This is a genomic window from Ancylobacter aquaticus (genome assembly GCF_004339465.1).
GTDB lineage: Bacteria > Pseudomonadota > Alphaproteobacteria > Rhizobiales > Xanthobacteraceae > Ancylobacter > Ancylobacter aquaticus.
The window spans coordinates 1-461,373 of record NZ_SMFY01000003.1 but is presented as its reverse complement, the minus strand read 5'-3'; the positions used below and the strand labels follow the sequence as shown (position 1 = coordinate 461,373).

The 461,373-nt window shown below is 67.3% G+C and carries 387 protein-coding genes, 3 tRNA genes, 13 pseudogenes and 1 riboswitch (1 of these 404 only partly in view); of the genes and pseudogenes, 190 read left to right on the top strand and 213 right to left on the bottom strand.

The annotated features are described in order from the left end of the window. Together EV667_RS18105 and EV667_RS18100 are read right to left on the bottom strand one after the other, a co-directional pair. Positions 1-749, bottom strand: the beginning of a protein-coding gene (locus EV667_RS18105) for an acyltransferase family protein (RefSeq protein ID WP_131836731.1). 1,315 nt of this gene lie to the left of the window's left edge; the window shows 749 of its 2,064 coding nt (coding positions 1-749); the start codon lies at positions 747-749; its stop codon lies beyond the left edge, outside the window. Positions 750-886: 137 nt separating this feature from the next. Continuing rightward, positions 887-1,549, bottom strand: coding sequence for an arylesterase (locus tag EV667_RS18100; protein ID WP_131836847.1), 663 nt, complete (start codon positions 1,547-1,549; stop codon positions 887-889). A 133-nt stretch (positions 1,550-1,682) separates the two neighbouring features. On the opposite strand from EV667_RS18100, the gene EV667_RS18095 reads away from it, so the two are divergent. The 5 genes from EV667_RS18095 to EV667_RS18075 all read left to right on the top strand — a co-directional run bounded on the left by EV667_RS18095 (position 1,683) and on the right by EV667_RS18075 (position 8,134). Further along, entirely contained in the window at positions 1,683-2,417 is a 735-nt protein-coding gene (locus EV667_RS18095) for an ABC transporter ATP-binding protein (protein WP_131836730.1), read from the top strand. Further along, positions 2,414-5,017 (top strand): ABC transporter permease, encoded by a 2,604-nt coding sequence (locus tag EV667_RS18090; protein ID WP_131836729.1) that lies wholly within the window; start codon positions 2,414-2,416, stop codon positions 5,015-5,017. The genes EV667_RS18095 and EV667_RS18090 overlap by 4 nt, the downstream gene beginning before the upstream one ends. A gap of 203 nt (positions 5,018-5,220) precedes the next feature. Beyond that, entirely contained in the window at positions 5,221-6,000 is a 780-nt protein-coding gene (locus tag EV667_RS18085; protein WP_131836728.1) for a Bax inhibitor-1/YccA family protein, read from the top strand. A gap of 145 nt (positions 6,001-6,145) precedes the next feature. After that, positions 6,146-6,505, top strand: coding sequence for a DUF1428 domain-containing protein (locus EV667_RS18080; protein WP_131836727.1), 360 nt, complete (start codon positions 6,146-6,148; stop codon positions 6,503-6,505). A gap of 186 nt (positions 6,506-6,691) precedes the next feature. Next, entirely contained in the window at positions 6,692-8,134 is a 1,443-nt protein-coding gene (locus EV667_RS18075) for an NAD-dependent succinate-semialdehyde dehydrogenase (protein ID WP_131836726.1), read from the top strand. A gap of 76 nt (positions 8,135-8,210) precedes the next feature. Here EV667_RS18075 and EV667_RS18070 read toward each other — a convergent pair whose 3' ends face one another. The 3 genes from EV667_RS18070 to EV667_RS18060 form a co-directional block, all read right to left on the bottom strand. Continuing rightward, complete coding sequence (locus EV667_RS18070; protein WP_131836725.1) at positions 8,211-10,430, bottom strand: xanthine dehydrogenase family protein molybdopterin-binding subunit; 2,220 nt, start codon at positions 10,428-10,430, stop codon at positions 8,211-8,213. Between the two features lie 5 nt (positions 10,431-10,435). Then, the gene (locus EV667_RS18065; RefSeq protein ID WP_131836724.1) at positions 10,436-10,894 is read right to left on the bottom strand and encodes a (2Fe-2S)-binding protein; all 459 of its coding nucleotides are present in this window, start codon (positions 10,892-10,894) and stop codon (positions 10,436-10,438) included. A 172-nt stretch (positions 10,895-11,066) separates the two neighbouring features. Then, positions 11,067-11,690, bottom strand: a complete 624-nt coding sequence (locus EV667_RS18060; RefSeq protein WP_131836723.1) for a TetR/AcrR family transcriptional regulator — start codon at positions 11,688-11,690, stop codon at positions 11,067-11,069. Between the two features lie 136 nt (positions 11,691-11,826). On the opposite strand from EV667_RS18060, the gene EV667_RS18055 reads away from it, so the two are divergent. From EV667_RS18055 to EV667_RS18030, 6 genes are all read left to right on the top strand, one after another. After that, on the top strand, positions 11,827-12,906 hold the full coding sequence (locus EV667_RS18055) for a putative urea ABC transporter substrate-binding protein (protein WP_131836722.1): 1,080 nt from the start codon (positions 11,827-11,829) through the stop codon (positions 12,904-12,906). A 305-nt stretch (positions 12,907-13,211) separates the two neighbouring features. Further along, complete coding sequence (locus EV667_RS18050; protein WP_131836721.1) at positions 13,212-14,030, top strand: ABC transporter permease; 819 nt, start codon at positions 13,212-13,214, stop codon at positions 14,028-14,030. 1 nt (position 14,031) lies between these two features. Next, positions 14,032-14,880 carry an ABC transporter ATP-binding protein gene (locus tag EV667_RS18045; RefSeq protein WP_131836720.1) on the top strand — a complete coding sequence of 283 codons (849 nt, stop codon included), beginning with the start codon at positions 14,032-14,034 and terminating at the stop codon, positions 14,878-14,880. Positions 14,881-14,885: 5 nt separating this feature from the next. Beyond that, complete coding sequence (locus EV667_RS18040; protein WP_131836719.1) at positions 14,886-16,199, top strand: NtaA/DmoA family FMN-dependent monooxygenase; 1,314 nt, start codon at positions 14,886-14,888, stop codon at positions 16,197-16,199. 80 nt (positions 16,200-16,279) lie between these two features. Then, the gene (locus EV667_RS18035) at positions 16,280-16,819 is read left to right on the top strand and encodes a flavin reductase (RefSeq protein ID WP_131836718.1); all 540 of its coding nucleotides are present in this window, start codon (positions 16,280-16,282) and stop codon (positions 16,817-16,819) included. A gap of 120 nt (positions 16,820-16,939) precedes the next feature. Further along, positions 16,940-17,152 carry a hypothetical protein gene (locus tag EV667_RS18030; protein ID WP_131836717.1) on the top strand — a complete coding sequence of 71 codons (213 nt, stop codon included), beginning with the start codon at positions 16,940-16,942 and terminating at the stop codon, positions 17,150-17,152. A gap of 48 nt (positions 17,153-17,200) precedes the next feature. Here the strand turns inward: EV667_RS18030 and uraD are convergent, their stop codons facing one another. The 5 genes from uraD to pucL are packed head-to-tail and all read right to left on the bottom strand — an operon-like array spanning position 17,201 to position 23,916. Beyond that, positions 17,201-18,133 (bottom strand): 2-oxo-4-hydroxy-4-carboxy-5-ureidoimidazoline decarboxylase, encoded by a 933-nt coding sequence (gene uraD / locus EV667_RS18025; protein ID WP_245516241.1) that lies wholly within the window; start codon positions 18,131-18,133, stop codon positions 17,201-17,203. A 4-nt stretch (positions 18,134-18,137) separates the two neighbouring features. Beyond that, positions 18,138-19,499: a guanine deaminase gene (guaD, locus tag EV667_RS18020; RefSeq protein WP_165901643.1), complete on the bottom strand. Its 1,362-nt coding sequence runs from the start codon at positions 19,497-19,499 to the stop codon at positions 18,138-18,140. Then, the gene (locus EV667_RS18015; protein ID WP_131836715.1) at positions 19,496-22,222 is read right to left on the bottom strand and encodes a molybdopterin-dependent oxidoreductase; all 2,727 of its coding nucleotides are present in this window, start codon (positions 22,220-22,222) and stop codon (positions 19,496-19,498) included. The genes guaD and EV667_RS18015 overlap by 4 nt, the downstream gene beginning before the upstream one ends. Then, a complete protein-coding gene (locus EV667_RS18010) occupies positions 22,219-23,043 on the bottom strand; it encodes an FAD binding domain-containing protein (protein WP_131836714.1) in 825 nt (274 codons plus the stop codon). Before EV667_RS18010 ends, EV667_RS18015 begins: the two co-directional genes overlap by 4 nt. Before the next feature lie 33 nt (positions 23,044-23,076). After that, positions 23,077-23,916, bottom strand: a complete 840-nt coding sequence (pucL, locus tag EV667_RS18005) for a factor-independent urate hydroxylase (protein WP_131836713.1) — start codon at positions 23,914-23,916, stop codon at positions 23,077-23,079. 238 nt (positions 23,917-24,154) lie between these two features. Between pucL and EV667_RS18000 the strand changes: the two genes are divergently transcribed. The 3 genes from EV667_RS18000 to EV667_RS17990 all read left to right on the top strand — a co-directional run bounded on the left by EV667_RS18000 (position 24,155) and on the right by EV667_RS17990 (position 26,567). Then, entirely contained in the window at positions 24,155-24,955 is an 801-nt protein-coding gene (locus EV667_RS18000) for an SDR family oxidoreductase (RefSeq protein WP_131836712.1), read from the top strand. 96 nt (positions 24,956-25,051) lie between these two features. Then, positions 25,052-25,696, top strand: coding sequence for a TenA family protein (locus EV667_RS17995; protein WP_131836711.1), 645 nt, complete (start codon positions 25,052-25,054; stop codon positions 25,694-25,696). A gap of 406 nt (positions 25,697-26,102) precedes the next feature. After that, entirely contained in the window at positions 26,103-26,567 is a 465-nt protein-coding gene (locus EV667_RS17990; RefSeq protein ID WP_131836710.1) for a Ros/MucR family transcriptional regulator, read from the top strand. Between the two features lie 265 nt (positions 26,568-26,832). On the opposite strand, the gene EV667_RS17985 is transcribed toward EV667_RS17990, so the two are convergent. The 6 genes from EV667_RS17985 to EV667_RS17960 form a co-directional block, all read right to left on the bottom strand. Continuing rightward, positions 26,833-27,600, bottom strand: a complete 768-nt coding sequence (locus EV667_RS17985) for a glutamine amidotransferase (protein ID WP_131836709.1) — start codon at positions 27,598-27,600, stop codon at positions 26,833-26,835. A gap of 107 nt (positions 27,601-27,707) precedes the next feature. Continuing rightward, positions 27,708-28,169: a tellurite resistance TerB family protein gene (locus EV667_RS17980; protein WP_131836708.1), complete on the bottom strand. Its 462-nt coding sequence runs from the start codon at positions 28,167-28,169 to the stop codon at positions 27,708-27,710. Positions 28,170-28,437: 268 nt separating this feature from the next. Next, positions 28,438-29,166, bottom strand: coding sequence for a GntR family transcriptional regulator (locus EV667_RS17975; RefSeq protein WP_131836707.1), 729 nt, complete (start codon positions 29,164-29,166; stop codon positions 28,438-28,440). A 332-nt stretch (positions 29,167-29,498) separates the two neighbouring features. Next, entirely contained in the window at positions 29,499-31,013 is a 1,515-nt protein-coding gene (locus EV667_RS17970; protein ID WP_131836706.1) for a tripartite tricarboxylate transporter permease, read from the bottom strand. A 53-nt stretch (positions 31,014-31,066) separates the two neighbouring features. Further along, on the bottom strand, positions 31,067-31,567 hold the full coding sequence (locus EV667_RS17965) for a tripartite tricarboxylate transporter TctB family protein (protein ID WP_131836705.1): 501 nt from the start codon (positions 31,565-31,567) through the stop codon (positions 31,067-31,069). 225 nt (positions 31,568-31,792) lie between these two features. After that, positions 31,793-32,803 (bottom strand): Bug family tripartite tricarboxylate transporter substrate binding protein, encoded by a 1,011-nt coding sequence (locus tag EV667_RS17960; protein ID WP_131836704.1) that lies wholly within the window; start codon positions 32,801-32,803, stop codon positions 31,793-31,795. A gap of 739 nt (positions 32,804-33,542) precedes the next feature. On the opposite strand from EV667_RS17960, the gene zwf reads away from it, so the two are divergent. The 3 genes from zwf to edd all read left to right on the top strand — a co-directional run bounded on the left by zwf (position 33,543) and on the right by edd (position 37,820). Next, positions 33,543-35,018, top strand: coding sequence for a glucose-6-phosphate dehydrogenase (zwf, locus tag EV667_RS17955; RefSeq protein WP_131836703.1), 1,476 nt, complete (start codon positions 33,543-33,545; stop codon positions 35,016-35,018). Positions 35,019-35,195: 177 nt separating this feature from the next. Next, positions 35,196-35,888: a 6-phosphogluconolactonase gene (pgl, locus tag EV667_RS17950; protein ID WP_131836702.1), complete on the top strand. Its 693-nt coding sequence runs from the start codon at positions 35,196-35,198 to the stop codon at positions 35,886-35,888. Between the two features lie 93 nt (positions 35,889-35,981). Next, on the top strand, positions 35,982-37,820 hold the full coding sequence (gene edd / locus EV667_RS17945; protein ID WP_131836701.1) for a phosphogluconate dehydratase: 1,839 nt from the start codon (positions 35,982-35,984) through the stop codon (positions 37,818-37,820). A 107-nt stretch (positions 37,821-37,927) separates the two neighbouring features. Here edd and EV667_RS17940 read toward each other — a convergent pair whose 3' ends face one another. Continuing rightward, on the bottom strand, positions 37,928-39,019 hold the full coding sequence (locus EV667_RS17940; protein WP_131836700.1) for a DUF2125 domain-containing protein: 1,092 nt from the start codon (positions 39,017-39,019) through the stop codon (positions 37,928-37,930). A gap of 204 nt (positions 39,020-39,223) precedes the next feature. Here EV667_RS17940 and EV667_RS17935 point away from each other — a divergent pair, with 204 nt between their 5' ends. After that, positions 39,224-39,781, top strand: a complete 558-nt coding sequence (locus EV667_RS17935) for a gamma-glutamylcyclotransferase (protein ID WP_131836699.1) — start codon at positions 39,224-39,226, stop codon at positions 39,779-39,781. Positions 39,782-39,841: 60 nt separating this feature from the next. On the opposite strand, the gene EV667_RS17930 is transcribed toward EV667_RS17935, so the two are convergent. From EV667_RS17930 to ftsE, 4 genes are all read right to left on the bottom strand, one after another. Continuing rightward, the gene (locus tag EV667_RS17930; RefSeq protein WP_131836698.1) at positions 39,842-40,165 is read right to left on the bottom strand and encodes a hypothetical protein; all 324 of its coding nucleotides are present in this window, start codon (positions 40,163-40,165) and stop codon (positions 39,842-39,844) included. Between the two features lie 89 nt (positions 40,166-40,254). Then, positions 40,255-40,941, bottom strand: a complete 687-nt coding sequence (locus EV667_RS17925; protein ID WP_131836697.1) for a YdcF family protein — start codon at positions 40,939-40,941, stop codon at positions 40,255-40,257. Between the two features lie 8 nt (positions 40,942-40,949). Next, positions 40,950-41,984, bottom strand: coding sequence for a cell division protein FtsX (locus tag EV667_RS17920; RefSeq protein WP_245516239.1), 1,035 nt, complete (start codon positions 41,982-41,984; stop codon positions 40,950-40,952). After that, positions 41,977-42,636 (bottom strand): cell division ATP-binding protein FtsE, encoded by a 660-nt coding sequence (ftsE, locus tag EV667_RS17915; protein ID WP_091442379.1) that lies wholly within the window; start codon positions 42,634-42,636, stop codon positions 41,977-41,979. Before ftsE ends, EV667_RS17920 begins: the two co-directional genes overlap by 8 nt. A 205-nt stretch (positions 42,637-42,841) precedes the next feature. On the opposite strand from ftsE, the gene hpt reads away from it, so the two are divergent. Continuing rightward, positions 42,842-43,429, top strand: a complete 588-nt coding sequence (hpt, locus tag EV667_RS17910; protein WP_131836696.1) for a hypoxanthine phosphoribosyltransferase — start codon at positions 42,842-42,844, stop codon at positions 43,427-43,429. A gap of 102 nt (positions 43,430-43,531) precedes the next feature. Here the strand turns inward: hpt and EV667_RS17905 are convergent, their stop codons facing one another. From EV667_RS17905 to EV667_RS17865, 9 genes are all read right to left on the bottom strand, one after another. Continuing rightward, positions 43,532-46,378: a TIGR02302 family protein gene (locus EV667_RS17905; RefSeq protein WP_131836695.1), complete on the bottom strand. Its 2,847-nt coding sequence runs from the start codon at positions 46,376-46,378 to the stop codon at positions 43,532-43,534. A 161-nt stretch (positions 46,379-46,539) separates the two neighbouring features. Then, positions 46,540-47,808, bottom strand: a complete 1,269-nt coding sequence (gene lysA, locus EV667_RS17900; protein WP_131836694.1) for a diaminopimelate decarboxylase — start codon at positions 47,806-47,808, stop codon at positions 46,540-46,542. A 13-nt stretch (positions 47,809-47,821) separates the two neighbouring features. Beyond that, positions 47,822-48,031, bottom strand: a complete 210-nt coding sequence (lptM, locus tag EV667_RS17895) for an LPS translocon maturation chaperone LptM (protein WP_131836693.1) — start codon at positions 48,029-48,031, stop codon at positions 47,822-47,824. An 85-nt stretch (positions 48,032-48,116) separates the two neighbouring features. Continuing rightward, positions 48,117-48,935, bottom strand: coding sequence for an exodeoxyribonuclease III (locus EV667_RS17890; RefSeq protein ID WP_131836844.1), 819 nt, complete (start codon positions 48,933-48,935; stop codon positions 48,117-48,119). Between the two features lie 215 nt (positions 48,936-49,150). Further along, complete coding sequence (locus EV667_RS17885; protein WP_131836692.1) at positions 49,151-49,888, bottom strand: outer-membrane lipoprotein carrier protein LolA; 738 nt, start codon at positions 49,886-49,888, stop codon at positions 49,151-49,153. Positions 49,889-50,060: 172 nt separating this feature from the next. Then, positions 50,061-52,715: a DNA translocase FtsK gene (locus EV667_RS17880; RefSeq protein WP_245516237.1), complete on the bottom strand. Its 2,655-nt coding sequence runs from the start codon at positions 52,713-52,715 to the stop codon at positions 50,061-50,063. Between the two features lie 65 nt (positions 52,716-52,780). After that, a complete protein-coding gene (locus EV667_RS17875; RefSeq protein ID WP_245516236.1) occupies positions 52,781-54,046 on the bottom strand; it encodes an aminotransferase class I/II-fold pyridoxal phosphate-dependent enzyme in 1,266 nt (421 codons plus the stop codon). A gap of 135 nt (positions 54,047-54,181) precedes the next feature. Continuing rightward, the gene (locus tag EV667_RS17870; RefSeq protein ID WP_131836690.1) at positions 54,182-55,111 is read right to left on the bottom strand and encodes a dihydrodipicolinate synthase family protein; all 930 of its coding nucleotides are present in this window, start codon (positions 55,109-55,111) and stop codon (positions 54,182-54,184) included. Positions 55,112-55,304: 193 nt separating this feature from the next. Next, positions 55,305-56,192, bottom strand: coding sequence for a LysR family transcriptional regulator (locus EV667_RS17865; protein ID WP_131836689.1), 888 nt, complete (start codon positions 56,190-56,192; stop codon positions 55,305-55,307). 89 nt (positions 56,193-56,281) lie between these two features. Between EV667_RS17865 and EV667_RS17860 the strand changes: the two are divergent. Together EV667_RS17860 and EV667_RS17855 are read left to right on the top strand one after the other, a co-directional pair. After that, a pseudogene (locus EV667_RS17860) lies at positions 56,282-57,065 on the top strand (SDR family oxidoreductase). Positions 57,066-57,073: 8 nt separating this feature from the next. Beyond that, positions 57,074-57,781, top strand: coding sequence for a ribonuclease activity regulator RraA (locus EV667_RS17855; RefSeq protein WP_131836688.1), 708 nt, complete (start codon positions 57,074-57,076; stop codon positions 57,779-57,781). 54 nt (positions 57,782-57,835) lie between these two features. Here EV667_RS17855 and lhgO read toward each other — a convergent pair whose 3' ends face one another. The 6 genes and pseudogenes from lhgO to EV667_RS17835 all read right to left on the bottom strand — a co-directional run bounded on the left by lhgO (position 57,836) and on the right by EV667_RS17835 (position 62,843). After that, positions 57,836-59,032 carry an L-2-hydroxyglutarate oxidase gene (lhgO, locus tag EV667_RS17850; protein ID WP_165901652.1) on the bottom strand — a complete coding sequence of 399 codons (1,197 nt, stop codon included), beginning with the start codon at positions 59,030-59,032 and terminating at the stop codon, positions 57,836-57,838. Then, the gene (locus tag EV667_RS22625) at positions 59,029-59,202 is read right to left on the bottom strand and encodes a hypothetical protein (RefSeq protein WP_165901629.1); all 174 of its coding nucleotides are present in this window, start codon (positions 59,200-59,202) and stop codon (positions 59,029-59,031) included. Before EV667_RS22625 ends, lhgO begins: the two co-directional genes overlap by 4 nt. Positions 59,203-59,335: 133 nt before the next feature. Beyond that, a pseudogene (locus tag EV667_RS23260) lies at positions 59,336-59,521 on the bottom strand (tripartite tricarboxylate transporter substrate binding protein); the annotation flags it as partial. Positions 59,522-59,893: 372 nt separating this feature from the next. Beyond that, a complete protein-coding gene (locus EV667_RS17845; protein WP_131836686.1) occupies positions 59,894-61,258 on the bottom strand; it encodes an ammonium transporter in 1,365 nt (454 codons plus the stop codon). Positions 61,259-61,305: 47 nt separating this feature from the next. Next, positions 61,306-61,644: a P-II family nitrogen regulator gene (locus EV667_RS17840; RefSeq protein ID WP_131836685.1), complete on the bottom strand. Its 339-nt coding sequence runs from the start codon at positions 61,642-61,644 to the stop codon at positions 61,306-61,308. Between the two features lie 296 nt (positions 61,645-61,940). Continuing rightward, positions 61,941-62,843, bottom strand: coding sequence for an acyl-CoA thioesterase (locus EV667_RS17835; RefSeq protein WP_131836684.1), 903 nt, complete (start codon positions 62,841-62,843; stop codon positions 61,941-61,943). A gap of 138 nt (positions 62,844-62,981) precedes the next feature. On the opposite strand from EV667_RS17835, the gene EV667_RS17830 reads away from it, so the two are divergent. Further along, entirely contained in the window at positions 62,982-64,250 is a 1,269-nt protein-coding gene (locus tag EV667_RS17830; protein ID WP_131836683.1) for a ubiquinone biosynthesis hydroxylase, read from the top strand. A 3-nt stretch (positions 64,251-64,253) separates the two neighbouring features. Here EV667_RS17830 and EV667_RS17825 read toward each other — a convergent pair whose 3' ends face one another. Next, a complete protein-coding gene (locus tag EV667_RS17825) occupies positions 64,254-64,481 on the bottom strand; it encodes a Trm112 family protein (protein ID WP_245516234.1) in 228 nt (75 codons plus the stop codon). 123 nt (positions 64,482-64,604) lie between these two features. Between EV667_RS17825 and EV667_RS17820 the strand changes: the two genes are divergently transcribed. After that, entirely contained in the window at positions 64,605-65,279 is a 675-nt protein-coding gene (locus EV667_RS17820; protein ID WP_131836682.1) for a GntR family transcriptional regulator, read from the top strand. A 65-nt stretch (positions 65,280-65,344) separates the two neighbouring features. On the opposite strand, the gene EV667_RS17815 is transcribed toward EV667_RS17820, so the two are convergent. Continuing rightward, positions 65,345-66,148: a gamma-glutamyl-gamma-aminobutyrate hydrolase family protein gene (locus tag EV667_RS17815; RefSeq protein ID WP_131836681.1), complete on the bottom strand. Its 804-nt coding sequence runs from the start codon at positions 66,146-66,148 to the stop codon at positions 65,345-65,347. A gap of 239 nt (positions 66,149-66,387) precedes the next feature. Between EV667_RS17815 and EV667_RS17810 the strand changes: the two genes are divergently transcribed. The 5 genes from EV667_RS17810 (at position 66,388) to EV667_RS17790 (ending at position 71,320) form a co-directional block, all read left to right on the top strand. Then, complete coding sequence (locus EV667_RS17810) at positions 66,388-67,803, top strand: MBOAT family O-acyltransferase (RefSeq protein ID WP_131836680.1); 1,416 nt, start codon at positions 66,388-66,390, stop codon at positions 67,801-67,803. A gap of 13 nt (positions 67,804-67,816) precedes the next feature. Next, on the top strand, positions 67,817-68,950 hold the full coding sequence (locus EV667_RS17805; RefSeq protein WP_131836679.1) for an alginate O-acetyltransferase AlgX-related protein: 1,134 nt from the start codon (positions 67,817-67,819) through the stop codon (positions 68,948-68,950). Positions 68,951-69,030: 80 nt separating this feature from the next. Then, complete coding sequence (locus EV667_RS17800) at positions 69,031-69,564, top strand: prolyl-tRNA synthetase associated domain-containing protein (protein ID WP_131836678.1); 534 nt, start codon at positions 69,031-69,033, stop codon at positions 69,562-69,564. Between the two features lie 74 nt (positions 69,565-69,638). After that, a complete protein-coding gene (gene trxA / locus EV667_RS17795; protein ID WP_131836677.1) occupies positions 69,639-70,565 on the top strand; it encodes a thioredoxin in 927 nt (308 codons plus the stop codon). A gap of 77 nt (positions 70,566-70,642) precedes the next feature. Further along, positions 70,643-71,320, top strand: coding sequence for an LON peptidase substrate-binding domain-containing protein (locus tag EV667_RS17790; RefSeq protein WP_131836676.1), 678 nt, complete (start codon positions 70,643-70,645; stop codon positions 71,318-71,320). 94 nt (positions 71,321-71,414) lie between these two features. On the opposite strand, the gene EV667_RS17785 is transcribed toward EV667_RS17790, so the two are convergent. The 10 genes from EV667_RS17785 to EV667_RS17740 all read right to left on the bottom strand — a co-directional run bounded on the left by EV667_RS17785 (position 71,415) and on the right by EV667_RS17740 (position 83,669). Then, positions 71,415-74,600, bottom strand: coding sequence for an efflux RND transporter permease subunit (locus EV667_RS17785; RefSeq protein WP_131836675.1), 3,186 nt, complete (start codon positions 74,598-74,600; stop codon positions 71,415-71,417). Further along, the gene (locus EV667_RS17780) at positions 74,600-75,862 is read right to left on the bottom strand and encodes an efflux RND transporter periplasmic adaptor subunit (RefSeq protein WP_131836674.1); all 1,263 of its coding nucleotides are present in this window, start codon (positions 75,860-75,862) and stop codon (positions 74,600-74,602) included. The genes EV667_RS17785 and EV667_RS17780 overlap by 1 nt, the downstream gene beginning before the upstream one ends. Beyond that, positions 75,859-76,569 (bottom strand): TetR/AcrR family transcriptional regulator, encoded by a 711-nt coding sequence (locus EV667_RS17775; protein ID WP_131836673.1) that lies wholly within the window; start codon positions 76,567-76,569, stop codon positions 75,859-75,861. The genes EV667_RS17780 and EV667_RS17775 overlap by 4 nt, the downstream gene beginning before the upstream one ends. A gap of 134 nt (positions 76,570-76,703) precedes the next feature. Next, a complete protein-coding gene (locus EV667_RS17770) occupies positions 76,704-77,216 on the bottom strand; it encodes an RNA pyrophosphohydrolase (protein WP_131836672.1) in 513 nt (170 codons plus the stop codon). Positions 77,217-77,306: 90 nt separating this feature from the next. Beyond that, a complete protein-coding gene (locus tag EV667_RS17765) occupies positions 77,307-77,735 on the bottom strand; it encodes a hypothetical protein (RefSeq protein ID WP_245516232.1) in 429 nt (142 codons plus the stop codon). Positions 77,736-77,940: 205 nt separating this feature from the next. After that, entirely contained in the window at positions 77,941-79,290 is a 1,350-nt protein-coding gene (locus EV667_RS17760) for a S41 family peptidase (protein ID WP_131836671.1), read from the bottom strand. After that, entirely contained in the window at positions 79,287-80,567 is a 1,281-nt protein-coding gene (locus EV667_RS17755; RefSeq protein WP_245516230.1) for a murein hydrolase activator EnvC family protein, read from the bottom strand. Before EV667_RS17755 ends, EV667_RS17760 begins: the two co-directional genes overlap by 4 nt. A gap of 130 nt (positions 80,568-80,697) precedes the next feature. After that, on the bottom strand, positions 80,698-81,180 hold the full coding sequence (gene rlmH, locus EV667_RS17750; protein WP_131836670.1) for a 23S rRNA (pseudouridine(1915)-N(3))-methyltransferase RlmH: 483 nt from the start codon (positions 81,178-81,180) through the stop codon (positions 80,698-80,700). 7 nt (positions 81,181-81,187) lie between these two features. Next, positions 81,188-81,601: a ribosome silencing factor gene (gene rsfS, locus EV667_RS17745; protein WP_131836669.1), complete on the bottom strand. Its 414-nt coding sequence runs from the start codon at positions 81,599-81,601 to the stop codon at positions 81,188-81,190. Between the two features lie 139 nt (positions 81,602-81,740). Beyond that, positions 81,741-83,669 (bottom strand): COG3904 family protein, encoded by a 1,929-nt coding sequence (locus EV667_RS17740; RefSeq protein ID WP_131836668.1) that lies wholly within the window; start codon positions 83,667-83,669, stop codon positions 81,741-81,743. Between the two features lie 386 nt (positions 83,670-84,055). Here EV667_RS17740 and EV667_RS17735 point away from each other — a divergent pair, with 386 nt between their 5' ends. Together EV667_RS17735 and EV667_RS17730 are read left to right on the top strand one after the other, a co-directional pair. Next, positions 84,056-84,460 carry a hypothetical protein gene (locus EV667_RS17735; protein WP_131836667.1) on the top strand — a complete coding sequence of 135 codons (405 nt, stop codon included), beginning with the start codon at positions 84,056-84,058 and terminating at the stop codon, positions 84,458-84,460. 72 nt (positions 84,461-84,532) lie between these two features. Continuing rightward, a complete protein-coding gene (locus tag EV667_RS17730) occupies positions 84,533-85,672 on the top strand; it encodes a BMP family ABC transporter substrate-binding protein (protein WP_131836666.1) in 1,140 nt (379 codons plus the stop codon). Here EV667_RS17730 and EV667_RS17725 read toward each other — a convergent pair. Continuing rightward, complete coding sequence (locus EV667_RS17725) at positions 85,636-86,634, bottom strand: LysR family transcriptional regulator (RefSeq protein WP_131836665.1); 999 nt, start codon at positions 86,632-86,634, stop codon at positions 85,636-85,638. The genes EV667_RS17730 and EV667_RS17725 overlap by 37 nt on opposite strands. A 221-nt stretch (positions 86,635-86,855) precedes the next feature. On the opposite strand from EV667_RS17725, the gene EV667_RS17720 reads away from it, so the two are divergent. Continuing rightward, positions 86,856-87,407 (top strand): L,D-transpeptidase, encoded by a 552-nt coding sequence (locus tag EV667_RS17720; protein WP_342636727.1) that lies wholly within the window; start codon positions 86,856-86,858, stop codon positions 87,405-87,407. A gap of 48 nt (positions 87,408-87,455) precedes the next feature. Here EV667_RS17720 and EV667_RS17715 read toward each other — a convergent pair whose 3' ends face one another. After that, positions 87,456-88,064 (bottom strand): nicotinate-nucleotide adenylyltransferase, encoded by a 609-nt coding sequence (locus EV667_RS17715; RefSeq protein WP_131836839.1) that lies wholly within the window; start codon positions 88,062-88,064, stop codon positions 87,456-87,458. Positions 88,065-88,220: 156 nt separating this feature from the next. Beyond that, a complete protein-coding gene (locus tag EV667_RS17710; RefSeq protein ID WP_131836663.1) occupies positions 88,221-89,579 on the bottom strand; it encodes a glutamate-5-semialdehyde dehydrogenase in 1,359 nt (452 codons plus the stop codon). Between the two features lie 203 nt (positions 89,580-89,782). On the opposite strand from EV667_RS17710, the gene EV667_RS17705 reads away from it, so the two are divergent. From EV667_RS17705 to EV667_RS17655, 11 genes are all read left to right on the top strand, one after another. Continuing rightward, positions 89,783-90,616, top strand: coding sequence for a YihY/virulence factor BrkB family protein (locus EV667_RS17705; protein ID WP_131836662.1), 834 nt, complete (start codon positions 89,783-89,785; stop codon positions 90,614-90,616). A 145-nt stretch (positions 90,617-90,761) separates the two neighbouring features. Beyond that, positions 90,762-91,220 carry a baeRF12 domain-containing protein gene (locus tag EV667_RS17700; RefSeq protein WP_131836661.1) on the top strand — a complete coding sequence of 153 codons (459 nt, stop codon included), beginning with the start codon at positions 90,762-90,764 and terminating at the stop codon, positions 91,218-91,220. Positions 91,221-91,315: 95 nt separating this feature from the next. Next, the gene (locus EV667_RS17695) at positions 91,316-92,287 is read left to right on the top strand and encodes a hypothetical protein (protein ID WP_131836660.1); all 972 of its coding nucleotides are present in this window, start codon (positions 91,316-91,318) and stop codon (positions 92,285-92,287) included. 108 nt (positions 92,288-92,395) lie between these two features. Then, positions 92,396-92,872 (top strand): TspO/MBR family protein, encoded by a 477-nt coding sequence (locus EV667_RS17690; RefSeq protein WP_131836659.1) that lies wholly within the window; start codon positions 92,396-92,398, stop codon positions 92,870-92,872. Positions 92,873-92,916: 44 nt separating this feature from the next. Next, on the top strand, positions 92,917-93,120 hold the full coding sequence (locus EV667_RS17685; RefSeq protein WP_131836658.1) for a twin transmembrane helix small protein: 204 nt from the start codon (positions 92,917-92,919) through the stop codon (positions 93,118-93,120). A gap of 10 nt (positions 93,121-93,130) precedes the next feature. After that, on the top strand, positions 93,131-93,751 hold the full coding sequence (locus EV667_RS17680; RefSeq protein ID WP_131836657.1) for a cob(I)yrinic acid a,c-diamide adenosyltransferase: 621 nt from the start codon (positions 93,131-93,133) through the stop codon (positions 93,749-93,751). Then, positions 93,748-94,413, top strand: coding sequence for a glutathione S-transferase family protein (locus tag EV667_RS17675; protein WP_165901642.1), 666 nt, complete (start codon positions 93,748-93,750; stop codon positions 94,411-94,413). The genes EV667_RS17680 and EV667_RS17675 overlap by 4 nt, the downstream gene beginning before the upstream one ends. 87 nt (positions 94,414-94,500) lie before the next feature. After that, positions 94,501-95,220, top strand: a complete 720-nt coding sequence (locus EV667_RS17670; protein ID WP_131836655.1) for a rhomboid family intramembrane serine protease — start codon at positions 94,501-94,503, stop codon at positions 95,218-95,220. 222 nt (positions 95,221-95,442) lie between these two features. Then, positions 95,443-96,192 carry an electron transfer flavoprotein subunit beta/FixA family protein gene (locus EV667_RS17665; RefSeq protein ID WP_131836654.1) on the top strand — a complete coding sequence of 250 codons (750 nt, stop codon included), beginning with the start codon at positions 95,443-95,445 and terminating at the stop codon, positions 96,190-96,192. A gap of 2 nt (positions 96,193-96,194) precedes the next feature. Continuing rightward, on the top strand, positions 96,195-97,151 hold the full coding sequence (locus EV667_RS17660) for an electron transfer flavoprotein subunit alpha/FixB family protein (protein WP_131836653.1): 957 nt from the start codon (positions 96,195-96,197) through the stop codon (positions 97,149-97,151). Between the two features lie 47 nt (positions 97,152-97,198). After that, positions 97,199-98,080: a 3-hydroxybutyryl-CoA dehydrogenase gene (locus EV667_RS17655; RefSeq protein ID WP_131836652.1), complete on the top strand. Its 882-nt coding sequence runs from the start codon at positions 97,199-97,201 to the stop codon at positions 98,078-98,080. Between the two features lie 145 nt (positions 98,081-98,225). Here EV667_RS17655 and EV667_RS17650 read toward each other — a convergent pair whose 3' ends face one another. Together EV667_RS17650 and tlpA are read right to left on the bottom strand one after the other, a co-directional pair. Further along, complete coding sequence (locus tag EV667_RS17650; RefSeq protein ID WP_131836651.1) at positions 98,226-99,188, bottom strand: DMT family transporter; 963 nt, start codon at positions 99,186-99,188, stop codon at positions 98,226-98,228. A 193-nt stretch (positions 99,189-99,381) separates the two neighbouring features. Further along, positions 99,382-100,161, bottom strand: coding sequence for a thiol:disulfide interchange protein TlpA (tlpA, locus tag EV667_RS17645; RefSeq protein WP_207907793.1), 780 nt, complete (start codon positions 100,159-100,161; stop codon positions 99,382-99,384). A gap of 27 nt (positions 100,162-100,188) precedes the next feature. Between tlpA and argH the strand changes: the two genes are divergently transcribed. After that, positions 100,189-101,577, top strand: a complete 1,389-nt coding sequence (gene argH, locus EV667_RS17640) for an argininosuccinate lyase (RefSeq protein ID WP_131836650.1) — start codon at positions 100,189-100,191, stop codon at positions 101,575-101,577. 70 nt (positions 101,578-101,647) lie between these two features. On the opposite strand, the gene EV667_RS17635 is transcribed toward argH, so the two are convergent. Beyond that, on the bottom strand, positions 101,648-103,921 hold the full coding sequence (locus EV667_RS17635; RefSeq protein WP_131836649.1) for a heavy metal translocating P-type ATPase: 2,274 nt from the start codon (positions 103,919-103,921) through the stop codon (positions 101,648-101,650). Positions 103,922-104,000: 79 nt separating this feature from the next. Between EV667_RS17635 and EV667_RS17630 the strand changes: the two genes are divergently transcribed. Further along, entirely contained in the window at positions 104,001-104,435 is a 435-nt protein-coding gene (locus EV667_RS17630; protein WP_131836648.1) for a MerR family transcriptional regulator, read from the top strand. 15 nt (positions 104,436-104,450) lie between these two features. Here EV667_RS17630 and EV667_RS17625 read toward each other — a convergent pair whose 3' ends face one another. Beyond that, positions 104,451-105,374, bottom strand: a complete 924-nt coding sequence (locus EV667_RS17625; RefSeq protein WP_131836647.1) for a LysR family transcriptional regulator — start codon at positions 105,372-105,374, stop codon at positions 104,451-104,453. A 116-nt stretch (positions 105,375-105,490) separates the two neighbouring features. Here EV667_RS17625 and EV667_RS17620 point away from each other — a divergent pair, with 116 nt between their 5' ends. Continuing rightward, positions 105,491-106,981 (top strand): CoA-acylating methylmalonate-semialdehyde dehydrogenase, encoded by a 1,491-nt coding sequence (locus EV667_RS17620; RefSeq protein ID WP_131836646.1) that lies wholly within the window; start codon positions 105,491-105,493, stop codon positions 106,979-106,981. A 118-nt stretch (positions 106,982-107,099) separates the two neighbouring features. Here the strand turns inward: EV667_RS17620 and EV667_RS17615 are convergent, their stop codons facing one another. The 4 genes from EV667_RS17615 to EV667_RS17600 all read right to left on the bottom strand — a co-directional run bounded on the left by EV667_RS17615 (position 107,100) and on the right by EV667_RS17600 (position 110,692). After that, positions 107,100-107,627, bottom strand: a complete 528-nt coding sequence (locus EV667_RS17615; RefSeq protein ID WP_131836645.1) for a nucleoside deaminase — start codon at positions 107,625-107,627, stop codon at positions 107,100-107,102. A 28-nt stretch (positions 107,628-107,655) separates the two neighbouring features. Beyond that, positions 107,656-108,591 (bottom strand): prephenate/arogenate dehydrogenase family protein, encoded by a 936-nt coding sequence (locus EV667_RS17610; protein ID WP_131836644.1) that lies wholly within the window; start codon positions 108,589-108,591, stop codon positions 107,656-107,658. Then, a complete protein-coding gene (gene hisC / locus EV667_RS17605; RefSeq protein WP_131836643.1) occupies positions 108,581-109,711 on the bottom strand; it encodes a histidinol-phosphate transaminase in 1,131 nt (376 codons plus the stop codon). The genes EV667_RS17610 and hisC overlap by 11 nt, the downstream gene beginning before the upstream one ends. 78 nt (positions 109,712-109,789) lie before the next feature. Further along, positions 109,790-110,692, bottom strand: a complete 903-nt coding sequence (locus tag EV667_RS17600) for a chorismate mutase (protein ID WP_131836642.1) — start codon at positions 110,690-110,692, stop codon at positions 109,790-109,792. A 133-nt stretch (positions 110,693-110,825) separates the two neighbouring features. On the opposite strand from EV667_RS17600, the gene metX reads away from it, so the two are divergent. Next, positions 110,826-112,013, top strand: a complete 1,188-nt coding sequence (gene metX, locus EV667_RS17595) for a homoserine O-acetyltransferase MetX (RefSeq protein ID WP_207907792.1) — start codon at positions 110,826-110,828, stop codon at positions 112,011-112,013. Continuing rightward, positions 112,013-112,663: a methionine biosynthesis protein MetW gene (gene metW / locus EV667_RS17590; protein WP_131836640.1), complete on the top strand. Its 651-nt coding sequence runs from the start codon at positions 112,013-112,015 to the stop codon at positions 112,661-112,663. Before metX ends, metW begins: the two co-directional genes overlap by 1 nt. Positions 112,664-112,674: 11 nt before the next feature. On the opposite strand, the gene EV667_RS17585 is transcribed toward metW, so the two are convergent. Then, positions 112,675-112,884, bottom strand: a complete 210-nt coding sequence (locus tag EV667_RS17585) for a hypothetical protein (protein ID WP_131836639.1) — start codon at positions 112,882-112,884, stop codon at positions 112,675-112,677. A gap of 250 nt (positions 112,885-113,134) precedes the next feature. Beyond that, entirely contained in the window at positions 113,135-113,863 is a 729-nt protein-coding gene (locus EV667_RS17580) for a class I SAM-dependent methyltransferase (RefSeq protein ID WP_131836638.1), read from the bottom strand. Positions 113,864-114,158: 295 nt separating this feature from the next. Here EV667_RS17580 and EV667_RS17575 point away from each other — a divergent pair, with 295 nt between their 5' ends. Together EV667_RS17575 and infA are read left to right on the top strand one after the other, a co-directional pair. After that, positions 114,159-115,571: a DEAD/DEAH box helicase gene (locus EV667_RS17575; protein ID WP_131836637.1), complete on the top strand. Its 1,413-nt coding sequence runs from the start codon at positions 114,159-114,161 to the stop codon at positions 115,569-115,571. A 159-nt stretch (positions 115,572-115,730) separates the two neighbouring features. Next, positions 115,731-116,012, top strand: coding sequence for a translation initiation factor IF-1 (gene infA / locus EV667_RS17570; protein WP_013168254.1), 282 nt, complete (start codon positions 115,731-115,733; stop codon positions 116,010-116,012). Between the two features lie 79 nt (positions 116,013-116,091). On the opposite strand, the gene tenA is transcribed toward infA, so the two are convergent. The 9 genes from tenA to ccmA all read right to left on the bottom strand — a co-directional run bounded on the left by tenA (position 116,092) and on the right by ccmA (position 123,500). Then, positions 116,092-116,766 carry a thiaminase II gene (gene tenA / locus EV667_RS17565; RefSeq protein ID WP_131836636.1) on the bottom strand — a complete coding sequence of 225 codons (675 nt, stop codon included), beginning with the start codon at positions 116,764-116,766 and terminating at the stop codon, positions 116,092-116,094. Positions 116,767-116,859: 93 nt separating this feature from the next. Then, a complete protein-coding gene (locus tag EV667_RS17560; protein WP_131836635.1) occupies positions 116,860-117,276 on the bottom strand; it encodes a F0F1 ATP synthase subunit epsilon in 417 nt (138 codons plus the stop codon). 68 nt (positions 117,277-117,344) lie between these two features. Continuing rightward, entirely contained in the window at positions 117,345-118,778 is a 1,434-nt protein-coding gene (gene atpD, locus EV667_RS17555; protein WP_131836634.1) for a F0F1 ATP synthase subunit beta, read from the bottom strand. A gap of 24 nt (positions 118,779-118,802) precedes the next feature. Then, a complete protein-coding gene (locus EV667_RS17550) occupies positions 118,803-119,687 on the bottom strand; it encodes a F0F1 ATP synthase subunit gamma (RefSeq protein WP_131836633.1) in 885 nt (294 codons plus the stop codon). Between the two features lie 40 nt (positions 119,688-119,727). Further along, entirely contained in the window at positions 119,728-121,257 is a 1,530-nt protein-coding gene (atpA, locus tag EV667_RS17545) for a F0F1 ATP synthase subunit alpha (RefSeq protein ID WP_131836632.1), read from the bottom strand. Then, on the bottom strand, positions 121,257-121,811 hold the full coding sequence (locus tag EV667_RS17540) for a F0F1 ATP synthase subunit delta (RefSeq protein WP_131836631.1): 555 nt from the start codon (positions 121,809-121,811) through the stop codon (positions 121,257-121,259). Before EV667_RS17540 ends, atpA begins: the two co-directional genes overlap by 1 nt. A gap of 208 nt (positions 121,812-122,019) precedes the next feature. Beyond that, positions 122,020-122,178, bottom strand: coding sequence for a hypothetical protein (locus tag EV667_RS22615; protein ID WP_165901641.1), 159 nt, complete (start codon positions 122,176-122,178; stop codon positions 122,020-122,022). A 15-nt stretch (positions 122,179-122,193) separates the two neighbouring features. Continuing rightward, positions 122,194-122,865, bottom strand: coding sequence for a heme exporter protein CcmB (gene ccmB, locus EV667_RS17535; RefSeq protein ID WP_131836630.1), 672 nt, complete (start codon positions 122,863-122,865; stop codon positions 122,194-122,196). Further along, positions 122,862-123,500: a heme ABC exporter ATP-binding protein CcmA gene (ccmA, locus tag EV667_RS17530; RefSeq protein WP_131836629.1), complete on the bottom strand. Its 639-nt coding sequence runs from the start codon at positions 123,498-123,500 to the stop codon at positions 122,862-122,864. Before ccmA ends, ccmB begins: the two co-directional genes overlap by 4 nt. A gap of 220 nt (positions 123,501-123,720) precedes the next feature. Here ccmA and acnA point away from each other — a divergent pair, with 220 nt between their 5' ends. The 5 genes from acnA to aguA all read left to right on the top strand — a co-directional run bounded on the left by acnA (position 123,721) and on the right by aguA (position 130,400). Next, entirely contained in the window at positions 123,721-126,405 is a 2,685-nt protein-coding gene (gene acnA / locus EV667_RS17525) for an aconitate hydratase AcnA (protein WP_131836628.1), read from the top strand. 299 nt (positions 126,406-126,704) lie between these two features. Then, positions 126,705-127,511, top strand: a complete 807-nt coding sequence (locus EV667_RS17520) for a DUF1223 domain-containing protein (RefSeq protein WP_131836627.1) — start codon at positions 126,705-126,707, stop codon at positions 127,509-127,511. Between the two features lie 451 nt (positions 127,512-127,962). Then, entirely contained in the window at positions 127,963-128,358 is a 396-nt protein-coding gene (locus EV667_RS17515; protein WP_425359042.1) for a DUF2794 domain-containing protein, read from the top strand. Between the two features lie 27 nt (positions 128,359-128,385). After that, on the top strand, positions 128,386-129,276 hold the full coding sequence (gene aguB / locus EV667_RS17510; RefSeq protein ID WP_131836625.1) for an N-carbamoylputrescine amidase: 891 nt from the start codon (positions 128,386-128,388) through the stop codon (positions 129,274-129,276). A 32-nt stretch (positions 129,277-129,308) separates the two neighbouring features. Next, entirely contained in the window at positions 129,309-130,400 is a 1,092-nt protein-coding gene (aguA, locus tag EV667_RS17505; protein WP_131836624.1) for an agmatine deiminase, read from the top strand. Positions 130,401-130,403: 3 nt separating this feature from the next. On the opposite strand, the gene EV667_RS17500 is transcribed toward aguA, so the two are convergent. From EV667_RS17500 to EV667_RS17465, 8 genes are all read right to left on the bottom strand, one after another. Further along, a complete protein-coding gene (locus EV667_RS17500; protein WP_131836623.1) occupies positions 130,404-131,432 on the bottom strand; it encodes an SDR family oxidoreductase in 1,029 nt (342 codons plus the stop codon). Next, the gene (larB, locus tag EV667_RS17495; protein WP_131836622.1) at positions 131,432-132,097 is read right to left on the bottom strand and encodes a nickel pincer cofactor biosynthesis protein LarB; all 666 of its coding nucleotides are present in this window, start codon (positions 132,095-132,097) and stop codon (positions 131,432-131,434) included. Before larB ends, EV667_RS17500 begins: the two co-directional genes overlap by 1 nt. A gap of 3 nt (positions 132,098-132,100) precedes the next feature. Next, positions 132,101-132,934, bottom strand: coding sequence for an ATP-dependent sacrificial sulfur transferase LarE (gene larE, locus EV667_RS17490; RefSeq protein WP_245516229.1), 834 nt, complete (start codon positions 132,932-132,934; stop codon positions 132,101-132,103). Next, entirely contained in the window at positions 132,927-134,249 is a 1,323-nt protein-coding gene (gene larC, locus EV667_RS17485; RefSeq protein ID WP_245516227.1) for a nickel pincer cofactor biosynthesis protein LarC, read from the bottom strand. Before larC ends, larE begins: the two co-directional genes overlap by 8 nt. Beyond that, positions 134,246-135,571, bottom strand: coding sequence for a nickel-dependent lactate racemase family protein (locus EV667_RS17480; RefSeq protein ID WP_131836621.1), 1,326 nt, complete (start codon positions 135,569-135,571; stop codon positions 134,246-134,248). Before EV667_RS17480 ends, larC begins: the two co-directional genes overlap by 4 nt. A gap of 134 nt (positions 135,572-135,705) precedes the next feature. Beyond that, positions 135,706-136,764 (bottom strand): selenide, water dikinase SelD, encoded by a 1,059-nt coding sequence (selD, locus tag EV667_RS17475; RefSeq protein WP_131836620.1) that lies wholly within the window; start codon positions 136,762-136,764, stop codon positions 135,706-135,708. Between the two features lie 119 nt (positions 136,765-136,883). Beyond that, entirely contained in the window at positions 136,884-138,059 is a 1,176-nt protein-coding gene (locus tag EV667_RS17470) for a transglutaminase-like domain-containing protein (RefSeq protein WP_131836619.1), read from the bottom strand. Beyond that, positions 138,056-138,586 carry a TlpA family protein disulfide reductase gene (locus EV667_RS17465; protein WP_245516226.1) on the bottom strand — a complete coding sequence of 177 codons (531 nt, stop codon included), beginning with the start codon at positions 138,584-138,586 and terminating at the stop codon, positions 138,056-138,058. The genes EV667_RS17470 and EV667_RS17465 overlap by 4 nt, the downstream gene beginning before the upstream one ends. 338 nt (positions 138,587-138,924) lie before the next feature. Here EV667_RS17465 and fdnG point away from each other — a divergent pair, with 338 nt between their 5' ends. From fdnG to EV667_RS17415, 9 genes and pseudogenes are all read left to right on the top strand, one after another. After that, positions 138,925-142,014 (top strand): formate dehydrogenase-N subunit alpha, encoded by a 3,090-nt coding sequence (fdnG, locus tag EV667_RS17455; protein ID WP_165901640.1) that lies wholly within the window; start codon positions 138,925-138,927, stop codon positions 142,012-142,014. 12 nt (positions 142,015-142,026) lie between these two features. Further along, a complete protein-coding gene (fdxH, locus tag EV667_RS17450) occupies positions 142,027-143,013 on the top strand; it encodes a formate dehydrogenase subunit beta (RefSeq protein WP_131836616.1) in 987 nt (328 codons plus the stop codon). Further along, positions 143,010-143,735 carry a formate dehydrogenase subunit gamma gene (locus EV667_RS17445; RefSeq protein WP_207907791.1) on the top strand — a complete coding sequence of 242 codons (726 nt, stop codon included), beginning with the start codon at positions 143,010-143,012 and terminating at the stop codon, positions 143,733-143,735. The genes fdxH and EV667_RS17445 overlap by 4 nt, the downstream gene beginning before the upstream one ends. Before the next feature lie 119 nt (positions 143,736-143,854). Then, entirely contained in the window at positions 143,855-144,769 is a 915-nt protein-coding gene (gene fdhE, locus EV667_RS17440) for a formate dehydrogenase accessory protein FdhE (RefSeq protein WP_131836615.1), read from the top strand. A 10-nt stretch (positions 144,770-144,779) separates the two neighbouring features. Then, complete coding sequence (gene selA, locus EV667_RS17435; RefSeq protein WP_131836614.1) at positions 144,780-146,201, top strand: L-seryl-tRNA(Sec) selenium transferase; 1,422 nt, start codon at positions 144,780-144,782, stop codon at positions 146,199-146,201. Continuing rightward, positions 146,198-148,045, top strand: a pseudogene (gene selB / locus EV667_RS17430) (selenocysteine-specific translation elongation factor); the annotation flags it as partial. The gene selA and the pseudogene selB, both read left to right, overlap by 4 nt. A 153-nt stretch (positions 148,046-148,198) precedes the next feature. Further along, positions 148,199-148,294, top strand: a tRNA-Sec gene (locus EV667_RS17425). A 373-nt stretch (positions 148,295-148,667) separates the two neighbouring features. Beyond that, positions 148,668-149,927, top strand: coding sequence for a cupin domain-containing protein (locus EV667_RS17420; protein ID WP_131836613.1), 1,260 nt, complete (start codon positions 148,668-148,670; stop codon positions 149,925-149,927). Positions 149,928-150,230: 303 nt separating this feature from the next. After that, on the top strand, positions 150,231-151,067 hold the full coding sequence (locus EV667_RS17415) for an alpha/beta fold hydrolase (protein ID WP_131836612.1): 837 nt from the start codon (positions 150,231-150,233) through the stop codon (positions 151,065-151,067). A gap of 91 nt (positions 151,068-151,158) precedes the next feature. Here the strand turns inward: EV667_RS17415 and EV667_RS17410 are convergent, their stop codons facing one another. The 11 genes from EV667_RS17410 to rplU all read right to left on the bottom strand — a co-directional run bounded on the left by EV667_RS17410 (position 151,159) and on the right by rplU (position 161,733). Beyond that, the gene (locus tag EV667_RS17410; protein ID WP_131836611.1) at positions 151,159-152,046 is read right to left on the bottom strand and encodes an ABC transporter permease; all 888 of its coding nucleotides are present in this window, start codon (positions 152,044-152,046) and stop codon (positions 151,159-151,161) included. Further along, on the bottom strand, positions 152,043-153,053 hold the full coding sequence (locus tag EV667_RS17405; protein WP_131836610.1) for an ABC transporter permease: 1,011 nt from the start codon (positions 153,051-153,053) through the stop codon (positions 152,043-152,045). The genes EV667_RS17410 and EV667_RS17405 overlap by 4 nt, the downstream gene beginning before the upstream one ends. 1 nt (position 153,054) lies before the next feature. Further along, complete coding sequence (locus tag EV667_RS17400; RefSeq protein WP_131836609.1) at positions 153,055-154,134, bottom strand: ABC transporter ATP-binding protein; 1,080 nt, start codon at positions 154,132-154,134, stop codon at positions 153,055-153,057. 229 nt (positions 154,135-154,363) lie between these two features. Beyond that, positions 154,364-155,536 carry an extracellular solute-binding protein gene (locus EV667_RS17395; protein WP_245516225.1) on the bottom strand — a complete coding sequence of 391 codons (1,173 nt, stop codon included), beginning with the start codon at positions 155,534-155,536 and terminating at the stop codon, positions 154,364-154,366. 183 nt (positions 155,537-155,719) lie between these two features. Beyond that, entirely contained in the window at positions 155,720-156,736 is a 1,017-nt protein-coding gene (locus EV667_RS17390) for a serine hydrolase domain-containing protein (RefSeq protein WP_131836608.1), read from the bottom strand. Positions 156,737-156,811: 75 nt separating this feature from the next. After that, a complete protein-coding gene (locus tag EV667_RS17385; protein WP_131836607.1) occupies positions 156,812-157,858 on the bottom strand; it encodes a hypothetical protein in 1,047 nt (348 codons plus the stop codon). Positions 157,859-157,902: 44 nt separating this feature from the next. Beyond that, positions 157,903-159,093 (bottom strand): glutamate 5-kinase, encoded by a 1,191-nt coding sequence (proB, locus tag EV667_RS17380; RefSeq protein ID WP_131836606.1) that lies wholly within the window; start codon positions 159,091-159,093, stop codon positions 157,903-157,905. A 113-nt stretch (positions 159,094-159,206) separates the two neighbouring features. Beyond that, positions 159,207-160,241, bottom strand: coding sequence for a GTPase ObgE (gene obgE, locus EV667_RS17375; RefSeq protein ID WP_131836605.1), 1,035 nt, complete (start codon positions 160,239-160,241; stop codon positions 159,207-159,209). A gap of 68 nt (positions 160,242-160,309) precedes the next feature. Continuing rightward, the gene (locus EV667_RS17370; protein ID WP_131836604.1) at positions 160,310-160,981 is read right to left on the bottom strand and encodes a GNAT family N-acetyltransferase; all 672 of its coding nucleotides are present in this window, start codon (positions 160,979-160,981) and stop codon (positions 160,310-160,312) included. Between the two features lie 144 nt (positions 160,982-161,125). Continuing rightward, entirely contained in the window at positions 161,126-161,395 is a 270-nt protein-coding gene (rpmA, locus tag EV667_RS17365; RefSeq protein ID WP_131836603.1) for a 50S ribosomal protein L27, read from the bottom strand. Positions 161,396-161,424: 29 nt separating this feature from the next. Then, positions 161,425-161,733, bottom strand: a complete 309-nt coding sequence (gene rplU / locus EV667_RS17360; RefSeq protein ID WP_018388252.1) for a 50S ribosomal protein L21 — start codon at positions 161,731-161,733, stop codon at positions 161,425-161,427. 267 nt (positions 161,734-162,000) lie between these two features. Between rplU and EV667_RS17355 the strand changes: the two genes are divergently transcribed. The 7 genes from EV667_RS17355 (at position 162,001) to pdxR (ending at position 170,157) form a co-directional block, all read left to right on the top strand. Next, the gene (locus EV667_RS17355; protein WP_131836602.1) at positions 162,001-163,239 is read left to right on the top strand and encodes a CaiB/BaiF CoA transferase family protein; all 1,239 of its coding nucleotides are present in this window, start codon (positions 162,001-162,003) and stop codon (positions 163,237-163,239) included. A gap of 129 nt (positions 163,240-163,368) precedes the next feature. Then, positions 163,369-164,313: an aminotransferase class IV gene (locus EV667_RS17350; protein WP_245516224.1), complete on the top strand. Its 945-nt coding sequence runs from the start codon at positions 163,369-163,371 to the stop codon at positions 164,311-164,313. 128 nt (positions 164,314-164,441) lie between these two features. Further along, positions 164,442-165,662, top strand: coding sequence for an ABC transporter substrate-binding protein (locus tag EV667_RS17345; RefSeq protein ID WP_131836601.1), 1,221 nt, complete (start codon positions 164,442-164,444; stop codon positions 165,660-165,662). Positions 165,663-165,738: 76 nt separating this feature from the next. Further along, positions 165,739-166,818 carry an ABC transporter ATP-binding protein gene (locus EV667_RS17340; protein ID WP_131836600.1) on the top strand — a complete coding sequence of 360 codons (1,080 nt, stop codon included), beginning with the start codon at positions 165,739-165,741 and terminating at the stop codon, positions 166,816-166,818. Next, complete coding sequence (locus EV667_RS17335; protein WP_131836599.1) at positions 166,815-167,675, top strand: ABC transporter permease; 861 nt, start codon at positions 166,815-166,817, stop codon at positions 167,673-167,675. Before EV667_RS17340 ends, EV667_RS17335 begins: the two co-directional genes overlap by 4 nt. Then, entirely contained in the window at positions 167,675-168,505 is an 831-nt protein-coding gene (locus tag EV667_RS17330; protein ID WP_131836598.1) for an ABC transporter permease, read from the top strand. The genes EV667_RS17335 and EV667_RS17330 overlap by 1 nt, the downstream gene beginning before the upstream one ends. Positions 168,506-168,591: 86 nt before the next feature. Next, positions 168,592-170,157 carry a MocR-like pyridoxine biosynthesis transcription factor PdxR gene (gene pdxR, locus EV667_RS17325; RefSeq protein ID WP_245516223.1) on the top strand — a complete coding sequence of 522 codons (1,566 nt, stop codon included), beginning with the start codon at positions 168,592-168,594 and terminating at the stop codon, positions 170,155-170,157. A gap of 102 nt (positions 170,158-170,259) precedes the next feature. On the opposite strand, the gene EV667_RS17320 is transcribed toward pdxR, so the two are convergent. From EV667_RS17320 to EV667_RS17285, 8 genes are all read right to left on the bottom strand, one after another. Then, positions 170,260-171,273: an ABC transporter substrate-binding protein gene (locus tag EV667_RS17320; RefSeq protein ID WP_131836596.1), complete on the bottom strand. Its 1,014-nt coding sequence runs from the start codon at positions 171,271-171,273 to the stop codon at positions 170,260-170,262. A 30-nt stretch (positions 171,274-171,303) separates the two neighbouring features. Then, positions 171,304-172,092 (bottom strand): ABC transporter permease, encoded by a 789-nt coding sequence (locus tag EV667_RS17315; protein ID WP_165901651.1) that lies wholly within the window; start codon positions 172,090-172,092, stop codon positions 171,304-171,306. 2 nt (positions 172,093-172,094) lie between these two features. After that, positions 172,095-172,988 carry an ABC transporter ATP-binding protein gene (locus EV667_RS17310; protein WP_245516222.1) on the bottom strand — a complete coding sequence of 298 codons (894 nt, stop codon included), beginning with the start codon at positions 172,986-172,988 and terminating at the stop codon, positions 172,095-172,097. Between the two features lie 9 nt (positions 172,989-172,997). Then, a complete protein-coding gene (locus tag EV667_RS17305; RefSeq protein ID WP_131836594.1) occupies positions 172,998-173,942 on the bottom strand; it encodes a hydroxymethylglutaryl-CoA lyase in 945 nt (314 codons plus the stop codon). After that, positions 173,939-175,189: a CaiB/BaiF CoA transferase family protein gene (locus EV667_RS17300; protein WP_131836593.1), complete on the bottom strand. Its 1,251-nt coding sequence runs from the start codon at positions 175,187-175,189 to the stop codon at positions 173,939-173,941. Before EV667_RS17300 ends, EV667_RS17305 begins: the two co-directional genes overlap by 4 nt. Before the next feature lie 154 nt (positions 175,190-175,343). Next, positions 175,344-177,626 carry a TonB-dependent receptor gene (locus tag EV667_RS17295; RefSeq protein WP_245516221.1) on the bottom strand — a complete coding sequence of 761 codons (2,283 nt, stop codon included), beginning with the start codon at positions 177,624-177,626 and terminating at the stop codon, positions 175,344-175,346. Positions 177,627-177,738: 112 nt separating this feature from the next. Next, a complete protein-coding gene (locus EV667_RS17290) occupies positions 177,739-178,101 on the bottom strand; it encodes a DUF2946 family protein (protein ID WP_131836592.1) in 363 nt (120 codons plus the stop codon). A gap of 177 nt (positions 178,102-178,278) precedes the next feature. After that, positions 178,279-178,956: an energy-coupling factor ABC transporter permease gene (locus tag EV667_RS17285; protein WP_131836591.1), complete on the bottom strand. Its 678-nt coding sequence runs from the start codon at positions 178,954-178,956 to the stop codon at positions 178,279-178,281. A 35-nt stretch (positions 178,957-178,991) separates the two neighbouring features. Then, positions 178,992-179,230: riboswitch (cobalamin riboswitch) on the bottom strand. A 304-nt stretch (positions 179,231-179,534) separates the two neighbouring features. On the opposite strand from EV667_RS17285, the gene EV667_RS17280 reads away from it, so the two are divergent. Together EV667_RS17280 and EV667_RS17275 are read left to right on the top strand one after the other, a co-directional pair. After that, positions 179,535-180,815, top strand: a complete 1,281-nt coding sequence (locus tag EV667_RS17280) for an ATP-binding protein (protein WP_131836590.1) — start codon at positions 179,535-179,537, stop codon at positions 180,813-180,815. Then, a complete protein-coding gene (locus EV667_RS17275; protein WP_131836589.1) occupies positions 180,812-181,351 on the top strand; it encodes a response regulator transcription factor in 540 nt (179 codons plus the stop codon). Before EV667_RS17280 ends, EV667_RS17275 begins: the two co-directional genes overlap by 4 nt. A gap of 131 nt (positions 181,352-181,482) precedes the next feature. Here EV667_RS17275 and EV667_RS17270 read toward each other — a convergent pair whose 3' ends face one another. Genes EV667_RS17270 through EV667_RS17260 form a run of 3 tightly spaced genes read right to left on the bottom strand, consistent with a single transcriptional unit; the run spans position 181,483 to position 184,889 of the window. Beyond that, entirely contained in the window at positions 181,483-182,748 is a 1,266-nt protein-coding gene (locus EV667_RS17270; protein ID WP_131836588.1) for an SAM-dependent methyltransferase, read from the bottom strand. A 12-nt stretch (positions 182,749-182,760) separates the two neighbouring features. After that, positions 182,761-183,543: a DUF1365 domain-containing protein gene (locus tag EV667_RS17265; RefSeq protein ID WP_131836587.1), complete on the bottom strand. Its 783-nt coding sequence runs from the start codon at positions 183,541-183,543 to the stop codon at positions 182,761-182,763. Continuing rightward, positions 183,540-184,889 carry an NAD(P)/FAD-dependent oxidoreductase gene (locus tag EV667_RS17260; protein WP_131836586.1) on the bottom strand — a complete coding sequence of 450 codons (1,350 nt, stop codon included), beginning with the start codon at positions 184,887-184,889 and terminating at the stop codon, positions 183,540-183,542. The genes EV667_RS17265 and EV667_RS17260 overlap by 4 nt, the downstream gene beginning before the upstream one ends. Positions 184,890-185,112: 223 nt before the next feature. Here EV667_RS17260 and EV667_RS17255 point away from each other — a divergent pair, with 223 nt between their 5' ends. The 4 genes from EV667_RS17255 to EV667_RS17240 are packed head-to-tail and all read left to right on the top strand — an operon-like array spanning position 185,113 to position 188,035. Then, positions 185,113-185,676, top strand: coding sequence for a sigma-70 family RNA polymerase sigma factor (locus EV667_RS17255; RefSeq protein WP_131836585.1), 564 nt, complete (start codon positions 185,113-185,115; stop codon positions 185,674-185,676). Beyond that, a complete protein-coding gene (locus tag EV667_RS17250) occupies positions 185,673-186,347 on the top strand; it encodes a ChrR family anti-sigma-E factor (RefSeq protein WP_131836584.1) in 675 nt (224 codons plus the stop codon). Before EV667_RS17255 ends, EV667_RS17250 begins: the two co-directional genes overlap by 4 nt. Before the next feature lie 3 nt (positions 186,348-186,350). Then, positions 186,351-187,232, top strand: coding sequence for an alpha/beta hydrolase (locus tag EV667_RS17245; protein WP_131836583.1), 882 nt, complete (start codon positions 186,351-186,353; stop codon positions 187,230-187,232). Further along, positions 187,229-188,035 carry a DUF1295 domain-containing protein gene (locus EV667_RS17240; protein ID WP_131836582.1) on the top strand — a complete coding sequence of 269 codons (807 nt, stop codon included), beginning with the start codon at positions 187,229-187,231 and terminating at the stop codon, positions 188,033-188,035. Before EV667_RS17245 ends, EV667_RS17240 begins: the two co-directional genes overlap by 4 nt. Here EV667_RS17240 and EV667_RS17235 read toward each other — a convergent pair. Then, complete coding sequence (locus tag EV667_RS17235; RefSeq protein ID WP_131836581.1) at positions 188,025-188,426, bottom strand: DUF2177 family protein; 402 nt, start codon at positions 188,424-188,426, stop codon at positions 188,025-188,027. The genes EV667_RS17240 and EV667_RS17235 overlap by 11 nt on opposite strands. Before the next feature lie 167 nt (positions 188,427-188,593). On the opposite strand from EV667_RS17235, the gene EV667_RS17230 reads away from it, so the two are divergent. From EV667_RS17230 to EV667_RS17215, 4 genes are all read left to right on the top strand, one after another. Beyond that, positions 188,594-189,091: a YciE/YciF ferroxidase family protein gene (locus EV667_RS17230; RefSeq protein ID WP_131836580.1), complete on the top strand. Its 498-nt coding sequence runs from the start codon at positions 188,594-188,596 to the stop codon at positions 189,089-189,091. A gap of 357 nt (positions 189,092-189,448) precedes the next feature. Beyond that, positions 189,449-191,791, top strand: a complete 2,343-nt coding sequence (locus EV667_RS17225) for a glucose/quinate/shikimate family membrane-bound PQQ-dependent dehydrogenase (RefSeq protein ID WP_131836579.1) — start codon at positions 189,449-189,451, stop codon at positions 191,789-191,791. A gap of 135 nt (positions 191,792-191,926) precedes the next feature. Continuing rightward, a complete protein-coding gene (locus tag EV667_RS17220) occupies positions 191,927-193,261 on the top strand; it encodes an NAD(P)/FAD-dependent oxidoreductase (RefSeq protein ID WP_207907790.1) in 1,335 nt (444 codons plus the stop codon). Between the two features lie 391 nt (positions 193,262-193,652). Further along, positions 193,653-193,931: a hypothetical protein gene (locus EV667_RS17215; RefSeq protein WP_131836577.1), complete on the top strand. Its 279-nt coding sequence runs from the start codon at positions 193,653-193,655 to the stop codon at positions 193,929-193,931. Between the two features lie 61 nt (positions 193,932-193,992). Here the strand turns inward: EV667_RS17215 and EV667_RS17210 are convergent, their stop codons facing one another. Beyond that, entirely contained in the window at positions 193,993-196,347 is a 2,355-nt protein-coding gene (locus EV667_RS17210) for an acetamidase/formamidase family protein (protein ID WP_131836576.1), read from the bottom strand. Between the two features lie 292 nt (positions 196,348-196,639). Here EV667_RS17210 and EV667_RS17205 point away from each other — a divergent pair, with 292 nt between their 5' ends. The 6 genes from EV667_RS17205 to EV667_RS17180 all read left to right on the top strand — a co-directional run bounded on the left by EV667_RS17205 (position 196,640) and on the right by EV667_RS17180 (position 203,990). Then, entirely contained in the window at positions 196,640-197,734 is a 1,095-nt protein-coding gene (locus EV667_RS17205) for a TRAP transporter substrate-binding protein (RefSeq protein ID WP_131836575.1), read from the top strand. Further along, a complete protein-coding gene (locus EV667_RS17200; protein ID WP_131836574.1) occupies positions 197,731-198,279 on the top strand; it encodes a TRAP transporter small permease subunit in 549 nt (182 codons plus the stop codon). The genes EV667_RS17205 and EV667_RS17200 overlap by 4 nt, the downstream gene beginning before the upstream one ends. Then, positions 198,266-199,591 carry a TRAP transporter large permease gene (locus EV667_RS17195; protein ID WP_131836573.1) on the top strand — a complete coding sequence of 442 codons (1,326 nt, stop codon included), beginning with the start codon at positions 198,266-198,268 and terminating at the stop codon, positions 199,589-199,591. Before EV667_RS17200 ends, EV667_RS17195 begins: the two co-directional genes overlap by 14 nt. A 15-nt stretch (positions 199,592-199,606) precedes the next feature. After that, positions 199,607-201,196 (top strand): gamma-glutamyltransferase family protein, encoded by a 1,590-nt coding sequence (locus tag EV667_RS17190; RefSeq protein WP_131836572.1) that lies wholly within the window; start codon positions 199,607-199,609, stop codon positions 201,194-201,196. Between the two features lie 141 nt (positions 201,197-201,337). Then, positions 201,338-202,666: an NAD(P)/FAD-dependent oxidoreductase gene (locus EV667_RS17185; protein WP_131836571.1), complete on the top strand. Its 1,329-nt coding sequence runs from the start codon at positions 201,338-201,340 to the stop codon at positions 202,664-202,666. Positions 202,667-202,694: 28 nt separating this feature from the next. Then, complete coding sequence (locus tag EV667_RS17180; protein WP_131836570.1) at positions 202,695-203,990, top strand: NAD(P)/FAD-dependent oxidoreductase; 1,296 nt, start codon at positions 202,695-202,697, stop codon at positions 203,988-203,990. A 12-nt stretch (positions 203,991-204,002) separates the two neighbouring features. Here EV667_RS17180 and EV667_RS17175 read toward each other — a convergent pair whose 3' ends face one another. The 10 genes from EV667_RS17175 to EV667_RS17130 form a co-directional block, all read right to left on the bottom strand. Further along, positions 204,003-204,830, bottom strand: a complete 828-nt coding sequence (locus EV667_RS17175; RefSeq protein WP_131836569.1) for an ABC transporter permease — start codon at positions 204,828-204,830, stop codon at positions 204,003-204,005. A 5-nt stretch (positions 204,831-204,835) separates the two neighbouring features. Then, positions 204,836-206,092, bottom strand: coding sequence for an ABC transporter permease (locus EV667_RS17170; RefSeq protein WP_131836568.1), 1,257 nt, complete (start codon positions 206,090-206,092; stop codon positions 204,836-204,838). Positions 206,093-206,260: 168 nt separating this feature from the next. After that, positions 206,261-207,319, bottom strand: a complete 1,059-nt coding sequence (locus EV667_RS17165; RefSeq protein WP_425359043.1) for an ABC transporter substrate-binding protein — start codon at positions 207,317-207,319, stop codon at positions 206,261-206,263. A gap of 53 nt (positions 207,320-207,372) precedes the next feature. Then, complete coding sequence (locus EV667_RS17160) at positions 207,373-208,476, bottom strand: ABC transporter ATP-binding protein (protein ID WP_131836567.1); 1,104 nt, start codon at positions 208,474-208,476, stop codon at positions 207,373-207,375. Positions 208,477-209,128: 652 nt separating this feature from the next. Further along, a complete protein-coding gene (locus EV667_RS17155) occupies positions 209,129-210,064 on the bottom strand; it encodes an acetamidase/formamidase family protein (RefSeq protein ID WP_131836566.1) in 936 nt (311 codons plus the stop codon). 33 nt (positions 210,065-210,097) lie between these two features. Further along, the gene (gene urtE, locus EV667_RS17150) at positions 210,098-210,796 is read right to left on the bottom strand and encodes an urea ABC transporter ATP-binding subunit UrtE (protein WP_131836565.1); all 699 of its coding nucleotides are present in this window, start codon (positions 210,794-210,796) and stop codon (positions 210,098-210,100) included. Continuing rightward, on the bottom strand, positions 210,793-211,521 hold the full coding sequence (urtD, locus tag EV667_RS17145; RefSeq protein ID WP_131836564.1) for an urea ABC transporter ATP-binding protein UrtD: 729 nt from the start codon (positions 211,519-211,521) through the stop codon (positions 210,793-210,795). Before urtD ends, urtE begins: the two co-directional genes overlap by 4 nt. Then, positions 211,518-212,615, bottom strand: a complete 1,098-nt coding sequence (gene urtC / locus EV667_RS17140; protein ID WP_131836563.1) for an urea ABC transporter permease subunit UrtC — start codon at positions 212,613-212,615, stop codon at positions 211,518-211,520. The genes urtD and urtC overlap by 4 nt, the downstream gene beginning before the upstream one ends. Continuing rightward, positions 212,612-214,231 (bottom strand): urea ABC transporter permease subunit UrtB, encoded by a 1,620-nt coding sequence (gene urtB / locus EV667_RS17135; RefSeq protein ID WP_131836562.1) that lies wholly within the window; start codon positions 214,229-214,231, stop codon positions 212,612-212,614. Before urtB ends, urtC begins: the two co-directional genes overlap by 4 nt. A gap of 195 nt (positions 214,232-214,426) precedes the next feature. Beyond that, positions 214,427-215,680, bottom strand: a complete 1,254-nt coding sequence (locus tag EV667_RS17130) for an urea ABC transporter substrate-binding protein (protein WP_131836561.1) — start codon at positions 215,678-215,680, stop codon at positions 214,427-214,429. Between the two features lie 447 nt (positions 215,681-216,127). Between EV667_RS17130 and EV667_RS17125 the strand changes: the two genes are divergently transcribed. Continuing rightward, positions 216,128-216,493, top strand: coding sequence for a transposase (locus EV667_RS17125; RefSeq protein ID WP_131836560.1), 366 nt, complete (start codon positions 216,128-216,130; stop codon positions 216,491-216,493). A 119-nt stretch (positions 216,494-216,612) separates the two neighbouring features. On the opposite strand, the gene EV667_RS17120 is transcribed toward EV667_RS17125, so the two are convergent. The 8 genes from EV667_RS17120 to EV667_RS17085 all read right to left on the bottom strand — a co-directional run bounded on the left by EV667_RS17120 (position 216,613) and on the right by EV667_RS17085 (position 227,734). Next, positions 216,613-218,349: an ABC transporter permease subunit gene (locus tag EV667_RS17120; RefSeq protein ID WP_131836559.1), complete on the bottom strand. Its 1,737-nt coding sequence runs from the start codon at positions 218,347-218,349 to the stop codon at positions 216,613-216,615. Then, positions 218,342-219,433 (bottom strand): ABC transporter ATP-binding protein, encoded by a 1,092-nt coding sequence (locus tag EV667_RS17115; RefSeq protein WP_131836558.1) that lies wholly within the window; start codon positions 219,431-219,433, stop codon positions 218,342-218,344. Before EV667_RS17115 ends, EV667_RS17120 begins: the two co-directional genes overlap by 8 nt. A gap of 37 nt (positions 219,434-219,470) precedes the next feature. Next, a complete protein-coding gene (locus tag EV667_RS17110; RefSeq protein WP_131836557.1) occupies positions 219,471-220,574 on the bottom strand; it encodes an ABC transporter substrate-binding protein in 1,104 nt (367 codons plus the stop codon). Positions 220,575-220,881: 307 nt separating this feature from the next. Beyond that, positions 220,882-222,948, bottom strand: a complete 2,067-nt coding sequence (locus tag EV667_RS17105; protein WP_131836556.1) for a sigma-54-dependent Fis family transcriptional regulator — start codon at positions 222,946-222,948, stop codon at positions 220,882-220,884. A gap of 135 nt (positions 222,949-223,083) precedes the next feature. Further along, positions 223,084-224,352, bottom strand: a complete 1,269-nt coding sequence (locus tag EV667_RS17100) for a D-arabinono-1,4-lactone oxidase (RefSeq protein WP_131836555.1) — start codon at positions 224,350-224,352, stop codon at positions 223,084-223,086. 19 nt (positions 224,353-224,371) lie between these two features. Continuing rightward, positions 224,372-225,511, bottom strand: a complete 1,140-nt coding sequence (locus EV667_RS17095) for an LLM class flavin-dependent oxidoreductase (protein WP_131836554.1) — start codon at positions 225,509-225,511, stop codon at positions 224,372-224,374. A gap of 173 nt (positions 225,512-225,684) precedes the next feature. Then, entirely contained in the window at positions 225,685-226,959 is a 1,275-nt protein-coding gene (locus EV667_RS17090) for an NAD(P)/FAD-dependent oxidoreductase (protein WP_131836553.1), read from the bottom strand. 412 nt (positions 226,960-227,371) lie between these two features. Then, a complete protein-coding gene (locus EV667_RS17085; RefSeq protein ID WP_131836829.1) occupies positions 227,372-227,734 on the bottom strand; it encodes a RidA family protein in 363 nt (120 codons plus the stop codon). A 375-nt stretch (positions 227,735-228,109) separates the two neighbouring features. On the opposite strand from EV667_RS17085, the pseudogene EV667_RS17080 reads away from it, so the two are divergent. Continuing rightward, positions 228,110-229,315, top strand: a pseudogene (locus EV667_RS17080) (MFS transporter); the annotation flags it as partial. Between the two features lie 13 nt (positions 229,316-229,328). Here the strand turns inward: EV667_RS17080 and EV667_RS17075 are convergent. Continuing rightward, positions 229,329-230,816, bottom strand: a complete 1,488-nt coding sequence (locus tag EV667_RS17075) for an aldehyde dehydrogenase family protein (RefSeq protein WP_131836551.1) — start codon at positions 230,814-230,816, stop codon at positions 229,329-229,331. A 339-nt stretch (positions 230,817-231,155) separates the two neighbouring features. On the opposite strand from EV667_RS17075, the gene EV667_RS17070 reads away from it, so the two are divergent. Further along, the gene (locus EV667_RS17070) at positions 231,156-231,656 is read left to right on the top strand and encodes a flavin reductase family protein (RefSeq protein ID WP_131836550.1); all 501 of its coding nucleotides are present in this window, start codon (positions 231,156-231,158) and stop codon (positions 231,654-231,656) included. Positions 231,657-231,801: 145 nt separating this feature from the next. Continuing rightward, a complete protein-coding gene (atzF, locus tag EV667_RS17065; RefSeq protein WP_131836549.1) occupies positions 231,802-233,571 on the top strand; it encodes an allophanate hydrolase in 1,770 nt (589 codons plus the stop codon). Between the two features lie 7 nt (positions 233,572-233,578). Here atzF and EV667_RS17060 read toward each other — a convergent pair whose 3' ends face one another. Both EV667_RS17060 and EV667_RS17055 read right to left on the bottom strand, forming a co-directional pair. Continuing rightward, positions 233,579-234,748 (bottom strand): glycosyltransferase, encoded by a 1,170-nt coding sequence (locus tag EV667_RS17060; protein WP_165901639.1) that lies wholly within the window; start codon positions 234,746-234,748, stop codon positions 233,579-233,581. Positions 234,749-234,821: 73 nt separating this feature from the next. Beyond that, positions 234,822-236,264, bottom strand: coding sequence for a mannose-1-phosphate guanylyltransferase/mannose-6-phosphate isomerase (locus tag EV667_RS17055; RefSeq protein WP_131836547.1), 1,443 nt, complete (start codon positions 236,262-236,264; stop codon positions 234,822-234,824). Positions 236,265-236,429: 165 nt separating this feature from the next. On the opposite strand from EV667_RS17055, the gene EV667_RS17050 reads away from it, so the two are divergent. Continuing rightward, positions 236,430-237,791, top strand: a complete 1,362-nt coding sequence (locus EV667_RS17050; RefSeq protein WP_131836546.1) for a phosphohexomutase domain-containing protein — start codon at positions 236,430-236,432, stop codon at positions 237,789-237,791. Positions 237,792-237,794: 3 nt separating this feature from the next. On the opposite strand, the gene EV667_RS17045 is transcribed toward EV667_RS17050, so the two are convergent. The 4 genes from EV667_RS17045 to mdoH all read right to left on the bottom strand — a co-directional run bounded on the left by EV667_RS17045 (position 237,795) and on the right by mdoH (position 241,802). Beyond that, the gene (locus EV667_RS17045) at positions 237,795-238,712 is read right to left on the bottom strand and encodes an alpha/beta hydrolase family protein (protein ID WP_131836545.1); all 918 of its coding nucleotides are present in this window, start codon (positions 238,710-238,712) and stop codon (positions 237,795-237,797) included. Positions 238,713-238,917: 205 nt separating this feature from the next. Further along, positions 238,918-239,121 (bottom strand): hypothetical protein, encoded by a 204-nt coding sequence (locus tag EV667_RS17040; protein WP_131836544.1) that lies wholly within the window; start codon positions 239,119-239,121, stop codon positions 238,918-238,920. Positions 239,122-239,294: 173 nt separating this feature from the next. Next, on the bottom strand, positions 239,295-239,891 hold the full coding sequence (locus tag EV667_RS17035) for a hypothetical protein (protein ID WP_131836543.1): 597 nt from the start codon (positions 239,889-239,891) through the stop codon (positions 239,295-239,297). Between the two features lie 96 nt (positions 239,892-239,987). Continuing rightward, positions 239,988-241,802 (bottom strand): glucans biosynthesis glucosyltransferase MdoH, encoded by a 1,815-nt coding sequence (mdoH, locus tag EV667_RS17030; RefSeq protein ID WP_131836542.1) that lies wholly within the window; start codon positions 241,800-241,802, stop codon positions 239,988-239,990. A gap of 150 nt (positions 241,803-241,952) precedes the next feature. Between mdoH and EV667_RS17025 the strand changes: the two genes are divergently transcribed. From EV667_RS17025 to EV667_RS17010, 4 genes are read left to right on the top strand one after another with little or no spacing between them, the layout of a single operon-like run. Beyond that, entirely contained in the window at positions 241,953-242,936 is a 984-nt protein-coding gene (locus EV667_RS17025) for a zinc-dependent alcohol dehydrogenase (protein WP_131836541.1), read from the top strand. A gap of 8 nt (positions 242,937-242,944) precedes the next feature. Continuing rightward, a complete protein-coding gene (locus tag EV667_RS17020) occupies positions 242,945-243,346 on the top strand; it encodes a 6-pyruvoyl trahydropterin synthase family protein (RefSeq protein WP_131836540.1) in 402 nt (133 codons plus the stop codon). Between the two features lie 10 nt (positions 243,347-243,356). Continuing rightward, positions 243,357-244,403 (top strand): glycosyltransferase family 4 protein, encoded by a 1,047-nt coding sequence (locus EV667_RS17015; RefSeq protein ID WP_131836539.1) that lies wholly within the window; start codon positions 243,357-243,359, stop codon positions 244,401-244,403. Beyond that, on the top strand, positions 244,400-245,236 hold the full coding sequence (locus EV667_RS17010) for a class I SAM-dependent methyltransferase (protein ID WP_131836538.1): 837 nt from the start codon (positions 244,400-244,402) through the stop codon (positions 245,234-245,236). The genes EV667_RS17015 and EV667_RS17010 overlap by 4 nt, the downstream gene beginning before the upstream one ends. 20 nt (positions 245,237-245,256) lie before the next feature. Here the strand turns inward: EV667_RS17010 and EV667_RS17005 are convergent, their stop codons facing one another. Beyond that, positions 245,257-245,826: a cytochrome b gene (locus EV667_RS17005; protein WP_131836537.1), complete on the bottom strand. Its 570-nt coding sequence runs from the start codon at positions 245,824-245,826 to the stop codon at positions 245,257-245,259. Next, on the bottom strand, positions 245,813-246,538 hold the full coding sequence (locus tag EV667_RS17000) for a RibD family protein (RefSeq protein ID WP_207907789.1): 726 nt from the start codon (positions 246,536-246,538) through the stop codon (positions 245,813-245,815). The genes EV667_RS17005 and EV667_RS17000 overlap by 14 nt, the downstream gene beginning before the upstream one ends. Positions 246,539-246,671: 133 nt before the next feature. Here EV667_RS17000 and ribA point away from each other — a divergent pair, with 133 nt between their 5' ends. The 8 genes from ribA to EV667_RS16960 all read left to right on the top strand — a co-directional run bounded on the left by ribA (position 246,672) and on the right by EV667_RS16960 (position 254,790). Further along, positions 246,672-247,841 (top strand): GTP cyclohydrolase II RibA, encoded by a 1,170-nt coding sequence (ribA, locus tag EV667_RS16995; RefSeq protein WP_131836536.1) that lies wholly within the window; start codon positions 246,672-246,674, stop codon positions 247,839-247,841. A gap of 181 nt (positions 247,842-248,022) precedes the next feature. Continuing rightward, a complete protein-coding gene (locus EV667_RS16990) occupies positions 248,023-248,727 on the top strand; it encodes an FCD domain-containing protein (protein WP_131836535.1) in 705 nt (234 codons plus the stop codon). A 111-nt stretch (positions 248,728-248,838) separates the two neighbouring features. Continuing rightward, positions 248,839-249,798 (top strand): tripartite tricarboxylate transporter substrate binding protein, encoded by a 960-nt coding sequence (locus tag EV667_RS16985; protein WP_131836534.1) that lies wholly within the window; start codon positions 248,839-248,841, stop codon positions 249,796-249,798. 69 nt (positions 249,799-249,867) lie between these two features. Beyond that, positions 249,868-250,359, top strand: coding sequence for a tripartite tricarboxylate transporter TctB family protein (locus EV667_RS16980; protein WP_131836533.1), 492 nt, complete (start codon positions 249,868-249,870; stop codon positions 250,357-250,359). Next, positions 250,356-251,852, top strand: a complete 1,497-nt coding sequence (locus EV667_RS16975; RefSeq protein ID WP_131836532.1) for a tripartite tricarboxylate transporter permease — start codon at positions 250,356-250,358, stop codon at positions 251,850-251,852. Before EV667_RS16980 ends, EV667_RS16975 begins: the two co-directional genes overlap by 4 nt. Then, positions 251,849-253,219, top strand: a complete 1,371-nt coding sequence (locus EV667_RS16970; protein ID WP_131836531.1) for an MmgE/PrpD family protein — start codon at positions 251,849-251,851, stop codon at positions 253,217-253,219. Before EV667_RS16975 ends, EV667_RS16970 begins: the two co-directional genes overlap by 4 nt. Next, positions 253,216-253,983: an SDR family NAD(P)-dependent oxidoreductase gene (locus EV667_RS16965; protein WP_131836530.1), complete on the top strand. Its 768-nt coding sequence runs from the start codon at positions 253,216-253,218 to the stop codon at positions 253,981-253,983. Before EV667_RS16970 ends, EV667_RS16965 begins: the two co-directional genes overlap by 4 nt. 54 nt (positions 253,984-254,037) lie before the next feature. Further along, positions 254,038-254,790 carry a sulfite exporter TauE/SafE family protein gene (locus tag EV667_RS16960; protein ID WP_131836827.1) on the top strand — a complete coding sequence of 251 codons (753 nt, stop codon included), beginning with the start codon at positions 254,038-254,040 and terminating at the stop codon, positions 254,788-254,790. 39 nt (positions 254,791-254,829) lie between these two features. Here EV667_RS16960 and EV667_RS16955 read toward each other — a convergent pair whose 3' ends face one another. From EV667_RS16955 to argE, 3 genes are all read right to left on the bottom strand, one after another. Next, positions 254,830-255,387, bottom strand: a complete 558-nt coding sequence (locus EV667_RS16955; protein ID WP_131836529.1) for a cytochrome b — start codon at positions 255,385-255,387, stop codon at positions 254,830-254,832. Between the two features lie 3 nt (positions 255,388-255,390). Then, positions 255,391-256,524, bottom strand: coding sequence for a catalase family peroxidase (locus EV667_RS16950; protein WP_131836528.1), 1,134 nt, complete (start codon positions 256,522-256,524; stop codon positions 255,391-255,393). A gap of 189 nt (positions 256,525-256,713) precedes the next feature. Further along, a complete protein-coding gene (gene argE, locus EV667_RS16945) occupies positions 256,714-257,868 on the bottom strand; it encodes an acetylornithine deacetylase (RefSeq protein ID WP_131836527.1) in 1,155 nt (384 codons plus the stop codon). Positions 257,869-258,082: 214 nt separating this feature from the next. Between argE and EV667_RS16940 the strand changes: the two genes are divergently transcribed. Further along, positions 258,083-259,333 carry a Zn-dependent hydrolase gene (locus tag EV667_RS16940; RefSeq protein WP_131836526.1) on the top strand — a complete coding sequence of 417 codons (1,251 nt, stop codon included), beginning with the start codon at positions 258,083-258,085 and terminating at the stop codon, positions 259,331-259,333. A 127-nt stretch (positions 259,334-259,460) separates the two neighbouring features. Here EV667_RS16940 and EV667_RS16935 read toward each other — a convergent pair whose 3' ends face one another. Further along, the gene (locus EV667_RS16935; protein ID WP_131836525.1) at positions 259,461-260,183 is read right to left on the bottom strand and encodes an ROK family protein; all 723 of its coding nucleotides are present in this window, start codon (positions 260,181-260,183) and stop codon (positions 259,461-259,463) included. Between the two features lie 13 nt (positions 260,184-260,196). Next, the gene (locus tag EV667_RS16930; RefSeq protein WP_131836524.1) at positions 260,197-262,695 is read right to left on the bottom strand and encodes a glucan 1,4-alpha-glucosidase; all 2,499 of its coding nucleotides are present in this window, start codon (positions 262,693-262,695) and stop codon (positions 260,197-260,199) included. A 523-nt stretch (positions 262,696-263,218) separates the two neighbouring features. Here EV667_RS16930 and EV667_RS16925 point away from each other — a divergent pair. From EV667_RS16925 to xth, 8 genes are all read left to right on the top strand, one after another. Beyond that, positions 263,219-264,277, top strand: a complete 1,059-nt coding sequence (locus tag EV667_RS16925) for a sugar phosphate isomerase/epimerase family protein (protein ID WP_131836523.1) — start codon at positions 263,219-263,221, stop codon at positions 264,275-264,277. Continuing rightward, the gene (locus tag EV667_RS16920) at positions 264,274-265,425 is read left to right on the top strand and encodes a Gfo/Idh/MocA family protein (protein WP_207907788.1); all 1,152 of its coding nucleotides are present in this window, start codon (positions 264,274-264,276) and stop codon (positions 265,423-265,425) included. Before EV667_RS16925 ends, EV667_RS16920 begins: the two co-directional genes overlap by 4 nt. Continuing rightward, on the top strand, positions 265,422-266,951 hold the full coding sequence (locus EV667_RS16915) for a sugar ABC transporter ATP-binding protein (protein ID WP_131836522.1): 1,530 nt from the start codon (positions 265,422-265,424) through the stop codon (positions 266,949-266,951). The genes EV667_RS16920 and EV667_RS16915 overlap by 4 nt, the downstream gene beginning before the upstream one ends. Further along, a complete protein-coding gene (locus EV667_RS16910; protein ID WP_165901638.1) occupies positions 266,944-267,981 on the top strand; it encodes an ABC transporter permease in 1,038 nt (345 codons plus the stop codon). Before EV667_RS16915 ends, EV667_RS16910 begins: the two co-directional genes overlap by 8 nt. A 27-nt stretch (positions 267,982-268,008) precedes the next feature. Next, positions 268,009-268,974, top strand: coding sequence for an ABC transporter substrate-binding protein (locus EV667_RS16905; protein WP_131836521.1), 966 nt, complete (start codon positions 268,009-268,011; stop codon positions 268,972-268,974). A 73-nt stretch (positions 268,975-269,047) separates the two neighbouring features. After that, the gene (locus EV667_RS16900; protein ID WP_131836520.1) at positions 269,048-269,581 is read left to right on the top strand and encodes a DNA-3-methyladenine glycosylase; all 534 of its coding nucleotides are present in this window, start codon (positions 269,048-269,050) and stop codon (positions 269,579-269,581) included. Positions 269,582-269,734: 153 nt separating this feature from the next. Continuing rightward, complete coding sequence (katE, locus tag EV667_RS16895) at positions 269,735-271,846, top strand: catalase (RefSeq protein ID WP_131836519.1); 2,112 nt, start codon at positions 269,735-269,737, stop codon at positions 271,844-271,846. A 61-nt stretch (positions 271,847-271,907) separates the two neighbouring features. After that, the gene (gene xth, locus EV667_RS16890; protein ID WP_131836518.1) at positions 271,908-272,732 is read left to right on the top strand and encodes an exodeoxyribonuclease III; all 825 of its coding nucleotides are present in this window, start codon (positions 271,908-271,910) and stop codon (positions 272,730-272,732) included. A gap of 52 nt (positions 272,733-272,784) precedes the next feature. Here xth and EV667_RS16885 read toward each other — a convergent pair whose 3' ends face one another. The 5 genes from EV667_RS16885 to EV667_RS16865 are packed head-to-tail and all read right to left on the bottom strand — an operon-like array spanning position 272,785 to position 276,257. Next, positions 272,785-274,035, bottom strand: coding sequence for an RNA polymerase sigma factor (locus tag EV667_RS16885; RefSeq protein ID WP_131836517.1), 1,251 nt, complete (start codon positions 274,033-274,035; stop codon positions 272,785-272,787). Continuing rightward, entirely contained in the window at positions 274,035-274,406 is a 372-nt protein-coding gene (locus EV667_RS16880; RefSeq protein ID WP_131836516.1) for a YciI family protein, read from the bottom strand. Before EV667_RS16880 ends, EV667_RS16885 begins: the two co-directional genes overlap by 1 nt. Before the next feature lie 25 nt (positions 274,407-274,431). Next, positions 274,432-274,737 carry a ubiquitin family protein gene (locus tag EV667_RS16875; RefSeq protein WP_131836515.1) on the bottom strand — a complete coding sequence of 102 codons (306 nt, stop codon included), beginning with the start codon at positions 274,735-274,737 and terminating at the stop codon, positions 274,432-274,434. 5 nt (positions 274,738-274,742) lie between these two features. Further along, positions 274,743-275,828, bottom strand: a complete 1,086-nt coding sequence (locus EV667_RS16870; protein ID WP_131836514.1) for a WD40/YVTN/BNR-like repeat-containing protein — start codon at positions 275,826-275,828, stop codon at positions 274,743-274,745. Positions 275,829-275,840: 12 nt separating this feature from the next. Next, entirely contained in the window at positions 275,841-276,257 is a 417-nt protein-coding gene (locus tag EV667_RS16865) for a VOC family protein (RefSeq protein ID WP_131836513.1), read from the bottom strand. A 152-nt stretch (positions 276,258-276,409) separates the two neighbouring features. On the opposite strand from EV667_RS16865, the gene EV667_RS16860 reads away from it, so the two are divergent. Next, positions 276,410-276,853, top strand: coding sequence for an SRPBCC family protein (locus EV667_RS16860; protein ID WP_131836512.1), 444 nt, complete (start codon positions 276,410-276,412; stop codon positions 276,851-276,853). Positions 276,854-276,883: 30 nt separating this feature from the next. Here EV667_RS16860 and EV667_RS16855 read toward each other — a convergent pair whose 3' ends face one another. The 6 genes from EV667_RS16855 to EV667_RS16830 form a co-directional block, all read right to left on the bottom strand. Beyond that, a complete protein-coding gene (locus EV667_RS16855; RefSeq protein WP_131836511.1) occupies positions 276,884-277,930 on the bottom strand; it encodes an FAD-binding oxidoreductase in 1,047 nt (348 codons plus the stop codon). Then, entirely contained in the window at positions 277,930-279,171 is a 1,242-nt protein-coding gene (locus tag EV667_RS16850) for an aromatic ring-hydroxylating oxygenase subunit alpha (RefSeq protein ID WP_131836510.1), read from the bottom strand. The genes EV667_RS16855 and EV667_RS16850 overlap by 1 nt, the downstream gene beginning before the upstream one ends. A gap of 32 nt (positions 279,172-279,203) precedes the next feature. After that, on the bottom strand, positions 279,204-280,340 hold the full coding sequence (locus tag EV667_RS16845; protein WP_207907787.1) for a GlxA family transcriptional regulator: 1,137 nt from the start codon (positions 280,338-280,340) through the stop codon (positions 279,204-279,206). Between the two features lie 103 nt (positions 280,341-280,443). Continuing rightward, on the bottom strand, positions 280,444-281,622 hold the full coding sequence (locus EV667_RS16840) for an NAD(P)/FAD-dependent oxidoreductase (protein WP_131836509.1): 1,179 nt from the start codon (positions 281,620-281,622) through the stop codon (positions 280,444-280,446). Beyond that, positions 281,609-283,198, bottom strand: a complete 1,590-nt coding sequence (locus EV667_RS16835) for an FAD/NAD(P)-dependent oxidoreductase (RefSeq protein WP_131836508.1) — start codon at positions 283,196-283,198, stop codon at positions 281,609-281,611. The genes EV667_RS16840 and EV667_RS16835 overlap by 14 nt, the downstream gene beginning before the upstream one ends. Then, the gene (locus EV667_RS16830; protein WP_131836507.1) at positions 283,195-284,550 is read right to left on the bottom strand and encodes an MmgE/PrpD family protein; all 1,356 of its coding nucleotides are present in this window, start codon (positions 284,548-284,550) and stop codon (positions 283,195-283,197) included. The genes EV667_RS16835 and EV667_RS16830 overlap by 4 nt, the downstream gene beginning before the upstream one ends. 328 nt (positions 284,551-284,878) lie before the next feature. Between EV667_RS16830 and EV667_RS16825 the strand changes: the two genes are divergently transcribed. From EV667_RS16825 to EV667_RS16805, 5 genes are all read left to right on the top strand, one after another. Next, positions 284,879-285,532 carry an ABC transporter permease gene (locus EV667_RS16825; protein WP_131836506.1) on the top strand — a complete coding sequence of 218 codons (654 nt, stop codon included), beginning with the start codon at positions 284,879-284,881 and terminating at the stop codon, positions 285,530-285,532. 12 nt (positions 285,533-285,544) lie between these two features. Next, positions 285,545-286,651: an ABC transporter ATP-binding protein gene (locus EV667_RS16820; RefSeq protein WP_131836505.1), complete on the top strand. Its 1,107-nt coding sequence runs from the start codon at positions 285,545-285,547 to the stop codon at positions 286,649-286,651. After that, positions 286,651-287,400 (top strand): ABC transporter permease, encoded by a 750-nt coding sequence (locus tag EV667_RS16815; RefSeq protein ID WP_165901637.1) that lies wholly within the window; start codon positions 286,651-286,653, stop codon positions 287,398-287,400. The genes EV667_RS16820 and EV667_RS16815 overlap by 1 nt, the downstream gene beginning before the upstream one ends. Positions 287,401-287,421: 21 nt before the next feature. Continuing rightward, positions 287,422-288,303, top strand: a complete 882-nt coding sequence (locus EV667_RS16810; protein ID WP_131836504.1) for a glycine betaine ABC transporter substrate-binding protein — start codon at positions 287,422-287,424, stop codon at positions 288,301-288,303. Between the two features lie 87 nt (positions 288,304-288,390). Then, a complete protein-coding gene (locus EV667_RS16805; protein ID WP_131836503.1) occupies positions 288,391-288,948 on the top strand; it encodes a dihydrofolate reductase family protein in 558 nt (185 codons plus the stop codon). 53 nt (positions 288,949-289,001) lie between these two features. Here EV667_RS16805 and EV667_RS16800 read toward each other — a convergent pair whose 3' ends face one another. The 9 genes from EV667_RS16800 to EV667_RS16760 form a co-directional block, all read right to left on the bottom strand. After that, positions 289,002-289,793, bottom strand: a complete 792-nt coding sequence (locus EV667_RS16800; RefSeq protein ID WP_131836502.1) for a nitrilase-related carbon-nitrogen hydrolase — start codon at positions 289,791-289,793, stop codon at positions 289,002-289,004. A gap of 81 nt (positions 289,794-289,874) precedes the next feature. Beyond that, a complete protein-coding gene (locus EV667_RS16795; protein ID WP_131836501.1) occupies positions 289,875-290,786 on the bottom strand; it encodes an ABC transporter substrate-binding protein in 912 nt (303 codons plus the stop codon). Next, positions 290,783-292,846: a CocE/NonD family hydrolase gene (locus EV667_RS16790; protein ID WP_131836500.1), complete on the bottom strand. Its 2,064-nt coding sequence runs from the start codon at positions 292,844-292,846 to the stop codon at positions 290,783-290,785. The genes EV667_RS16795 and EV667_RS16790 overlap by 4 nt, the downstream gene beginning before the upstream one ends. A gap of 3 nt (positions 292,847-292,849) precedes the next feature. Then, positions 292,850-293,782 (bottom strand): ABC transporter ATP-binding protein, encoded by a 933-nt coding sequence (locus EV667_RS16785; RefSeq protein WP_131836499.1) that lies wholly within the window; start codon positions 293,780-293,782, stop codon positions 292,850-292,852. A gap of 12 nt (positions 293,783-293,794) precedes the next feature. Beyond that, positions 293,795-294,424: an ABC transporter permease gene (locus tag EV667_RS16780; RefSeq protein ID WP_131836498.1), complete on the bottom strand. Its 630-nt coding sequence runs from the start codon at positions 294,422-294,424 to the stop codon at positions 293,795-293,797. Beyond that, positions 294,421-295,062, bottom strand: a complete 642-nt coding sequence (locus EV667_RS16775) for an ABC transporter permease (RefSeq protein WP_131836497.1) — start codon at positions 295,060-295,062, stop codon at positions 294,421-294,423. Before EV667_RS16775 ends, EV667_RS16780 begins: the two co-directional genes overlap by 4 nt. Continuing rightward, positions 295,059-297,050 (bottom strand): CocE/NonD family hydrolase, encoded by a 1,992-nt coding sequence (locus EV667_RS16770; RefSeq protein ID WP_131836496.1) that lies wholly within the window; start codon positions 297,048-297,050, stop codon positions 295,059-295,061. Before EV667_RS16770 ends, EV667_RS16775 begins: the two co-directional genes overlap by 4 nt. 199 nt (positions 297,051-297,249) lie before the next feature. Further along, complete coding sequence (locus tag EV667_RS16765; RefSeq protein ID WP_131836495.1) at positions 297,250-297,888, bottom strand: NrsF family protein; 639 nt, start codon at positions 297,886-297,888, stop codon at positions 297,250-297,252. A gap of 1 nt (position 297,889) precedes the next feature. Beyond that, positions 297,890-298,426 (bottom strand): sigma-70 family RNA polymerase sigma factor, encoded by a 537-nt coding sequence (locus EV667_RS16760; protein ID WP_131836494.1) that lies wholly within the window; start codon positions 298,424-298,426, stop codon positions 297,890-297,892. 184 nt (positions 298,427-298,610) lie between these two features. On the opposite strand from EV667_RS16760, the gene EV667_RS16755 reads away from it, so the two are divergent. The 4 genes from EV667_RS16755 to EV667_RS16740 all read left to right on the top strand — a co-directional run bounded on the left by EV667_RS16755 (position 298,611) and on the right by EV667_RS16740 (position 301,146). Beyond that, the gene (locus EV667_RS16755; protein WP_131836493.1) at positions 298,611-298,898 is read left to right on the top strand and encodes a BufA1 family periplasmic bufferin-type metallophore; all 288 of its coding nucleotides are present in this window, start codon (positions 298,611-298,613) and stop codon (positions 298,896-298,898) included. Positions 298,899-298,972: 74 nt separating this feature from the next. Beyond that, on the top strand, positions 298,973-299,851 hold the full coding sequence (gene bufB, locus EV667_RS16750; RefSeq protein ID WP_131836492.1) for an MNIO family bufferin maturase: 879 nt from the start codon (positions 298,973-298,975) through the stop codon (positions 299,849-299,851). Positions 299,852-299,854: 3 nt separating this feature from the next. After that, positions 299,855-300,625: an HvfC/BufC N-terminal domain-containing protein gene (locus EV667_RS16745; RefSeq protein WP_131836491.1), complete on the top strand. Its 771-nt coding sequence runs from the start codon at positions 299,855-299,857 to the stop codon at positions 300,623-300,625. 8 nt (positions 300,626-300,633) lie between these two features. Continuing rightward, positions 300,634-301,146 (top strand): DoxX family protein, encoded by a 513-nt coding sequence (locus tag EV667_RS16740; protein ID WP_131836490.1) that lies wholly within the window; start codon positions 300,634-300,636, stop codon positions 301,144-301,146. A gap of 12 nt (positions 301,147-301,158) precedes the next feature. Here EV667_RS16740 and EV667_RS16735 read toward each other — a convergent pair whose 3' ends face one another. From EV667_RS16735 to EV667_RS16720, 4 genes are read right to left on the bottom strand one after another with little or no spacing between them, the layout of a single operon-like run. Continuing rightward, positions 301,159-310,092, bottom strand: a complete 8,934-nt coding sequence (locus tag EV667_RS16735; RefSeq protein ID WP_131836489.1) for a type I polyketide synthase — start codon at positions 310,090-310,092, stop codon at positions 301,159-301,161. Then, positions 310,079-312,217 carry an AMP-binding protein gene (locus tag EV667_RS16730; protein WP_131836488.1) on the bottom strand — a complete coding sequence of 713 codons (2,139 nt, stop codon included), beginning with the start codon at positions 312,215-312,217 and terminating at the stop codon, positions 310,079-310,081. Before EV667_RS16730 ends, EV667_RS16735 begins: the two co-directional genes overlap by 14 nt. After that, positions 312,214-315,000, bottom strand: a complete 2,787-nt coding sequence (locus EV667_RS16725; RefSeq protein ID WP_131836487.1) for an ATP-binding cassette domain-containing protein — start codon at positions 314,998-315,000, stop codon at positions 312,214-312,216. The genes EV667_RS16730 and EV667_RS16725 overlap by 4 nt, the downstream gene beginning before the upstream one ends. A gap of 9 nt (positions 315,001-315,009) precedes the next feature. Beyond that, positions 315,010-315,891: a thioesterase II family protein gene (locus tag EV667_RS16720; RefSeq protein WP_131836486.1), complete on the bottom strand. Its 882-nt coding sequence runs from the start codon at positions 315,889-315,891 to the stop codon at positions 315,010-315,012. A gap of 164 nt (positions 315,892-316,055) precedes the next feature. Between EV667_RS16720 and EV667_RS16715 the strand changes: the two genes are divergently transcribed. The 8 genes from EV667_RS16715 (at position 316,056) to EV667_RS16680 (ending at position 335,033) form a co-directional block, all read left to right on the top strand. Further along, positions 316,056-316,922 (top strand): phytanoyl-CoA dioxygenase family protein, encoded by an 867-nt coding sequence (locus EV667_RS16715; RefSeq protein ID WP_131836485.1) that lies wholly within the window; start codon positions 316,056-316,058, stop codon positions 316,920-316,922. A gap of 635 nt (positions 316,923-317,557) precedes the next feature. Next, positions 317,558-317,875: an antibiotic biosynthesis monooxygenase family protein gene (locus EV667_RS16710; protein ID WP_207907786.1), complete on the top strand. Its 318-nt coding sequence runs from the start codon at positions 317,558-317,560 to the stop codon at positions 317,873-317,875. A gap of 230 nt (positions 317,876-318,105) precedes the next feature. Then, the gene (locus tag EV667_RS16705) at positions 318,106-321,279 is read left to right on the top strand and encodes a non-ribosomal peptide synthetase (protein ID WP_131836484.1); all 3,174 of its coding nucleotides are present in this window, start codon (positions 318,106-318,108) and stop codon (positions 321,277-321,279) included. A gap of 28 nt (positions 321,280-321,307) precedes the next feature. Beyond that, positions 321,308-328,312 carry a non-ribosomal peptide synthetase gene (locus tag EV667_RS16700; RefSeq protein WP_131836483.1) on the top strand — a complete coding sequence of 2,335 codons (7,005 nt, stop codon included), beginning with the start codon at positions 321,308-321,310 and terminating at the stop codon, positions 328,310-328,312. A gap of 141 nt (positions 328,313-328,453) precedes the next feature. Continuing rightward, positions 328,454-330,004, top strand: coding sequence for an efflux transporter outer membrane subunit (locus EV667_RS16695; protein WP_280960233.1), 1,551 nt, complete (start codon positions 328,454-328,456; stop codon positions 330,002-330,004). Next, positions 330,001-331,113 carry an efflux RND transporter periplasmic adaptor subunit gene (locus EV667_RS16690; protein WP_131836482.1) on the top strand — a complete coding sequence of 371 codons (1,113 nt, stop codon included), beginning with the start codon at positions 330,001-330,003 and terminating at the stop codon, positions 331,111-331,113. Before EV667_RS16695 ends, EV667_RS16690 begins: the two co-directional genes overlap by 4 nt. Before the next feature lie 13 nt (positions 331,114-331,126). Beyond that, positions 331,127-334,201, top strand: a complete 3,075-nt coding sequence (locus EV667_RS16685; RefSeq protein WP_131836481.1) for an efflux RND transporter permease subunit — start codon at positions 331,127-331,129, stop codon at positions 334,199-334,201. A 1-nt stretch (position 334,202) separates the two neighbouring features. After that, positions 334,203-335,033, top strand: coding sequence for a 4'-phosphopantetheinyl transferase family protein (locus EV667_RS16680; protein WP_131836480.1), 831 nt, complete (start codon positions 334,203-334,205; stop codon positions 335,031-335,033). A gap of 206 nt (positions 335,034-335,239) precedes the next feature. On the opposite strand, the gene EV667_RS22610 is transcribed toward EV667_RS16680, so the two are convergent. After that, positions 335,240-335,389 (bottom strand): hypothetical protein, encoded by a 150-nt coding sequence (locus tag EV667_RS22610; RefSeq protein ID WP_165901636.1) that lies wholly within the window; start codon positions 335,387-335,389, stop codon positions 335,240-335,242. An 84-nt stretch (positions 335,390-335,473) separates the two neighbouring features. On the opposite strand from EV667_RS22610, the gene EV667_RS23255 reads away from it, so the two are divergent. Next, positions 335,474-335,725: an HD domain-containing protein gene (locus EV667_RS23255; RefSeq protein ID WP_165901635.1), complete on the top strand. Its 252-nt coding sequence runs from the start codon at positions 335,474-335,476 to the stop codon at positions 335,723-335,725. A gap of 13 nt (positions 335,726-335,738) precedes the next feature. Beyond that, positions 335,739-336,125 (top strand): HD domain-containing protein, encoded by a 387-nt coding sequence (locus EV667_RS22605; protein ID WP_165901634.1) that lies wholly within the window; start codon positions 335,739-335,741, stop codon positions 336,123-336,125. Positions 336,126-336,294: 169 nt separating this feature from the next. On the opposite strand, the gene EV667_RS16670 is transcribed toward EV667_RS22605, so the two are convergent. The 8 genes from EV667_RS16670 to EV667_RS16630 form a co-directional block, all read right to left on the bottom strand. After that, on the bottom strand, positions 336,295-337,836 hold the full coding sequence (locus EV667_RS16670) for an amidohydrolase family protein (RefSeq protein ID WP_131836479.1): 1,542 nt from the start codon (positions 337,834-337,836) through the stop codon (positions 336,295-336,297). Positions 337,837-337,855: 19 nt separating this feature from the next. Beyond that, a complete protein-coding gene (locus EV667_RS16665; RefSeq protein WP_131836820.1) occupies positions 337,856-338,689 on the bottom strand; it encodes a carbon-nitrogen hydrolase family protein in 834 nt (277 codons plus the stop codon). A gap of 9 nt (positions 338,690-338,698) precedes the next feature. Continuing rightward, positions 338,699-339,490 (bottom strand): ABC transporter ATP-binding protein, encoded by a 792-nt coding sequence (locus tag EV667_RS16660; RefSeq protein ID WP_131836478.1) that lies wholly within the window; start codon positions 339,488-339,490, stop codon positions 338,699-338,701. Then, on the bottom strand, positions 339,487-340,395 hold the full coding sequence (locus tag EV667_RS16655) for an ABC transporter permease (RefSeq protein WP_131836477.1): 909 nt from the start codon (positions 340,393-340,395) through the stop codon (positions 339,487-339,489). Before EV667_RS16655 ends, EV667_RS16660 begins: the two co-directional genes overlap by 4 nt. A 71-nt stretch (positions 340,396-340,466) precedes the next feature. Continuing rightward, positions 340,467-341,525, bottom strand: coding sequence for an ABC transporter substrate-binding protein (locus EV667_RS16650; RefSeq protein WP_131836476.1), 1,059 nt, complete (start codon positions 341,523-341,525; stop codon positions 340,467-340,469). A 1,286-nt stretch (positions 341,526-342,811) separates the two neighbouring features. Then, positions 342,812-343,705, bottom strand: coding sequence for a plasmid partitioning protein RepB C-terminal domain-containing protein (locus EV667_RS16640; RefSeq protein ID WP_131836475.1), 894 nt, complete (start codon positions 343,703-343,705; stop codon positions 342,812-342,814). After that, a complete protein-coding gene (locus EV667_RS16635) occupies positions 343,702-344,595 on the bottom strand; it encodes a plasmid partitioning protein RepB C-terminal domain-containing protein (RefSeq protein ID WP_131836474.1) in 894 nt (297 codons plus the stop codon). The genes EV667_RS16640 and EV667_RS16635 overlap by 4 nt, the downstream gene beginning before the upstream one ends. Then, positions 344,595-346,166 carry a recombinase family protein gene (locus EV667_RS16630; RefSeq protein ID WP_131836473.1) on the bottom strand — a complete coding sequence of 524 codons (1,572 nt, stop codon included), beginning with the start codon at positions 346,164-346,166 and terminating at the stop codon, positions 344,595-344,597. The genes EV667_RS16635 and EV667_RS16630 overlap by 1 nt, the downstream gene beginning before the upstream one ends. Before the next feature lie 745 nt (positions 346,167-346,911). Between EV667_RS16630 and EV667_RS16625 the strand changes: the two genes are divergently transcribed. From EV667_RS16625 to EV667_RS16605, 5 genes are all read left to right on the top strand, one after another. After that, entirely contained in the window at positions 346,912-347,556 is a 645-nt protein-coding gene (locus tag EV667_RS16625; protein ID WP_131836472.1) for a hypothetical protein, read from the top strand. 81 nt (positions 347,557-347,637) lie between these two features. Continuing rightward, positions 347,638-347,838 carry a helix-turn-helix transcriptional regulator gene (locus EV667_RS16620; protein ID WP_131836471.1) on the top strand — a complete coding sequence of 67 codons (201 nt, stop codon included), beginning with the start codon at positions 347,638-347,640 and terminating at the stop codon, positions 347,836-347,838. After that, a complete protein-coding gene (locus EV667_RS16615; RefSeq protein ID WP_131836470.1) occupies positions 347,835-350,009 on the top strand; it encodes a VapE domain-containing protein in 2,175 nt (724 codons plus the stop codon). Before EV667_RS16620 ends, EV667_RS16615 begins: the two co-directional genes overlap by 4 nt. Positions 350,010-350,343: 334 nt before the next feature. After that, positions 350,344-351,573, top strand: coding sequence for a tyrosine-type recombinase/integrase (locus tag EV667_RS16610; protein ID WP_131836469.1), 1,230 nt, complete (start codon positions 350,344-350,346; stop codon positions 351,571-351,573). Positions 351,574-351,668: 95 nt separating this feature from the next. After that, the gene (locus tag EV667_RS16605) at positions 351,669-351,860 is read left to right on the top strand and encodes a hypothetical protein (protein ID WP_131836468.1); all 192 of its coding nucleotides are present in this window, start codon (positions 351,669-351,671) and stop codon (positions 351,858-351,860) included. Between the two features lie 341 nt (positions 351,861-352,201). On the opposite strand, the gene EV667_RS16600 is transcribed toward EV667_RS16605, so the two are convergent. Both EV667_RS16600 and EV667_RS16595 read right to left on the bottom strand, forming a co-directional pair. Then, positions 352,202-352,750, bottom strand: coding sequence for a hypothetical protein (locus EV667_RS16600; RefSeq protein WP_131836467.1), 549 nt, complete (start codon positions 352,748-352,750; stop codon positions 352,202-352,204). A gap of 56 nt (positions 352,751-352,806) precedes the next feature. Beyond that, complete coding sequence (locus EV667_RS16595) at positions 352,807-353,583, bottom strand: hypothetical protein (RefSeq protein WP_131836466.1); 777 nt, start codon at positions 353,581-353,583, stop codon at positions 352,807-352,809. A 110-nt stretch (positions 353,584-353,693) separates the two neighbouring features. Between EV667_RS16595 and EV667_RS16590 the strand changes: the two genes are divergently transcribed. Further along, positions 353,694-353,915, top strand: coding sequence for a helix-turn-helix domain-containing protein (locus tag EV667_RS16590; RefSeq protein WP_131836465.1), 222 nt, complete (start codon positions 353,694-353,696; stop codon positions 353,913-353,915). Between the two features lie 293 nt (positions 353,916-354,208). Here the strand turns inward: EV667_RS16590 and EV667_RS16585 are convergent, their stop codons facing one another. Further along, positions 354,209-355,567, bottom strand: coding sequence for an anti-phage deoxyguanosine triphosphatase (locus tag EV667_RS16585; protein WP_131836464.1), 1,359 nt, complete (start codon positions 355,565-355,567; stop codon positions 354,209-354,211). 193 nt (positions 355,568-355,760) lie between these two features. On the opposite strand from EV667_RS16585, the gene EV667_RS16580 reads away from it, so the two are divergent. Further along, positions 355,761-357,191, top strand: a complete 1,431-nt coding sequence (locus EV667_RS16580; RefSeq protein ID WP_245516212.1) for an SIR2 family protein — start codon at positions 355,761-355,763, stop codon at positions 357,189-357,191. After that, the gene (locus EV667_RS16575; protein ID WP_131836463.1) at positions 357,184-359,178 is read left to right on the top strand and encodes an ATP-binding protein; all 1,995 of its coding nucleotides are present in this window, start codon (positions 357,184-357,186) and stop codon (positions 359,176-359,178) included. The genes EV667_RS16580 and EV667_RS16575 overlap by 8 nt, the downstream gene beginning before the upstream one ends. Positions 359,179-359,494: 316 nt before the next feature. Here the strand turns inward: EV667_RS16575 and EV667_RS16570 are convergent, their stop codons facing one another. The 11 genes from EV667_RS16570 to EV667_RS16520 form a co-directional block, all read right to left on the bottom strand. Then, on the bottom strand, positions 359,495-361,024 hold the full coding sequence (locus EV667_RS16570) for an LA2681 family HEPN domain-containing protein (RefSeq protein WP_131836462.1): 1,530 nt from the start codon (positions 361,022-361,024) through the stop codon (positions 359,495-359,497). A 410-nt stretch (positions 361,025-361,434) separates the two neighbouring features. Continuing rightward, positions 361,435-361,509 (bottom strand) — tRNA-Gly (locus tag EV667_RS16565). A gap of 150 nt (positions 361,510-361,659) precedes the next feature. Then, positions 361,660-362,535: a Pnap_2097 family protein gene (locus EV667_RS16560; protein WP_131836461.1), complete on the bottom strand. Its 876-nt coding sequence runs from the start codon at positions 362,533-362,535 to the stop codon at positions 361,660-361,662. Further along, positions 362,532-363,797 carry an MSMEG_0569 family flavin-dependent oxidoreductase gene (locus EV667_RS16555; RefSeq protein WP_131836460.1) on the bottom strand — a complete coding sequence of 422 codons (1,266 nt, stop codon included), beginning with the start codon at positions 363,795-363,797 and terminating at the stop codon, positions 362,532-362,534. Before EV667_RS16555 ends, EV667_RS16560 begins: the two co-directional genes overlap by 4 nt. A 16-nt stretch (positions 363,798-363,813) precedes the next feature. Then, entirely contained in the window at positions 363,814-364,101 is a 288-nt protein-coding gene (locus EV667_RS16550; RefSeq protein WP_131836459.1) for an MSMEG_0570 family nitrogen starvation response protein, read from the bottom strand. Positions 364,102-364,109: 8 nt separating this feature from the next. Then, the gene (locus EV667_RS16545; RefSeq protein WP_131836458.1) at positions 364,110-365,267 is read right to left on the bottom strand and encodes an MSMEG_0565 family glycosyltransferase; all 1,158 of its coding nucleotides are present in this window, start codon (positions 365,265-365,267) and stop codon (positions 364,110-364,112) included. Next, a complete protein-coding gene (locus EV667_RS16540; protein WP_131836457.1) occupies positions 365,264-366,310 on the bottom strand; it encodes a sll0787 family AIR synthase-like protein in 1,047 nt (348 codons plus the stop codon). Before EV667_RS16540 ends, EV667_RS16545 begins: the two co-directional genes overlap by 4 nt. 1 nt (position 366,311) lies before the next feature. Next, positions 366,312-366,869 carry an MSMEG_0567/Sll0786 family nitrogen starvation N-acetyltransferase gene (locus EV667_RS16535; RefSeq protein WP_207907785.1) on the bottom strand — a complete coding sequence of 186 codons (558 nt, stop codon included), beginning with the start codon at positions 366,867-366,869 and terminating at the stop codon, positions 366,312-366,314. Then, positions 366,866-368,008 (bottom strand): MSMEG_0568 family radical SAM protein, encoded by a 1,143-nt coding sequence (locus tag EV667_RS16530; protein ID WP_131836817.1) that lies wholly within the window; start codon positions 368,006-368,008, stop codon positions 366,866-366,868. The genes EV667_RS16535 and EV667_RS16530 overlap by 4 nt, the downstream gene beginning before the upstream one ends. Continuing rightward, positions 367,926-369,002, bottom strand: a complete 1,077-nt coding sequence (locus EV667_RS16525; RefSeq protein ID WP_131836456.1) for a Nit6803 family nitrilase — start codon at positions 369,000-369,002, stop codon at positions 367,926-367,928. Before EV667_RS16525 ends, EV667_RS16530 begins: the two co-directional genes overlap by 83 nt. A gap of 71 nt (positions 369,003-369,073) precedes the next feature. Then, positions 369,074-369,556, bottom strand: a complete 483-nt coding sequence (locus EV667_RS16520; RefSeq protein WP_131836455.1) for an MSMEG_0572/Sll0783 family nitrogen starvation response protein — start codon at positions 369,554-369,556, stop codon at positions 369,074-369,076. A 436-nt stretch (positions 369,557-369,992) separates the two neighbouring features. Here EV667_RS16520 and EV667_RS16515 point away from each other — a divergent pair, with 436 nt between their 5' ends. Beyond that, a complete protein-coding gene (locus tag EV667_RS16515) occupies positions 369,993-371,378 on the top strand; it encodes an aminotransferase-like domain-containing protein (RefSeq protein ID WP_131836454.1) in 1,386 nt (461 codons plus the stop codon). A gap of 231 nt (positions 371,379-371,609) precedes the next feature. Here EV667_RS16515 and EV667_RS16510 read toward each other — a convergent pair whose 3' ends face one another. Then, positions 371,610-372,665: a threonine aldolase family protein gene (locus EV667_RS16510; protein WP_131836453.1), complete on the bottom strand. Its 1,056-nt coding sequence runs from the start codon at positions 372,663-372,665 to the stop codon at positions 371,610-371,612. On the opposite strand from EV667_RS16510, the pseudogene EV667_RS23185 reads away from it, so the two are divergent. Next, positions 372,556-374,148, top strand: a pseudogene (locus tag EV667_RS23185) (bifunctional aminoglycoside phosphotransferase/ATP-binding protein); the annotation flags it as partial. The gene EV667_RS16510 and the pseudogene EV667_RS23185 overlap by 110 nt on opposite strands. Before the next feature lie 231 nt (positions 374,149-374,379). Here the strand turns inward: EV667_RS23185 and EV667_RS16500 are convergent. Beyond that, positions 374,380-375,027 (bottom strand): DsbA family protein, encoded by a 648-nt coding sequence (locus tag EV667_RS16500; protein ID WP_131836452.1) that lies wholly within the window; start codon positions 375,025-375,027, stop codon positions 374,380-374,382. A gap of 52 nt (positions 375,028-375,079) precedes the next feature. Continuing rightward, complete coding sequence (rutR, locus tag EV667_RS16495) at positions 375,080-375,832, bottom strand: HTH-type transcriptional regulator RutR (RefSeq protein ID WP_131836451.1); 753 nt, start codon at positions 375,830-375,832, stop codon at positions 375,080-375,082. Between the two features lie 164 nt (positions 375,833-375,996). On the opposite strand from rutR, the gene EV667_RS16490 reads away from it, so the two are divergent. After that, complete coding sequence (locus tag EV667_RS16490) at positions 375,997-376,473, top strand: cytochrome b (RefSeq protein ID WP_131836450.1); 477 nt, start codon at positions 375,997-375,999, stop codon at positions 376,471-376,473. 10 nt (positions 376,474-376,483) lie between these two features. Beyond that, entirely contained in the window at positions 376,484-377,479 is a 996-nt protein-coding gene (locus EV667_RS16485; protein ID WP_131836449.1) for an esterase-like activity of phytase family protein, read from the top strand. Positions 377,480-377,651: 172 nt separating this feature from the next. Here the strand turns inward: EV667_RS16485 and EV667_RS16480 are convergent, their stop codons facing one another. Beyond that, positions 377,652-378,278 carry a queuosine precursor transporter gene (locus EV667_RS16480; RefSeq protein WP_131836448.1) on the bottom strand — a complete coding sequence of 209 codons (627 nt, stop codon included), beginning with the start codon at positions 378,276-378,278 and terminating at the stop codon, positions 377,652-377,654. 7 nt (positions 378,279-378,285) lie between these two features. Next, a complete protein-coding gene (gene rpmB, locus EV667_RS16475) occupies positions 378,286-378,594 on the bottom strand; it encodes a 50S ribosomal protein L28 (RefSeq protein ID WP_131836447.1) in 309 nt (102 codons plus the stop codon). A 690-nt stretch (positions 378,595-379,284) separates the two neighbouring features. On the opposite strand from rpmB, the gene EV667_RS16470 reads away from it, so the two are divergent. The 6 genes from EV667_RS16470 (at position 379,285) to EV667_RS16445 (ending at position 386,634) form a co-directional block, all read left to right on the top strand. Then, positions 379,285-380,127, top strand: coding sequence for a DUF3108 domain-containing protein (locus EV667_RS16470; RefSeq protein WP_131836446.1), 843 nt, complete (start codon positions 379,285-379,287; stop codon positions 380,125-380,127). Positions 380,128-380,266: 139 nt separating this feature from the next. Next, positions 380,267-383,707 (top strand): helicase-related protein, encoded by a 3,441-nt coding sequence (locus EV667_RS16465; protein ID WP_165901633.1) that lies wholly within the window; start codon positions 380,267-380,269, stop codon positions 383,705-383,707. A 3-nt stretch (positions 383,708-383,710) separates the two neighbouring features. Continuing rightward, a complete protein-coding gene (locus EV667_RS16460; RefSeq protein WP_131836445.1) occupies positions 383,711-384,079 on the top strand; it encodes an RNA-binding S4 domain-containing protein in 369 nt (122 codons plus the stop codon). Between the two features lie 102 nt (positions 384,080-384,181). Further along, positions 384,182-384,517, top strand: coding sequence for a ferredoxin FdxA (gene fdxA, locus EV667_RS16455; protein WP_131836444.1), 336 nt, complete (start codon positions 384,182-384,184; stop codon positions 384,515-384,517). 388 nt (positions 384,518-384,905) lie between these two features. After that, entirely contained in the window at positions 384,906-385,523 is a 618-nt protein-coding gene (locus tag EV667_RS16450; protein WP_131836443.1) for a CarD family transcriptional regulator, read from the top strand. Between the two features lie 226 nt (positions 385,524-385,749). Further along, positions 385,750-386,634: an RNA polymerase factor sigma-32 gene (locus tag EV667_RS16445; RefSeq protein WP_131836442.1), complete on the top strand. Its 885-nt coding sequence runs from the start codon at positions 385,750-385,752 to the stop codon at positions 386,632-386,634. 173 nt (positions 386,635-386,807) lie between these two features. Here the strand turns inward: EV667_RS16445 and EV667_RS16440 are convergent, their stop codons facing one another. Continuing rightward, complete coding sequence (locus EV667_RS16440; RefSeq protein ID WP_245516210.1) at positions 386,808-388,316, bottom strand: M48 family metalloprotease; 1,509 nt, start codon at positions 388,314-388,316, stop codon at positions 386,808-386,810. Between the two features lie 23 nt (positions 388,317-388,339). Next, positions 388,340-389,269: a nuclease gene (locus EV667_RS16435; protein ID WP_245516208.1), complete on the bottom strand. Its 930-nt coding sequence runs from the start codon at positions 389,267-389,269 to the stop codon at positions 388,340-388,342. A 235-nt stretch (positions 389,270-389,504) separates the two neighbouring features. Here EV667_RS16435 and EV667_RS16430 point away from each other — a divergent pair. The 3 genes and pseudogenes from EV667_RS16430 (at position 389,505) to EV667_RS16425 (ending at position 390,947) form a co-directional block, all read left to right on the top strand. Continuing rightward, positions 389,505-389,581: transfer RNA gene (locus tag EV667_RS16430), tRNA-Arg, on the top strand. Positions 389,582-389,727: 146 nt separating this feature from the next. Beyond that, a pseudogene (locus EV667_RS23250) lies at positions 389,728-389,928 on the top strand (Arm DNA-binding domain-containing protein); the annotation flags it as partial. After that, positions 389,850-390,947, top strand: coding sequence for a tyrosine-type recombinase/integrase (locus EV667_RS16425; RefSeq protein ID WP_342636726.1), 1,098 nt, complete (start codon positions 389,850-389,852; stop codon positions 390,945-390,947). The pseudogene EV667_RS23250 and the gene EV667_RS16425, both read left to right, overlap by 79 nt. A gap of 477 nt (positions 390,948-391,424) precedes the next feature. On the opposite strand, the gene EV667_RS16420 is transcribed toward EV667_RS16425, so the two are convergent. The 3 genes from EV667_RS16420 to EV667_RS23245 all read right to left on the bottom strand — a co-directional run bounded on the left by EV667_RS16420 (position 391,425) and on the right by EV667_RS23245 (position 392,417). Then, complete coding sequence (locus EV667_RS16420) at positions 391,425-391,880, bottom strand: hypothetical protein (RefSeq protein WP_131836441.1); 456 nt, start codon at positions 391,878-391,880, stop codon at positions 391,425-391,427. A gap of 163 nt (positions 391,881-392,043) precedes the next feature. After that, positions 392,044-392,205 (bottom strand): hypothetical protein, encoded by a 162-nt coding sequence (locus EV667_RS16415; protein WP_207907784.1) that lies wholly within the window; start codon positions 392,203-392,205, stop codon positions 392,044-392,046. Continuing rightward, positions 392,202-392,417 (bottom strand): AAA family ATPase, encoded by a 216-nt coding sequence (locus EV667_RS23245; protein ID WP_131836440.1) that lies wholly within the window; start codon positions 392,415-392,417, stop codon positions 392,202-392,204. The genes EV667_RS16415 and EV667_RS23245 overlap by 4 nt, the downstream gene beginning before the upstream one ends. A 1,104-nt stretch (positions 392,418-393,521) precedes the next feature. On the opposite strand from EV667_RS23245, the gene EV667_RS16400 reads away from it, so the two are divergent. Next, a complete protein-coding gene (locus tag EV667_RS16400) occupies positions 393,522-393,731 on the top strand; it encodes a hypothetical protein (protein WP_245516207.1) in 210 nt (69 codons plus the stop codon). A gap of 363 nt (positions 393,732-394,094) precedes the next feature. Here EV667_RS16400 and EV667_RS23240 read toward each other — a convergent pair. Then, positions 394,095-394,592, bottom strand: a pseudogene (locus EV667_RS23240) (amidohydrolase family protein); the annotation flags it as partial. A 321-nt stretch (positions 394,593-394,913) separates the two neighbouring features. On the opposite strand from EV667_RS23240, the gene EV667_RS16390 reads away from it, so the two are divergent. Beyond that, a complete protein-coding gene (locus EV667_RS16390) occupies positions 394,914-395,225 on the top strand; it encodes a Nif11-like leader peptide family RiPP precursor (protein WP_131836438.1) in 312 nt (103 codons plus the stop codon). Between the two features lie 367 nt (positions 395,226-395,592). On the opposite strand, the gene EV667_RS16385 is transcribed toward EV667_RS16390, so the two are convergent. The 7 genes and pseudogenes from EV667_RS16385 to EV667_RS16355 form a co-directional block, all read right to left on the bottom strand. Next, complete coding sequence (locus EV667_RS16385) at positions 395,593-398,562, bottom strand: NHLP bacteriocin export ABC transporter permease/ATPase subunit (RefSeq protein ID WP_131836437.1); 2,970 nt, start codon at positions 398,560-398,562, stop codon at positions 395,593-395,595. A gap of 3 nt (positions 398,563-398,565) precedes the next feature. Continuing rightward, a complete protein-coding gene (locus tag EV667_RS16380; RefSeq protein WP_207907783.1) occupies positions 398,566-400,740 on the bottom strand; it encodes an NHLP family bacteriocin export ABC transporter peptidase/permease/ATPase subunit in 2,175 nt (724 codons plus the stop codon). Between the two features lie 2 nt (positions 400,741-400,742). Then, positions 400,743-402,053, bottom strand: coding sequence for an NHLP bacteriocin system secretion protein (locus EV667_RS16375; RefSeq protein ID WP_280960231.1), 1,311 nt, complete (start codon positions 402,051-402,053; stop codon positions 400,743-400,745). Between the two features lie 733 nt (positions 402,054-402,786). Further along, the gene (locus EV667_RS16370) at positions 402,787-404,481 is read right to left on the bottom strand and encodes an alpha/beta hydrolase (protein ID WP_245516206.1); all 1,695 of its coding nucleotides are present in this window, start codon (positions 404,479-404,481) and stop codon (positions 402,787-402,789) included. A gap of 544 nt (positions 404,482-405,025) precedes the next feature. Further along, positions 405,026-405,373: pseudogene (locus EV667_RS16365) on the bottom strand (SDR family NAD(P)-dependent oxidoreductase); the annotation flags it as partial. A 114-nt stretch (positions 405,374-405,487) separates the two neighbouring features. Beyond that, positions 405,488-406,489 carry an NADP-dependent oxidoreductase gene (locus EV667_RS16360; RefSeq protein WP_131836435.1) on the bottom strand — a complete coding sequence of 334 codons (1,002 nt, stop codon included), beginning with the start codon at positions 406,487-406,489 and terminating at the stop codon, positions 405,488-405,490. 92 nt (positions 406,490-406,581) lie between these two features. Beyond that, positions 406,582-406,773, bottom strand: a pseudogene (locus EV667_RS16355) (SDR family NAD(P)-dependent oxidoreductase); the annotation flags it as partial. On the opposite strand from EV667_RS16355, the pseudogene EV667_RS22935 reads away from it, so the two are divergent. From EV667_RS22935 to EV667_RS16340, 3 genes and pseudogenes are all read left to right on the top strand, one after another. After that, positions 406,772-406,927, top strand: a pseudogene (locus EV667_RS22935) (TetR/AcrR family transcriptional regulator); the annotation flags it as partial. The pseudogenes EV667_RS16355 and EV667_RS22935 sit on opposite strands and share 2 nt — an antisense overlap. Before the next feature lie 353 nt (positions 406,928-407,280). Continuing rightward, entirely contained in the window at positions 407,281-415,767 is an 8,487-nt protein-coding gene (locus EV667_RS16345) for a GH36-type glycosyl hydrolase domain-containing protein (RefSeq protein WP_131836434.1), read from the top strand. Positions 415,768-415,874: 107 nt separating this feature from the next. Beyond that, positions 415,875-416,389, top strand: a pseudogene (locus EV667_RS16340) (tyrosine-type recombinase/integrase). A gap of 177 nt (positions 416,390-416,566) precedes the next feature. Here EV667_RS16340 and EV667_RS16335 read toward each other — a convergent pair. From EV667_RS16335 to EV667_RS16320, 4 genes are all read right to left on the bottom strand, one after another. Further along, positions 416,567-417,229, bottom strand: a complete 663-nt coding sequence (locus tag EV667_RS16335) for an aspartate/glutamate racemase family protein (RefSeq protein ID WP_131836433.1) — start codon at positions 417,227-417,229, stop codon at positions 416,567-416,569. A 1-nt stretch (position 417,230) separates the two neighbouring features. Beyond that, a complete protein-coding gene (locus EV667_RS16330) occupies positions 417,231-418,187 on the bottom strand; it encodes a sugar phosphate isomerase/epimerase family protein (protein ID WP_131836432.1) in 957 nt (318 codons plus the stop codon). A 4-nt stretch (positions 418,188-418,191) separates the two neighbouring features. Beyond that, positions 418,192-419,196: a PdxA family dehydrogenase gene (locus EV667_RS16325; RefSeq protein ID WP_131836431.1), complete on the bottom strand. Its 1,005-nt coding sequence runs from the start codon at positions 419,194-419,196 to the stop codon at positions 418,192-418,194. A gap of 72 nt (positions 419,197-419,268) precedes the next feature. Then, on the bottom strand, positions 419,269-419,985 hold the full coding sequence (locus tag EV667_RS16320) for a GntR family transcriptional regulator (protein ID WP_165901631.1): 717 nt from the start codon (positions 419,983-419,985) through the stop codon (positions 419,269-419,271). A gap of 332 nt (positions 419,986-420,317) precedes the next feature. On the opposite strand from EV667_RS16320, the gene EV667_RS16315 reads away from it, so the two are divergent. The 5 genes from EV667_RS16315 to EV667_RS16295 all read left to right on the top strand — a co-directional run bounded on the left by EV667_RS16315 (position 420,318) and on the right by EV667_RS16295 (position 426,185). Beyond that, positions 420,318-421,310 carry a Bug family tripartite tricarboxylate transporter substrate binding protein gene (locus EV667_RS16315; RefSeq protein WP_131836429.1) on the top strand — a complete coding sequence of 331 codons (993 nt, stop codon included), beginning with the start codon at positions 420,318-420,320 and terminating at the stop codon, positions 421,308-421,310. 64 nt (positions 421,311-421,374) lie between these two features. Continuing rightward, positions 421,375-421,848: a tripartite tricarboxylate transporter TctB family protein gene (locus tag EV667_RS16310; RefSeq protein WP_131836428.1), complete on the top strand. Its 474-nt coding sequence runs from the start codon at positions 421,375-421,377 to the stop codon at positions 421,846-421,848. Positions 421,849-421,882: 34 nt separating this feature from the next. Beyond that, on the top strand, positions 421,883-423,391 hold the full coding sequence (locus EV667_RS16305; protein ID WP_131836427.1) for a tripartite tricarboxylate transporter permease: 1,509 nt from the start codon (positions 421,883-421,885) through the stop codon (positions 423,389-423,391). A gap of 543 nt (positions 423,392-423,934) precedes the next feature. Continuing rightward, the gene (locus tag EV667_RS16300) at positions 423,935-424,816 is read left to right on the top strand and encodes a glycine betaine ABC transporter substrate-binding protein (protein ID WP_245516205.1); all 882 of its coding nucleotides are present in this window, start codon (positions 423,935-423,937) and stop codon (positions 424,814-424,816) included. A 13-nt stretch (positions 424,817-424,829) separates the two neighbouring features. Further along, positions 424,830-426,185 (top strand): MmgE/PrpD family protein, encoded by a 1,356-nt coding sequence (locus EV667_RS16295; RefSeq protein WP_131836426.1) that lies wholly within the window; start codon positions 424,830-424,832, stop codon positions 426,183-426,185. 18 nt (positions 426,186-426,203) lie between these two features. Here the strand turns inward: EV667_RS16295 and EV667_RS16290 are convergent, their stop codons facing one another. Beyond that, entirely contained in the window at positions 426,204-427,178 is a 975-nt protein-coding gene (locus EV667_RS16290) for a GlxA family transcriptional regulator (RefSeq protein ID WP_131836425.1), read from the bottom strand. Positions 427,179-427,200: 22 nt separating this feature from the next. On the opposite strand from EV667_RS16290, the gene EV667_RS23235 reads away from it, so the two are divergent. Next, complete coding sequence (locus EV667_RS23235) at positions 427,201-427,524, top strand: GMC oxidoreductase (RefSeq protein WP_207907782.1); 324 nt, start codon at positions 427,201-427,203, stop codon at positions 427,522-427,524. Between the two features lie 234 nt (positions 427,525-427,758). Here EV667_RS23235 and EV667_RS16280 read toward each other — a convergent pair whose 3' ends face one another. Further along, positions 427,759-428,031 (bottom strand): DUF3768 domain-containing protein, encoded by a 273-nt coding sequence (locus EV667_RS16280; protein ID WP_245516204.1) that lies wholly within the window; start codon positions 428,029-428,031, stop codon positions 427,759-427,761. Beyond that, complete coding sequence (locus EV667_RS16275; RefSeq protein WP_342636725.1) at positions 428,028-428,612, bottom strand: TetR/AcrR family transcriptional regulator; 585 nt, start codon at positions 428,610-428,612, stop codon at positions 428,028-428,030. The genes EV667_RS16280 and EV667_RS16275 overlap by 4 nt, the downstream gene beginning before the upstream one ends. Before the next feature lie 180 nt (positions 428,613-428,792). Here EV667_RS16275 and EV667_RS16270 point away from each other — a divergent pair, with 180 nt between their 5' ends. From EV667_RS16270 to EV667_RS16260, 3 genes are read left to right on the top strand one after another with little or no spacing between them, the layout of a single operon-like run. Next, positions 428,793-429,497: a glutathione S-transferase family protein gene (locus EV667_RS16270; RefSeq protein WP_131836810.1), complete on the top strand. Its 705-nt coding sequence runs from the start codon at positions 428,793-428,795 to the stop codon at positions 429,495-429,497. A 30-nt stretch (positions 429,498-429,527) separates the two neighbouring features. Then, on the top strand, positions 429,528-430,406 hold the full coding sequence (gene yghU / locus EV667_RS16265) for a glutathione-dependent disulfide-bond oxidoreductase (RefSeq protein WP_131836422.1): 879 nt from the start codon (positions 429,528-429,530) through the stop codon (positions 430,404-430,406). Next, entirely contained in the window at positions 430,403-431,209 is an 807-nt protein-coding gene (locus tag EV667_RS16260; protein WP_131836421.1) for an SDR family NAD(P)-dependent oxidoreductase, read from the top strand. Before yghU ends, EV667_RS16260 begins: the two co-directional genes overlap by 4 nt. On the opposite strand, the gene EV667_RS16255 is transcribed toward EV667_RS16260, so the two are convergent. Genes EV667_RS16255 through EV667_RS16245 form a run of 3 tightly spaced genes read right to left on the bottom strand, consistent with a single transcriptional unit; the run spans position 431,194 to position 434,731 of the window. Beyond that, positions 431,194-433,218 (bottom strand): hypothetical protein, encoded by a 2,025-nt coding sequence (locus EV667_RS16255; RefSeq protein ID WP_131836420.1) that lies wholly within the window; start codon positions 433,216-433,218, stop codon positions 431,194-431,196. The two genes, EV667_RS16260 and EV667_RS16255, sit on opposite strands and share 16 nt — an antisense overlap. 56 nt (positions 433,219-433,274) lie before the next feature. Continuing rightward, positions 433,275-434,066: a molybdopterin-dependent oxidoreductase gene (locus EV667_RS16250; RefSeq protein ID WP_131836419.1), complete on the bottom strand. Its 792-nt coding sequence runs from the start codon at positions 434,064-434,066 to the stop codon at positions 433,275-433,277. A gap of 11 nt (positions 434,067-434,077) precedes the next feature. Continuing rightward, positions 434,078-434,731, bottom strand: a complete 654-nt coding sequence (locus EV667_RS16245) for a cytochrome b/b6 domain-containing protein (RefSeq protein WP_131836418.1) — start codon at positions 434,729-434,731, stop codon at positions 434,078-434,080. Between the two features lie 118 nt (positions 434,732-434,849). Here EV667_RS16245 and EV667_RS16240 point away from each other — a divergent pair, with 118 nt between their 5' ends. Next, the gene (locus tag EV667_RS16240; protein ID WP_131836417.1) at positions 434,850-435,335 is read left to right on the top strand and encodes a PRC-barrel domain-containing protein; all 486 of its coding nucleotides are present in this window, start codon (positions 434,850-434,852) and stop codon (positions 435,333-435,335) included. 44 nt (positions 435,336-435,379) lie between these two features. Here EV667_RS16240 and mtnK read toward each other — a convergent pair whose 3' ends face one another. Next, positions 435,380-436,645 (bottom strand): S-methyl-5-thioribose kinase, encoded by a 1,266-nt coding sequence (gene mtnK, locus EV667_RS16235; protein ID WP_131836416.1) that lies wholly within the window; start codon positions 436,643-436,645, stop codon positions 435,380-435,382. A gap of 237 nt (positions 436,646-436,882) precedes the next feature. On the opposite strand from mtnK, the gene EV667_RS16230 reads away from it, so the two are divergent. Next, positions 436,883-437,593 (top strand): DUF1223 domain-containing protein, encoded by a 711-nt coding sequence (locus tag EV667_RS16230; protein WP_131836415.1) that lies wholly within the window; start codon positions 436,883-436,885, stop codon positions 437,591-437,593. A gap of 32 nt (positions 437,594-437,625) precedes the next feature. Here the strand turns inward: EV667_RS16230 and EV667_RS16225 are convergent, their stop codons facing one another. Then, entirely contained in the window at positions 437,626-438,141 is a 516-nt protein-coding gene (locus EV667_RS16225) for a sigma-70 family RNA polymerase sigma factor (RefSeq protein WP_425359041.1), read from the bottom strand. A gap of 434 nt (positions 438,142-438,575) precedes the next feature. On the opposite strand from EV667_RS16225, the gene EV667_RS16220 reads away from it, so the two are divergent. From EV667_RS16220 to EV667_RS16180, 9 genes and pseudogenes are all read left to right on the top strand, one after another. Continuing rightward, positions 438,576-439,727: a trans-sulfuration enzyme family protein gene (locus tag EV667_RS16220; RefSeq protein ID WP_131836414.1), complete on the top strand. Its 1,152-nt coding sequence runs from the start codon at positions 438,576-438,578 to the stop codon at positions 439,725-439,727. Between the two features lie 22 nt (positions 439,728-439,749). Next, positions 439,750-441,234 (top strand): TIGR04282 family arsenosugar biosynthesis glycosyltransferase, encoded by a 1,485-nt coding sequence (locus EV667_RS16215; protein WP_165901630.1) that lies wholly within the window; start codon positions 439,750-439,752, stop codon positions 441,232-441,234. Between the two features lie 19 nt (positions 441,235-441,253). Next, positions 441,254-442,336: an NAD-dependent epimerase/dehydratase family protein gene (locus tag EV667_RS16210; RefSeq protein ID WP_131836412.1), complete on the top strand. Its 1,083-nt coding sequence runs from the start codon at positions 441,254-441,256 to the stop codon at positions 442,334-442,336. Beyond that, on the top strand, positions 442,333-442,701 hold the full coding sequence (locus EV667_RS16205) for an SMR family transporter (RefSeq protein ID WP_131836411.1): 369 nt from the start codon (positions 442,333-442,335) through the stop codon (positions 442,699-442,701). The genes EV667_RS16210 and EV667_RS16205 overlap by 4 nt, the downstream gene beginning before the upstream one ends. Positions 442,702-442,811: 110 nt before the next feature. Next, complete coding sequence (locus tag EV667_RS16200; RefSeq protein ID WP_131836410.1) at positions 442,812-443,447, top strand: NrsF family protein; 636 nt, start codon at positions 442,812-442,814, stop codon at positions 443,445-443,447. A gap of 118 nt (positions 443,448-443,565) precedes the next feature. Further along, positions 443,566-444,201 carry an NrsF family protein gene (locus tag EV667_RS16195; protein ID WP_131836409.1) on the top strand — a complete coding sequence of 212 codons (636 nt, stop codon included), beginning with the start codon at positions 443,566-443,568 and terminating at the stop codon, positions 444,199-444,201. A 141-nt stretch (positions 444,202-444,342) separates the two neighbouring features. After that, a complete protein-coding gene (locus EV667_RS16190; protein ID WP_280960229.1) occupies positions 444,343-445,035 on the top strand; it encodes a nickel/cobalt efflux transporter in 693 nt (230 codons plus the stop codon). Between the two features lie 3 nt (positions 445,036-445,038). Next, positions 445,039-445,710 (top strand): annotated as a pseudogene (locus EV667_RS16185) (MFS transporter); the annotation flags it as partial. Positions 445,711-445,801: 91 nt separating this feature from the next. Continuing rightward, complete coding sequence (locus EV667_RS16180; RefSeq protein WP_131836407.1) at positions 445,802-446,239, top strand: YqaA family protein; 438 nt, start codon at positions 445,802-445,804, stop codon at positions 446,237-446,239. Positions 446,240-446,681: 442 nt separating this feature from the next. On the opposite strand, the gene EV667_RS16175 is transcribed toward EV667_RS16180, so the two are convergent. After that, positions 446,682-447,116 (bottom strand): lipid-binding SYLF domain-containing protein, encoded by a 435-nt coding sequence (locus tag EV667_RS16175; protein ID WP_131836406.1) that lies wholly within the window; start codon positions 447,114-447,116, stop codon positions 446,682-446,684. Positions 447,117-447,651: 535 nt separating this feature from the next. On the opposite strand from EV667_RS16175, the gene EV667_RS16170 reads away from it, so the two are divergent. Beyond that, entirely contained in the window at positions 447,652-448,662 is a 1,011-nt protein-coding gene (locus tag EV667_RS16170; protein ID WP_131836405.1) for a sensor histidine kinase, read from the top strand. Positions 448,663-448,682: 20 nt separating this feature from the next. Here EV667_RS16170 and EV667_RS16165 read toward each other — a convergent pair whose 3' ends face one another. Then, positions 448,683-449,036, bottom strand: a complete 354-nt coding sequence (locus tag EV667_RS16165) for an ArsR/SmtB family transcription factor (protein WP_131836404.1) — start codon at positions 449,034-449,036, stop codon at positions 448,683-448,685. Positions 449,037-449,124: 88 nt separating this feature from the next. Here EV667_RS16165 and EV667_RS16160 point away from each other — a divergent pair, with 88 nt between their 5' ends. From EV667_RS16160 to EV667_RS16110, 11 genes and pseudogenes are all read left to right on the top strand, one after another. Next, positions 449,125-450,102 carry a quinone oxidoreductase family protein gene (locus tag EV667_RS16160; RefSeq protein ID WP_207907781.1) on the top strand — a complete coding sequence of 326 codons (978 nt, stop codon included), beginning with the start codon at positions 449,125-449,127 and terminating at the stop codon, positions 450,100-450,102. A 177-nt stretch (positions 450,103-450,279) separates the two neighbouring features. Beyond that, positions 450,280-451,311 (top strand): LacI family DNA-binding transcriptional regulator, encoded by a 1,032-nt coding sequence (locus EV667_RS16155; RefSeq protein ID WP_245516202.1) that lies wholly within the window; start codon positions 450,280-450,282, stop codon positions 451,309-451,311. 133 nt (positions 451,312-451,444) lie between these two features. Beyond that, on the top strand, positions 451,445-452,926 hold the full coding sequence (locus EV667_RS16150) for an FAD-binding oxidoreductase (RefSeq protein WP_131836402.1): 1,482 nt from the start codon (positions 451,445-451,447) through the stop codon (positions 452,924-452,926). 29 nt (positions 452,927-452,955) lie between these two features. Beyond that, positions 452,956-454,464: a xylulokinase gene (gene xylB, locus EV667_RS16145; protein ID WP_131836401.1), complete on the top strand. Its 1,509-nt coding sequence runs from the start codon at positions 452,956-452,958 to the stop codon at positions 454,462-454,464. A 31-nt stretch (positions 454,465-454,495) separates the two neighbouring features. Next, positions 454,496-455,578, top strand: a complete 1,083-nt coding sequence (locus EV667_RS16140; protein ID WP_131836400.1) for an ABC transporter ATP-binding protein — start codon at positions 454,496-454,498, stop codon at positions 455,576-455,578. Positions 455,579-455,636: 58 nt separating this feature from the next. Further along, entirely contained in the window at positions 455,637-456,962 is a 1,326-nt protein-coding gene (locus EV667_RS16135; protein ID WP_131836399.1) for an ABC transporter substrate-binding protein, read from the top strand. Between the two features lie 75 nt (positions 456,963-457,037). Further along, positions 457,038-457,898 (top strand): carbohydrate ABC transporter permease, encoded by an 861-nt coding sequence (locus EV667_RS16130; protein ID WP_131836398.1) that lies wholly within the window; start codon positions 457,038-457,040, stop codon positions 457,896-457,898. Between the two features lie 5 nt (positions 457,899-457,903). After that, positions 457,904-458,731 carry a carbohydrate ABC transporter permease gene (locus EV667_RS16125; RefSeq protein WP_245516201.1) on the top strand — a complete coding sequence of 276 codons (828 nt, stop codon included), beginning with the start codon at positions 457,904-457,906 and terminating at the stop codon, positions 458,729-458,731. A 25-nt stretch (positions 458,732-458,756) separates the two neighbouring features. Then, positions 458,757-459,533 carry an SDR family NAD(P)-dependent oxidoreductase gene (locus EV667_RS16120; RefSeq protein WP_131836396.1) on the top strand — a complete coding sequence of 259 codons (777 nt, stop codon included), beginning with the start codon at positions 458,757-458,759 and terminating at the stop codon, positions 459,531-459,533. Further along, positions 459,530-460,594, top strand: a complete 1,065-nt coding sequence (locus tag EV667_RS16115; RefSeq protein WP_131836395.1) for a glycerol dehydrogenase — start codon at positions 459,530-459,532, stop codon at positions 460,592-460,594. The genes EV667_RS16120 and EV667_RS16115 overlap by 4 nt, the downstream gene beginning before the upstream one ends. Positions 460,595-460,848: 254 nt before the next feature. Further along, positions 460,849-461,103, top strand: a pseudogene (locus EV667_RS16110) (integrase core domain-containing protein); the annotation flags it as partial. Positions 461,104-461,373 lie beyond the last annotated feature (270 nt).

Here is a 461,373-nt window from a genome sequence, read left to right as displayed (position 1 = left end):
CTGGGGAAGGGCGTATTTTCGTCGAAGGCGAAGATCGCGAACAGGATCATCGCCAGCCCCAGCGCGCTCAGGCCATTGCTGGCGCGGGGCAGATTATTGGCGCCGAGCGGGTGGCTGGTGGCGAGAAAGCCGCAGATCGAGCCGGCGAGAAGCTCCCAGATGCGGAACTGCGGCAGGTAGAAATTCGCCCGCGGCGCATACCGCCAGCCCCATTCGGTGGCGAGAAGGCCGAGAACCGCCGTCGCCACCACCAGCCAGAACACCGTGCGCCGGCCGAAGCGCCACAGCAGAGCCAGGCTCAGTGGCGCGAAAAGGTAATACTGCTCCTCGACCGCCAGGCTCCAGGTGTGCAGCAGCGGCTTCAGTTCGGCAGCGGCGGCGAAATAGCTGCCTTCCTCGCTCCAGAACAGGAAATTGGACACGAAGAACACCACCGCCACGAGGCTGGAGCCGAACTCGCGCAACTGGTCGGGGATCATCCAGAGCCAGGCGAAGGGCAGGCACGCCAGCATCACCACGGTCAGCGCCGGCACGATGCGCCGCGCCCGGCGCTCATAGAAGCGGGCGATGGAGAAGGTGCCGCCCTCGATTTCGGACAGCAGGATGATGGTGATCAGGTAGCCGCTGATGACGAAAAAGACGTCGACCCCGACATAGCCGCCGGAAAACACCCCGAAACCGGCATGGAACAGGATCACAGGAACGACGGCGACGGCCCGCAGGCCATCGATCTCGCTACGGTATTTCATGTGCCCCCGCACAGGCAGACTACGCACGACATGGCCCCGGGGCCGAGCGATAGCCCACGCTGTCCGGCCCGTCGAGAACCGAGAGGCCACAGGTCGTCACAATTCTGCCATCACCGCTGGCGTTGCGGAGGCGCCCTTCAGCCGGGGTTGGCCTCGCCCGCGGCCGGGGCCTTCAGCGTGGCAATGAACGCCTCCACGGCGGGGAGCATGCGCGCGACGATGATGTCGACGCCTGCAGCGGTGGGGTGGACGCCGTCGGGCAGGTTCATCGTTTTGTTGCCCGCCACCCCATCGAGGAAGAACGGATAGAGCGCCACGTCGTATTTCTGCGCCAGCCGCTCATAGATGCCATCGAAGCGCTTCTGATAGGCGGCGCCGAGATTGGGCGGCGCCCGCATGCCGGCCATCAGCACCGGAATGCCGCGCTCCTTCAGCCGGGCCAGAATGGCATCGAGCGAGCGCTCGGGAATGGCGGGATCGAGGCCCCGCAGCGCGTCATTGGCGCCGAGCTCCAGGATCACCCCGTCGGCCGTCTCGGGGATCGACCAGTCGAGCCGGGCGAGGCCGGCGCTGGTGGTGTCGCCGGAAACGCCGGCATTCTCGATCACAACCTCGTGTCCCTTGGCCGCAAGCGCCGCCTGCAGCCGTACCGGGAAGGCCTGGCTGGCCGCGAGGCCATAGCCGGCGGTGAGGCTGTCGCCAAACGCCACGATGCGCAGCGGTTCGGCCAGGACAGGCGTGGCAACGCCCACCCCGCCAAGCAGGGCAAGGCCGCAGAGAGCGAAGAGCCGATGGAGCAATCGTGACAAAGGCCTACCCTTTCGGAAACGGTGCAGCGCAACATATGGTGCGGGAGATGTCGGCCTCCAGATGGCGGGGCCTTCGCCGACCCGGAACAGACGCGAAAAGAGCCCCATGCCTTCCGAAGAGCCCATGCCTTCCGAAACGACCACCGCCACTGCCATCCGCCTCGACGGCGTGGACCTCTCCCTCGGCAGCGGCGCCGCCCGCGTCCATATCCTCAAGGGCGTCTCGCTCGCCATTGCTCAGGGCGAGGCGGTCGGCCTGGTCGGCCCCTCCGGTTCGGGCAAGTCGAGCCTCCTGATGGTGCTCGCCGGGCTAGAGCGTGCCGACGCGGGACGGGTCGAGGTGGCGGGCGAGCAGCTCACCGGCCTCGACGAAGATTCGCTCGCCCGCTTTCGCGGCCGCCATGTCGGCATCGTCTTCCAGGCGTTCCACCTCATCCCCACCATGACGGCGGTCGAGAATGTCGCCGTGCCGCTGGAGCTTGCGGGACGGGCCGACGCCTTCGCGCGCGCCGCCGCCGAACTCACCGCCGTCGGCCTCGGTCACCGGCTCGACCATTACCCCTCCCAGCTTTCCGGCGGCGAGCAGCAGCGCGTCGCCGTCGCCCGCGCGCTGGCACCGGAGCCGCGCATCCTCGTCGCCGACGAGCCGACCGGCAATCTCGACGAGGCCACCGGCCGGCAGATCATGGACCTGCTGTTCGACGCGCAGGCGCGGCGCGGGGCCACGCTGGTCATCGTCACCCATGACGCGACGCTCGCCGCCCGCTGCGACCGCACGGTGCGGCTGCGCTCCGGCGCCGTCGAAACCGGGGAAACGCTCGGCGCCCTTGCCGGGGCCGGCCACGAGAGCCGCGCATGAGCACGGATCAGGTTTCAACCTCGGCGGCGGAGGCCGGCCGGGCCCCGTCGCTGCGCGCGCCCAGCCGCCGCACCCTGCCGCTGCGCTTCGCCCTGCGCGAACTGCGCGGCGGCCTGCGCGGCTTCGCCGTCTTCCTCGCCTGCCTCGCGCTCGGTGTCGCCGCCATTGCCGGCGTCGGCGCCTTCTCGCGCGCCCTGACCGACGGGCTGGCACGCGAAGGCACCTCCCTGCTCGGCGGCGACGCCGCCTTCACCCTCGTCCAGCGCGAGGCGAGCCCGGAGGAATACCGGCTCATCGAAGAGGGTGGGCGGGTCTCCACCATCGCCACCCTGCGGGCCATGGCCCGGGCCGGCAGCGGCGAGGCGCTCGATGCCACGCTGGCGGAAGTGAAGGCGGTGGACGGCGTCTACCCCATGGTCGGCACGCTCGACATCGCCCCGCCGCAGCCGCTTGCCGCCGCGCTGGCCCCCGAGGGCGACGCCTATGGCGCGCTGGTCGACCCCTCGCTCGCCGACCGCCTGCAACTGAAGACCGGCGATCGCTTCCAGCTCGGCGCGGCGACGCTCATCGTCAAGGGCACCCTTGAGCGCGAGCCGGACCTGCTCTCGACCGGCATCGGCTTCGGCCCGCGCCTCATGGTGTCGGTCGAAGCGCTCCGCGCCAGCGATTTGCTCCAGCCCGGCAGCCTGGTCCGCTGGCATTACCGGGTGAAGATGGATCGCCCGGCGGAACTCACCCCCTTTGTCGAGCGCGTCCAGAAGGGCGCCCCCGAGGCCGGCTTCGAGGCTCGCACCCGCGACGCCGCCGCCCCGCGGCTGGAAAACAATGTTCGCCGCTTCACCGAATATCTCACCCTTGTCGGCCTCACTGCGCTGCTGGTGGGTGGCGTGGGCGTCGCCAATGCGGTGAAGAGCCATCTCGACGCCAAGCGCGGCGTCATCGCCACCTTCAAGAGCCTCGGTGCGCCGGGGGTGACGGTGTTCGGCATCTATCTCGCCGAAGTCGGGCTGATCGCGCTGATCGGCATCGCCATCGGCATCACGGTGGGCTCCGCCCTGCCCTTCCTCGCCGATGCCGCCTTTGGCCATTTGCTTCCCGTCGCCATCGAGCCCAGCCTCCAGCCGGGCGCGATCCTGCTGGCGCTGGCCTATGGCGCGCTGATCGCCCTGGCCTTCGCGCTCTGGCCGCTCGGCCTTGCCCATGACGTGCCGGTGTCGGCGCTGTTCCGCGAGCATGTGGAAGGCGCACGCCACCGCCCGCGCCTCGTCTATGTCGTCCTCACCGCGCTGGCCGTGGCGGCGCTGGCAGGCCTTGCCGTCTACGCCTCCGAGCAGCGGCACATCGCGATGATCTATCTGGCGGCGGCGGCGAGCGTGCTGGTGACGCTGCGCCTTGTCGCGGCCGGCATCATGGCGGTTGCCCGCCGGCTGCCGCGCCCGCGCTCCACCGCGCTGCGGCTGGCGCTGGCCAACATCCACCGGCCGGCGGCGCTCACCCCCACCATCGTGCTCTCGCTCGGCCTCGGCCTGACGCTGCTGGTGACGCTGGCGCTGATCGACCGCAGCCTGACGCGCGAACTCACCTCCCGCCTGCCGACCGAGGCGCCCAGCTTCTTCTTCCTCGACATCCAGAACACCGAGACCGAGGCATTCACCCGCTTCCTGGCCGAGAAGGCGCCGGAGGGCGAGGTCGACGTGGTGCCGATGCTGCGCGGGCGCATCCTCACGCTGGGCGGGCGCCCGGTGGAGAGCCTCGATCCGCCGGCGGAATTCGCCTGGGTGCTCTCCTCCGATCGCGGCATCACCTATGCGCAGGACCTGCCCGAGGGCTCCATCCTCGCCAGCGGCGAATGGTGGCCGGCCGACTATGCCGGCCCGCCTCTGGTGTCGTTCGAGCGCGAGATCGCCGACGCCTTCGGCCTGAAGATCGGCGACGAGGTGACGGTGAACGTGCTCGGCCGCTCGATCACCGCCACCATCGGCAATCTGCGCGATGTGGAATGGGAGCGGCTTGCCATCAACTTCGTCATGGTGTTCTCGCCCAACACCTTCACCGGCGCGCCGCACACCTCGCTCGCGACGCTGACCCTGCCGGAAGGCGGCGATGTCGCCACCGAGCGCAGCCTCGGCCGCGCCGTGGCGGCGGATTTCCCCGCCGTCACCGCCGTGCGGGTGAAGGAGGCGCTGACCCAGATCGGCGAGATCGTTGCCAACCTTCTCATCGCCATACGCGGCGCCAGCCTTGTCACCCTGCTCTCCAGCGTGCTGGTGCTCGCCGGGGCGCTGGCGGCGGGCCAGCATCATCGCGTCTACGACGCCGTGATCCTGAAGACGCTTGGCGCCACGCGGGCGCGGCTGGTGGGCGCCTATGCACTGGAATATGCCGCGCTGGGCCTCGTCACCGCCGTCGTCGCGGTCGGGGCCGGCGCGGCCGCGGCCTATGTGGTGGTGGTGTATGTGATGAAGCTCACCTTCGCCTGGTCCTCCGGCGCGGCGCTGGGCGCGGTGGCGGTGGCGCTGGTGCTCACCGTCGGCTTCGGCCTCATCGGCACCTGGCGGGCACTGGGGCAGAAGCCGGCACGCATCCTGCGCAACCTGTGAGTGGGTAACGGCAGAACCTGCCGCCGCCAGCCTGCCAAACCCGACAAGCGCTACGGCGGAACCTTCTGCCGCAGCGTCATTCCTGTCGCAAACTTCACTTGCGGGAGGCCAGCGGGGCCCTCATATTCAAGGGCGACGGCCCACACGCCCGGCACAGTGCCGGTGGCGGCGTGGGTGACGAGATTTCGCGAGAGGATTCGACCATGTCCGACTTTAACCGCAACGTCTCCGTGCCGCGCTTCGGAGCGACGGCGGCCCGGACGCAGGCCGACATCGACCAGGGCCTGCGCGCCTATATGCTGCGCGTCTACAACTACATGACCCTCGGCCTCGCCATCACCGGCGCGGCGGCGCTGGGCATCTACATGCTCGCCGTTTCCAGCACGCCGACCGAATACCAGCTCGCCGGCATCTATCTCACCGAGACCGGCGCCGCGCTGTTCACCAGCCCGCTGCGCTGGGTGGTGATGTTCGCCCCGCTCGCCGCCGTGCTGTTCCTCAGCTTCCGGGTCGACCGGCTGAGCGTCGGCGTCGCGCAGACCATCTTCTGGGTCTATGCCGCGCTCGTCGGCGTGTCGCTCGCCAGCATCTTCCTCGTCTACACGCATGAGAGCATCGTGCGGGTGTTCTTCATCACCGCAGCGGCGTTCGGTGGCCTCAGCCTCTACGGCTACACCACCTCGCGCAGCCTGTCGGGCCTCGGCTCGTTCCTGATCATGGGCCTCATCGGCGTCATGGTCGCCATGGTGGTGAACATCTTCCTCGGCTCCTCGATGCTGCAGTTCATCATCTCGGTGGCGGGCGTCCTCGTGTTCGCGGGCCTCACCGCCTACGACACCCAGCGCATCAAGGAGATGTACTTCGCCGGCGACGACGACGTGGTGGCCGGCCGCAAGGCGATCATGGGCGCGCTGACCCTGTATCTCGACTTCATCAACATGTTCCTGATGCTGCTGCAGCTGTTCGGCAACCGGAACAACTGAGCCGCCGCATCACGGCGTTGACCATCAAAGCCCCGGCCCTGCGCCGGGGCTTTTTTTGTCGCGGGACACGGCCGATCCGCCATCATATTTCCGCTGCGGAACGCGGGCAGAATGCATCCCTGCCCAACAGAACGAGGAGGAAACCATGAACTATATCGACGGGTTCGTCGTCGCCGTCCCCACCGACAAGAAGGACGCCTACCGCGCCATGGCCGAGAAGGCGGCGCCGATCTTCCTGGAGTGCGGCGCCCTGCGCACGGTCGAAACCTGGGGTGACGACGTGCCGGACGGCAAGGTCACGGATTTCCGCATGGCGGTGAAGGCAACGCCCGAGGAAACCGTGGTGTTCTCCTGGATCGAGTGGCCTTCGCGCGAGGCGCGCGACGCCGGCATGAAGAAGTTCATGGAAGATCCGCGCCTCGCCGGGATGACCGAGATGCCCTTCGACGGGCAGCGCATGATCTTTGGCGGCTTCTCCCCGCTGCTGGACGTCACGCGCGACTGAGAGAGCCGTCCGCCTGCCGGCTCACAACCGATGTGGCCGGCCCGGCGATTGTCGCGGTGCCGGCCGGGCGCTACATAGCCCTGGCCGGCGCCGTCCAGAAGGGTCGCGCCCCGGGAGCCTGATCCGCGCAGGTCGCATCCGCCTGATCGGTGAATCAGTCTCCCCCTGATGGAGAGGCGGGACCCCATGAACTGGACGGATTTCAAGCGCGACGCGAATTTCATCGACGGCGCATGGATCGGCGCCGATGGCGGCGGCACGATCGACGTCACCAACCCGGCCACCGGCGAGGTGATCGGCACCGTGCCGAATGCCGGCGAGGGCGAGACGCGCCGCGCCATCGCTGCCGCCGAAAAGGCGTTCGAGACCTTCTCGCGCACCACGGCGGACGAGCGCGCGAAGATGCTGCGCCGCCTGCATGCCGCCATCATGGACAACCAGCGTGCGCTGGCCGAACTGCTCACCATCGAGCAGGGCAAGCCGCTGGCGGAATCCATGGGCGAGGTCGGCGCCAGCGCCGCCTATATATTGTGGTTCTCCGAGGAAGCCCGCCGGGTCTATGGCGACGTCATCCCCTCGCCCTGGGGCGAGCGGCGCATTCTCGTCACCAAGCAGGCGGTCGGCGTGGTGGCGGCCATCACGCCGTGGAACTTCCCCTCCTCCATGGCGGCCCGCAAGATCGGCCCGGCGCTGGCCACCGGCTGCACCTCGGTGATGAAGCCGGCGACCCAGACGCCCTATTCGGGCCTTGCCTGGGGCGTGCTGTGCGAACAGGCGGGCTATCCCGCCGGCGTGGTCAACATCCTCACCGGCTCGGCCTCGGCCATTGGCGGCGAGATGACCGCCAACCCCACCGTCCGCAAGATCACCTTCACCGGCTCCACCCCCGTCGGCAAGATGCTGATCAAGCAGGCCGCCGACACGGTGAAGCGCGTCTCGATGGAACTGGGCGGCAACGCGCCGTTCCTGGTCTTCGACGACGCGGATGTCGAGGCGGCGGTGGCCGGGGCCATCGCCTCGAAATACCGCAATTCCGGCCAGACCTGCGTCTGCGCCAATCGCTTCTATGCCCAGGCCGGCATCTATGACGCCTTCGTCGCCCGGCTGGCGGAGGAATCGGCCAAGCTCAAGGTCGGCTCCGGGCTGGAGCCGGGCGTGGTGCAGGGCCCGCTGATCGACGACAAGGCGGTGGCCAAGACCGCGAGCTTCGTTGCCGATGCGCTGGCCAAGGGCGGCCGGCTCGTCGCCGGCGGCAAGCGCCACGATCTGGGCGGCCAGTTCTTCGAGCCGACCGTCATCGCCGACGCCACGGCCGAAATGAACTTCGCCCGCGAGGAAATCTTCGGCCCGGTCGCCCCGGTCTTCCGCTTCGAAACCGAGGAAGAGGCCGTGCGCCTCGCCAACGACACCGAATTCGGCCTCGCCTGCTATTTCTACACGCGCGACCTCTCGCGTGCCTTCCGCGTTTCGGAAAACCTGCGCTACGGCCAGGTCGGCATCAATGCCGGCGTCATCACCACCGAAGTCGCACCCTTCGGCGGGGTGAAGGAATCCGGCATTGGCCGCGAAGGCTCGAAATACGGCATCGAGGAATATGTCGATGTGAAATACGTCTGCATCAGCCTGTAGGCCCTCACGCAGGCACGCGACGAAAAAAGGCCGGTCGCAAGACCGGCCTTTTCATAGGGTGCGAGGGCAAGCCCCCTCAGGCCTTGAAGTCCTCCAGCCGGAACGGCAGCGAGCGCAGCCGCTGGCCGGTGGCGTCGAAGATGGCGTTGGAGAGCGCCGGCGCCACGCCCGGCACGCCGGGCTCGCCGATGCCGGTCGGGGCGTTGGCGGAGGGCAGGATATGCACTTCCACCTCAGGCATTTCCGACATCCGCAGCGGCACATAGGTGTCGAAATTGGCCTGCTCGACCACACCGCCGTCGAGCGTGATTTCGTCATGCAGCGCCGCGCCGAGGCCGAAGCCGACGCCGCCCTCGATCTGCGCGGCGATCACGTCCGGGTTGATGGCGATGCCGCAATCGACCGCGCAGACGACGCGCTCGACCTTGATCCTGCCGTCCACCACCGAGACGTCGATGACGCTGCCGACCACGGTGTCGAAGCTCTCATGCAACGCCACGCCGCGCCCCTTGCCGGCACCCGGCTTCTCGCCCCACTTCGCCTTCTCCGCCAGCAGCCGGAGCACGGCGGCATGGCGCGGCTGGTCCTTGAGCAGTTCGAGCCGGAACTCCAACGGGTCGCGGCCGGCCGCGTGCGCCAGTTCGTCGATCGTCACCTCCACCACATGGGCGGTGTGGGTGTGGCCGACCGAGCGCCACCACAGGGTCGGCACCGCGACCTTGGGCGTGTGCAGGTCCACGGCGAACTCGGCGATGGCGTAATTGGTGTCCGAGGCCCCTTCGACCGAGGTTCCGTCCACCCCCTCCTTCACCGCAAACGCCTCGAAGGGCGTGCCGACCATGAAGGACTGGCCGACGATCTGCTGCTGCCAGCCGGCGATCTTGCCGTCCGCCGTCAGCCCGGCCCGCACCGTGTGGTAGAACATCGGGCGGTAATAGCCGCCCTTGATGTCGTCCTCGCGGGTCCAGACCAGATGCACCGGCGCGCGGCCGTCGATCGCCTTGAGGATGGTGGCGGCCTCGGCGACATAATCGGCCGCGGTGTTGGCGCGCCGGCCGAAGGAGCCGCCGGCATAGAGCGATTCGATCTTCACCTGCTCCGGCTTCAGGCCGAGAATGCCGGCGGTCACCGCCTGCTCGATGGTCTGGAACTGCGAGCCGGTCCAGATCGTGGCGCCGTCCGCCGTCTTCTCGATCACGCAGTTCAGCGGCTCCATCGGCGCATGGGCGAGATAGGGGAAGGCGAACTCGGTCTCGATGGTCTTCGCCGCGCCCGCCAGCGCCTTTGCCGCATCGCCCCGCCGCGCGGCGGGAAGCCCCGGCGTCGCCGCCAGCTTGCGGTATTCGTCGAACAGTTCGGCGGTGCCGCGCGTCTCGGCCTTCGTCTCGTCCCACTCGACCGAGGTGAGCGCCTCGCGACCCTGGATCGCCGCCCAGGTGTTGGTCGCCAGCACCGCGATGCCGGAGGGCACCGTCACCACGTCGACCACGCCGGGCACTTTCTTCGCCGCTGCCGCGTCGAAGCTCGTCACCGTCGCGCCGAAGCGGTCGGGGCGGCGCACCACGGCGGTCAGCATGCCCGGGCGCCGCATGTCGAGCGCATAGGTCGCCGTGCCGTCGGTCTTCACCGTGGAATCGAGCCGCGGCAGCTTGGTGCCGATCAGGGTGAAATCCTTCGGCTCCTTCAGCGTCACCTCGCTCGGCACCGGCAGCTGCGCGGCGGCCTGCGCGAACTCGCCGAACGTGCCGGAATGGGTACCGCTCTTCAGCACGCCCTTCTCGACCGTGACGCTCTCGGGCGCCACGCCCCATTCCTTCGCCGCCGCCGCGACCAGCATGGCCCGCGCCGCCGCGCCGGCCCGGCGCAGCTGGTCCCAGCTATTGGCGACCGAGGTGGAGCCCCCGGTGCCCTGCACCGGGCCGAAGGCGAGGTTGTTGTAGAGCTTGGCATCGGCCGGGGCGAAGGCGGTTCGCATCTGGCTCCAGTCGGCGTCGAGCTCTTCCGCCACGATGGTCGGCAGGCCGGTGGTGACGCCCTGGCCCATGTCGACATGCTTGATCAGCACGGTCACCGTATTGTCCGGCGCGATACGCACGAAAGCGTTCGGCATTGGCGGGGCCGGCGGGGGGGCGGCGGCTTCTTCCGCCAGCGCCAGGCGCGGGCCGAGGTGAAGGCCGATCACCAGCGCGCCGCCGGCGGCGCCGAGGCCCTTGAGGAAGGAACGGCGGGAGGCGGCCAGCGGCGCGCCCATGCCCGCCAGCATCTGCCGGTATTGGTCGGGTGTGATGAGGTGCATGGCGCTCACGCGAGGTTTGAGGCAGCTTCGTGGATGGCGGCCCGGATGCGCTGATAGGTGGCGCAGCGGCACACATTGCCATCCATCGCGGCGTCGATGTCATCGTCCGTGGGCTTGCGGTTTTCGCTGAGCAGGCCCACCGCCGACATGATCTGGCCGGGCTGGCAGTAACCGCACTGCACCACGTCGAGCGTGCGCCATGCCGTGACCACGGCTTCCCCCACCTTGCCGGTGGTGGCGACGCCTTCGATGGTGGTGACGCTCTTGCCCTCGACATCGGACACGAACGTCTGGCACGAGCGCACCGCCGCGCCGTCGACATGCACCGTACAGGCGCCGCACAGGGCGGCGCCGCAGCCGAATTTGGTGCCGGTCAGGCCGGCAATGTCGCGCAGCGCCCACAGCAGCGGCATGTCGCCGTCGGCTTCCAGGGTCTGTTCGCGGCCGTTGAGTGTGAATTTCATGATGTGCCCTCTCCTTATAGGGATGAGGACGCGCAACAGCGATGGGCCCGCAATCACCTCCCGGCGGCGGCAAGCCGTGATGTCTGCGCTCCCGTGCAGAGGCTAGCTCTTCATGACGAGCATCATAAATCACCGTTCCGTGATACCCGCGCGGCCCTGAGATACCAATGCGCTAGGCCGCCGCCTCGACGTGCACGCCGAGCAGGTCGCGCACGAAATCGGCGAGATCGGCGATGTCGTCGACGATGCGGTCGTCGCCCCGGCTGGCGGAAGCGTAGAAAATGCCGTCGAGCATCAGGCCGATGCGGCGGGCGGTGCGGGGAATATCCACCGGCGCGAACCGGCCGCTCTCCACCCCGCGCGCCAGAGCCCCTTCCAGAAGCTGCTTCTCGCGGCCATAGAAGCCGGCGATCAGCCCGTCGAGTTCGTCATCGCGCAGGCCGGAACTGGCATAGTCCGCCATCAGCTTGACCATCTGCGCCAGCGTCGGCGCCAGTTCCATATGGATGTCGAGCCAGGCGAGAATCTCTGCCAGCGGCTCCGCCCCGGCGGCGCGGCGCGCCTCGTAGCCCGCCATAAGCTGCTCGATGGCGTGCCCAAGGGCGCGCCGCACCAGATCGTCCTTATTGTCGAAATAGTGGTAGAGCAGCCCGACATTGACGTCGCAGACCAGCGCGATATCGCGCACCGTCACCACCGAAAAATGGCGCGTCGCGAACAGCCGCAAGGCTTCTTCGAGGAGCATGACCCGCCGCTCGGCGGGCTGGAGGCGCTTGCGCGCGGTTCGGGCGGCCATCGGTTTCCTCCGTAATTCTACGGAATTTTCTGCCTTGCTCATATGCTAGGCGTGCCTATTTGTTGGGCTTGCACGCGATATTAAGTCACCGTTTAATAGCCCGGTAAAGCCATTTCAGCGACCGGAGCCACCCCTCATGAAGCGCATACTCAGGGCTGCAGCCGTCTTCGCCAGCCTCGCCGCCGTCGCCCTCGCGGGATCACCCGCCGCCCACGCCGCCCCGAAGAAGACGTTCAAGGTCGCCTACACCGTCTATATCGGCTTCATGCCGTTCGCCTACATGAAGACCTCCGGCATCATGAAGAAATGGGCCGACAAATACGGCATCGAGGTCGAGGTCATCCAGGCCAACGACTATGTCGGCTCCATCAACCAGTTCATCGCCGGAGAGATCGACGCGGTGGGCGTCGCCTCGATGGACGGCCTCACCATGCCGGCCGCCGGCGGCGTCGATACCTCGATCCTGCTGATCACCGACTATTCCGACGGCAACGACATCGTCGTCTCCAAGACCGCCAAGGACATCAAGGAACTTGCCGGACAGGACGTGTACCTGCTGCAGTACAGCGTCTCGCACTACCTGCTGAACCGCGGCCTGCAGCTCGCCGGCATCACCGACCCCACCGCCTCCAAGACGGTGAACATTTCGGACGCGGAAATCTCCGCCGCCTTCATTTCCCAGGGCGACATGGCCCACGCCGTCTCGTGGAAGCCGCTCACCGAGGATATGCTCAAGGTCAAGGGCGCCACAAACCTGTTCGACAGCTCCAAGATCCCCGGCGAGATCATGGACGTGTTCATCGGCAACACCCAGACGCTGAAGGACAACCCGGATTTCGCCAAGGCCGTGGTCGGCGCCTGGTATGAGGCGCTCGCCATCCTCAAGGCCGGCGGCGCGCCCGCCGAGGACATGCGCGCGGTGATGACCAGCGCCATGGGCACCGATGCCGGCGGCCTGCAGGCGCAGCTCGACACCACCCACTTCTTCTACACCCCGGCCGAGGCGCTGGCCTTCCTCACCTCGGCCGACAACGCCAAGATCTGGGACAATATCCGCACCTTCTGCTTCCAGCAGGGCCTGTTCGGCCAGGGCGCCACCAGCGTCGACACCATCGGCATCGAAGTCGCCGACGGCACCGTGCTGGGCGACAAGGCCAACATCAAGATGCGGGTCAACGCCTCCTTCACCAAGGACGCGGTCGACGGCAAGCTGTGAGCCGCAGCGGCTCCCTCTCCCCGTCGGGGAGAGGGGCTCTACGGGACGACGGTAAGGGGCGGCGCCTCGCCCCGTCCCCCGGGCCAGCGGCTCAGCATGCAACGCCGATCCGGGGCGTGGGGAGCCCTCCGGCAAAGCCTCTCCCGCGCCGTCATCCCGAGATGCGAGCCAAGCGCGCCGCGAAGGATGGAATCGTGAGTGCCTGAACATCCTTCGAGGCCCGCCTCTGGCCGGGCACCTCGGGATGACGGTCAGCCCGGGCTCGCGTGCGAAACCCGGATGACGCCCTCCAAAGGGAAAAACCCATGCGCCGCATCATCAATTATGCGCCCCGTCCGGGCGTCCGGCTGATCCTTGCCCTGCTGCCCTTCGTGGCGGTGCTGGCGATCTACATCTTCGCCTCCAATGCCCGCCTCGCGGTGGAGCCGGCGGACAAGCTGATGCCGAGCTTCGCCAGCTTCTGGACCACCATGGTGCGGATGGCGACGACGATTGACCGGGCCACCAGCCAGTATCTGCTGTGGTGGGACACCTGGCTCAGCCTGCAGCGCCTGTTCCTCGGGCTCGGCATCTCCGCCCTGCTCGGCCTGGTGCTCGGTATCATCGTCGGCTTCGTGCCCTATCTGCGCGCCACCTTCGAGCCGTTCTTCGCCGCCTTCTCGCTGATCCCGCCGCTCGCCGTGCTGCCCATCCTGTTCATCCTGTTCGGGCTCGGCGAGGCCTCGAAGATCGTGCTGATCGTGTTCGGCATCGCCCCCTTCATCATCCGCGACGTGATGCTGCGGGTGGCCGCCATCCCGGCCGAACAGATCATCAAGGCGCAGACGCTGGGCGCCTCCACCTGGCAGATGATTTCCGGCGTGGTGCTGCCGCAGGTGATGCCGCGCCTCATCGATTCGGTGCGGCTCTCGCTTGGCGCCGCCTGGCTGTTCGTCATCGCGGCGGAGGCCATCACCTCGGAGGGCGGGCTGGGCTACCGCATCTTCCTGGTGCGGCGCTATCTCGCCATGGACGTGATCCTTCCCTACGTCATCTGGATCACCCTGCTCGCCTTTCTCATGGATTACGCGCTGCGCCGCCTCAGCGTCGCCGCCTATCCCTGGGACCAGATAAAGGCGACCTGACATGACCACCATCCGCTTCGAGAACGTCTGGAAGGAATATGACGAGCGGGTCGTGCTCGAACAGGTGAACCTGTCGCTGGCCGACCACGAATTCCTCGTCATCATCGGCCCTTCGGGCGTCGGCAAGACCACGCTCCTGCGCATGCTGCTCTCGCAGGAACAGCCGACGCGCGGGCGCATCCTGCTCGATGGCGAACCCATCGCCAGCGAGCCCACCGCCGACCGCGGCGTGGTGTTCCAGCGCTATTCGGTGTTCCCGCACAAGACCGTGCTGGGCAATGTGATGATGGGCCCGCAATGGGCCGGCGCGCCACTGCTCGGCCGCTTCTTCGGCGCCCGCCGCCGGGCGCTGGAAGAGCGGGCCATGGCGCTGCTGACCCGCGTCGGGCTCGGCGAGCACGCGGAAAAATACCCCGCCCAGCTCTCGGGCGGCATGCAGCAGCGCCTCGCTCTGGCACAGGCGCTCATCATGAAGCCGAAAGTGCTGCTGCTCGACGAGCCCTTCGGCGCCCTCGACCCCGGCACCCGCAAGTCGATGCACGAACTGGTCGGCGAGCTGTGGGAAGAGAACCGCATGACCATCGTCATGGTCACGCATGACCTGCCCGAAGCCTTCCTGCTCGGCACCCGCGTCATCGCCGTCGACAAGCGGCGCAACGACCCGCAGGCGCCCGAGCGCTTCGGCGCCACCATCGTCTCCGACTTCGAGGCCAAGTGCCGCAGCGTGCGCGAATCCAGGGCGTTCGAGACGGAGCGCGAGCGGGTGCGCCTCACCCTGCTCGCCGGCAATTCCACAACCGAGGACCGCCCACCCGTCCCGGCAATTGAGACCGCTTTAGTGAAGGACTGACAGCAATGGTCGACAAGCGTTTCCATCTCGCCTGGTTCATGAACTTCACCCCCGACGAATGGCGCGAACCCTTCGGCCAGGGCGGAAATCCGTGGGACGGCCAGTTCTATATCGAGATGGCCCAGGCCATGGAGCGCGCCTGCTTCGATCTCATCATGATCGAGGACAAGCTGATGGTGCCCGAAACCTTCGGCGGCTCGCGCGACCTCTCGCTCAAGCACGCGATGATGGTGCCGAAGGCCGATCCCGCCCCGCTGGCGGTGGCCATGGGCATGGCCACCAAGCATCTCGGCGTGGTCGCCACCCTGTCCACCATGGCCTACCCGCCCTTCATGCTGGCGCGGCTGTGCTCGACCATCGACAGCCTGACCAAGGGCCGTTTCGGCTGGAACGTCGTCACTTCGGCCGAGGACCTGATGGCGAAGAATTTCGGCATGGACAAGCTGCCTCCGCGCGAGGACCGCTACGCCATGGCCGAGGAATATCTGGAAGTCTGCGACAAGCTGTTCAACTCGTGGGAGCCGGACGCCGTGGTGCTCGACCGCGCCAACGGCATCTATGCCGACGGTTCCAAGGTCCACACCATCGACCATGACGGCACCTACTATAAGGTGCGCGGCCCTCTCAACACCGTGCCCTCGCCGCAGCGCCGCCCGGTCTATCTGCAGGCCGGCGCCTCCCCGCGCGGGCGCGATTTCGCCGCCCGCTACGCCGACGCCATCGTCTCGGTGGCCAATGGCGTCGAGGGCATGAAGGCGTTCCGCGCCGACATCCGCGCCCGCGCCGTCGCCCTCGGCCGCGACCCCGACGAGATCAAGGTGTTCTTCTGCATCACGCCGAGCCTGGGCGAGACCGAGGAGGAAGCCCGCGCCCGCTTCGACCGCGTCACCCTGTCCGACAATTTCGTCAATGACGTGCTCATCTCCATCTCCGCCATCACCGAGATCGACTTCGCCCAGTTCGACCTCGACCAGCCCCTCCCGGAAAAGCTCGTCACCAACGGCGAATCCGGCACGCTCGACAAGTTCCAGCAATGGGGCTCGGGCAAGACGCTGCGCCAGCTGGCGGCGGCCGGCGGCGGCGGCCTCGTCTCCTCGCTGGAGCTGATCGGCACGCCCTCGCAAGTGGCGCAGAAGATGGGCGAGGCGATGGAAGAGGTCGGCGGCGACGGCTTCCTCATCACCACGCCGGTGCTGCGCGTGTCGCGCCGCTACATCACCGAGATCTGCGACGGGCTGGTGCCGGAGCTGCAACGGCGCGGCCTCACCCGCACCGAATACAAGCACCAACTGCTCCGCGACAATCTGCGCGAGTTCTGAGCCGCGCCCCGGCACCACCGCCGGCGCGGCACGCCGCGTCCCGTATCAGCGCCGGCGAGGCTCCGGCAGAAGGAGATGGCATGTCCCCCCCGTGCTCGCCGCTCGACAGCGCTCCCCCCACCCCTCCCCCGGTCACGCGGGAGGGCTTTCGCAACGCCATGGCGCGCCTGGGCGCGGCGGTGAACATCGTCACCACCGACGGGCCGGGCGGGCGCCACGGATTCACCGCCTCGGCGGTGTGCTCCGTCACCGACAGCCCGCCCACCCTGCTGGTCTGCCTCAACAAGGGGTCGTCGGCGGCCGGTCCCGTCCATGCCAATGGCGTGGTGTGCATCAACACGCTGGCGGCAGGGCATGAGCCGCTCTCGAATCTCTTCGGCGGCCGCACCCCGCCGGAAGAGCGCTTCGCCGGCGGCGCGTGGCGCGTCGCCGCCACCGGCGCACCGATGCTGGTCGGCGCGGTGGTCGCCTTCGACTGCCGCGTCGTCCGCACGGTCGAGGTCGGCACCCATGACGTGCTGTTCTGCGAGGTGGTCGGCGTCGCCGAAGGCGGCTCGCATGAGAGCCTGATCTATTACAGCCGCCGCTACCACACGCTCTCCGGGCCCACCGACGACTGAGCGCATCAACAGCAGGTGATCACCAGCTGTTTGCGGGCGCACTGGAAAGCCAGTCGACAGGTGCATGCGTAAGTATTCGACATGGCGTGCAGCCCGCCCGCCTGTCGAGGAGCATCCGCCATGGGCGTCACGCAGATTGTCGTTTCAACCCTGCTCGCCAGCGCCTTCATCCTGCCCGCAGCGGCGCAAACGCAGAAACGCACGGCCCCGCCTTCGGCCTTCCCCTGGCTGCGCAACTACGCGACGTCGGAGCCGGCAGCCAGCCGGGCCGCCCGGAACGGCGATGCCGCCATACGCTGGCAGGAAACGATCAACGCCTATGCGCACAGGTGAGCCGCCACGCGGGGGCCGGAGTGACCCGGCCCCTGCGGCGTCCCGCACCTAGCTGCCCCGATAGGTCGAATAGCTCCACGGCGTCACCACCAGCGGCACATGGTAATGCCCTTCCGGCTCGGCGATGCCGAAGCGGATCGGCACCGTGTCGAGAAAGGAGGGGCCCCTCTGGCCTTGCCCGGGCAGGCCTTGTCCCGGCAGTTCCAGTCCGCGCGCGGAAAAATAGGCGCCGATGTGGAAGACCAACTCGTAGCGGCCCGCGCGCAGCGGTTCGTTCGAGATCAGCGGCGTATCGGTGCGCCCATCGGCGTTGGTGGTCGCGGTGCGCAGCAGCGCCCGCCCGCTTATTCCCACCTCGAACAGTTCCACCCGCACCCCCGCGGCCGGGCCGCCCTTGTGGGTGTCGAGCACATGGGTGGATAGCCGGCCATGGACCTTCGGCAGGCCCGGCCCCGACACCCGTTCCACCAGCCGTAGCGCGGTGATATGGCCGATCTCGTCAAGCGCGGTGGAAAGCTCCGCCTCCCGGCCCTGAAGCATCCGCGCCTCGAAGGCATCGAGCAGCGCGTCGCGTGTCTGCCGCCGCACGCAGATGACGAAGGGAAAGCCGAAGCGGGCGCGATAGGCGCCGTTGAGCCGCTCGAAGCGCGCATATTCGTCGTCCGACAGCCGGTCCAGCCCGAGCCCGACCTGCTCGGAGATGGAGTCCGCCGCCATCGCGCCCGCCCGCGCCGCCTTGCCGGCAAGGTCGGGATGGCCCGCCACGAAGGCGACCCGCTCCGCCTCCGGCCGCGCCCGCACCGCCGCCATGAGCGCATCGTGCAGCGCCTCCACCGTGGCGAAAGGCGCGCGGGCGAAGGCGGCCTGCGCCACCCATGGCGCATGCTCGAACACCCCGTCCAGCGCGACGACGAAGCCGTTTCGGTCGAGGCCGTTCAGCGTGTCGAGGGACAGGGGCGCGGGAAAAGCAGCATCGGACACGGGTTCACTCCTGGCTGGGGACGGCAGGCATGAACGGATCGCCCGCCCTCTCGCGGTCATAGACGCGCCGACCCGCCACATAGGTCGCGCGCACGGCGCGGTCATCGCCCAGCGTCATCAGCAGGAACAGCAATTCCTCGATCGAGCTGCAATAGCCGGCGCGAAAGTCCATGAACGGCGTCGCCTTGGGGTCGAGCACGCAGATATCGGCCTCCGTGCCGGGCGCCAGCCGGCCGATCCTCTCCTCAAGTCCCAGCGCCCGCGCCCCGCCCAGCGTGGCGAGATAGAAGCCCTGCACCGCGTCGAGCCGGTGGCCGGTCAGCGCCGCCACCTTGTAGGCCTCGTTGAGCGTCTGGAGCTGCGAGAGCGAGGTGCCCCCGCCCACATCGGTGCCGAGCCCCACCTTCACCGGCCGGCGCGGATCCACCGCGTCGAACAGCCTGAACAGGCCGCTGCCGAGAAACAGGTTCGAGGTCGGGCAATGCGCCAGCGCCGCACCGCTCTGGTGGCACGTGCAGAAATCGCCTTCATGCAGATGCACGCCATGGCCGAACATGGAGCGCGGCCCCACCAGCCCGGCATGGGCATAGACATCGAGATAGGAAGCGCGGGCGGGGAAAAGCGCGCGCACCCATTCCACCTCGCCGGGATTCTCGCACAGATGGGTCTGCAGAAAGAGCCCGTTGCGGGTCTTCAGCAGCGCGCCAGCGGCGTCGAGCTGGGCGTCGGTCGAGGTCGGGGCGAAGCGCGGGGTGACGCTATAGAGCGCGCGCCCGCGCCCGTGCCAGCGCTCGATCAAAGCGAGGCTCTCGTCATAGCCGCGCTGGGCGGTGTCGAGCAGCGCTGCCGGCGCGTTGCGGTCCATGAGAACTTTGCCGGCAATCATCCGGGCATCGAACCGTTCCGCCTCGGCAAAGAACGCGTCGACCGAATGCGGATGGACGGTGCAGTAGACCATCGCCGTGGTGGTGCCCGCGCGCAGCAATTCGCGCAGGAACAGGTGCGCCACCCGCTGCGCATGGGCGGCATCGGCAAAGCTCATCTCGGCGGGAAAGGTGTAGGTCTCCAGCCACTCCAGCAATTGCGCGCCGAAAGCCCCGATCATCTGCATCTGCGGGTAATGCACATGCGCGTCGATGAAGCCCGGCACGATAAGGTTGTCGGGGTAATGGACGATCTCGATGCTGGCGGGCAGCGTGTCGCGCAACGCGGCATAGGGGCCGAAGGCGGTGATGATCCCGTTCTCGATCACCACCAGCGCGTCGTCGTGAGTGGCGAGGCAGGCGCGGGAGGGCTGCTCGAACGGATTTCCGGTCAGCGTCGCCGCCGGGCCTCGCAAGGCGATGCTGCAGCCGGGCGGATTCATTCGGCGGCCTCTTTTGCAGCTTGAGAGTGCAGCAGCGCGTACAGTTCGTCGGCCATGAACGGTGTCGCCCGCAGCCGCACCCCGGTGGCATCGAAAATCGCATTGGCCAGCGCCGCCGCAACCGGGTTGAACGGGCTCTCGCTCATTGATTTCGCCCCCATGGGCCCGATGGAATCGCGCGTATCGGCAAAGAAAACCTCCGTGCGCGGCACATCGGCGAAGGCGGGAATGTGGTAGCCGCGAAAGCTGGGATTGGCCACCGCGCCCTCGCTATCCATCATCAGCCGCTCATAGAGCGCCGCGCCGATGGCCTGGGCAACGCCCCCCTCCACCTGCCCCCGGCACTGCATGGGGTTCACCACCGTGCCGGCATCCGCCGCATGAACCGAGCGCAGGATGCGGATCTCGCCGGTGCGGGAATGCACAGCAAGCTCAAACCCTTGCACGTTGAACGCGACCGAGCGCGGCGTGCCGGCGGCATCCCCCACCGCCTCCAGCGGGGCGAGATCGGCCAGCGGGACCGTCGCCGTCCCGGCCATCACCGCGTCACCCTCGATCCGGCATTCCCCGGCCGCGACGCCCAGCCGGCCGGCGGCAGCCGCGCGGATTTTTCCCACCAGAAGCCGTGCCGCCTGCTGCGTCGCCGCGCCCGCCACCACGGTTCCGGTCGAGCCATAGGCCCCGGTGTCATGTTCGACATCGGCGGTGTCGGACGGGTGCACGATGATTTGCCCTGGCCGCGCGCCCAGCACCGTCGCGGCGATCTGTACATGCACGGTCGTGGTGCCATTGCCGAACTCCGCTGTCCCGGTGCGCAATTCGTAGGTCCCTGAAGGGGTTAGCGCCAGCCGCGTCTGCGCCACATGCCCGCGCGGGGGAATGGTGTCGATCATCGCCGCCGCGACGCCGCGCCCGATCTGCCAGTCGGCCGAAAGGCTCGCTGCCGAAGGTTTTTCCAGCGCCGCCTCCACCAGATCGAGACACTGGTCGAGCCCGTAGCTTCCCATCTCCACATCGGGATGTGGCGCACCGGAAGACACCATCGTGTCGCCCGGCAGCACCACATTGAGCCGCCGGAATTGCAGCGGATCGAGCCCCAGCCTGTGCGCCAGCTCGTCCATGGCGGATTCGACCGCGAAGATGGTCTGGCTCAGCCCATAGCCGCGAAACGCGCCGCTCGGCAGGGAGTTGGTATAAACCGAGCAACCCTCTATCTTCTTGTTCGGGCAGCGATAAAGCGCAACGCTCTCGCCCGAGCCGTGAAACAGCACGCCCACCGCATGGTTGCCATAGGCGCCCGTGTTCAGCAGCATCCGCATGGAAAAGGCGGTGAGCCGCCCCTCCCGCGTGGCGCCGATCTTCACCGTCACCTTCATCGGGTGGCGGCTGGTGGAAGCGGCGAACTGCTCCTCGCGGGTAAACTCCAGCTTCACCGGCCGGCCGGTCTTCAATACGGCCAGCGCGACGATGTCCTCGGTGAGCATCTCCTGCTTGCCGCCGAAGCCGCCGCCGACCCGCGCGGCGAACACGCGCGCACCCTCGCGCGGCAGATCGTAGAGATCGGCCAGCGCATCGCGGGTGAGGAACGGCGTCTGGGTTGAGCTGCGCAACACGAGCCGCCCCTGCGCATCGCGCCAACCGATGCAGCCATGCGTCTCCAGATGTGCGTGCTGAACCCGTTGAGATTCATAGGTCGCCTCGTGGATCACATCGGCCTGCGCGAAACCGGCGGCGATGTCGCCCACCTCGCCCTCAAGCGCGGCCACGATGTTGCGGGAAGCGTCGGCAATGCGCGAGGCCGGCCCCTTGCCCCCATGCACAAGCGGCGCGCCGGGCACGAGTGCTGCCTCCGGGTCGAACACGGCGGCAAGCGGCTCATACTCCACGCGGATCGCCGCGCACCCCGCCTCCGCCGCCTGCTCGCTCACCGCCACGACAGCCGCAACCCGTTGGCCGATATGGCGCACCACATCGTCGAGCACCCGGGTGTCGTCGACATCGTCGGTGGCGTGGTGATGCCGCGCGGTGGAAAACAGCCGCGCGGGGGCGTCCTCATGGGTGAGCACCGCCACGACGCCGGGCAGCGCCAGCGCCGCTGCAGTGTCGATGGCGCGGATGCGGGCATGGGGGTGCGGCGAGCGCAGCAGCTTCATGTGCAGCAGGCCCGCCAATTCACCCTCCGGCGCCACATCCATCGTGTAGCGGGCGGCGCCGGTGACGATGGCGGGCCCGGCCGGCGCGGCGAGGCTGCGGCCGACGCGGCCCTCATTGGCGTCCGTCTCCACCGTCACCGCACCGCCGATCGCATCGGCGATCGCGCCATAGCCGGTGCAGCGGCAGAGGTTGCCCTTCAGCGCCTCCGGCAGGTCGGCCCGCTGGCTTTGGTCGAGCGCGGCGGCGGTCATCACCATGCCAGCGGTGCAGAAGCCGCACTGGAAGCCCTGCGCCGCGAGAAAGGCCGCTTGCATCGGGTGCAGCCCCTCGCCTTCGGCCGTGCCGGCCAGTCCCTCGATGGTGGTAACAAAGCGCCCCTCGGCGCGAAAGGCCGGGGTAACGCAGCTATGCACCGGGCGCCCGTCGAGATGCACCGTGCAGGCGCCGCAATCGCCGGCATCGCAGCCTTTCTTGACCCCGAACCAGCCCAACTCCCGCAGCAGCGTACGCAGGCACTGGCCCGGCCGGGCCCCGGCGTCAACGGCGCAGCCATTCACCGTGAACCTCACGCGCGCGCCTCCGCCAGCTCGTCGCGGATTTCCTGCGCCAGAAGAGCGGTCATGTGGCGGCGCCACTCCGGCCGGCCATGCATGTCGTCATAATAGAGCTCGTCCGGAATGGCCGCCGCCAGCCCGGCGGCGAGTGCGGCGGCTTCGGGCACGGCGGGGAAAGCCAGCCGCACCGGCCGGCGGGTCGACGCGGTGACGGTAAGGGCGAAGGTGCCGTCCGCGTCCCCCGTGCCAATCACCAGCACGCCCGAACGCCCCAGAGGGGTGAGCGAAGCGCGGCGGAAGGCGGCGCGGCGGCGCAGGGCCTGCGCCGGCAGGTGAACCGCCCGCAGCACTTCCCCCGGTGCCAGCGCCACCTCGCGCGGTCCACGCACGACATCGACGATGCTCACCCGCCGCTCGCCGCCATCCGGCCCCCACAGCACGCCCTCGCCATCGAGCGCGGCGCAGAGCGAGATCATCGGCCCGGCCGGCAGGCCGAGGCAGATATTGCCGCCCACCGTGGCCATGTTCCATATCTTGAAGGAGGCGAGGAAGGCATGGCAGCACTCGTGGATCAGCGACGCCGACCGCCACTCCACCGGCGCCTCGAAGCCGTTCAGTTCGGCAATCGTGCAGGTGGCGGCGATGCTCAGCCCCTCCGCCTCGTGGCGCAACGCCGGCCAACCGAGGTCGGCGAGGTCGATGAGGCGCCGCACATGCGGCTGCGGCTCCGAGAACAGCCACGTCCCCCCGCCAAGCACGGCATCGCCGGCGCAGGCCGGCGGCAGTTCGGCCCGTCCGCGCGGGCGCAGCACATCCGTGACCGCGTTGAGGTCCATACCGTCGATCCCTGCCGCCGTCCCCGCGCCCGCTCAGCCGCGCCCCACGGTACAGACGATCTGTCCGTGCGGCTCGTCGGTCGGGGTGAACACCTGCCCGTCAAAGGCGCGGCCGAAGGGCGAGAGGTCGATCGGAAGGTAGTGCTTGTTCGGGCAGGCCATGGCGATCTGCGCCACCTCCGGCACCGCCGCCAGCACGGCCTCGCCCATCTGGTAGAGGGTCGCCTGCACGCCGGGGCTGTAGGTGGTGGCGAAAACCTTTAGTGCCGCGTCCAGCACCGCCGCATTGGCCGCCGCATAGCTCGCAGGTACGCCGCTCCACAGCCATTGCGCGTCCATCGCCGTGGCGAACAGCCGGTCGGCGGTCGGCTTCAGCGTCGTCGCCTCGTCGAACCAGTAGTCTTCCCAGCCCGACTGGGTGGTCTTGAGGACGGTAAAGCCGTCGACGCCGGAGGACAGGCGGCTGCCCTCGCGGGTGGCCGCCAGCGTCACGATGGGCTTGCCATTGCCGTCGAGCACGAAGGCATGGTCATGTGGGGTGCCCTCGACCTCGATGCGCCGCCATTTCGTCTCGTGGGCCGAGACCTCCACGCCGCCGACATGGGGGTAGCGGTCTAGGAAATACTGTGCCAGCGCGCCGGCGAACACCTCGTTCTCTGCCGAGACATGGTCGCGCGCGACGATGTTGATGATGTTCTTGATCGTATCCGTGGCGATCACCTGCCGGTTGTCGCCCTGCGTATACGCAGCGGCGAAATCGCCGGTGAGCATCGCCTGCACGGATAATTCGCGCACCTCGTGGCGCGCGCTGTCGCGCTGCACCCGCATGATGCGCACGCGGCCCTTGCCATAGCTGTTGGAAATGAGCGGCATGGGCACTGTCCCCCGGGTGCGGATCGTCGGCTAAACGGTTGCGCATGCGAAACCAGTGCCAGTCTGGCACTGCGGCACGTCGCGCGAAAGCCATCCAGACCGATTGGACCGAAACGCCGCAGCGCTAACGCTGGCGGGCGAGGCGATCGACGCGCGCCCGCGTCCGGCGCGGAAGCGGGTGGCGCTGGCCTGCCGGCTGGGTGAACATGCACGCCCGCCGGTTCAAGCCGAGTTCCCCATGACCACTTCCGCCGATCCCGCTCCCGATCTTCTGCCGCGCCCCTTCCGTCTCGACGGGCGCATCGCCCTCGTCACCGGAGCGGGACGTGGGCTCGGCTTCGAGATGGCGAAGGCGCTTGCCGCCGCCGGCGCGCAGGTGGTGATCAATGGCCGCCACGCCGGCCGACTGCAGGCGGCGGCAAGCGCCCTCGCCACAGCCACCGGCCGCCCGGTCGCTATTGCCCCCTTCGACGTTGCCGACCCGGCCGCCGGGCGCGCGGCGATCGCCTCCATCGTCGCGGAACAGGGCCGGCTCGACATACTGGTCAACAATGTGGGCGCCCGCGACCGTCGGCCGCTGAAAGACTTCGCGCCGGGAGAGGTCGAGGCGCTCATCGCGACCGATCTCGTCGGCCCGATGCTGCTGGCGCGCGAAGCGGCCGAGCACATGGCGGCGCACCGGCATGGCCGGCTGATCACCGTCACTTCCATCGCTGCCCACATCGCCAACCGGCATGACCCGGTCTACACCGCCGCCAAGGCGGGGCTCGGCGGGCTGATGCGGGCGCTGGCGGTCGATTATGCCCGGCTGGGCATCACCAGCAACGCCATCGCCCCCGGCATGTTTGCCACAGAAACCAATGCCGGCCTGGTCGGCGATGCCACTTTCTCGGCCTTTGTCGACATCCGCGTGCCGCTCGGCCGCTGGGGGCAGCCCCAGGAAATCGGTGCGGCTGCCGTGTTCCTGGCGTCGGACGAAGCGTCCTTCGTCAACGGCCATGTCCTCGTCGTCGATGGCGGCCAGTCGATAAGAATGTAGTTCGTCGCCACGGCATCTTTTCGGCCCGGGTGATTTCTCTCCGACGCAAAACGCTTTAGACAGCCGCGCAGGACTGGCCAGAGCGGAGAAAAACGGATGAGCTTCAGCGATGAACTGCGCCAGGAAAACGCGCAGGACTGGCAGGCCTGCGTCGATCATCGTTTTGTCCGGGAGATCTTCGCCGGCGCGGTGCCGCCCGAGGTCATGCGCCGCTATCTGACCCAAGACTACCAGTTCATCGACGGCTTTGTCGCCCTGCTGGGCATGGCGATCGCCACCGCCGACCGTTTCGACTCGCGCATCCGCCTCGCTCAATTCGCGGCGATGATCACCAGCGACGAGAACACCTATTTCCAGCGGGCCTTCGTCTCGCTTGGCGTACCGGAAGCCGAGCGCGCCCACCCGGTGCTGACGGCGCCGACATCCGGCTTCCAGGCCCTGATGAAGGACGCCGCCGCCAGCCGGAACTATGGCAGTTGCCTAGCCGTGCTCACCGTGGCCGAATGGATCTACTTGAGCTGGGCCGACCGGCCGGGTGAAAAGCTTCCGCCCGACTTCGTGCATGCGGAATGGATCACCCTGCACAATAATGACGGTTTTCGCAGCTTCGTCACCTGGTTGCGCGGCGAGCTGAATCGCATCGGCGCGGCTACCGACGCCGCCGGCCGGGCCGATGCCTCCGCCTTCTTCCGCCGCGCCGTAACGCTGGAGCGGGCTTTCTTCGATCACATCTACGAGTGATTCGACAAAGCTCGCCACGCAACCCCGGACGTCCGAGGATTGTACTTCGAGGCGACGCTCATCAAGAAATTGTGCGCGTCGCTCTGGTTGTGGAGTCTTTCGCGGAGCCTTTTCCCTTCGGGCAACGCATCTGCGCGGCAGTACAGGAGCACCCTGTCGTATTGGCGGGCGGCACGATCGGTCGACGCTAAAACCCTTTGCCACTGCGGGACTTCATTCGACTTGCCCAAGGGCCGCCGCAACAGCGCGCCGTGATGCCGGAAGCCTTCGGCAATAAAGGTGCTGCCGCGAAGTTTTCAGTTCGCAACGAAGAAACTGCCACAAACACGCCGCTTTGCTTGTCGATTGCTTATTGACGTTTCCACGTTTGATGTTAAATCGATGGCAGATTCAATGGAGAAAATAAATGTCTGAGCAGGAAAGCGTGTCGGCCGACTATCTCGGCCTCACCGCGGATGTCGTTGCGGCTTTCGTCGGCAACAACTCGGTGCCCGCCGCCGAACTTCCGGATCTGATCGCCAAGGTGCATGGCGCCCTGCTTCGTCTCTCCGCTCCCGTTCCGGCCGTCGTCGAAGAGATCTTGAAGCCTGCCGTCCCGGTGAAGAAGTCGGTGACGCCGGAATATATCATCTGCCTCGAAGACGGGCTCAAGTTCAAGTCGCTGAAGCGTCATCTTCGCACCAAGTACAATATGACGCCCGAGGAATACCGCGCCAAGTGGGGCCTGCCGAACGATTATCCGATGGTCGCGCCCAGCTATGCTGAAGCGCGCTCAAACCTCGCGAAGAAGATGGGTCTCGGCCAGCAGCGCAAGAAGCCGGTGCCGGGCCCGGTGGCCAAGCCGCGCGGCCGCGCCAAGAAGGTCGCCTGAGGCTGACACTGCGCCTGAAGCCGGTGATGGCGGCGGCCGGTTTGTCGCCGCCCCGGCTCTCTACGCGATAATGCGGAGCCTGTTCTCGTCGCGAAGTTCTATCGCTGTTCGCGGAGAGTGCTTCAGGTGTACGCAAATGAAGAAGGCCGCGTCGGCAGGTGTCGACGCGGCCTTTTCTTTGCGTTTTACGTTGCCCGCCGACGCCGGGCTCTGCAGCCCGTCTCGCGCCGTCCCGCGCGGCTGGGGCAGAGCGGCCGGCGGCAGCTCAGCGGCCGGCGGAAGGGGACAAGGCGGCATCCCCCGCCAGCCAGTGCTCGACGAAGGCCTCCAGCCACAGCCGAATGCGCGCATCATGCTGCAGCCGGTCGGTGAAATGCGCCCGGCGCGGGCGGGCGCCCGGCAGGGCAAGCCTTTCGACACCCCGCACCGTCCACCGGCACATCATGTGATGCGTGACTTCCGGATGAAACTGGATGCCATAGGCGCCGGCGCCGTAGCGGAAGGCCTGGTTGGGGAAGGTCGGCCCTTCGGCGAGCAGTTCCGCCCCTGCGGCGAGCTCGAAGCCCTCGCGGTGCCAATGATAGACATGATCGGGCCAGTGCGCCGGGCCGGCGGGTGGCGGCGTGGCCGGATCGCGCAGCATCTGCGTGCCGGCATCGGTGGCGCGGATCGGGTAGTAGCCGATCTCGACCAGCCCTTCGGGGTGCGGCGCGACGCGGGCGCCGAGATGGCGCGCCAGCATCTGCGCGCCGAGGCAAATGCCGAGATAGGGCTTGCCCTCGCGCAGCGGCACGCCGATCCAGTCGATCTCGGCCCGCACATAGTCGTGGCAGTCATTGGCGCTTTGCGGGCCGCCGAACACCACCGCTCCGGCATGGCCGGCGAGCGTGGGCGGCAGCGCTTCGCCCAGGCACGGCCGCCTTATGTCGAGCCGGTGCCCCCGCTCGGCCAGCAGCCTTCCGACGCGGCCGGGGGAGGAATGCTCCTGATGGAGCACGATCAGAATGGGGAGCGGGGTCTCTGCGAAAGCCATGATCTCGGTGCGGCGGGAACCGGGCGGGAGTGCCGAGCCTCCCGCAAGCAAGGATGACGCCACGATTCGGCCTGCGGCTCAACCCCTCGCCAGCGCGGGGCAGGCATTCAGCCCTCGAAGGTGTCCCGCACGCGCTTGCGAATATCCACCCGGTCGCGCGAAGTGATGTTGAGCAATTCGGCCGCGCGCCAGACCAGGTTGTCCTCGAACTCGGTCAACCCGCCATCGGCATAGGCGACCTCGAACATCATCTCCACCACCCGGCGACGGCCTTCTTCGTCCATGGCGCGGTTCAGCACGCTGGTGAAGGCGTAGAGATCGACAGCCTCGGCATCGCGGGCGATGGCGGCTTCGAGCAGCTTTTCGGCGTCGTCCTCGGAGAGCGCGAAGCGGGCGGCGAGGAGGCGGCGCAGCTTGTCCATCTCGTCGGCGCCGATCACGCCGTCGATCGTCACCACATGCACCAGCAGGGCGGCAGCCGCCAGCCGGTAGTCGTTCTCGGCAAAGGCGGAAGCCTCGCGAGCGCCGCCGGCAATCTCGGCAATGAAATCGGTCAGCGAGCGCAGCATGCCGGGCGGCTCCTCCTGCGGCGGGTCGGTCGGTTCAGCAATGGGATGAGGTCCCGCGGCGGACCTGAACCGTGGGTAACGCAATCATTGCGGGGGCGCAACGGCGGCCCGGCCGCGCGCGACCGAAGCTGCCGCGTCGGTGCAGCCGCGCCACACCTCCACGCGTCAGGCCGCAGGGCGCCGCAAGCAAAAAAGCCCGGCGGGGTCGAGGAACCCGCCGGGTCGAGTGTGCGTGTGGGGCGTGCCGACGCGCGGCGCAGGCGCCGCCCTATTCGAGATAGTCGGCGTAGCGCGAGACGTGGTCGGCCAGCCCCAGCGCGTGATTGCGCACCAGCACCTCGGCCGCGTCGGTATCGCGCGCTTCGAGCGCCTGGATGATGGCCAGATGATCCTGGATCGAACGGTCGGCCCGGTTCTCCTCGCCGATGGTCTTGCGGCGGATCATCCGCATGTGGGTGAACAGGTTTTCCGCCAGATTGACCAGGATGCCATTGCCACCCATGGCGATGATCGTCTGGTGAAAATGGATGTTCACTTCCGAATACTCGTCGAGCTTGGCGTGCGGGCCGCCGGCCTCGTCGAAGGTGGCGAACATCTGCCGCAGCCGGCCGATCTCCTCGTCGCTGGCGTGGACCGTGATCAGCCGCGCCGCGAGGCTTTCCAGCGCGGCCCAGACCTGGATCATCTCGATCACTTCGCGCCGGGTCTTGCGCACGACATAAATGCCGCGCCGTGGCACGGAATGCACGAAGCCCTCGCGTTCAAGTTGCGCCATCGCCTCGCGCACCGGGGTGCGGCTGACCCCGAGGCTCTGGGCGAGCTGGCGCTCGTCGAGGCGCACCTCGTTGGACTGGTCGTAGATGTTGAGCGAGACAATCACCTCCTTGAGCGCGGCATAGGCGCGGTTCTTGAAGGTGGACGTGTCCTCGAGCGGCGCCACGGAGAGCTTGGCCGCTCCTCCATTGACCCGTCGAATGGTGCTTTCGACGCTCATCATGATGCGTCCATCCCCAGCCGGCCGCTGAGCACCGGCCCAAGGCATCGGCGATGAAGCTTCGTATCGGCATAGATCATTGGCGTTGCCTCCCGTCCCCCGAAACGCCGGTTCGCGCTTCCGTCCGCCGGCCACCTTCTGGTGCGTGGCTCGGGCGGCGGAGTGTCCCGCGACCGTTGATGGCCCGATTTCCCTCTCCGGGGGCGAGGGATTCGGCGGAAGAGCGATTGGCCCCGCCCTTCGCCTGGGCGCCGCGAGAGGGATGACGCAAGGTCATCCTTCTTGCGACAGAGCCCGCCGCACAAAAAGCGCGGCGGGCCATTTCAGTGCCGGGTTCAGGCCGGCTGGGTGGTGTTACCACGCAGCTTGGCGAAGGCCATGGCGATCAGCGGCCACAGGCCGGCGATGAGGCCGAGGCCCATGATGGTCGACACCAGCGGGTTCGACCAGAACACCGCGAGCGAACCGCCCGAGCCGAGCAGGGACTGACGGAAGGCTTCCTCGGCGCTGTCGCCGAGAACGATGGCCAGCACCAGGGGCGCCAGCGGGTAGTTCGTCTTCTTCAGCAGATAGCCGAGGACGCCGAACACCATCATCATCAGCACGTCGAACACGTTGTTGTTCACCGTGTAGGCACCGATGGCGCAGATCACCAGGATCACCGGGGCGATGATCGAGAACGGAATGCGCAGGATCGAGGCAAACAGCGGCACCGTGGTCAGCACCAGAATGAGGCCGACGATGTTGCCGAGATACATGGAGGCGATGAGGCCCCACACGAATTCAGCCTGTTCGACGAACAGCATCGGACCGGGCTGCAGACCCCAGATCAGCAGGCCGCCGAGCAGAACCGCGGCGGTCGGCGAGCCGGGAACGCCCAGCGCCAGCATGGGAAGCATGGCGGCGGTGCCGGCGGCGTGCGCGGCGGTCTCGGGGGCCACGACGCCCTCGATTTCGCCATTGCCGAAGTTCTTGCCGTTCTTCGACACGCGCTTGGCGATGCCATAGGCCATGAAGGAGGCCGGCGTCGCACCGGCGGGCGTGATGCCCATCCAGCAGCCGATGATGCAGGAGCGCAGAGACGTGGCCCAGTATTTGGGCAGCGTCTTCCAGGTCTTCCACACGATCTTCGGGTCGATCTTCGCCGCCTTGCCGCGGAACTCCAGGCCCTCTTCCATGGTGAGCAGGATTTCACCGATGCCGAACAGGCCGATGACCGCGATCAGGAAGTCGAAGCCGTTGAGCAGCTCGGTAACGCCGAAGGTCAGGCGCAGCTGGCCGGTCACCATGTCGAGGCCGACCGCCGCGAGGGCGAAGCCGATCATCATCGACACGATGGTCTTGGCCGGCGGTTCCTTGCTCATGCCGACGAAGGAGGCAAAGGCGAGGAAGTACACCGCGAATTTTTCGGCTGGACCGAACTGCAACGCGAACTGGGCGACCAGCGGCGCGATGAGAGTAATCATCACGATGGCGAAGAAGGCGCCGACGAAGGACGAGGTGAAGGCGGCGGTCAGTGCCTCGCCTGCCCGTCCCGAGCGGGCCATGGGATGACCGTCGAAGGTCGTCGCCACGGACCAGGGTTCGCCCGGAATGTTGAACAGGACCGAGGTGATGGCGCCGCCAAACAGCGCGCCCCAGTAGATGCAGGTCAGAAGGATGATCGCCGAGGTGGGCGACATCGAGAAGGTCAGCGGCAGCAGGATGGCGACGCCGTTGGCTCCGCCCAGTCCCGGCAGCACGCCGATGATCACACCGAGCAGGATACCGATCACCATCAGCAGGATGTTGAACGGATCGCCGGCTATGTAGAAGCCGTGATAGAGGTTGATGAAATTGTCGACGATCATGGGCGCGTTTCCCTGGGAGCGGCCGCAACCGGCCCCGTCTTATCTGTTGGCGTTCAGAGTCCGAGCATCGCCTCGATCGGCCCCTTGGGGAGGGGGATCAGGAACCAGCGCTCAAGCGTCAGGTAGAAGAACGCGGGCACACCGACAGCGACCGCCAGCGAAAGCGGGAAGCCGTATTTGCCCAGCCAGGTCATGAACACGACGATGAGCAGGAACGACGGAAGGTAGATGCCGAGGAACGGGATCAGCGCGACATAGATCGTCGCCGGAATCAGCACCCGCAGCACCTGGCCGAGTTGGCCCCATTCCGCGAACAGGCCCGAATCCGCCTCGCGCAGCGCCATGACAAGGTTGATCAGGCTGCAGATGCAGATGATGAGCCCGACATAGAAGGGAAAGAATCCGGCCTGCGGACCGTCCGAACCCCACCCGGAGCCGACGATGACGCTGCCATAAATGACAATGAGGCCGAACAGCATGGTCAGCAGTGCCGTGCCGATCTCGACGGCACGTTGCCTGGGTCCAGCTCCGGCTCCGTGGTGAGCCTGTTCCATCAAGATTCTCCGAAAAAATTCGCGCAAAAGACCACCCGGCGGGACTACCCCGTCGGCGGCGTGTTGGAGGCTCAATCGCTGCTAGGGTGTTCGTCTCAGGCCCGGGGGCGGCCAGGCGGAGGACCTTTCGATCCCCCGCCCTTCGCCGTGTTTCCACGATTCTCGCAGATTCCGCAGTCGGCTATCGGCCGGCTGTTCTCGGGCGTAGGCGCCAGTCGTGGCGCATCAGTTGCCGGCGATGAAGCCCGCTTCCTGCATCAGGCCCTTGTGGGTCGTCTCGGCCTGGTCAAGCCACGCCTTGAACTCGTCGCCCGCCATGAAGGTCTGGTTGAACGCGCCATCCTTCATCAGCTGCTTCCACTCGGGGGTCTCGCGAACGCGCTTGAACAGATCGACGAAGTAGGCGACCTGCTCGTCGGTCACGCCCGGGGGCATGAAGACGCCGCGCAGCATCAGATATTCCACGTCGAGACCTTCCGACTTGCAGGTCGGAACCGAGGACCAGGACAGGTCGCCCTGGATCTTGTCGGTGTAGGGCAGGGTCTTCGAGTCGAACACGCAGAGCGGGCGAACCTTGTCGCCGCGCCACTGGGAGACGGCCTCGATCGGGTTGTTCACGCTCGAATTGATGTGCCCGCCGACCAGCTGCACCGCAACCTCGCCGCCGCCCTTGTAGGGGATGTAGGTCAGCTTCTTGCCGAGCGCCTTCTGGATGGCGACGGTGATGATCTGGTCTTCCTGCTTGGAGCCGGTACCACCCATCTTGAAGGTGTTGTCCGGCGCCGCCTTGATGGCGTCTTCGTATTCCTTGGCGGTCTTGTAGGGCGCCTCGGCGTTCACCCACAGCACGAACTCGTCGAGCGCCAGCATCGCGACCGGGGTCAGGTCCTTCCAGTTGAAGGGAATGCCGGTGGCGAGCGGGGTGGTGAACAGGTTGGAGAGCGAGATGACGATCTTGTGCGGATTGCCCTTGTTGCTCTTCACGTCGAGGAAGCCCTCGCCGCCGGCGCCGCCGGACTTGTTGATGACGACCAGCTGGGTCGACATCAGGTCATGCTTGGCGATGATGCCCTGGAGCGTACGGGCCATCTGGTCGGCGCCGCCGCCGGTGCCTGCGGGCACGATGAACTCGACCGGCTTGGTGGGCTCCCAGGCGGCTGCGGCGGGCAGCATGGACAGGGCCGTCATGCCAAGAGCGGTCACGGCACCGAGGCCGAGAGCATGCAGATGTTTCATTTGGCGTTTCCTTCCCAAAGGGTTTGGCGAACGGCCGACTCAGTGACTGGTCGGCTCTTTGTTTGGGTCTCACCTCGCGTCCGGGGACGGGGCGGGACCTCGATAACCGGCGATATTGTTGTGTCTCTCCGCCGGATATTCTGTGGAATAACTTGTACCAAGAATAAGCCGAAGCCAAGTGCTAATTCTAAAGTTCAATGTTGCGCCGCAAGGTCAATTGGCATTACGTATTTTGGTTATTATGTATTTGGCATACCGCTCTTGGTATACGTAATAATTCATAATGTGTGAGTGAATATGTTATTACTCAAACCATTGACCAGAAAGCCTTTTTTCACAGGCTTCCGCTGCGGCGCTGACGAACCTCCCGGGCATGCGCAGGGCCGCGGGGACCCCAGGTTGCGGCTCTCTTGCCCTCGTGCCCGCTGCCGCGCGAATACATGAGTGCCCGCACTTCGCCTGATTTCGCCCTGCGCTCGCCCACTTTGTCGCCATATTGTTGCGGTGCAACACAGATATGTGGAAGCGGACTGCGGATTCCCTGTGGTCCGGACCGGCGTTCCAGCCGGCACCGCACGGGAAATCGGGGCGATGGCGTCCCTCCCCGCCGCCCCGGGTCGCGGCGCGGAATCGTTTTTGCTAGGAGTCAGGTGAAGCGGCTCCCGCGCCTACCGTGGCGCGACTATGGACCGACCCACCTCCCGTCCCGGCTGCGGGACATCAAGGAGACACTGATCAGATGACCAGCCGCGTGATTCCGGTGGCTCCCTTCACCCTCACCGTCTTCGGGGCGACCGGCGACCTTGCCCGCCGCAAGCTGATCCCGGCGCTCTTTCATCGCGATCTCGATGGCCAGCTTCCCGACGATGCCACCATCATCGGTGTCTCGCGCCGCGCGCTGAGCGACGACCAGTTCCGCGCTTTCGCCCGCCAGGCGCTGAGCGACCACATCCCGGCGAGCGAGCTCGAAGGGCCGGAGGTGGATCGCTTCCTCGCCCGCCTGTCCTATGTCGCCGCCGATGCCGACGCCGATGGCGGCTGGCCGGAGCTGGCGCAGCGCGTCGAGGCGTTCCCGGACCATATCCCGGTCTATTATCTCGCCACGGCCCCGCATCTGTTCGGGCCGATCTGCGAGCGGCTGGGCAAATACGGGCTCTCCCGCAATGGCCGCGTCGTCATCGAGAAGCCGATCGGCAAGGATCTCAAATCCGCCGTGGCGCTCAATGAGCAGATCGGCCGCATCTTCCCGGAAGACCGCGTCTACCGCATCGACCATTATCTCGGGAAGGAGACGGTCCAGAACCTGATGGCGCTGCGCTTCGCCAACGCCCTTTTCGAGCCGCTGTGGAACAACGCCCATATCGACCATGTGCAGATCACCGTCGCCGAAGCCCTCGGCGTGGAGGAACGGGCCGGCTATTACGACACCGCGGGCGCGATGCGCGACATGGTGCAGAACCACATCCTGCAACTGCTCTGCCTCGTTGCCATGGAGCCGCCCGCCTCGCTCGACGCCGACGCGGTGCGCGATGAGAAGCTGAAGGTTCTGCGCGCCCTCAAGCCGATCGACGACCAGAACATGGCGGCCGTCACCGTGCGCGGCCAGTACCGCGCCGGCGCCTCGGCCGGCGGGGCGGTGTCGGGCTATCTCGACGAGCTCGGCTCCTCCACCAGCCACACCGAGACCTTCGTCGCGGTGAAGGCCGAGGTGGAGAACTGGCGCTGGGCCGGCGTGCCCTTCTACCTGCGCACCGGCAAGCGGCTCGCCTCGCGGGTCTCGGAAATCGTGGTCGGATTCAAGCCGGTGCCGCATTCGGTGTTCGACGCCAATGTCGGGCCGATCGAATCGAACCGTCTGGTCATCCGCCTCCAGCCCGACGAGGGCGTGAAGCTGTGGCTGATGATCAAGGATCCCGGTCCCGGCGGCATCCGCCTCACCCATGTGCCGCTCGACATGAGCTTCGCCAAGGCGTTCAAGGTCCGCAACCCGGACGCCTATGAACGCCTCATCCTCGACGTGGTGCGCGGCAACCAGACCCTGTTCATGCGCCGCGACGAGGTCGAGGCGGCGTGGAAATGGGTGGACCCGATCCTGCAGGCGTGGCGTGGCGCCAAGGAACCACCGCGACCGTACACCGCCGGCACCTGGGGCCCCTCGGCCGCCATCGCCCTTATCGAGCGCGACGGCCGCACGTGGCTGGAAGACGGCGCCTGACCGGCGCCTGTGGCTTGAAGACGGCGCCCCGCCGGGACGTGTGGGCGCTCAACGGGACGTGCGGCGGCCGGGCTCCAGTCGTCGCATAACTGCCCTATACTGGGGATGGCGCGGCCTCGCGCCGCCATCGGTAAAGGAGCCGGCTTCGGGCCGGCGCGAGAGGGAGACTGCGCGAGCATGCCGGAACTGCACGAATTGAAGGACAGCGCCGAGGTGGCGCGCGCGGTGGCCGATTTCGTCGGCGCGGCGCTGAGCGCGCGCGTGGCCCGCAGCGGCTATGCCAGCCTCGCGGTTTCCGGCGGGCGTACCCCTACCCGCTTCTTCGAGGAACTTTCCACCCGCGACCTGCCCTGGGAGAAGATCGCCGTCACCCTGGTCGACGAGCGCTGGGTGCGCGAGACCTCCGATCGTTCCAACGCGCGGCTGGTCCGCCAGCATCTAATGCAGAACAACGCGGCGGCGGCTAAATTCATCCCGCTCGCCAATGACGCGCCGACGCCGGAAGACGGCCTGTTCGCGGTCAACGAGGCGCTGGAGGAAATGTCCTGGCCGCTCGCCTGCGCCATTCTCGGCATGGGCGATGACGGCCATACCGCCTCATTCTTCCCCAATGGCGACCATCTGGAAGAGGCGATAGACCCCGACGCGGCGCTCGGCCTCATTCCGATGCGCGCCCCCGATGCCGGCGAGCCGCGCATCACCCTCACCTTGCCCGTGCTGCTGGGCGCCGACGCGCTCGCCTTGCACATCGAGGGCGAGGCCAAGAAGCCGGTGCTGGAGAAGGCACTGGGCGAGGGACCGGCGACCGAAATGCCCATCCGCGCCGTCCTGCGGGCCCGGCCCAGGCTCGACATCTTCTGGTGCCCCTGACGCCGGCACCACCCCTCCGGCTGCCCGCCCGGGCCGCCGGCCATCACCGAGCGGCCGGAATCGCCGGCCGCTGACGCTTCTGAGGAGAGCCGCATGGCCAATGCCATTCCGTCCAGCGTGAATGCCCGCGTCGGCGAGGTTACGGAGCGCATTGCGGTGCGCTCGCGCGACGCCCGCGGGCGCTATCTGGAACGGATCGCCCTGGCGGCCGAGCGCGGGCCGAGCCGGGCGAAGCTCGGCTGCGCCAACCAGGCGCACGGCTTCGCCGCCTGCGGCCCCTCGGACAAGGCCATGCTGCGCGAGGGCCCGGGCGCCAATCTCGGCATCGTCACCGCCTATAACGACATGCTCTCCGCCCACCAGCCTTATGAGACCTATCCCGAGTTGATCCGAACTGCGGCGCGCCGCGCCGGCGGCACCGCGCAGGTGGCCGGCGGCGTGCCCGCCATGTGCGACGGCGTCACCCAGGGCGAGGCCGGCATGGAACTGTCGCTGTTCTCGCGCGACGTGATCGCGCTCTCGACCGCCGTCGCCCTCTCGCACCAGACCTTCGACGCCGCCGTGTTTCTGGGCATCTGCGACAAGATCGTGCCCGGCCTCATCATCGGCGCGCTGTCCTTCGGCCATCTGCCGACGGTGTTCATCCCGGCCGGGCCGATGACCTCGGGCCTGCCGAACGACGAGAAGGCGAAGATCCGCCAGCTCTTCGCCGAGGGCAAGGTTGGGCGCGAGGCGCTTATGGAGGCCGAGAGCCAGTCCTATCACGGGCCGGGCACCTGCACCTTCTACGGCACCGCCAACACCAACCAGATGATGATGGAGATCATGGGCCTGCACCTGCCCGGCGCCTCCTTCGTCAATCCCAACACGCCGCTGCGCGACGCGCTGACCACGGCGGCGGCGGAGCGCGCCATGGCAATGACCGCGCTCGGCAACGACTATGTGCCGGTCGGCCGCATGCTGGACGAGAAGGCGTTCGTGAACGGCATTGTCGGCCTGCATGCCACCGGAGGCTCCACCAACCACACGCTGCACATCGTCGCCATGGCGGCGGCGGCAGGCATCCGGCTCACCTGGGACGATTTTTCCGACCTTGCCGACGTCACTCCCCTGCTTTGCCGCGTCTACCCCAATGGCAAGGCCGATGTGAACCATTTCCATGCCGCCGGCGGCATGGGCTATGTCATCCGCGAGCTCATCTCCGATGGCAAGCTGCACCGCGACGTGGAAACCGTGTGGGGCGGCGGGCTCGACGCCTATACGCAGGAGCCGATGCTGCTTGCGGACGGCACGCTCGGCTGGCGCGAAGGCACCGCGGCGAGTGGCGACGAGGCGGTGCTGCGCGGTGCCGGGGCGCCGTTCCAGTCGACCGGCGGGCTCAAGCTTCTCGCCGGCGAACTGGGCAGGGCCGTTATCAAGACCTCCGCCATCGCGCCGGAGCGCCATATCATCGAGGCGCCCGCCCGCGTGTTCCACAGCCAGGAGGAACTTCAGGCGGCGTTCAAGGCGGGGTCGCTCACAGGCGATTTCATCGCCGTGGTGCGCTTCCAGGGCCCGAAGGCCAACGGCATGCCGGAACTGCACAAGCTGATGCCGCCGCTCGGCGTGCTTCAGGACCGTGGCCACAAGGTCGCGCTCGTCACCGACGGGCGACTGTCGGGCGCGTCCGGCAAAGTGCCGGCGGCCATCCACGTCACCCCGGAGGCCGCCGATGGCGGGGCCATCGCGCTGATCCGCAATGGCGACATGATCCGGCTCGACGCCGTCGATGGCACGCTGAGGGTCTTGGTCGAACCGGAAGTCTGGGCCGAGCGGGCGCCCGCCCCGGCCAATCTCGCCCCCTCGCATGTCGGCGTCGGGCGCGAGTTGTTCGCCGCCTTCCGCGCCGCCGTCGGCACGGCCGACACCGGGGCCAGCATCTTCGCGGTGTGAGCGTCCCCGGTCGGGATCAACGTCGTTCCGCCGGGCGCGTCGTCATGCCGAGGTGCCCGCCGTCGGCCGGGCCTCGAAGGATGGTCATCGAGGCCCGCAGCCCGGCCTCAGTAGAGCGGGCCGATCTTGCCGAGCGGCAGCACGCCGAGCATCACCCGCCCGTCGCGGAAGGCGAAGGGGAACGAGCTCGCCTTCTGCCCGTCCACCGTGGTCGGCATCCCCGCCATCATCATCGCCGGGGCGAGATTGGCGAGGAAATCCGGCATCAGCCCGGCCTCGGCCATCGCCGCGAACAGCGGCTGGGCCTTCACCACCGCGAGGTCGAGCCGCCCGTCCGGGCGGTGCTGGGCGTCGAGGCCAAGATCGCCCGAGGCGCTGAGCGCGCCCCCGCCCCCGGTGACGCGCGCCAGTTCCAGGTTGATCCGCCCGCCCGCCTGCTGCCACAGCGCCAGGCGCTGGGCCGCCGGCATGGTGCGGAAAGGCGGCACCTGCGTGAGCGTCGCCTGCAGCTCGCCGTCGATGGACTTTGCCGCGAGGGCCGCCGCCTGGGCCATCGCGACGCCGGAGGTGCGCGCCTGTGGGGTACTCAGCGCCATGCCACTGGCGCCGGTAAAGCCGAGAGCGATGTCCAGCGTGCCCATCGCCTCGCCGGGATGGTGGCGCACATGCAGTTCCACATGGCGGGCGGAGAACACCGTCGTGCCGCCCTCGGCCAGCGTGTAGTCATTGGCGGCGACGGAGGCGCGCTCGGCCCGCCCCTCGCTGCCCACGCCGCTCACCTGCAGCAGCGACCAGTTCGCGGTGATCTCACGGCCGGTCGAGGTCTCGGTCAGCACGGAGGGCCCCTCGAACTCGGCGATGATGTGGCGCGGATTCCACACCTGTGCCACCGCATGGGCACGGGTCATGCGAGCCGTCCACTCGGCGGGGCCGGCGAAGGTCACGCTGGGCGCGGTGCAGATCAGCTCGAAGCGGAAGGGAAAGCCGCCGAGTTCGCGGTTGGCGCAGTTCCAGGCCCGCCCATCCGCCGCCTCGCGCACGATCCAGGCGTCGATTTCCGCCGACGCCCGCTCGGCGCTCCAGTTCCAGGCGAACGACCAGCCGATGCCGACCACGACGATGAGCGCGAAAGGCAGCGCGATCAGCCACCGGCGGCGCCGGGATGCGGCAGGATCGGGATGGACGTCGGACACGCTCATGCAGCAACTCCGGGGGTCAGGGGCGGCGCACGCTCTGCCGTCGATGCGGCAGGCTTAAGGCGGGGCGCTGGGCTGGGGTGGGCAAGGTGGGCAACAGCAGCCATTTGTTTAGGCCAGCCGCGCCCCTTGCGCCATGCCGCCCGGTCGCGCAAGCAAAGCCTGTTGCCGCCCTTGCCCGATTCCGCCCTCTTGCAGGTGCCCGCCATGCCCGCCGCCGGCCTTCTCGCCCATCCTCCCGCCCCCGGCGAACCGCTCTGGGTCTTCGGCTATGGCTCGCTGATGTGGAATCCGGGCTTTGCCTATGAGGAGCGGCTGCCGGGCAAGCTCATCGGCGCGCATCGTTCCTTCTGCGTGAAATCGGTCCACTGGCGGGGAACGCCGGAAAAGCCCGGCCTGGTGCTCGGCCTCGATCGCGGCGGCGCCTGCGTCGGCATTGCCTTCCGCGTGGCGGCGGACGCGGCGGAAGCGACGCTCGCCTATCTGCGCGAGCGCGAGCAGGTGACGAACATCTATCGCGAGGCGGTGCGGCGTGTGTGGCTGAAGGATGGGAGCGCACGAACGGTGCCGGCCGTGGTGTTTCTGGTCGATCGCGGCCACGCCCAATATGCCGGGCAGATCACCGCCGAGGAGCGGCTGCATCTGATCCGGCAAGGTCAAGGCATAGGCGGGCCGAATGCCGATTATGTCACCGCCACCGCCCGGCACCTGGCCGAACTCGGCATCCGCGACCGGGAACTGCGCTGGCTGGTCGAACGGCTCTGAGTATTTGCGCGGAGCCTTCGCCCGAGGCCGTCGCGCGGAGCACGTGCACGCCCCTGCCGCTCACATCGGTGCGAGCGTGCCGCTTTCGGCGTCGGGCAGGATGCGCAGGTGAATTTCCTGCGCCCCGGTGGCCATGGCGGCACTTCGCGCCTTGGCCCCGGCGGGGCCGGTCCACACCGGGATGCGGCGCGTACCTTCCATCCGCACCGCGATGGCGATGGCGGCGGGATAGTCGGGTGCCTCTTCGGCGGCATAGACGGAGTACATCTGACGACGTCCATCCATGCCGCGCCAAAGTCGGAAGCGCCGCGCCAGCAAACCGCTGGCGCTGAGCGGACCGGCATCCTGCAGCGAATCAAAGCGTAGCGTGTCGCGTGTCATCATGGGAACAAATCTAGAACATCTGGTTGCGGCGTCAACTCTGCCTGTGGAGGAATCCGCGAAGATGCTGAAGGTTCCCTTGACAACGCCTGTCAGGGTGGCGGCAACCGGCCTGCCTCACGCAATTGCGATGTCACCGCCGGCCAGGCGCGCACCCCGAGAGAGGCGGCAAGGAACTTCACATACTCGACCGCCAGCAGCCGCAGGCTGGCCAGCGGCGCCTGGGGGCTGGCGTCCGGCCGCCGCGGCACCACCGGATACGGTACGAGCGTGATCCCCGCCGTGGTGCGGCGCAGTTCCACCAGCGCGCGCGGCATGTGCCAGGCCGACGTCACCACCAGGAGCGAACGAAAATGGTTCGCCCGCGCCCACTCCCCCGTCTCGATCGCGTTGCCCTGGGTGTTCAGGGCCGAGCGGCCAAGTTCGACGCAGCATTCCAGCGCCTCCCGCGTCGCCGGCACCGTCCGCACGATTTCGTCCAGCGTGGTGTCGGGGTGGACGCCGGTGATGAGCAGGCGCTTTCCCCGCCCCTCAAGCAGGAGGTTGGTGGCGTCGATGATGCGCTCCGACCCGCCGGTCAGGACGACGATGCCGTCGGCGCGTCGCCCGGCCTGCGCCTCGCGCCCCTCGATCCCGGCGACAAAAATCGCGAAGCCCACGAGCAAGGCAAGGAAGGCCGCCAGCGGCACGGCGGCCAGCATCCAGAAAAGGCGGACCAGACGCCGGCGGGCCGGCCGGTTCGGCGCATGGGCGGGATCGGTGGGGGAGAGGGTAGCCACGGCGTTGCCTAGCTGATGCCGCGCAAGGTGCGGTAGACGGTGAGGCGCGAGGTGAGCGTCGTCACCAGCGCCACCAGCACCGCGACACCCACAATGCCGCCGTAGCCGCGCGCGTCGATGGTGATCGCCCCCACCAGCGTGTCGATCTGCTGGTCGAAGCTCAGCCAGGACGGCAGGGTCGAGCCGAGGAAGAACAGCGCAATGGCCGCGCCGCCGCCGATGGCCGCGCCCTTGAGCCCGACGGTAAGGAAATGGCGCTGGAATTCCGACACGATGAAGACATCCCGAGCGCCGACGAAATGCAGCACCTCCACCACGAAGCGGGCGGCGTCCACCGCCGCGCGCGTGGCCACCGTCACGCAAAGCACGGTGGCGGCGGCAACCAGCGCCAGCACGGCGAGCCCGATCGCCATCGCCGTCCGCGTCGTGGTGGCCAGCCGCTCCGCCCACACACGGTGATCGTCGAGTGTGGCGGAGGGCACTTGCCGGGCGAGTTCGGCACGCAGGGCCGGCATCGTCTGGGCATCGGCCGTACCGGCGAGCGTCACCGTGATCAGCCTCGGCACCGGCAGGTTCGCGAGGTCGAGCCCGGTGCCGAGCCACGGCTCCAGCAGCTTCGACGTGGCGGCAGGGTCTAGCGCCTGCGCGTCCGCCACACCGGGCGTGGCCTTCGCCAGTTCCACCGCCCTGGCGAGTGCGGCCTCGATATCGAGGCCGTCACCCGGCTTGATCTCGATCGTCGCCTCGCGCGCGATGTCGGCGGACCATTCGGCCGCGACATTGCTGACCGCCGAGACCGCGCCGATGGTGATGCCGGCCAGAAATGTCATGATCGCGATCACCGCGATCAGCGCCCGCGCCGTCACCGTCGCGCCGGGCACGATCGGCCGCTGCACCGCCGATCGGATCGGCGGGGTGGGGCCGGAGCGCGACGGACCCGGGCCGGGCTTGGCCGCCTGTTCTGCGCTGGCGGCGGCCGGCGCGCGCAAACGCCCGGCCATCGCCGCCAGCCGTCCCGAGGCGCTCGTTCGATGTTCAGTCATAGACGGTCAGGCGTCCCTGATTGATGACGAGACGGCGCGCGTCGAACTGGTCCATCAGCCCGATGTCATGGGTGGCGATCAGAACCGAGGTGCCGCTTTTATGCAGTTCCAGGAACAGGCGCAGCAAGCGTCGCGCCAGGCTGGGATCGACATTGCCGGTCGGCTCGTCCGCCAGCAGGATTTCCGGCCGGCTGATCAGCGCCCGCGCGATGGCGGCGCGCTGCTTCTCGCCGCCCGACAGCACAGGGGGAAGCACATGCATGCGCTCGCCCAGCCCCACCCATTGCAGAAGCTCGGTCACCTCGGCGCGATAGGTCGCCTCCTCCCGCCCCTGCACGCGCAGCGGCAGGGCGACATTCTCATAGGTGCTCAAATGGTCTAGCAGGCGGAAATCCTGGAACACGATGCCGATGCGCTGGCGCAGCGCCGCTGTCTCGTCGGGGGCGAGCTTGGCGGCATCGCGGCCGAACACCGTGACAAGGCCGCGCGTCGGCCGCAGCGACAGGAAAAGCAGCCGCAGCAACGTGGTCTTGCCCGCACCGGAGGGGCCGGTGAGGAACTGGAAGGAGTGCGGAGGAATGCCAAAGGTGACATCCCGCAGCACCTCCGGGCCCATGCCGTAGCGCAGGCCGACATTTTCGAAGCGAACCAAGACTCAATCCTTCGGCGGAGACTGCCCCCCGCTGATTCTGACGGCGCGACCTCTAACATAGCGTGTGCGCGCCGTCGCAAAAGACGGGAGCCCCCGCTGGTAGCAGGAAACCCCGCTGGACGCGCGGTGACGGCCCGTTCATCCTGCTCGGCGAAGCACAGGGTGCACCAACAGCGTGCGCCACCTGCCGCGCGAGAGGAAGTCGATGACCGAAGAAAATGCCGCCCCGACACCCGCCGACGTCGGCCCCACCTATCGCGACGCCCGAATCGAGGTGCTGTTCGACGCCGAGACCATCGCCGCCCGCAACCGCGAACTGGTCGACGAGATTGTCGCTGCCGCGCCGGAGAAGCTGGTGGTCCTCGCGGTGCTGAAGGGAAGCTTCGTCTTTGCCGCCGATCTCATCCGCGCCATGCACAATGCGGGACTCGCGCCGGAGGTGGAATTCATCACCCTGTCGAGCTATCGAGACGCGCGCGTCTCCTCCGGCCAGGTGACGGTGCTGCGCGACATCGAGACTGATGTGCGCGGGCGCGACGTGCTGCTGATCGACGACATCCTCGAATCGGGCCGGACGCTGGCCTTTGCCAAGGACCTGCTGGCGGCGCGCGGCGCGCGGCGGGTCATGGTCGCCGTACTGCTGGAAAAGCCGCACAAGCGCGCGGTGCAGATAACGGCGGATTTCATCGGCTTTCCCTGCCCGGATTATTTCGTCGTCGGCTATGGCATGGACGTCTCGCATGCGTTCCGCCAGTTGCCCTTCATCGGCTATATCCCCGAGGCGGAGAAGTAGGCGCCAGCGGTCACCCACCGCCTCGCACTGTCGCTTGGTCAGCGTGAAACGGCAGGCCCGGATCAGCAGGCCCCCCGGGAAGCGTCGGGCAATGCCGCCGGTTCAGAAGTCGCGCAGCAGCCGCTCCAGATAGTCGAGCTCAAGGCGCGGACGGTCGGGCTCGCCGAAGCGGCGGCGCAGTTCCTCCAGCACCCGGCGGGCGCGCTGCATGTCGATTTCTTCCGGCACCTTCACCGTGTTGTCGTCGCCATAGTCGCGCGAGCGCATCGGCCGGCCGAGCGGGTCGGTGCGCTCGGCGCTCTGCCCGGAAGGGCCGCCCGGCCCCTCGCCGCCGGGGCCACCCTGCTGTTGCTGCATGGCCTCGGCCATCTGCTGGGCGCCCCGGCGCAGCGCCTGCAGCGCCTCGCTCTGGGCATCCACCGCGCCGGTGCCGTCACCTTCGCCAAGCGCCTGCTCGGCCTCGCGCATCGCCTGCTCGGCCTGGGCGAAACCGCCTTCGCCAGGCATGCCCTGCCCTTGGCCCTGGCCGCGCCCCTGGCCCTGGCCTTGGCCCTGCTGACCCTCGCCCTGCTGACCCTCGCCCTGCTGGCCCTGGCCTTGTTGCCCCTGACCTTGCTGCCCCTGACCTTGCTGCCCCTGACCTTGCTGCCCCTGACCTTGCTGGCCCTCGCCGTTCTCGCCTTGCTGACCCCGCTCGCGCATGGCCTGCTGCATCTTCTCGCGCAGCTGGCGCAGCTGCTCGCGCAGTTGCTCCTGATTTTGCTTCAGCTCGTTGAACGCTTGGTCCTGCTCCCCCTCCCGCCCTTCCTTGAAGGTGCGGTCGCGCAGCTGCTGCTGGCGGCGGATCATGTCGCCGAGCTGGTCCATGGACTGGGACATCTGGCTCTGGCCCTGCTGCTGGCGCTGCTGCTGACGCCCGGCCTGCAGGCCGTTCAGCATGTTCTGCAGCTCGCTCAGCATCTGTCGCGCGGCATCGCGGGCGCCGTTTTTCGCCATGTCCTCGATGCGGTCGAGCATCTTCTGCAGGTCCTGCGGGCGGACCGTGCGGGCGTTCGGGTCCATCGGCTGGTTGGAGTCGGCACGGTTCTGGTTGCGCTGCGCCTCCTGCGCCAGCGCCTTCATGAACTCGTTCATGGCGTCGCGCAGTTCCTGCGCCAGCTTCTGGATTTCCTCGTCGGACGCGTTGTTTTCAAGCGCGTTCTGCAGCGCCTGCTGGGCGTCGCGCAGCCGCTTCTCGACATCGGAGAGGTCTCCATCCTCGATGCGGACCGCGACCTCCCAGAGATAGTCGACGACGCCGCGCAGATCGTCGTCGCTGCGGGCATTGGCCAGCCGGAAAGACGCCGTGCGCAGGCCCATATAGTGCAAGGGATCGGGCGTGAACACTTCCGGCGCGATGGCCAGCGCGTCAAGCCCGGCCTGCACCCGTTCGCGCATGTCGGCATCAAGCGCCAATGTCCGCCGCTCCTCGATCAATGCCCGCGCCAGCGGGTTGGAGAAGCTTCTCTGCGGCAGCGTGAGGCTACGCGGGGCGGACTGGCCGACATTGCCGGCCTGGTCACGGGCCACCAGCGTCAGGTCGACCCTTGTGCCCGCCCACGGATTCTCGGTGAAGTCCTTCGTCGTCTGCCCGCTCGCCACCTTGGAGCGGCCGCCGACCAGCGGCAGCGGGAAGTTCGGCGCCTCCACCAGCGTGCGGGGCTCGGCACGTTTGGGCGCGTTCTTCAGCGCGTGCAGCGGCGGGGGCAGCGGCAGGGCGACAAAGCGCGCCTCGGCGCCGGCAATTCCGTAATCGTCCTCGGCCTTGTAGCTCAGCGCCAGCGCGTTATTGCCCGAGGCCTGCGGCTCCTTGGTCAATTCGATGGTCGGCGGGTTGTCCGGCTGCGCGCGGAAATGCCAGGAGACAAAACGCCCGTCCGGCCCCTCGATGCGGGCCGCGCCGTCTGTGGCGATGACAAAGCGCCGCTCGTCGCCGGTGGCGGGCGGAGCCGCAGCCGTGGGTACGCGCGACCCCTCCGGCGTCTCTTCCTCTTTCGCCGGCGCCGTGGCAATGCCGCCCTGCGTCACCAGCTTCGCGTCCTCAAGCCCGATGATACGCACCACCAGCTCGCTGCCGGCCGGCACGGTCATCGCGCTCGCCTCATAAGCCGAGTCGGCGGCAGGGTCAGGCGCTCCGGCGGCCGCCTGCGCCAGTTCCTGCGAGCGCAGCCCCGGCAGCATGATCGGCGCGCGGCCGGTATAGCCGGGCGGCGTTACCCAGGCATCGACGCGGTAGGGCTTCGGCGGCACCAGCTCGGCCCAATCGAAAGCGGCGGCGATGCGCCGCATATGGTCGCCCGGCACCATGAAGAAGGTGGCGATCACCCCGAGCAGCACCAGCGCCCGCAGCGCCTGCCCATCCTTGGCGGCGACGCGCGGCGCCGGCAGGCCGACGCGGAAGCTGCCGATCTGCGCCGACATCCGCGCCAGATGCGCCCGCCAGAGCGCGGCGCCAACGGGATCGTCAGGCTTCGAGGCGAGATGGTCGGAGAGGGCGGTGGCCGGCCGGTGCGGCAGGTGGCTTTCGCGGTCGAGCCGCGACAGCGCCTCGCCGGCCGAGGGCGGCCGGATGCGCAGCGCCGGCACCAGCGCCAGCGCGAACAGGGCGGCGAACAGGACAAGCCCGATGACGCGGCCATAGGGCGGCAATGACAGCCAGAGGCCGAGCCAGGAGGCGATGAGGAACAGGCCGAGCGCAGCCCCGAGCGCGACCACGGCAGGCCACACGCGCTCCCACAGGAGCACGCCCCAGGCCCGCTGCAAAGCGGCGCCCATGCGGTGCTCTGCGGAATTGCGCTGCTCGGCAGAGCGGCCCTCGCTCCGGCGTTCGCCGGCCCGCAACTTCTCCGCGCGCGCGCCAGCCGCCGCCGGGCGGCCCTCGCCTTCCGTTCCATCCGGTGTTGCCGTCACGCGGCCGACCTCCGAGGTTCTCAGGTCCACACCAGCCCCAGCGTCACCTTAACATGGCGAATCCGCCGCGCCAGTCCTGCACCTGGAACAGGCACGCTCACTTCATCATCACATCGTGAGATGCCGCGTGAGGCAAATGCGGCGGCGCGACGCCGGGAGACTCAGGCCAGCCAGCCCGGCATCCGGTCGAGCGCAATGAGGTCGTCAACCTCCACGCGCGGCCGCACCACGGCGAATTCCCAGCCTCTGACCAGCACTTCCGGGATCAGCGCGCGTGTATTGTAGGTAGAGGCCTGCACCGCGCCATAGGCGCCCGCCGTCATCACGGCGATGAGATCGCCGGCCTTCAGTCCCGGCAGTCGCCGCCCGAGTGCCAGGAAATCGCCGGATTCGCACACCGGCCCGACCACATCCGCGACCATCTGCCCCTCACCGGGCACCGCCTCGCGCACGGGCAAGATTTCGTGATGAGCGTCGTAGAGCGTCGGGCGGATGAGATCGTTCATCGCCGCGTCGACAATGACGAAGTGCTTGCCCTCGCCTTCCTTCACGTAAAGCACGCGGGAAACGAGGATGCCGGCATTCGCCACCAGCATGCGCCCGACCTCGAAGACGAGGCCGAGGCCGAGATTGTGCGTGTGCCGCTTCACCAGCGCGGCATAGGCGGAGGGCAGCGGTGGCTCCGCCTCGCCGGCGACATAGGGCACGCCCAGCCCGCCGCCGAGATCGAGATGGGTCAGCGGATGCCCGTCCGCCATCAGGTCGCGAGCGAGTTCCACCAGCAGCGCGGTGGCATTGTCGAACGGGCCGAGATCCGTGATCTGGCTGCCGATATGCATGTCGACGCCGGTGATGCGCAGCCCCGGCAGCGCCGCCGCGTGACGGTAAACCTCGCGCGCGCGCGAGACCGGAATGCCGAACTTGTTGTCCGACTTGCCGGTGGAAATCTTGTGGTGGGTCTTGGCGTCGACATCCGGGTTGACGCGGATCGAGATCGGCGCGGCCACCCCGTGGCTCACCGCCACTTCGGAGAGGGTCAGCAGTTCCGGCTCGCTCTCGACATTGAAGCACATGATGCCGGCATCGAGCGCCCCCGCCATTTCCTCGCGCGTCTTGCCGACGCCGGAGAACACGATCTTGCGCGGCTCGATGCCTGCCTGCAGCGCCCGCTTCAGTTCGCCGCCGGAGACGATGTCGGCCCCCGCGCCGAGCTTGGCGAAGGTGCGGATCACCGCCTGGTTGGAATTGGCCTTCACCGCGTAGCACAGCGTGGTCCGCATGTCGGCGAAGGCGTCGGTGAACACCCGGTGGTGACGCTCCAGCGTCGCCGTCGAATAGGCATAGAAGGGCGTGCCGACCGCGCGGGCGATGTCGGCGAGGCTCACATCCTCGGCGTGGAGGATGCCGTCACGATAGGCGAAATGATGCATGGCGCTTCGGTGGTCAGAGCAGGCCGTCGAGGATGAAAGGCTGGTCCGGCTTCACCGGGCCGGTATCCTTTGGCACCTTGCCGTCCGGGCCGGGCTGCGCCTGCGGCGAGTTCGGCGGCGGCTCCAGCGGGCCTTTCACGCCGCAACCGCCCAGCGCCAGCGCGCCACCGAGCGCGAGCGAAAGGGTAAGGACGCGGCACAGGCGGGAGAGAGCACGGGACAAGGAGGCTTCCTCGGCTGGGTCAGGTGACGTTCTGGCGCAACCTATAACGGCGCCTGCGGAAAGGCGAGCCCGCAGCACGCTGCGGCTACGCCTCGAAGGTGGCGATCACGGGCACATGGTCGGAGGGCCGCTCCCAGCCGCGCGCCTCGCGCAGCACGGTGAGCGCGCGGGCGGCAGGGGCCAGCGCGGGGGTCGCCCACACATGGTCCAGCCGCCGGCCGCGATTGGACGCCGCCCAGTCGGCGGCACGGTAGCTCCACCAGGTGTAGAGCTTCTCCTGCGGCGGAATGAAAGTGCGCATCACGTCAACCCAATTGCCCGCAGCCTGTAGCTTCGCCAGCCTGTCGACCTCGACCGGCGTATGGCTGACCACGTCGAGCAACTGCTTGTGGCTCCACACATCGGCCTCCAGCGGCGCGATGTTGAGGTCGCCCACCAGCACCGAGCGCGCGGCGGGGTCCTGCGGGTGCAGGTGTTCCCAGGCGGTGGCCTCGTCGAGGAAGGCCAGCTTGTGGCGGAATTTCTCGTTCACCTCAGGGTCGGGGATATCGCCGCCGGCCGGGATGTAGAAATTGTGGATGGTCAGGGGCGCGGACAGCCCCGCCTCGCGCCCGAGCACCACCGAGATGTGACGCGCATCGCCCATGTCGCAGAAGCCCTGCCGGCTCACCGCCTCGAAGGGTCGCTTCGAGAGGATGGCGACGCCGTGATAGCCCTTCTGGCCATGGATGGCGGCATGGGGATAGCCGAGCTTGGCCGCCTCTTTCAGCGGGAAGCGGTCATCCGGCGTCTTGGTCTCCTGCAGGCAGATGACGTCCGGCTGGTGTTCCTCGGCGAGCTTGCCGACGAGCCCGATGCGCAGCCGCACCGAATTGATGTTCCAGGTGGCAATGGAGAGCGGCAAAGCGGAGGGACCTTCGCGGGCGGGAATCGGCCGCGACACTAGAGCATTTTCGCGTGAAGGGGAGCCCGCGCCGCCGTCTTCGCCGCCTCAGGCGCTCGTTCTCCGACAGACCCTCGCCGGAACTGCCCCGGCCGCCGCCCGCTCCGGGTGCCGGGTCAAACCCGGGCATGAGGGAGGGGAGCGCGGCTTATCCGCGATACGGCCGGCCCCCCCCCTCAATTCCGGTTGATGACGAACAGCATCGGGTCCGGCCGCTGGGCGGTGTCGAGGTTGGAGACGGCGACCGTGGTGTCGTAGCCCTGCGGGTCGGTGACGGTCCACTGCTTGAGCTGCATGGTCTTGGCGTCGAACATGATCATCAGTCGATAGGTACCGACCATGGGCTGCTTTTCCTCGATCACAACCGTGGCGAAGATGTCGTCCTGGTAGACGCCGGTCACGTTGGTGTTGCGGGCGAGGTTGAAGTTCTCCGACAGCAGGAAGCGCAGCGGCGTGGCCGAGAGCGGGGAAATGTCCTGCGTCTTCAGCTTCTTGTCGCGTACCGCAACCGAGCGCCCGTCGGCCACCAGCTCGATCCGGCTCGGCGCTTCATATTCAAACAGCACCCGGCCCGGCTTGAGAATGTAGAACTGCCCCTGCTGGCGGGTGCCGTCGGGATCGACCTGCACGAAATCGCCGATCATCGTCTTGAAGCTGTTGAAGTAATCGTTGATTCGCTGGACCGTCTCATTCGCCGCGCGCTGGTTCGCCACGGCGGCGACCTGGATATTGGGATCGGCGGTCGCCGCAGTCGCCGGGTCTGCCTGCGCGGTACGCATCAGCGCCGCCGGCTTTTTCGGCGGCACCGGCACGAAGGACGGCGGCGACATTTGCGCCAGCGCGACGCCAGCAGGCAGGAGTATTGCGGGCAGAAGCAGCAGGGCGGCGGCGCAGATACGGAGCATAGGGCGCATGGGGCAAATCTCGCTGGGGCACGTCTCGGATGGCGCGCGGCGCGAAGGCGGCCGGGGTGCGCAGGGATGTGTCAACAACGCGGGTAGCGCGCCGCTGTGGCGATCCTGTGGCCCCGACGCAACGTCAGCAGCGTCCGGGTGGAAGCGGGCGGGGTGCGAGGCCCTCATCGGCTCAGTAGCCCTCCGCCCCGCCGGACTCGGCGAGAATCTCGCGCTTGCCGGCATGGTTGGCCGGGCCGACCAGCCCCTCGCGCTCCATCCGCTCTACCAGCGAGGCGGCGCGGTTGTAGCCGATCTGCAGCCGGCGCTGGATGTAGGAGGTAGAGCATTTCTTGTCGCGCAGCACCACGGCCACTGCCTGCGAGTAGAGGTCACCGCCTTCCTCGCCGCCCATGCCGCTCTTGTCGAAAACCGCGCCGTCGTCTCCCTCGCTGTCGAGATCGACCGTCACCTCGTCGAGATAATCGGGGGCGCCCTGCGCCTTCAGATGCTCGACCACCCGCTCCACCTCCTGGTCCGACACGAACGGGCCATGGACGCGCGAGATTCTGCCGCCGCCGGCCATGTAGAGCATGTCGCCCTGGCCCAGCAGCTGCTCCGCGCCCATCTCGCCGAGAATGGTGCGGCTGTCGATCTTGGACGTCACCTGGAAGGAAATCCGGGTCGGGAAGTTCGCCTTGATGGTGCCGGTGATGACATCGACGCTCGGGCGCTGGGTGGCCATGATGAGGTGGATGCCAGCGGCGCGGGCCATCTGCGCGAGGCGCTGGATGGCGCCCTCGATATCCTTGCCGGCAACCATCATCAAATCGGCCATCTCGTCGACCACCACGACGATATAGGGGATCGGCGAGAGGTCCATTTCCTCGCGCTCATAGATCGCCTCGCCCGTTTCCTTGTCGAAGCCGGTCTGCACGGTCCGCACGATCTGCTCGCCCTTGACCTGCGCCTCGGCGATGCGGGCATTGAAGCCGTCAATGCTGCGCACCCCGACCTTCGACATCTTGCGGTAGCGTTCCTCCATCTCGCGCACTGCCCATTTCAGCGCGACGACCGCCTTCTTCGGGTCGGTGACGACGGGGGTCAGCAGATGCGGGATGCCGTCATAGGTGGAAAGCTCCAGCATCTTCGGGTCGATCATGATGAGCCGGCACTGTTCTGGCCGCATCCGGTAGAGCAGGCTGAGGATCATCGTGTTGATGGCGACCGATTTGCCCGAGCCGGTCGTGCCGGCGACCAGCAGATGCGGCATGCGGGCGAGGTCGACGATGACAGGCTCGCCGCCGATGGTCTTGCCGAGCGCGATGGCGAGCTTGTGCGCCGCCTCGCCGAAGTCGCGCGCGGCCAGAATTTCGCGCAGCAGCACCTTGTCGCGCTTGGGGTTGGGCAGTTCGATGCCGATGGCGTTCTTGCCCGGGATCACCGCCACGCGGGCGGAAATCGCGCTCATCGAGCGGGCGATGTCGTCGGCGAGGCCGATGACGCGGCTGGACTTGATGCCGGGGGCCGGCTCCAGTTCATAGAGCGTCACCACAGGTCCGGGGCGCGCATTGACGATGGCGCCGCGCACGCCGAAATCGTCGAGCACGCCTTCGAGGTCGCGGGCATTCTCGTCCAGCGTCTCGCGCGACAGGGCCGGGCCGCCGCGCGGCGGCGGGGGCGCCAGGAGATCGAGCCCCGGCAAGGCATAGCGCCGACGTTGCTCCTCCAGCGCGGCGCGTCCGCCGCGGATCGAGCGCAGCGGCGGCGGGCGCTTGGCCGCGCGCGGTGCCGGCGGGGGTGACGGCGCGGCGAAATCCTCGTCCAGAGGGTCGGGCAGATCGTCGTCGGCACTCTCGAACCCGGCGACATCCTCTTCGTCGTCAAAGGCTTCGCGCTGGCCGAAGCTCGGCTCGTGCCGGCCACCGCGCAGGGACGCGAGGTCGTCATCCTCCGCTCCATTCAGGCCGACGCGCGCGCGCAGCCTGTCCGACAGCCCGCCCGAGGGGCGTGGCCGGCGGGCGCGGCGGCTTCCGCCGGGGGCGATGCGCGCCTTCAGCGACAGCGCAGCATGGGTCATCATGCCGAGCAGGAACGCCAACCAGCCCGGCTCGTCATCCTCGAAGCCGGCGGGTTCGCGGCGCGTCTCGTCCGGGTTTTCCTCCGCACCGGCGCGCAGCCCGAACCCGACCGCCAGCGGCAGGGTGAGTGCGGCACTGACGAGGCAGACGACGCCGACCACCGCGTAATCGGCACTGGTCAGCCAGCCGGCGCGCAGCGCGCCTGGCACTGCCAGCAGGAACTCACCCAGCACGCCGCCGAGCCCGCTCGGCAGGGGCCAGCCGCCGAAACGCGGCAGGCACGCGGCGAAGCCGGCGGCGAACACGATGCCGGCCACCAGCGCGATCAGCCGCGCCCGCAGCCGCCCGGGGTGGCGATGGGTCAGGATGAGCCAGCCCCAGATGCCCACGGGCAGCACCGCCGCCAGCGCGGCGACGCCGAAAAGCTGCATCATCACATCGGCGAACACCGCACCGGGCACGCTCAGGAGATTGGACGGTGCCGCCGCGCTGGAGCGGCTGAAGCTGGGATCGTCGGCCGACCAGGTGGCCAGCGCCAGCAGCATCAGCGTGCACAGGCACAGCAGGGCGAGGCCGACGAACTCCGCCGTCCGCCGGCCAAGCGCGCCCCGCACCTCCTCCGGCAGAAACCCGCCCGGCGCGCTCTTGCCCGCCCGGTGCGCCCGCCCGCCCGGACCGGCAGCGCCGCCCCCCTTGCCGGCGGGATCGACCCGCAGCCTTGGCCGGGCGGCACGGGAAGGGGCGGCCTCCAGCCGAGGCGTCCGCATTGATGTCTGCGTCCCCATATCGCGCCCCGTGTCCTTGCCCCGCCTCGCCAAACGCCCCGCCCCGCTCAGGACAGGCCGGCCAGAAGGCGCGGCAGCGCCTCCCGCGTCGTCGCCAGATCCTGCACCAGCGCAATGCGCAGATAGTCCGCGCCGGGATTGCGCCCGAGCGCATCGGAGCGGCAGAGATAGCCGCCCGGCACGGTACGCAGCCCCTCGCGCTGCCAGAGCCGGCGCGCGGCTTCCTCGCCGGCGCTCAGCCCGCCGCTGCGCAGCCCGGCCACGTTCAGCCAGAGGAAGAAGCCGCCATCGGGCCGCTGGTAATCGAAATGCCCACCGAACACCTGGTCGGCGATGTCGACCTTCGCTTTGTAAAGGTCGCGGCTCTCGTCCACATGCACCTCGTCGGCCAGCGCCGCGATACCGACCCATTGCAGCGGCTCGGGCACCTGTGGCGCCGCGACATTGCGGAAATCGGCGAAGGCCTCGATGAAACGCGCGTCACCGGCGCAGAAGCCGCAGCGCAGGCCCGGCAGGCTTGAGCGCTTGGACAGCGAGTTGAAGGCCACGACGCCCGCGAAATCCGGCCCCGCCACTTCCAGCACCCCGGTCGGCGGCGCGTCGCCGAGCCAGATCTCGGAATAGCACTCGTCGGCAAACACCATCACCTCATGCGCCTGGCACAGCGCCACCAGCCGCTGCAGATAGGCGCGCGGGGCGATGGTGCCCTGCGGGTTGGCGGGCGAGGCGAAATAGAGCGCGACCGAGCGGTCGAGCAGTTCGGGGGTCAGCGCGTCGAGGTCGGCCAGCCAGCCGCCATCGGCCGGCAAGGGCAGGTCGACGCTCTCGCAGCCGGCGGCCTCCGCTCCCGCGCCATAGGCGGCATAGAACGGGTTGGGCAGCAGCACCGCCGGGGCGCTGTCGCCGAGGCGGGCGCGCTTTTGCGGCGAGAGCAGCCGGCGCGCCATCAGCGCGGCGAAGAATAGCCCTTCGCGCGAGCCGTTCAGCACCAGCACCTCACTCTCCGGGTCGGGGGCGCGCACCAGCGTGTAGCGGCGGGCAAACCAGTCGCTGGCGGCACGGCGGAATTCCGGCAGCCCCTTGCCCGCGGGGTAGCGGCCGAAGCCGTCGAGATGGGCGGCCAGCACGGCGCCGACAAAGCCCGGCATGGCATGGCGCGGCTCCCCGACCGCCAGGCTCAGCGCCGGCTTTCCCGGCGCGAGATCGGCGAGCAGTTCGGTCAGCCGCACGAAGGGCGAACGCGCCGCCGGCCCCGGATCGGGGGCGGCGCTCGCCGGGGTCGCGACGACGGCGGGAGAGAGGGCGTCAGGCACGGGGAACGTCTCGCCTCGGCCACGGAATGCGGCCTCTTGCGGCACAATAGCCCCGCTGCGGTAAAGGCGTTCTTAACCATGCGCGCGTGATGGCGCCTTTGAATGGAACGTTGCGCGCGCAAACGAAAGGCCGGCTCAGAGCCGCGCCCGCTCGTCCTGCCGGGCGAGACGGGCCAGCAGATAATCGACTTCCGCGCGCGCCGCCACCGAGAGCGCGGGCGCCGGCTTGCGCTGGGCGTCCGAGGCGATGAAGCCGCGCCTCATCAGCACATATTTGCGCACCGCCAGCCCCACGCCCTGCTGTTGCTCGTAGCGCAGCAGCGGCAGATGGGCATCGAACAGATCGTGCGCCTCCTCGCGCCGCCCCTCCCGTTGCAGCCGCACGACATCGCCGAGCATTTCCGGGAAGGCGTAGCCGGTCATCGCGCCGTCGGCCCCGCGTTCCATCTCGAAATCGAGGAACAGGCCGCCATTGCCAGTGAGGATGGAGATCGGCCGCATCGTCCCTTCCTCCTGGAAACCCCGCAGCGCCGAAATCTTCTCCAGCCCCGGCCAGTCCTCGTGCTTCAGCATCACGCAGGACGGATTCTCCTCGACGATCTGGCGGATCACCTTCGGCGTCATCTGCACGGAAAGAGTGAGCGGATAATCCTGGATCACGAAGGGAATGTCGCTGCCGATGGCCTCCACCGCCTGGCGGTAATAGCCGGTGATCTGGTCGTCGGTGCGCAGCGCCGGCGGCGGCGCGATCATCACGCCGGCCGCGCCGCGCTCCGTCACGGTGCGGGCCAGCGCGCGCATGGCGGCAAAGCCGGGTGCGGAAACGCCGACGATGACCGGCAGCGCGCCAAAGCCCTTGATGAAACGCGCGGTGAGGGCAAGCGCCTCCTCCGGCTCAAGTTTGGGCGCCTCGCCCATGATGCCCAGAACGGTCACGCCCGTTGCACCGGCGGCGAGATAGCGCCCGATCAGCGTCTCGACCGAACCATGATCAATGGCGCCGTCCGGCGTGAAGGGCGTCGGGGCGATGGGGAAAAGGCCGGAGGCAGTGGCGTCGAGCGGCATGGTCGGGATTCCGGTTCAGAGGCGGGTCGTGCGCGCAGGCGTCCGGCAGCGGTCGCCGCTCTTCACCCGTGCACCGGGCCGCACGATGCCTGAGACGCTGCCGGGAAAGAACCGTCTTGTTCTATGATCATACCCTAGAAATTATAGGCTCCGGCCTCAGTTCATGCGGCACAGCGTGTCGGGGACCACCCCATCAGGCCTTGGAAACGGCCTGTTGCGGGGTGCCCTCCACCGCCTCCAGCAGCAGATGGACCAGGCGGCCGGCCGGCGAGCCGCGCGGCCACAGCATCCCGATCTCGCGCGCCCGCGCCGGCGGCGGCAGGTCCAGCCGCACAAACGTGCCGGTATCGGGCCAGGGCCGCGACCAGTCCGGCACCAGCGCGATGCCGAGCCCGTTTCCGACCATGACCGCGATCGCCTCCAGCGAATCGAGCTCCAGCCAGTCGCGCGGCGTGATGCCGAAATCCTGCAGGTACTGGTCGGCCAGCCGCCCGCCCCAGTTGTTGCGGTCGTAGCGCAGGAAAGGGCGGGTGGCGAGCAGGATCGCGATGTCGTCCTGCGCCCAGGCGGTGGGGCAGAGCAGGACGAGCCGTTCGGAGCGCAGCAGCCGCCAGTCGAACGATTTCAGGATCGGGAAGGGCGGCTGGACGATGAGGGCGGCGTCGATCATGCCGTCCACCAGCTGCTGATACAGGGCCGACGAGGTACCAGGCAGGATAAACACCTCGACATCCGGCACACTGGCCCGCAGCCGCTGCAACGCGGCGGGCAGCAGGCCCATCAGGGCGGTGGAGATGGCGCCGAGCCGCAATTCGCCGGACGGCATGTCCTTGGCCGCCAGTATCGTGAGATGGCGGACATCGGTGAGGATGCGGCGGGCCTGGTCGAGTATGGCGTGGCCGGCATCGGTCGGCCGCATCTGGCGGCCCGAGCGGATCAGCAGCGGCACGCCGATTTCTTCCTCCATCGCCTGCATGCGCTGCGCGACGGCGGCCGGGGTGATGGCGAGGCGGCGCGAGGCTTCGGCAAGCGATCCATGCTCGACGACCAGTAGAAAAGTTTCGAGGTACCGCGTTTCCATAGATAGATTTTCTAGGGTCTGAAGCAAGCGCACACAAGCTTTGTTCTCTTGCCACGCGGTGCTCAACTGCCTTCCAACAGGAGGACAACGTGGAACTCGGACTGAACGGAAAAACCGCCCTGGTCTTTGGCGCCGGTGGCGGGCTGGGTGGTGCGATCGCGCGCACTGGCAGTTGAGGGCGCGCGCGTTGCCGTTGCCGACATTGATACGGAGGCCGCCGCCCGGACCGCCGGCGACATCGCCGGAAGCGGCGGCACCGCACGGGCCATCGGCTGGAACATTGCCGACCTGGCTGCGGCGCCCGGCCATCTCGCGCGCCTGACCTCCGAGTTCGGCCCGGTCGATATCCTCGTCAACAATACCGGCGGCCCGCCGCCGACCCCCGCCAGCGGGCAGGCGCCCGAGGTCTGGTCGCGCTATTTCGACGAGATGGTGCGCTCGGTCATCGGTGTCACCGACCTTGTGCTGCCGGCGATGCGCGAACGTGGATGGGGCCGGGTGATCACCTCCACCTCGTCGGGCGTGGTCGCCCCCATCGCCAATCTCGGCATATCCAACGCGCTCCGGCTGGCACTGGTGGGCTGGTCCAAGACCCTGGCGCGCGAGGTCGGCCGCGACGGCGTGACCGCCAATATCGTACTGCCGGGCCGCATCGCCACCGGCCGCATCACCTTTCTGGACGAGCAGAAGGCCAAGCGCGAGGGCCGGCCGGTGGCTGACATCGTCACTGAGAGCACCGGCTCCATCCCACTCGGGCGCTATGGCGACCCCCGCGAATATGGCGACACGGTCGCGTTCCTCGCCAGCGAACGCGCCTCCTACATCACCGGCTCCGTCATCCGTGTCGACGGCGGCCTCATCCCGAACATCTGAGGAATGACATGAGCCTTGATCCGGAACTTGTCCGCACCCTCCAGAACGTCTCCACCGCGACGCTGACCACGATCCTGCTGAAGAAGGGTCTGCGGAACGTCTGGCTGCGTGGCACCAAGCCGGTGCGGCCGGGCCAGCCCCGGCTGGTCGGCAAGGCCTTCACGCTGCGCTTCGTGCCGGCACGCGAGGACCTTGCGACCCCCGAAAGCTGGTCGAAGCCGATCTCCACCCGTGGCGCCATCGAGGCCATGCCGGAAGGCGTCATCGTCGTCGCGGACGCCATGGGCGTGCTCGATGCCGGCATCTTCGGCGACATCTTGTGCGCGCGCATGGTCAAGCGCGGCGTCACGGCGCTGATCACCGATGGCGTCATGCGCGATATCGAGGGCGTTCTGTCCACCGGCCTGCCGATCTGGTGTGAAGGCACGGCGGCGCCTCCCTCCGTCGCGGGCCTGACCTTCGTCGGCTGGAACGAGCCCATCGCCTGCGGCGGCGTGGCCGTCTTCCCCGACGACATCATCGTGGTGGACCAGGACGGTGCCGTGGTGATTCCGGCCGCCTATCTCGACATCATCCTGGCCGAGGCGCCGGAGCAGGAGCGGATGGAGGCCTGGATCATGACGGAGGTCGGCCGTGGCGTCGCGCTGCCCGGCCTCTACCCGATGAATGCCGAGACCCGCGCCCGCTACGACGCCTTCAAGGCCGGCCAGTCCTGAACGTCGCCTCCCTTGCCCTCACAGCCGGCGCGGCGCTCAGGCGCGGCGCCGGCTTTAAGCTGCGGTGAGCTCGTCGACGATCATCCGCGCGATCGGCATGGCCGAGGTCGCGGCCGGCGACGGCGCGTTGCACACATGCAGCATGCGGGGCGAAGAGAGGAACAGGAAATCCTGGACCAGGGTCCCGTCCTGCAGGATCGCCTGCGCGCGGATGCCGGCGCCCGGGCTGCCGAGGTCGTCAAGCGTCAGGCTCGGGCAGTATTTACGGCATTGCTCGAGATAGAGGCGGCGGAACAGCGAGTTGCGGAACTCGTCCACGCCCGAGCGCAGATTGCGGCGCGCCATTCGCCAGAAGCCGGGAAAAGCGAGCATCGAGGCCACGTCGGCAAGCCGCACGCTGCCCTTGCCATAGCCCTCGCGGGAAAAACCCAGCACCGCGTTCGGGCCGACCGTCAGTCGCCCGTCGATCATCCGCGTCAGGTGGATACCGAGGAAGGGCAGATCCGGGTCCGGCACCGGGTAGATGAGATGGCCCACGAGGCCCGCCTTGCTCGCCGGCAGCGTGTAATATTCACCACGGAACGGCACCACCAGATGGGTTGCCTCCAAGCCGGCCAGACGGGCGATGCGGTCGGACTGCAGGCCGGCGCAGGCGACCAGCCGCTCTGCCCGCAGCGTGTTACCGCTGTCGGTTCGCACCATGACGCCGGACGTCTCCTCGACGATGCCGGTGGCGCGGGTGCCGAGCCGCAGCGTGGCGCCGAGGCCCTTCAGGCGCTCGCTCATGGCAAGGCAGATTCGCCGATAGTCGACGATGCCGGTGGCCGGAACCCGCAACGCGCCCAGCCCGCTGACATGGGGCTCGATCTCGCCGAGCCGAGCCGCCGAGACCGGCTCGACCACGATCTCATTGCGATGGGCGCGCTCTTCCAGCGCCGCCAGGCGTTCCATTTCCAGCTCGCTGGTGGCGACGATGAGCTTGCCGCAGGTCTCGAAAGGGATGCCGTTCTCGCGGCAGAACTGTTTGGTGGCGACGGCCCCCTCGCGGCACAAACCCGCCTTCAGCGAGCCGGGCTGATAATAGATGCCGGCGTGGATGACCCCGCTATTATGGCCGGTCTGGTGCTGGCCGAAGCCGTCTTCCTTCTCGAGCAGCACGAGCCGGGCCCCGGGATCGCGCGACAGGATGTCGAGCGCGGTGGCGAGGCCGACAATCCCGCCACCGATGATGCAGTATTGATAGTCCATCACGGCGCTTTCCTGTTGAGCGGCATGGCCTCGGCGGCGTCGGCGGGAATCTTGCGGATTTTGGCCAGTCTCAGGATCGGCGGCAACAGAATGACGATCGCCGTGCCGATAAACAGCACCAGCGCGATCGGGTGCTCCACGAACACGCTCAGATCGCCCTGCGACTGAATCATGGTCGCCGGATGTTCCGCTCCAGCATAGGGCCGAGCACAAGGCCAGGCATAAGCGGAACGGGCGGGTAGGCGCACCGGCCTTGATCTGCGGCAGCACTTCCGAAGGGTTGAAATAGGCGATGTCGACGTGGCCTCCGAGAATGGCCGCCATGACCTCGCCGTCGCCGTCGAACGGGACCGGGACGTTCTGAACGCCGAATGCGTTTGAGGTCATCTTCGCCAGCAGCGCCGCATCGGAGACGATGCCGACCGTGCCGCCGGTCAGGCACTTGGCGCGCTTGAGATCGTCCAGCGTCTTGTACTCGGAGGTGGCGGGCACGACCAGCACATAGGGCGACTGGGCAATGGTCGCCGGGGAACAAAACTCTTGATGAGATTGCTTCAAACAAAAGCAAACTATTGCCGCGCGCCGGCCGCCGAGGCCGTCCCGCCATGCGTCCCGACATCCAGCCACCTAACCGACGATACCGCGAGCGCCGACTCAAGGCCCCGGCGCCTGCGCCCTCTTCTTGAACCAAAAGAAAAGGCCCCGGGGGAGCCGGGGCCTTCAGGCAGCGGGAGGCTGCGAAACGGGGGCGACTGCGCGAGCAGGCCCTGGGAGAAAGGCGCCACGGACCCGCCGCGCGCCATTCCTGGGAGAGCTCGGCGCGCGGGCTCGCCGCGCGCCGTCGATCCGAGCGCTATGCCCCGATCAGCTGTGGTAAGCGCGCTCGCCATGCTCGACGATGTCGAGACCCTCGCGCTCCTTCTCCACCGACGGACGCAGGCCGACGATGACGTTGACGAGGTAGAAGATGATCGCCGAGCCAATGCCGCACCACACGAAGGTGAGCAGCACCGCCTGGGTCTGGATCCAGACCTGAGCGCCCATCTCGTAGCCGCTGATGCCGGGACCGCCGAGGGCGGGGGCAACGACGATGCCGGTGCCGATGGCGCCGACGATGCCGCCCACGCCGTGGACGCCGAACACATCAAGGCTGTCGTCATAGCCCAGCGCGTTCTTGATGGTGGTGCAGAAGAAGAAGCAGATGATCGAGGCGACGAAGCCGAGGACGATCGCGCCGAGCGGGCCCGACAGGCCGGCGGCCGGGGTGATCGCCACGAGGCCGGCGACCATGCCGGAGATCGCGCCGAGCATGGAGGGCTTGCCCTTGGCCAGCCACTCGATGAGCGTCCAGCCCACGATCGCGCCGGCGGTGGCGACGAAGGTGTTGATGACGGCGAGCGTGGTGCCGGCATTGGCTTCGAGGTTGGAGCCGGCATTGAAGCCGAACCAGCCCACCCACAGGACGCTGGCGCCGATCATGGCGAAGGGCAGCGAGTGGGGAGGCATCAGTTCCTTGCCGTAGCCCGTGCGCTTGCCGACGATGATCGCGCCGACGAGACCGGCGAGGCCGGCATTGATGTGCACCACCGTGCCGCCGGCGAAGTCGAGCGCGCCGTGCAGGAACAGCAGACCTTCCGAGAACCACACCATATGCGCCATCGGGTAGTACACGAACGTCACCCAGAGGATGCTGAACAGCACGATCGCCGAGAACTTCATGCGCTCGGCGAAGGCGCCGACGATGAGGGCCGGGGTGATGGCCGAGAAGGTCATCTGGAACACGATGAAGATGTATTCCGGAATCTTCACATTGGCCGAGAAGGTGTCGGCCAGGCTCTCGGTGGTAACGCCGGCGAGGAAGGCCTTCTCGAACCCGCCGATGAAGGCGTTGCCGGAGGTGAAGGAGAGCGAGTAGCCGTAGAACACCCAGAGCAGCATCATCACCGCGGCGACGACCAGAACCTGCATCAGCACGGAGAGCATGTTCTTGGCGCGCACGAGGCCGCCATAGAACAGCGCCAGGCCGGGCACGGTCATGAACAGCACGAGGATGGAGGAAACCATCATCCAGGTGACGTCGCCCTTGTCCACGGTGGCGACGGCGGCAACCGCCTCGGCCGTGGCTTCCGCGCCGGTGGCCGGGTTGTCCTGGGCGAAAGCGGCGGCCGCGAACAGCGCCGTCGTCGCCAGCGCAGGCAGGCCCGCGCGTATCCAATTCTTGATCGTCATGGGTTCAGTGCTCCGTCGCAATCGGAAAATATCGGGATCAGTGGCGCTCAGAGCGCGTCGGCGTCGGTCTCGCCGGTGCGGATGCGCACGGCCTGGTCGATCGCGTAGACGAAGATCTTGCCGTCGCCGATCTGGCCGGTCTTGGCCGAGGTGGTAATGGCGTCGATGACCTTGGCCACCTGATCGGAAGGCACGGCGACCTCGATCTTGAGCTTCGGCAGAAAGCTCACCGCGTATTCTGCGCCGCGGTAGATCTCGGTGTGGCCTTTCTGCCGGCCATATCCCTTGACCTCCGTGACGGTCAGTCCGTGCACACCAATGCCAGTGAGCGCATCCCGGACTTCCTCAAGCTTGAAAGGCTTGATGATAGCCATGACGATCTTCATGGTTCGTGTCCCCGCTTGGCCCCGAACCGCTGGCGGGGTTCTGGGCGTTTCATGTCGGACTCGGCCAGGTTGATTCTTCAACCTTTCCGGTCAAGCCGGGAACACAGAATCAATTCGCGTGCCAACCGTTATGAATCAATGCTTTTGGCACGAATGGCCGCGCCGCATGCGGCCTATCGGGGCGCACGCTGGCGCTGCGTTGCGCCTGTGCGACACGGCCCGCTTGCTCAATTCTTGGTCGGCCAAATGACCCATCCTGAGTCACCGCCCCACAATCGCCATACGCAGATTACTTTTTAGGCAGATGCCTGCGCGGTAGGCGTTGCAGGCGGCGTCGCCAAAGGCCGCACCGGGCGGATCAGCCCTTCCTGCGCCACCGAGGCCACCAGCCGGCCGGCGCGGTCATAGATCAGGCCCCGCGCAAGGCCCCGGGCCCCGGCGGCGCTGGGGCTGTCCTGCGCGTAGAGCAGCCAGTCATCGGCGCGGAACGGCCGGTGCAGCCACAGCGCGTGGTCAAGGCTGGCGACCTGCAGGCTCTCGCCGAGCACGCTGGTGCCGTGCAGCGCCGTCGTCGCCTCCAGCAGCGTCATGTCGCTGGCATAGGCGAGCACGGCGCGGTGCAGGTCCGCCTCGTCCGGCAGCGCCCCATTGGCGCGGAACCACACCGCCCGGCGCGGCGCGGCGACCGTCTCGCCGAGGCCGATCGGCCTGAGCTCGATCGGGCGCGGCCGCTTCCAGTAGTTCAACACCGGCGCCGGCAGCCCGGCGAGCACGTCGGCGGGCAGGTCGCCGATGCCCGGCACCTGCTCGGGTGGGGGCACCACCATGTCGAGGTCGAGCTGGTGCTCCAGCCCCGGCTCCTCGCGATGGAACGACACCGACATGATGAAGATCGGCCGCCCATGCTGGATCGCCACCGCCCGCCTTGTGGCGAAGCTGCGTCCGTCGCGCACCCGCTCGACATCGTAGATGATCGGTATGTTCGGGTCGCCGGCGAGCAGGAAATAGGCGTGCATGGAATGGGCGCCCGCCCCTTCCACCGTGCGCTGCGCCGCCACCAGCGCCTGCGCCAGCACCTGCCCGCCGAAGACGCGCGTGCGGAACGGCCACGATTCCGGCGGGTTGTCGCCCCGGAAAAGGTTGTCCTCCAGCCGTTCAAGATCGAGCAGGGCGACGAGTTCGGCGGCGCTGTTGGTCATGGGCGGGCGGCTCCTCATCGGGTCGGGGCGTCGGGGAAGGGGCGGGCGTCACCCGCGCGCATTGTCCGGGGTGCCTAGCTAAGGCATAGGTGGGAGCGCGCACAATGCGCGGATGGCCGGGAGCGGAGGCGGCACGCCATGCAGCAGCAACCCATGCAACAGGGCCAGCGATATGATGCGGTGATGGCGGGCGGCGGGCTCGCCGGGCTTTCCCTCGCCTTGGCGCTGCGGCAGGGTCTGGGGGAGAGCGCGCGCCTCGCCGTCGCTGATCCCGCCTTTGCCGCCCCCGTCTCCTCCCCGCCGGCCAGTACGGATCTGCGCGCCTCCGCCATCGCCGCCGGCGCCCGCCGCCTGTTCGAGGCGCTCGGTGTGTGGGAGAGGGTGGAAGCCGAGGCCCAGCCGATCCTCGCCATGGAGATCACCGATTCCAAGCTGGGCGATGCCGCCCGCCCGGTGTTCCTGTCATTCGACGGCGAGGTGGAGCCGGGCGAGCCCTTCGCCCACATGGTCCCCAATGCGGTGCTGCAGGACGCGATGACCGAACTCGCCCGCACGCGCGGGATTGATCTGCTGCCGACGCGCATCGCCGGCTTCACCTCCGGCCCGGCCCGTACCGCGCTGCGCTTCGCCAACGCTCTGGCCCACGGCGCCGAGGCCTCCGCCTCCCTGCTCGCCGCCTGCGATGGCGGCCGCTCGAAGCTGCGGGCGCTGGCCGGCATCGGCGTCACCGGCTGGCCCTACGAGCAGTCGGCCATCGTCATGACGGTCGGGCATGAGCGTGCCCATGGCGGCAAGGCGATCGAGCATTTCCTGCCGGCCGGGCCCTTCGCCATGCTGCCGCTCACCGGCAACCGCTGCTCTATCGTCTGGACCGAGGAGAGCGGGGTCGCCGCGCGCCTGCTCGCTTTGCCCCGCGTGCTGCTGCAGGACGAACTGGAACAGCGCTTCGGGCTTGGGCTGGGCGACATCACGATTCTCGACGCGCCAAAGGCGTTCCCGCTCGGCTTCCAGATGGCGCGGTCCTTTGTCGGCGAGCGCCTCGCGCTGGTCGGCGATGCCGCCCACACCATCCACCCCATCGCCGGACAAGGCATCAATATGGGCCTGCGCGATGTCGCGGCGCTGGCCGAGGCCGTCACCGACGCCGCCCGGCTCGGCCTCGATATCGGCGGGCCGGACGTGCTGGAGCGCTACCAGCGCTGGCGCCGCTTCGACACGCTGGCCATGGGCGCCGCGACGGACGGGCTCAACCGGCTGTTCGGCATGCGCTCCGACGCGGTGCGGCTGGTGCGCGATGTCGGCCTCGGCCTCGTCGAGCGAATGCCGGCGCTGAAGGGCTTCTTCATCCGCGACGCCGCCGGCATCAGCGGGAAGTCCCCGCGCCTGCTGCGCGGCGAGGCGCTCTGAGGCTCAGCGCGCAACCTCTTCCTCGGTCAGCGTGCGCGCCTCGTCGGCGAGCAGGATGGGGATGCCGTCGCGAATCGGGTAGGCCAGACGCGCGGCGCGCGACACCAGCTCATGCGCCGCCCGGTCATAGTCGAGCGGCCCCTTGGTGACGGGGCAGACCAGCAGTTCGAGCAACTTCGGGTCGATTTCATAGCCCGAGCGCGCGGCGGGAAATTCGGGGGTGGTGGCCATGGGCAGGGTTCTCTCGATCTACGCGAACGGCGGAAACGTATTCCGGCTATATAGCGCAGCAAGCTGACATTCTCACGTCGCCGCCTCACCTCGCCGCCTCTCACCCGCCAGCCGCACGGACCGATGGACTCTCCCGCGCTCGATCTCGCCCAGGAACCGCGCCTCGATGGCGAGACCTTGCAGCAATGGGTGTTTCGCCGGCTGCGGCGCTCCGTCATGGCCGGCCGCTTCCCGCCCGGCAAGGCGGTGACGATCCGCGGGCTGGCCGATGCGCTCGGCGTCTCCTCTATGCCGGTGCGCGAGGCGCTGCGCCGGCTTGTGGCCGAGCGGGCGCTGGTGCTGCTCGACAACCGCCGCGTCCGCGTGCCGGAAATGACCGCCCGCCGCTTCGAGGAACTGATGACGGCGCGCACTTTGCTGGAATGCGAGGCCGCCGCCCGCGCCCTCGCCGGCGCCGATGCCGCCTTCATCGCCCGGCTCGATGCGCTCAACGGCGATTCCGATGCGGCGGTGGCGGCCGGCGACACCGAGGCGATGATCGAGACCAATCTCGCCTTCCATGGCGCACTCTATGGCGGGCGGGCGGACAATGTGCTGCTGCCGCTCATCGAGTCGGTGTGGCTGCAGATCGGCCCGTTCATGCGCATGGCGCTGGCCGATTTGGAGACCCATTACCCCGTCGACCGTCATGCGCAGGCGCTGGCGGCGCTGCGGGCGCGCGACGAGGCGGCGCTGCGCCGGGCCATCGAGGCCGACATCCGCGACGGCATCGGCCATCTTCTAGCGCAACTGGGATAGGCATCGCAGGCGTGCCGTCACGCCCGGCCTTGGCCCGGCCATGACCGCGTTCGCGAGAAGGTCGCTCAGCCCGCCGCCTTCAGCCGCGCCCCGCCGCGCCGGCGCTCGGCCGAAAGGCGCGCCGCCGTGCCGAAGGCGGTGAAGACGCCGCTGGAGAGCCTGTCCTGCCAGAAGCGCCATTCCGGGTGCCACTGGATCGCCAGGTTGAAGCCCGGCGCGTCCGGCACGCGAAAGGCCTCGATCGTGCCATCCTCGGCCTGCGCTTCCACCACCACGCCCGGCGCGAGATCTGCCACGCCCTGCCCGTGCAGCGAGTTCACCCGCCAGTTCGTCGCCCCGGCGAGGCTGGCCAGCACCCCGTCGGGGGCGAGGCTCACCTCATGCACGGGAGCATACTGGCCCGCGATGTCGAGGCTCGAATCCTCGCGATGATCGAAGCGGCCGGGCTGGGCATAGAGCTTCTGGAACAGCGTGCCGCCGAGCGCGACATTCATTTCCTGGAACCCCCGGCACACGCCGAACAGCGGCACGCCGCGCTCCAGCGCCGCCCGGATCAGCGGCAGCGAGATGTCGTCGCGGTGGGGGTCGGCCGGCAGCGGCGGGTCGTGCGGGGCGTCGCCATAATGCTGCGGCCCGACATTGGACGGGCTGCCGGGCAGGAACAGCGCGTCGACCAGATCGAGAATCTCGTCGATCACCACCCGTTCCGGCGCCATGTCGGCATCCACCGCCGAAATCGTGCCCGGAATGAGCACGGGCATGGCCTGCGCGCCGCGCGCCACCGCATAGATGTATTTTTCCGTGACGCCATGGACGACGTGCCCGTCCCTGGCCTTCACATCGCTGATCACTCCGATGACCGGACGCATGCTGTCTCCTGCGCTCTGCCCGCCAGATGTGGCGCGTGCCCCCGTCGGCTGTCAACGGCATGGCCGTGGAGGGCCGCCTTGCAGCGGGCGCGTAGGCCGGTGCAGGCCCCCGCCGCGCGCCGCCGGCCTTGCGCCCGATCGCCGCTGCCTCCGGGACACCCCATCGCCAGGCGTTTCCGAGGATGATTCTTCGTGTATGAAGGGCCACCCCTCCGCCCGCAGGCTGCCGCCGGAAGCTCATGGTTTTTTCGTCCGTCACCTTCCTCTTCTATTTCCTGCCGGCGTTCCTGATCTGCTACTTCGCGACACCGGGGCTGCGGGCGCGCAACCTCGTGCTGCTGGCCTTCTCGCTGGTCTTCTATGCCTGGGGCGGGCTGGCCAATGTGGCGGTGCTGGCGGTTTCCATCCTTGCCAACTACCTCTTCGCGTTGATGATCGACGCGCGCGTCGGCCGCTGGCGGCTGAGCATGTTGGGGCTGGCTGTCGCGCTGAACCTCGCCGGCCTCATCGCCTTCAAATATGCCGGCTTCCTCGCCGAGAACATTAATCTGCTGCTGCCGGCCGGCGCCCAGCTGCCGGTGGTGCACCTGCCGCTGCCGCTCGGCATCTCCTTCTTCACCTTCCATGCCATCTCCTATCTCGTCGATATCTATCGCGGGAAGGCACGGGCCAATGGCCGGTTCGAGGAGATCGCGGTCTACATCACCATGTTCCCGCAGCTCGTCGCCGGCCCTATCGTGCGCTACTCGACCATCGCGCACCGCATCCGGGCGCGGCGCACGACGCTGGGGCGCGTGTCGGCCGGGCTGCGCATCTTCGTCATCGGCCTGTCCTGGAAGGTGCTGATCGCCGACGAGGTGGCGCCGCTGGTGAGCGTGGTGTTCGACAACACCACCGCCCCGAGCCTGGGCGAGGCGTGGATCGGGGTCAGCGCCTATGCGCTGCAGATCTATTTCGACTTCGGCGGCTATTCCAACATGGCGATCGGCCTGGCGCTGGCCATGGGGCTGAAATTCCCCCGCAACTTCAACCTGCCCTATGGCGCGCTGTCGATCACCGATTTCTGGCGCCGGTGGCATATGAGCCTGTCGAGCTGGTTCCGCGACTACGTTTACATCCCGCTCGGCGGCAACCGGCGCGGCCATGTCTATACGGCGCTCAATCTCTGGACCGTGTTCCTGCTCTGTGGCCTTTGGCACGGGGCGAGCTGGACCTTCGTCATCTGGGGCGTGCATCACGGCACCTTCCTGGTGCTGGAGCGCACGCGCCTCGGGGCCGCGCTGCGCGCCGCGCCGCGTCTGGTGAACCGCGTCTATGTGCTGGGGGTGGTGCTCACCGGCTGGGTCTGGTTCCGCGCCGAAAGCCTGCCGCAGGCCCTCGACCTGTTCGCCGGCCTTGCCGGCCTCAACGGGGCGGGCCCGCTCTCGGTCAATCTCCTGGCCGATCTGGAGCCGGTGACGATCATCATCATGGTGCTGGCCTGGCCTCTCGCCATGTTCGGCCTGCCGCAGCCGCGCCCGAAGCGGCTCTCGGAGCGCGCGCGCCGCATGCTGTTCGGCATCACCGACACGGTGCTGATGGCGCTGCTGTTCGTGCTGTGCATCCTGTCGGTGGGAGCGGCGACCTATTCGCCCTTCCTGTATTTCCGGTTCTGAGGAGAGCGAGACGATGGCGCTGCTCATGGCTTTCCGTCGCTGGTGGGCGTTCGTCTTCGTCGCCCTCCTCTCCTTGCCGGCCCTCGGCCTGCTCGTGCCAAACATGCCGGGGCCGATCCGCACCGTGCTGGCGCCGGACGCGCGCTGGTGGGAGCACGCCTCCGAGCGGCTCGACCCCTACATCAACAACGCCTTCGGCTTCCGCGGCCCCGTGCTGGCCGCGCATCGCCGCTATCTGCGCTTCATCGGCTCGGCGCCGGGCACCCGCGTGCTGGACGGCAAGGATGGCAGCCTGTTCCTGCGCGACGACAACGCACTGGAGCAGTCGATCGGCCAACTGGTCCGCCCGCAGGCAGTGGAAAGGCTCGCCCAGCTCGCCCGCGAACTGAAGGACAGGATGGCTGCCATCGGCGGCACCTTCGTCCTCACCCTGGCGCCCAATGCCCACACCGCCCGCTTCGACATGCTGCCCGACTATATCCGCGAGCAGCGGCACCAGCCGAGCGAGTACGATCTCGTCGCCGCGCGGATGAAGCGGGACGGCATCGCCTTTGTCGATCTGCGCCGCTTCCTCGCCGAGGCCGCGACGCAGGGGCCGATCTATTATCGCTACGACACCCATTGGAACGCGCGCGCGGCGCTCGCGGCGTTCAACGCGGTCATGGCCGCCGCCGGGCAACCCGCGCTCGCCATCCCGGATTCGGAGGCCTTCGGCGCCCCCCGGATACGGAAGGGCGGCGACCTGCTCACCGTCGCCGGCATTCCCGGCCGCGAACCGCCCGATCTCGAATATGTCTGGAAGCCGCCTCTGGCGGGCCCGCACGAGACCACGCCGCTCACCGGCATCGTCACCGCGCCGCCGCCGGAAAAGGACGATTACGGCTTCCATGCCTTCTCAACCGGCCATCCCGGCCCGCGCATCATGGTGGTGGGCGATTCCTTCACCCAGGGCTTCTGGTACAACCCGCTGGTCTACCGCGCCTCGGCGGCCGTCTGGATCCATCACGCCGCCTGCGAGTTCGATCAGGGCATCATCGACCGCTTCAAGCCGGACATATTGATCTACGCCCCGACCGAGCGGTTCCTCACCTGCAAGAACTGGAGCCGCACCAAGCTGCCGGCGGCGGCCCCGCCGGAGGGCGGGTGAGGCACCCCCGCTCCCACCCTTGCCTCCTCTCGCCGCCTAGCTCTAAAACGCCGCAGCATTCCAACGGCCGGATGACCGCCATGCCCCTCTCCCGCGACGACCTTCTCGCCCGGCTCGCCGAACTTGGCATCGCCACGCGCACGGTCGAGCATCCCCCGCTGTTCACGGTGGAGGATTCGCAGGCGCTACGCGGCGACATTCCCGGCGGCCACACCAAGAACCTGTTCCTGAAGGACAAGAAGGGCAGCCTCTTCCTCGTCGTGGTCGAGGAAGAAACCCGGGTCGACCTCAAGAGCCTGCATGGGCCGCTCGGCGCGGCCAGCAAGCTCTCCTTCGGCAGCGCCGAGCTGCTGGAGGAGGTGCTGGGCGTGAAGCCCGGTGCCGTCACCGCCTTCGGCCCAGTCAACGATGTCGAAGGACGCGTCACCGTGGTGCTCGACGAAGAGTTGATGGCGCACGAGGCCATCAACTGCCATCCGCTGGAAAACACCGCCACCACCACGATCGCCAGCACCGACCTCGTCCGCTTCCTGCGTGCCACCGGCCACGAACCGCTGGTGCTCGCCGTGCCCCGGCGCAGCGCGGCGGAGGAACCCGCCACCGCCGGGAGCTGAGCGCCCCCCGTTGCATTCGCGGCGCGGCAGACCATTTTAGACGCCAAGTACGAGCCCTATTGCGAGGACGCCCCATGTTGCTGAACCAGCCTTCCTCCTCCGCCGCCAAGGGCGATGCGCCGGCCGGCGACGATGTGGTGATGGACGTCACCACCAAGAGCTTCATGAAGGACGTGGTCGAGGAATCCCGCACCCGCCCGGTGTTGGTCGATTTCTGGGCGCCCTGGTGCGGCCCCTGCCGCCAGCTGACCCCCATCATCGAAAAAGTGGTGCGCGCCGCCAAGGGCAAGGTCCGCCTCGCCAAGATGAACACCGACGAGCACCCCGCCGTCGCCCAGCAGCTCGGCATCCAGTCGCTGCCCACTGTCTATGCCTTCGTCAACGGCCAGCCGGTCGACGGCTTCATGGGCGCGCAGCCGGAAGCGCAGATCAAGGCGCTGGTCGACAAGCTGGTCGCGGATTCGGGCGGTGGCAATGACATCGCCGACATTCTCGCCAGCGGCGAGGCGGCCCTTGCCGAGGGCGATCTTGTCGGCGCGGCGGAAATCTTCGCCGCCGTGCTGGGCGAGGAGCCGGCCAATCTCGCCGCCATTGCCGGCCTTGCCCGCACCGAGCTGACCGCCGGCAATCTCGAACAGGCCAAGGCCACCCTCGCACTGGCCCCCGAGGCCGGTGCCAGCGACAGCGCCATCGCCGCCGTCCGCGCCGCCATCGAGCTGGAAGAGGCCGCGAGCGCGCTGGGCGACGTCAAGGAACTGGAAGCGAAGGTCGCCGCCAACCCGCTCGACCACCAGGCCCGCTTCGATCTTGCCGTGGCGCTGAGCGCCCGTGGCAAGCGCGAGGAGGCGATGGACCATCTGCTTTCCATCGTCCGCAAGGACCGCGCATGGAACGATGACGGCGCGCGCAAGCAGTTGGTTCAGTTCTTCGAGGCCTGGGGGCCGACCGACGAGCACACCCTCGCCGGTCGCCGCCGCCTGTCCTCGCTTCTCTTCGCCTGACGCCGGCGGGGGTGTCCCCCGCGACCGCCGAGAAACGGCGCCGGGAAACGGCGCCGAAAAATCGCGCAAGGAATGCAATGGCGATCAACAAGCCCTATACCGAACCGTCCGAGCTGGCGCCCATCATCCCGCTCTTCCCGCTGGAGGGGGCGCTGCTGCTGCCGCGCTGCCAGCTGCCGCTCAACGTGTTCGAGCCGCGCTATGTCGCGATGATCGACGCCGCACTGGCCGGCAACCGGCTGATCGGCATCATCCAGACCGCCCCCGAGCAGCCGGACCTGGCCGTGCCCGGCGCGCCCGAGATCGTCGCCGTCGGCTGCGTCGGCCGTATCACCGAAATCGCCGAGAGCGGCGACGGGCGCTATCTGCTCAACATCAGCGGCATTGCGCGCTTCAAGGTGATGGCCGAGGTCGATTCCGGCACGCCGTTCCGGCAGGCCAAGGTCGATTACGCGCCGTTCCTCGCCGACTTCACTCCCAATGCCGGCGCCGACGCGGTGGATCGCGGCACGCTTCTGCGCACGCTGGCCGATTATCTCGACGCCAACCGGCTGGAAGCGGACTGGAAGAGCATCAAGGACGCGCCCAACGAAGCGCTGGTCAATGCGCTGGCCATGATGGCGCCCTTCGGCCCGCGCGAGAAGCAGGCGCTGCTGGAAGCACCCAGCCTCGCCTCGCGCGCCGAAATGCTCATCGCCGTCACCCAGATGACCATGGCCCGCACCGGCGGCGAGGGCGACGGCACGCTGCAGTAGCGCGGGCGTATGATTATCCGCCCTCCCCCAGCGTCGGGGAGAGGTGGCCCTTGCAGTGGGTCGGTGAGGGGGCGGGACGATCCCGCCCCTTTTTCTATTCCGCCGCCATCGGCGGGCGCGGCGTGGAGTGCGGGCCGGCATCGACGGCATGCAGGCCGGCGCGGATCACGGGAGCGTCCACATGCTCGTCCGGCTCGTCGCGCTCACCGATGAAGCGGCCGAAGATCCGACCCATAAGCCGGCCGAGATCGTCCATCAGGGTGAACACCGCCGGCACGAACACCAGCGACAGCACGGTGGAGGCGATGAGCCCGCCGATGACGGCGATGGCCATGGGCGAGCGGAAATCACCGCCCTCGCCTAGCCCGATCGCCGAGGGCATCATGCCTGCCACCATGGCAATGGTGGTCATGATGATCGGCTGCGCGCGCTTTCGACCGGCCTCGATCAGCGCGGTGGTGCGGTCGACGCCCGCATGCACCGCCTCGATGGCGAAATCGACCAGCAGGATGGTGTTCTTGGTCACGATGCCCATCAGCATCAGGAAGCCGATCACGACAGGCAGGGTCAAGGCGTTGTGGGTGACGAGCAGCGCGATGAAGGCGCCGCCCACCGACAGCGGCAGGGCGATCAGGATGGTGATCGGCTGCAACACATTGGCGAACAGCAGCACCAGCACCGCCAGCACCATCAACACGCCCGCCCCCATGGCGGTGGCGAAGCCGCCGAACACTTCGGCCATGATCTCGGCATCGCCGGTCTCCGTCAGCACCACATTGGCCGGCAGGTTCTTGGCCGACGGCAGGGCATAGACCTCCGCCAGCGCCTCGCCGAGCTGGGTATCGCCGGCCAGGTCGGCCTCGATGGCGACCCGGCGGGCGCGGTCATAGCGGTCGAGGCTGGAAGGGCCGGTGCCGAAGTCGATGTCCGCCACCGAGAGCAGCGGCACCGAATCGCCGGCGGCGGTACGCACCTTCAGCGTCTCGAAGGTGGAAAGGTCGCCGCGCGCGGCCTCGTCCAGCTGCACCCGGATCGGGATCTGGCGGTCGCCGGCGGAGAACTTGGCCAGATTCTGCGACACGTCGCCCAGCGTGGCGATACGTACCGTCTGGGCGATGTCGGCGACCGAGACGCCAAGCTCCGCGGCTTCCGCCAGCTTGGGCACGACGCGCAGTTCCGGCCGCTCCAGCGCCGCCGTGGTCTGCACGTTGGAAAGCCCCTTCACCTTTTCGCGGATCTCCCGCTCCAGTTCCAGCGCCTTGGCCTCCACCAGCGCGCCGTCCGAACCGGAGAGAATGACGGTGAATTCGCGCCCGCCGGGGCCGGCCCCGCCGGAAGCGCCGAAATTGAAGCGCAGGTCGGGAAGCTGGGCGATCTCCTCGCGCAGGCGCATCTCGAACTGCTTTTGCGTCGCCACGCGTTCGCCGCGCGGCACCAGATTGACAATGATCGTGGCCTTGCGCACCTCGCCGCTGCTGGTGGCCGCCCCGCCCGCCGTGCCGGAGCCGGCGGTGGCGAACACGCTGGCCACCTCGGGCTGCGCCTTCAGCTTGGCGGCGATCTCGTCGACCACGCGCTGCGTCGATTCCAGCGTCGCTCCCGGCGGCAGTTCCAGCGCCAGCACCGAGCGCGACACATCGGAATTGGGAATAAAGCCGGAAGGCAGCAGGGTGGAGAGCCACATCGAGCCGATGAACAGAAGGATACCCGCCGCCACGGTCAGGAAGCGGTAGCGGATCGAGCGGTGCAGCAGCCCGATATAAGCGCGCATCAGCGCCCCGTCCGGCTTTTCGCGATGGCCATGGTCGCGCATGAAATAGGCGGCCAGCATCGGGGTGAGCAGGCGCGCCACCAGCAGCGAGAACAGCACCGCCACCGCCACGGTGATGCCGAACTGCCGGAAATACTGGCCGGCAATGCCGCCCATGAAGCTGACCGGCAGGAACACGGCGACGATGGTCAGCGTGGTCGCCACCACGGCGAGCCCAATCTCGTCGGCAGCCTCGATGGCGGCGCGATAGGCCGATTTGCCCATCCGCATATGGCGCACGATGTTCTCGATCTCGACGATGGCGTCGTCGACCAGAATGCCGGTGACGAGCGTCACGGCGAGAAGGCTCACGCCGTTCAGCGAGAAGCCGAGCATGTCCATCACCCAGAAGGTGGGCAGGATGGACAGCGGGATCGCTGTCGCGGTGATGATGGTGGCGCGCCAGTCGCGCAGGAACAGCATCACCACGATCACCGCCAGCACCGCGCCCTCGATCAGCGTGTGCATGGCGGAGGTGTAGTCGGCCTGCGTGTACTTCACCGTCGAATCGATCAGCGTGATGGAAACGTCGGGATGGCGCCTCTCCAGATCCCGCAGCGCTTCGTCGGTGCTCTCGGCCACCACCACGTCGGAAAAGCCCTTGGCGCGGTAGACGCCGAAGGCCACCACCGGCATGCCGTCGAGCCGGGCGAAGATGCGCGGCTCGGCCGCCCCGTCCGTGACCGTGCCAAGATCGGCAAGCCGCACATGGCGCCCGCCCGGCAGGGCGATGCGGGTCTCGGCAAGACCGGCCACCGTGGTGGCGCCGCCGAGCGTGCGGACGGACTGCTCCTGCGTGCCTATTTCACCGCGCCCGCCGGCGAGGTCGACATTGGTAGCGGCGAGTTGCCGGTTCACATCCGCCGCCGTCACGCCGAGCGCCGCCAGCTTGTCGGGGACGAGCGAGATGCGGATCTCGCGCTCCACGCCGCCCTCACGCCTCACCTGCGCGACGCCGCGCACGCCCTGCAGCGCACGCACCAGCGTGTCGTCGACGAACCAGGACAGTTCCTCCGGCGTCATTGCCGGGGCGGAGGCGGCATAGGTGACGATCGCCATGCCCTCGACATCGACGCGCTGGACCAGCGGCTCCTCGATATCCTGCGGAAGATCGGTGCGGACCTTCGTCACCGCATCGCGCACATCGTTCACGGCGCGGTCGACCTGCGTCTCCAGCTGGAACTCGACCACGGTGAGGGAGGCCCCCTCGGTGATGGTGGAGGAGATGTGCCTCACTCCCTGCACGCCCGCGATCGAGGTCTCGACGATCTTCGTCACCTGCGCTTCGAGCTCGCTCGGCGCCGCCCCCGGCTGGGTGATGGCGACAGAGACGATCGGCACGTCGATGTTCGGCATGCGGGTGATCGGCAACTGGTCGAAGGTGTAGAGGCCGATCGCGGTCAGCACCACGAACAGCACGATGGAGGGCACCGGCTTGCGGATCGCCCAGGCAGAGATATTGAGCGCCATCAGACGCCTCCCTTGTCCGGGTCGGCGGCCAGCGGCACCGGCGTCACCCGGTCGCCATCGCGCAGGAAGCCGCCGGCGCGGGCGACAACGCTCTCGCCCTCGCGCACCCCCTCGGTGATCTCGACCACGCCATCGCCCTGCAGCCCGATTTTCACCGGGCGGCGGCGCACCGTGTCACCCTCGACGACGAGCACGAAAATGCCCTCGGAGGCGAACTGCACCGCCGATTGCGGCAGCGCCACGCCCTGGTGGCGGGCGATTTCGATGACGCCCCTGCCATAGGCGCCCGGGCGCAAACGCGGGTCTTCCGGCAGCGCCACCGCGACGCGGGCAAGGCGCGTCGTCGGGTCGACCTTGGCGCCGACAAGGCGCACCGTGCCGTCCAGCGGCGTGTCGAAGCCGGCCGGCGTCACCGCCACGCTGAGGCCCGGCGTCACCCGCGCCAGCGCCGATTCCGGCACTTCGGCGTCAAGGTCGATGGCGCCGTTCTTGACGATGCGGAACAGCGGCTCGCTATTGGCCGAGAGCACGATGGCGCCGACGCGGGCGGAGCGGGCCGAGACGATGCCGGCCTGAGGGGCCTTGATCTCGGTGCGGGCGAGCCGCACCTGGATCTCGTCGCGCGTGGCCTTGATCTGGGCCGCATCGGCCTGCGCGGCCGTCACCATTTCTTCCGCCGCCGTCACTTGCGCGGTGGAAACCTTCACCGCGCGCTCGCGCTGGTCCAGCACCTCCTGCGAGGTGGCGCCGGTCTTGATCAGGGTGCGGGCACGCTCGACGGCGGCGTCCGCCTCGGTCAGCTGCGCCAGCATCTGCACCAGTTGCGCTTTCTGCTGGGCGATGGAGGCCTGCGCCTTGGCGGCGTTGGCGGTGTTCTGGGCGAGCAGCGTCTCCAGCATGTCGCGCGAGAGGCGCGCCATCACCTGCCCCTGCTCCACCCGGTCGCCCTCTTCCACGAGAATGTCGGTGATCTGGTAGCCGTCGATCTGCGGCCCGACCATGATTTCCTCGCGCGCCACCAGCGTGCCGGTGACGGGCAGGCGCTCCACCACCTCGCGCGTGGTCGCCGGCACCACGGAAATGGTGATGCCCTTGACCTCGTTGGGGGCCGGGGCGGCAATTTCGGCCTGCGCCGGCTCGCCAAGGCTCAGCCCGGCGGCGATCCGGTCGCGGAAGGCATAGCCGGCAAGGCCCACGACCACGGCGGTCATGGTAAGGGCGAGCGCGATGCGCCCGCGCAGGGATGGCGGCTTCACGGTCATGATGTGCGGTCCGGTGAAAGGGTCGGCGTCGTGGCGGGCGCCAGCATGCGGCCGATCAGGCCGGCCAGCGCCGGCATCATCTGGGCGAGGGAAAGGTCGGGCTCGAAGCTCTGGCGCAGCACCAGCCCGTCGCCGATGGCGTTGATCATCACCATCACGACGTCGGGATCGAGAGAGGGGTCGATCTCGCCCCGCGCCTGCGCCGCGACGAGGTGGACGCGGATCGCCGCGTTCATTTCGTCCTCGACCGCGTCGAAGGTCGGCTTCAGCGCCGGATTACGCGCCGCCTCGGCATAGATTTCCGGCCCGAGCGCCAGCGTCACCATGGGCGTCTCGCCGGAGAAAAGCGCCTGTCCCATGCGGGCCAGCCCCTCGACGAAGCCAGGCGCGCTGTCCAGCAGCTCAAGGCAGCTCATCCGCACCGCCCGCTCCTCGTCGACAATGGCGACGATGATCGATTCCTTGGACGGGAAATAGCGGTAGAGCGCGCCCGGGCTCATCCCGGCCTCGGTGCAGATCTGCTGCATGGACGTGCCGTGGAAGCCGGCGCGGGTGAAGCAGGCAATCGCCGCGTCCAGCACCCGCCGGCGCGGGTCGCGGCGCAGCTTTTCCGGCGGCGCGGCGGCCGGTGCCACGCCGGAATGCGGCGTCGCGGCAGGCTTCACACCAGGATCGGCCAGAGGGAGGCGGGGGGCGTGGGTGTTCATGCACCTTCAATTGCTGGAGCGAACGTTCGTTCGCATCTAGACACACGTTAAAACCGAGTCAAGAACGAACGTTCGTTCGCATTGTTGATCGGCACCAGGATACGGAAACATGATGCATTCCGGCGGCTCCGCGCCTATTTCGCTGGCGCCACCACCGGCTGGAACTCGCGCGCCACCCGTTCATAGACCGGGCGCTTGAACGGGACGATCAGCTCCGGCGTGCGCTCCAGCCGCTCCCAGCGCCAGGCGACGAATTCCGGTTTGTGATGCCCGCCACCCGGGCGATCAACGTCGATCTCGTCATCCGGGCCGGTGAAGCGCAGGGCGATCCATTTCTGCGTCTGCCCGCGAAAGCGCCCCTTCCAGGCCTGCCGCGCCAGTGGCTCCGGCAGGTCATAGGCGAACCAGTCATCGGCGATCGCGAGCGGCTCGACCGAGGAGACGTTGGTCTCCTCATAGAGCTCGCGCAACGCCGCCTCTTCCGGGCTCTCGCCGTCGTCGATGCCGCCTTGCGGCATCTGCCAGGAATGCTGCGCGTCCACCTGCTCGGGACCGCCCCGGCGCTCGCCGAGAAAGACGAGCCCGTCGCGGTTGACGAGCACCACCCCGACGCAGGGGCGATAGGGAAGCTGGTCGAAAGGGATCATGAAGCCACCGCAGGACCTTGGAACGCACGCGTCGGCGGGATCATAGGCGAGGAGACGGGTCGCGCGTAGAGTGCGCGCGCAGCCGCGTGGTCACGGGGTTAACGCGGTCTCACTCCCGGGGCCCGCGAAAGGCCCGGCCGTGGCCGTGTCGAGCGGCCGAGGGCCCGCCATCACTTGGCTGCGTCCGGTCGCGCCGTCGAACACGGTAATGCTGGTGCCGTCATACCCGCCGAGAGGGGGCCGCAGCGTCGGCATGTCGGCAGCGACGCCCATGGTCGGGAAGCCACCCGCGTCCAGCGCGAAGGGCGCGCTGTGCGGTTCGGCCGGCTCGCCGGCCTGGAACACATAGGCGGCCACCGCCACGCTGACCGCCGACAGGGCGGCGAGGCCGAACACCCCGACCGCCGCATAGTGCCGCGCGCGATCGCGTCCGGCGTCGCGGCCCGGCAGGCTTTCGCCGGTCAGCTTCGGGTCGGACGGACGAGAGGAGAGCATGCGGAGATGAGGCGCGCTGTTCATGGCTTCTTTGTCGCCGCCGACCAAGGCGGGATCGGGGCAAAATCGGGCGTTCGCCGCGGCAGTGCAAAAAAGCGAAAGGCCCGCCTTCTATGAAGACGGGCCTCGCTGTATCGGTGACGCCCCCGGCCAGCAGCCGGGGAGCGCGATCGGTAACGCGCAATCAGTTGCGCGCCATCATCAATGGCGCGCGATCCGCGCGGCGCCGTCAGTTCGGCACGGCCGCCTTCGGGTCGGCGGGGTAGGCGGCATTCTTCTGCACGCCCTCGATCAGGTCGATCGCCAGCTTGAGCTGGGTGTCGTCCTTCGGCTCCGGCGGCACATAGGCCGGCGAGCCGGTCTGCTCGTCCTCGCCGTTCTTCAGATGGCCCTTGAGCGAGGCCTCGCCCCGCGTCGTCTCGACGCCAGCCGCCTCGGCCTTTTCCTTCACGTCCTGCGGCACGTCCTGGACCAGCTCGATATCGGGCTGGATGCCCTTGGCCTGGATCGAGCGACCCGACGGCGTGTAGTAGCGCGCCGTGGTCAGCTTGATCGCGGCATTGCCGGAAACGGGAATCACCGTCTGCACCGAGCCCTTGCCGAAGGAGAGCGAGCCCAGCACCGTGGCCCGCTTGTGGTCCTGCAGCGCACCGGCGACGATTTCCGAAGCCGAGGCCGAACCGCCATTGACCAGCACGATGATCGGCTTGCCCTTGGCGAGGTCGCCCGCCCGGGCGTTGCGCCGCTCGGTCTGCTCGGGGTCGCGGCCGCGGGTGGAGACGATCTCGCCACGGTCGAGGAACGTGTCCGACACGTCGATCGCCTGGTCGAGCAGCCCGCCCGGGTTGTTGCGCAGGTCGATGATGAAGCCCTTGAGCTTGTCCTCGCCGATCTGCTTCGTCAGGTCGGCCACCGCCTTCTTCAGGCCCTCGCCGGTCTGCTCGCTGAACGAGGTGATGCGGATATAGCCGATATCGTCATTCTCGACGCGCGAGCGCACCGACTTGATGTTGATGATGTCGCGGGTGATCGACAGTTCGATCGGCTTGTCCGCGCCCTTGCGGACGATGGTCAGCTTGATCGGCGTGTTGACGGCACCGCGCATCTTGTCGACGGCCTGGTTCAGGGTCATGCCCTTCACCTCTTCGCCGTCCAGCTTGGCGATCAGGTCGCCCGCCTGCACGCCGGCCTTGGCGGCCGGGGTCTCGTCGATCGGGGCGACCACCTTGACCAACCCCTCCTCCATCGTCACCTCGATGCCGAGCCCGCCGAACTGGCCGCGGGTCTGCACCTGCATGTCGCGGAAATCCTTCGCGTCCATGTAGGTGGAGTGCGGGTCGAGCGAAGTCAGCATGCCGTTGATGGCCGCCTCGACCAGTTTCGCGTCTTCCGGCTTCTCGACGTAATCGGCGCGCACGCGCTCGAACACATCGCCGAAAAGGTTCAGCTGGCGATACGTATCCGAGGCCGCCGCCATCGCCTGGGTCGGCTGAAGCAGCAACCGCGGCTGAGTGGCACCGACCGCGATCAAGGCGCCGGCCGCCGCACCGAAGAGAAATACAGACGTCCTACGCATCATCCGCGTACCTTCTCGCTTTCGCTCGTCGCCCACCATGGCGTTGGATCGATCGAGTTACCATCCTTGCGGAACTCGACGTAAAGAATGGGTTGGGCGGTTCCAAGGCCGGCCGACGATACGAGCTGGGGACCACGCCCCATCACTCCCACCGGCTCGCCGGACAGCACGAACTGACCCAATTCCACCGTGATCTTATCCATTCCGGCGAGCAGGATATGATAGCCGCCGCCAGCATTGATAATTAACAGTTGTCCATACGAGCGGAAAGGCCCGGCATAGACCACCCAGCCATCGCTGGGGGACGCCACCTGGGCCTCGATGCGGGTGCCCATGGACATGCCCTTTTCCTGCCCGCCATAGCCGTCCTCCGCGCCGAAAGGCTTGAGCACCGCGCCGCCGACCGGCAGCTTCAGCAGGCCCTTGGCCCCCTCGAAAGGCACGCCGGGGCTGAGCCGGCCGGGGTTCTGAAGCGCCGCCAGCCGGTCGGCCTGGCCGCTCCCGGCGCCTTGCTGCGCCTCGATTTGCGCCGCATCCTGCGCCGCCTTGCGGGTGGCGGAAACCTCGGTCTCCATGCGCTCCATCAGTTCGCGCACATTGCCCGCCTCGGCGGCCAGCGCGGCGGCCCGGGTCTTCTCCTCGGTCAGCGCCGCCTCGCCCTGCTGGAGCGAGTTCTTTTTCTCCTCGATCAGGGCAGCGGTGCGGGCGCGCTCGTCGGCAAGCGAGCGTTTCAATTCTGCGAGAGCGTCGCGTTCGCGGGCGCTGTCCTGGCGCACCCGCTCCTGCGCGGCGAGTTCGCTGGCGAGCAGATCGGTCTCCGCCTTCAGTTCCGGCAGCACCGCGCCGAGCATCATCGCGGAGCGGATCGACTGCAGCGCGTCGTCCGGGCGCACCATCAGCGCCGGTGGCGGGCGTCGGCCCAGCCGCACCAGCCCGCCCAGCACCTCGGCCAGCACGGCGCGGCGGGCGTCGAGCGATTCCCGGATATCGGCCGCCTCGCGGTTGAGCAGCAGCAGGCGTTGCTCGCTGACGTCGAGCTTGGCCTCGGTCTCGCGCACCCGGATGGCGGTGTCGAGCAATGCCTCGTTGAGCTTGGCGCGGTCGCCTTCCAGCGCCGCCATTTCGGCGGCGAGGCGCTTTTGGGCGGCGGTGGAATCCTTCAGCTCGGCGTCGAGGCGCTCGATGCGCTGCTTCTGCTCCTGCGTCGCCTCGGGCGCGGCCGGCGCGGCGTCCTGCGCCAGCACCGGCGCCGCCGACAGCCCCGCGAGCAGCGCCAGCACGGCCAGCCGCGCGCATGCCTCCGCCCGGCGAGAGGGCCGGCGGCGAGGGGGCGAAGCGGTGCGGTGTGCGGGCATCGGCACAGGGAGGGGCCGGCATGGTTAAGGTGAGGTTAGCGCGCCGCCATCCGCCTCAGGCCTTGTGGTAGGGATGGCCTGCGAGAATGGTGGTCGCGCGGTAGATCTGCTCGGCCATCATGACGCGAACCAGCTGGTGGGGAAAGGTGGCGCGGCCGAAGGCGATAAGCCGGTCGGCCCGCCCCCGCACCGGCTCGCTCAAGCCATCCGCCCCGCCGATGACGAAAGTGAGGTTCCGCGCGCCACGGTCGCGCAAGGCGGCGAGATCGGCCGCGATCTGCTCGGAAGTCATCTCAAGCCCGCGCGGGTCCAGCGCCATCACCGCCCCGGCCTCGGGCAGCGCGGCGATGAGGGCCGCGCCCTCGTCGGCCATGCGGTCCTCGGGGCGGCGGGCGGCGCTTTCCGCGATCTCGGTCACATCGGGGCCGGAGAGGCCGAGCGAGCGGCCGCCCTTGCCGGCGCGGTCGAGATAGCGCGCGCACAATTCCCTCTCGGGCCCGGCCTTTAGCCGGCCGACGGCGAGAACAAGCAGGCGCAAGGCGCGCTCAGCCGCGCGTCAGGTTTGCCGGCCCGCCGGGAACGGCGGCCGACCACATCTTCTCGATGTTGTAGAACCCGCGCACTTCCGGCTGGAAGATGTGGACGATGACATCGCTCGCATCGATCAGCACCCAGTCGCAGGCCGGAAAGCCCTCGACCCGCACGCCCTTGACGCCATGTGCCTTGAGCGCCTCGACGAGGTGCTCGGCAATGGCGCCGACATGACGCTGGGCGCGGCCGGAGGCAACGACCATGTAATCGGCGATGGTCGTCTTGCCGCGCAGTTCGATGGAGACGACGTCCTCGGCCTGGTCATCATCGAGACGGGCGAGAACGAGGGCAAGAATCTCCTCGGCGTCTAAGCGCGCGTCGGAGACAGGTGCAGTCGCCGGGCTGGTGTCGGCCGCTGCAAGCGCCATGATGGACAGGGGACCTGTTCCTCTCGTCGGGGTACGTCAATGCGCACGGGCAGCCCTTCCGCCGCGTGCAAGCCCCCTTAGGATAATGCGGATGGGCGCGATCTTCAACTGGGGGGCGTGGAAAGGGCCGTTGACCTGATCAGTCCACGCTCATCCGCGCGCGCAGAATGGCGGCGGCCTCGGCCTGGGGAGCCTTCAGAATCGACTGATAGAGCCGGATCGCCGCAACGCAGTAGCGTGATATGTCGGAACGCTTCGGATCACGCTCGTTCAGGAGCGCGATCTGCGCAGGCGTCAAAGCGGGGCGCATGCTATCGGTGGCGCGGGCAAGCATCTGCGCCACCGCCGCCCCGTCGTCCGCCGGGCGGTCGCTCGCCGACTCGACCACACGCTGCCCCAATTCCCTATATTTCATGAGAACATCGGACGGGAACGAGAACTGAATCCGGTAGACAGCTCCGCCCTTTGCAGCCAACCTCGCGCAGTTGGTGGCGTTTTTCTCGTGCAGCAGGATAAGCTGATCGACAAGCAGTCGACCCAGATCGACGACCACCTGGTCGCTTGCCGATCGTATATTTCTAACGATCGTTATGTACTCGTAATAACCAATCGTCTCAATCGCATCTTGATTGGTCTCACCCTTTACGTAACCGTCGTAGACGGCCTCGATTAACTTATCAAACTCTTCCGGGTCCGTCGCCTCTAGGTGAGCAACGAGAGGGCGTCCATTCACGACGAGCGCAGCAAAGCCGGCTTTTGTTGCGCGCGCCCCGAGTCCCGACACCGCGAATTGCGATCCGTCGGACACATGGGTGACGACCCCCGCAGCCTGCAGTTCCTCGAGTTCCGGCATCCACAATTCGTCATTCGGCGTGGCTATTGCCTTTTGAACAAAGGTCGAATCGTAACCGGACCGCACCATGACGTCTGCCTGCGTTTTATTCGCAGCCCGCAAGTCGACGCCTGAAAATCCGGGAAAGGCCGGCCCGTGGAACCCCATCTTTGCTTCCGGTGCGATCCAGCGCTCGACCCCTCCCGCAAAGGCGATGGTGCAGGCCGAAGCACACAGGCTGGACACATAGGTCTTGAGGCCGGCTTCGCGGATGACCTTGTTGAGCCGCAGACCTTCCCCAAGCCGGCCACCGATGCTGTTCAGGTGGATGGTCTCTATGCGTGGTGATGCCTTCAAGAGCGTCAGCAGTTCGTCGGTCAGGCCGTATTTGAATCCGCCCGTGATCTCTACCTCGACGCCATCGCGCATGATCCGCAGTCCATAGTCGGGAACGCTTGGATCACCTTCAAACGCCGTTCGGTATGTTTCCTTGATCTGCGGAATCGCGCTTTTCGCAAAGACGACAAGAAACGAGAATGTCCCGAGGACGATGGTGAGCTTGGCGATGCCGGCCCAGATCGGCCTTTTGCCGATCACCACTCGCTTAACGATGTTCCGATTGGCTGAGCGCCATACCCCGACATATTGCCACGTCGTGAGCATCACCCCGGAGAACCAGACAAACGCCACGGCCCCGAATATATAAGTCGGTCGATACAAACTATCGAGCGTAACAAAGACATTTGTTGCGACCGATATGACAAACACAGGTATCGCCATCAGGAATCCGACAACCCAGTACGATACGCCGAGGGAGTAGTAACCCCTCCAATGGTTGGAAAGCACATTCCAACTTTTGGTTGGCCTCGTTGCAATGGGCTGCGCCCTGGCCGACGTGGGAGTGCTGTCGTCGACAGTTTGAACGATCGGCGGACCGGCCTCTACGGCTTGCCCCGGCTCGACTGGCTCCGACAACTTTGCCTGCTTACGGCCACGCCAGAGAGTGTTGAGCGAAAACAATATGAGACAAAGGATCTGCGGCAGCGCGTAAAGAGCGATACCATCCTCAAATCCGCCATCGTATACCGATGATCTTACCAATAAGACTAAAATACACGAAATTAGAACTGCAATATATTTCTGCATGAACACGCGAAGACAGAGCAGCACGGCCCATGTAAGAAACAGTGAGGCGAACAAAGAGCTCGCCGTAGAAACCACGAAAACAGCCGTCATCGGAACATACCCCACCCGCAGCGTCAGGATGCCATGTGGGCCAGCCAAATGCCACCGGACGACGCCGCGGGTCGATTTGCAACCGGCGCTGCGATGAGCCGCCTTCCGCGGCCTCCCCGGTTGGCTGGCGACAGCCGCTTGCTGTCGAGGCCCTCACCTCCGATCCCTAATCGCGTCCACGACAGCCGCGACTTCAGACTTTCAGGGCATCCTGGCCGATGCCCGCCCGCGCCCCGCGCGGTGGTGGGTAGCCATAGCGGCGTCGCGCCCTGCCCGGTTCACACTTACCCTCCCCGACCCCTTTCTAGCTCTGGCCTCCCGCAGCAAGTTGGCGCAAAGATCGGGCGGTACGTTGCGCCGATGGCCGGCCGAGAGGATCGCCCCCGATGAATCGTCTCGCCCTGCCGGGAATGGCGGCGGCCCTCGCCGCGCTGCTCGCGCTGTCCGGCCCGGGCTCTGCGCAGACCGCGCCGCCCGCGTTTGGCCCCGACGCCCTCATCATCCAGGCGGGCAGCATGGCCGAGCTCACCGCGAAATGGTGCCCGGCGAACCCGGAGGTGGAGCACGTCGTGGTGCTTCCCGCCGCGCTGTTCGTCGACAGCGAGCAACTGATCTGCGACGGCAACCCCTACAAGCTCTACCGGCTGATCGAGCACGACGACCCCGACGACTTCGAGTATTTCCTCGATCCGCCCTTCACCAACCATGTCCGGCTCGGCTGCGATGGAAAAGCCGGCCGCACCATGAAGACCGTGGCGCTGAACTGCCGGCCGCTGCACCCCAATCCCTGATGCCCAATCCCTGATACCCAATACCTGACACTCGAAACCATAGTCCCGGCGCCCTCCCCGCGGATGTGCCCCATGCCCGGCCCCTCGCCCACCCGCCGCCAGATCGTCAAGGGCCTCACGCTGGCGGCGACGGGCCTTGCGCCCGCTTTGTGGCCGGGCGCTGCACGGGCGGAGAGCTTCACCGTGGGGCTCGTCGCCATCGGCCCCTGGGACGACTGGGGCTGGAACCAGTCCTTCGCCGCCGCCGGGGCGGCGCTGGAGGCGGCCGGCGTCACGGTGGTTGAGGCCGGCTATCTCCCCGAAAGCACCGACTACGACAGCGGCCGCTACGATGCTGAGACCCGCGCCTATGCGCAGGCGCTGGACGGGCTGGTGGCGGACGGTGCCCGGCTGGTGCTCTCCACCTCGTTCGGCCATGACCCGTTTCTGTGGGCGGCGGCGCTGCGGCACCCGTCGGTGCTGTTCCGGCAGACTTCCGCGCTGGAAGACGACGCAACGCCGGCCAATGTCGGCAGCCAGAACGCGCTCATCAATCAGGGGCATTATGTCAACGGCGTCGCCGCCGGCCTGTGCACGCGCACGAACATGCTCGGCTTCGTCGCCGGCCTGCCCGTCGCGCCCGTGCTGCTCAACATCAATTCCTTTCTGCTGGGCGCCCGCGCCAGCAACCCGCAGGCGAGCGTGCGGGTGCTGTTCACCGGCGGCTGGGAGGACGAAGTGCATGACGCGGCGACGACCAATGCTCTGGTAGATGCCGGCTGCGACGTCATCACCTGCCATCTCGACGCGCCGAAAGTGGCCATCGAGACGGCGGAGGCGCGCGGGGTGAAGACCTGCGGCCACGCCTTCAACCAGAACCCGCTGGCACCGAAGGGCTACATCACCGGCGCGGACTATCACTGGGCCGATCTGTTCGCCACCTTCGTCCAAGCCGTGCGGCGCGGCGAGGCGCTGCCGAAATTCACTGTTGGCGGCTATGACAAGGGCATGGTGCGCTCCAGCCCCTTCGGCGCCGGCGCAACGCCCGTGGCGAGAACGGCGGCGCGGGAGGCGATCGCCGCGATGACGCGCGGCCAACCCATCTTCGTCGGCCCGATCCGGGACAATAAGGGCAAGGAAAGAGTGCCGGCGGGCACGACCTATGGCCCCTATGCCAACGAATTGCAGCGCACGGACTATCTCATCGAGGGCGTCATCGGCTCGGCTAGCTGAGGCGCGACGTAGCTCTCGCTCACGACGTCGGCCACCGATGTCTCCGCCTCGTACCGGACATCAAGGCCCTCGATCGCGCGCAGCGCCGGCACGGCGAAATCGGTGAAGGCGCGCACCACCGGGCGCATGAACCGGACGGAGGGATAGGCGAGGAACGCCTCCGTCGGCTTGACCTCGTAAGCGGGCAAGATGCGAATGAGGCGGCCATCCGCCAGTTCGTCGGCAACCAGCAGCCGCTGCACCGGGCCGGCGGCATGGCCGGAGACCAGCGTGGAGGCGATGACTTCGGCACTGTTGGTGCGCAGCACCGGGTTGACCGGCACCTCCATCGTGTCGCCATTGCTGTGGCGCAGCGAGAGCAGGTCGCGCGGCGCCGGCAGCCGCGCCCCGACGATGACGCCGGCCTGCGAGAGCTGGTCGAGATCCTCGACAGGGCCGCAGCGCGCGATATAGGCCGGCGCGGCCACCAGAATGCGCTCGATCCAGCCGAGATGGCGGATGATGAGGTTCTGGCCGGAAGGGCGGCCATAGCGCAGCGCCAGGTCGAAATTCTCGTAGATCAGGTCGATGTCGCGGTTCTCCAGGATCAGGTCCACCGCCACCGCCGGGTGCTGGCGCTGGAACGCCATCACGATGCCATGGACATGCTTGGCGCCGATGCAGGTGGGGGCATGAAGGCGCAGATGGCCCTCGATCGCGCCCATGTCGCGGCGGACGCCTTCCAGCGCCGCGTCGATGGTGATCAGCGCCTCGTGGCTGCCCTCATAGAGCGCCTGCCCATGCGCGGTGGGCCGCACGACGCGGGACGAGCGCTCCAGCAGCCGGGCACCGACATGGCGTTCGAGATTGCGCACATGCTTAGTCACGGCGGGTTGCGAGATGCCGAGATCCCGCGCGGCGGCGGTGACGGAGCCGCGCTCGACGGTGCGAATGAAAGCGCGCAGGGCGACGGCGAGGTCCATTCCATATCCAACGGCTATGATGCTCATTCCACCATAACCAATAGACGTGGTGCTCGCCAGCTGTCTTCATCCGCGCCGTTTCGGGCAGGATGGGAAGACGGATGAGAATCACGAGACGGGTGGCCCTGGCGGGGCTGCCATTCGCACTGGCGGCGTGCACAAGGGCGGATCGGCCCCGGCCGGAAAGCGCCGCATCGACGTTCGGCTCACCCTTTCTGTCGATGTACGCGCCCGTCGACACCGAGCCGTTTCCGATTCCGGCGATCGAGCCGGATCAGGTCGCGCCGGAATTCCTGCGCCGCGAGGTGAGCTATCCCACCCGCGAACAGCCGGGCACCATCGTCGTCGACCCCGCCGCCCGCTATGCCTATCTCGTCCTGGAGGGCGGGCGGGCGCTGCGCTACGGCATAGGTGTCGGCAAGGAGGAAGGCTTCAACTTCCGTGGCGAGGCGATCATCGCGCGCAAGGCGGAATGGCCGGGCTGGCGGCCCACCCCCGACATGATCAGGCGCGAGCCGGAACGGTACGGCCCGCTGCGCGAGGGGCTTCCCGGCGGCAGCGGCAACCCGCTGGGCCCACGCGCGCTCTATCTCTACCGCGACGGCCGCGACACCTATTACCGGCTTCACGGCACGGTGGAACCCTGGACCATCGGAACCATGGTCTCGTCGGGCTGCGTCCGGCTGCTCAACCAGGACATCATCGACCTCTATCGGCGCGTTCCTGTCGGAACCCGCGTCGTGGTGCTGCCGGCGGGCGGCGCTTCGGCGTGAGACGATTCGGGAAAGGTCGAGGCGGGGCGCAGCACCGCCCTCCCGCGCTCACCCCTCGCCCGCCTCCCGGATTCGCGTCGACGACACCGGCGATTTGAGCCCGTGCAGGAACACCCAGGCCGGGGGGCGCATCAGCGGGAGCGCCCCGGCCTCGCGCTCCGGCAGCCGCCAGCGGGCGAGCGCGGTGGCGGCGGGGCTGGCCATGGCGGGGAAGGTGCAGCCGGGGCGGTCGATAATGGCCATCGGCACGAGCCCGGCAATGGCGCGCCAGTGCTGCCAGCGGTGGAACGAGGCGAGGTTGTCCGCCCCCATCAGCCAGACGAAATGCACAGAGGGATAGCGCCGCACCAGCGCGGCCACCGTGTCGTGGCTGAAGCGGGTGCCAAGCCCCGCCTCCAGCCCGGTCGGCAGCAGCGCGGGATGGGCGGCGACGGCGCGAGCCTGTTGCAGCCGCCGGTCCAGCGGGGGTAGCGCGCGATTGTCCTTCAGCGGGTTGCCGGGCGTCACCAGCCACCACACGCGGTCGAGCCGCAGCTTTTTCAGCGCCAGCAGGCTGGCGGCGCGGTGTGCCTCATGCGCCGGGTTGAAGCTGCCTCCATAGAGCCCGATCCGCATGCCGGGCGCCAGCGGCGGCATGCGGGTGAAGGGCGGCGGCATCGCCGCCTCGCCCCTCTCCGCCTCGGAGAGGTTGGCGCGGAACCCGCCGGGTGGGGGTAAACGGCGATCCGTCATCCCGGCCCCAACGCCCCCTCACCCCGGCCCTCGCCCCGTCGGGGAGAGGGAGCAAAAGCGCGGCAGCTCAAAGAGGGCATGTCACGGCCGGATCTGGCCGGTGCCGCGCACGCGGTATTTGAACGAGGTCAGCTGTTCGGCGCCCACCGGCCCGCGTGCGTGCATGCGGCCCGTGGCGATGCCGATCTCGCCGCCGAAGCCGAATTCGCCGCCATCGGCGAACTGGGTCGAGGCGTTGTGCACCACGATGGCGGAATCGACCTCGTTGAGGAACCGCTCGGCCACGTCCGCATCCTCGGTGAGGATGGCGTCGGTGTGGTGCGAGCCATGGGACTCGATATGGTCGATGGCCGCGCCCACACCGTCCACCAGCTTCACCGAGATGACGGCATCGAGATATTCGGTGCGCCAGTCCTCGTCGGTGGCCGGCGTCACCCGCGCATCGGCGGCCTGTGTGTCGGCGTCGCCGCGCACGGCGCAGCCCTCATCGAGCAGCATGGCGACGAGCGGGGCCAGCAGGCGGCTGGCATCGGCGCGGTCAACCAGCAGCGTCTCCGCCGCCCCGCACACGCTGGTGCGCCGCAGCTTGGCGTTCTTCACGATGGCGAGTGCCTTGCCAAGGTCGGCGCCCTTGTCGACATAGATGTGCACCAGCCCTTCCAGATGCGCGAAGACAGGCACCCGCGCCTCCGCCTGCACCCGGGCGACGAGGCTTTTTCCCCCGCGCGGCACGATCACGTCGACAGTGCCGCCGAGCCCGGCGAGCAGTTCGCCCACCGCCGCGCGGTCGCGGGTCGGCACTAACTGGATAGCGTCGGGCGGCAGGCCCGCGCTGGCGAGCCCCTCCACCATGGCGGCATGGATCGCGCGCGAGGAATTGAAGCTGTCGGAGCCGCCGCGCAGGATCACCGCATTGCCCGCCTTGAGGCACAGGGCGCCGGCATCGGCGGTTACGTTGGGCCGGCTCTCATAGATCACGCCGATCACGCCGAGCGGCGTGCGTACGCGCTCCAGCCGCAGCCCGTTGGGTCGTTCCCAGCTTTCCGTCACCTTGCCGACGGGATCGGCCAGTTCGGCGATCTCCTCCACCGCGCGGGCGGTGCCCTCCAGCCGCGCGGCATTGAGGGTCAGGCGGTCGAGCATGGACGGGCTGATGCCGGCGGCCTGCGCAGCCGCCACGTCCTGCGCGTTGGCGGCGAGGATGGCTGCGGCGTGGGCGCGGATCGCGCGCGCAGCTTCCATCAGCCCGGCGGCCTTGGTCGCGGCCGGGGCGAGCGCCAGCACGCGGGCGGCGGCGCGGGCACGCGTGCCGATCGCGGCCATCAGCGCCGCCACATCCTCTGCCACTTCCGCCTGCTCACGCGGCGCCGGGGCACCGAGGCGGGTCTCGGTGGCGGAAGCGTCGCGCAGGGCGGAGGAGGCGGTCATGGCGTCACCCATCAAGTTGGTCGGGGGTGGTGAAAGCGGGCGCCCTGTCTAGCACAGGCGGGCATCCGGGCACCAAAGCGAAATGGTAAGTGCCGCGCTCTTTACCATATTGCGCCGGCGGGATTCGCATTTGCGACTTGCCATTTGCCCCCAAGCATCCGATGTCACGGCGACAATCCCGCCGCCGAGCCGCATCCGCGAGGAGACCGCCGCTCTTGTTTCGCGCCTTCGACATTGCCTGGGACGCCTTCTGGCGCTTCGTCGAGGATGATGGCTGGGCGATTGCCAGCCACATCGCGCTTTCCGCGCTCATGTCGCTGTTCCCGTTCCTCATCTTCGTCACCGCCCTCGCCGCGTTCTTCGATTTCAAGAACCTTGCGGATGAGACGGTACAGCTGATGCTGGAGGCCTGGCCGGCGCAGGTGGCCGACCCCATCGGCCGCGAAATCCGCAACGTGCTCACCCAGGTCCGCACCGACGTGCTGACCATCGGTGTGGTGCTGGCGATCTATTTCTCCTCGAACGGCATCGAAAGCCTGCGCATCGGCCTCAACCGCGCCTATGGCATGCGCGAGGCGCGCTCCTGGTACTGGCTGCGCCTCGAATCCATCGGCTATGTCGTCGTCGGCGCCGCCGGCCTGCTGGCGCTGTCCTTCCTCGTCGTGCTGGGCCCGGTGCTGTGGCTCGCCGCCGTGCGCTACGTGCCGGCGCTGGAGCCGTTCGGCTGGGTCATCACCTTCCTGCGCTACGCCGCGACCTCGGTCATCCTGATCGTGGCGCTGGTGGTGGCGCATATGTGGCTGCCGGCCGGCCGACGTACCATGGCCGAGGTCGCGCCGGGCATCTTGGTGACGCTCGGCCTATGGCTGGCCGCCGGCGCCGCCTTCGGCCGCTACCTCTCCGAATTCGCCGGCAATTATGTCACCACCTATGCGGGCCTCGCGTCGGTGATGATCGCGCTGGTCTTTCTCTACACCACCGCCTCGATCTTCGTGTATGGCGGCGAACTCAACGCCTCGATCCGCCGCGCCCGGGAAGGGCGCTTCTGAGCGCGATTCCTTCGCATCGCACGCCGATCGGCACGTGCTCCCGGCGGAACCTCCCCCTCTCCCGCGGCTTGACCTTGGTCAAGGCGCCCGGGCGCGTTTCGGGCGCCTATTGGCGCAGTGGGTTCGAGACGGCAAGGAGGCTCGCATGAGCACCAGCTACGACAAGATGAAGATCGAGGAAGGCGCGTGGGTCGTCGTGTGCGACGGGCGCAAGGCACTGATCCTGTGCAACAAGGGAGACGCCCTTTTCCCCAATCTCCGTTCCCATGAGGTGCATGAGCAGGACAACCCGCCGACCCGCGAGCAGGGCACCGACCAGCCGGGCCGGGTGCATCAGTCGGTGGGCTCGGCGCGCTCCTCGGTGGAGCCGACCGACTGGCAGGAAGAGGGCGAGCGCGCCTTCATGCGCCAGCTTGCCGCCCGCCTCGATGCCGCCGTGACGGCCGGCGAGGTCAAGTCGATGGTCATCGTCGCCGCCCCGCGCGCGCTTGGCGCGCTGCGCCCGCATCTGTCCAAGGGCGTGCAGGACATCGTCGCCGCCGAAGTTGACCGCGACATGGTCAAGCTGCCGATCCACGAGATCGAGAAGCATCTGGCGGCCTGAGCGGGCCCCGATTTCCCTTGAGGTAAAAGCGGACTACCCTGCCCCGCCGCCGGCACCCCCGGCGGCGGGGTTTTGCCGGACGCCGGGGGGCGGGCATGTGGGATTTCTCGATTGCGACCACGCTCTCGCTGGTGCTGCGCACCTGGCCGTTCGTGCTGCTGCGCCTCGTCGTCTATGCCGCCATCGCCTCCGGCTTCGTGCTCGGCACCGGACTGGGCGCGGGCACGGGCTTCACAATCGGCCTCGCCTTCGCCGGCGACGGGCCGCTCACGGGGGCACTGATCGGCGCGGTCGCCGGCCTCTGCCTCGTCTGCGGCGTGCTGTGGTGGGTGCGGCAATATCTCGTCTATCTCGTAAAGGCCGGCCATGTCGCCGCGATGGATGCGCTGCTGCAGGGCCGCGCACTGCCGGGCGGGCGGGCGCAGATCGCCTATGCGCTCGCCACGGTGCGGGCGCGCTTTCTTGAGGTGAACCTGCTCTTCGCCCTCGACCTGCTCATTCGCGGCGTGGTGCGGGCCCTTGTCGGCCTGCTCAACCTGCTCACCGGCTGGATACCCGGCTTCCGCTCGCTGAACGCCTTCGTCAATGGAGTGCTGAAGGTGGCGCTCGGCCTCGTCGACGAGATCATCCTCGCCTACATCATCCGCCATGGCGAAGCGTCCCCCGCCGCGGCGGCACGCGACGGGCTTGTGCTCTACGCCCAGAATGCCGGCCCCATGCTCCGCAACGCCATCTGGATCGCGCTGTTTGAATATGCGGCGGCGGCGGTCCTCTTCCTGTTCCTGCTCGGCCCGGCGATCGGCCTCGCCTATGCGCTGCCGGGCGGGCTCACCGGCTTCGGCGTCGTCTTCGCCCTCGTTGCCGCCTGGGCGCTGAAGGCGGCGCTGATAGAGCCACTGTCGATCGCCGCGCTGTTGCAGGCCTATGACATCGCCATCGCCGGCCAGCGCCCGGACCCGGAATGGACCGCCCGGCTGGACGGCGCCTCTGCCGCCTTCCGCAATCTGGCCGACCGGGCGCCGCGCCCGCACCCGGGCCCCACCCACGCCGCCGGCCAGCCCGGGTGAACCGATGGCCGTTCCGCGCGTATTGCCGAACACGGACCGCGCGCCTGTCCGCGCGTGCCGCCTGCCTGACACCGATTTGACGCCGGCCACGAGCCTGGAAGGTGCCCCATGAAGACCCTGTCCTTCTTCCGCCTCGTCCTCGCCGTCGGCCTCTGCCTCGCCGTCGGCGCGGTCGGATCGCTCGTCACCGCGCCGCAGATTCCCACTTGGTATGCCGGGCTCGCCAAACCCTCCTGGACCCCGCCCGATTCGGCGTTCCCCATCGCCTGGACGATTCTCTACGTGCTGATGGCGGTGGCGCTCTGGCGGCTGTGGCAATTGCACGCGCCTGCCCCGGCGCGCCGGCTGGCCATCGGCCTGTGGCTGGCGCAGCTGGCGCTCAACGCCCTGTGGTCGCCGCTGTTCTTCGGGCTGGAGGCGCCGGGCGCGGCCCTCATCGTGGTGATGGCGCTTTGGCTCGCCATTGCGGCCACGATCTGGGCCTGCACGCGCATCGACCGCATCGCCGCGTGGTTGCTGGTTCCCTATCTGGCGTGGGTGTCCTATGCCACCGCCCTGAACGCTGCCATTGTCGTCCTGAATTGAGAATTCGCCCATCCAGCGTTCCCAGGGCGCTGCCGGAGACCCCGATGGACCTCGTCACCATCGCCAAATTCATCGTCCTGCCCATCGCCCTCGGCTCGGTGGCGCTGGTGCTGGTGCTCGGCCTTGCCAACATGGCACGCGGCGGCCCGCCCGAGCGCTCGCAGAAGCTGATGCAGTGGCGCGTTCTGCTGCAGGCCGTGGCGCTGTGCTTCGTGCTGCTCACCATCATCCTGATGAATCAGGGCTGAGAGGGTTTCCATGGTCGTGCTGAACCGCATCTACACCCGCACCGGCGACGACGGCACCACGGCGCTCGGCACCGGCGAGCGGCGGCCGAAATATGATCTGCGCGTGGCCGCCTATGGCACGGTGGACGAGACCAACGCGACGATCGGCGTCGCCCGGCTGCACACGCGCGCCGAGCCGGCGCTGGCGGACATGGAGGCGATACTGGCGCGCATCCAGAACGACCTGTTCGATCTCGGCGCCGACCTCGCCACGCCGGAAACCGGCGAGGATCTCGGCTACATCCCGCTGCGCATCGTCGCCTCGCAGGTCGACCGGCTGGAGCGCGACATCGACACGCTCAATTCAAGCCTCAAGCCGCTGCGCTCCTTCGTGCTGCCGGCCGGCACCCCGGCGGCGGCGCATCTGCACGTCGCCCGCACCGTCTGCCGCCGCGCCGAGCGGATGACGGTCGAGCTTTCCACGACGCTGGGCGAATTCGTCACCGCGGAAGCGGTGAAATATCTCAACCGGCTCTCCGACCTGCTCTTCGTCATGAGCCGCGTCGCCAATGCCCGCGCGGCGGCCGAGGGCGAGTCCGGCGGGGAGAACACCGGCGACGTGCTCTGGGTGCCGGCGGCGGGGCGGGAGTGACCGCCCCGGACGACGCGCCGGCCGCGCGGCCCCGTGTCTTCGGCACGCCGGACAGCGTCTATGTCCGCATCGTCCGCCTGACGCTGATCGAGAAGGGCGTCGACCACGAATTGGTGCCGGTCGATCCTTTCGCGCCGGAGGGCCTGCCGCCCGGTTATCGCGAGCGCCACCCCTTCGGCCGGATTCCGGCGTTCGAGCATGACGGCTTCCGTCTCTATGAGACCGGCGCCATCACCCGCTATGTCAATGAGGCCTTAGCGGGCCCTCCTCTCTTGCCCGACGACGCGAGGGCACGGGCGCGCGCCAACCAGATCATCAGCATCGCCGATTCCTACGCCTATCGGGCGCTGGTCTGGGGCGTCTATGTCGAGCGGGTGGAGAAACCCGCGCACGGCGAGCCGAGCGACGAGGCCCGCCTCGTCGGCGCGCTTGACGAGGCCCGGCTGTGTCTGGCCGCCATCGAGGCCCTCATGGCCGGGGCGCCGTTCCTTGCCGGCCCCCAGCTCAGCCTTGCCGATCTCCATCTCGCGCCGATGATCGACTATGTCAGGCAGGCGCCGGAAGGCGCCGCGTTGCTGGCAGCGCATCCCGGGCTCGCCGCGTGGTGGGCCCACATGGCGGCCCGGCCGTCGCTGCAACAGCTCGGTCTCGCCGCGCGTTAAGCGCCGGCGCGGTGGCGTTTTCGTCCGCGAAGCGGCAATGTGGCGCCGCGTCGCGCGCCGCATCGCTTCCGAGATTCGCTGTTCCCCATGCTCATCCCCTTCAACGACGACAACCCGCTGGAGGGGATCACCCATGCCTATGTCACCTGGGCGCTGATCGCGGTGAACGTGCTGGTGTTCCTGCTGGTGCAGCATGGCTACCGCGCCGAGATCGACATTCCTTCCGCCTTCGGCTTCGGCGCCATTCCCGCCGTGGTCACGCATGCGGCCGTGCTGCCGGATGAATATGTCCGCCTGCCGGCCGAGCTGACGCTGGTTACCTACATGTTCCTGCATGGCGGCTGGCTGCATCTGGCCGGCAACATGGCCTTCCTCTGGGTGTTCGGCGACAATGTAGAGGACGCGCTCGGCCATGCCCGCTTCCTGCTGTTTTATGTGCTGTGCGGTGTCGCCGGGGGCCTTGCCCATGCGCTTGCCGTGCCCGATTCGGCCTCGCCGCTGGTCGGCGCCTCGGCGGGAATTTCCGGGCTGGTCGGCGCCTATCTCATGCTGCACCCCAATGTGCGGATCTGGGTGCTGATGTTTTTGCGCGTGCCGCTGCGGGTGCCTGCCATCCTGCCGCTCGGCGCATGGATCGGCGTCCAGCTTTGGAGCCTGTTCATGTCCGGCGACGAGGAAACCGCGTGGTGGGCCCATATCGTCGGGCTTCTGGCCGGCGCTGTGCTCATCGTGTTCCTGCGGCGGCCGGGCGTGCCGCTGTGGGTGATGACCCGCGACGGCACGCCGGACGGGCGCCCGCCCGTGTGATCGCCGGTGTGATCGGGCGTCGTGCACGCCGTGGTGAGCGTTGACAGTGCCGGGGCCGGACCATAGTTTGCCGGCGATTTTCGCAGGCCGCTCCCGCCCTCCACGCTCCGCCCTCAAGCGCCCCTCTCCGGCTTCTTGCGCGGCCCTGCGCAGCGGCGCCGCCTGCCTCAACGCGGCTGCCAGAGGCAAGGTCTCGCACCTTGCCCGAGGGGGAGACAGGTGATGAAGATCCTCGTGCCCGTGAAGCGGGTGGTCGACTACAACGTCAAGATCCGGGTCAAGGCCGACGGCTCCGGAGTCGAATTGGCCAATATCAAGATGTCGATGAACCCGTTCGACGAGATCGCCGTCGAGGAAGCGTTGCGCCTGCGCGAGGCCGGCGTCGCCAGCGAGGTCATCGCCGTCTCCATTGGCCCGGTGAAGACCGACGAGACCATCCGCACCGCGCTCGCCATGGGCGCCGATCGCGGCATCTGGGTGAAGACCGACGAGGCCGGCATCGAGCCGCTCACCGTCGCCAAGCTGCTCAAGGCCATCATCGCCGCCGAGGGTCCTTCCCTCGTCATCCTCGGCAAGCAGGCCATCGACGACGATTGCAACCAGACCGGCCAGATGCTCGCCGCCCTGCTCGGCTGGCCGCAGGCGACCTTCGCCTCGAAGGTGGTGGTCGGCGAGGGCACGGTGGACGTGACCCGCGAGATCGACGGCGGCCTGCAGACGCTGCGTCTGGCGCTGCCGGCGGTGCTGACCACCGATCTGCGCCTCAACGAGCCGCGCTATGCCTCGCTGCCCAACATCATGAAGGCGAAGAAGAAGCCGATCGAGGAAAAGACCGCCGCCGCGCTCGGCGTCGACCTCGCGCCCCGGCTGGAAATCCTCTCCACCTCCGAGCCCTCGGGCCGCACCGGCGGCATCAAGGTGGCCTCGGCGGCCGAGCTGGTCGCTCACCTCAAGACGGCGGGAGTGCTCTGACGATGGCCGACACCCTTCCCACCCTGCTGCTTGCCGAACATGACGATGTGAGCCTCAACCCTGTCACCGCGAGGGCGCTCACCGCCGCGCTCGCCCTCGGCGCCCCGGTGCATGTGCTGGTCGCGGGAGAAAACGCCCGCGCGGCGGCCGAAGCCGCCGCGAAGCTCGACGGCGTCGCGGAAGTCCTGCTCGCCGACAGTCCCGCCCTCGCCCACCGCCTTGCCGAGCCGGTGGCAGCCCTCGCCGTCGCGCTGGCATCGGGCTATGGCGCGCTCGTCGCCCCGTCCACCGCCACCGGCAAGAGCGTGATGCCACGCATCGCCGCCCTCCTCGACGCGATGCAGGTGTCCGACGTCATCGCCGTCGTCGCTCCGGATATTTTCGACCGGCCGATCTATGCCGGCAACGCCATCCAGCGGGTGCGCGCCACCGACGCCACCCGCGTGCTCACCATCCGCACGGCCTCCTTCGCCGCCGCCGGCGAGGGCAACGCGGCACCGATCCGCGCCCTCGACGCTGCCGCGCCTACAAGCGGCGCCAGCTTCGTCAGCGAGGAGATCGCCGCCAGCGCCCGCCCGGACCTTTCCGCCGCCCGCATCATCGTCTCCGGCGGAAGGGCGCTCGGTTCGGCGGAAAACTTCCACGCCATTGTCGAGCCGCTCGCCGACGCGCTGGGCGCGGCGGTGGGTGCCTCGCGCGCCGCGGTCGATGCCGGCTACGCCCCGAACGACTGGCAGGTCGGCCAGACCGGCAAGGTGGTGGCGCCGGACCTTTATGTCGCGCTCGGCATTTCCGGCGCCATCCAGCACCTTGCCGGCATGAAGGATTCGAAGGTCATCGTCGCGATCAACAAGGACGAGGACGCGCCAATCTTCCAGGTTGCGGATTACGGGCTGGTCGGCGACCTGTTCGAGATCGTGCCGGCGCTTCAGGCCGAAATAGCTAAGGCAAAAGCCTGACGGGACACTATACTGCCGCCCTCCGCAGGGGCAGAACGGACGTGGCAATGGCTTTCGAGATCAAGCGCATCGGCATCATCGGTGCCGGCCAGATGGGCAACGGGATCGCGCATGTGTGCGCGCTCGCCGGCTATGACGTGGTGCTGAACGACCTCGAAGCCGACCGCATCAAATCCGGCCTTGCCACCATCAACGGCAACATGTCGCGGCAGGTCTCCAAGGGGCTCTACGCCGAGGACGAGAAGAAGGCCGCGCTCTCCCGCATCCACGGCACTGACCAGCCTTCCGACCTCTCCGATGTCGACCTCCTCATCGAGGCGGCGGTGGAGAAGGAAGAGATCAAGCGCCGCATCTTCAACTCCATCTGCCCGTTCCTGAAGCCGGAGGCGATCCTCGCCACCAACACCTCGTCCATCTCCATCACCCGCCTCGCCGCCTCCACCGACCGGCCGGAGCGCTTCATCGGCATTCACTTCATGAATCCGGTGCCACTGATGCAGCTGGTGGAACTGGTGCGCGGCATCGCCACCGAGGACGAGACCTTCGAGCTGTCCAAGGGTTTCATCACAAGGCTGGGCAAGACCTATGCGGTGGCGGAGGATTTCCCCGCCTTCATGGTCAACCGCATCCTGCTGCCGATGATCAACGAGGCGATCTACACGCTCTATGAGGGCGTCGGCTCGGTGGACTCCATCGATACCGCCATGCGCCTGGGCGCCAACCACCCGATGGGGCCGCTCCAGCTTGCGGATTTCATCGGACTTGATACCTGCCTCTCCATCATGCAGGTGCTGCATGAGGGGTTGGCCGATTCCAAGTACCGCCCCTGCCCGCTGCTGGTGAAATATGTCGAAGCCGGCTGGTTAGGGCGCAAGACCCAGCGCGGCTTCTACGATTACCGCGGCGAAAAGCCGGTGCCGACGCGGTAGAGGCGGGGCACGCCGGCACGCTGAGAAGGTCGTTCCCGTCATCCTGAGGTGCCCGTTACCGCCGGGCCTCGAAGGACGCAGAAGGGTGCCCTTACACCTCATGGCCGGGCGTGACCGGCCATCCACGTCCTCCTCCGATCGCCCCCTACCCCATCTTCCCCCTCACCCACCGCGCCGGCCGCCCGTCAATCGCCGCCAGCCCCAGCGCGATGATGGCGAAGCCGGCGAATTCGCGCGGCTCCAGCGCCTCGCCCAGCACCAGCGCGCCGAGCAGGATGGCGCTCACCGGCACCAGGAACGTCACCAGCGAGATGTTGGTCGCGCCGTTGCGGCCGACAATGCGGAAATACAGGATATAGGCCAGCCCGGTGGAGAGCACGCCGAGCCCGAGCAGCGCACCGACCACCGGCAGCGAGGGCGCCGGCAGGTGCCAGGGCTGTTCGATCAGCGCCACCAGCGGCAGCAGCAGCAGGCTCGACGTCGCCAGCTGCGCCATGGCGATGCCGAGCGGCGGCAAATGGCGGAAGCGCCGGGAATAGACCGCGGCGAAGCCATAGGAAACGGTGGCGCCGATGGCAGCGAGCTGCGCCGGCAGTTCGTGCCCGCCGAGCTGGCCGAGCAGCGCCGGCCCCATCATGACGGCCACGCCGAGAAAACCCAGGCTCACCCCAACCAGCTTGCCGGCGGTGAACTTCTCGTCATGGGTGAAGGCCTGCGCCACCAGCACGGTGAACAGCGGCGTCGCCGCGTTGAGGATGGAGGACAGCCCACTCGGCAGATGCTGCTGCGACCAGGCGATGAGCCCGAACGGAATGATGTTGGCGATGACCGCCAGCACCATGAACTCGGCCGCCAGCCGCCGGTTCAGCGGCATGTGGACGCCGCGCGCCCGGGCGATGATCCAGAGCGCCAGGGCCCCGATGGCGACGCGCGTCAGCACCATGGTCAGCGGGGGAATCTCCGCGATCGCCACCTTGCCAAAGAAAAAGGACCCGCCCCAGATCACGCCCAGCAGCGCCAGCGCCGCCCAGTCGGACGGGGCCATGGGCAGCGGCCCGGCGAGCGCCGTGGCAAGCCCGGTGCGGTGGACGGGGCTCGACGCGGACATGGCACGCTCCTGCAGGATGGAGCGGCGTTCTAGTCCTTCCCGGGGCACCGCGCCACCCGATTCCGTCGAGCAGCGCCTTCGTCCACCTGGGGTGCCCGGCACCGCCGGGCCTCGAAGGACGCAGAACCTGCCCGCACGGGACGTGTGGAAGCGGTGGCGCGCGCCTGCGTGCTCCGAGGCCGGCCTTACGGACCTACGGCGTCGCCTTCGTCTCCGCCAGTGCGGCCTTCACCAGCGCCACCGCATCCGGGCTCGCCCATTCCGCCGGCCCGGCGATGTGCCCGAGCTCGCAACCCTGCGCGTCGATCAGCATGGTGGTGGGCAGGCCGAAGCCGCGCCCGACCACGCGCAGGTCCTGGAAGGCCTGCGCCTTCGGGTCGGTGTAGAGGGCGAGGTGCTTCAGCCCCGTCTCCTCGAAGAAGGTCTTCGGCTTGGCAGGGTCGCGGGTGTCGATATTGACCGTGATCACCTCGAAGCCCGGCGCATCGGCACCGCCCGCGCGCCCGAGCGTCGCCTGCAGTTCGTCCAGCGCCGGCATTTCCTTGCGGCAGGGCACGCACCAGGTGGCCCAGATGTTGACGAGCTTCAGCCCGTCGCCGCCGACCTGCGACAGCCGGGTCGGCTGGCCGTCTGGAGCGAGGAAGGCGAGGTCGGGAATCCGGGTCGGCTTTTCCGTCGGCGCGAAGGCGGCGAGTTCCCCGGTGGCCAGGGCGGCGAGGCGCTTGCCGGTCGCGCTGGCCGCACGGCACTGATCGTCCGCCGCACCGGCCTCATCGGCCGCGCCGACAGGCGCCGGCGCCGCCGGTCCGGTGGCAACGACGTTGCGCGGCCCGCCCCCTATCCCGTATACGCCTGCCAGCCCGGCGACGGCGCCCGCCACCACAGCGGCCGCCAGAAGCAGGGCGAAGCGGCCGGTGCGGCGCGGCGGAACCTCGCTTGCCGGTTCCCTCGCCGCCTCAGGTTGTTCGGTCATGGCCGTCCTCGCGGAGAAAAGTCTAACATGAGCAACAAGATGTGGGGTGGCCGCTTCGAGACCGGGCCCGATGCGATCATGGAGGAGATAAACGCCTCCATCGGTTTCGACCAGCGGCTGTTTGCGCAGGACATTGCGGGATCGAAGGCGCATGCCTCGATGCTGGCGGCGCAGGGGATCATCGACAAGGCTGATGCCGAAAAGATCGCTGCCGGTCTAGACACGATCCTGTCAGAGATCGAGTCCGGCGATTTCGTCTTCCAGCGCGCGTTGGAGGACATCCACATGAATGTGGAATCCCGCCTCGCCACCCTGCTCGGCCCGGCGGCCGGCCGCCTCCACACCGCCCGCTCCCGCAACGACCAGGTAGCGACCGATTTCCGGCTCTATGTGCGCGACACCATCGACACGCTCGACGCGCAGCTCCGCGATCTGCAGCAGGCGCTTGCCGAGAAGGCGCTGCTGCATTCCGGCACCGTGATGCCCGGTTTCACCCATCTGCAGACCGCCCAGCCCGTGACCTTCGGCCACCATCTGCTGGCCTATGTCGAGATGCTGGGGCGCGACCGCAGCCGCTTTCGCGATGCCCGCGCGCGGCTCAACGAGTGCCCGCTCGGCGCCGCCGCGCTGGCCGGCACCTCGTTCCCGATCGACCGCTTCGCCACCGCGCGCACGCTCGGCTTCGACCGGCCGACGGCGAATTCGCTCGATTCCGTCTCCGACCGCGATTTCGTGCTGGAGACGCTGGCGCACGCCTCGATCTGCGCCATGCACCTCTCACGCTTCGCCGAGGAGATCGTCATCTGGACCTCGCCGCTGGTGGGGCTGATGAAGCTATCCGACCGCTTCACCTCCGGCTCCTCGATCATGCCGCAGAAGCGCAACCCGGACGCCGCCGAGCTGGTGCGCGCCAAGATCGGGCGGATCGCCGGCGCGTTCTCAGGCCTGCTGATGGTGATGAAGGGTCTCGCTCTGGCCTATGCCAAGGACATGCAGGAGGACAAGGAAGGCACCTTCGATGCGCTCTCCACGCTCTCGCTGATGATCGCGGCCACCAGCGGCATGGTGCGCGACATGGTGCCGGACGAAAAACGCATGAAGGCGGCGGCCGGCTCGGGTTATTCCACCGCCACCGATCTCGCCGACTGGCTGGTGCGGGTGCTCGGCCTGCCTTTCCGCGAGGCGCATCACGTCACCGGCCGCATCGTCGGCCTCGCCTCGGCCAAGGACGTGCCGCTGCACAAGCTCAGCCTCGCCGAAATGCAGTCGGTGGAGCCGCGCATCACCCAGAAGGTGTTTGGCGTGCTCTCCGTCTCGAAATCAGTGGCCAGCCGCGTTTCCTATGGCGGCACCGCGCCGAAGAATGTCCGCGCGCAGGCCAAGCGCTGGATGAAGCTGCTGGCGAAGCCGGCGTAGCCACGCAGCTTCATCCCGGACGACCGGATACGGCCGCTGGCCGTTCCGGGATGACGGACGGGGCGGCGCCCTACCCCTTCCGCCCCAGCAGTCTCAAGGCGTTCGCCGTCACCAGTACGGTCGCGCCGGTGTCGGCAAGGATGGCCGGCCATAGACCCGTGATGCCGGCGATGGTGGTGACGAGGAACACCGCCTTCAGCCCCAGCGCCAGCGTTATGTTCTGGTGGATGTTGCGCATGGTGGCCTGCGACAGCCCGATCATCGCCGCGACATCCCCCACCCGCCCGTGCAGCACGGCGGCGTCCGCCGTCTCCAGCGCCACGTCGGTGCCCCCGCCCATGGCGATGCCGACATTGGCCGCCGCCAGCGCAGGTGCGTCGTTGATGCCGTCGCCGACCTTGGCGACCTTCAGCCCCTCGCGCTGCAACTCGTTGATAATGCGCTGCTTGTCCGCCGGCATAAGCCCGGCCCGCACCTCGATGCCGAGAGCGGCGCCGATCGCCTGCGCGGTGCGCTCATTGTCGCCGGTCAGCATGATCGTGCGGATGCCGGCGGCCTTCAGCGCATCGAGCCCAGCCCGCGCGTCCGCGCGCGGCTCGTCGCGCAGGGCGATCAGTCCCTGGGCGCGCCCATCGGCCAGCAGCACCGCCACCGTCTTGCCGGCCTCGTTGAGGGCGGCAATGGCGGCGCTCTGCGCCTCGCTCAGCGGCGCGCGGGCGGCGGCGGCCTTGGGCGAGCCGAGGAACAGCGCCGCGCCGTCCACCGTGCCGCTCACCCCTTCGCCGCCCAGCGCGCCCGCCTCGCGTACAGTCGGCACGCTGAGCCTGCGCGCAGCCGCTTCCGCGAGTATGGCGTTGGCGAGCGGATGGGTGGAGCCGGATTCGAGCGCGGCGGCACGGGAAAGCAGTTCGTCCTCGTTGCCCTCGAAGGCCACGATATCCGTCACGTCGGGCCGGCCCTGCGTCAGCGTGCCGGTCTTGTCGAAGGCCACCGCGTCGATGGTGCGCAGCGCCTCCAGCACCGCGCCGCCCTTGATCAGCAAGCCGCGACGTGCCCCCACGGCCAGCCCGGCGGCGATGGCGGCCGGGGTGGAGATCACCAGCGCGCAGGGGCAGCCGATGAGCAGCAAGGCGAGGCCCTTATAGACCCATTCATCCCACCCGGCGCCGAACAGCAGCGGCGGCACCACGGCTACCAGTGCTGCGAGAACGACGACGAAAGGGGTGTACCAGCGTGCGAAACGGTCGATGAAGCGCTCGGTCGGCGCCTTGCTCTCCTGCGCCTCCTCCACCAGCCGCACCACGCGGGCGATGGTGTTGTCGGAGGGCGCCGTGGTGGCGCGCAGGGTGAGCGCGGCCTCGCCGTTCACCGTGCCGGCGAACACGCCATCGCCCGCCTGCTTGCCCACCGGCACGCTCTCGCCCGTCACCGGCGCCTCGTTCACCGATCCAACGCCGTCCAGCACTTCGCCATCGCAGGGGATGCGCTCGCCGGGGCGCACGAGGATCACGTCGCCAATGGCGAGGCTCTCCGCCGGCACCTCGCGCGTGGTGGCGCCCTCCACCCGCCGGGCGGTCTTCGGCACGAGGGCGGTGAGCGCGCGGATGGAGGAGCGCGCCCGCCCGGCGGCGACGCCTTCCAGCAGTTCGCCGACGAGGAACAGGAACACCACGGCTGCCGCCTCCTCCGAGGCGCCGATGATGACCGCCCCGACCGCCGCGATGGTCATCAGCATCTCGATGGAAAAGGGCGTTCCCGACAGCGCCGCCATCAGCGCCCGCCGGGCGATCGGTACCAGCCCGAGCGACAGGGCTGCGATGAAGATCCAGGGGTCGAGCCCGGGGTAGAAATGGCCGAGCCCATAGGCACCCGCCAGCGCCGCGCCGCAGATAAGGGTCAGCCGCGCCTTGCCGGTCTTCCACCACGGCATGTCGTCGGGCAGATGGGAATGGCCGCCGGGTGCCGGGGCCGGGGTCGCCGCCGCGCCGGCCGGGGCAGCGTGGTCGTGTCCGGTATGGTCGTGCCCCGCATGGTCGTGCTCATCATGCGAATGAGCATGACCATGGCCGCAGCCTGGGCCATGGTCGTGCCCGCAGTGGGGGTCGCGACCGGGCGCCGCCTTCGCCGTGGCCGGCAAGGGCGAGATGGCGTAGCCAAGCCCGGTGACGCGCCGCTCCAGCAGCATCAGGTCGGCGCCCTCGTGGGACACCGTCATCGTGCCCGCCGCCACCGCAACCGACACGTCTGCGACGCCATCGAGGCGCCGCACCGCTGTCTCGATCTTCATGGCGCAGGACGCGCAGTCCATGCCCTCGATACGATAGCGGGTCTTTGCGGCTGACATGTCGTCTCTCCTGCACCGGGCCTTGCTTCGGCGGCAGACAGACCCTAGTTCCTCTAGCGACTAGAGGAGCAAGCGGGAAATGACAGGCATCTTCACCATTGGCGACGCCGCCCGCGAAAGCGGCGTGAAAGTGCCGACCATCCGCTATTACGAGGAAATCGGCCTGCTGCCTTCCCCACCGCGCACCGAGGGCGGGCGCCGCGCCTATGGCGCGACCGATCTGCGCCGGCTGGCCTTCATCCGCCATGCGCGCGAGCTGGGCTTCGAGATCGACGCCATCCGCACCCTGCTGAAACTGCAGGACGAGCCCGACCAGTCCTGCGCCGCTGCCGATGCCATTGCCCGCGATCATCTGGCCGGCGTCGAGCGGCGCATCGCCAGCCTCACGGCGTTGCGTGCGGAATTGCAGCGCATGGTCGAGGGCTGCTCGCACGGCCATGTCGCCAGCTGCCGGGTGATCGAGATCCTCGCCGACCATGGCGAATGCGCGCATCATCAGGGCGGGCGGGCCTGACCGCACGGGCGCCGCTCAGGCCTGCGCCAGTCGCGCCTCGTCCCGCCCGGCCGGCTCCTGCGTGAAGCCCGCCCGCGCCTCGCGCACCGCTGCGGCGATGAAATCCTCCACCGTGCGGATGCGCCGGAGGTCGCGGATATCGGCATGCGTCACCAGCCAGTAGGCGCGGCGGAAGCTCAGCTCCGGCAGCACCCGCACCAGTTCGGGATGCTCCAGCGCGGCGTAGTCGTGCAGGATGCCGATGCCCCCGCCCGCGCGCACCGCCTCCATCTGGCCGACCACGCTGGCGCATTCCAGCCGGCGCGCCTCCACCTCGCGAAACACCTCGAAATAGTCCAGCGCCGGCGAATAGACGAGATCGGGCACATAGGTCACCAGCAGCCGGCCGGTGACATCGCGCAGGTCGTCGACCGGGCCGGTGCGGGCGAGATAGTCCCGGGAGGCATAGACGCCGAGCGTGTAGTCGGTGAGCTTGCGCGCCACCAGCCGCCCCTCGCTGGGCCGTTGCAGCGTCACCGCGATATCCACCTCGCGCTTGGGCAGCGAAAAGCTGCGCGGTAGCGGCGCCAGCTGGATGGAGAGGCCGGGATGTTCCTCGGCCAGCCGGCCGAGGCGCGGGGCGAGGAAATAGGTGCCGAAACCGTCCGGCGCGCCGATCCGCACCGTGCCGGCGAGCGCGAGATCGACATTGCCCAGCGCCGCCTGCGCCTGCAGCATCTCGGTCTCGATGCGCTCGGCATGGGCGAGCAGCCGCTCGCCGGCGGGCGTCAGCTCGCTGCCGGTGGTGCGCCGCTCCAGCAGCTTCGAGCCGAGGCTCGCTTCCAGCGCGCCAAGCCGGCGGCCGACGGTGGCGTGGTCGAGCCCGAGCTGGCGCGCCGCCGCCAGCATCTGGCCGGCGCGGGCGACCGCGAGAAAGATGCGCAGATGATCCCAATCCATGGGACCATCACTAGCCAATTGTGCGCAGCCGCACAACGGATGCGAAAACATCGTCGTTGAAGTGACGACTTTCGACAAGCACAACCGCAGGCAGGAAGAACAGAGGGGAGATCGTCATGGCGGTCATCGGGCATTACATCGGCGGCAAGGCCGTCACCACGGCCGGGCGCAGTTCGCCGGTCTTCGATCCCTCCACCGGCGCGCAGACCGGCGAGACACTTCTCGCCAGCGTCGCCACGGTGGGCGAGGCGGTCGCTGCGGCCGCCAAGGCATTCCCCGGCTGGGCCGACACGCCGCCGCTGAGCCGCGCGCGCATCATGTTCAAGTTCAAGGCGCTGCTGGAGCGCGACATCGACGCGCTGGCCGAAGCCATCACCCGCGAACACGGCAAGACCTTCGAGGACGCCAAGGGCGAAGTCACCCGCGGCATCGAGGTGGTCGAGTTCGCCTGCGGCATTCCCCATCTCCTGCGCGGCGACTTCACCGAGCAGGTGGCGCGCGGCGTCGACGTGTTCTCGGCCCGCCACCCGCTTGGCGTGGTGGCCGGCATCACCCCGTTCAACTTCCCGGTCATGGTGCCGATGTGGATGTTCCCGGTGGCGCTGGCCTGCGGCAATGCCTTCGTGCTGAAGCCCTCCGAGAAGGACCCGACCCCCTCGCTGATGCTCGCGGAACTGCTCAGCGAAGCCGGCCTGCCCGCTGGCGTGTTCAACGTGGTGCAGGGCGACAAGGAGGCGGTCGACGCCCTCCTCACCCACCCGGACGTCGCCGCGGTGAGCTTCGTCGGCTCCACCGCCATCGGCGAATATGTCTACAAGACCGCCGCCGCGAACGGTAAGCGGGCGCAGGCGCTGTGCGGCGCCAAGAACCACCTCGTTGTCATGCCCGACGCCGATCTCGACAAGACCGTCGACGCGCTGATGGGCGCGGGCTACGGCTCGGCCGGCGAGCGCTGCATGGCAGTGTCGGTGGCCGTGGCCGTCGGCGGCGTCGGCGACGCGCTGATGGACAAGCTGGTGCCGAAGGTGCGGGCGCTGAAAGTCGGCCCCGGCATCGACCGCGACAGCGAAATGGGTCCGCTGGTGACGAAGGAACACCTCGCCAAGGTCTCCGGCTATGTCGATGACGGCGTCGCCGCCGGCGCCGAGCTGGTCGTCGACGGGCGCGGCCTCAAGCTGCAGGGCTATGAGAACGGCTATTTCATCGGTGGCTGCCTGTTCGACAACGTCACCCCCGACATGAAGATCTACAAGGAAGAGATCTTCGGCCCGGTGCTCTCCGTGGTGCGTGTCGATCGCTACGACGAGGCGCTCAAGCTGGTCAACGAGCACGAATACGGCAATGGCGCCGCCATCTTCACCCGCGACGGCGACGCCGCCCGCGCCTTCGACCGCGACGCCAAAGCCGGCATGATCGGCATCAACGTGCCGATCCCGGTGCCGGTGGCCTTCCACTCCTTCGGCGGCTGGAAGCGCTCGGTGTTCGGCGACCGCAATGTCTATGGCATGGAGGGCGTGGGCTTCTACACCAAGATGAAGACCACCACCGCCCGCTGGCCCACCGGCATCCGCGAGGGCGCCCAGTTCGTCATGCCGACCAGCGGCTGAGGTCATCCGCCTCGCCAAAGCGTCATCCCGGACGGCCAGAGGCCGATCCGGGATGCCAGCGTCTCTTGCTCCCGCGCATGGATCACGGCTCTGCGCTCCGCGTCGGCCGGGATGACGACTAGACGTCGGCCCGGCCTGTTCCCCGCACCGCCGCCTGGAAGGGCGGGGCGCCGCCCTCCCGCCAGAACAGCTCCGATGTCGTGTCAAGGAAGGTGGCGAAAAGCGCCTTCGCCTCGCTGCGACGCACGCCTGCGACAATCTCCACCGGCCGGTGCTGGTGGCGTAGCGGCGCGCCTGTGAGCGTCACCGAGGCGCAGCCGCCATAGGCGTCCTCCATCGCGTAGACCAGTCGTGCGATCGGCAAATGCAGCAGCGTGCCGAAGCACATCACGCAGGGCTCCAGCGTGGTGTAGAGGGTCAGGCCGTCCGCACGGGAAAAGCGATAGTCGCCCATGAAAACCCGGTGAAACAGGTTCATCTCGGCATGGCTGAGATGATTGGACGCCATGGACTTGTGCGCGCGGCCGAGAACCTGCGCTCCCCGCGCCAGCACCGCGCCCACGGGAAACACACCCGCTTCCAAGGCTGAGGCCGCCTCCGCCAGCGCCTCCCCCATCATGCGTTCATCGCTCGACAGATGCTCCATCGGTAACGCCCCTGAAGCCCCTCCCACCTCAGTCGTGCGAGCGGCCGAAGTCCGGCGCGGCCGTCTCCTGGCCGATCTCGATGATCGAGCGGCGGATGGCGCGGGTGCGGGTGAACAGGTCGAACAATTTGTCGCCCTCGGCCCAGCGTATCGCCCGCTGCAGCGCGATCAGATCCTCGGTGAAGCGCCCGAGCACCTCGATCACCGCCTCGCGATTGTTGAGGAACACGTCGCGCCACATGGTCGGGTCGGAGGCGGCGATGCGGGTGAAGTCGCGGAAGCCGCCGGCGGAATACTTGATGACCTCGGACTGCGTCACCGCCTCCAGATCCGCCGCCGTGCCGACGATGTTGTAGGCGATGAGGTGCGGCACATGCGAGGTGATGGCCAGCACCAGGTCGTGGTGCTCGGGCGTCATGGTCTCCACATTGGCGCCCATCGCGCTCCACAGCGCGGAAAGCCTCGACACCGCGCCCTCGTCCGCCCCCTCGGGCGGGGTGAGGATCGACCAGCGATTCTTGAACAGCGTGGCGAAGCCGGCATCCGGGCCGGAATATTCCGTGCCCGCCACCGGATGGCCGGGGACGATGTGCACATTGGCCGGCAGGTGGGCGCGCAGCGCGCTCACGACCGCGCCTTTCACCGAGCCGACATCCGAGACGATGGCGCCGGCTTTCACATGGGGGGCGATGGCCTGCGCCACCGCGCCCATGGCGCCGACCGGCACGCAGAGGATGATGATGTCGGCACCGTCCACCGCCTGCGCCGGGGTCTCGGCGACGCAATCGGCGATATCAAGCGCCAGAACACGCGCGCGCACGGCCTCGGACCCGTCATAGGCGACCAGCGTGCCGGCCAGCCCGCGCGCCCTGGCAGCGCGCAGGATGGACGAGCCGATGAGCCCGACGCCGATGACGGTGAGCCGGCCGATGAGCGGATGCGCCAGAGGCGGATCAAGCACCATCGCCCGTCTCCCTGCCGGCCATGAACGCCTTCAGCACCTCGACCAGCAGCCGGTTGGCCTCCTGCGTGCCGATGGTCACGCGCAGCGCGCCCGGCAGGCCGTAGGAATCCACCCGCCGCAGGATCAGCCCGCGCTGGCTGAGGTAAGCGTCGGCCTCCTTCGCCGTGCGGCCGGGCACATCGGGAAAATGCACCAGCAGGAAGTTGGTCACGCTCGGCGTCACGGTGAGGCCCAGCGCGGTTAGTTCCTGCGAAAGCCAGGGCAGCCACGTCTCGTTATGGGCGATGGCGGCGTCGACATGGCCGGTATCCTCGATCGCGGCGACGGCGGCGGCGAGGCCGGGCGCCGAGACGTTGAACGCCCCGCGAATGCGGTTGACCGCGTCCACCACCTCCGCCGGCCCGTAGAGCCAGCCGACCCGCAGCGCGGCAAGGCCGTGGATCTTCGAGAAGGTCCGCAGCATCACGACGTTCGGGCAGGTCGCCACCAATTCGATGCCGGCCTCATAGTCGTTGCGGCGGACATATTCGGCATAGGCCGCGTCGAGCGCGAGCAGCACATGGGGCGGCAGGCCGCGCTGCAGCCGCTTCACCTCGTCGAAGGGGATGTAGGTGCCGGTCGGGTTGTTCGGATTGGCCAGGAACACCACGCGGGTCTTCTCCGTCACCGCCGCCAGCAGCGCATCGACGTCGGAACGGTAGTCCTTTTCCGGCGCCACCACCGGGGCCGCCCCGGCCGCCAGCGCGGCGATGCGGTAGACGAGGAAGCCGTGCTGGGAATAGAGCACCTCGTCGCCCGGCCCGGCAAAGGCGGCGGCGGTCAGCATCAGCAGTTCGTCCGAGCCGGTGCCGCAGACGATGCGCGCCGGGTCGAGCCCATAGGTCGCGGCAATCGCCTCGCGCAGCTTCGTCGACGAGCCGTCGGGATAGAGCTCCAGCGCGGTGGCCGACTGGAAGGCGGCGATGGCCTTCGGGCTGGGGCCGAGCGGGTTCTCATTGGCCGAGAGCTTGTGCACCTTCACGCCCGGACCGGCATGCGATTTCCCCGGCACATAGGCCTCGATCTCCAGCACGCTGGCGCGCGGGACGGGACGGGTGGGGCGGGACGCGGCGGTCGACATGAGGGGGCTCCGAAGGGCGGCGGTTCTCGAAAGAGGAAAGGTCAGGTGATGGAGGGCGGGCGGGACCGGCGCGGGGCGTCAGCCCTGCGGCGAGTGGGTATAGCGGCTCGCATGGCTCCCGACGAGGGCCGCCGCGCGCACCGAAGCACCGCCTTCGCGCAGTGCCGCCAGCACCGTGTCGAGATTGACCGCGCCGCCGACCGGGATCGAGGCCAGCAGCGCCGCGCCGTCGAGCCCGCGATCGGGCACCGCGATCACGTCGGCCAGCGGCGCCAGCGCGCGGGCCGCCTGCGCGTTCCAGCCCGATATATGCAGGCTCCAGGTTTCCACCTCCGTCACCGCCCCGTCCGTCACCGGATGGGCGATGCAGAACACCGGCAGGCCGGCGGGGTGGTCGGCCCGCTCGACGAAGGGCAGGCGGGCGATGATCTTGGGCGCATGGGCGCCCTCCAGCGCCGTCCACCAGGCCCCGGCGGAGGGCGAGGCGAAGGCCGGCACCAGGCCGAGATCACCGCGCGAACGCGCCACCGCCGCCACCACGCCGGCCGCGCCCATATGGCCGATGAACGGCACGGTGAAACCGAAATGGAAGCGCGAAGCGTCGCGCATCGCCGCCTCGCCCGAGGCGAGGTCGGCATGCACGGCGTAAGGCGCCTGCACATAGGTGAAAGTGGAGATGATGACGCGCCAGATGCCTTCCACCGTGTCGAGGGGAAGGATGCCGCGGTGCCGGTCGACGATCTGGCGCATCATCGAGGCCTCGCGCGCCGGGCGGAAGGCCGAACCGCTCTCGGTGCCCTGCGCCCGTTTCACTGCCACCAGCCGGTCGATGATCTGGCTGCGCTCGATCAAAAGCGCGTGCATCGAGGCGTCGATGCGGTCGATCTCCGCGCGCAAGGTCCCGAGGTCCGGCGCGGCAGGCGCACAGACCGGCGAAAGGGCGGCTTGCGGCCCTTCGGGCCTATCGGCTTTCATGTCCATCGGGGGATGTCGTACCCCTCGCGCGCGCCGCGCGCAAAAGAAAATCGGGGGCCCGCCTCTATTGACAAGTGGCGGCTGTGGGATCATCCGATCGTCCGGTATAAAGAACTCTTCGTCCGGTATGACGGTTCCCATGTCCGACAACACGGTCCAGCGCGATCTTTCGGCTTATGAGGCGGCCCGCGCCGAAGCGGACCACCCGCATTCCGCCGTGGTGCGCTTCGGCGCCGAGGCGCCGCTCCAGCTCGATGCTGGCGGTGTGCTGACCCCGTTCCAGATCGCCTACCAGACCTATGGCACGCTGAACGCGGCGCGCTCCAACGCCATCCTTCTGTGCCACGCCCTCTCCGGCGACCAGCACGCGGCGAATGTCCATCCCGTCACCGGCAAGCCGGGCTGGTGGGAAACGCTGGTCGGCCCGGGCAAGCCCATCGACACCGAGCGCTTCTTCGTCATCGCCTCGAATGTGCTGGGCGGATGCCTCGGCACGACGGGCCCCTCCTCGACCAACCCGTCCACCGGTCAGCCCTATGGCCTCGACCTGCCCGTGGTGACGATCCGCGACATGGTGCGGGCGCAGGCGATGCTCATCGACCATCTCGGCATCGAGAAACTGCTCGCCGTGGTCGGCGGCTCCATGGGTGGCATGCAGGTTCTGCAATGGGCGGCGAGCTATCCCGAGCGCGTTTTCGCCGCCATGCCCATCGCCACGGCGGCCCGGCACTCGGCCCAGAACATCGCCTTTCACGAGGTCGGCCGGCAGGCGGTGATGGCCGATCCCGACTGGCGCGGCGGGCGTTATCTGCATGAGGGCACCAGCCCGCGACGCGGCCTCTCGGTCGCGCGCATGGCCGCCCACATCACCTATATGTCGGATTCCTCGCTGCACCGGAAATTCGGCCGGCGGCTGCAGGATCGCGACGGGCACACATTCTCGTTCGACGCCGACTTCCAGGTGGAGAGCTATCTGCGCCACCAGGGCGAGTCGTTCGTCGACCGCTTCGACGCCAATTCCTATCTCTACGTCACCCGCGCCATGGATTATTTCGACCTCGCGGGGGAGTATGAGGGCGTGCTGGCCAATGCCTTCAAGGGTGTGAAGACGCGCTTCTGCCTGGTCTCTTTCACCTCCGACTGGCTGTTCACCACGGCGGATTCGCGCGCCATCGTGCACGCGCTCAACGCCTCCGGGGCGCAGGTCTCCTTCGCCGAGATCGAGAGCGACAAGGGCCACGATTCGTTCCTGCTCGACGAGCCGGAATTCTTCGCCATCACGCGGGGGTTCATCGATGCCGCCGCGCGTGCCGTGGGAGCTCTCTGATGGCCGCGCGCGACCTCACCATGAGCGAGGCCGCCCGCGTCGCGGGCGCGCGGGTCGATCTGCTGCTCATTGCCGAGATGGTGCGGCCCGGCTCGCGGGTGCTCGATGTCGGCTCGGGCGACGGCGAATTGCTGGAACTGCTCGCCACCACGCGCGGCTGCGACGCGCGCGGCATCGAATTGTCGCGCGAGGGCGTCAATGCCGGCGTGGCGCGCGGCCTGCCGATCATCCAGGGCGACGCCGATATCGATCTGGCCGACTACCCCGACAATTCCTTCGACTACGTCATCCTCTCGCAGACCATCCAGGCGACGCGCCGGCCGAAATGGGTGCTGGAACAGATGCTGCGCGTGGGCAGCCACGCCATCGTCTCCTTCCCCAATTTCGGCTTCTGGCGCATGCGGCTCGACCTATTGGTCAATGGCCGCATGCCGAGCACGGAAAACCTGCCCTATAGCTGGCACGACACGCCGAACATCCATTTCTGCACCATCCGCGATTTCGTCGCGCTGGTGGAGGAAGTCGGCGCCCGCATCGACCGCGCGGCGGCGCTCAACGGCTATGGCCACCCGGTCCGCGTCAACCTGCCCTGGGCGGTATGGAACCTGCTCGGCGAGCAGGCCGTGTTCCTGCTCTCGCGCAAGGGGTGACCGGGGCGCCGTCAGCGCAGCAAAAACGACGGCATGTCGTGCGGGCCATCGGCGATGGCACCGATTGTCACGGTAGCTGCATCGACCGTGTCGACAAGGCGATGGCACTGGCAGTGAAGCTCGCGGCACTCGGCTGAGGCAAAGAGGGACAGTTCCTTCGGGACATTCCCTTGATGCGGCATCTCGGCCAGCGTTGCGGTCAGTTCCTGCGACGCATCCAACGCCCGTGCCACGCGTTCGGCAGATTCGGCCTCGATAAGAAACGGCGTGTCTCGGCGAGACAACGCGCGGCATGGACGGTCATTTCAACGGCATGCCGCATCCGAGGTCATACGATGGAGCCTTCGCGGACGCGCTTGAAGGCCTCTTCTGCCGGGAGAACGTTCCCGTCCCGAATGTCCTTCTGCCCCATCTGGACGATCCGCATCAACGCGGTCGCCTCCTGCATCTGCTCATCAAAGGCTCGCCCCCTCACCCCCCCATCGGCTGCGGCGCCAGCACCGGCTCGAACACCCGCAGGCGGGCGCGGCGCTTGGTGGGCACCGGCTTGTAGACCTGCTTGGTGGCCTCGACGATGTGCACCCCGGCGAAGGGCAGCGCCAGCGTGGACCCCGCCCGTTCCCACGCCACCGCCGAGCGCAGGAACCAGTTGCGCGGCACGGGGGGCATGTACAGTGCCTCGTCCCAGCCCACCGGCGTGAACAGCGCCTGGCGCAGGAGATCGGTGATCTGGGTGCGCGAAAACGGCCGTCCATGGCCGAACGGGTTGTTCTCGGTGCGGGCCCAGATGCCGCGCCGGCTCGGCACCACGCAGATGAGCCGACCGCCCGGCGCCAGCACGCGCCAGACCTCGCGCAGTACCTCCCTGGCCTCGGGGGTCATCTCCAGCAGATGCACGGCGATGACGCGGTCGATCATCCCGTCGCGCAGCGGCAGCTCGGTCTCATCGACCAGCGCCGCCAGCGTCGGCGCGGCCGAAGGCCAGCGCGTCACGCCCTGCGCACCCGGCATGAAGGCGAGCGCCCGCTCGCATTCCTCGCGGAACATGCCCAGATAGGGCGTGGCATAGCCGATGCCCAGCAGCGACAGGCCGCGCACATTGCCGGAGCGCGCGCGGATGGCGCGGCCGACAAGGCGGCGCGTCACCACGCCGATGGGCTGGGCATAGAAGCTGCGAAGGCCGACAACATCAGGATACATGGCCCAAGCTTATAGCCTGAACCAATGACGCCTTGAAATCACCACCCTTTTAGGCCACATAGGCGGGGCATGCGGGATCTTCGTCCGCATCGGGGCCGCGTCGCTCGATGTCCGCTTCGGCTGGGAGCCGGATCCGGTCAGGTTTTCCTGATCGAATGTCCGCCTTCACTTCTGAGCCGCGGCAGTCTTCGGCCCTTCATCACCTGAAATCGCCGACGTCCCAGGCCACGCGGGGTGTCTCACCACCCCCGTGATTCGCGGTTTGCGCCCGATGTGTGCGCGAACGCAATCGCCCATGAAAGATTTTTACTTGAACTCCTTTTCCGAACTCGGCCTTGCCGAACCGATCCTGAAAGCCCTCGCGGAAGCGAACCACACCACCCCCACCCCGATCCAGATCCAGGCCGTGCCGCAGGTGCTGGCCGGGCGCGATCTTATCGGCATCGCCCAGACGGGCACGGGCAAGACGGCCGCCTTCGCGCTGCCGATTCTCCAGCATCTCGTCACCAACCGTTTCCGCCCCGAGCGCCGCTCCGCCCGCGCGCTGGTGCTGAGCCCGACCCGCGAACTCTCGGGCCAGATTCTTGAGAGCTTCCGCCTGTATGGCAAGCATGTGCGCCCCTCCACGGCGCTCGCCATCGGCGGCGTGCCGATCGGCCGCCAGGCCCGCTCGCTCGCCAATGGCGTCGACGTGCTCGTGGCGACCCCCGGCCGCCTCGTCGACCTGCTTGAGAACAACGCCGTTCGTCTCGACATGGTCGAAGTGCTCGTCCTCGACGAAGCCGACCAGATGCTCGACATGGGCTTCATCCACGCCATCCGTGCCATCTGCGCCCGGCTGCCGGCCAAGCGCCGCAACCTGTTCTTCTCGGCCACCATGCCGCGCGAGATCGAGAAGCTGGCGGATTCGCTGCTGACCGACCCGGTTCGCGTCGCGGTGACGCCGGTCGCCAAGACGGCCGACCGTGTCGAGCAGAAGGTGATGTTCACCGATCGCTCGGGCAAGCCGAACCTGCTGGTCGAGCTGCTGTCCGGCCCGGACATGGACCGCGCCCTCGTCTTCTCCCGCACCAAGCACGGCGCCGACCGTGTGGTGAAGGGTCTGGCCGGCGCCGGTATCGCCGCCGAGGCGATCCACGGCAACAAGTCGCAGCCGCAGCGCGAACGCGCTTTGGCCGCCTTCCGCCAGGGCGTCGTCAAGGTGCTGGTGGCGACCGATATCGCCGCCCGCGGCATCGACGTCCCCGGCGTCAGCCACGTCATCAATTACGACCTGCCCAACGTGCCGGAGAGCTATGTCCACCGCATCGGCCGCACCGCGCGCGCCGGGCGTGAGGGCATCGCCATCTCGCTGTGCGATGGTGAGGAGCGCGCCTTCCTGCGTGACATCGAGCGGCTGATCAAGATCACCATCCCCTCGGTCGACCGTCGTGGCGAAAGCCGTCGCGAAGGTGCTCCGCGCCTCGAAGGCTTCCGTTCGGAAGGCCGCCCCGAGGGCGCCCGTCCCACGCGGGACTCCCGTGGCCCGCGCAGCGATGCGCCGCGTGGTGCCCGCCCGTTCGCGCGTGGCCCGCGCCCCGAAGGCGACGTTCGCAAGGACGGCCCACGCCATGAAGGGCCCCGGCTCGACACGGTGGTGCGCCGGGATGGCCCGCCGCTGGAAGGCCGCCGGCCGCCCCGCCGCAAGGCCTATCGCGCCGCCCCGTGAACAGTTGATGCGGCCCCGCACGCCCGGAAAGGGTGCGCGGGGTGTCGCGGGGGCTGGCATCTGCGGCACCGCAGCACTATCAGGACAAGACAAATGCCGGCCGGCAGGGTATTGGCCTAGCGGCAAGGCCGGCAGCAGCCTTTACGAGGAGAGCCATTAATGGCGAAAGAGGAACTGCTCGAGTTCGACGGCACCGTGACGGAAGTTCTGCCCGACGGCAACTTCCGCGTCGTGCTCGACAATGAACACGAGATTCTCGCCTATGCGGCGGGCAAGATGAAGAAGAACCGCATCCGCACCATCGTCGGCGACCGAGTCGTCGTCGAGATGTCGCCCTATGATCTGGAGCGCGGACGCATCAATTTCCGTCACAAGACCGGCGGACCGACCCCGCCCATCGGCAGCGGCCAGCGGCGCCCGCCTCCCGGTCGTCGGCGCTGAGCAGCCGGGCGTCGCCGCCCGGCCCCTCTCCCCGCCTCGCGCGGGCATGCCTCGTTCGTCCGCGCCGCGCCCGGTTGGTTCAGACCGGCCAGTCGGCAAGGCGCCAGGCCGAATCCCAGAACATCCATTCGAGTTCCGTGGCCCGCTTGTAGGCCGCGTGCATGCGCGCGAGCACGGCGGGGGACGCACCCGTCGCCGCGCGATCAGTGGTGGCGATTACCGCCCGCACCGCCTCGTGGAACTCCTCGCCGGCATACGTGTCGATCCAGGCGTCGTAGGGGTTGGGCCGCACCGCCCGGCCGAGAATGTCGCGACCGACCTCGGCATAGATCCAGAAGCACGGCAGCAGCGACGCCAGCACCACCGGGTAGGGCTCGCTATAGGCGGTCGCGATCAGGAAGCTGGAATAATGGTGGCACACCGGCGACATCGGCGTGCGCTCGAATTCCGCCGCGTCGACGCCGAAGCTCTCGAAGAAGTCGGCATGCAGCGAGCGCTCCACCACGACCGCGACCTTGGCCCCTTCCGCGAACTGCACCAGCCCGTCCGGATCGTCCGCCTTGGCCGCCGCGATTGCCAGCGCCCGGCCGAAGGCGATCAGGTAGTGCGCGTCCTGCAGCATGTAATGCCGGAAGCGCTCCAGTGACAGCGTTCCATCCGCCAGCGCCTCGTTGAAGGGCATGGTGCGGATCGCCTCATAGGTCGGCAGGTTCCGGCCCCAGGCGTGGGCGCTGAAAGTGGAGCCTTCGCTCATGGGCGTTTCCTCCTGACATGAAAAAGGGCCGCTGGTGACAGCGGCCCGGATCATAACCGTCTCACGGGGGGCGGCAACGCGCGCCCGTCACGTTCAGTGCGAGATACGCGCATCCGCCTCGATGGCCGCCGCCGCCGATGTCAGCTGTTCGAGGAACTGCTGGCGGCTCGCGCGGATGGTCTCGTCGCGGGCGTCCTCGACGTCTTCCTGGGCGTCGCGGATCATCTTGGCGAGGTTCTCGGCACGCAGCTCGGCGAGCGGAATGGCGGTCTCGGCCAGCACGGTGAGGCCCTGCGGGTTGGCTTCGGCGAAGCCGCCGCGCACGAAGAGCTTCTTCGGCGCGCCATCGCCCTTGATCGTCAGCACGCCGGGCTTCAGCGTCGACACGAAGGGCGCATGACCGGCAAGGATGCCGAACTCGCCCTCAGCGCCGGGGACGATGACTTCCGTCACCGCGCCGGAATAGACGAGGCGCTCGGGAGAGACGAGTTCAAACGGGAAGGTGGCCATGGATCCTCCAGGGATGCGTCAGCGTCAATGATCGACGCCCCGTGCCGTCAGCGGCCGGGGCGCGCGGATCACGCGGCTTCGGCAGCCATCTTCTTGCCCTTCTCGATCGCCTCTTCGATGGTGCCGACCATGTAGAAGGCCTGCTCCGGGAGGTGATCATACTTGCCTTCCACCAGGCCCTTGAAGCCCTTGATGGTGTCGGCAAGGTCGACGAGCTTGCCGGGCGAGCCGGTGAAGACTTCGGCGACGTGGAAGGGCTGCGACAGGAAGCGCTCGATCTTGCGGGCGCGGGCGACGGTGAGCTTGTCCTCTTCCGAGAGCTCGTCCATGCCCAGGATCGCGATGATGTCCTGCAGCGACTTGTAGCGCTGCAGGGTCTGCTGGACCGAGCGCGCCACGTTGTAGTGCTCCTCGCCGAGGATCAGCGGCGAGAGAATGCGCGAGGTCGAGTCGAGCGGGTCGACGGCCGGATAGATGCCCTTTTCGGCGATCGAGCGCGACAGGGTGGTGGTCGCGTCAAGATGGGCGAAGGAGGCGGCCGGCGCCGGGTCGGTCAGATCGTCGGCCGGCACGTAAATGGCCTGAACCGAGGTGATCGAACCCTTGGTCGTGGTGGTGATGCGCTCCTGCAGCGCGCCCATGTCGGTGGCGAGCGTCGGCTGATAGCCCACCGCCGAAGGGATGCGGCCGAGCAGAGCGGAGAGCTCCGAGCCGGCCTGCGTGAAGCGGAAGATGTTGTCCACGAAGAACAGCACGTCCTGGCCCTGGTCGCGGAAATGCTCGGCGACCGTCAGGCCGGTCAGCGCGACGCGGGCGCGGGCGCCGGGGGGCTCGTTCATCTGGCCATAGACCAGCGCGCACTTGGAGCCCTCGGTGGAACCGCCATGCTCGTGCGGGTCGACGTTCACCTTGGACTCGATCATCTCGTAATAGAGATCGTTGCCCTCGCGGGTACGCTCGCCGACGCCGGCGAACACGGAATAGCCGCCATGCGCCTTGGCGATGTTATTGATCAGCTCCATGATCAGCACGGTCTTGCCGACGCCGGCGCCGCCGAACAGGCCGACCTTGCCGCCCTTGGAATAGGGCGCCAGCAGGTCGACGACCTTGATGCCGGTGACGAGGATTTCAGCCTCGGTCGACTGGTCGGCGTAGCTGGGGGCCTGCTGGTGGATGGCGCGGGTGGTCTCGCCGACGATCGGGCCCTGCTCGTCCACCGGCTCGCCGATGACGTTCATGATGCGCCCGAGCGTGCCGGCACCGACCGGCACCGAGATCGGGGCGCCGGTGTCCGTCACCGCGGTGCCGCGGACCAGACCTTCGGTCGAGTCCATGGCGATGGTGCGCACGGTGTTCTCGCCGAGATGCTGAGCCACTTCGAGCACGAGGCGAGCCCCGTTATTCGTGGTATCCAGCGCGTTCAGGATCTCCGGGAGGTGATCCTCGAACTGCACGTCCACGACGGCGCCGATGACCTGCGTGATGCGTCCGACATTAGCCATGTTCGTCGTCCTTCCGGTCCTGCCTCAGAGCGCCTCGGCGCCGGAAATGATCTCGATGAGTTCCTTCGTGATCATTGCCTGGCGGGTGCGGTTGTAGGTCAAAGTCTGCTTCTTGATCATGTCACCCGCGTTGCGGGTGGCGTTGTCCATCGCGCTCATGCGCGCGCCCTGTTCGGACGCGCCATTTTCGAGCAGCGCCTTGAAGACCTGGACCGCGAGGTTGCGCGGCAGCAGGTCGGCGAGGATTTCGGCCTCGCCAGGCTCGTATTCGTAGACGGCCTCGGCGCCGGTGACGGCGGCGGACGGCGCGGCGAAGGTCGCCGGAATCAGCTGCTGCGCGGTCGGGGTCTGCGAGATCACCGACTGGAAGCGGCTGAAGAACTGGGTCGCGACGTCGAATTCGCCGGCAGCGAACATCGCGCCGATCTTGTCGGCGATCTTCTGGGCGTCGGCGAAGCTGACGCCGCCCTTGCTGGTGCGCAGCTCGACGACCTCGACGATCTGCTTCTCGAACTGGCGGCGCAGCGCGTCGTGGCCCTTGCGGCCCACGCAGAAGATCTTGACCGTCTTGCCCTGCGCCATCAGCGAAAGGGCGCGCTCGCGGGCGAGGCGGACGATCGACGAGTTGAAGGCGCCGCACAGGCCGCGCTCGGCGGTCAGCACGAGCAGCAGATGCGTCTGGTCCTTGCCGGTGCCGGTCAGCAGCAGCGGCGCGTCGGGCCCGCCGGAAATCGTGCCGGCGATGTTGCCGAGCACGCTCTCCATGCGCACGGCATAGGGGCGCGCGGCTTCCGCCGCCTGCTGGGCGCGCCGCAGCTTGGCGGCGGCGACCATCTGCATGGCCTTGGTGATCTTCTGCGTCGCCTTCACCGAAGCGATGCGATTGCGCAGATCCTTAAGGCTGGCCATCTAACTTGGACTCCCCTGCCCCGGTGCTCGGCTCTGCCGCTCAGGCGAAGGTCTTGGAGAAGGAATCGAGCGCCTTGACAAGCTTCTCGGCGGTATCCTTCGACAGTTCCTTCGACGTGCGGATCGCGTCGAGAATGTCGGCATGCTTGGTGCGCAGGAAGATCAGCAGGCCCTGCTCGAACTCGCGCACCTTCGCCACCGGCAGCACGTCGAGATAGCCGTTGGTGCCGGCATAGATCACCACCACCTGCTCCTCGACCTTCAGCGGCGAGAACTGCGACTGCTTGAGCAGCTCGGTGAGGCGGGCGCCGCGGTTCAGCAGCTTCTGCGTCGAGGCGTCGAGGTCGGAGCCGAACTGGGCGAAGGCGGCCAGTTCGCGATACTGGGCGAGCTCGCCCTTGATCTTGCCGGCAACCTGCTTCATCGCCTTGATCTGGGCCGAAGAGCCGACGCGCGACACCGAGAGGCCGACGTTCACCGCCGGGCGGATGCCCTGGAAGAACAGGTCGGATTCCAGGAAGATCTGGCCGTCGGTGATCGAGATCACGTTGGTGGGGATATAGGCCGAGACGTCGTTGGCCTGCGTCTCGATGACGGGCAGGGCGGTCAGCGAGCCGGCGCCGTTGTCGTCATTGAGCTTGGCGGCGCGCTCCAGCAGGCGCGAGTGGAGATAGAACACGTCGCCGGGATAGGCTTCGCGGCCCGGCGGGCGGCGCAGCAGCAGCGACATCTGGCGGTAGGCCACGGCCTGCTTGGACAGATCGTCATGGACGATCAGCGCGTGCATGCCGTTGTCGCGGAAGAACTCGCCCATGGCGGTGCCGGAGAACGGCGCCAGGAACTGCATCGGCGCGGCGTCGGAGGCGGTGGCGGCGACGACGATGGAATATTCCAGCGCGCCCTGCTCTTCCAGAACCTTCACGAACTGGGCGACGGTGGAACGCTTCTGCCCGATCGCGACATAGACGCAATAGAGCTTGGCCTTCTCGTCGGTGCCGGCGTTGATCGACTTCTGGTTCAGGATGGCGTCGAGCGCCACGGCGGTCTTGCCGGTCTGGCGATCGCCGATGATCAGCTCGCGCTGGCCACGGCCGATCGGGATCAGCGCGTCGATGGCCTTGAGGCCGGTCTGCATCGGCTCGTGGACGGACTTGCGCGGGATGATGCCCGGCGCCTTCACGTCGACGCGGCGGCGCTCGGTGTACTCGATCGGACCCTTGCCGTCGATCGGGTTGCCCAGCGCGTCGACGACGCGGCCGAGCAGGCCCTTGCCGACCGGAACGTCGACGATGGCGCCGGTGCGCTTGACCGTCTGGCCTTCCATGATCTCGCGGTCGGAACCGAAGATCACGACGCCGACATTGTCGATTTCGAGGTTCAGCGCCATGCCGCGCGTGCCGTTCTCGAACTCGACCATCTCGCCCGCCTGGACGTTGTCGAGCCCGTAGATGCGGGCGATGCCGTCACCGACGGACAGGACCTGACCGACCTCGGAGACTTCGGCTTCCTGGCCGAAATTCTTGATCTGCTCCTTGAGGATCGCGGAAATTTCAGCGGCGCGGATATCCATCAGCGAACCTCTTTCATCGCAGTGCGGATCGAATTGAGCTTGGTCTTGAGCGAGGCATCGACGAGCTTCGAGCCGATCTTGACCTTCAGCCCACCCAGAAGCGAGGGATCAACCTCGATGGCGAGCTTGACGTCCTTGCCGGTGAGCGCGTCGAGCGCCTGCTTCAGCGTGGCGGCGTGAGCGTCCGAAAGCGGCTGCGCCACGGTCACTTCGGCCGTCACTTCGCCCTTATAGGCGGCGACCAGCAGCGCGAAGTCGCGCAGGATGGCCTCGACGGTGAAGAGCCGGCGGTTGGCCGCAACGGTCTTGAAGAAATTGGCGGAAAGACCCGTGATGCCGGCCTTGGCGAGGAGGGCGGCGATCGCCTTCTCCTGCTCCTCGGACGAGAAGACCGGGCTGCGCACCAGGCGCTTGAGATCGTCGCTCTCGGCGATCATGGCGCTGAACCTGTCCAGGTCCGCCTTGACCGCATCGACAGCATTGGCGTCGCGGGCCAGCTCGAAGAGCGCTGTCGCGTAGCGTCCTGCCGCTCCGGATACGTAGGTCTCGGCCACTTTGCCTCTCTCGGGGCTTGTCCGGAGCGCGTCACCCGACAGGGACGCCTCTTCCAGACTGGAAGGATGTGAACTCAAGGCGGCACAGGGATTTCCCTATACCCGGCAGCGAGGTCGGCGGTTCCCTAACACGGCTCTCGGCGTGCTGCAACACGAGGGCGTGAGGGAAAAACCGGGGCAATTGACGTAGCGGCCGGATAATGCCGGCTCACGCGCCATCTCCCGCCGCCGCAAGGCTTTGCGCGCCCTGCGGCGCATTGCTGCACCACGCCTTTTCCCCACCCCGCCGACGGGTTTTCCACGCCTGCGCGAGGATGTCGCGCTTTCTGGCATACCAGAGTTCGCCCCGCACGCACAGGATCGCCATCGTGGAGGCGCGCGCTCAGTCGCGGGCCACCCGGAGCGCCGCCGCCGCCGCGATCGGCCCCAACACCATCGCGGCCAGCGAGAGGCCAAGCAGAATGCGGAACGGCGTGCCGAACGGCACCGTGCCGCCGAGCGCGGTGGAGGTGGCGGCGACGGCGAAGATCAGCACGGGAATCGTCAGCGGCATCACCAGCACCGCCACCAGCAGCCCGCCGCGCCGGAACACGGCGGCGAAGGCGGCGCCGATCAGGCCGAGAAAGGTAATAGCCGGCGTGCCGACCAGCAGGGTCAGCGTCAGCGCACCGATGGAAGCGGGCGCGAGGTTCAGCAGCAGCGCCAGCACCGGCGCCGCCACCACCAGCGGCAGGCCGGTGGCGATCCAGTGCGCCAGCCCCTTGGCCGCCGCCACCAGCTCCAGCGGCAGTGCGCCCATGGACAGCACGTCGAGCGAGCCGTCCTCGGCGTCGGCGGCGAACAGCCGGTCAAGGCCGATCAGCGATGCCAGCAGCGCGCCGATCCACAAGATCGCCGGGCCGATGCGGGCCAGCAAAGCAAGGTCCGGCCCGATGGCGAAGGGCGTCACCACCACAACGGCGAGGAAGAACACGACGCCGAGCCCCGCCCCCCCGCCGGCGCGCAGGGCAAGCCGCAAATCGCGGACGAGCAGTGCCCCAAACGCCCGCCTCATGCGTCCACCCCCTCGACAACCGGCCGTGCGGGCCGCCAGGCGCCGAGATCGAGCCCGTCGCAGGGGCCGAAATCGAGCGGGGCATGGGTGGCGGCGACGATCAGCCCGCCCGCCGCCACATGCGCCCGCGCCAGTTCGCCGAAGCGCGCCTGCGCCGCCACGTCGAGCGCCGTAGTCGGCTCGTCGAGCAGCCAGAGCGGACGCCGCGCCACCAGCAGGCGGGCCAGCGCCAGCCGGCGCTTCTGCCCGGCCGAGAGCACTGCCACCGGCAGGCGCTCCAGCCCGCCGAGACCGACCGCGTCCATCGCCTCGCCGACGGAAAGCGCCGGGCGCCCGAGCATGTCGCGCCAGAAGGCGAGGTTCTCCTGTGCGCTCAGCGCACCCTTATGGGCGTCGAGATGGCCGAGATAATGCGTTTCCTCGGTGAAATCGTCCGGCTCGGGCGTCCCGTCCATCCGCATCGCCCCGGCTTCCGGCCGCGCCAGCCCGGCGAGGATGCGCAGAAGCGAGGATTTCCCCGTGCCGTTCGGCCCGGTGACGATCAGCGCCCGCCCGGCCTCCAGCGTGAAGCCGAGTCCCTGGAAAAGCAGGCGCACGCCGCGCCGGCAGGCCAGATTCTCCACCACGAGCTGCATCACCCGCTCCGCCCCCTGCCGCAGCCGACGCGCCGCACAATTTTCCGACGCATCGCGTCATGCCCTCTAGGATCGGAGTTTGAAATGGCTCTATATAGAAATCTGAACGATGCGCCCCGTGCCGTGCCAGGGCCTGCCCGAGCTGAGCTATAGCCCGCGCGCCCGCTTCCCTCCAAGGCCCAGCGCATCCTGTCACTTTGTTAGCGGGGACCTGCCAGCCGTGACGTCTCTCGACAGCTTCAAAAGCCGTAAAACCCTCACCGTCGGGTCCAGGACCTACACCTATTACAGCCTGCCGGAGGCGGAGAAGAACGGCCTCGACGGCGTCTCGGCGCTGCCCTTCTCGATGAAGGTGCTGCTGGAGAACCTGCTCCGCTTCGAGGACGGCCGCTCCGTCTCGAAGAAGGACATCGTCTTCATCAAGGACTGGCTGGTCAACCGCGGCAAGGTCGAGAACGAAATAGCCTACCGCCCCGCGCGCGTGCTGATGCAGGACTTCACCGGCGTTCCCGCCGTGGTCGACCTCGCCGCCATGCGCGACGCCATGGTGCATCTGGGCGGCGACCCCAAGCGGATCAACCCGCTGGTCCCCGTCGACCTTGTCATCGACCATTCGGTGATCGTGAACTTCTTCGGCGACAACGCCGCCTTCGGCAAGAATGTCGATGAGGAATACAAGCAGAACCAGGAGCGCTATCGCTTCCTGAAATGGGGCCAGTCGGCCTTCGACAATTTCCGCGTGGTGCCGCCCGGCACCGGCATCTGCCACCAGGTGAACCTCGAATATCTCGCCCAGACCGTCTGGACGAAGGACGAGGACGGGCAGACCGTCGCGTATCCCGACACCTGCGTCGGCACCGACAGCCACACCACCATGATCAACGGCCTGGGCGTGCTGGGCTGGGGCGTGGGCGGCATCGAGGCGGAGGCGGCCATGCTCGGCCAGCCGGTCTCCATGCTGATCCCCGAGGTCATCGGCTTCAAGATGACGGGCGAGATGAAGGAAGGCATCACCGCCACCGATCTCGTGCTCACCGTCACCCAGATGCTGCGCAAGAAGGGCGTGGTCGGCAAGTTCGTCGAGTTCTTCGGCCCGGGCCTTGACCACCTCACCCTCGCCGACCGTGCCACCATCGGCAACATGGCGCCGGAATATGGCGCCACCTGCGGCTTCTTCCCGGTCGACCAGGAAACCATCGCCTATCTCGACGAGACCGGCCGCACCGACGAGCGCATCGCCCTCGTCGAGGCCTATTCGAAGGCGCAGGGCATGTGGCGCACCGCCGGCACCGCCGACCCGGTGTTCACCGACGTGCTGGAACTCGACATCTCCACCGTGCTGCCCTCGCTCGCCGGCCCCAAGCGCCCGCAGGACCGCGTGCTGCTCTCCGGCACCAAGCAGGGATTCTTGGCCGCGCTGGAAGGCGAGTTCAAGAAGGCCGGCGAGACCGGCAAGCGCGTGCCTGTCGCCGGCACCGACTATGATCTCGGCCATGGCGACGTGACCATTGCCGCCATCACCTCCTGCACCAACACCTCCAACCCGAGCGTGCTGATCGCCGCCGGCCTGCTCGCCCGCAACGCCGTGGCCAAGGGCCTGACGTCGAAGCCGTGGGTGAAGACCTCGCTGGCGCCCGGCAGCCAGGTGGTCGAGGGCTATCTCAACGCCGCCGGCCTGCAGGGCGACCTCGACGCGCTCGGCTTCAACCTGGTCGGCTTTGGCTGCACCACCTGCATCGGCAATTCCGGCCCGCTGCCGGAGGCGATCTCGGAAGCCATCAACACGCACGACCTCATCGCCGGTGCCGTCATCTCCGGCAACCGGAATTTCGAGGGCCGCGTGAACCCGGACGTGAAGGCGAACTATCTCGCCTCCCCGCCCCTCGTCGTCGCCTATGCCATTGCCGGCTCGCTGCAGATCGACCTCGCCACCGAGCCGCTCGGCATCGGTTCGGACGGCCAGCCGGTGTTCCTCAAGGACGTTTGGCCGACGAACCAGGAAATCGCCGCCTTCATCCGCGCCAACGTCACCAAGACGATGTTCCAGGAGAAATATTCCGACGTCTTCAAGGGCGACGCGAATTGGCAGAAGATCGCCATTCCGCTGGGCGAGACCTATGCCTGGGACGACCGCTCCACCTATGTGCAGAACCCGCCCTATTTCGAGGGCATGGGAATGGAGCCGGAGCCCGTCACCGACATCATCAAGGCGCGGGTGATCGGGCTGTTCCTCGATTCCATCACCACCGACCACATCTCGCCCGCCGGCTCGATCAAGGAAGCCAGCCCCGCCGGCGCCTATCTGCGCGACCATCAGGTCCGCCCGGCGGACTTCAACCAGTACGGCACCCGTCGCGGCAACCATCAGGTGATGATGCGCGGCACCTTCGGCAATATCCGCATCAAGAACCAGATGCTGAGCGGCACGGAAGGCGGCTTCACCCGTCACTGGCCGGACGGCACCGAAATGCCGATCTACGACGCCGCCATGCTCTACCGGCAGGAAGGCGTGCCCACGGTTGTCTTCGCCGGCAAGGAATACGGCACCGGCTCCTCGCGCGACTGGGCGGCCAAGGGCACGGCGCTGCTCGGCATCCGCGCCGTCATCGCCCAGAGCTTCGAGCGTATCCACCGCTCGAACCTGGTCGGCATGGGCGTGGTTCCGCTGGTGTTCCAGAACGATGAGTCCTGGCAGTCCCTCGGCATCAAGGGCGACGAGGTTGTCACCCTCAAGGGCATCGAGGGCGACCTCAAGCCGCGCCAGACGCTGATCGCCGAGGTCACCTTCGCCGACGGCACGGTGAAGCAGGTTCCGCTCACCTGCCGCATCGATACGCTGGACGAGCTGGATTACTTCCGCAATGGCGGCATCCTGCCCTTCGTGCTGCGCAATCTCGCGGCCTGAGCCGGCGGCTTCGCCTGCGTGAAAAGCCGGCGCGGGCCTCCACCCGCGCCGGCTTTTCCACATTCGGGCGCCCCGCGCCCGCACTTCCGCCGTGCCCGGCCTCGTGCCACAAGCTGTCACGCCGGCGTGCGCGGCGACACCCGAATGTGACTGGTCGGCGCGCGCCGGCCGCCTTATTCCCTTGGGAGCGGACCGGCCGGCATGGCCCGGCGACGGCTCCGCCTCCGAGCCCCGCGCCATCCCTGCGGACTGGCCCGCTATGCAACCGAGACGTCCACGCCCAAGGACCCCCGCCCGACATGTCCGTGACCGCCTTCGCTTTGCACCTGCCTGTTCCTCGTGTCCGTGCGGCGGCGCTGGCGCTGCTCGCCTTTACCCTCGCGCTTCCGGGCGCCGCCCGGGCGGAAGACGTTTCGGTGCCAGCGGTCAAGGCCGCGCCGGTGAAGCCGGTCACGGCGCCGAAGGCGGTGATCGAGCTGTTCACCAGCCAAGGGTGCTCTTCCTGCCCGCCCGCCGACAAGTTGATGGGCGAGCTTGCCGCCCGTTCTGACGTGATCGCGCTCACCCTGGCGGTGGACTATTGGGATTATCTCGGCTGGAAGGACACGCTGGCCAAGCACGGCCATTCGCTGCGCCAGAAGGCCTATGCCCATATGCGCGGCGACGGCAAGATGTTCACCCCGCAAGCCGTGGTCAACGGCCGCGCCATGATGATCGGCTCGGATCAGGCGGCGCTGGAGCGCACGCTGGCGTCCACCACCCCGCCCCCCGTTCCGGTCTCGGTGGAGAGCAGCGGCCGCACGGTCAAGGTCCGCATCGGTGCCGTCCCCGGCGCGGCGAAGGGCGAGGTCTGGCTCTGCCCGGTGGCCAGCCGCATGGATGTCGAGATCGGCCGAGGCGAGAACGAGGGCGCCAAGGTGGTCTACCACAATGTGGTGCGCGGCTGGGTACGGCTCGGCACCTGGGAAGGCACGGAAGCCAGCTTCGAGGTCCCGGTGCATCGCCAGCCGGGCGATTCCGTCGACGCCGTGGCGGTCTTCGTCCAGTCCGGCTCGTCCACCGAGCCGGGCACCATCCTCGGCGCCGCCCTGCACCCGCTCGACTGACATCTTCGGAAACTCGAATCACGCCCTCGTTAACCGAAAACACAAGGCTGCCCGATTTCAGCCGTTGCGATGCCCCTTGTGGCAGCCAATCTCCTCTTCATAGCGTTGGGCCGGTTCGCGAGTGCATCGGTTTCCCAGCCCCCCAGCCCCCCGCGGTGCTTGTGGACCGGCCTGACGTTATCTCCAGTGGAGCGACCGAAGCGGATCGTTTCCATCCGTTTCGGTCGCTCCACCATTTCAATGCGTTGTGGGCTGACTTGGTCGCCACATTCAAAATGCGAATGTCGCGGTCGGACCACTCGATTCAATCCCCGAATTGCCCTTCAGGGCCGGCCATGTCGCCGGCCCTTTTTTGTGTCCGGCGGCCGCGCCCTTCGGCCTGCGCGGGCGTCCCGGCGCGAAAGGCGCTTGAAGCGGCGCGCCACCCGGTGGATCATGACGCCGACATGACATGCTTCAATCCGCAGGCCCTCGCGCGCCGGGCCTCAGAAGCGGGAGGCGCCGCGTGGCGGAAATCGACCCCATAGCCTTGCCGGTCGGCACCCGCACCGACCGCGTCACTTTCGACCGGCGCGAACTCGACCGCATCCTCGATCTCTATGGCCGCATGGTCGCGCAGGGCGAGTGGCGCGACTACGCCATCGACTTCACCCGCAACAAGGCCATCTTCTCGATTTTCCGCCGCGCCACCGAGGTGCCGATCTATCGCATCGAGAAGGACCCGCGCCTTGCGCGCAAGCAGGGCGCCTACACGGTGGTGTCGCAGACCGGCCTCATCCTCAAGCGCGGGCACGAGCTTGCGCGGGTGATCGCCGTGCTGGAAAAGCCGCTGCGCGCCGTCAACTGACGTTTCCCGCCTGATTCGGAGAGTTCCATGCGCAGCCTGACCGTTGCCGCCACCCAGATGCGCTGCGACTGGAACATCGAGGGCAACATCGCCCGCGCCGAGGCGCTGGTGCGCGAGGCGGCGTCGCGCGGCGCCACGCTCATCCTGCTGCAGGAGCTGTTCGAGACCCCCTATTTCTGCCAGGACCAGCTGCACGAATTCCTCGACCTCGCAAAGCCCTTCGAGGGCAACCGGCTGATCGCTCATTTTTCCGCACTCGCCAGGGAACTGGGCGTCGTGCTGCCCGTCTCCTTCTTCGAGCGCGCCGGCCAGGCCACCTTCAACAGCCTCGCCATGGTGGACGCGGACGGCCAGGTGCTCGGCCTCTACCGCAAGAGCCACATTCCGGACGGGCCGGGCTACACCGAGAAGTTCTATTTCTCCCCCGGCGACACCGGCTTCCGCGTCTGGAACACGGCGGTCGGGCGCATCGGGGTCGGCATCTGCTGGGACCAGTGGTTCCCGGAATGTGCGCGGGCCATGGCGCTGCTCGGCGCCGAAGTGCTGCTCTACCCCACCGCCATCGGCTCCGAGCCGCAGGATGCGAGCCTCGATTCGGCCGGCCACTGGCAGCGGGTGATGCAGGGCCATGCGGGCGCCAACCTCATGCCGCTCATCGCCTCCAACCGCATCGGCCGTGAAGAGGGGCGCAACGGCACGTCCCTCACCTTCTACGGTTCTTCCTTCATCGCCGGCCCCACCGGCGAGAAGGTCGCGGAGGCCGGGCGTGACGCGGAAACGGTGCTCACCGCCACCTTCGACCTCGACGGCATCGCCCGCCAGCGCCAGAGCTGGGGCGTCTTCCGCGACCGCCGGCCGGACCTCTATGGCCCGCTGCTCTCGCTCGACGGGCGGGCGCCGACGCGCGCGATTGGATGACATCATGAGCGAGACACGATGAGCGACACACGATGAGCGAAACCCTCGCTACCCTCCCCGCCGCCGACGGCTTCCGCATGCCGGCGGAATGGGAGCCGCATGCCGGCACCTGGATGATCTGGCCGGAGCGGCCGGACAATTGGCGCGCCGACGCCGAACCCGCGCAGGACGCTTTTGCGGCCGTGGCGAGCGCCATCGCCCGCTTCGAGCCCGTCACCATGCTCGCCAGCCCGCGCCAGTGGCGCCATGCCCGCGCCGCCCTGCCGCCCGCCGTGCGCGTGGTGGAGGCCACCTCCGACGATTCCTGGTGCCGCGACTGCGGCGCCACCTTCCTCACCGATGCGCGCGGCCGGCTGCGCGGCGTCGACTGGGGCTTCAATGCCTGGGGCGGGCTCTACAGCCCCAGCGACCAGGACGAGCTGATCGCCGCCAAGATGCTGGAGATCGAGCGTGCCCCGCGCTACGACGCGCCGCTGATTCTGGAAGGCGGCTCGATCCATGTCGATGGCGAGGGCACGGTGCTCACCACCGAGGAGTGCCTGCTCAACCCCAACCGCAACCCCGGCCTCTCCCGCGAGGAGATCGAGCAGCATCTGAAGGATTATCTCGGCGTCACCAAGGTGCTCTGGCTCGGCGCCGGGCTCGTCGACGATGAAACGTCAGGCCATATCGACAATCTCGCCTGCTTCATCCGGCCCGGCGTGGTGGCGCTGACCGGCTGCGACGATCCACTCGACCCGCAATACCCCATCTCGAAAGACGCGCATGAGCGCCTGTCGCGGATGACCGACGCACGCGGGCGGGCGCTTGAAGTCGTCACGCTGCCGCTGCCCGGCCCGCTGTTCCGCAGCGGCGCGGAAGCGCTGGACCTTGGCACCGAGCCCGGCACCATGTCGCGCCGTCCGGGCGAGCGGCTCGGCGCCTCCTATGCCAATTTCTACCTCGGCAACGGCTTCGTGCTGATGCCGCTGCTCGACCCGGCGCAGGACGAGGCGGCCCGCGCCATCCTCTCCCGCCTGTTCCCGGAGCGCGAGGTGGTGGGCGTGCCCACCCATGAGATCATCCTCGGCGGCGGCAACATCCACTGCATCACCCAGCAGCAGCCGCTCGGCACGCCGGGCTGACACTCACCCCTTCACCAGACCGAGCCGGATCAGGCTTTCCGCCGTGGCGAGGATCGCCTCCTGCGCCGGACGCGGCGACCAGCCCAGCACGTCCCGCGCCTTCGCGTTCGACGCGCTGCAGCGGATGCCGAGCCGAGGCACCGCCATCCGCGCCATCGGCAGAGCGAGGGCGGCAAGGCGCACCGCGAGGTCCGGCAGCTGGAAGCGCGGCACCCGCCGCCCCGCCGGCCCGAGCCCCGCACGCAGTGTCCGCGCCATCTCATGCAGCGACACCGCGTCGCCGGCGGTGGCGAGAAAGCGCTCGCCCGCCGCCTCCGGTGCCGTCATCGCCTTCAGATGCAGATCGGCGACGTCGCGCACGTCGACAAGGCCGAGATAGATGCGCGGCGTCGCCGGCACCGCACCGTCCAGCAGCGCCCGGATCAGGTCCAGCGAGGCCGACATGTCGGCCCCCAGCGCCGGGCCGAGCACCACGACCGGGTTGATGGTCGCCAGCTCCATGCCGCCCTCGGCAGCGATGAAATCCCACGCCGCCCGCTCCGCCAGCGTCTTGGAGCGCGTATAGGCGTCGACGTCAGGGCCATCGGGGTCCGTCCAGTCGCGCTCGTCATAGCGACCCGCGCGCGGCGCGTGGCCATAGCCGACCGCCGCGAAGGACGAGGTGACCACCACCCGCCGCACCCCCGCCGCCCGCGCCGCCTTCAGCACCCGCAGCGTGCCCTCGCGGGCGACCCTGATCAGCCCTGCCTCATCGCCCGCCGCGAGGCCCGCCGGCACCGGCGAGGCGACATGCAGCGCGTAGTCGCAGCCCGCCATGGCGGCGTCCCAGCCGTCATCGTCGAGCAGGTCGGCGTGGTGGAAGCCGAGCGCCGCCCCCTCCTGCGCCCCGCCGGCCGCGAGCTGGGCGCGTGCCTCGCCCTCCCGCCCCATGTCGCGCAGCGTCGCGCGCACCTCATGGCCGGCGCGCAGCAGAGCAAGGATCACATGGGCCGCGATGAAGCCCGAACCGCCGGTGACGAGAACACGCGCCATCACGCCCCCCGATCGCCCGGCGCGGCAACGCCCAGCATCTTGAGGGCGGCGCAGGCGGCGCCGTATCCATTGTCGATGTTCACCGCCACCACCCCCGGCGCGCAGCTCGCCAGCGCCGAGGTGAGCGCCGCACGCCCCCCCTCCGCCACGCCATAGCCGACCGAGGTCGGCACGGCGATGACAGGCGCGCTCACCAGCCCGCCGAGCACGCTGAACAGCGCGCCTTCCATGCCCGCCACGGCGATCACCACCCGGCAGGCGCGGATCTCCTCGATCCGCTCCATCAACCGCCACAGCCCCGCCACGCCGACATCGGCTATGAGACGTGCGTCCTGCCCGTTGAAGGCGAGCGTCTGCACCGCCTCGCGCGCCACCGGCAGGTCGGAGGTGCCGGCCGCCACCACCGCCACATGGGCCTCCGCCAGCGCCACCTCCCCGCCGAGCACTGCGGTGCGCGAAAGCGGGTCATAGGCGAGACCGGCGCGCGCCGTCTCATCAAGCGCGGCAAAGCTCGCCGGCTCCAGTCGCGTCAGCAACAGCCGCGCCCCGCGCGCACGGGCGGCCGCAACGATGTCCGCGAGCTGGCCGGCCGACTTGGCGCCGCACAGCACCGCCTCGGGAAGGCCGGTGCGCGTCGCGCGCGCCCAGTCGAAGGTGAAGTCCATCGCCTAGGCCCCGACGGAGTTGACGCCGACAAACATGGCGCCGCGGCGATAGGCGCGGGAGCCGGCATAGGTTCGCCCGGCGCGTGCGGACAGCCCCACCATCAGCGCATCCACCGCACCCGCATGCCCCATCGCCTCCTCGCCCAGTTCCACCGACACGCCCTCCCGGGTGATCCGGCAGCGCAGCGTACCGCCGCCGGTCAGCGCGGCGAGGCGGCGCTCGGCCCTCTCGACAAAGGCGAGGTCGTCCGCGTCGATGGCGATGCCCGTCTCGACCCGGCTGGCGAGGCAGGGCTGCGCCGGCAGTTCGGCGACCTCGCCGAGCCCCAGCGTGCGGGCCAGCGCGCGCACATCGGCCTTGGTCATCTCCGCCTCGATAAGGGGATGCACCACCCGCCGCTCGGCGGCGGCGATCAGGCCCGGCCGGTAGTCGCCGAGATCGTCGAGATTGGCGCCGGAAGCGATCGGCCGCTCGGTCAGGCCGGCGATGCGGTCATACAGATTGGTCTTGCAGAAATAGCAGCGGTCCACCGGGTTGTCGCGGTAGCGCGGATCGTCGAACTCGCCGGTGCCGGTCACGGTCAGTTCCCAGCCCTGCGCCGCCGCCACGCGCCGCACCCGCTCCGTGGCGTCCGCCGGCACCGCCGGGGAAACCGCGTGGATCACGGAGAGCGGCACGCCGTGGGCAAAGGCGAAGCTGGCCAGCGTGAGTGAATCCACCCCACCGCTCACCGCCACCGCCAGCGCCGGGAAGCGGTCGAGCACGCGCGCCAGCCGCAGGGCGGGCGGCAAATCGGGCGGCAAAACGGGCGGCATGTCGGGCTGGGCCTCACGCATCGCCAAGCTCCGCATCGCCACGCTCCGCCCGTTGCTTCAGCGCCCGCCGCGCCGCCAGCGTGTCGCCGGCCAGCGCATCGCTTTCCGCCTTCACCGTGTCGCCACCCGGCCGCGCCGCGCGCTTCACCGCCACCCCGGCGCTCTCGCCCGCCGCGCGCTTAAGGGTAAGGCGCCGCTCCTCGCGCAGGCGCAGCCCTAGCGTCGAGGTCTGGGCGAAACAGGCGCGCGCCACAGCCTCCATGCTGTCCGGCCGCACCAGCAGCCGCAAGGAGATCACCGGCCGCCCCTTCTTGCCCAGGCGCTGACCGACGCTGACATCGAGCACGCCGGCCTGCGCCCGTAGCAGCTCGGTGGCGGTGCCGATTTCCTCGCCCGTCATGTCGTCGATCTCGCATGCGATGACCGCCACGACGTCCCCCAGCAGAGCGTCCTCCACCCGCGCCTCCTCGAAGACGAGAGCGCGCAGCACATTGGGCAGCCCCGGCAGGCTGCGCGTTCCCGCCCCGGTGCCGGACGCCACCAGCCGCCCGCCCATGGGCCGGCCGGGCCGCGCCAGGTGCTTGAGGATCGCCGCCCCGGTCGGCGTCACGCGCTCGCCGGAAACCCCGTCGTCGCGCCAGTCGAAACCGGAGAGGATGGCGGCGGTGGCAGGTGCCGGCACGGGGAGAAGCCCGTGCTGCGTCTTCACCAGCCCTCCGCCCAGCGGCAGCGGCGAGACGGTCCAGTCGGCCCCCTCCAGCGCAGCCGCGAGGCTGCCGGCCGCGACCACGTCGAGCAGCGAATCCCAGTCGGCGATCTCATGGAAATGCACATCCTCCACCTTCACCCGGTGAATGGCGGCCTCCGCCTCGGCCAGAATGGCGAGGATGGCGCAGGCGTGTCCGGCCGTCCCCATGCTCAGCGGCGCCCGCCCGATCCGCGCCCGCATGTCCAGATAGGTGCCGGCATCGTGTGAATGCCCATGTTCATGAGCCGGCTTATTATTGTCCGGCACCGCGCCGACCGCGTGGTGGTGGTGCGCGTCGACAGGCGGGCAAACAGGTTCATGGGGGTGAGCGCCCTCCAGCCCGAAGCGGCGCGCCGCGACAGCCCCGCTCAGCCCCTCGCAGAAAAAAGGCACGCCAGCGCCTTCGGGGAGCACGGCGGCCGCGTCCGCCAGAACCCGCGCGACAAGATGAGGAAAGGCATCCAGAAGCGCCGCCACGAACATGTCCCCGGCAACCCCGCCCACCGCGTCGAGATGGATGCGCCTCACACTACCTGAAGTCACGACGCTGGAGTTCGCGCCGCTGGAGTTGGTGCCGCCGAGGTTCACGCCGCTGCCTGCCGGTCCCGGCAGACCGGAATCACATAAGGCCCCTCGGGAATGATGGCGAGCGCGTTGTCACCCGAGCGCGCGAGGCTCGCGGCAATCGCCTCATTGAGATCGGGCACGATCTCCACTGCGGTGATGCGCCGCTCCTCCGGCGTCAGTCCTGTCGTGTGAAGCTGGATGCGCCCGACCCGCATGGGCTTGAGCTGCATCTCGGTCTGCCACTCGTCGACATCGGCCAGCGTCTTGGCGGTGAGCGTGGCGAGGAAGCGCTCCGGCCCCAGTTCCACCAGCCGTTCCTGCGCCGCGCGGAACTCCTCGCTGCCGAAGCCTTCCGAACATTCCGAGGCGATGATCAGCGTGCCGCCGGGCTCCAGAATGTCGAGCGGCGTCACCATGCCCTTCACGGTCTGATAGTAGGTCTTGTCGAGTGGATAGCCGGCTGAAGATGTCACCACCGTGTGGTAGCGGCGCGGCGCCTCGATGACGGTCGAGCTCTCCACGAACGCCACGGCGGCAAGGTGGCTGGCGATGATCTCGCCGAAGGAAACGAAGACAAGATCGCGCTCCTCGTCCAGCACCGTGTTCAGCGCGTAGACATCGCCCAGCTTGCGCACGATCTCCAATTGCTCCTCATGCAGCGGGTTGCCGACAAGGTTGCACTGCACCGCCAGCGGGTCTTCCATGAAGCGGGCGGAATGGAAGGTGCGGATGGTCTGGTGCCCGGCGACGCCCGGCGCCACCACTTTGCGCCCGCCGGACCAGCCGGCCATGAAATGCGGCTCCACCAGCCCGGTGGCGATGCGCAGTTCCGCCTGTGCAAATCGCCGGTCGATGAACACGGGCGTGCCGCGCGTCGACGTCGGGCCGAGGTCGACATGGGCGGCCTCGTCGCGGGCGAAATGGTTCTCCACCCGCACGTTCTCCAGCACCCAGGGGTCGCCGACGAGCTCGGCGAGTTCCTCGCCCTCATTGGGCCGGTGCAGCCCGGTCGCCACCAGCACGGTGATGGCGCCGGCGGGAATGCCGGCGGCGATCAGCGTCTCGATCATCGGCCGCAGGAACACGCCGTTCGGCACCGGGCGGGTAATGTCGCAGATCAGGATGCAGGCGCTCGCGCACCCCTTCGCCAGCTCCTTGAGCGGCGCCGAGCCCACGGGGTGCTCGAAAGCGTGGCGGATGCCGGCCAGATTGTCCGGCAGCTTGGGCAGCGCCGCCTTGCGCAGCACGGTCGGCTTCGCCCCCGGCGGCAAGGTGAGGTGCAGCGCGCCGCGACCGAAGGCGAGTTCAAGGGCGGTCTCAGGCGGGGGCGATCCCTCGTGCATGGTCATTCCTTGGGCGTGACGCCCGGACGCGCAGAGCACCGCGCGAACGAGCAGGATGGCCCCCATGATAGACGCTTGCTGCCGGCGCATAAACCTGTGACGCGGGCCCGCCGGTCACGCACGCGTGCAGGGTGCTAAACCACCGTGACCGACGGCGCGCCTTCCACCACCCGCCCGATCATGGCGGCGCGCGAAAAGCCGGCGGCGCGGATGTCCGCCAGTACCCGTTCCGCCGCTTCCGGCGCCACCGCCACCAAGAGCCCGCCCGAGGTCTGCGGGTCGGTGAGCAGGTGCCGGCTCCAGTCCGGCAGCCCCTCCGGCAGGCGCACCCCCTCGCCATAGCTCGCCCAGTTGCGGTGCGAGGCGCCGGTAATGAAGCCCGCCTGCGCCAGCGCTTGCGCCTCGGCGAGGAACGGCAGCGCCCCCGCCTCGATCTCCAGCGCCACGCCCGAGCCGCGCGCCATTTCCAGCCCATGGCCGAGAATGCCGAAGCCGGTGACATCGGTCACGGCATGCACCTGCGCGTCCCGGCCGAGCGCGGTGCCGACGCGGTTGAGCTGAGTCATCGAGGCGATCATCTCGTCATAGGCGGCGGGCGACAGCTTCTCCTTTTTGAACGCGGCGGAATAGACGCCGACGCCCAGCGCCTTGGTGAGGATCAGCGCATCGCCGGCAAAGGCGGTGCTGTTCTTGCGGATCTGCTCGGGCCGCGCCGTGCCGATCACCGCGAGGCCGTAGATCGGCTCCGGCGCGTCGATCGAATGCCCGCCCGCCACCGGAATGCCGGCCTCGCTGGCGATGGAGGCGCCACCCTTCAGGATCTCGCGCACCAAAGAGGGGTCCAGCTTGCCCAGCGGCATGCCGAGGATCGCCAGCGCCAGCAGCGGCTTGCCGCCCATCGCATAGACGTCGGAAATCGCGTTGGTGGCGGCGATGCGGCCGAATGCGTAGGGGTCGTCGACCATCGGCATGAAGAAGTCGGTGGTGGCGATCAGGCAGGTCTCGTCGTCGAGGAGGTAGACCGCCGCGTCGTCGCCGGTCTCGGTGCCGACCAGCAGCCGCTCGAAACCCGCGCTGGAAGGCTGTTCCGCCAGCAATTCGCGCAGCACCGAAGGCGCCAGCTTGCAGCCACAGCCCCCGCCATGGGCGAGGCTGGTGAGGCGGAACGGGGCGGCGGCCGGGGTGTCGAGCATGGGATGCGCTTTCGTCAGGCGTCATCCCGGCCGGCCGAAGGCCGATCCGGGATCGCGTGAAAGGGGCGGGCGATCCCGGCTCTGCGCTACGCTTCGGCCGGGATGACGATTGAGGCCCCTCAGGCCGCCACCTCGCTGGCGGTGATCGCATAGGCGAAAGCGTCGGGGTCGAGGCAGTCATGGCGCAGGCTCGCCACTTCCGCCTGCGGGTACATGAGGAAGCCAAGCTTGGGCCCGCTGGATCCCGGCAGGGCGATGTCGTGGCCGTCATTATAGGCCAGCCAGTTGCCCTCCCAGGAACCGAACAGCGCCTTGCGCGCAGCCAGCACCTTGGCGTCGTCCATGGCGTTCTTGCCCGGGGGTTCCTCCAGCACGACCTTGCGCACATCCGCCGGGTCGGTGGCGACCCAGCCGAAGCCGTCGAGCCACACTTCGGCGCGGCAATGCTGCGCCTTGGAAATGGTCGGCGAATTGGCGCCCAGGCTCTTGTAGCCGAAGGCGGAAGGCGCCACGCGGATGCCGTAGAGGTCGCGCGCGGGAATGCCGGCGGCGCGGTTCAGCCCGACAAACAGCGCGTTGAGATCGGCGCATTTGCCGCCGAGATTGCCGCTGGCGAGCAGCGAGCCGACATCGCCCGTGCCGCAGCCGCGCGTCGCGGCATTGCGATAGGTGTTCTCGACCACCCATTCATAAATGGCCCGCGACTTCTCGACATCGCTCGTCTTGCCGGCGGTGATCGTGTCGGCGGTCGCCTTCACGATACCGTCGGTGGGGATGAGGTCGGTGGGCGCGAGGAACAGCGTGCGCTCCTGCGCCGAAAGCGGCGCGGCGTTGCCCGGCGCCGAGAAATCAGTGGCGCGGTCGCGGGTGGAAAAGCGCGAGGTGATCTCGACGCTCGGCTTGGCCTCGCCCTCGGCCCAGGTCAAATGCAGCATCTGCGCGCCGTAATGCGGGTCCTTCACCACCTGCGCGGTGGCGGCATTGGTTTTCCAGGTGCTCTCGCCGGGCCTGAACCAGTCCGCCGCGCTGTAGGAGGGCAGCGGCACCCAGGCTTGAGCGGGTCCGCCCTTGCCCTCCACAGGCTTCACGTCGAGCACCGTCACCACCTCAAAGTCGCGCCACTTGCCGGGCTTGGGGGCGAAGGCGGCCGCCGCCGCCGGACCGGCGGCCTGTGCGAGGGCTGGGGAGGAGAACAGCGCGGATGAGAGCAGGGCGGAAGGCAAGGCGGCGAAGGCGGCAAGCCCCGCCCCGGCCTTGAGGATGTCGCGACGGCGGATCGTGGCGGGCCTTGTCATGGCGAGTTCTCCCGGGTCGGTTCTTGTTGGTCGAGGGGTGGCAGCCCCGCGCCTTCAGGCGCGACGGCCGAATCGGCAGGCATGTCCGTCATCAGGGCGGTGAGTTGGCGCTCGGCGGCCGGGTCGTCCCAGTCGACGGGACCATCGGCGAAGAGGCGCAGGGCGTGGGTGCCGTCGAGCACGAAGCTTGCCGGCAGGCCGGCGACCTTCCACGCCTTTAGCGCGGCGCGATCCTCGTCCAGCAGCACGGGAAACGGCACGGGACGGGCATCGAAAAAGCGGCGCACCCGCACCGGCACCTCGCCCACATCGACCGCGAGAATCGCCACGCCGCTTGTCCCGCGTTCGGCGAGCCGTGAAAGCCCCGCCATTTCCTCACGGCAGGGCGCGCACCATGTCGCAAAGAAGTGAACCAGCACCGGGCGCCCCTTGAGCGCCGCGAGATCCTGCCGGCCGTGATCGAGCGAGGGAAGCGACAGCGCCGGCGCCCCGGCCCCGATCGGCAAAGGCGAGGCGGCACAGGCCATCCCCGCTCCGCCAAGCGTCAATGACGCAAGGGAAGATACGACGAGCAACAGACTCCGGTTCTTCTCGCCCCGACACGCGGGAGCCGTAGATGCGAGCACGGCAGTAATGCTGCGCCGTGGTTGGCAAATCGTCAATTGGCTGCCTGGCGAAATCGTCGTTACCGCAGCGCAGCATTTCAAAACCGCACGGCAACATGGGAAGGATTTGAAATTGCACGGGTTTTTGACTCGTCTTTAGCCCTTTGTCTGTTTGACATTGGAGAAGCTAAAAAATAGCCTTGCGATTGGCAAAGCCTATCGCCCGATGGGCTTCATGACGAGAACACGGGAGGGCCACGATGAATATGGAGCTCTCGCGCCGTACGTTCCTCAAGACGTCGGGAGCCGGCATTGCCGGTACCACGTTGGGTGCCTTCGGCTTCAGCGAGGCGGAGGCAGCCGTCGCCTCTGCCGTGAAGCCGTTCCACCTGGTGAACACCACGGAAGCGCGAAACACCTGCACCTACTGCTCGGTCGCCTGCGGCATCATCATTTATTCCAAGGGTGATCTGCGCAAAGGCGAGAAGGCCGACATCGTCCATATCGAGGGCGATTCCGACCACCCGACCAATCGCGGCACGCTCTGCCCCAAGGGCTCGGCCCTGCGCGACATCGTGAAGTCGCAGACCCGGCTTACCCAGCCGATGCTGCGCAAGGCCGGCTCAAACGCCTTCGAGGCCGTCTCCTGGGATGTGGCGCTCGACAAGATCGCCCGCGCCATGAAGGACGACCGCGACGCCAATTTCGTCGCTACCAATTCGGACGGCGTGACAGTCAATCGCTGGCTCACCACCGGCTTCCTCGCGGCCTCCGCGACCACCAACGAAACCGCGTTCGCGACCTACAAGGTCGTGCGCTCAACCGGCATATTGGCATTCGATAACCAAGCGCGCGTCTGACACGGCCCGACGGTGGCGAGTCTCGCCCCAACATTTGGCCGTGGCGCCATGACCAACGCCTGGACGGACATCAAGAACACCGACCTTGTGATCATCATGGGCGGCAATGCCGCCGAAGCCCATCCGTGCGGCTTCAAATGGGTCACCGAGGCGAAAGCCAACCGGGGCGCCAAGCTCATCGTCGTCGATCCGCGCTACAACCGCTCGGCATCGGTGGCGGATTTCTACGCGCCGATCCGCCAGGGCTCGGACATCGCCTTCCTGATGGGGCTGATCAATCACTGCATCAGCCATGACAAGGTGCAGTGGGAATATGTGAAGCCCTTCACCAACGCCACCTTCGTGGTGCGCGAGGGCTACGCCTACCAGGACGGCCTGTTCACCGGCTATGACGAGGAAAAGCGCGACTACAACCGCGACAGCTGGGAGTACGAAATCGGGCCGGACGGCTATGCCGTTGTGGACGAGACGCTTCAGAACCCGCGCTGCGTGTGGAACCTGCTGAAAGAGCACGTCGCCATCTACACGCCCGAGATGGTGGAGCGCATCTGCGGCACGCCCAAGGAGGCGTTCCTCAAGGTGGCAGAGATGGTCGGCGAATGTTCGACCCCGACCAAGACCATGACGAGCATGTATGCGCTCGGCTGGACCCAGCACTCCAAGGGCTCGCAGAACATTCGCGGCATGGCGATGCTGCAGCTCATCCTGGGCAATATTGGCGTGCGCGGCGGTGGCATGAATGCCCTGCGCGGCCATTCCAACATCCAGGGGCTGACCGATCTCGGGCTGATGAGCAACCTCATCCCGGGCTATCTCAACATCCCCACCCAGAAGGAACCGGACTTCACCACCTATATGTCGACCCGGGCCTTCAAGCCGCTGCGGCCGAACCAGACGAGCTACTGGCAGAACTACCGCAAGTTCTTCGTCAGCTTCATGAAGTCGATGTACGGGCCCGCCGCGACAGCCGAGAACGACTGGGGCTACAACTATTTGCCCAAGCTCGATGTCGCCAGCTACGACGTGCTGCGCATCTTCGACATGATGAAGAATGGCAAGGTGAACCTCTATTTCTGCCAGGGGTTCAACCCGCTTCAGGCTTTCCCGGACAAGGGCAAGCTGGCGGCGGGTCTCGCCAAGCTGAAAATGCTCGTCATCATGGACCCGTTGCAGACCGAGACCGCCCGCTTCTGGGAGGATCACGGCACCTTCAACAAGGTGAGCCCGGCGGATATCCAGACCGAGGTGATCCAGCTTCCCACCACCTGCTTCGCCGAGGATGAGGGCTCGCTGGTCAATTCCGGCCGCTGGCTGCAATGGCACTGGCCGGGTGGCTCGCCTCCGGGCGAGGCCAAGACCGACATCTGGATCATGGCGCAGATCCACCTGCGGCTGAAGGAACTGTACCAGAAGGAAGGCGGCGCCTTCCCCGACCCGATCGTCAACCTCAACTGGACCTACAAGGACCCCGGCGAGCCGACGGCGGAGGAACTGGCGCGGGAGATGAACGGCTCGGTACTGGCCGACGTGTACGACCCCGTCGACCCGACCAAGAAGGTGCTGGAAGCCGGCAAGCAGCTTTCCGGCTTCGGCCAACTGCGCGACGACGGCACCACGGCGGGCGGCTGCTGGATCTTCTCCGGCTGCTGGACCGAGGCCGGCAACATGATGGCGCGACGGGACAATTCCGACCCGGGCGACGCCGGCATGTTCCTCAAATGGTCGTTCTCCTGGCCGGCGAACCGGCGCATCCTCTACAACCGCGCCTCCTGCGACGTCGACGGCAAGCCGTGGGACCCCTCGCGCAAGCTGATCGAGTGGGACGGCGCCAAGTGGACCGGCTACGACGTGCCGGACATCGCGCCCACCGCCAAGCCGAGGGATGTCGGCCCCTTCATCATGAACCCCGAGGGCACCTCCCGCCTTTGGGTGCGCAAGATGATGCGGGACGGGCCGTTCCCGGTGCATTACGAGCCGTTCGAGAGCCCGGTCGCCAATGTCATCGCCCCGAAGATACGCGGCAACCCGGTGGCGCGCGTGTTCCCGGACGACTGGAAGACCTTCGCCGACATCGGCGATCCGGCCTTCCCCTATGCCGGCACCTCCTACCGTCTCACCGAGCATTTCCACTACTGGACCAAGAACAACCATGTGAACTCGGTCCTGCAGCCGGAACAGTTCGTGGAGATTTCCGAGGAACTGGCGAAGGACAAGGGCATCGAGCTCGGCGGCTGGGTGCGGGTGTGGTCGAAGCGCGGCGAACTCTACGCCAAGGCGGTCGTCACCAAGCGCATCAAGCCGATGACCGTCGACGGCAAGATCGTCCACATCGTCGGCGTGCCCATCCACTGGGGCTTTGTCGGCGCCGCCCGCAAGGGCTTCACGGCGAACACGCTGACCCCCTTCGTGGGCGACGCCAATATCGAGACCCCGGAGTTCAAGGCGTTCATGGTCAACATCGAGCCCTCCACCGGGCCGGTGGTGGCATAGGGAGGCGGCAGCATGTTCCCACCCATCCCCAACCCCTCCGTCGCCTCCGACGCCGCCACCCCGCGTTTCGGCGAGAAGGATGTGATGCGCCGCTCGGCCTCCGAGGTCACGCCGCCTGCCCAGCGGCTGACCGAGGTCGCCAAGCTGATCGACGTGTCGAAATGCATCGGCTGCAAGGCCTGCCAGGCCGCGTGCCTGGAATGGAATAACCTGACCGAGGAGATCGGCTTCAACCACGGGACCTACACCAATCCCATGGACCTGACGCCGGACACCTTCACCCTGATGCGCTTCACCGAATGGGTGAACCCCGAGACCGAAAATCTCGAATGGCTCATCCGCAAGGATGGCTGCATGCATTGCGAGGATCCGGGCTGCCTCAAGGCCTGCCCGGCGCCCGGCGCCATCGTGCAGTACTCCAACGGCATCGTGGACTTCCAGCACGACAACTGCATCGGCTGCGGCTACTGCATCAAGGGCTGCCCGTTCAACATTCCGCGCATCTCCAAGGTCGATCACACCGCCTACAAATGCACGCTGTGCTCCGACCGCGTCGCGGTCGGCCAGGGCCCGGCCTGCCAGAAGGCGTGCCCGACCCAGGCCATCGTCTTCGGCACCAAGGACGAGATGAAGGACTGGGCCGAGCTGCGCATTACCGACCTCAAGTCGCGCGGCTTCGAGAATGCGGGCCTCTATGACCCGCCGGGCGTGGGCGGCACCCATGTCATGTATGTGCTGCACCATGCCGACACGCCGTCCATCTATGCCGGCCTGCCGGATAATCCGCGCATCTCGCCCCTCGTCGACGCCTGGAAGGGCATGACCAAATATGTCGGCCTCGCGGTGATGGGCTTCGCGGCCGCCGCCGGCTTCCTGCACTATGTCGTCGCCGGGCCGAACAAGGTCTCGGAGGAGGACGAGGAGAACGCCGAGAGGCTCGCCGACGGCACGCCGCCGCCGGCACCGCCCGCCGGCCTGCACGAGGGGAGGACGCCATGAGCGCCGACAACCTCAAGACCGATACGCCGAATGATGTGGAACCGGGCGATTCCGTTCGCCCGGGCCACCCGGTGCAGGTGTCGCGCTATACGCTGCCCGCCCGCATCAATCACTGGATCACCGCCCTCAGCCTCGTCCTGCTGGCGCTGTCGGGCATGGCGCTGTTCACGCCGAAGCTGTTCTTCCTCACCGGCCTGTTCGGCGGCGGGCAGTGGACGCGGGTGCTGCATCCCTGGATCGGCGTGGTGCTGTTCTTCTCCTTTGCCGGACTGTTCCTGCGCTTCTGGCGGGCGAATCTCCCCGCGCGGGAGGACGGCACCTGGCTCGCCCGCATCAGCGACGTGCTTCGCGGGCGGGAGGAGAGGCTACCGGAAATCGGCAAGTACAATGCCGGCCAGAAATTCGTCTTCTGGGGCATGTCGGGCCTCATCATCGTGCTGATCGCCAGCGGCATCGCGATGTGGGACCAGTATTTCTACGCCTTCACCACCATCGAGCAGAAGCGTGTCGCCGTCCTCGTCCATGCGGTGGCGGCGGTCTGCATCATCTGCGTGTGGATCATCCACGTCTATGCCGCCATCTGGGTCAAGGGCACCATCGGCGCCATGACGCGAGGCAAGGTGACAGGCGGCTGGGCCTGGCGGCACCACCGCAAATGGCTGCGCGAACTGGTCGGCAAGCCGCGCCGCCCCGTCCCGCGGCCCGGCACGCCGGCGGAATAGGCGGGCGGCGACCGCCTTCCCGGAACGGCCCTCGGCCGTCCGGGAGGGCGCAGCAGGGCGACGTCGAAAAGCGCGCGGCGCCCCAGATGTAACACGTGGCCCGTGCGGTTCGTGAGGTGATGATGTCCCAAGACCTTAAGCCCGACCCCACCGTGATCGGTGCCGTCTCCATCCCGCCCTTCGCGGTACTGCCCGATCCGTCGACCCTTTTCGGTGTGCGGGCGAAGCGGCTGCGCACCTATGCGGCGGTCAGCCCGCTAAAACCCTATCTCGACTTCATCGCCGGCCTCATCGAGGCGCAGCAGGCCATTATCCCCGCCCTGCCGCCGGTGGAGCCGCACGATCCGGAAAGGCTGGAGCGTGCCCGCGCCTTCGAGATGCCGGCGCTGGAGCGCGCCACCACCACGCTCGACGACACGCTGGAGGCAACGCTCGACCAGTTGTTCGACGCCGCCGCCGGCGTGCCGATGCCCGACGAGGCGGCACAGGCGCTGACCCGTGTCCGTCTCGCCGAGGGTGCGGGGCGCGCGCAGATGGTGCGCGACGTGCTGGCCCATGATCTGCCGGTGGAAAGACTGGCCGAGCATGTCTATGTCGCGGCCGCGCTGCAGGTGCATTTCGCCCGCCTCGCCGCCACGCTCGACGCAAAAAAGCTGGTGCCGGTGGGCGATGGCGTGTGCCCGGCCTGCGGCGGCCCGCCGGTGGCTTCGCTCATCGTCGAATGGCCGAACGCCCATGGCAACCGCTTCTGCGCCTGCTCGCTCTGCTCCACCCTCTGGCACTATGTCCGCATACGCTGCTGCGCCTGCGGCACCACCAAGGGCATCGGCTATCAGGAGATCGAGGGCAGCCCCGGAACGGTGAAGGCGGAAACCTGCGACGAGTGCCACACCTATGTGAAGGTGATGTACCAGAACAAGGACGTCACCATCGAGCCGGTAGCCGACGACATCGGCACGCTGGGTCTCGACCTGATGATGCGCGAAGGCCCCTATCGCCGCGCCGCCTTCAATCCCTTCCTGCTCGGTTATTGAGGACGGGGCCATGGACGCGACCTCCCGCCTCGCTTCCCCCTCGCCGCGCGACCTGCCCTCGGTCGACCGCGTGCTGGCGACGCCGGCCGGCCAGCAGGCGGTGGAGCGTTTCGGCCGTGCGCCCGCCACGCAGGCGATCCGCGCCGCACTGGACGAGGTGCGCGCCTGCCTGCTGGCGGGCCGGCTCGCCGCCCTGCCCGCACCCGACCACGTGGCGCTTGCCGCAATCGAGGCGCTGGAGCGCGGCGCCCGGGCCAACCTGCGCTCGGTGTTCAACCTCACCGGCACGGTGCTGCACACCAATCTCGGCCGGGCCGTACTGGCGGAAGAGGCGGTAGCGGCCGCAACAGCCGCCATGCGGTCCGCCGTGGCGCTGGAATATGACCTTGCCACCGGAAAGCGCGGCGAGCGCGACGACCATGTGCGCGCGCTTCTCATCGAGCTGACGGGCGCGGAGGACGCCACCGTCGTCAACAACAACGCCGCCGCCGTGCTGCTGGTGCTGAACACGCTGGGCCTGGGACGCGAAGCGATCGTCTCGCGCGGCGAGTTGATCGAGATCGGCGGCGCCTTCCGCATGCCCGATATCATGGCCCGCGCCGGGGCGACGCTGGTCGAGATCGGCACCACCAATCGCACCCACCCGAACGACTATGCCGGCGCCATCAATGATGCGACCGGGCTGGTGCTGAAGGTGCACACCTCGAATTACCGCATCGAGGGCTTCACCCGGGAGGTGCCAGCGCGGGAGCTGGCGGAGATTGCCCATGCGCGCGGCGTGCCCCTCGTCAACGACCTCGGCTCGGGCACGCTGTTCGATCTCGCCCGCCTCGGCCTCGCCCATGAGCCGACGGTGCGCGAGGCGGTGGCGGAAGGGGCGGACCTCGTCACCTTCTCCGGCGACAAGTTGCTCGGCGGGCCGCAGACCGGCTTCATCGTCGGTCGTGCCGACCTCATCGCCCGCCTCAACAAGAACCCGATGAAGCGGGCGCTGAGGGTCGACAAGATCCGCCTCGCGGCGCTGGAGGCAACGCTCAGGCTCTACCGCGATCCGGAAAGGCTGGCCGCCCGGCTGCCGACCCTGCGGCTGCTGGCGCGCACCCGCACGGAAATCGCCGCCCGCGCCCATGATCTGGCCGAACCGCTCGCGAGCGCCCTGGGCGAGGATTTCGATATCGAGATCGTCGATTGCGTCAGCCAGATCGGTTCCGGCGCCCTGCCGCTGGAAACGCTGCCGAGCGCGGGCTTCGCCATCCGGCCGGCGGCGGAGGCCTCCGGCGGCCGGCTTAACGCGCTGGCGGCGGCGCTGCGGTCCCTGCCCGTCCCGGTCATCGGCCGCATCAATGAGGGCGCGCTGATCCTCGATGCGCGCGCCCTGGAGGACGAGGCCGGCTTCCTCGCCAGCCTCGCCCACATAAGGGTGCCGGAATGATCATCGGCACCGCCGGCCATATCGACCATGGCAAGACCGCGCTGGTCGGCGCGCTCACCGGCGTCGATACCGACCGGCTGAAAGAGGAGAAGGCGCGCGGCATCTCCATCGACCTCGGCTTCGCCTATCTGCCCACAGAAGCCGGCACGCTCGGCTTCATCGACGTGCCGGGGCATGAGAAATTCATCCACACCATGCTGGCGGGGGCCAGCGGCATCGACTTCGCCCTGCTGGTCATCGCCTGCGATGACGGGGTGATGCCGCAGACCCGCGAGCATCTCGCCCTCATCGACCTGCTCGGCATCACCCGCGGGATTGTCGCCCTCACCAAGGCCGACCTTGCCGACGAGAACCGCCGGGCCGACGTGACAGCCGAGATCGCCGCGCTGCTGGATGGCACGGCGCTGGCGGGCGCGCCCGTCGTGCCGGTCTCCGCCCACACCGGCGAGGGGGTGGAGGCGCTGCGCGCCCGCCTCGTCGAGGCGGCCCGCGTTTTCGCCGCCCGTCCAGGGGAAGGCCGTTTCCGCCTCGCGGTGGACCGCTCGTTCACGATTGCCGGCGCCGGCACGGTGGTGACCGGCACGGTGCTCTCCGGCCGGGTGCGGGTGGGCGATCCGCTGATGGTCGGCCCCGACGGCCTGCCCGCCCGGCTGCGCTCGCTCCACGCCCAGAACCGCAAGGCGGAGGAGGGCCGCGCCGGTGATCGCTGCGCACTCAACCTCGCCGGCGAGGCCATCTCGCCCGACGCGATCCAGCGCGGCGACATGGTGCTCGACCCCACCCTCCACGCCCCCACCGAGCGGCTCGACGCCACCCTCACCGTGCTGGCAAGCGAGCCGAAGCCGCTCGGCGCGTGGTTTCCGGTGCGCTTTCACCACGGGGCGAGCGAGGTCGGTGCCCGTCTGGTCCCGCTCTCGGACGACACCCTCGCCCCCGGCACGACAGGCCTCGTGCAGATCGTGCTGGAGCGCCCGGTCGCCGCCGCAATGGGCGACCGCTATGTGATCCGCGACACCTCGGCCCAGCGCAGCCTCGGCGGCGGCCGGTTGATCGACCTGCGCGCCCCCGCCCGCAAGCGCCGCACGCCCGAGCGCCTCGCCCAGCTCGACGCCCTCAGCCAGACCGACCCGGACGCCGCCGTCGCGGGGCTGCTGGCGGTCGCGCCCTGGTATGTCGATCTCGTCGCCTTCGCCCGCGACCGGGCGCTGGCACGCGACGCGGCGCCGGCCCTCGCGGCCCGGCTCGGCCTCACAGCCTTCGCCGCTGACGGCACCCTCACCGCGCTGTCGCCGGAGCGCTGGGCGCTCTATGCCGGCGCGGCTCTGGCCGAGCTGGCCCGTTTCCACGACGCCAATCCGGACCTGCCGGGCATCGGCGCGGAGAAGCTGCGCCTCGCCCTCACCCCGCGCCTCTCCAGGCCCGTCTTCACCGAGGCGCTGCGTCACCTCGCCGAAGACCGGGCGCTGGTGCTGGAAGGCGCCTGGGTCCGGCTGCCCGGCCATGAGGTGCGGCTCACCAGCGGCGACGAAATCCTCTGGGCGCGGATCGCACCGCCCCTCGCCGGCGCCGCCCGCTTCCGTCCCCCGCGGGTGCGCGATCTCGCCGCCATGACCGGCGAGGCCGAAGCCGACATCCGCCGGCTGATGAAGCTGCTGGCCCGCATGGGCAAGGTGGACGAAGTGGCCCACGACCATTTCTTCCTTCGCCCCACGCTCGCCGAGATGGTGGCGATGGCTGGCGCGCTGTCCGCCGCCGCGCCGGGGCGGGAGTTTCCCGCCAGCGCCTTTCGCGATCGCATCGAGGAGGGCGACCATGCGGTCGGGCGCAAGGTGGCGATCCAGATCCTGGAATTCCTCGACCGCCACGGCGTCACCCTGCGGCGCGGCGATCTGCGCCGCATCAACCGCCACCGGCTGGACCTGTTCGGCGCGATCGACGACACTGCGGTCGAGCAAGGCGTTCCCGCCACCCCCGCGCCGGGTGCGGGCGTGACTTCTGGAAGAGCGTTACCTCCGGTGAGGTATCCGGACTTCAAATCCGGAAGGGGCCGCGAGCCGGTCCCTGGTGGGTTCGACTCCCACTCTCTTCCGCCAACTCCTTCGCCTTCCGGTTCCGGGCCGCACCGGTAGAGCGTGTTCTGCGGAATTGCGTTCACCTCGCCTGAAAGTGCCCGCGCGCGACCCGATCCGGTGACCTCGCCTGACCGTGAAGAAACGGCCCTCCCGTCGATAGCCTGAGCCTGTTTGGCGAAGGGAGCCCGTCGCAGACGCTCTAGGGAATTCTCATACCAAGAGGGGTGCCCCTCCGCTCCCTTCGGTTTGAATTTGCGCAAGTGCCCGCCACCCCGGCCGGGCCGTGCGTGCGGGCAAGATTTCCCGCCGCCGTCCCCTAGAACAGTCCCAGCACCGCAGGACGCCGCCACAAACTGGGCGCACCTGCACCCCGATGCAGCAAGGAGAGCGGAACATGGAGAATCTTTCCCGGCGCACGATGCTCGCGCTCAGCGCCCTCGGCGGTGCCGCCGTCGCCGGCGGCGCGGCGCAGGCCGCCACGTTCGGCAACCCGGACCAGCCGGCGGAAGGGGCGATCAATGCGACGCCCGGCGCTCTGTCCAGCCCCGGCCCGCAGAGCCCGGCGCTGGAGGCGCAGATCCCGTCCTTCCAGAACCCGCCCGCCACCGATGTCGGCAACATGCCGATGATGTGGTCCTCCTTCAACATCATGCCCAAGCGCATCCAGGCCGGCGGCTGGGCGCGGCAGATCACCGCCACCGAATTCCCCGCCGCCAAGGAAGTCTCCGGCGTCAACATGCGCCTCGGCCCCGGTGGCATCCGCGAGATGCACTGGCACCTCGCCGGCGAATGGGCGCTGATGACCAATGGACGCTGCCGCATCACCGTGCTGGACAAGGACGGCACCCCCTATGTGCGCGATGTCGGCGCCGGCGACCTGTGGTTCTTCCCCGCCGGCTACCCGCACTCGCTGCAGGGCCTGGGTCCCGACGGCGCCGAATTCGTTCTGGTCTTCGACGACGCCTTTCAGTCTGAATACAACACGCTGCTGCTGACCGACTGGTTCGCCCACACCCCGCCCAACATACTGGCGCAGAATTTCGGCGTGCCGGCGGATACCTTCAAGAATATCCCGCTGCAGGATCTGTGGATCTTCCAGGGCAAGGAGCCGCCGCCGCTCGCCATTGACCAGGCCGCCGTCGCCACCGGCCGCTCGCCCGCCGAGCCTTTCACCTTCTCGCTCACCGCCACCACCCCGGTGAAGAAGAACGAGGCGGGTGAAGTTCACCTCGCCGACAGCCGCACCTTCAAGGCCTCCACCACCATCGCCGCCGCCATCGAGACCATCCGGCCCGGCGGCCTCAGGCGCATGCACTGGCACCCCAACGCCGATGAGTGGCAGTACTGGATCAAGGGACGCGGCCGCATGACGGTGTTCAACACCGGCCCGCGCGCCCAGACCATCGACTTCCAGGCCGGCGATCTCGGCGTCGTGCCCAAAAGCCAGGGTCACTATATCGAGAACACCGGCGACGAGGACGTGCAGGTGCTCGCCGTGTTCCGCGCGCCCGAATATCAGGAGGTCGACCTCGCCGACTGGCTGGCCCACGCGCCACCGGAACTCGTCGCCCAGCACCTCAACATCGACCCCGCGATCATTGCCCGCTTCCCGCGCGGGCAGGTCGGCCTCCAGCCCGGCATTCCGCCGCGCTAAGCCGAACCCATACTTCGGTATTAAAGCACCACTCCAAGGTAATGGGGGCCGACACTTTTGTCTTGATTGCGCCTGCCGGCCCCTGGGTTAACGTGCTGGTCATGGCTGGCGCAGGCGGCGGGAAACGCCCTCCTTCCCGCTTCGGCCCTATCTGGAGAGCGCTCCCCGCGCCCCTCGCGCGGCGTCTCACAGGTGCCGCGTAAAGGCCCCATCCTAGCAGGCGCGCTCCCCCGCGCCTTCAGGCCGGACATCGAACGAAACCGCTTTTTCCCACTCGCCTGCTTCAGCAAAAGGATCGGAACCATGGGTTACGTCACCACCAAGGACGGCGTCGAGATCTTCTTCAAGGATTGGGGTCCGAAGGACGCCCAGCCCATCGTCTTCCATCATGGCTGGCCGCTGTCCTCCGACGACTGGGACACCCAGATGCTGTACTTCCTCGGCCAGGGCTTTCGCGTCGTCGCCAGCGACCGCCGCGGCCATGGCCTTTCCGCGCAGGTGAGCGAGGGTCATGACATGGACCATTACGCCGCTGACGTCTCGGCCGTGGTCGAGCATCTCGACCTGAAGAACGCCGTGCATATCGGCCACTCCACCGGCGGTGGCCAGGTGGCGCGCTATGTCGCCAAATTCGGCGTGCCGCAGGGCCGCGTCGCCAAGGCCGTTCTGGTGGCCGCCGTGCCGCCGATCATGCTGAAGACAGAAGCTTATCCCGGCGGCCTGCCGATCGAGGTGTTCGACGGCTTCCGCGCCGCGCTGGCCGCCAACCGCGCCCAGTTCTACATCGATGTCGCCTCGGGCCCGTTCTACGGCTTCAACCGCGACGGTGCCAAGGTCTCGCAGGGCGTGATCGACAATTGGTGGCGCCAGGGCATGGTCGGCAGCGCCAAGGCGCATTACGAGGGCATCAAGGCCTTCTCCGAGACCGACCAGACCGAAGACCTCAAGGCGATGACCGTCCCGACCCTCGTGCTGCAGGGCGATGACGACCAGATCGTGCCGCACGCAAACGCCAGCGCGCTGCAGGCGAAGCTGCTGCCGGACGCCACGCTGAAGGTCTATCCGGGCCTCCCGCACGGCATGCTCACCACCCATGCCGACATCGTCAACCCGGACATTCTCGCCTTCATCAAGGGCTGAGCAGGCATATCGCCCTCAACGCTGCGGCCGTCCCTCGCGGGGCGGCCGTTCCGTTTGGTGCCGCCCGCAATTCCGCGAGGGCCGGCGCGCCTCACCCCATCGCCGCCGCCGGCGTGCCGGAAAGCTCGGCTTCCTCGGCCTCCAGCGCCGCGCGCTGGCGCCGGGCCGCCGCCGCGTCGGTGCGCCGCTTGGCGATCTCATAGGCGATGGCGCCGATAATCGTCACCGCCACGATCACCACCGCCAGCGCCGAGATCGCCGGCGTGGAACCCTGCCGCACCCGCCCGGCCAGCACCGTGGTCAGCGTCTTGTCGGAAAGAATGGCGAAGGTCGTGGTGTTGTAGTTCTCGAACGAGGAGAGGAAGGCCAGTATCGCCGCCGAGGCCAGCGCCGGCTTGAGGAACGGCAGCAGGATGTGGCGAAACACCTGCGGGTAGCTGGCGCCGAGGTCAAGCGCCGCTTCCTCCTGCGAACGGTCGAAACGCTGCAGGCGGGCGAGGATGATCAGCATGCAATAGGCGGAAATGAAGCTCGCCTGCCCGAGCACGGTCAGCACCACCCCGTCATAGAGGAAGCGCGTGCCGGTCTGCCCGGTGAACTGGCGCCAGAACACCACGGTGGAGATGCCGATGATGATGCCCGGGGTGAGCACGGGCGAGACCACGACGAGGTAATAGAGCGAGCGCACGCGCGGCTGGATCTGCGTCATGATGATGGCGCCGGCCAGCCCGATCGGCACCGAGATGCACACCACCAGCAGCCCGATCCACAGGCTCATCTTCAGCCCGGTCATCATGTCCTGGTCGGCGAACAGCGCCGAAAACCAGTCCAGCGTCACCCCCTCGATCGGCCAGACCTGCGGGTATTGCGGGGTGTTGAAGGCGGAAACCGCCATCACCGCCAGCGGGCCGAGCAGATAGAGGAAAAACACCGCCGCATAGAGCGCGAACATCACCCGCTGGAACGGACCCGGCTTCATCGCGTGATTTCTCCAAGGCTGAGCCGGAACGCCTTCAGCACCACGAGCACGAAGAGGATGCAGCTCACCAGCAGGATGAAGGCATAGGCCGCCCCCTGCGGCCAGTTGAACGCCTGGTAGAAGCGGTCATAGACGATGGGCGTGAACCACAGCGTGCGCGGCCCGCCCAGCACCAGCGGCGCCGCGAGCGCGCCAGCCGTCAGCATGAACACCAGCGTGCAGCCCGAGGCGATGCCCGGCTTGGCGTGCGGCAGCACGATGAAGGCGTGGATGTGCCACCAAGGTGCGCCAAGGTCCCGCGCGGCCTCGACCTGGTTTGTGTCGAGGCTCTCGATGGCGTTGTAGAGCGGGAAGATCATCATCAAGAGATAGGCGTAGGAAAGGCCCATATAGAGCCCGACATCGGCGCCGAGAAAGTCGATCGGCTCGGAAGTGAGCCCGCCGCCCATCAGCATCTGGTTGATGATGCCACCCGAGGACAGCAGCACCCGGAAGGCGAAGGCGCGCAGGATCTCGTTCACCCAATAGGGCAGGATCAGCAGCAGCAGCAGCACCCGCAGCCGCGCCGCCGTGGCCGATTGCGCCATGTGGAAGGCCAGCGGGTAGCAGATGGCGAAATTGATCAGGGTAATGACGATGCTCACCCCGATGGTGAGGAAGAAGGCCTTGATGTGCAGCCAGTTCCATTCTTCCGTCGAGGTGGTCGAGCCGAACAGGAAGTAGCGGTAATTCTCCAGCGTGTAGAGATCCTTCGGCCCGCCCATCTGGGACGGCGGCAGCTTCGGGCGGAACGACATGTCCACCATGGCGAGCTGCGGCAGCAGGATGATGAAGAAGGCCCAGAAGCCGACCGCCAGCACGAGATAGAGCCCGATGGGAAGGCCGTTGCGCTGGAAGAAACCGCCCCCGGTCGCCACGCCAGTGCGCCGCTCATAAGCGGCAAGGCCGAAGAAGAACACGACCACCGCCAGCGGCAGGCCGAAGACGAAGGCGAGGCTGCCGCTCATCTCAGTGCCTTTCCGGCCGCGCCAGCAGCAGCGCGTCCTCCGGCCGGAAGCCGAGGTGCAGATGCTCCCCCGGGGTCGGCAAGGCGAGGCCGGGGTTGCCCCCGAGGCTCGCCATCACCTTCTGGCCGGTCTTCACCCGCAGCGTCACATGGGTCACGCTGCCCTCATAGGCGACATCCAGCGTCTCGCCGGCGAAGCCGACCGTGGTGCCGTTGGCGCGCAGCTGCATCGCCTCCGGCCGCACGAACAGCAGGGCTTCCTGCCCAACGTCCAGCGCCACCGGGTTGCGGCCGCTGAGCGTGCCGAGCGGCGTGTCCAGCGTCGCCATCGCGCCGTCGCGGGCGGTGATGCGGCCACGGATCTGGTTGTTCTCACCGACGAAGGCGGCGACGAACGGCGTGCGCGGCTCGGCATAGACGGCGCGCCCGTCACCCACCTGCTCGATCACGCCGGCATTCATCACGGCGATGCGGTCCGACATGGTCAGCGCCTCGCCCTGGTCATGGGTGATGTAGATGAAGGTGATGCCGACCCGCTTCTGGATCGCGCGAAGCTCGGCGCGCATGTGCTGGCGCAGCTTGAGGTCGAGCGCCGAGAGCGGCTCGTCGAGCAGCAGCACGGAGGGTTCCACCGCCAGCGCGCGGGCAATCGCCACGCGCTGCTTCTGGCCGCCGGAAAGCTCGGACACCTTCTTGTGGCCGTGCTCGGCGAGCGCGACCTGGATCAGCAGGTTCTTCACCTTCTCGTCGCGCTCGTGCCGGGGCACGCCGCGCACGCGCAGGCCGTAGCCGATATTCTCCGCCACCGTCATCATCGGAAACAGAGCGAGGTTCTGGAAGATCAGCGCGGTCGGCCGCTTGTTGGGGCCGATGCCCTTCATGTCGGCACCACCGATCCGCACCGTGCCGCGCGTGGGCTCGATGAAGCCGGAGATCGTGCGCAGCAGCGTGGTCTTGCCGCAGCCGGACGGGCCGAGAAAGGAGAAGAACTCGCCCGGCTCGATGGTGAGGTTCGCGTCCTTCACGGCGACGAAATCGCCGAAGGTGACATTGACGCCCTCAAGCTCGACGGCAGCGGCCATGCGGATTTCCGTTCAGTTGGTTGCCGTCATCCCCGACGCCGCACCAGCGGCGATCGGGAAGCGTGTGACGATGGGCGGAGACGGCAGGCGGTCGACGAGGACGCCGTCATCCCGGCCGAAGGCGACGCCGCAGAGCCGGGATCGCTCCCTTACCCCTGGCAGCCCGGATCGCACCGCCGGCGCGTCCGGGCTGGCGAGGAAAAGGGACGGCGCGCGGCCGCCCCGTGCCTCACGCCGCCTTGAACTTCTCGGCGTACTGGGTGCGCAGCTCGGCGTACCACGACGGCTCCGGCGGGCGGCTCCACAGGTTGTCGAGCGCGTTGCCGGGATAGGCCTCGGCGAAGTTCTTCTTGGCGACCTCGGAGAGGAAGGCGTCCGAACCCTTCACGACAGGGTTGTAACCCGAGCCATTGGCGACCATGGCCGAGATTTCCGGCGTGTGGATGAAGTTGATGAACTCATAGGCCTGTGCGGTGTTCTTCGCCGCCTTGGTCATCGACCAGCCGTCGATCCAGGTGATGGCGCCTTCCTGCGGCGCCATATAGGCGACCGGCTTGCCGTCCTTCTTCAGCGACAGGGGCGGGCCGTCCCAGGTCTGGCCGATGACGCAGCCATTCTCCATGAAGCCGGACTTGGTGTTGTCGGCCGAATCCCAGAACTGCTTGACCTGCGCCTTGTTGGCGACGGCGAATTCGAGGATCGGGTCGTAGATCTTCTTCATCGTCGCCTCGTCCTTGAAGGCGTCGAGCATGCGGTTGGAGGGCAGCTTGCCGGTCTTGTCCCACCACAGGCCGATGCCGAGCAGCAGCGAGTGCGGGCGGCCCTGCATCTTGCCCTTGAACTCCGGCGACCACAGCGTGCCGTAGCTCAGCGTCGGGTATTCCAGCTTGGCGAGGTCGGTACGCCAGGCGATGGCTTCCGAACCCCAGCAATGGGGCACATGGTACAGCCCGCCATCCCAGGTCCACACGCTGGTGGAGCCTTCCATCATGGCCGGCAGCACCTGGTCGAGCTTCAGCTTGGAGAGGTCGTAGGGCGCCAGCACGTCCAGCTCCTGGAACTGGGGCGCGCGGTCGCGGGTGGGGGCGCACAAATCGAAGCCGTCGCCCTCGGTGGCCTGCAGCTTGTTGATCTGCTCCTCGTTCTGCGAGAACGGGGTGGAGTTCACCTTGATGCCGGTCTTCTTGGTGAATTCGGGGATCACCGGGTCCGGCAGCTCGTCCGCCCAGTTGAGCAGGTTCAGCTCGCCGGAGGAGGAGAACGCGTCGCGCACCAGATAGGGGCCGGCGGCGGTCATGGCGCCGGCGGCGAGCGCGCCCTTGAACAGCACGCGGCGGGTGAAGCTGCGCGCGGCGAGCAGCGTCTCGATGGACGAATTGGTCGGCTCGGTCTTCTTCGTCACGGCGTTCCCCTCGGAATGGCGATGCATCGCCTAAAGGGGAGCACGAAGCATGCCAGCGCCGCGCCGCCGTTGCTGCGTTGCACAAATCCGACCGTACCCTTGTCGAATCCCGACGCCGCCCCGCCGCTGCCGCGCTTTTCGGCACGGCTTCCTGCCGCACTGCACGCGAAACGGGCGCCCGCCTCACCCCAGCGCGGCGAGGATTTCTCCGGCCAGCGCGTGCACATCGTCGCGGTGGCCGGTGCGGCCGGAGGGCGCGTCTGTCGTGGAGGTCATCACCAGCGAGACCCCGCGCGCGGGCACCACATAGAGCATCTGCCCGCCATAGCCCCAGCCATAATGGGCGGTCGCCCCGTCGATCTCGCGGGTGAACCAGCCATAGCCATAGGCGTCGCCGGTGAAGCGCGAGGCGGTGCGCGCCTGCCAGCACGCGCCGATCCACGCTTCCGGGATCACCTGCTGGCCCTTGCCGTTGCGGCCCCCGTTGCGGCAGGTTTCAGTGAAGGCGAGCAGCGAGGTAGGCCGCATCGCCATCTGGTTGCCGCCGAAATACACCCCCTGCCGGTCGCGCTCCCAGCTGGCGATGGAAAACCCCTCGATGGGCCCGAGCCAGTCCCGCGCCAGCGCCAGCGTCGAGCGCCCGCTCGCCCGCGTCAAAATCGCCGAGACGAGGTGCGAGGAGCCGGTGGAATAGAGCATCTGCCCGCCGGGCGCGTCGACAAAGGGCCGCGCCAGCGCGGCGCGCACCCAGTTCGGGCTCGCGATCCACGCGCCATAATAAGCGCCGGAGGTGCGCTCCAGCCCCGCCTGCATGGAGAGAAGGTTGCCGAGCGTGATCTCATAAAGGCGCGGGTCGGGGTCGGCGGGCAAATCCGCCTTCAGCAGCGGCGCGATCTTCTGCTCCGCCCCTTCCAGCACGCCCTTGTCGATGGCGATGCCGGCCAGAATGGCGAGGATGCTTTTCGAGGCCGACTTGATGTTGGTCGGCCGGTCCACCCGCCCGCCGGAATAACCCCGCGCGGCCAGCGTCTCGCCGTCCTTGGCGACCAGCACGGTGCGCAACGGCTCCAGCCCGCCGGCGCGGTCGAGCACCGCGTTCAGCGCGGGCGTGGAGGATTCGGGCGGGGGCTCAGCCTGAGCGCGCGCAAGGCGCGGGGCGAGCAGAAGCAGCGGAGCGGCAAGCAGGGATCGACGGTGCATGCCGCAGAAGATAGGGCGGGCGGAGGCGAGCGATGGTCACGTTTTCTCGACGACAAGTGAGAATGCAGACCCTAGCTACGAGGCCAGACTTCTCATGTACCTGTTAAAAAAGTCAACACACGTACTATTTGACATTTGCGGCTTGAATGCCTTCCTATGAAAGGCACTTATATTTTTTCGCCCAAGCATTCTCCAAATATTTTGCTCGACAACAAATTCATCGGCGTCTGACATTTTAAAAGTTGTTGCAAATATTCTATTTATCTTGGACGGATTCTCTACTGACATAATTTCCATGTTCATTGGATGGAACGCAAATCCGAGAAATATAATAGTATTGGAATTTATAATATTATCTCTGATGGAATTAAGATTATTTAAATTATACATTTGTTCAGTAAACGTCTTTATTTTTGCAGATATTTTATATATATCTACACTTTTATCTCCGAAATTAACCGACCCAGATCGATTTTGCCAAGGAAGATCTCCGACAGTGCCATACGGATGAAATATATCAAGTTTTGATACTAGAAACTCAGCATAAGATCGATCTATCTTGTAATAGACAAAGAGCGCTTCAACGAGAAATCTCTCTATGCAGCGGTCGTAATTAAATATAATGAATGAAACATTTTCAAATATATTATCTATATTATCTTTTGATACTCCCTCAGTAAGAAGCTGAAAAAACTTTACATACCATGTACCCGATAGGTAGCTCAGTAAAAATCTATCATCGTGACTATCATTATTTACAAATTTACTGGATGCCTCCGAATCCAATATAGCAGCCACTATTCCCATTTTGCCACAAAGCTCTAATGCTCTGTTTCCGGCATGAGCATCGAGAAAATTATCTATAGATAATGATACGGGCAACGCTTCCGTAATATGTCTTGTAGACAGAAGAAAATCGGAAAAGCTTGATAAACCTTCTTGACGCGAATACAATTGAAGAAATCTTGCAATTCGCACATCTCCATTGAAAATATGGACGTTTCTTTCAACATTAGTAAGCAGCATTCTTACGATTATATCTTTTAGATCTTCTCCGGTTGGAAGACGAGCCTCTTTGCTGGCGCCCGCGCCCACTACAAAAATGGTTTTTGATTTAAACATCGGAAAGTGCTTCTGAGAGAGGGCTGGCAGAGACTACACTAGCCTCACCCTCCCCCCAGCACCAGATCGTCCCGGTGCACCATCGCCGCGCGGCCTTCAAACCCAGTAATCGTGACGATCTCGTCCGATGAGCGGCCCTTGAGGCGTTCGGCGTGGTCGTGGTCATAGGCCACCAGCCCGCGCCCGATCTCGGCACCGTCCGGCCCGCGCAAAATCACCGCGTCGCCCCGGCTGAAATCGCCTTCCACCCGCTTGACCCCCGCCGGCAGCAGCGAGGAGCCACGGCGCAAGGCGGCAACCGCGCCGGCGTCGAGGTGCAGCGTGCCGCGCGGTTCCAGCGCGCCGGCGATCCAGCGCTTGCGCGAGGCCACCGGGTTGGCGGGGGCGAGAAACCAGGTGCAGCGCGCCCCGGTCTCGATGGCGCGCAGCGGGTTCTTCACCTTGCCGGAGGCGATGACGAGATGCGCGCCGGCGGTGGTGGCGATCTTGGCCGCCTCCACCTTGGTCTTCATGCCGCCGCGCGACAGCTCGGTGCCGGCGCCCCCGGCCATGGCCTCGATTTCCGCCGTGATGCGCGGCACCACGGGAATGAGGGTGGCGTTGGGGTCCTCGTTCGGCGGGGCGGTGTAGAGCCCGTCAATATCCGAGAGCAGGATGAGCAGATCGGCGCTGGTCATGCCGGCGACGCGGGCGGCCAGCCGGTCATTGTCGCCATAGCGGATTTCCGAGGTCGCCACCGTGTCGTTCTCGTTGATGACGGGGACGACCTTCAGCTCCAACAGCTTGGCGATGGTCGAGCGGGCGTTGAGATAGCGCCGCCGCTCCTCGGTGTCGCCCAGCGTGATCAGGATCTGCCCGGCGGCCACGCCCTCATGGGCCAGCGCCTCCGACCAGGCCCGCGCCAGCGCGATCTGGCCGACAGCGGCGGCGGCCTGGCTTTCCTCCAGCTTCAGCGGGCGCTTGGGCAGCTTGAGCACGTTGCGCCCCAGCGCGATGGCCCCCGACGAGACCACCAGCACTTCCTTGCCCTCGCGATGGAGCTGCGCCACATCCTCCGCCAGCGCCGCCAGCCAGGCATGGCGCAAGGCGCCGCGCGAAGAATCCACCAGCAGCGCCGAGCCGACCTTCACCACGATGCGGCGGAAGGCGCCGAGCTGCGGCGCCGCCGGGGCGCGAGCGGCCTCGGGCAGGGCAAGGGCGTTTTCGGCGGCATCGGCGTCGGTGGGAAGGGTCATCGCGGCGGGCTTCGATCAGAGGAGAGACGGCGCGCTACATACGCGGTTTCGCCCGTCCGCGCGCGGGAATTGTAAGGGCCCTTACCTCGCCCCGCCGGGGAGAGGTCGCCGCCTCACGGGTGCCAGGGCTCGGCCGGCGCGCGCTGCTCTTCCACCGCGCGGCCCTCGGTGATGACGGCGGCCAGCGCCCGCAGCGCCTCGCGCACCCCCTCGCCGGAGGAGGCGGAGAGCGCCAACGGCTTCTTCTTGGCCGCGCGCTGGAGGCGGGCAAGCTGGGTCTTCAGCGTTTCCTTGTCGAGCGAATCGACCTTGGAAAGCGCGACGATCTCCACCTTGTCGCCGAGGTCGTGGCCATAGGCCTCCAACTCGGCGCGCACGGTCTTGTAGGCCTTGCCGGCATGTTCGCAGGTGCCGTCCACCAGGTGCAGCAGCACGCGGCAGCGCTCGATATGGGCCAAGAACCGGTCGCCGAGGCCGATGCCCTCATGCGCGCCCTCGATCAGGCCGGGAATGTCGGCCAGCACGAACTCGCGCTCGTCCACCCGCACCACGCCCAGCCCCGGGTGCAGCGTGGTGAAGGGGTAGTCCGCCACTTTCGGCTTGGCGGCGGTGGTGGCGGCGAGGAAGGTGGACTTGCCGGCATTGGGCAGGCCAACGAGGCCGGCATCGGCGATGAGCTTGAGCCGGAGCACGATCCAGCGCTCCTCGCCCTCCTGCCCGGGGTTCACCCGGCGCGGCGCCTGGTTGGTCGAGGTCTGGAAATGCGCGTTGCCGAAGCCGCCATTGCCGCCCTTGATGAAGCGGATGCGCTGGCCGATTTCGGTCAGATCGGCCAGAACGGTCTCCCCGTCCTCGTCGAGAACCTCGGTACCCGCCGGCACTTTCAGCACGACATCGTCGCCCTTCGCCCCGGCGCGGTTGGAGCCCATGCCGTAGCCGCCCTTCTTGGCCTTGAAGTGCTGCTGGAAGCGGTAGTCGATCAGCGTGTTGAGCCCGTCGACACACTCGATCCACACATCGCCGCCGCGCCCGCCATCGCCGCCGTCCGGCCCGCCGAACTCGATGAATTTCTCGCGCCGGAACGAGAGGCAGCCCGCGCCGCCGTCGCCGGCGCGGACATAGATCTTGGCCTGGTCGAGAAACTTCATCGTTACGGCTCAATGTTGCAGGGTCCCCGCAGCGGCGGGAACCCGGACAGGATAGCAAAAATGCCGGCTCAATGCCGGACGGCGTCAAGCGCGTGCAGGCGCGCGGGCTGGGTGGCGCCCCAGGCGCGCAGCGAGGTCCACAGCCGCCGCTCCAGCCGGAAGCGGTCCACCGGCACCGAGGCGCCCATCGCCCGCACCTTGGCGAGGCCGACGCCGGTCCACTGGAAGCCGCACTTTTCCAGCACGCCGCGCGAGGCCGGGTTGACGACACGGGCCGAGGCCGCGAGGGCGTTCAGCTTGCGGTCGCCAAAGGCGTGGTCGATCAGCGCCCGCACGGCTTCGGTGGCGATCCCGTGGTCCCAATAGGGCTCGCCGAGCCAGTAGCCGATCTCGGGCGCGTCCTCGTCGCGGCGGTTGAAGCCGCACATGCCGACCGGGATCGCCGGCCCGAAGCCGTTGGCGCCGGGCAGACGCAGCGTCGCCTCGTTCTTCAGGAAGATGGCGAAGGTCGCCGCCTCCGGCCCACCCGGCAGATTGGCGACGAAGGACGCCGCGTCCGCCATGCCGTAGGGGTGGGGAATGTTTGCCGTCATCTCCGCCACCTTGCGGTTGTCGGCAAGCTCGGCGATCCACGTCATGTCCTCGATCCGAGGCGCGCGCAGAACAAGGCGGCCGGTTTCGAGGACGGCGGTACTGCTCTCGACGAGGGGTGACCCGAGGGTCGCTTCGACAATGGTCATCTGAGGGCTCCTGGGACCAGAACGACGAAGGGGAGGCGGTTTCCTCGCCTCCCCTGTCGGGTACCCCGGGTGTCCTCTAGGGACGTTCGGGAAATCCTTCCGGTCGGGCGAGACCGGGGGGATTTCCAAGAACCCTCACCGGCTTTATTCGGCGGCCTTGGCGGCCGGAATGACGGATACGTACGTGCGCGAATTGGCTTTAGCTCGGAACTCGACGCGGCCTTCGGTCAGCGCAAAGAGGGTATGGTCCTTGCCCATGCCGACATTGGTGCCGGGATGCCAGGTCGTGCCGCGCTGGCGCACGATAATGTTGCCAGCGATGACCTTCTCGCTGCCGAACTTCTTGACGCCGAGGCGACGACCGGCCGAGTCGCGACCGTTGCGGGAGGAACCGCCTGCCTTTTTATGAGCCATCTTGCTCTCCTATTTCCTAGCTGGCGGTCTCAGGCGCCGAGAATCGAGGTCACGCGCACGACGGTGAAGTCCTGACGGTGACCGATCTTGCGACGCGAATTCTGACGGCGACGCTTCTTGAACGCAATAACCTTCGCGCCACGGGTGTGCTTGACCACCTCAAGCGTGACGGAAGCGCCGTCGACCAGCGGAGCGCCGACCTTCGGGCTGTCGCCGCCGAGCATGAGAACCGGCAGGGTCAGCGAAGAACCCGCCTCGGCCTCGATCTTGCCGACGGTAACGAGCGCATCGGGGGCAACGCGATACTGCTTGCCACCCGTCTTAATGACCGCGAACATGTTTTGTCCTTTCGTTCGATGCCGGTCTCCGGCGTTGCCGCCTGGACCGGCTTCTTTCGGTCGGTTGAAATAAGCGCACGGGACACAGGTTCCCACGACGCAGTCCGGCTCCTTACAAAGCGAAGCCTGTCCTGTCAAGGAAAAGCAGCCGTTGCAGGGCCTGCGCGCGGGCGGGCCTTTCCTTCGCCACGTCGCGCGTCCCCTCCCGATGGCGCCGCCCGGCCGAGGCGGCTATCGTGCGCGCCGCCCCGCCGCAGGACCTTCCCGATGACCGACGACGACATGGCCCGACCCGACGCGCAGGCCCTTGCCGGAATCCGGGTCCTCGATCTCTCCCGCGTGCTGGCCGGTCCCTGGGCGACGCAGACGCTGGGCGATCTCGGTGCCGACATCATCAAGGTCGAGAAGCCGGGCGAGGGCGACGACACGCGCGGCTGGGGCCCGCCCTGGCTGGCCGATGGCGAGGGCCGGCCAACGCGCGAAAGCGCCTATTTCCTTGCCGCCAACCGCAACAAGCGCTCGGTGGCGATCGACATGGCGACGCCGCAGGGGCAGGCGCTGATCCGGCGCCTCGCGGAGCAAAGCGATGTCGTGGTGGAGAATTTCAAGGTCGGCGGGCTGAAGCGCTACGGGCTCGATCATGAAAGCCTCATGGCGCTCAACCCGCGCCTTGTCACCTGCTCGATCACCGGCTTCGGGCAGGATGGGCCGGAGGCCGGCCGCGCCGGCTATGATTTCATGATCCAGGGCATGTCCGGCCTCATGTCGGTGACAGGCAGCCCGGACACCGAGCCGCAGAAGGTCGGCGTCGCGCTGGTCGATATCCTCACCGGGCTGAACGCCACCATCGCCATATTGGCGGCACTGGAGCAGCGCCACCGCACCGGGCGCGGCCAGCATATCGACATCGCGCTGTTCGACGTGGCGGTGGCGAGCCTCGCCAATCAGGCGCTGAACTTTCTGGTCGGCGGCACCGCGCCGCGCCGTCTCGGCAACGCCCATCCCAATATCGTGCCCTACCAGGCCTTCGAGACCTCGGACGGCCATCTGATCCTTGCGGTCGGCAATGACGCGCAGTTCGCCCGCTTCTGCCGCCTCGCCGACCTGCCCGAGATTGCCGCCGATGCGCGCTTCGCCACCAATCGCGAGCGCGTCGCCCATCGCGAGGCGCTGATCCCGCCCATCGCGGCAGCGCTCAAGCGGCAGACCACCGCCGAATGGCTCGCCATGCTCGATGCCGCCGGCATTCCGGCCGGGCCGATCAACACCATCGCGCAGGCCTTCGCCGAGCCGCAGGCGCTGGCGCGCGGTCTCGCCATGAGCCTGCCGCATGCGCTCGGCGGCAGCGCGCCGGGGGTGCGCAGCCCGCTGCGGCTGAGCGATTCCCCGCATGGCCAGCCCACCGCCCCGCCATGGCTCGGCCAGCACACGGACGAGGTGCTGGAGACCCGGCTCGGCCTGAGCGCTGCCGAGCGGGACGCGCTGCGCGCCGCCGGCATCATCTGAACACGGCCCCTCGGGCGACTGCCCGCAAAATTGGCACTGTCATTTTTCAGGCAAGCGGCCCTTTGTGATCGCCGGCCGCCGGGCCACGCTGCACCCCGCAATGGCGCAACGATCCTGCCTGGAGTGCACATGATGACAGAGGCGAAGACCGACTTCTCGAAAGGCGCCGCCTACATCAACGGCCAGTTTGTCCCGATCTCGGAGGCCAAGGTCCCGGTCGGCGACTGGGGCTTCACCCATTCCGACGTCACCTATGACGTGGTCCATGTCACCGATGGCGGCTTCTTCCGCCTGGAAGATCACCTCGACCGTTTCCACCGCTCGCTGGAAGGCTACCGGCTGAACCCGGGCGTGAGCCGCGAGGAGATGCGGGCGATCCTCGGCAAGGTGGTCGCCCTCTCCGGTCTCAAGGACGCCTTCGTGGCGATGATCTCGACCCGTGGCATCCCGCGCGTCTATGGCTCGCGTGACCCGGACGACTGCGACAACACCTTCATCGCCTATGCCGTGCCATGGGTGGACGTGATCAAGCCCGACGTGCAGGCGCGCGGCGCCCATCTGCTGGTCGCGCAGGTGCCCCGTATCTCGCAGAACTCGCTCGACCCGACGCTGAAGAACTACATGTGGCGCGACTTCACGCGCGGCATGTTCGAGGCCAAGGACAAGGGCTTCGACACCGCCATCCTGCTCGACGCCGACGGCTACCTGACCGAGGGCGCCGGCTTCAATGTGTTCATCGTGAAGGACAACAAGGTCATCACCCCCGATCGTGGCGCGCTGCGCGGCATCACCCGTCTCGCCGTGCTCGACATCTGCCCCGAGCTCGGCCTGGAGCCGATCGTCGGCCCCATCACCTTCGAGGAGTTGATGGACGCCGACGAGGTGTTCACCACCACCACCGCCGGCGGCGTCATGCCCTGCTCGCGGGTCAATGAGCGGATCTACGGCAATGACCGCCCCGGCCCGATCAGCGCGAAGATCAAGGAGACCTATTGGCGCAAGCACAAGGAGGGCTGGCACATGACGCCGGTCAACTATGCCGATGCCGAGAACCCCTTCGCCGTCGCCGCCTGAGCACGCGCCACTGCACGGAGCCGGACCCCGGGGGCGAATCGCCCGGGGGCGGCGCTCACCGGGAGACGACGACGGGTCGGGCGATTCCTGCCGATGGTCAACGCCACACACAATGAGGGGACAGACACATGAAGCCGCACGAGCCGATTTCCGCTGGCGTCTCGCAGGACACGCCGGACAGCACGCCGCGCGCCGGACTTTCCGTCGGCCGCCGCACCGTCCTCAAGACGATCGCCGCCGGCGCGGTGGCGAGCCTTGCCGCGCCCTATATCCGCCCTGCCTCCGCCGCGCCCACCCAGCTGCGCGCGCTGATGTGGGAAGGCTACCTGTTGCCCGACGTGATTGCCGCCTTCGAGGAAAAGCACGGCGTGACGTTTTCGCCCACCTTCTTCGACGGCAATTCCGAGGCCTATAACAAGCTGCGCGTTGGCGGCACCAAGGATTTCGACCTCGTCCAGGCGGACGGCTTCTGGCCGAGCCTGTATTTCCGCGAAAAGCTGATCCGCACCGTCGACTACGCGAAGATCCCCGCCACTCAGCACCTGTTCCCGGTGTTCAAGCCGGCCGAGTTCAAGCTGCTGACCGACGCGACGACCGGTAGCGATTTTGGCGTGCCCTTCTGCTGGGGCAGCTACGGCACCACCTACAATGCCGACGTGGTGCCGGCCGAGAAAGCCGCCAGCATCGAGCTTCTGTTCGACCCGGCCTATGCCGGTCGCCTCTCCACCAGCGCCCGCTTCGAGGAGAACATCGCGCTGGCCGGCATTCTCGTCGCCACCCGCATGGGCACGATCGACAAGCCGCGCCCGAACGGCAAGCCGTTCAACCCCTATGATCTCACCGACGAGGAACTGGCCGGCGTCGAGAAGCTGCTGATCGAGCAGAAGCCGCTGCTGCTGACCCGCTACCAGGACAACGCCACGCTGGCCCAGCTTCTGGAAAGCGGCGCCATCGTCGCGGCGCCGGAATTCGCCCAGACCTATCGCCTGCTGCTGGCCAAGAAGGCGAAGGGCGAGATCGACACCACCTTCGCCCACACGCTGGTGCCGAAGGAGGGCGGGCTCGGCTGGGTCGATACCTGGCTGGTTTCCTCCGGCGTGCCGGACGGGGCGACGCTCGATGTCTGCCAGAGCTTCATCGACACCATGATCACGCCGGAGACGATGAAGAAGGTCGCGCTCGCCAGCGGCTGCTCGACCACCATCGACATTCGCGCCCTGTCGACCCCGGAGGAGCAGGCCCTCTATCTGATGGACCGCACCGGCGAACTCTCCAAGATGTACATGTTCGACCAGCCCTCCTCGACCGAGAAATGGGAGCGGGTGTGGTCGCGGATGCAGGCCGCCTGAGCGCGCGGGCGGCCGTGGCACCCGCGCCGGCCGCCCGCCCTGTCCTTCCGACCTGACATTCCGGGGAGCCCGCTACGTGTACATTACCCTCGACGGGGTCTCGCGCCAGTATGACAGCATCTGGGCGGTCGACCGCGTGACCATGGGCATCGGCAAGAACGAGTTTGTCTCGCTGCTCGGCCCCAGCGGCTCCGGCAAGACGACCCTGCTGCGCATCATCGCCGGGCTGGAGAAGCCCACCACCGGGCGCGTGCTCATCGACGGCGAAGACGTCACCGACCTGCCGCCGCACAAGCGGGGCGTCGCCATGGTGTTCCAGGAATTCCTGCTCTTCCCCCATCGCACCGTCTCCGAGAACCTCGCCTTTCCGCTGCGGATGATGAAGCTGCCCGCCGCCGAGATCGCCGAGCGGGTCGCCTGGGTGGTCGGCATCCTCTCGCTCGGCGGGCTGGAAAAGCGCTACCCGAACCAGCTTTCCGGTGGCCAGCAGCAGCGCGTGGCGCTGGGGCGGGGGCTGGTGGGGCGCCCCAAGGCGCTGCTGCTCGACGAGCCACTGGCCAATCTCGACCGCGAATTGCGCCAGGAGATGGAGGTCGAGATCCGCCGCCACCAGTCGGCGCTCGGCATCCCCTTCATCTATGTCACCCATAATCAGGAAGAGGCGCTCTCGATGAGCGACCGCATCGCCGTGGTACGCAAGGGACGCATCGAGGATTTCGCCGCCCGCACCGACATCTATGACCGGCCGAAGACCGCCTTCATCGCCCAGTTCGTCGGCCGCTCGAACCGCTTCGAGGGAACGGTGGACGCCGCCGGCCGGCACGTCGCGACGCGCTGCGGCACCATCCTCGCGCTTCCCGCCCCGCTGACAGCCGGCCACGCGGTGCAGCTCTTCATCAAGAACGAGAAGCTGCGCCTGGCGCCCGACGACGGCACGGATGGCGCCAGCCACGGCGCCAATCGCCTTGCCTGCACGGTGAAGGACGTCATCCTGCGCGGCGCCTATGCCGACTACATCCTCGCCTTCGGGGATCGCGAGCTCAATGCCAGCCGCCCGCGCTCGGAGCGCGCCTTTCTCTCCGGCGAGGCGGTGATCGCCCATCTCAACCCGGAGGACATCGACCTGTTCGACATGGACGGGGAGCGCCCGTCATGAAAGGGCGCTGGGCCGGACGCGCGCTCCTCGGCGTGCCGACAGTGTTCCTGTTGGCGCTGTTCGTGCTGCCGCTGCTCTCGATGGTGGTGCTCAGCTTCTGGCGCACCGAAAATTACCACATCGTGCAGGACTGGAATCTCGGCAACTACATCACGCTGGCGACGGGCGGCGCCTATGTCACCTTCCTCATCCGCTCGCTGGTGATGGCGGGCGTGGTCTCGCTGGTGTGCATCCTCATCGCCTGGCCGGTAAGCTACGCCATCATCCTCTATGGCGGGCGCTACCGGCTGCTGCTCACCCTCGCCTTCGCCGTGCCGTTCCTCACCGGCGAGGTGCTGCGGGTCATCGCGCTGCAGGGGCTGCTGGGGCCGGTCGGGCTGATCAACGCGGTGCTGATGGCGCTCGGCAGCGCACCGCTGCGCTTCATCATGTACACCAACGTCGCCAGCGCCATCGGCCTCGTCTACCTCTATTTGCCGATCGTGGTGACGGTGATCTACCTGTCGCTGCTGAACTTCGACGCGCGGCTGATCGACGCCGCCAAGATCTTCGGCGCCAGCCCGCTGCGGGCCTTCGTCGAGGTGACATGGCCGCTGAATCTGTTCGGCACGCTGATCGGCTTCGTGCTGTGCTTCATCCCCTGCCTGTCCGCGACGCTGGTCCCGCGCTTCCTCGGGGGGGCGAACGGCACGCTTTACGGCATGGCGATGGCCCAGCAGTTCGGCGAATCCGGCACCTGGGCGCTGGGCGCGGCCATGGGCGTGGTGCTGTTCCTCACTTCCATCATCGCTGTGCTTCTGGTCGGCATGCGGGTCGATCTGCGCCGCACCGGCTTCACCGGCTTCGGGAGGGGCTGATGCGCGGAACCCTCACCAGAAGGCTCGGCACGTACACGCTGCTGGCGACGCTCATCCTCTCCTATCTCTTCCTCTATCTCCCCATCCTTCACATCGGCCTCGGCTCCTTCGCCCGAAACCACACCTTCCCCTACCCGCCGCGCTGGACGCTCGACACGTTCGGGCGGCTGTTCGGCAACTCGCTGTACCAGACCGCCTTCTTCAACAGCTTGGTGCTCGGCATCGGCGCGGCGGCACTCGCCACCGTGCTGGCGGCGGCGGCGACGCTGGGGCTGATGCGCCATGCCGGGCGACGGGCGGGGCTGTACCTCGCTTTGTTCATCGCGCCGCTCTTTGTCGCCGAGGTGCTCGTCGGCATCGCCTCGCTGATCTTCAACGGGCTGCTGCTGCAACTGCAGGGCAACCTCGTCTCCGCCATCCTCGCCAATGCGGTGCACTGCTTCAGCTATGCCCTGCTGATCATGGCCACGCAGCTCTACCGCTATGACTGGCGGCTGGACGATGCGGCCATGGTGTTCGGCGCCTCGCCGCTGCGCACCTTCTTCGAGGTGACGCTGCCGCTGATCTGGCCCGGCCTTCTCGGCGCCTTCGTCGTCACCTTCATCATGGCGTTCAACAATCTGGAGATTTCCTTCTACCTGCTGGGCGCGACGCCGACCCTTCCCTCGGTCGCCTGGGGCGCGCTGCGCTATGGGGTGAAGCCCGAGCTCTACGCGCTGGCCACCGCCGTCAATCTCGTCGTCATTCTCGGCCTCGGCGTCATGTTCGTGCTCATGCTCACCGGCAAGGCACGCTTCGGCCATCGGCCGGAGCGCGCGCGGGCAGTGTAGCCTTCCCGCCGGCGCGGCGGATTCTGGCACGGCGATTGCGTCAGCCGGCGCGGGGGCCAGGGGGCTTGAACCGCGGAGGACACGACGTGTTGCTCGATGCGCTGGGCCTGAAGCTCGAACGCCGGCCGGATTCACCGCTGTACCGGCAGATCCATGAGGGGCTCGCGGCGGAGATCGTCGCGGGGACGATCAAGCCCGGCCAGCGGCTGCCCTCGACGCGCGATCTCGCCCAGTCGCTCGGCGTCTCGCGCAACACCATCATGCTGGCCTTCGAGCAGCTGGCGGCGGAGGGCTATCTGGAAGGCCTGTCGGGCTCGGGCACCTATGTCTCGCGCGAGCCGCCGGCGGAGGTGATCGTGCCGGCGGCGCCGCGCATCAATCCCGCCATCCGCGCGGCCGGCAGCCTCGACCGCAGCGCCGAGATGGAGGTGGCGATCGAGGCGCCGGAAGACATGCCCGCCGCGTTCGGCGGCGCCCTTGCCCACGCGCCGCGCACGCTGCGCCACATGCGCCGCCCGGTGACGTTCCGCTCGAATTTCCCCGCGCTCGACGCCTTTCCGGTGCAGCTCTGGGCCAAGCTCGCCGCCGACCTCTACCGCCAGCTCGATCCCGACACCGCCAACCATCTGATGGGCGAAGGCGATCCGCAGGGCTATGCGCCGCTGCGCGAGGCTATCGCCCGCCACGTCTCCTCCGGGCGCGGCATCGAATGCTCGGCCGACAACGTCATCGTCTTCGCCGGCGCGCAGCAGGCCATCGACCTCGCCTGCCGCCTGCTGCTGATGCCGGAGGACGAGGTCATTTGCGAAGACCCAGGCTATGACGGGATCTACGCCTCGACCATCGCCACCGGCGCCACCCCGGTGCCGGTGGCGGTGGACGCAGACGGGCTCGATGTCGATCGCGCCCTTGCCCGCGCACCCCATGCGCGCATGGCCTATGTCTCGCCCTCCAAGCAATTCCCGCTCGGCATGTCACTGTCGCTGGAGCGGCGGAAGGCGCTGGTCGACTGGGCCGAGCGCACCGGCGGCTGGATCATCGAGGACGATTACGACAGCGAGTTCCGCTATGCCGGCCGGCCGCTGCCCGCGCTCTACGCTCTGGATCGCGGACGCCACGTGCTCTATCTCGGCACCTTCAGCAAGACGCTGTTCCCCGCCCTGCGGCTCGGTTTCGCCATCGTGCCGGGGCCGCTTGTGGAATCGTTCGTGTCGGCCCGCACCGTGGTCGGGCGCTATTCGCCGATCCTCGAACAGGTGCTGGTCGCCCGTTTCATGCAGGAAGGCCATTTCGCCAGCCATGTGCGCAAGATGCGCAAGCTCTATGCGCAGCGCCAGGCGCATCTGCTGGCGCGCGTGGGGAGCCGTCTCAGTTCGTTCATGAGCGCCCAGCCCACCGACACCGGCATGGAAATCGTCGCCCGCCTCGCGCCCGGCCTCAGCGCCCAGGCGCTGGCGCGCGCGGCGGCGCGGGCGGGGCTGGAGATCATGCCGCTCTCGGCGCTGGCGCGGCATCCGGAGACCGATGTCGACGACTACATCACGCTCGGCTTCAGCCCTTTCGCGCCAGCCCAGATCGACGCCGGGGTGGAACGGCTGCGCAAGGTGCTGGTGGAACTCGCCGGCGGCGCCGTGCCGGCCACCGCCGCGTGAGGGAAAGGCCGGCGGGCCGGCCCTTCCGGGAAAGGCCGGCGAACCGGCCCTTCCCTCGACCTCAGCGCTACTGCCCCTTGGCCTTGGCGAGGCAACAGGGCTCTATTGGCCCTTCGCCTTGGCAAGGAAGGAGCCATCGAAGGTCTTCGACAGGTCGATCTTCGCCGGGTCGATCTTCGGGTCGGTGGTGGTGATGAGGTTCAGCGCGCTCTTCATGCTCGCCTCGTTGATGTTGCCATCGGTCGAATAGGATTCGCGCGAGGCGTTGAACGCCTTGATGTAGAGGGCCTTGTCGCCGAGCCAGTATTCCTGCGGCACGGCCGCCGCCACTTCCTCGGGCGTCGCCTTCTCCAGCCATTTCAGCGTCTTGTAGAAAGCGTTGGTCATGGCCTGCACGGTATTCGGGTTGGCCTTGATGAAGCTCTCCTTGAAGTAGAGCACCGCCGCCGGGTTCTGGCCACCGAACACCGCTTCGGTGCCGGCAGTGGTGCGGGTGTCGACGAGGATCTTCAGTTCGCCCATGTCCTGCAGCTTGGAGATGACCGGGTCGAGATGCGAGATGGCGTCGATTTCGCCCTTCTGCATCGCCGCCACCGCCGAGGCCCCGCTGCCGACGCCGATGAAGGAGGCGTCGTCGGCCGACATGCCGTTCTTCATCATCAGGTACTGCACGAGGATATAGGTGGAGGAGCCCGGCGCGGTGACGCCGATCTTGGCGCCCTTCAGGTCGGCGACCGATTTGATGGTGTCCGCCTTGCGCTTGCTCACCCCGACGACGATGCCGGGATAGCGGCCAAGGTCGATGACGGCGCGGATGTCCTGCTTCTTGTCCTGCATGCGGATCGTGTGCTCATAGGCGCCCGCCACCGCGTCCACCGAGCCGCCGATCAGCGCCTGCAGCGATTTCGAGCCGCCGCCGAAATCGTTGATCTCGACGGTCAGCCCTTCCTCCTTGAAGTAGCCGAGCCGTTCCGCCAGCGTCAGCGGGAGATAATACAGCAGCGGCTTGCCGCCGACGCCGAGCGTCAGGTTCGGCTTCTCGATCTCGCCGGCCTTTGCGGCACCGAGGGCGGGAATGAGCAGGCATGCCGCCAGCAGCAGGGTACGCATCTTCATGGCACTTCCTCCCGTTTGTTGTCGTTGAGTTCAGTTCTGTTCGCTCGCCGCCTGCGGGCGCCACACCAGCAGGCGATTTTCCACCCGCGTCACGAACCAGTCGATGACGAGCACGAAGGCAGCGAGGATGAACATGCCGGCAAACACGCCGGTTACGTCGAACACCCCCTCCGCCTGATGGATGAGATAGCCGAGCCCCGCCGCCGAGCCCAGATATTCGCCCACCACCGCACCCACCAGCGCGAAGCCCACCGCCGTGTGCAGCGAGGAGAACATCCACGACATGGCGGAGGGCCAGTAGACGTTGCGGAAAAGCTGGCGCTCGTTCATCCCCATCATGCGCGCATTGGCCAGCACGACGGGGCTCACCTCCTTCACGCCCTGATAGACGTTGAAGAACACGATGAAGAACACCAGCGTCACCCCCAGCGCCACTTTCGACCAGATGCCGAGGCCCAGCCACAGCATGAAGATCGGCGCCAGCACCACGCGCGGCAGCGCGTTGACCATCTTCACATAGGGGTCGAACACCGCCGCCACCACCGGCTTGCGGGCGAACCAGAAGCCGATGACGACGCCGCCCACCGAGCCGATGATGAAGGCCAGCACGGTCTCGGTCAGGGTGATCCAGAGGTGCTTCCAGATGGTGCCCGAGACGAACAGCTCGACCACCCTGGAGAGCACGTCGAGCGGCTTGGAAAAGAAGAACTCGGGCAGCAGGTAGTCGCCGCCGATCGGCACCGTGGCGCCGATGTGCCAGATGGCGAGCACCACCACGGCGACGAGGATCTGCAGGAAGAGCAACTTGACGGGGTGCAGCTTCATGAGGTGGCCTCCACGCCGTCCATGTCGTCGCCATACGTCTTGGCGACCTCGGCCTTGAGCTGGTTCCAGATCATCCGGTGCAGCGCGTGGAAGCGCGGGTCGAGCCTGATCTCGGCCGCGTCGCGCGGTCGGGCGAGGTCGATCGGGTAGTCGCCGATGATCCGCGCCTCCGGCCCGGCGGACATGATGACGACGCGGTCGGACAGCGCGATCGCCTCTTCGAGGTCATGGGTGACGAACAGCACCGCCTTGCGGTCCTGCGCCCACAGCCGCAGCAGCAGCGTGCCCATGATCTGCCGCGTCTGCGCGTCGAGCGGGCCGAAGGGCTCGTCCATCAGCAGGATCTTCGGCTGGCGGATCAGCATCTGGGCCAGCGCCACGCGCTTCCTCTGGCCGCCGGAAAGCTCGTGCGGGTAGCGCTCGGTGAAGCGGGCGAGGCCCACCCGCTTCAGCCAGTCCTGCGCCTGCGCCACCGCCTCGCCCCGGCGCATCCCGCCGATCTCCAGCGCGATCGCCACATTGTCGAGCGCCGTCTTCCACGGCATCAGCGCGTCCTGCTGGAAGAGGTAGCCGGCCCGCGCATTGAGGCCCACCAGCGGTTCGCCGAAGATCGACACCGTGCCGCCCGCCGGCGCCAGCAGGCCCGCCGTGGCGTTGAGCAAGGTGGACTTGCCGCAGCCGGTGGGGCCGACAATGGCGACGAACTCGCCCTCGTTCACATGCAGCGAGGTCGGCGCCACCGCGTTGAACACCGGCCGTCCCTTGACGGCGAAGCTGATGGCGATGTCGTCGAGCGCCACCGCCAGCGGACCGTCCGAAATCGGGCGTCCCGCCTGCGCCGTTTCGGCAGGTGTCGGCTTTCCGGCGGCGTCGATGAGCTGTCCTGCCATCCTGTCGTCCTACTGGGCGGCGCGCAGAGGCGCCGGCACGGGGTGAAGATCGCCGCTGCGCCCGGCCTTGGCGACCTGTCCGGGAATGTCGTGGCCGAGCAGCGCCGGCAGGCTGCGCGCCAGCGCAAGCAGGGCGGACAGGTCGACCCCGGTGTCGACGCCCATCTCGTCCAGCATGTGGACGAGGTCCTCGGTGGAGATGTTGCCGGTGGCTCCCGGCGCGAAGGGACAGCCGCCAATGCCGCCCAGCGAGGCGTCGAAGCGGTCTGCCCCCGCCTCCAGCGCCGCCAGCGCATTGGCGAGACCCATGCCGCGCGTGTTGTGGAAATGCAGCGTCAGCGGCACCGCGCCGAACCGCCCCTTGAACGCGCTCACCAGGGCGGAGACCTGGCGCGGATTGGCCATGCCTGTCGTGTCGGCCAGCGTCACCGAATGCAGCCCCGCCTCAAGATAGGCCTGCGCCAGTGCGAGCACCTTTTCCGCCGGCTGCATGCCCTCGAACGGGCAGCCGAAGGCGGTGGCGATCGAGCCGTTGAGGCTCGTTTGCGTGCCGGTCGCCAGCGCCGCGATGGCGCGGAAACCGTCCAGCGACTGCGCGGTGGTCATCCGCATATTGGCGAGGTTGTGGGTCTCGCTCACCGACAGGACGAGGTTCAGCTCGTCCATCCCGGCCTCCAGCGCCGCCTGCGCACCGCGCAGGTTCGGCACCAGCGCGACATAGGTTACTTCAGGCCACCGCCTGATGGCGCGCGCCACTTCCCGCGCATCGGCAAGGTTGGGCACGGCGCGCGGCGAGACGAAGGACGTCACCTCGATCTTGGCGACGCCGGTCTGCGACAGCGCGTCGATGAGCGCGACCTTGTCCTCGGTCGGCAGAAAGCGCGGCTCGATCTGCAAGCCGTCGCGCGTCACCACCTCCTGGACGAACACGCGCGGGGGAGGGCCGGCCCTCATGCGGGCTCTCCCGCCGGAGCGTCCGGCGCCTGCGCGACCGCCCCCGCCGCGACCAGCGCCGCGATCTCTTCCTCGCCATAGCCGAGCGCAGCCAGCACCGGCGCCGTGTGTTCGCCAAGCCGCGGCCCGACCCAGTTCACCGCGCCGGGCGTGGCGGAGAGCTTGGGCACGATGCCGGGCATCTTCACCTCAAGCCCGTCCGGCAACGTGGAAGGAAGGATCATCTCGCGGGCGAGATATTGCGGGTCGTCGACAATGTCGGCCACCGAATAGATCCGTCCGTTCGGCACCTCGGCGGCATCGAGCGCCGCCGTCACCTCGTCCAGCGAATGCCGGCGGGTCCAGGCGGTGATCGCGCCGTCGATCTCCTCGACACGCGCCACCCGCCCGTCATTGGAGGCGAGGCTGGGGTCTCCGGCGAGGTCGTCGCGCCCGATCGCCCCCATCAGCCGGCGGAAGATGCCGTCGCCATTGCCGGCGACGATCACATAGCTGCCCTCGGCTGTCGGGTAGGAGTTCGAGGGTGCGATGCCCGGCAACGCGCCGCCCGAACGGGTGCGGACGAAGTCGAAGGCGTCGAATTCGGGAACGAGGCTTTCCATCATGTTGAAGACGCTCTCGAACAGCGAGACGTCCACCACCTGTCCGGTGCCGCGCCCGGACTTGATGTGCAGCAGCGCCATCAGCGCGCCCATCACCGCGTGCAGGGCGGCGAGCGAATCGCCGATGCTGATGCCGGTGCGCGCCGGCGGCCGGTCCGGCTCGCCCGTCGTGAAGCGCATGCCGCCCATCGCCTCGCCCACCGCGCCGAAGCCGGGCCGCTCGCGATAGGGCCCATCCTGGCCGAAGCCGGAGATGCGCACCATGACGAGGTTGGGGTTGATCGCCTTGAGCGCCTCCCAGCCGAGGCCCCAGCGCTCCAGCGTGCCGGGGCGGAAATTCTCGATCAGCACATCGGCGTCGCGCACAAGGCGGCGCACCACCTCCTGCCCCTCGGGCAGGCGCATATTGATGGCGACGGATTTCTTGTTGCGCGACTGGAGGTACCACCAGAGCGAGGTGCCCTCATGCAGCTTGCGCCATTTGCGCAAGGGGTCGCCCTCGCCGGGCGCCTCCACCTTGATGACCTCGGCGCCGAACTCCGCCATCAGCCGCGCGGCGAAGGGCGCGGCGATGAGATTGCCGAGTTCGATCACACGGATGCCGCTCAGCGGCCCCTCCACGGGACCTTGCCGGGAAGCTTCCATCGCAGGCGCTCCTCACACGTCGTTTTTTCGTTCTATCGGCCGAAAGCGACCGTGGGTCCACCCCTCTTTAGGCAAAGACGGCGGGCGAGGCCAGCCGCCACGCCTCGCCCCTGCGGCGCCGGCCGGGCGCGCGAGGCCCGGCCGGCGGGGTTTCTCAGAACGACACGGTCAGCCGGGCGTTGACCGAGCGACCCGGTCCCGCCACGCCATAGCCCCAGGCCGGCGAGGTGCCCATCATCGACGACACCTGGTAGTTCACCAGATTGGCGCCGCCGAGCGGCAGGTCGTACTCGGTGTCAAAGACGTTCTCGATGCCGAGGTCGAGCTTGATCGGTCCCTGCTGGTAGCTGGTGCGCAGGTTGAACAGCGCATAGGCGTCCGTCTCCAGCTCGTTATGCACCTCGCTCACCTCGGTCTTGGCGCCGACCAGCTGCACCTCGGCAGTCGTGGTCCAGTCGCCGAGGATGTGGTCGAGCGCCAGCGTCGCGTTGACTGGCATGATGTGGTACAGATTTACCCCATCGACCCGCTGCCCGCGCACGAAGTTCAGATTGCCGCGGAAGACGCCGCGGCCATAGGTCGGGTTCTCCCAGAGGTTCAGCCGCCCGTCGATGTTCACGCCATAGAGATAGGCGTCGTCATTGGCGAACTGCAGATAGACGAACCCCTCGGTGGCGGTGAGGTTGTCCGGCAGGCTGGCGAGGCACCCCGGCAGGGCGCAGCGGCGCACGTCGATATAGTCCTCGACATAGCTGGCATAGGGCGAGACGCGAAATTCCCATGCCTGGCGCACCGGGTCGCGCCAGGTGGCGGTGAGGCTCGCCGTGTGGGCTTTTTCCGGCTCCAGGTCGATATTGCCGACATAGCCGTTGCCGTCGCCGAACCAGCCGATCATGCTCATCGCCATGGCGTTGGTCGACCATGAATAGCGCTCGTAGAGATTGGGCGAACGGGTCTTGCGGGCGAAACCGAAATCCAGCTGCCGCGCCTCGTCCGGCTGGTAGCGAAGGATCGCCGAGCCGTCGATGTTGATGTCGGTGCGGGCATGGTCCAGCGCGTTGAAGGCGGCGGCTTCCGCGCCGTACATCATCGCGTTGTAGCCCTGCACGTCGCCGGTGTTCATCCACACCACGTCGCTGCGCGCGCCGAGAATGGCGGTCCATTCCTGCGAGAGCACGCGCTCCCACTCGGCAAACACCCCGACGCGCAGGCGCTGGCCGTCATTGATGTTCCAGAACGTGTCCGGGCCCATCATCATCGAGCCCTCGACGGGGGGCCACCAGTCGTCGAGCTGGTTGTAATACAGCTCGTTGCCGAGGCGCACGATGTCGATGCCGGTCGGCTCCAGCGTGGCCCTCACCCGGTAGCCCATGTCGCTGGACTGCGTGTCCATCGGCATGTCGCCGGTCTTGTCAGGGGCGATGAAGCCCATGGTGTGGCGCACATTGTTGTAGAAGGCGTTGGCTTCCAGCTGGCCCCACTCAAAGTTCTTCTCAAGCGTTCCGTTGACGAAGAAACTCTTGTTGTCGACCATGTCCATGTACTGGTTGACATAGCCTTGGTACGGAATGAACTGCCCGCCGAGCTGGAAGGTCACGAGGCCGTCGTCAAGCTTGCGCGACAGGCTCAGGGCGTGGTTCTGCGTCTCGTACAGGGTGGATTTGATGGTCGTGCCATCGCCCGACGTGTAGTCGTCGGCCTGCACCCAGCCGCCGGTGTAGTTGACACTGCCGACATCGTTGGCGGCGTTCAAATTCACGTCGACGCCGACCACGTTGCCATTGCTGCGGTAATAGCCGGAGACGCTGCCGGAAAAGACCACCTCCGGGCTGTCGGTAAAGGTCGGGGGCGCGACGCTCACGTCGATGCGCGCGCCAGTATAGTCGCCGCCCAGGCTCACCGGCGCGGTGCCGGAGTAGACCTTGACCTGCCCGATCATCGCCGGGTTCACATAGGAGAGTGGCGGATTCATCATGTTCGGGCAGGCCGGGCCGAACAGCATGCCGTCGATCGACACCTGCACCTGGTCCGCGCTCATGCCGTTCACCGCCGGCAGGCTCGACACCCCGCCCGCCCCCCAGGAGGCGCCACCCGGAACGGCGTCGATCAGCGAACCGGAATCGCTGGTCCACAGCGTCGCGTTATTGGCCTCGATGGCGGAGATCGTCCCGGTATCGGCGGGCACGAAGCTTTCATAGGAAATACCCAGCGGCCCCAACCGGGCGACGCTGTCGGCCGGGCGAACCACGGTGACGGTCGGCAACTGTTCGTCGCTCGCGCCGTCGGGCACCGCGCCCTGCGCGTGCGCGGTCGCGACCAGTGCGGGAAGGCACAGCAAGGCGAGGGCCGGGCCGGTCAGCGCCGTCGAGCGGCGCAGCAGGGGGCGACAGGGAGAACGCCATGACGGCGTGCGGGAAGAGGGAATCGGGGGCTGCATGGCGTTTCCATCGGTCTGCGGAACGCACCTACCGGTCGGCACGCCAGACAGGCGCCCCCGTTCGGTGGTTCCGGTTTTTCAGAAGAGGGCGCTGCGCGAAGCGGCGCCGTGGTCAGACGATAGAAAGCGCCCGCGGCGGCCCGCGCGGATGATGCGCGGAGCGGGCAAAGGAAACGGGACGCGGGGCGCGGATATCCGGCGCCCAGACGGCCGGCAGGGCGGGCCGCACCATCGCCTCCCCCGCCTCGATCAGCGGCGGCAGGATGGCATTGAGACGCAGCGTGCAGAGCGGACAGTGGGGAACATGGGCCCCACCCCCGTCATCCGTTCCAGGAAAGGTCGATGCGGCGCCGCTGAGGCAGATCGCGTGGACAGAGGGGGAGAGTGGGTCGCCCGCAGCGCGTCCGGCGAAGACGCTGGCGAGCAGCAATTGCAGGACGAGCGCATAGGCCAGCGCCAGCGCAAGCGCGCCCACGCCAAGCCCATACCGTCTTGAAACCCCTGCCATTGCGACGATTCCCCCGGCGGATCATGGCAGTCCGCCGGGGGCTCGCACAGGGCTGACGAAAGCCTGACCCCTGGACAGTTTGTCCAAGGGCCCGACGGTCAGGACGGGGTACCCGGGAGGCGCGCGGCCTCCCGGCTCAGGGCGTCACGCCGCGTCGTAGAGGCGCCGCTCGAACAGCGGTGTCCCGCGCAGCCCACTGAGCGCCTTGGCGGCGGCCAGCACGGCGAGGTCGACCAGCGGCTCGACGATGATGACCAGCATGTAGGCGGCGCCGAAGGAGAAGATCGACGAGGCGTTCTCCACGGTGAAGCCGTGGCCGTAAAACGCCCAGAACGCCACCCACACCACGATTCCGGCCTGGTAGGTGGTCGAGAGCGCCAGCGCCTGCCGGTACTTCAGCTCCACATAGGGCGTGGCGGGCGCGATGATGCGGCCCGCCAGCGCGGTGAGCGCGAACAGCGGCACCAGCAGGGTGGTGACGTTCATGCCGTATTGCGGCAGGTCGAACGGCGCGAAGAAGATGCCCTGCAGCGCGAGGCCGGCCGCCAGCCCGATGGCCGCCGGTGCGACGCCGAAGATAAGAAACAGCGTCGAGCCAAGGATGAGATGCACCTCGGAGACGCCGACCGGGTGGTGCGGCAGCATCTCGAAGAAGCAGAAGACGAGAGCGGTCGTGAACAGGCTGCGGACGACGAGCGAGACGACGCCGCGCTCGCGCATCGCGTCGGCCGCGAGCTTGAGCGTATAGGCGCCGGCACCGGCCGCCGTCACATAGCTGAGCCAGATCTTTCCTTCGGCCACGAGGCCGGGTTCGATATGCATGATGTTCTCCTGTGCCGTCTCACCCGACGGCGCGCATGGGATTCATCCACATGGCCGGTCTCCTGACTCGCGGGTCACGGCATGCCTTCCGCCTTCCCGGTCCTCGCCCTTCGGGGCTCGTTCCAGTGGCTCGATGGAAGGCCGCTCGCCGCTTACAGTCGCGGGGGCGGTCGAGGCTTCGGGCGAGGGACCTCGCGGTCCATCGCGCCCTACCCCGTTCCCGTTTCATCCGGAAGGGTCTCCCCAGCCGGACACCATGAAGAATCGATGGGTGCATCGACAGCGGCATAAAACAGCGCCCTCTCACGGCGCGCAAGCGGCTCCCGCTCGCACGCGGCACCCCCGCCATGCAGGCAGGCGGAAATCGCAATCTCGAGGCGCGGCCGGCGCGCAGGGCCCGCCTTGGACAGAATGCCCAATCGGCCCCACGGCGTGCGCGTCCTAGAAGCGGCACACGGGTAAATCTGTGCCCGCGCCGCGCGCCGGCGTCGGGGCGGTTCCGGCGTTACGGCCACGGGCTGGACAAGGCCCCGAAACCCGCCCATTGGGCAGGCGATACGCGGCGGGAGACGTCAGGATTGGCTTTGGAATCGACCGGCGACGCGAGCGACAGGAAGAACCTGCTGCTGCTCATCCAGCTGCGCTGGATCGCGGCCATCGGCCAGCTTGTCACCATCTGGTTCGTGCATGTCGAACTCGCGATTGCCCTGCCACTGATCGAGATGCTGGCGGTAATCGCCTTTCTGGTCGGCCTCAATCTCGTAAGCTTGCTGCGCTATCGCCACCGCGAGCGGGTGACGAACACCGAGCTGTTCCTCGAATTGCTGCTGGATGTCGGCGCGCTCACCGTGCAGCTCTATCTCAGCGGCGGGGCGCTGAACCCGTTCATTTCGCTGTTCCTCCTGCAGGTCATCCTCGGTGCCATCCTGCTGGAGACGTGGTCGGTGTGGACGCTGGTGGCGATCACCAGCGCCTGCTTTATCGGCCTCACCGCCTTCCACCGCGATTTGCCGATGCCGCACAGCCATCTGGCCGGGTTCTGGAACCTGCACGTACAGGGCATGTTCATCTGCTTCGCACTGTCGGCCTGCCTGCTGGTGGCGTTCATCACCCGTATCAACGCCAATCTGCGCCGGCGCGACGCCCGGCTTGCCGAGTTGCGCCAGCAATCGGCGGAAGAGGAACATGTGGTCCGCATGGGGCTGCTGGCCTCCGGCGCGGCGCATGAGCTGGGCACGCCGCTCTCCACCCTCTCGGTCATCCTCAATGACTGGGAGAAGATGCCCGCGCTCGCCCGCAACAGCGAACTCGCGCAGGACATGACGGACATGCAGGCGCAGCTCGCCCGCTGCAAATCCATCGTCACCGGCATCCTGCTCTCCTCGGGCGAGGCGCGCGGCGAAGGCACCATCCGCACCGGCGTGCGCGCCTTTCTCGACGAGGCGGTGGCGGACTGGCGGTCGTTGCGGGCGCCTGTTGCCTTCGACTACGAGAACGCCTTCGCGCCCGACGAGCCCGTCATCTCCGACCTCGCCCTCAGGCAGGTGATCGTCAACGTGCTCGACAATGCGCTGGAAGCCTCGCCCCTCTGGGTCGGGCTGGTGGCGCGGCGCCAGGGCGACACGCTGTGCGTCGAGGTCAGCGACCGTGGCCCCGGCTTCCCCCCCGAATTCGCGGCGGAACTGGGAAAGCCCTACCGCTCCACCAAGGCGCGCGCCGGGGCCGGGCTCGGCCTGTTCCTCGTCGTCAACGTGCTGCGCCGGCTGGGCGGCGCGGTGGAAGCAGGCCGGCGGGCCGAAGGGGGCGCCTGCGTCCGGCTCACTTTGCCGCTCATCGGGCTTTCGGGAGGCCGGCCATGAGTTCTGCCCCCGCCGGCCCGCTGCTGATCGTCGAGGATGACGCCACCTTCGCCCGCACCCTCAAGCGCTCCTTCGAGCGGCGTGATTATGAGGTGACAAGTTGCGCCGGGCTGGCCGAGGTGGCGGCGCTGCTGGCGCACACCCGCCCGGCCTATGCGGTGGTCGACCTCAAGCTCGCCGGCGAATCCGGGCTCGACTGCGTGAAAGCGCTGCACGCCCATGACCCCACGATGCGGATCGTCGTGCTCACCGGCTTCGCCAGCATCGCCACGGCGGTGGAGGCGATCAAGCTCGGCGCCTGCCATTACCTGCCCAAGCCGGCCAATGCCGACGATATCGAAAAGGCGTTTGGGCGGGTCGAGGGCGATGTCTCGGTGCCACTGGCCGGGCGGCCGACCTCGCTGAAGAACCTCGAATGGGAGCGCATTCACGAGACGCTTGTCGAAACCGAGTTCAACATTTCCGAGACCGCGCGCCGGCTTGGCATGCACCGGCGTACGCTCGCCCGCAAGCTGGAGAAGCGGCAGGTGACGTAGGCAGGTGACGCAGGCATGTGACACGGCCGGCCGGACGACGCGAGGCTGCAGCGAAAAGCCCGATCGGCAGCCTGACATTGCAGCAGCGGCGGCAGCGTCCTCGGCAGTCGGCGGGCGCCCCCCCCCGACCCTCAGCCTTTCAGCCGGTACAGCCCGACATCGATGACGCCGGCGCGGAAGCCGCCTTCGCAATAGGCGAGATAATACTCCCACAGGCGCCGGAAATCGGCGTCGAATCCCAGCGGCTCGATCTGCGGCCAGGCCGCCAGAAAGCGCGCGCGCCAGTGCGCCAGCGTCTGCGCATAGCCGATGCCGAAGCATTGCGTTTCAACGAGTTCCAGCCCCGCCGCACTCGCGTGCTCGGTGATATGCGCCTTGGTCGGCAACATGCCGCCGGGGAAAATGTGGCGCTGGATGAAATCGGTGTTGCGGCGGTAGCCGTCGAAGCGGTCCTCGGCGATGGTGATGACCTGCAGCACCGCTGTTCCGCCCTCGTTCAGGCAGGCACGCAGCTTGGCAAAATAGGTCGGCCAGTAGGCTTCGCCCACCGCCTCCAGCATCTCGATGGAGACGACCCGGTCGTAACGGCTTGATACATCACGATAATCCTGCAGGCGCAACTCGGCGCGCTCCGCCAGCGCGGGATCGGCGGCAAGCATCGCCTGCCCGTAGGCGAGTTGCTCGCGCGACAAGGTGATGCCCGTCACCGTCGCTTCCGCACGTGCCAGTTCGGCGGCGAGAGCGCCCCAGCCACAGCCGATTTCGAGCACGCTCTGGCCGGGCTGGACCTCCAGCATGTCGACGATATGCGTCAGGCGGGCCTGCTGGGCCGCTTCCAGCGTCTGGCCGGGTTCGACGCGGATGGCAGAGGAATAGCTCATGCCCGCATCCAGCCACGCCCGATAGAACGCGTTGCCGAGGTCGTAGTGGAACGCGATGTTGCGGCGGCTGCCGGTCCGGGAATTGCGGCGCAGTCCATGGCGCAGCCGGTTCCACAGCCGCACCGGCCCCAGCGCGTCGATCCGCCCGGCGAGCACCGGCAGATTGTGGGCGGCAAGCTCGATGAGAACAGGCAGGTCCGGGCTCGACCAGTCGCCGGCGATGAAGGCGTCGGAGAACGCGATGTCGCCGCCGGTAACCAGCCGGCGCAGCGCGCGCCAGCGATGCAGCACCAGCGTCGCCTCCGGCCCGGGACGAGGCCCGCGCCCGATGAGGCGGCGGCCCTCGGGCGTCACCACAATGAGGCTGCCCACCGCCAGCTGGCGCAGCAGCCGCGCCAGCACCGCCTCGCGCCAGCCATGTCGCAAGCTGGTGCCACCGGCACGCGCGGCCGGCGCATCGCCTGTGCTGGGCACGTCGGTGGAGTGATGGGCAACGGTGTCGGCGTCACGCGGCATGCGGCTCTTTCCTCAGGGTCGGTGCGCGGGCGAAATGCTGACGGGCGAGTCGGGCGCCTTGGGGCGCGGGCGCAGGCCAACGCCCTTGGCCCAGATCCACAGCGCTTCCCAATGGATGCCGGCGATCACCTTCAGCGTCAGCAGCGGATAGCTCAGCATCGCCCGCAAAAGCTGGCGGTCGTTCAGGGGGCGACGGATGGCGGTCTGCACCGCGCTCAGCACCGGCCCCTCCGCGTCGCTGGCGAGGATGGCGATGCGCAGTTCCTCTCCGGGCGGGGTAACGCGGAAGGAATAGGTCAGGCCCATATCCATGAACGGCGAAACGTAGAAGCGCTTCTCCGCCTTCTGCCGCAGGGGGGCGAGCGCCCCCGCCGCGACCGGAATCAGGTAGGAATGGCGCTGGCCGAAGGTGTTGTGGACCTCGTAGAGCAGCGCCGCCAGCGACCCATCGCGCCGATGGCAAAAATAGACGCTCAGCGGATTGAAGGCGTAGCCGAACAGGCGCGGCAGAGTGAGCAGCCGGATCGCCCCGCCATCGGTCTCCAGCCCGGCGGCACCGAGCAGGCGCTCCACCTGCGCCTTGAGCGGTCCCGCCTCGGGATCGGCATAATCGCGGTCATGAAAGCTGAACACGTTGAAACGGTTGCGCGAGAACAGGCGCAGCTTCGCGTCCAGCCCGGCCACTTCGTCGAGGTCGAGCAGCAGCGAGAACAGGCGATAGGCCAGCCGGTGCCGGCGCGGCTTCAGCCGCACATGCATCACCGAGCCGGCATAGAGCGCCGAGGCCTCGCTCATGTCACGCGCTCCGGTCGGCGCGTCCCGGCGCTGTCGCGCGGCAGGGCGATGCGGCCGGATTCATCTGCCACCGTCCATGGACGCCGTACTCCGCCCAGCGCCTCGGCTACCGCAAGACCGGCCTGCAACCCGTCCTCGTGGAAGCCGGCGCCGAAATAGGCGCCACAATACCACACCCCGCCCTCACCCTGCAGCGACCAGAGGCGCTCCTGAGCCGCCATCGCCCCGCTGTCGAACAGCGGATGCTCATAGCTGGCGCGGTAGAAGACGCAGGCCTCCTTGGGCGGCTCCACCGGGTTCAGCGTGACGAAGAGCGGCCGGTCCTGCCGCAGGTCCTGCAGCCGGTTCATCCAATAGGTGACGCACAGCTTTTCGCCGGCGCGCCTGTCGGCAAGGTAGTTCCACGCCGCCCACGCCGCCCGGCGTCGTGGCATCAGCCGGGTATCGGCATGCAGCACCGCCTCGTTGCGGCTGTAGCGGAAGGCACCGAGCAGGTTCCGCTCCCCCGCGCTCGGGCCCTCCAGAAGGGCGAGCGCCTGATCGGCATGGGTGGCGATGACCACATGATCGAATCGCCGCTCATCGCCGGAGGCGTCGATAACGCTCACGCCGCCCGCCCCGCGGCGCACCGCCCGCACCGGCCCGCCGGCAATGACGCGGCCGCCAAAATCCGCGCGCAAGGCCGCGACGTAGCTGCGACTGCCGCCCGTCACGGTGCGCCAGACCGGGCGATCAGTCAGCTGGAGAAGGCCGTGATTGGCGCAGAAGCGCACGAAGGCCGCCACGGGATAGCGCCCGACATCGGCGGCCGGCGTCGACCAGATCGCCGCCGCCATCGGGTAGAGGTGATCGTGGCGGAACGCCGCTCCGTAGCGATGGGCATCGAGATAGGCGTCGAGACTCTCATCGCCCATGCCGGCCAGATCGCGCGGCGCGTTGCGGTAGAAGCGCAACAGGTCGGCCAGCATCGCGGCGAAGCGCGGCGAGGCGAGATTGCGCGGCTGGGCGAACAGGCCGCGCAGCCCGGAACCGGAATATTCCAGCCGGCCGCCATCCAGCGACACCGCGAACGACATTTCTGAAGCCTGCGTCGCCACGCCGAGATGGGCGAACAGCGCGGTGAGGTTGGGATAGGTCTTCTCGTTGAAAACGATGAAGCCGGTATCGACCGCGACGCCCTGCGCCATCACCGTGTTGGAATGGCCGCCAAGCCGATCCTCGGCCTCGAACAGCGTCACGTCGTGGCGCTTGGCGAGCAGCCAGGCTGTGGACAGGCCCGAGATTCCAGCACCGATGACGGCGATGGAAAGCGGCGAGCCGGGCACGAAGTCCTGACGAATGTTCATGGCCGGTTACTCATGGGCACAGAAAATCCAGAGCGGTGGAGCGGCAGGCGAAGGTTGTCTACTGTGTACGTCGCCGGCACGGCGCTGGATCACTCGCGGGCGGATGATCCGGCGGCAAAGCCGGTGCGTAGAAGGGTTCATGAATGCCTCGCTCGAACATGCCCGAACCGCAGAGCCACGCGCGGCCTCGCCCCTGCGGCGGAGGCCGGAGGTGACGCGACTGATGAAAGACGATGGCGTGCCGGACGGCGCAGAGCTGGCGCGGCTGATCGGCATGGTCGCCACCGAGCGCGACCGGCAGGCCTATGCGCGCCTCTACAGCTATTTTGCCCCGCGCCTGAACGCCTTTCTGAGGAAGTCCGGACTGCCGTCCAATACGGCGGAGGAGATCGCCCAGGAGGTGATGCTCTCAGTCTGGCGCAAGGCGTCCTATTTCGACCCCGCGCGGGCCGGGGCGGCGACATGGATATTCACCATCGCCCGCAATCTGCGAATCGATCACCTGCGGCGGATCAGGACTGCCGCCGTCGGCGAGGACGAGCAAGGCGAGATCGAGACCGCGCCCTCAGGTGAGACGCTGCTGCTGACAGCGGAGCGCGAGGCCCGGGTGCGCGAGGCGCTGAAGACGCTCTCCGCCGAACAGGCCACCGTGCTGCGCCTGTCCTTCTTCAGCGAGAAGGCGCATTCGGAGATCGCCCGCGAGCTCGGCCTGCCGCTCGGCACCGTCAAATCCCGCGTGCGCCTTGCCCTCGGGCGGCTGCGCGTTCTGCTGGAAGGCCAATCATGACGATCCGTCATCACGCGACCGATGAAACGCTGATGCGCTATGCCGCCGGGCAACTGCCCGCCGGGCCGGCACGGGTGCTCGCGGTGCATCTCGCCGGCTGCCCGTGCTGCCGTTCGCGCCTTGCCGAGTTCGACGCTGTCGGCGGCGCGCTGCTGGAGGCGATGCCCCCGGCCCCCATGGCGCCCGATGCCTTTGCCGCCGCGTTGCGCGCTATCGACGCGCAGGAACACGCCCTCCCGGCGGCACCGTTTCTGGCGCGCGACGCGAAGGCGGAGGTGCCGGCGGCACTGCCCGGCGGCGTACCCCTGCCCGCCGCGCTGCGCGACTGCGAGATCGGCCCCTGGCGTTGGATCGGCCTCGGCGTGCGGGCGAGCGCGGTGAAGCTGCCGGAAGATCGGCAGGCCCGGCTGACGCTGCTGCGCATCGGTCCCGGCCGCAAGATGCCCGATCACGGCCATGTCGGCACCGAATTCACCCAGGTGATTTCCGGCTCCTTCTCCGATGGCTACGGCCGCTACGGGCCGGGCGACCTCAGCGAGATGGACCAGGAGATCGAGCACCAGCCGATCGTCGATCCCGATGGCGAGTGCATCTGCCTCGCCGCGCTGGAGGGCAGCATGCGGCTGAACGGCTTCTTCGGCCGGCTCGTCCAGCCCTTCGTCAGGCTCTAGCGGATGCGCGCCGCCCTTCTGCTGGTTGCCGCCCTGCTGAGCACGGGCGCCGCCCGCGCCGCCGAGGGGCCAGCCGCCGTGCTGAACGCGCTCTCCCGGCTTGAGCCGGTGCGCGTCACCGAGAACATCGCTTATGCCGATGGCCCGAGGCACCGGCTGGACGTTTACGCACCGACATTCGGCGCGACGCAGGGCCTGCAGGTGGTGGTGTTCTTCTATGGCGGTAGCTGGGATTCTGGCGACCGCGCCATGTACCGCTTCGTCGGCGCTGCGCTGGCCGCCCGGGGCATGGTCGTCGTTATTCCCGACTACCGGCTCTATCCCGAGGTGCGCTTTCCCGCGTTTCTGGAGGATGGTGCGCGGGCGGTGCAATGGGCCCGCGCCAATGCCGCCGCCTATGGTGGCGACCCTTCCCGCCTCATCCTCATGGGTCATTCCGCCGGCGCCCAGATCGCCGCCATGCTCGCCTTCGACCGGCAGTGGCTCGGCGCTGTGCGGCTCGATCCACGCCGCGACGTGGCCGGGCTTGTGGGGCTCGCCGGGCCTTATGATTTCCTGCCGCTGGAAAGCGCCACGCTAAAGAAAATCTTCGGTCCTCCGGCCGGGCGCGAGCGCAGCCAGCCGATAAACTTCGTCACCGGCGAGGCGCCGCCCGCCTTTCTCGCCACCGGCGCCCGGGACACCACCGTCGATCCCGGCAACAGCAAGCGCCTCGCCGCGCGCATCCGCGCAAAGGGCGGCGAGGCGACGCTCAAGGTCTATGACAGGCCTGACCACCGGCTGATCCTGGGCGCGCTCTCCCCGCCGCTGCGCCTCGTCGCCCCGGTGCTGGACGATGTGACCGGCTTCGTGCGCCAGCTGTCGCAGCGCGAGGCAGGCCGGTGACGCTGCTCACGCCCTTCGCCGCGCTCGCCCTCGGCCTCAGCCTTGCCATGGCGGCGGCGTGGTGGGCGGCCGAGCGCAGCGGCAATCATGGCTGGGTGGACACGGTGTGGTCCTATGCTACCGGGGCCGCCGGCGTAGTCGCCGCGCTGATGCCGCTTGGCGGCGATCCCTGGGCGCCGCGCCAGCTTCTGGTGGCAGTGCTGGTCGCGCTCTGGTCGGCACGGCTCGGCACACATATCCTTGGGCGTACGCTGCGCGGCCATGACGATCTGCGCTATGCCGACCTGCGCCGGCAATGGGGCGCGGCGGCTTCAAAAAGGCTTTTCCTGTTCCTGCAGGTCCAGGCTCTGGCCGGGCTTGCTCTGGCAGTGGCCGTCGCAGCGGCGGCGCACAATCCCCTGCCCTTCTGGCGGGCGGGCGATGGACTCGGCGCCGCGCTGTTCCTGGCCGCCGTCGCAGGCGCGGCCATCGCCGACCGGCAATTGGCGCGCTTTCGCAGCGACCCGGAAAATCACGGTCGGGTGTGCGCCGCCGGGCTATGGGGAATGACGCGTCACCCGAATTACTTCTTCGAGTGGCTTGGGTGGATGGCCTATCCCGCCATCGCGCTGTCCCTTAGCTATCTCCCGGGCTTCGCGGCCTTTCTCGCACCCGCGCTGATGTATGTGCTGCTGGTCCATGCGTCCGGCATCCCCCCGACGGAAGCGCACATGCTGCGATCCCGGGGCGAGGCATTTCGAGCCTACCAACACCGCGTCAACGCCTTCTGGCCCGGCTGGCCCCGCCGCTCGCCTAGTCGATAACGGCGCGGGTGATCAGCATACCGGCCGTGGTGGCGAGGGCGGTGAGCAGCGTTCCCCAGGCGAGATCGATCGCCGTCATTGCCGCCGGCCAGTTGCGCAGCGTCGCATGGTTGGTGAGGTCGTAGGTGCCGTAAGCCACCAGGCCGAGGAAAGCGCCGAGCGCCAGCGCCGTGGTCCAGCGGCCCGAGGCCAGCGCGGGCTGCACCGCGAACACCACCACGCCGGCAATGTAGAGCACATAGAACAGAACGGCCGGCGGCCAGTTCGGCTGCTCGGCCATCAATTCGCCGATCAGCGGCCGGTAGACCCGGCTCGACATGAAGCCCAGCCAGAGCGCGTCAAGCGCGAGGAAGACAAGCCCTGTCGATGCGTAAGCGACGATGAACTGCATGTGCGCGCCCCCTGGAGCGATCGGGTGATGCAACCGGGTACGGCCCGCCGCGGCAGGCGGATCAGTTGGCGCCCGCAGCGTGAAAAGCCGACCCCGAAGGCGGGAACGAAGCGCGGTGCGCGCGGTTGTCCGCGCAGGCTTGGGACATCACGCAATGGAGAGCGACAATGGCCGAGAAAAACCTCGAAACGCTGTTTCACGAAACGCTGAAAGATATCTATTACGCCGAGCGCAAGATCCTGAAGGCGCTGCCGAAAATGGCGCGCGGCGCACAGTCGCCGGAACTCAAGGCGGCCTTCGAGAAGCACCGCGACGAAACAGAAGGCCAGATCGAGCGCCTGCAGCAGGTGTTCGAGCTCATCGGCAAGCGCCCGCAGGGCAAGACCTGCGCCGCCATCGAGGGCATTCTTGAAGAGGGCGAGGAAATCCTCGAAGAATTCAAGGGCCAGCCCGCTCTCGACGCCGGCCTCACCGCTGCGGCGCAGGCGGTGGAGCACTATGAAATAGCCCGCTACGGCACGCTGAAGCGCTGGGCGCAGGTTCTCGGCATGAAAGACGCCGTCAAGCTGCTGGACGCCACGCTGAAGGAAGAGTCGATGACCGACGACGCCCTCACCAAGCTGGCCGACCAGGTCGCCAACCAGAAGGCGCTCAAGGCGGCGTGACGCGGCAGTTGCCGCCGCAGACGCGGACAGGCGGCTTGTTCTGTGCTGGATATCCCGGCGCGGGCTTCGGTCCCGCGCCGGCTAATAAACGACACCCCACACCCGCAGTAACCTGAGCAAACCCGCCCGCGCCGTCGCGGTAACTCCGTCATCCGGCTGTGCGCCGGAGGGTATGACGCGAGGCCACGCCCCCTTTGCGCCTCTGAAAGGGAACGCATCGCCCGCCGGCCGGTTAGTCCAACGCACGCGCAGGCTTCCCTCGGGCCGAGTCCTTCGTGATGAGCGATGGTTCCGGCCAGTCTTTATGTCCCGGGTCGGGCGCCACGCACCGTATCTCTGGACCTAAAGGCTGGCTTCATGCGCTTCCCAACTCTCACTGTGGCCACAGCCATACTGATCGCGCTCGTCGGGCTTTGTCTCGCCGGCGGCGGACTATGGCTGGTGAGCCTTGGCGGCAGTTGGTTCTATGCAGCGCTCGGCCTCGCACTTCTCCTCTGCGCGACCCTGGTCGGGCGGGCCCGTCCGGCGGCACGCCTCGTCTTTGCCGGGGCGCTGGCCGCAACGCTGGGCTGGGCGCTGTGGGAGACGGGGCTTGACTGGTGGCCGCTAGCAACGCGCGGCGGGCTGGTGGTCCTGCTCGGCCTGTGGCTGCTGACCCCGTGGGCGCTGGGCGGACAGCGCCGCTGGGACGGCGCGCGGATCGCCCTTGCTGTTACGCTTCTGGTCTGCATCGGTGTCGCCGGCACAGCGATGCTGCGCGATCCGCATGCCATTGAGGGGCGGCTGCAGGCGCAGACGGACGGGGCGACGATCCCCGCCGGAAACGTGCCCGACGGCGAATGGCACCATTACGGCCGCACGCTCGCCGGCCAGCGCTACACGCCGCTGGCGCAGGTGACGCCGGAGAATGTCGGCCAGATGGAGGTGGCGTGGACCTACCGCACCGGCGATGTGCGCGGCCCCGACGACGTGGCCGAGACCACCTATCAGGTCACGCCGCTCAAGATCGGGGCGCTGCTCTACCTGTGCACCCCGCACCATATCGCCATCGCCCTCGACGCCGAGACCGGCGAGGAGCGCTGGCGTTTCGACGCAAATGACGGGCTCGACCCCAACCGCCAGCACCAGACCTGCCGCGGCCTGTCCTACTACCGCGACGCCAGCGTCATCGAAACCGACATGGCGGCAGCCCCGGCCTGCACGGCGCGGGTCTATCTGCCCACCTCCGATGCACGGCTGATCGCGCTCGACGCCCTGACCGGCGCGACCTGCTCCGACTTCGGCGACAAGGGCACGGTGAATCTGTGGGCCAATATGCCCCACCAGAAGAGCGGCTTCTATTATTCCACCTCGCCGCCGACGATCGTGAATGATCGCCTGATCATCGGCGGCTCGGTGAACGACAATTACGATATGGAATCGCCCTCCGGTGTCATCCGCGCCTATGACGCGATGACCGGAGACCTGCTGTGGGCGTGGGATTCCGGCAATCCCGACCGCACCACGCCGCTTGGCCCGGACGAGACCTACACCGCCAACTCTCCCAATAGCTGGTCGGTGTTCAGCGCCGACCCGTCCCTCGGCCTCGTCTACATCCCGCTCGGCAATGCCACGCCCGACCAGCTGGGAATGGACCGCAGCTCGGCGGTGGAACGCTTTTCCTCCTCGGTCGTCGCGCTCGACATTGCGAGCGGCGCGGTGCGCTGGGTGTTCCAGACCGTGCATCACGACCTCTGGGACATGGACGTACCGGCCCAGCCGGTACTCATCGACCTGACAACCGCCGAAGGCACTACGCCCGCGCTGGTGCAGGCGACCAAGCAGGGCGACATTTATGTTCTCGACCGGCGCAGCGGCGCGCCGGTTCTTCCGGTCAGCGAGGTCCCCGCGCCGGGCGGCGCTATCGAAGGGGACTGGACGGCGCCGACTCAGCCGGTTTCGGCGCTGAGCTTCTCCCCTGCGCCGCTGCGCGAGAGCGACATGTGGGGCGCGAGCCTGCTGGACCAGCTTGCCTGTCGCATCATGTTCCGCCAGATGCGCTATGAGGGCCGCTACACACCGCCCTCGCTGGAGGGCACTCTGGTCTATCCCGGCAATTTCGGCACCTTCAACTGGGGCTCGGTGGCGGTCGATCCGGTGCGCCAGATTCTGTTCGGCATGCCGACCTATCTCGCCTTCACCTCACAATTGGTACCCTCGGACGACATCGACGCCGACGAGCAGGTGAATGCCGGTGAGGCGGGGCTGAACGTGAACGCCGGCGGCGAATACGGCGTGCGGATGGGGCCCTTCGTCTCGCCGCTCGGCCTGCCGTGCCAGGCGCCGCCCTGGGGTCTTGTCGCGGGAGTGGACCTCAGGACCGGCGCCAAGGCCTGGATGCACAGGAACGGCACCATCCGCGACGCGGGACCGTTCCCTCTGCCGCCGATCCCGATGGGCGTTCCCGGCATTGGCGGGCCGCTGCTCACGGCCTCGGGCGTCGCCTTCCTCGCCGCCACCATCGACGACTATATCCGCGCCTATGATGTCACCACCGGCACCCAGCTCTGGCAGCAGCGCCTTCCGGCGGGTGGCCAGGCGACCCCGATGAGCTATGAGGCGGGCGGGCGCCAGTTCGTCGTCCAGGTGGCCGGCGGCCACGGCTCGATCGGCACCAGGGCCGGCGACCATGTGATCGCTTATACGCTGCCGCCGCGATAGCCGGCCGGCCCTTCGTATTGCCGCCAAATCCGTGCGACGGTATCATTCGGCGCGCGCGAAACTATCACGCCCAGCGAATGCCTCGCCCCGCGACGAACAGGGCGAAGAGACGATCGCCAAACGGAGTTGGACAGCGTGACAGAGCGCGAGGCGACGGAGACACCGCCTTCCACCCGCCCCCATGTGGTCATTGTCGGCGCCGGCTTCGGCGGGCTGCAGGCCGCGCGAGGGCTTGCCCGGGCGCCGGTGAATGTGACGCTGATCGATCGGCATAATTATCACTGTTTCCAGCCGCTGCTCTATCAAGTCGCCACCGCCACGCTCTCGCCGGCCGATATCGCCTGGCCGATCCGTCACATTCTCTCCCGCCAGACCAACATCACCATGCTGATGGCGCGGGCGGAGGGCGTGGACCGCGACCGCCGCGAATTGCTCACCAGCGAAGGCCCGCTTGCCTTCGATTTCCTCGTTCTGGCCACGGGGGCGACGCACTCCTATTTCGGGCATGAGGAATGGGCGCGCTACGCCCCGGGGCTGAAGGATATCGAGGACGCCACCCAGTTGCGCCGGCGTATCCTGCTGGCCTTCGAGCGAGCCGAGGTCGCTTCCGATCCGGAGACCCGTAGACGGCTACTGACCTTCGCCATCGTTGGCGGAGGTCCCACGGGGGTCGAACTTGCCGGGTCCATCGCCGAGATTTCCAGTCACGCTCTGGCCCCCGATTTCAAGCGCGTCGATCCGCGCACCGCGCGCATCCTGCTGATCGAGGCGGGCGAGCAGCTGCTTCCGGCGCTGCCGGCGCGGTTGTCCGCCCATGCGCGCGAACGGCTTGAGGCGATGGGCGTGGAGGTGCTCACGGGTCGGCCGGTCATCGACATCGGGCCTGACCACGTCACGCTCGAAGGGGGCAAGAGCGTGTCCGTTTCGACCAAGATCTGGGCGGCCGGGGTGCGCGCCTCGCCGGCGGCGCAATGGCTCGGCGCCGACGCCGATCGCGCCGGGCGGTGCTGCGTCAAGCCCGATCTCAGCGTGCCGGGCGATCCGGACATCTTCGTCATCGGCGATGCCGCCGCGATCGTAGACAGCGAGGGCAAGCCGGTGCCCGGTATCGGGCCCGCCGCCAAGCAGATGGGCGATCACGTCGCCCGGGTTATCAAGGCGCGACTGGCCGGCAGCCCGTCCCCCACCTTCCGCTACCGACACGCCGGCGACCTCGCCACCATCGGGCGCAACGCCGCCGTGGTGAAGCTGGGACGCTTTGAACTAACGGGGTTTCTTGGCTGGATATTCTGGGGCCTCGTGCATGTCTATTTCCTCGTCGGCGCCCGCAACCGCATCGCCGTCGCGACGTCCTGGCTGTGGAACTATGTCACCTATCAGCGCGCGGCACGGCTGATCACCGGCGATGTCGAGACCCCGCCCGTGGGCGAGCTGGAGCGGGACGGGCGGAGCCTGCATCCGCCGAACTGAGCGGGCCGGCGCTCCCTGCGCATCACCGCCCGTTCGGAGCGCTCCCGCCGCTGGCGTGCGGACCCGGATCAATTTCTTGGCAAAAGCGGCGGGCCAGATTGCCGAATGCCGTGACCCGCGCGCCCATCACCTCAGCCCATGCCGCTGACGGTCAACCGGTTTCGCTGTTCTTTAAACAGGATAGCCGACAAGGCCGCGAACGGCCGGCGCGCGGCTTGCGATAGCGCCGGTAATCGCAGTGCCGGTCCGTAGAGGTATCTCAGGCCCACCGGCGTTACGCCGGGCATGTTACACTTTGTCATCGTCGGTGAACACAAGCAGGCTGGCGACTGAGAGATCACGGGGCGGTTCTCGTTGCGCTTTCGCAAAACTCCATGGGAGGAGCCTGCGCATGTCTTTCGAGATGTCCGAAACCGTCAACCCGACCGAGTTTGTCGACGCGCTCGCCGGGGCCGCCTATGAACCCGAGGACGTCGCCCTGCTCGACACCGTGTTCGCCCGGGCATGCGGCCAAGTGTCCGAACGGCTGGTCATCGGCGAGGGAATTCGCAGCCTTCTGGCCTTCGCCATTCTCGAAGGGGCGAAGTCCGGGCTGCGCGACCCCGAGCACCTCACCTCCTTCGCCCTGCGCGCCCTGCCGAGTTTTCGCGCGCAGGAGCGGCAGCGCTGAGACCGCGCCGACCGGATCGATTCAATCTGATCGGGTCGCTCTACATGTTCGGATCGTGCGGTTACTCACCCGGCGGCTCGAAGATCGCCTTCGACACCCTGGCATGAATGCCCCAATTTCCGTCGGCGACCTGGGTGACGCCGAAATCGACCGCCACCGACATCAGCGAAATCGCCTCGTCCTCGTCCAGCCCGTAGCGTTCCATCAGGAAGTTGCGGGTGGCACGAAAGGCGCTGCGTAGCGCCCGGCTGAGCGAGGAGCGCTTGAACACTTCGGACTGGGCGTTGCGACCCAGTTCCCTGAGATAGTTGGTGTAGCTGAAGCCGTGCAGCAGCCAGGCATCCGGCGTCTCGATGAGCGGTGCCGCCAACCCGTTGAGAAACACCTTCTCCGTCTCGCCGCGCTTGTGCAGGACGAGGCGCACCTGCCCGGTCAGCGAGCATTCCAGCGCCGTGCCGCTGATCTCGCCATCGCCCTGCGCCAGATGCGGATCGCCGAGCGAGAGCAGCGCCCCCGGCACCGCCACCGGGAGATAGACACTCGCGCCCTTTCCCGCCCGCCAATTGTCGATATTGCCGCCGAAATAGCCGGGCGGCACGGAATCGACGATGTCGGTCTCGCGCGGGGCGACCGCGATGAAGCCGAAATGCGGGCGCACCGGGATGCGGGCGCCCTTGAGCACGCCCTCGCGCTTCTCGATGCGGGCATGGTCCACCGGCACGCCGGGATAGTCGATCGTCTCGTGCAGCACGCCGAACGGGTCGGTCTGCGGCACCCAGCGGAAGGAATAGATCGCCTCGGCGAAGCCGCTCTCGCCGGCCGCGTCGGTGCGGTAGACCGTGATCACCTCGCGTTTGCGCGGCTCGTCGAGAATATCGTCATGGTGGAAGCCCCAGGCCGCCGCGGCATTGGAGCCGAAGGCCTGCCCCGTATAGGCCGGGTTGGCGCAGGGGCGCGGGCGCAGATCGAGAATCTCCACCTCCAGCACGTCGCCCGGCTCGGCGCCGTGGACGAAGATCGGCCCGGTGCAGATGTGCACGCCAAAACCCTCGCCAGCCCCGCGCCCGAAAATGGAGGCGTTGACCGGGCCGGCGCCGCGCCGGTCCACCGCCTTGAAATCGCGCGTCCAGCGAAACACGCTCTCGGCGCCGGCATCGCCCTGGATCATCCGCTCCGGATCGTCCGAGGCGTGCTGGGTCAGGGTCTCGACCGTGACACGGGCGCCCGAGCGCACGCGCAGCACCGGCGGGATGGTGCGGGAGAGATAGCCCCAATGCACCGTGTCGCGCGTCACAGCCAGATAGTGTTCGCCGGGCGCACCCGCCTCCGGAGACGCAGGGGTGGCGACATCCGGCGGGGTCGTGTCCAGCCCGACAGCGTCCGGGGTGGCGGGAGCGGCGGCGTGCGGACCGGGTCGCACCGGGCGCGAGCCCGAATGCATCGGGCGCCCGCGCGTCCAACGGGTCGCGACGGTCGAGCCGGCGGTTTTGCGGTAGTCGCGCGGCGAAATGGCGTAGGCGGCACTGAACACCCGGCTGAAATGCGCCTGATCGCCAAAACCCCAGCGAAAACCAATCTCGGCGATGGAACGGTCGGCATGCTGGGGGTTGACCAGATCGAGCCGGCACTGTTCCAGCCGGCGATGGCGCACATAGTCGGAGAAGGAACGGTCCTGCCCCTCGAACAAGCGCTGGATGTAACGTGCCGACAGGCCCTCGGCCTTGGCGATGTCGGCGACCGAAAGGTCCGGCTCCCGCAGCCGCGCTTCGATCTGCCCGCACACCCGGGCGAAATGGGCGGCCTGAACCTGAGTAGCGTTGTCTTCCTCCGGCCGGGCCTCGGCCAGCAGGGCGGAAAGGACAAGTTCGGTGATGGCCGGCTCGGCCGCCATCACGTCGCCATCCTCCATCATCGCGAAATGGGCCGCTAGGGCACGCATCATGGGGCGGGCGGCGAGCGCGGAAATGGATTCGCCGAGCACCAACGTCGGCACGCTGGCGGCGCGACCAAGGCGCCCCACCAGCCGCTCGCGCGGCAGGCGCAGCAGCAGCAACTCGAAATCATTGCGGAACTGCACCGAGAACCGCGTCGTCGGATCGCAGACCCACAGATCGCCATCCGCGAACTCCGCCGCGCGGCGGCCGGAATCGGTGAGGTGGCCACGGCCATAATTGACGAAGCCGATCAGGATCTGCGGCTCGGCATCGACCAGCGGGGAAAGGTCCTGCGCCCGCGAGCGCAGCAGGGCGAAGGTGGCCTGGGTCGGCGACCTCTTGATCGACACCTCGCCGAAATGGAACACCGCATCCTTCGGCATCCGCGCCACTAGAGCGAGGTCGGCCAGCGTCTCGCGCCAGGCGGCTTCCTGCTTGCTGGCGGGAAAGGCGTTGATCGAAATCGGAGCGGCGCGGTTCATGTGCGGCGGTCTACACGGTGAGTGGCCATCTTCGCAGTGAAGCACTTTGACGAACGGCGCACAAAAACTTGTCGCGCTCCAGAGGTCGACGGCCGCACAATATCGCGTCACTTCTCCGTAACTAACGGGCTTCATTGCGATAACGCCTCGGCCGGCGGAGATTGCGAAGCAGCCATGCTGCGCCATTGCCCCCAATGGGGCATTGCCCCTCCCCTCAGGGCAGCGTTTCCTTGAGCCTGATCAGGGCGCGCCGCAGGCTCAGGCAGCGCCCCATCCAGACAAGGGGAACAACATGGATCGCCGTGGATTTCTGGGGGCCGGCCTTGCCGGCACCGCCGCTGCCGTCACGCTCGCCGCGCCGCACGTCGCCCGCGCCCAGGAGACGTTCAGCTGGAAGATGACCAATGCCTATGGTCCCGGCGCGCCCTTCTATGTCACCGGCCCGGGCAGCCCGACCTATTTCTGCGAGCTGGTCGACAAGATGTCGAGCGGTCGCCTCAAGATTCAGCATTTCGCGGCTGGCGAGCTGATTCCGGCGCTTGAGGGCTTCGATGCGGTGTCGTCCGGCACGGTCGAGATGAACGCCGCCAACTCGTATTTCTGGGCGGGCAAGGTGCCTGCCGCGCAGTTCTTCACCTGCGTGCCGTTCGGCCTGAACTTCCAGGGTCAGAACGCCTGGATCTACCATGGCGGCGGCCTCCAGCTCTGGGAAGAGCTCTACGACCCCTTCAATCTCGTGCCGATGCCGCTGGGCAATACCGGCGTGCAGATGTCCGGCTGGTTCCGCAATCCGATCGAGAAGGTCGAGGATTTCAAGGGCCTCAAGATGCGCATCCCCGGCCTCGCCGGGAAGGTCTATTCCCAGCTCGGCGTCGACGTGAAGCTGCTGCCCGGCGGCGAGATCTTCCCGGCGCTGGAGCGCGGCGTGATCGACGCCGCCGAGTTCGTCGGCCCCTATCAGGACCGGCGCCTCGGCCTGCAGAAGGCCGCCAAGTATTACTACACCACCGGCTGGCACGAGCCGAACAATGTCACCGAACTGATCGTCAACAAGACCGCCTGGAACTCGCTGCCCGACGACCTCAAGGAGATCGTCCGCGTCGCCGCCGCCGCCTGCAACGTCATCAGCCACACCTGGTGCGAGGCGACCAATGGCGAGGCGATGGTCGATCTGGTGCAGAACCAGGGCGTGATCGCCGGGCCCTACCCGAAGCCGGTGGTCGACAAGCTGCGCGAAGTCACGACCACCACGTTGCAGCAGCTCGCCGATTCCGACCCGAAGATCAAGAAGGTGTATGACAGCTTCACCGCCTTCGCCGAAAAGCACAGCCAGTGGGCTGGCCTCTCGGAAGCCGTCTACCAGACCCAGATCCGCAGGGGCTCATGACCTCCGCACTGGAAAAATGCGCCCGCGGCCTCGACGCCATCGTCGAGGCCTGCGGCTGGGTTGCGGCGTGGACGGGCTTCGCGCTCGTCCTCGTCATGGCCGGCAATGTGTTGATGCGCTACGCCTTCAACACCGGCTCGGTGGCGATGCAGGAGCTGGAATGGCACCTGATGGCACCGTTGACGCTGCTGTGCATCGCCTACACGATCAAGCATGAAGGCCATGTACGGGTAGACATTCTCTATGCCCGCCTGCCCTTGCGCGTGCGCCAAGGGATCGACCTGTTCTCGGCGCTGAGCGTGGTGGCGCTGTCGGTCATCATCATCTTCCTGTCTTGGCGCTACGTGATGCAGTCCTACCGCATCGGCGAAGGCTCGCCCGATCCCGGAGGGCTACCCTATCGCTTCATCATCAAGGCGATGATCCCGGCCGGCTTCGTGCTGCTGCTCCTCCAGAGCCTTGCTGCCACGCTGCGCGCGCTCCTCCCCTTCCTCGGCGGGGAGGCCGAGCCTCCCGCGCAGGTGCCTGCCAATGCCGTACAATGAAATCCTGGCGATCGCCTGCATCGCCTCCTTCTTCGTCATGCTGCTCATCGGCGTGCCGGTGGCCCTCACTCTGGCGATTAGTGGCTTCTTCTTCGGCTGGCTCGGCTTCGGCACCACGCTGTTCGGCCTGCTGCCGGCGCGCATATACGGCGTCACGGCCAACTACACGCTGATCGCCATTCCGCTCTTCGTGTTCATGGGCGTGATGCTGGAGAAGTCGCGCCTCGCCGACGAGCTGATGGAGGTGATCGGTCATCTCTCGGGCAGCCTGCGCGGCGGCATGGGGCTCGGCATCGTGCTGGTCGGCATGCTGATGGGCGCCACCACGGGCATTGTCGGCGCCACCATCGTCACGCTGGGCCTGCTCACATTGCCTACCCTCCTGCGGCGCGGCTATGACCGCAGCCTCTCCTGCGGCGCCATCTGCGCTTCCGGAACGCTCGGCCAGCTCATCCCGCCCTCGACCATCCTCATCCTGCTCGCCGACATTCTCGGCGAATCCGTCGGCACACTGTTCGCCGCCGCCCTCATGCCCGGACTGATGCTCACCGGCATCTTCTGCGTGTACATGCTGCTGGTCGGCGTCATCTGGCCGGAAAAAGTGCCCGCGATCCCGCTTGCGGAGCGTCAGGCGATGCCGCGCGGCGAGCTGTGGCTGAAGGCACTGAAGGTCGGCCTGCCACCAATCGGTCTCGTGCTCGCCGTGCTCGGCTCTATCATCGGCGGCGTCGCCGCGCCGACGGAAGCCGCCAGCATGGGTGCGCTCGGCTCTATTCTCGTCGCCGCCTTCGCCCGCCGTTTCACGCTGAAGACGCTGGTCGACACGGTGCAGACCACAGCGCGCATCACCGCCATGATGTTCTTCGTGCTCATCTGCTCGCAGGTTTTCGCGCTGACCTTCAGGGGCCTCGGGGGTGAGCGGCTGGTGCACGACGCCTTCGCTATGGTGCCGGGTGGCACCGATGGCATTCTCATTTTCATGCTGCTCATCATCTTCGTGCTCGGCTTCTTCATCGAGTGGATCGAGATCAGCTACATCGTTGTACCGATGTTCCTGCCGCTGCTGATCAACGCCAATGTCGACCTCATCTGGGCCGCCGCGCTGATTGCCACCGTGCTGCAGACCTCGTTCCTCACCCCGCCCTTCGGCTGGGCGCTGTTCTATCTGCGCGGGGTGGCGCCACCCGAGGTGACGACCGCCGAAATCTACCGGGGCGTCATTCCCTTTATCGCCCTGCAGATCTGCGCCGTGGCGCTGCTCTTCACCTTCCCTGCGGTAGCGACTTGGCTGCCGAAGGCGATCGGCTGGTAGCCGGAGTTCCGTGACATGCTGAATACCGTTCGTGCCCGCCGTGGCATGGTGACATCGCCGCACCATCTCGCCAGCGAGGCGGGGCTGCGCGTGCTGCGCGAGGGCGGCAATGCGGTGGAAGCGACCATGGCCATGGCGGCGGCGCTCGCTGTCGTCTATCCCCACATGACCGCCATCGGCGGCGACGGATTCTGGCTGATCGGCGCGCCGGGCGAGGAGCCCGTCGCCATCGACGCCTGCAGCCGGGCCGCGAGGGCGGCGAGCCCGGAGCTTTATTTCGACGCCGGGCATGAGGCGATCCCCCAGCGCGGGCCGCTTGCTGCCAACACTACCGCCGGCACCATCGCCGGTTGGGGCGAGGCGCTGGCGCTGAGCGTCGAGCGCGGCGGCAGGCTACCGCTGTCGCGCCTCGTCGAAGACGCGGTCTGGCACGCCCGCAACGGCTTCGCCGTCACCGCCAGCCAGAGCGAACTGACGGCGGAGAAGCGCCCCGAATTGGGCCACGTCTCGGGCTTCGCCGACACCTTCCTGGTGAACGGCGCCGCCCCGGCGACCGGATCGACCCTGAAGCTGCCGGCGCTGGGCGAGACCCTGCACCGGCTGGGCAATGAGGGCACCGAGAGCTTCTATCGCGGCGCCCTGGCGCGCGAGATCGCCCATGATCTAGCGGCCGCCGGCTCGCCGGTGACACTGGAAGACCTCGCCGGCTGCCGGGCCAGCCGGGTGGCGCCGCTGTCGGTGAAGCTTCCGGGCATGCGGCTCTACAATTTCCCCCCGCCGACGCAGGGGCTGGCCTCGCTCATGATCCTCGCTCTGTTCAGCCGGCTCCGCGTGAGGGAGGGCGAGGATTTCGCGCATCTGCACGGACTGGTTGAGGCGACCAAGCAGGCTTTTCTGGTGCGCGACTGCCTCATCGGCGATCCCGACGCGATGACCGGCGATCCGCGCGACTGGCTGACCGATACCGCGCTCGACGACCTTGCCGCCCGCATCGACCCCGCGCGCGCCCTGCCCTGGCCGGCGCCGCCGTCGGCCGGCGACACGGTCTGGCTCGGCGCCATTGACGGCAACGGGCTGGCGGTCAGCTTCATCCAGAGCATCTATTTCGAGTTCGGCTCCGGCGTCGTGCTGCCGCAAACCGGCATCGTCTGGCAGAATCGCGGCTCAAGCTTCGCCCTCAAAGGCGAGAGCCCCCGCGTGCTGGCGCCCGGCCGCAAGCCGTTCCACACCCTTAACCCGGCCATGGCGCAGTTCGAGGACGGCCGTCACATGGTCTACGGCACCATGGGTGGCGAGGGTCAGCCGCAGACGCAGGCCGCGCTGTTCTCGCGCTACGCGATGTTCGGGCAGGAGCTGCAGGCGGCGATCACCGCGCCGCGTTGGCTTCTGGGGCGCACCTGGGGCGCGGAAACGGTGTCGCTGAAGCTGGAGGACCGCTTCCCGCCGGCTCTCGTCGACGCGCTGCGCGCGGCTGGGCACGAGGTGGAGACGGTGGCGCCCTTCGACGCCATGATGGGCCATGCCGGGGCCATCGTGCGCCAGTCCGATGGGCGGCTGGAGGGGGCGAATGACCCCCGCAGCGACGGCGCAGCGATGGGGTTCTGAGGCGCGAACGGGTGGCAAGGGTGCCGCGATTGGGCATGGCGCGAAATGAGCCATCGCCACTGGCACCGCTTTTGCTAACCTTGGAGCCCCGGCTGTGCGTGTGCAGGACGGGGCGTTCTTACCCCGTTCGAGTTAGCCCCTATGGGACCCCAGGTCGTACCCGTCGCTTCCGACCCCACCTGCCCGCCCGACGCCGATGTGGTGATCGTCGGAGGTGGCATAATCGGCACCACCAGCGCGCTCTATCTCGCCGAACGCGGCCTCAAGGTCGTTCTCTGCGAGAAGGGGCACATTGCCGGCGAACAATCCAGCCGCAACTGGGGCTGGTGCCGGCAGGCCAAGCGTGACCCGCGCGAGTTCGAGCTGATCCGCGAGGCGCTGCGCCTGTGGCGCGGCATGGACGCGCATATCGGCGCCTCCACCGGCTTCACCACCACAGGCATTCTCTTCGCCGCCAATGACGCGAAGAAGGAGGCCTCCTTCGCCGACTGGGTGAGGGACGCCGCCGGGGCGGGCATTCAGGCCGAGATGCTCTCCGGCGCAGCGCTCGCGCACCATATGCCCGGCGATACCCGGCCCCCGCCCGCCGCGCTCTGGTGCTCCTCCGACGGACGGGCGGAACCGCAGCGGGCTGCGCCTGCCATCGCCGAGGCGGCGCGCCGGCGCGGCGCCCTCATCCTCACCGATTGCGCGGTGCGGGGCGTCGAGACCGGCGGTGGAAAGGTGATCGCCGCTATCACCGAGCGCGGGCGAATCGCCACGCCCCATGTCGTGGTCGCCGGCGGGGCGTGGACCCGGCGCATCCTGCGCGATGTCGGCATCGACCTGCCGCAGTTGAAGGTGCGCGCCAGCGTGCTGCGCACCTCGCCAGTGGCGGGCGGCCCGACACCGGCGCTGTGGGACCATGATTTCGCCTTCCGGCGCCGGGAGGATGGCGGCTACACCATCGCCAACGGCCATGTGAACGTGGTGCCGATCGTGCCGGACAGTTTCCGCTTCGCCTTCGACTTCCTGCCCGCATTGCGGATGGAATTCGCCTCGGTCCGGCTGCGCCTCGGCCCGCGCTTCGTCACCGAATGGCGGGAGCGCGCGCGGCGCACCTTCGATGAACCTTCGGTCTACGAGGCGGTGCGGGTGCTCGATCCTGCCCCGGACAACCATTATCTCGCAGAGGCATTCGCAGCGCTTCAGCGACGCTTCCCCGCCTTCGCGGGAGCGCGGATGGTGCAGAGCTGGGCCGGCTTCATCGACGCAACGCCGGATGCGGTGCCGGTCATTTCCCCTGTCGACACGGTGTCCGGCCTTGTCGTCGCCGCCGGCTTCTCCGGCCACGGCTTCGGCATCGGGCCGGGCGCCGGCCATCTGGTCGCCGATCTCGTCACCGGCGCCCGGCCGATCGCCGACCCGCAGCCCTACCGCCTGTCGCGCTTCTTCGACGGCTCGCGCCCGCGCCCCATGGCCGGACTGTGAGGATGTCACCCCCGAGCGGAGACCTCTGATGGTCGAGACCCTTGCCCGTCGCCCCATGCCGCGTTCGCTCTATCGGCAAACGGCGCCCCCGCCGCCGGAGACCGCTGCCCTTGCAGGCGACATCACCGCGCAGGTCGTGATCGTCGGCGGCGGCTTCACCGGCCTCTCCGCCGCGCTGCATCTCGCCGAGGCCGGCGTCGACACCGTCGTGCTGGAAGCCAGCCAGATCGGCTGGGGCGCTTCGGGGCGCAATGGCGGGCAGGTCAATCCGGGTCTCAAATGGGAACCGGACGAGCTGGAACGTACTTTCGGCGCCGATCTCGGCGGGCGGATGGTGCGCCTCGGCGATCAGGCCCCTGCCCTCGTGTTCGATCTCATCGCCCGCCACGGCATCGACTGTGCCCCCCGGCGTGGCGGCACGTTGCGCGCGGCCTTGTCCGCGCGTGTGGCTGCGGATGTGCGCGACTTCCAGCGCCAATGGGTGGGCCGGGGCGCCGATGTGGTGATCGCCGAGCGCAAGGAGATGGCCTGCCTTACCGGCACCGGCGACTATCTTCTCGGCGCCCATGACCGGCGCGGCGGGCAGGTGAACCCGCTCGCCTATTGCCGCGGCCTCGCCAGGGCGGCACAGAAGGCGGGCGCCCGCCTTTTCACCGGCACGCCGGCCACCCGGCTCGCCCGCAGCGCCGGGGGGTGGGAGCTTTCCACGCCGACCGGCCTTGTGCGGGCCGAGCGGGTGATCCTCGCCACCAATGGCTATAGCGACGATCTCTGGCCGGGGCTGCGGCGCAGCGTGGTCCCGGTCTATTCCTCGATCACCGCCACCGAGCCTCTGCCGCCCGATCTTGCGGCGCCCATCATGCCGAACGGCGTCGTGCTCTACGAGATGTCGTCGTCCTATGCGTATTACCGTCTCGACGATGCCGGCCGCTTCATCATGGGCGGGCGCAGCCTGCTGCGGCCGGCCACCGCGCCGGAGGATTTTCGCGCGCTGGTGGATCATGCCACCCGGCTGTTCCCGGTGCTGAAGGCGGTGGAATGGACCCATCGCTGGAACGGACAGGTCGCCGTCACCCGGGATGTCCTGCCGCATCTGCACGAACCGGAGCCGGGGCTTACCATCGGGCTCGGCTATAATGGCCGCGGCGTTGCCATGGCGACAGCGACCGGCCGCATGCTGGCGCGGCACGCCACCGGCGGCGGACGGGAGGCGCTCGACCTCCCCGTCACCCGCATCCGGCCGATCCTCGGCCATGCCGCCTGGCCGCTGGCGGTGAAGGCCCGGCTGAAATGGGACCGGCTGCGCGAAACTTTCGACCGCTGACGGCGCGCCGCGTCAGGCCCCGGTGCCGCGCAGGCGTTCCGAGCGCCGCCGCAGCAGCTCCAGCGTCAGCATCAGCAGCGCCGCGAAGATGACCAGCAGCGTGGCGGCGGCGGTGATGGTCGGCGAGATCTGCTCGCGAATGCCGGAGAACATCTGGCGCGGCAGGGTGCGCTGGTCCGGGCTGGCGAGGAACAGCGCCACCACCACCTCGTCCCAGGAGGTGACGAATGCGAACAGCGCGCCGGACGTCACGCCCGGAGCGATCAACGGCAGGGTAATGGTGCGGAACGCCGTCCAGGGCGAGGCGCCGAGCGAGGCGGCGGCGCGGGTCAGCGTGCGGTCGAAGCCGGTGAGCGTCGCGGTCACGGTGATGACGACAAAGGGCGTGCCGAGAATGGCATGGGCCAGAATGAGGCCGAGATAGGTATTGTTCAGCCCCACGGCGGCGAAGCCGAAGAACATCGCCACCGCCACGATCACCACAGGCACGATCATCGGCGAGATCAGGATCGACAGGATAAGCCCGGCAAAGGGCACATTGCCCCGCGACAGGCCGAGCGCGGCGAGCGTGCCGAGCCCGGTGGCGATCAGTGTGGCGAACACCGCGACGATGCCGCTGTTCTGCAGCGCGATGCGCCAGCGCTCGTCGGTAAAGAAGTCGATATACCAGCGCAGGCTGAGGCCCGGCAGCGGATAGGTGAACCAGGGCTCACTGGAAAATGAAAGCGGCATGATCACCAGGATCGGGCCGATCAGGAACAGGAAAACCACGCCGCAAAAAAGAGCGAAGAAGAAGTAGAAGAGCTTTTCGCGCGGCGTCGCATAAGAGGGTGCCAGCATGTTGATCAGCCCAGCTTTACCTTGTCGATTCCGACGACACGATTAAACAGCGCATAGAGCGCCAGAGTTATCAGCAGCAAGATGGCGCCGAGCGCCGAGGCCTGCCCCCAGTTCATCTCGCGATTGGTGTAGAGCGCGACGAAATAGCTGACCATCTGGTCCTGCGGCCCGCCGACCAGCGCCGGGGTGATGTAGTAGCCGAGCGACAGGATGAAGGTGAGCAGGCAGCCGGCGCCGACGCCCGGCAGGGTCTGCGGCATGTAGACGGAGACGAAAGCGGTCAGCGGCCCGGCGCCCAGCGAGCGCGCGGCCCGCAGATGCGAGGCGGGGATCGACTTCATCACCGAATAGATCGGCAGGATGGTGAAGGGCAGCTGGATATGCGTCATCGCCAGCACGGTGCCGAAACGGTTGAAGATCAGCTGCACCCGCTCGGTGGTCAGGTTCAGCGCCAGCAGGATGTCGTTGAGCACGCCATTGCTCTGGAGCAGCACGATCCACGCGGTGGTCCGCACCAGGATCGAGGTGGTAAAGGGTAGCAGCACAAGGATCATCAGCACATTGGCTCGGGCCGGCGGCAGGATCGCCAGCAGATGCGCCACGGGATAGCCGAGCACCAAGGTCGCCAGCGTCACCAGCAGGCTGATCCAGATCGTACGGATGAAGATGTCGATGAAGATCGACTGGTCGGGGGCATTGCGGCTGATGGCGCCTTCCGCGTCCTGGCGCAGGTCGAGCGAGGTGAGCAGATAATAGGGCGTCAGCGTGTTGCCCGCCCGCTTCATGATCGCCCAGAACTCCACCGATCCCCATTCGGGATCGCTGGCTATGAACTTCTCCCCCCACGGCCCACCGCCGCCGGCGTCGATCAGCCGACCGGCCTTGAGAAAGCGCGAGCGGGCGCCCGGCACCTCGTAGTTGATGCGCTTGCCGACCAGCGCGGTGGTCCGTTCCTTCTGCGTCTGCACCAGATCCTCGGCAAAGGCCGCGAAAACGTCCTCGCCGGGGGTGGCCTGGCCGTCCCATCCGTCCAACGCCGCGATGGTGCGGGGCATGGTCTCGCGGACCTCGGTATTCTCGACCGAACGCACCAGCATCAGCCCGATCGGCAGCGCGAACACCGCCAGCACGAACAGCAGCAGCGGAGCGACAAGCGAGAAGGAGCGCACGCGATTGACGCGCTCGGCGCGCCTGAGCTTGGTCTTGAGCGAGGTGCGGTCCACATCGGGTCCGGCATCGCCTTCCAGAGCGGTCACGGCCATGTCGAGATCCCCCTCGGCTGGTGCCGCGCCGTCCGTCCGACGGACGGCAGCGCGATCGGTTTCCGGCCGGGACACCGAGAGCCCCGGCCGCCATTTCCGGCCCGCCCCCGCAGGGGCCGGCCGGTCACATCGTGGCGCGGCGGGGATGCGCCCCCGCGACGCCCGCGATCACTGCGCGATCCAGGTGTTGAAGCGCTTCAGCAGCTCTTCCTTGTTGTCGCCCCAGAAGACCGGATCGTTGGCGAGCGCGGTCTTGGCATTGTCGGGCGCGGTCGGAAGGTCCTTGAGGATGTCGGGCGAGACCAGCGGGGTGGCGGCGAGCAGCGCCGGGCCATAGGAGATGTACTTGGTCTGCTCCGCCTGCGCCTCGGGGCTGGAGGCGAATTCGATGAACTTGTAGACCGCGTCGAGGTCCTTCACGCCCTTGGGAATCGCCCACAGATCGTAGTCGAGCAGTTGGCCGTCCCAGACGATCTTGAAGTTCTTCTTGTCCACCTTGTTGGCGTTGAAGATGCGTCCGTTCCAGGCGGTCGCCATCACCACTTCGCCCGAGGCGAGAAGCTGCGGCGGCTGGGCGCCGGCCTCCCACCACACGATGTCGCCCTTGATGGTGTCGAGCTTTTTGAAGGCGCGATCGACGCCTTCCTTGGTCTTCAGCGTCTCATAGACCTTGTCGGCGGGCACGCCGTCGGCCATCAGCGCGAATTCGAGATTGCCGAAGGGCGTCTTCTGCAGCGAGCGCTTGCCGGGCCATTTCTTGGTGTCGAACAGGCCGGCAAGGGTGGTCGGGCCGTCCTTAATCTTGTCGGCGTCATAGGCGTAGATCGTCGAATAGATGATGGTCGGGATGCCGCACTCGAAGGTCGAGCCCTTCACGAAGGCTGCCTCGCCTCCGAATTTGGAATAGTCGATCGGCGTCAGGAACCCCTCGTCGCAGCCCTGCTGGGCGGTGGCGGCGTCGACATCGACGGCATCCCAGGTCGTGTTGCCGGATTCGACCATGGCGCGGATGCGCGCGGCCTCGCCGTTATACTCTTCCTGGACGATCTTGGTGCCGGTCTTGGCCGTGTAGGGCTTGTAATAGGCCTCTTCCTGGCTGGTCTGGTAGGCGCCTCCCCAGGAGGTGATGGTGAGGCTGTCCGCCGCGAAGGCCGTGCCGCAGGTCGCGGAGAACGCGAGCGCGGAGAGGGTCAACGTCAGCGACTTGAGCGGCACGAGCGACTTCATCTGCATGGACTTTCCCTTTGGATCGGTTGGCGGGAGGCGTCTGGGGTCAGGCGTCAGGCCGCATCAAGGGCGCGGCAATCCTGCGCGCGCCATCCCAGCGGTATGCGGGAGCCGACAGCGAAGACCGGCCGGTCCTCGACATTGCCGATTTTCACGACCATATCGGCGCCGCTATCAAGCACGCAGCGAACGCGCACATGGTCTCCGAGGTAGATCATCTCGGCGACCACTGCCTCGAAATGGTTGTCGAGCGGACCGCCAGGCGGGGCGATCTTGACCCGTTCGGGACGGATCGAGAGCAGGCATTCCTCGCCCACCCGCGCCGCATCGGTGAGGGTGGCGGTAACGACATCGCCATTGGCGAGCACGACCGAGCACAGCGTGCCGTTTGCCGCCTCGATGCGGCCGGGAAGCCGGTTGTTCTCGCCGATGAACTGGGCGACGAAGGAATTGGCGGGGCTTTCATACAGTTCGGCCGGCGGGGCGACCTGCTGGATGATGCCGGCATTGAACACGGCGACGCGGTCCGACATGGTCAGCGCCTCGCTCTGGTCGTGGGTGACATAGACCACGGTGATGCCGAGGCGCTCATGCAGATGGCGGATTTCCATCTGCATGTGCTCGCGCAGCTGCTTGTCGAGCGCGCCGAGGGGCTCGTCCATCAGCACCAGCTTGGGCTCGAACACCAGCGCCCGGGCAAGCGCCACGCGCTGCTGCTGGCCGCCGGAGAGCTGGCCCGGCATGCGCGCGGCAAAACTGCCGAGGTGCACCATGTCGAGCGCCTTGGCGACGCGCTCCGTGATCTCCGCCTTCGGCCGTCCCCGCACTTTCAGGGGATAGCCGACATTCTGCGCCACGCTCATATGGGGAAACAGCGCGTAATTCTGGAACACCATGCCGATATTGCGCTTCTCAGGCGGCAGGGAATCGATGCGGGCGCCGTCGAGCATGATGTCGCCGGAGGTCGGCGTCTCGAAGCCGGCGAGCATCATCAGCGTCGTCGTCTTGCCCGAGCCCGATGGCCCCAGCATGGTGAGGAACTCGCCGCGACGGATGCGCAGGCTGAGGTCCTTCACCACCAGCACCTCTCCGTCATAGCTCTTCTGGACGCCGGCGAACTCGACGAAACTCTCGCTGGCACTCACCGGAAGCTTCATGGTTCCTCCTCAAGACATCGCCGCGCTGACGAACGATTCGTTCCCCACGCGGCCGCATCAGCCCTCAGGCATCTGCCGGATTCGCCCGAGGGGTACTCCCTGGCTTCCGCAAACCGCATGCCAAGCGGCACCAAGGGTGCCGGCCAACCAGCCCAGAAGAGAATAAATTCATTATTTTTCAATGGTTTGAGTTCTGCTGTGCGGCCCTTTTAAGGGCACACCGGCAAGGGCAGCCACCGCCGCAAGCGTGAAATCGCCGGAAGGGCGGGGCACGGAATACCGCGCGTCTGGTCCGTCGCGAGGCGACAGAAGTCGTTATTGATCAATAAATAGGCGCGCCTATTTTATAACTACACTCAGGTAGAAACCGTGCGGTTCCGCCGTTTTCACCGCCCCCGCCGCGCGCGAGACGGCGCGGGCCGGGGGAGGCTTCCGAGAGGGCGCACCGGGCGGCATGCCTGAATCGCCATATCCGCTGAACGCACGCGACCTTCGCCTAAGCCGGCGGCGGCAGGAGGGAAGAATGACCCTTTTCGATGCGCCCGGCGGGGTTGGGCCGCCGCTCCACTTTCAGAATGTGGGCGCCCAATCACAAAACGGCCCGGCCGCGGGCGCGGTCGGGCCGTCTCGATCTCGGCGGGTTGAGGCGCCTTCAGAGCAGCGATTTGGCCAGCAGCATGTGGACGCCCTTGTTACCGTCCACCATCTGCGTCACCCGCAGGTTTCCCGCCAGCGAGCACAGCATGTAGGCCTGGTTGCGCGAGAGGTTGGTGCGCTCGCATACATGCTTGACCATTTCGCGCGTCGCCTGCTTGGCGGCGTCGTCGAGATCCTCGTCGAGGCCGATCGACATCAGGTGCGTGGCACTCTCGGCAAAGGGCCAGTCGAGTCGCATGTCCTTGCGCAAAGTGAGGCGAAACGTGCCGGTGACGCCGGTTTCCAGCGCGGTAATACACACCTCGCCATCGCCCTGCACGCCATGCCCATCGCCGGCGAAGAACAGCGCGCCCTCGTTGAACACCGGCAGATAGAGCGTGGTGCCAGCGCGCAGTTCCTTGTTGTCCATGTTGCCGCCAAAGGCGCGCGGCACCGGCGAACCGCAGCGACCCCAGGCCGGCGGCGGGGCGGTGGCGATGATGCCGAAGAACGGGTCGAGCGGAATTTCCGTGCCCCACGGCATCACGCAGACATTTTTGGCGTGGTCGACCACGGGGTGGATGGTCTCGTAGTCGGTGAACTCGTCCGGCAGCGTGCCAAGCAGCGGCAGGATCGAGACGAAGCCCCAGTCCTGGCGCACCTTCACGTCGAGAATGTCCACCTGCAGCGTGTCGCCTGGCTGGGCGCCCTGCACATAGACCGGGCCGGTGATGAAATGGGGCCCCGGCCCCGGCGGCAGCGTGTCGAGCGCGGCCATGTAGTCGGCCGGAACCGGCAAATTGTCCGGCAGCGTCTCCTTGCCGCCAGCGGGGAAGGAATGCAGCGTCACCACGTCTCCCGAGGCCACCTCCAGCACCGGGGGCGTGGTGCTGTCGAGATAGCCCAGCACCATGTTCTCCGGCGTGGCGGGGATTTCGAAGCGGCGCGACATGGGGAACTCCTGAGCTGGACGGCGGAAACGGGTTCAGACGGCGATGAAGCGGGAGAGGTGCTCGCGCGTCATCGTCTCGGCACGGCCGGTCTCGGCCACCGCGCCACGCGAGAGGATGATGAAAGCGTCGGCGGTGTCGATGGCGAAGTCGAGATATTGCTCCACCAGCAGAATCGAGAGCCGGCCCTTCAGCGCCCGCAGCACCTCGCCGATCAGGGCGACTATGTTCGGCTGGATGCCCTCCGTGGGCTCGTCGAGGATCAACAGCTTTGGCTGGGTGACGAGGGCACGGGCGAGCGCGAGTTGCTGCTGCTGACCGCCCGAGAGCGCGCCACCTGGGCGCCTCCACATCTCCCGCAGAACCGGGAACAGGTCGACCGCTTCGTCCATGGCCGCCGTGCCGAATGTACCGTGGGCGCGGGCGGCGGCCTCGACATTCTCGCCGACCGTCAACTCGGAGAAGATCTCGCGCCCCTGCGGCACATAGGCGAGGCCGGCGCGCGAGCGTCTGTGGGGCGACCAGGCGGTCGCGTCGGCACCGTCGATCATCACCCGCCCGGCGCTCGGCGCCAGAAGGCCCATGAGGCATTTCAGCAGGGTCGACTTGCCGGCGCCGTTGCGCCCGAGCACGGCCAGGCATTCGCCGGGCGCGATCTCGAAACCGATCTGGCGCAGCACCTGCGCCGAGCCGTAATGCTGATCGAGGGCTTCCACCGCAAACCGCATGCTCATCGCCCCAGATAGACCTCGACCACCGCCGCGTCGGCGCGGACTTTGTCCATCGATCCCTCGAACAGCGTGCGCCCCTCATGCAGCACGGTGACACGGTCGGCGATGCGCTCGACGAAATCCATGTCGTGCTCCACCACCACAATCGCGCGGTCCGGTCGCTTGAGCGCGCGAACCAGTGCGGCCGTGCGCTCGGTCTCCTCATCGGTGAGGCCGGCGACCGGCTCGTCGAGCATCAGCACCTTGGGGTCGGAGGCCAGCACCATGCCAATCTCCAGCCATTGCTTCTGGCCGTGGCTGAGTTCCCCGGCCAGCCGGCTGGACTGGTCGACGAGCCCCACCGTTTCCAGCACCTCACTGACGCGATCCTCCAGTGCGGGGGCGTCGAGACGGGCACGGAAGCCGACATCGGCGCCGATGACAATATGCTGTCGAACACTCAACCCCTCGAAAACACTCGGCTTTTGAAACTTTCGGCGCAGTCCCGCGCGGGCGATGGCGGCTTCGCTTAGACCAGTGAGGTCGGTGGCACCGTCAAAGAGCACTCGCCCCTGCTTCGGCCGGGTGATGCCGGAAATGACGTCGAGCAGCGTCGTCTTGCCGGCGCCGTTGGGGCCGATAATGGCGCGCACCTCGCCATAGTCGATGGCGAGCGAGAGATCGTCCAGGGCGCGGAAGCTGCCGAAGCGGACGGTGAGGCCGTCGACGAGAAGGGCGGTCAGGCTCATGGTCGCGCCTCGCCTATATCGGCGGCGATCCGCTTCGCCCCCATGGGGCGCACCAGCTTGAATTTCGCCAGATCCATCAAGCCGTTGGGGAAGACCAATACCACCAGGACGATGAGCCCCGACAGGATGAACGGCCAGATGTCCGGCGCGGCGAAGGACAGCCAGAACTTCACCGCATTGACCAGAAGCGCGCCGACCACCGCGCCCACGAGATGCCCACGCCCGCCAATGGCGACCCAGACCGCGATTTCGAGCGACAGCTCGGGCGAGAGCACGCGGGGATTGATGATGCCGACCTGGGGGACGTAGAGCATGCCCGCCAGCATGGCGATGACGGCGGAGAGGCACCAGACGATGAGCTTGAGCCGCACCGTCTCGTAACCCATCGTCCGCAGGCGGGTTTCATCGTCCCTTGTGGCCAGCATCAGCGCGCCGAAGCGGCTGCCGACCAGCCACCGGCAGCCCGCCAGCACAAGCGCCAGCACCAGAAGCGAGGCGACGGCCAGCGCCGTGATCATGCCGGATGTGCCCATCGGCCAACCGAGCAGGACCGTGAAGCCGGTCATGCCGTTATTGCCGCCGAAGCCGGTGTCGTTGCGGAACATCAGCAGCATGGCGACGTAGACCAGCGCCTGCGTGATGATGGCAAAGTATACGCCGCCCACCCGCGAGCGGAAGGACACATAGCCAAACACGCCCGCGATCAGCGTGGTGGCGACCACGGCGGCAATCAGCGCATAGGGGAAGAACTCGAATCCTGCCCAGTAGAAAGGAAAATCCTTCCAGCCCATGAACTGCAGAAAGTCCGGCACCGTGCCCGTGGTTTCAAAGGAATGCTTGAGCAGGTACATGGCGATGAAATAACCGCCCAGCGCGAAGAACAGCCCGTGGCCGAGCGAGAGAATACCGAGATAGCCCCAGATGAGATCCAGCGAGATCGCCAGCACGGCGAAGGCGGCAAGCTGGCCGATGGCGTTGGCGAGGTAGCGCGACAGGGCGAGTTCGGTTCCCGACAGCCCCGCCATGACCGCCGCGACGAGAACGATGAGGCCGATGAGGAGGGCGATGGGGCTCGTGGGACCGATGCGGCTCATTTGCGGCGCCCCTTGACGGCGAATAGGCCCTCGGGCCGCCATTGCAGGAAAGCGATGATCATCAAAAGCACGATCACCTTCGCCGCCACCGCGCCCCAGAGCGGCTCGATCAGCACGTTGATCTGGCCGATGCCGAGCGCCGCGACTACCGTGCCAGCGATGGTGCCGACCCCGCCCAGCACCACCACCATGAAGGCGTCGATGATGAAGTTCTGGCCCATTTGCGGGTTGACGCTGTAGATCGGCGACAGAGCGAGGCCCGCCAGACCGGCGAGGCCGGAGCCGAGGCCGAAGGCCATCATGTCCACCCGCCGGGTCGGGATGCCGATGCAGGCCGCCATTTCGCGGTTCTGCGTGACGGCGCGAATGTTGAGGCCGAACGGCGTGCGCCGCACCAGCCCCCAGGTCAGCGCCAGCGTCACCACGGCGAAGACAATCGCGAACATGCGGTTCCAGGTGAAGATGAAGTCGCCGATCACAGGCACGCCGCCGGTGACATAGAACGGCGTCTCGAATTGCAGGTTCTGGGTGCCGAACACCACGCGCACCAGATTCATCAGAAACAGGCTGACCGCCCAGGTGGCGAGCAGGCTCATCAGCGGACGCTTGTAGAGATGGCGCAACAGGCTGGCCTCCAGCGCGATGCCGATGGCGGCGGTGACGAGGAAGGCGACGGGGATGGCGAGCACCAGATACCAGTCGAGCAGCGAGGGTGCCACGATGCGCAGCCCCTGCTGCACCAGCCAGGTGACATAGGCGCCGATCATGATCAGCTCGCCCTGGGCGAGGTTGATGACGCCCATCAGCCCGAAGATGATGGCGAGGCCGATCGCCGCCATGAACAGGATGGAGGCGAAGCTCAGGCCGTTATAGAGCGTCGCCAGCACGTCGCCGAGGGCGATGCCGCGCTCGACGCGGGCCGTGGCGGAATCCACCGCCGCGCGGAAATCGGGGTTGGCGACATAGGCGGGATCGGCGGTGAGCGCGCTGATCTGGGTGAGCGCGCGCCGGCTCGGATTGTCGGCAATGCGCGCCAGCGCCCGGATGCGCGCGGCGGGATCGGCGGCGTTGAGCGCGGCGGTCTGGGCGAGGGTTTCGATCTCAACCTTCAGGCCGGCATCGGTTTCCGCCTCGGCGGCGATGTCGAGCAGCCCCTCGGGAATCAGCGCCGGCCGGCGCTCCAGCGTCTTTAGCGCCGCCGCACGCTGGGTGACGGTGGGCGCTGCGCGCAGGGCCAGTGCCGCGTCGGCAAGCTCATAGACAGCGCGGTTCTTCAGGCTGAGAACGGGGGTGCGCGCCTCTCCCGCCGCCGCGCGCGGCGTCCGGGTGACGGCGTCGAGACCGCTCTCGGTCAGCACGGCGCCGGCATCGTCGCAGGCGAGCTTGCGGTCGATCACCGCGCGGGCCAGCGGGGCCGCGAAAGCACGGTCGGCATCGTCGCCCGACATGGCGAGGCCGGTGAGCACGCTCGCCGCCTCGCCCATCGCGCCCGCATTGCCGCACAGATTGCCGATGAGGCCGGCACGGTCGAGCGCCTGCGCCCCCGCCGCAGGGGCGAGGAACGGGCCGCCGGCCAGAAGGCCAGCAAGAAGGAGAGCGAAACGCGCCAGCTTCATCGGGAACTCAAGCGGCCATTCGCGGCGGTGGAAAGCGACGAGCGGCAGGTGAAACGCGGTTGTGACAGTCTACCCCGGCGTCATCCCGGATTGGCCGAAAGGCCATATCCGGGGATCGGCCAAGGAGAGGGTAGGCGATCCCGGCGCGCCGCCTCCGGCTGCGGCCGGGATGACGGCGTGCCGGACACGGCCTATTCAGCCATAGGGGCTGAAGGGCACGGGCTTGGGCGTGTCCTTGGACTGCCAGAGAATGTCGAAGCCCTGCGCGTCGTTCACCGACCCGATGAACACGCCGCGCGCGACATAGTTATTCTCGCCGGTCATCGAGATGGTGTAGCCCGAGGGGCAATCGAAGGTAAGGCCGGCAAAGGCCTTGGTGACTTCCGGCACGTCGAAGGAACCGGCCTTCGCCGCCGCCATCGCCCACAGATGCACCGAGTCGTAGGCCGACACCATCGGGTCGATCGACACCGTGCCGGAGAACGGCACGCTCTTGGCCTTCACATTGGCGGCCCAGTTCTTCAGGAACGCCTCATTGGCAGGGCCCTTGGCGTTCTGCAGATAGGCCCAGCAATTGAGGTGGCCAACCAGCTTGGCGGTGTCGAGGCCTTCGAGGTCGGCCTCCACCATGTCAAGGCCGAGCACCGGAATGTCGGTGGCGAGAATGCCCTGATTGGCGAATTCGCGCATGAAATCCGGGATCGAATTGCCGACCACGGTAAGCACCACCACCGGCTGGCCGCCGCCTTCATCGGCAAAGGCGCGGATCTGGTTGACCAGCGTCTGGAAGTTGGAGAAGCCGAAGGGGACATATTCTTCCTTCCAGGCGCTCTCCGGGATGCCCTTGGACTTCCAGTAGCCCTTGAGCTGCTTGTTGATGGTGCGCGGCCACACATAGTCCGAGCCGAGCATGAAGAAGCGCTTGGCGGAAACGCCTTCCTCTCCCATCAGATAATCCACCGCCGGCAGCACCGAGCTGGCCGGGGGCGAGTTCACATAGACGACGTTCTTGGAGTTCTCGTCGCCCTCGAAATGCAGGGGGTAATAGAGCAGGCCGTTCTCCTGTTCCACCACCGGCAGCACGGTCTTGCGCGACACCGAGGTCCAGCAGCCGAACAGGGCGGACACCTTCTCCTGCTGCAGCATCTGCTTGGCGGACTGGGCGTAGAGCGGCCAGTCGGAGGCGGGATCGGAGACCAGCACGTCGATAGTGCGCCCGTTCACCCCGCCCTTGGCGTTGATCTCGTCGGCGGCCATCCGGACGACATGGTTCAGCCGGCCTTCGAGATTGGCCATGGTGCCGGAGGAGGAGAACAGGCAGCCGAGCTTGACCGGGCCGGACTGCGCCTGCGCGTTGCGCAGGAAGGCGGGGGCACTGAGCGGGGAGGCCAGCCCGACGGCGGCAAGGCCGCTGGCCTGAAGGAGGGAACGCCGCGTGATGTTGACCATGGACCACACCTCAATGTTCGGAAGGTGCGGGGATTGTGTGGAGGCGGGCCGCCGGCGCAACTTCATATAATGTTCAGCCCTGCCCAAAGCGGCGCCAGAGAACGGCCCGGGCAGGGCTTTCTGTCAGGATTGCCAGAAAGTTCCCTGTGAGGGTGCCAGGCCACGGGCCGCGGCCGGGCGGAAGGCGCGGCGGCGGGCGCCCCGCGCGGCGGCGGGGAGCAGCGCCCAGCAAGGCGCGCCAAGCGTTCGCGCGAAGGCACGGCATGGAACCCGAGAAAGTGCATTCACCTCGGCGGGTCCCGGGTCTATAGTGCTGCCCATGAGAAGCGCACGCTGAAATTATGTGCGCCAGCCGATGCGGGCGGCGGGGCGGCGGCCGCGCCAAAGCGCGTGGGTACGGGACTGTTCGCGAAGATCCATCCGTGTGCGAAGCCTGAGGACGAGCCGATGCGACGTTCGCAGTTCACCGACAGCGAAATTCTCCACCTCATCCGCGAGGCCGATGCCGGCGTGTCGATCCCCGAGATCTGCCGCACCGCGCAGGTGTCGCTGCGCACCTTCTACCGCTGGCGCCGACGCTTTGGCGGGCTGGACGAGGCGGCGGTGATGGAGATGAAGGAACTGCAGGCGGAGAACCGGCGGCTGAAATCGCTGCTGCAGACGCTTTCGCGCCAGCAGCGCCCGGCGCCGGAGGCCGCCTTTCGCAAGGACGGCGAGCCCCGCTTGCCCGCCGCCCGCGCCTCCGCGCTCGCGGCAGAGCGCTGCGGCGGCGCCGTGGTCGGCCGCTTCGCCTCCGTGCGGGTGACGCGCTAGAGCATTTTCCCCGAAAGTTGACAGACTTTCGCGACGAGAAAATGTTCCCGCCTATTGATTAAAGAGCATTTCTTCCCCGATCAGGTGATCCCGCCTGATCGGGGAAGGGCTCTCGCCGGCTATCCCTCGGCGGACCGGCCGCGCGTCTGGGCGTGGAAGATCAGCCGGTTGCAGACCAGGATCGCCAGCAGCGAGCCCACCCCCACCAGGGTGAAGATGGCGTTGACCGAGGGGGTGAAGCCGAAGCGCATCTGGTTCCACACCCAGATCGGCAGGGTCGGCGAGGTGCCGGCGAGGAAAAGCGTCACCATCACGTCGTCGGCCGACAGCGTGAACCCGAGCAGCGCGCCGCCGATGATCGCACCCCTTATCGAGGGGAACAGCACATGGACGAAGCTCTGCCAGTGATTGGCGCCTGAATCCATCGAGGCTTCCAGCAGCGCCCCATCCAGCCGGCGCAGCCGGGCGAGGATGATCATCAGCATAACAGGCATGACGAAACTCGCCTGGCCGATGACGATGCGCCCGACGCCAGAAGGGATCTGCGCCAGCTGCGTCGCCAGCACCATGACGATGCCGAGCACGACGCCGGGAATCGCCACCGGGATCGCCAGCGCGAACTCGAAGAAGCGCGCCCGCCGCACCCGGCCATAATGCAGCGCGAAGGCGAAGCCGGTCGCCGCCACGCCTGAGACCAGCACGACGCAGAAGCCGACAATGAGGCTGCGCTGCACCGCCTCCAGCATCGCCTGGTTCCCCGCCAGCTCGGCGTACCAGCGCAGCGTCGCCCCGCTGAGGGGAAAGGCCTGCACCGAGGAATCGTTGAACGACATCAGCACCATGATGGCGAGCGGGGCGTAGAGGAAGAGATAGGGCAGCGCGAACAGCACCATCGCGCCCGCCCGCAACAGGCGCTGGCCGGAGGTGAGCCGGCGCGACGCCACCGGGGGACGGGCGCCCTCGTCGCCCGTCAGCACGCCCTTGGTCTGTCCCGCCCACAGCACCAGCGCCAGAATGAGGCCGACGCTGACCATCAGGCACACCGCGATGGCGGAGCCATAGGGCCAGTTATTGGCGATGCCGAACTGCGAGGCGATCACCATGCCGATCATCGTGCCGTCAATGCCGCCAACCATGGAAGGGGTGACGTAATCGCCCACCGTCATCAGGAAGGCGAGCGCGAAGCCGATGGCGACGCTTGGCCGCGAGAGCGGCCACACCACATGGCGGAAGGTCTGCCAGGAAGAGGCGCCGCTGTCCTGCGAGGCCTCGATCAGCGCGTGCGGAATTTTCTCCAGCGCGGTGAAGATGGCGATGAAGCAGAAGGGAATCGCGATGTAGGTATAGGTCAGCAGTACCGAGAAGCCGGTATAGAGGAAGGCCTCGCTCGGCTGGTCGAGAAGGCCGCTGCCGACCAGCGCCGAGTTCAGGATGCCGTTCTGGCCAAGAATCATCCGCCAGGCGAAGACCCGCATCAGCAGGCTGATCCACAGCGGGATGATGACCAGAAGCACCAGCACCGAACGGTTCTTCTGCACCACCCGCGCGGCATAATAGGCCATGGGATAGGCGATGAGGCAGCCGATGGCCGCCGCCCCGAAGCTTGTGGCGAGCGTCTTCAGCAGCAGGAACTGGAAGCTCGACGACTTCCACAGCCTGACATAGCTGGCGATGGACGGATCGAAGACGATGAAGCCATTCGAGGTCCGCAGGAAGCTGGTGCCGATGAGCAGCAGGTTCGGCACCAGCACGAGGGCGATGAACCAGGCATAGACCGGCCAGCCGAGGATGCTGAGCTTGAGGAAGCGGAGGGGGCGGGTTGCGGAAAGGGACATGTCAGAGGCGATATCAGCCATGGAACACCGTCGCCTGGCCGGGGTCGAACAGCACCCGCACCGGGCGGCCAGGGACGAAGCCCTCGCCGCCCATGGTGGGCACGGCGGCGATGATATTGTGGTCGCCGCAGCGCACATTTACCTCCAGAGCATTGCCGAGGAACAGCACATCCTCCACCGTGCCGTCGAGCATGCAGGCCTCGCCGCCCGTCGGGTCGGCGGGGGCGGCGGCATCGGCAAGGCGCACGCATTCAAAGCGGATCGCCATCCGCGCCGGGCCGGAGCGCGGCACCATGACCCCGGGCAGCGCCCGCCCCCCCAGAAGCGCGGTGAGACTTCCCTCATGGGGCGCACCCTCGATCGGCAGCAGGTTGGAGCGGCCGACGAACTGGGCGACGAATTCGGACGCCGGGTCGAAATAGATCTCGCGCGGCGTGCCAAGCTGGGCGATCCGCCCCTCGCTCATGACAGCCACCCGGTCGGACATGGACAGCGCCTCGCCCTGGTCGTGGGTGACATAGACGAAGGCGATGCCGAGCTCGCGCTGCAGCGAGACCAGCATGTGCTGCATCTGCTGGCGCAGCCGCAGGTCGAGCGCGCCGAGCGGCTCGTCGAGCAGCAGCACGCGCGGCCGGCAGACAATGGCGCGGGCGAGAGCCACGCGCTGGCGCTGGCCGCCGGAAAGCTGGTGCGGCAGCCGGGCGGCGAAATCGCCCATGCTGACGAGCGCGAGGCAGTCGCGCGCCTTGGCGAGACGCTCGGCCTTGCGCGCGCCGGCCATGCGCAGGGGATAGGCGACGTTTTCCAGCACGCTCATATGCGGGAAAAGCGCATAGGACTGGAACACGGTACGCACGTCGCGGCGGAACGGCGGGACATCGGTGATGTCCGCGCCGTCCATGAGCACGCGCCCGACATCGGGCCGCTCGAAACCGGCGATCATGCGCAGCAGCGTGGTCTTTCCCGAGCCGCTCGGCCCGAGGATGGAGAAGAACTCGCCGGGCGCCACGGTGAGGGAAATCCGGTCAAGCGCCGGCCGGACCGCGCCGTCATAGGTTTTGTCGATGCCGGCGAGCGCCAGGATCGCCTGCGAAGTCTTCGCCATCTCTCGTGCTCCGAGTTGCAAGGTCAGCAGGCGCGCATCAGAGCGTGCCGGCCTTGAAGTCGTTCCAGATCTGCAGCCGCCGCTCGAAATCTTCCGGCTTCTGCAGGATCACCAGCTTTTCCCAGAAATCGCCGGCCTGCGAATCGGGAATGTTGGTGCGCTTGAGCGTCGCCTCGCTCACGCCGCCGGCCTTGGCCTCGCTGAGGTCGAGCACGCCGTTATTGGTCGAGGCCTCGATGAACCGGGCCTGCCACTTGGTGGAGAGATTGTCGTTGATGAACTTGTAGACGATGTCGCGGTCGCCCTTCTTGGAGACGCCGGTGCAGTCGATCCAGGTGGGGGTGCCCTCCTTCGGCAGCGAATAGGCGAAGTTCTTGCCCTTGTCCTGCAGCGAGGTGACGACCGCGATGTTTTGGCAATAGCCGATGACGGCCTCGCCGGCGGCATAGATGGTGACGGCATCGTCGAAGCCGCGGGCGATGGTGCGGATCTGCGGGCGCAGCGCGCGCAGCGCTTCCTCGCAGGCGGCGAAATCCGCGTCCGTGAGATTGAACGGGTCCTTGGCACCGACCGAGAGCGCGATCATCGGAAAGCAGATGGTGCAGTCGTCGAAGATGTTGACCTTGCCCCGGTATTTCTCGTCCCACAGCGCCTTCCAGCTGTCCGGCGTGGACATCGCGTCGGCATTGTACATCAGCGGCTGGGTGCCCCAATTGTAGGGCACGGCAACCACCTCGCCGCCGACATCGGTGTATTTCTTCCAGGCGAGATTGGGGGTGATGTTCGCGATGTTCGGCACCTTGGCGGTGTCGAACGGCACGATAAGCCCGGCTTCCTTGAAGCGCGGCAGCGAGCCGGTCTCGATATACATGACGTCCGGCTGCACCGCCCCGGAGAAGGGCTGCGAGAACAGCTCGTCGACCGAGCCGATGGTGACCGGCTTCACCTCGACGCCATTGGCCTCGCTCCATTCCTTGCACCAAGCGGGATCGTGATAGGTTTCCCAGGTCAGCAGCACGATCGGCTCCTGCGCATAGGCCCGGCGCAGAACGCCGGGGGCGGCCAGCGTGGCGGCGGCCGCGCCCATGCCCTTCATGACGCTGCGCCGCGAAGGCGCCCAATCTCCAGTATGGAAGGTCATTTTTTTCCCCTGTGTTCGGCCTTTCTGGCCGACACCCGGTTCGGCAACTCTCGTGCCACCCGGGTTTGTGTCGATTTTCTAAGTTGATTTCAGCAATCTCGTCCGACTGTTGCCGATGACTCGAAGAGTAGATCAGTCTCTTTCACGTGTAGTGCTGGAGTATCGGGCCGAAATACCACTCATTATCGCGACAGTGTCGCAGCGCGGCGCAACCGTGAGACAGGATCGCGCGAAGGCGACGCTGTTTCAAGGATGAGCGCCCCCGTCGCAGGGGCGCGACAACGGGCGCGGGCGAGGCGGGAGAGCGTCAGGTGGAGATACCGTAGCGCTGCAGCTTGCGGTACAGCGTGGCGCGGCTCAGCTGCAGCGCGGCGGCGGCCGCTTTCACATTGCCGCCGCAGCGCGCCAGCGTGGCGACGATGGCCTCGCGCTCGGCCGAGGCGATGGCATGGCGGGCACTGCCGGCGTCGGCAGAGGCCTGCGCCTCGGCGATGCCGCCCTCCCCCGCCGGCGCCTCGACGCCACCGGCCACCGGCCACCCGCCAATGGCCATGCCCGCCGCCGGAAAAGCCGGGCGGATGGCGATGTCCTCGCAGCCGAGCACCGTGCCCTCGCAGACATGGACGGCACGGTTGAGCGCGTGGCGCAGCTCGCGCACATTGCCCGGCCAGTCATGGGCCATGAGCAACGCCAGCGCTTCCGGCGACAGGGTGAGCCCGCGCCCGGCATCGAGGCCGGACAGCACCTTCTCGATCAGCGCCCGGCGGTCGGTGCGCGCGCGCAGCGCGGGAATGTCGATCACCGCGCCGGCGAGCCGGTAATACAAATCCTGCCGGAACTGGCCGCGGGCGACCTGGGCTTCCAGATTCTGGTTGGTGGCGGCAATCACCTGGAGATCGACCCGGCGCGGCTTGCCGGCGCCCAACGGCGTGACCTCGCCGGATTCGAGCACATGCAGCAGCCGCGTCTGCTGGCTCACCGGCATGTCGCCAATCTCGTCGAGAAACAGCGTGCCGCCATCGGCCTCCACCAGCCGGCCGGCATTGCCCTCGCGCCGGGCGCCGGTGAAGGCGCCGCTGCCATAGCCGAACAGTTCGCTGTCGATCAGCGTGTCCGGCACCGAGGCGCAGTTGAAGGCGACGAAGGGCGCAGCGCGGCGCGGGCTTTCCTCATGGATGGCGCGGGCGAACGCGTCCTTGCCCACTCCGGTCTCGCCGAGCAGCAGGATGGGCAGCGAACCGCCGAGCACGCGCCGCACCAGCCGGACATTGGCCGCCATGCGCGCATCGCTGCCGGCGCAGTCATCAAGGGTAAGCACGCGCGGCGCCGCGCGGGGCGGGAGAGCCGCCGCTGCGGGAGCGGCCGCCGGGCGGGGGCGGGCCTCGCCCGCCGGCGGTGCGGCGGCGAAGGGCGTGGCGGCGGGGCGAGACCCGGCGCTGGCGCCACGCGCGGGCGCTTCAAGCGGCCCGCTGAGCGAGACCGAGATGGCGTCGCCGCCCTTTTGCAGGTGCAGCGTCAGCTCGGTGCCGCCGAGGCGGGACAGGTCGGCAAGGCGATGGTCGCGCTCGAACACCGCCCACAGGCTGCGCACGCGGGCAAGCTGGATGCGGTCGCGCAGCATGTCGCGGGCGGCGTGGTTGAGGCCGACAAGCTGGAAGTCGCCATCCACCGCGATCAGCCCGTGGTCGACGGCGCCGATGGCGAATTTCAGGATGAAGCAGCGGCGGAAGGCCTGGCGGAACATGCGCTCGCCGATGCGGTCGGCGAGGCTGGAGGACAGGCCCAGCACCACTTTCAACGTCTCGCGCTGCAATTCGGGATTGCGGATCGAGATGTTGATGGCGCCGATCAGCTCGGCATCCGGCCCGAACAACGGCGCGCTGGCACAGGAAAGCGCGGAGAATTCGTAGAAGAAATGATCATTGGTGAGCACGCCCACCGGGCGGCGCTCGACCAGGCAGGTGCCGATGGCGTTGGTGCCGGCGGAGGGCTCGGCCCAGGCGGTGCCCGGCCGCTCGACCTCGCTGTAGAAGTCGGGATGGTAATTGGCGCGCTCGGTGATGATGTAGCCGTCGACATTGCCGAGGCTGATGGAGAAGCCGGACACCGAGACCGCCCCGAACAGAGCGTCGATCTCCGGGCGGGCATAGTGGATCAGCTCATCATTGGCCTCGCATTGCCGCCTCAGCTCGGCATCGCTCACCGCCTCGATACGGAACTTGGCGCCGGGATCGAAGCTGTAGCCATCCATGCAGCGCCGCCACGAGGCGGCCATGGAATCGGCGGCGCGGGGCACGTTGAAATCGCCGGCGGCAGGCGCAAGCTGGTTCGCGCTCGTGACGATGCGCGCGACATGGCTGCGCAGATCCAGCATCGCGGCCTCCGGTTCCGAGCCCCCGCTTGACAAGCCCTCGCTTAAATTGTGCGCAGCACAAAGTTTAATCGTCAACCCGCTTCCTCCTCCTTCGCGACACAAACGAAAAAGGGCCGGCAATGCCGGCCCCCTCGCTCAGGCGAAGAGCATGCGCAGATGGTCGTTGAGGAAGACCCCGTCCGGGTCCATCTCCCGGCGCAGGCGCTTGAAGGCGTCGTATTTCGGGTAGATGCGCTCCAGCCGCTCCGGCGTCATGAAATGATGCTTGCCCCAGTGGGGGCGCGCGTCATAGCGGTCGAGAATGGCATCGGCGTCGCGCAGCATGGCCCAGCTCGCCTCCTCCAGCGGGCCGGAAATGGACAGCGCATAGCCATCGCGCTCGGAATAGGCCGAGAGATAGGTGTCGTCGCCCTTCACCGCCCGGCATTCGACGGGGTAGATGGCCTCCGGGTACTTGGTCTGGAACATGTGCCGCACCTCGCCGAAGGCTTCCTCGAAGCGGCCGAAGGGCACGGCGTATTCGATCTCGCGGAAATTCGGCACGTAGTCATTGGGGTAGATGATGGAGGAATGGTCGAATTCCTCCCCCGGCCCCAGCGTGGGCGCAGGATCGGCCACCGGCACGGGGTTGTAGGTCCGCATGTGGCAGAAATCGTAGTCCCGCGTCGCCTTCGAGGGCACGGCCCCGCCCGGCAATTCGTAGAGATCGGCCGATTCGCGGCGCGGCAGCCAGAAGAACCAGAAGGTCCGGTTGGCATCCAGCAGCTCATGCAGATTGGCGATGCAGTCCTCGGTGTCGGTGTTCCACGAGCGCTTGTGGATGTTGTAGGACGGCACCGCCTGCAGCGTCACCGACACGACGAGGCCGAACATGCCGATGGAGGTGCGGAACGCCTTGAACAGTTCGCCATCGGCGGCGGAGAGGTCGCGCAGTTCGCCCTCCGCCGTGACGATGCGGGCGCCGATGAGCTGGGTCGACATGCAGGCCAGCGTCTTGCCAGCGCCGTGGGTGCCGGTCATCAGCGCACCGACGATCGCCTGCCGGTCGATGTCGCCCTGGTTGTTGAGCGACATGCCCTGTTCGCGCAGATACTTCGTCAGCGCGCTGACGCGCATCCCCGGCCGCACCGTGACCTGCAGCTTCTCCCTGTCCACCGAGACGACCTGGTTGAAGGCGTCGAAGTCGACATGCACGCCCGGCGTCGGCACGACGGCCGGGTTGGAATGACCGGCCCCGCTGGCGCGGAGCGGCAGGCCGAGCCTGCGCGCCTCGCGCACGATGGCGCACACCTCTTCCTCGCTAGTGGGGCGGGCGGTGTAGCGCGGCACGAAATACTGCTCGCCGAACCAGTTCCACCAGAGTTTCCCGGGCTCCAGCAGCCCGGCCGTGTCGACGCTCGACATCTTGTTTCCTCTCCCGCGCTCAGACCGCGATCGCCGGCAGATCTTCAGCCAGTCCCGCCTCCCCGAGCCCCGCCTCGCCCAGTGCCGCATTGACGATGGGCATCACGCGCGTGGCAAGCAGTTCCATCGAGCGGCGCATGGCGGGTTTGTCCTCCCATTCATGCGAGGTCATCATCAGCGTGCCGAACGGGCCAACCTCCTCGCGCAGTTCGAGGATCTTGCGCGCCACCGTCTCCGGGCTGCCATAGATCACGAAATTGTCGCGCACCATCTGCGGCGTGATGGTGGCGGGATCGGTGTCGCGGAAGGGGGCGAGCAGCGCCGCCGCGCCCATGCGCTGATACACCTGGAACATGTAGTCATAGTACCAATCATAGGCGCCGCCGGCCTTCTTCACCACGCGCTCGGCCTCCGCGTCCGTGTCGGCGACATGGATGGAACGGGCGACGCGCCACTTGGTGCCGTCCGGCGTCTTGCCGAGCTTGCCGAGTTCGTCGCAATAGGTTTCCCAATGGGTCTTCACCACCCAGGAGGCGACGAAATTGGCCGAGATCGGCATGAAGTCGTTGCGGGCGGCGACGCGCATGGATCCGGAATTGGGGCTCGACACCGAGACGGCGAGCGGCGGGTGGGGCTTGGTCAGCGTCTTCGGGAGGATGCCGACGCCAAGGTCCGGCCAGTAGCTCTTGGAGAGCTTCACGTTCCAGAACTTGCCTTCGATGTCATAGGGCGGATCGGAGGACCAGATCTTCTTCATGATGGCGATGGAATCGAGCATCATCGCGTTGCGGTCCGCGTCCTCCGTGCCGAACACCTCGAAGTCCGAGCCGAGGCCGCCGGTGCCGATGCCCAGCAGCAGGCGGCCGGGGGCGAGGTGGTCCAGCAGCGCAATGTGAGACGCGGCCATCACCGGATGGTAGAGCGGCAGCGGCAGCACGCCGGTGCCCAGCTTGATGCGCTTGGTCTGCGGCGCCATGTGCGCCAGGAACATCAGCGGCGAGGAAATCTGCTCGATCTCCGCCGAATAGTGCTCGCCGATCCACGCTTCCTCGAAGCCCAGTTCGTCCGCCAGCTTGAACGCCTCGATGTCCTCGGCCAGGGCGGTGGGATAGTGCCTGTTTACCGAATGAAGCGGCATCATGAAGAAGGAAAGCAGCACGACGGTCTCCCTTGACTGCGACCGGCAACGTGCCGGCAACGCACCCTTCGGCAAGGCCCGTGCCAGAGACTTAACCCACTGATCTGACACCACTCTTCACGATGGACCCGTCACCGCCGCGTCGGCCTGTCTCATTGCGGAGAAAGCCGGCGCGCGGCTGCGAAACGCCGCTCTCAGAACCGCGTGGGGGCGAAAGGGGCGAGGTCGAGGGCGGGCGGGCGCCCGGCGACGAGATCGGCCACCGCCATGCCGGTGCGGGCGGCGGAGGCGAGGCCGACATGGCCATGGCCGAAGGCGTAGACCACGGCGGGGCAGGCGCTCGCCCGGCCGATGACGGGGAGCGAATCCGGCATGCTCGGCCGGAACCCCATCCAGCGCGAGACCCGCGCCTCCGGATGATGCGGGGCGAGGCCGGGAAACAGCCGCCGGCCGAGGGTGAACAGATGCGCCGCGCGCTTCCAGTCCGGCGGGGCGTCCAGCCCGGCGAACTCGACCGTGCCGGCCATGCGCAGCCCGGTCTCCATCGGCGTCGAGACGAATTTGGCGCTGGCATCGAGGATCGGCCGCAAGGGGCGCGTCTCGGGATCGGCGATCAGCACGTGATAGCCGCGCTCGGTGTCGAGCGGCACGTCGTCGCCGAGGCCGGCCGCGAGCGGACGCGAATGCGCGCCGCAGGCGACCACCGCCGCGCTGGCGGGGATGAGGCCGGCATCGGTCTGAACGCCCTGAAGCGCCCCGCCCGCATGGGCAAAACCGAGCGCCCGGGCCTGCACGACCCGCCCGCCATCGCGAAGGAAGGCATCGGCAACCGTGCGCACCAGCCGGTTGGGGTTGATCGTGTGGCCGCATTGGCGGAACAGGACGCCGACCGTGTAGTCGCGCGAAATGCTGGGCTCGAACGCCCACAAATCCGCCCCACGCATCACCTCGAATGGGATGTCGTTGTCGCGGCGCAGTTGGAAGCCCAGCGCGTCGCCGGCGAAATCCGCCTCGCTGCGGTAGACGGCGAGAAAGCCGTCGCGCTGGATCAGCACCTCGTTGCCGGCATGGCGCACCAGCGGCAGCCAGGCGCTGAAGGAATCGTCGAGCAGCGGCTTCAGCGCCCGCGCTTGCGCCTGCACGCGCTCCCGCGTGCCGGATCTGACGAAGCGGGCGAGCCACGGCGCCAGCGTCGGCAGATAGCTCCAGCGGATGGAGAGCGGGCCGAGCGGGTCGAGCAGATAGCCCGGCACCTTCATCAGCGTGCCCGGCATCGACATGGGCACCACGGAGGAAGGGGCGAGCACGCCGGCATTGCCGAAGGAGGCGCCCTCGCCGAGGCCGCCGCGCTCGATCAGCACCACGTCAAACCCCTCGCGCAGGAGAAAGCTGGCGGTGGCAACGCCGACCGCGCCGCCGCCGATGACGGCAACGGTGCGCGCGGTGCCGGGTTTGCTGGAAGATGTCATGGATCAGGCCGCCTTGATGCAACCGGCGCAGCGTGCGCCGCGAGTGATGCCCTGCGCAGGGTGCGCCGATGACGCTATCGGACTCCGTCGACAACTGCGCCTGAACGCGCCACCGGAAGCGGTATACGCTATATATTCGATAGTGCCTTGGTATCTTCAAGTATAGATTAAAAATAAACTTCGCTCTTTTCTCACACCTGAGACGGCAACGTCTCAGGTGTGAGACGTAGCCATGCGCGGCTGGGGAAGGGAGGCGGACCCGGCGCGCGCAGCGCCAGCGAGGGGTGGGCTGGGGCGGGTGCTCCCCTCGCTGGCGCCTGCGTCGGGCTGGCCCCGGGGGCGCCACCGACAGCCCGGATGGCGCCTCTGACGGGCGCACATGCCGGGTATACGGCTGCCGGCCCCGCCCGGTTCACAGGGCGGCGGTGGCCATCATCTCGACGAGGTTGGCGCCCTGCCCGGCAAGGCGGGATTCGACCGTGGCACGCGCCGGGGCATTGGCGGCGTCGACCCAGCCGTCCCACACCGTGTTCATGGCGGCGAAATCGGCCATGTCGTGCAGCCAGATGGTGACGCGCAGCAGCCGGCTCTTGTCGGTGCCGGCGTCCGTGAGAAGCGCGTCGATCTGGGCAAGCACGTCGGCGGTCTGGGCTGCGACGTCGGGCGTCTTCTCCCGCGCGACAACGCCGGCGAGATAGACGGTGCCAGCATGCACGACGACGCGCGCGAGTCGGCCATTGGAGGACAGGCGCTGGATGGACGGATCGGGAGGCATGGCAACCATGAGGCTGGAGCAAAGATGACGACGGGCACGCGTGCCGCGCCCGTCGTGCCCGCCCTGCGCAATGCCCGTGCCAACATGTAGGCGTTGCGCCGTCAGCGTTCTGCCAAGGGCATGCGGCGCGGTGAATACGGGACGAGACACACCGGCGGTGAGACCGGCGCACGATTGAGACGCGCGGATGAGACGGGCGGCTGGGGCCCCCTTGCCCCCTTGCCCCCTTGCCCCCCTTCTCCCCCCCCCCCTTGCCGGCCGGGCCCATCCGGGCGATGAGACGACCCTTGGACGGCGCGTTGGCACGCCTCGTGCCCCGAGGCTGGTTACAAAGCTCGGCGCAAAAGTTCGCCGCGAAAGCCTGCTGCGGGGCCGCCCGGCGGAAGTGGTGTTGGAAGAAGCATGAGTGAGTTGTCGGTCGCGGGCGCGCGGCGTGCGCTGTTCGCCTCGCGCGTGGCCGTGAGTGCCGTGTTCTTCGTCGGCGGCTGCGGGCTGACGCTCTGGGCGACCTATATCCCGATCCTCAAGGCGCGGGCCGGCTTGGACGATGCGCAGATCGGGCTGGTGCTGATGTGCGTCTCGCTCGGCTGCCTTTGCGGCATGCCGGCGGCGGGGTTCCTGCGCCCGAGGCTCGGCCCGCTGCGCGCGGGCGCGCTGGCCGGCATCGCCTTCGCCGCCGCCAGCTTCGGGCCGGCGCTGGGCGTCACCCTGCCGCTGCTGGCGCTGTCGGCCGCCGTCTTCGGCCTGTGCTTCGGCTTTCTCGACGTGTGCATGAACGCGCATGTCTCGGCGCTGGAACGCGAGGTCGGCCGGCCGATCATGTCCTCGGCGCATGCCTTCTTCAGCCTCGGCACCGTTGCCGGGGCGCTGGCCGGCGGCACGCTGATCGGCTTCGGCTTCGCCCCGCCCCTCGGGCTCGGCCTCGCCAGCGTGGCGCTGGTGGCGCTTGCGCTGGCCGCGATGCCCTGGCTGTGGCTGCCCGAACGACATGTGCGGGAGGCCGCCGACACCTCGATCTTCCGCCTGCCCAACCGCACCATGCTGGGGATCGGCGTGCTCACCGTGCTCGCCTTCGTCATCGAACTGGCGCTGATCGACTGGGGCGCGCTCTATCTGGTGCAGGCGACCGGCTCGGGCCCCGCGCAGGCCGCCTCGGGCGTCGCCGCCTTCTCGGTGGCGATGACCACCGGCCGGCTGCTTGGCGACCGCATCACCCGCGCGCTGGGAGCGGTGACGACGATCCAGATTTCCGCCGCCATCGCCTTTACCGGCGTGGCGCTGGTCGTGCTGGCGCCAACCACGCTGGCGGCGCTGCCGGGCTTCGCCATTGCCGGGCTCGGCATCGCCAATCTGGTGCCGATCCTGTTCTCGCTGAGCGGGCGCATGCCGGGCATCCCGCCCAATGCCGGCATCGCCATGACGGTGACGATCGCCTACAGCGGCGGCCTCCTCGGCCCGCCACTGATCGGCTTTGTCGCCCATGCGCTGGACCTGCGTGCCGCCTTCGCGATGCTCACCGTCGGTGCGCTGGCGATCGTCGTGGCGGTGCGCGTGGTCATTCCCCGCGCTTTGCGCCACTGAACACCCGGCACGTTCAGCTCAGCTTCATCACCACCGACTTGGTCTCCAGATAGGCGTCGAGATGCTCGGTGCCGGACTCGCGGCCATAGCCGCTGGCCTTGTAGCCGCCGAAGGGCACCACAGGGTCGAGCCCGCCATAGGTGTTGACCCACACCGTGCCGGCGCGGATCGCCTTGGCCATGCGGTGCGCGGTGGAAAGGTTGCTTGTCCACACCCCGCCGCCGAGGCCGAAGGGCGTGTCATTGGCAATGGCCGCCGCCTCCTCCGGCGTGTCGAAGGGGATGGCGGTGGCGACCGGCCCGAAGATTTCCTCGCGGGCGATCCGCATGGCGTTGGTCACGCCGGAGAGCACGGTCGGCTCGAAGAAATGGCCGTCCCCCAGCGCCCCTTCGGTGAGCCGCCGGCCGCCAGCCGTGGCGGTGACGCCCTCGCTGATGCCGATCTCCATGTAGGAGGTGATGCGCTCCAGTTGCCTCGCGTTGACGATCGGGCCGATCTGCGTCGCCGGATCGAGGCCGTTGCCAACCTTGAGCGAGCGGGCATAGGCGGAGACGCGGGCGACGAATTCCTCGTAGATCGGGCGCTCGACCAGCAGACGGGTCCCGGCGACGCAGATCTGGCCGCTATTGGCGAACACGCCCATGCCGGCGCCGGCCACCGCAGCCTCCATGTCGCAATCGGCGAAGATGATGTCCGGCGACTTGCCGCCCAGTTCCAGCGTCACCCGCTTGAGATTGGTCTTCGAGGCCTCGACGATCTTGCGGCCGGTGACGTCCGAGCCGGTAAAGGCCACCTTGTCAACATCCATATGCCGGGCCAGCGCATCGCCGGCGGTGGGACCGAAGCCGGGCACGATATTGACCACGCCCGCCGGCACGCCGGCTTCCAGCAGCAATTCGCCGAGCCGCAGCGCGGTGAGCGGGGCATCTTCGGCGGGCTTGAGCACCATGGTGCAGCCGGTGGCGAGCACTGGGCCGATCTTCCAGATCGTTGAGGTCAGCGGCGCGTTCCACGGGGTGATGGCGCCAACCACGCCGACCGGCTCCTTCAGCGTGTAGGTGAACACCTCGCCGGGCAGCGAATTGGGCAGCGTGCCGCCCGCGATGACGGTGCACATGCCGGCATAGAAGCGCGGCAGGCCGAGCGCGCGCTGGCGGCGGGACTGCATGGCGGTGATCGGTGCGCCCATGTCGAGCACGTCGATGAGCGCCAGCGTGTCGAAGTGCTTTTCCACCAGATCGGCGAAGCGCAGCAGGCATTGCTGGCGCTGGAACGGCGTGAAGCGGCTCCACGGCCCGTTGAAGGCGCGCCGTGCGGCGGCCACCGCGAGGTCGATATCGGCGGCGTCGCCCTCGGCAATCTCGGCCAGCACCTCGCCGGTCGCCGGGTTGAAGGTCTTGAAGGTCTTGCCCGAGAGCGCGGGGACGAAGGCCCCGTCGATCAACAGCCCCTTGGGCAGCGGGGCGATGATGTCGGCGATGGGGTTCACGGAGAGGGTCATGGCAGGGCTTTCGGCAACGAAAGGGATGTGGACGATGCCGCAAGGCTTGTGCCAGCACCTGCATGCGGCACGGGCAAGGGTTCGCCCGGGGGCGCGCGGGCGGATGGCGCCAGGAAAAGCGTTGCCGGCGCTGAGTTCCGGCCCGTCGACGGTGGCTCGCGGCGGCTGGCACAATGGGCCGCGCGCGTCTCAGATCGGCGACATCTGTCGCAGCGCGGCGCGAGACGGACGGGCGCCGGCCGGGGAGATGGGCTGTCAAATGCAGGCTGGGCGCGGCTGGCACGGCGCTTGCGGTTCTCTCCCCGACGCGGCCACGCGTGCCGCGAGGTGGAGTTCGCCATGATCGACCCGACAGATTTCAAGCAGGGCATGCGGCGCCTCGCCGCCGGCGTGTCCGTCATCACCACGATGGAGAACGGGCAGCCCCACGGGTTTGTCGCGACATCCGTCACCTCGGTGGCTGCAGATCCGACGCCGACACTGCTGGTCTGCGTCAATCGCAATGTCTCCTGCCACGACGTGATCGGCGCTTCACGTTCGTTCTGCGTCAATCTGCTGGCCGAGCCGGAGTTGGAACTTGCCAAGGCGTTCTCCTCCTCCGCCAACCGGCATCTGCGCTTCAGCACCCATGAATGGCGAGCGCTCGCCACCGGGGCGCCGGCGCTGGTGGGGGCGCTGGCCAGCTTCGACTGCGAGTTGGCGGAAACGGTGAGCGTGCACAGCCACAGCATCTTTCTGGGCAGGGTGGTCGCGCTGCATCTGCCGGAGGGGCCGCTGCACCCGCTGATCTATGCCGGAGGGCAGTTTGACACGCTGGGCTCGCGCGCCCGGCCGCTGTAGGCACTGCTGCTTCCACGAGTTGCAACGTGCAGAGATAGCGCATGGCGGAGGGCCGTGACGGTGTATACAATGCGCTGTCTGTCGCCCTTTTTCTCGCCATCTTTTGTCTCTGCCCTTTCCCCTGCCGTTTGCCCAGGTGTTGCTTATGCCGCGCGATCTCGCCTTCACCCTCCCCGCGCTCCGAGCCGCCTATGCCGGGGGACTGCGGCCGGAAGCGGTGATCGCTGAGGCCTTCGCCCGGCTCGACGCGCTCGACGATCCCGGCATCTTCTTGTTCGAGGCGCGCGAGACGGCGCTGGCGGAAGCACGGGCGCTGGGGGCGCCCGATGGCCGGCCGCTCTGGGGCATTCCCTATGCGGTGAAGGACAATATCGACGTCGCCGACATGCCGACCACGGCGGCCTGCCCGGATTTCCTCTATCGCGCGGAAATGGACGCGGCAGCGGTGGCGCGGCTGCGGGCCCTGGGCGCGATTTGCCTCGGCAAGGCCAATCTCGACCAGTTCGCCACCGGGCTGGTGGGAGTGCGCACGCCCTACCCGGTGCCGCGCAACGCGATTGACCCCGAACTGGTCCCGGGCGGCTCCTCCTCCGGCTCGGCGGTGGCGGTGGCGCGCGGGCTGGTGGCCTTCAGCCTCGGCACCGACACCGCCGGCTCCGGGCGGGTGCCGGCCGCGCTCAATGATATTGTCGGGCTGAAGCCGAGCCTCGGGGCGCTGTCCTCCGCCGGCATGGTGCCGGCCTGCCGAACGCTCGACACCGTGTCGCTGTTCGCCCACAGCGTGGGCGAGGCGTGGGAGCTGTTCGGCCATTGCGCCGGCTTCGACCCGGCCGACCCTTACTCCCGCCCGCTGCCGCGCCAGCGTCTCTCGCCCCTGCCGCGCGGCATCGCGGTGGCGGTGCCGGACGCGGCGAGCCTGCGCACTTTCGGCGACGAGGTACAGGAGCGCGATTTCCGCGCCACGGTGGAGCGGCTGCGCGCCGACGGGGCGAGTGTCCGCGAGATCGACCTCGCACCGTTCTACGCGGTGGCGGATCTGCTCTATGCCGGCCCCTGGGTGGCCGAGCGGGTGGCGGCGGTGGGCGCGCGGCTGACGGTGTCGCCCGACACGCTGCACGAGGTGACGCGCGCCATCCTCGCGCCGGGGCTGAAGCTCTCCGCCGTCGACGCCTTCAAAGGGCTGTACCGGCTGGAGGAACTGCGGCGCGTGTGCGCGCAGGCGCTGGAGGGGTTCGATTTCCTCTGCGTGCCGACCATTCCCTGCTTCGTCACGCTGGACGAGGTGGCGGCCGATCCGTTCGGTCCCAATAGCCGGCTCGGCACCTACACCAATTTCGTCAATCTGCTGGATATGTGCGGCATCGCCGTGCCGACCGGGCCGCGTCCCGACGGGCGCCCCGGCAGCGTCACCGTCCTTGCGCGCAAGGGCGAGGATGCCCGCGCGGCGGCGCTGGCGTTGCGGGTCGAGCGCGGGGCGGCGCCGTCTCTGGCCGACGCGCCCGTGGAAGACGACATCGCCGGGGATGAAATCGCCATCGCCGTCTGCGGGGCCCACATGGCCGGGCTGCCGCTCAATGGCGAACTCACCTCGCGTGGCGGGCGCTTTCTGCGCGAAGCCCGCACCAGCCCGGCCTACCAGCTCTTCGCCCTGCCCGGAGGGCCGCCGGCCCGGCCGGGACTGGTGCGCGCGAGGGACGGGCAAGGCGCGGCCATCGCGCTGGAGATTTGGGCGCTGCCGCGCGTCGCGTTCGGCGACTTCCTCGCCGGCATTCCCGCCCCGCTCGCCATCGGCACGGTGGCGCTGGAGGACGGCCTTGCCGTGAAGGGTTTCCTGTGCGAGCCGCACGGGCTCGCGGGCGGGCGCGACATTACCGCCAGCGGCGGCTGGCGGGCGGCGCAGGCGGCCGCGCTCTAACGGGCGCTCAGCGGAGCGGCTCCATCAATTCGGCAATGCGCGCGCCGACGGCGGCGAAGGAGTGGTTGCGCTGGAGAAGCCGGTAGCCGGCCAGCGCGCGGCGTGCGGCGGCGGCCGGGTCGTCATGGATGTGCCGCAGCATCTGGGCGGCATGAGCGACGCTGGGCTCGGCCCAGTGGTTGCCATCCGCGGCCGGATAGGCACCGGGGGGCACTGGCACGGTCCGGTAGTCGACGGGATAGCCGGTCTCGGGCGTGATGAAATCGCGGGTTCCGCCGAAATCGGTGGTGACGACCGCCTTGCCCCGGGCGAGCGCCTCGGCTCCGCCGAGCCCGAAGCCCTCCGCGCGGTGCAGCGAGAGGAAGACGTCGCATGCTTGCATCAGCGCCGCCATCTCCTCGCGGGAGACGGTGCTGTCGATGACAGTGATCCGGGGGTCCTGCGCCGCGAGCCGGGCCAGATCGGCGCGGGCCTGCGGACCCGACATGCCGCGCGCCTTGACGAGCAGCCGCGCATCCTCGCGCCCGACCGGAAAGGCCAGCCGGAACGCCTCGATGGCTGCCTGCGGGTTCTTCCGCGCCACGACAGATTCATAGTCGAAGAAGGTCAGGATGCGGAGCGGTCCGCGAAAGTCGGGCGGCGCGGGCGGCGCGTCCGGCAACGCCAAGGGCTGCGGCACGAGATGGACCGGGCGCTTCTGCGAGGCGACCAGCACGTCGCGCACGAAGACCGATGGCGCCCAGTAGGCGTCGAAACGGTCGAAGGCGGGCCGCAGATCCTCGGGCGTCTTCCGCAATTCCCAGGACGTGTAGTGGATGTTGGTGCGCCCCCGGCAAAGCCGCTTGGCCATGTCGGGCAGGTAGAGCACGCTGGAAACCGTCAGCGTCGCCGCGTGGCGAGTGGGCTGCCCGATGCGCGCGTCGAGCGAGCGGTCGGAGCAGCGGCCGGGGAGCCGGATATCGACCGGGCTGGTCGGCAGCCCGGCCGCATCGACGGCACGAACGATCAGGCGGGCGGCCTCGCCCAGCCCTATCTCCGCGCGGAGATAGCCGACGACGTCGAGTCCGAACGGCAGCCGCCCTCCATGCAGCCAGCAGGGCGTCACGACGCGGGGCGGACAATTGGCCGGCACGCGCAGCACCCTGCGCATCAGGCCGATGAGACTGCGTTTCGCCATCGAGCCTCGCCTGTCGGGGTCGGAAAGCGTGCGTTCGCAGGTCTTTACGCCGGCACGGCCGTGGTGCGGCGCGTCAGCCCTTGGCACCCTGCCCGCGCGCATAGACATCCTCGTAGCGGATGATGTCGTCCTCGCCGAGATAGGTGCCGGTCTGCACCTCGATCAGCACCATCGGCACCTTGCCGGGATTCTCCATGCGGTGCACGGCGCCGAGCGGGATATAGACCGACTGGTTCTCGGTGAGCAGGCGCGGTTCGCCGTCGATGATGACGCGCGCCGTGCCCGAGACCACGATCCAGTGTTCGGAGCGGTGATAATGGCTCTGCAGCGACAGCGCTGCGCCGGGATGGACGACGATGCGCTTGACCTGGAAACGATCGCCCAGCGCCAGCGTCTCGAACCAGCCCCAGGGCCGGTGGTCCCTAGGAAAATGCTCGGCCTGGCGGGCGCCGCGCGCCTTGAGCGCCGTCACCGCCTGCTTCACCTCCTGCGAGCGGGAACGATCGGCCACCAGCACCGCGTCCGGCATCGCCACCACCAGCATGTTGGTGAGGCCGATGCCGACCAGTTCCAGCCCCTCGGCCTCCGAGCGCAGCAGCGAATCGGCGCAGTCGATCGCCGTGACCGGCCCGTGGGCGACGACATTGGCGCCATCGGCCACGCCCTCGCGCATGACGGAAGCCCAGTCGCCAAGGTCGGACCAGTCGCCGGCAAAGGGCACCACGTCGAGATTGTCGGAACGCTCCATGATGGCGTAGTCGATGGAGATGTCCTGCGCCCGCTGCCACGGCTCCGGGGCGAGGCGCAGGAAGCCGAGGTCGCTCGCCGCCTCCTCCACCGCCTGCCGCACCGGAGCGAGCATATCAGGCGCGTGGGCCTCGAACGCCTTCAGCGCGGTTTCGACCGAAAACAGGAAGATGCCGGCGTTCCAGAGATAGTGGCCGTCCGCCAGCATGACGGTGGCGCGCCCGGCATCGGGCTTCTCGACGAAGCAGCGGAGCGGCACCGGGGCGAGGGCCTCGCCCTCCGGCGCATGGGCGAGCTCCAGCCAGCCATAGCCGGTTTCCGGCCGGGTCGGGCGGATGCCGAACGTGACGATGCGCCCTCCCTCGGCGGCGGGCAGGCCGGCGCGTATGGCGGCGGAAAACGCCGCGCTGTCGGGCACCACCTGGTCGGAGGGCATCACCAGCAGCAACGCCTTCGGATCGCGCGCCGCCAGATACTGCACGGCGGCGAGGATGGCGGGGGCGGTGTTGCGCGCACTGGGCTCGATCAGCACCGCGCCGGGCGGAATGCCGGCCTCGCCGAGCTGCTCGGTGACGATGAAGCGGAAATCGGCATTGGTGACGATGATTGGCGGGCGCACATCCGGGCCGGACAACCGACGGGCGGCGGCCTGGAACAGCGTCTCGCCTTCGCCGAGCTTGACGAACTGCTTGGGGAAACTCTTGCGGGACAGCGGCCAGAGGCGGGTGCCGGAGCCTCCGCAGAGAAGAACGGGATAAAGATGTGCCATGAAGCCTGTTCGTTCGCAGGGAGGTATCCTGAACAGACGAAGTGTGGGCGGCACGGTGGCGAAAGGCAAGGCGGATCAATCGTCTTGATCTCTTCACCCGAAATCCGTATCGCCGAAGATGGCGCGCCGCCCCCCTGCGCGCCCGCACACATGGAGGCTCACGCCATGCTCACCTGCTTCAAGGCTTATGACATTCGCGGACGGCTCGGCGAGGAATTGAACGAAGCCATCGCCCGCCGCATCGGGCGGGCCTTTGTCGAAGGGCTCGGCGCCAAGCGCGTGGTGATCGGGCGCGACTGCCGCGCCTCATCAGCCTCGTTGGCGGCGGCCTGCACCGAAGGGCTGGTGGCCGGCGGAGCGGAGGTGCTCGACCTCGGCCTGTGCGGCACCGAGGAAATGTATGCCGCCGTGACCGACTTCGACGCCGATGGCGGCATCGAGGTAACGGCCTCGCACAACCCGATGGACTATAACGGCATGAAGCTCGTGCGCGCCGGCTCTGCCCCGCTCGACACCGCGACCGGGCTGGCGGCGATCCAGGCGCTGGCGGAAGGGCCCGAGCTGCCGGACCGCGCGGGCGGGCACGTCACACCGGCGGAAGGCGCGTGTGCGGCCTATGTCGCGCGCGTGCTCTCCTTTGTCGATGTGAGCGCGCTGCGCCCGCTCACCGTGCTGGTCAATGCCGGCAATGGCGCGGCCGGGCCGACCTTCGACGCGCTGGCGCAGGCGCTGGAGGCGCGCGGCGCGCCGCTGACCTTCGTGCGCCTGCACCATGAGCCGGACGGCAGTTTCCCCAACGGGATTCCCAACCCGCTGCTCCCCGAGAACCAGCCGGTGACATCGGAGGCGGTGCGGACGGCCGGGGCCGACATGGGCGTCGCCTGGGACGGCGATTTCGACCGCTGCTTCCTGTTCGACGAGACCGGGCGCTTCATTCCCGGCGAGTATATCGTCGGCCTGCTGGCACAGGTGTTCCTCGCCAAGGAGCCGGGCGCCGCCATCGTCCACGACCCGCGCGTGGTGTGGAACACGCAGGACCAGGTAGCCCACGCCGGCGGGCGCGCGATTCAGGCGCGCACCGGCCACGCCTTCCTCAAGCAGGCGCTGCGCGATACCGGCGCGGTCTATGGCGGGGAAATGTCGGCGCACCATTACTTCCGCGACTTCATGTGCTGCGATTCCGGCATGATCCCGTGGCTGCTGGTGGCGGAGCTGATGGGGCGCAGCGGCGCGACGCTGAGTGAGCTGGTGTCGGCGCGCATGGCGGCCTTCCCCTCCTCCGGCGAGATCAATTTCCGCCTCACCGACCCTGCCGGCGCGGTGGCACGGGTGGAGGCGGCGTTTGCCGCGGAGAGCCCGGCGCGCGACGAGACCGACGGGCTCTCGCTCGATTTCAGCGACTGGCGGCTCAATCTGCGCCGCTCCAACACCGAGCCGCTGCTGCGGCTGAATGTCGAGGCCAAGGGCGCGCCGGAGCTTTTGGCGCAGAAGGTGGCGCAGATTACCGCGCTGGTCGAGGGCGGCTGAGGCTCATCGCCCCGGCGGCGCCTCCACCACATGGCCCGGCCACGGGTTGCGCCCCTCACGCAGGAACACCAGCGTGTCACGCCAGAAGCCTTCCGCGTGGCTGTCGTGGAACAGGCTGAAATGGCCGATCGCCTGCCGCCCGTAATCAGCGGGGGCGAGGCGCACCAGCGTCCGCCGGGCGCCGGTGTAGTAGCCGAGCGTGCGGGTGAGCGCCGGCACGGTGCCGAGCGGATCGTCGCTCATCGCCACGGCGAGGATGTCGGCATGCACGGCCGCCATGCGGGCACGCACCGCCTCGCGCTCGGTGCGGGGATGGCTGGTCTCGAAGCGGGGGCCGCGAAAGCTCCATTCATGGGCGACGCCGGCCGGCAGGTCCTCCAGCCAGCCGAGCCGCCGGCCGGGAAAATAGCCGAAAAGCACGGTGAGGGCCGGCATGGCGACATGCCATTTCAGGAACAGGCCGGCACGCTGGCGCGGGGCATAGTCCATCCACCACGCATATTGCGCGCCCATGGTCAGCATACGGGCGATGCCGGCGCCGCTCTCCGCAAGGCCGGGCAAAAATCCGCCGATGGAATGGCCGACCAGCATGAGCGGGCCGGCTGAGCGCGCCGCCATGAAGCGCAGCGCCGCGTCGACATCACGCTCGCCCCAGTGGCGCCAGCGAATGGGTGAGCCGCGCAGGCGCGCCGGCCGCGACAGGCCGATGCCGCGATAGTCGAAGGTCAGCACATCGAAACCGTGGCCGGCGAGAAAACGGGCGTAGCGGTGATAATAGCGTGCCGCCACCCCGGTGGCCGGGTTGATGACCACCGCGCCATGCGGGGCCGGCGCCGGGCCGCCCGCCGCCCAGATGTGCCCGCCGAGCACGAGGCCATCCCGGCACGCGATACTCACCTCGCGCGGCACGCACCCGCCCATTTTACGCTCCCGTCTCCCGACCGACCACGTTCAGGCTAGGGCCGAAAACCGGCGCCGTACATGCGCCGACACGTAGGGCAGTGCTGTGCGGATGGCGACGGCGCCGGGGCGATGGCGGCCTTTCGCGGAGAAGGATTGCACCCCGCAAGCAATCTCGGCCCGGCCGTTGACCGAGCCGAGATGAACGCAGAGACGGCAGAGGCGCTCAGTTGCTGGAGCGCATGTTGCCTTCGACCTGCTCGCGGATGGCAACAGCGGCGTTGCGCGCGGCGATATTGTCGGCGGCATTGCGGCCCTCGACGAGGGTCTGGACAGAAGCGGGCGCCGCGTGGCGGGCGGCGGCCTCGGCCGACACGGCACCAAGGGCCAGGGTGGAGGACAGGACGGCCAGGGCAAGGATCTTGTTCATGGGGCTTCTCCGGATTTCCGCGCCGCGGGATGCGGCCTCGATCACCCGGACACGCTAGGCGCCCGCCCCTTTTCCCAAAATCACACATGGGCTTCGCGGATGCACCCATTGATGTCGGCGAACCTATGCCATGGGATGATGTCTCCCACCATTGGCATCAGCGACGCCTGCGCTCAGCGAATGAGCAACGCCAGCCGGCGCCGCAGGTCGCGCGCCGTGCGGCGCAGGCCGGCCTTGAGGCGGTCGAGCCGCAGCGCCGCCACCACACGGTCGCGCAGGGCGGTGAGGGTCAGGATCACCCACGCCATCCAGGGCAGGCTCATCAGCTTGGGCCGGCCGGCGGAATAAATGCGCTCGATGATGACGAAGCTCAGGAGATAGGCGAGCAGGAACAGCACCGTGCCGGCCTTGGGCCAGCCGCCGGCGATCCACAGCAACGCGACGAATTTCAGTGGCTCGATGGTGATATAGGGAATGACCAGCAGCACCAGGATGGTCCACACTGAGCGGGCGGCGATCCAGCGCTCGAAGGCGTGCATGATCTTCAGCGCGGCGAGGCGGGCGATGAGCGGGCGGTAGAGCGGGCGCACCAGCTCGTCGAGCAGGATGAGAGGCGCGCACAGCAGCCGGAACAGAAAGCCGAGCGCCACCCGCACCGGGCGTTCGCGGAAACGGGCGCGACGCCGCGCGCGCGGACGGGCGCCCTCGCCGGCGGCGGGAGGGGGCCCGGTTGGAGCAAGGGGCACGCGAGGCGGGGCGGGGGGTTCCATTCCCCTCCTTATCGGCGCGACGCCGCAAAATGGCTAGAGCACGCGCCGATCGACTTGCACCGCAAGCTGATCGGATCGCACTCTAGAGGCACCCCCTCAGGCGGCGCGGTGCGCGGCTTCCAGCGCGAGAAGGCTGCCGGTGGGAGAGACCTCCTCCGGCGTCGCGCACAGGCCCCGCCGGGCCAGCCAGCGCCCGAGCGCCGGCTCGGCGGTCAGCACCGCGAAGGGCACGGCGCCCATGAGGCCGACCAGCACCGGCAGCGCCCAGGGCAGCGCACCGGGCGCGAACCCGAGGAGCAGCGCGCCCAGCACCCCGCCAAACAGGAATTGCGGCCACAGCCCGGCCATGGCGGTGCGCCAGGACAGGCGCTGGGCGTCGCGCGACTGCGCCTCCCAGGTCACGGTGCGGCCGAAGACCAGCCCGACCATGAACAGCGCGATGCGGAAGGCGACAACCGGGCCCAGCAGCACCGAGAAGACGAATTCCGACAGCGCCCCGCCCACCAGCCGCCCCGTGCCGCCATAGCGCTTCCGCTCCCCCGCCCGCAGCAGCACGTCCAGAAAGCCGGCGGCCTTCGGGGCGAGGCTCATCGCGAACATGGTGGCGAACAGGCCCAGCCCGAGCGCGGCGGGAAACGGGCCATCGGCCTGCTCGGCGTCGAACACCTTCAGCGCGGCGAGGGCGATGAAGGCCATCCAGGCGAGAGCGCCGACATACATCAGCATCGCCCAGGCGATCTGGAACCGGCTCATCGGCTTGAGGCCCGGCAAGGCGATGAGCCGCCAATACTGCATGTTGCCCTGGCACCAGCGCAGGTCGCGGCGGGTGAATTCGGTGAGGTGGGGCGGGTTCTCCTCGAAACTGTCCATCTCCTCCGGCAGCACCCGCACCTCATAGCCGGCGCGGCGCATCAGCACCGCCTCGATCTGGTCGTGCGAGAGGATGTGCCCGGCGAGCGGCCCGGTGCCCGGCAGGACGGGAAGGTGGCAATGCGCCTTGAACGGGGCGATGCGGATGACCGCGTTGTGCCCCCAATAGGGCCCGCAATCGCCCGCCCACCAGGACGCGCCCATCGTGTAGGAGCGCATGCCGTGGCGCATGCCGAACTGGAAGATGCGCGCGAAAGGCGAGCGCGAGGGCAGGCCGACCACGAGGCTCTGCAGGATGCCGAGGCGCGGATTGGCCTGCATGATGCGGATGAGGCGCAGCGTAGCGGAGGCGCCGAGGAAGCTGTCGGCATCGAGCGCCAGCATCAAATCGTGCTCATCGCCCCAGCGGTCGAGAAAGTCGCGGATATTGCCGGCCTTGAAACCTTCATTGCTGCTGCGGCGGCGGTAGTGCAGCGCCGCCCCCTCGCCAAGCTCGGCCTGCCACGCAGCGAAAAGCGCCTCCTCGGCAACGGCGATGTCGGGCTGGGTGGTGTCGGACAGCACGAACCAGGCAAAGTTCGCCCCATTGCCTGTGGACGCGAGTTCATTCTGCATGGCGCGCAGGCGGGCGAAGGCGCGGGCCGGGTCCTCGTTGCGCAGCGTCATCACCATGGCGACGCGCGCGGTGATCGGCGCGTCGTCGGCCGCACGGCCGGCATAGGGATAGACCGAGCGCGACGCATCGCCCGGGCCGTGCAGCAGCCACAGGCCGATCGCCGCGTTCCAGAAGCCCAGAATGGTCCAGGGCGTGGAGAGGCAGAACGCCAGCAGCAGGAAGCCGTCCAGCACGGTGAACCCGCCATGGCCGAGCAGATGGGCGAACAAGGCGACGAGCCCGGCATAGGTCACGCCGATGAGCGTGAACACCAGAGCCCGCCGTCCCGCCAGCTGCCGCAGCGACTGCACGCCGGTCGGCGTCCGGGGCTCCGCCTGTTCGGCGGAAATGAAACGCCCTTCGGCGACCTTCTCATCCAGACTCATGCAGTCCTCGGCTCGACGCAAGCGAACTACCCCTGCGGCACCTCGCTGAGCTTGTACGCAGCGCAACGCCGGCGGTTCACGCGGTTTTGGGGATCTAACCCGACCGTGATGCTGTTATGCACGCGAATGTGGCAGGGGGTAGCATCCACAATGATTGAAGCATCGGACACATGTACGCAGCTCTGGTGCGTGACGCCGGGAGGCTACGAACTGCGCCGTGCCCCGCTCGACCGGAGCGGCGACGACATGCTGACCGTGCGCGCCCTCGCCTCGGCGGTTAGCCGGGGCACGGAACGCCTCGTGCTGGAAGGCGCGGTGCCGCACAGCGAGCACCAGCGCATGCGCGCGCCGTTCCAGAACGGCGATTTTCCGTTTCCCGTCCAGTATGGCTATCAGAGCGTCGGCGTGGTCGAGGCCGGGCCGGCGGAATGGCTCGGCCGCACGGTCTTCGCGCTGCATCCGCATCAGGATCTCTATCGCCTGCCGGTGGCGGCGGCGATGCCGGTGCCGGACGCGCTGCCCCCCGAGCGCGCCACGCTGGCGGCGAACATGGAAACCGCGCTCAACGCGCTGTGGGATTCCGGCGCCGGGCCGGGAGACCGCATCACCATCGTGGGAGGCGGAGTGATCGGCCTCTTGCTGACCGCGCTCGCCGCCCGGCTTCCCGGTGCCGAGGTGACGCTGGTCGACGTAAACCCGAAGCGGGCGGAACTGGCGCGCAGCTTCGGCGCCGCCTTTGCGCTGCCGGCCGAGATCACCGATGATGCCGACATCGTGTTCCACACCAGCGCCAGCGCCGCCGGGCTGGCCACGGCGCTGGCGGCGGCGGCGTTCGAGGCGAAAGTGGTCGAGGTGAGTTGGTATGGCGGGCGAGCGCCCTCCGTGCCGCTGGGGGAGAGTTTTCACAGCCGGCGGCTGCAACTGATCGGCTCGCAGGTGGGTTCCGTATCCGCATCGCGTCGGCCACGCTGGCCGCATGCGCGCCGGCTCGCCAAGGCCCTCGCTTTGCTGGACGATGTACGGCTCGACCGTCTGGTCACGCATATCGTGCCGTTCGGCGAGGCGCCGGCGAGGCTGCCGGCACTGCTGACCGAAGGGGAGGACGCGCTGGCGATCCTGCTCGATTACCGATGAGGGATGCCATGTACTGTGTCGAAGTCCGCGATCGCATCATGATCGCCCATTCGCTGCCCGACCCGTTCTTCGGCCCGGCGCAGGGCCTGCACGGCGCCACCTTCGTGGTCGATGTCGCGTTCTTCCGCGCGGCGCTGACGGCGCAGAACGTGGTGGTCGACATCGGCGCCGCGCTCGACGTGCTGAAGAAGACGCTGGCGCCCCTCGCCTACCAGAACCTCGACACGCTGCCGGAATTCGCCGGAAAGCTCACCACCACGGAATTTCTCGCCCGGCATATTTTCGACGCGATGGCCACCGCTGCCGGCGCCGGGGCGCTGGGCGAGGAAGGGCGGGGGCTGGCGAAGATCCGCGTCACCCTGCACGAGACCGACCTCGCCCGCGCCAGCTACGAAGCCGGTCTCGGCTGAGGATGGCCGCGTGAGCGCCTTCGCCTTCGCCATTCCCGGCGATATCTCCCTTCCCACGGGCGGCTATGCCTATGACCGCCGGGTGATGGCAGAGGCACCCCGCGCCGGCGGTGCGTTGACCCATGTCGCCCTGCCGGGCGGCTTCCCCTTCCCCTCCCCGACGGAGCTGGAGCGCAGCGCGGAGATCCTGCGCGCGCTGCCGCCCGGCCAGCCCGTGCTGATCGACGGCCTCGCGCTCGGCGCGCTGCCGGCGCCGCTGCTGCGGGGGGTGGAGCGGCCGCTGGCGGCGCTGGTGCATCACCCGCTGGCGCTGGAGAGCGGGCTGAACGAGGGCCAGCGGGCGGAGCTTTTCGCCAGCGAAAGGGCGGCGCTGGCGCAAGTGTCGGCGGTGATCGCCACCAGCCCTTCCACCGCCCGATGCCTCGCGCGGGAATATGGCGTGCCCGCCGAACGGCTGAGCGTCGCCGTGCCCGGCACCGACCCCGGCCTCCGCGCTTCCGGCACCGGCCGGCCGCTGCGGCTGCTGGCGGTGGGCGCGGTGATCCCGCGCAAGGCCCATGGCGTGCTGGTCGAGGCGCTCGCGGGCTTGAACGCGCACGACTGGACCTGCCACATTGTCGGCGCCACCGATCGCGACCCCGACGAGACCGCCCGGGTCGCGGCGCGCATCGCGACGCATGGGCTGGGCGCGCGCGTCCGCCTTACCGGCGCGCTCTCGCCCGAGCGGCTGGCCGGCGAATTCGACGCCGCCGACCTTTTCGTCACCGCCTCGCTGTTCGAGGGCTATGGGATGGGGCTGACCGAAGCACTCGCGCATGGACTGCCGATCGTCGCCACCCGCGCCGGCGCCATCCCCGACACCGTGCCGGCGGAAGCCTCGCTGCTGGCGGAGCCCGGCGATGTGGCGAGCCTCGCCGAGGCGCTCCGCCTGCTTTTCGATGAACCCGACCGCCGCGCCGTTCTGGCGCAGGCGGCGTGGCACCATGGTCAATCCCTGCCGACATGGATGCAGACCGCGGCGGTGCTTCTGGCCGCCCTGAAGGAGATGCCCCGATGAGCGGTTTTGCTGCCGACTGGCTGGCCCTGCGCGAGCCAGTGGACCACGCTTCCCGCAACCCGACGCTGGCGGCCCGGATGCGGGCGCATTTCGCCGGCCGCGACGCGCTGACCATCGTCGATCTCGGCTGCGGCACCGGCTCCAATCTGCGCGGCCTCGCCGGCGACCTGCCGCCCCGCCAGCATTGGCACCTGATCGATGGGGACGCGGCACTGCTGAAGCGGGCGCGCGAAGACCTCGCCGCGTGGGCGGAACGTGCCGAGCCGGCCGGCGAGCGCCTTGTGCTGCACCGCGACGGGCGGGTGATCGAGGTGAGCTTTGAGCGCGCGGATCTCACCGTCCGCGACCTCGATTTCACCGATGTCGGGGCGGAGCTGGTGACGGCGGCCGCGCTGTTCGACCTCGTCTCCGAGGACTGGCTGGAGCGTCTCGTCGCCCGGCTGGTCGCCCGGAAGCTGCCGATCTATGCCGTGCTGAACTATGACGGCGAGGCCGAGTGGCAGCCCGCCGAGCCGCTGGACGGAAGGGTGATCGCCGCCTTCAACCGCCACCAGCGCGGCGACAAGGGATTTGGGCCGGCGCTCGGGCCGGCCTCAAGCGAGGCCCTCGCGCAGTTGCTGCGCCAGCACGGCTACACGTACGGGTCCTTCACCAGCCCATGGGTGCTCGGCCCCGCCCATGCCGCGCTCATCGGCGCGCTGACGAATGGCTTCGCCCAGGCGGCCGGCGAAATCGAGCCGGCACGAAAGGCCGAGTTCGCCGCGTGGGCGCGCGCACGGGCGGCGGCGGAGAAGGTGACGATCGGCCATCGCGACGTGTTCGGCCATGCCTGACGCGCGCCGGTGGCGCCGCCTCAGAACGGCGGCCACATCCGCGCCATCACCCCGTCGCGCTTGAGGAAGCGGTGGTAGAGCGCCGCCGCGATATGCGCCAGCGCCAGCACGCCGAGGATCTGCGCCAGCAACCCGTGCAGGCCGAGAATCCGCTTGGCGAGCCCTTCATCCGGCGAGAGCAGGGCCGGAAGATCGAACAGCCCGAACACGTTCAGCGCCGGATAGGCCGACACCCCGGCCCAGCCCAGCACCGGCACGGCGAGCAGCAGCAGATAAAGCGCGGCGTGCACGGTGGCCGAGGCCACGCGCTCCAACGGGGTGAGCGACGCCTCCGGCGGCGGCGCGCCTCGCCGCAGGCGGACCAGCACCCGCAGCACGATGAGCCACAGCGCGAGGAAGCCGATGAACTTGTGCAGGCTGTAGAGCGAGCCGGTCAGCGCGTCGAACCCTGTCGCCTCGCCGCGCGCCACCATGTAGAGGCCGAGGGGGATGAGGACGAGCACGATCAGCGCGACCACCCAGTGCAGGGCGCGGGCGGTGGGGCCATACCGGACCGGCGTGGACGGCACGTCCCGATCAGAAGCCGACATGCGTCCCTCCCTCGCCGGTTCGTCGCAGGTCACAGTCGCAAAGAATATTGCCGTCGTCGAGCAGATAGGTATCGACATGCGGGCGCAGCGCGCCCTCCAGCCCGTCTATCGGCCGCAGCGCGAGGCCCGGACGGCCGGAGCCGAGAATGATCGGCGCCACGCAGACATGCAGGCGATCGACCAGCCCGGCATCGATGAAGCGGGAAATGGTCGACGCCCCGCCCTCGATGAGAATGGTGCGGTGGCCGCGCGCCGCCAGCGCGGCAATGAGCCTTGCCGGCTCGAAGATGTCGGGCTCGCTCTCCGGGCCGATGCGGTCGACATCGTCCGGCCAGCCTGCGCCGTTGTGGGTGAACACAATTCTGTGACAGCCATCCGCCTCAAGCCATTTGGCATCGCGCGGCGAGCGGCCGGTGCGGTCGATGACTGCCCGCGCCGGGCTGCGGCCGGGGACGCGGCGCGTGGTGAGCCGAGGGTCGTCGGCCACCACCGTGCCGACGCCGACCACCACCACATCGGCCAGAGAACGCAGCCGGTGTAGATGGTCGAGACCGCACAGCCCATTGATATCGCGCGATTTTCCTGTCGGCGTCGCGATCCGTCCATCCAGCGACTGGCCGAGCTGGGCGACGATGAAAGGCGTTGTGCGCGGCCGCGCGATCGGCGCGTAGAGCGCGGCCAAGGGATCGATGGGTATCTCGCGACGATTCAACGACAGCCCCCCGCTGCTTGCCTGTGTACACACTGAACGATGCGCGAGCGCCCGGCGTTGCTGGTCCGTTGGCGCCCTACATCCGTAGCTACTACGTGCGAAACGCCAAAACGGTGCAGTGAAGAGGATTCAAATGACCAACAGCGTGATGGCCGCCGGCACGATTGCAAGCCTCTTCGGCGACGCCTCCCTGACCGAGGCGGAACGTGCCATCGCCGAGATGCGCGCCGGGCGCCCGGTCATCCTCGCGCAGGCGGGCCGGCTGTTCCTGGTCGCCAGCGCCGAATTCGCCGATGCCGAACGCCTGTCGGCATTGAACGAACTGGCGGGCGGCGCACTGCAGCTGGTGCTGACCCCCGCGCGCCTGCGCGCGCTTGGCCGGCCGGAATATACCCAGCCAATGGCGATCCCGGCCTCGGCGCTCGGCTCGGAGCGGGTTCAGGCGCTGATCGCCCAGGAGCTGAGCGCACGGGATATGAATGGACAGGCCAAGGCGGAGCTGCGCGAAGAGCTGGTCGAGCCCGGCCCGGCTGGCGCGGCGGCGCTGCAGCTCGCTACCCTCGCCTTGATGCTGCCGGCTGTGCTGATGGGCCCGCTCGCCCCGGCGGCGCTGACCCTGCCGGCGCTGACCGTGCGGGCCGAGGCGATCGCCGGCTTCGGCGAGGACCGCGCAACCCACGTGGAGATTGTCTCGCGCGCGCCGGTGCCGCTGATCAGCGCCCGCGACTGCGAATTCGTGGTGTTTCGCGGCGGCGAGGGCATGCGCGAACAGGTGGCGGTGATTGTCGGCGCGCCCGATCCGGCGCGCCCGGTGCTGGTGCGGCTGCATTCGGCCTGCCTGACCGGCGACCTGTTCGGCTCGCTGCGCTGCGACTGCGGCGACCAGCTGCGCGCCACGGTTGCCTCCATGGCGCAGGCCGGCGGCGGGGTGCTGCTCTATCTCGACCAGGAAGGCCGGGGCAACGGCATCGCCAACAAGATGCGCGCCTATCGCCTGCAGAGCGACGGGCTCGACACCTATGAGGCGGACGAGACGCTCGGCTTCGATCTCGACGGCCGCCGCTTCGACTTCGCCGCCGCCATGCTGCGCCAGCTCGGCTATGACAGGGTTATCCTGATGACCAACAACCCCGAGAAGATCGGCGCCCTACGCCGGGCGGGGCTCGACGTCACAGGGGTCGAACGGCTCTATGGCCGGCGCGGGGCCGACAATATCCGCTACCTCGCCGCCAAGCGCGACCGGGCCGGGCATTTCCTCGACCTCGACGCGCTGGACCATCACGCGCCGACCTCCTGCGGCTGAAGTTTCCCCACTCACTTTACCCGCGTTCCCCTGGCCTTCCGCCTCGAAGGCCCGCCTCGACCCCGGCTCTTCCGAGCCGGGGTTTTTCTTTGTCGGCCTCGCCAAAACGCGGGTGCCTGTCGATTGAAGGATGGCGACATTAAATTGTTGACACTTTACAATCGCCGGGTAGTCTCTCCCCATGTCGTCCTCCTCCGCCGCCCATGATGTCAGCTTCCTGCGCCTCACCTCGCTGCCCATGCTGCTGGAGCGCGAGATCGAGAGCATGATCCTCGACGGCCGGCTCAGCATTGGCGGGCGCATCAACGAGAACCAGCTCGCCGCCACTTTCGGCGTCAGCCGGGGGCCGGTGCGCGAGGCGTTGCGCTCGCTGGAGGCGCTGGGCCTGGTTGAACTGCTGCCCAATCGCGGCGTGTTCATCCGCAGCCTCGATATCTCGCAGGTGGTGGAGATGTACGGGGTGCGGGCCGCGCTGTTCGGCTACGCCGCGCAGCTTCTCGCCAGCCGCACCGAGGCCGGCGAGGTCGACCGGCTGCGCGCCATGCTCGACGAGATGACCGAGGCGGCGCGGGCCCATGATTTCGACCGCTACTACCCGCTCAATTTCGCCTTCCACGACTTCATCGTCGAGCAGGCCGGCAATGGCGTGCTCACCGCGCAATATCGAGGGCTGGTGAAGCAATTGCGGCTCTATCGTGCCGGCAATCTGATGACCGGCAACACGCTGGAGCTTTCCAACGAAGAGCATGCCCGCATCGTCGAGGCGATCGCCCGCCGCGACGCCGCCACCGCCTATCAGACGAGCTTCGACCATGTCGAGCGCGGCAAGGAGCGGCTTCTGGCTCGCTCCATGTCCACCGCCCGGCCCGAAGAGCGCCGCGCCTGACCGACGACGACGCGCCCCTCCCGCGCCAAGGGGAGGCCGCGCTTTTAAGCCGTCACAGCATCATCGGGAGACCGCCCGGCAGAGGCGACCCCGCACCCTGGGAGGAAGTCCATGCGAAAGACCCTGACCGGCCTGCTGGCCGCCGCACTCGCCGTTGGGCTCGGTACGCTCAGCCTCAACGCCGAACCGCTCGCCTACCCGCACAAGGTCGTCACCCTCGTCACCCATTCCAGCCCCGGTGGCGGCAGCGACGTGTTCCTGCGCGAACTGTCGAAATATCTCGGCAAGTATATCGGCGCCACCTTCATCGTGGAGAACGTGCAGGGCGGCAGCGGCGCCAAAGCGGTGGCCCGCGTTGCCGGCGCGCCGGCCGATGGCAGCGTGTTCTACGCCACCACGCCGACCTACATCTACACCTCGCTGCTCTCCAAGCCCTCCGCGACTTACAAGGACCTGGAGCCGCTGGTGAATTTGTTCGCCGACAGCGAGGTGATCTACACCCGCACGGACGGCCCCTACAAAACGCTGCAGGACGTGATCGACAAGGCCAAGAAGGACCGCGGCCGGTGGGGCGCCGCCAACCCGGCCTCGCTGGAGCGCCAGGCGGCCGAGCAGCTCAAGCGCGCCGCCGGCGTCAATGCCGCCATCGTCACCCATGAGGGCGGCGGCGACATGATGCTCAACGTGATGAACGGCACGCTCGACATCGGCATCGGCGAAATCCAGGAACTGCGCTCGCAGCTCGCCGCCGGCACGATCCGCCTGCTCGCCACCTTCAACCCCGAGCGCATTCCCGAAAAGCCTGACGTACCGACCGTGAAGGAGAGCGGCTTCGACGTGACGCTGGTGAAGTTCCGTGGCCTCGCCGGGCCCAAGGGGCTGCCGGAGGATGTCACCAAGGTCTGGGACGTGGCGATCAAGAACGTGCTCGCCGACCCCGACTACAAGGCCCGCTACACGGAAGAAGTTCTGGTGCCGAACTTTATCCCGCACGCCCAGTACCAGGCCTTCATCACCAATTTCGCCGATACCACCGAAGCGTTCCTGAAGGAGACCGGCGCGGTCAAATAGCCGGACCGCCCGCGGCGCCGGGAACACTCCGGCGCCGCCCGCTGCCCCTCCGCCCCCGAGGAACGCACCATGAAACAGGACTTCCTGAGCGGCGGCGTGCTCGTCGCCCTCGCAGCCGCCTATTACGCCGCCAGCGGCTCGATCGCCGAGAGCACGCTGTCGGACGAGATCGGCGCCACCGGCCTGCCCCGGCTGCTGGCCATGCTGCTCGCCCTCATCGGGGTTGCGCTGATCGCCCGCACGGCATTTGTCGCCCTCTCGGCCCGCCGGGCGCGCGTGCCGGCGGAGGCTCCGGCGGAAGAGGAGGAAGGCGCCCCGCTGCCCCGCGCCATCGGCTTGCTGCTGATCGGCGGCGCCTATGTCGTGCTGCTGCCCTTCATCGGCTATTTCCTCGCCGTCGCTTTGCTGATCGCCGGCGTGGCGCTTTACGAGGGCGCCGCCCGCAGCTGGGTGGTGCCGGCCGCCGCGCTGGGCGGGGCGACGCTGTACTGGGCGATTTTCGTCAAGCTGCTGGGCGTCCACCAGCCCGCCGGCACCCTTTTTCAGGGATGGCTCCTGTGACAACCTTCTGGGACATCCTGCATCTTCTCACCGCCACGCCGCTGGTGCCGGTCGCGATACTCGGGTTGACCTGGGGCATTCTCGGCGGCGCGCTGCCGGGCATTTCGGCCTCGATCACCATGGCGCTGGTGCTGCCGTTCACCTACACGATGGACCCGGCGATGGCGATCGCGCTGCTCGCCTGCGTCTATATCGGCGCCGAATATGGCGGCTCGATCCCGGCCATCCTGATCCGCACCCCGGGCACCAACTCCTCGGCGGCCACCGTCATTGACGGCTATGAGCTGAACCGGCAGGGGCGGGCCGGCGAGGCGCTGGGCATCTCGCTGATGTCGGGCGTGGTGGGCAGCCTGTTCGGCCTCGCCATGCTCGCGCTGCTGACCGAGCCGCTGTCTTGGCTGGCGCTGGCGTTCCGGCCCACCTCCTATTTCGCTCTTGGCGTACTCGGCCTCAGCGTCATCGCCTCGATGAGCGGCGATTCCCTGCTCAAGGGCCTCGCCTCGGCGGTGGTCGGGCTGATGATCGCCACGGTTGGCACCGACCCGATTTCCGGCGTCACCCGCTTCACTTTCGACGTGGCGGACCTGCTCAGCGGCGTCGAGCCCGTGGTGGTGATGGTCGGCCTGTTCGCGCTGACCGAGCTGATGAGCCAGTCCGGCTCCACCGCCGTCACCCAGCTCGGCGGCTCCATCCGCATCCGCCTGCCGGGCTGGGAGATGATGCGCAAGCTGCGGCGCTCGCAGGCCATCGGCTGCTTCCTCGGCCTGTTCGAGGGGCTGACCCCGGGCGGGGGCGGCTCGGTCGCCGCCTTCATGTCCTATAACGAGGCCCGTCGCTGGTCGAAGACGCCGGAAAAATTCGGCAAGGGCTCGGAGGAGGGCATCGCCGCGCCAGAGGCCGCCAACAACACCGTCGCCTCCACCGCGCTGATCCCGCTGCTGAGCTTCGGCATTCCGAGCTCGAACTCCACCGCCGTGCTGCTGGGCGGCCTGCTGATGCACGGACTGCTGCCGGGCCCGCGCCTGTTCGAGCAGAACCCGCAGGTGATCGACAGCCTGTATGTCGGCTCGCTCATCGCCATCATCGCCCAGATCGGGGTGGGCGTGCTCATTCTGCCGGCCTGCGTGTGGCTGGTGAACCGGCCGCGCCCCTACCGCGCCGGCTTCATCCTCGCGCTCATCCTGTCGGGCCTGTACACGCTCAACAACAGCCCGTTCGACCTCGGCCTCGCCCTTGCCCTTGGGCTCATGGGCTATTTGATGCGGCTCGCCCGCTTCCCGGTGCTGCCGATGATCCTCGGCGTCGTGCTCGGCCACATGGTCGAATCGAGCTATCGCCGCTCGCTGGTGCTGTCGGGCGGCGACTTCCACATCTTCGTCGAGGACCCGATCGCCGTCGGCCTGCTCGGCGCCGCCCTGTTCTTCATCGTCTTCTCGCTGGCGCGCGAATACCGCGAGGCGCGCCGCACCAAGCTGCAGGAAACCCATTCGTGAACCAGCACAGCGCGATCTCCGAGGAAACCGTCGCCGGCCGGCTCGCAGTCTTTGCGGCCAGCGCCGCCCCCCCGCCGGCCGCCGAGGCGGTGAGCCGGCGCCTGCTGCTCGACATTTGCGGCCTCGCCTTCGCCGCCCGCTACGAGCCCTATACGCGCGCCGCACTGGCCAGCGCGGCCGGCACGGGTCCCTGCACCGCCATCGGCCACGCCCAGGGCCTGAACCTCTACGACGCCGCGCTCGCCAACGGCACGGCGGCGCATGGCGAGGACTATGACGACACCTTCGAGGGCGGGCCGGTGCATGCCGGGGTGGTGGTGGTGCCGGCCGCGCTCGCCATCGCCCAGCATCGCGGGCTCGATGGCGCGGCAGTGATGCGCGCCATTGCCGTTGGTGCCGAACTGATGAGCCGGCTAAGTCTCGTGGCGCCGCAGGCGATCCATAAGGCCGGCTTCCACCCCACGGGCGTGATCGGCGCCATGGCGGCGGCGGCGGCAACGGGGGCGGCCCTCGGGCTCGACCGCGCGCGGCTGGCCAATGCGCTGGGCATTGCGGGGAGCCTCGCCTCCGGCATCATCGAATATCTCGCCGACGGCTCATGGACCAAGCGGCTGCACCCCGGCGCGGCGGCGCAGGCAGGGCTGCGGGCGGCGCTGCTGGCGGAGGCCGGCTTCATCGGGCCGGCCAGCGTGTTCGAGGGCGACCACGGCTTCTTCCGCGCCTTCGCTCCCTCCAAGGCGGCGAATTTCGCCCCGCTGCTGGACGGGCTGGGGGAGAGCTGGATCATGCCGACCATCGCCTTCAAGCCTTATGCCTGCGGAACCATGACCCAGCCCTTCATCGACTGCGCCATCGCGCTCGCCGGTCAAGGGGTGCGCGCCGAGGAGATCGTCAGCCTGGTGTGCCGGGCGGGCGAAGGCACGGTGCACCGGCTCTGGGAACCGCTCGCCGCCAAGCAGGCGGTGCCGAACGGCTATGCGGGAAAATTCTCCACGCCCTTCTGCATGGCGGTCGGCTTTCTCGACGGAGCGGCCGGGCTGGTGCAGTTCGCCGACGCGCAGACACGGCGCCCGGACGTGCAGGCGCTGGCGGCGAAGATTTCCTACGAGATCGACCCCGCCGACGAATATCCCCGCAACTTCACCGGCCATCTCCGGGCGACGCTGACCGACGGCTCGGTGCGCGAAATCCGCCAGCCGCACATGCGCGGCGGCGCGCGCGAGCCGCTTTCCGATGCCGAGCTCGTGGCCAAGTTCGACGCCAATGTGGCCTTTGGCGGCGGCGATGCGGGCGTGGCGCAAGGCTTGCGCGCCGCCATCGACTCGATTGCGGCCGGCGGACCGGTGCGGCTGGGAGAGAGCGCATGAGCACGCCCGACCGCGAGAGCACCTCCCGCCCCGTCGCCATCGTCACCGGCGGCTCGCGCAATATCGGTCGCGCCATCGCGCTGGCGCTGGGCGCGGCGGGCATGGCGGTGGTCATCGTCGCCCGCAGCGATCGCGATGCGGCCGAAACGGTGGTGCGCGAGCTGGAGGCGCTCGGCACGCAGGCGACGCTGATGCTGGCCGATGTCGCCCGCGAAGCCTCCGCCGACCTCATCGTCGAGCACGCGCTGGAGCGTTTCGGCCGGCTCGACATTCTGGTCAACAATGCCGCCATCCGCCGCGAAAAGCCGGTGGAGGCGATGAGCTTTGCCGAGTGGCGAGAGATTCTGGCCATCTGTCTCGACGGCGCCTTCCTGCTCAGCCGCGCTGCCATTCCCCATCTCGCTGCCTCGCCGGCCGGCGCCATCGTCAACATCGGCGGGCTTACCGCCTATACCGGCGCGCCAAATCGCGCCCATGTGGTCGCCGCCAAGGCGGGGCTGGACGGGCTGACCAAGGCGCTGGCGGTGGAGCTGGCGCCGCGCGGCATCACGGTGAACCTCGTCTCGCCCGGCCGCATCGGCACCGACCGCAGCCACGCCTCGGCCGAGAAGAACCCGGCCCACCACGCCCGCAACCAGACCTTACTGGGGCGGGAGGGTACGCCTGAGGAGGTGGCCGCGATGGTGGCCTATCTCGCCGGCCCAGCCGCCCGCTTCCTCACCGGCCAGACCCTGCACGTCAATGGCGGCGCTTTCCTGCCCTAGCCCGGGCGACCCCTCCGCCCTCCGCGAAGCCAAGCCGTCATGTTCGGTGCTGCCATGTTCGGTGATGTGAGCCTGCTGCATTACGCGCTGGTGGCGGCCGTCGCTTTCGTGGCCGGCATCGCCGGGGGCGTCACCGGCTATGGGCCGGGCCTGCTGATGCCGCCCATCCTGCTGCCGATCATCGGCGCCGAGGCGGTGGTGCCTGTCATCGCCGTCTCCGCCATGCTGTCCAACACCAGCCGGCTATTCGCCTTCCGCCGCGCGTTCGATACGCGCCGCGCCGCGCTCATCGTCGCGGTGGCGCTGCCGACCTCGGCACTGGGGGCCTATGGCTATACCCGCCTGTCGGGAGCCGGGGTGTCGGTGGTGATCGGCGCCGTGCTGATGCTGGCGATTCCGGTCCGCCACTGGCTCTCCCGGCTGAACGGCCACCTCAAAGGGCCGGGGCTGATGGCGGCGGGCGCCGGCTTCGGGCTGCTGATGGGCGGCACGGCGGGCACGGGCGTGGTGCTGCTGTCGATCCTGCTGGCCGCCGGGCTCAACGGCGCGGCGGTGATCGCCACCGATGCCGGCATCTCCCTGGTGCTCGGCGTGGTGAAGGTGGGGGTGTTCCAGGCGGCCGGGGCACTACCCCCCGCCTCCTGGATGATGGCGCTTCTGATCGGGGTTTCGGCGACCCCCGGGGTGTTTGTGGCCAAGCGGCTGGTGGGCACCCTGTCCGAGGGCGCCCATATCCGCGTCCTCGACGGCGTGGTGGTGGTCGGCGGGCTGGTGCTCATCGTGCAGGGCCTGCGCGCGCTGATGTGACCGGCTTCGCCCCCGAAGTCGCCGCCTTTGGCCGCCGCCTCAGCCCGGTCGGCCGGGCGTGCCGCGCCTGGCCCGCAGCGAGGCCATGCTGGCGAACACGCCATCGCGGAACACCAGCCCGTGCATCAGCGCGGCAGCGAGGTGGAGGAGGAACGTGGCGAACAGCGCGAGCGCCAGCGCCGTGTGGGCCGCCCTCAGCCAGGCGTAGAGCATGACGTCCTGCGGCACGATCGGCGGAAGCTCCAACCCGCCGTACAGCACGACCGGCAGGCGGCCGGCCGAGAGCATCGCCCAGCCGACCAGCGGCACGGCCAGCATCAGCGCGTAGAGCGCGACATGCGAGGCATGCGCCGCGAACCGCAGCACGGGCGGCATGTCCGCCGGCAGCGGCGGGGGCGGGTTCAGCTGGCGGTTCACCAGACGCACCGCGACGAGCGCCAGGATAGCGATGCCGAGCGGGCGGTGGATCGACAGCAGCCAGTGATAGTCGGCGAGCGAGGCAACCATGCCGATGCCGATGAACAGCATGGCGAGGATCATCAGCGCCATCAGCCAGTGCAGCAGGCGCGAGAAAAGGGCGAAACGCGGGGTATCCATCGTTCAACCTCCCGTCGCCGGGACGCCGGGCGTCGCTGGCGGGCGCGCCGGCACTTGAACCTCGCTCGGCGTCTTCGGCTCGCCGGCGCGGCGGGTGAAGGAAACCGAATAGGCCGCGGAGCGGGCGCTCAGCAGCGGGTCGTTGGAAGTGGCGATACCGTCGGGCAGCACCAGCGGGTCGTAATTGATGTCGCGGCAATTGCCGGGGCCTTCGGCCTCCACATGGTCGAGGGTCAGCGTGCCGGCATCGATCTCCTCGCGCCCGGCCGGCCAGGGCAGGGTCGCGTCGTTCGTCGGGTCGCCGGGCTGGCCCACGGTGATGACGAGGCGGTAGCGCAGCGGGCCTTGCTGGAGGCGGGCGACGAGGCCGTCGAAAAGGTAGTTGGGTTCGCGTGCCGCGCCGGACGGTGGCACCTGCGCGACGAAAGGATCGAGCGCCACCATCGACCAGCGCACGGGCGTGGAAGCACCTGAACTGTCGACGAAGCGGAAGGCGTTCAAGCCATTATAGCGCGCATCGGCGAAGCCGGATGAGACCGGCCGCGCCTTGATGAGGCCGAGCGCCCGCGCCGTTTCGGGATGGGTGCCGAGGAAGGCCGTCATCTGCGCCGGGTCCGGCTTGCCGGTCGCGGGGTCGGCGGCCGAGGCGGCGAGGAGCCCGTAGAAGCCGTCCGCCGTGTTCACCGGAAACACCGGAATGTCGTTCATGCCCGTGCGCCACTCGCCCCCGCTGGCCGGGCGGAAGCTGAGCGCGAGACTGCGCACCTCGGCCCCGGTGTCGGGCAAAAAAGGCTTGCCGATGCCGACCGCGAAGCGGCCGACAACCGGAACGGCGCCCGACCCGAAGACGGCGGCCCGGGAAAGGCGGGCGCCGGCGCCATTGCCGGCGAAGGTGCCGGTGACGCAGACGCCCTTCGCGTGGTTGCGCCTGAAGCCGGGATGAATGCCGTTGACGGCCTGGAAACGGTCGACGATGCGCGTCTGGGTAAGCGCGCCGGGCGAGAGGAGGCCGACCGTATAAGCAAAGGCGCCGGCCACGCCGGCCAGTACCAGGCCGGTCACCCCCAGCCCGGCGAGGACACCGGTGCTTGGCGGCCACAGCCGGTAACGGCTGCGATCGGGTGGTTTCGAGATCATTGAAAGGAGCTCCCGGGTAAGAGGCCACACGCGATCCGTCACGCCGGGCGCGCGAACTGACGCGCCATTCCGGCAACGGACCGACGGCCCCGCAGCAGAGGAGCCGGGACTGCAATTGTTTATCCCTTTTGAACGGTGCACGGCCGCCGCCGTTCACGATGCCGTGGCAGGACCTGCGGGCGCGCCCGTTCAGGCGCTGATCTCGTCCACCAGCCGGCCCAGCATCACCGCGCAGCGGGCGAGCTGGTCGCGGCTGACATATTCGTCCGGCTTGTGGGCGTCGCGTATGTCGCCCGGCCCGCACACGACGGTGGGAATGCCGAGCCTTTCGCGGAACAGGCCGCCCTCGGTACCGAAGGCGATTTTGCGCAGCGGACCCTCACCGTTCAGCCGGCGCATCATCGCCACCACCTCGGCCTCGGGCGGGGTCTCCAGACCGGGATAGGCGTTGACGAGGTCGATTTCCACGCCGGTGCCGGGAAAGCGCGCCTGAGACTGCCGGGTGAGTTCGGCCGCCTTGTCGAACAGCCGGTCCATCACAAGGGCGGGATCGTCGCCCGGCAGGTTGCGGATCTCGAATTCCACCGTGCAGCCATTGGGCACGATGTTGAGCGCGGTGCCGCCATGGATGGTGCCGGCATGCACCGTGGTGAAGGGCACGGCATAGGCGTCATCGCGTGGCCCCGCAGTGAGCTCGTCCTGCATCGACCGCATCTCGCCCAGCATATCGGCGGCGAGGTGGATCGCGTTCAGCCCCTCGGGGGCGTGGCTGGAATGGCATTCCCGCCCCCGGCAGGTGACGCGCGCCGCCAGCTTGCCCTTATGGGCGACGACGGTCTCCAACATCGTCGGCTCGCCGATGACACACAGCGCCGGCAGGTCTGCGCTGCCCACCAGCCGCTCGATCAGCCCGCGCACGCCGACGCAGCCGATCTCCTCGTCATAGCTGAACGCCATGTGCAGCGGGCGCGCGAGGCGCCGTGTCGCCGCCGTCTCGGCGGCCGCCAGCACGCAGGCGAGAAACCCCTTCATGTCGCAGCTGCCGCGCCCGAGCAGATGGTCGCCGCGCGCGGTGAGGCGGAACGGGTCGCTGGTCCACGCCTGTCCCTCCACCGGCACCACGTCGGTATGGCCGGAGAGCAGCACGCCGCCACCGCCCGGCGGACCGAGCACGGCGTGAAGATTGGCCTTGGTGCCGGCCTCGTTGTGCACCAGCGTCAACCGCGCGCCGAGCGGTGCCAGAAGATCGCGGACATAGTCGATGAGAGCGAGATTGGACTCGCGGCTGACAGTGGGAAAGGCGATCAGCCGTTCCAGGATCTCGATCGGTCGGGAGGCGGTCATGAGCGGGCCGGCAAGGAGGAGAACGGGGTATCGTGCCGGCAGGATGACGGGCGGCGGGCCATTGGCAAACCATTAATTTGGCATTGTCTGGATCGGAAAAGCCGAAGCTGGCGCCAAAACGGGCCTGCCGGAAAATTAGTCCCAGAAGCCTTGGACGCCGGAGGCGGCACCCCTAACATGCGCACCCAACAAGGCTTTGTAGGAGAGCGAGCGGATGAACCAGCAGACCGGCAATATGCGCGTCGATGGCGGGCGGCTGTGGGGCAGCCTGATGGAGATGGCGCAGATCGGTCCCGGCATTGCGGGCGGCAACAACCGGCAGGCGCTGACCGATGCCGACCGCGAGGGACGCCTGCTGTTCCAGCGCTGGTGCGAGGCGGCGGGCATGAAGGTGGGGGTCGACGCCATGGGCTCGATGTTCGCCCGCCGCGAGGGGACCGACCCGGACGCCCTGCCCATCCTGATCGGCTCGCATCTCGACACCCAGCCGACCGGCGGCAAATATGACGGCGTACTCGGCGTGCTGGCGGCGCTGGAAGTGGTGCGGACCCTGAACGATCTCGGCCTGCGCACCCGCCGGCCGGTGGAGGTGGTGAACTGGACCAATGAGGAAGGCTCGCGCTTTCCCCCCGCCATGGTCGCCTCCGGCGTCTATGCCGGCGTCCACGCGCTGGACTGGGCCTATGACCGCACCGACGCCGACGGCCTGCGTCTTGGCGACGAGTTGGAGCGCATCGGGTTCAAAGGCGAGGAGCCGGTGGGCCAGCGCAAGGGCCACGCCTATTTCGAGCTGCATATCGAGCAGGGACCCATCCTCGAAGAGGAAGGGGTGGATATCGGCATCGTCACCCATGGCCAGGGGCTGCGCTGGGTCGAGGTGACGCTGACCGGGCGCGCGGCCCACACCGGCACCACGCCGATGGACCGGCGGCTGAATGCCAGCCTCGGCGCGGCCCGCATCATCGACCGCATCGAGAGCATCACCCGCGCCCATGGGCCGAAGGCGGTCGGCGCGGTGGGGCAGATCGTCTTCGCACCGAACTCGCGCAACATCCTGCCGGGCACGGTGGTGTTCACCGCCGATCTGCGCCATCCCGAGCTGGCCGTGCTGACGTCGATGTCGGATCAGGTGAAGCAGGCGGCGCGGGAGGTGGCGGCGGACCTCGGCATCGGGGTGGCGATCGAGGAAGTGGGCGCCTTCGACCCTACCGCCTTCGACGAGGCGCTGCTGGCGGATTTGCGCGCCGGTGCGGGACGGCTGGGCTATTCGCACCGCGACATGGTGTCGGGCGCGGGGCACGACGCGTGCTGGGTGGCGAAGACCATGCCCTCCGCCATGATCTTCTGCCCCTGTGTCGACGGGCTCAGCCACAATGAGGCGGAGGAGATCAGCCCGGAATGGGCCGGCGCCGGCACGGATGTGCTGCTGCAGGCCGTGCTGCAGGCCGCCGAGGTGGTGGAATAGCCGCGCCGCGCACCCGCATGCCCGGGCCCGTGCCGGGCATGCGAAGCGGCGTGGCACGGGTTTTGGCGATCAGGCTTGAAAGCACCGAATGACTGGGTCCCCGGCCAAGCCCGGGTTCCCCCCGCCCTCAGCCCTTCCGCCAGAGCGCGGCGCCGCCGGTGAGGCCGGCATCGTTATTGGCGAGGCTCACATTGGCCGGCAGGTCGATCTCGACATGCTTGGCATTGCCGCCGCCGAGATAGAGATGGTCATAGTGCAGCAGCACGTAGAGCAGCTCGATCACTCGCTTCACGTGGTGGTTCCAGTGCTTCTTGCCGTGCTTCTCATAAGCGGCGACGCCGAGATATTCGTCATAGGTCAGGTTGTCGTGCACCGGATGGTGCGCCAGTTCCATGTGCGGCATCAGTTCGCCGTCGCGGAACAGCGCGGTGCCGGCGCCGGTGCCCAGCGTCATCACCATCTCCAGCCCCTTGCCGGAGATGATGCCATAGCCCTGCATTTCAGCGTCGTTGATCAGCCGCGCCGGCGCGCCGAGGCGCTTCGCCATCGCGTCGGCCAGCGCGAAGCCCTCCCACAGCTCGGTGCCGAGATTGGGCGCGGTCAGCACCTTGCCGTTGCGCACCACGCCGGGGAAACCGATGGAGATACGGTCGAAGGCCGGGTGCTTGGCCGCCATGCCGGCATAGGCGTCGAGCAGTGCGTCGGGGTGGCAGGGATGGGGCGTCTCGACCTTCTCGCGCTCGGAAATCATGGTTCCGTGGTCGTCGATCACCGCGCATTTCAGCCCGGTGCCGCCGACATCGACCGCGAGAATGCCCGCCGTGCCGCTCGCGGCCGTCTTCTCTGTCATCTGGTTCATCCTCTCAACTCGACGCTTGCGCGGGCTCGGCGACCCGCCGGCTCACCTCGTGATCGTCCTCGTCGGCACTGGCGTGGAAGAGCGGGTGCTCGCCGTCGATGGTGACGGTGAAATCCTCGCCCTCCCAGGTGCCCGACTCGGTCCACAAGAAGGTGAACCGCAGGTGCCCGCCATGGTGCGCGCCGGTGGTCGGCAGGTCGGCGATGTGGAGGCCGAAGGGGTTGGGGTGCGTGGACGTGTCGTGCGTAGTGGCCCAGCCGTCGAGCGACCAGTGGATGGTGGCCGGCGCCTGTAGCTCGATACGTAAGGCAAGCCCGGCGGGCAGCGAGCGCAGTTTCTGGTTGAAATGCCAGAGGCGGCGCGGCGATGTCACCTTGTCCACGAGATAGCGCTGCACGGTCTGCGGCGGCGTGTCGAACACCTTGCCGTCCCGCAGCGAGCGCATGAGCTTGATGTGCTCGGAATGGGCCCAGACCAAAGGCATGGCGCTGCCCGACGGGCGACCCTTGAACAGCTCCCGCTCGGGAATGTCGTCCTGGTCCCACACCTGTTCGGGCAGCAGCCCGCCCGGCCCGGCGCAGTCCTCCAGCGTGACCAGCAGTTGCCCGGCCCGCACCAGATTCCCGGCGGCGATCTCGTAATGGGCGCGCTCGCCGGTGAGCAGCGGCCAGGCGCGGCCGATGCCGGTGCCGTCGAAGGGCGAACCGTCCTCGTGCTCACCATAGCCGTCGCCATTGTAGCGGTACCAGACCGGGCCCTGCGGCAGCTCGACCTTGAGGATGGCGTCGATCGCCTTGATGGTGGCGAGGATGCGCGGGTCGTCCGGCGCGCGCAGGCCGAAGCGGACCAGCGCCAGCGCGTCCGGCGAGATGAGCTGCGCCGCCGGCCGGTCGCTGTCGCCCGGCGGGCGGTTCTTCACCGGCACGAAGCCATCCAGCGGGGACGCCGCGTCCGCCGTCTCCGGCGGGGCGACGCGCACATAATAGCCCTCCACCCCCAGCTTGTCCGCCAGATCCGTGCCGGTGGCGAAGGTCCAGTGCTCGATCGAGTCGTTCCACGCATCCGCCTTCTCGCGCAGATACTGCGCCTCGTCCTTGCGGCCGAACAGGTCCATCATCTCGGCGGCGGCGAGCAGGGCGGAGATTTCCGCCGCCAGGGTGAACGGCGAATAGCCGGCATCCTCCTCCCAGCGGTCCTGCCCGGTGACGGGGCCGTTGAGCACGATGAAGCGCGCGGCGCGCGCGATCATGTCCATGTAGCTGTCGAGCTCGCCACGGGCGAAGTGGCCGCCGCGGCGGATCATGTCGGCCAGCAGGATGGGGAAGGCGCATTCGTCCATCTGCACGCCGCCCCAATAGGGCGCGCCGTCGAGCCAGACATTCTGCGACCAATGGCCGTCTGTCTCCTGGATGGAGCGCAGATAGCCCAGCACCGACTTCGCCTCGTCGGAGGCGCCGGCCGCGAGCAGGCCGCCGGCGTTCTCCACCAGGTCGCGCGGCCAGACGAGGTGATAGCCGCCGAGGTCCTCGTCGCCCTTGTTGAAGCCCCACGGAATCGAAAGGCTGGCGATGATGGCGCCAGGCACGGAGCTGGGCTGGTGGGTGGCGAGCACGATGGTGCTGGCGCGATAGGCATTGATGTTCGAGCGGTTCTGCGGATGGTCGAGCGGCAGCAGCGCCCCCTGCCAGGCGCGCCAGCCCTGCACATAGGTGCGGCGCAACTCCTCGAAGCCCTCCTGCAGGCTGGAGACGGCGCGGAAGCCGGCCTCCTCCGGCCGGGCGCCGAAGCCGAGCGCAACCAGCATTTCGCCATCGCAGGCGGCAAGGTCGATTTCCGCGCTGAGCGCGATGTTGCCGCATTCCGCCCGCTGGTAGCGCTCATTGAGCTCGCCGCTCTCGTTCAGTTGCTGCCAGCCATCCGAGGTGCCGACATAGCCGACGGAACGCGCTTTCCACGGCACCGAGCACGCCACTGCGAGCGACTGGCCGCGACGGCCGGAGGCGAACACCATCGGCGTGCCCTTGTACTCGCCGACCCAGCCGGTGTTGTCAGCACCCGCATTGAGCAGATGCGGCGCCAGCAGCACGAACAGACGGTAGTCCGAGATGTCGCCGATCAGCGCCTCGAAGGTGACCTTCTGGATCAGCACTTCCCGGCGCGGATCGGTGAGAATCTGCTTCTGGATGCGCCAGCGCCCGTCATTGGCGGTGTTGAGCAGGTGATAGGCCGGCACGCCATGTTCGAGCACGCCCACTTCGTGCTCGGCATCCCGCTTTTCCTCGGCGAAATAGCCGTCGGGCCCAGTGACGAGAAAGCCGAAATCGCGGGTGCAGGCGGTGTCGACGCGGGGATAGTAGATCTCGTTGAGGATGCCGTGGCTCAGCGTGAACCACAGCCGGCTCGCCGCCGTGCGCGCCGTGCCGACGCCGACCTTGGCGCTCGATGTCCAGCGCGCCGGCCCGCCGGGGCCGCCGGGCGGTGTGAGTTCTCCATCCGTGCTCATCGTTTTCCCCACTCACGCGCCCTTGAAGACGGGCGATCCTTGCTTGGCGGGCCGGGCCAGCCCGGCGCGCGCGCCTCCCGTGCCCCATCGGGGAACCTGCGAGAGATTTCCGGTGCGGTCAATCGGGCATGGCGGGCGGGTCTTTAATGCCGCCGCAACGCGAGATTGGCCCGGTCTCAACCGATAGAGAATGACGTGCGCACATCAAGCTACCTCGGCACCGCGCCCGCCAGCCGCTATTGCCATCCCCGCGCCCTCAACGCGACGCGCGGCGCGCGGCCTTGCCGAGCATCGAGACTGGGTGCGAATCCAGCGAGGAGCGCCCGGACGTCGTATTAATTTACCGCGCTCTGCCGTGTGTCGGCAGGCGCGACCCCCGCCCTGCCAAGGGTTCCCGGACGTCGGGGAGAATTGACATACGTACATCATGATTGCCCTTGATGCGTAACCGAACTGCGTTACGCTGCGGACAGCCAACGATAAAAGCACAACGGTGGGCCGCTGCGGCGGTCGGGAGGAAAACATGCGGACCATCAAGGGGCCGGGCCTGTTTCTGGCCCAGTTCATCGGGACAGACGCGCCCTTCGACAGCTGGCACAACATCACACGCTGGGCCGCCGAGTGCGGCTATGCCGGCGTGCAGGTGCCGACCAACGACCCGCGCATTCTCGATCTCGACAAGGCCGCCGCCTCGCGCGACTGGTGCTCGGAATGGGCCGGGCAGGGCTCGCAGAACGGGGTCGTCGTCACCGAACTGTCCACCCATTTGCAGGGTCAGCTGGTCGCGGTGCATCCCGCCTATGACGCGATGTTCGACGGTTTCGCGGCACCTGAGGTGCGCGGCAATCCGGCCGCGCGGCAGGAATGGGCGGTCGACCAGATGAAGAAGGCGCTCACCGCCTCGAAGCATCTGGGCCTCACCGCAATGGTCACGTTCTCCGGCGCGCTGGCTTGGCCCTATGTGTACCCGTGGCCGCAGCGCCCGGCCGGGCTGGTGGAAGAGGCGTTCGACGAACTGGCGCGGCGCTGGCGCCCGCTGCTCGACCATGCCGATTCCTGCGGCGTCGACCTCTGCTTCGAGATCCACCCCGGCGAAGATTTGCACGACGGCGACACGTTCGAGATGTTCCTGGAGCGCATCGATAATCACCCGCGCGCGAAAATGCTCTACGACCCCTCGCATTACGTGCTGCAGCAGCTCGATTATCTCGACCATCTCGACATCTATGCCGAACGCATCGGCATGTTCCATGTGAAGGATGCCGAGTTCAACCCGACCGGCCGCAAGGGCGTGTATGGCGGCTACCAGCCTTGGCTGAAGCGCGCCGGCCGCTTCCGCAGCCCGGGCGACGGGCAGGTCGATTTCGGCGCCATCTTCTCCAAATTCGCCGAGATGAATTTCGACGGCTGGGCGGTGGTCGAGTGGGAATGCTGCCTCAAGCACCCCGAGGACGGCGCGCGCGAGGGGGCTGAGTTCGTCAAGAACCACATCATTCGCGTGACCGAGAAGGCGTTCGACGACTTCGCAGCCGGCGCCACCGACCGCGCCGCCAATCGCGCCTTGCTGGGGCTGGACCGATGAGCGGCCCCGTCGCGAAAGCCCCCCTGCGGCTGGGCATGGTCGGCGGCGGCTCGGGCGCCTTCATCGGCGCCGTGCATCGCATCGCCGCCCGGCTCGACGGTGAATTCACCCTCATTGCCGGCGCGCTTTCCTCCACCCCGGAGAAGTCCCGCGCCTCGGCGCAGGCGCTGGGGATCGCCCGCGCCTATGACGACTATCTCGCCATGGCGAAAGGCGAGGCGCGGCGCAAGGACGGCGTCGAGGCGGTGGCCATCGTCACCCCCAACCACATGCATGCCGGCCCGGCCATCGAGTTCCTCAAGCGCGGCATCCACGTCATCTGCGACAAGCCGCTGACCGCGACCATGGCCGAGGCGAAGAAGCTGGCCAAGGTGGCGGAGGCATCCAAGGCGCTGTTCATTCTCACCCACAACTACACCGGCTACCCGATGATCCGGCAGGCCCGCGCCATGGTGGCGGCGCGAGACCTCGGCCGCCTCCGTCTGGTGCAGGTCGAATATGTCCAGGAGTGGCTGACCGAGGCGGCGGAGAAGACCGGCTCCAAGCAGGCGGAATGGCGCACCGACCCGGAACGTTCCGGCGCCGGCGGGGCGACCGGCGATATCGGCACCCATGCCTACAACCTCGCCGGCTTCGTCTCCGGCCTGACGGCGGAAGCGCTGGCGGCGGACCTCCAGACCTTCGTTCCCGGCCGGGCGCTGGACGACAACGCCCATGTGCTGCTGCGCTTTGCGGGCGGCGCACGCGGCATGCTGTGGGCGAGCCAGGTGGCGCCCGGGAACGAGAACGGCCTGCGCCTGCGCCTCTATGGCGACAAGGGCGGGCTGGAATGGGCGCAGGAGGAACCGAACTCCCTCTGGTTCACCCCCTTCGGCGAACCCAAGCGCCGCATCACCCGCAACGGCGCGGGGGCGGGGCCGGAAGCGGGCCGGGTCTCGCGCATTCCGCCCGGCCACCCGGAAGGTTATCTGGAAGGCTTCGCCAACATCTATGCCGAGGCCGCCCGCGCCATCCGCGCCCATCAGGCGGGTGAGCCGGCGCCGGAAGGCGTGATTTACCCGACGCTGGCGGACGGGTTGGCGGGCATGCGATTCGTGGAGGCCTGCGTGCAGTCCTCCCGCCGCAATGCCGGCTGGGTGACGCTATGAGCGCCGCCCCGGAGCGCGTAGACGCCCCGGTGCTCGAACTCGTCGATGTGCGCAAGAGCTTCGGGCCGATCGAGATACTGCACGGCATCGACTTCGCGCTCCACGCCGGCGAGGTGCACGCGCTGATCGGCGAGAACGGCGCCGGCAAGTCGACGATCATGAAAATCCTCGGCGGGTTCCTCGCCCCCACCTCCGGCGCGGTGCGGCTCGACGGCAAGCCCGCACCCTACGCCAGCGGCGCGCAGGCGGAAGCTGTGGGCGTGGTGGTGATCCACCAGGAGTTCAACCTTGCCCCCGACCTCACCGTCACCGAGAACATTTTTCTCGGGCGCGAGCTGGGCGGGCTTTTCCTCGACCATCGGGCGATGCGGGCGGGGACGCAGGCGCTGCTCGATGAACTCGACAGCCCGATCCGTCCGGACAGCCGCATCCGCGACCTGCCCGTTTCCGACCGTCAGATGGTGGAGATCGCCAAGGCGCTCGCCCGCAAGGCGCGGGTGCTGATCATGGATGAGCCTTCGGCCGTGCTCACCCATAAAGAGGTCGAGGTGCTCTTCCGCCAGATCGAGCGGCTGCGGGCGCAGGGCGTGGCGCTGCTCTACACCTCGCATCGGCTGGAGGAGATTACCCGCCTCGCCGACCGCGTCACCGTGCTGCGCGACGGCGCGGTGGTGCGGCAGGCCGGGCGCGGCGAACTGACCGAGGACGGCATGGCCACCGCCATGGTCGGGCGCAAGCTGGAGGACATCTACCCGCCCAAGCGCCACCATGCCGGCGCGGTGGCGCTGGAGGTGCGCGGCTTTTCCGTGCCGCCCCTGGTGAGGGACATTTCCTTCACCCTGCGGCGCGGCGAGGTGCTGGGCATTTCCGGCCTCGTCGGCTCGGGCCGTACCGAGCTCGCGGAAGGGCTGGTAGGCCTTCGCGCCGCTACCGGCGAGATTTTGCGCCATGGCGTGCCCGTGCATGTCGGCTCGGTGCGCGAGGCCGCAGCGCGCGGCATGGCCTACCTCACCGAGGACCGCAAGGAGCACGGGCTCCTGCTCGACAAGAACCTGACGGATAACCTCACCCTCTCCACGCTGGCCCGCTTCGGCACGGTCTTCATCGATTCCGGACGCGAGGAAGCGGCGCTGACACGGGCGATCGGCGAATTCGACATTCGCGCCCCGCGCCGCGACATGAAGGTGGGCAATCTCTCGGGCGGCAACCAGCAGAAGCTGCTGCTCGCCAAGACCATGCTCGGCGACCCCGAAGTGGTGATCATCGACGAGCCGACACGCGGCATCGATGTCGGCACCAAGAGCCAGATCTACGCCTTCATCGACGCGCTCGCCGCCGAGGGGCGCAGCGTCATCGTCATCTCCTCCGACATGCCGGAAATTCTCGGGCTGTCCGACCGTGTGCTGGTGATGCGCCACGGCCGGATCGCCGGCGAGCTGTACGGCGAGCGCCTCACCGAGAACGCCGTGGTGCGCCTCGTCATGGGCACCAACGAACAGACTTCAGGAAGCGCCGCCCATGTCTGACACAACGCGCCCCGACACCGCGCGGGCCGACCTTGCAAAGCAGGCTGCCGCTGCTCCGTCCCTCACCGCGCGCCTGCCGGGCCTCTCCGCGCTCGGCCCGCTGCTGGCGCTCATCCTGCTGGTGGCGCTCGGCGCCTACCTCAACGAGAACTTCCTCTCCGCCGGCAACGTCACCAACGTGCTGGCCCGCTCCGCGTTCATCGGCATGATCGCGGTGGGGATGACCTTCGTCATCACCTCCGGCGGGCTCGACCTCTCGGTCGGCTCGATGGCGGCGTTCATCGCCGGGGTGATGATCCTCGCCATGAACGCGCTGCTACCGACGATGGGCGTCGGCGTGCCGTTGATCCTCGCCGGCATGGCCATCGCCCTCGGCGCCGGGCTGCTGGCCGGGCTCGGCAACGGGCTTCTGGTGACAAAGGCGCGGATCGAGCCGTTCATCGTCACGCTCGGCACCATGGGCATCTTCCGCTCGCTGGTGACGTGGCTGGCCGATGGCGGCACGATCAGCCTCGATTTCGCCGTCCGCCAGCTCTACCGGCCGGTCTATTATTCCGGCCTGTTCGGCATCGCCTGGCCGATCATCGTCTTTGCGCTGGTCGCCATCGCCGGGCAGATCGCCATGCGCCACACGCGCTTCGGCCGCTACTGCGAGGCTATCGGCTCCAATGACAAGGTCGCGCTGTATTCGGCGGTGAATGTCGAGCGCATAAGGTTGATGACCTATGTGCTGCTCGGCCTGCTCGTCGGGCTGGCTACCGTCATGTATGTGCCGCGTCTCGGCTCGGCTTCCGGCACCACGGGCATGCTGTGGGAGCTGGAGGCGATCGCCGCCGTCATCATCGGCGGCACCGCGCTCAAGGGCGGCTATGGCCGGGTGTGGGGCACGGTGATCGGCGTGCTGATCCTCAGCCTGATCGACAACATCCTGATCCTGGCCGACCTCGTCTCGCCCTATCTCAACGGGACGATCCAGGGCGTCATCATCGTGCTCGCGGTGGTTCTCCAGCGCAGCAAATCATCCGCCTGAGAGCGGAAATAACGGGAGGAAACACACATGGAACGCAGGACATTTCTCACCACGGCTGCCATTGGCACCGCCACCGCCGCCGCCGGCCTTTCCCTGCCCGCCATGGCGCAGGGCAAGAAGGCGGTGATCGGCGTCTCGATCCCCTCCGCCACCCACGGCTACATGGGCGGGCTGAACTGGCACGCGCAGCAGGCCATCACGCGGCTGAAGGCGACCTATCCCAACCTCGAATTCGTGCTCGCAACCGCCGGCAATGTCGGCAAGCAGGTCAACGACATCGAGGACATGGTGGCGACCCGCAACATCGACGCACTGGTGGTACTGCCGTTCGAATCCGAGCCGCTGACCAGCCCGGTCAAGGCGGTGAAGGACGCCGGCAAATGGGTGACGGTGGTCGATCGCGGCCTGTCGCAGCCCGGCATCGAGGACCTCTATGTCGCCGGCGACAACACCGCCTTCGGCCGGGTCTCGGGCGAGTACTTCAAGGCCAATCTGAAGTCCGGCGCCAAGATCGTGGTGCTGCGCGGCATCCCGACCACGCTCGACAATGAGCGCGTCGACGCGTTCCAGGCCGCCATTGCCGGCTCGGGGATCGAGATCCTCGACATGCAGCACGGCAACTGGAACCGCGACAAGGCGTTCTCGGTGATGCAGGACTACCTGTCCAAGCACAAGCAGATCGACGCCGTGTGGGCGGCCGATGACGACATGGCGATCGGCGTCATGGAGGCCATCGCCCAGGCCGGCCGGCAGAAGGAGATGTGGATCGTCGGCGGCGCCGGCATGAAGGAGATGATCAAGCGCGTCATGGACAAGGACCCGCAGATTCCGGTCGACGTGTCCTACACCCCGGGGCAGATCGCCACGGCGCTGGAAGTCACCGCGCTGCGCTTCGTCTCCGACACCCCGGTCTATGGCCGCTTCATCATCGGCTCGACACTGATCACGCCGGAGAATGCGGCGCAGTTCTACTTCCCGGACAGCCCGTTCTAAGGGCTCCACCATACGCGCTCCGGAGGGGGCCGCGCGCCCCCTCCTCCTGGCCCGCATAATCTGACGACGCTCCATGACGCTTTTCGACGGCGACGCGCTCGCGCTCGCCCCCCGGCTGATCGGCGTGACGCTGCTGGTCGATGGGGTCGGCGGCGTCATCGTCGAGACCGAGGCCTATCTACGCGACGACCCCGCCTCGCACAGTTTTTCCGGCCCGGGACGGCGCAATGCCGCGATGTTCGGGCCGCCCTTTCACGCCTATGTCTACCGCTCCTACGGCCTGCACTGGTGCTTCAACATCGTGGCGGAAGACCATGGCGCCGTGCTGGTGCGGGCGCTGGCGCCGCTGATCGGGCTGGAGCGCATGACGGCGCGGCGCGGGGGCGCGGCCGGGCTTTGCTCCGGGCCCGGGCGGCTCACCCAGGCGCTCGCCATCACCGGCGCCCTCGATGGCGCCCCGCTCGATGGGCCGCCCTTCGACTGGTGCGACCGCGACGGCACGCCCGACATTGTCAGCGGGCCCCGCATCGGCATCTCGAAGGCCGTGGCTGAACCCTGGCGCTTCGGCCTGCGCGGCTCGCCCTTCCTCAGCCGGCGCTTCGCCTGACCTCCACAGGAATACCCCCGGCCGGTAGCCGGCGAAGCTGACGCGCCGACCGGCGCGAATCCTGACTGCCGTGACGCTCTCGGCGGCAACGAAACCCGGCGCCTCGGGTTAGTGGGACGCCGGATCACACTCACATGCCGAGGGAGCGCACATATGGCACGCAAGGCCAAGGGGGCAGCAGGTTCCACCGCGACGATCCACGACCAGACGCTTTCGCGCGGGAATGGCGGCGAGCTGCATCAGTTCGCGCAAGGCGACACGCCGGTCCTCACCACCGCCCAGGGCGGACCCGTCGCCGACGACCAGAACACGCTGAAGGTCGGCGCGCGCGGCCCGGCCCTCATCGAGGACTTCCACTTCCGCGAGAAGATGTTCCATTTCGACCATGAGCGGATTCCCGAGCGCGTGGTGCACGCCCGCGGCTATGGCGCCCACGGTTATTTCGAGACTTACGAATCGCTGGCCAAATACACCCGCGCCGACCTGTTCCAGCGCCCCGGCGAGAAGACGCCGGCCTTTGTCCGCTTCTCGACAGTGGCGGGTTCCAAGGGCTCCTTCGACCTCGCCCGCGACGTGCGCGGCTTCGCGGTGAAGATCTACACGCAGGAGGGCAACTGGGACCTCGTCGGCAATAACATCCCGGTGTTCTTTATCCAGGACGCCATCAAATTTCCTGATGTCATCCACGCGGTAAAGCCCGAGCCCGACCGCGGCTTCCCGCAGGCGCAGTCGGCGCACGACAATTTCTGGGACTTCATCTCGCTGACCCCGGAATCCATGCACATGATCATGTGGGTCATGTCCGACCGGGCGATCCCGCGCTCCTTCCGCTTCATGGAAGGCTTCGGCGTCCACACCTTCCGCCTCCTCAACGCGAAGGACGAATCCACCTTCGTCAAGTTCATCTGGAAGCCCAAGCTCGGCCTGCAATCCGTCGTCTGGAACGAGGCGGTGAAGATCAACGGCGCCGACCCGGATTTCCATCGGCGCGACCTGTGGGAGGCGATCCAGTCCGGCAATTTCCCGGAATGGGAACTGTGCGTGCAGCTATTCGACCAGAAGTTTGCCGACAGCTTCGATTTCGATTTGCTCGACCCCACCAAGCTGATCCCCGAGGAGATCATCAAGCCGGTGCCCGTCGGCCGGCTGGTGCTGGACCGGATGCCGGATAATTTCTTCGCCGAGACCGAGCAGGTGGCGTTCATGACCCAGAACGTGCCGCCGGGCATCGACTTCTCCAACGACCCGCTGCTGCAGGGCCGCAACTTCTCCTATCTCGACACCCAGCTGAAGCGCCTCGGCAGCCCGAACTTCACCCATATCCCGATCAACGCGCCCAAATGCCCCTTCGCGCATTTCCAGCAGGACGGGCATATGGCGATGCGCAACCCGGTGGGGCGCACCAACTACCAGCCCAATTCGCGCGGCGAAGGCCCGCGCCCCGACCCGGCGCGCGGCTTCCGCTCCTTTGCCGAAGAGATCGACGCGCCGAAGGTGCGGCTGCGGCCCGAGAGCTTCGCCGACCATTACAGCCAGGCGCGGCAGTTCTTCAACAGCCAGACCGGGCCGGAGCAGAAGCACATCGCCATGGCACTGACCTTCGAGCTGAGCAAGGTAGAGGACGTGGTCATTCGCGAGCGGATGGTGGCGCATCTGCTCAACATCGACGAGGCGCTGGGCGCCACGGTGGCCGACAAGCTCGGCATCGAGAAGCTGCCCAAGCCCGCCGACGCGGCCGTGACCCCGCGTGACGACCTGCCGGCCTCGCCCGCGCTCAGTATCATCGAGAACGGGCCGAAGAGCTTCAAGGGCCGCAAGGTGGGCGTTCTGGTCAGTAATGGCTGCGACGGGAAGCTGCTGAAGGCACTGCAAGAAGCGCTGGCGGCGGAAGGGGCGACGATGGAGCTGGTGGCGCCCAAGGTCGGCGGCGTAGAGACCGCCGACGGCAGCAAGCTTCCGGCCCATCACATGATCGACGGCGGGCCCTCCGTGCTGTTCGACGCGGTGGCGCTCTTGCTGTCCGAGGAAGGGGCCGAGCGGCTCGCCGGCGAGGCGGCGGCGCGCGATTTCGTGGCGGACGCCTTCGCCCACTGCAAGTTCATCGGCTTCACCGCCGCCGCCGTGCCGCTGATGGCCAAGGCCGGCGTCGCTCCGGATGAAGACGAGGGGCTGATCGCGCTAAAGGATGGCGCGTCGGTCGACGCCTTCATCGAAAGCTGCCGATCGCTGCGCCTGTGGGCGCGGGAAGGTGCCGTCAAACTTTGAGGAAAAGCGCACCGGGGCGGACCGTGACGGAAGCGTTTCGCCCCGGTGACGCGTGCGACCCATGAAGATCGCCACTTTCAACGTCAACGGCATCAATGGCCGCCTGCCGGTGCTGCTGCGCTGGCTGGAGGAGGCGCGCCCGGATGTCGTGTGCCTGCAGGAGCTGAAAGCGCCGGACGCGCGCTTTCCGATCCGCGCCATCGAGCAGGCCGGCTATGGCGCCATCTGGCACGGCCAGAAAAGCTGGAACGGCGTCGCCATCCTTGCCCGGGGGCGCGAGCCCATCGAGACAAGGCGCGGACTGCCGGGCGATCCTGACGACGCGCAGGCCCGCTATATCGAGGCGGCGGTCGAGGGCATGGTGATCGCCTGCCTCTATCTGCCGAACGGCAATCCCGCGCCGGGGGCCAAGCTCGACTACAAGCTGCGCTGGTTCGCGCGGCTGGCGGCGCATGCGGCGGAACTGCTGGCGCTCGACGTGCCGGTGATCCTCGCCGGCGACTACAATGTCATGCCTACCGCGCTCGACGTCTACAAGCCCGAGCGCTGGGTCGACGACGCGCTGTTCCGGCCCGAGGTGCGAGCAGCGTTTCACGCGCTGGCCGCGCAGGGCTGGACCGATGCGCTGCGCGCTCTGCACCCGGAGGCGCGGCTCTATACCTTCTGGGATTATCTCCGCCACGCCTTCGAGCGCGACGCCGGGCTGCGGCTCGATCATCTGCTGCTCAGCCCGACCGTTGCGCCCCGCTTGATCGCCGCCGGCGTCGACCGCGCCGTGCGCGGGTGGGAGAAGGCGAGCGACCACGCCCCGGTCTGGATCGAGCTGGCGCCCGCCCGCCCGGCCCGGCGGAAAGCCGCGCGCTCGAGTGCGATCCGATCAGATTGAATCAATCAGATCGCCAAATCGCCCTCCAACTCCAAGAGTGAGCACGCGCCGCTCATTTCAACCCGTCGAGATGACTGCGGATATGCGCCGCTTCGGCGGGCGTGGTGGCGAGGCTGATCGCGGTCATGAAGCCCTCGCGCGCCTCCCTCGTGCGGCCGAGTTGCATCAGCAGCGCACCGCGCAGGCCGTGATAGTGGAAGTAGCCCCCCAGCCGGTCGCCCAGCGGTTCCACCATCGCGAGCGCCGCTTCCGGCCCGCGCAGCTTGGAGATCGCCACCGCGCGGTTGAGCGTCACCACCGGCGAAGGTTGCAGGATTTCCAGCGTGCCATAGAGAAGATCGATCTGCGCCCAGTCGGTGTCCTCCGGCTTTTCCGCCCGCGCGTGCAGCGCCGCGATCGCCGCCTGCACCTGATAAGGGCCGGGCCGGCGGTGGCGCATCGCCTTGTCGAGAAGCGCGAGCCCTTCGGCAATCATCGCACGGTTCCACTGGGCGCGGTCCTGCCGGTCGAGCAGGATGACCGCGCCGTCAGTGTCGAACCGGGCGGCGGCGCGGGCATGTTGCAGCAGCATGAGCGCGGCAAGGCCCATGATCTCCGGCTCGGCCGGGAACAGCCGCAGCAGCAGCCGGGCGAGGCGGATCGCCTCCTCGCACAGCGGCTCGCGGGCCTGCGTCTGGTCGCCGGCGGCGGAATAGCCCTCGTTGAAGACGAGGTAGAGCATGGCCGCGACCACGCCGAGCCGCTCCGCCCGCTCCACCGGGCCGGGCGGCTCGAAGGGCACCCCGCCCTCCCCGCTTTGCGCACGGGCGATGCGGGCCTTGGCCCGAGTGATGCGCTGTTCCATCGCCGCCTCGCTGACCAGGAAGGCGCGGGCGATCTGGCCGATGGAGAGCCCGGAGACGATCCGCAAGGCGAGCGCGATCTGCTGCGTCGCCGGCAGTTCGGGATGGCAGCAGATGAACAGGAGGCGCAGCACGTCGTCGCGGTAATGCGCGCCATCCATGCGTGCGACGACGTCCGCCTCGGCGTCTTCGGTGTCGGAAAGGATTTCTTCCGGCGGCAGCTCGGTCTGCCTCGCCCGACGGCGCACGCTATCGAGCGCGACATTGCGGCCAACGAAGATGAGCCAGGCGGCCGGGTCGCGCGGCGGGCCGTTCTGCGGCCAGGTCCGCAGCGCCCGCAGGCACGCCTCCTGGAAGGCTTCCTCGGCGAGGTCGAGGTCGCGGAAATAGCGCAGCAGCGCCGCCAGAGCCTGCGGGCGCGCGGCCGTGAGCGTGGTGCCGATCGCGCGCGCCTCGTCCATCAGGGCCGCGCGCCGCCATCGACGAACAGGCCGACCGGGCGGATCTCATAGGAGCCACCGGGATTGGCGGCGCCGAGTTCGCGCGCGATGCCGAGCGCCTCCTCCAGATCGGCGCAGTCGAGGAGGTAGAAGCCCAGCAGCTGCTCCTTGGTCTCGGCGAAGGGGCCGTCGAGCACCAGAGGCGGGTCCTGGTCCTTGCGCAGCGTGGTGGCGGCGGTTGTCGGCAGCAGCCGCGCCACCGGCCCGAGCTTGCCCGCCTTGGCGAGCCGCTCCTGCACCACGGCGAGTTTCTGCATCACCGCGTCGTCCTCTTCCTTGGTCCAGGCGCAGACGACGTCTTCCTGGTGGTAGCAGAGCAGGGCGTAGAACATGGAAGGACCTTTCGCGAGGGAGGGATCAGCCGCCGCTGATCGCGGTGATGACGAACACGTCGGCGCCGGGCGTGAGCGGGGTTGCGAGTCGCGCACGCCTCCCGTCGACGAAGACGTTGATATGGCGCCTTATCGCCGGCGTCTCGTCGCAGATGCGCTCGCGCATGCCGGGCCAGAGCGCGTCGAGCCCCTCCACCATTTCCGCGACGCTGGCAGCATGAAGCGGCACCAGCCGGTCGGCGCCGGGAAACAGCACGACGAGATGCGCCGGCAGGCGCACGAGGACGGGTGCGGGCCGCGCCGCCTCCATCTTCTCGCCAGCCTCGTCCATGGCCTTCACCGCTCCAGTACCAGCGTCTCGACCGAGGTGATGGTCGGCAGGTGCGGCGCTACGCAGTCCCAGCTCGCACCCTCGTCGGCGCTGGCGTAGAGGCCGCCGGCATTGCTGCCGAAATACACCCCGGCCGGTTCCAGCGTGTCGGTCGCCATGGCCTGGCGCAGTACGTTGAAATAGGCGCCACCCTGCGGCAGGCCGGTGCGGTTCGCCTGCCAGCTGGCGCCGGCATCGCGCGTGCGCCAGACAGCAGCGTTGCCCTCCGGCATGAAGCGCCCCTTGATGTCGCCGTTCAGCGGAATGAGGTAGAGGCCATCGGGGTCGTGCGGATGCACCGCCGCCGGGAAGCCGAAGGAGGAGGGCAGGCCCTCTTCGATGCTCTCCCAGCTGCGGCCGCCATCGTCGGAACGGTACATGCCGCAATGGTTCTGCTGGTAGAGCCGGCCGCGCCGGCCCGGCGCCATGACGAGGCAGTGCACGCACTGGCCGAATTCGGGATAATTCTGCCCCTCCGGCATGAAGTCGGCGCGGGTGCCGCGATTGCGGGCCTCCCAGGTGGCGCCGCCATCCTCGCTGGCGAACACCCCGGCGGCCGAGATGCCAACCCAGATCTTGTTCGGGTCGGACGGGTCGAGCACCAGCGAATGCAGGATCAGCCCGGCGCCGCCGGGGTTCCATTCCGGCCGGCTCGGGTGTTTCTGCAGCCCGTCGACATGGCTCCAGCTCTCCCCGCCATCGGTGCTGCGGAAAAGCCCCGCCGGCTCCACCCCGGCATAGAGTGTGCCGTCCGCGCCCGCGGCGAGGCTCCACACCGCCTTCACCGGCGCCTGCCCGGCCTCATAGGCGAGGCCCTGGCTCGAATGGGTCCAGCTCGCGCCGAGATCGGTCGACTTCCACACCGCCGGGCCGAACCATTCATTGCCGCCGCCGGCATAGAGCGTGCCGCTCAATGGGTCAGCGATCACATGATTGGTCGGCCATGTCTCGCAGAACGGCCCGCGCAGCTGCCAGGAGCGGCGGGCCGCGTCGCTCTCAAGCACAAAGGCGCCCTTGCGGGTGCCGACCAGAACGAAAACCTGCCGTGCCATCGTCCCCTCCCCTCACTTGACCGCCACCACGACCAGCCACGACACGCCGAAACGGTCGACCAGCGAGCCGAAGGCCGGGGCGAAGAAGGTGGGGCCGAGCGGCATCGTCACCTCGCCGCCCTCGGCAAGCGCGGCGAACCGCGTCTCGGCCTCTTCCTTTGTCGCGACCGAGAGCGCCAGCGAGACGCCGGCAAACCCCGCAGCGTCCGACTGGGAGCCATCCGAGGCCATCAGCTCGGCCTCGCCGACGCGGAAGCTGGCATGCATCACCTTGTCGTCCCAACCGTCCGGCACCATGCCGGGCGGCGGGGCCTCCGGCGCCTCGCCAAAACGCATCAACGCGGTCACTTCCGCGCCGATCGCCTGCGTGTAATAGGCGAGTGCCTCCTCGGTGCGGCCGTTGAACATCAGGTAAGCCTGCACGTTCATCGTGGTTCTCCCTTTGACTGCCCTCTAGGCCCCAAGGACGATGGACGGGGCGCGGAACCGACAGCGCCACGAAAAAAATCTTCGGTCGGTGTCGGGGCCGGCAAGGGCCATTCGTCCTTTGGCACGACCCACATTCAGGAGGCTCAATCGCCATGCCCAGCACGATACGCCTGCACCGCGTCCTCGCAACCCGCCCGGAAAAGGTCTATCGCGCCTTCATCGAGGCGGACGCGCTGGCCAAATGGCTTCCGCCGAACGGCTTTGTCTGCACGGTGCATCATCTCGACGCCCGCGTCGGCGGCACGTTCCGCATGGCGTTTCGCAACTTCACGACCGACGCCAGCCACACTTTCGGCGGCACCTATCTGGAGCTGAGCCCCGGAAAGAGCCTGCGCTACAACGACCGCTTCGACGATCCCGCCCTTCCCGGCGACATGCTGGTGAGCGTGACCTTGAAAGAGGTCTCGGTCGGCACCGAACTGGACATCGTGCAGGAAGGCATACCCGACCTCATTCCGCCCGAGGCCTGTTATCTCGGCTGGCAGGACTCACTGAAGAATCTCGCGCAGCTGGTCGAGCCGGAACTCCGCGAATAGCGTTGGCCGGCGCGCGGGTCTCTGGCGGGGTCAGCGCGCCGTCGACACCTCGACATCGCCATTGAGCCGGGCGCAGCAGGCGAGGATATAGCCCTGGCGCTCCTCGCGAGCGGAAAGGCCGCCCTTGTGGATCATCGCCACCTCGCCGCCGAGCTTCCTCACCCGGCAGGTGCCGCACATGCCCTCGCCGCAGCCGGTGGGGATGACGAGGCCGCCGGCCCGCGCGGCGGCCAGGACGGTCTGCCCCGGCGTGGCCGGAAAGTGGCGCCCGTCAATGGTCAGCCGGAGTCCCGGCGCCGGGGCGGGCACTTCGGCGACCGCGAGAGGCACGACCGCGTCGGCCAGGGTTCTGGCGGCGCCGAAGCTTTCGGTGTGGAAGCGCGCCTCCTCGCCGCCTTCGGCGTCGAAAATGCGCCCGATCGCGGCCATGAAGCCGCCCGGCCCGCAGCAGAACACCTCGCGCCGGGCGAGGTCCGGCACCATCAGCGCCATGCTCCGCCGGTCGATGGTGCCGCGAAACCCGGCCCAGCTCTGGCCGGCGGGAACATCGGCGACGGAGGTGACGATCCGCAGGCTCGGCATCTGCCGGTCCAGCGCCGCCAGTTCGTCGGCGAACAGCACATCGGCGGGGGTCCGCGCGGCGTGAAGGAACACCACGTCCACGCTCTCGCCGCGATCCGCCAGCCAGCGCAGCATCGACATCATGGGGGTGATGCCGCTGCCGCCCGACACCAGCGCGAAAGCGGGGGCGTGATGATGGGCGAGCGAGAACCGCCCGACCGGCCCGCGCGCCGTGATCTCGGTGCCGGGGATCAGCGCCTCATGCATCCAGCGCGTCGCATGTCCGCCTGGGGCCGCCTTGACGGTGATCTCCACCACGTCCGGCCGGGTCGGCGTGGAGGCGATGGTAAAGCTGCGCCACGCCGTCTCCCCCGGCAGCGGCAGGGCGAGCGCCAGCGCCTGCCCGGGCAGGTGCTTCACCGGCTGGCCGCCGACCTCGCGGAAGGCGAAGGTGACGACATCGGCCGTCTCCTGCCGCCGCCCGACGCAGGCGAGCCGCAGATCGCGCGGTGTCATTACTCGGCCGCCACCCGCAGCCCCGGCGCGCCGGGCGGCAGATGCGCCGCCAGCGTCGCCATGTACCAGCGATTGAAATCAAGGATCATGAACTCGCCGGCGGGCGAATAGGGGCCGGGCTCATAGGCGTCCGACCGAACGCCGAGGAAGTTCTGCTCGGCCAGGTGCTGGTCCTGCTGGTTGGTGATCTGCCAGACTTCCTTGAGCCGATCCACGTCGTAATCCCATCCCTCGATGGCGTCCTCGTGCACCAACCAGGTGGTGCGCACCTCAGTCTCCATCGGCCCGCGGGGCAGCACGCGGAAATGGATGATGTGGTCGGAGAGGAAGTGGTTCCAGTTGTTCGGCACATGGAACATCCGCACCGAGCCGAGATCGCGCTCGGTGAGGTCGCCGACCAGCTTCTTGCAGGCCGGCTTGCCGTCCATGGTCATCGAGGTCACGCCCTCGTTGAAAGGCAGGCGGATGCAGCGGAACTCGATGCCGCCATCGGCCGGCCGGTGGGGCAGGCCGAGCGCGTCCCATTCCTGCGCCTTGCGCAGCATCAGCTCGCTGAACCAGTGGGTGCGGGTGTCGTTGGGCAGCGCCGCCTCGACCAGCGAGACCAGAAGCTCCGGGTGATTACCGGCGCAGTGGTAGCACTCGCGGTTGTTCTCGATGACCAGCTTCCAGTTGGCCTTCTCGATCAGCACCGATTCAAACGCCACCTTGGTGCGCGCCGGCTGGTGCGGCGCGATGTAGGGCGTAACGGTCCGCTTGAAATGATCGAGATCGGGCGGGGCCTCGGCGAGGCAGATATAGATCAGGCCGGCCACATTGGCGGCATGCACCGGCTTGAGCGAATAGCGGCGCGGGTCGAAATCCTCCGGCATCTGGGTGGCGGAGAGCAGTGTGCCGTCGAGGTCGTAGGTCCACTGGTGATAGGGGCAGACCAGCCGTCCCACCGTGCCCTTGTGCTCCTGGCAGACGCGCGAGCCACGGTGCCGGCAGGTGTTGTGGAAGGCCTGCACCTCGCCATTGTCGTCGCGGACGATGATGATGGAGTTGCGGCCCACCTCCAGCGTGAGGTAGTCGCCCGGCTCCTTCACCTCGCACTCATTGCACGCGAACAGCCATTGCGTGCCGAAGATGGCCTTCATCTCCATCTCGAAGACATCGGCATCGTAATAGAGCGGCCCCGGCAGGCTGAAGCCCGTCCGGTACTGGGCCATCAGTTCCGCCACATTCTCGCTCGCGCTCATTGTCGGCTCCCGGCATGCGAGACGCGAGTATCCTACGGTTTCGCCGTCAGGTCGGTCCCGAATGCGACAGCCGGCGACAAGGAGGCGACGTCGCTGCCAGTCGGCAGCGATGGGGAGGCGACGTCGCTGCCCGCCGGCGGCGACAAGGAGGTAACGTCGCTGCCCGCCGGTCCCGCCTGCCCCTCCGCCTGCGGGCCCTGCCGCCGGCCGGCGCGTTCGCGCAGTTCGCTCGGGCGCATGCCATGCAGGCGCTTGAACCACTGGCTGAGATGCGAGGTGGAGGCGAAGCCGACGGCCACCGCGATCTCCAGGATCGGCTGGCTGGTATAGATGAGCAGCTCGCGCGCCCGGTCGACTCGCAGCGAGAGATAATAGCGCGCCGGCGTCATGCCGAGATGCTGGCTGAACAGCCGCTCCAGCTGGCGCGGACTGAGGCCCGCCGCCTGCGCCAGCTCGCCGACACTGACCGGCGCTTCCAGATGGCGCTGCATGGTCTGCACGGTGCGCTGCAGCGGGGCGGGAAGGCTGCCCACCCGCCGCAGCCGGCCGCCGCGCTGCTCGTCATTGGCGTCGCGGATGCGCTCGTGGTGGAACTGGTTGGCGACGCGCTGGGCGAGGTCGGGATCATACCGATCGGCGATGACGTGCAGCATCATGTCCATCGCCGCCGTGCCGCCCGAGCAGGTCATCCGGTCACGGTCGATCTCGTAGATCTTGCCGGTGGCGATCACCTTGGGAAAATCCTCCTCGAAGGCGGCGCCGTTCTCCCAATGGATGGTGCAGCGATAGCCGTCGAGCAGCCCGGCCCAGGCGAGAAGATAGCTGCCGGTGGAGAGCGAGCCCACCGCGATGCCGCGCCGTGCCGCGCCGCGCAGCACGGCGAGGTAGCGCTTCACGTCATCAGGCGCGATCCGCATGCCGCCGCAAACGAAAATGGCATGCGAGCCTTCCAGCGCCTGCGCCACCGGGGCGGCGTCGAGCCTTATGCCGTTGGAGGCGACCACAGGCTCGCCATCTATGCTGCACAGCCGCCAGCGGAAAACTTCGCGTCCGATCAGCCGGTTGGCCGAGCGCAGCGGCTCGATGGCCGAGGACAGGCTCATCAGCGAGAGGTTCTCGATCAGCAGGAAGCTGAACGTCAGAGGTTCGGTGACCTCGTCGTAGAACATGTGGACCCCGGGGGCGGAAGAGAGGTCTTTAGATTGGCTCAAAACCGTCATCAGGGCAATGAAACCGACATGGCGGACCCTCTGTCGAAGCCGCCCCCCGCCTTCAGGAGGCCATGGCCGCCGCCTGCCAGCCCTGCAACGCCGCCCAGTCCGGCTCCAGCCGGGCGAAGCGCCCGAGGCGCAGGGACGAGAGGTCGGCGAAGGAGCACGCCCCGTCCGTCACCAGCTGCTGGATGGCCCGCCCGCTCGCCGGCGACAGGCCGAAGCCGACGCCTGACAGCGTGGCGACGGTGAGGTTGTCCCAGCCTTCCGGCCGGTCGATCACGGGCCGGCCGTCCGGCGTGTTCTCGATGAGCCCGGCCCAGGAACGGATGATGCGGGCATGGCCGGCGAGCGGCAGCAATTCGGCCACCCGCTTGGCGATGTTCAGCATCAGCGGGGTTGCCGGCCGGGGGCCGCCCGGCAGCTCCTCCGTCTCCACCCATTCATGCGGGCCACCGCCATAAGCGAGATTCCCGCGCAGGGTCTGCCGGCCGTAAAGGCCATTGCCGTCGACACCGCCGAGCGGCATCAGCGGCAGCGCCTCGGTGACGATCATCTCGGCGCGGGCAACCTTCAACGGAATGTCGACGCCAAGCAGCCCCGCCAGCCGCCCGCTCTGCGGGCCGGCCGCCAGCACGAGATGGTCGCAGCCGAAGCGGCCCTGGTCGGTGTCCACCGCGACCACCCGGCCGCCTTCGGTCGCAAAACCGGTGACGGCGGTGTGCTGCATCACCCGCCCGCCCAGTGCCTGGAGGGCCCACGCATAGGCCTGCACCGTGCGGTGCGGGTTGGCGTGGCCGCCGAAATGGTAGTAGTGGCCGGCAAAGACGTTGTCGCCCGCAAGCGGCACCAGTTCGCGCACCTGCCTTGCGTCGATCTCGTCGATGCGGAAGCCCTGATGGCGGGCATTGACCACCGCACGGCTGTAGAGCGCCAGCTGCTTCTCGTTGAGCGCGATGCGCACCCGGTTCGGCTGGAACTCGGTGGGATGGCCGAGCAACTCGTCCATCAGCGGCCAGAGCCGCTGCTCCTCGGCGAAGAGCGGGGAATGGTGGTGCGAGCACCCGCCCCCATTGCGCCCCGACGCCTCCCAGCCGACGATGCCCTTCTCGATGACGACGACATCCACCCCGGCGCGGGCCAGCCACCAGGCCGCGCTCAAGCCCGTCACCCCGCCCCCGACGACGATCACGGAGGCGCCCCTGGCGCCCTCCGGCTGCGTGAGATCATTCGCTGGCATGGGGCTTTTCCACGGCAAGGCCGGCAACGGTGTACTCCTCCTCGACATCCCAGAACGGCACCCACTGGCGGGGCATGCCGAACCAGGAATCCCACTGCTCGCCAAAGGCCGCGTCCTCGCTTTGCGGCGCGGCGGCCTTGAGAGGCAACGGACGCACCGGCGCGCGATAGCCGGCGAGGGGCACGGCATCGAGCGGCACCGCGGCCTGAAGGGCAAGCAGAGCCTGGATCTGCTCGCGGCAGCGCCGGCCCTGGCATGGGCCCATGCCGGCCCGGGTGAGGCGCTTGATCTGGTCCGGGTGCGGCGGTCCCTCGCCCAGCAGGCTGGCAAGGCTGCGCGGGCGGTTGTCGGCGCCCTGCCAGTCGAGATAACGCGGCGGGCGCACGTCGAGAATCTCGCGCGCCGTGACTTCCTCGCACTGGCAGACATAGGGCTCGCCCGCCGCCTCGATCACGCTGGCACGCACCCAGTCCTTGCGGTAGGCGTCGATGTCGTAGGTGGCTTCGCCGGGCGGCGGTGCGGCAGAGGGAGCCTCGCCGGCCTCGCCCAGCGCGCTGGCTGCGACCGCAGCCGCGTATCGTGCCTCCATTTCGGCAATGGCCACGTTCCCGCTCTTGGCTGGCCAGATGCCGGCACAGTCCCCCACCGCCTGGACGACGGCGACGCTGGTGCGCGCCGCCTCGTCGAGCACGGGCGCATAGCCCCCCCGTGCCGCGTCGAAGGCCAGCACGCAGCCCGCGGCATCGAGCAGATCGACCATCGGCACGGCGCCGATGCCTAGCACGACGAGGTCGCAGGCGAGCACACCGGCGGATGTCGTCACGCCGCGCACGCCATCGAGATCGGTCTCGACCGCGCGCACCACCTCGCCGCAGCGAATGGCGACGCCGGCGGCGCGCAGCTCGGCGACGAGATCGTCCGGTCCCACCGGCGCGGGCGCCTGCTCGATCACCGCCGCCACGGCGATGCCCTGCGCGCGAAGCGCAAGCGCCGCCAGCAGCGCCTCGGCCGTCGTGCCGAGCACGACCGCCCGGGTGCCTGCCAGCGCGCCATAGCGCGTGGCCAGCTGCACGGCGGCCGTCGCCCCCATCACCCCCGGCGCCTCCCAGCCGGGGAAGGCGAGGCCCATGTCGCGCCGCCCGGTGGCGACGATGGCGCGCTCGAAGCTGACGAGATACGTGCCGCTCTCCTCGTCGGCGAGGCCGGCGAGCGGACCCGGCATCCAGCCTAGATTGGCGCCATTGGCATAGAGCCCCCAGCATGCGGTGCCGAGCCGCACATCGACGCCGAGTTCGAACGCGGTGGCGAGGTCCGGTGCGCTCTCCAGCATCGCCTCCATCATGGCATTGCGGTTGCGCGCCACGCCGCCGACACGGCCGCCGAAATGCAGCGGCACGCTCTCGCCCATGGTCTCGAACGGCACCGGGTTCTCGTCGACCAGCACCACGGAGAGCCCGCGCTGCGCGCCCTCGATGGCGGCGGCAAGGCCGGCGGGGCCGGCCCCGATAACGAGAAGCTGGGCGTGCCCGGCGACCGAAAGCGTCTTGCCGGCGACGGAACGAGGGTCGACGCTCATGCACCGTCTCCGATCGGCGCCAGCACCTGTTCGGCGAGGTCCGCCGCCAGGGCTCCAGCGCCCACGCCCGTATCCATGCCCATGCCCGCGACCAGCGTCTCGATCACCTGCCGGCGGTTGTCGCCGAGCCGGCCGGCCAACGCGTGGAACTTGGCGGAGATGGCGGCGTCCGACAGCGGATTGGCCGGCCCGCCCTCGGCCTGCGTCCATTCCGACGTGACACGCCGCCCGTCGCGGGTCGTCAGCGCGACCACGGCGAAGCGCTCGGCGGGAAAACGGGCGCAGATATCGGGGTCCTCGACCAGGCGGATGGAGGCGGAAAGCTCCAGCACGGCGGGGTCGGAAAGGCCGGCGCCGGTGATTTCGTCGGCGCCGAGCCGCCCGCGCAGGATCATCGCCGCCAGCGGGAAGGGCAGGCTGTACTGCGCCTCCTCGGTGGTTGCCGGGCGGGCCGAGGCGAGGCGCACCGCCTCCGCGAAGCTCCTCACCTCGACATCGGCAACATCGGCCCCCGTGAGCCCGTGCTCGGCCATCAGCCGGCGCGCCGCCTCCACCGCCGGCTGCGCCCAGCGACAGACCGGGTAAGGCTTGAAATACTGTTCGAGAATGTACCAGCGGCTGCCGAGATCGCCCCACAGCGCCTGCTGTTCCGGTGCCTCCAGCGTCAGCGCCGGGGCGCCGGTGAAGCCGTCGGCCGCGAGATAGGCGGCGGAAACACCGGCCAGAGCGCCCCAGCCGGAACCGTCCTTCAGCATGGTGGGGTGGTCGATGCAGCGCATCATCTGGCTGCGCGGGCCGTGATATTCGGCCGTGCCGAGCGCCTCGCGCGTCTGCGCAGGGGACAGCTTCATCAGCCGGGCGCCGAGCGCGGCGCAGGCAAGCGCGTTCCAGGCGCCCGAGGTGTGGTAATCGCAGGCGCTGGCATGCAGGGCGATGCCGGCGCGGGTGGCGATTTCATAGCCGATGACGAGGCAGGTCAGCACCTCGCGGTCGTCCAGCGCCAGATCCTCCGCCTCCCAGAAGGCGAGCAGCGCCGGCAGGAGGGCGACGCCGGCATGGCCCTTGGTCAGGGCGTGGCCGTCATGGGCGTCGAAGGAATCGATCAGCGAGGCGCCGGCATAAGCGGCCCCTGCCGGGGAGACCCGCCGTCCGTCGAAGATCATCCTCGCCCCGCGCCCCTCCCCGGCGCCGAACTGGCGGGCGGCGTGATCGCTGACGATCCGTGCCAGATCGGTACGCCGGCCGCTGGCGGCCACGCCGATCAGATCGAGCAGGCAGCGCCGCGCCAGCGCCGCCACCGGGACAGGCAGGTCGGCATAGCGCAGATCGTGGATGAAATTCTGGACGTTCATGGTGTCGCCTCTGGAGAGCCGGCCGGGACGCACACGCCGAACCCGACAGCGACAATCCTTGCAGGGCGCGCGGATCGGCCACCCTGCCCTTTGCGACGAGCGCCATCAGAAACGCGACATGACACCGACAACCGTCGCGGGCATCGTAACAACCTGGCCCCGGCCGATTGCCGGTGAAAAATACCGGGGAATGGCGGCGATGTCGGAATCCTCGCCCCCGGTGTCGAAAAACCCTACGAAAGCTGCACCCTGCCCGTGCATCAGTAGAGGCGTTGCAGCAAGGCCCCTTCGGCTGCGGGATCGGGCACTCATTCGGGAAGCAACGGCCTTGGAAACCCTGAACTTCGCCATCGCCAACTGGTCGCAGATCCTCGCGCGGGGGTGGGAGCACATCTCGCTCGTCGGCGTGGCGGTGAGCATCGCCATTCTCACCGGGGTGCCCATCGGCATTCTCATCACCCAGAGCCGCGTCGCGGCCGACCGCGTGCTGTATGGCGCCGCGATCATCATGACGATCCCGTCCATCGCCTTTTTCGGCCTGCTCATCCCGGTACTGTCGCCCATAGGCCAGGGCATCGGCTATCTGCCGGCGGTGATCGCGCTCATCTTTTATTCGCAGCTGCCGATCATCCGGAACACCTACACCGCCATCATGAACATCGACCCCGCGCTGCGCGAGGCGGCGCGCGGCATGGGCATGACCGCGTTCCAGCGGCTGCGCGAGGTGGAGCTGCCGGTGGCGCTGCCGGTCATCATCAACGGGGTGCGCAACGCAGTCGTGCTCAACATCGCCATCGCCACCATCGCGACCTATATCGGCGCCGGCGGGCTCGGCGTGTTCATTTCGCGCGGGATCTCGCAGACCGATCCGCGCCAGCTCATCACCGGCGCCATCGCGGTCAGCGTGCTCGCCATCCTCGCCGATCTCGGCCTTCTCCTGCTGCAGCGGCGCCTCACGCCCGTCGGGCTGCGGCAATCCTGACAGCGGGGCGACATGATCCGGCTCAAGAACCTCACCAAGATCTTCGGCGCCACCACCGCCGTCGACAATGTCAGCATGGAGGTCGGCGCCGGCGAGGTATGCGTGCTGCTCGGCCCGTCGGGCTGCGGCAAGACAACGACCATGAAGATGGTCAACCGCCTGATCGAGCCTTCGGGCGGGCGCATCTTCATCGACGGCAAGGACGTGACCGAGGTCGACGCGGTGCAGCTGCGCCGCTCCATCGGCTATGTCATCCAGCAGATCGGCCTGTTTCCCAACAAGACGGTCGAGGACAATATCTGCGTGGTCCCCGACATGCTCGGCCATGACCGCAAAGCCTCGCGCCGGCGCGCCGCCGAGCTGCTGGAAATGGTCAATCTGGAGCCCGCCGCCTACGCCAAGCGCTACCCCAAAGAACTGTCCGGCGGGCAGCAGCAGCGCATCGGCGTCATCCGCGCGCTGGCGGCCGATCCGCCGGTCCTGCTCATGGACGAGCCTTTCGGCGCCATCGACCCGATCAACCGCGAGGTTATCCAGGACGAGTTCATGAAGCTGCAGGCGGCTCTGAAGAAGACCGTCATCTTCGTCAGCCACGACATTGACGAGGCGGTGAAGATGGCCTCACGCGTCGCCATCTTCCGGGCCGGCCGGCTCGTCCAGTACGACACGCCCGACACCATCCTCGCCCATCCTGCCGACAGCTTCGTTGCCGATTTCGTCGGCGCCGACCGCACGCTGAAGCGCCTGCGCCTGATCACGGTGCGCGACGCGATGACCGCCGATCCCCCGCGCGTCAGCCCGCAGGACAGCGTCGAGACGGCGCTGGCGCTGATGGAGCAGCACGGCCACATTTCGGTGGTCATGGTCGGTCCGCACGGCAAGGTGCTGGGCTTCGTTCGTGTGGAGGCCCTGCGCGGCAAGCGGGGCAAGGTCGGCGACCATTTCGAGAAGCTGACGAGCGTCGTGCGCGTCGACGACAATCTGCGCAATGCGGTGTCGCAGATGTTCACCAACGACCAGTCCTGGCTCGCCTGCATCGACGCGGACGGCGTCTATCAGGGCTACATCACCCAGCGCGGCATCACCCATCTTCTGGGTGCAACCTATCGGGACAGGTGATGCAGGGCGCGCAGGCGACACATCCCATGCGGGCGCTGGCGAGCCTCTGGCGTCTCACCGTGCTCGGCCTCGTGTTTCTGCTCGGCATCTGGGCGAGCGCCAGCGGCACGCTGACCGCGATGATGGCCTATCGCGAGGATATCCACTTCCTCACCCTGCAGCATATGGAACTGGTCGCCATCTCCGGTGCCATCGCCATTCTCACCGGCATCCCCATCGGCATCGTGCTGGCGCGGCGCAGCCTCGGCCTGTTCGGGCCGCTGGTGGCGCAGATCATCAATCTGGGCACCACCATCCCGACGCTGGCCATCCTCGCCCTGGCGATGACGGTGCTCGGCCTGGGGGCGCCGCCTGCGATCTTCGGACTGGCGGTGCTCACCCTGCTGCCGATCGTGCTCAACACCGTTGCCGGCCTTCGCGCCGTGCCGCCGGCGCTCGTCGAGGCCGCGCGCGGCATGGGCATGACCAATAGGCAGATCCTGTTCCAGGTCGAACTGCCCAACGCGCTATTCGTCATCGCCGCCGGAATCCGCACCGCGCTGGCCATCAATGTCGGCACCGTGCCGCTCGCCTTCCTCATCGGCGGCGGGGGGCTGGGCGAGCTGATCTTCACCGGCATCGACCTGATGGATACCGGCCTCCTGCTGGCAGGCGCCATCCCGACCGCCCTGCTCGCCGTCGCGGTCGATTTTCTTGTCGGTCAATTGCAGTTCTGGCTGGTGCCACGCGGCGTCAATCCCTTGAGATAACAACATCCAGAGGAGAAGAAGATGCGTTTACTGAAGGCTATGGCCGTTGCGGCGGCGTTTCTCGGCTTGGCCGGTGCGGCCAGCGCCGACACCATCGTGGTCGGCGGCAAGAACTACACCGAGCAGCAACTCATGGCGGAAATGACCGCCCAGCTTCTCAGCGCGAAGGGCTTCGAGGTCGACAAGCGGGCCGGCCTCGGCACCGCGCCGCTGCGCCAGGCGCAGGAAAACGGCCAGATCGGCGTCTACTGGGAATATACCGGCACGTCGCTCATCACCTTCAACAAGGTGACGGACAAGCTGGATGCCGAGGCGACCTACGCCAAGGTGAAGGAGCTCGACGCGCCCAAGGGCCTGGTCTGGCTGAACCCGTCCAAGGCCAACAACACCTACGCCTTCGCTATGCGCGCCGCCGATGCGAAGGCGAAGGGCATCGTCTCGATCTCCGACCTCGCCGCCAAGATCAAGGGCGGCGACACGCTGACCTTCGGATCGAACGCCGAATTCTACGCCCGGCCCGACGGCCTCAAGCCGCTGGAGGAAAGCTACGGCTTTAGCTTCGGCCGTGAATCCGTCAAGCGCATGGACACCGGCATCGTCTATCAGGCGCTGAAGGACGGGCAGGTCGATGTCGGCCTGGTCTTCGCCACCGACGGGCGCATCCCCGCCTTCGACTTCGTCGTGCTGACGGACGACAAGGGCTATTTCCCGACCTATGCGATGACCCCGGTCGTCCGCAAGGAGGTGCTGGATGCCAACCCGAAGCTCGCCGACATCCTCAACGGCCTCTCCGCCAAGCTGGACGACCAGACCATGGCGAAGCTCAACGCCTCGATCGACGTCGACAAGAAGTCGGTGGAAGAGGTGGCGGCCGGCTTTCTCAAGCAGCAGGGGCTGATCTGAGGCAAGGGGCGCGCCCCTCCCCGATCCCAAGGGAGGTCGCTCGCGACAGCCCTACGCCTTCGCAAGCGGATGGCGTAGGCTCGTCGCATGGGACTGTTGACCTTCAGCCTGAATGTCACTCTCGACGGCTGCATCGACCATGAGGAGGGAATCGCGGATGCAGAGACGCACGCGTTCTTCACCCGCCTCATGGACGAGGCCGGGGCGATGCTGTTCGGCCGCATCACCTACGAGATGATGGAGAGCTACTGGCCGGCGGTGGCGCGCGGCGATTTCGAGGCGCCGCCGGCGATACGCGAATGGGCGGTCAAGCTGGAGGCCAAACCGAAATATGTGGTGTCGTCGACGCGAACGGACTTTCCGTGGGCCAACAGCCATCACATCGCCGGCGACCTGCGAACCCGCGTGCAGAGGCTCAAGGACGCGACTCCGGCCGGCGTACTCCTCGGCAGCGGCACGTTGGCGACCGAACTGGACCGGCTGGATCTGATCGACGAATACCAGTTCCTCGTCCATCCCATGATCGCCGGCCACGGCCCGACCCTGTACCAGCGCGGGCTGCCCGGTGCGCGACGGCTGGCGCTTGTCTCGGCCAAGCCGCTCCGCAACGGCGCGGTCGCTCTGCACTATCGGCGCGCGCACTGAGCCTGAGACGTCCCCTTCATGGCCGGCAAAGTGCGGGGGTCTGGCGCGCGATCTCACCCCAGCCGGTAGAGGTCGGAACGGCGGTCGGCGAGATAGTCGTGGCCGGCCCGCCAGGCCTCCACGGTGGCACGCTTCACTTCCGCCGCGATCAGCGCCGGCCCCTCGGAGGTCGCGGCCGCCATCACCGAGCCGTCCGGCGCGGTGATGCGGCTCATGCCGATAAAATTGAACGCCGCGTCGCGCCCCACGGCATTGGCGTAGACGACGTGGCAGCCATTCTCATAGCCGCGCGCCGGCACGAGAACCTCCGGCACCACGGCGTAGGGATGGCTGGTGGCGCTGATGACGATGAGCGTATCCGCCCCGCGCAGCACGAGATCGCGCGCGGCCTCGGCGAATTCGAGATCGTAGCAGATGAGCAGGCCGAGCTTCAGCCCGCTCCATGGCATGACTGGCGACGGCAGGCCCGGCGCGAACAGGCCCTTCTCATGCGGGCCCCAGAGATTGACCTTGCGGTAATTGCCGCGAACGCCGCCCTCCGGCCCAATGGCGATGGCGGCGTTGTAGAGCACCCCCTCCGCCTCTTCGGCATAGCCGAGAACAAAGCCGGTGGCCGCGCGCCGGGCGAGTTCCCGCACCCGGTCGATGAACGGCGCGTCCTGCGCCACGGCAAGCCGGCGCACGCGCTCGGGCGCGCCATAGCCGCACAGTGCGAGTTCGGGCAGCGCGATGAGATCGGCGTCCGGCGCCTGCGCGACCGCCCGCTCTAGCAAAGCGAACGCCTCGTCATGGCTCTCCGGCGGCGTCCCGTTCTGGGCGATGGCGATGCGCAGGCTGTCGGTCATGAGGGGTTCCTCTATAGGCAAGGCCGGGGCGCCCAAGGCCCCGGCCCGCCGAGATGTCGTCCGTCGACGGCTCGTCCCGCCTTACTTCGGAATAAAGCCCTTCTCCTTCAGGTAGATTTCGGCGACCTTCTCGATGTCGAGGCCGTCAATATCGGCCTGCCCGTTCAGCTTGATCTGGGTCTCGGTGTCGAGCGAGTTGGTCACGGCCTCGATGGCCGGGCCGATCTCCGGGTGCTTGGCCAGTATGTCGTCGCGCACGGTGATGGCGGCGTTGTAGGCGGGAAAGAACAGCTTGTCGTCGTCAAGCACGGCGAGGCCCACCTTGCCGATGCGCGCATCGGTGGCGAAGGCGACGATGACATCGACCGAGCCGCTGTCGACCGCCGTATACATCAGGCCGATCTCCATCGGCTTGATGGAGCCGAACTTGTAGCCGTAATGCTTGCTCATGCCGGGATAGCCGTCGAGCGGGCGGGCGGCGAACTCGACCGAGGAGCCGAGCGTCCATTCCGGCGCCTGCTTGGCGAGGTCCGATATGGTCTTGATGTTCAGTTCCTTGGCCTTGTCCGCCTTCAGCGCGAGCGCATAGGTATTGTTGAAGCTGGTCGGCGCGAGCCAGGTGATCTTGTACTTGTCCTTGTAGGCGTCGCGGACGACCTCATAGGCCTTCTTCGGGTCGGTGATCGGGTCCAGCTTCAGCACATTGGCAAGCGCGTCGCCGGTATAATCCGGCAGCACGTCGATGGCGCCGGAAAGGATCGCCTGCTGGGCGATGCCGGTGCCGCCGAGATTGGCGAAGCGTTCCACCGGCAGGCCGAGCTTCTTCTCGATGACGAGCGCCGCCATGATGCCGAGCATGGCCTGCTCGGTGATGTTGGGCCAGCCGATCTTGATCGGCGTCTCGGCCTGCGCGCGCGGCACGGCGATGGCGGTAAGCGCGAGCGTCACGGCTGCGGCGGCGCAGACGGCGCGGCGGGTGAAGGGCCGGTTCATGCGTTCTGTTCCTCTGGATGTGCGACGCTGTTGGCCGCGTCGTGGTTGCAGGTGCCTTCCCTCGGGATCGAGATGTCCCAGGTTCTCGTCTTGGCGAGGACATCGCCCTCGAAGAGGTCGAGCCGCGCGGAAATGTGGAAGCTGGCGGCGTCTCCGCTCATGCAGGCGTGGCTCTCGGTACGGACCGACCAGTCGCCGCGCGCCAGGGTCATGGTCCAACCGGTCTCGATGCGGGCGGAGAGCGGGTCGCCGGCCGCGATCTCATAGGTCTCGTCGTTGATCCGGCCGATCACCATGCCGCTCGGCTCGATGCGCTCCTCGCCATAGTCGAGGCGGACATGCGTTCGGCTCAGGCCGGACACCAGCTCGCGCGACACCTCGCGGCGGAAGCTACCGGCGCGCAGCAGGGTGCGCGGCTCGGGCGGCGGGAGCACCGGCGGGTCCATGTCCGGCAGGAGGCGCGAGCCCGTGCCCGGCTGCCAGACCGGGAGGTCGAGCCGGCTCGCGCCGGTGAACAGGCTCAGCGTCGCCGCCTCGGGTGCCGGCCACACGGTCGGCCAGTAGGAGGTGGAGAGGGCGACGCGCAGGCGATGGCCGGCCTTGAAGCGATGGGCAACGTCATTGAGCGCGATGGCGACGCTGTAGCACCGCCCCGGCTGAAGCGCGGTGAAGCGGTCGTGCCCCTCGATGTGATTGAGGTTGAGCAGGCCATAGCTCACCCGCGACGAGGTGCCGTCCGGTGCGACATCGTTCAGCCGCACCGCCACTATGGCCCGCGGCCGGTCCACCGCCAGTTCCAGATGGAGCACCGGCGGGCCGATCACCGCGACGTCCTGCTGCAAGGGCAGCGTGTCGAAACACAGGGAGCGCCCGTCATCCTCGCGCTGGTCGGTCGGCTGGTCGGCCGCAACGCCATAGGCGCACCATTCGCCGGCGCCGGTGCCGATGTCGAGCGGGCTCAGATGCGTGAGCGTCGCCGACGGCGGCGGGATCGGCTCAAGCCCGGCGGTGCCGAGATAAAGCGGCTGAACGGCCACGTCGGGCGAGGGCCAGACGTCGAAGCCGACCCAACGTCCCGGGCGTTGCTCATGGGCGGGATCGGCGGGCAGCTCGTCCTGCAGCCACACGCGCAAAAGCGGCTCGCTCTCGATGCCGGTGTCGACGCCCTTTAGCCAGCGGTCCCACCAGCGCAGCGCCTCGCCAAGAAAGTCGATCGCCGGGCCGGGCACGGCGAGATGGGGATAGTCGTGCCCCCACGGGCCGATGAGCCCCCACCGCATGCCGGGAAGGCCCGAAACGAGGCGCGGCACGGCGTTGCTGTAGGAATCCGCCCAGCCGCCCACGGCCAGCACCGGCACCTCGATGCGGGAATAATCCTCGCCCACCGAACCCTGCCGCCAATAGGCATCGCGCAGCGGGTGGCGGGTCCATTCTGCGATGAACAGCGCGGCCTTGTCGGCCCGCTCAAGCCACGCCTCGCGCCAGCCCTCGCCGACTACATCAGGGTCCGGCGGGCGGGAGAGGTCGGCGAAGAAGGTCTGCGACCAGGTGAGGTTCGCGCTCAGCGGGCAGCCGCCCATGTAATGGACATCGTCGGCGTAACGGTCGTCGGTCGACCCGACCGTGAGGATCGCCTTCAGCTGCGGCGGGCGCAGCGCGGCGACCTGCAGCGCGTTGAAGCCGCCCCAGGAGATGCCCATCATGCCGATGCGGCCATCACACCAGGGCTGGGCGGCGATCCACTCCAGCGCGACAAGGGCGTCCGCCTGTTCCTGCGCGGTGTATTCGTCGGCCAGCAGCCCCTCGGAATCGCCGGAGCCGCGAATGTCGATGCGCAGGCACGCATAGCCATGGGCGGCAAAGAAGGGATGGACCCGGGCGTCCCGCGCGGCCATGCCGTCCGACTTGCGATAGGGGATGTATTCGACGATCGCCGGCACGGGCCGGTCGAGCCCCGCCGGCCGCCACAGCCGCGCCGCCAGCCTCACGCCGTCCGGCATCGGAATCCAGATGTGGCGCTGGCATTCCACCTCGTGCGGGGCTGCGGCGGAGGCTGTCATGGATCAACCCGTGCTCGCGCGCAGGAGGTCGCGGATGTGCAGGCTGCCGCCACCTTCCACCGCTAGCTCGTCCCGGCCAGTATCGAGCATCTGTAGAAAGGCCGCCTCCAGCGTGGCGGTGCGGTCGATGGCGGGGGCCGCTGCGGGGGCGGCAGCATCGCCCATCACCGAGGCGACGGAGAGCGTGCTGAGCAGCTTCACCAGCCGGTCATGGCCGATCAGCTCGGCGACGAAATCGTCCTTGGGGTGGCGCAGGATGTCGACCGGCGGCTGGTGCTGGACGAGCCGCCCGGCCCGCAGCACGGCGACCTTGTCGCCAAGGCGGATCGCCTCGTCCATGTCGTGGGTGACGATGATGATGGTCTTTCGCACCTTGCGCTGGATCGCCAGCAATTCATCCTGCACCCGCACGCGGGTGATCGGGTCGAGCGCGCCGAAGGGCTCGTCCATCAGCAGCACCGGGGGATCGGCGGCGAGCGCCCGGGCGACACCGACGCGCTGCTGCTGGCCGCCGGAAAGGCTGCGGGGGTAGCGGGCGCGGTGCGTCTCCGGCACCAGACCGACGAGGGTGAGCAGTTCGTCGACACGGGCATCGATGCGGGCCTTGCCCCAGCCCAGCAGGCGGGGAACGATGGCGATGTTCTCGGCCACGCTCATATGCGGGAACAGCCCGACATACTGGATGACATAGCCGATCATCCGCCGCAGTTCCTTCACCGGCATCTGCGAGATCGGAGTGTCGCCGAGCACGATGTCGCCGCTCGTCGGCTCGATCAGCCGGTTGACCATCTTCATCGTCGTGGTCTTGCCGCAGCCCGACGGCCCCACCAGCGCGAGGATGGTACCCGCCTCGACCGTCAGCGACAGCCGATCCACCGCCGGCGGCGTGCCGGGGAAGGCCTTGGTGACATCGCGGAACTCGACCTGGAGCGCCATCGGCACGCCTTCCTATGATACGCGCCGGCTGGCGAGACGCTCCAGCCCGAACAGCAGGTAGTTGACGGTGATGGCGAGCAGCGCGGTGAGGCCGGAGCCGATCAGCAGCGGCGTCGTGTCCATGCGGGAAATGCCCTGCAGGATCAGCGTGCCGAGGCTGTCGACGCCGATATAGGCGGTCAGCGTCAGCACCGAGACGAGCATCACGGCGGAGATGCGGATCCCCGCGATGACGATGGGCAGGATCGCCGGCACCTCGACGCGCAGCAGGATCTGCGCGGGCGACATGCCCATGCCCCGCGCCGCCTCCAGCAGGCGCGGATCGACCGAGGCGAAGCCGCTCGCCGTGTTGCGCAGGATCGGCAGCACGCCCTTGACGAAAAGCGGGACGAGCGCGCCCGATATGCCGATGCCGAGAAACGGGATGGCGAGGGCCAGCAGCACGATTTCCGGGCAGGCCTGCAGCACGTTCACCACAGGCACGATCAGCGTGTCGAGCGTCTTGAAGCGGTACACCAGCGTGCCCAGCGTCACGCCGAGGACGATGGCGGCGGCCAGCGCGATGGCGAACAGGATGACGTGCTGCTCCAGCAGGTAAAGGATGTTGTCGCCGAAGACCTCGATATACTCGGAAAAGCTCATGGCGCGGCTCCCTCGCGGGAGCGGGAGAGGCGCTGCTCGGTGCGCTTGAGCACATAATCGGCGCCCAGCGCCATCGCCAGCACTGGCACGCTGCCGGCGAGGACGAGGTTCCACGACATGATGGAAATGCCGCGGAAGATGAAGTCGCCCAGCCCGCCGGCAGCGATCAGCGAGGCGAGCGTCACCATGCCGATGGCGTTGACCACCGCCACCCGGAGCCCGGCGAAAATCACCGGCAGTGCCAGGGGCAGCTCGACCCGGAACAGCCGGGTGAAGCGGCCCATCCCCATGCCGACGGCGACCTCCCGCAGGTTCGGGTCGATATTGGCGAGGCCGGTATAGGTGTTCTGCACCACCGGCAGCAGCGAGTAGAGCACCACGGCGACGATGGCCGGGATGACTCCGATGCCCAGCAGCGGGATCATCAGCCCGAACAGCGCGAGCGTCGGCACGGTGTAGATGACGCTGACCGTGTTGAGCACCACGGCAGCTGCGAAGCGGTTCATGTGGCTGGCGATGCCGAGCGGCAGGCCGATGGCGAGCGCCAGGCCCACCGCCATCAGCGACAGCCGCAAATGCCACCACGAGACGGCGAGGATATCCTCCCAGCGGCTGGCGAGGAAATCGGCGAGGCTCATGGTTCCGCGCTCCCGGGAGCTCCGGCACGCGGCGTCTCGATGGTCCACTCACGGGCGAAGACGCGCGCGCCCGTTTCAAACGCCTCATATTCGGCATGAAGCCGCCAGCCGGTCACTGTGGCGGTCAGCGTGCTGCGGGTCTCGATCCGCACTTGCCAGTCGCCGCGCCTGAACGCGGCGGTGCGAAGGGCGACGGAAGTGGCTGCGGAGGGGTCGTCGCGCCGCGTCGTATAGGTTTCGCTGCCGAGCGCGCGCAGTTCCAGCCCGGTTTCGGCGATGCGGATGGCGCCAAGATTGCGCACCACCTCGACACTGGCGCGCCCGGTGGCGACCTCATGGGTAATGGCGAGCCGGCCGCGTGCCGGCGCCTCGATCACCTCCACCTCCAGCGGCGGCGGCGACCAGGGTGTGCCGAGTTCAGGCACTGCGGCGCCCTCCCCGCCGCGCAGCGGCAAGGTCAAGGCGCCGGCCGTCAGCGTCGCCGTCGCCGCGACGGGCAATGGCATGGTCAGCGGCCAGTATTGCGTGGAGACGGCGACCCGCAATCTGTGGCCCGCCGGGACCCGATAGCCGACGACCTTGAGGGGAACGCTCACTTCGATACGCTCGCCGGGCACCAACGGCTTTCCGGCGGCGAAGCCGTCGCGATGGGCCAGGCTCAGCAGCCCATAGGTGATACGCGCGCTTGTCCCGTCCGGCGCGACCGTGTTGAGGCGAATGGCCAGGATCGCTTCCGGCCGATCGACCGTGACGCTCAGTGTGACGTCCGGCCGGCCGAGGATTTCCAGCGGCGCGTCCAGCGGGCCGCTGTCGAAGCAAGCCGACCCGGCATCGTCCTCGCGCTGGTCGCCGGGCATGTCCGGGCCCCAGCCATAAGGGCACCATTCGCCCGAGGCGAGGCCGACCGTGCCCGGCGATTTCACCGTTACCGCGAAGGGCAAGGCGGCTTCGGCGGCGAGGCCACCGGGGCCAAGATGCAGCGTGCGCGACGCGACATTGGCGCTCGGCCATGTGTCCTCGGCCACCCAGCGCCCCTGTCGCACGCTGTATTGCGGCCGGGGCGGCTCGTCTTCCTGCATCCAGGCGGTGAGCATCGGCTCGGCCTCGATGCCGTTGTCCACGTCCTTCAGCCAGCGGTCGAACCAGCGGGCGGCGAGGCCGATGAAATCGAACGCCGGGCCCGGCGTCGCCACATGCGAATAGGCATGAGCGCCGGGACCGATGACGCCCTTGCGCGGGCCGGACAGGTGCGACAGCAGGCGGTGCACCGCATTTGTGTAGCCATCCGCCCAGCCACCCACCGCCAGCACCGGCACCTCGATGCGGGAATAGTCCTCGCACGCCGAACCGCTGCGCCAATAGCCGTCCCGGTTGGCATGTCGCATCCAGCGCGCGGCCGGCGGCTCGCTGATCGCCTGCATGCGGGCGAGCCACATCTCGCGCCAGCGCTCCCCCACGATCTCCGGGTCGGGCGGGGGCGCCAGCCAGGTGAACAGCGTGGCGCCATATTGCAGATTATCGTTGAGCAGCGCCCCGCCCATATAGTGCATGTCGTCGGCGAAACGGTCGTCGGAGCCGCAGACGGTGACGATGGCCTTGAGCGCCGGCGGGCGGGTGGCGGCGATCTGCAAGGCGTTGAAGGCGCTCCAGGACAGGCCGATGAGGCCCACCGCGCCCGAACACCACGGCTGCTGCGCGATCCAGGCGATCACCTCATTGGCGTCGGCCCATTCCTGCGGCGTGTATTCGTCGTCCATCGTGCCGTCGGAATCGCCCGCGCCCCGCATGTCGACGCGGATGGCGCCATAGCCGGCGGCGGCGAGACCCGGATGAAGGATCGCGTCGTCGCCGCGATGCCGGTCGCGCCGCCGGTAGGGCAGGTATTCGAGGATGGCCGGCACCGGCGCCGGCGCGCGCGGACGCCACAGCCGCGCTGCCAGCCGGCAGCCATCGCTGAGAACAATCCAGACGGTCTCTTCGATGAGCATGGCGTCCTATCAGGCATCGGCACGATCGCCGCCTACTGATACACGCCGCACCGCTAGTGAAAGCCACGTATGCGACCTCCCGCGTCAGATTGACGACAGGTAATCGCTGCACCTGCCCGACCCCTGTGCAGCGGCGGCCGTCGCCTAGCTTTCAGGCACAGCTTCCCCGGGGCCGCTCGGTTCGCACTCCCCTGCCGCCCTACCAGCGCACCAGGCGCGGCGCGAGAACCGCCCCGGCCACCGCGAGGCCGGCAATGGCCAGGCTGTACCAGGTGGCGACGAAGAGCGGGGAATCGTCGGGGCAATGGGCGGCATAGAACGCGCCCGCCATTCCTCCGGCCAGCAGCCCCGCCACCGCCCCGGCCAGCGCCGGCCGCGTGGGCGCGCCGTGGCGCAGCACCGCCAGGAACACCAGAAGCGGCGCGGCGCCGATCAGCGGAATGAAGGTGAGGCAGACGCGGGCATTGACGCCGACCAGCCGTTGGGCCCAGTCGGATTCCGGCACGGCGAGCAGTTCCAGCCCCACGCCGGCGATCAGCAGCAGCGGCCCGGCCAGCAGCCAGCCCAGCGGCGCGCGTGTCTCTTCCCCCGGGCGCACCAGCCGCCGCAGCAGGACAAAGGCGCTGGCGGCCAAGGCAAGCGTCACGACGAATTTGAACACGAAGCGTGCGGTCTCCAGCGAGGCCAGCGCATCCGGGCGCGGGCCGAGGGCGACAGCGAACACCGCCCCCGCCAGCACAAGGGCGAGCCCCATCGCCACGCGCCAGGCGGTGCCCAGCGGCAGCGCCCGTCGGCCTGTGTCGGCGGTCATCGCCCGGATGAGGTCTTGCGTGTCCATGTCACTCTCGTCCAAATCGCCGCGCGATTGCGGTCAGCCCCCGATGCAGCGCCACCCGCACCGCCGCCTCGGTCATCGCGAATATCCGCGCCGTCTCCTCGACCGAGCGGCCCTCGACGGAAATCGCCGCCACCACCGAGCGTTGCGTGGGAGCGAGCCCATCCAGCGCGCGGCCGATGTCGCGCGCGCTCACGGTCTCGACCTCCGGCTGGGCGAAGGTCTCGGCGATGTCCTCGACGTCGATTTCCACCCGCCGACCCCGCCGGCGAAAGGCGTCGATCAGCTTGAAGCGCGCAATGGCATAGACCCAGGGCAACACCGGCGCCTGCGGCAGCCATGTATGGCGCTTCAGATGGATCGCCAGCAGCACCTCCTGCACCACATCCTCCGCATCGACCCCGCCATGGGTGATCTTTCCGCGGGCATAAGCGCGGACAAGACCGGCGACGCGGTCGAGAAACATCGCATAGCGACGCTCATCCCCCGCCAGCGCGGCGCGGAGCAGATCGGCAAGTTCGCCCTCGTTCCTGCCGTTCAACGCCGCTCTCTCCCTTTCGCGCGCCCAGGCCGCCTTGTTACGGGCCGGGCGAAAAATTGTCCAAGCGCCCGGCCGGGGCGATCACGACTTCGTGTCGAAGAGCCGCGTAACTCCGGCGATCGGCGCCTCGAATGGACCATGCACGGCCGACGATGGCCGCGCCACATTCCACAGGAGACGATCCATGAACCGCTCGACCCTCGCTCTCGCCCTTGCCGGCTCGCTCGCCACCGCCCTTGCCGGCGCCGCCTTCGCCGCTCCTCTGGCGCCGGAAAAAATGGTCGGCAACGAGAAGTGCTACGGCGTCTCTCTCAAGGGCCAGAATGACTGCGCCGCCGGCGCCGGCACCACCTGCGCCGGCACCTCGACCATGGACTATCAGGGCAATGCCTGGAAGGCGGTTCCCAAGGGCACCTGCGTGACCATGAAGGGCGGCATGCATATGGGCTCGCTGGCCCCGATCAAGAGCTGAGCCGGCTCAGGAGGCCCGCGCGGCGGGCCTCTTCCTGCCTCCATTGCTCCCTCCACCAGCCGCGAGACACGACGATGAACGCTGTCGCCCGTGAAAGCCTGCCCGCCCGCGCCGGGCTCGGGCTCAAGCCCGAACATTACGGCCATGTGCTGGAGGCTCGCCCGGATGTCGGGTTCTTCGAGGTCCATGCCGAGAACTACATGGGCGCAGGCGGGCCGCCGCACCGCTATCTTGAGGCGGTGGCCAGCCTCTACCCGCTCTCGCTGCACGGCGTCGGCCTGTCCATCGGCGCGGCGGGACCGCTCGACACGGCGCATCTGCGCCGGCTGCGCGAGTTGATCGACCGTTACCGGCCGCAGAGCTTTTCCGAGCATCTCGCCTGGTCGACGCACGACACCGGCTTTCTCAACGATTTGCTGCCGCTACCCTATACGCCGGAGACCCTGGCGCGGGTGAGCGAGCATGTCGACGAGGCACAGCAGGCCATCGGGCGGCAGCTCCTGCTGGAGAATCCGTCGACCTATCTTCTCTTCACCGAGAGCACGATCGACGAGATCGACTTTCTGGAGGCGGTGGCCGCCCGCACCGGCTGCGGCCTGCTGCTGGACGTCAACAATGTGATGGTCTCCTGCGTCAATCACCGGCTGGACCCCGCCGCCTATATCGACCGCTTTCCGGTCGAGCGCGTCGGCGAGATCCACCTCGCCGGCTATGACGAGACGGTGGACGGCGCCGGCGACCGGCTGCTGATCGACGCGCATGGCTCGCCGGTCAAGACCGATGTCATGGCACTGTACGACCTTACGCTGGCGCGCGCCGGGCCGCTGCCCACCCTGATCGAATGGGACAATGACGTGCCGGCCTTCCCCACGCTTCACGCCGAGGCGGTGCGCGTCGACGCGCTGCTCGCCGGGCAGGCGGCGCGGCGCAACCACCTGAAGCGGGCGGGCTGAGCCATGGAATTCACCGCGAGCCAACACGCCTTCGCGCAGGCGCTGCTCCATGCCGACCAGCCCCTGCCCCCCGGCCTGACAGGCGCACGCGGGACGGCCGATGAGGCGCGCTTCGCGGTCTACCGCAACAATGTTCATGTCGGGTTGACCCGGGCGCTGGCCCAGCGCTTCGGCGTGAGCGAAAAACTGGTGGGCCCGGACTTCTTCGTCGGCATGGCGCGGGCCTATGCGCAGGACCGCAAGCCATCCTCGCCGCTGATCATCGATTATGGCGATGAGTTCCCCGATTTCATTGCCGGCTTCGCTCCGGCAAGGGCGCTGCCCTATCTCCCCGACGTCGCCCGGCTGGAGGCGGCCTGGACGCGGGCCTATCACGCGGCCGATGCCGCTCCGCTCACCCTCGCCGTGCTCGCCCCCCTCGCGCCGGAGGATCTGGCGACTCTCATTCTGCGCCCGCATCCTTCGGCGGCTCTGCTGCGCTCGCCCCATCCGGTCGGTTCGATCTGGGCAGCGCATCAGGGCACCGACGTCACCCCTGTCGACGACTGGCGACCCGAGACGGTGCTGGTCGTGCGACCGGAGATGGCGGTCAATGTCCATGTCCTGCCGGTCCGGGACGGACTGTTCGCCGCGCTGCTTTTTGCCGGCGGCTCGCTGGGTGCGGCGGCGGAAGCCACGCTCGCCGAAGACCCCGGTTTCGATTTCGGTGCCGCGCTGGTCGGCCTTCTCACCCTCGGCGCCTTTGCCGCCATCGCACAAGGGGACGTGCCATGAATCCCGCAATGAATCCTGACACGGCTACCGAGACCCGCGCCCTGTCATCGCACAAGCTGCTCGCGCGGGTCGCGCGGGCGGAGGATGTGATGGCGGCGATTCCGCCCGCCTTGCCGCTGCTGGCGCTGCGCGTCGCGCTAGCGGTGCCGTTCTTCCTGTCGGGCCTGACCAAATGGGACGGCTTTCTCACCCTGTCCACCGGCGCCCATTTCCTGTTCGAGGAGGAGTTCCGGCTGCATCTTTTCGGCGGCGCCCACCCCTACCCCTTTCCCACGCTGATGGCGGCGGCGGCGGGCACGGGCGAGATCGTCCTGCCGCTGCTCCTGCTGCTCGGCCTCGGCACCCGCTTCGCCGCGCTCGGCCTGCTGGTCATGACCGCCATCATCCAGCTCACCATTCCCGAAGGCTGGGCGAATTTCCATCTGCCCTGGGCCGCCATGGCGTTCACGCTGGTGGTGTTCGGCGGCGGCCCCCTGGGGTTGGAAGAGCTGTGGCGGCGGTCGGTCCCGTCACAGCGCTGAGGTGGCGGCCCGTCAGCTGAACTGCGTCAGCGTGTCGAGATCATCCTGGCTAAGGTCGAGCGCGTCGAAGTCGCCCGGCGAATAGCGGCGCTCCGACTGCGCCGCCACCGCGCGGCAGGACTCGGCCTCGGTGCGGATGGCCGCCAGCAGCCGCTCGATGGTCGCCGGCGCGTGGCCGGCGCCGAATTCGCAGCGTATGATCAGGGCGCCGCCCTCCTGCCAGCAATTGAAGGCCAGACGGTGCGGACGCGCCGCCTGCGCCGCCCGCTCACGGCCTGCCCCCAGCCGGACCAGAGAGAGGCCGGCATGGCCGAAGCGGCTGATGTCGCCGAGGAAATTGAACGACACCTGCGCCCGCGCCCCGGTCAGTGACCTGTCCGCGACGCGCAGCAGCCCATAGCCCATGGCGCGCCCGGCCGCCGCACGCGCCAGATCCTTGACCGCCAACAGCCAGCCCGGCAGGTCGCTCGCCTCCCCCGGCAGCGCCAGAGGATAGCGCGTGGTGAACCAGCCAAGGGTGCGCGAGAGGTCGATGGCGGCATCACCCGGCTGGCGGCCATGCCCTTCCAGCTCGATCTGCAGCGCGCCCCCCGTCCAGTCCACCAGCGGGCGGGCGATGAGGGCGAGCGCGCTTTCCTGCGGCTGGTGGCCGAAGCGCTCGGTGAGATCGGCCAACAGAGGCTGGCACAGCGCCGCCTCCAGCCGGAGATCGCGGGTCTGGGCGTCGCCTTCCACGTCCGGCGCCTCCGGGTAATCCAGCGGCACGCTTGCGGGCGCCTGTGCCACCGCCTGCCAATAGGGGCGATCGGCCTCGAAGGCGGCGCCGGTCCCCGCCTGATGGAGGCACCACCACGACCATGCCGTGGGCGGCGCCAGAACAGGTTGTGGCGGATCGGACAGCGCCCGGGCGAGGTCGTCGGCGATAATCGCCCAGGACACCATGTCGAAGACGAGATGATGCACCGCCAGCACGAGCCGCAGGGCCGCGCCGGCCTCGATCATGCCGGCGGCGAAGGGGCGCCCCGCCATCGGGTCCAGCAGCGCCACCAGACGGTCAGCCATGCGGTCCTCGATGGGCGACACGTCCTGCCCGACCGCCACCCGCTCCTGCAGCAGCGCCGGTGGCGGCGCTCCATTCTCGACCTGCTGAGCCGGCGGCACCCCGTCGAGCAGACGCATCCGCAGCCCGTCATGGCGCTGCACCGCCGCCGACAGCGCCACCGACAGCGCCTCGGCAGGGGTGCCGGCGGGCAGCTCGAACACGGCGGTCAGCGCCCAATGCCGGCGGTCGGGCATGTCGATGCCCATGAACCAGTTCTGGATCGGCGTCAGCGGCACTGGCGCCGCCACCGGCCCATGCTCCTCCACCGGCCGCGCGGATACCTTCTGCATGACCCCGGCCAGCGCCTGCGGCGTCGGCGCGGTGAAGATCTGCGCCGGGGAGACGAGCCACCCCGCCGCCCGGGCCTTGCCGGCGAGTTGGATGGCCATGATCGAATCGCCGCCCAGCGCGAAGAAATCATCGTCCGGGCCAATCGACACCGCCGCGCCGCGCCCGGCGAAAAGCTCCCGCCACAGCGCCAGAACCGTGGCGAGCGCGCCCTCCGCGCCGGTGGGCGCGGCGGGAACAGCAGCGGCACTCTCGCGCGGCTGAGGAGCGGCGAACAGCGCCCGCAGCGCCGCCCGGTCGACCTTGCCATTGGAGGTCAGCGGCAGCGCCTCAAGGAGGAGCAGGCGCGACGGGCGCTGCGCCTCGGGCAGCCTTTCGTCGAGAACGGCACCGAGACCCTGTGCACTCTCCCCCGGCGCCACCGCTGCGCCGACAAGGCGCACCGGGCCGTCCCCCTCGCGCAGGGCCAGCACCATGGCATCGCGCACACCGGGGCAGGCGCGCAGGATGGCGGCCACGCCATTGGGATCGACCCGGTGGCCGCGAACCTTCACCATGTCGTCCTTGCGGCCGAAAAAGCGGATAAGTCCGTCGGCGTCCCGGGTGCCAAGATCGCCGGTGAGGTAGGCGCGCGCCCCGTCGGCAAGGCGGCTGAAGCCGGAGCCGGCAGCGGCGGCAGGTTCCGGGTCACCCTGCCCTAGATAGCCCAGGGCCACGCCCGCACCGCTCACCCGGATTTCACCCGTCTCGCCGGCGGCCAGCACCGCACCGTGCTCGTCGACGATGTCGATGCGCGCGCCGTCGAGCGCGTAGCCCACCGGCACGCGGTCCGACGCCTGCGCCTGCGGCCCGGCGGCTAATGCCGGCGTCACCTCGACCATGGTGCAGCCGATGGTGGTTTCGGTCGGGCCGTAATGGTTGAAGATCCGCAGCCCGGGCCGCAGCGCCTTCAGCTTCCGCACGAGGCCGAAGGTCAGCACGTCGCCGCCGCAGATCAGCGCCCGCCGGGGCAGCAGGGCAGCCGCGTCGGGATGCGCCATCAGCGCGGCGAGATGGCTGGGGACGATCTTCAGTACATCGGCCGGGTGGCGCCCCATCCAGTCGATGAAGGCGGCGGGGTCGCGGGCGGCCGCCGCGTCCACGACGTTGAGCGTGCCGCCGCAGGCAAGGGCGCCGATGACGCTGGTATAGCCGAGATCGGCGGCGAAGGAGGTGGCGATACCAAAGACGGGGGCGCCCGCGTTCGGGTCGGCGAGAGCCAGCCGCTGCAACAGCGCCCGTGCATAGGCATCGAGCCCGCCGCAGGAAACCCGCACCCCCTTTGGCCGCCCGGTGGAGCCGGACGTGAACAGGATATAGGCGAGGTCCGACGCCTCGCAGGCCATGCGCGGGGGCGCCGAGCGTTCCTCCGCGTGGCGGTTCCAGCCCAGCACGGGCAGCGGGGCCTGCTCACCGTCCGTCGTCGCATCCGCCACCAGCGCCCTGGCGCCGCTTTCGGCGAGAAGCGTGGCGCGGTAGGGCGCGGGATGCTCGGGATCGAGCGGGACGAACGCCGCGCCGAGATGGCTCGCCGCCGCCATCGCCACCAGCGGCCCGGCGCCGCGCGCGAGGCAGAAGGCGACGCGGTCGCCGGGCCCGACGCCCTGTGCCGCCAGCCGCGCGGCGAGGTCGCCGCTGGCCCGCGCCAGCTGCGCCCAGCTGAGCGTGCCCTCGCGGTCGATCACCGCCGGCGCGTCGGGCGTCCGCTCGGCCCAATGCGCGACGCGGTCCGCGAGGCTGGACGGCAGCGGGGCCGAAACCGGCGCGGTCTGGGGGGGCGCCGTGCCAATCGCTTCCAGCAGGGCGCGATAGCGCGCGATCCAGCCTTCCACACGAGCGGCATCGAACAGGGCGGTGTTGAAATTGGCTTCGAGGACGAGCCCCTGCTCGCTCGATTCAAGGTTCCAGTTCAGGTCCCAGCGCACGCTGCCATGGGCATTGGCGCGGATGTCCGGCGTCCGCCCGGCGAAGGCCGCCAGCGTCTCCACCCGGTCGAGATTGAACGACACGCTCGCCAAGGGCGGGCGGGACGGATCGCGCCGCACGCCGCTGGCCTTGACGATGGCGGAGAGCGGGTAGGCGGGATAGGCCATCGCCTGCGCCATGGCGGCGCGGGCGGTGGCGAGGGCATCGGCGCCGATGCCGGCAAGCCGCAGCGGCACAGTGGAGATGCAATAGCCGGTCAGCCCCGGTTCCCCCACCAGCGGCTGGCCGGCGGCGAAGATCGCCACCACGAGATCGTCCTGCCCGGAAAGCTCCGCCAGAAGCTGGCCATAGGCGGCCAGGCACAGGGTGAACAGCGAGCAGTCGAGCGCCCTCGCCCGCGCCGCCAGCTGCGTGGCAAAGGCGGGCGGGAGCAGCGTCCGGACGGTGGCGCCATCATAGGTCTGCAGCGGCGGGCGCGGCCGGTCGGCGGGAAGCGCCAGCGCCGGCGGCGGGCTGGCGAACACGGCCTGCCAATGGGCGGCGGCGTCCGAATCGTCAGCGGCAGCGCGGGCGAAGCTCGCAAAGCCTTCATAAGCGGACGGCGCCGGCAGCAGGGCCTCGGTCCCGACCAGATGCGCGGAATAGAGCCGGCCGAGTTCGTTGGCCAGCACCTGCATCGACCAGCCATCGGTGACGATGTGCGGCTGGATCAGCACCAGCGCCGTCGCGTCGCCAAGGCGCAGCAGCGCCGCCCGCAGCAGGCCGGCGCGCGCGAGATCGAACGGCCGCGCCGCCGCCTCCCGCACCCAGCCCGCGAGGGCCGCCTCGTCGGCCAGCTCGGCCTCCTCCAACGCCACCCCGGCGTGGGGATCGATCACCGCCGTGCCGCCGCCCTCGGCGAAGCGCATGCGCAGGCTGTCATGGCGCGCCACGAGATCGGCCAGCGCCTTGTTCAACGTCGGCGTATCGAGCCAGCCGGGCAGGCGCAGAACGAGCGACTGGTTATAGGCCGCCGCGCTTTCCGGGCTGAAGGCGGCGAGCGTCCACAGCGCCTGCTGGCCGGGCGCGGTGACAAGCGTCCGGGCCATGGCGGCCGCAGCCGGCAGCGACGTGCCGCCCATCAGGCCTACGGTCGCGAGGGCGCGGGCACTTTCCCGCACCGCCCGCGCCACGGTGTCAAGGTCTTCCTCGCTATGGGCGGTGGAGAGGAAGCAGGTGCGCCCCTCCCACACATAGACCCCACGTGAAATGAGCTGGCTGTAAAACAGATCGCTCGCGCCGGAAAAACGCAGCACAGAGGAGAAGTGCTCCACCCGCAACGGGCTGCCGTCTTCTTCCAGATCGGTGTTGAGCCGCCGGCACAGCGCCTTGGTGCGGGCGTTCAGCCGCTCCTGCAGCGCCGGGCCGGACGCCTCCAGATGGCTGAGCATGGCGGTCGCCGCCGCCATGGCGAGCGGGTTCTTGTTGAAGGTTCCTGCGAAAAAGGTCCGCTCGGCCTTGGGGCCACCGGCGCCCTCCAGCGGCCAGACGCCGCCGTCGATGCCATCGAGAAACGCGCTTTTGCCGGAGACGACGCCGATCGGCAGGCCGCCGCCGACGATCTTGCCATAGGTGACGAGATCGGCCCGCACCCCGGCCCAGGCCTGCGCCCCGCCGGAGGCGACGCGGAAGCCGAGCAGCACCTCGTCGAAGATCAGCGCCGCGCCGGCCCGTTGGGTGAAGCCGCGCAGCCATTGCAGGAACTCGCGCGGCTGCAATCCGGGGCGCCGGCTCTGCACCGGCTCGACGATCACCGCCGCGAGCCGCTCGCCCAGCGCTTCCAGCGCCATCTGGCTGCCCTCGGGGTCGGCATAATCGAGCACCACCACATCGGCCAGCATGCCCGGCGGCGTGCCGCTGGCGAGCGGCAGGCTGGCGCCATCGACGCCGGAGCGCGCCAGGGTGCCGTCGAAATGGCCGTGATAGGAGCCGGCGAACATCGCCACCAGCGAACGGCCGGTGGCGTGGCGGGCAAGGCGCAGCGCGGTCATCACCGCCTCGGTGCCGGTGTTGCAGAACAGCACCCGCTCATTGCCGGTGAGCCGGGCGATCGCCGCCGCCGCCGCGCCGGCCTTTTCCGCCTGCGGGCCGAGGAACAGGCCCTGGTCGGCAATCTGGCGCTGGATCGCCTCCACCACCATGGGCGGGTTGTGGCCGAGCAACTGCACGCCGAAGCCCATGGTCAGGTCGACATAATCGTTGCCGTCGGCATCGACGACGCGGCTGCCCTGTCCCTTCACGCCGATGATCGGGTAGAGCAGCGCCTTGGTCTCGGGCCGAAAGCCGGCCACCGCCCGGCTGTCGGCAAGCACCGCGCCATAAGCTTCGCGCTGGTGCCGGGAGGCGCCGTGCGCGGCGCTGAAGCGCGTGGCGAAATCGGCGATGAAGCCGGCCGCCTGCGGACTCATCGGCTCGGCGGAAGGGGCGGGCGCGGCGTCCGGTGCCACTGGCGGCAGGACAGGGCTGGACATGCGGGCCTCCGTCATCGCCCCCAGGGCGGCCGAGATCGGGAAGGCGGATGGCGGGGCGGAAGCGGGATCGGAAATCTTGGCCTCCACTTCGCGCACCACCCGCTCCAGCAATGCCCGGGGCGTGGTGAGGGTGGCGAAGAGCTCGCGGCGCGGGATCGCCACCTTCCAACGCCGCTCCAGCGTGGACAGCGCCTCGGTGAGGGCGAGCGAATCCACCCCCAGCGTGAAGAAGCCGGCATCTCCCGCCAGCGCTGCCTCGCTCAATTGCAGGCTGCGCCGCAGGCTGGCGGCGATGCCGGCGCGAATCTCGTCCCGGTTCGGCGCCGGCCGCGGCGAGGCGAGCGCGGCGGCCGTCACCATCGGCGTCGGCGGGGCCACCGGCACGGGATGGCGCGACGGCGCGTCGATCCAGTGGCGTTCGCCGGCAAAGGGATAGCCGGGCAGGTGCGCGCGGGCGGCGGCGCCGGCCGGCCATGTCACCTCGACCCCGGCGACAAAAAGCCGGCACAGCGCCAGTGCCAGCGTCTCGTTCGCCGCGCGGTTGCGGCGCATGGTCGGGATGAAGCGCGTGTCCCGGCCCTCAAAGCCGGGGGCACGCTGGGCGAAGCCGACCAGCGTCGCGGCCGGGCCGATTTCCACCACCACCTGCACGCCCTCGCCGGCCATCGTGTCGAGGCCCGCACCGAACCGAACCGGCTGGCGGATCTGCCGCCCCCAATAGGCGGGATCGCGCAGATCGGCGGAAAGGTCGCCGGTCACATTAGAGACCACCGGCAGGTGCGGCACGGACAGGGCCGCGCCACGCACCTTGTCCTCGAACGGCGCCACCGCCTTGTCCATCAGGTGGGAATGGAAGGCGTGGCTGGTGGCGATGCGCTGGCTGCGGATGCCCTGCGCATCGAGATCGGCCACCAGCGCCGCGATCGCCTCGCTCTCGCCCGACACCACCACTTCTTCCGGTGCGTTCAGCGCGGCGATGTCGAGCCGTGCGCCGAAGGTTTCCACCAGCGGGGCGATCTGTTCCAGCGGCGCGAACACCGCCGCCATCTCGCCCCCGCGCGGCAGCGCGCCCATCAGCGCGCCGCGTGCCGCCACCAAGTCGAGCGCCGCCTCGAAAGGGAGCATGCCGGCGACGCAGGCGGCCGACCATTCGCCCAGACTGTGGCCGGCGACGATATCGGGCGTGACACCGAACGCGGCGAGCCGCCCGGCCAGCGCCATCTCCAGCACGAACAGCGCCGGCTGCACCTCCGCAGTGTCGGTCAGTGGGCCGGCTGTCGGCTCGAACATCCGCGCGGCGAGATCGAGGCCGAGCTGCGTCCCGGCCGCATCGATGCGCGCGCGAAAGGTCGGGTCGGCTTCGTAAAGTTCCGCCGCCATGCCAGGCCACTGGCTGCCCTGCCCGGAAAACAGGAAGGCGACCTTGGGCCGCCCGGACACGGCAAGGCCGGCCGCACCCGCGAGCGGCGCCTCGCCCTCGGCAATGGCACGCAGGCCCGCCAGCGCTTCCTCGTGGCTGCGCGCGAGGCACGCGGCACGATGGGAAAAACGCCCGCGCCCGGTGTTCAGCGCCGCGGCGATGCCAGCGAGCGAGGTCCCGGGCTCGGCCGCCAGATGATCGGCGAGCCCGGCCGCCATGCGGCGCAGGCCCTCGGCATCCCGGGCGGAAAAGGCCAGGATCGTCGGAAGCGGGGCTTCGAGGGTCGCCTCCGGCACCGGCGGGGCCTCTTCAAGGATAAGATGGGCGTTGGTGCCGGAAAAGCCGAAGCTGCTCACCCCGGCGCGGCGCGTGTCGCCGGCGGGCCAGTCCATTGCCCGGTCGACGACGCGGACGGGCAGATCGCCCCAGGCGATGCGCGGATTGGGTTGCGACTGGTGCAGCGTTCCCGGCAGCCGCCCCGCTTCCAGCGCCAGCACCATCTTGATGAGGCCGGCAACTCCGGCGGCGGCCTCCAGATGGCCGGTATTGGTCTTGGCGGACCCCAGCAGCAGCGGCGCGGTGCGCCCCGCACCATAGGCGGCGGCAAGCGCCTGCACCTCGATGGGGTCGCCGAGCGGCGTGCCCGTGCCGTGGCATTCGACGGCCTGCACCTGCGGCGCCGACAGCCCGGCATCGGCAAGGGCGCTGGCGATCACCGCGCGCTGGGCGGCGCCATTGGGGGCGGTGAGTGCGCTGGAATGGCCGTCATGGTTGATCGCGGAGCCGCGAATGATTGCGCGAATGGCGTCACCGTCGCGCCGCGCATCGGCAAGGCGCTTCAGCACCACCAGCCCGCCGCCCTCGCCGCGCACATAGCCGTCGGCGCCCGCGTCGAAGGTGCGGCACGCATGGCCGGGGCCCAGCATGCCGGCGGCCGCGAGTGCCGCTGTGAGCTCCGCATCCAGCGTCAGATTGACCCCGCCGGCCAGCGCGAGGTCGCATTCGTCGCTGCGCAGGGCGCGGCAGGCCGCGTGCACCGCCACCAGCGAGGAGGAGCAGGCGGTGTCGATCACCAGAGCCGGGCCGCAGACATCGAGCCAATGGCTGATGCGCCCGGCAGCGATGGAGCCCGCATTGCCCAGAATGGCGGCGGGGGAAAGCGTGTCGGTCGCCCGGAAGCGGGCCTCATACTCATTGGCGCCGAGGCCGAGGAAAACCCCGGTGGCACGCGGCCGCCGGGCGGCATCGGCATAGCCGGCATCTTCCAGCGCCTGCCAGGCCAGCATCAGCGCCAGACGGTGCTGGGGGTCCATGGCGTCGGCCTCGAGCGGGCGCAGGCCGAAGAAGTCGGCGTCGAAACGCTCCACCCCATCGACATAGCCGCCCGGCGGCAGTCCCACCCGCTCCGGCCGGTCGGCCGGGGCGGGGCGGACGGCGTCGCGCCCCTCGAACAGCAGCCTGCCATAGGCGGAGGCCGAAGCCGTCCCGGCGAAGCGGGCGGCCAGCCCGACGATCGCCACCGGCTCGCGGGCGCGCGCCGTCTCGGCCCGCAGGGTGTCGATACGTCCCTCCAGCGCCAGCATCAGATCGGTGATCTGTTCGGGGTTCAGCCGGCTCAGCCGTGTGAGCAGGCCCGCGCGCCGTTCCTCAGTCGTGGCCACGACCGCCCCCTTCAATCATCGACAACAGTTCGTCCAGATCGCCGCCCGCCCCCGGCGGCGGCGCCGGTATCTGAGGCGGGGTCTGCGGCAGGCTCGCCGGTGGCGATCCGCTCAGATGCGCCACCAGGGCGGCAACCGTCGGGTGGTCGAAGGCGAGGGTCTGCGGCAGGGCTTGGCCGAGATGCGTGCCCAGCGCGCCGGCGAGATCCACCGCGTCGAGCGAGGTAAGGCCGAGTTCGCCCAGGCCGCGATCCAACGGCACGGCGGAGACGGGCAAGGCGAGCCGCCGCGCCAGCCAGTCGCGCAGCCAGCCCTCCAGTGCCGACGCCTGCCCCGAGGACGACGCATGAGCGCCGGGCGCGGCACCGCGCGTTTCCTCCAGCGCCTGCTGCCGCGCGCTGCGCCATTCGGCGATGACCGGCAGCGCGCCCTCGCGCCAAGCCTGCCGATTGGCGGCGCGCTGGATCTTGCCGCTGGAGGTGCGCAGCACCGCGCCCGGCTCCACCAGCACAATGCGCGCGAGCTGCAGCTCCAGCGTCTGCCACACCGCCGCGCTGATGGCGCTGAACAGCGGCGCCGGATCGGTGCGGCGCTGGGTGCGTTCCAGCTCCTGCACCAGCACCACCTGCTCGCCGCCCGGCTCGCCGACCAGACCGAAAGCGGCACCGCCGCCCGCGCGCAGGGCGGGATGCGCGCCCTGCGCCACCCGCTCGATATCCTGCGGGTAGTGATTGGCACCGGACAGGATGATGAGGTCCTTGATGCGCCCGGTGACGCACAGCTCGTCGCCGATCATCGCCCCGAGATCGCCGGTGCGCAGATAGCCGGTGGGGTCGTCCTCGCCGGCGAGGCGTACCCCGAAGGTGGCGGCGCTCTCCTCCGGCCGGCGCCAGTAGCCGCGTGCGATGGTAGGACCACCGACCCAGATTTCGCCGACCCGGCCGGCGGGCTGGCGGCGCCCGGTCTCTGGGTCGGCGATGGCGATGCTCACATCCGCCAGCGGTGCGCCGCTGCCGGGGATCACGAGGCGCCGGGACGACGCGCCGGCCTCGACGATGCGCCCCGCCTCCAGCGCGGCGGCATCGAGAGCGAACAGCAGGGGTGCCACCCCGACCGGGCTGGCGGTGACGGCGAGCGTCGATTCGGCCAGCCCATAGGCCGGGGCGAAGGTCTCACGGCCGAAGCCATGCGGGCCGAACACGCCGGCGAAATCCTCCATCACCTGCGGGTCGATCGGCTCGGCCGCGTTCATCGCCATGACGAGGGAAGACAGGTCGAGCCCCTCGCGCGCCTCAGGGGGAATGCGACGGGCGCACAGATCATAGGCGAAGCTCGGCGCCGCCGTGTGGGTGCCCCGGAAGCGGCTGATCGCCTCCAGCCAGAGCACCGGGCGCTGAAGGAAGCTGTTCGGCGCCATCTGCACCACCGGGCAGCCGGAATACAGCGTCTGCAGCAGGCCGAAGATCAGGCCGAGATCGTGGAAGGCCGGCAGCCACGTCACCATGGTGCTCGACGGCGAGAGCTCCCACGCCGCCTCCATCCGCGCCATGTCGGCCATGAGGTTGGCGTGGCTCACTTCAACGCCCTTGGGCAGGGCGGTGGAGCCGGAGGTGTACTGGATGAAGCAGGTGGCGGCGGGGTCGACCGCGCGCAGCGGCGTGGCCTGCGCCGGATCGCTGTCGATGTCGCCGACATCCTGCCAGCGGATCGCCGCCAGCTCGGCGCTGTCGGCCTGCCAGAGGGCGGATTGCTCGGCCACCCCGCCGCCGGTCAGGGCCACCGTGGCGCCGCTGTCGGCGGCCACCGCCTGCAGGCGCTGGATGAGCCGATGCCGGCGCGGCGGGTTGATCGGCACGGCGAGCCGCCCCGACCACTGGCAGGCAAGGAACGCCACCAGAAAGTCGACGCCCGGCTGGAATACCAGCAGAACCGGCGCCCCCGGCGCGCGCTCCCGCTCCAGGAACCCGGCGACGCGGGCGGCCCGCGCCGCCAGTTCCGCCGCGCCGCAGCGCTCGAACACGGCGCCATGGCTGTCGAGGAAGGTGATGGACCAGCGGTCGTCGGGGCGTGCGGCAAGCGCCACCAGCCGGGTGGCGATGGTGCCGGCGGGCGAAGCCTCCGTCATTGCGGCTGCGCCTGCTGCTGCAGCTTCTGCCATGTGTAATGTTCCAGCATAGCCTCGTGGCGGGCCGCGAGGGCGGTCAGGATGTGCAGCTCGATATCGGGATTGGCGGCGAGCAGCGCGCGCAGCGACACGGCGTCGATCGTCAGCAGGTGGCAGGCCTTTCGCGCCACCACGCGGGTGAACTCCTCCGCACCCTCCAGCGCCGCGTAATCGCCCATGGAATCCCCCGGTTCGAGAATTCCCACGGTCATCAGCGTGCCGTCGGACAGACGAATGCTCTGCTGCGCCTCGCCCTGGGTCATGAAGATGAGGCGGTCGGCCGGCTTGCCGTCCTCGACCAGCACTGTGTCCGGCCCGACGGTCTCCACCGTCATGCGGGCGAGCAGGCGTTGCAGGAAGACTTCCGGCACATTCTTGAGAATGGGACGCTTGCGCAGCCGGTCGAGAAGCTGCTCGCGCGGCACGGTGCCTTCGGCCGCCCCGGCGATCACGCTGCGCTGCCAGAGATCGGCATAGACGCCATCGGCCTCAAGCAGCGCCTGATGGGTGCCGCTCTCCACCACCCGGCCCGCCTTTACCACATAGACGAGATCGGCATGCTCGCACTGGGTCAGGTCATGCGTGACGGCGACGACGGTGCGTCCTTCCGTAACCTTGCGCAGTGTCTCCTCCACCGCCACGCGGCTCGCCGGGTCGAGCGCCGAGGTGGCCTCGTCGAGCAACATGATCTGCGGGTCGTGCAGGATGGCGCGGGCGATGGCGATGCGCTGGCGCTGCCCGCCCGAGAGCTTGCCGCCGCCCTCGCCGACATTGGTGTCGTAGCCGTCGGGCAGGGACATGATGATGGGGTGGATGTCGGCGGCCTTGGCGGCGGCTTCCACCTCGGCGTCGGTGGCAGTGAGCTTGCCCATGCGGATATTCTCCCGCACCGACGCCTGGAACAGGATGGTTTCCTGCGGCACCAGCGAGATAAGCGAGCGCACCTGCTCCTCCCCCAGAAGCCGCATATCGACCCCGTTTACCCGGACATGGCCGCTGCCGGGCGAGAACTGGTTCTCGATCAGCCGCAGGATGGTCGATTTGCCGGAGCCGGACGGCCCCACCACCATCACCCGTCGCGGGCATTCGATGGTCATGGACACCTTGTCGAGCGTCGGGCTGCTGCCGTCATAGCTGAAGCTTACCTCGTCGAAGCGGAGCGAGCTGACCTTGTCGCCGATGGATTCCGGGTGTTCCGGGTCGGGAGCCGCATCGGGCTTGCCAAGCAGGGCCTGCACCCGCTCCAGCCCGCCAACGCCCTGGATCAGCAGCGGCAGCTGGGCGCCGATGAAGCCGGCAGCGCCACCAATGGTGAGCAGAAGGGTGATAAAGGCGACGATTGTGCCCGAGGACACCTCGCCGTGGACCGACTGCATGGCACCGAGGCCGATGACCAGCAGTTGCGCCGCGCTGACGCCGAAGCTGGTCAGGCGTCCGACGAGGCCGGAGGAGAAATACTGGTGGTAGCTGGCCCGGAAAAGCCGGCCCAGCTGCCCGCTGAACAGCGTCGCCTGCAGCTCGCGCAGGCCGAAAATGCGGATCACCCGCTGCATGAGCAGGGTTTCCTTGACCACATGGGCGACCTTGGCGTCCTCCGCGCCGCGCTCGTAATTGTAGCGCACGGCGCGCTTGCTGAAGCCCCTCGGCAGCCAGAACGCGATCATCAGCGAAACCAGGGTGGCGATGGCCAGCTCGGTGTCCAGCGAGAAGGCCACCGCCACCGAGCCGATCAGCATGAGGCCCTTGGAGAACAGGCCCGGCACCGCCCAGATGACCGCCTTCTCCACCACGGTGATGTCGTTGGAGAAATCGGCGATGATCTCGTCGGTGTCGGAACTGGCGAGCTCGCGCGCATCCATGTTGTTGATCTTGGTGAACATGCGCGCGCGCAGGTCGTTGAGGATGCGCGGGCCGAGCTTGGCGATGGTGTAATCGAGGATCACGCCGAAGAAGGACGCGCCCAGGAAGCCCCAGGTCAAATAGGCGAGATAGGTGCGGATGGCCTCGACATTGCTGGGCTTGATGCCCTCGTCGAACAGCGCCTGCAGCCAGAGCGGCACATAGACGGCGTAGAGAATCTGCACCGCATTGGCGAGCAGGAACCAGAACAGCAGCATCTTGTGCCGTGCGGCCGCCTTCCCCACCCAGGCCACCAGATGGGTCGGCCCTCTCTCAGGGGTGCCGGCGCGAATGACGTCCTGCCATTTCAGCTCCAGCGCCCCGGCGGAGATGCCGGCCACGGCCTGGCTCGCGGCGTCCACATTGCCGTCGGCACCCATCTTGCGCCCGAATTTCAGAAAGCCGCGCGGCCCCTTGGCCATCAGCAGATATTCGACGAAGGCCGCCGCCCGGCGCACATCCTTCTGGTCCACCTCCGGTAGCAAGAGGCGGCTCGCCAAACCGTTGAGGTCATGGGCCTCGGTGCGCGGAATTCGCACCGGCGCGGACTTCTTGCCATCCTCGCGCGCCACTTCCAGCAACACCGAGTGCAGCAGGCCAAGCCCCAGCAGGCCCCAAGCCCCGGCGGGCATCGCCAGCTTATAGGTGAACAGGTGATGCGCAAGCCGGCGCATCGGGTCGCGCCGGGCCTCTTCGGGATTGGCCGCCATCGCGGCGGCGATGAAACCGCTGTCGGGCTTCATCGCCAGCCGGTCGCAGGCGAGGCCGTAAAGGCGCTGCAACTTGTGCTGAACCTCGTCCTCGGTGTCGTGTTTCTTGAACCAGTCGAAATGCCGGTTGGACATGGCGGCTCTTTATGATTCGCGGGCGGGCGGGAAAAGGGCGGGCGGGCAGGGGGCGGGCCGTCCGGCAGGCGCCGGTTCAGACGCGACCCGTTCGCCAACAAGGCGGGCGAAAGCCGGGGCGGCGGCGCCGCTCCAGGGAAAATGACCGGCGTCGAGCGCGCGGAACTGGACGGGCCCGGCGCACACCTCGCGCCAGGCCGCACATTCCTGCGCGGACACCGAAGGATCGGCGGTGAGGCGAATGACGGACGTCGCGCAGCGCAACAGCGGCGCGGCGCCCAGCCGATAGGTCTCGCACGCTTCGAGATCAGCCCGCAGCGCCGCCTCCTCGCGCGCGCCGAGCAGATCGCCAAGGTCCGGCCCGACGGCGCCGAAGCACTCGCGCAGTTCGGCCAGCAGCACGGCGCGGGGGAGAAGGTGCAGCGGCGCGTCGCTGGGCGGGCGGCTCGGCGAGCGAAAACCCGAGACGACGAGATGCAGCCGGGACGCGCAGTCGGCGTCGGCCCGCTCCAGCGCCAGCGCCGTCTCGAAGGCGAGCAGCGCACCGAAACTGTTGCCGAGAAGGGTCAGCCCTGCCCCTTGCGGCGCCAGTTCCGCGTCGAGGGCGGCGGCGATCTCACCCGCCAGGCGGGCCGCCAGCCGCCGGACATCCGCCTCCGGCGCCCCCGGCACATCCGGCGCGTGGCCGGGCAGCGCCACCGTGGCGATGGCAAGATCGTCCGGCAGGACGGCGGCGAGGCCGAGACACGACAGGACGCTGCCGCCGGCATGGGGAAGGCAGATGATCGCCGGCGCGCCCGCCGGCCGGCGGACCCAGCGCAGGAGAGCGGGCGACAAAGCAGGCGATACGGCTTCGGGTTCGGCCCGGACAGCCGAGGGGAGCGAGATCATGACAAAATTCGCCAATGGACAGCGACCGCCGATGTGCCACACCGTGGGGGCGCGGTGCTCCGAGACCACCCCGCCACTCGCCGCGCCCGTCGCGCGACCTGCGCCCCCGCCGGGGGGAGAGTCCCGAAAAAACGGCTTAGCCGCGCAAACGTCCAGGAGGATCCATGCCGAACGACACCTCTCCCATCGACGAGTCCATGATCGAGACTCTCGACCGCGACGGCGCCATCTGCCTCAAGGGGGCCTTCGGGCCGGAATGGGTCGATCTCGCGGCGGAGGGCATCAGGCGCAACATCGCGAGCCCCGGCGCCCTGTTCCAGAGCTTCTCGCCCAATGACAAGGGCGCCTTCTACTCCGACATCTGGTCGCGCCGGCACATTTCCGAGCTTGAGACCTTCGCGCTTGAATCGCCGTCCGCCGCCATTGCCGCGCGCTGCCTGCGCACGCCCACCGTGCGGCTGCTGCAGGACACCTGGTTCTACAAGAGCCCCGGCACGCAGGCGCGCACGCCCTGGCACCACGACAATGTGGTGCTCGGCCCATTCTGCTCCATCTGGGTGGCGCTCGACCCCATCCCGCGCGAGGCCGCGCTGGAGTTCGTGCGCGGCTCCCACCGCTGGAACAAGCTGTTCATGCCGGCGAACTTCTTCGAGAGCGAACAGGCGGCACTGCCGGCGGTGGAGGAATTTTACGCCCGCTACCACGGCGACTTCGACATTTCCGCCAGAGATACCTTCTCCCGCGTGCCCGACATCCAGGGCCACCGCGAGGAATACGACATTCTGGGCTGGGACATGGAGCCCGGCGACTGCCTGGTCTTCCATGCCCGCACGCTGCACGGCTCGCCGGGCAACACGCTCGACCACGACACACGCCGCATGGTGACGCGCTGGGTCGACGAGACGGCGGTGCTGGCCCCACATGGCCGCACCGTGGTCGACCGGCTGGTGGCCGAGGGCTTCGAGGTGGATCTCGCGGTCGGCGCCCCGATTCGCGGAAACCTCTTCCCGGTTCTTTCCCCCTTCGCATGAGGGGCGGGGGAGCCGGCGCGCCGGCCTGCGGACGCTACATCCCAGGCGTGCAGCGCCGGGCCGGCCAGGGTGGGTGGGCCACCGCCCGATAGCCACGGGCGTAGGGATACCAAGCCGGCTCGTAAGGGGAGGACGGTGCCACGCCGGCGCCGCCCACAAGCCGGCCTCGCCGGGGCCTTCCGCCAGGGCGCCGCGACCCGTTGCGCCGCCAGCGGCGCCCTGCTCGTGGGCGAAACCGCATGCTGCCGCGCCTTTGTGTGGAAGGCGCGTTGCTTCCTCTACGTCATGCATCATCGAAAGCCTGTCATCGGCCACACCGGCCAGGTTCCCGGGTGACGACCGACGCGGCGACCGGCGTGGACCATCGACCGACACAGGACTCGACGGCCGGCCTCGCGGCACTTCCGCCCCCCGCGCCGCACGCGGAGGTTGATCTGCAAAGGGGGCTAAACACGAAGTCGACTGAGCTAGACATGATACTCTGGCCATGTGGAGCATTGGTGAAGTGCTAGAACCTTATTGGGCGCCGTGCGAGAAAATACTGAGAACCGAACAAAAATAGACGGTTGCCCGTGTTCGCGCCTCGCTGTAGGTTTCGCTCCGCAACTCTGGCTGGAGAAGATCCTGTGGCAAGTATGTTTATGACGATCTCTCGTTGTCACGTTAAGGCGGGTAGCGAGCAGGATGCGCGCGCGCTTCTCGAAAAAGAAATGCTGCCCAACGACGGTAAGAAGCCGGGCGACGTTATCGAAGGCCTGGTCGGCTTTGGACTTATGAAGTCCAAGAAAGACCCGTCCATGTATGGCATCGCAACTGTCTGGGAAAGCGAAGCTGCTTTCGACAAGATGGCGGCCAACCCGCGCGCCAAAGATGGCGGCGGCATTGTCGAGAAGCTGCAGAAGCTGTGCGACGGTGACGTCAAGGGCGAAGGCTTCTACATCGAAAGCCTCTGAATACTTCCGGCGGCGGCCACGGCCGCCGCCGTCTCCCCGCGCCTCATAACCGATGTTGCACTCAGAAGTTGCAGATTCGGGATCAATCCGTGCAAGGCAGGTACGACTCGGCGCGCCTTTGCCACGCGGTCCTTCGACGGCACAGGGAATGAACGCCGGCAAGCCGTTTCCGCGACGGCTACATTGCAAACAATCCCGCTGCACTGCACTCTGCTTTAAAAGGTAGCGACGTGACCCGAGGTCCGATCGAAGATATCTACGGTCTGACCGATCTACAGCGCGCAATTCTGGTGCGATGCGTAAGTTATCCTGACCAACCGCTTTTCATGGGCCAGTGGTGGGCCCTGCTGGCCGGCCCCCTTGATGCCGATGGCTTTGCCGCCGCCTGGGCCGCCATCGTCCAGCGCCACGCCGCGCTGCGCTCCGGCTTTCACTGGGAACTCAAGGGTGCGCCGGCCCAGGTGGTGGTGTCGGCACCTGTCTTCGAGGTCGAGCGGCTCGACTGGAGCGCCCGCGACGACTGGCGCGCCGCGCTCGATACGCTGCTGGAAGAGGACCGGGCCCACCCGTTCGATCTGCGCCGCCCGCCGCTGATGCGGGTGCGCCTCATCACCGTTTCACCGGAACGTGCACCCGAGGGCCCGGCGCCACGTCACCTGCTGGTGTGGACCCGCCATCACCTCGCGGTCGATGGCTGGTCGCTCGGCGAGATTCTGGGGGAGGTACTGACCCTGTATCGCGGCGGCACCGTGCCGCCCGCCCTCCCCTTCCGGCGCTATGTGGAGTGGTGGCAGGGCCGCGACGACAGCGCCGCCCGGGTCCATTGGGGCGCCGTGCTGGCCGGCCACAGCCCGGAATCGGTCGCCCGCAGTTCCACCGTTTCCGCCCCACGCATCGGCGAGGCGTTCCGTGTTCTTTCCCCCGCCCTCGCCGACCGGCTCGGCGCGCTTTCGCGAACCGAGCGGCTGACGCTGAGCACCCTGGTAGAGGGCGCCTGGGCGCTGGTGCTGGCCCGCACGGACGGCGTCGACGATCTCGTGATGGGCTGCGTCGAGACAGTGCGCCCGCCCGAGCTTCTGGGTGATCGCTCAAGCGCGATGGTGGGGCCGCAGATCGGCGTGCTCCCAAGCCGCGTGCGCCGCGACGCTTTGCCCCTGCGCCACTGGCTGGCCGAGCTTCAGCGCGCCCGCGTGGCGGGTCGGGAGGCCGGGCCTCTGGCACTCGACGCACTGCGCGACCTGCTCGGCCTGCCGAGCGACGCGCTGCCGCTGCGCAGTCTGATCGCGGTGCAGACCTATCCGCTCGCATTGGCCGCCGCCTTTCGCGCCGCCGGGCTGGAAATCCGCGCCAGCGGCGACGTGACCCTGCCGGACATGCCGCTCAACCTGATGGTGGAGATCGGCGAGGCGTTCGAGCTACGCCTGATGGTCGACCAGCAGCATGTCGCGCTGCCGCAGGCGCGCCAGCTGCTCGACATGCTCGCCACCGCGCTGGAGCGCCTTCCCGACCATCTCGATGCGCCCGCCAACGCGCTGAACGTGATGCCGGAAGCCCTTGATCGGCAGATTTCGGCCGCCCTCACCGGCCGCCCCCTGCCCGCCGCGTCCGGCACGGCGCTGGACCTCATCCTGGCGCAGATGCGCGCCCGGCCGGAGGCGCCGGCAATTGTGGCGACGGACCGCGTCTGGACCTATGGCGACCTCGGCAATAGAGCGGCCGCGCTGGCCGGCCGGCTGGCGGCGGCCGGGGTGAAGTCCGGAGCCCGGGTGGCGGTGAAGCTCGAACACGGCCCGGAGGCGGTCGCCGCCATACTCGGAATAGTTTGCGCCGGCGCGTCCTATGTGCCGCTCGACCCCGAGACGCCGGCCGAGCGGCGGGCGATGATCATCGAGGCCGCTGGCGTCGCCGCGCTCGTCACCCGCCGTGCCCTTGCCGAAACTGTTCCCGGCCTCCCAATCCTCACGGTGGATGACATCGCGCCGGAACCGGCCGACCTCGACGCGGTGGTTCGGCCGGCGGCGGCGGACGAGGCCTATGTCATCTTCACCTCCGGCTCCACCGGGCGGCCGAAGGGTGTGAGCGTCGGCCACGACAATCTGCGCACCCATGTGGCCGCCAGCGCAGCGGAGAATGCCGACCTGCCGATCGGCCGCTTCCTGCTCACCTTCCCGCTGTTCTTCGACGGCTCCGTGACCGGGCTGTTCTGTACCCTGTGCGAGGGCGGCACGCTGGTCATGCCCGATGCGGCGCAGGCACGCGATGCCGACCGGCTGGTCGCGCTCATCCGCGAGGCCGCCGTCACCCATGTCTGCCTGACGCCCTCGCTCTGGGCGCTGCTGCTGGAGACTTCCGGCCCACAGGGCCTGCCGGGCCTGCGCCTTGCAAAGGTCGCGGCCGAGCCCTGCCCGCCGGCCTTGGTGTCGGCCCATGCCGCCCGTGCTCCCAACGCCGTGCTGTGCAATGAATACGGCCCGACAGAGGCCACGGTCTGGGTCTGCGTCGAGCGTTGCCGGCCGGAAACGACGGGGGCCAGCGTCGCCATCGGCCATCCGCTTCCCGGCACGCGCCTGCACGTGATGGATGGCGAAGGCCGGCCCTGCCCGTTCGGCACCATCGGCGAACTCGTGGTGTCCGGGCCGGCAGTGGCCCGCGCCTATATCGGCGCGGAGCCGGGGGTCGTCCTGCGCACGGTTCTTCCCGGTGCCGACCCTGCCCCGGCCTATCGCACCGGCGACCGGGTCTCGCTCGGCTTTGACGGGCGGCTGTTCTTCCATGGCCGCCGCGACCGGCAGGTGAAGATAGCCGGCTATCGGGTCGAGCCGGCAGACGTCGAGGCGGCGCTGCAGACGCTGCCCGGCATACTCGACGTGGCCGTGGTGGTCGAGGAGAGCGAGGGGCGGCCGGCCCGACTCGTCGCCCATCTGGGTGGGGCGGACCTGCCCGACGACGCAACGCTGCGCCGGCTTCTCGCCGCCCGGCTGCCCGCCTACATGATTCCGCACGCGTTTTTTCGCCATGCCCGCCTGCCGCGCACCGCCAATGGCAAGGTCGACCGCGCCGCTTTGCCGCCGGCTCCGGTTGTCGACAGTGCCGAGGCCCCGCCGCAGGGTACGCTTGAGACCGCGCTCGCCGCGCTGTGGAGCGAGGCGCTGGGCGGCGCCCGTGTCGGGCGGCACGATCATTTCTTCGCGCTGGGCGGCTCCTCGCTTCTCGCCATGCAGATGATCGCCCGGGTGCGCCGGGAACTCGCTCCCACGGCGACGCTGGCCGACCTGTTCGAGGCGCCGCAGCTCGCAGGCCTGGCGGAGCGGCTAGCGGAGCGAATGGTGGGGGCTGATACCCGCCCCGAGCCCGGTCCCATCCTCGCAGGGCGCCAGCGCGCCCGTGTTGAGTTGCCCTCGTGACCCTCACCGCTCTGCCGGGAGGCCGCTGATGGCGAGCGGCTACATTGCCGGCCTCTCCTTCGGCCAACGACAAATCCGTATGGCGGAGCTGTTGCGGCCGGGGCGCACCCTGTTCGCTATGCCGCTTCTGGCGCGGCTATCGGGTAACGTCGACGAGCCCGCCCTGCGCGCCGCGCTCGCCGCGCTGATCCGCCGCCATGACGGCCTGCGCGCCAGCTTCCCGCTGGTGGACGGGGTGCCGGTGCAGGCGGTAGCCGATGAGATCGACGCTCCCCTGTCCGTCATCGAAACCGGGCTGCCCTTCGCCGGCCCGGCCTTCGCGGCGATGGTGGCCGCGCGGGCGCAAGCGCTGGTGGACGCGCCTTTCGACCTCTCGACGGGGCCCCTCGCCCGCTTCCTGCTGCTGCGGGCCGGCGAGGACGGGGCGGCGCTGGTGGCGGTGTTCCATCACATCGTCTGCGACGGCGCCTCGCTCGACCTATTCCTCGCCGAGCTGAAGGCGGGCTATGACGACGCGCTGGGCGCCGGCACCGGGCCACGCCCGGACCTGACGCTGCAATTCCCCGATTTCGCCGATTGGGAGCAGGAGAGCTTCGGGGCCGGCGGGCCGGAACCGGAAGCCGCCCTGACGGCGTGGCGCGCGGCGCTGCACGGCGCCCCGGCGCGGCTCGATCTGCCCTATGACCGGCGGCCGGGCAACCTGCCGGAAGCCCGCTCGGCCCAGGCCGAGTTGCATGTGCCGGGCGATGTCGGCGCCCGCCTCGCGGCACTGGCCCGCAGCGAGGGCACGAGCGAGTTCAGCCTTTACCTCGCTCTCATGTTCGCGGTGCTGCGGCGCTGGAGCGGGCTGGAGGATATCGTCGTCACCCTTCCCGCCTCGCGCCGCGACCGGCCCGAATTCACCGGGATGATCGGGCTGCTGGTGGACACGCTGCCGATCCGCGCGCTTCTGGCGGCCGATACACGCTTTCCCGCGCTCGTTGCGCAGGTGCGCGATGCGTTGCGCGCCGCCATGGCGCATCGCGACCTGCCCTTCGAGCGCATCGTCGAGGCGAGCAGCGTCGAGCGGCGCGGCGAGGCGGCGCCCTTCCTGCAGGTGCTGTTCGGCGCGGCGGAGACGCCTTCCGCCCCGCTCGTCGCCGGCGACGGCACCGTCTTCGAGCGTCTGCCCGAGCAGCTGGAACAGGAAGCGAAGGCGGATCTCTCGGTGGTCTACGCCACCCGTGAGGACGGCCTGCGCCTGTGGTGCCGCTACGATTCCAGCCTGTTCGAGGCCGAAACCATTGAGGCCGTGCTCTCCGCCTTTGGTCGCCTCGCGCAGGCGCTGGCGGACGAGCCCGACCAGGCGGTACTGGAGGTTCCGCTGCTGACGCCGGCGGATGGCGCGGCGCTGGTGGCGCGCTTCAACCCCACCGCCCTCGCCTATGAGCGCGAGGCAAGCGCCATCGACCTGTTCTTCCGCGCCGCCGAGCGTCATCCCCACGCGCCGGCCATCGAGGAGAACGGCATCACGCTGGGCTATGGCACGCTCGCCGCGCGGGTGCGCCGGCTGGCGACCGTCCTTGCCGCGCGCGGCCTGGCTGCCGGCGACGTTGCCATTCTCGCACTGCCGGTGTCGGCCGCCCTCATCGAGGCGCAACTGGCGGTGCTGACGCTCGGCGCCGCCCATGCGCCGGTCGACCCGAGCTTTCCCGCCGAGCAGCGTGACCAGCGTGCGCGCAGCGCCGGCGCGCGGCATGCCGTGGTGCTGGATCCCGCGCTCGCCACGTCCGGCTGCGCCACGCTCGACTGGGCGCAACTCGTGGCCGAGGCGGAAACGGCCGCGCCGCACCCGGGCTGCGAGGTAAGCGCGCAGAGCCCGGCCTATGTGATGTTCACCTCCGGCTCCACCGGCACGCCCAAGGGCGTGTGCGTGCCGCACCGTGCCATCGTGCGGCTGGCACGGGCGCGCGGGCTGGCGGCGCCGGGGCTGCGGGCCGCCGTCTATTCCAACCCCGCCTTCGATGCCTCGACGCTGGAAATCTGGCTGCCGCTGCTCAATGGCGGCACGCTGCTGCCGGTGGACCGCACCGTGGTGATGGACCCGCGCGCGCTCCGCCTGTTTCTGGCTGAGGCGCGGGTGTCGCTGCTCTGGGTCACGGCCGGCCTGTTCCAGCAGATCGCCGCGCTGGACCCCGCTGCCTTTGCCGGCACGCGCGTGGTCATTACCGGCGGAGACGTGGTCAACCCGGTGGCGGCGCGGGCGGTGCTGGCGGCGGGCCGCGACCAGGGGCTGGCGCTGCTCAACGGCTATGGCCCCACCGAGAACACCACCTTCAGCACACTGTTCGACATGGCCGGCCTGCGCGAGGACGAGCTGAGCATCCCCATCGGCGCGCCCATCTCCAACAGCACCGCCTATGTGCTGGACCCCGCCGGCCGGCCGCTGCCGCCGGGTCTGGTGGGTGAGATCTGGCTGGGCGGTGACGGCATCGCGCTCGGCTATGCCGGCGACGCAGCGCTGACCGCCGAGCGCTTCCGCCCCGACCCCTTCGCCGGGGCGCAAGGGGCGTGCATGTACCGCACCGGCGATCTCGGGCGTTGGAGGGCGGATGGCAATATCGTCTTCCTCGGCCGCGCCGACCGGCAGGTGAAGGTTCGCGGCTTCCGCATCGAGCTGGGCGAGATCGAGGCGGTACTGGCGCAGCATCCGGCGGTCGGCGGCGCGGCGGTGCTCGCCCCCCGCCGAGCGAGCGGCGAGCGCGACCTCCTCGCCTATGTAACGCCAAGGCCGGGCCAGCCGCTCACCCCGGAGGAACTGCGCACCCATCTGGAGGCCCGCCTGCCCCGGCAGATGCTGCCGCACGCCTTCCTCGTGCTCGACCAGCTGCCGCTGAATGCCAATGGCAAGGTCGATGCCCGCGCGCTGCCGCCGGTGGAACTGGCCGACACCCCGACGGAACCGCCGCTGGAACCGCGCACGCCCGAGGAGCGGATTCTGGCGCGGATCTGGGGCGATCTGCTCGGCAGCGCCGGCCGCTCGCAGGTCGGGATACAGGACAATTTCTTCCATGTCGGCGGCGATTCCATCCTCACCATCCGGCTGGTGGCGCGGGCTTTTGAAGCCGGGCTCGATATCGAGCTGAAGGACGTTTTCGAACAGCCGACCATCGAGGGCCTCGCCGCCATCGCGCTTCGCCGGAGGCGGGCGGTGCAGGTGCAGGCCCACGGCGCCCGCCATGGAGCGGAACTCATCGCCGCCGCCTGCGACCCCCGCAATCCCTGCCGCTTCGTCAGCGTCACCATGGGAACGAAGATTCCGGCCGCAAAGGTCTCGGCGGTGGATCTCGGCTACGCCATCCAGCGTCTCGCCGAGCGGCACGATGCGCTGCGCCTCGTCCGGGTGGAGGATGCCAGCGGGCGGTCGCTGGCCGTCTCGGATTTCCTCCCAACAGTGCCCGTGCGCTTTGTCGACGTTCCCGCCGGGACCCTCGACGACCTCGACCGCTGGATCGCCGACCACAGCGCCCGGCTGGCGCGCGGCATCGACCTGGCGGCCGGCGTGACCATCGCGGCCACGCTGGTGAAGCAGGAGGCCCCCGCCGGGAGCAACCACACCGTGGTGCTGGCGCTGCATGAGGCGGTGGCCGACGACCGCGCCTTGCTGCTGCTCGCCACCGAGCTGGAGGCGGCGCTGGCCGCAGGCCCCGACAGCGCCCGCCAGCCCGCGCCGGCGCTGAGCTTTTCGCACTGGCTGGGCTGGCTCGCCGGCCATGCCGCCAGCCCGCTGGTGCGCGAGGCGGCGATGGCTTGCGAGGCGGCGCAAACCCTGACCCCGCCCGACTCGTTCACCGCCACGGCCCCGACTTTTGCCGGGGCGCAGCTGCTGCTGGGCGCCGCCACCTCGCGCCAGCTGCTGGAGGACCTGCCGGGGCGGCTCGGGGTCTCGCTACTGGACGCGCTTCTGGTCGCGCTCGGCGAGGCGCTGGGCGGCGCACCCGCTATCGAACTGCTGGATGGCCGCCGCACCCTGCCCGCCGGGGCGCCGGGAGCCGCCGGTCTGGTCGCCAATCTCGATACGCTGCTGCCGCTGCAGGCCTGCGCACCGGGCACCAGCGCGGAAAGACACGCGGGAGACCGCCCGCTCGGCCTGCGGCTGCGCGAGACCAAGATGGCCCGCCAGCGCGCCGAGCCGCTCGGCCTCGCCTTCAGCGCCGTGCGCTCGGCCTTTCGCCTTGCCCCGCCGACAGTCAGCCTCGCTTTGCTGCCGGCCGAGGGGCAGGATCCAACGATCCGCCTGCACCCGCACACGTCGAACGTCTCCGCCACCGTGCGCGCCAGCCTGACGGCGCGGGTGACGGGCGGGCGGCTCGCGCTCGACTGGTCCGAGGCCTCGCCCGGCCCGGTGGCGACGGCGCGGCTGGACGCGATCACGCACACGCTGCACGCCATCGCGCACTGGGCGCAGGAACAGGCGGCGCCGCTGCTCACACCCGGCGACTTCCCGCTCGCCGGCCTCGATGCGGCGACGCTGGACAAACTGGCCGGACCAATTGCCGATGTCGAGGACATCTACCCGCTCTCGCCGATGCAGGAAGCGATGCTTTTGCACTCGCTGAGCCGTCAGGGGTCGGCAGTGAATTTCGAGCAGAGCTGCATGCGCTTCAGCGGCGCGCTCGACAGTGCCGCCCTGCGCAAGGCGTGGGCGCTGGTGTTCGAGCGCCACCCGGTGCTGCGCACTGTGTTTCGCTGGCGCGGGCTGCAACGACCGCTGCAGCTGGTTCGCCGAAATGCCCGAGCGCCGGTGGAGCTGGAAACCTGGCAGGGCTTCAGCGCCGAGCGGCTGGAACAGCGGCTGGCACAGGACCGGGCGGAGGGCTTCGACCTCGAAGCCGGCCCGCTCGCCCGACTGATCCTCATCCGGGTGAGCGCGAGCGAGGCCTATCTCATCGCCAGCTTCCACCACATGCTGGCGGATGGCTGGTGCCTTGCCCAGCTGGAGCGGGAAGCGCGCGCGGCCTATGAGGCGTTCCGGCGCGGCGTTCCACCGGCACTGCCACCACCCGCCCGCTTTCGCGATTTCATCGCCTGGACCTCGACGCTTGAGCGTGCCGCCCTGCGCGCCGCGTTCGTCCCGCTTCTCGCCGGCGCACCTGCACAGCCGGCGCTGCATGCGGCGGGAAACGGCGCGGCGGCCTATGTCACCGCCCGTCGCCAGCTCTCCGTCGCGCAGAGCAAGGCGCTGAGCGACCTCTCGCGCCGGCGCGGCCTCACCATCGCGGCGCTGGCGCATCTGGCCTGGGGGCTATGGACGGCGGCGCGGCGCGGCGTCGACGACACCGTGTTCTGCACCACCGTTTCTGGTAGGCCGCCACAGGTGCCCGGCATCGAGCAGATGGTCGGGCTGTTCATCAACAACCTTCCGGTGCGCCTGCGCTTCACGCAAGCCAGCCCGCTGCTCGCCCTCGCGCAGGAGATGCAGCGCCAGATCGCCGCCCTGCAGTCTCAGGCGCAGCTGTCGCTGATGGAGGTGGCGGAGGCTGCGGGGGTCGGCGACCGCGCCTCCGCCCTGTTCGACACGCTGCTGGTGGTGGAAAACATGCCGGCAGGCTCGGACGCCTGGGCCGGCGCCGGCGGGCTGCGGGTGGAAAGCGTGCACAACGCGCTGAAATCCGCCTACAGCCTCACCGGCGTCGTCGTGCCCGGCGAGCGCATCGGCCTATCGCTCGTGCTGCCGGACCTCGACGGCACCGCGACCGCAATGACCGAGGCGATGATCGCCGAATTCGCCGCCGTCCTCGCCGCCCTGCCCGGCGCCATCGAAGGCACCGTTGACGCCGTGCCGCTCCCCGACGCCGCCCCGGTTGCCCGCGCGGTGGGCGCAGAGGCGAGGAGTGCGGAGGCCGAGAGTGCGGGGATTGAGAGGCAAGCGCCCGCGCCCGTTCACGCCAATGCCACGGAGGCGGCAACGCTCGACGTGCTCTCGGCCATCCTCGGCCGCCGGCTCGGCCTCACGGAAGACGTGCTGGACGCCGGGCTAACCTCGCTTGGCCTTGCAACCGTGGCCGCCCGCCTGTCCGAGCGCCTGCGCCGGCCCGTGCCGGTCACGGCGCTGATCGAGCACCGCAGCGCTGCCGCGCTGGCCCGGGCTCTCGCACGGTCCAACCGCTCGGAGCCGGTATGGAACGCGGTGGTGCCGCTCACCGGCGGGGATGGCGAGCCCTTTATCTGCGTCCATCCCATTGCCGGGGATGTCAGCGCCTTTCTCGAACTCGCCCGCGCCTTTCCCGTCGGGACGCCCTTCTGGGCCTTGCAGGCACCGGGGCTGGAGCCGGGGCAGGAAGCGCCCGGCAGCGTGGCGGCGCTGGCATCGGCGAATCTCGCCGCGCTGGCCCGCCGGGGCCTGCCGGCCCCGCGCCACCTCGGCGGCTATTCCTTCGGCGGCGTCGTCGCCTATGAAATGGCGTGCCAGCTCTGCGCGCGCGGCACCCCGCCCGAGCGGCTCGTCATCATCGACACCCCCGCCCCGCTGGGCAGCCATTCGGTACTGCCGCCGGACCCGGAGCGCGCGCAGGCGCAATGGCTGCTGCGGATGGCCGATGTGCGCGCCCGCCACCACGGCGCCCCGCTCGATCTCGGCGTGGACGACCTGTTGCCGCTCGACGAGGAGGCTCGCTTTGCCCTTGCCCGGACGCGGATGCGCGAGGCTGGGCTGATCGCGCCCGAGGCCGACATCGCCTGGCTGCGCCGCGCCTATGGCGCCAGCCGCGCCCTCTATGAGGCGTTCCTCGCCTATGCCCCCGCATCGAGCGCGCCGCGTGACCTGCCGCTATGTCTGGTGCGCGCCGCCAGCCTCCACCAGGGCGACCTCAGCGAGGCCGACCGCGCAATCCTCACCATGCCGGATATGGGCTGGTCGCGCCTCAATGATCGCCTCCTCGGCGTTGAAAGGGTCACGGGCGACCATGTGTCGATGCTCTCGGGCGAGGGGGCGACGCGCACGGCGGCGGCTATCGCCGCTTTTCTCGACGTGCCTTGCCCGGCGTGCAGGTAGGATGACGCCATGGGTGCCCCCCCGATTCGCACGCGACAGACCAAGCAACATGGCCCCCGCCATGCGCGCTTCTCTGTCGCCGTACCGCCCGGAAGGCTCCGCTCCCTACCGCTGGGGCGGCTCTGCTGCATTGTCGCCCCGCTGCTGCTCGCGGGCTGCATGGTGGGGCCTAATTTCCGGGCCCCATCGGCACCCGCGGTAAGCGGATACACGGTCGAAACCCGGCTGCGGCCGGCGATGGCGACCGATATTGTCGGCGGCGCGCCGCAGAACTTTGTCGACACCCTCGATGTCGGCGGGCAATGGTGGCGGGAGTTCAACGCGCCACAGATCAATGCCTTCGTCGAGGAGGCGGTGCGCAATCATCCCGATGTGCGGGCCGCGCAATATGCCCTTCGCGCGGCACGGGAGACCGCGCTGCAGGTGCGAGGCCAGTGGGTGCCGCAGGTGAGCGGCAATGTGTCGGCGACGCGCGAGCAGATCACCGCCGCCTCCGGCGGGACGACCGGCAAACCGACGCTCTACAATCTCTACGAGACGACGGTGAACGTCTCCTACACGCTGGACGTGTTCGGCGGCATTCGCCGGCAGGTGGAATCGGCCGAGGCGCAGGCGCAGTACCAGCGCTTCGAGATGGAGGCGACCTATCTCGCCCTCACCGCCAATGTGGTGACGTCCGCCGTCACGGATGCCTCCCTGCGGGCGCAGATCGCCGCCACGCAGGCGATTGTCACGGCGGAAACCGACCAGTTGCGCCGCGTCCAGCGCCAGTTCGAGGTGGGCGCGGTCTCGCAGGTCGACGTGCTGGCGCAGCAGGCGACACTGGCGCAGACCCAGGCCACACTGCCGCCGCTGCAGAAGCAACTGGCCCAGGGCCGCAACCAGCTCATGGCCTATCTCGGCCGCCTGCCCAGCGAGGATCGCGGCGAGAGCGTCGATCTCCGGAGCCTGCGCCTGCCGCGCACGCTGCCGGTGAGCCTGCCCGGGCAGCTGGTGCGCCAGCGGCCCGACATCCGCCTGGCCGAGGCGACCCTGCACCAGGCGGCGGCGACGGTGGGCGTCAACACGGCGAACCTGCTGCCGCAGTTCACCCTCACCCCCTCGGTGAGTTCCCAGGCCCTCACCGTCGGTCAGCTGTTCACGCCGCAAGGTCTCGCCTGGACCGCTGCCGCCAGCATCGCGCAGACGCTGATGGACGGCGCCCAGCTCTACCGCACCAAGGAAGCCAGCGTCGCCGCCTTCGAGCAGGACTATGCGCTCTACCAGAGCACGGTCCTCACCGCTTTCCAGAATGTCGCGGATGCGCTGCGGGCGGTGCAGTACGACGCCGCGACCCTGCGCGCCCAGGCGCTGGCGGAACAATCCGCGCTCGACAGCCTGAAGATGGCGCAGGAACAGTTCAAGGTCGGCGCCATCGGCTACGCCATCGTCATCGACGCGCAGCAGACCTACCAGAACGCCGTCATCGCCCGCATCCAGACCCAGGCCATGCGCTACAACGACACCGTGGCACTGTTCCAGGCGCTGGGCGGCGGCTGGTGGAACCGCATCGACGAAACCAGCGACGCCGCTATCCGCAATGGCGGCTATCTTGAAGGACCGGACGGGCCCGCCCTCGCCGCAACCCGGCCGGGCCTGCCCGATTTGCCGCCCACGCCCGAGCCCGGCACTGCCAAGGAGAAATCCCGGTGAGCAAACCGCGTGTCATCCTGTGGCTGGCGCTCGCCGCCCTTGCCGGCGGGGCCTTCTATGTCGTGAAGGACCGCATGGCCCCAGTGGGCGCCCCGGCGCATGGCGGCGCCCCGGCGCAGACCGTGGCGGCGCAGGCGGCGCAGATGCAGACATGGCAGCCGACCATGGAGCTGGTTGGCGAGCTGAGGGCCTCCGAGGGCGCCGATCTCTCGCTCCAGGTGTCCGGCATCGTCGAGACCCTGTCCTTCGAATCGGGCGACGTGGTGAAGGCCGGCGCGCCGCTGCTGCAGCTGGTCGACGACGATCAGGTCGCCAAGCTCGAATCGCTCAAGGCCACCGCCGAGCTGAATGCCATCATCCTGAAGCGCGACAACGAGCAGCTCAAGATCAAGGCGGTGAGCCAGGCAACCGTCGACACCGACCAGGCCAATCTGAAGAATTCCCAGGCGTTGGTGGCGCAGCAGCAGGCGCTGGTGAGCTATTACGGCCTCAAGGCACCGTTTGCCGGGCGCCTGGGCATTCGCAACGTCGATCTCGGCCAGTATCTGAGCGCCGGCACGGCCATCGTCACCCTTCAGGCGCTCGACCCGCTCTTCGCCGATTTCTTCGTGCCGCAGAAATTCTTCGGGAAGCTGAAGGTGAGCCAGCCGGTCAAGGTGACGGCCGACGCCTATCCCGGCGAGAGCTTCCCCGGCACGGTGAGCGCCATCAATGCGAAGGTGGAGAGCGGCAGCCGCAATGTGAAGGTACGGGCTGTGCTGAAGAACCCGGATGGCAAGCTGGTGCCGGGCATGTTCGCCAAGGTCGCGCTCGACATCGGCGCCGCCGAGACCTTCGTCACCCTTCCCCAGACCGCCATTGTCGCCAATCCCTATGGCTCGACCGTGTTCGTGCTGGAGAAGACCGCCGACGGCAAGGGGCTGGTGGCGCGCGAAACCTTCGTCAAGCTGGGGCAGGCGCGCGGCGACTTCATCGCCGTCGTTTCCGGGCTGAGCGAGGGCGAGACGGTGGTGGTGGCCGGCCAGATCAAGCTGCGCAACGGCACCCCCGCCGTGATCGACAACAGCCACATTCCCAAGGTCGAGCTCGATCCGAAAATGTCGAACTGACAGGGAGCGGACCATGCCCATCACCGATATTTTCGTCCGCCGCCCGGTCCTGTCGCTGGTTGTCAGCGCGTTGATCCTGGTGATCGGCGTGCGTGCCATGTTCGCGCTGCCGATCCTGCAATATCCGGAAATGCAGAACGGCGTGGTGACGGTGACGACCACTTATGCCGGCGCCGATGCCGACATCATCGCCGGCTTCATCACCTCGCCGCTGGAAAACGTCATCGCCCAGGCCAACGGCATCGACTACATGACCTCGTCGAGCCAGACCGGGGTCAGCTCGATCACCGTCAATCTCCGGCTGAACTATAACACCGGCGACGCCCTTACCGAGATCAGCACCAAGGTCAGTTCGGTGCTGAACCAGCTGCCGAACGGCACCCAGCAGCCGATCCTCGCGCTGAAGACCGGCTCCACCATCGACGCCATGTACATCGCCTTCTCCAGCACGGTGCTGGCCGAGAACGAGGTGACGGACTACGTCGCCCGCGTGGTGCAGCCCAAGCTGCAGGCGGTGGCAGGCGTGCAGGTGGCGGAAATCCTCGGCGGCAAGAACTTCGCCCTGCGCGCCTGGCTCGACCCGGACAAGCTGGCCTCGCTCGGCCTCACCGCCACCGATGTGGCGACCGCGCTGGAGACCAATGACTATATCGCTGGCGTCGGCACCACCAAGGGCCGGCTCATCCAGGTGAAGCTCTCCGCCGCCACCAATCTGCATTCGGTGGAGGAGTTCCGCGAGCTCATAATCAAGAATGTCGACGGCGCGGTGATCCGCCTCAAGGACGTGGCGGAGGTCACGCTGGGCAGCGACGACTACGATTCCCGCACCAGCTTCGACGGCAAGTCCGCCGTCTATATCGGCATCCAGGTGGCGCCTTCCGCCAATCTGCTGAATGTCGTCGCCGGCGTGCGGGACATGCTGCCGAACATCTTCGCCGACCTGCCGACCGGGCTTTCCGGCACGGTGCTCTATGACGCCACCGATTACGTCAACACCTCGATCCGGGAAGTGGTCAGCTCGCTGTTCGAGGCGGCGCTGATCGTCACCCTCGTCGTCTTCGTCTTTCTCGGCTCGTGGCGCTCGGTGTTCATCCCCATCGTCGCCATTCCGCTGTCGCTGATCGGCAGCTTCGCGCTGATGCTGGCCTTCGGCTTCTCCATCAACCTCTTGACGCTGCTCGCGCTGGTGCTCGCCATCGGCCTGGTGGTGGACGACGCCATCATCGTGGTGGAAGGGGTGAACCGCCACATGGAGCAGGGCCTCAAGCCGCTGGACGCCGCCATTGCGGCAGCGCGCGAACTGGCGGGGCCGATCATCGCCATGACCGCGGTGCTGATCGCGGTCTATGTGCCGGTGGGCTTCCAGGGCGGGCTCACCGGATCGCTATTCACCGAATTCGCCTTCACCCTGGTGGCGGCGGTGATGGTGTCGGCGGTGATCGCGCTTACCCTGTCGCCGATGAGCTGCGCCTATCTTCTGGCGCCCTACGACCCTTCCGCGCGCACGCTGGAGGCGCGCATGGTCCGCACCATCGACGGCGCCATGAAGGCCGTCACCCGGGTCTACCGCGCCGCGCTGTCCGCCTCGCTGCACCTGCTGCCGCTCACCGTGCTGTTCGGCGCGCTGGTGCTGTCGAGCATCTACTGGCTCTATTCCAACTCGACCTCCCAGCTGGCACCGCCGGAGGATGAGGGGGTGATCCTGACCATGATGACGGCCGCGCCCAACGCCACGCTGGAGCAGCGCGAATTCTACGTGCAGCAAATCTACGACATTCTCGACAAACGGCCGGAAACCGACCTCGTCTTTCAGATCAACATGCCCGGCCAGGTCATCGGCGGTTGGGTGCTCAAGCCCTGGGACCAGCGCAGCGTCTCGGCCCTGGCCCTCGCCCCGCTGATCCAGCAGGATTTCAACAAGATCGCCGGCGTGCGCGTCGCCGCCTTCCAGTTGCCGCCCTTGCCGGGCAGCAGCGGCCTGCCGATCCAGTTCGTGCTGAAATCCAACGACACCTATGAACGGCTCTATGAGGCCTCCCAGAACTTCCTCGCCGAGGCGATGAAGAGCGGCAAGTTCATCTTTCTCGACGGCGACATGAAGATCGACCAGCCGCACGCGGCCATCCATTTCGACCGCGACAAGGTCTCGTCGCTGGGGCTCAACATGAGCGATGTCGGCGCCGCCATGGCCACCATGCTGGGCGGCAACTACGCGAATTATTTCGATCTCGGCGGCAAGTCCTACAAGGTCATTCCCCAGGTGAAGCAGCAGCACCGGCTCAACACCGACCAGTTGCTGAATTATTACATCAAGGCCTCGGACGACACCTCGGTCCCCCTCTCGACCTTCGCCTGGATCGAGATGAAGACCGTCCCGCAGTCGCTGAACCATTTCCAGCAGCTCAATTCCTCGACCATTTCCGGCATCGCCATGCCCGGCGTGTCGGATGGCGAGGCGCTGGCCGAGCTGGAAGCTATCGCCGCCCGCGCGCTGCCCTCGGGCTACAGCTATGACTTCGCCGGTTCCTCGCGCCAGCTGGAGCAGGAATCGAACGGCTTCGTCACCACCTTCGCACTGGCGCTGGTCATCATCTTCCTGGTGCTGGCGGCGCTGTTCAACAGCTTCCGCGATCCGCTTGTCATCCTGGTCTCGGTGCCGATGTCGTTGGCCGGAGCGCTGTTCTTCATCTGGCTCGGCATTGGCGGCGCCACTATCAACATCTACACCCAGGTCGGGCTGGTCACGCTCATGGGGCTGGTGAGCAAGCACGGAATCCTGATGGTGGAAGTGGCCAACACGCTGCGCAAGCAGGGGCTCGCCAAGCGCGAGGCGGTTATCGAGGCCGCCAGCATCCGCCTGCGGCCGATCCTGATGACCACGGCGGCCATGGTGCTGGGCGTCACCCCGCTCATCATCGCCACCGGGGCCGGCGCCAATTCGCGCTACAATATGGGCCTCGTCATCGCCTCCGGCCTGTCCATCGGCACGCTGTTCACCCTGTTCGTGGTGCCCGCCTTCTACCTGCTGCTAAGCCATCGCGACGAGGCCGTGCCGGCGGCTTCGGTGTCGGCGGCACCGGCGGCGTAGCATGACCGGCCCCGGCGTCACCTCCCCGGTCTTTGTGCACGAAACCGGCTTCGCGCGAGAGGCCGCTTTCGCCCTCCACGCCGGCGGTCGCACCCTCTCCTGTGCCATGTCGCTGGTGGCGGCACCGCTGGAAGAGCTGGACGCGGGCGCGCCCGGCTGGCTCGCCCCCGACGAAGCGGCGCTGCTGACCAAGCGGCTCGCGGCGGCCCGTCGCCAATCGCTTCTCGCCGGGCGATGGGCGGCCAAGAACGCCCTCGGTCTTCTCGCGCCCGGGATTGCCGCCCGCGACATGTGCATCCTGCCGGGCTTGTTCGGGCAACCCGTGGCCGCGCTACCGGGCCTGTCCAATCTGCAGGTTACACTGGCTCATGCCGGCGGGGCGGCGCTCGCCGTGGCGCACCCCGAATCCTGCCCCATGGGGGTGGACCTTGAGCGCGCCTTACCCGAGCAGCTTGGCGCACTGCGCGAACAGGCCACGCCGCGCGAGCGGGAAAGGGCGGCCGCTGCCCTGCCCTTTGACGAACCCCAGCGCCTGCTGCTGCTGTGGTGCCTCAAGGAAGCGCTGTCCAAGGTGCTGCGCTGCGGGCTGACCGTGCCTTTCAACCTGCTGGAGGTGGCAAGCCTTGAGCCCCTGCCCGGCGGGGCGCGGGCCCGCTTCGAGAATTTCGCCCAGTATGAGGGCATCGCCTTCGCCGCCGCCCCCTTCGCCCTCGCGGTGGTGCGCCCCCACATGGCGCAATGGCAGGGTGGCGACGGGTTCGCCTCGCCCTTTGTGCTCCACGACTGGCTCGCCTCGCTCGGCCAGACGGAGAGCGCGATCCGATCAGCCTGAAATCAAGCCCGCCGGATTTGTCCTGCGCAGCGCGCAGCCGCTTTGGTCGTGTTCGACGAGCGCGACACTGAGGGCTTCGTCGCTATGCCGATAACAGGCGGTCATTTCCGGGCGGCTGCAAGCTTCGCCGAGTCAGCACACCCTCGGACGCCGCGCTGGCGATGCTGTGCAGCTTGCGGTAGCGTTTGCGCATGGTGCCACGGTGCCTATGCGCAATACGCGGCCTGACGGGGCTGGTCCATCGTCGGGGCGCCGACGCGGTTGCTGGCAACAGCCGATATCTCACTGACCTTGGCTGAGGCGTCGACGGCCGGTGCTGCGCCAATCACCAGTTCGGAATAGCGGATCGCGCCCATGGCCACCGTCTACGCACACTCGCTGCCGGGTCGCCCCCTTGATAACTGGAGACACTCGCCGACCACGCGGCGGCTGTCGGCGCGTTGGCGCGGGAATTCGCGGAGCCTCTGGGATGGGCGGAAGTCCTGCACCTCGCCGGAAGCCTGCATGACATCGGCAAGGTGTCGCCGGAGTTTCAGGGGTACATCGCCGGGCAGCGCCTCTCGGGCGGCGACCACGTCCGCCGGGGCGCGCCTCGCGCTCGACCATTATGGCAAGGGTCCCGGCAGGGCGCTCGGCACGATCCTCGCCGCCATCATCGCCGCCCATCATGCGGGCCTCGCGGATGGCTGTGATCTGAACCGCCGTATGGACTCAGCGCATCGGCTGGTCCCGGCAGAGTGGCAACACCATGCCGGGCCTCTGCCGGAAGCGGCGGAGCTGAGGCCGCGCGTGCCGCCGCCGGCGGGAGGGCCGAAGGGTTTCGCCCTGAGCTTCCTCCTGCGAATGCTGTTTTCCTGCCTCATCGATGCCGACTTCATCGCGACGGAGCGCTTCTATGCGGCCGCGACGGGTGAGACGATCGAGCGAGGCAACCACACCGATCTCGCGGTGCTGCGCGCGCGTCTTTGCGCCATACCTGCATGTCCGCAACGATGCCGTCAGCAAAGGGGGCCGCGACGAGACGCAACGGACGGGCCGTCGCTTAAGCTGCTCAACCCTGCGAGGGCGAAGGGCCTGCGCGCAGTCGCCTGACGTGTCGGCTCAAAGCTCCAGCGCCGCTGCCCCTCGGCGTCGACCTCCCGCCCGCGTGTCCGATGCCGAGATTGCACGTGTTATTCTCCGCACCGAGCGCGGAGGATAACAAATCCCTATTCATGAGTTGCACGGCTGGCGGGTGATGTCGGGCGAATTGACAGCCACGCTACACCCTCGCCGAGGCGGCGTAGAAGGGTTCGCGCGGTTCGTCGGGGATATAACCCTCGTAGAACTTCTTCACATGGGGGAATACGGCGAGGCCGAGTTCGCGGCGCTCGACCTCTTCCGGGCTGCGCGGCTTGCCGAGTATATCGGCGATTTCGGCGAGCACCGCATCGCGGTCGATAGTGGTGAAACGCCCGTCCTGATAGACGATTTCGCCATTGATGAAGACGGCATCGACCGCGCCGGTCTTGGCGCGCTGCACCAGTGCGTCGAGCATCGGAATGTCCGGATCCTGGAACGGGTAGGTCGCCGTCGTCCAGTTGATCAACGCCGCATCAAAAAAGCGGCCGGGGTCGAGCCGACCGATCTCGGCGCCAAAAGCGGTCGTCATGCCGCCGGCTTCCGTCGCCATCTTCACCACCTGCGCACAGGTTGGCACGTCGTCATCGTCCATGCCCGGCGTGCGATGGACACGCAGCGCCAGTCGCAGCTCGGAGAGCATGTCGCGGTCATCGTTAATGCCGGCCTCGTCGAGCCCCAGGCCGACGGTGATGCCCTTGGCCTCCCACACATTCAGCGGGGCGAGGCCTGAGCGCAGCCGGAAGTTCGACGAGCAATTATGGCAGATGCAGGTGCCTGTGTCGGCGACGATGTCGATGTCCTCGCCGTTCAGCCACACGCCATGGCCGAGCGTCATATGGGGGCCGAGGATGCCGAGGTCGTACAGATGGCGCAACGCGGTCTTGCCGGTGCGACGACGGGCATATTCCTTCTGATACGCCGTTTCCAGCAGATGCATGTGCATCGGCACGCCACGCGCTGTTGCCTTCTCGTTCAGAGCCAGCAGGCCGTCATCGGTGCACCAGTGCAGATTGGCAGGGGCGAGCTGGATGCGGGTTAGGGTTTGCCCGACATTCTCATCGCTGAGCTGGTCGAAAAGCCGCATGAAATCGTCGAATGGCAGGGCCTGCGACGTGAGGTGCGCCGCGAGCTTTGTCCCCAGCGGAGCGGGAAGTCTGGCGCAGAAGTCCTGATCGGCCTCATAGACGAGGCGGTTCTGCTCGCGCACGGCGTAGCAATAGGAAGCGCGCATGCCGAGCGTGCGGTAGGCGTTCAGAACCTTCGTTGACGCACCGTGGACCGCCTCGTAGCCGCCCGACATCCAGCCATGGATGTGCTGCACTGTAGTGACCCCGGAGGCGATCATCTCGAAGGCGGAATACAGCGTGTCGAGATAGAGATCGACCTTGCGCGCGGGCATGCGGCCGGCGAACCAGAGTTCGAGCGCGTAGTCCGGCGAGCCGAGTTGCAGCGGAGTTAGCCCAACATGGTGGTGGCTGTTGACGAAACCCGGAAGCATTGCGTGGTTGGGGTAGCTCTTCACCTCTGCCGCGGGCGCCAGCTTCTGCATGGCGTCGGACGCGCCGACGGCCACGATCACGCCGTCTCGGGACAATACGGCGCCGTCCTCGATAACGACGGGAGTGTGGCGATCCTTGATGCCGGTGACGACCCAGCGAGCCTGGACGATCAGTTCAGCCATGACGTGGTTTCCTCTCAACTCAAGCGGACAGGCGCAGGCATCGCGCGGTGGCGTTTTGCGCGCGGGCCTCGGCGAGGCGGGCGAAATCGACGGTAGCCACGACGAGACGCGGCGCTGCCTGCGGCGCAATCGCGAGGATCGCGCCGTTGGGGTCGATGGCGAGGCTCTCGCCATCGTGGCGGACCGGGTGGCCCAGCACGGTCTCGGTGCCGTAGCGTGCAGCCGTCAGCGCATAGACCGCGTTGGCGCGGGCGTGGGTGCGCAATTCACTGGCAAAAAGTCCCTCCGGGTCGGAGGGAGCCGGGCCGCCGACCATGACCGCTATGAGGTCCGCGCCGGCCTTTGCCGCGGCGCGCCAGCATTCGGGGAAGCGGCGGTCGTAGCAGATCAGTGTCGCCACCCGAATCGGGCCGACCTCGACCGCGCCTATAATGGCGGGGCCGGGGGCGAAATGGTCGGCTTCGCCGAACGCGTCGGCCGGATTGGCCGGCGGAAGATGTATCTTTCCCGCAACCCGCTCTACCGAACCATCGGCGCGCGCCAGCGCGGCAGCATTCAGCGGCAGGCCGTTCGGTCCCGTCAATGCCATGCCGAACAGCACGGCAACGCCGTTGCTGCGCGCGGCGGTCGCCATGCGGGTGGCCGTGCGGCCTTCGATCGTTTCGGCGCGGTGAGACCAGCGCCCCGGATCTTCGCCGGCCACATAGGCCTGCGCGAACAGTTCCGGCAGCACGACCAGCGTGGCCCCGGCTTGGGCAGCCGCCTTTATGCCGGCTTCGGCCTCCATCCACAAAGGCAAGGGGTCCTCGTCCGCAGGCCCGATGGAGACCGCGGCAACTTTGGGCAAGGCCATCATGGCGGGCTATCCGGCTTCCTGCTCGGCGAAGGCACGTTCGACTTCGTCGGCCAGCAGTTCGGTGAACATGTCGCGATAGGCGTGGTAGCGCGGATCCCGGCTCTGGCGCGGACGCGGCAGATCGATCGGCACGATGGTCTTCACCTGTCCTGGACGGGCGGTGAAGACCACCACACGGTCGGCCAGCGAGATGGCCTCGTCGATCGAGTGGGTGACGAGCAGCACGCAAGCGCCGCTGTCACGCCAGATCTGCAGCAGAAAGTCTTGCATGCGCGAGCGGGTCTGCACGTCGAGCGCTGCAAACGGCTCGTCCATCATCAGTACCTTGGGCCGCATGGCGAGCGCCCGGGCGCAGGCAGCGCGCTGGCGCATGCCGCCCGAGAGTTCGTCCGGCTTCTTGTCCAGCATGTCGCCAAGGCCGACGCGCTTGAGCATCTCGATCGCGATCTCGCGCCGCCGGACCGGCTGCTCATGCTGAATGGCAAGGCCGAAGGCCACATTGTCGGCGATGGTCAGCCAGGGAAAAAGCGAGGCTTCCTGGAAGATCAGGCCACGCTCGGCGGAGGGTTCCGTGACCGGCTCGCCATCGCAGAAGATGGCGCCCCCCGACACATCCTCCAGGCCCGCGATCATGTAGAGCAGAGTGGACTTGCCGCAACCGGACGGGCCGAGCAGCACGATGAATTCGCCGGGCGCGACATCGAAGGTAAGGTTGCTCAGAGCTTGCACCGGGGCGCGGCCCTCGGGTGTCCATCTCTTCGACACCGAGCGGATGGAAATGGCGGGACGCGAACTCATCGCGATGCTCCCTGGTTCGGGGCGACCCACCACAGCATCTTGCGCTGCACCTGTCGCAATCCCCAGTCGGAGAGAAAACCGAGCACGCCGATGATACCCATGGTGAAAAAGACCAGCCGGGCATTGAAGGTGGAGCGGGCCATCGAGGTGATCTGCCCGAGGCCGGTGCCGACGCCCACGGTCTCTGCGATCAGCACCACCATCCACGCGGCGAAGAGATTGAGCCGCAGAGTCATGAACAGGCTGGGCAGTATCGACGGTAGAATGACGCGCCAGAACGTCTGGCGGCGCGTCGCGCCCATGATACGGGCGACGTGGATGTAGTTCTTCGGCACGCTCTCGATCTGCGCGCCTGTGGACAGCACGATGGCGAAGAACACCGTGATGAACACCAGGAACACCGCCGGCACGTCGCCGATACCGAACACGAAGATGGCGACCGGCAACCACGCGACCGGCGAGATCGGTGCCAGCAGCAGGATCGTTGGCAGCAGCAGATTGCGAGCCGGCTTAATGTAGTGGATCGTCGCACCGACGGCGACGCCGCAGATGAAGCCCAGCGTCAGCCCGATGACAACGCGCAACGTTGTCGAGCCCATGGTCAACAGCAGCGCAAGCACGCCGCCGCCGCTCGCCACGCTGCCGATGCGGTTCGACCGATCGAAATATTGCAGCGTGCCGGGGATGTCAGAGAGAAAAAGATGCGGCGGCGGCAATAGCAGCGGGTTCGCATAGCCCAGCGCCCAGAGCAGTTCCCATATCCCGGCGAACAACCCGATGGAGACGAAGCCCCAACCTAATGTCGCGAAGCGTCGCCGCCAGGCGGGTGACAGCACCAGACCTACCTTCCGCTCCGGCTCAGCGGGGCTGAGGGATGCGGGGTCGACATCAGCGCTCATGGTCATGGCGTCCTTCCGACATCTCGCGCGACGCTGCGATCGGCCAGGCGCGGACGCCCGGCCGATGGGATGGCTCGTCAGGCCGACTTCAGCTTCAGGCCGTCATAAAGCGGCTTGTTCTCGGCGATCACGGCTTCGAGCAGGCTCCAGTTGAAGGCCCCCTTGTCCGGCAGTTTCTTGACGTAGCCGAGATCCTTCATGGACTGGCCGCGATCGATGATGAACTGCGTTTGGTTGCGCTGGTCGACCACGATCGGCTGCTTGGAGGAGGCGTCGATCGCTGCTTCCATGGTCGTCTTGTAGTATTTTCCGACGGTGTCCTTGAGCGCTGCCGTCTTGTCGGCTTCGGCTTGAGACTGGGCGACGAACAGTGCCTTTATCACCGCTTTCACGGCGGCCGGGTTGCTCTCAAGCAGCGGGGTGCGGACGGCAAGCACGCAATCCGAGTAGCCCTTGCCGTAGACGTCGGTGCCGTCGGAGAGCACGGTGGCGCCTTCGCGACCTATGACGCACTGGGAAGCGTAGGGCTCGATGTGGCAGATCGCATCGATGGCGCCGGCCATGAACGCCTGTGCAAGCTCCGGAGAGGTGTCGAGATATTTGATCTGCACATCGTTGAAGGAAAGTCCGGCCTTCTTCAGGTAGTCGTAAGGCAGGACTTCGAGCGTATCGGCCTGGAAGGTGCCGAAGGTCTTACCCTTGAGATCGGCGGCGGATTTGATGCCTTCCTTGGCGACAATGATGCAGCCTTCGACGCCGCCGCCCGCGATGATCTTCACCGGTGCGCCAGCGTCGTACAGCGTCATGAAGTTGGAATAGGGAATCATCGACATGTCGACGAGGCCCGCACCGAACATGGTGGTGATTTCGGTGTTCGACGGCGTCACCACGAATTCGAGATCGACACCGTCGGCCTTGGTGAGTTCCCGCTCCTTGGCGAGAAACATGCCCATGTTGCAGAAGCCGGAGCCGTGCGTCGCCTTGATGGTGGTGCCCGCGGCATGCGCCCTGCTGGGCGACAGCAACGCCGCAAGGGCCGGTGGCAGGGCGATGGTCGCTGCGGCACCGGCGACGGTCGATTTCAGGAAGTTGCGGCGCGAGAAATTGCGAAAGAAGGTCCCGTCACGATCGCACATGATCCCCTCCGGATCTTGAGAAGCGATGTGACCCCATCTGCTCAGCTCGATCAGTGTCGATCTGGCGGATCATGCCGATACAGCACGTATGCCGACACCAGCGAGATCCGCGAATGGGATCACGATGATGGGCACGCCAACCCGGGAGAGCATCTTCGCCCTGCGCTATCCTTCATGCCACGGCAAAACAACCGAGTTACAACTTCTAAATACACTACAACGTATTTAAACAGTTCACGATGGACAGACTAGTCGTCGAAATATCGTAATTTAATGGTGAATCTTAACATTCTAATAGGCGCCCTCTATTTCTATCCTTGCACATAGCATCCCGCAAATCACTGCGGCTTGGTTACCCATGGGCACGGCGGAGAGCGTCAGCAATATTTCGATCAGGCGAGTAAAAGCGCTGATTTTGCGCGGCGCAAGCATTTTTTGCGTCGTGAATACAATTTAGTCCAAGCGATTATGAAACATGCATACTATGATTATAATTCATGCGCTCCGAGCGATCCGAGCCTCAGGATTGCGTTGTGCTTTCGCGACCTCGACACCGCGGCGGAACATAGGACGATACCGAAGAAGCGAGCACCCCAAGGCGCATGCGTTCGGGGGCGCCTGGTTAAGGGCGCGCACCTCGTCATTGGTGTGGGTGAGGATAATGCGGCTGCGGTCAGGCACGGCCTGCTGGGCGCGCTCCCAACGGTCGATCCGTTCGCCGCGCGCCTGTTCCCGCGCTTGCCGGTTTCGATCTGCGACACGAAGGCATGCGCGATGCCGGCTTTCTCAGCGAGCGACTTGGCGGACAGGCCGGGACGCCGCGCCAAACGCGGATGGCATTCACGCCGGCCACAGGGCGGTCGACCAAACGCCTTAACGCAGGTGACTTCGTCGGCCCAGCCATCGCGCCCGCCCCGCCCGGTCTCTCGGCACGACCTTGAGCAGTCCATCAGCTACTCCAGAGCTCGCCAAGGCAGGCCAAACCGCCGTGGGCAAACAAAAGCGCCCCGAAGGGCGTCTGCTAGCATCTGATTTTAATGGGAAAATTTGGAGCGGGCGATGGGATTCGAACCCACGACCCCAACCTTGGCAAGCAATAAACTACGACGCAGCCTAGATACGCTTTATTCCTCTCTAGTACAACAGAGTCCGCTCGTGTCCGAATCTGGGTCGGGCACGAAAATTGGACTTGGCGAAACCCGGTCGAATTGCCGATAATTTCCTGAGAAAGCAGGGACGGTAACCGGTCAGCAACCCGAGAAAATAGGCAGCGCAGCGACCGCCTATCAAGCGGCCTCCTGCAGACTCATCACCTTCTGTAGTTCGGCGAGAATCCCTGCGTGATGCTGAGCAAGGTGCCGGACGATACGAGCGTTACCCAGTAAGCGATTCACGTAGCCGATAGCCTGGACCAGATCGAGTTGGTCGGCCCCATACGCTTGCTCGACGAGTTTGAATTGCCGATCGAGATTTTCCGACTCGCGCTGCATCACCGAGATCTGTTCATCGGTCAGTCCGCGCCTACGCCGCTGCCGGCCTTCGGCAAGCTGGTCCTCCGGCGTTGACGCGACAAGCGACCGGGCATAACCGGTGGAATAGCGGTTCATAGTGATCATGGACTGCGCCGCTTCGATCTGGCGCATCGGCTTCAGGAAACGGAGCTCGGTGAAAACGCTGAGCGGTACATGCTTGTCCCGTAGCAACTCGGCAGTCTCCGGGCAGATGCCGACGAGCAGGTTCCGCTTCATCCTGATATTCGCGATATTAACATTGAGGGCGCGAGCTAGCCGTTCCTCGGGTACGCCCTTGCGGATGGCATTCAGGATCATCTTATGCTCCTGAATGATCGCAATCCGGCTGACGCGCTTGTTATATGTAAATGCCTCATCGTCGAGCGCGATCAGGCAGACGACCTCCGTTTCGCCCCGGGCCCTGAGGATGTCTAGACGTAGGTGGCCATCGAGGAGATGAAACTGCTCCTTGTCGGCGCTGTCGCGAACGACTACCGGCGGCTCGATGATCCCGACCTCTGCAATTGAGGCGGCGATTTGGGCATATTTAACGGACCTGCGAACCGTCTCCGAAACATTGCGCAGCGGCATGATGACGTTGATGGGGATTCGCAGACTGGCTTCCTCAAAACCAAGCTTTACCGACGTCACGGGACGCTTTGTCGTCATCCCCTTCTCTCCTGGGACTGAGTTAGGCGCGTCGCGATCCGTTCCGGCATGCTCATCAGCGCCTCGTCTTCTAGTATCCCCATGAAGGTGTCGTCGCGAGAAAGCCGCCGAAAGGCTTCGACAATCAACACCAAACGGTCCTTTGAACCATTTGCTCGCCGGATCATGTCGCGTTTGCGCTCGGCGTCCTCCTCATACGTCCTCAACAATTCTGCAGTAGATAAACGCTTCGTTGCGGACGATTTCTGCGCGTCGAGTTCCTTGCCTCGGCGACGACGGGTCTCGACCAGCTTCTTAGCGGCGAGCAGGCGTTTGCCGCGGAGAAGGCCCTTATCGTAGGCGTCCTGCAACGCTCGCTGCACGCTGTGGTCGTCAGCTTCCGCGATCTCCAAGGCGACGCTGAGGGGGATGGTGCGGGATTCGACTGAACGTAAAAGGCGTTGCTCACCTTGTTCCAATAGGCGGGCCACACCGTACACATAGTCGTATGACAGGCCGGTTTTCCGAGCGATGTCCGTTACCGAATGGCCGCGCTCGCGCATCAGGCCGATGTCCTGCAGGAGGTCGATGGCGCGGTGCTGACGGCGAGCACAGTTCTCGACCAAACTCGCGATCAAACAGTCCTCTGTGTCAGCGCTAACGACAAGTGCCGGAACTTCCTGCTGGCCGAGTGCTTGATACGCCTCGAGCCGGCCCTGCCCACACACGAGATCGTAGAATGGCCCACCAGCCTCGACCCGCCTTGTAACGGTGATAGGCCGTTTCAACCCGATCTTCGCAATGTTCTCGACTATCTCCCGAAACACCCGCTTATTGCGGAGGCGGGGATTGAGGACGTTGATCCGTTCAATGGGGACCCATTCGACCCTTTGTGCGGGCCGCGGATTCATCACGCGGCCCTCGGGAACGGTTGCCGGGCAGCCATTCCGTAAAAGGTATCGGGGGTATCGAAGCGATACGCATCGAGCGACAAGCCGTTATGCTCGCTTAGCCTAAGTACGGCCGTTCGCATATCGAGCCTCGGCAAGAGATAGTAGTCGCGGGGAACCATGTTGTTCTCGTCCATTCGGACTGCAACGGTCAGGTCAGGCTTCAGAGCGGTGTCGAGCCGCAGCTTCCATCGCAGCGATCCGGCCGACGTCCGTAAACACCGCACGATAATGATGGAGGCCGTGAACTCCTCATTGATCGTGAGTATGTCCGTGAGTGGATTCCGAATGACGATCCCGCCAGCCAATCGCAAGCCAGCGAGCACCTCATCCACAAGGGCCGGGTGCAGCGAGCGCAGCTTCCGATTGATCTCGAGGTAACGGTAGTCCCGGGCGGGCGAAAACCCAGCTAGGGCGTAGGCTCGGATTAACCCACCGAATCGGCACCTATAGGAACTACTCGACGGCGCGCCTTCCATCTCATCAATGATGAGCCCGGATAGCATGCCGTTGCGCTCAAGGATCGATCGCAGAATCTCTAGCATTGCCTCATCGCTGAGGTGCTGTGCCCGCGATGCGATGATCGCCTGAGCCTTGTCGAACGTTTCCGGGTCGACAACCCGTGGGAACGCATTGTCAGCACGGATCCAATCTTCAGGCTTATTGGATACGTGCCGGTCCTTCAGCTTGAAGGAGGTACGTGCCCAGACGTTGTTCCCAATGTATTTTTCGTTGGTCAGAAGCTGATGAACTGTCCCTCGCGTCCAGGGTCGACCAAGATCTGAGAGCACCCCCTGACCATTCAGAAAGTCCGCGATCTGCTGCTCGCTTTGGCCATCGACGAATAGCCGATAAACCTGCTGAACAAATTTCACTTCCGCCGGTGGCCCTAGCACAAGGATCACGCGATCGGTTGCGATGCTTTTCTGCTGTCCGTGCTTAAGCTCCGTCTTAGCCTCACCATGCTGATCGACAAGAAGGCGGCGCAGACCGAAACCGGCCGCTCCGCCTTGGCGGTAGCCGAGCCTGATTAAGTTTGCCTGCCCTGCGAACCCCTTGACCGATAATTCACGGCTGTATTCCCCGGCCATCGCGCGTTTGACGGTTTTGATGATCGAGGAGCCGATGCTGCCATCATTCTCGAACTGCTCCGCGCAATAATGGACCGCGATGCCGGCCCGTCGACACCGAAGCTCGTGGCTGGCGGCTTCGTCTGTATCTTGCCACCGCCCTAGCCGGCTTACGTCATAGACGAGCAAAGCTCGAAAGTCGGCCTGACCGTGCTCTATGTCATACAGCAACTGCTTTAAAGCAGGGCGCCCTCCAACCGTGAGACCACTTCTTCCCTCGTCTGCGTAGGTTCGCACGATGCGGAAGCCGCGTTGTTCAGCATATAGACGAACTGCTAAAGTCTGATTATCTGTGGAATATTGCTGGTGTTCGGTCGACATGCGGACATATTCAGCAGCGGGTATCCCCAGCGGCTCGGCCGATGGGATTTGATCGTTGCCGTTGTTCCAGTTGATGACCATCGCCGGCCTCGTTGGCTCGGCGGCACAAGCCGCATTTCAGCATTACCCCGGAAGGAGCAGGAGAATGCTTCCCAAGAGCGGTAGAAAACTTCCGAATGCAAACCGGGTCCCCTCAGAGGCCGAATATATAGCGCAGATTAGCAGCGCGCTTCGGCACGATCTCGGAGGAACTGGAGTTGCCGTAAAGACCATCATGCGCTGGACAGGCGCAAGTGAGAGGAGCGCACGAACGTGGATGAACGGGACAGGGAGCCCAAGCGGCTACCATCTCCTCCGCCTCGCTCGCGAGTGCGACGCTGTCTTTGAGGTTATTGTCGATCTCACCAGCCACCCAGATGCTAAGCTAGGCGTCGATTTACATGCTGCGGAAGTGGCAATAGCGAGGGCGATGGGAGCCTTTGAGAATCTCAAACGCCAAAGGTCCACATCAGGCAGGGGACATCGCCGAATGTGACTTAGGGCAGCGCCGCCAGCGTTCGGCGAGACTAAAAGACGGAAGTCGGGTCTAATCCTCGGCACCCTACGTACCTCAGTACGCTTGGATTCCCTGCGCTACCCAGTATCCAAGTTTTTCATGGGGCGGGGCGGCTACGCGTGCGTGGGCGCGTGCGGGACCCCTCCCGGTTCCTGGCACATCATTAGGGCGGCGGCACACAGTCAGTGCCGGCACCGGCGTCATCGCCAATCATGCGGGCGATATGGGCTAAGATTGCCGACCAGATCTAGCTGGCTTCACCACACGGTTATGGATTTCAATCTGATGCCAATCCAAAAAGAGTCTGGCGCGGCCAAAGCCGGAAAGCGGATTAAAGCCAACGAACCACTGCCTGCCCGGCTTAAGGGGCTCAGCCGCACAACGCGCTTCCTGACTGATGGAGACCCGTCCGATTACACATGGGTTGGGGTTGAGCCATTTCTTACCCAAGAGCAGAAGTCGCGAGCTGAGGCGATTATCGCTCTATCGCCTATTCTTCTGGCAATAATTGACGGTAACCCCAGCAACGTGGATCGCCGCGTGCGACTCGATCGCGGTTTGAATGCGCTTATCGGGGTTCCACTTAGTCGAGGCCGCAAGTATAAGGACCAATTATCACATATTGAACGCGAACTCGCGCGAACATACTTCCTGAATATTTTTGGCTTCAATGGCACCAAACTCGCGTACGGAACGCTTTGCCGCCAAGCACTTCAACAAGCGAATGCCCTTCAGGACTTGGCCGAAGATCAAGTTGCGGATCGCATCAAAACGCTTCGGCGCCGGTTCGAACGCAACATGGAGCGGTTGCTCATTGAAGCCGCCTTGAGTTTCGAAGCCGAGCACATTGTCCGCCAAAACGGGAAAGCCAAAATCCTAAATGTTTTGAGTGAGCTAGGCGTCGCTGTTGCATAGGGGCGCATATGGGCGATTTGCGCCTCTGGAACCGCGCTCAAGCATGTTTACTCAGGGGTCTCCGCAAAATTGGAGGCTTCTATGCCGAACACATCCACTTCCCCCGAAGGTTTACTGACCCTCGCCCAGGCAGCAGAGGCGCTTGGCGTTCATCTGTGGGCCATTCGCCGGGCCGTGAAGCGCGGCTCCATACCGAGCTACACCCCGTTCAACAGTCGCCGGTTGGTACGTCTATCCGAGGTCCTGTCATTCATCGACGCCTCCAAAGTGGAGGGCGCATGATGGATAAGCTCTTTGACAAAGCCGCGCTGCACGCGGCAAGCGTGAAAGCCGCTGACTTCCTCCGCCATTTTTGCGCTGGTAACGATATCCACTGTGTCGCAATCGGCCCCGATTGGGACATTAATCCGAAGACATTCAACCAAGATCAACATGATCATTTGGTTGAATGGATCAACAGCCACCAAAATCGCTGCAATATTTACTTTCAGGTCAATAGACTAAAGCAGGGCATCAGGAATCGGAAGGCCAAAAAGTCCGACATCGAAGCGGCGCGCGCGCTGCATGTCGACGTCGATGACACGAACGCTTTGGGGCGCATCCTCAACTTTCCGATCAAGCCGACCGTCATTGTGCATTCGGGTGGCGGGTTCCAAGCATTCTGGCTGCTTCGGGAACCGGTGTCCGATCTAGCAGCGGTGGAAGATATCAATCGACTTATCGCTGAGCAGTTAGGCGGCGATCATTGCCACAACATCGATAGAATTATGCGCGTACCTTGGACGATTAACGTTCCAAATGCGAAGAAACGAGGGATGGGCCGAGTGCCCGTGATGGCCAAAATTGTCGCAACTGAATGGGAGCTAAGATACGGGCTGGAGGATTTAGCCGCATTGCTCAATATAGCCGCGGCACCGCTCACCGTAATCCACCAAGCCGCAACCATAGGACATATTGTTCCTATGAGCCTCGCCGATCTTCATGCGGATCTTACAGAACATCTTCGTACGTTAATCCTGACCGGGGATGATGCAGAGCGACCGCGCGGCAGCGCAAAAGCACGGTATCCGTCGCGCAGCGAGGCAGTATTCTATGTTTCGTGCGGAATGGCGCGGGCAGGATACTCTGCTGAAACTATAGCAGGCATTCTGTCAAACCCGGGCTACGGTATTTCGCAGTCGATCCTCGAAAAGCGAAGCCCTCAGACATACGCGTTAAAGCAAGCCCTCGCGGGATTGGCGGCGGTAAATGACGGCTGGCCCGACGCAGATAAGGCCGGACGCCCGCGCGCAACGATGCGCAATGCTATGGTCGCGATACGCCGCCTAGACCTGCAATGTCAGTTCGACGCATTTAGGCAGCGCAAAACATTGATGGGGCACGTGCTCGAAGAGCATCAAGGTGAGATAAGCGATGACGCCGTTTCGGTAATTCGCAATCTGGTGATTGACCGCTTCGATTTCGATCCTAGAGCAGACCATGTACGGGATGCGATCACAGGCCTATGCCTGGAGAACACATTTCACCCAATTCGGGAGATGCTAGATGCGCTCTCCTGGGATGGAAAAGATCGCCTCGATACCTGGATGAACAGGTACCTCGGCGCCCCGGACACGCCGCTGAATACGGCTGTGGGACGCATCCTCCTTGTCGCAGCCGTGCGCCGCATTCGGCAGCCCGGGGTCAAGTTCGATCAGATCATCGTTCTTGAAGGGCGGCAGGGCTCGGGGAAGTCGACATCGATCCGCATCCTTGCGGGCGAGGGCAACCACTCCGATCAGGAAATCCTTTCGCTCGATGCCAAGGCGCAAATCGAGCTGCTTGACGGCGTCTGGTTCTATGAACTTGGCGAAGTCGAGGGGATGAACAAGGCTGAGGTCAACAAGATCAAAGCCTTCGCGTCTCGCCAGATCGACAAGGCGCGAATGGCCTACGGATATTTTGCTGTAATCCGACCTCGACAGGCCGTCTTTATTGGCACGACCAATGAAGACAAATATCTCCGCGACCAGACGGGAAACCGTCGATTCTGGCCCGTAAAAACCGGCGAAATTGACCTCGTCGCTCTGCATGAGGACCGGGACCAGCTGTTGGCCGAGGCCGCTTATCGCGAGCGGCAGGGCGAATCCATCGAGTTGCCGTCCGATCTGTGGGAGGCCGCCGCGGTTGAGCAAGAGGCTCGGCTGGAAGAGGATCCCTGGCTGCCGATGTTGGAAGGACTTAACGGGGTGGCCGCTGGTGAGGAAGCGCGTCTCTATACCGATGATCTGCTCTCCACGAACCTCGGAATTCAGAGAGACCGCCAGACCCAAGCACACACCAAACGGCTTTCGCTGCTGCTCCAAAACTTGGGCTGGAAGCGGGACAAGTTCAAAGTTGGCGGGCGAACAGTGCGAGGCTTTTCTCGCCCGAAAAGAACCGACCACGCCGACGACAAGCGCTTGGCAATTTAACCCGGTGGCATGGTGGCATGGGTGGCGCGGCCACGGTGAGGCCCGCCGCGCCGGCCCAATGTCATCCTGGGCGGCGTAGGGCGGCGGGCGCTGCCACTGCGGTGGGCCACCCGTGCCACCGTGCCACCGCTGCGATTTCAACCCGGTCGACGCGGGAATCTGAATAGCCACGAACCCCGCCACCGCGGGGCTCGACACACCTAAGCATCTCGCGGTTACGCAACAGGTTACGTCGGGAACGCTCTCCCGCTCGCCGGCGATACCTTAGCGATTAATTGTGCCGGTTACGTCGGCGTGTTTTGGTTTTGCTTTTTCATTGTGCTCGGTGATCGCTATGGACTTCTCAGTTACCCTGACAAAACGAACGCGCAAGCGGAAGCTCATCTCGGGAGCCGTCGCACTTCAAGACCGCTACGTGCTGAACTACCGGGAGCCCAAAACAGGGCAGCGTCGCCAGATGTTCTTCGAGCGGAAGAAGGACGCCGAGGCAAAGCAGCGGGAGCTGCTGGCCAAGGTCGCCGACGGAACCCACGTCGATGAGCGCACCGTTCCGACGGTCGCGGCCGCGCTAGATCACTGGCTCGCCGACAAAGCCGGGAAGGTGAAGCCGTCCACGCTCGCCGGGTATAAGGTCGTCGCACATCTCATCTGCGGGCCTCTGCTCGAGGGCAGCCGACGCGAACGGCATGACTTCACCGAGACGGGCGTCAAGCCCAAGGGCGCCAAGTTCCTCCGGCTCCTGGGCGACGTGAAGACCAACGAGCTGACGACGGCGGAGATACGTGCCTGGCACCGCACTATCGTCGAACAGTGCGGAAACTACAGCGCCAACCGGGCGAAGTCGCATCTCCAATCGGTTCTCGCGCTTACGGAGGAGGATTTTGGGGTGCGTGCGCCGTCGATGCCGACCGGCCTTACCCGTCAGCGCCACAAGCCCAAGAAGACCATTCTTACGTCGCAGGACATCCGCACTCTGATCAAGGCCGCGCGTGACGACTTGGAGCACGGCGTCTACTACGCCTTCCCCTTCTTGGCAGGTACGCGTCCCAGCGAACAGTTGGGCCTGCTGTGGAGCGATGTCGATTTCGAGAACGGCATCGTCCATATCCGCCGCGTGCAGGAGCGCGACGGCTCCCTGACTGACATGACAAAGACGGAGGCGGGAACGCGGGAAATCCCCATGGGTGCCACGCTGCGCGAAATGCTGCTGGCCTGGCGCCTTCGCTGCCCTCGGAACGGGAAAGAGCTCTATCGGGTGTTTCCCGGCCCTGGCCGACTGCAGCCTTGGCCGCTGCCCCGCCTCGGTGGCGGTGGCGCCCTGCTCTACCAAAACTTCCGTAAGCGCTATTGGGTGCCGGCCTTCGAGGCGCTCGGCCTGCCCTACGTCACGCCGCATTCGGCACGGCACTCCTTCATCTCCACCTTGCAGGCCCAAGGCATCGAGGTTGGTTTGGTGGCGCAGATTGCCGGCCATGCAAATCCCAACGTGACGCTCGGCCATTACACCCAGGCCGTTCGCGGCGGATCGGCCGCCATTGCCGCGCTGGAGCAGGTCTATGGTTAAGTTGTTGGCACCTGTTATCGCATTGATACTATTGCAAATAATTGTGTGGGGCGTGCAGGCGTGCTGTGATTTTCTGTTCGAAGTGGGAGAATCTCATGCGCTACCTCGCCGTCACCGACAACGCTACCGGCGCCACCGTCCTCATGACACCTGAGGAGGTCGAGGCACTTACCGCCATCGACGCCGATGAGATAGCCTGGGCAATAGAAGAGTGCGGCGTGTGTAACTCCCTCGATCACACGATCCTCGACACCCGCTCGGAACAAGAAATCCTCGCGGTCGGGTGATCCGTCTGCCTTCGTGGCTGCGAGCTGCGGGAGGGCGCCACCGGCGCCCACCGTGGCCCGAAGCTATGTGTGTAGCTGCGCACCCACTGACAGCGGCGGGCGTACGGTCCCATGGCTACGGTGCGCCCTGCTGCTGGGCATAGGCCCCCCGGCGGCGCGGAATGGCTCATACCCCCTTCGACGGGTCCCCTGCCCATGCCTGTCGGGGAATTCCGGCCCTCCGACATATTTCGGGAGTATCTGCCCCACTCGGCGCCGAACGGACGGTCAAGGGCTGTGATACCTTTCATGCAACCTTAGGACACTGGGACGGCATCCACTGCGCGTGAGATTGTCTAGCGTCAATCGACCCGATACTCGACCGAGGTTCCAGCGATCCCGATGACAGTCAGGCTGCGGCCCTCAATGCTCACACTCTCACCGGGCCGCAGCGCGAATTCGAGAGGTCGTGCCGCCGTCGCATAGCTCGTTGTCGGGCGCGGCCCGACATAGGTGTAGGACGTCGACGTCGCGTTGCCCGATACCGGCGTGCCGCCGACCATGCCAGATACCCGCGTCTCCGAGGTCTGCGGGATCATCATCGGGGTCTGGTTCATCGTCGTGGCGTTGCTCTCGACAGTGATGTCGGAGCGCTCGAAGACCGCCCGCCCGTCCTGGTTGCCCAGGTAGCGGACGCTGACTTTTCCGGCGTTGGTGGTGCGGCCGAATATGTCGGCCTGCCCGAATGCATTTGGCAGTGGCTTGGTAATGCGGAAATCCATCACTGTGTCGCCGGGCCCGGCCATTCGGGCGGCACCGGCGCTTATTCCGCTCAGCTCGACCTTCTTGTCGATCGGCGAGCACGCCCCGACCGTCACTGCCAGAATTGAAACCATTGCCATCGAGCGCATTTTTCACCTATCGGATTGAAATGATGCAATAAATCACGCGGTATCGGCACCGACAATTATCCGCGTCCACTGGCGGCATCGCCTTCCAGCTCGACAAGTAGTTGCGCCAGCGGGTCGGAGGGTGGGGAACTGACGGGGTAGCCGCGTACGAAGTCGCTGGGCCAACGGTTGCATGCTGCGCGGCCCGCCTTCACGAGTGATGGAGGGCTCGACGGGTGAAGCAGCAGGAGAAACACGACGTGAGCGGTTCTGAACGCCCATAGGTCGGCATCGGGTGCGACACCGCGGAGCCGCGCGGCACAATCTTGGATGAAGGCCTCTCGCTCGACGCGCGGAAAGTGCTGATAGACCAGGAGCGACTTTCCCGCAGCGTAGAAGGTGGCAACTTCGTCGAGGTAGAGGAATTTGGACGAGCCCTTACGGCCTTTGCGCAATGCCACTTCGAGGCCGTTGTCCGGATCGAAGAAGATTAGCTCGGCGGTAGCCAGCGCTGACTGGCACGCAGCCATATAGGCCGAACGGCCGAGTAGGTCGTCGCTCATCGCTGCGTTGAAATAGGTCGCGCCGGGGACAGCCTCGCTCGCCTCGATAGACCCCAGCCGGCGCCGGTCCGGCTCGGCGGCCACATGGGCCAGCATGTCGAATAGATCCGGATCGAAAGCCCGATAGCGCTCGGGTTGCTGCAAATAGGCAAGCTTGCCGCCATCGGCGCGCCCATCCGGGGCGGTTAGCATCCAGCACACGCCCATCCGGTTCGTACCGCTCGCTGCTAGGGCGCGCAGCAGCGCGTATTTCCGATAGTCGCTGATGTCGCCGACGTACTGTTCTTTCATGCATCGCCGCTCCGGAACCGAACCGAGCGACAGGCATATCGAAATACCCCGATTTGGGGTATCCGAAATTCGGGTTTCTTTGGCGTGCTGGCTCACACGCTGGCGAACCCGTGGCTTCGATATATCTCGAACAATATCAGGCGATCATTGCGCGGCTGGTCCAGGCCCGGAAGGATGCCGGCCTTACGCAGGTCGAACTAGCTGAGCGTCTCGGCCAACGGCAGACGTTCGTCTCAAAGTACGAGCTGGGTGAGCGCCGGCTCGACGTGGCAGAGTTCATCGAAATCTGCAAAGCGATTGGCGTGGAGCCGGCGCAACTGCTGACAAGCTAATAGCCACAAGCGCCAGAAGTGGACCTTGCCAAGTGCGGGTCTGAACGTCCGGCATGGGGCCGTCTCCGGACGGTCCGCTTCTGGTGAGCTGAAGGCAGTAAGTTGCTGTCTTAGATTTGCCGAAGGGGGCAAAGATTGTCTGGTCCGCTTCCCACCCCCTTGTTAACATTTGAAATGCTTACGGCCCCACGGGCCGTGGAGCCGCTGTCCGCAATCGAGGCGAGTTCACCCACTCGCCAAGTTTTATGTTCTGGAAAGCGAACAATGAGCGTGTCCAACTTCGCGCGTGCTGACTACAGCTTGTCGAACACAGACCCCATGCGCGGACTGAAGAGGCGATCGTAAGTCTTAAGCAGGAAACTATCGGTCATGCCTGCTACATGATCGCAGATCACACGCACATCACTATTCGAACGCTCAAACTCAGCATATGCGTCGGCAGGCAATAGAGCTTTTGGATCTGATACTAAGGCTTCAAAGACGGATATCACCATCTTCTGTCCCTTGAATTCTAGGTGCTGAACTTCCGCGCTCTTAATGACTTTGTCCACGATCAGCGCCTGAAGTGCGTTCAGGAAGTCCCGCTGGGGAGCGGAAAGGGCCGCGCGGAATCTTAGGAGCGGATCATCAAATTGTTTGAGCTCAATTATCTCGATATTTGTTATGAAGTGGTGGACCAATCTGCTGATATAGTGTTTACGCCTCTTACCTTCGCCAAAAAGGCTACAAAAAAATGTTTCGTAGACGTTATTTTGACTTTCGCTCGGGTACTTTTGCTTCAGGGCGTTTAAAAAGATCCCGCTCTTTGCTTCGGTGACGGCCGTACGGAAATCACGCTCAGTCACCAAGCCCATTGCGATCGCGTCCTCCAAGTCGTGTACGCCATACGCGATGTCATCGGCCACATCCATAATACTGCAGTCGAACGATTTGTGCCGCGGCGTTGCGTGCTTTATCTTTCCGTCCTCATCCTTCATAGGTGGTTCGAAAGCCGTGAATTTATCACGGTCCAACTGACTAAGCGGTTGCAGAATCCAGTCGACAACATCCCGCTCGCATTCCAAGTAGCATTTGGGCGGCTTACAGCTTTCCCTATCGATCACGCGTATTGATTGCGGCACTTGGTCCATCTTCGGGACACGTTCGCGGTTGGCTCCTTCCTTGTAGCTGACAGGATATTTTAGGACGCCAAGCAGCGTCCGCCTCGTCAGATCGGCACCGTGATCTTCGGAGAAATTTTCCAGACGCGACAGTATACGAAGTGTATGGCCATTCCCTTCAAACCCTCCATGATCTCGCATGCAGTAGTTAAGAGCAACTTCTCCACCGTGGCCAAATGGCGGATGGCCAAGGTCGTGCGCAAACCCAATTGACTGAATCAGGCTGACGGATGGTAGATGTGGATGTGCAGGATGATCCTTGAATATCCCGAGTTGTCTTACAATGCTATTGGCGATTTGGGCGACTTCTAGCGAATGGGTTAAACGTGTTCGGTAGAAGTCACTGTCGCCCAGATTTAATGTTTGTGTCTTGCCTTGCAGTCTCCGAAATGAACCCGAGTGCACAATGCGAGCATAATCAACATCGAACGGGGTTCGTGCGTCTTCGGGGTGTTGCCTCCAGCCGCTTTTTCTATCGTCCCAATTGGTCATAGCCCCTCACTTTCGGGAAATGATGTAGAAGGTTTGTTCCTTAAGAAAGCAAGAAACAAAAGCGATCTCAAGCCGTTGCTGCTTCAGGTCGAAGTTGAGGGTAACGCCGGCCCTACGATAATTGACTTGCTTCGTGCGATCATCATACTCGACGTCGTCGCCTTGGGAAGGGTAACAACCGGCGCCGGGTCGCTTGACCGTCGTCACCGATGCGGAACGACAGGAAAGGCTCATGACGCCAACGCCGCCGGATCCGATCGATTATAAGCTCATCGGCCTAGCCGAAGATGGCGGAATCGGCGACCTGCTCGCCGGACTCGATCAAAAGCAGGGACGGGTTCGCCTGCAGGCGCTGATCTCCGAATGGCTGCGCATGGAGAATCTGGTCGTCCTGACCGGCTCAGGCACATCGGTCTCGGCAGGCGGCAAGACCATGGCCAATCTCGAGACGGCAGTCTTCGACACCATCGAGGCGATGGCCGATCTGCCTGCCTCGATCGCGCCGATCCTCAAAGCTCGCCGGCTCAACGTCCAACTTGCCGATCTCCTAGGCGAGCCGATCGGGTTTGAGGTCTGGCTGTCCTTCGTGGCAAATGCCTTAGCGATCGCCGAAAATGCTATCGGCCCGTTCGGCGCCGTCGCCTGGCCAAGCACGCCGGCCCCGACCAAGGATGACCTCAAATGGTTCGTCGACCGCCTGCGCATCGCGATCTTCGCCGAATGCGCGCTGTCACTGCCCGATAGCGCGCTGGCGACCACCGCGGACAAGATCGCCCCCCAGCTGGCCTTCCTCTCCAAGCTGGTCGCGCGTGACAGCAATCTCGGGCGCACGCACCTCTTCACGCTTAACTATGACACACTGTTCGAACAGGCACTCGAACTTCTAGGTGTGCAATATTTCGATGGCTTCACTGGCCGCGCCGCCGCGCGCTTCGACCCATCAGTCTACGGCCTCGACATTTACTATCCCGGCGAAGTTGCCGAAGGACGCGTACGCCGCTTCGACAAGTTCCTTCATTTCTACAAGTTGCACGGCTCCATCCACTGGTTCGAGCAAGGCCTCGAGATGCGCGCCCGCCATCCCGACCTTGCGCCGTATCGCGCATATGCCAGCATGACCGCAGGGCAGAAGGCCGCAGCGCTTGTCCCGCTAGCCCAGAACGCTCGATCGGTCGGAATTCTGCCCACTGCCAACAAATTCGCGCAAACTCTGGCCATGCCCTATGCGCACCTCTTCCGATCGTTTCAGGTACGGCTCGGCATCCCCCAGACCTTCCTGCTCGTCCTTGGCTACGGGTTCGGCGACGATCATGTGTCGCGGATCATAGAGAACGCGCTTATGAACCCATCGCTCATCATGCTGGTGGTCGAACCTAATCCCAATAGCCCGGTGATTGCGCGCATCCTCCGCTACAAGGATCTCGGTAAGCGCGCCTTCGTGCTGTGCCCGACCGAGGCTGGCTTCGCCCTCGAGCCCTTTGCTCGGGCGACATTCGACGATTTCGCCCGCACGGTGATGCCGGACGTTCAGTGGCTCGACGATTTCCTGCGCCTTCGCCGCTTCGAAAAGCAGATCGCTTTGTCCGCCACGCCTGCAGCCACGCCGAATGACGCGGATGGATAATCCGCGCCTCATCGGCCACATTGTCTCGGTCCAGGGCTTTCGGGTGAAGGTCGAGCTGCTACCGGAAACCCGCTCGGCGCTACGTGCGACGGTCGACGGCGTTCAGGCCGCAATCGCGATCAATGCTTATTTGACCTTTGCGCTGGGCGCCGGCGAAACGGTGATGGGCATCATCACCGATCTCGAAGCGCGTGAGACTTTTGATCCTGGCAGCGGCGACGATCTCAGTCTCGAACTAATGAGGCCACGCCGGGTTGCGAGCGTCCAGCTGCTCGGCACGATCGAGCATAATGACGACGAGCCCTCCTTCAGCCCGGGCATCTCGATTTTGCCGACGCTCGACACGCCGGCGGAGATCGGCTCGCCCGACATTCTGCGCGCCGTCTTCGAGATTCCGCCGCGGCGCAACAAACCCGAGGGTTATGAAGAGAAAGACTTCGACTGCGATCTCAAGATTGGTTTCCCGACTGGGCAGTCGCGCAATGTCGTGCGCGCCTCCTATAACGATCTCTTCTCGCGGCCGCTCGCTATCGTCGGCAATACCGGTTCGGGCAAATCCTTCTCGGTCTCCAGCCTCATCCAGAAGGCGATGAAGGCGCTCAACGGCGCGCGCGAGGAGCCGCACGTCTTCATCCTGGATATCAATGGCGAATACGCTAAGGCCTTCCCGGCCGCCGAACCCGAACAGCGGCTGCCCGATCGCATCTACCTCAACGGCAAAGAATTTGCCCTGCCGCTGTGGTTTCTCAACGCCGAGGAGATCTGTGCCTGGCTCAGCGCGTCAGAACAGACCCAAGAGCCGGTGCTCAAGGATTGGTGGGCGATCGCTAAGGGCGGCAATGCGACCGCGGCCGCGAGCATGGGCGCGTTCCAGAACGCCATGAGCGCGCTCGATCAGCTGCTGACTGAACTGACCAAGATCAAAAAGAAGGCCGCCGGCTCCTATTGTGACGCGGTCACCGGCCATCTCGCCGGGTCAGGGATCGACACCACGGCCTTCACCGCTCTGTTCACCGGACATCGCCCGGCTAACGACTACAACACCGAGGTGATGAACAATCAGGCAGCGATCGCAGCGGCAGCCGAGGCGCTTAGGGACGCGATCCGTGCGAAGATCGTCGGCGGCAGTGGCGAGGCCGAGGCTGGTGCACGCACCGCCGATTCCCCGCTGCCGATCGCGCGAGCGACGCTGACCGATCCATCGCTAATAAACCGCGCGGTTTCCAAAGAGGATACATTCCGGGTCGATGCGCATCTGACGACCTTAAAGCTGCGCCTGAAGACGCGGCTCGATGACAAGCGTTGGCGCGCCTTCCTCAATTATGAGGACGCTGCCACCAAGGTCGAAACGCTATCGTCCTGGTTTTCCCGGCTTGGCCTTGGCGCCAACGCCGGGCCCAAGGTCTCGGTGCTTGACCTGTCGATGCTGAGCAATGAGGTATTGCCCTATGCCTGCGCAGTCATTGGCCGAATCCTGCTTGAGGCGCGTGAGCGATTGCCTGCGGCCTCGCGCTACAAGCATCCGTGGGTCCTGGTTCTCGAAGAGGCGCACAATTATGCCCGCCCGGCGCGGTCGGACGAGGATCGTGGTCATCGCCTGGCGCGGCTCACCTATGAGCGGATCGCCAAGGAAGGCCGCAAGTTCGGGCTGTCGTTGATCATCGCCAGCCAGCGGCCGAGCGAGATAAGCCAAACCATCATCAGCCAATGCGCCAATTTCATCAGCCACCGGCTGCAGAACCCCGACGACATCGACCATTTCCGCCGCATCATCCCGATGCAGGCGCGGCGGCTGCTCGACCAGGTGACGATCCTCGCTTCAGGCGAGGCAATCGTGTTCGGTAGCGCCTTTCACATCCCTACGCGGGTGCAATTTGATCGGCCAGATCCGGGACCATACAGCCAAACTGCCGCGCCATATCATGAGTGGCGCAAAGAGGCGTCGGCCTTCCCGCTCAGCAAAGTCATAGAGGCTTGGGGCGCCTAAAGTGTATGCACTTGCGACCCTCCGCCCGTTCCTCTTCTAGCGAGACGCACGCCTTCGCCACTCGATAGTGGCAAGACCGGTTTCCACCCGATATCCCTTCGTCAGGGGCAGGCTGAACGAATGGCAGCTTTTGGGATCAGGGTTTCCACCGTGGAACGTCCGAAATGAGGGCGCACAGCGGGAATCACTTCCCCAAATGGAGCCGATAGCGGACTGTCCGCTCTCGGTGGGCAACCAGAGCAAGCGGACGCGATGCTGAGTGTTTTGCCATCGCCACCTTAATGGCCGCATTGACCAACCACGGGTTCACCTGCACCTAGACTTTCCATTTGTCGTCCCATGTGTTGGCAAGCATAGGAATCGAAATTGCATCTGGGTTTCCATCTTTCCTAAGTCTCTCCTCCCGGTGAACGGCCAAACACAGGTAAATTATGGCGGCCCGTGCAAGTCCGACTAGCCTGAGTGCCTTCGCCTCGAAATCATGCCTTCCGACATGCAGGCCGATCTTTTCGGTTTCTGCATCGTTGAAATTGGCAAATGTCACGCCCCATTGTTCGTGAATCTGGCAGTATTTGTGCTCAAGATGATGACGCAGAACCGCCAGGTCCTCCGCGTCCGGTTCTGTGGCTTTCTGTAGCTCAGGATCATAAAGGTCTTTGGATAGCCAAAATAAGCCCCGAAGCGGCCAATTCGCCCTATCCTGGAAGAACGGCCGGAGCGGTCTTGGATTTCCTTTCGTCTCATACCAGATCGAGCTGAAGTACACTTTTGTCTCGGGAATGCCGAGTTCGAGATAATGGTTCAGGAAGAACGCAATCTTGTCGAACAAGGAATACGTCATTCGATAGGCCTGTCGCGCCTTCTCGACGTTCACCCCATAGCTCGGATAGTCGAGCGTGTTTGTGAGCTTCACGTACTTGTCGGCAAAGTGCACTGTGTCAGCCGTCATTCCCTCAAAAAGGAAGAACCTTGCCGTAGCAAATTCCTGCTTGAGCTGATTGAAAAGTCCGAAGACTGCCGGGGGCATCGCTCCGCCCTTATCGAAAGCAAGTGTGATCGACGGCAGAACCAGGCTGTCGATTGCGGCTATCGAGTATGTGCCGAGGTCATTCATGGGATTGAGAAACAACCGCTTCTCCAAGCACCAGCGACGATAAGCCTTCTCTGCCCTTGATCGGCCCAGACTGTGCTCCTCTTCCAAATTCTCATTGGCGGATTTGACATTGAGCCACGTTGAAATCTTTTTCGCTCGCTCAGCAAAATATGGAACAAGCTTTGTGTCCTCTATATTTTCGTGCACAGCATCGCGAGCTGTTCCTGCTACGAAGTTATCGTGAGCTTGTCCCGTAATGAGTTGGGAATATCCCGGATCGCTGACTGAATCAGCATAGTTCAGCAGCCCCTCGCCTTTACTAAAGAGCGCCTTGGCAAAGCGCCCCTCAATCGCCAGGGCTTTGTCCCAATAACGAAGTGCTTCCACAGGGCGACCGACTGAATTGAGCTTGCCGCCGAGATTGGTCAAAATTTGGCAGCGCCGGATCGGATGGAGTTTTTCGAACCCCTTATGCCTGACAGCCCTACGAAGTTCGAGCAACTCGCTTTGGAGATGTTCCATCTCCCATTGCCAGGATTGTGCCAGTCCCTCGTGGTGCTGGCGGTTGTTGAATGCATTGGCGCGAAAGTAGTGCAGAAGAACTTCATCTTCGTCGCGGATGGTCTTGCATAAGGCGAGCTGGTCTAGAACCGCGAACGCCCGGTCAGTGAGCTGCGGATCGCTCCTGTCAAATCCTTCATCAATGTACTTACCCGCCTTAGCGAGCGATTTCTGGAATGTGGACTTGGCCAATAGATCTCGCGTATTTGGGGTGAGCTTCCGTTAGCATCTGCGACAAAAATGTCATTTTAGCACTTTGTCCGCTATCCGGTACCAGCGAAAAACGTTTGAACGTCCGAACTCGAGGCGCGAACGGGCCGTTCGCAACGGCGTGCCGAGAGGACAGCTTTGGATCGGATACGGAGGCCAGCAACTGGATATCAAGCCACTAGGAGCCCGGGATGCACCATTCATCTGCGGTTTTCCGCAATCCGGCGCTGCCGCACTCCCGTGACACCACGACTTCAAATCACCTGTTCGCGCTGACCATGTAACCGAGCTGTAACCGCGGCCTCGCCTGGTCGCAGCATCACACCTGAAATCGCGAGCCCCAAAACGACAAAAGCCCCGCTACCGCGAGGCTTTGTGTCTAATGAGAAATTTGGAGCGGGCGATGGGATTCGAACCCACGACCCCAACCTTGGCAAGGTTGTGCTCTACCCCTGAGCTACACCCGCCCGCTCCGCCGTCCCGCGCCGCCTTGTCTGCGGCCCCGAACGGGCCGTCTCTATGCCTCAGCCTCGCGGAGAATGCAACGGGGGTCGGTGGGTTTTCTCACAGGGTGATGACAGTGTCTCTTCCGCCCTGCCATAACAGGCTTTCCAACCTCAAAGCACGCGGCGGGTGAAGGCATCGGCGAGGCGGGTGCCGTCGCCGGCGCGCTCAAGCCGGCAATGATGAACGAGCTGACCCGCCTCCCGCCCGCTCTTCAGGCGGCGGACCACCACGCGCTCTCCCGGGTCGATGTTGCCGTGGAAATACACCTCACGCGAGCGCGTCGTCGCCCGCGGCGCGCGCCGACCGTCGAAATGCCATTCGGCGCGATCGATAAAGGCGAGGAAACTGGTGAAATAGAGAAAGCCGGCGCCGTTGAAATCCTGCGCCGGGCAGGGATCGATCTCCAGCGTCGCCTCCTGGCCGCGGGACAGGCCGAATCCGAGCCGCGCGTCCCCTGTCGCGCGTCCCGCGCGGAAGGCGGCGGCGCGGGCGGCAAGTTCCGGTTCGCGCCGGCCTCCACCCGCGCGGGCCGGGGCGGGAAAACCCTCCAGCGCCACCCGCGCCACGGTATGATTGCCGCCTCCGAGCGCTCGCCGCACAAAGGCGGAGACCAGATGAACCGTGCCAACGGTGCGCCCCCCGCAGGTGAGGTCATGCCGGCTGGCGCATTGGGTGCGGGAGATGCGGCGGATATCGCTGCGGATCGTCAGCCAATCATTCGCGCCGAGAGAGGCGAAATCCGCGTCCTCCACTGACAGCGCACTGAAGGCGGCATAGACCGGCGCGCCGTCGGCATCGTGGAAATCGGGCACCGCGCGGCCGGCCATCGCCGCCAGCGCCATCCAGTGGCGATGGCCCAGTTCCTTGAGCAGCCACGTTTCCGAAAGCCCGCCGAGGCAGAGCTGCGGCATGCCGAGCTGCACCCTGTCCTCCGCGACGGGTACCGCCGGCGCGAGGAAGGTCCCTGGAGGGAGCGCGAGGTTCATGCGGCGCTTCCCTGCCGGGCCTGCTGCGCGCGCGCATCGATATGCGCGACGATATGGGCGGCATCACGCCCGACGCTGCCGAAGCGGCCGGAGCCCCATGTGTGCAGCCAGGGCAGGCCGATGAAATACACGCCCTGGAGTGCGGTGATGCCGCGCCTGTGCTGGGGATGGCCGGCGCCGTTGAACACCGGCGCGTCGAGCCAGCGGAAATTGGGCCGGAACCCGATGCACCAGACGATGGAGGCGATGCCGGAGGCGGCGAGGTCGAGCCTCGGGCGCTCGCTTTGGGGCTGCCAGACGGCCTCGTAGACCGAGGCCGGCGGCGCCTCGATACCGTTGGCGGCGATATGCTTGTCGATGGCGGCGTTGATGCCGTTATAGGTCCGGTCGGCCTCGTCGAGTGCCTGCGTGAGGTTCGGCTCGAAGAGCAGGCTCTCCCCGTCGAAATCACGCAGCGCGCCATAGAGCTCCATGCCTTCAAAGGCGAATTTGCGCAGGTCGATGTCGCGCCCGCCGTCGCGGCCGGTGACGTAATGGTTGGTGTTGTCGCGCACCCCTTCACGCAGCGGGTGCTCTTCCACGGGCATGTCGTAATAGCCCATGTCGGCAAGCCATGTGACCACGTCCCGGCCGCGATAGAAGCGGGCGCAGCGCGGGGCATTGCCGACGGCGAGAAACACCTTGCGGCCGGCAAGGTGCACATCCTCGGCGATCTGCGCACCCGACTGGCCGGAGCCGACCACCAGCACCGGCCCTTCCGGCAGCTGGCCCGCATTGCGGTATTGCGCCGAATGGATCTGCTGGATCGAGCTTGGCAGGCGTTCAGCCATGCGCGGCACGATCGGCTCATGATAGCCGCCCGAGGCGACCACGACATTGTCGGCGCTGAAATCGCCCGCGCTGGTGGCAATGAGGAAACCGCCCTCCGGGCGGGGGGTGACGCGACGCACGCTCACTCCCTCGCGAATGGGCGGGTCGACCTTGGCTCGGAATTCTTTGAGATAGCTGAGGATTTCATCTTTTTTCATGAAGCCGTCCGGGTCCGGGCCGGCATAGGAATGGCCGGGCAGGTCGCACTGCCAGTTCGGCGTCACCAGGCAGAAATTGTCCCAGCGCTGGGTTTCCCAGGCGTGCATGGCCCGGTGTTTCTCGATCACGAGATGCTCGATGCCCAGCGCCCGGAGATGGTAGCTGGCCGACAGGCCGGCCTGCCCGCCGCCGACCACGACCACGGGGTGATGCGCGACGCGGTTCTCGTTCATGGGGTGTCTCCGGGGCTCATGCGTCGAAGCTTTCGACAGCGACGCGGGCGTCGGGAAGGGTTGCGAAGGTGCGTCCTGTGGCCTCGATGCGGGCGAGCTGGCCCAGCGCGCGCGAGCAGGGAAAGCCATAGCGGGCCTCGACGCGAGCGCTGGCGATGTTCAGCGCCTCGCGGCTTTTCGCCAAGAACTCCAATAGCTTGTAACTTTCGCCGGGGACAAAATAGTCCTTGATGACCAGCGAGGGCGAGTAGCAGCCCTCGACCGTGCCGTCCGGCCAGCGGATGGTGAAGTGCATTTCAGGCATGGACATCCTCACGCATGAATGGCCTCCGCGAGATTTTCATAGAGGGGCAGGTGCGCCCGTGCGGTGCTCGTCCAGTCATGCCGGGCGGCAACGTTCGGCCCGGTTCGCGCAAGGTGGGCGCGGGTGTCCGGCTGGAGCGCCAGCATCAGTGCGTCGGCGATGGAGCCGGCATGAAGCGGGTCGCACCACACGGTTTCGCCCTCGCCGATATGCTCGGTGAAGGGCGCGATGCGCGAGACCACGGTGGGAATGCCCGACGCCATCGCCTCCAGCGCCGCTAGGCCAAAGCCTTCCGTCACCGAGGGAAAGGCCAGCACATCGGCCAGCCGGTAGAGCGCGGGCATGTCGTCCTGCGCCAGCGGTCCAGGGCGCAGGACGACGCCGTCCGGCAGGCCGGAGGCGGCGCGCGAAGCCTCGAATTCGGCGAAATAGGCGTGATGATCCAGTACCGTAGCGCCGCCGGCGATGATGAGCTGGGCGCGGGGGTGCATGGCCCGCAGCTGAAGGAAGGCCTCCAAAAGGCGCCTCGTGTTCTTGCGCGGTTCCACCCCCCCGACACTGAGCACGATGGGGCCTGAACCGAGGCCGAGCCGGGCCGCCAGTCCGGCTTCCCTTCCGTCCGGCACCGGCGAGAATTGCCGCGTGTCGACGCCATTGCCGACGAGGACGGCTTCCAGCCCAAACGTCTCGTCGAGCCGTTTCTGCCACAGCCGGCTGACGACGAAATGCCGGTCGGCGGCGGTGACGGAGCGGCGTTGCAACTCCATCAGCGCGGGGTCGCGGAAGGCGTCGAGATGGTGGACGGTGCGGGCGAAGCCGGGGATCAGGCCGCGCTCCTTCAGCGTCGCCAGAGCATTGCCGGACAGGCCGTCCTGGGCGTGGAAGACGTCGAAGCGGCGATGTTCCACAGCGTTGAAATAGCTTACATATTCGTCCGCGCGCTGGCGCACCATGGCGACCATGTCGGCGCCTGCGGGCGCGGCCGGCACGCTCACCGTGGAGCACAGGGTGGGGCGGAAGAAGCCGGCGCCCCGGGCATCCGGCGCATGGACCACCGCCTCGAAACCCAGCCGTACCAACGCGTCGCCGAGCTCCAGCGCATGGACCACGCCGCCGCGCGGATTGGTGGAATGGGCGAGGAGCGCGATGCGCAGAAGGCGCGTCATGCGGCGTCCTCCGCGACTGCAGGCGCTGCTGCCTCATCAAGCTGCAGAACGGCCGGTCCGCAGCCGAGCAGGCTGCGCCTTGCAAAGTCCCAGATCGTCTCCCGCGCCGCGCCTTGCACCAGCTCGACCCGTCGCCCGGCCGTCACCACGCCGACGGACGCCGCCGCGATGTCGCGCCCGTGGAAGGCGGCGAGAACCGCCGGCACATGCGCCGGCGTCGCGGTGAGGAGATAGCCGTAGCTGGGGAAGCTCATCAGCCAGCGGGCGGGGTCGACGCCGTCGGGCGCGGGCACCTTCGCCAGATCGATCTCGACCCCCACGCCGGAGCACTCGGCCAGCATGGCGGCGGTGCCGACCAGCCCGCCCTGGCTGATGTCCTTGGCGGCGCGCGACAGCCCGGCCTCGGCGATGAAGGGCAGAAGTTCGAGATCGCCGCGCAGGCGCTGTGCCGGGGCGTCGGTCGCCGCCTCCCAGTTGGAGAAGGGCTCGCGGTAGCGCCCGCGCAGATCGATGGCGGCGATCAGCGTCTCGCCGGGGCGGGCGTCGAAGGAGGTGAGGAGCCTTGATGCCCGGCCGAGCACGGCAACGGAAAGCTGGCTGCGATCCGTGGCGAGATTCGTATGGCCGCCGACGATCGGCACGCCGAAGCGGGCGGAGGCGGCACGCAGCCCCTCCAGCACCGGGGCGGCGCCGTCCTCGCCGCTCGCCCACACGGCGTCGACCACGGCGAGCGGGCGCCCGCCCATGGCGGCGATGTCGGACAGGTTGACCATCACCCCGCACCAGCCGGCGAACCACGGGTCGCCGGCGACGAACGCGTTCATGAAGCCTTCGATGGCCAGCAGCAGATAGCCGTCGCCATCGGGAATCGCCGCGCAATCGTCGCCCACCGGCACCGCGCCTTGCGTTCCCAGACCTTGTCCGCCGAGGCCCAGCCGGGCAGCCGCCACGGCGATATCGGCCTTTGCCGCCATGCCCCGCGACGCGCGAAGCTTTGCGGCGACAGCCTCGAAAGCGGTGGAGGAGAGCGCGAGGGAGCCCATGTCACGCGGCCTTTCGCAGTGTCGAACCGCGGGAAGGCGCGCGGAAGCCGGTCTCGGCGTCGAGCAGCGGCGGGTAGAAGGCGAGGTCCGCCTGCATGAGTAAATGGGGGCGGCTGTGCAGTTGCTTCTCCTCGACAATGTTCCAGTGCAGACGGCGGAACAGCAGGGCGTTCTGGGCCTGCACATGGGCGAGGAAGCGGGTGCAGCCGCGCGCATGGGCGGAGGAGACGGCGAGGCGGATGAGCGCCGCCCCGAGCGCCCCGACCTTGCGATAATCCGGCGCCACGGCGAGGCGCGAGCCCCACCACAGGCCAGGCTCCTCCTCGTGGATGCGGACCGTGCCAACGACATCGTCGGCCAGCACGCCGAGCAGCGAGACGGCGACAAGGGGAATGGCGGCCTCGTCGATCGCGTCGCGGTCGTCCCCGGCGAACAGGCCCTGCTCGTCGCAGAACACCTCGTGGCGCAGCCGCGCGGCGCCGCGCTTCTCCCATGTGGCGGTGGCGAACTTCACCTGGAAGTCGGCGGCGAGGAAGGGGCGGAAGGTGCCGTACATCATGCGCAACCTCCCGCCGCACCCTGGCGCCGCTCATAGGTGGACAGCGCCGAGCAGGCGCCGCATCTGGCGCAGCCGGCCTTGACGTCGATGGACTTCAACCCGGTGGCCAGCAGCATGCCCGAGAGCGGGCCGAGAATGGAGTTCATGAAGGCGGGAGACGGGGTGGGGTGGCTTTCCAGCGGCGTGCCGGAAATCGGAACGAAGGGCACGACGAAGGGATAGACGCCCATCCGTGTGAGCCGATCGCAGACGGACAGGATGTCCTCGCGGGTGTCGCCGAGCCCGGCGAGGATGTAGGTGGAGACCTGCCCGCGCCCGAACACCGGCACGGCGGCGGCGAACGCTGAGAAGTAGCGTTCCACCGACACCTGCGCCTTGCCGGGCATGATGGAATGGCGCACCGCCTCGGTGCAGGCTTCCAGATGCATGCCGAGCGCGTCGGCGCCGGCCTCAAACATGCGGGCGAACCAGGCGTCGTCGTCCGGCGGCTCGCACTGCACCTGAATGGGAAGGTTGACCGCGCCCTTCACCGCCCGCGCGCTCTCGGTGAGGAGGGCCGCGCCACGGTCCTTGCCGGGCGGGGTGCCTGTCGTCATCACCATGTGCTTCACCCCGTCGAGTTCGACGGCGGCCTTGGCGACTTCCGCGAGTTGCGCCGGGGTCTTGCGCTCGATGGTGCGGCCCGCCGCCAGCGACTGGCCGATGGCGCAGAACTGGCAGGTCTTGGTGCGGCTCTGGTAGCGGATGCAGCTTTGCAGCACCGTGGTCGCCAGCACGTCGCGTCCGTGCAGCACGGCGATCTTGGAATAGGGAATGCCGTCCGCTGTGCTCAGCCCGTAGAATTTCGGCTGCAGCGGAAACGAGACTTCGCCGAGCACCAGCCCGTCGCGGCTGATGCGGCTGCGGCCGAAGGCGTCCGGCTTCTCGACGAGATAGGGGCTCTCGAAGGCCGGCGCGGTGTGGACGGGGACCATCACCGTCATGCCGTCCAGCGTCATCGCCTTGTGGTCGGAAGGCCCGGCCCCGCCCCGGCGCGAATCGGCGCCGGCGCGGGGATCAACCAGCCGCACCCCGTAGGACTGCAATTCGTTGATCAGCTGTTCCGTCGGCAGCGGCCGCAATTCGGTCGCCAGATCCATCGGCTTCATCGCAAACGCTCCCTGTCTGGACGGGGAAGGTGGCCCCGGCATGGGTGTGGACGGGCACGGCCGGGCGGGTGTCGTGGTGAAGGCTGAGCAGTTCCGGCCGGGCGTAGTGGCCGACCGAATCCATCATCCGCTTGCGCTTGGTGATGAGCGCCAAGTCGAGATCGGCGATCAGGATGCCCTCGCCTGTCGTGAGCGGGGGCACGACATGGCTGCCCTCGGGCGAGATGATCGCGCTCATGCACCCGCCGGTGAGCGTGCGGCGCAGCTTCTCCTCAGGGCAGATGCGGGCGATCTGCTCCTCGGTGAGCCAGCCGGTGGCGTTGACCACGAAGCAGCCCGATTCGAGCGCGTGGTGGCGGATCGTCACCTCGATCTGCTCGGCGAAGATTGGCCCCACCAACGAGCCGGGGAACTGGGCGACGTGGATTTCCTCGTGCTGCGCCATCAGCGCATAGCGGGCGAGCGGGTTGTAGTGCTCCCAGCAGGCGAGCGCGCCGACGCGGCCGACCGCCGTGTCCACCACCTTCAGCCCGGCGCCGTCGCCCTGCCCCCAGATCATCCGCTCGTGGAAGGTGGGGGTGATTTTGCGACGCTTGAGCGTGAGCGTGCCGTCGGCATCAAAAATGAGCTGGGCATTGTAGAGCGAGCCGTGGTCGCGCTCGTTCACCCCCAGCACCACCACGACGCCGAGCCGGCGGGCGCTCGCGCTGACCGCCTCCGTCACCGGGCCGGGCACGACGACCGCGTTGTCATAGAGCCGCAGATGCTCCGCCCCGGTGAGCACGGGGGGCAGCACGAAGGAGAAATAGGGGTACCAGGGCAAAAACGTCTCGGGGAACACCACGAGCTGCGCGCCCTTGCCCGCCGCCTCCTCCAGCGCGGCGAGCACGCGGGTGAGCGTGCCCTCCAGGCTGTCGAGGGAAGGGGCGATCTGCACCGCGGCGGCGCGGACGACGCGCTTGTCTGAAGTCTTGTCGTTGGCCATCGCGGCCTTCCTCCGTTCATCCGCCCTCCCGGACGACGGCACCGCCGCCGATCCGGGAGGGCGCAGACGCGTCACAGCGTCCAGGTGTCGAGGATGAAGGCGTTGTCGCGGCGGTGGAGCAGGATGATGTCGAGCACGTCCAGCGGGCTGACCGGGACGATGCCGGGGATCAGCGCGCCCTCGCCATGGCCGTACAGCGCCTGCAGGGCGAAACGGCAGGCATAGACCTTGCCGCCATCGTTCAGGATCTTCTCGATGCGGTTGTTGAAGTTGAGATGGCCGGGAAAGGCCTCGTCGCCGAGCTTGGGAAAGCCCCGCTGCACGCCGAGCGTGACGCCGGGGCCATAGAGCAGCACCGAGGTCTCGAACCCCTTCTGGATCAGGCGGGAGGCCTGGAGAAGGTTCACGAGGCCAATCGAGCCCTCGAAGGCGACGGTGTGGAAGGTGACGAGCGCCTTCTCGCCCGGGGCGGCCTTTACGTCCTCGAACTTCTTGTCTTCATAGTCGACGAGCACGTCGCCCTTCTGGTGGGCCGGCACGGTGAGGGTGGCCATGTCGCTCTCCTTGGCTGATGAGGGACCGGCTCTGCGCCGGGTACGCCAGATAGGATTGCAATCAATGTGCCAATTGACAGAATGCAAAAAGAATCATCAAAACAATCAAATTACATACAATAATACATTCAATTAGACAAATTCAGAGCGATCCGGTTTGGCGAGTTAACGGGCGGACGCTTAGAGAAACGGCGGGAAAGTGCCCGCTTCCTGCGCATGCAGCAAAGGTCGATCCGGTACACGACTTACGCAGCAAGTTGTGGACCAGTGGTGACACGCCACCTCTGCAACATTATACAGTCAATTACGATGGGCTATGGTGGGCGCCGTCATCCGGGCCACGCGCCGCGAGAGCCGGGATCGCGATAAGCTCCGACAGACGATCCTGGATCGGTCGACGCACGCCCGGGATGACGACAAGCAAAGTGACGAACCGATGGCCGACTGGATTCCCGACCTCACCCGCTCCGACAAACCGCGTTATCTCGCCATTGCCGACCTGATCGGCGAGGACATCCGCGCCGGCCGGCTGGCGGTGGGCGACCGATTGCCGCCGCAGAGGAAGCTCGCGGCCCGGCTCGACATCGACTTCACCACCGTGGCGCGCGGCTATGTCGAGGCGCAGAAGCGCGGCCTGGTCGAATCGCGCGTCGGGCAAGGCACCTTCGTCACCGGCGCGCCGCGCCCGAAGACACGGGCCGCCAGCGCCACCCGCCCGGGAACGGTCGATCTCTCGATGAACCTGCCGCCCGAGCCGGACGACCCGGCGCTGATCGAGCGCATGCAGGACGGGCTGGCCGAAGTGGCGCGCGATCTGGTGGCGCTGCTGCGCTACCAGGGTTTCGGCGGTACATCGGCGGACAAGGACGCGGCGTCGTCTTGGCTCGGCCGGCGGGCGCTGGTGCCGGCGCAGGAACGCATCTTCGTGACGCCGGGCGCACATCCCGCACTGCTCGGCATTTTCGGCCTGTTGGCGCGCCCCGGCGACACGATACTCTGCGAGGCCATCACCTATCCCGGGGTGCGCGCCATCGCCGCCCAGCTCGGCATCAAGTTGCATGGCCTGCCGATGGACCTTGACGGCATCGACCCCGACGCCTTCGCGGCTGCCTGTCGCGACATGGCACCGAAGGCGCTGTACCTCAACCCGACGCTGCAGAACCCGACCACGCTGACCATTCCCGAGGAGCGGCGCGAGGCGATCGCCAAGGTGGCGCGACGCTTCGGCGTGCCGATCGTCGAGGATGACGCCTATGGCTTCGTGCCCCCGCATGGACCGCCGCCCCTGGCGGCCATCGCGCCGGACCTGACCTGGCACATAGCGGGGCTGGCCAAATGCATCGGCGCCGGGCTGCGCGCCGCCTATGTCGTCGCTCCCGAAGCCCGCGCGGGCTATCCTTTCGCCAGCGCGCTGCGCACCGCCAATGTGATGGCCTCGCCGCTCACCACGGCGCTGGCGACGCGCTGGATCGAGGACGGCACCGCCGACACGCTGCTGCGCTTTATCCGCACCGAATCCGCCGCGCGACAGGCGCTGGCGAGCGAGATCCTGCCTGCGGGTAGCTTCCGCGCCGACCCGCTCAGCTTCAATCTCTGGATCGAGTTGCCCGCGCCGTGGACCCGCTCGGCCTTTGTCGGCCATATGCGCTCCACCGGCATCGGCGTGGTGGCGAGCGACGCCTTCACCGCGACAGGGCCGGCGATCGAGGCGGTGCGGGTGTGCCTCGGCGGCCCCGCCACCCGCGCCCAGATCCGCTCGGCGCTGGACTTCATGGCCCATGCGCTGGAGGAGTCGCCGGAAGTGGTGTCCTCGGTGATGTGAGCGAGTGGCGCAGAAGGGTTCGCCGAAGAGGAGTTGGCCGAACTCTCTCGCGCTGGGTCCCGGATCGGCACTCCGGCTTCGCCTCCGCTGGTCCGGGACACAAGTGTCTCTATTTCCCGCACAAGCTGCGCAAACCGCGGCGCCGATCCGGGACCCAACGCAAAAACCCTTCGGCTCTTTTTCGTTGCCGTCATGAGGCAAGAGCAAAGCTGGCCTCGAAGTACGCGCCCCTCACGCCAGCGCCCGCGCCGCGCCGATGAGCCGGTCGACATCGGCCTCCGCCGTGGCGAAGGAGGTGACGAGGCGCACCACGCCCTCGCCCCAGCGCTCGGTGTAGAAGCGGAAGCCCTGCGCCAGCAGGCCCTCGCACATGGGGGCGGGCAGCCGGGCGAACAGCATGTTGGCCTCGATCACGCCCTGAATCTCCACCCCGGCCATGCCGTCCAGCCCATCACGCAGCCGCGCCGCCATCGCGTTGGCGTGGCGGGCATTGGTCAGCCAGAGGTCATCGGCGAGATAGGCGTCCATCTGCGCGGCCAGGAACCGCATCTTGGAGGAAAGGTGCCCGCCGCGCTTGCGGCGGAAGGCGAGTTCGCCGGCCCGCGCGGGATCGAACAGCACGATGGCCTCCACCCCCATGGCGCCGTTCTTGGTGGCGCCAAAGGAGAGGATGTCGACCCCGGCCTTCCACGTCATCTCCGCCGGGCTCGCGCCGAGCGCCGCCACCGCATTGGCGAAGCGCGAGCCGTCCATGTGCAAGGGCAGGCCGGCATCGCGGCAGACCGTGCCGATGGCGGCGGTCTCCTCCAGCGAATAGAGCGTGCCGAGCTCGCTCGCCTGGGTGATGGAAACGCAGGAAGGCTGCACGCAATGCACGTCGCCCCGGTTGCGGCGGGCGGCTTCCCCAAGCGCGGCAGGGTCGATCTTTGCGCCCGCGCCGGGCACATGCACCAGCTTGGCGCCGCCGGTGAAGAATTCCGGCGCGCCGCATTCGTCATTCTCGATATGGCTGTCTGCATGGCACAGCACCGCGCCCCAGGGCGGGGTGAGCACGCTGAGCGCCAGCGCATTGGCGGCGGTGCCGGTGGAGACCAGTAGCACCGACACCTCGCGCTCGAACAGGGCGCTGAGACGGGCCTCTACGCGGGTGGACACCTCGTCGGCGCCATAGGAGGGCATGGCGCCCTCATTGGTGGCGGCGAGCGCTTTGAGGATGGCGGGGGAAATTCCGGCGACATTGTCGCTGCCGAAACCGGGCGGGCGGGCGGAGGGGGCGGTGTCGGTCACGGCGGGTCCTGATGATGCGCGGCGCAGACCCCAAGGGCGACACCGGCGCACCCCCCATTGTCAAGTGCGCGCGGGAGGCGTTCCCTGCGTCACTTGCCGGATGGCGCGGGCCGGCGCGGCGGGCTTAGATGCGGACATGAGTGCCAGTGACCATGTTGTCGCCGACCAGGAAGCGGTGTTCGCCCTGCTCGCCGACCCCGCCACCTACGGTGTACGCGACGACATAAGCCGCATCGATACCCATGGCGCGGTGGTGTTTCTCGCCGGCGCCGATGTCTACAAGGTCAAGCGCGCGGTGCGCTTCTCCTTCATGGATTTCTCCACGCTGGAAAAGCGCCGGCGGGCCTGCGCCCGCGAAGTGGAGCTGAACCGCGCCACCGCGCCCGAGCTTTATCTCGGCCTCACACCCATCGTCCGGTGGCAGGGGCAGCTGCATCTGGGGGGTGAGGGCGACGTGGTGGAATGGGCGGTGCATATGCGCCGCTTCGACGAAAACGCCACGCTCGACCAAGTGATGGCGCGCGCGGGCGCGGAAGGCAACGGGCTCACGCCGCCGCTGGTCACGGCGCTGGCGGAAGCCGTGGAGCGCGCTCACCGCCACGCGCCAGTTGTTGCGGGCACCTCCGGCCGGGAATTGCGGGCGGTGGCGCGCAATGTCGTCGCCGGGCTGCGCGAGGCGCCGGAGATGCTCTCCCCCGCGGCGGTGTCGGCGCTGGAGGCGGCCTTCCTTGAGGCCTTCGACCGGCTGGAGCCGCTGCTGGCGCGCCGGGCGGCGGCCGGCGAGGTGCGGCGCTGCCATGGCGACCTGCATCTGCGAAACATCGCGCTCATAGACGGGGCGCCGGTGCTGTTCGACGCGCTGGAATTCGACGAGGCACTGGCCAGCATCGACCGGCTCTACGATCTCGCCTTCCTCATCATGGACCTCGCGCTGCGCGGGCGCGCCTTCGAGGCCAATCTGCTGCTCAACCGCTACCTTATCGCCTGTGGCGACGCCCCGCCCTATGACGGGCTGGCGGCGCTGCCGCTGTTCCTCGCCTTGCGGGCGGCGATACGGGCGCAGGTGAGCGCTGCGGCGGCAGCCCAGCGCACCGGCGCGGCGCGCGCGGCGATGGCCGAGGAGGCGTGCGCCTATCTCGCCTTCGCGCAGGGGGCGCTGGTCCCGCGCCCGGTTAAGCTGGTGGCGGTGGGCGGGCTGTCCGGCTCCGGCAAGAGCACGCTGGCGGCCGCGCTGGCGCCGCGCGTCGGCCCGCTGCCCGGCGCGGTGCATCTGCGCTCGGATATCGAGCGCAAGCGCCTCAACGGCACGCCGGAGCTGGAGCGCCTGCCGCAGGAGGCCTATTCGATGGAGGCGACGCAGGCGGTCTATGCCACGCTGCGGGCGCGGGCGGAGGCGATCCTTGCCGCCGGCCATGGCGTCATCGTCGACGGCGTGCACCAGCGGCCGGACGAGCGTGCCGACATCGCCGCGCTCGCCCATGAAGGCGGGGTGGATTTCCTCGGCCTGTGGCTGGAGGCGCCGGTCGAGTCGCTCACCGGGCGGGGGCGGCGCGGCGGGGCGACGCCTCCGACGCCACGGCGGAAGTGGTGCGCTGGCAGGCCGGGCGCGAGGCCGGCCCGCTCGACTGGGTGCGGCTGGACACGTCACCATCACCAGCCGAGGTGCTGGCGCGGGCGAGCGCGCTGCTGGAGGGGTGAGGGCTGTTTCCGAGCGCTACTTTTCCGCCGCGCGGGCGCGGGCGTCGTCGACCACGTCCTTGAAGCCCTGATAGTCGAGCGCGGCGGCGACCTTGAACGGGCCGACCAGATAGACCGGCGTGCCCGGCAGGCCGAGGGCCTCGGCCTGCTCGTTATTGCGCTTGAGAAGCGCGCCGATGTCGCCGGCATGGGCCTTGAGGTCCTTGGCCAGCTTCGCCCGGTCGATGCCGGCATCGGCCAGCGCTTCGCTCATGCGCTCGGTGGAGGATTTGCCGGGCAGGTTCATCAGGGTCTTGTGGGCGAGGACGTATTTGTCCTGGTAGTTCGCGGCCAAGGCGAGCTGGGCGGCGACCACGGAGGATTCCGCCAGGATCGGCCAGTCCTTGTAGACGAGGCGGATCTTGCCATCCTCGTTCACCAGACGCTCCAGCTCCGGCAGGGATTTGCGGCAATACCCGCAATTATAGTCGAAGAAGGCGACGATGGTGACATCGCCCTTGGCGTTGCCGAAGGTCGGGGTTTGCGGGTCGTGCAGCAGGGCGTCGACATCGAGCGGCTTGGCCGCGCCGGCCGGCGGGGACACGTCCGGCGTCGCGGCAATTGCCGGAAGCGAGGCGCCGAGCATGGCGCCGGCGGCGGTGAGGAGCAGCGCGCGGCGCTTCATCGGAACGTCCTTTTGCCTGTGCCGCGCCCGACGGAGGCGCGTCCGGGAGGCTTCATCGCGGGCGCAGCCCATCGAGGATGAGGCGCTGCACGTTGCGCGTAGCCTCTTCGACAAATGCGTCCTCGTCCAGTCCCCTGCCGAGCAGGGCGTCGATCTGCGGCGCGAAGTCGGCATAATGCTGCGTCGTCGCCCAGAGGGCGAAGATAAGGTGATGCGGATCGATGGGCGCCAGCTTGCCCGCCGCGATCCAGCCGCCGATCACCTCGGTCTTGGCGTCGACCAGCTGCTTCAGTGCGGTTTCCAGCTCATGGCGCAGCAGCGGCGCGCCCTGCACCACCTCCAGGCAGAACAGGCGCGAGGCTTCCGGATGGGTGCGCGAGAAGCGGATCTTGCGGCTGATATAGGCGCGGATGCCCTCGATCGGGTCGGTCTCCACCTCCAGCGCGCGCAGCGGGTCCAGCCATTGATCGAGAAGCCGGCTCAGCACCCCGACATAAACCTCTTCCTTGGAGGCGAAATAATAGAACAGATTGGTCTTCGACACGGCGGCCGTGCGGGCGATCTGCTCCACCGTGGTGCCGTGCAGCCCGTGGCGCGAGAACAGCGACAGCGCCGCGTCGAGGATGGCGTTGCGCTTCTCGGCGATGCGGCGCAGGCGATGGGGCGTTTTGGTGCGCGTGGTTTCGGTGCGCGTGGTTTCAGCGCCGGAGGGTCCGGGGCGCGAACCGGCCGGGTCCGCGGCGCGCGCGGCCGCCGGCCGGGCCGTGCGGCGGAGCGGAGGAATGGTGGAACGCGCGGCTGTCAACAAAAGCTCCCGCCTTGACCCGTGACCTGACATGGCACGGAAAGGAAAGCCGCCGCAATATGCAGCGCGCCGCCGCGTCGATTCGGCCGGTGGCGCGCCCCGGCAAGCACCTGCAAGAGACGTTGCGAGAGACCGTGCACGAGACCCTGCGAGAGACATCGACGATGGCGACATATGACCGGACCTCCCGCCTGCTGCACTGGCTGGTGGCGGCGCTGGTGCTGGTGCAGTTCACCACGGGCTGGAGCTGGGGCTATTTCGAGCGGGGATCGGGGCCGCGCTTCTACCTGTTCAATGTGCATATCTATGCCGGCTACCTCATTCTGGCGCTGGCGAGCGCGCGCATCGGCTGGCGGCTGCGCCACCCGGCGCCCCCCCTGCCCCCCGGCATGGGCCGCCCGACCGAGATCGCGGCGCGGGCGACGCACGGCCTGCTCTATGTGCTCATCCTGGTGCAGCCGATCCTCGGCGCGGTGACGATCACCGCCTTCGGCAAGGCGCTGGGCTGGACCGGCCGGGTCCATGTGGCGCTGGCCTATGTGATCGCCGCCATCGTCGCGCTGCATGTGGCGGCGGCGCTGTGGCACCATTTCGTGCGGCGGGACGGGTTGATCCTGCGCATGCTGCCGGCCCGGCGCTGAGGGCGTGTCGATGCCCGGGTCCGCCATCCGCCGCGTGCTGCCGTTTCTCGCCCTTGCTTTCCTCCTGCCGCTTTCGCCAGCACAGGCTCAGCCCGTCACGATACAGGCGACGCCGATCGAGCGGTTCGATGCCGGCGGGGCGCGGCGCTTCGGCCCGCTGGAATTTCGTGGCGGACTGGTGCTGTCCTCGCCCTCTTCGACCTTCGGCGGCCTGTCCGGCCTCGTGCTGGATGCGAAGGGCGAGGAGTTTCTGGCCGTCACCGACAAAGGGTGGTGGCTCACCGGCCGCATCGCCAGCGAGGGCGACCGTCCGGTCGGCATCACCGATGCCCGCATGGCGCCGATGATGGCCAGCAATGGCAAGGCTCTGGCGGGGCAGGGGCGCGGCGACGTCGAATCGCTGGTCCGCGTGCCCTCGGGCGTCCTTGTCGGCATCGAAGGGGCGCAGGAGATCTGGCTGTTTCCGGGGCCCGACCCGCTAAACGCCTTTGGTACCAAGCTGGTTTCCGACCCCGCTTTGTCGCGGCTTGGCGGCAATCAGGGTCCCGAGGCGATGCTGGCCCCGCCCGGCGGCGCGCCGGCGGCGGTAATCGTCATCGCCGAGGAAAGCCCGGACGATCCGGCCGCCCTGCCCGGCTTCCTGTTCGCCCCGCTCGGCGCGCCCAAGCCCGTGGGACGCTTCACCGTGCGGCGGATGGACGAGTTTTCCGCCACCGATGCGGTGCTGGCCGATGACGGCATGGTGTATTTACTGGAGCGCCGGTTCGATTTTTTACGCGGGGTGGCGCTGCGCCTGAGGCGCTTTCCGCTTAGCGCGATCACCCCCGGGGCGGTGATCGAGGGCGACATGCTGCTCACCGTCAACCGGCTGGCCGCCATCGACAACATGGAAGGGCTGGCGCTGCACCGCAACGGCGCGGGCGAGCTGATCCTGACCCTCATTTCCGACGACAATTTCTCCCCGCTCCAGCGCACGCTGCTGCTGCGCTTCGCGCTGATCGAGTGAGGGAGAGGAAGAGGGCTCTGGGTGCGATCCGGGTCGAATGGATCGGACAGCGCGTTCTCTAGAGCACGCGCCGATCAGCTTGCATCGCAAGCCGATCGGATTACGCGTTCTCTATCCTAGAGTTAGAGGGCGATTTACCGATCAGATTGGTTCAATCTGATCGGATCGCACTCTAGCGCGCGGCGCCGTCGGCCGGGGCGCCGGACCAGGGCTTTAGCCAGCCCATCAGCGCGCCATAGGGGATGAGCGCGAGGAGCGCGAAGCCGAGCTTCACCAGGAAATCGAAATAGGCCAGCCCCATCCACAGCGGCACGGTGATGCCGGTGGAGGCATAGGTGACGGGGAAGGACATGTCCGCATCGCCGGCAAAGGCGAGGGAGAAGAACAGCGCCGTGTCGACGGCCGAGCCTATCACGCTGCCGGCGAGCGGCGCATGCCACCAGCTCAGCCGGCGCAGGCGATTGAACACGCCGATATCGAGGAGCTGGCCGAACAGGAACGCCGTGCCGGAGGCCAGCGCGATGCGCGGCGTCGCCAGCCAGATCGACAGCAGTACCGCCAGCGCGAAGCCGGCATAGACCACGCGCCGCGCGCCAGCAGGGCCGAAGCGTCGGTTGGTCAGGTCATTGACCAGAAAGGCCAGCGGATAGGTGAAAGCGCCCCAGGTGAGGAAATCCTGGAGGCCAAGCTGCTCGACCGGATGCTGGACAAGCACGTTCGAGGCCGCCACCACCGCCATCATGGCGATGACGGGAATGGCGAGCCGCGTGAACGGGATGCGGGTGCCGGCGGCGCTCATCGCTCGCTCAGGCGGCGACGGCGTCGCTCGTCACGGCAACGGTCGCCTTGGCGACGGCGCGCTTGAGCTCGGCAGCCTTCGGCGACAGCTCTTCGCTGCGGGCCTTCATCAGGAAGGCATCGAGGCCCCCGCGATGGTCGACCGTCTTCAGGGCATTGGCGCTCACGCGCAGCTTCACCGACCGCTTCAGCAAGTCGCTGGTGAGCGTGACGTTCACCAGGTTCGGCAGAAAGCGCCGACGGGTCTTGCGGTTGGAATGGCTCACGCGATTGCCGGACAGAACCGCCTTCCCGGTAAGTTCGCACCGACGCGACATCGTGGAGTTCCTTGTATCAAAACCGTTGCGTCGCAGGCCGTATAGTCCGCCCGACGATCCCGCATCCGGTATCCGTGGAAATTGAGAGCGCTCCTATAAGGGCCGGTCCCCGTGCCGTCAAGGCCGGCGCCCTCCATCATGACCGGAGTCTCAACGGCGTCGAGGGCAAGAGAATGATCTCTAGTCCCGCAGTTGCCTCGCGCTGGACCACGTTTCCCGGAGATTAATTGGAGTCCGCACCCGATCTCTTGTTGCTCAAAGCCTCCCCTATCGCCGACATCAGTTCATGCCGGAAGAACCTAGAAACGCGCAGGCCTCCCGTTCGGTTCTCCTCGAAATGATACCAACGATAGTCGTCCTTCCACCACTTGCCGACGACAGCGCCTTCGAGCTTAACAGCACCATCGCGTCCTAGTTGGGCGTCGCCCGGACGCTTGGGATTCCTAGACAAGGCCGCCTCCCCGTTTGTCGGCAAGACTAAACGGGTCTTTTTGGTAGGGGCAAGTCAGCTAGGGGGTGATCCGCTGGATGCCGCCCCCCGACCGCGAAGACGCTTCTTCGCTGTAAGGTCGGGGCGATGGCGACTTCGTGAGGGCGCGAGTCACAGTTCCGCCGCCTTCCCCACACATCCGAAACAGGGATAGATTCACGCTTCGGCCCGCGGGTCGCACGATTCGGGAATGTGCCTTGATGATGCGGGTGTGCCTCACGGCTTTAATGGCGCTTGCCGGCGCGGGCGCGACGGTCCCGGACGCTTTTGCCGACGGGCGGCTGGAGGCGCGCTACCGCATGTCGCTGGGCGGGCTGGAACTCGGCCGCGCGGCGCTGCTGATCGAGGTCGACGATAGCTCCTATATCGCGTCCGGCAGTGGCCGGCTCACCGGCGTGGTGCAGGCGGTGTCCTCCGGCAAGGGCACGGCCGGTGCGCGCGGCCTCGTCGGCCGGGGCGCGCTCGCCCCGCGCAGCTTCGCCATGGAAGCGGTATCCGACAAGAAGACCGAGTCCATCCGGCTGGCGATGAACGGCGCCGGCGTCACCGACATGCGGGTTGAGCCGCCGGTATTTCCTTCCGCCGACCGGGTGCCGGTGGCGGACAAGGACAAGAAGGGCATCTTCGACCCGATGACGGCGGCGCTGGTGATGGTGCCGGGCACCGAGGAGCCGGTCTCGGCCAAGGCGTGCGACCGCACCCTCGAAATCTTCGACGGCCGCCAGCGCTACGACCTCACGCTGAGCTTCGAGCGCATCGACCAGGTGAAGGCCGACAAGGGCTATGCCGGCCCGGCCGTGGTCTGCCGCATCGCCTACCGCCCGGTCTCCGGCCACAAGCCGAGCCGGACGGGTGTGAAATACATGATGAAGAACAAAGACATGTTCGTGTGGCTGGCGCCGGTGGCGGGCACCCGCGTGCTGGTGCCGTTCCGCGCCTCGGTGGCGACGGCCATCGGCATCGCCCAAATGGAAGCGGAAGCCTTCGAGACGAAGGCGCTGGTCGGCACCCGCTCCACCCCGGCCAAGGCGGGGTTGCCCTGAGGCGACCCGGCGTGAGTTTCGCCGGCTGACGGGCAATTGCGGCGAGGCGCCCCATATCCGGCGTGCCCCTTCGGGCCCAGCGTGCTAGAAGAACCGCCCGCCGGCCCGCCCACACGAACGGCTCCAGCTGAACGCCTCCATGAACATCGCCGCCCCGCCGGCCGCCCTGCGCCCTGCCGCCAAGCCCCTGCCGCCGTCGCTGCGGGCGCGCGGCGTCACCGCTGTGCTCGGCCCCACCAACACCGGCAAGACCAGCCTCGCCATCGACCGCATGCTCGGCCATTCCTCGGGGCTGATCGGCCTGCCGCTGCGCCTGCTCGCCCGCGAGGTCTATGGCAAGCTGGTGGAGCGCGCCGGCGAGCACAATGTCGCGCTGATCACCGGCGAGGAGCGGATCAAGCCGGACAATCCGCGCTACTGGGTCGCCACGGTGGAAGCGATGCCGCGCGATCTCGATGTCGCCTTCGTGGCGCTGGACGAAATCCAGATCTCGGCCGATCTCGACCGGGGCCATGTGTTCACCGAACGGCTGCTGAACCGGCGCGGACGGGAGGAGACGCTGCTGCTGGGCGCCGCCACCATGCGCCCGCTGGTGGAAAAGCTGCTGCCGGGCGTCAACATCCTGGTGCGCCCGCGCCTGTCGAACCTCACCTTTGCCGGCGAGAAGAAGATCACCCGGCTGCCGCGCCGCTCGGCCATCGTCGCCTTCTCCGCCGACGAGGTCTACGCCATCGCCGAGCTGATCCGCCGCCAGCAGGGCGGGGCGGCGGTGGTGCTGGGCGCTCTCTCCCCGCGCACCCGCAACGCCCAGGTGGCGATGTACCAGAATGGCGACGTGGATTATCTCGTCGCCACCGACGCGATCGGCATGGGGCTGAACCTCGATGTCGACCATGTCGCCTTCGCCGGCGACACGAAATTCGACGGCTGGCAGTTCCGCCGGCTCAACCCGGGCGAGATGGCGCAGATCGCCGGCCGTGCCGGCCGCGCCCAGCGCGACGGCACCTTCGGCACCACCGGGCGCTGCACCCCCTTCGACGCCGAGATGGTGGAGCGGCTGGAGGCCCACGCCTTCGAGCCGCACCGCATGGCGCAATGGCGCAACAGCGTGCTCGATTTCTCGTCCATCGAAGCGCTCAACCGCTCTCTCGCCATCCCGCCGCGCGAGGAGGGACTGACCCGTGCGCCCACCGCCGACGACGTGCTGGTGCTGGAACGACTGGCCGGCGATCCGGCGATCCGGCGCCTCGCCACCAGCGCCGGGGCCATCGAGCGGCTGTGGGAAGCCTGCCAGCTGCCGGACTACCGCAAGGTCTCGCCGGCCTCGCATTCGGACCTCGTGGCGACGGTCTATGACGACCTGATGCGGCGCGGAAGGCTCTCCGCCGAGTGGTTTGGCAAACAAGTGGCCTTGGCGGACCGAGCGGAAGGTGACATAGACACCCTGTCGGGACGTATAGCGCAGGTCCGTACCTTGACCTTCGCAGCGAACCGGCCGGATTGGCTCGACGACCCGGAACACTGGCAGGGTGTCACGCGGCGTGTGGAGGACCGGCTTTCCGATGCGCTTCACGAGCGGCTCGCCCACCGCTTCGTTGATCGCCGGACCAGCGTGCTGATGAGACGCCTGCGAGAGAACGCGATGCTCGAAACAGAAATCACCAAGACCGGCGACGTCGTCGTTGAAGGCCATGTCATCGGGCATCTGCTCGGTTTCCAGTTCGCGGCGGATGCCTCCGCCGGCGGGCCGGAGGCCAAGGCGTTGCGCGCCGCCGCGCAGAAGGCGCTGGCCGGCGAAATCGAGACGCGGGCCAATCGCCTCTCGGAGGCGCCCGACGATGCCTTCGTGCTGTCGACCGACGGCACGCTGCGCTGGATCGGCGATCCGGTGGCCAAGCTCATCCCCGGCGAGGAGGTGCTCACCCCCCGCCTCAAGGTCATTGCCGACGAGCACCTGACCGGACCCGCGCGCGATGCCGTGCAGGCCCGCATCGAGCTGTGGCTCAAGGCTCATATCGAGAAGCTGCTCGGCGCGCTGATCGCCCTCGGCAAGGCCGAGGACGTGGCCGGCATCGCCCGTGGCATCGCCTTCCAGCTGGTCGAATCGCTCGGCGTGCTGGAACGCCACCGCGTGGCCGAGGAGATGAAGGCGCTGCCGCAGGAGGCCCGCGCGGTGCTGCGCGGCCATGGCGTGCGCTTCGGTGCCCACCACATCTACATTCCCACCTTGCTCAAGCCGGCGCCGCGCGCCCTTGCCGCCCAGCTCTGGGCGCTCAAGCATGGCGGACTGCAGCAGAAGGGGCTGGACGAACTCCCGCACCTTGCCGCCTCCGGCCGCACCTCGATCCCGGTCGACCCGGAAATCCAGAAGGGGCTCTACCGCGCCGTCGGGTTCCGCGTGGCGGGCGAGCGGGCGGTGCGCGTCGACATTCTGGAGCGCCTCGCCGACCTCATCCGCCCGGCGCTTGCGTGGCGGCCCAATGCGCCCGGCGAGAAGCCGGCGGGGGCGTTCGACGGCAATGGCTTCATCGCCACCGTCGCCATGACCTCGCTGGCCGGCTGCGCGGGCGAGGATTTCGCCTCGATCCTGCGCTCGCTCGGCTACCGCATGGAACGCCGCCCGGCGCCGGTGGAGGCCGTGCCCGAAGCCCCGGCGACGCCCGCTGTAGCGGCCTCCGTGCCGGAAGCGACGACCGCTGAAGCGACCACCACCGAGGCGACCACCACCGAGGACAGCACGGCGCAGGCGCCTGCGGGCGACAGCGTGTCGGCTGAACCAGTTATGGCCGAAACGCCGGTTGCCGAAAGCGCCGGAACCGAAACCGCCGCTGCGGACCTTCCGGTCGGCACCGATGTCGCCTTCGACCAGACGGTCGAGCCGGCGCTGGAAGAGGCGCCCGTCGAGATCGAGGCCCCGCGCGAGGTTCTGGCCGTGGACGCCGCCGCCGTCAGCGGCGAGGTGTTCACCGACCCGGTCTTCGACCAGACCGTCGAGCCGGCGCTGGAAGCTGCGACGGACGCCGAGGCCGCGCCCGCCGGCGATGCACCGACCGAGGGCGCCGAGGCGGCGGCCGATGCTCCTGCCGCGATGCCCGCCGAGCCGGCGATGATCGAGATCTGGCGTCCGGGCCGGCCGCCCGGGCAGAACCGCCCGGCGCACCAGCCGCGCCGGGGTGGCCAGGGCGCGCGCGAGCCGCGCGACGGCGCGCCGCAGGACCGTTCGGCCCCGCAGACGCCCGCGCCGGCTGAAGGCGCCGCACCCGATGCCCGCCGCGAACGGCCCGAGGGCGAGCGCGGCCGTCGTCCGCCTCGCGAGGACCGGCGCGAGCGCCGTCCCGAGCGTGCGGAAGGCGAGCGCGAGCCGCGCCGCGACGAGAACCGGGGCCATTCGGGTCCGCGCCCGCCGCGTCCCGAGCGGCAGGACCGCAGCGCCGGCCACGCCCGGCCCGACGCGCGTCATGAACCGCGCCACGAATCGCGCAACGAGCCCCGCCGCGACAAGCCGGTCGATCCGGATTCGCCCTTTGCCGCCCTGCTCGCCCTCAAGGCGCGCATGGAGGCGGAGAAGAAGGGCGGCTGAGCCGTGCGCCGCGCCGGCGAGGCTCCTGTCCCGCCCGGAGCCGGCGGGGGAGTCGAGGCGGCGGATAGGGGTGCGGAGGCCGGCCCGGTCCGGCAGCGCCTTGATGTCTGGCTGTTCCATGCCCGCTGCGTGCGAACGCGTAGCGCCGCGGCCCAGCTGGTGAAGGCGGGGCGGGTGCGGCTGAACGGCGCGCGCATCACCGCTCCAAGCCACCCGGTCCGGCTCGGCGACGTGCTGACCCTCGCGCTCGATTCGCGGGTGCGGCTGTGGCGGGTGGCCGGATTTGTCGCCCGCAGGGGGGATGCGCCGGCGGCACGCGCCACCTATGTGGAGGTGGCGCCGGAGCCGGCGCCGGGCAGCCATGCGTCCTGAGCCGGGGATGTGTGTTGCGCCATTACCGGAGGTGCGCTAGGGGAGCCGTTGCGGGGCCGTCTTGCGCGCCTAATTCACATGCCCCGCACGGAGACTGGACCAATGACCTACGTAGTCACGGATAATTGCATCAAGTGCAAATACACCGACTGCGTCTCCGTGTGCCCGGTGGACTGCTTCTATCAGGGCGAGAACTTCCTGGTCATTCATCCGGACGAGTGCATTGATTGCGGCGTCTGCGAGCCCGAATGCCCGGCCGAGGCGATCAAGCCGGACACCGAGCCGGGCCTCGACAAATGGCTCACGCTCAATGCCGAGTACGCCAAAATCTGGCCGAACATCACCGATCGCAAGGACCCTTTGCCCGACGCGAAGGAATGGGACGGTGTGCCCGACAAGCTACAGTATCTCTCCCCCGAACCGGGTAATCAGGACTGACCCGGCTGCCCTCGCGGCAGCCCCGCTTTCTCGCCCGCCCCGGCCGCGCGCCCCTGCCGCATCCGGGCGGGCGCGCGCGTTGCATTGCGGCAGTATTTTGATTCTCCCCAGATTTGTGCTATATTGCCCTTCGTGCAGTCGATTGGGTTTGCCATGGCGCAGCGCTCCCGGACCGGAGCGCCCCTCCCGGAATTGATGTTGGGCCTTCGCTCCTCGTGCGGCCACCGCCGCGGGAAGGGCTTCCCTTATTTTTCCGTCGACGGCTGAAGTACGGCTCCCGCATCCGCGGGGCGCCGGGGTGTTCTTTTCCCTGCGGCCAGGCCGCAGGCGGTAGCGCGCCGAGGGCGACGCGGCGCCGGATGAACCGAGACCCAGGAGCAGGCACAGAATGACGTCGACGAAGAAGCCGCCCAGCAGCAATGTCCGCCAGGGTTTCAAGACGGGCGAGCACATCGTCTATCCCTCCCACGGCGTCGGGCGCATTGTGGCGATCGAGGATCAGGAAGTTGCGGGCTTCAAGCTCGAACTTTTCGTCATCCACTTCGAGAAGGACAAGATGACGCTGCGCGTCCCTGTCCCGAAGATCGTCTCGGTCGGCATGCGCAAGCTCTCCGAGCCGGTGGTGATGAAGAAGGCGCTGGAAACCCTCAAGGGCCGCGCCCGGGTGAAGCGCACCATGTGGAGCCGCCGCGCCCAGGAATATGAGGCGAAGATCAATTCCGGCGATCTCGTCGCGATTTCCGAAGTGGTGCGCGACCTCTACCGTTCCGAGGCCCAGCCCGAGCAGTCCTATTCCGAGCGCCAGCTCTATGAGGCCGCCCTCGACCGCATGGCGCGCGAACTCGCCGCCGTCGACAACCTGACCGAGACCGAGGCGATCAAGCTGATCGAGCAGAACCTGCTCAAGGGCCCGCGCCGCCTCGGCAAGGGCGAGACCGAAGCCGAGGTCGAGGCCGACGCGGTGGAACCCGACGACGAGGCCGATACGGAAGAAGCCGCCGCCTGAGGCGCGCCCGCGCGCTTGTCGCGCGCAAACTTCGACATTCAAGGCCCGGCTCGCGCCGGGCCTTTTTGTTTGCGTACATCCAGGACAGCCCGACGGCGCGTTCGCGGGAACTTCCCTCCGGCTGTCGCGTTGTCGCCCCGTTCGGGCTTGGCGCGCCTGCGTGCCGCCAAAGCGCGGCAATGCCGGGGCAAATCTTCGCCGGCCCGGCTGGTTCGGGGAGATGCGCATGAGCGAGGACGCCCGCCGCAGCAGCCAGATGGCGCGCAAAGCAATGGCGACGCCGCTGCTGGAGCGAGACCAGGAATATGAGCTCGCCCGCCGCTGGAGCGAGGAGCGCGACGAGACGGCGCTGCACGCCCTCATCCACGCCCATATGCGCCTCGCCCTGTCCATCGCCCGCCGCTTCCGCAATTACGGGCTGGCGATGTCGGATCTGGTGCAGGAAGGCCATATCGGCCTGATGGAAGCCGCCGCCCGCTTCGAGACCACCCGCGAGGTGCGCTTTTCCACCTACGCCACCTGGTGGATACGCGCCGCCATCCAGGACTATGTGCTGCGCAACTGGTCGATCGTGCGCGGCGGCACGTCCTCCGGCCAGAAGGCGCTTTTCTTCAACCTGCGGCGGGTGCGCGCCCGGCTCGAACTCGCCAATGGCAGCGCAAAACTGGCGCCGACCCGCGAGGAACTGCACCGCTCCATCGCGACCAAGCTCGGGGTCAGCGCCAAGGAAGTCGCCCGCATGGATGCGCGGCTGAACATTCCCGACCTCTCGCTCAACGCTCCCGTGGCGGCCGGCGAGGAGGACGGCGCGGAGCGGATGGACCAGTTGGTGGCGTCCGACCCGTTGCCCGACGAGGAAGCCAGCCGCGAAATCGACGGCGAGCGCCGCCGGCGCTGGCTGATCGGCGCGTTGCGCGGCCTGAACGAGCGCGAGTTCCGCATCATCAAGGCCCGTCGCCTGGCCGATGAGAGCGAGACGCTGGAAGTGCTGGGCGCCCGGCTCGGCATTTCCAAGGAGCGGGTGCGGCAGATAGAAAGCCGTGCCATCGAGAAGTTGCGCTTTGCGCTGACCAATGGCCCCGATGTGCCGCGCGGGGCGTTTACGGCGTGAATTCTTGCGGGCGAGAGGCGGTGACGGTCGTCCCGACGCCACGTCGTCGAGGACCGGGCGAAGCCCGGCCATGACGCCGGCTCACCCGTGAGCCGCGCCGCCTGCCAATCCCGGCCCTCGGCCACGATGACACCCACGCCGACATGCGCGACGCCGGCGGCGGCTGATCGCCTCTATTCCGCGATGATCTTGTAGGGGGCGCCATAGCTGAGCTTGTCGCTGCGGCTGAGCCCGTTGAGGATAAGGAAGCGCTCCAGCGCCATGTCCTGAACGTCCATCTTCGCGGCCATGCGCTCGGGCGTGTCGGTGAGGCCGGCGGTAACGATGCGCAGGCGCAGCGGCTTGACGTTTTCCGCCTCCTCGATCGACACCCGGCGGAAGGTTTCGGCCGCGTCGCGGAAGGCGCGGTCGAGGTCCGGGGTCAGCTCGCGGGCGGCGAAGATCAGCCGGTAGACATCGCTGCCGAAGCGGATGGCGAACATGCGGAACGACCACTGGTCGCCGCGCGCCACGGCGGTGGCAGCGGGAAAGCCATTCAGCACGAGGCTTTCGACGGTGGATATTTCCACCCCCTCGATCCAGCCGGAGGACAGATATTGCGACAGGCTCTGGTCCCCGGCGACCCGCACCGCGTCGAGCCGCAGCGCCTCGCGCCCGGAGGCGCTGGCGCCGAGCACCGCCTGCGAGGTGTTTTCCAGCGTGAAGCCCTGCGGCGCGGTGAAGGTGAAGCCAAGCTTGGGGTGGAAGAACCGGCTTCCGCGCACGAAGCCTTCCTTCGGGTCGTCGCCATAGACCAGCCCGTCGATCGCCGTCAGATACGGCTTGCGGTCACGCTCGCCGGGCTTGTCGGGCGAGGCATATTCGCGCGCATTGGCCATGACGATGGAGATACGCTCCGGCGTCGCCGGATGGCTCGACAGGAAATCGGGCGAATCCGCGCCGGCGCTCTGGTTAACCGAGGTGGAGCGCATGCCGGCCTGCCGGCTCATGGTGGTGAGGAAGCGCTCCGCCCCATAGGGATCGAACCCGGCGCGGGCGCTGATGCCCACGCCAATGGCATCCGCCTCCAGTTCCTGCCCGCGCGAGAAGCTGGCAAGCGACACACGGCTGCGGGCCAGTGCGAGCGCGCCGAGATCGGAATCATTCACCACATCCGAGATGACGCGGCTGACCAGAACCGCCTGCTTCATCTGGTCTTCGCGCGTGGCGGCGTGATTGGCGATGACATGAGCCATTTCGTGCGCCAGCACCGAGGCCAATTCGGCATTGTCGGAGGCCAGCGAGAGCAGGCCGCGCGTCACATAGAGCGAGCCGTTCGGCAGCGCGAAGGCATTCACCGCCGGCGAATTGAGAATAGTGACGCGGTAATGCAGGTCCGGCCGCTCGGACGCCGCGACGAGGCGCGCCACCACGCCCTCGATCTGCTTCTGCAGTTTCGGATCCTTGTAGGCACCGCCATAGGAGGCAACCAGCCGATCGTGCTCCTTGCGCTGCGCCGGCGTGAGCGCCTCCTCCATGCCGGACTGCCCGGCCGGAGCTGTGGCCTGCCTGTCGTCGACGGCGGCGGCACAGGCACCCAGGACAAGAACGCCGCCCAGCAGCAGAGCGCGCGCCAGCACCTGCCGGAACGCGCGCGCGGGGGCGCGTTGCCACGCGCGCCAGAAAGGCGCTGCCGGCTCCATCCCTCTCCTGCCCGTCGCTGCCTTCACTCGTCCCCCGTCGGCCGATCCCGGCCTTTTGCCCCGCGTCCAGCCCGCATCCCAGGCGGATCGACCACGAGATCGATCTGCTCCGCCCGGCGCAGGGTGATCGCCGGCCCGCCGGCCTCGAACACCGTGCCGCGCAGCCGCACCCATCGCCCGGCAAGCCCTGCCACGTCGTGGCCGTGCGCCTCAAGTGCCGCCCGACCCTCGCTCTCAACCCTGCCGGTCATATCCTGACGCCAAACCCGGCCGAAATTGAGGTAATCCACGCGGTTTGTCTTTCCAACGTCAAGAATGCGGCCTGCCACGATTGTGAAGCGCCCCTGCTGGGCACGAATGGCCTCTATATCCCAGGCATCGAGCGGCAGCGAGCGCCACAGGCCGCGATTCGCGCGACGGGCCTCGCCCTCCGATTCCAGCCACGAAGGCAGGCAGCCGAGGAACAATAGTTCCGGCCGCGCCAGCGCCAGTCCCGCGCGCAGCAGCGCGTGCTGGAGTGTGCCGGCCTCCCCCTCAAGGCGCACCAGGGCGGCGCGGCGGCCATAGCGGTCGCGCGCCGGATCGGCAGCGAAGGCGATGTCGCGTCCGGCCACGCGCGCCGCCAGTTCAGGTTGCCAGCCGACCGCCGTCCCGGCGCCGCCGCCCGCCAGCCCGGCCAGCCGCAGCACCGTGCCATCGGCCAGAACGAGGTCCCCCGCCGGGCTGACGCTCGCCACCTGCGCCCGTGCCTGGAAGAGCTCCGGGCAGGTGGCGGACGCGACCGGCCCCGAAGCAACGGGCTGCGATACGACCGGCTCCGAAGCAATTTGCGCCGAAACGCCGGGGACTGGAACCAGGCCGAGCGCGGCAGCAACGGCCAGGGCTGCCAGAGGCCCGCGGACGCGGCGGCGCCACGGCGAAAACGGAGGCGATGCGGTCAGGCGATGCTGCATGACACTCCCCATCGTCACGTCGCGAACGCCGCCACGCCGCAGCCCGCCGCAACATCGGCGCCCGTCCGCGGCCGGGGCGCGGATCGCGCAGCACCTCGCTGCAGCGTAGCGCAAGCCGGCGCCTTCGCCCATACCGGCCACGTCTCCCGCTGCCACGCGCCACGGCCCGCTTTCACCATGAGCGCCGCCGCCCCCTTGATCGACGTACCCAATTGGGTTCATGTACGCGCGGTCACTCCCGGTAGCTCAGCAGGATAGAGCACAGGTTTCCTAAACCTGGGGTCAGGGGTTCGATTCCCTTCCGGGAGGCCACCACCTCCGCCGAGGCTGTCCGGAAAATCTATGAAGCGCAACACTTTGTGAGGCGTCAGCAGTTCGGTACAGGCTCGCGTAATCCGTTGGCATCCAACGGTTTTGTTGGCATATTTGTTGGCATCGGCGATGCCAACACCAACTGAATGCCAACATTCATGGCACTGACGGACACGGCCTGCAGAAACGCCAGGGCGACGGACAAACCCCAAAAACTGTCCGATAGCGGCGGCCTTCATCTGTTCGTCAGCCCCTCTGGCGGCCGGCTGTGGCGAATGGCCGTCGGTTTGACGGCAAGCAGAAGCAACTTTCGTTTGGCGCCTACCCTGCGGTCTCCCTCAGGGACGCACGCGCGCGCCGGGATGAGGCAAAAGTACTCCTCGCTGCAGGCTTCGATCCAGCCGAGCGGCGAAGGCAGGACCGGGTCGAGTCTGACGCCCTCTCAAAACACACTTTCCGGGTGTTGGGCACCGAGTACCTCGCCAAGCTGGAAGCTGAGGGCCGGGCTGATTCGACGGTGAGCAGCACCAAATGGCTGCTTGAGGACTTCGCCTACCCGGCGCTCGGCGACCGGCCCATTGCCCAGATCAAGCCCACCGAGGCGCTCGAACTCCTCAAGAAGGTGGAAGGGCGTGGCACCTTCGAAACCGCGCGGCGGCTGCGGGGGATCTGCAGCCGTGTGTTTCGCTATGCGGTCAGCACGCAGAAGGCCGAGATCGACCCGACACATCCTCTGCGCGGGGCCCTCATCGCGCCGAAGACCCGACACCATTCCGCGATCGTCGAGCCCACGGCGATCGGCGCGCTGCTGCGGGCGATCTACGACTATCAAGGCAACGTGCTGACGGCCGCCGGCTTGAAGCTGGCGGCATTCACCTTCGTGCGGCCGGGAGAATTACGCCTGATGGAGTGGCGCGAGATCGACCAGGAGGGCGCGGTCTGGTCGATCCCCGCCGAGCGGATGAAGAAGCGTCGCCCGCACAAGGTGCCCTTGGCGCGGCAGGCACTCGCAGTCCTCGACGAGATTCGCCCCCTCACCGGAAAGGGCCGCTTTGTTTTCCCCAGCCTGCGCTCGGACGACCGTGGCATGAGCGAGAATACGCTGAACGCAGCTCTCAGGCGAATGGGCTTCGACAAGGGCGCGATGACATCCCACGGCTTCCGCGCGATGGCGGCGACGCGGCTCAACGAGATGGGCCATTGGAGTGTGGACGCTATTGAGCGTCAATTGGCGCATCAGGACGCCAAGGCCATCCGCCGCGCCTACACCCATGCCGCTGAGTACTGGGACGAGCGCTTGCGCATGATGCAGGTGTGGGCGGACTACCTCGACGCACTGAGGACGGCCCCGGCGAAGCATGCATGAGACACCGAGCGACGGCACCCACCGTCACGTCCGGTTCGAGACTTTTTGACACGATCCGCGCCTTAGCTTCGGCAGCCCGATCCCGTCGGCGACCCGCGCCCGTGAACACCTCATACCGCCGGACCGGCTCGTCGACGCTGGATTTATGCGCAAACTCTGAAATCGTCATGTGTCCAAGCCCTCCGGCTCATAACATCAACGATCACAACATCCCGCGAAAGGTTGGACCCAGACGACGCTTGCGCTCTTCCGCGTCTGCATCGCAGAGCTCGCCCGACGCCGCGCCATCGGAAAAGTCGCATTCGCCAAAATCCGTGGCCCGAGGCTCTCGCCGGAGGTCTGCCTATGGTCAAGACCGGACACAAGACGATCCTCCATTCAGGGTCGCAGACTGCGCTCGCACGCCCAACCTATGAAGGTGCCCCCGGGACGGCGCTGATCTCGACGCACTCGATACTCCAAAATCGAATTCGTCGACTAGTGACGCTTCTTAAGCAGCCGGTTCAAACGATGTTGAACAAGAGGAATAGACGCCATCCAAAATGCCATGAGAACAATAATAACTATCCCATCAATCCAACCTGATGTTCCGCCAGACATTCTTCTTATATGCGAATTAGCCACCACTATCGATATAAATAAAGAAATAACCAATATTAATGAAATAGATAATATTGCATAAAATCCCATAGATGGTGGCGACGCAGCATAGCCTCGAAGACCTGGAGGTACGAATATCAATGATATATAGGAAGCACCCAATAAAATAAATAATGTTGACACGATACGAACAGGAAATACATTTCGCTCTGACATTTTGTTAATATCATTGAATATTAATATTATATAAACCCACGCATAAAGTCCGCCTGTCAAAACTAATATTAAAAGCATCAACGCCACATTGCGCGGATATACGTTTTTTATTGCCATATCACCAGACCTAAACGTGCGCTTATGACGAAGGCCGTGACAGATGCTTTTCTAGCGAAGCGTTCCGCCGGTAAGACCGAGGAAGGGCAATAGCCATTTTCTGCAAGAATAGCCGTGTCGGTCGCGTCTTGTGGAACGGAATAGACAACCCGTCGAAGGTAGCCTAAATCCGGCGCGCAATGCGAGGAATGCGGGCGTTCAATTCCAGCTTTCTGCCCTTCGGTTCCTTCGCATACGCTTCCCGAACCAAATTTTCGTAAATCGCCGGATCAAGCAGGTCTTCGATGTCGGCTTCGGCGGGAGCGGCTTCAAACGCTTCGCTCACAAATACGACACTAGCTTTCGGTGCCGAGGAAAATCTTTGATCGGCTTCAGTTTCGTAAAGCCAGTGGCCGGGTTCAGGCTGTGCAGCGCGCGCAGAATGTTCGACTCGCCACTTTCGTTTCGCCCCAGCAGCGCTGTAGTGCGTGATACGTCGATCTCGCCGCTATCGCTGATCGAACGAAAATTCCGAATGCGAAATGATTTAAGTTCCATCTGCTCGCCCTCTGGGCTGCCACGATAGCGTGTTTTACGTGGCAATGGGTGAGGTGCAGTTCCGAGGGGAGCATTTCGACTTGTGCAGCAGCGGAGCCGTTGAGCCCTTCGCCCGCAGGGGCGCTTCGCTGCTTGCTCGCTGTGCGTCTTTGCCGACGTGCTAGCTCGGCTCACCCCCCATGGAGCCAAGCCACCGACAAACCATCGCTTGCCGTTGTTGGCCATATGGCCAATTCGGCAGGGTGTCGGCGCCGGCCACGTGCGGAGTGACTTCGCCTGTCGCAAAACACCTGTTGCCGACATCGCGCGGTCCGGCAACATGAAGGGCTCAATGACACGGGCACCTTGGTGCACCCGTCTCCAACAACGTTGTACAACGCTGCCTATAGATCGGGGCTGAAAGGGGTCATTTCCATTTTCCGTTGTAAAGATACAGAAATGGAATCATTGGAAAAATAAACCAAACAGGCCCATTGTTCGGATACCAAAATAATACCATATTTGATTGAAACAAACCGTTTATTATCGCGATAATAAAAATTGCTGTCAAAATATATAAAAATGGTGATGATATTATGCTCTTAGCCGCATATGGCGGCATCCCTAATCGCCTTAGGGAATACATAAAAATTAGTATTACCAATGTTGCATAATATATGATTTCGATCGCAATGAATTTATTATAAAATACAAAAATAAATAGAATAATGTCTATTGCAATAATCGGAAAATATCTAATCACGACTAATATATCCCAATGAGACTTAATAGAACGTCGTGTCAACCTGATGACTGTCGGATATAGATATTCCAGACAACTCGTTCATAAAGGCCGCTAATCCACATTAGCACGAATGACGATCCTCCAAAGGTCCGGAAGCCGCAGACCCAAACATCCAATCCGACCCGATGACGCGGCTTTATTAATTGTGTCCATTAGCCGCTCCCGGACGGTCGCTTTTGGCCATACATGAAGGGAGTGCAGCAGGTGGTACGCGGGCCGTATCGCTCCGGCGGATCGCGCCATGTCGCACCGGATCGCAGAGAAGCGGTTTCATTATACGCCATTCAAAGTCAGTCAGGTCTATCGGCTCATCCGTCGGTGTGGGCCTGCTCTCGCCCCTGTCCTACATCCTCATCTTGGCCGCTCTCCAAACCGGCGCCCCGCTTACCCTCGTCGCGCCGATGCGCGAGATTTCGATGATGGTGGGCGCGCTGATGGGCATGCTGATCCTCAAGGAGGCGATAGGGCCGTGGCGGCTGGGGGGATGCGGCCTGCTCATCGCCGGTGTCGTTCTGCTCTCCGCCACATGAGTTGCGGTACGAGGCGAGCCGGAGAGTGGGCTATGCGTTCGCCTCGGCCCGATGACCCATGGTTACCCCCAAAGCCGCCCTCCCGACACGCCGCTGCGACCGCCCGCTTTGCGCCGCCATATCGGCCTTTGATCTTGTACCGGTCACGACCCAAAAGCGGACATCAGCGAGGTGGGGCACGTCGGCACTTCTGCGCCAGGATACGATTTGACTTGTTCCATCTTCCGGACGTTCGGCGAGCAATCAAACGAGAGAGAATGACCTGCTCCTGAGTGCCCCGTATGCCGATTGAGTTTTGTCCGCGTGAGCCTACAAGCGCAGCAATCGTTCGGCGTTGCCGTGGCAGACCTTGGCGCGCACGTCTTAGCTGATGGACGCGGATTCGATGAAGTCGGAGGCGACCTGCGAGTCCTCATACGGATAGTCGACCGAGAGCATTACGTTGTCCTCGCCCAGCGCCTGGAGGGTCGCGATGAGCGCTCCCGGGTCGCATACCCCCGAGTGGTGACGGCGATGTTCCGCTTGATGATTGCGGAAGGAAGGGCGTCGGCCGCGAGTTTCTCGCCGAGGTCGAACTCCCGCCGGCTGTCGAGGCGCCAGAGCAAAAACGGCAGCGTCTCGCCCATATGGCCGAGGACGATCTTCACCTTGGGAAAGCGCGTGAGCGGGCCGCCGAAGACAAGTCGCAGCGAATGGGGCTGCGGTTTCCGCCGTCCAAGCCCAGATCGGGCCGCCGATTTCGGGGCGATGCGCGAACATGGCGGGCTGGTCGGCCATGCTGCCGGGATGCAGATAGATCGGGACATCCAGTTCCTCGACACGCTCCCAGAACGGCAGATAGCGGTCCTCGTCGAGGTAATGCCCGTTGGGCTGGCGCGGCCAAGGCCGATGGGCCCGACTATATTGAGCGGTCTACAAAACGGGCCGCCGCCACTGTGCCATCGGCCATCTCAGCCCGGTGGAGTTCGAAAACAAGGTCGGATTAGATTAAACGACTACAATCAAAAACAAGACGCGCGGACGTGCCCGGGGGGGCAGCGGTCTGTCGCGCACAGGTTGGCGCCCTTTTTGTTTGCTTCTATGGCGACGTAGGCTAGCGTCGCGCAACGCCCTGGCGGTCTGCCCTCAAGCAAGCCTCCGACAAGCACCTCGCATTCGATCACAATACGAGAGGACAAATAGATGAGCATGTCCGAGATCCAGCGCTTTGGCGCTGACTTGCAGTCCGACGCCGCCCTGCGCGCGGAGGCCGAGACCGTCGGGACGCAGGCCACGTCGCCAGACGACGTGACCGCCTTCGCCGCAGCCAGGGGCTATGACTTCACCGCCGACGAATTGGCCGAAGTGGCCTCCGAGGCCCGGAGCAAGCTCTCGGATGCCGAACTCGACGGCATCTCGGGAGGAGCAGACGGCAACGGCTACCTGGTGTCCTTTGCCGCCGCCATGTTGTTGTGGGCTTTCATACCGAAAGATCCCGCTCTCTACCCAAAGTAGCCCAAGGCCGCGTTGCCCGCAGTCTTGTCGTGCCGGCCAGCTCCATTTAGAGCACCTCGCCCTGGCGGACGTATTGAACGCCGGATATGCGTGAAACGGACAATGGAGCTGGCGCCGCACTCGACATGCGTGGAGTGCGGGCCGCACGGCCGCAGGCAACGCTCGACGCGGATACGCGCCATACGAACGTCGAGAGGCGCAAGGTCTATGATCTGACCGAGCCCCGCGGAATCCGCCCCCGGGTGCAACGCCCATGAATCCGCGCAAACCCAGCTTGGGAATCCTTTTCGAGCCCCGCTGAACGGCCTGTCTGGACAATCAGCGGCTGAGGGTCGTCCGGCTTTTTAAAGCAGGTTCTCGGCTCGCTTCACACCAGTTGCCGTTCCGAAAGCCGCCTGAACAGGCCATCTTGTGCCATCAGCTCGGCGTAGCTTCCCTGCTCGCGACAACGACCGTCTTGAAGCACCACAATGCGGTCCGCCTCCATCACGGTTGAGAGCCGGTGAGCCACCACGAGCCGGGTTGCGCTGAGGGCGTTCAAGCTTGCGGTGACCAGCGCCTGGGTGCGGTTGTCGAGTGCGCTGGTGGCTTCGTCCAGCAGCAGGATGCGCGGCCTGTTGGCGATGGCACGGGCCAGAAGCAGGCGTTGCACCTGCCCGCCAGAGAGGGCGCCGCTGCTGTCGGTGATGAGGGTACGCAGGCCCATCGGCATGGCGGCGATATCCTCGGCCAGCCCGACCTGGCGGGCCGCCTCCCATGCCGCCTCCTCGCTCAGGTGCCGGTTGGCACCGAGGATGTTGTCCAGCAGATTGCCGGGCATCAGGCGCCCGTTCTGAAGCACAACGCCGAACTGGCGCCGCACGGCCTGGATGTCGAGGCTGCGAAGGTCATGGCCATCGAGCAGGATGGCGCCGGCATCCTGGGCCTCAAATCCCAGCAGCAGCCGCAGAAGGGTGGACTTGCCGCCCCCCGAAGGGCCCACCAGCGCGACGAACTCGCCCGGCGCGATGGTGAGCGAAAGATCGTCCAGCACCGTCGGCCCATCGGGGCCATAGCGGAAACTGAGGTGGCTGAGTTCGATCGCGCCGGACAGCGTGCCGGGGTCGATCTTGTGGGCGTCAGCCTCCGGCGGGGTCATCAGGATGGGCGCCGCATAGGCATAGGCCGGCTTCAGGGCCGCGATCTGCACGGCGGCGCCCGCTAGCCCCACCATGCCTTCGAGCGCTTGGCCGAACGCCGAGAGGAAGGCCAGCACGACGCCGAGGGCAATACCGCTCTGGGCCGTGTCGGCGAGGTAGATCACCGCGAACAGGCACGCCGTGGCCAGCGGCGTGAACGCCTGTCCGATCAACGCGGTCACGTTGGTTATCTGGTCCGCGCCGAACCGTTGGTTAAGAAAATCGCCATAGGGCTGGGTCCAACGCAGGAAGGCGCGGTCCTCGGCTGCCGCCAGCCGCAGCCGGGAAATGCCGATGGACAATTGTAGCAGAAACGCGGACGCGGCCCCGGTGGCGGCGAGCACGGCCCGCTCCCGTCGAACCCGCAGCAGGCCCAGTACCACGGTCGTCGCCGCTAGGAGCGCGATCAGCCCGAGGGCGACGAACGCCAGCTTGGGTGCGTACCAGAACATCAGGCCCAGCGAGATCATCGCGAAAAGCCCATTGATGAGGGAGGCGATGATGGTGCCGCTGATCGCTTGCTCGATGGTCTGAATTATCAAGGCCCGCTGGGCGAGGTCGCCGGCGGCATAGTCCTTGAAGAAGGCCATGGGCAGGCGCAGCAGGCGGTCCATTACCGCCGCCTGTATCCGCGAACCGGAACGCCCTTCTATGCGCAGCGCTGCGATCTGGATGGCGTAGCGAAGGCCGAGAGTTACGGTCGCGGCGGCGACCAGCACCAGCCCCATCTCCATCAGCTTGGCGCTGTCATGACCGGGAATGACCGTATCCACGAGGAAGCCCGTGGCGATGGGCACCCCGAGCGAGAGGATGCCGCCGATAAACCCGAGCAGGATCACCATGACGGCGTCGGTCCGGCTCCAGCGAAATGCGCCGCCGCCCACGTCCAGCCCTTTCAACGCGCGATCCGGGAAGGGCGCGTAGAAGCTGATCGCCTCTCCCGTCAGCAGCGCCGCCTCTTTCGCCGCGAGCCGGCGTGGGGGACCGGGGATGGACGGATCGATCACGAGATGGTCGCCACCCCCGGTTCCGCCGGGGACCACGGCTATGGGCTGCGTGCCGTCGCCGGTCATGAGCACGAACGGCCCGACGTCCGCCCGCCACCAATCCTCCTCCAGCAGCACGCGGCGAACCCGCAAATGGTTTGCGCGCGCGAGTTGGTCGATGCCCGGAGGGGCCACGCCCTCCGCATCGTGCGCCCGGCCGTGATAGGTGAAGGGATGGCCGAGCGCCTGGGCAACGGCGGCGCAGGCTTGGGCGAGGGGATATTCCCCTGTCTCGGGTACGAGGCGGCGCTCCGGTGGCGTCAGCGGCGCGGCAAGGCGGTCCAGGGCGTCCTGTTCCGATGCAAGATTGGCCTCGTTGCGTGCGCGCCGCCGATTGAGCTCATCCACGCGCGCGAGGCGCAGATTAAGCGGCAGGATCGTTGCCACCGCCGCATGGAGCGCCGTGATCCCGGCCCAGCAGTGGCCTTCGCCCAGGGCCTGAAGGGTGTCGATACCCCGGATCGCCCGCGCCTCCGGCAAGACCAGCCAGCAGCTATCGTGCAGAGGCAGGAGTGTTTCCGCGGACCGTGCGATATGGTCGCTGTCGAGATAAAGCGGGTCGTGATCGCCGCACGCCACCCACAGGACTCCCTCCTGTGCGGAGAGGCGGGTATCTGCAGCCAGTTCGATTGTCTCGGCGGCGCGGAGGCGTGCGCCAATGTGCGGTGCGGGCACGACGAGCCGTGCCATGGCGCGGGACAGGCCGGCTATCCAGCTGTCCAGCGCGCGGGCGATCTCGGCTTGCAGATCACGATCGCCGTGACGGGCCAGATGCTCCAGCACCGGACTGTCGGCGGCTAGCAGCCGGGTGCCCGCAGTCCCCACCGCCAGCAGGCCGATGGGCGGAATCGCCGAGTCGCCGTCGAACGGCAAGGCCAGGTCCCCAGCTTCCAGCGTGAACAGGTGACGACGCAGACCCGTCGCGTTTCCCTCGTCATCGAGGGCCACCAGAAACAGGTCCATGGCGCCTTCGAGCACCAGCAGGCAGCGACGTGAAGCGGACAGGAGCAGTGGGGTATGGCCGGAAACACCCTGCTCCACCGCCCCGGCGGCGCGCAGGCCGGCGGCGAGTTTCGGGCTTGTTGAGGGCACGGGAGAGGAGAGAGCGTTCACGGCTCAGGTCTCCACCAGCCGGCGGTAGGCTCCCGCGCAGGCCATCAGTTGCTCATGCGTTCCGCGCTCGATGATTTGGCCTTGATCCATCACCACGATCTCATCGCAATCGCGGATGGTGCTGAGGCGGTGGGCGATGATGAGGCACGTGCAGCCGCGCCGCCGGATATTGTCCATGATGGCCTTTTCCAGCACCGGGTCGAGCGCGCTCGTGGCTTCGTCCAGGATCAGGATGGCCGGGTCGTTCACCAGCGCCCGGGCGATCTCGATGCGCTGGCGCTGGCCGCCGGAAAAGTTGCGGCCACCCTCCGCCACCAGGCTGTCATAGCCGCCCGGCCGGCGGGTGATGTCGTCATGGACCATGGCGTCGCGGGCGGCGGCGATCACCCGCGCCTCCGGCATGGTCTGGTCCCACATGGTGATGTTGTCGCGCACGGTGCCGCCGAACAGCACGATGTCCTGGTCCACGGTACACAGGCCGTCACGCAGCTCGGCGCGGGCGAGGTCGCCGAGCGCGCGGCCGTCGAAGTGGATCGTGCCCGTCCAGGGCTCATAGAGGCCGGCGACGAGCCGCCCTACCGTGGACTTGCCGCTGCCGGATGCGCCTACCAGCCCCACCCGACTGCCCGGTACAAGCGCCAGATCGAAGCTCGTGAGGAGCGGCGGGTCCAGCAGGCTGTATCCGAACTCGACCTTGCTCAGGTTGACCGCCCCTTCAAGGCGCCGCGCGGGGCGTGGGGACACCGCTTCGCGTGCGAACTCCGGTGCCAGGGAATGGTCGAGCACGTCATCGAACTGATCCAGCGTGCCGCGCGCGGCCTGCAGGAGGAGACCGGCCTGAAGCAGGGCTTGAACCGGGACGTTGAACGCCGAGGCGAGCAGTTGGAAGCCTACCAGCGTGCCGATGGTCATCGGCCCGTCCATCACCAGCCAGCCGCCGACCACCAGCACGGCGACCGTGGTCAACTGGCCAAGATACTCCGGCATGGCCGTCAGCAGGGCATGCCGGCGGCCGATTTCCTGCTGCTGGTTCACCACCAGGGCATGCTGGCCGGACCATTGGGAGAAGAACACCGCATCGGCGCCGCTTGCCTTCAGGGTCTCAATCATCTGCAAGCCCTGCATCGTCTTGCCGCCGAGCTTCACATTGTCGATGGTGGCCTTGGTCTGGAGTTCGGTGAGCCGCTGCCGGGTGGCGAGGAAAAAGCCGAGATTGAGCAGAGCGGACACCAGCACCACGCCAGTCAGCGGCGGGCTGTATCCTGTCATGACGGCGAGGAAGAACACCACGGCGCCCGCCTGCACTACCAGTTCCACGAGCTGGCCCGCAGCGTTTTCGGACAGTTCCTGGGCGAGATGGACCCGCCCGCCAATGCTGCCGGCGTAGCGCTGGGCGTAGAACCCGAGCGGCAACCGAAGCATGCGCAAGACGAAGTGCCCCGCCGTCTGAACCGCGATGCGGGTCTTCAGGCGCTGGAGGATGGTCTTGCTGAGAAAGGTCAGCACCCCCTGCCCGAGGGCGGCCGCGACCATGATGGCCAGAAGCCACTTCACCCAATGGACCTGCTCGTCGATCAGGTAATAGTCCACGAACACCTGGGTGAAGCTCGGCATGACGACGCCGACCAGCACCAGGGCCAGACCCGAGACGATGGCGTAGAGCACCGCTTCCCCACCGCCGGTCAGCCGGCTCAGCAGGCGGGGCAGGATCGGCGGCTTGTTGCCGCCGGGCTGGAACGCCGCAGTGCGCGCGAAAGACAGGACGATGCCGGAGTAATGGCGATCGAACTCCTCCTCGCTCAGACGGCGGCGGCCGAAAGCGGGGTCGTTGAGAAGCACCTTGCCGCCGGCGAACCCTTCGACCACCACGAAATGGTTCATGTCCACGAAGGCGATCAGCGGCACGGGCATGGTTTTGAGGTCGGCCAGCGCAAGGCGGAACCCGTTCGCCTCCATGCCGTAGCCGCGTGCCGCGCGCAGAAGATTGCCCGCCCGACTGCCATCGCGCGAGACGCCGCAGGCGACCCGCAGATCCGACAACGGCACCCATAATCCATGGGCGGCGAGCACCATGCCAAGCGCGGCGGCGCCGCATTCGGCTGCCTCCAATTGCAGGATGGTCGGGGTGTGGACCGGGCGCATGGGACGGCGCAGGGACGCGTGGGCGGCTTCCGACACGCCTAGAGCCCCAGCCGGGTTAGGAGATACTCACTGCTGGGAATGACCAGCGCGATGATCGGAATCTCGCCCACCACCACCTGCGCCGTCGTCATCGTCCCGCCGGCAATAGGCGTGGCCGGCCCTTTTCCCGATGACCACGCGTAGCCCGTGGGCGTCGTCGGGTCCACTTCAAGCGCGATGGTCACGGCCACCGGTGCGCCCTCACGGGTGAGCTGGTCCACGAGGGTGGAGTTCTTCAGCACCCGCAGCATGCCCTCGCGACTGGCGGGGATTGCGGAGACGGATGTGACGGTTCCCCGGATGAAGCCGTCGCGCTGGACCCGCACCGTCGTCGGGACGATCTGCGCCGGCATGCCCGGCTGGATGCGCTTGCCTTCGCCGCGCCCCACATAGACCAGATTGACCAGGGAGGCGGTCTCATCCGCCCCGCTCGGCAACATCCGCAGGATGGGACTGCCGGCGCCGATCAATTCGCCTGTATTGGCGGCCTGCTCGACCACGACGCCGTCCATGGGGGCGGTTACGCGGGTCTTGCGGGCGAAGTCCACCAGCATGGCGGAGAGGTCGCGATCGGCAGCGGCGATCCGCATGTCGATTTCCAGGCCCTCGCGGTGAGAGCGGGTGGTCTGTAATTGTTCGTCGGTCGCGATTTGCGTCAGGGTGCTTTCAGACTCGAGCCGGTCAGCCTGGGTCTGGTGAAGCTGCCCGCGGGTGGCGAGCACGCGTTCACGGACGATCAGCCCCCGTTCCAGCAGCGCCTCCTGGCTCGCCAGCAGCTCGGAGGTGGTTGCCTCGAGCTTGCGCAGCGACTGGATGCGCTCCCTAAGGCCGGCCTCCCGATCTTTGATCAGGAGGTCGCGCGCCTTCTGCTCATTGCTCAGGAAGGCCGAAACGCGGGTCTTTTGATCCTCGAGCTTTTCGAGTTCGAGGCGCTTGAGCTCAAGCTGTGATTGGAGATCCGGCTGGTCCAAAACCGCCACTGGCTGGCCGGCTTTCACCACGTCACCCGGCGCAACGAGCAGGCGCGCGAGATAGCCCTGGGACGGGGTGGTGATGTCGGCGACCCCGCCGGGGCTCAGCAGAATGCCATCCCCCGACACTTTGAGCGGCGCATTGGATAATATGCTCCAGGCTACCGCCGCCACGAGCGCGATCCCGAGCCCGGCCAGCGCCACCCACGCGAAGGAGGGCACCACCCGCAACATCCGGTCCAGCTGGTCCGGGCTCGGCGGGCGGACAAGCGGACGCGCTGATGCCCCCTTCAGCAACGCGGCTGATGGATGCTCCCCGACGGCGGCAGTTGAAGACACAGGATCCGGGCGTGTGTTCACAAATGGCCTATGCGGCTAAGTCGGGACAGTGTTTTGAAGGAAAGTGACTATCATGGGAGACGCCGCTTCGAGACAGCATTCAGTTCGCAATTTGGGAATTTCGCAGCGCTTGCGCCTTCCTCCCCCGTCCTCGCCACCCGAGCCCGCGAACTGAAACGTCGGGGGTTTGGAAAATGCGCCCCATGGTTTGCCCTATTATGGCACCGGAATTGAACGCGGGTTTTTGGGAAGAGGGGACAGCTTGCTGCGCAGCCCCAACATGCACGCCATGGTGCAAGCGGTAACAGAGCCGATCTCCCTATCACGCCGCCAAGGCACGTGTAGGCTCACCGGAGTCGAGTTGAAGCGGAAGGCCAGCGCGTCAGGAGGTCAGATCAAGGGATCGCCCATTCGGCCAATGAATGATCCAGCGCTGGCGTCGCGCTATTTCGCGGGAGCATCAAGGCTAAACGTCTTTGCTGCTTCGACAGCCTCTTCGCCACCGAATTCGACGGCCTCAGCTCCAATGTGAATTTTTAACCCCAAGGGCGCTCCCCGACGCGCCAATGCGATATGTCCGCTTTGCGCCGCCATCTCGGCCTTTGATCTGGCAACGGCCCCGGCCATAAGCGGACATCAGCGAAGCACGGCGCGTAGCTCGTTCGTCAGCCCTTATCTCGGCCCTCCCGCGTAGCCTATTCAGATCTCACCTCGCGGCCCTCGACTCAGCAGCCTAGCCACCGCGATACTCGTATCCATCGTCGCGTTGGCCCCTAGTTCTCAAATGTTGTTTGAGCGCGTCGACGTCTTCAATGCTCCACCCTTCAATCCCAGTTGCTTCCAACCATGCGTTCAAATAGTGCTCTGGCGCATAAACGTGCCCGTATCCCATAGGGACAGTGTCCGCCAAGGGCATGTCTATGAGCACTTGGAGCATGCTCACGACGGGATACCACCTGATCGCCGGAGAAACGTCCGGACCACGCGGCGATTTCATCCAGTCAGCTTCTTGATAGAACAGGCTCTTGTTAAAAAAAGTAATCGCGTCACTTGCGTACTGCAAGTACACGAAACGCACGCTGCCCCATTGTGCTGTATTTCCCGCAGGAGGGCCGTCCTGGTTCATGAACCGCACAAATCGTCCCTTCTGGAACACGGGAAGCCATTCGGTGGAGCCCGCATCGCGGTTCTCAGTGAGCGACCGCCATTTCTCGCTTGGGAAAGGTGCTCCACTCCAGACGGCCCCGTGGATCGGATCTCCAAGGATGTCAAAAAACGTTATCGACCGCTGAGAGTTAAACGCTCCAAGGCTCAGGCCGTGAAGATAGAGCTCCGGGCGCTCGTTGACTGGGAGTCCCTTCCAGTGACCATAAACCGCCCGGAACAGAGCCTCTGCCGATTCAAGCCCATGTTCCGGTTGGAACAGCAACGATAGAGGGCTGTTTAAATAGGAATACTGCAAAGCAACGCTGGCGACGTCGCCACTGAACAAGAACTCAAGTCCATCTATGGCAGACGGGTCCACCCATCCCGTACCCGTTGGAGTTATGATAACCAACGCGGCGCGATCAAAGGCATTTACCCGGATCAACTCGTCGAGCAATAATTTAGCGCGCTCACTCGGCGTCTCGGCGACCTGAAGGCCAGCGTAGAGCCTTATCGGTTCAAGCGCCGGCTTTTGGGTGAAATCGCTTATCTCTGCCGCACTTGGCCCTGAGGCAACGAATGCTCTTCCGGTTCGTCCTAGCTTGCGCCATTCAAGTTTCGATCCCGGGCTTCCCGCGCGCTCAGCGATGAGCGGCTGCGGCCGATCCGGCTCGATCAAGGCGTCCAATCGTTCAAACGATCGATCTAGAGCGCGAAACGCATAGTCGACGAGCACCCCATTTACTATGGTTGTGGTCAACACGGCAGTGATGGCGATGCCGGCGACGATGGATACCCGAAGTGGGAGGAAGCTGTTTAGCTTGTTTGCTATACGTCGTCCTATCCCAATCAGGCCGCGCGCCACGAAAAGCAGAGTCACAAAAGTTGCAATGGCAATCAGGCTGACGCTGAAGGGGTAGCCAGTATCGACTGGTACCATACCTAGCACGCCCCGAACCGAATCTTGCCAGATGCCGGCTTGACGCAAGGCGAGCAGCACGATGCACAAGCAAATGACCGCTGATGCCAGCGTCGTGTAATTTAAAACCCGAGCACTGAGACTGGGTATTTCCAGGTAGCGCCACAGCCAACGGACAAGGACGCCTATCCCGTAACCGGAACTGAACGCGACGCCCGCAAGAACTCCCTGAATCTCGAAGCTGCGCGGAATGAGACTGGGAGTTAACGAGGCGGCGAAGAACAAAGCTCCGACTGCGAGTCCGAACCCGCACAATGAACGCTCTATGCTTTTAAGCGCACTAACCAACAATAGTCGTTTCAAACCTGATCCTCGGAATGCCGCTCTGCGTCTGGGCTTGCTGTTTGGACCTATATCGATGGCCTCTTGAGGCCTTGGTGTCTAGTTCATCGATGGCCGGAGGGTTGCTCCGACGAGCGAGGACACGAGGCGCCCTAGGCTGTAGGCGCGGCGGCAGAGCGCCAGCGGGGCGTTTCGTCGGCGCGCCAAAAGGAAGCCGACCGACGGCTCGCGTTGCTGCCGGATATGCGGATCGTCGAGGTTTCATGACACCCGATGCAGGCATGGATCGAGCGCGGCAAGCAGGGGCAGCGCACGAAATTCATCCGTTGGAGCGGATTAAGGTGTCGCCGGCACCACTGACCCATAGCCGCCCTTCAGCGACAGCCGCCTTGCGCCGCCATCTCGGTCATTGATCTAGCAACGGCCCCGGCCCATAAGCGGGACATCCGTGATAACCGCATCTAGTTACCTTTGCGCTCGAAGCTGAAATAGGCGGGTCGTCCACAAACCACCATTTGGCCGAAGACCAACGCCCTCCTTCCAAGGTCGAACGTCATCCCGTTCTAACCGCGTTGATGACCCGGACAACGCCGAACAGATTGACGTCATAGAGGTGTTGAACCTGCGCGGCCGAGGATTCCTCGGCGCCTCCGAACATGCCGACGCCGGCATTGTTGACGAGCACGTCGATGCGCCCGGTGCGTGCGAGCACCTGCGACACGAGGGCGGCCACCGAGCCGTCATCCGTCACGTCGCAGGCCAGCATTGTGACCTCGCTCGGAGCGGTTCCGCTCGGTTTGCGGCTGGTGCCGAAGACGGTGAAGCCGGCCCGTGCCAAGGCCTCGGCGCTCGCCCGGCCAATGCCGGACGACGCCCCCGTCACAAGAGCGGTTTTCGGGGAGTGTGAGGACATAGCTGCTGATCCGGTTTGCGGGACGAGGGAACGGGTCCGCCATCGCGGCCCAAATAGTCACCGTCGGCCGGCGCCGCAGGGCCGGCCGTGGGTCAGGGTGAGGCGACGATGCCGTCACTTCAGCCGGACGACGACCTTGCCTTTGGACCGTCCGGTATCGAGATAGGCCAAGGCTTCGTTGGTCGCTTCAAACGGGAAGACCCGGTCCATGATCGGGCGGATGGCCCCGGCCTCGATCAGCGCCGTGATCTGGCTCAACTGCCCGCCATCCGCCCGCATGAACAGGAAGGAATAGGCGAGCCCCCGGCCTTTCGCCTTCCGGCGAATGCCGAAGCTCAAAAGGCGCATGAGCTGCCGCAGCCCCCAGTTCAGCCCCTGTTGCCGGGCGAAATCGGGGTCCGGCGGGCCGGAGATGGAAATCAGCTTCCCGCCGGGCTTCAGCACGCTCAGGGACTTGTGGAGCGTGTCGCCGTCCAGGCTGTTCAGGACGACGTCGTAACCCGTCAGGACTTTGTCGAAATCCTGAGTCTTGTAGTCGATCACGACATCGGCGCCGAGGTTTCGGACCAGATCGACATTGGCGGTGCTGGTGGTCGTCGCGACCGTCGCGTCGAGGTGCTTGGCCAGTTGAATAACGAAGGTCCCGACGCCGCCCGAACCCGCGTGGATGAGGATCTTCTGCCCCTTGCGCAGACCGGCCCGGTCGACCAGGGCCTGCCAGGCGGTGAGCCCGACCAGGGGTATAGACGCTGCCTCCTCCATGGTCAGGTTCCGCGGCTTCAGCGCGAGATCATCCTCATGGACGGCAATCCGCTCTGCCAAGGTTCCAACCCGTCCATCGCGCGGCCGGGCATAGACCTCGTCCCCCGCCGTGAAGCGGCGGACATTGGCCCCGACGCGGACGACCCATCCCGCCAGGTCGTGCCCCAGAATCAACGGCGGGCGATAGGGAAGAATGGGTTTGAAGGCGCCATCTCGGATTTTGGAATCCAGAGGGTTGAGCCCGGCGGCGTGGATCTCGACCAGCACATCCTCATCCCCCACTGCCGGCTCCGGTCTATTGCCCAATCGCAGGATGCCACTCTTCTGGTACGTATCGAGGATGAAGGCCCTCATGATGGTGTGCTCTCTGGGTTCCTGCGGATGACCCGCCACCGGTGGGAGGGCCGGGACTGTTGCCGGCGAGCCTGGCCGTGGTGGGCAAAGGCTCAGTCGGCCGTCCGGTAACGCGCGGCGGCGTGTTCCTGGCGGGTGTTCGACAGCATGGCCTGACGCGCCGCTTGGAACGCGTTCCACTGTTCCACATCGGGCAGCGGCGGGATCGTGACGGCCTCGCGGCGGTCGAAGCCGGTCATGGCCGCATCGACCAGCTCATTGACGTCCATCACCCCGGTCATGGCAGACCGGCGTCAGGCAGCGATTGGAAGCTGGGCGGCGATGGTCGGGGCGGTCATACTCGCCCGTGCCATTGATGACCCCGCTTTTTCAGACGAAATTCTCGAGCAAACCCGGGCTTGGATCGAGGCGGGGATCGAGGACGGGGGAGCCCTGTAATTCCGGTCCACGCGGTCCGCCAAACACCGCCGATTCTGCGCTATTGAGCGATGTTGAGGGGCGACAACGGCGAGCTTTGTCATCTCCCGCGCAGATTCCACATGGCACCTCAAACAGCCCGGGTGATTGATCCGCTTCGCTGCCGGCGGTCCCTCCACACGACGTGACGGCGGCTTCGGCGAACCCGACGGATGACTTCGCCGCTGGGCCGCCAAATGCTGTAATGTCGGCAATGACACCACCACGACCGCCCCTTACTCGCCTAACCGGAACCTCTCCCGAGGCTGCGGCTTAACTGACATGGCCCGTTCCGCCCCCTCATCCCTGGCGCGATGATGGGCTGAAAGGCGAACATGCTGGCCACACTGCGCGCGGTTCTCGACCGTCGTTCGTCCGCGCCCTGGAGCGACACGGCCCCTGTCCGGGAGGAGCTGTTCGGCGTCGAGCGGCTTGAGCAGCATGCCGAAAGCCTCGCGGCGGCCCAACTGGTCTCGTCGCATCCCCCGGTCGTCGTCTCCCTGCAAAGCCGCCTGAACGACAATGCCAGGGTGCTGCTGGCGGCCTATCGCGCCAGTGCCGCCGCGCTGGAGGAGGGGAACGGGGTTGTGCCGGCGGCCGAGTGGCTGCTGGACAATTATCACCTCGTCGAGGAACAGATCCGCGAGATCCGCGACGACCTGCCGCCGGGCTATTACCGCCAGCTGCCCAAGCTCGCCGCAGGACCGTTCGCCGGCTACCCCCGTGTCTTCGGCCTCGCCTGGGCGTTCGTCGCCCACACCGACAGCCATGTCGACCCGAACATTCTGAGGCGCTTTGTTGCCTCCTATCAAACCGTCGAGCCGCTCTCGATCGGCGAGCTGTGGGCGGTGGCGATTACGCTGCGGATCGTGCTGATCGAGAATCTGCGCCGGTTGACCGACCAGATCATGGTCGGCCAGGAGGCGCGGGCGCAGGCCGACGCGCTGGCGAACCGGGTGCTGGAGACCGGCTTCGCCGGCTTTGCGCTCGACAGCGATATCGTGGCCCGCTCGTCCGAGCCTTTGTCAGAACTGTTCGCGGCGCAACTGGCCAAGCGGCTGCGAGACCAGGATCCGCGCACCACCCCGGCGCTCGGATGGCTCGATGAGCGCCTGAAATTGCAAGGTTCCTCGATCGACGAGGTGGTTCAGCACGCCCAGCAAAGGCAGGGGGCGTCAAATGTCACGGTGCGCAATGTCATCACCAGCATGCGCTCGATCTCCGACATCGACTGGGCGGAATGGTTCGAGAGCGTCAGCCTGGTCGACCACACGCTGAGCGGCGCCAGCGGCTTCGACGAGATGGACTTCGCAACCCGCAATCTCTACCGCAGCGCCATCGAGCAGTTGGCGCGCGGCTCGACCGTCAGCGAATTGGAGGTCGCGCGCCGCGCCCTGAGTGCCAGCGCGGTCCTCGGAGAGCAGAGGTCGCGCGATCCCGGTTATCATTTGATCGCCGGAGGTCGGCTCGCGCTGGAGACGAGCATCGGCTTCCGCCCGCCGGTGCGGCTGTGGATTTCGCGGCTCAACACGCCGCTCGGAGTCCACGGTTATGCGGTCGCTGTGCTGGTCACCACGCTGGCGCTGCTGATACTCGCCTATGCGTGGCTCGACGTCCCCGGGGGCTTTGCCGGCTGGGCGTTGCTGCTGGCGCCGCTCGCCTTCCTGCCGGCATCGGATGCGGCGAGCGCGCTGGTCAACCGGGGCGTGGCGCGCTCGTTCGGCGCCTCGCCCTTGCCGGGGCTGGAGCTTGCGGCCGGGATTCCCACCGCCTTGCGCACGCTGGTGGTCGTTCCGACGCTCCTGACCAGCGAGGCCGATCTGCTGGAGCAGATCGAGCGGCTGGAGGTGCATTATCTCACCGGCTCCAGCGGCGATCTTGCCTTCGCGCTGCTGTCGGACGGGATGGATGCCGACCAGGAGACGGTCGAGGGCGACGAGGCCCTGCTTGCCACCGCCACGGCGGCGATCGCGCAGCTCAACCGCCGCTACGGTCCGGCGCCGTCCGGGCTCCGCTTCCTGCTGCTGCACCGCCACCGCGTGTGGAACGATGGCGAGGGCAAATGGATGGGCTGGGAGCGCAAGCGCGGCAAGCTGCATGAGCTGAACCGCCTGCTGCGCGGCGCCACCGATACCAGCTTCATCGCGCTCCACGGCCAGCCGCCGCAGGTGCCGGCGGACGTGCGGTACGTCATCACGCTCGACGCCGACACCCGCCTGCCGCGCGATGCGGCGGTGCGGCTGGTCGGCAAGATGGCGCACCCGCTCAACCGGCCGCAGTTCAGCGTCGCCGAGCAGCGCGTCGTGGGCGGCTACGCGATCCTGCAGCCGCGCGTGACGGCCTCGCTGCCGATCGGGCGCGACGGCTCGCTCTACCAGCGCGTCTATTCCGGCCCCGGCGGCATGGACCCCTATGCGGCGGCCGTGTCGGATGTCTATCAGGACATGTTCGGCGAGGGTTCCTACACCGGCAAGGGCATCTATGATGTCGATGCGTTCGAGGCCTCGCTCGCCGGGCGCATCACGGAAAACGCGCTGCTGAGCCACGATCTGTTCGAGGGTATCTATGCCCGCGCGGGTCTTGCCTCGGATATCGAGGTGGTGGAGGATTTTCCCTCCCGCTACGATGTAATCGCCAAGCGCAAGCACCGCTGGACCCGGGGCGACTGGCAGTTGCTGCCCTGGGTGTTCGGCCTGCGCTCGGGCGCCCATGCGGTGCCCACGCTCGGCCGCTGGAAGATGCTGGACAATCTGCGCCGTTCGCTGGTGATGCCCTTCACCTTGGCGGCGCTGGGCGTGAGCTGGCTGGCGCCGGCACCGTGGAATGTCCATGCCGTGCTGGCGCTGCTGGTGGCGATCGCGATCCCCGCTTTTCTGCCGGCGCTGTTCTCCATCGTGCCGCGCGGGGTCGGAATCCGGCTGCTCAGCCATGTGACGGCGCTGGCGGACGATCTGCGCATCGCGGTGCTGCAGACCGTGTTCACCTTCGCCTTTCTCCCCGATCAGAGCTGGCGGCTCGCCGATGCGGTGGTCCGCACGCTGTTCCGGCTGTTCGTCAGCCATAAGCATCTGCTGGAATGGACCACGGCAGCGGTGTCCAGCGCGCAGCCCCGGCTCGATCTCATCGGCTTTTACCGGGGGATGCAGGGCGGCACCGTGCTGGGGCTGGCGATGACGCTTGGTGCCTTCGCCTGGGCGCCGGAATCGTGGCCCGTCATCCTGCCCTTCGCCCTGCTGTGGCTGGCCGCGCCCGCGCTGGCCTTCTGGGCGAGCCGTTCGCCGCCCATCGCCAAGACGCTGGCGGTCTCTGTCAATGATGCCGACGCTCTTCGGCTGATCGCCCGCCGCACCTGGCGCTTCTTCGAGACGTTCGTCACGCCGGCCGAGAACAGGCTGCCGCCGGACAATTTCCAGGAGGACCCCAAGCCGGTGATCGCTCACCGCACGTCGCCGACCAATATTGGGCTCTACCTCATGTCATCGGTGGCGGCGCGCGATTTCGGCTGGTCCGGGACGATGGAGACGGTCGAACGGCTGGAGGCGACGCTGTCGACCATGCAGCGCCTGGCACGTTTCAAGGGGCACTTCTTCAACTGGTACGGTACGCGCGACCTGCGGGTGCTGGAGCCGGCCTATGTCTCCTCGGTCGACAGTGGCAATCTCGCCGGCCATCTTCTCGTCGTCGCCGTCGCCTGCGAGGAGTGGATCGCCGCACCGCTCACGGCTGAGGCCGAGGCCGGCATGGCGGATGCCATCGCGCTGGCACGCGAGGCGCTGGGCACGACGCAGGTGGTGGCCACCGACGAGCGCGCCGGCCAGCTGGACGGCCTGTTCGTCGAGATAGCCGCGCTGCTGCGCGGCGGACAGGGGCTGGAGGCCTCGACGCCGGCCCTGATACGTCTGACCGAGAAGGCGTCGCGCCTCGCCGCCGACCTGGCGCCGACGGCGGATGAGAGCGGCATGCCGGATCTGGTATTCTGGACCGAACGCCTGCGCCTTGCAGTGACTGAGCATGAGCGCGATCGGCTCTACCTCGCCGATGCGCCCCGCACGCTGCGCAACCGCCTGCGCACCATCGCCCAGACCGCGCGCGACATGGCGCTGGCGATGGATTTCGCCTTCCTGCTCGATCCCGAGCGGAAGCTGCTTTCCATCGGCTACAGCGTTCCCGACAATTGCCTCGACCCGAGCTGCTACGATCTGCTGGCTTCGGAAGCCCGGCTCGCCAGCCTGTTCGCCATTGCCAAGGGCGACGCGCCTACACGGCACTGGTTCCGGCTCGGGCGCACGGCGACGCCGCTCGGCAGCGGGTCCGCACTGGTGTCCTGGTCCGGCTCGATGTTCGAGTATCTGATGCCCTCGCTGGTGATGCGGGCGCCGACCGGCAGCCTGCTGGAACAGACCAACCGACTGGTGGTGGCGCGCCAGCAGAGCTATGCGCGCGGGCTCGGCGTGCCCTGGGGCATCTCGGAATCCGCCTATAACGCGCGCGATCTCGAATTCACCTACCAATACTCGAATTTCGGGGTGCCAGGCCTGGGGCTGAAGCGCGGCCTGTCGGACAATCTGGTGATCGCACCCTATGCCACGGGGCTGGCGACGATGATCGACCCCTCGGGGGCGCGGGAGAATTTCGCCCGGCTCGCCGCTATGGGGGCAGGCGGGCGCTACGGCTTCTACGAGGCGCTGGACTTCACCCCGGCCCGACTGCCCGACGATGCCAGTGTCGCCATCGTGCGTAACTTCATGGCCCATCACCAGGGCATGACGATCGTCGCCATCGCCAATGTGCTGGGCGGCGGGAAGATGCGCGCGCGCTTCCATCGCGAGCCGATCATCCAGGCCAGCGAATTGCTGTTGCAGGAGCGCATGCCGCGAAACGTGATCGTCGCCTATCCCCGCGCCGAAGAGGTGAAGGCCTCCACCAGGGGGCAGCCCGGCGAGGCGCCGAACGTGCGCTCGCTCAAGCCGCCATCGGGCGGCGCCCCGGTGACGCATCTGCTCTCCAATGGTCGCTATGTCGTCATGGTGACCACTGCCGGCACCGGCTTCAGCCGCTGGCGCGACATCGCCGTGACCCGCTGGCGCGAGGATGCGACGCGCGACGTGCAGGGCTCGCACATCTTCCTGCGCGACAGCCAGAGCGGGGATCTCTGGTCGGCCGGCGCCCAGCCCTTCGGCGTTGCTGCCGAGCATGACGACGTGGTGTTCTCCGAGGACCGCGCCGAGTTCATCCACCGCAGCCCGTCGCTCATCACCACCATGGATCTGCTGGTGTCCGGCGAGGATGATGGCGAGGTGCGGCGCGTCTCGCTGACAAATAGCGGGCGGCGGGCACGCGAGATCGAACTCACTTCCTATGCCGAGCTGGTGCTGGCCACACCCGCGACCGACAACGCGCATCCGGCCTTTGCCAAGATGTTCGTCGAAACCGAGCACCGCCCGGAATTCGGCGCGCTGATCGCCACCCGCCGGCTGCGCTCGCCGCACCAGGCAGAGGTCTGGGCCGCACATTTCGCCGTCATCGAGGGCGAGATGCTTGATCCCCCGCAATACGAGACCGATCGAGCCCGCTTCCTCGGCCGCAACCGCGAACCGGCCGAGGCGGCCGTCATCCGCGAGGGGGCGCCGCTGTCCAATACCGTCGGCACCGTGCTCGATCCGGTCTTTGCGCTGCGCCACCGCGTGACGGTGCCCTCCGGTCGCACCGTGCGCGTCGCCTTCTGGACGCTGGTCGCGTCGTCGCGCGAGGAACTGCTCAACCTCGTCGACAAGCATCATGACCGCAACGCTTTCGAGCGGACGAAGACGCTGGCGTGGACGCAAGCGCAGGTGCAGCTCCGCCATCTCGATGTGAAGGCCGAGGAGGCCGCCGACTTCCAGCGGCTTGCCGCGCCGATCCTCTACGCCGATTCCCGTTTCCGCGTGCCCTCCGACGTCATCATGCGCGGCGCCGGGCCGCAATCGGCGCTCTGGCAGTATTCGATTTCCGGCGATCTGCCGATCGTGCTGCTGCGGATCGACGATCTCGAAGACATGGCGCAGGTGCGCCAGCTTCTGCGCGCCCATGAATATTGGGGCATGAAGCGGCTGGCGGTCGATCTGGTCATCCTCAACGAGCATGCCTCGTCCTATGTGCAGGACCTGCAGATCGCCATCGAGACGGCCGTGCGCTCAAGCCAGTCGCGCCCCCGCTTCGGCGACGAGCAGGGGCAGGGCACGGTTCATGTGCTGCGCACCGATCTGATGAGCCTGGAAGGGCGCGGGCTGCTGCAATCGGTCGCTCGCGTCGTGCTCTCGGCGCGTCGGGGCTCCATCGCGAACCAGCTCAGCTATATCCCGGCCTTCCTGCCGCGCGCGTTGGCCAAGCGCCGCCATCGGGCCGTGGCGCCGTTCGTTCCTCCGGCCGAGCTGTCGCTGGAGTTCTTCAACGGGCTTGGCGGTTTCGACAAGAACGGCCGCGAATATGTCGTCCAGCTCAGCGGAGAGCAGACGACGCCGGCGCCGTGGATCAACGTGATCGCCGGCAGCGGCTTCGGCTTCCAGGTCTCGGCGGACGGCAGCGGCTATACATGGGCGGAGAACAGCCGGGAAAACCAGCTGACCCAGTGGTCGAATGACCCGGTCGCCGACCCGATTGGCGAGGCAATCTATGTCAGGGACGAGGCGACCGGCGATGTCTGGAGCCCCACGGCGCTGCCCATTCGCGACGGCGGCAGCTACATCGCCCGCCACGGCTTCGGCTATTCCAGCTTTTCGCACGAGGCCAACGGCGTTGCGCTCGACCTGCTGCAGTATGTGCCGCTGGCCGACCCGATCAAGATCTCGCGCCTGACGCTGACCAACAGCTCCGACCGGGTGCGCCGCCTCACGGTGACGGCCTATGTCGAGTGGGTGCTCGGCACCGTGCGCGGCGCGTCGGCCCCGTTTATCGCCACCGAGATGGATGTCACCACCGGCGCGTTATTCGCTCGAAACGCGTGGAGCGCGATCGGCCATGGGCGTGTGGCCTTTGCCGATCTCGGCGGGATGCAGACCGCCTGGACCGCCGACCGCACAGAGTTTCTCGGCCGAAATGGCGAACTTTCGGCGCCTGCCGCGCTGATGGGCAAGGTGCCGCTCTCCGGCAAGACCGGCGCCGGGCTGGACCCATGCTCTGCGTTGCAGAGCACCATTGTGCTGCAACCCGGCCAAAGCGTGGAGATCGTCGCGACGCTCGGCCAATGCCGCACAGCGGACGAGGCGCGCGTGCTGATCGCCCGCTACCGCGCGACCGATCTCGACGCCGTGCTGAAGACCGTCACCGACCATTGGGACCGGTTGCTCGGCGCGGTGCAGGTCAAGACGCCGGACCGCGCCACCGACATCATGCTGAATGGCTGGCTGCTTTACCAGACCATCGCCTGCCGTATCCGCGGACGCTCGGCCTTCTATCAGGCGAGCGGGGCCTACGGCTTCCGCGACCAGTTGCAGGACGGCATGGCGCTGAGTTTCGCGCAGCCGGAGGAGACCCGCCGTCATCTGCTGCGCGCCGCCGCCCGGCAGTTCGTCGAGGGCGACGTGCAGCATTGGTGGCTGCCGCATTCCGGCCAGGGTGTGCGTACCCGCATTTCCGACGACCGGGTCTGGCTGGCCTATGCCGCCGCCACCTATATCGCTGCGGCGGGCGACGAGCCGGTTCTGGACGAGGACGTGGCGTTCCTCGAGGGACCGCCATTGCGGGCGGGGGAGCACGACGCCTTCTTCCAGCCGATGCAATCGCATGAGAGCGCCTCGCTGTTCGAGCATTGTGCGCGCGGGCTTGATCAGTGCGTCGAGCTCACCGGTGCCAACGGCCTGCCGCTGATGGGCACCGGCGACTGGAACGACGGCATGAACCGGGTCGGGGAGGGCGGCAAGGGCGAGAGCGTCTGGCTCGGCTGGCTGTTCATCCGCACGGTCGAGATGTTCGCCCCGCTCGCCGAGGCCCGCGATCCCCAGCGCACCGCGCGCTGGCGCGCCCATGCGGAGTCCGTGCGCGCGGCGATCGAGCGCGAGGCCTGGGACGGCGAATGGTACCGCCGCGCCACCTATGATGACGGCTCCTGGCTCGGCTCCAGCGCCAATGACGAATGCCGGATCGATTCCATCGCCCAATCCTGGGCGGTGCTCTCAGGCGCGGCCGAGGCGGGCCGTGCGGCGCAGGCCATGGCCTCGCTGGAGCAGCATCTGGTGCGCCGCGAGGAGGGCATCGCGCTGCTGTTCACGCCCCCCTTCAAGAGCACGCCGCACGATCCCGGCTATATCAAGGGCTACCCGCCGGGGCTGCGGGAGAATGGCGGGCAGTACAGCCATGCCGCCATGTGGGCGATCCTCGCCTTCGCGAGGCTCGGCGACGGCACAAAGGCGCATGGGCTGTTCGCACTACTCAACCCCATCAACCACGGCACCTCGCCGGGTCAGGTCGCGACCTACAAGGCCGAGCCCTATGTGCTGGCCGCGGATGTCTACTCGGTCGCGCCCCATGCCGGGCGCGGCGGCTGGAGCTGGTACACCGGCTCGGCCGCCTGGATGTACCGCGCCGGCATCGAGGGCATTCTCGGCATAAGGAAGGAGGGCGCGCATCTCACCGTATCGCCCTGTATTCCCGAGGACTGGCCGGGGTTCGAGGCGCGGGTGACGATTGCCGGAACGCAATACGAAATCGTGGTTGGGCCGGCACGGGACCGGGCGGACGTCGTGGCGCGGCTGGACGGAGCTTCGGTAGAGCGCGTCGATGGAGCGTTTCGCGTACCGCTGGATGGCACGGCACATCGCTTGGTCGTCGGCGGTCCTCGGACCTGAGGTAGGCGACAGAACCGAAGCCGTCGGTCCGGACACGTCATTGGAGCGTGCGGCCCCTCCCAGCGGCAGACAAGGGTCATCACTCGTCATAGGGCTATAGCGAACGCATAGTTCTCATCTTGGTCGCTCGTGGCCGCCAGAATCGACTGATAAAACTGTCTCTCAAGCTTCGCGGTTGCGACCTCGTCAAGATGAAGATCGGATCGCTTGTCTCCGGCTCGGCAATACGGGCCCGATCAATGGTGATCCAGCAGAAGACCGGCCGGCCCGTCCAATTCGAGATCACCGCAGACACGAGGGCAAGTCTGCTCGCGTGGCTCGAACGCCGTGGTGGCTGTATCGACGACTACGCGTTCCCGAGCCGGGTCGACCACGAAGGGCACCTCAGCACTCGACAGTACGCGGATTGGTCAATGAACGGGTTATGGCGATTGGACTGCGCCCCGAGGAATACGGAACGCATTCGCTCCGCCGTACCAAGGCTGCCCTGATCTACAAGGCTACCGGCAATCTCCGAGCTATTCAGATTCTGCTTGGACACACCAAAATCAAAAACACCGTTCGATACCTCGGTGTCGATATAGATGATGCGCTTACTCTTGCCGAGACAATGGAAATCTGAGCCGCGCCGCCATTGCCGTTGTTCAGAATGCCGGGCATCGCTCCCGGGACCGGACGTACGCTGGCAGCTACGAAGTGTGCGGAGCACGGGTCACCAGCGACGCCGGGCGGCGGCCGGGCGAAGATGTCGCGAGGTCGGTTGCACCAGTGAATTTGTCGGCGAAGGTGCCGAACATGATCATTTCCTCGCGCCCATACGGCCGCGCATCGCGGTAACGGCGGAGGTCGGGCTGGTCAGCACTTCCCTGCCGAGCGCGTCCTCGACCGCCGCCTTGGCGCGAGAAGTGGAGAAGTGCGCCAGCAGCACCGCATCGCAGTGGCGCAGCTGGGGCGCCGCCTCGGCCACCAGCCGATTGTGGGTTTCTGCGTCGCCGCCCTTCAGCGCGTCCATCGCACCGGCGACCAGCACAGTCTCCAACTCGGCGTCGGAGCCGGCGGCCTGCGCGGCCTCGCGGAACTCAGCCTCCATGGTGGCCACCGCAGGGCCGAAGGTTGCCAGCATACCGATGCGTCGGCCGGCGGCGAGCGCCTGATCGAACATTGCCTCGTTCGGCTTCAGCACCGTAATCGGCAGGCGGCGCGCCGCCTCCTCGATCGCCGGACCGAAGGCCGAGCAGGTGAAGAGAATGCCGTCAGCGCCGGTCAGCGCGGCATAGTCCGCCAGCATGTTAATACGCCGGCTCATGCGGGCGGTGAGATCGCCCTCGGCGGCGCGGTCCGGCGAGAGGCTGTCGTCGAACAGGTTGGTGCAACGGGCCGCCGGCCAGAACTGGGCGAAGGCGAGAGTGATCGGCGCGATGGCGACTTCCACCGCGTGGATCAGGGCAATTCGCGGCGCCATGTCATTCCCCCGTTCGTGGCCGTCGAAGCGCGGCATCGGCGATGGCGGCCGCGCGGTGCAACATGCGCAGTCCGCCGGCGATGGCGAGTTCCGGCGTTTCACCTTCCGGTGTCTTCATCTCGACGCTGATCAGTGGGACACGCGTCGGCAGCGGCCGGGTGCCGTAGCCGTTGCGCACCAGGGCGTCGAGGAAGGTTACGGCGTCGTCGACGCCGACCGCCCCGCCCTGCGCGCCGAAGCGGCAATGCGAATCGCCGAAGGTCGCCAGCGCCGCTCGGTCGAGGCCGCAATTGGCGATATGGGCATGGATCGTCACCTCGCGCGCCGCCGCCACCGCGCCGGCAATATCCTCGCCAAGCTGCACGATATGGCTGAGGTCGAGGGTGAGGCCGATATTGGAATGTGTGCGACGTACCCTCTCGATGAGCGCGGCGGCTTCGACCGTGGGCCCGAGCAGGCGCTTCTGGTCGAGTTCGCGGTCGAAATGCTCGAGGGTCAGCCAAAGCGGATCGTGCGGACGCACCGCCTTCGCATGCGCGCACAGCTCCTCCAGCACGACGGCGAGGCGGTCAATGGCGGCGACGCGCTGCTCCGGCACCGTGTCGGGGCCGGAGCAGAGCAGTATCATCCGGCAGCCGAGGCCGGCGGCGGTCTCGATGAGCTTCTTTAGCTCCGCCATCGCCTCCGCGCGCGCCTCGAGATCGGCCGCGCTGGGGTCGATGCCCTTGCGGCGCATGATGCCGCCGACCACGAACACGGCGTCCGTTCCGGACCAGGCAAAGCCGTCGCGCAGAGCGGCCATACCGTCCGCATCCAGCGCCCAGGCGCCCTCGACGGCCTGCAGGCCAGAGTCGCGCAGTAGCCGCTCGGTCGTCTCCAGCGGGTCGTTCGGGGTGGTGGAGTAGGCCGCCACATGCACGACGCCCGCGCCGTAGATCTGCTCTCCTATGCGCAGCATCGGCTCACAGCGCCCGCATGCTCTTGGCCGCTGCGATGATTGACAGCTCCATATTGGTGGAGCCGGCGATGCCCTTGCCGGCGATGTCGAAGGCGGTGCCGTGCGAGACGGTGAAGACCGGGATCGGCAGGCCGCCGATGAAGTTCACCAGATGGCCGAACTCCAGGATCTTGATGCCGGAATTGCCGTGGTCGTGATACATCGACAGCACGATGTCGAGACCGAGCTTGTCGATGTCGATGAAGACCGTGTCGGCCGGGATCGGTCCGATGACCTTGATGCCTTCGGCGCGGGCGTCGTCGCAGGCCGGCCCGATGTCGGTCATCTCCTCCGTGCCCATCAGCCCGTGCTCGCCATTATGCGGGTTGAGGCCGGACACGCCGATGACCGGATCGGGCACGCCGACCATGGCGAGGCTGTCCTTCAGCACCTGAATCTGGGCGAGCACGCGGTCGCGGGTGCAGATATCGGCGACCTGGCGAAGCGGCACGTGGTTGGTGACGCGGGCGAGGTTGTATTTGCGGCCCATGAGGATCTGGATCGAGCGTTTGGCGCCGGTGTAGTGGCGCGAAATCTCCTCGAAGCCGGTGTGCTCGTGGCCGCCGTCCTTCATCGCCCGCTTGTTGTTGGGCGAGACGACGACGGCGTGCGCCTCGCCGGCCATGCCGAGGCTGATGGCGTGAGCGATGCTGGCGCCGCTGTAGCGGCCGGCCTCGGCGGAGACCTCGCCGCGGGGGCACAGCGACAGGTCGAGCCTGTCGAAGGGCAGGATCTCCACCGTGCCCGGCGCGCCGGTGGCCTCGGAAGGGCTGGAGAGCAGCCGAATCTCCAGCGGTGCGCCGGCGAGCGCCAGATCGCGCTCATACACTTCGGGGCTGCCGATTATGATCGGCGCGGCGGCTTGCCGGACCTCTTCGCTAACCATCGCCTTGAGGGCGATCTCCGGGCCGATGCCGCTAGGGTCGCCGTTGGAGATCGCGACGATGGGCTTGCCGTCCTGGGTACGCATGTTCCGCTTCTTTCCTTGGATGTTTCCTGTCGAGGCCGCGACGCCGATGCTCGCGGCGTCGGTCTTGCGGCGTCAGTCCTCGTCGTCCCAGACGCCCTCGAAGTGGGCAATCTGCTCCGGCATGGTGCGCAGCAGCCGGTTGCGCCCCGCGAGGCTGTGGTCGCGCAGCACCTCGGCGATGCGCGAGGGATTGCCGTTCCTCAATACTTCGAGGATCAGCGCGTGCTCGGTCGATGAAGCGCGGACATTGCCGTCGAGGATGAGCGCCCGCTTGCGCCAGATGTGCAGCTCGCGGTCGAGATTCTCGTAGATGCTGGCGAGGTGCTTGTTGCGCGTGAACGCCATGATGCGCGAGTGGAAGCGCCGGTTCAGCACATAGAACTGATCCGCCTCGCCAGCCGCGACCGCTGCCTCCATCCGCACATGCATTTCTGCCAGCTCGGCGATCTGCTCGCGGTTGATCCGCCGCGCCAGGATGCGCCCGGCATGGGAGAACAGCGCGGCGCGCACGTCATAGATCTCCAGCACGTCCTGCAGGTCGAGCACGCGCACGAAGAAGCCGCGATTGGCCTTGAACTCGACAAGCCCGGCTTCCTCCAGCCGGCGGCAAGCCTCGCGCACCGGGCCGCGGCTGATGCCGCGCTGGTCGGCGAGCGCCTTCTCGTTGATGCGGTCGCCCGGCTCCAGCCCGCCGTCGATAATCGTGTTCTCGAGCTCGCGATAGATCTTGTCCGCGATCGACGAGGCGGTAGCGGCTTCTGCGTCATAGAGCATTTCGGGATTGGGCATGTGTCGCTCCTCGATCCCCAAACTTGCCCAAGCCGACATCAGTGTCAACAATAATGCCAAAGTGTCGGCAATCCGCCTGCCCATAGGCCGGCTCCGCGCCTGAATTTGGCCGAGCGAAGAATCCGTGACGGTGCCGACGCGGCATAAAATCAAGCAATTACAAGGCCTAGAGAGGAATCTCCAAGGATCCGTTTGGAAAATTTTGTGTTGACAATCCTCTGATCCGGCGATTGGTTGGGGTTCGGAGAGCGCGTTGACGCATCCCAACAAAGGCCCCGGCGCCGTCTTGCACGTGGCGCGATTGGCTAGATTTACGCGATGGGAGGACCAAAATGCCGACAATTCGATCGACACGGATTCAACGTTCTTCGCCGGCCCGCGCCGGACTGGTGGCTTCGCTGGCGCTTTTGGCCGCTGCGGTGGGTTGGAGCCCCGCCGCCAAGGCCTTCGAGCCGGAGCGCGACGTCACCATCGTGGTCACCAGCTCTGCCGGCGGCGGCAGCGATATCATCACCCGCGTGCTCGCTGACACCATCACCAAGCTGAAGCTGACCAAGTCCAACTTCCTGGTCGAGAACCGCACCGGCGGCAGCGGCGCCGTCGGCTACACCTACGCCGCCAAGCGTACCGAGGACCCCTATCTCTGGACCAATATCGGCGTGAGCTTCTTCACCACGCCGCTGCTCGGCCAGAGCCCGGTTTCCTACAAGGACTTCAAGCCGCTCGCGGCCGTATCCGAAGACCCGTACATCATGGTGGTGAAGGCGGATTCGCCGCTCAAGACGCTAGCGGACGTGAAAAAGGCCGGCCGCATCGTATCCGGCACCACCGGCATTGTCTCTGACCCGGCGCTGCTGGCGAAGAGCCTGGAGACCGCGATGGGCATCAAGGCCGACATCGTGCCCTTCGGCGGCGATGGCGAGGTGGTGACCGCTCTGCTCGGCGGCCACATCCAGGTGCAGTTCGGCAATCCCAGCGAAGTGCTGCCGATGATCAAGGACGGCAAGGTGCGCGCTATTGCGGTGAGCACCAAAGAGCGGATCCCGGCGTTGCCGGACGTGCCGACCATCCGCGAGAGCGGCTATGACGTGACCATCACGCAGCTGCGCGGCTTCGTCATGCCGAAGGACGTGCCGGACGAGGTGGTGTCTTACTGGGCGGGCATCATCAAGCAGGCGCTCGACAGCGATCTCTGGAAGACCAACTATCTCCAGCGCTTCGACTCGGTGCCGCTCTATCTCGCCGGCAATGACTTCCAGGCCGAGATGGACAAGCGCAACGCCGACTACAAGACGCTCATGACCTCCCTCGGGCTGATCAAGTAGCCCTGTCCCGACACCGCGGGCCGGCACCGGGTGCCGGCTCCGCCCTGCTCATTGGAGGGATGGTATGGGAACAGCCCTGCTCGACCGCGCCTTCACCCTTGTGCTGCTCGGCCTCGGCCTGTTCATCACGGTAAGCGCGTGGAACTACGGCCTCTATCAGAACGGCATTCCCGGCCCAGGCTTCTTCCCGATCATCGCCGGGCTGATGATGACCCTCCTCGCGGCGGCGCTGCTGGTGCGCGACCTGTCCGGGCGCATGCGGCTCGCAGGACGGATCGACCCGGTGGTCATGCTGTCGGTCTTCGCCGTGACCGGCGCCATCGTGCTTTTCGTCTTTCTCGCGCCGCTGACAGGCATGGGGCTCGCCGCCTTTGCCGTCATGGTCGGGGTCGGCTACGTCACCGAGGAATCCCACCGCCGCGACCGCTTGTTCCTGCTGCGGCTGGTGCTGGTTTCGGCCGGCACGGTCGTCCTCTGCTACATCCTCTTCGCCAAGGTGATCGGCACGCCGCTCGTCACCGGTCCGCTCGGATTCTGAAGGCAGCGCGCCGCCTTCATCCGGAGACAGTTCCATGGAAACGCTCGCACTTCTCGGCCATGGCATCGCCAATGCCGCGACCGACCCGGCCATGCTTCTGGCCATCACGCTCGGCGCCTTCGTCGGCCTGCTGATCGGCGCCCTGCCCGGTCTTGGCCCGACGGCGGGCGTGGCGATCATGCTCCCCGTCGCGGTCGGCTTCGAGCCAACGGTGGCGCTCGCCATGCTGGCGGGCGTCTACTACGGGGCGATGTTCGGGGGAGCGGTGACCTCGATCCTGCTCGGCATACCCGGCGACGCGCCCTCGGTGATGACGGTGCTCGATGGTTATCCGCTGGCGAAGCAGGGACAGGCCGGCCGCGCGCTCGGGCTCGCCACCTACGCCTCTTTCATCGGCGGCCTCGTCGGCCTGCTCGGCCTGACGCTGATGGCACAGCTCGTGTCCAGCTACGCGCTGATGTTCGGCCCGACCGAGATGACGGCTCTGATGGTGCTCTCGTTATCCCTCGTCACCGTGCTGGGCACCGAGGATCATCTGAAGAGCTTCCTCTCGCTCGCCCTCGGCCTGTGGATCGGCATGATCGGCCTCGACCAGATCATGGGCGGGCCCCGCTTCACCTTCGGCTCCATGTTCCTGCTCGACGGCCTCGACTTCTCGCTCATCGCGGTCGGCATGTTCGGCCTTGGCCAGATGTTTTTGGCGTTGGAGGAGCACACCCCCGACGCGGTGGGCGCGGCCTCCTATTCCTACCGCTCGATGATGCCGAAATGGCGCGACTTGATCGCCACCCGCCGCTCGCTCGGCATCGGCTCGCTGATCGGCTTCCTCGTGGGCGTGCTGCCGGGCGCCGGCGCCACGGCGGCCACCATGATGGCCTATGGCGCGGCGAAGAAGATGTCCAAGGAGCCCGAGAAGTTCGGCAAGGGTGCGCTCGACGGAGTCGCCGCGCCGGAGGCGGCCAATAACAGCGCCTCATACGGCGCCATGGTGACGCTATTCACGCTTGGCGTGCCGGGCTCGGCGACCACTGCCGTGCTGCTTGCCGGCCTACTGATGGTCGGCCTGCAGCCGGGTCCGCGCCTGTTCCAGGAGCAGGGGGACTTCGTCTGGAACCTGTTCGGCACCTTCTACATCGGCAATCTGGTGCTGGTGTTCATGACCATCCTGCTGACGCCGATCCTGGCGGCGGCGATCTTCGTGCAGCGCGGCCTGCTCTTCGCAGGCGTCATCGGCATCGTCATCTACGGCATCTACGGCATCGACCTCGACCTCTCCGCCATCGCGGTGATGGCTGGCTTCGGCGTGCTCGGCTACGTGATGGAAAAGCTGAAATACCCGGCCGTGCCGCTGATCATGGGCGTGGTGCTCGGCCCGCTGCTGGAACTCGGCATGCGCCGCGCGCTCATCGCCTCGGGCGGCGATGTGGCGGTGTTCTACCAGCACCCGATCTCGGCCGGATTGTTGCTGGCCAGCGTGGTGGTCATCGGTCTGCCTTATGTAACCCTCTTTCTCTCGCGCCGAGCGAAGACCGCCCGCGCGTGAGTGGTTATGATCTGGAGGAAAATGCCCGCTTTCGACATGCGCGCCATCTTCTGTTTATGTGAAGGGTCTCAGATGCCTGACCGTCTCGTCGACGATGCAGACGGGCAGGCATCTGCAACCCTCAAGGCGATAACCGCGTGAACGGAGCAAACGCGCGCCACAGCAACAACCTGCTCGACGAGCCACAGAGTTCTCACACAGCCTCGGGTCGGTAGTAGAACGGCGGCTATCTGCCGAGCAGCAGCCAAGACCTGCCAGTCCGTAGGGCAGCGACGCATTGGGGCGGTCAGGTGCGATGAACTCGGCTGCTGCTTACGCGCGTGCCGTCGCGGTTCGCTGGTAGCCCCGCGTCCAACCGCGGAGCTATCGCGGCTGGCTGACGCGGCAATGTCGATTTCTACAAAATTGATGTCGATAATTGATGCTCGCCAGTGCGCGGCTCGACCTACGATGCGTGCACAAGTGCATTCGTCGGGCTTGCTTAGACGTAAATGGCCAGCCGTTGACAAAAAATAAAATCAAGCCATTCCGATCGAGGGTTCCATGAACAAGATAGTTGCCTGTTTGGTTGGATTGTGGCTAACGGCTATGCCGTTTGTTGCGATCGCCGCGGATGTCAAGCTTGGCGCCAAAGGATTTACGGAAAATATATTGGCCGGCGAGATTACCCAGCAGTATCTCGTGTCTAAGGGCATCGGCGCAACCCTGACGTCAGGACTCGGAAGCAACGTTGTCCGTCAAGGCCTGGTTTCGGGTCAGATCGACCTCTATTGGGAATATACCGGTCCTGCTCTCGTGAATTACCACAAGATGCCCGGAATTCCGCGGTCACAGATGCTTGCCAAGTTGAACGAGCTGGACGCGCCCAACGGGCTCGAATGGCTCGACAGCTCGGACGTGAATGACACCTATGCCCTCGCGGTACGCCGTGAAACAGCCAAGGCAAGGGGATTGCGGACGACCAGCGATCTGGCTGCGGCGGTCAATCGGGGAGAGAAGATCACTTTCGGCTGCAACGCGGAATTCTACGGCCGCAAGGACGGGCTCATGCCCATGCAGGAAGCCTATGGCTTCTCCTTCCCGCGCGCGGACATCGTTCGCATGGATTCCGGCCTCGTCTATCAGGCGCTGCGCGACGGACAGGTCGATGTTGGTCTCGTGTTCTCGACCGACGGCCGCATCCCAGCCTTCGACTTCGTCCTTCTGGAAGACGACCGGCAGTACCACATTGCGCAGGTAATGACCCCGGTAGCCACCAAAGCGGCGCTGGAAGCACACCCTCAGCTCAAGCCGCTGCTGAAGGACATTTCCAGCCGGCTCAACGAGGAGGTCATGGCCAAGCTCAACGCCCAGGTTGACGTCGAAAAGAAGACCATCCCCGAGGTTGCCAACGGGTTCCTGAAGTCCTCCGGCCTCGTCAACTGAGCACGTAGCCATCATGCGCAAGCTTTCGCGTCGGGACGGCGACCTTCGCACGTTCCTCTTGACGATCGAGACGGCGGATCTGTCCAAGGAGCTAATGGACAAGGCGCGCTGGTGCCTTGTCGATCTGATCGCGACCGCCGTCGCCGGTTCCGCCACGCCGCTGGCAGGCATACTCGTCCGCTATGTCGGTGATTTTCACGGGGTCGGCATCAATGGCGGGCCAAGCTGCCGGCCGATGATCGGGGGCCCGCTTACCAACCCGGTGGGCGCTGCGCTGCTGGGCGGAATGGTGATCGACTCCATGGACGCGCATGATGGACACTCGCTCACCAAGGGACATGTCGGCTGCGCGGTACTGCCGTCGTTGCTGGCAGTCGCCGAAGCGGCCAGACCTGATCTCAAAGGAGGCACTTTCCTGCGCCTGCTGATCGCTGGCTACGAAATCGGCACGCGGGCGGGCATCGCCCTGCACAGCAGCGCCCCGGAGTATCACTCGTCAGGGGCCTGGAATGCCGTCTGCTGTGCCGCTCTTGCGGGGCATCTGCTGGAACTAGACGAAACGCGCTTCCAGCACGCCCTTGGCATTGCGGAGTATCACGGTCCGCGCAGCCAGCTAATGCGCGACGTCGACTATCCGACGATGGTCAAGGACGGTTCGGGCTGGGGAGCGATGGCTGGCGTATCGGCAGCCTATCTCGCCTCGGAAGGTTTCACCGGCGCGCCGGCCGTGTCTGTAGTCGACGAGGATCTCGATGAGGTTTGGAATGACCTGGGCGAGCGCTGGCGTATCCGGGAGCAATACACCAAGCCCTATCCCGTCTGCCGCTGGGCGCATGCCGGCATTGACGGTGTTCGTGAGCTCAAGGCCGCTCATGCGATTGAGCCTGACGATGTCGACAAGGTGATCGTTCACACCTTCCATGAGGCCACACGTCTGTTTCAAGGCATCCCGGAGACGACTGACCAGGCGCAGTACGGCACGTCGTTCCCGACGGCTGTTGCGCTCATCCATGGCGATGTGCTGCCCCAGCATGTCGTGGATGACGCGCTCGGCGATCCGCAAGTGCGCAGGCTCACGGAGCGGATCCGTTATGTCGAGGATGGAGAATATTCGCGGTTGTTTCCCGCTCGGCGCTTCGCTCGCGTCGAGATCAGGCTGAAGGACGGCTCAGTCCATTTGTCAGCGCCGCGCGAGCCGCGTGGCGATCCGGATGCACCGCTGTCCGTCGCTGAACTGGAGCGCAAGTTCCTGCTGTATACGACGCCGGCATGGGGTGAAGAGCGGAGCCACAACTGCCTGCGTTACCTCAGCCAGTTCGGCCGGCCGGGAACCACGGTCCGCGACCTTTTGCACGCGATCCGCAATTAATAGCGGCCGCACCGCCTCTCACGCACCTGTCCGGCTTGCCTTGCGATACTGCGACGGCAACTGGTCGTGGAAGTGCAGGAACCATCTGGAGAAATGCGCGACCGATCCGAACCCGGCGGCGACCGCGATCTCAACCAACGGCTTGTCGGTATAGCTGAGCAGTTCGCGGGCGCGCTCGGTGCGTAGCATCAGGTAGTAATGCATCGGCCGCAACGAAAGATGCGTCGTGAAAAGCCGTTCCATTTGTCGTTCACTGATGCCCGCCCGATCGGCGATCTCGCGGATGGCCAGGGGATCTTCGATGTGTTCCCGCATGATGGTGGTGGCCCGCCGGATCGCCGGAGGCTGGTAGGTCAGGTTACGCTGCCGCCAGCCTGATTGCGGCTCGTTGTGCGCCCTGATCTTTGCATGCTGGAACTGCGCGGCAACCTCGTTGGCGATGTCCGGGCCATACCGCAGGAGGATAATGTGCAGCATCATGTCCATCGCGGTGGTGCCACCCGATGATGTCAGCCGGTCGCGGTCGATCTCGTAAACGGCCTCGGTCACGATCAGGCCTGGAAATTCTTCGCGCAGTGCCGGGAGATTTTCCCAGTGGATCGTGCAGCGGTATCCCGCGAGAAGTCCAGCGCGCGCAACAAGATGTGTGGCCGTTGACAGTGCGCCGATGGCGCGCTTGCGCCGGTTCGCATTGCGCAGGGCGCGAATGATCGGCCGCTCCTGCGCTGCGGTGAGGCGCGTGCCGCCGCACAGCACGAGTGCATCTATGCGGTCAGTCGCCTCGTCAACCGCCCCGGCCTCAAGAACCAGATCATTCGACGCCATCACGGGCTGGCCGTCCGTGCTGCATGTGCACCAATCGAAGGCTTTGCGGCCAAGAAGCCGGTTGGCAACGCGGATTGGTTCGATTGCGGAGCTCAGGCTCATCATCGAGAAGCGCGGCGCCAGGAGGAAGCCGAAGCGCAAGGGTTCGTGATCCTTGTTGAGTAGCAAATCACTCTCCCGCGGCGCGCCAATGCCGATGGCCGCATTCGTGCACAGCCCATATTTTCAAAGGGATAGATACTCAGTTTCGATCGAAAAAATGACAGGAATGCCTTTTCACAAAGAAGTAAAAAACTTTACCGAAGAGGTGCTCGATTTTTTCTGCTACGCCAGTATTGTCCCTAATTTACATGTCACACTCGGCCACCGCCCACTCGGGGGCAGGATGAGAATGGGTGAACAAGGCAAGAGCATAGTCGACACTAGTCTGCGCTTCCACAAGTATGACAATCTGTTTTGCTGTGATCTTTCAGTATTTCCCGACATTCCCGCGTCTAACCCTCCCTCACATTAGGGGCAATTGCACTCAGGCTCGCCCTTAAGTGCATGCACGGCGCCGAAGCCTCGGTGCCTCAGCGACAACTATTGGTCTGGCTCGTCCGCTCCCGAGACGACCACCACGGGGTCAGAATGCGGAATGTCGGCTCTCTCCGTTTTCGTGCGGGAAGCGGACCGACTGCAAACGGCCCCCAACAGGCCATTCGTCATTATCGCAGCGAACTCAGCTCATGCTGCGGCCGCCCCTCCCTCAATATTCCTTGGCGAGCATGATGGTGAGGACGCGCCGGGTGCGGGCGGGGTCGGCGGAATCCTCGCTGCCGAGGGTCAGGGTCGGGTCGTAGTAGTCGATCTTCCAGAAGACGCGGCCGAGACCCTCCAGGCCGATAGCGCCGAAGTCCCGCTCATCATGGGGATCGTTGTCCGGCGAGAAGTCGTCATGGTGGCGGACGCGGGCAATCGCGTACGTGGGCCTGACATTCCCCTTAAATGCACGCCCAGGGCATCCAGCAGATTTCGTCAAACGACATGACATCTGGGCGGGCGGGCCGTTTCGATCGCATCGAGCAGCGCGAGCGCCGGACTGACGACGCCCTCGAGCAAGGCCCGTTCCGGCCGGGCCCGCGCGAGCACGCGCAACCCCATCAGGACCCCCAGCAGATGCCGGGCGAGGTCCTCCGCCGGCAGGGCAAGCGTGATCGTTCCGTCGACCTGTCCGGCTCTCACGCGTCCGAGAAAGAACGCTTCGATCCGGGTGAGCACGCCGGCGACTATGTCCTGGAATCCCGGATCGTGCGGCACCACGTCGAGCGCCGCGTTCACCAGCATGCATCCTCTATGCGTGCGGTCATCAAGCGAGCGTTTCAGTATCTCGGCAAAGAACGAGCCGATGGCCTCACGCGGCGCCATCGCCTCGCACCGCCGGATACGATCCAGGATGCTTGTCTCGACATAATGGTCCAGAGCCCGCTGATAAAATGCCCGTTTGTCGCCGAAGGCATTGTAGAGGCTGGCGCCGGTCAGGCCTGTTTTCTCGATGAGGTCACGTACCGAGGTCGCTTCGTAGCCGCGACTCCAGAAGCACTCCACCGCCGCATTCAGCACGGCCTCCTCGTCGAATTCCCGCGGTCTTGCCATCCCGATACCTGTCGATGTGTCTGAGCCGCATCTTGCCATCGGCAGCGGCTCGATGCATTATAGAACGATCGAACTAAAACTCAATGTGTGGCGCCCAATACCGCAGGCGGCCGCTGCGCACGACGTCGCAGAACCCGGGAGATGTCGATGATCCGTCTCTATTTCCACCCGACGCCCAATCCCGCGAAGGTCGCCCTGTTCCTCGAAGACGCAGGTCTTCCGTACGAAACCCACCCTGTCGACACCAGCAAGGGCGAGCAGCACACGCCCGGGTTCCGCGCAATAAATCCCAACGGTAAAGTGCCGGCAATCATCGACACGGACGGTCCGGCGGGCAAGGAAGTGCGCGTGTTCGATTCCACCGCGATCCTGATTTATCTCGCGGAGAAGACCGGCACGTTTCTTGGCAAGGCGGCAGATCGGCCCGAGCTGCTTTCGTGGCTGCTGTTCCTTGCCTCCGGCCTCGGGCCCTTCTCGGGCCAGGCCGTTCACTTCCAGTTCGCCGCGCCGGAGGGCGAAGCCTATGCCCTCAACCGTTACCGCCGCGAGGCCGAGCGGCATTATCAGGTGCTGAACGACCATCTTGAAGGGCGGACCTATATCGCCGGGGACGACTATACGATCGCCGATATGTCGGCCTGGGGCTGGCTCGACCGCGCCTCGCGCGTGCGCAAGGGTGCCGATGACCCGCTCGCGCCATTTCCCAATCTCAAGCGGCTGTTCGAGACGGTCGACAAGCGCCCGGCGGCAGCCCGCGCGCGCGCGGTCGGCAAAGACCATCCCTTCAAGCGCGTGAGCGACGAGGAGACCAAGCGTGCGCTCTTCCCGTCCAACTATCCCCCGGCTGCCTGATCCGCGCTGAAGCGTTTGTGGAGTTGGAGAATGACGGATTCGTCCGAATACAGGCCTCCGAAAGTCTGGACCTGGAACAAGCCGAGCGGGGGCACCTTCGCCAACATCAATCGGCCGACCGCCGGGTCGACGCATGAAAAGGCGCTGCCGGTTGGACGCCATCCGCTCCAGCTGTACTCGCAGGGCACACCGAACGGGGTGAAAGTCACCATCATGCTCGAGGAGTTGCTCGCGCTCGGGCATGCCGGCGCCGAGTACGACGCCTGGCTGATCCGCATCGGCGAGGGCGACCAGTTCGGCAGCGGCTTCGTCGAGGCCAACCCCAACTCCAAGATCCCGGCGCTGGTGGACCGCAGCGGGCCGACCCCGGTGCGGGTGTTCGAATCCGGCTCGATTCTCCTCTACCTCGCCGAAAAGTTCGGCGCCTTCCTGCCGGCCGAACAGCCGGCACGCGCCGAATGCCTGTCCTGGCTGTTCTGGCAGATGGGAAGCGCGCCCTATCTAGGCGGCGGCTTCGGCCATTTCTACGCCTATGCGCCGATCAAGATCGAATACGCGATCGACCGCTTCGCCATGGAGGTCAAGCGTCAGCTGGACGTTCTGGATCGACGCCTGAGCGAGAGCGAATATCTCGGCGGCGCCGACTACACCATCGCTGATATCGCGGTGTTTCCCTGGTATGGCGGCCTCGCCAAAGGCTGGCAGTACGGCGCCGCCGAATTCCTGTCGGTGCAGGGCTACGCAAACGTACAGCGCTGGGCCGATGCCGTTTTCGCGCGACCGGCCGTGACGCGCGGCCGCATGGTCAATCGCACGAGCGGCGATCCTTCCGAACAGCTCCGCGAACGCCACGACGCCAGCGATTTCGAGACCAGGACGCAGGACAAAATAGAGGGAACACAATCATGAAGATCGACGGCAAGCGTGTCCTGATCACCGGTGGCTCAAGCGGCATCGGCCTTGCTCTCGCGCAAGCGCTGCTGGCCAAGGGCGCGAAGGTCGCCATTAGCGGCCGACGGGCGGAGGTCGTGGCGACAGCGGTACGGAACCTGCAGTCGAGCGGCTCTTGCATCCATGGCATTGTCGCCGACGTGGCGACGCCAGAGGGGCGCGCGGCAACTCTCAAGCAGGCCATCGACGCGCTCGGTGGGCTCGATATCCTCGTCAACAACGCCGGCGGCGTCCGGGCCGGACGTCTTGAAAACACCCCCGAGGCTGAACTGCAGGCGATGATCGAGGTCGATCTCGTGGCACCGATCCTGCTGACGCGCGCGGCGTTGCCGGCGTTGCGGGCCAGCGGCGACGCCGTCATCGTGAACATCGCTTCCGGCATCGCTCTGGTCGGTGCGCCATTCTACGCGACCTATGCCGCGACCAAGGCCGGTCTCGCCCGCTTCGGCGAGGCGATGCGACGCGAGCTAAAGGGCGAAGGCATCCATGTGCTGACCGCCTATCCCGGCGGCACGGACACGCCGATGATGAAGTCCAATCGCGCCGGTCCCGAGCTCGGATTCGCGCGCGAGCCGGCCTCGGCTGTCGCCGACGCCATTGTCGCCGGCATCGAGGAGAACGCGTTCGAGGTGATCCGGGGCGGCGAGACCCGTGCTCAGATGATCGCGCTCAACCGCGACAATCCGGCTGCCGTCGACGAACGCTTTCTCGGATTGAAGCCGGCGCTCGAGGAAGCGGTGAAGGATCACTCGGCGCTCTGACCGGCGGAATTCGGTGGCGCATCGTCGTCCGAGGACGGGACGGCGACATAGACGCGCCACGCACCCGCCTGCGCCTCGGCCAGCCGGTAGAACCGATTGGCGGCGAACGGGTCGTTCGCCCAGGCGCCGTCGAGGGCGGTGAGCAGCACAGTGCCGCAGCCATAGGTCTCGGCCAGAGCGCGGACGTCGTCGGGCGATCCACCGCCGGCGAAGGTGCGGAGAAACCGGCCTGAAATCTCGGCCCGGCGTTCTGGCGAAAGCGGGGCGAAAGCGATCGCCAGTTCGTTGCCGGCGAAACACGAGCGGCGATCGCCAAGCAGCGCCCAGGAAATGTTGACCGGCCACGGCGTCATGTCGGCGAACAGGCCGGGGTTGTTTGCGACCCGTGCGTCTTCGGGCGTGTGGCGCCGTACCGCCGCCCACATGGCGGGTGCCTTCGCAAACGCCTCTGCCGAGGGCGACAGCTCGCCCCTCGCGTTGCCGGCGATGATGATGGCGCCGGCTGGCACGCTCGCCGCGAAGGCCGCCACTGCGAGGCTGGCCACAAGGCGGGTGCGTTGTTCGACCCAGCGCGCAATCCCCGCTGCAGCGGCAGCCGTCAACACCAGTAGCGCAGGTAGCACCGCGCGCCAGCCGAGATCGTTATTGTCGCCGACCGTGCTGACGAGCAGCCAGCTCGACGCGAGACTGACCGCGACGACGGTGAGCAGCGCGTGGACATCGATCCGGCGCACATCGTCCTCCTCGCGCTCCGTGGCCATGCGCGCCAGCGTCAGGGTGCCCGCGATATAGACGAGCGGAAATTCGACGACGAGCAGCACCAGCCAATAGGCCGCCATGTTACCCGCCCCGCCGAGGGCAGCTTCCGCCAGCGGACCGAGCACCGCATAGGGCACAACCGCTACCGGGCTTCCAGCCGCCCGCAGCAGCGCGGCATGGTACTGGGCGACGAGAAGCGGCGAGGCGATTGCGAGGGCGAGCAGCCCTGCCGCGACCCCCGCCCCGACAAAGCGCGGCCACGCCGGGAGCGGGATCGAGGACAGCATCAGAGGCACGAGCGCGGCGGCGACAAGCGCCATCACCACCCCGCCGACCCAGATCGAACTCTGGAAGCCGGCCGACATGACAAGGGCCAGTATCACGGTCGAGAGGAGATTTGGGTTGCGCGTGAGGCGCGTGACCAGCAGCGTGGCCGTGACGAGGCAACCCGCCGCCGCGACATGATGCGGACTCCAGCTCGACTGGAACAGCCAGCCGGCAAAACCGCTGGCGGGCTTTAGCAGAGCTTCAAGCGCGGTACCGCCGACGATGGCCTCGAGGACTGGCCGCAACGAGCCGGTGCAGCACAGCGCGAGGGCGATGGCCGGAGCAAGCCGCGAACCACTGAGGTAGCGCGCGAGACCCGCCATGAGCGCGAGGGTCGAGAACGCCGTGAACCAGCTCGCCGCTGCGTCCGCCTCCCAGCCGGTTGCGCCCGTCAGGCCAGCAAGCTGGGCGGCGCCGAAATGCCAGAGATAGTAATAGGCGACGTCCGCTGACTGGCCGGTGGGCCCGAAGAATGGATTGACTGGGGGCACCCCACCCCGAACGATCTCGTCGATCAGCGCGATCTTCGAGTGATCAAAGATGGCGGGCGCGAGGATGACGCCCTCCGCGACCTGCTTCGGCAGCACGGCCAGGGCGGGAGCCATGGCCACCACCGCGGCCATGGCAAAGAGCCACCAGGGCACAGCGTCTGTGCTGGCCGAGGGCTCATCCAGCGAGTGCCTCTTCACCAGAAGGACGGAGCACAGCAGCACCGCCGCGCCGATCGTCGCGACGGGCGAGAAGCCGATCAATTGCCCCAGCGCCAGCGCGACCGCGTTCTGCACCGCCCAGCCGAGCGCCGGCGCGACCGGCAGCGCCAGCCCATGGCCAAGCGCCAGGCGGCGCGCCAGCACATAGCCGACGCCGGTCCAGAGCAGGAGGCCGACGGCGGCGCAGAGAAGGGCCGAAATAAGCGAGAACATCGCCTATCCGCATCCGGCTGCAACGGGTTCATCGCGATGCCGGGGCGTCGGCACGCTCACAGCCCGCTGAACCAGTTGAAGCCCTGCTTCTCCCAGAACCCCTCCTGGTAGGTATTGGTGACTTCGATGGCTCGTATCCATTTCGGGTTCTTGAAGCCTAGCTTCACGGCGGTGCGCAGGCGCAACGGGTAGCCAAACGGATCGGTGATCGGCTCGCGGGCGTATTTTGTGGCCAGAATGGTCTGCGGATGCAGCGCCGAGGGCATGTCGATGACTTCCAGATAATCGTCATTGCCGTGGAAGGCGACGTATTTCGCCGTCAGGTCGGCGCCTACCAGCGTCAGGAAATGCCTGAGGTTAGGGCCGGACCACTGGCCAATATAGTCCCATCCCTCGACACAGATGTGCTTGATGATCTCTTCCTGCTCGGGAAGGGCATAGATCTGTTCAATGTTCCACGGGCGCCTGTCGTTGATGAGGCCCGCAAGCTCCAGCTTCCAGCCGGAAATATCGATCGGCTTGACGTTCTCAATCTCGTAGTAGGCGTTGAAGCGCGGCGGATTCACCACCTGCGCCTCCGAATAGGTGGGCGCCAGCCGGTTCGGATCGAAGATTGCCGCCTGCACCCGGTCGTTGAAAGAGGAGACCGTGCGCAGCACGCTCTGGACCTGCGGCTGCTCGGCGACGTCGCATCCGGTCAGCATGGATAGCGCGCCGAGGCTCACCGCGCCGCGCAGCAGCTTGCGACGGTCGATATCCTCGATCAGCGCGCGGTTCTCGGTGAGGATGCGCTGCTCCGGGCCGCGGCGCGGCTGGAACAATGAAGTCGAGCGTCGGATGATGGACATGGTGCGATCCGTCACATGTTCGGGGAATTGATGGAGACGGGCGCATCGGCCGGCCGGACATCGACCCTCGGGCCGCCGGTAAGCATCGCCAGAATGGTGCGGGGCACGAGCAGGGCGAGCGCGATGTGCACGACCATGAACAGGCATATCGCCGTCATGCCGAAGAAATGCACGATGCGCGCGCCCTGGAAATCGCCGAACAGCGAGACGAGGAACGAAAACTGCACCGGCTTCCAGATGGCGAGGCCGGAAATCACCTGCAGGATGATCACCAGTATGACGCCGACATACAGCGTCTTCTGCACCGCATTGTAGTGCGTGAGGTCGGCATGCTGGAGCTTGAAGGTGAGCGCGGCCAGCGCTTCGCGGATCACCTCACGCGGTGAGATCGGCAGCAGCAACCGGCGGAAGCGGCCAGAAATCACCCCGTAGGCCAGATAGGCAAGCCCGTTCAGTGCGAGAACCCACATGCCGAAGAAATGCCATTGCAGGCCGTGCTGGGCCCAGGGGCCGAGCGTGATCGCGTCGGGGAAGTGCAGAAATCCGAAAATCACCTCGTCATTGTAAATCTTCCATCCGCTCATGATCATAATTATCATTGCGATCGCATTGGTCCAATGCATGAGTCTTATGGGCAGAGGATGCATTTTCTTTTGCGTATTCATCTTACTTTTTCCATATTTGTATAATGAATAGCCGTATAATCAATATTATACTTGTATCTACGCAAAGATATTACTATCTTCGGCGCCTGATCATTATTTCGAATGAAGGGTGCCCGCCATGAAGGCCACGTTGTTCTCTGTTCTTCTCGGCGTGTCCGTCCTCGGCGTCGCGCCGGGCGGCGCCCACGCGGATGATCCCCCGCCGATGCGCGCCGAAGGCGGTGCCCATACGCAGCCGACGCAGGCGCAGGACGGGCTCACTCCCGAGCAACGCATGAACCGCCGCTTCCCGCAGAAGGTGCGCGTCGGCGACCTCATCGGGCTGCCAATGCAGGACTACGACGATCGTATCCTCGGCTATGTCGAGAAGGTGGTTCGTACCGCCGATGGCCGGATCGTGCTGGTGATGCCGTTCGGCGGCTGGTTCGGCTATGGCGGACGCCCGGTCGGCGTTCCCATCGAGACGGTGGCGATCCTCGCCCGGCACCTGAACGTGCTGGACATTCCGCGAGACGACTTTCCTGCACTGCCGAGCTGGAAGGATGGCGAGGGCACACCGATCCCGGCGGACGATATCATCCTCATCGCAATCTCGCGTCGCTGAATCCGGCGGAGACGGCACGGCGTCGCGGCGCGGCTGATGATTTATCATCGGTCGCGTCCGGCAAGTTCCGCTACCAGCGCACTCACATCGGCGATGTCAGAAAAGCGCTCCGGCTCGACGGCAAGTGCGCGACCGAGACGGAGCGCGCGACGCTCGCAGCCGGCCCGCAGTTCCTCGTCCGCGATGGCCTCGAACTCGGCAATATGGGCGAGCCCAACAACGCGACGATGCATCTCAATGCCGGCAAAGCCAATCGTGTCGCGCCAGATCTCGTCGAGCAGGGCGTTCAGGGCAAGCGCGGCACCTTCGGCATCATCCTGATGCTCCAGCAGTTCCCGCCCGCCGAGGATTCCGGAACGCTCGGTGAGCCATAGATGCGTAAATTCAGCGACGAAAACCTTCCACACGGTCTCGGCGAGAGCGAGGATCCAGCCGCGATAGGAGGTTGCCTCGTCGTCGCTCGGCCGCAACGCGCCTTGTGCGAGACATGCCATCCAGAGATTGGCGAGCAGCGACCCGATGTCGAAGCCGATCGGCCCATAGGTGGCGAATTCGGCGTCGATGACCCGGCTGTCCTCGGCGCTGACCATGATCGAGCCGGTATGAAGGTCTCCGTGCAGCAGCGTCTGCGCGCTGGTGCAGAAACGGGTCTTCATGCGGAGTGCCGCAAGCTTCAGCGCCCGGTCGCCACGAAGTTCAATGACGTCGCGATCGAGAAGCGGATTGTGGCGATTGCGCACGCAATCGTGGAATGGGTCGGTAAAGAACAGATCCTCGGTGATGCCACACAGCTCTACATTGCCGGCAAACAACGCCACATCCGCCTTCCGGCGTGCTGTTTCCATCGACCAGTCCGATCCGCGGAACAGCGTGCGCGCGAGATAGCGGCCGAGATGCCCGCCCAGCATCGGATAGCGCGTGCCGTCGATCAGGCCCCTGCGCAAAATGATGTGCGGGGTGAGATGCTCCATGATCTGGACGGCCTGCTCGCGGTCGAACAGGTGCATGTGAGGCATGCGGCCGGGATCGCGGGCACCGAGGCGCATGCTGGCCTCATGTTCGAAATAGGCGCGATCGAGCGACATCGGCCAGCTCTCGCCAACCACGCGCGCATAAGGCAGCGCCTGTTTCACCACCAGCGAACCGGCCGGTCCTTCCACGATAAAGACGAGGTTGAGGTTGCCGTCGCCGACCTCGCGCACCCGCCACTCGGCCGAAGGGCCGAGCCTGCGTGTCATTTCCGGCAGGCCGCCCAGCCGGGCGGGCATCGTGGTCGGCGTTAGCGGCTCATAGGGAGATCTGGTGAGCATGTCTGTCTCCGCAGTATGGCGCGAGGACCGGACGTGCCCGCAGGGCGCCTCGCAGAAGTACCTACGCGGGCAAGGCGCCGTTCATTACACCGATCACGGATTGGTGAACGGGTCAGAGCGCAGCAGTCCGGCTCGGCGAGCGGCCAACACAAGCGCGTGTCTCGGTAACAATCGAAACGGAACCCGCGAATGGCAGAAGCCGGCCGCATGGGTCGCCGCACAGCGATCGGAGTTCCGATGAAACCCCTCTCTCTTCCCGTCACTGTTCTGACCGCCGTTCTGCTCTGCGCTTCGATATCTCGGGCCGCCGCCGAAACCGTGGTTACGCCGGAACGGCAGCCCGTCGTCGTCGAACTCTTTACGAGCCAGGGATGCTCGTCTTGCCCGCCTGCCAACGCCAATCTCATCGCGCTCGCGGCGCGCGACGACGTGCTCGCACTGAGTTTCAGCGTGACCTACTGGGACTATCTTGGCTGGAAAGACGTGTTCGGGCGGCGTGAATATACCGAGCGGCAAGTGACCTACGAGCCGAAGCTGGGGCAGAGCGGGCCCTTCACGCCGCAGATGGTGGTGGATGGGCGTGCGAGCGCCATCGGGTTCGATCTGGCACAGATGCGCCAGCTGATCGGGGCGAGCCCGCGCAAGCGCGGCCCGACGCTGACCCTCGCTCCTGAGCGTGTGGGCATCGGCGCCGCCGCGTTGCGCGCGCCAAGTGACGTTTGGCTGGTCTGGTACGATCCGGGCGTGGTCCAGGTCCCGGTGCGGCGTGGTGAGAATTCCGGGCGCACGCTGCCGCACAGCCATGTGGTCCATAACCTCGTCCGTCTCGGGGGATGGGACGGCCGGGCCACCAGCTTCACCACTCGGGCGACGCCGGCGGGACTGAAGGCGGCCATTCTGGTGCAGGAGAGTGGCGGCGGTCCCGTCATTGCTGCGGCGACGCAGTAAAGCCTTCCACCTGCAACTTCACCGGAACACGCTCAGCCGGCATGCGTCTGGTAGAGCGCCGCGAGCGCCCTCAAGGCCCTGTGCAGCGACACCCGGACTCCCGTTTCGCTCATGCCGAGAAGGGTGGCGGCCTCGCGCGCCGAGCAGCCTTCGACCGTAACCGCCTGGATGACCGCGCGCTGCTGCGTCTTCAACTTTCCCATCAGACGCTCCACCTCACCCGGTTCAGCACAGGCGAAAGCGTCATTTGCCGGCAGCATATCGACGAGGTCGTCAATGGGAACGGTCCCTTGGCCGGAACGCCGCAGCACGTCGATGAGCTTGTTGCGGACGATCACCGAGATCCATGGAGTAATCGGCCGTGCCGGGTCCCATGTGCTCCTTTTAAGGTGGATGGCCAGCAAAGCTTCCTGAACCGCGTCTTCGGCATCGGTAGCCGGTGCGCCGAAACGCGCGCAGCTTTGGCGGGCCAGCGTGCGCAGGTGCGGCGTCACGGCATGAAGAAAACGGCGATAGGCATCCGCGTCGCCGGCCAGAGCGGCGCGCATGCTCGTCGACCATTCACCCTCGCGACTCGCTTGCCTCACGCACGCTCCCGTATGAATCCCGTCATCAAGCTCAGCCAAGGCAGTTTTATATCGTACGATCTAAAATACCAAGACGCTCGCTCCCATAGCCATGCCGTCAAATTCAGACAGTTGCGAGACAGGCGGGGCGGCGCACACGGCGCCTGCGTTTTCAGCCGGCAGAAAATCTCCCTTTCATGGCTGCGAAGACCGTGCCCGTTGGGATTTGCCAGCGGACGATTCCTGCGTGAGCGCGAACCGGGATGGCCCTGGCACTCTGACCGGAACCGCTGACGGAAAAATGCAAGGCCGCTGTAACGAAGCCGCCACTCGCTGCGTAGACACTTCAAGGCGCTTAAACCGCCCAGGCGGAATGCGCCTGGTTTCATCCCGGATGCCGACCAATCGCAGGTTCCATGGACGACCGTCCCACTCGAAATGTTACGCCGCGCACTGTCGCCGCCCGCGCTTTGGGCGTGGGGCGCCCATCGCTGACGGCGTTGACGCCCTCCATCGACATGAGCGCGACCTATACGCGCGACCATGACAACGGGTACAGCGCCGGCCGCGTTTATGGCCGCAAGGACAACGCGTCGGTTCAGCAGGCTGAACGGTACGTTGCCGAACTCGAACACGCGCAGGAAGCGATGCTGTTCGGTTCGGGCATGGCGGCTGCAACCGCCATCTTCACGGCGCTCCCACCCACGCACATCGTCGTGCCGAGCGCGATGTACTGGGGGCTGCGTATCTGGCTGCAGGGCGCATCCCGCTACGGGCATGACATCACCTTTGTCGACATGTCCCGGTTGGACGAATTTCGTGCGGCCGTCCGCCCCGGCAGGACAGGGCTGGTGTGGATCGAAACCCCGAGCAATCCACTCTGGACAATCACCGACATTGCCGCCGTTGCCGACTATGCCCATCGTGCCGGGGCACAGGTCTGCGTCGACTCGACAGTCGCGACCCCTGTATTGACCCGACCGCTGGATTTCGGTGCCGACATCGTCATGCATTCGGCGACCAAATACCTCAATGGCCATTCCGACGTGGTCGCCGGCGTGTTGGCCACGGCCGACCGCTCGGAACTCTGGCTGCGTGCGAAGGATACGCGCGACCAGTCCGGCACCGTTCCCGGCTCTTTCGACGCATGGTTGCTGATGCGCGGCCTGCGCACGCTTGATCTGCGCGTGAAGGAGCAAAGTCGGAGCGCGGCGATCCTTGCTGACCGGCTCTCCTTGCATCCGGCGATCGAAACGGTGCTCTATCCGGGACTTCCACACCATCCCGGATATGCGACTGCCGCCCGGCAGATGGCGAATGGCTTCGGCGGAATGCTGTCGGTGCGGGTGAAGGGTGGCGCGAAAGCCGCCATCGCGGTAGCCGCGAATGTGCAGCTCTGGCGGCGGGCCACTTCGTTCGGTGGAATCGAAAGCCTGGTCGAGCATCGGCTGTCGATCGAAGGCGAGGGATCGACCTGTCCCGAAGACCTCCTGCGTCTCTCCATAGGCCTCGAGGATGCCGACGATCTCTACCGGGACCTTCTCCAGTCCCTCGACCTGCTGCTCTAGCGATCCGCGGAGAATTCGATTCATGAAAACGATAGCAGTCGCGGTCATCTGCAAGACGCCGGCGCCGGGCAAGTCGAAAACCCGCCTCTCGCCGCCGCTGCGGCCGGAAGAGTGCGCGCAGATCTCCTCCTGCTTCATCGCCGATCTTTCCGCCACCATCGCCAGTCTCGCCGAGGATGTCGACGTCGACGGTTACGCCGTCTATACGCCGGCCGGCACGGAGGAAGCGCTGAAGCTTCTGCTACCGCCGGGCTTTGGTCTGGTGCTACAGGGCGAAGGTAACCTTGGCGATCGTCTCGAAAAGGGCATTGCCGATCTGCTGGTCGCCGGTCATGCCGGTGCGATCCTGATCAATTCCGACAGCCCGACCCTGCCGAAGTCCATCCTTCGGGCCGCGGTCGACGCGCTGAAGACCGGTGACGACCGGGTTGTCCTAAGCCCGGCGCTCGATGGCGGCTACACCCTCGTCGGGCTGTCGCAGCCGCATGCGTACCTCTTCAAGGACATCCCGTGGAGCACCGGGGACGTCTATCGGCTCACGCTTGAGCGCGCCCGAGAGATCGGGTTGCCGGTGGTTGAACTCGATGCCTGGTACGATGTCGACGATGCCGAAACCTATGCGCTGCTCGAGCGGGAGATGGAGGGTCTGCCACTGGCGTTTGCGGCCCCGGGGCTGTCGGGCGAGAGCGCACCGCGAACCACGGACTTCGTTCGCCATCGCGCGGCATCGGGCGCCGCTGTGAAGGCCGGCACCATGCTGTCTTCCGTCGCCGTGGTCATTCCTTGTCTCAATGAAGAGGAGCCGATCGCCGACGTCGTCCGGGACGTCCTCGCCGCAGGTGTCGGGGAGGTCATCGTCGTCGACAATGGCTCGAGCGACCGCACCGCTGAGCGCGCCGCCGCCGCCGGGGCTCGCGTGATATCGCAGCCCGTGCGTGGATATGGCCGGGCTTGCGCAGCAGGTCTTCTCGCCCTGAAGCCCGAGACCAAGATCGTGTGTTTTCTCGATGGTGATGGCAGCGATGTGCCGTCCTTCATTCCCGAGGTGGTGGAGCCGGTACGGGCCGGCACGGCCGATTTCGTCATGGGTTCGCGCTTGCGCGGCCATCGTGAAGCCGGCTCGATGACGCCGCAGCAGATTGTTGCAGGGTGGCTGTCCGGCGTGCTGCTGAGAATGGTGTATGGCGTCCGTTTCACCGACATGTCGCCGATGCGCGCCATGCGGGTCGACAAGCTGTTGGCGCTCGGCATGATCGAGCAAACCTATGGCTGGAATCTTGAAATGCAGATGCGTGCCGCTGCAGCCGGCCTGCGCTGCGTGGAGATTGCCGTCGATCACCGCCGCCGCCGCGGCGGGGAGTCGAAGGTGTCGGGCAATCTGATGGCCGGGGTAACCGCCGCCTGGAAGATCACCACAACCTTCATCCGGCTGGCGCGGCTGCAGAGGCGATCCAGCGCGGCCAAGGCCGGGCTCACGGCCCGCTCGCTGCCCGATGGACGGCACTGACGTACGAGGAGAAACGGCAATGCGGGTTCTTCTGACCGGTGCAGCAGGTTTCATCGGCATCCATGTCATGGACGGGCTGCTCAGCAGGGGGCACGACGTCCGGGCGATGGATTCGCTGCGCCCCGACGTCCACAAGGGCAGCCTGCCATGGCGCGTTCCGCGGGGCGTCGAGCCTCTCATCGGCGACATGCGCGATCCTGTGGCAGTTGAGGAGGCGATGGCCGGCATCGATGCCGTCATCCATCTCGCCGCCAAGGTGGGCCTCGGTGTCGATGTGGGCGACATGCCGGACTACGCCGCTTCCAACGACGTGGGAACGGCCGAGGTGCTGGTGGCGATGGCCCGGGCGGGCGTGTCGCGCCTCACTTTGGCGAGTTCGATGGTGGTCTATGGAGAAGGCTTCGGCCTGTGCTCCGACCATGGAGCCGTGCGGCCGGCGCCACGGTTTGAGCGCGCGCTCAAGTCAGGAGACTTCGAGCCGCCCTGTCCTCATTGCGGCCAGCCGCTCGAAACCCAGCTTGTCGTCGAGGACACCCCCTTCGACCCGCGCAATGCCTATGCCACCAGCAAGGCCGCTCAGGAATTTTACGCCGCCAACTGGGCCCGGGCGACCGGCGGCGCGGTGGCGATGATGCGCTATCACAATGTCTATGGCCCGGGCATGCCCAAGGACACCCCCTATGCCGGGGTCGCCTCGATTTTCACCTCGGCATTGCGGCGCGGCGAGGCCCCACAGGTCTTCGAGGACGGCCGCCAGCGGCGAGATTTCATTCATGTGCGGGATGTTGCGGCCGCTACCGTGCTGGCCTGCGAACGGCACGAGAGCGGGGTGCGGGCCTTCAATGTCGGTTCGGGAATACCGCGTACCGTCGGCGAAATGGCAGCGGCTTTGGCAACGACGCTTGCCGGACCTGCTCCGGTGGTGACGCAGCGTTATCGGCTCGGCGATGTGCGCCATATTACGGCCGATTCCTCGCGGTTGCGGCGCGAACTCGACTGGCAACCGGAGATCGACTTCCATGACGGGATGGCCGAACTGGCCCACCTCGACGCGGCTTCCGAGTTGTCGAGCCCCCATCGCGCGATGATGCCGCAGGAATGAACAGGACCTTGCTCATCAGCATGATCCTTGTCAGCGTCACGCTGAATGCGGCGGCGCAGCTTTTCCTGCGATGGGGCGCGCGCTCCGCAGCGGAGGTGACCACTGGATCGTTGCTCGAGTCGATCGCTTCATTGGCGCTACGTCCGTCGATCCTGGTCGGCCTGGCCTGCTACGGCGTCAGCATCCTCGTCTGGCTCTACGTGCTTGGCCGCGTGGAAGTGTCTTTCGCCTATCCATTCCTTGCGCTTGGCTTCGTTATGGTCGCGGTCGCCGGCTGGCAACTGTTCGGCGAGTCGATGCCGCCGATGCGGGTGGCGGGCATCGCCATCGTCGTTGTCGGTGTGCTGGTATTGGCGCGCAGCTAGCGGAAAAATCCGATGCGACGTGTTATGTGTCCGGCCGCCGAGGCGAGGTCGCGTTTGCGCCGTCCGGTCAGCGAATGAGGCGGCAGATGCCGCTGGGCAGGAGCGGTGCGTTGAAGACCGACAATCTGATTGAGCTGCTCGCGAAGGACAACGCGCCGCAATGGTCGTTCCGCATGCTGTTCAGTGTCGCACTGATATGCAGTGTCGCTGCCGCTGGTGTCCTGTTTTTCGCGATGATCGGCGTGCGGCACGACTTCCTGATCGCGGCCGAAACGATGCGTTTCCTGATGAAGTTCGTTGTCACCCTCACTCTCGCTGCAGGGGCTCTTGGTCTGGCGCAGGCAATGGCGCGTCCAGGGGCCGAATTCGGCGCGTGGCCGTGGCTGCTCGCTGCCGCGCCGGCGCTGCTAATCATAGCGGTGGCCATTGAGCTATTGGTCGTGCCGCCCGAGGCGTGGACGGCGAGGCTGGTTGGGCAGAGCGCCAGCTTCTGCCTGAAAGTCATTCCATTTTTGTCGCTCGTCCCGCTCGCCCTTCTGCTTCTGGCTTTGCGGCGTGGCGCTCCGAGCAATCCGGGCCGCGCCGGTACTCTCGCCGGGCTGGCGTCGGGCGCCATCGCCGCAGCGTTCTATGCCGCCCATTGCCCAGACGACAGCCCGCTGTTCGTTGCGGCCTGGTATGGCATTGCCGTCACGATCATGGCTGGGGTCGGCTATCTCGCCGGTCGCCGGCTGCTGCGCTGGTAGGTAGGATCAGACGCTCCTGAGCCGACAGGAATCACCTCATTACGCATATTGCGGGCACGGCAATGTAATGAAATCGCCCTCACCAGCGTACCCGTAGGTATGCCGGGGGAGGCCAATCGTGAAGACCGCCGAACTCATCGAGCTCCTGGCGCGTGACGTAGCTCACGGCCGGCCGTTTCGTACGGTTTTTCTCGCTGCGGCTTTCGGGAGCGTGGCATTTGCCGGCGCGTTGTTCTTTTCGTCCATCGGCGTCCGGCCGGATCTTGATCACGCAGCAAGGACCGTTCGATTCCTGGCAAAATTCGCGATCACGGTTCCGCTTGCTATTGGTGCGACGGGTTGGGTGATGGCGATGGCCTGTCCAGGATCGGAACCTGGTGCCTGGCGGTGGGTGCTCGCCGCCGCACCGATCGTTCTGCTCGGAGCTATCTGGTGCGAATTATGGCTTCTACCGCCCGAGGCATGGCAGGCGAGCATGACCGGTCATAACGCTCGATTCTGCCTGACGCTTATCCCGCTCCTGTCCATCCTGCCGCTCGCCTGCCTCCTGGCCGCGCTGCGACATGGCGCACCCACCCAGCCGGGACGGGCGGGAGCGATCGCCGGTCTTGCCGCTGCAAGCATAGCCGCGACCTTCTATGCAGCGAATTGCGACGACGATAGCCCGCTCTTCGTTCTGCTCTGGTACCCAATCGCTATGTCAGTCGTCGTAGCTGCCGGGTATGTAGTGGGTCAACGCCTGCTGCGTTGGTAATGACCTGAGCGCGCTTTGCATGGTGATCACGGGCATTCGCATGATCAACACGGCCAAGACCACGACCATGAGCCGGCTCAGCTTCGTCTGATCGACACCGGCCACGGCCTTCATAAGCTGGAGCTGCACGGCCACGGCGGCATGGCACATTGGCGCTTCCGCCCCGAGCGCGGCAAGCCGTGGGCGGCGGGGGAGGTGGCGATCACCACGGAACGTGCGAATGGCACCAGCCAGACATTCAGCTTCAAGGAGCGCGACGGCTTCATCGAGAGCATTGAGACCGTGCCGATGCCGATCGACTTTATGACCCGCATCCCGCTCGGTCACGGCAACCACTCGCACGATTTCGACGTGTCGTTCCTCAAGAGCACCGAGGGCCACGATCATCTGCACGAGGAAATGCGCGGGCTAAAGGTCGGCACCGATGGCTACCAGGACGCCCATGAGCTGGCCCACGCCAACGACATCCGCAAGCGCTTCGCCGACCGCAAGGTGACAACCTGGCAGATCGTGTTGTTCGGCCTGACCGGCGGCCTCATTCCCTGTCCGGCGGCCATCACCGTGCTGCTGCTGTGCCTCCAGCTCAAGGAGTTCACCCTCGGCTTCGGGCTGGTGCTGTGCTTCTCGATCGGTCTCGCCCTCACACTGGTGGGGGTCGGCGCGGCGGCGGCACTGAGCGTGCAACACGCCACCAAGCGCTTCACCTGGTTTTCCACCTTCGCGCGCCGCGCGCCTTACTTCTCCAGCATGCTACTGATCGCCGTCGGCCTTTATGTCGGCTGGCACGGATGGACAGGTATCATGGCGCTCGCATCCAACATGCCAGCCGGGTGAAACATGCTCGCTGTCCTGACGAACCGGACATACCGGCACCTGTTCCTCGCGCAAGTCATTGCCCTGATCGGCACCGGGCTGGCGACGGTGGCCCTTGGCCTTCTCGCCTTTGACCTTGCGGGCGCCGACGCCGGCGTCGTGCTCGGCACCGCGTTCGCCATCAAGATGATCGCCTATGTCGGCGTCGCACCGGTCGCCGCCGCCTTTGCCGAGCGGCTGCCGCGACGGACCCTGCTGGTCTCGCTGGATCTGGTTCGTGCCGCCGTCGCGCTGCTGCTGCCCTTCGTGAGCGAGATCTGGCAGGTCTATATGCTGATCTTCGTGCTCCAGTCGGCGTCCGCCGGATTCACGCCGACCTTCCAGGCGACCATCCCCGATGTCCTGCCGGATGAGCGTGACTATACCCGTGCGCTCTCGCTTTCCCGTCTCGCCTATGATCTCGAAAGCCTGGTCAGCCCTATGCTGGCCGCCGCCCTGCTCACGCTGATCAGCTTTCACAGCCTGTTCGCCGGCACCGTCGTCGGCTTTCTGGCTTCAGCGGCCCTCGTCGTCTCGGTGGCCCTGCCGAGCCCGCAGGCGGGAGAGAAGCGGGGCATTTATGACCGGACCACGCGCGGCATGCGCATCTATCTGGCAACGCCGCGCCTGCGCGGTCTTCTGGCGCTGAATCTCGCCGGCGGCCACGCTCACAGGCATGCCTTCGTCATCGACAGCCATCACCCTGAATGGCCGCGCACATGATGGCGCCTGCCGATGGCTACCGATCATGACCGAGCTTGCGGCCTATGCCGGCCTCTTCTTCTCCGCGCTGATCGCTGCCACCATCCTGCCGATGCAATCCGAAGCCGTCCTGGTCGGGCTGCTGCTGACGACCGACTATCCGGCGTGGGCGCTGGTAGGGGTGGCGAGCCTCGGCAATGTTCTGGGGTCGGTCATCAACTGGCTGCTCGGGCGCGGCATTCACCGGTTTCGGCACCAGAGTTGGTTTCCCGTCAAGCCCGCGGCATTGGCGCGCGCGGAGGCCTGGTACCGTCGCTACGGCAAATGGTCCCTGCTTCTCAGCTGGGCGCCTGTTATCGGCGATCCGTTGACCGTCATTGCCGGGGTGCTGCGCGAGCCGCTGCCGATCTTCCTCATCCTCGTGACGCTGGCCAAGGTCGCGCGCTATGTCGCTCTTGCCGCCGTCACACTTGGGCTGGGCTGATCATGGCCTTCTGGGAGCACATTGTCGGGTTCCAGCAGGAAATCTACCAGGCCTTCGCGGAACAGAACCGGGATGCTGGGCCGCGATTGCCTTGGGCCACCACGTGCGGAAAGCAGACGTTCCGAACCTCAACGCCGGGTCAGATTCGACCTCGGCCAATCATCGGCGACATGTCCGCTTTAGTTTGAAGTCCTGAATAGCGGACAGTCTGCCACCAGCCCTTGATCGGCGCGTGCTTATGATCCAAGCGTTCGCGGACTATCTCGACACATCGAGGACAGCGCCTGCGAAAAAGGGGTGATGTGCGACGTCAGCACATCACCCCTTTTTCTCGCCATCTGGCGCCGCGTGCGCCCGGCACAGCCGACCGGCAGGCGATATCGCTGGGCTTATGGAGGCGCGCGCCGCGTTTATCGAGCGCGCCCGCATTCCATCGAAATCCTCACTTCAGCGACAAGGCCAGCCCGCTCAAATCAAGGCTGACGATGACGCCCTTTTGCTCGCCGCTCAACTCCAGGATGGCGCCGCTCTGGTTCGTCAGGACGACGACTTGCGCGCCCTTTCCAAAGGCGGCGCCAGCACCGCCCTGTGCATAGACCCCAGAAACGTCAGACGGCCGTCGGATGTTTTTGACCGTTCCATGAAACCGCGTCTCCGAAGCGCCGAAGGTGAAGCCGTAGCTAAGCCCCCCGACCGAGAGCGGATATTTGCGGCCCTGGAAGGTCAGCACGCCGTCTCCGGCTGATCCGCCGATCACGAACCCTGCCTTCACGATGCGGATGCTGATGGTGCCGTCAGCGGCACTTGCCATCGATATTCCGCCGATGAGCGTTGCCAAAGCGAGGAGCCCAACCCTTAGTACCGACAGGACGTTCATCGACGAGACCTTCCAAACTGAAGCGATGTGCCATGTTGCCCACCGCTAGATAACGCTCACTCTGGCCGTTCGTTGCTCAACAATCAACCGCGTGACTGAACGCCTTTTCGGTGCGCCAAGGCTGCCGGCGCGGCCGGCGGCCGGAACCGTCCGTCAACGCCTGTTGCGCGGCCTGATCTCGACGTCATCTCACGAAGTGGCGTCGTCCGCTTCGTCGAACCTTGTCTGGCCCTCTACCGGCACCCAGACCCCTCGCATCCTGAAATTCGAGCGTGAGGGAGAAGACGTCGTGGTCTCCGCTGCCGCCGAGGCACGTCTTCAGAAACCACCCGGGTAGCCTCCAATCCTTCTCGACCTCTGCCGGAAAGCTGGTCACGACGTCTGACGATAGATCTGGAATGGAGACGAGGGGGCGCATATGCCCGATTTTGGCGCTGGCAGGGGAGCCGTTATGGTATGGAGAGCCCAGGCCACACTCCGGTCGTAAAGCGCCCGTTTTCAATCAATCTTTGGGCTCGTCACACTCAAGGGACCCATGGCCGCCACAGCAGAACAATTGAAGCCGCTTCTTTGGGAGCCGAAAAATCTCGTCCGTGCGATCGAGGCGGCGGGAGTCACGCTCTGGTCCTGGAACGTGGATACGGACGCGCTGGCCATGGATGACGGCGCCTATGATCTGTGGGGCATCCCGCGCAACACGGACGTGAAGTTTGAAGACCTGTCCGCGCATATCCATCCCGCCGACCGCGACCGCGTGCGCGCCGCCTTCAACGCGACACGTTCGATTGTCGGTCCATACGAAATCGACTTCCGCATCATGCTCGGCGAGGAGTTGAAGTGGATTTCCGCGCGCGGTCAGGGCGACGACGTCGGCATGGTCCAACGGATCATGTTCGGCATTTTCATTGACGTCACGGGTCGCAAACAGGCCGAAGAGGGCCGCGAGCTTCTGGCGGGCGAGATGAGCCACCGCGTCAAGAATCTGCTCACGATAGCCTCCGGCCTTACGGCCATCACCTCGCGCTCGACCTCGACCACAGATGACATGGCCCGCGAACTGACCCAGCGATTGACGGCGCTGGGGCGTGCGCATGATCTGGTGCGGCCGGTGCCCGGCCAGACCGTGGCGGCCTCGGCGCTTCTCGGCGATTTGCTGACGGTCTTGCTGGCGCCCTATGACGATCTGGGCGCTTTCAGTGGCCGGATACGGGTCTCGGTCCCAAGAATGAGCGTCGGTGAATCGTCGACGACGATCCTGGCGCTCGTTGTCCATGAACTGGCAACCAACTCGCTTAAATATGGCGCCCTGTCGGTCGATACCGGCACGCTCGATATCTCCTGCTCCGCACGCGACGAAGCCGTCACGGTCGTCTGGACCGAAACCGGAGGGCCGGAGGTAGAAGAGCCCTCTGTCGTTCGCGGCTACGGAAGCAAGCTTTTGGCGCGCAGCGTCGCGGGACACCTGCGCGGCTCCATCGCCTATGACTGGAAGAAAGATGGGCTCGTCGTCACGCTGAAAGTCGATCCGACGCGTCTGGCAGATTGAAGGCCGGTGCTGAAACGCCCTCACGCACCTGGCACCACGCCGCCTTTCGCCTTCGACCTCTCGGCTGCGGCCTCACAGACGAGCAGACGCAGGAGATCGGGAAAGCGCGCTTCGAGATCCGACCAGCGCAGCTGATTGGTGCGGCTGTTGCCGAGATCGACCTGCCGAATGAGCCCGGATTCACGCAGGACGCGGAAATGGTGCGTTCGGGTCGCCTTGGTGACGGGCAGATCGAACGCGCTGCAATGGCGGATGCAGCCGCCATCGGCCGCCAGCGCGAGCACGACCTTCCGGCGCACCGGATCGGCGAGCGCCGCGAAGATCGCGCCGAGCTCCATCTCGCCGACGTCGGGGTGGCCGTTTTCGTCGGGCATCTCTTCGCTCCGTTCTCGTCGAGGTATGGATTGCATCGTACCTCGGGCTGTGCATCAGATCGTCCCCGCCTATGGGAGGACATTGATCATGACGACAAGCCGTATCGTCGAATTGGCCGAGTTCGGGGCCCCCGACGTCCTCAAGCTCGTGCAGCGGGAGATCGCCCCGCCCGCTGCCGGTGAGGTCCAGATCCGCCACACGGCGATCGGCTTCAACTTCATCGACATCTATCAGCGCAAGGGCATTTACCCGCTGCCGCTGCCCACCGGGCTCGGCTTCGAGGCGGCAGGCGTGGTGGAAGCCGTCGGCGAGGGGGTCCGCGAGCCCGAGGTTGGCGCGCGTGTCGCGTATATGAACGCCGGCGTCGGGGCCTATTCGGAGCGCCGCAATGTCGCCGCCGACAAGCTGGTCGCACTCCCCGACAGCGTCAGCGACGACATGGCGGCGACGCTGCTGTTCAAGGGCATGACCGCGCAGTATCTGGTGCGCAAGACCCATAAGGTCGAACCCGGAGACGTGGTGCTCGTCCATTCCGCCGCCGGCGGGGTCGGCCAGATCCTGACGCGCTGGGCCACGGCGCTGGGCGCAATCGTCTTCGGCACGACAGGCTCGCCGGAAAAGCGAGAGACGGCGCTCGCGGCCGGATGCAGGGAGGTGCTCGACCTTAACGATCCGCAATGGCCCGAGGCATTCCTGGCCGCCGCCGGAAAGAAGGCCCGCGTCGTTTATGACGCTGTTGGCAAGGATACGCTGCTGCGCTCGCTCGATTGCGCGGTGCCGTTCGGTCTCGTGGTCAGCTATGGAGCCTCGTCGGGCAAGGCCCCTTCCATCGACCCGGAAGTGCTGAACAAAAAGGGCTGCCTGTTCCTGACGCGCCCCTCCGTGTTCCCTCATAACGCGGACCCGGCGACCTTCCGCGCGAACGCGGCCGATCTCTTCGACGCCATCGCGAACGGTCATGTAAAGGCCGATATCGGGGCCCGGTTCCGGCTCGACCACATCGCCGAGGCTCACCGCGCGGCCGAGGAGCGCCGGGTCAAGGGAGCGATCCTCATCATTCCCTAGCAAGAACGGGAAAGTTCGGCAGGACGAAGCTCTGCATCATCTGCCGCGAGCGCCGAACAATGGAGGAGGCTTGCACCCGGCACGCACTCCACGCCGCACACAGTCGGCCCCGCGAATGCTAAAGTGCGTTGCGCGGGAATACTCCGTTTCCCGCCCCGTGAAGTGCGCCGGTTCGAGATGATGAAAGCCAAGGCCGCCTCCCCGGCACCCCGTGTCACGCTCGCCGATGTCGCGCGCACGGCGGGCGTCGACATGTCGACCGCTTCGCGCGTGCTTCGTGGCGAGACGACGCAGCGCGTGCGCGAGGAAACCCGAGACCGCATTCTGAAAGTCGCCGAAGAGCTGCAATATCTCGCCAATCCGCTGGCAAGGGGCCTGCGCACCGCGCGCACCTATACGATCGGAATCCTCGTTCCGCAGCTCGACAACCCGGTATTTTCATCCGCCATCCGGGGCGCAGAACTGGCGGCAGAGCGGCTCGGCTATTCGCTGCTGATTTCGCATCGCGAGCCCGGCACCGCCGGCACCACCATCGCCAAACTCTCGCAGACCAACCGGGTGGACGGGCTGCTGGTCGCCAGCCTTGACGACGACGAGGTGCTGCGCACCGACCTCACCGCCGCGCGCGTGCCTTATGTGCTGATGAACCGCGTGCTGCCGGGCGCGGCCCTTTCCGTCATCCTCGACAGCCGCGCGGCCGCCCGGCGCGCCGTCGCCCACCTCACCGCGCTCGGCCATACGCGCATCGCCCATCTCTCCGGCCGCGAGGGCGGCTTCAATGCCAGCCAACGCTTTGAAGGCTATCGCGACGGGCTGATCGACGCCGGCCTTGTGTATGACCCTCGGCTGCTCTGCGTAGCCGGCTACACGGCAGAGGGCGGCATCAGGGCGATGCAGGAACTGTTGCCCCAGCGCCCGACCGCCGTGCTCGCCGCCACGCTCGTGTCCGCCGCCGGCGCGATGACCGTGCTACACGAGGCCGGACTGCGCATCCCCGAGGACATCTCGGTGATCGGCCTGCACGACGCGCCCGTGGCCGGCATGCTCTACCCGGCGCTGACCACGGTGATGATGCCGACCGAGGAAATGGGCAGCGTCGCGGCGACCTTGCTGATCCGCGCCCTGAATGGCGAGAGCCCCGAGGCGGTGCCACCGCTTCCTCCCGGCGCGTTGATCTCGCGCGCCTCCACCGGCCCTGCGCCACGCTGACATTGCCGGCTGATTCTACCCGCTTGACGACTACGGGCTTCTCTGACAGTTTTGAACAAACGATTGTTCATAGGAACAAGGGAGGACGCCAGATGAGATCATCGCCACGTGCCTCCCGTCTTGAGAGGTGCCAATGACCGGCCTAGCGATCGCCGCTGCCCGAGATGCAGACACGATAGACACCGCACTGGCAGCGGATTTCGCTGCCATCGTCGGCGCCGACAACACGCTCAGCGAGTTCGAGGCGCGACGCGCCTATTCCCACGACCGCCTGCCCTTCGCCAATTTCCGCGAGCGCCACGGCAAGCTGGCCGGCGTCGTGCCCCGCCTGGTGGTGCGCCCCGGCACGGCCGACGAGGTGGAGAGCGTCGTGCGGCTGGCTCGCGCAAAGGGCATCCAGCTCATTCCGTTCGGCAACGGCTCGGGCGTGCTCGGCGGCGCCATTCCGCTTGACCATGAAGTGATGGTCGACCTGCGCCGGCTGGACCAGATCCTGTCGATCAACCCGCAAGACGCGATGGTGACGGTGCAGGCCGGCATGAATGGCGCGGAATTCGAGAAAGCGCTGAACGCCGAAGGCTTCACCACCGGCCATCTGCCGCAATCCATTGAGATTTCCACCGTGGGCGGCTGGGCTGCCTGCCGGGGCGGCGGGCAGGCTTCGAGCCGTTACGGCAAGATCGAGGACATCGTCGTTGGCCTCAAGGCCGTGCTGCCGGACGGGACGCCGATCGAGGTGCGCCCCGTGGCGCGCCGCGCCGTCGGCCCGTCGATCCGCGACCTGATCGTGGGTAGCGAAGGCGCCTACGGCATCATCACCGAACTTACCCTGCGCCTGTGGAAGCTGCCCGAAGTGGAGCGCGGCGTGGTCCTCGCCTTTCCCTCGCTCGACGCTGCCTGGGAAGCCGCGCGCCGCATCATGCAGGCCGAGCTTCGCCCGACCGTCGCCCGCATCTACGACGCGGCGGAAAGCGCGGAACGCACGGCCGACATCGAGGCCTTCAAGCGCAAGCCGATACTGGCGATGATGGTGTTCTCGGGATCGGAGCCGATGGTGACGGCCGAGCAGGAGATGGCCCTCGCCCTCGCCGCCGAGCTTGGCGCCGAAATAACGTCGGATGGGCCATACCGGCACTGGAAGGAGAACCGCTATGTCGCCTATTCGCAGAAATGGCAGGCGGCGGGCTATTACAACGACACCATCGAGGTCACCGGCAACTGGTCGGCCATTCCCGGCATGTATGCCGCCATGGCGGCAGCGGCCCGCGACATCTTCCCGGACATCCATTTCGGCGCGCACTGGTCGCATATCTACCCGGAAGGCGCGTGCCAATACATGACCATCCGTCTGCCGCCGATGGAGGAGCAGCAGGCGCTGCCCCTGCATGCGCGGCTGTGGGAAACCATCCAGACGCTCACCCTCGACCATGGCGGCTCCATCGCCCATCATCACGGCGTCGGCGTGTTCCGCAATCCGTGGCTGGCGCGCGAACTCGGCGCGGGGCTCGGCCTGTTGCAGACCATCAAGGACGCCATCGATCCCGGCAATCTGATGAACCCGGGCAAGCTTGGCCTGCGGCCGGCGGCGGGCGCCGTGGATGTGCGCAATGGGTAGGCGGCGCCCCTCCATGAAGGAGATGAGCGATGGCTGATCTCCTCGTCGGCATCGACCTCGGGGCTGGCTCGCTGAAGACCAGCGTGATCCGCGCCGATGGAACGCTGGTCGCTGAGGCTGCGGCGGCGATCGCCACCTCCGCGCCGCATCCCGGCTGGAGCGAGCAGGACCCGAGGGACTGGTGGCGTGCCGTGTGCGAGACCGTGCCGCGCGCGCTTGCCGCTGCAGCGGGGGCCGGCACGGTGGCGGGGATCTCCTTCTCCGCCGGCGCCCATACGCAGGTGCTGGAGGATGCCGATGGCCACATCATCCGCCCGGCGATCCTGTGGAACGACCAGCGCTCCGGCGCCGAAACGCGCGAACTGCGCGAGCAGGCCGACGCGCGCATTCTCGAAATCGGCGCAAACCGGGCCAATCCGACCTGGACGCTGCCGCAGATGCTGTGGCTTCGCCGCCATGAGCCGGAGGCGTTCGCCCGCGTGCGCCGTCTCTACGTCGCCAAGGACTGGCTGCGCGCGCAACTGACCGGTACCTGGGAAACCGACCTGATCGACGCGGTCGGCACGCTGATGGCCGACACCCGCACGGGCTCATGGTCGGAGGAGCTCTGCGCCATGATCGGCTGGCCGCTCGACACGCTGCCGCCGATCGTCGCCTCGAAAGCGGTGGTCGGCCGGGTGACGGCGGCCGCCGCCCGTGCCACCGGAGTTGCCGAGGGCACCCCGGTGGTCTGCGGCACGTCGGACACGGCCGTCGAAACCTATGGCGCCGGCATGACCTCGGAAGGGCTGGGCGTCATCAAGCTGGCCACCGCTGCCACCGTCAGCGTGCTGTCGCGCCACCCCCGGCCGGACTTCAAGGTGATCAATTATCCCCATGTCATGCCCGACCATTGGTATGTCATCGCGGCCACCAATTCCTGCGCGTCGGCGCATAAATGGCTGCGCGACACGTTTTTCCTGCACGCCGGCGACGATAGCGGCGGCGTGTTCACCCGGATGGACGCGCTGGCCGGCAACGTGGCACCGGGGTCGGAGGGGCTGTTCTTCCACCCCTATCTGAACGGCGAGCGCAGCCCGCACTGGGACCCTCTGCTGCGGGCCGATTATGTCGGGATCGGTTTCAATCACGGCCCCGGCCATTTTGTCCGCGCGCTGTATGAGGGCATCTCCTATTCGCTGCGCGACTGCCTGATCGCCCTGCGCGGCCAGGGACTGGACTTCACCACCGCCCGCCTCACCGGCGGCGGCGCCCGGAGCCCGCTCTGGCGGCAGATCGTCGCCGATGTGCTCAATGTCGAGGTGGAGGTGCCGGCCGTCGCCGACGCGTCGTTCGGAGCCGCCCTTCTGGCCGGCGTCGGCGTCGGCGTCTACGCCGACGAGCACGATGCGGCGCGCGCCATCAAGGTCGTGTCCCGCCTCGTGCCGGACCCCGAACGGGCCGCGCTCTATGCCCGGGGGCATGTGATTTACGGCGACATACAGGCGGCATTGGCTCCGTTGAACCACCGCATCCATGACTTCGTGAGCGGACGCTGATGGGTCTGCGCAAGTGCGAGAGTGAATGAGAATGGCACAGGTCAGCCTGAAGCAGGTCCGCAAGGCCTATGGCGGCACGGTCGCCGTGCATGGCGTGGACCTCGAAATAGGGGACGGCGAGTTCGTCGTGTTCCTGGGGCCGTCGGGATGCGGAAAGTCGACCACGCTGCGCATGATCGCGGGCCTTGAGGAAATCACCTCCGGCACCATCGAGATCGGCGGGCGCGACGTGACGCGGCTGGAGCCGAAGGACCGGAACATCGCCATGGTGTTCCAGAACTACGCGCTCTACCCGCACAAGACGATCTACGAGAACCTCGCCTTCGGCCTGCGTATGCGCAAGATGGAGCGCGACGAGATCGACCGCCGGGTGAAGGCCGCCTCCGTCATGCTCGGGCTCGACCCTTATCTGGAGCGCAAGCCCAAGCAGCTTTCCGGCGGGCAGATGCAGCGCGTGGCACTCGGCCGCGCGCTGGTGCGCAACCCGGAAGTGTTCCTGCTCGACGAGCCGCTCTCCAATCTCGACGCCAAGCTGCGCGTGCGGATGCGCGAGGAGATCGCCCGGCTGCATCAGGAGGTCGGCACCTCCATGGTCTACGTGACCCATGACCAGGTCGAGGCCATGACGCTGGCCAACCGCATCGTCATCATGAAGGACGGCTATGTGCAGCAGGTCGGCGCGCCGCTGGAGGTCTATGATCGCCCGGCCAACCTGTTCGTGGCGAGCTTCGTCGGCTCTCCCGAGATGAACCTGGTCGAGGGGCGCGTGGAGGCCGGCGCCTTCCGGTCCGGCGGGCTCACGATTCCCCTGCCGGAAGGCGTGCAGGCGGCGGAGGGCACCGACATCGTGCTGGGCGTGCGACCTGAGCACATCAGCGTCGGCGAGGGCCCCCACGCCCTCCCGTTCGACATCGCCGTGATCGAACAACTCGGCGCACAGACCCTGTGCATCGGCCAGGTGGCCGGCGTGCGGCTGAGGGTGCTCATGGAGCGCACGGACGCGGTGCGAAACGGATCGGCCCTGCCGGTCTCGTTCCGCCCCGAAGGACTGCATCTGTTCATCAAACAAAGCGGGGCGCGTCTCGACACGAGGCGCTCACCCGTCGGGCAATGACGTCGGGCAACGACCCGGAACGCCAAGGCGGAACAATCATAACGGGAGGAAGAACGACATGGCCACTACAGTGAAAACCGGCGGGTTGTCCCGTCGTACCCTTCTGAAGGCGGCGGGCACGGTCGCCGGCGGCATCGCCGCCGGAACGATTGCCGCGCCGGCGGTCCGAGCCCAGGGCACCAAGACGATCCGGTTCCTGAACACGGAAACCTCCATCGACAGCATCCGCGCGCTCAAGGTCGCCGCTGCCGAATATGAGCGGCAGTTCGGCACCAAGGTGGTGATCGACTCCGTCCCACTGGACGGCGCCTTCACCAAGGTGACGACCTCGCTGCGCGGCGGCACCCCCTACGACATCGCCACCTTCGCCTTTGTCGGGCATGTGCTGATCCTGGCCAGCGAGGGGCACCTGATGCCGCTCAACGAGCTGACCGACAAGTACAAATGGGGCCCGAACATCCTCTTTCCGATCGACGGAAAGGTGTTCTGGTATCCCTACGACTACAATCTCGGCTGGATTTACTACCGCAAGGATCTGTACGAGCAGAAGGGGCTGTCGGTTCCCAAGACTTGGGCGGAGTTCCTGAAGAACGCGCAGACGCTCAACGGCGATGGCCGTGCCGGCGCGCTCTACCCCATAGGCTCGAACGGCGCCACCAACTGGCTCTCCCCCGGCTTCATGTGGGCGGAAGGCGTCAAGCTGTTCGACGACAAGTGGAACATCATCTTCGACAGCCCGGACATGGGCCCGCGCGTCACCGGCTTCCTCGACTTCTTCGGCGAGCTCTACAAGACCATGCCGCCGGGCTCCAGCCAGGCCAGTTTCGGCGAGGTACTGTCGAACTTCACCTCCGACAAGGTCGCCCATTCCGCCTATGCCGGCCGCATGATCGAAACGCTGGAGCGCAACGCACCCGCGCTCGCCGACAAGTTCGGCATCATGCCCTACATGGATTCCGCCGGGAAACACCAAGCGGTAAACCATGGCTATGACGGCTGGGTGGTGCTGAAGACGCCGAATTCGGACGAGTCGATGAAGTTCATGAAGTGGTTCACGGAGAACCAGTTCATCAACTTCCTGCACACCGCGCCGCTGCATTTCCAGCCCCCGCGGCTGGATGTGTATGACGATCCGCGCTGGCGCGCCCATCCGCTCATCGAGAAGCACAGCGCGGTGGTCGAGACCATGCGCTCGTTCCTGACCGACAAGAACATGATCCTCACCTCGCTCGACACGCAGGGACCGGCACCGGATCTGCGCCCCGGCAAGATATTCGAGGCGTTCGTGTTCCCGGAAATGCTGCAGAACAAGTGCCTGAAGAACATGTCGTCGGCGGACTGCCTGAAGACCGCCGCCGACAAGATGCGACAGGTCATCGCCTGACCTCACCCGACCTGCTGCCTGCGACGCGGCCATCGGGCCGTGCCGCAGGCCTCACACCCGGAACGAGGGCGCGCCGTGAGTTCTAAATCCACCATCTATTCCTTCCTGATACTGGGCCTGGCGGTGACGCTGCTGCTGATCGTGGCGCCCGTGGTCTATGCCATCTCGCTCAGTTTCTACCGGATGGATTCCTTCGTCGGCACGCCGGAATGGGCGGGCCTCGACAATTACGCCCGCGTCCTGTCGCAATGGGAATTCTGGCGCGCCCTCATCAACGGCTTCGTCTACTCGCTCGGCACCATCGTGTTCCAGGTGGTGCTCGGCATCGGCTTCGCGCTGGTGCTCAACCAGGTGTTTCCGGGCCGGAACCTGGTGCGGGGCCTGTCGATACTTCCCTACCTGCTGCCGACCGTGGTCGTGGTGCTCACCTTCAAATGGATGGTCGACGGCTCCATCGGCGTGCTCACCAACGTGATCGCCGCGCTCGGCCTGCCGCCGGTCTACTGGTTCGAGAGCCCGGGCGCGGCCATGGCCTCGGTGATCCTTGTCAGCGTGTGGATGTGGACGCCGTTCGTCACCACCACCTTCCTTGCTGCCCTGCAGACCGTGCCGACATCGCTCTATGAGGCGGCCAAGGTCGACGGCACCACTGCGATCCAGCGCTTCTTCCACATCACGCTGCCGATGCTCAAGCCGATCCTCACGGTGATCGTGCTGCTGAGGGCGGTGTGGATGTTCAACAAGTTCGACGTGATCTGGCTGCTGACGCAAGGCGGCCCGGTCGGCTCCACCGAGCATCTGGCGATCCTGTCCTACCGCACCGCCTTCTCGCTGTTCGACATCGGCGGCGGCGCGGCCATCGCCACTATCTCCTTCGCCATCCTCTCGGTGGCGGTGTTCATCTATTTCCGCATGTTCCCGCTCGATACGGAGTGATGCCCATGGTCCGCTCGCTCCCCGGCCGCCTCGCGCTCTACATCGCGGCGCTTGTCATCGCCGTCTATTCCGCCTTCCCGATCTACTGGATGGTGCTGTCGTCTCTGCGCGCACCCGACGTGCTGCTGACCAGCACTTCGCTGATCCCGGGCCCGTTCACCACGGAATATTACTGGAACCTGCTGGAACTGACCGACTACCCCACGCAGTTCGTCAACAGCGTCATCGTCGCGGCGGTGACGGTGGTGGTGACGATGGTGTTCTCGGTGATGATCGCCTACGCCGTCACCCGCCACCGCGTGCCCGGCAAGCGGCTGATTATCGGCGCGATGCTGTACGCTTACATGTTTCCGCCGCTGCTGATCGCCATTCCCATGTTCTCCATCTTCGCCAAGCTCGGGCTTGGCGACACGCTGGCCAGCGTCATCGTCTCCCATCTGACGCTGACCCTGCCGCTCGGCGTGTGGTTCCTGTGGGGCTTCTTCAAGAGCATGCCGTTCGAGCTGGAGGAAGCGGCGATGGTGGATGGCTGCACCCGGCTCGGCGCCTTCCTGCGCGTGGTGCTGCCGCTGTCGCTGCCGGGGCTGATCACGGTCGCGATCTTCTCCTTCCTGCTGTCATGGACCGACTACACCTATGCGCTGATCATGATCGGCTCCGACGCCAACAAGACCGTGCCGGTGGGGCTGGCCTCGATGATCGGCTCGTTCGATCTGCGCTGGGGCGAGATCATGGCCGGCTCGACGCTGATCGCGCTGCCGCTGTTCGGTGCCTTCGCCCTGCTCAGCCAGTATTTCATCCAGGGCCTCGGGGCCGGCGCGGTGAAGGGCTGATCCCCGCTCTCAGGAGACATCACCGATGGATCTCGGCCTGAAAGGCAAGATCGCCTTGATAACCGGCGGGGCCGGCGGCATCGGCCGGGCGGAAGCGGCAGCCCTGGCACAGGAAGGCGCGGCCATTGCCGTCAACGACCTCGACGCGCAGGCAGCGGAGAGCTGTGCCGATGACTTGCGAGCAAAGGGCTTTGCGGCCATCACGGCCATCGGCGACGTTTCCGAGCCGGACGGCGCCGCCCGCGTGGTACGGCTGGCCGCCGAGCAGCTGGGCGGACTCGACATACTGATCAACAATGCCGGGGCGGGCGGGCGCCATCTCGGCCGCAGCGTCGAGGACATGGACGTCGACGACTGGGACGTGATCGTCCGCACCCATCTGCGCAGCACCTTCCTGTGCAGCAAATACGCCGTGCCGCTGATGCGCGACCGCGGCTTCGGCCGGATCGTCAACACCTCCTCGATGAACGTCACCGGCGGCGGACGGCCGGGCGTCGCCAATTATTCGGCGGCCAAGGCCGGGGTGCTCGGCTTCACCCGTACATTCGCCAAGGAGGTCGGCGGCTGCGGAGTGACGGTGAACGCCATCGCGCCCGGCTATGTCGAAACCAACCTCATAGCCGGCTTCTCCGAGCAGCAGCGCGCGGTCATCACCGGCCAGAATCCGCTCGGGCGCTTCTGCCAGCCCGAGGAGGTGGGCGCGGTGATCGCCTTCCTGTGCTCGAAGCAGGCCTCCTTCATCAACGGGGCTCTGATCTGCATGGACGGCGGCAAGCGCGATTTCCATTGGGGCGACGCATGACCTTTCGCGCTTTCGGTGCGCCGCACCGCTATATGCAGGGCCCCGACGCGCTGGCCGAACTTAAGGGGCTCGCGGCACTCTACGGTCGCCGTCCCTTCGTCGTCGCCGATGCCGTGGTGGCCGAGTTGCTCGGCGATCGGCTGCGGGCGGAACTGGACGGGGCCGGGCACGCCACATTCGGCCTGTTCGGTGGCGAGTGCACGGCCGCGGAAATCGAGACCCTTGCCAGCGCGGCGCGCGCGGCACAGGCCGACGTGATCATCGGCGTTGGCGGCGGCAAGGCGATCGACACGGCCAAGGGCGTGCGCATGGCGCTCGGCATACCGATCATTATCGTGCCCACCATCGCCTCGAACGACAGCCCGACGTCGCGCCTCGCCGTGCTCTACCGCGAGGACCATGTTCTCAGCGAAGTGCGGTTGATGACCGCCAGTCCCGACGTGGTGCTTGTCGATACCTCGATCATCGTTCAGGCCCCGGTGCGTTTTTTCATTGCCGGCATTGGCGATGCGCTTTCCAAGAAGTTCGAGGTCGAGCAGTGTGCCGCAGTCGGCGGAACCAACTTCTTCAAGGGAAGCCCCACCCGGCTGGCCCTCCGCATAGCCGACGCCTGCTACGGCATCATCCGCGCCGAGGGTGAGGCGGCCGTCCAGGCGGTGCGCAACCATGAGACCACCGAGGCCGTTGAGAATGCGATCGAGGCCTCCATTCTGATGAGCGGGCTGGCGTTCGAGAGCGGCGGCCTCTCCATCGCCCACTCGCTGACGCGGGGCTTCTCGGCCGTCCCGGAAATCGCCCGCGCCCTGCACGGCGAGCAGGTCGCGCTGGGGCTGCTGGTGCAGTTGGTGGCCGAGGGCCGCGACCCGGCATTCCTCAATGATTTGCGTGACTTCTATCGACGCATCGGCCTGCCCACCTCGCTCGCCGCCTTCGGCGTCAGCGACCCGGGAGCCGTGGAGACCATCGTACAGACTTCGTGGCAGACTGCCCCCTATATCAAGAACTTCACCCACCCCCTGTCGCCGCAAATACTGCATACGGCCTTCATGACTCTGGCGTGAGGGTTGATCAGTCCGTCGAATCATGGTTCACGCGGGGCACCACGCCCGCGCGCTTCGGGGCCGTCGCCAAAAGGCGGCCTGATCGCCTGCGCAAGCCGCCAATGAACGTCGCCTTTTGACCGTCAGCCTGGGCTGTCGCGTGCCTGTTCAGGTGGGACGCCGCCACGCCCGTCATCAGCCACTCGCGCACATCCTCGAAATGCCGGGTCGAGTGCGCGCGGCGAGTCAAAGTTAGTGCCTCTAGGCGGGGCACCTGGCACTTCATCGCGCCGGGCAAGCCCATGCAAAACCGATTCTGCGAAAGCTTCAACGGCCTCATGCGCGACGAAAGCCTGTTGTTCGGGCTCGATGATGCACGAACGAAAATCGCAGCATGGGTTGACGACTATAACCTGCGTCGTCCTCACACAGCGCTCGGATACATCCCGCCGGCGTCCTACGCCGCCAGTTTCATCACCAACGCGCAATTCCGCGCAAAAACCGCCGAGGCTCTAATCGCGGCTGGATGATAAAGCAGTGGCAGATCACTAGATATGAGCCTGATTAAGCTGCAAACGTTGATCGCAGCGGTCCACGTGCCGCGGGCTGCAGGGACTTGCCGTTGCTGTTGGCTTCCCGCCCCTGCCGTGCCCTGGCGTTCTGTGCGCAAGCAAAAACCCCGCCTGTGATGTTGTCACGGGCGGGGTTTTTGTTTGGATGTGAAGAAGCTTTTGTTTGCTGTGCTTTGCAGGCCTGGCAGCGACCTACTCTCCCAGGTCTTGAGACATAGTACCATCGGC

What these genes read in the sequence shown, in the direction of transcription:
- EV667_RS16605 (WP_131836468.1), top strand. Translation starts at nt 351,669, where the DNA reads ATGCGCTACCTCGCCGTCACCGACAACGCTACCGGCGCCACCGTCCTC.
- EV667_RS16140 (WP_131836400.1), top strand. Translation starts at nt 454,496, where the DNA reads ATGGCACAGGTCAGCCTGAAGCAGGTCCGCAAGGCCTATGGCGGCACG.
- EV667_RS16595 (WP_131836466.1), bottom strand. Translation starts at nt 353,583, where the DNA reads ATGAAAGAACAGTACGTCGGCGACATCAGCGACTATCGGAAATACGCG.
- EV667_RS17630 (WP_131836648.1), top strand. Translation starts at nt 104,001, where the DNA reads ATGACAGGCATCTTCACCATTGGCGACGCCGCCCGCGAAAGCGGCGTG.
- EV667_RS17190 (WP_131836572.1), top strand. Translation starts at nt 199,607, where the DNA reads ATGCTGAATACCGTTCGTGCCCGCCGTGGCATGGTGACATCGCCGCAC.
- EV667_RS16205 (WP_131836411.1), top strand. Translation starts at nt 442,333, where the DNA reads ATGAACAGGACCTTGCTCATCAGCATGATCCTTGTCAGCGTCACGCTG.
- EV667_RS16500 (WP_131836452.1), bottom strand. Translation starts at nt 375,027, where the DNA reads ATGAAGCGCCGCGCGCTGCTCCTCACCGCCGCCGGCGCCATGCTCGGC.
- EV667_RS16210 (WP_131836412.1), top strand. Translation starts at nt 441,254, where the DNA reads ATGCGGGTTCTTCTGACCGGTGCAGCAGGTTTCATCGGCATCCATGTC.
- EV667_RS17410 (WP_131836611.1), bottom strand. Translation starts at nt 152,046, where the DNA reads ATGAAGCCGGGTCCGTTCCAGCGGGTGATGTTCGCGCTCTATGCGGCG.
- EV667_RS16625 (WP_131836472.1), top strand. Translation starts at nt 346,912, where the DNA reads ATGGATTTCAATCTGATGCCAATCCAAAAAGAGTCTGGCGCGGCCAAA.
- hisC (WP_131836643.1), bottom strand. Translation starts at nt 109,711, where the DNA reads ATGTCGACCGCCGCGTCCCGCCCCACCCGTCCCGTCCCGCGCGCCAGC.
- EV667_RS17270 (WP_131836588.1), bottom strand. Translation starts at nt 182,748, where the DNA reads ATGCCGCGTGACGCCGACACCGTTGCCCATCACTCCACCGACGTGCCC.
- EV667_RS16805 (WP_131836503.1), top strand. Translation starts at nt 288,391, where the DNA reads ATGGGACTGTTGACCTTCAGCCTGAATGTCACTCTCGACGGCTGCATC.
- EV667_RS22610 (WP_165901636.1), bottom strand. Translation starts at nt 335,389, where the DNA reads ATGGGCGCGATCCGCTATTCCGAACTGGTGATTGGCGCAGCACCGGCC.
- EV667_RS16615 (WP_131836470.1), top strand. Translation starts at nt 347,835, where the DNA reads ATGATGGATAAGCTCTTTGACAAAGCCGCGCTGCACGCGGCAAGCGTG.
- EV667_RS17550 (WP_131836633.1), bottom strand. Translation starts at nt 119,687, where the DNA reads ATGGCCAGCCTTAAGGATCTGCGCAATCGCATCGCTTCGGTGAAGGCG.
- EV667_RS16830 (WP_131836507.1), bottom strand. Translation starts at nt 284,550, where the DNA reads ATGAACGTCCAGAATTTCATCCACGATCTGCGCTATGCCGACCTGCCT.
- EV667_RS17970 (WP_131836706.1), bottom strand. Translation starts at nt 31,013, where the DNA reads ATGATCGTCGACAATTTCATCAACCTCTATCACGGCTTCTACATAGCC.
- EV667_RS17260 (WP_131836586.1), bottom strand. Translation starts at nt 184,889, where the DNA reads ATGAACATTCGTCAGGACTTCGTGCCCGGCTCGCCGCTTTCCATCGCC.
- EV667_RS16900 (WP_131836520.1), top strand. Translation starts at nt 269,048, where the DNA reads ATGACGCTTTTCGACGGCGACGCGCTCGCGCTCGCCCCCCGGCTGATC.
- EV667_RS16300 (WP_245516205.1), top strand. Translation starts at nt 423,935, where the DNA reads ATGAACAAGATAGTTGCCTGTTTGGTTGGATTGTGGCTAACGGCTATG.
- EV667_RS17335 (WP_131836599.1), top strand. Translation starts at nt 166,815, where the DNA reads ATGAAAGGGCGCTGGGCCGGACGCGCGCTCCTCGGCGTGCCGACAGTG.
- larE (WP_245516229.1), bottom strand. Translation starts at nt 132,934, where the DNA reads ATGCGTGAGGCCCAGCCCGACATGCCGCCCGTTTTGCCGCCCGATTTG.
- EV667_RS17305 (WP_131836594.1), bottom strand. Translation starts at nt 173,942, where the DNA reads ATGAGGGCCGGCCCTCCCCCGCGCGTGTTCGTCCAGGAGGTGGTGACG.
- EV667_RS16925 (WP_131836523.1), top strand. Translation starts at nt 263,219, where the DNA reads ATGCGGACCATCAAGGGGCCGGGCCTGTTTCTGGCCCAGTTCATCGGG.
- EV667_RS17845 (WP_131836686.1), bottom strand. Translation starts at nt 61,258, where the DNA reads ATGACGATCAAGAATTGGATACGCGCGGGCCTGCCTGCGCTGGCGACG.
- EV667_RS16950 (WP_131836528.1), bottom strand. Translation starts at nt 256,524, where the DNA reads ATGATCTCGAAACCACCCGATCGCAGCCGTTACCGGCTGTGGCCGCCA.
- EV667_RS16990 (WP_131836535.1), top strand. Translation starts at nt 248,023, where the DNA reads ATGTCGTCCTCCTCCGCCGCCCATGATGTCAGCTTCCTGCGCCTCACC.
- EV667_RS17245 (WP_131836583.1), top strand. Translation starts at nt 186,351, where the DNA reads ATGCGCGCCGCCCTTCTGCTGGTTGCCGCCCTGCTGAGCACGGGCGCC.
- EV667_RS16710 (WP_207907786.1), top strand. Translation starts at nt 317,558, where the DNA reads ATGTTTATGACGATCTCTCGTTGTCACGTTAAGGCGGGTAGCGAGCAG.
- EV667_RS17265 (WP_131836587.1), bottom strand. Translation starts at nt 183,543, where the DNA reads ATGAGCGAGGCCTCGGCGCTCTATGCCGGCTCGGTGATGCATGTGCGG.
- EV667_RS16650 (WP_131836476.1), bottom strand. Translation starts at nt 341,525, where the DNA reads ATGTGCGATCGTGACGGGACCTTCTTTCGCAATTTCTCGCGCCGCAAC.
- EV667_RS17050 (WP_131836546.1), top strand. Translation starts at nt 236,430, where the DNA reads ATGCTCACCTGCTTCAAGGCTTATGACATTCGCGGACGGCTCGGCGAG.
- EV667_RS16435 (WP_245516208.1), bottom strand. Translation starts at nt 389,269, where the DNA reads ATGCAGCATCGCCTGACCGCATCGCCTCCGTTTTCGCCGTGGCGCCGC.
- EV667_RS17165 (WP_425359043.1), bottom strand. Translation starts at nt 207,319, where the DNA reads ATGAAGTCGCTCGTGCCGCTCAAGTCGCTGACGTTGACCCTCTCCGCG.
- EV667_RS16905 (WP_131836521.1), top strand. Translation starts at nt 268,009, where the DNA reads ATGGAACGCAGGACATTTCTCACCACGGCTGCCATTGGCACCGCCACC.
- EV667_RS18080 (WP_131836727.1), top strand. Translation starts at nt 6,146, where the DNA reads ATGAACTATATCGACGGGTTCGTCGTCGCCGTCCCCACCGACAAGAAG.
- EV667_RS17045 (WP_131836545.1), bottom strand. Translation starts at nt 238,712, where the DNA reads ATGGGCGGGTGCGTGCCGCGCGAGGTGAGTATCGCGTGCCGGGATGGC.
- EV667_RS23235 (WP_207907782.1), top strand. Translation starts at nt 427,201, where the DNA reads ATGCCGATGGCCGCATTCGTGCACAGCCCATATTTTCAAAGGGATAGA.
- edd (WP_131836701.1), top strand. Translation starts at nt 35,982, where the DNA reads ATGGCCAATGCCATTCCGTCCAGCGTGAATGCCCGCGTCGGCGAGGTT.
- EV667_RS16835 (WP_131836508.1), bottom strand. Translation starts at nt 283,198, where the DNA reads ATGAGCGTCGACCCTCGTTCCGTCGCCGGCAAGACGCTTTCGGTCGCC.
- EV667_RS16550 (WP_131836459.1), bottom strand. Translation starts at nt 364,101, where the DNA reads ATGCCTGAAATGCACTTCACCATCCGCTGGCCGGACGGCACGGTCGAG.
- EV667_RS17610 (WP_131836644.1), bottom strand. Translation starts at nt 108,591, where the DNA reads ATGGTGCTTGATCCGCCTCTGGCGCATCCGCTCATCGGCCGGCTCACC.
- EV667_RS16855 (WP_131836511.1), bottom strand. Translation starts at nt 277,930, where the DNA reads ATGACACCGCGCGATCTGCGGCTCGCCTGCGTCGGGCGGCGGCAGGAG.
- EV667_RS17330 (WP_131836598.1), top strand. Translation starts at nt 167,675, where the DNA reads ATGCGCGGAACCCTCACCAGAAGGCTCGGCACGTACACGCTGCTGGCG.
- EV667_RS17420 (WP_131836613.1), top strand. Translation starts at nt 148,668, where the DNA reads ATGGAGAATCTTTCCCGGCGCACGATGCTCGCGCTCAGCGCCCTCGGC.
- EV667_RS16315 (WP_131836429.1), top strand. Translation starts at nt 420,318, where the DNA reads ATGCCGACAATTCGATCGACACGGATTCAACGTTCTTCGCCGGCCCGC.
- EV667_RS16940 (WP_131836526.1), top strand. Translation starts at nt 258,083, where the DNA reads ATGAACCAGCAGACCGGCAATATGCGCGTCGATGGCGGGCGGCTGTGG.
- EV667_RS17975 (WP_131836707.1), bottom strand. Translation starts at nt 29,166, where the DNA reads ATGATGAGCGTCGAAAGCACCATTCGACGGGTCAATGGAGGAGCGGCC.
- selA (WP_131836614.1), top strand. Translation starts at nt 144,780, where the DNA reads ATGGACGCGACCTCCCGCCTCGCTTCCCCCTCGCCGCGCGACCTGCCC.
- EV667_RS16525 (WP_131836456.1), bottom strand. Translation starts at nt 369,002, where the DNA reads ATGGCCAACGACAAGACTTCAGACAAGCGCGTCGTCCGCGCCGCCGCG.
- EV667_RS16190 (WP_280960229.1), top strand. Translation starts at nt 444,343, where the DNA reads ATGGCACATTGGCGCTTCCGCCCCGAGCGCGGCAAGCCGTGGGCGGCG.
- EV667_RS17215 (WP_131836577.1), top strand. Translation starts at nt 193,653, where the DNA reads ATGTCTTTCGAGATGTCCGAAACCGTCAACCCGACCGAGTTTGTCGAC.
- EV667_RS17055 (WP_131836547.1), bottom strand. Translation starts at nt 236,264, where the DNA reads ATGGCACATCTTTATCCCGTTCTTCTCTGCGGAGGCTCCGGCACCCGC.
- argH (WP_131836650.1), top strand. Translation starts at nt 100,189, where the DNA reads ATGAGCAACAAGATGTGGGGTGGCCGCTTCGAGACCGGGCCCGATGCG.
- EV667_RS16745 (WP_131836491.1), top strand. Translation starts at nt 299,855, where the DNA reads ATGGAATTCACCGCGAGCCAACACGCCTTCGCGCAGGCGCTGCTCCAT.
- EV667_RS16755 (WP_131836493.1), top strand. Translation starts at nt 298,611, where the DNA reads ATGAACCGCTCGACCCTCGCTCTCGCCCTTGCCGGCTCGCTCGCCACC.
- EV667_RS17870 (WP_131836690.1), bottom strand. Translation starts at nt 55,111, where the DNA reads ATGCCGCTCGACGCCACTGCCTCCGGCCTTTTCCCCATCGCCCCGACG.
- EV667_RS16730 (WP_131836488.1), bottom strand. Translation starts at nt 312,217, where the DNA reads ATGACGGAGGCTTCGCCCGCCGGCACCATCGCCACCCGGCTGGTGGCG.
- EV667_RS16785 (WP_131836499.1), bottom strand. Translation starts at nt 293,782, where the DNA reads ATGGCGCTCCAGGTCGAGTTCCGCGATGTCACCAAGGCCTTCCCCGGC.
- EV667_RS16445 (WP_131836442.1), top strand. Translation starts at nt 385,750, where the DNA reads ATGAGCGAGGACGCCCGCCGCAGCAGCCAGATGGCGCGCAAAGCAATG.
- EV667_RS17770 (WP_131836672.1), bottom strand. Translation starts at nt 77,216, where the DNA reads ATGATCCCTTTCGACCAGCTTCCCTATCGCCCCTGCGTCGGGGTGGTG.
- bufB (WP_131836492.1), top strand. Translation starts at nt 298,973, where the DNA reads ATGAACGCTGTCGCCCGTGAAAGCCTGCCCGCCCGCGCCGGGCTCGGG.
- EV667_RS17235 (WP_131836581.1), bottom strand. Translation starts at nt 188,426, where the DNA reads ATGCAGTTCATCGTCGCTTACGCATCGACAGGGCTTGTCTTCCTCGCG.
- EV667_RS16960 (WP_131836827.1), top strand. Translation starts at nt 254,038, where the DNA reads ATGTTCGGTGATGTGAGCCTGCTGCATTACGCGCTGGTGGCGGCCGTC.
- EV667_RS16795 (WP_131836501.1), bottom strand. Translation starts at nt 290,786, where the DNA reads ATGAACCGGCCCTTCACCCGCCGCGCCGTCTGCGCCGCCGCAGCCGTG.
- EV667_RS17105 (WP_131836556.1), bottom strand. Translation starts at nt 222,948, where the DNA reads ATGCTGGATCTGCGCAGCCATGTCGCGCGCATCGTCACGAGCGCGAAC.
- EV667_RS17070 (WP_131836550.1), top strand. Translation starts at nt 231,156, where the DNA reads ATGATCGACCCGACAGATTTCAAGCAGGGCATGCGGCGCCTCGCCGCC.
- EV667_RS16660 (WP_131836478.1), bottom strand. Translation starts at nt 339,490, where the DNA reads ATGAGTTCGCGTCCCGCCATTTCCATCCGCTCGGTGTCGAAGAGATGG.
- EV667_RS17695 (WP_131836660.1), top strand. Translation starts at nt 91,316, where the DNA reads ATGTGGGATTTCTCGATTGCGACCACGCTCTCGCTGGTGCTGCGCACC.
- EV667_RS17665 (WP_131836654.1), top strand. Translation starts at nt 95,443, where the DNA reads ATGAAGATCCTCGTGCCCGTGAAGCGGGTGGTCGACTACAACGTCAAG.
- guaD (WP_165901643.1), bottom strand. Translation starts at nt 19,499, where the DNA reads ATGAATCCGCCCGGCTGCAGCATCGCCTTGCGAGGCCCGGCGGCGACG.
- katE (WP_131836519.1), top strand. Translation starts at nt 269,735, where the DNA reads ATGGCACGCAAGGCCAAGGGGGCAGCAGGTTCCACCGCGACGATCCAC.
- EV667_RS17515 (WP_425359042.1), top strand. Translation starts at nt 127,963, where the DNA reads ATGCTTCAATCCGCAGGCCCTCGCGCGCCGGGCCTCAGAAGCGGGAGG.
- EV667_RS18095 (WP_131836730.1), top strand. Translation starts at nt 1,683, where the DNA reads ATGCCTTCCGAAACGACCACCGCCACTGCCATCCGCCTCGACGGCGTG.
- zwf (WP_131836703.1), top strand. Translation starts at nt 33,543, where the DNA reads ATGACCAGCCGCGTGATTCCGGTGGCTCCCTTCACCCTCACCGTCTTC.
- EV667_RS16665 (WP_131836820.1), bottom strand. Translation starts at nt 338,689, where the DNA reads ATGGCCTTGCCCAAAGTTGCCGCGGTCTCCATCGGGCCTGCGGACGAG.
- EV667_RS17225 (WP_131836579.1), top strand. Translation starts at nt 189,449, where the DNA reads ATGCGCTTCCCAACTCTCACTGTGGCCACAGCCATACTGATCGCGCTC.
- EV667_RS17765 (WP_245516232.1), bottom strand. Translation starts at nt 77,735, where the DNA reads ATGAACAGCGCGCCTCATCTCCGCATGCTCTCCTCTCGTCCGTCCGAC.
- EV667_RS17110 (WP_131836557.1), bottom strand. Translation starts at nt 220,574, where the DNA reads ATGACCTTCCATACTGGAGATTGGGCGCCTTCGCGGCGCAGCGTCATG.
- EV667_RS16715 (WP_131836485.1), top strand. Translation starts at nt 316,056, where the DNA reads ATGCCGAACGACACCTCTCCCATCGACGAGTCCATGATCGAGACTCTC.
- EV667_RS16865 (WP_131836513.1), bottom strand. Translation starts at nt 276,257, where the DNA reads ATGAACGTGCAGGCTTACCTGATGTTCAACGGCCGCACCGAGGAGGCA.
- EV667_RS17005 (WP_131836537.1), bottom strand. Translation starts at nt 245,826, where the DNA reads ATGTCGGCTTCTGATCGGGACGTGCCGTCCACGCCGGTCCGGTATGGC.
- EV667_RS16295 (WP_131836426.1), top strand. Translation starts at nt 424,830, where the DNA reads ATGCGCAAGCTTTCGCGTCGGGACGGCGACCTTCGCACGTTCCTCTTG.
- EV667_RS18060 (WP_131836723.1), bottom strand. Translation starts at nt 11,690, where the DNA reads ATGGCCGCCCGAACCGCGCGCAAGCGCCTCCAGCCCGCCGAGCGGCGG.
- EV667_RS16930 (WP_131836524.1), bottom strand. Translation starts at nt 262,695, where the DNA reads ATGAGCACGGATGGAGAACTCACACCGCCCGGCGGCCCCGGCGGGCCG.
- EV667_RS16250 (WP_131836419.1), bottom strand. Translation starts at nt 434,066, where the DNA reads ATGTCCATCATCCGACGCTCGACTTCATTGTTCCAGCCGCGCCGCGGC.
- EV667_RS17310 (WP_245516222.1), bottom strand. Translation starts at nt 172,988, where the DNA reads ATGGCAGGACAGCTCATCGACGCCGCCGGAAAGCCGACACCTGCCGAA.
- EV667_RS17625 (WP_131836647.1), bottom strand. Translation starts at nt 105,374, where the DNA reads ATGGATTGGGATCATCTGCGCATCTTTCTCGCGGTCGCCCGCGCCGGC.
- EV667_RS17685 (WP_131836658.1), top strand. Translation starts at nt 92,917, where the DNA reads ATGGACCTCGTCACCATCGCCAAATTCATCGTCCTGCCCATCGCCCTC.
- EV667_RS16320 (WP_165901631.1), bottom strand. Translation starts at nt 419,985, where the DNA reads ATGCCCAATCCCGAAATGCTCTATGACGCAGAAGCCGCTACCGCCTCG.
- EV667_RS23245 (WP_131836440.1), bottom strand. Translation starts at nt 392,417, where the DNA reads ATGGAACTTAAATCATTTCGCATTCGGAATTTTCGTTCGATCAGCGAT.
- EV667_RS16330 (WP_131836432.1), bottom strand. Translation starts at nt 418,187, where the DNA reads ATGCTGCGCATAGGAGAGCAGATCTACGGCGCGGGCGTCGTGCATGTG.
- EV667_RS17775 (WP_131836673.1), bottom strand. Translation starts at nt 76,569, where the DNA reads ATGAACACCCACGCCCCCCGCCTCCCTCTGGCCGATCCTGGTGTGAAG.
- EV667_RS17175 (WP_131836569.1), bottom strand. Translation starts at nt 204,830, where the DNA reads ATGCTGGCACCCTCTTATGCGACGCCGCGCGAAAAGCTCTTCTACTTC.
- EV667_RS16440 (WP_245516210.1), bottom strand. Translation starts at nt 388,316, where the DNA reads ATGGAGCCGGCAGCGCCTTTCTGGCGCGCGTGGCAACGCGCCCCCGCG.
- EV667_RS17285 (WP_131836591.1), bottom strand. Translation starts at nt 178,956, where the DNA reads ATGCATATCGAACCCGGCCTCGTGGCCGAAGGAAAGATCTGGCTCAGC.
- EV667_RS22605 (WP_165901634.1), top strand. Translation starts at nt 335,739, where the DNA reads ATGGACTCAGCGCATCGGCTGGTCCCGGCAGAGTGGCAACACCATGCC.
- EV667_RS17040 (WP_131836544.1), bottom strand. Translation starts at nt 239,121, where the DNA reads ATGAACAAGATCCTTGCCCTGGCCGTCCTGTCCTCCACCCTGGCCCTT.
- aguB (WP_131836625.1), top strand. Translation starts at nt 128,386, where the DNA reads ATGCGCAGCCTGACCGTTGCCGCCACCCAGATGCGCTGCGACTGGAAC.
- rpmB (WP_131836447.1), bottom strand. Translation starts at nt 378,594, where the DNA reads ATGTCGCGTCGGTGCGAACTTACCGGGAAGGCGGTTCTGTCCGGCAAT.
- lysA (WP_131836694.1), bottom strand. Translation starts at nt 47,808, where the DNA reads ATGCATCATTTCGCCTATCGTGACGGCATCCTCCACGCCGAGGATGTG.
- EV667_RS16325 (WP_131836431.1), bottom strand. Translation starts at nt 419,196, where the DNA reads ATGCGTACCCAGGACGGCAAGCCCATCGTCGCGATCTCCAACGGCGAC.
- EV667_RS16490 (WP_131836450.1), top strand. Translation starts at nt 375,997, where the DNA reads ATGGCGACATATGACCGGACCTCCCGCCTGCTGCACTGGCTGGTGGCG.
- EV667_RS17930 (WP_131836698.1), bottom strand. Translation starts at nt 40,165, where the DNA reads ATGATGACACGCGACACGCTACGCTTTGATTCGCTGCAGGATGCCGGT.
- EV667_RS17170 (WP_131836568.1), bottom strand. Translation starts at nt 206,092, where the DNA reads ATGGCCGTGACCGCTCTGGAAGGCGATGCCGGACCCGATGTGGACCGC.
- EV667_RS16150 (WP_131836402.1), top strand. Translation starts at nt 451,445, where the DNA reads ATGACCGGCCTAGCGATCGCCGCTGCCCGAGATGCAGACACGATAGAC.
- EV667_RS16390 (WP_131836438.1), top strand. Translation starts at nt 394,914, where the DNA reads ATGAGCATGTCCGAGATCCAGCGCTTTGGCGCTGACTTGCAGTCCGAC.
- EV667_RS16630 (WP_131836473.1), bottom strand. Translation starts at nt 346,166, where the DNA reads ATGGTCATCAACTGGAACAACGGCAACGATCAAATCCCATCGGCCGAG.
- EV667_RS17995 (WP_131836711.1), top strand. Translation starts at nt 25,052, where the DNA reads ATGAGCTTCAGCGATGAACTGCGCCAGGAAAACGCGCAGGACTGGCAG.
- tlpA (WP_207907793.1), bottom strand. Translation starts at nt 100,161, where the DNA reads ATGACCGAACAACCTGAGGCGGCGAGGGAACCGGCAAGCGAGGTTCCG.
- EV667_RS16230 (WP_131836415.1), top strand. Translation starts at nt 436,883, where the DNA reads ATGAAACCCCTCTCTCTTCCCGTCACTGTTCTGACCGCCGTTCTGCTC.
- EV667_RS17205 (WP_131836575.1), top strand. Translation starts at nt 196,640, where the DNA reads ATGGATCGCCGTGGATTTCTGGGGGCCGGCCTTGCCGGCACCGCCGCT.
- EV667_RS17025 (WP_131836541.1), top strand. Translation starts at nt 241,953, where the DNA reads ATGATTGAAGCATCGGACACATGTACGCAGCTCTGGTGCGTGACGCCG.
- EV667_RS17250 (WP_131836584.1), top strand. Translation starts at nt 185,673, where the DNA reads ATGACGATCCGTCATCACGCGACCGATGAAACGCTGATGCGCTATGCC.
- EV667_RS17830 (WP_131836683.1), top strand. Translation starts at nt 62,982, where the DNA reads ATGCAGCAGCAACCCATGCAACAGGGCCAGCGATATGATGCGGTGATG.
- EV667_RS17500 (WP_131836623.1), bottom strand. Translation starts at nt 131,432, where the DNA reads ATGGCGCGTGTTCTCGTCACCGGCGGTTCGGGCTTCATCGCGGCCCAT.
- EV667_RS18055 (WP_131836722.1), top strand. Translation starts at nt 11,827, where the DNA reads ATGAAGCGCATACTCAGGGCTGCAGCCGTCTTCGCCAGCCTCGCCGCC.
- urtD (WP_131836564.1), bottom strand. Translation starts at nt 211,521, where the DNA reads ATGAGCCTGACCGCCCTTCTCGTCGACGGCCTCACCGTCCGCTTCGGC.
- EV667_RS17805 (WP_131836679.1), top strand. Translation starts at nt 67,817, where the DNA reads ATGGCGCTGCTCATGGCTTTCCGTCGCTGGTGGGCGTTCGTCTTCGTC.
- EV667_RS17020 (WP_131836540.1), top strand. Translation starts at nt 242,945, where the DNA reads ATGTACTGTGTCGAAGTCCGCGATCGCATCATGATCGCCCATTCGCTG.
- EV667_RS17230 (WP_131836580.1), top strand. Translation starts at nt 188,594, where the DNA reads ATGGCCGAGAAAAACCTCGAAACGCTGTTTCACGAAACGCTGAAAGAT.
- EV667_RS17880 (WP_245516237.1), bottom strand. Translation starts at nt 52,715, where the DNA reads ATGCGGACGCCTCGGCTGGAGGCCGCCCCTTCCCGTGCCGCCCGGCCA.
- EV667_RS17615 (WP_131836645.1), bottom strand. Translation starts at nt 107,627, where the DNA reads ATGGAGCATCTGTCGAGCGATGAACGCATGATGGGGGAGGCGCTGGCG.
- EV667_RS16980 (WP_131836533.1), top strand. Translation starts at nt 249,868, where the DNA reads ATGAAACAGGACTTCCTGAGCGGCGGCGTGCTCGTCGCCCTCGCAGCC.
- EV667_RS16680 (WP_131836480.1), top strand. Translation starts at nt 334,203, where the DNA reads ATGACCGGCCCCGGCGTCACCTCCCCGGTCTTTGTGCACGAAACCGGC.
- EV667_RS16225 (WP_425359041.1), bottom strand. Translation starts at nt 438,141, where the DNA reads ATGCGCGCCGCTCTGGCCGGCGACGCGGATGCCTATCGCCGTTTTCTT.
- EV667_RS17650 (WP_131836651.1), bottom strand. Translation starts at nt 99,188, where the DNA reads ATGTCCGCGTCGAGCCCCGTCCACCGCACCGGGCTTGCCACGGCGCTC.
- atzF (WP_131836549.1), top strand. Translation starts at nt 231,802, where the DNA reads ATGCCGCGCGATCTCGCCTTCACCCTCCCCGCGCTCCGAGCCGCCTAT.
- EV667_RS16575 (WP_131836463.1), top strand. Translation starts at nt 357,184, where the DNA reads ATGGATAATCCGCGCCTCATCGGCCACATTGTCTCGGTCCAGGGCTTT.
- EV667_RS17130 (WP_131836561.1), bottom strand. Translation starts at nt 215,680, where the DNA reads ATGGTCAACATCACGCGGCGTTCCCTCCTTCAGGCCAGCGGCCTTGCC.
- EV667_RS17075 (WP_131836551.1), bottom strand. Translation starts at nt 230,816, where the DNA reads ATGACCCTCTCCGTGAACCCCATCGCCGACATCATCGCCCCGCTGCCC.
- EV667_RS16655 (WP_131836477.1), bottom strand. Translation starts at nt 340,395, where the DNA reads ATGACCATGAGCGCTGATGTCGACCCCGCATCCCTCAGCCCCGCTGAG.
- EV667_RS16955 (WP_131836529.1), bottom strand. Translation starts at nt 255,387, where the DNA reads ATGGATACCCCGCGTTTCGCCCTTTTCTCGCGCCTGCTGCACTGGCTG.
- EV667_RS16985 (WP_131836534.1), top strand. Translation starts at nt 248,839, where the DNA reads ATGCGAAAGACCCTGACCGGCCTGCTGGCCGCCGCACTCGCCGTTGGG.
- fdhE (WP_131836615.1), top strand. Translation starts at nt 143,855, where the DNA reads ATGATGTCCCAAGACCTTAAGCCCGACCCCACCGTGATCGGTGCCGTC.
- EV667_RS16600 (WP_131836467.1), bottom strand. Translation starts at nt 352,750, where the DNA reads ATGCGCTCGATGGCAATGGTTTCAATTCTGGCAGTGACGGTCGGGGCG.
- EV667_RS17935 (WP_131836699.1), top strand. Translation starts at nt 39,224, where the DNA reads ATGCCCGCCGCCGGCCTTCTCGCCCATCCTCCCGCCCCCGGCGAACCG.
- EV667_RS16180 (WP_131836407.1), top strand. Translation starts at nt 445,802, where the DNA reads ATGACCGAGCTTGCGGCCTATGCCGGCCTCTTCTTCTCCGCGCTGATC.
- EV667_RS16780 (WP_131836498.1), bottom strand. Translation starts at nt 294,424, where the DNA reads ATGAGCTTTTCCGAGTATATCGAGGTCTTCGGCGACAACATCCTTTAC.
- EV667_RS17740 (WP_131836668.1), bottom strand. Translation starts at nt 83,669, where the DNA reads ATGACGGCTGTTTTCGTGGTTTCTACGGCGAGCTCTTTGTTCGCCTCA.
- EV667_RS16175 (WP_131836406.1), bottom strand. Translation starts at nt 447,116, where the DNA reads ATGAACGTCCTGTCGGTACTAAGGGTTGGGCTCCTCGCTTTGGCAACG.
- EV667_RS18070 (WP_131836725.1), bottom strand. Translation starts at nt 10,430, where the DNA reads ATGCACCTCATCACACCCGACCAATACCGGCAGATGCTGGCGGGCATG.
- EV667_RS16530 (WP_131836817.1), bottom strand. Translation starts at nt 368,008, where the DNA reads ATGGATCTGGCGACCGAATTGCGGCCGCTGCCGACGGAACAGCTGATC.
- EV667_RS16215 (WP_165901630.1), top strand. Translation starts at nt 439,750, where the DNA reads ATGAAAACGATAGCAGTCGCGGTCATCTGCAAGACGCCGGCGCCGGGC.
- EV667_RS17210 (WP_131836576.1), bottom strand. Translation starts at nt 196,347, where the DNA reads ATGAACCGCGCCGCTCCGATTTCGATCAACGCCTTTCCCGCCAGCAAG.
- EV667_RS17035 (WP_131836543.1), bottom strand. Translation starts at nt 239,891, where the DNA reads ATGGAACCCCCCGCCCCGCCTCGCGTGCCCCTTGCTCCAACCGGGCCC.
- proB (WP_131836606.1), bottom strand. Translation starts at nt 159,093, where the DNA reads ATGACCCTTCCCACCGACGCCGATGCCGCCGAAAACGCCCTTGCCCTG.
- EV667_RS22625 (WP_165901629.1), bottom strand. Translation starts at nt 59,202, where the DNA reads ATGATTCAGTCGCAGGGCGATCTGAGCGTGTTCGTGGAGCACCCGATC.
- EV667_RS17815 (WP_131836681.1), bottom strand. Translation starts at nt 66,148, where the DNA reads ATGCGTCCGGTCATCGGAGTGATCAGCGATGTGAAGGCCAGGGACGGG.
- EV667_RS18030 (WP_131836717.1), top strand. Translation starts at nt 16,940, where the DNA reads ATGGGCGTCACGCAGATTGTCGTTTCAACCCTGCTCGCCAGCGCCTTC.
- EV667_RS17680 (WP_131836657.1), top strand. Translation starts at nt 93,131, where the DNA reads ATGGTCGTGCTGAACCGCATCTACACCCGCACCGGCGACGACGGCACC.
- EV667_RS17385 (WP_131836607.1), bottom strand. Translation starts at nt 157,858, where the DNA reads ATGTTTAAATCAAAAACCATTTTTGTAGTGGGCGCGGGCGCCAGCAAA.
- EV667_RS16840 (WP_131836509.1), bottom strand. Translation starts at nt 281,622, where the DNA reads ATGCCAGCGAATGATCTCACGCAGCCGGAGGGCGCCAGGGGCGCCTCC.
- EV667_RS16245 (WP_131836418.1), bottom strand. Translation starts at nt 434,731, where the DNA reads ATGAATACGCAAAAGAAAATGCATCCTCTGCCCATAAGACTCATGCAT.
- EV667_RS17390 (WP_131836608.1), bottom strand. Translation starts at nt 156,736, where the DNA reads ATGCACCGTCGATCCCTGCTTGCCGCTCCGCTGCTTCTGCTCGCCCCG.
- EV667_RS16515 (WP_131836454.1), top strand. Translation starts at nt 369,993, where the DNA reads ATGGCCGACTGGATTCCCGACCTCACCCGCTCCGACAAACCGCGTTAT.
- EV667_RS18090 (WP_131836729.1), top strand. Translation starts at nt 2,414, where the DNA reads ATGAGCACGGATCAGGTTTCAACCTCGGCGGCGGAGGCCGGCCGGGCC.
- metX (WP_207907792.1), top strand. Translation starts at nt 110,826, where the DNA reads ATGTCCGACAACACGGTCCAGCGCGATCTTTCGGCTTATGAGGCGGCC.
- EV667_RS17960 (WP_131836704.1), bottom strand. Translation starts at nt 32,803, where the DNA reads ATGAAACATCTGCATGCTCTCGGCCTCGGTGCCGTGACCGCTCTTGGC.
- EV667_RS17090 (WP_131836553.1), bottom strand. Translation starts at nt 226,959, where the DNA reads ATGACATCTTCCAGCAAACCCGGCACCGCGCGCACCGTTGCCGTCATC.
- EV667_RS16170 (WP_131836405.1), top strand. Translation starts at nt 447,652, where the DNA reads ATGGCCGCCACAGCAGAACAATTGAAGCCGCTTCTTTGGGAGCCGAAA.
- EV667_RS16345 (WP_131836434.1), top strand. Translation starts at nt 407,281, where the DNA reads ATGCTGGCCACACTGCGCGCGGTTCTCGACCGTCGTTCGTCCGCGCCC.
- EV667_RS16535 (WP_207907785.1), bottom strand. Translation starts at nt 366,869, where the DNA reads ATGATGTACGGCACCTTCCGCCCCTTCCTCGCCGCCGACTTCCAGGTG.
- urtC (WP_131836563.1), bottom strand. Translation starts at nt 212,615, where the DNA reads ATGAGCCGCATCGGTCCCACGAGCCCCATCGCCCTCCTCATCGGCCTC.
- ribA (WP_131836536.1), top strand. Translation starts at nt 246,672, where the DNA reads ATGACCAACAGCGTGATGGCCGCCGGCACGATTGCAAGCCTCTTCGGC.
- ccmA (WP_131836629.1), bottom strand. Translation starts at nt 123,500, where the DNA reads ATGCAGCTCGTGGTGGAGAATCTGGCCTGCCGGCGCGGCGTGCGCCTG.
- EV667_RS18050 (WP_131836721.1), top strand. Translation starts at nt 13,212, where the DNA reads ATGCGCCGCATCATCAATTATGCGCCCCGTCCGGGCGTCCGGCTGATC.
- EV667_RS17810 (WP_131836680.1), top strand. Translation starts at nt 66,388, where the DNA reads ATGGTTTTTTCGTCCGTCACCTTCCTCTTCTATTTCCTGCCGGCGTTC.
- EV667_RS16790 (WP_131836500.1), bottom strand. Translation starts at nt 292,846, where the DNA reads ATGACAGCCTCCGCCGCAGCCCCGCACGAGGTGGAATGCCAGCGCCAC.
- EV667_RS16545 (WP_131836458.1), bottom strand. Translation starts at nt 365,267, where the DNA reads ATGACGCGCCTTCTGCGCATCGCGCTCCTCGCCCATTCCACCAATCCG.
- EV667_RS16135 (WP_131836399.1), top strand. Translation starts at nt 455,637, where the DNA reads ATGGCCACTACAGTGAAAACCGGCGGGTTGTCCCGTCGTACCCTTCTG.
- EV667_RS17690 (WP_131836659.1), top strand. Translation starts at nt 92,396, where the DNA reads ATGAAGACCCTGTCCTTCTTCCGCCTCGTCCTCGCCGTCGGCCTCTGC.
- trxA (WP_131836677.1), top strand. Translation starts at nt 69,639, where the DNA reads ATGTTGCTGAACCAGCCTTCCTCCTCCGCCGCCAAGGGCGATGCGCCG.
- EV667_RS17465 (WP_245516226.1), bottom strand. Translation starts at nt 138,586, where the DNA reads ATGGCCTGTGCCGCCTCGCCTTTGCCGATCGGGGCCGGGGCGCCGGCG.
- infA (WP_013168254.1), top strand. Translation starts at nt 115,731, where the DNA reads ATGGCGAAAGAGGAACTGCTCGAGTTCGACGGCACCGTGACGGAAGTT.
- EV667_RS16845 (WP_207907787.1), bottom strand. Translation starts at nt 280,340, where the DNA reads ATGTTCTACGACGAGGTCACCGAACCTCTGACGTTCAGCTTCCTGCTG.
- EV667_RS18000 (WP_131836712.1), top strand. Translation starts at nt 24,155, where the DNA reads ATGACCACTTCCGCCGATCCCGCTCCCGATCTTCTGCCGCGCCCCTTC.
- rpmA (WP_131836603.1), bottom strand. Translation starts at nt 161,395, where the DNA reads ATGGCTCATAAAAAGGCAGGCGGTTCCTCCCGCAACGGTCGCGACTCG.
- EV667_RS17200 (WP_131836574.1), top strand. Translation starts at nt 197,731, where the DNA reads ATGACCTCCGCACTGGAAAAATGCGCCCGCGGCCTCGACGCCATCGTC.
- EV667_RS17655 (WP_131836652.1), top strand. Translation starts at nt 97,199, where the DNA reads ATGGCTTTCGAGATCAAGCGCATCGGCATCATCGGTGCCGGCCAGATG.
- EV667_RS16820 (WP_131836505.1), top strand. Translation starts at nt 285,545, where the DNA reads ATGATCCGGCTCAAGAACCTCACCAAGATCTTCGGCGCCACCACCGCC.
- EV667_RS16120 (WP_131836396.1), top strand. Translation starts at nt 458,757, where the DNA reads ATGGATCTCGGCCTGAAAGGCAAGATCGCCTTGATAACCGGCGGGGCC.
- EV667_RS16875 (WP_131836515.1), bottom strand. Translation starts at nt 274,737, where the DNA reads ATGGACGAGGCTGGCGAGAAGATGGAGGCGGCGCGGCCCGCACCCGTC.
- EV667_RS17580 (WP_131836638.1), bottom strand. Translation starts at nt 113,863, where the DNA reads ATGTATCCTGATGTTGTCGGCCTTCGCAGCTTCTATGCCCAGCCCATC.
- EV667_RS22615 (WP_165901641.1), bottom strand. Translation starts at nt 122,178, where the DNA reads ATGGCGATCCTGTGCGTGCGGGGCGAACTCTGGTATGCCAGAAAGCGC.
- EV667_RS16310 (WP_131836428.1), top strand. Translation starts at nt 421,375, where the DNA reads ATGGGAACAGCCCTGCTCGACCGCGCCTTCACCCTTGTGCTGCTCGGC.
- EV667_RS16160 (WP_207907781.1), top strand. Translation starts at nt 449,125, where the DNA reads ATGACGACAAGCCGTATCGTCGAATTGGCCGAGTTCGGGGCCCCCGAC.
- EV667_RS17100 (WP_131836555.1), bottom strand. Translation starts at nt 224,352, where the DNA reads ATGTCGAGCGTCGACACGGCCGGGCTGCTGGAGCCCGGGAAACTCTGG.
- EV667_RS18010 (WP_131836714.1), bottom strand. Translation starts at nt 23,043, where the DNA reads ATGGACCTCAACGCGGTCACGGATGTGCTGCGCCCGCGCGGACGGGCC.
- rsfS (WP_131836669.1), bottom strand. Translation starts at nt 81,601, where the DNA reads ATGGCGCTTGCAGCGGCCGACACCAGCCCGGCGACTGCACCTGTCTCC.
- EV667_RS17735 (WP_131836667.1), top strand. Translation starts at nt 84,056, where the DNA reads ATGAATCGTCTCGCCCTGCCGGGAATGGCGGCGGCCCTCGCCGCGCTG.
- EV667_RS16685 (WP_131836481.1), top strand. Translation starts at nt 331,127, where the DNA reads ATGCCCATCACCGATATTTTCGTCCGCCGCCCGGTCCTGTCGCTGGTT.
- EV667_RS16585 (WP_131836464.1), bottom strand. Translation starts at nt 355,567, where the DNA reads ATGACCAATTGGGACGATAGAAAAAGCGGCTGGAGGCAACACCCCGAA.
- EV667_RS16775 (WP_131836497.1), bottom strand. Translation starts at nt 295,062, where the DNA reads ATGAGCCTCGCCGATTTCCTCGCCAGCCGCTGGGAGGATATCCTCGCC.
- EV667_RS17600 (WP_131836642.1), bottom strand. Translation starts at nt 110,692, where the DNA reads ATGGACATGAAAGCCGATAGGCCCGAAGGGCCGCAAGCCGCCCTTTCG.
- EV667_RS16640 (WP_131836475.1), bottom strand. Translation starts at nt 343,705, where the DNA reads ATGACGACAAAGCGTCCCGTGACGTCGGTAAAGCTTGGTTTTGAGGAA.
- EV667_RS17350 (WP_245516224.1), top strand. Translation starts at nt 163,369, where the DNA reads ATGATGACAGAGGCGAAGACCGACTTCTCGAAAGGCGCCGCCTACATC.
- EV667_RS17825 (WP_245516234.1), bottom strand. Translation starts at nt 64,481, where the DNA reads ATGGCCACCACCCCCGAATTTCCCGCCGCGCGCTCGGGCTATGAAATC.
- EV667_RS16125 (WP_245516201.1), top strand. Translation starts at nt 457,904, where the DNA reads ATGGTCCGCTCGCTCCCCGGCCGCCTCGCGCTCTACATCGCGGCGCTT.
- EV667_RS18040 (WP_131836719.1), top strand. Translation starts at nt 14,886, where the DNA reads ATGGTCGACAAGCGTTTCCATCTCGCCTGGTTCATGAACTTCACCCCC.
- EV667_RS16480 (WP_131836448.1), bottom strand. Translation starts at nt 378,278, where the DNA reads ATGAGCGCCGCCGGCACCCGCATCCCGTTCACGCGGCTCGCCATTCCC.
- EV667_RS16155 (WP_245516202.1), top strand. Translation starts at nt 450,280, where the DNA reads ATGATGAAAGCCAAGGCCGCCTCCCCGGCACCCCGTGTCACGCTCGCC.
- EV667_RS16670 (WP_131836479.1), bottom strand. Translation starts at nt 337,836, where the DNA reads ATGGCTGAACTGATCGTCCAGGCTCGCTGGGTCGTCACCGGCATCAAG.
- EV667_RS16555 (WP_131836460.1), bottom strand. Translation starts at nt 363,797, where the DNA reads ATGAACGAGAACCGCGTCGCGCATCACCCCGTGGTCGTGGTCGGCGGC.
- EV667_RS17940 (WP_131836700.1), bottom strand. Translation starts at nt 39,019, where the DNA reads ATGAGCGTGTCCGACGTCCATCCCGATCCTGCCGCATCCCGGCGCCGC.
- EV667_RS17990 (WP_131836710.1), top strand. Translation starts at nt 26,103, where the DNA reads ATGTCTGAGCAGGAAAGCGTGTCGGCCGACTATCTCGGCCTCACCGCG.
- EV667_RS17855 (WP_131836688.1), top strand. Translation starts at nt 57,074, where the DNA reads ATGAGCCTTGATCCGGAACTTGTCCGCACCCTCCAGAACGTCTCCACC.
- EV667_RS18075 (WP_131836726.1), top strand. Translation starts at nt 6,692, where the DNA reads ATGAACTGGACGGATTTCAAGCGCGACGCGAATTTCATCGACGGCGCA.
- EV667_RS17355 (WP_131836602.1), top strand. Translation starts at nt 162,001, where the DNA reads ATGACCGACGACGACATGGCCCGACCCGACGCGCAGGCCCTTGCCGGA.
- EV667_RS17980 (WP_131836708.1), bottom strand. Translation starts at nt 28,169, where the DNA reads ATGCTGCGCTCGCTGACCGATTTCATTGCCGAGATTGCCGGCGGCGCT.
- EV667_RS17480 (WP_131836621.1), bottom strand. Translation starts at nt 135,571, where the DNA reads ATGCACGAGGGATCGCCCCCGCCTGAGACCGCCCTTGAACTCGCCTTC.
- EV667_RS17255 (WP_131836585.1), top strand. Translation starts at nt 185,113, where the DNA reads ATGAAAGACGATGGCGTGCCGGACGGCGCAGAGCTGGCGCGGCTGATC.
- EV667_RS16765 (WP_131836495.1), bottom strand. Translation starts at nt 297,888, where the DNA reads ATGGACACGCAAGACCTCATCCGGGCGATGACCGCCGACACAGGCCGA.
- EV667_RS16305 (WP_131836427.1), top strand. Translation starts at nt 421,883, where the DNA reads ATGGAAACGCTCGCACTTCTCGGCCATGGCATCGCCAATGCCGCGACC.
- EV667_RS17115 (WP_131836558.1), bottom strand. Translation starts at nt 219,433, where the DNA reads ATGGCGAAGACTTCGCAGGCGATCCTGGCGCTCGCCGGCATCGACAAA.
- EV667_RS17120 (WP_131836559.1), bottom strand. Translation starts at nt 218,349, where the DNA reads ATGGCTGATATCGCCTCTGACATGTCCCTTTCCGCAACCCGCCCCCTC.
- EV667_RS17790 (WP_131836676.1), top strand. Translation starts at nt 70,643, where the DNA reads ATGGCGATCAACAAGCCCTATACCGAACCGTCCGAGCTGGCGCCCATC.
- argE (WP_131836527.1), bottom strand. Translation starts at nt 257,868, where the DNA reads ATGACCGCCTCCCGACCGATCGAGATCCTGGAACGGCTGATCGCCTTT.
- EV667_RS17820 (WP_131836682.1), top strand. Translation starts at nt 64,605, where the DNA reads ATGGACTCTCCCGCGCTCGATCTCGCCCAGGAACCGCGCCTCGATGGC.
- EV667_RS17715 (WP_131836839.1), bottom strand. Translation starts at nt 88,064, where the DNA reads ATGCCGCCGCCCTTCACCCGCATGCCGCCGCTGGCGCCCGGCATGCGG.
- EV667_RS17920 (WP_245516239.1), bottom strand. Translation starts at nt 41,984, where the DNA reads ATGACTGAACATCGAACGAGCGCCTCGGGACGGCTGGCGGCGATGGCC.
- EV667_RS16800 (WP_131836502.1), bottom strand. Translation starts at nt 289,793, where the DNA reads ATGACCGACAGCCTGCGCATCGCCATCGCCCAGAACGGGACGCCGCCG.
- EV667_RS16915 (WP_131836522.1), top strand. Translation starts at nt 265,422, where the DNA reads ATGAGCGCCGCCCCGGAGCGCGTAGACGCCCCGGTGCTCGAACTCGTC.
- EV667_RS16540 (WP_131836457.1), bottom strand. Translation starts at nt 366,310, where the DNA reads ATGGGCTCCCTCGCGCTCTCCTCCACCGCTTTCGAGGCTGTCGCCGCA.
- EV667_RS18085 (WP_131836728.1), top strand. Translation starts at nt 5,221, where the DNA reads ATGTCCGACTTTAACCGCAACGTCTCCGTGCCGCGCTTCGGAGCGACG.
- EV667_RS17760 (WP_131836671.1), bottom strand. Translation starts at nt 79,290, where the DNA reads ATGATGCGTAGGACGTCTGTATTTCTCTTCGGTGCGGCGGCCGGCGCC.
- EV667_RS18045 (WP_131836720.1), top strand. Translation starts at nt 14,032, where the DNA reads ATGACCACCATCCGCTTCGAGAACGTCTGGAAGGAATATGACGAGCGG.
- EV667_RS18035 (WP_131836718.1), top strand. Translation starts at nt 16,280, where the DNA reads ATGTCCCCCCCGTGCTCGCCGCTCGACAGCGCTCCCCCCACCCCTCCC.
- EV667_RS16815 (WP_165901637.1), top strand. Translation starts at nt 286,651, where the DNA reads ATGCAGGGCGCGCAGGCGACACATCCCATGCGGGCGCTGGCGAGCCTC.
- EV667_RS16880 (WP_131836516.1), bottom strand. Translation starts at nt 274,406, where the DNA reads ATGTTCTACGCCCTGCTCTGCTACCACCAGGAAGACGTCGTCTGCGCC.
- EV667_RS17125 (WP_131836560.1), top strand. Translation starts at nt 216,128, where the DNA reads ATGCGACGTTCGCAGTTCACCGACAGCGAAATTCTCCACCTCATCCGC.
- fdxA (WP_131836444.1), top strand. Translation starts at nt 384,182, where the DNA reads ATGACCTACGTAGTCACGGATAATTGCATCAAGTGCAAATACACCGAC.
- EV667_RS16560 (WP_131836461.1), bottom strand. Translation starts at nt 362,535, where the DNA reads ATGAACCTCGCGCTCCCTCCAGGGACCTTCCTCGCGCCGGCGGTACCC.
- EV667_RS17470 (WP_131836619.1), bottom strand. Translation starts at nt 138,059, where the DNA reads ATGACAAGGCCCGCCACGATCCGCCGTCGCGACATCCTCAAGGCCGGG.
- EV667_RS17800 (WP_131836678.1), top strand. Translation starts at nt 69,031, where the DNA reads ATGCCCCTCTCCCGCGACGACCTTCTCGCCCGGCTCGCCGAACTTGGC.
- EV667_RS16470 (WP_131836446.1), top strand. Translation starts at nt 379,285, where the DNA reads ATGATGCGGGTGTGCCTCACGGCTTTAATGGCGCTTGCCGGCGCGGGC.
- EV667_RS16335 (WP_131836433.1), bottom strand. Translation starts at nt 417,229, where the DNA reads ATGGCGCCGCGAATTGCCCTGATCCACGCGGTGGAAGTCGCCATCGCG.
- atpD (WP_131836634.1), bottom strand. Translation starts at nt 118,778, where the DNA reads ATGGCTAATGTCGGACGCATCACGCAGGTCATCGGCGCCGTCGTGGAC.
- EV667_RS17405 (WP_131836610.1), bottom strand. Translation starts at nt 153,053, where the DNA reads ATGAGCGGCAGCCTCGCCTTCGTCTTCGGCCTGCCGCTGGCGGTGGTC.
- fdxH (WP_131836616.1), top strand. Translation starts at nt 142,027, where the DNA reads ATGTTCCCACCCATCCCCAACCCCTCCGTCGCCTCCGACGCCGCCACC.
- EV667_RS16740 (WP_131836490.1), top strand. Translation starts at nt 300,634, where the DNA reads ATGAATCCTGACACGGCTACCGAGACCCGCGCCCTGTCATCGCACAAG.
- EV667_RS17785 (WP_131836675.1), bottom strand. Translation starts at nt 74,600, where the DNA reads ATGGCGCTCAATATCTCTGCCTGGGCGATCCGCAAGCCGGTGCCCTCC.
- EV667_RS17295 (WP_245516221.1), bottom strand. Translation starts at nt 177,626, where the DNA reads ATGCAGCCCCCGATTCCCTCTTCCCGCACGCCGTCATGGCGTTCTCCC.
- EV667_RS16220 (WP_131836414.1), top strand. Translation starts at nt 438,576, where the DNA reads ATGGACGACCGTCCCACTCGAAATGTTACGCCGCGCACTGTCGCCGCC.
- EV667_RS16485 (WP_131836449.1), top strand. Translation starts at nt 376,484, where the DNA reads ATGCCCGGGTCCGCCATCCGCCGCGTGCTGCCGTTTCTCGCCCTTGCT.
- EV667_RS17415 (WP_131836612.1), top strand. Translation starts at nt 150,231, where the DNA reads ATGGGTTACGTCACCACCAAGGACGGCGTCGAGATCTTCTTCAAGGAT.
- EV667_RS16420 (WP_131836441.1), bottom strand. Translation starts at nt 391,880, where the DNA reads ATGGCAATAAAAAACGTATATCCGCGCAATGTGGCGTTGATGCTTTTA.
- EV667_RS16270 (WP_131836810.1), top strand. Translation starts at nt 428,793, where the DNA reads ATGATCCGTCTCTATTTCCACCCGACGCCCAATCCCGCGAAGGTCGCC.
- EV667_RS16255 (WP_131836420.1), bottom strand. Translation starts at nt 433,218, where the DNA reads ATGTTCTCGCTTATTTCGGCCCTTCTCTGCGCCGCCGTCGGCCTCCTG.
- EV667_RS16450 (WP_131836443.1), top strand. Translation starts at nt 384,906, where the DNA reads ATGACGTCGACGAAGAAGCCGCCCAGCAGCAATGTCCGCCAGGGTTTC.
- metW (WP_131836640.1), top strand. Translation starts at nt 112,013, where the DNA reads ATGGCCGCGCGCGACCTCACCATGAGCGAGGCCGCCCGCGTCGCGGGC.
- EV667_RS17185 (WP_131836571.1), top strand. Translation starts at nt 201,338, where the DNA reads ATGGGACCCCAGGTCGTACCCGTCGCTTCCGACCCCACCTGCCCGCCC.
- obgE (WP_131836605.1), bottom strand. Translation starts at nt 160,241, where the DNA reads ATGAAGTTTCTCGACCAGGCCAAGATCTATGTCCGCGCCGGCGACGGC.
- EV667_RS16520 (WP_131836455.1), bottom strand. Translation starts at nt 369,556, where the DNA reads ATGGCCACCCTCACCGTGCCGGCCCACCAGAAGGGCGACGTGCTCGTC.
- EV667_RS17400 (WP_131836609.1), bottom strand. Translation starts at nt 154,134, where the DNA reads ATGGCCGCTGCCGTCGAGCTTGAGGGCGTCAATGTCACCTTCGGCGAT.
- EV667_RS16725 (WP_131836487.1), bottom strand. Translation starts at nt 315,000, where the DNA reads ATGTCCAACCGGCATTTCGACTGGTTCAAGAAACACGACACCGAGGAC.
- EV667_RS16620 (WP_131836471.1), top strand. Translation starts at nt 347,638, where the DNA reads ATGCCGAACACATCCACTTCCCCCGAAGGTTTACTGACCCTCGCCCAG.
- EV667_RS16850 (WP_131836510.1), bottom strand. Translation starts at nt 279,171, where the DNA reads ATGAGCGCGAGCGAGAATGTGGCGGAACTGATGGCCCAGTACCGGACG.
- selD (WP_131836620.1), bottom strand. Translation starts at nt 136,764, where the DNA reads ATGCTCGACACCCCGGCCGCCGCCCCGTTCCGCCTCACCAGCCTCGCC.
- EV667_RS16860 (WP_131836512.1), top strand. Translation starts at nt 276,410, where the DNA reads ATGCCCAGCACGATACGCCTGCACCGCGTCCTCGCAACCCGCCCGGAA.
- EV667_RS17010 (WP_131836538.1), top strand. Translation starts at nt 244,400, where the DNA reads ATGAGCGGTTTTGCTGCCGACTGGCTGGCCCTGCGCGAGCCAGTGGAC.
- EV667_RS16870 (WP_131836514.1), bottom strand. Translation starts at nt 275,828, where the DNA reads ATGGCACGGCAGGTTTTCGTTCTGGTCGGCACCCGCAAGGGCGCCTTT.
- EV667_RS17345 (WP_131836601.1), top strand. Translation starts at nt 164,442, where the DNA reads ATGAAGCCGCACGAGCCGATTTCCGCTGGCGTCTCGCAGGACACGCCG.
- pucL (WP_131836713.1), bottom strand. Translation starts at nt 23,916, where the DNA reads ATGCCGCTCATTTCCAACAGCTATGGCAAGGGCCGCGTGCGCATCATG.
- EV667_RS17520 (WP_131836627.1), top strand. Translation starts at nt 126,705, where the DNA reads ATGTCCGTGACCGCCTTCGCTTTGCACCTGCCTGTTCCTCGTGTCCGT.
- EV667_RS17660 (WP_131836653.1), top strand. Translation starts at nt 96,195, where the DNA reads ATGGCCGACACCCTTCCCACCCTGCTGCTTGCCGAACATGACGATGTG.
- EV667_RS16610 (WP_131836469.1), top strand. Translation starts at nt 350,344, where the DNA reads ATGGACTTCTCAGTTACCCTGACAAAACGAACGCGCAAGCGGAAGCTC.
- xth (WP_131836518.1), top strand. Translation starts at nt 271,908, where the DNA reads ATGAAGATCGCCACTTTCAACGTCAACGGCATCAATGGCCGCCTGCCG.
- EV667_RS17160 (WP_131836567.1), bottom strand. Translation starts at nt 208,476, where the DNA reads ATGAAGCTTCCGGTGAGTGCCAGCGAGAGTTTCGTCGAGTTCGCCGGC.
- EV667_RS17725 (WP_131836665.1), bottom strand. Translation starts at nt 86,634, where the DNA reads ATGGACCTCGCCGTCGCCCTGCGCGCTTTCATTCGCACCGTCGAGCGC.
- EV667_RS16810 (WP_131836504.1), top strand. Translation starts at nt 287,422, where the DNA reads ATGCGTTTACTGAAGGCTATGGCCGTTGCGGCGGCGTTTCTCGGCTTG.
- EV667_RS17060 (WP_165901639.1), bottom strand. Translation starts at nt 234,748, where the DNA reads ATGGCGAAACGCAGTCTCATCGGCCTGATGCGCAGGGTGCTGCGCGTG.
- yghU (WP_131836422.1), top strand. Translation starts at nt 429,528, where the DNA reads ATGACGGATTCGTCCGAATACAGGCCTCCGAAAGTCTGGACCTGGAAC.
- EV667_RS16910 (WP_165901638.1), top strand. Translation starts at nt 266,944, where the DNA reads ATGTCTGACACAACGCGCCCCGACACCGCGCGGGCCGACCTTGCAAAG.
- EV667_RS17320 (WP_131836596.1), bottom strand. Translation starts at nt 171,273, where the DNA reads ATGAAGATGCGTACCCTGCTGCTGGCGGCATGCCTGCTCATTCCCGCC.
- EV667_RS16465 (WP_165901633.1), top strand. Translation starts at nt 380,267, where the DNA reads ATGAACATCGCCGCCCCGCCGGCCGCCCTGCGCCCTGCCGCCAAGCCC.
- EV667_RS16240 (WP_131836417.1), top strand. Translation starts at nt 434,850, where the DNA reads ATGAAGGCCACGTTGTTCTCTGTTCTTCTCGGCGTGTCCGTCCTCGGC.
- EV667_RS16720 (WP_131836486.1), bottom strand. Translation starts at nt 315,891, where the DNA reads ATGATCTCGCTCCCCTCGGCTGTCCGGGCCGAACCCGAAGCCGTATCG.
- EV667_RS17700 (WP_131836661.1), top strand. Translation starts at nt 90,762, where the DNA reads ATGAGCACCAGCTACGACAAGATGAAGATCGAGGAAGGCGCGTGGGTC.
- EV667_RS17180 (WP_131836570.1), top strand. Translation starts at nt 202,695, where the DNA reads ATGGTCGAGACCCTTGCCCGTCGCCCCATGCCGCGTTCGCTCTATCGG.
- urtB (WP_131836562.1), bottom strand. Translation starts at nt 214,231, where the DNA reads ATGAAGCTGGCGCGTTTCGCTCTCCTTCTTGCTGGCCTTCTGGCCGGC.
- xylB (WP_131836401.1), top strand. Translation starts at nt 452,956, where the DNA reads ATGGCTGATCTCCTCGTCGGCATCGACCTCGGGGCTGGCTCGCTGAAG.
- EV667_RS16165 (WP_131836404.1), bottom strand. Translation starts at nt 449,036, where the DNA reads ATGCCCGACGAAAACGGCCACCCCGACGTCGGCGAGATGGAGCTCGGC.
- EV667_RS17445 (WP_207907791.1), top strand. Translation starts at nt 143,010, where the DNA reads ATGAGCGCCGACAACCTCAAGACCGATACGCCGAATGATGTGGAACCG.
- EV667_RS17620 (WP_131836646.1), top strand. Translation starts at nt 105,491, where the DNA reads ATGGCGGTCATCGGGCATTACATCGGCGGCAAGGCCGTCACCACGGCC.
- EV667_RS17275 (WP_131836589.1), top strand. Translation starts at nt 180,812, where the DNA reads ATGAGTTCTGCCCCCGCCGGCCCGCTGCTGATCGTCGAGGATGACGCC.
- EV667_RS17560 (WP_131836635.1), bottom strand. Translation starts at nt 117,276, where the DNA reads ATGGCCACCTTCCCGTTTGAACTCGTCTCTCCCGAGCGCCTCGTCTAT.
- EV667_RS17840 (WP_131836685.1), bottom strand. Translation starts at nt 61,644, where the DNA reads ATGAAGATCGTCATGGCTATCATCAAGCCTTTCAAGCTTGAGGAAGTC.
- EV667_RS17730 (WP_131836666.1), top strand. Translation starts at nt 84,533, where the DNA reads ATGCCCGGCCCCTCGCCCACCCGCCGCCAGATCGTCAAGGGCCTCACG.
- EV667_RS17965 (WP_131836705.1), bottom strand. Translation starts at nt 31,567, where the DNA reads ATGGAACAGGCTCACCACGGAGCCGGAGCTGGACCCAGGCAACGTGCC.
- pgl (WP_131836702.1), top strand. Translation starts at nt 35,196, where the DNA reads ATGCCGGAACTGCACGAATTGAAGGACAGCGCCGAGGTGGCGCGCGCG.
- EV667_RS16635 (WP_131836474.1), bottom strand. Translation starts at nt 344,595, where the DNA reads ATGAATCCGCGGCCCGCACAAAGGGTCGAATGGGTCCCCATTGAACGG.
- EV667_RS17720 (WP_342636727.1), top strand. Translation starts at nt 86,856, where the DNA reads ATGTACGCGCCCGTCGACACCGAGCCGTTTCCGATTCCGGCGATCGAG.
- EV667_RS16360 (WP_131836435.1), bottom strand. Translation starts at nt 406,489, where the DNA reads ATGAGGGCCTTCATCCTCGATACGTACCAGAAGAGTGGCATCCTGCGA.
- EV667_RS16770 (WP_131836496.1), bottom strand. Translation starts at nt 297,050, where the DNA reads ATGCTCATCGAAGAGACCGTCTGGATTGTTCTCAGCGATGGCTGCCGG.
- aguA (WP_131836624.1), top strand. Translation starts at nt 129,309, where the DNA reads ATGAGCGAAACCCTCGCTACCCTCCCCGCCGCCGACGGCTTCCGCATG.
- EV667_RS17985 (WP_131836709.1), bottom strand. Translation starts at nt 27,600, where the DNA reads ATGGCTTTCGCAGAGACCCCGCTCCCCATTCTGATCGTGCTCCATCAG.
- tenA (WP_131836636.1), bottom strand. Translation starts at nt 116,766, where the DNA reads ATGAGCGAAGGCTCCACTTTCAGCGCCCACGCCTGGGGCCGGAACCTG.
- urtE (WP_131836565.1), bottom strand. Translation starts at nt 210,796, where the DNA reads ATGAGCATGCGGTTTGCGGTGGAAGCCCTCGATCAGCATTACGGCTCG.
- EV667_RS18065 (WP_131836724.1), bottom strand. Translation starts at nt 10,894, where the DNA reads ATGAAATTCACACTCAACGGCCGCGAACAGACCCTGGAAGCCGACGGC.
- mdoH (WP_131836542.1), bottom strand. Translation starts at nt 241,802, where the DNA reads ATGAGTCTGGATGAGAAGGTCGCCGAAGGGCGTTTCATTTCCGCCGAA.
- EV667_RS16115 (WP_131836395.1), top strand. Translation starts at nt 459,530, where the DNA reads ATGACCTTTCGCGCTTTCGGTGCGCCGCACCGCTATATGCAGGGCCCC.
- mtnK (WP_131836416.1), bottom strand. Translation starts at nt 436,645, where the DNA reads ATGCTCACCAGATCTCCCTATGAGCCGCTAACGCCGACCACGATGCCC.
- EV667_RS17635 (WP_131836649.1), bottom strand. Translation starts at nt 103,921, where the DNA reads ATGTCAGCCGCAAAGACCCGCTATCGTATCGAGGGCATGGACTGCGCG.
- EV667_RS17865 (WP_131836689.1), bottom strand. Translation starts at nt 56,192, where the DNA reads ATGGAAACGCGGTACCTCGAAACTTTTCTACTGGTCGTCGAGCATGGA.
- EV667_RS16885 (WP_131836517.1), bottom strand. Translation starts at nt 274,035, where the DNA reads ATGGACGAGGCGCGCGCGATCGGCACCACGCTCACGGCCGCGCGCCCG.
- EV667_RS17155 (WP_131836566.1), bottom strand. Translation starts at nt 210,064, where the DNA reads ATGTCGCGCCGCTTCGAAATCCCCGCCACGCCGGAGAACATGGTGCTG.
- EV667_RS16965 (WP_131836530.1), top strand. Translation starts at nt 253,216, where the DNA reads ATGAGCACGCCCGACCGCGAGAGCACCTCCCGCCCCGTCGCCATCGTC.
- EV667_RS16920 (WP_207907788.1), top strand. Translation starts at nt 264,274, where the DNA reads ATGAGCGGCCCCGTCGCGAAAGCCCCCCTGCGGCTGGGCATGGTCGGC.
- EV667_RS17575 (WP_131836637.1), top strand. Translation starts at nt 114,159, where the DNA reads ATGAAAGATTTTTACTTGAACTCCTTTTCCGAACTCGGCCTTGCCGAA.
- EV667_RS17885 (WP_131836692.1), bottom strand. Translation starts at nt 49,888, where the DNA reads ATGCGCCCTATGCTCCGTATCTGCGCCGCCGCCCTGCTGCTTCTGCCC.
- ccmB (WP_131836630.1), bottom strand. Translation starts at nt 122,865, where the DNA reads ATGAGGCGGGCGTTTGGGGCACTGCTCGTCCGCGATTTGCGGCTTGCC.
- EV667_RS16935 (WP_131836525.1), bottom strand. Translation starts at nt 260,183, where the DNA reads ATGACAGAGAAGACGGCCGCGAGCGGCACGGCGGGCATTCTCGCGGTC.
- hpt (WP_131836696.1), top strand. Translation starts at nt 42,842, where the DNA reads ATGACCGAAGAAAATGCCGCCCCGACACCCGCCGACGTCGGCCCCACC.
- larB (WP_131836622.1), bottom strand. Translation starts at nt 132,097, where the DNA reads ATGGACTTCACCTTCGACTGGGCGCGCGCGACGCGCACCGGCCTTCCC.
- EV667_RS16260 (WP_131836421.1), top strand. Translation starts at nt 430,403, where the DNA reads ATGAAGATCGACGGCAAGCGTGTCCTGATCACCGGTGGCTCAAGCGGC.
- EV667_RS17300 (WP_131836593.1), bottom strand. Translation starts at nt 175,189, where the DNA reads ATGGAAGCTTCCCGGCAAGGTCCCGTGGAGGGGCCGCTGAGCGGCATC.
- EV667_RS17710 (WP_131836663.1), bottom strand. Translation starts at nt 89,579, where the DNA reads ATGGGTGACGCCATGACCGCCTCCTCCGCCCTGCGCGACGCTTCCGCC.
- EV667_RS17780 (WP_131836674.1), bottom strand. Translation starts at nt 75,862, where the DNA reads ATGACCGTGAAGCCGCCATCCCTGCGCGGGCGCATCGCGCTCGCCCTT.
- EV667_RS17835 (WP_131836684.1), bottom strand. Translation starts at nt 62,843, where the DNA reads ATGACCAACAGCGCCGCCGAACTCGTCGCCCTGCTCGATCTTGAACGG.
- EV667_RS16700 (WP_131836483.1), top strand. Translation starts at nt 321,308, where the DNA reads ATGGCGAGCGGCTACATTGCCGGCCTCTCCTTCGGCCAACGACAAATC.
- EV667_RS17670 (WP_131836655.1), top strand. Translation starts at nt 94,501, where the DNA reads ATGCTCATCCCCTTCAACGACGACAACCCGCTGGAGGGGATCACCCAT.
- EV667_RS17085 (WP_131836829.1), bottom strand. Translation starts at nt 227,734, where the DNA reads ATGCCTCCCGATCCGTCCATCCAGCGCCTGTCCTCCAATGGCCGACTC.
- EV667_RS17195 (WP_131836573.1), top strand. Translation starts at nt 198,266, where the DNA reads ATGCCGTACAATGAAATCCTGGCGATCGCCTGCATCGCCTCCTTCTTC.
- EV667_RS17370 (WP_131836604.1), bottom strand. Translation starts at nt 160,981, where the DNA reads ATGACCATTGTCGAAGCGACCCTCGGGTCACCCCTCGTCGAGAGCAGT.
- atpA (WP_131836632.1), bottom strand. Translation starts at nt 121,257, where the DNA reads ATGGATATCCGCGCCGCTGAAATTTCCGCGATCCTCAAGGAGCAGATC.
- rplU (WP_018388252.1), bottom strand. Translation starts at nt 161,733, where the DNA reads ATGTTCGCGGTCATTAAGACGGGTGGCAAGCAGTATCGCGTTGCCCCC.